The following is a 461373-nucleotide window of genomic DNA, read 5'->3' on the forward strand; positions in this document are numbered from 1 at the left end:
GTATATAATACTTAATTCTGAATGTAAATACATTTTAAATATTCCGTTATCTTTTAATATACAGCTATCCTTCTTTCATACTCTTTTATTTCTTGTTCATATTGCATTGTAATACTAATTTCATCTAAACCATTTAATAATTTCTCTTTCCACATTTTCTCGATTGTAAAATGAAACCTGTGCGTACTTGTTGTAATTACTTCATTCTCTAAATCTACTTCTATTTGTTCTCTTGCATCTGTTTTGGCAAGCTTTTCTCGCATTTCTTTATCCATTACAATTGGTAACATACCGTTCTTCATACAATTCATATAAAAAATATCTGCAAACCCTCCCGCGATAATTACGCGGAAACCATAATCAGCAAGTGCCCACGGTGCGTGTTCTCTTGAAGAACCACATCCAAAATTATCACCTGTAATTAATATACTTGCTCCTTTTCTATCTGGTGCATTTAGTGGGAAATTAGGGTTTTCGTGTCGTTCATTATCATATCGCCACTCATCAAATAAAAACTTTCCAAACCCAGTTCTTTCAATTCTCTTTAAATATTGCTTCGGAATAATTTGATCCGTATCAATGTTATTATTCATAAGTACTGCGGCAGTACCTTTATGAATACGAAATGGCTCCATCATAACTCTCCTTTCTTGTATCAACAAAATGACCATATAACGCAGCTGCTGCCGCCATTGCTGGGCTAACTAAATGCGTTCGTGCTCCTTTTCCTTGTCTTCCTTCAAAATTACGATTTGAAGTTGAAGCGCAATGCTCTCCTTCAGGTACTTGATCTGGATTCATTCCAAGACACATGGAACATCCAGGTTCTCTCCATTCAAATCCTGCTTCTTCAAATATGTGATGTAGTCCTTTTTGCATCGCCGCGTCCCTTACTCTTTTCGATCCAGGTACAACGAGTGCTCGCACACCTTCTTTTACCTTTCTTCCTTTCACAACAGATGCAGCAATTTCTAAATCAGAGAGCCTGGAATTTGTACAAGATCCAATGAAAACATGCTGAACTGGAATGTCATACGTACTTTGTCCAGGGCTTAATCCCATATAAGAGAATGCTCTTTCGTCATTTACATCATGCTTTTCTGGCAATTTCTCATCAATACGAACTCCCATACTCGGGTTCGTTCCCCACGTAACGTATGGCGCTAAATCTGTAACATCTATCGAAATATGTAAATCATAAATTGCATCTGCATCTGTATACAGTTCAAACCATTTCTTCTCGAAAGTTTCATAGTCTCTCGGTGCATATTTACGTCCTTTTACATAAGCAACTGTTTTTTCATCCGGCGCGATAATACCCGCTTTTGCTCCTCCTTCAATCGCCATATTACAAAGCGTCATTCTCTCTTCCATCTCCATAGCCTGAATCGTCTCTCCGTAAAATTCCATTACGTATCCAGTTCCAACTGCTACACCGTACTTTGAAAGGAGATGCAAAATAATATCTTTTGCATAAACGCCTTTCTGTAATTTTCCTTTTAACTCAATTCCCATCGCTTTCGGTTTTCTTTGCCATAACGTTTGCGTTGCCAATACATGTTCCACTTCACTCGTACCAATACCAAATGCTAGCGCGCCAAACGCACCGTGCGTTGCTGTATGACTATCACCACAAACAATTGTTTTTCCTGGCTGCGTGAGCCCAAGTTCTGGTCCGATAACATGAACGATCCCTTGCTCTTCATCTCCGATATCTGCTAACGGCACCTGAAATTGTTTACAATTTTCCCGAAGTGTATCTAATTGCTGCTTCGCAATGCGATCGGTAATATTCCAAACATCTTTCGTTGGAATATTATGATCCATCGTTGCGAATGTTAAATCTGGTCTGCGTACCGTTCGATTTGTAAGCCGCAAGCCTTCAAAGGCTTGCGGTGACGTTACTTCATGAACAAGGTGCAGATCGATATATAATAAATCTAATCCATTTTCATTTGTCGCAACTACGTGTCTTTCCCAAAGTTTATCTAGCAACCTTTTCCCCATTATCTTCCTCTCCCTACTAGCGCTTGCTCTTCCATTTCTTGCATTACTGCCTTCGTAAATGAAGTTGTCGTTTCAGTCCCCCCGATATCTGCTGTACATTTTCCTAATTTAAGGACTGCTGAAATCGCTTCTTCAATTGCACACCCTTCTCTCGTTAATCCGAACGATTGTCCAAGCATCATGGCAACAGAGCGCATCATCGCAATTGGATTCGCCTTATTTTTCCCGGCAATATCCGGTGCCGATCCGTGAATAGGCTCGTATAATGAAGGACCCTTTTCCGCGTGACTTGCTGACGGAAGCATTCCTAATGATCCAGCTAATACGGAAGCTTCGTCACTTAAAATATCCCCAAATAAATTTTCTGTTACAATTACATCAAACCGTCCTGGATTCCGAATTAACTCCATAGCAGCTGCATCTACTAAAATATGTTCTAGTTCAACATCTGGATAACGAAGTGCTACTTCTTCTGTTACAGTTCTCCATAGTTTACTAGATTCTAAAACATTCGCCTTATCAATAGATGTTACTTTTTTCTTCCGTTTACTCGCTAATTGAAAAGCATAAGAAACGATACGTTCAATTTCATGGCGATGATACGTAAGTGTATCCGTTGCTACTTCGTCGGTTCGTTCTTTCGGATAAGAAAAATAAATCCCACCTGTTAATTCACGAACGACAACGAAATCAATTTCATCAGCCTTTTTTAATGGCGATAAATGTGCCGTTGCACTTTCTACCGTTACAGGGCGAACGTTCGCAAATACACCGAGCCCTTTTCTTAAAGCTAATAATCCTTTCTCTGGTCTTTCTTTCGCACTATCCCACCTTGGTCCACCAACTGCTCCTAGTAAAACCGCATCACTTGCTAAACAAGCGGCAAGCGTTCGTTGTGGTAATGGTTGCCCATTTAAATCGATAGCACTCCCGCCGAAGTACTCATCTTGCAAATGAAAATGATGACCATATAACCTTTCTACCATATGCAATACTTCCTTCGCACTTTCCATAACTTCCGGTCCAACCCCATCACCAGCTAAACAAACGATACGTTTTTCCAATTTCAACACTCCTTTTAACTGAATTTTCAGAACTTTAATTCGATAGGTGAGAATAGCCCCTCTCACCTATCAAACACTTATTTCACCAGCTGGATAAAAGATTTCAATTTCCCCGCTGCGTGGACATATGCTCTCGCCGACGCTTCCAATACGTCTTGCGCAACACCAAAACCTGATACTTGATGTGTTCCTTCTTTTAATTCAACATGAACATGAGCCAGTGCATCTTGACCTTGTGTAATAGATTGTATGCGATAATCCGCCAATTCACATTCTAATCCTAAAATTCTTTGGATTGCATTATAAATTGCTTCAATACTACCAGAGCCAGTAGCTGCATCTTCGAATACATTTCCTTCCTCATCTTTTAGTACAACTGTCGCACATTGTGTACTATTTGATACGAAATGTACTTGCAGTTGCGTAATATTAAATTGCTGAGCCGCAAATGCTGCTTCACCAAGCATAAGTGCTCGTAAATCTTCCTCCGTAATTTCCTTCTTACGATCAGCTAATTTTTTAAACGCTTCAAACACTGCATCTCGTTCTTCCGTTGTAAATTCATAGCCAAGCTCTTTCATTTTTTCTGTAAACGCGTGACGTCCAGAATGTTTTCCAAGTACAAATAGGTTTTGAGATTCGCCTACTAACTCTGGTTCAATAATTTCATACGTTGTCACTTCTTTTAGAACGCCGTCTTGATGAATTCCGGATTCATGAGCGAATGCATTCGCTCCCACGATTGCTTTATTCTTCGGTACAACCATACCTGTTAATCTGCTTACTAATGTACTTGTCGCTTTAATTTCTTTTAGCGTCATAGAAGGCTCTGCTTGATAGAAATCTTTTCTAATATGAAGAGCAACTGCGACTTCTTCTAATGCCGCATTCCCTGCTCTCTCTCCAATTCCATTAATTGTTCCTTCTACTTGCAATGCTCCCCCTTCAACTGCAGCTAACGAATTTGCTACAGCCATTCCAAGGTCATCGTGACAATGACAAGAGAAAATTGCTTTTTCATATGAAGGAACGGATTCTTGTAAGTACTTAAAAAGAGAATAATATTCTTCTGGATTCGTATATCCAACTGTATCTGGAATGTTAATTACATTGGCTCCTGCACGAATCGCAACTTCTACTGCCTCAGCTAAAAAATCTCTTGCTGTTCTTGTCGCATCTTCTGCAGAAAATTGTACTGTTGGAAATAATGATTTTCCAAGTGTAACAGAACGATGAATACTATCTAACACATCCTCTTTTGACATACAAAGTTTATATTTCATATGAATATCACTCGTAGCTAAAAATACGTGTAAACGAGGAGATACCGCACCTTTCACAGCTTCATATGCTCTTCGAATGTCGCTTTCTTTCGCTCTAGCTAAACTCATAACTGTAGCATTTTGAATTGTATTCGCGATGCGTTTTACCGATTGAAAATCCCCTTCGGAAGCTGCTGCAAAGCCAGCTTCCATAACATGAATCCCTAGTCTTTCTAATTGCCTTGCAATTTGCAATTTCTCTTGTTCATTTAAATTCACTCCTGGTGATTGTTCGCCATCACGTAGCGTCGTATCCATGAACAAAATCTGCTTCATATTATTTCATCCCTACCTTTACTCGTGGCTGTACGAAAGGCATCATTTCACGTAATTTACGTCCAACTACTTCGATTTCGTGTTCATTCTCTTTCACATTTGTCGCATGGAAATTCGGTCTTCCTGCTTTATGCTCTGCAATCCAACCTCTTGCAAATGTACCATCTTGAATTTCTGCTAGTACTGTACCCATCGCTTTCTTCGTATCTTCCGTTACAACACGTGGTCCTGATACGAAGTCGCCCCACTGCGCTGTATCTGAAACTGAATATCTCATATTTTCGAGTCCACCTTCATACATAAGGTCAACAATAAGTTTCAGTTCATGTAAACATTCAAAATATGCAAGTTCCGGCTGATATCCGGCAGCAACTAACGTTTCAAATCCAGCTTTCACCAGCGCAGTTACTCCGCCGCAAAGTACAGCTTGCTCTCCAAATAAATCTGTTTCCGTTTCTTCTTTAAATGTCGTTTCTAATACACCAGCTCTCGTCGCTCCAATTCCATCAGCATAAGAAAGTGCCTTTTCAGTCGCAACTCCTGTTGCATCTTGGTATACTGCAAATAATGCAGGAACAGCTCCGCCTTCAACAAATGTACGGCGTACAAGATGTCCTGGACCTTTTGGCGCTACTAGAAATACATCTACATTCGCTGGTGGTTTCACTTGATCAAAGTGAACATTAAATCCGTGTGCAAAAACGAGAGAATTTCCTGCCTGTAAATTTGGCGCAATTTCCGCTTCATATACTTCTGGTTGCAGTTCATCTGGCAGCAAAATCATTACTACATCAGCCTGCTTTGCTGCTTCTGCTACTGTATATACAGAAAATCCATCTTCTTTCGCTTTATCCCAAGACTTACCTTTTCTTAAACCTACTACTACATCAAATCCGTTATCACGTAAATTTTGCGCATGTGCATGACCTTGCGAGCCATATCCAATGATTGCTACTTTTTTTTCCTTTAATACATTTACCGTTACATCTTTTTCATAATAAACTTTTGCCATTTTCATTTCCCCCTATATTTAAATGATTATTGAATTAACATTACTTGCTTATCTTGCTTTTTCATACTACGCGTAAAGGCTGTTACACCTGTTCTTGCAATTTCTTTCAAACCGTATGGACGAAGTAATTCAATTAATGCTTCTACTTTTTCCTGCGTACCTGTTACTTGCACAACTATGGAATCCTTCCCAACATCTATTACAGCGGCTCGAAACGGTTCAATTAAACTGTATAATTCTGCTCTTGCTACTGATGTTGCTACTTTAATAAGTGCGAGTTCTCTTGCAATCATCGCTTCTTCTGTAATATCTGATACTTTCAAAACATCAATTTGCTTATGAAGTTGTTTAATTAACTGCTCTACTTGCTGTTCATTTTCAACGTGTACAACAATCGTCATCCGCGATATGTCCGATGATTCCGTATGACCTACTGAAATACTTTCAATATTAAAATGTCTTCGTGTCATAACACCTGTAATTCGGTTTAACACACCACTTTGATTTCGAACTGTTGCTGTAACAATTCTCTTCACCTTTTTTCCACTCCCTCCATTTGGTGAACACCTTTCCCTGGCGCAACCATCGGCATTACCTTTTCTGATTGAAGTACACGGCAATCAATTACAACTGGCTCTTGTAATTGAATTGCATGCTGCAATTGTTTCTTCGCAAGAAGTGGATCATCTATGCGAACCCCTTTTATGCCATACGCATTCGCAAGAGCAACGAAATCTGGTTGACACGATAGTAAAGAGTGCGAATATCTTTTGTTATAAAATTCATCTTGCCATTGTCTTACCATTCCTAAAGCTTCATTATTTAAAATAAATACTTTAACAGGTAAAGAGTGTTCTTTTAACACACCTAATTCTTGCAGAGTCATTTGAAATCCAGCGTCACCAACAATTGCAATAACTAATTCATCAGGCTTTGCAATTTGGGCACCAATTGCTGCTGGAAATCCGAAGCCCATCGTTCCTAGTCCTCCTGAAGTTACCCATTTATCTGGAGTTTTCAGCGGATAATATTGGGCTGCCCACATTTGATGTTGCCCCACATCTGTTGTTACAATCGCTTCTCCCTTCGTAATTTCATATAACATATCAATTGCATATTGAGGCTTAATACTTTCAGAATTTCGTTTATAAGAGAATGGATACTTTTCTTTTCTATTCTTTAATAAAGAGATCCACTCATGATGATTTTCTTTCCTTCCTTCTGATTGAAGTAATACTTGGAGCGCTTGCTTAGCACTTGCAACAATAGGAATTTCAGTCGGTACATTTTTTCCGATTTCTGCTGGATCAATATCGATATGCGCGACAGTCGCCTCTTTCGCAAAATAAGCTAAATTTCCAGTAAGACGATCATCGAATCTAGCGCCTATATTAATGAGTAAGTCGCATTCATATAACGCCATATTAGCTGTGTAAGAACCATGCATTCCTCCCATCCCTAGAAATAGTTCATCATCTGGTGGAAACCCACCGAGACCAAGTAATGTATGCACAACAGGAATTTCATATTTACGAGCAAAACTTGTTAATTCTTTCGAAGCTTTCGCATGCAATACACCTGCTCCAGCTAAAATTAATGGCTTGTTTGCAACCTGAATTGCTTGTAATAATTTGTTTATTTGCAGTAGATTCGGTTCATAATTAGGGTTGTATCCTGGTAAATCCATTTGCACATCACTACATCGTTCGCCTTGCTCTACTACCATATCTTTCGGAAGATCAATAACGACTGGGCCTGGTCTTCCTGTTCTAGCAATATGAAATGCCTCTTTAATAATTCGAGGTAAATCGGAAGCCTTTCGCACTTGATAGTTATGTTTTGTCACTGGCATCGTAAGCCCCATAATATCCGCTTCTTGGAAAGCATCACTTCCAATTAACGTTGTTGCTACTTGCCCTGTAAATACAACAAGTGGCAATGAATCAATCATCGCATCTGCTAGACCAGTAATCACATTTGTAGCACCTGGTCCACTCGTTGCAATGACAACCCCTGGATTGCCAGTAATTCTGGCATACCCTTCAGCAGCGTGAATAGCACCTTGTTCATGCCTTGTTAAAATATGCGGAATTTCACAGTCATAGAGTGCATCATAAAGAGGTAAAACAGCACCACCAGGATAACCGAAAATCACTTCTACTCCTTCCTTTTCTAGCGCTTCTAACAATAGCTGTGCACCAGTTGCCAGTTTCTCTTCCGTTTTTGAAGACATTGTTCTTATAAGCCCCCTTTTAAAAACTTTTATCAATAAAAAAAATCCTACGTCCACACTCCAGCTATGTGCTGAAGGGACGAAAGATTTCGCGGTACCACCCTTCTTTGCAAGAATACTCTTGCCTCAGTGACCCATAAAATGAGTCTAGCTAATAACGGAGCTACCGTCTAAGCCTAGACAAATGCTTCAGCTTAGCACTCAAGGGCGATGTTCGTCGACGTGAACCATCGGTTTCCAGCAACCACCGACTCTCTGTGAGGCTTCACAATCAACTACTCCTCCCTATCAACGCTTTCTTATGTTATAAAAAGTTGTTATCCAACTTTATTTTCTTCGTAAATTTTCTCTCCATCTTCTATAACTAACTTTCGGAATTCTTCTAATAAACGATTCGTATGTGGACCCGTTTGCCCTAAACCAATCGTTCTACCATCTACTGTCGTAACAGCAATTACTTCCGCTGCTGTTCCTGTTAAAAATACTTCATCAGCTACATATACGTCATGTCTTGTAAATAACTCTTCTCTAACGTCATATCCAAGTTTTTCACCAATTTCTAAAATAGCATTTCGTGTAATGCCTTCTAACGCTCCAGCAGAACTTGGTGGTGTAATTAATTTATTTCCTTTTACAATAAATACGTTATCCCCTGAGCCTTCAGCTACGTATCCTTGATCATTTAACATAAGCGCTTCTTGTACTCCAGCCAATTTCGCTTCGATGCGAACTAAAATATTGTTTAAGTAATTTAAAGATTTTACTTGAGGCGACAATACATCTGGACGGTTTCGGCGCGTTGCAACTGTTACAACTGGAATCCCTTTTTCATAATATTCTTGTGGGAATAAAGATAGTTGCTCTGCAATTACTACTACATTCGGTTTTTTACAAGAATCAGGATCTAACCCAAGATTTCCTGCTCCTCTCGATACAACTAGGCGAATGTATCCATTAGATAATTTATTTTGTCGAATCGTCTCAACAACAATATTCGTTACTTCATCTAAAGAATATGGAATTTCTAACATGATGGATTTTGCTGATTCATATAACCGGACAAGATGCTCTCTCAAACGGAAAACATTACCGCTATAAACTCTAATTCCTTCAAATACTCCATCTCCATATAAATAACCATGATCATATACTGATACTTTTGCCTCGTCTTTTGGAACAAATTCTCCATTTAAGAAAATCCATTGCTCGTTCACTGGAAAGCGCCTCCTATGTTCTATGAATTTTTTATTGTTTCCTAGTTTACTCTCCTTTCTAAATAAATCAAGTGAATTTTTAGAAAATTTATAATTTTTATTCGTACGTACATCTTTAATTATATTGATTTAACAACATTGTTAACGTTTACAAAAAGTCAAAAAATTTTTTTCGTCAATTTCCATTAAAAAAATATTTGTTTAAAAGAAGGATTTTCGTCAATTGATACGAATCTATTGTATTCAATAAACGGACGTCCGTTTTTATAAATTCGGGAATATACAACGACTTTTGCTGAAAAAGGGGGAAAATAACAAAAATAACGCTGTCTAAAAATAACATTCATATTTTTCATTTCGGAATCATAATCCTATTTTTAAAAAACAATTTGTCAAAATGAAGGAGGAAATCAATATGGCGTGTGTACAAATTAAAGGAACGAGACAAGAGGTAGTAGAGATGCTTCAACTATTTGATCTAATGGATACGAAAGGTTTTTGTAAATTTGATAATTATGTAGAGGTAGAACCAAATAATAAAGAATATAACAATTTCATTGCTTCAATCGACATTCATTCAAATACTTCTTCCGCCCAAGATACTTTAAACGATCAATTCGTAAGTCAAATGCTTACTGGTGTATATAACGACTAAATAAAGTCGTACTTTAATCAGACTACCCGTAAATAACAGATAAATATATGCTTCCTACCGTCTTTATATAAATATATACGATGAACTTGAGCATACTAACAACTAGATGGTAGGAGGTGAGAATTATGGCTAAAATTGGTGTTGAAAATTCGTTAACAGATGTCCAACAAGCTCTTCAGCAACAGGGGCATGAAGTCATTACAATTAACTCGGAACATGACGCACAAGGATGCGACTGTTGCGTTGTAACTGGGCAAGATTCTAATATGATGGGTATTGCAGATACATCAATAAAAGGATCGGTAATTAACGCCCACGGTTTAACAACAGATGAAATTTGCCAGCAAGTTGAGAGCCGCATTTAAATTCAATACAAAAAAGAAAGAGGACCCCTTTTGAAAAGGAGTCCTCTTTTTTATATTCACCTAACGGGAAAGTAACATATACTGGATGAAAGCCCTACCTCTCTCTCATCATTACGGTTCCACTGACCGCTCCTTGATTCACTAGTATACCTATAAAGCCTATAATTATAATTTATAGGGTTTGTTCACAAAAGTTGTTGGTAAAACTACCCGATCTTTCGCAAACTTTTCGTATTATATTTATAAGATTTATTTACTTTACACTAGCTGTAACCGAGACACGAATTAAAATTTTAACATCAATATAGCAACTTGTCAACATTTTTCACAAATTTAAAACAGACAATAACGGTTTGTCTGTTTTAGAATGGAGCTTTTTCTTTTATTACATATACAACAAAACCGCTTACTAACATACATAAGCCAACTACTAAGTTTTTGATATTAATCATAAATTCCTCTCCCTTATTCCACACATCATATATATTTACAGTTCAATTATTCCGATCATCCTAAAGCGCACTTTTTCTAATATATCATAATTCCTAAAAAATGCAAGTTCACCTTTAGCGACCATTTACAAATTTATCTACAGTGCTTGGTACGGTATTTAAAGCTTTTTCAATTAAATGTGTACTACTATTGAGATGCAATACTTGCACACCGTTAGAACCAACTACTAAAAAAGCAACTGGGCTAATAGAAACCCCAGCCCCACTTCCGCCTCCAAATGGATGACTTTGCTTATTCTCTTTATGCTGCCCTTGTCCATTATTATGTTTTTCAGAAATAAATTCACCTTTAAAGTCACTTCCTCCAGCTCCAAAACCAAAGGCCACTTGAGATACTGTTAATACTACATTTCCGTCAGCTGTTGAAACTGGACTTCCAACAATCGTATTTACATCTACCATCTCTTTTAAATTTGTCATTGCTGTTTTCATTAAATTTTCAATTGGATGTTCCATTATGTATTGCACCCTTTCCTCATTATTCTTTTTTATACTTTCCAAAATAGAGGAAGTCATACTAACTTTTCCTATTTCAAAAAAACAATCTTCACCTTTTAAATGGATATTACTCCCTGTACATACTCGGATAAAAAGGAAAAAGAGATACATACTACTATTGAACCTTGTTATGAAAGGAGTCATGACTTTGACTGAGAAATTTGATGAGTATAAAAAAAGAGATAGAATAGATAGTGATTATAGTGACTATAAAGAAGAATATGCAGCTGAGGTTGCACCACAGCGCATTGATTATGATTACGATGAGAAGGAACATAAAGATGATGTAAGATCGTCCGCTGCTGGATCAACGGCTGGCTTTATCGCTCTTGCCTTATCTATCTTATCACTTTTCACCTTCCCAACATTATTCGGTCTTGTTTCTGTACTACTAGGTATTTACGCTTATAACCGCGGAGCTACTGTAACTGGTGGTATCGCTGCGATTGTCGGTGGAATTGCAGCACTCATTGCAATTTTATTCCGAGTAGCGCTTATCGGCTTATTGTTCTCCCTCTTTTAAAAAGAAAAAGGTATCTCGCTTATGCGGGATACCTTATCCTGTAAATACATCTTCTGACGGATATTTAATTTTTTGTTTTGCTGGTCGCGCTAAAGAAAATACAAGTGTTAACGGTCCGATTAATCCACAAAACATAACAAACATAATCATACATTTTCCAAACGCTGATAACTTTGCAGTAATTCCCATCGTTAATCCTACTGTTCCAAACGCTGAAATTGTTTCAAATAGTAACTGAATAAAACTGAAGTCTTCTGTAAGCATTAACATAAATACTGCTGCAAAAATAAGGATTTGACTAGCAACGGCAATTGCTAATGCTCTCGTTACTGTCGACATTTTAATTGTGCGCTGAAATAATACGATTTCCTCTTTCTTTCTAAAGAAAGAAAGAACAGATGTAACTAAAATAACAAACGTTGTTAATTTAATCCCTCCACCTGTTGATACACTTCCTGCACCAATAAACATTAAAACCATCGTAAATAATATAGATGATTCTTCCATTCCCCCGTAGTCAACTGTATTAAATCCAGCCGTACGAGGAGTAATCCCTTGGAAAAAAGAAGCCCATAACTTTTCATTTAACGGTAAATTCCCTAACGTCTTCACATTATTATATTCCAATACAAAAATCACAATCATCGCTATCACATTTAGCGCTACCGTTCCAATAATCATGATTTTGGAATGAAGCGATAGTTTTCGAAAACTCCGGCTATACCATATATCAATTAGTACGGTAAATCCGAGACCGCCTATTACGATTAAAGAGCAAATCCCAATATTAATAATCGGATCGCCTACATACCTTGTTAAATTATCCGGCCATAGAGCAAATCCAGCATTATTATAAGATGCGATTACGTGAAAAATACTATAGTATACACCTTTTCCAAAGCCAAACTCTGGAATAAAACGAAATGATAAAAAGATGACTCCAATAAACTCAATACAAATTGAAAATATAAAGACACGTTTTACTAATTTTACAAGACCACCTATATTTGTCTGATTAAATGCCTCTCCAATTAATAAGCGATGACGTAATCCGATTTTTTTACCTAATACCCAAACAATTAAAATGGCAATTGTCATAAGACCTAGACCGCCTGTTTGAATTAAAAACATAATTACAATTTCGCCGAACATTGTAAACGTACTTGCAGTATCTACTACTCCCAATCCCGTTACAGTCGCTGCTGACGTTGCGGTAAAGAAAGCATCTACCCAACTAATATGTACTTTCGTTGCGAATGGTAACTTTAATAACAAACCGCCAACCACAATTAAGCAGAAAAAACCTAATGCTAATATTTGTGGTGGATTTAATCGTATAAAACGATTATACAGTCTTTGTCTTTTTGTTACTTCCATATTCACTAACTCCCTTTTTGCCCCTCATAACTAAAGGCTTATAAAAAACCTTAAATAGCAGGATAAACCTTATATTCTTATAATATAGTTGAGCATAATCCTTTTTTTCATAGTTTTCAACTTTTATTTATACTCGAACTTCACTTCATTTTATGACAAGACTCTTTCTATTATATTTATCCTTACTCTACAACTCTCGCAACAATCATTTTATATGTATCATTTCTTAAATCCTCATACCTTTCACTCTATGTTCACATAGGGGTCACATCTATCTTTTATAGTATATGTATCGGAGCTGTTCCTCCCTAATTTATAAGACATTCCCCAGTGTCTTTGAACAGCTTTCCATCCCTAATTAAATTGACATAAATTGTCCCCTTCCTTTGGCCATCATATGTGATGGTCTTATTTTTTGTCTTTCTATCTTCTATTTAAAACTCCCTCTCTCTTTCACTCTATGTTCACACCCCGGTCACATCTATCTTTTATAGTATATGTATCGAAGTTGTTCCTCCCTAATTTATAAGACATTCCCCAGTGTCTTGAACAACTTCCATCCCTAATTAAATTGACATAAATTTGTCCCCTTCCTTTGGCCATCCTGCGTGATGGTCTTATTTTTTGTCTTTCTATCTTCTATTTAAAACTCCCTCTCTCTTTCACTCTATGTTCACACCCCGGTCACATCTATCTTTTATAGTATATGTATCGAAGTTGTTCCTCCCTAATTTATAAGACATTCCCCAGTGTCTTGAACAACTTCCATCCCTAATTAAATTGACATAAATTGTCCCCTTCCCTAGACCATCCTATGTGATGGTCTATTTTGTTTTCTAAATAGTTTATTTAGCTTTTTCTGCTTACTTTAGTAAAAGCAATCTATATTTAAATAGATACTTTTTGTACGAAATATTCAGAAAATATTGTCAAAATAGGTAGTTTTTCGGTACAATTAATGTAGAAAGCTATTTTACAAAAAATAAGGGGGGATTTTATTGAAACAAACAAAAGCAATCTTAATTGCATTATTTCTCGGTTTAGTTGTCGGACTCACTTTAAATTTAGCTGCACCATCCATTTTTGAACCATTAAATCAATATGTGTTCAATCCACTTGGTCAATTGTTTATTCGCCTCATTAAAATGCTAGTTGTCCCTGTTGTATTCATTTCTATCGTACTTGGAGCTGCTGGTCTTGGAGATCCGAAGCAACTTGGAAGAATTGGTTTAAAATCAATTTCATTCTTTCTTGTAACTACAGCCGTTGCCATCTCTATTGCAGTTACATTTGCACTGATTATACAACCAGGATCTGGTGGTAATTTTAAAACCGAAGGGCTTAAATATGAAGGTGCAAAAACCGAAACATCTTTCGTCGATACATTGCTAAATATCGTACCAGATAATCCAGCAAAAGCGATGGCTGATGGAAACATGTTACAAATTATTGCCTTTGCCGTATTAATTGGACTTGGTATAGCTATTTTAGGAAAACGTGTCCAAGGTATTCATTCATTACTTGAACAGGGCAACGAATTAATGATGTATCTCGTTAATCTCGTTATGAAATTAGCTCCAATCGGAACATTTGGGTTGCTTGCTTCATCCGTCGGTAAAATGGGTCTTGCAGGCGTCGCTGCGATGTTCAAGTATATGATTGTCGTTATGCTAGTACTTATTATTCACGGTGTCTTCGTATATGGTGGCTTATTAAAAGTATTGGCAAAAGAAAGCATTGTCCGTTTCTTTAAACATTTCGGACCAGTAATGGCGATTGGATTTAGTACATCTAGCTCTAATGCATCTCTTCCATTTGCAATGAAAACCGCACAAGAGAAGCTTGGTGTTCCAAAAGCAATTAGCTCTTTTGTACAACCACTAGGTGCAACAATTAATATGGATGGTACTGCCATTATGCAAGGTGTAGCAACTGTATTTATCGCTCAAGTATACGGCGTTGAACTTACTATTTCCCAACTAGCTGTAGTCGTATTAACTGCTGTACTAGCTAGTATCGGCACTGCTGGTGTACCAGGTGTTGGGCTTGTAATGCTGACGATGGTTTTAAATCAAGTAAATCTACCGGTAGAAGGTATTGCCTTAATTATCGGTATTGACCGCATTCTAGATATGTCAAGAACAGCTGTAAATATTTCTGGTGATGCAATTTGCGCAATGATTGTCGCAAAATCAGAAGAAAAATATAATACAGATCAATCTGCCGCATCTTAAATCAAAAAAGGAGTGAAATGATTCACTCCTTTTTTGATTTACTTCCCTTTTTCGAACGATATTCTTTTCCTTTATTATCGTTACCAGTTTCAAATTCTGCACTAAACTCTTGTTGAAATTGCCCTGATTTCGGTGAGCCTTGATTTCCGCTCCCTTTACTACCATTTCGATTTGTCATATTTCTGCCCCCTTCCTTTATTAGTAGTATGTTACATATTTTCTTTTTTATAATCTTTTACATACGAAAAAAGCCCTTCCTCATATAAGGAAAGTCTTCTTTTTTTGAAGTGTAAGCGTTTTCTTGCTTATAATGACTTAAATAAGTTTTTTCGAAATAGATATCATTATATTCATTTCTTCTTCTGAGAGCGTAGAAAATCTTTCTTGCAAATATTGTTTTTTTGCACCTTCCATTTTTGCAACTAAATCTTTTCCTTGTTCAGTAATCTCCAAATATACAACTCGGCGATCTGACGTAGAACGTGAACGAGTTACAAAACCTTTATTAATTAATTTTTCTGTAACAGCTGTAATATGACTATTCGACACATTTAACTCATTCGCCACACGTGATACCATTTCTTTATTCGTACGATTCAATATTCTAAGGACGATGAACTCATTCCACGGTATGTAACCACCAAATATTTTTCCAATATCATTACGCAACGTGCGGAACATAGCAAAAACATTTGTCGATAGTTCTTCCATTAATTGCTCTCGATTTTGAGACAACTTTGACAGCCCCTTTTATTTCATTTGATTAAATAAAAACCTTATTAATAATTTTACATGAAATCTTACTTTTTGTCACCTTATTTTCCCATAATTCGTAGTTTTTTAATAGATATTTCATGATAAAATGAAGTTAAATTTCCAAAAAAAGGAGTTGGGATAGTGGGTGAAGAAGACAAATTTTCGAATTTCAATCTAAAAGATAAAACTTTGATCATTGGTTTTGTTATTCTGTTCCTCATTGTAATTTTTGCATTTATATTTTTTATATATGTAGGAATCTTTCATATTACTGGTGTAGAGTATCGATCGCGCACTGCCTTACTTCTATTTTTTTTATTAATTACTTTCTTAGATGGTATTATATTTTTCATCTTCGTTTTCTTCAAGGCACTGCTATATCCAATGACACAAAACATGCCAAATTGGCTTTCTATTACTCTTTTCGCAATCATTGAAATTACGCTAGATTGGTTCGTCATTCATACCGCTGACGATTGGATAGAGAGCGTGCAACTATCCAACATAGCTGAATTATGTGTCGTACTATTCTTTTTCCTATTAAGTAAATTATTAAGTGACAAGAAAGAGTAAGAATACAAGCTTTTCTATATAAAAATTGGTACAATGAAAACAAATCATACTAAAGAGGTGTTACTTATGAACTTACAAAAATGGGCTGATAAAGGTATGTCCTTTGATACATATGTGAATGAAATGAAAGTAAATCAATACGAGCTACTGCACATTTACAATAATTTTTTAATTCCAAATGAATTACTTCCTGTATTAGAAGAACGTCAAAATGATGGCTGGCGTGTTATCGTATTAACAGCTGATTGGTGTGGCGATGCTCTTTTATGCGTACCTGTTATGAAACGAATTTCTGAAGTTGCAAATATTGATATGTCATTATTAATTCGCGATGAAAACTTAGAATTAATGGATCAATATTTAACAAACGGAACAGCACGTGCGATTCCAATCTTTATTTTCATTGATAAAGATGGAAACGAACAAGCCGTTTGGGGACCACGTGCTCCAAAAGTACAAGAGTTAGTAACTTCAATGCGCGCTACATTGCCTGAAAAAGAAGATCCAACATTCGAAGAGAAACAAAAAGAAATGTACGCTACTTTCCGTGCCACATTAGCTGATGACACTTCTCTTTGGGAACATGTAATGGAAAGCATGATGGAAAAAGTAGTAAAATAAAAAAAAAACTGCCGAACTCGGCAGTTTTTTTATTACATAATGAAGAAATAGAATACCGCAGCTAAAATGAAACGGTAGTAAGCAAACGGTGTTAGTTTTACACGAGATAATAATTTTAAGAATGAAACAATTGCAAGCATTGCAACAACGAACGCCGTAATAAATCCTGTTGCAAATAGCGGTATATCAGCCGCACTTAATATATCCCAGCTTTTAATTAAATCTAAGCCACTTGCAGCTACCATCATTGGTACTGCTAAAATGAATGTATATTCAGCTGCCGCTGTATGTGACACGCGAGCTAATAAACCACCACTTATTGTAGAACCAGAACGAGAAAATCCTGGCCAAAGTGCTAAACATTGGAACATTCCGATTGTAAATGCTTGCTTATATGTGATTTCATCTAATGTTCTTGCTGTACTTGGTTTTGAAAACTTCTCAGCAACAATCATTAAAATACCACCAGCCACTAAGCTAATGACAACTGGGCCTGGCCCAAATAAAACTTCTTTAATCGCACTATGGAACAATACGCCAAGTACGCCGGCAGGAATCATTCCGATAATAATATGTAATAAATTTAACGATGGTCCGTCTGTTACTTTCCCTATACCTACTAAAGACCATAGACGCTTCCAAAATATAACTACAACTGCTAAAATCGATCCCAATTGAATAACAACTTCGAAAACTTTCGCTCTCTCATCGTCAAATCCAAGTAAATGACCTGTTAAAATCATATGCCCTGTTGATGAAACTGGTAAAAACTCTGTTAAACCTTCAACAGCACCCATGATTATTCCAATTAACCAATCAGCCACGAGTAGTGCCTCCTTAATAACTAATAATATGTAATTTTTTCATACCTTACCATAATACCTTATCCCCTTTCAAAGTGCATCCTTTTTTATAGTCAAACCGTAGTTTTAATAAGCTTATTCCTTTTCTATTTTTTGATTAAATTGTATGATAGTAAGAGTTTTCTTTTTTACGTAGAAAGGGGATTTTATGAAAGAAACTAGTACATTCTCACAAAAATTAAAGCAATTTGTATTACTATTTTTCCCGATTTTTGTTACGCAAATGTCATTATTTGCAATGAGCTTTTTTGATACAACAATGTCAGGACATGCAAGCCCTATTGATTTAGCAGGGGTTGCTATCGGAACGAGTATATGGATTCCAGTTAGTACGGGATTAACAGGTATTTTGATGGCTACAACTCCAATTGTTGCGCAACTCGTTGGATCCAAGAAAAAAGAAGATGTTCCCCAAGTCATCATACAAGCAGTCTATTTAGCAATTTGCGCTAGCTTCGTCGTTATGCTTATTGGATTTTTCGCTGTTACACCCATTTTAAATGGCATGCGATTAGAAGAACCGGTAGAACGTATTGCAGCACAATTTTTAAGTATTATTGCAATGGGAATTATTCCTTTATTTACTTACACTGTTTTACGTGGATTTATTGATGCATTAGGAAAAACTCGCACAACGATGATTATTACGTTACTATCATTACCTATTAACGTAATATTAAATTATGTATTAATTTTTGGGCATTTCGGTTTTCCAAAACTCGGTGGTGTCGGAGCAGCAATTGCTTCTACAGCAACCTATTGGTGCATTTTAATTATTACCGTTATGATTATTCGTACGAGAGAGCCTTTTGCATCTTTCCATATTTTTAAACAGTTATATCGCCCTTCTCTTTCTAGTTGGAAAGAGTTCTTAAAACTTGGCGTCCCTATCGGATTTGCTATCTTTTTTGAAACGAGTATTTTCGCTGCAGTAACACTTATGATGAGTAATTTTAGTACGACAACAATCGCAGCTCATCAAGCCGCTATGAACTTCGCTTCCTTGCTATATATGACTCCTTTAAGTTTAGCAATGGCCATGACCATCTCTGTTGGATTTGAAGTTGGAGCGAAACGATATAATAATGCAAAACAATATGGATTTATCGGGATTGGCTTAGCACTTGCATTCGCCCTATTATATTCCATTCTTCTTTACTTCTTTGATGATGAAATTGCTTCTATTTATACGACAGATATACAAGTTCATCATTTAGCAAAAGAATTTCTTATATTTGCGATTTTATTTCAAATCTCAGATGCAATTGCAACTCCTGTACAAGGGGCACTACGTGGTTATAAAGATGTAAATGTCGCCTTAATTATGACATTAATCGCCTATTGGGTAATTGGTCTCCCTCTCGGTTACATATTAGCAACCTATACTGATTGGGCAGCAAAAGGATATTGGATCGGTCTTATTATCGGTCTAGCATTTGGAGCAACCTTCCTCCTTATCCGTCTCTTTCAAGTTCAGAGAAAATATACAACGCAAAACAGCCGCTCATAATATAGCGGTTGTTTTCTTTATGCATATTTTTTCTTGTAACGTATAACATAATGAAAAAGAAAGGTGGATACATATGGACGAAAAAGAAAAAAAGCAATCATTCGACGAAGAATTCGCCCCTGAAATTTCACCTGGATATCGGCAAGATGTACATAAACAACCTAAATATAAAAACACTTCGTTTTTAATGGGGATTACCATTTTTGCCGCTGTATTGCTTGTGCTTATCATTTTCGTTTATTTTTGATGGAAGGTGATTTATTATATGAAGAAACAAAATTCCAATCGTTCAAAAAGAACTGTAAAAACACAAAAAGGGTATGCAGGTGATTCTGTTCTTACTCAGAAACAAGTCGAGCAAGGAAATTTATATATTGCTCAAAAAGAACTTGGTCAACAAAATGAAAATCTTTAAAATCCCTCAAAGAACTGGGGGATTTTTTATTCCGCTATTTATGGTACTGGTTCATATTTCTCTTTATTGTACGTACTGTTTTTGTTCTAACACCTTTAATGCATGATTAACCTTTACAATTTTCATTTCATAATTCAATTTCATTTCGCTTCTCTTACCATTTTCAGTACCCGCCACGTACGCTACAGTTTGATAGAGAAAACTTCCATCCGTCACTTCACGTATCTCCTCGTTTATAAATTTATACTCTAAATCCTGAAAACGATTTGGATAATAATTTTTCATTAATTGTTCATACCCTCTATTTAAAAATAGTTCTTCACCTTTTCGTTTCACATCTTCTTTATTAGTAAACTCAAAAACTGATAGTTGCTCGGTCACAAAATGTTCTCCTACCTTTTTCATTTCATTATGAGTTAAAGTTTCTATACCTTTGTTTTTTAATTCCTTATTTAATCCGTACTGATCAATCGGTTTATAGCCCGCAAAAACCTCTTCTTTATATGACCAAAACAATCCAAAAACGATACAGAGAGAAGTGATTAATAGTCTTTTCTTTATAACACTCCCGCCCCTCTTCATAATGATAATTATATTTTAACATATAGAAAGAAAATTCTGATATCATAAAGTGGAATAACTTAGAAACGAGGAACAATTATGGACTCTTACAAACAATATATAAAAGAAGCTTTGCCTAATCTTTCTATACATTCCTATAAACAAAATGAAGAAGGATGGGATAATGTAGCGATTATAGTAAATGATGAGCTACTGTTTCGTTTCCCGCGAAAACAGGAATATGCAATGCGAATTCCGTTAGAAAAAGAACTGTGCACAATTCTCACTCAATCACTACAAGAAATCGAAGTTCCACAATATCACCTAATTTATACAAATGAATCTGATGAGGTTCCTCTTTGTAGCTACTATACTCTCATTCATGGTGAACCATTAAAAACAGAAATAGTTGCGAACTTAGATGAAAAAGAACGAAAAATAATTATTACACAATTAGCTACTTTCCTTGCGGCTCTACATAGCATTCCTCTAAAAAGTGTTACAGCGTTAGGGTTCCCTACCGAAAAAACACTTACCTACTGGAAAGAGCTACAAACTAAATTAAATGAGTATGTTACTAACAGTCTAACTTCGTTCCAGAAATCAACCTTAAACCGTTTATTCGAGAATTTCTTTGCCTGTCTAGCTACATCCAAATTTCAAAATACAATCATTCACGCTGATTTTACACATCATCACATTTTATTTGATAAACAAAATAAAACCATTTCAGGAATCATTGATTTTGGTGATGCTCAAATTGGAGATCCTGCCTTTGACTTTGCTGGGCTATATGATGATTTCGGACATGAATTTACTACATCAGTATATGAACAATACTGTACACTTACTTCACACCATGATCCATTACTCACTCACCGTATCACAAATTTTTATCAATACAGTCCTTTACTACATAATATAATTTATAACTTTGAAACAAAGAATGAACTTGAATTTTTAGCTGGTATAGAACAACTGAAAGCAATACTACAGGGATGAGATTACATTCTCTCCCTATATTCTCTCTCCTCATATAACATTAACTTTTTATCCATTTCAACAATGACTTTATACAGTTGAAATGCCTGTAAAATTTGCAGTTGAATTCCAAAAGGGGCATTCTGTTCTTTTAACCATTGAAATACTTTCGTTTCATCTTTCATTGATTATTCCTCCCTTTATTAAAATCTGCTACAAATATACGATACATGATGAAAAGCTTTTCATGTCAACAACAAAAAAGGATGCAAATTTGCATCCTTTAATGTACGATATTTTTCTTCTGTTTCGCTTCTTTCTTTACTTCTTCCCCTTGGCATTCACTACGAAATGCACAACTTATACACTCAGAACGAAAATGACGCTCTGTATAATGCTCAGGTTGCTGTAACATTTCTTTCATTCTAGATAAATGAGCCATTCCAGTTATAATATCTTCCTGTTTCGGAGTGTAGTCATACTTAGTTCCTTCTATTAAATTAATAACTTCAATTTTCCCTGGAAGAATGCCGAAAGCTTTATAACTAAATACTGTCATTAGCTTTTGACAAAGAGCAAGCATTTCCTCATCCGCATCGACAACATACTTCTTAATTACAAACGACTCAGTACTCCACTCACCAACTTCTAATGTCAATGACATGTGGACACCTAACTCTTCCATATATGTTTGAAATTTTTCATATAAAAATAACGGTGGTGTCTGACTATCATCTCTTTCAACAAACTGTAATAAGTGATCCGTTAGCTTCGCTAACACAATGTAATACTCCATCTTCGAAGCAAACATATTAACCCTTACTTTTTTCCAATACTTTTCTATTAATATTAAAAGTACAATTTTCGTTTGTTGGCCTGCCGGTAATGTGTAATATTCGTTAATAATTCGATTCACAATCATTTGTGCGATTTGTTGCCATTCAAACGAAGAAGGTTCTCTTCTTTTGATATGACGAAAATAAAATTTATGTGGACAACGCATAAAATCATACAAATGATAATCTGTCATCGTTTTAATTGCGATTTTCTCATGCACTTGCTCTTCATCTCCCTTCTGCCATTAAGAAAGGTGTTTTACAAATTCAGCTCCAAACTGTAAACATTTTTCTACATCTTCATCTTCTGGCGTTAATTCTACTTTTAATCCTTCTAACACAACTTCTGCCCCGCGTTCTTTTAGCTTTTCTATTAAAATGTCAACTGCCACGCCATATTTTGGATAAGCCGAATCACATGATCCGAATACTGCCGCTTTTTTCCCAGTTAAATCAATAGAATCCATTGCGTCATAAAAATCTAAGAAATCATCCGGAAGGTCACCATCTCCCCAAGTGTATGCACCTAAAATAATTCCATCATACTGTTCTAATATAGAAGCTTCTGGTGAATCCATAATATCAATCACTTCAATTTCATTTTCAGTTTCACGAATCACGCCGGCAATATGATCAGCCATTTCCTCTGTATTTCCACTCATACTTGCAAAAATCATTACTAACTTACTCAACTGAACCTCTCCCCTTACTTTGTATCTCTTTTTCTGTTTGAATGCTCTTCTTCTCATCTACATATTCAGAACGAATTACATTTCGTTGCCATTCCATATGCTGATCAACTTCTTTATTTTTATCTTTTAATCCCCTCCGTAGAAGGTGAAATTTTTTTCTCATTAACATGTCGCATCCATCCTATTGATAATAATTATCAATTTCAACTATTTTTAGATTAATTGATATTGATTATCACTGTCAACAACTTTTTTTAAAAAATGATTAAAATGTACAAGCTTGTCCGTTAGCTATTCATATACTATAAATGAGCATAGTTCTTTCTCAGCCCTCTCTGACGGAAAGAAATAAAAGCAACTGCGATAGAGCGCAGTTGCCTTTTTTTATCCCACTTTAATGGGCAGTAAAACCCCCACTGATTAAAGTTGCACTTTATACTTTTCTATGATTTCAATAATCTCATTGTTGTTTCTAAAAATAATTCCACTCCATAAATGAGAGCTGATTCATCTACATCAAATTTTGGATGATGATGCGGGTAGCAAGTATCTATCTTTTTATTACCAGTCCCTAATTTAATAAAACAACCAGGTGCTTTTCTTAAATATGCCGAAAAATCTTCTCCTCCCATAGAAGGTTCAAGCTTCACAACACGCTCATTTCCAAACAAATGTAGTGCACTTTCTTCTACTACTTTCGTAATATATTCATCATTAATAACCGGATCATATCCATATCGATACGAATATGTATATGACCCTCCATGTGCTTCTGTAATTCCTTTCACGATTTTCTCAATTTTCTCTTCTGCTTCCAACCTTAATGCTTGATTAAATGAACGAACAGTGCCCATTAAAGTTGCTGCACTAGGAATAATATTATCAGCCATTCCCCCATGAAACTGCGTAACTGAAACGACTCTTTGCATGAAAGCACTTGTATTTCTTGATACAATATGTTGTAGATTTGTAATAATCTGCGCTCCGATAGCAATAGGATCTATCGTTTCCTCCGGCCTCGCCGCATGTCCCCCTTTCCCTTGAATTTCAACTGTAAATACGTCTGGTGCCGCCATCATCGGCCCATACGCAATGCCTATCTTTCCGCTCTCAAGTCCTGACATAACATGTAAACCTATTACATAATCAACACCGTCCATTACACCTGCCTCAACCATTTCTTGTCCCCCGCCGGGATATACCTCTTCTGCGTGCTGAAAAAATAGACGAATCTCCCCTGCAAAATCTTCCTTTATATTTGACAGTACTTCTGCTGTCCCCAACAAAATAGCTGCGTGAGCATCATGTCCACATGCATGCATCATTCCTTTATTCACAGACGTATAAGATTTACTCGTCTCCTCTTGAATTGGCAGAGCATCTATATCAGCTCGAATCGCAACTACTTTCCCTTGTTCCGTTCCTCTTTTAATTGCTAGTACACTATACTTCGTCGGTCTCGTTACTTCAAAAGAAGAAAATGTGCATAATGTATTATATATAAATTGTGAAGTTTCTTTCTCATGAAACGATAATTCCGGATACTTATGAAAATGTCTTCTCCATTTCACGATATTTTCTTCCGAAATTAGATTCTTCCACACTCTATCCATGATAATTTCCTCCTTTTTAAAAGGGCTAGAAATGTAAAAGTTTACTTTGTCTCGAATGACTCATAAGCACAAATACTATATTTTACGTATTCTTCTAGTCCACTTTTATGTATTCACACAATCCACTTCCTATTTACATATCAAATCCATTACAAATTGATGCTGAATGTAATATAATTGCTAAGTTAGGGATTTTCTTTTTTAGTATTTAGTGCTAATATCAGAAAAGAGCCTTTTGACTTATTTTTACCTAAAATGTGGAATTTTGTTTTTTTCACAATAATGTAGGACATGATACCTACAAAGAGCTATTATTTCATTAAGAGAGGGAAAGACATGGAAAGATTAAAAGAGATATGGTCTCGACCACTCACACAATGGGTTGCAAAGACGGTTTATTACCTTGCAATTTTATTTGCATTACTTTGGTTGTATGGATTCCATGATACAAACACAAGTACATTTATTTACAATGAATTCTAGGGTGGGAACGTTATGAAGTTATTAGAACAAATTGAAAAGTGGGCTATTGAAACGCCTGATCAAACTGCTTTTGTTTGGCGAGATGCGAAAATTACGTACAAACAATTAAAGGAAGATTCTGATGCGTTAGCACATTGGATTTCTTCTGAGTATCCAGATGATCGTTCACCAATTATGGTGTATGGCCATATGCAACCTGAAATGATTATTAACTTTTTAGGATGTGTAAAAGCTGGACATGCTTATATTCCTGTAGATTTATCTATCCCAGCTGATCGTGTACAACGTATCGCTGAAAATTCTGGTGCGAAACTACTTTTATCAGGAACTGAAGTAACTGTAACTGATTTACCAGTTCGCATTCTAAGTGAGGACAACTTAAAAGATATTTTCTTTACTCATAAAGGGAAAACTCCAAATCCTGAACATGCGGTAACAGGTGATGAAAACTTCTACATTATTTACACATCAGGAAGCACAGGTAATCCGAAAGGGGTTCAGATTACTTATAACTGCCTTGTAAGTTTTACAAAATGGGCTGTAGAAGATTTCAACTTACAAACGGGGCAAGTATTCTTAAACCAAGCACCTTTCTCATTTGATTTATCTGTCATGGATATTTACCCATCATTAGTAACAGGTGGTACACTTTGGGCAATTGATAAAGATATGATTGCACGTCCAAAAGACTTGTTTGCTTCTTTAGAGCAATCGGATATACAAGTATGGACTTCCACACCATCTTTCGCAGAGATGTGTTTAATGGAAGTATCTTTCTCTGAGAGTATGCTACCAAACATGAAAACATTCTTATTCTGCGGTGAAGTGTTACCAAATGAAGTAGCTAGAAAATTAATTGAGCGTTTCCCAAAAGCAACAATTATGAATACGTACGGTCCAACTGAAGCTACTGTCGCTGTAACAGGTATTCACGTTACAGAAGAAGTGCTTAATCAATACAAATCACTTCCAGTTGGCTACTGTAAATCAGACTGCCGCCTTCTTATTATGAAAGAAGATGGTACGATTGCGCCTGATGGTGAAAAAGGTGAAATCGTAATTGTTGGTCCAAGCGTAAGCGTTGGATATTTAGGAAGCCCTGAATTAACAGAAAAAGCATTTACTATGATTGACGGTGAGCGCGCCTATAAAACAGGCGATGCTGGCTATGTTGAAAATGGTCTTCTATTCTATAATGGTCGTCTTGATTTCCAAATTAAGCTGCATGGTTATCGAATGGAATTAGAAGAAATTGAGCATCACCTTCGTGCGTGTTCTTACGTAGAAGGAGCAGTTATCGTTCCAATTAAAAAAGGTGAGAAATACGATTATTTATTAGCGGTTGTTGTTCCTGGAGAACATTCATTTGAAAAAGAATTCAAATTAACATCTGCAATCAAAAAAGAACTCAATGAGCGATTACCAAACTACATGATTCCACGTAAATTCATGTATCAATCTTCTATTCCAATGACACCAAATGGAAAGGTAGATCGCAAAAAATTATTGAGTGAGGTTACAGCATGACCGCATATGGATCATTTTATTTTTTCGCTATAGTGGGCATTTTGTTAATACCTACTATCATAGCTGGATTAAAAGGTAAAATGTTGCGTAAATATAATGCCGTTTTAACATTAGTCATGATTGCTATTATCTTCTCGGATAAACCGAAGCAAGCGATTATGTTAGCTGCATTTATTATTTGGCAATATGCCCTTATTAAAGGCTATTTACTTTTAAGAAAACAAAACAATAGTACATTCATGTTTTGTATAGCTGTTATTTTATCGATTTTGCCACTTATTTTGGCAAAAATCGCACCATTTGTACCTGAATTGCATTTTATTGTTTTCGCAGGTATGTCTTACGTAACATTTAGAGCTGTACAAATGGTCTTTGAAGTTCGTGATAATTTAATTAAAGAACTTTCCTTCTTTAATTTCTGGGAGTTTGTTTTATTCTTCCCTGCGATTTCAAGTGGACCTATTGATCGTTACCGTAGATTCCAAAAAGATATTCAAAAGCCGCCTAGCGCTGAAGAATATCAAAAGTTACTATATACAGGACTTAACCGTATTTTCCAAGGTTTTCTGTACAAATTTATAATCGCGCACTTAATAACAACATATCTTGTAAAGGCCGTATTCGCCAATCAAGATACACTTTTATCTAACGTGATTTTTATGTACGCTACTAGCATGCAATTATTCTTTGACTTTGCAGGTTATAGTGCGTTCGTAATTGGTATCAGTTATATGATGGGAATTAAAACTCCTGAAAACTTTAATAAACCGTTCCTTAGTCGTAATATAAAAGACTTCTGGAACCGTTGGCACATGAGTTTATCATTCTGGTTCCGTGATTTTATCTACATGCGTTTCGTCTTTTTTGCAACGAAGAAAAAGTTAATTAAGAACCGTTACACTATTTCGTATATCGGTGCATTTTTAAACTTCTTCATTATGGGAATTTGGCACATCCAAGGAAGCGCTGTTGCGCAGTATGTTATTTATGGTCTATATCATGCCGCACTGTTTATTCTATTCGATATTTTCGAACGAAAAAACAAAAAGCATAAGTTTTGGCCAAACAACAAATTTACACACGTCCTTGCGATCGTAATTACGTTCCACGTTGTATGTTTCGGTTTCCTAATTTTCTCTGGACACCTTAACAGATACTTTTAATGCACCCTTCTTATACCATTAAGAAGTTGCACATATAATATATTTCGGATATAAAGGAGATTTTAAAAATGGCAGAATTTAAAGAGCAAGTATTAGATATTTTAGAAGAAGTATGTGAAAACGATATTGTAAAAGAAAACTTAGATGTTCAATTATTTGAAGAAGGTATTCTTGATTCTTTCGCTGTAGTATCTTTATTAGTTGAATTCCAAGAGCGTTTAGATATTGAAGTTTCTATTTCTGATTTTGATCGTGACGAGTGGGCTACTCCAAACATGGTTATTAAGAAGTTGGAAGAAATCCGATGAACAAAGCAAAATTTGGTCCGATGCTTTTAGCATTGGCCCTTTTTGCTGTATTCCTACTTATTCCGACGCGCTTTCTACTCCCGCTTTTAAGTGACGAAAAAGTAGAACAAGCTGCAACTTCTTTAAAAGAAGAAAAGATTCAAAGTATGATTTTACAGCAAAAGATGTTAGCAGATTCGAAATACCTTCCGATGTATGGTTCATCGGAATTCGCACGTATGGATGCTTACCATCCATCAAATTATTTCAAAGTAAAGCCTGAAGGATTCACACCATTCCTACTTGGACGTGGCGGAACACAAGACCTTGTACATGTATTAAACTTTGCATCTACGATGGATCAATTGAAGGATAAGAAAATGGTATTCGTTCTTTCTCCGCAATGGTTTGTGCCACAAGGTATTGATGAAACACACTTTGCACCTAACTTTTCAAAGCAACAAGGTTACCACTTCATTTTCAACGATGATGTAAAACCTGAAATGAAAAAGCAAATTGCAAAGCGTTTATTAAACTTTGAGATCGTTAAGAAAGAAACTTTATTAAAAATTTCGCTTGAAGGTATCGTTTACGATGATACAAAGCATAAAGTAAAAGCACTTGCTGCTAAACCTTTCGCTTATATTTATCGTAACATTTTAGATCGTAAAGATTTATTTACAGCTATGTTTAATATTAAACCGCATAAAGAAAAACTTGACCCTTCATTAAAACAAATGAACTGGGAAGAGGCTCGTAAACATGCAGATCAAACAGGTGCAGCAGAATCTGGATCTAACAATTACGGTATTGAAGATGGTTACTTCAACAGCAAAATCAAGAAGAAATTAAAGCAACGTGAAGGCTACTTAAAAAATGATGCTTATGATCAATCGCCAGAATATGAAGATTTACAAATTGCACTTGATTTATTAAAACAATCTGGTGCAAAACCACTCTTCATTTCTGTTCCTGTAAAAGGGCCTTGGTACGATTACGCTGGCTTCCCGAAAGAACGCCGAGAATTGTACTATAAGAAAGTTCATGAGCAAATTGAGAAAGCTGGCTATCCAATTGCCGACTTCTCAAATCATGAGTATGATAAATACTTCTTAAAAGATCATATGCACTTAGGTTGGAAAGGCTGGGTTTATATTGATGAAGCCATCCAACAATTTTATAAAGCAAACTAAAGAAAAGACCGCTTGAATTATTCAAGTGGTCTTTTTCTATATACATTTTGCAATTGTTCAATTGTGTTATCTGCTTCTTTCATCACTCTCTCCACTACATGCTGAGCTGATTCTATTCGTGCTAATGATGACGCTTGTCCTGCCCAAAGTGACATATATTCTCCATTATTTTGCTTTGCTGCTTGTTGGCGTATTTTAGAGGTTAATACATTTTGCACCGGATACATCGGAAGGTCTTCTTCTTTCCCTTCATGCTTCTCTATAAATTCATTACGAATACCTCGTGCATATTTCCCGGAAAACGCACGAGTCACAGTTGTACTCGTATCTGTACTACGTAAAACCGCTTTTTTATACACGTCATGCGTAATACTTTCTTCACTCGTTAAAAAGGCTGATCCCATTTGAACAGCTTCTGCTCCCAGTGTAAATGCAGCAACAAGCCCTTGCCCGTTCATTACACCACCTGCTGCAACAATCGGGATATGCGGAACTGCTGCTACTAGCTGCGGAATTAATGCAAACGTACCAATCATAGCGTCCTGTTCTTTCCCGATAAACGTTCCTCTATGCCCTCCTGCCTCGCTACCTTGACCGACAATAATGTCTACTCCTAATTCAGCAAGCACTTTCGCCTCTGCCACATGAGTAGCTGTGCCGATGACTTTTATTCCACTTCTTTTCAAATCATTTATCTCTTCTTTTTCTAACGTTTGAAACGCAAAGCTAACGACTGGTACTTTTTCTTCTACTAACACTTGTAATTGTTCTTTATAACTTTTTGGAAGCTTTACCTGCTCTTCTTCCTCTATACCGAATTCTCTATTCACTCCGCTAAGTAATCTCTTTGCCAAGTTTATCTTCTCTTCTTCTATCTGTATCTCTTTTGTTAAAAGTAAATTAACACCGAAGGGCTTATCTGTTAGCTCCCTTATTGTATAAATTGCTTCACGAATTTGTTCTGGGCTCATATAGCCTGCTCCAAGCGTTCCTAATCCTCCGCTATTACTCACAGCTGCAACGAGTTCTGGCGTCGTAATCGCACCCGCCATACCGGCTTGAATGATGGGATACTTAATTTGTAATGTATCTATGACTCGACTTGTAAACATTGTTTCTCCTCCTATTCTCTTTATATCTTCTTTATTTGACAAACTTTTCCCTTCTTTTACAAGGATTGAACTTCCTATGAAGCGAATATATTGAAAGTGAAGGAGGCTGAAAACAATGATATATCCAAATGCATTACAACAAGGTGATACAGTAATGATTATTGCACCGTCCGGGCCACCAACAATTGAAAATGTATTAAAAGGTGTAAAGGTATTACAAGAAATGGGTTTATCTGTAGTAATCGGGAAGAGTGTTTATGAGAAATATGGATATTTAGCTGGAAGGGATCAAGTCCGGCTTGATGATATACATGAAGCATTTTCAAATCATGAGGTAAAGGCCGTTTTCTGTGCACGGGGTGGTTACGGTAGCGCTCGTCTCCTCCCTCACATTCAATATGAAATCATTCGGCAAAATCCAAAAATCTTTTGGGGATATAGCGATATTACAGCTTTACATACTGCCTTTTCACGTTATGCAAAGCTTATTACTTTTCATGGCCCAATGGTTGAAGAATTAGGGAAAGGGGTAGATTCTCTTTCTTTATCTTCTTTCAACCAACTATTTCATCCGTATTCAACCATCTTATCTGCTTCAGAATGTATCGTACCTAGCTCTTCCCGTACAGTTACAGGTCAGTTAGTTGGAGGCAATTTAGCGGTGTTAACGAGTATCATTGGCTCCTCCTACGAGATAAATACAGCCAATAAACTTTTATTGCTTGAAGACATTGGGGAAGAACCGTATCGCGTTGATCGTATGTTAAATCAGCTACTTTTATCTGGAAAGTTTCATGAATGTAGTGGTGTTATTTTTACAAGTTGTCATGACTGCACTCCTTCTAAACCATCTCAATCATTGCAAACAATACTATATGAATATTTCACTTCATATGCTATACCTGTCCTATTCGGTTTACCGATTGGACATATAAGCCCAAACATCGGAATCCCTCTTGGAGCTACAGCGACAATAAATACAAATAATAAAACACTCTCTATTTCTTCTGGCATAGCCACTCCGTGTTCAAATTAAAAAGGAAAAGCAATTCAGCTTTTCCTTTTATCCCGCTTTAATGGGCAGTAAGACCCCCACATCAAAATTCAGCGAAAGTAAAGAAGTTAGGTGGGGGTCGGGCTGCCCATTAAAGCCCGATTGGTTCAACTAATAATCAGTGGGGGATGAAGAAAACCCCCACTGATTAAAGCTTCACTTTATTTATAATAGTTAAAAATTCGTCCAGATGCGATATCTGCAATTTCTTCTGGAATAAATGTTTTACTTATATCAGTACCGACATTTAATACTGCTGTAGCATCTTTCTCAATGCTACCAAATAATTCTTTCCCACGTATCGTAATAAGGGGTGTTCCTTCTGGCAATACATCTTTCACAAATTCCATTTGTGTAAAGAACGGAACGATCCATCTACCCTCTCCTTGGAAATGACGCAAACGAAGTATCCCTTCTGTTGCACCTTCCTCTGCTTCTAATGAGCCAGCAACATAAAACTCAGTAGATAAGAGCAATTCATAAAATTCCTTTTGCTTTTGTTTGTCATCCCCTGCTACAACAAGTACTTCTTCTATTCTCTTTACCGGAATTTGCTCCATACGATGCCACCCCTATTTTTAAAATGATTGTACTTAGATTATACGAAATATTCTTATTTTTTTCTACATAATTCGCAATTATTTTCTTAAAATAATTTCAATACTTCTTTTGTCGTCATAATTGTAGCAAACTCTTCATGTAAATTTACAAGTGTCATATTATGAATATCTTCTGCACTATACTCTTTACCATCTAGACCATTACGGTTAAAAGTAGCCGTCGCATCACTCACTAAATATGTTTTAAATCCTAAATTCCCTGCCATTCGTGTCGTAGTCTCCACACAATGATTTGTCGTTAATCCTACAATCACTACTGCATTACATTTGTTCTCTCTTAATTGCTCTTCTAAATTTGTCCCAATGAATGCGCTATTAACAGATTTTTGAATAACCACTTCACCTGGTAGTGGTTGCAACTCTTCTTTAAAGTTGACTGTTTCCGCTCCCTCATAAAACATCGACTGATCATTTTCTTTATTTACATGTTGAATATGAAAAACTGGTCGTTTCCTTTTTCTCCATTCTGCTAACAAAATTCTCATATTTTCTTCAGCAAAAAGATTATTTCTCTCACCCCAGTATGGTAATTGAAACGCCTTTTGTACATCAATTATAATAAGTGCTATTTGATTATTCATCATTTTCTCCTTCTTTCGGCTGTAATTGAAATAGAAAACCAAATTGTTGTGACGCAGTAATAAAACAAATATACGCACAAAGCTCTACAATTTCTTTTTCCGTCCAGTATTGTTTCAATACATGAAACATATTATCATCTATCGCCTTTTTGTCATGAATAAATGTATGCGCAAAAGTAACTGCTACACCAATTTCTTCTACCTTTTGCATATCATCAGGCCTTCCCTTCGCCATACAGTACGGGCATTCATTCCCATACGCTAATGTTCTTCTCACTTGCTCCTTTAACTCTGCTGAAAGAGTTCCTTTATTGTATAATGTATTTTCTAATGTACTCCACGAATGTAATATTTCCGGATTATGACCTAATAACCTTTGAAACTTTGTATCTCCTACATTTGATAATGAAATTCTCTCCATTATTTTTCCTCCTATTCCCTTCAGTTTTATTGTAAAATAAATAAAGTTCTCTTTACATTTCATATGAATCTTAATTTATATTTTTCCTTTACAAAAATTATCATTTTACTGGAGGTATATTTACACATGCAACTAGATCGTGTTGATCGAAAAATTTTAAATGAATTATATAATGATAGTCGCCTTTCCATGCGTGAATTGGCGAAACGAGTAAACTTATCTGCTCCGTCTACTGCAGAACGTGTTCGTAAGCTCGAAAGTGAAGGCGTTATCCAAAAATACACAATCGATATCGATTATAAAAAAGCAGGACTTGTTTTAGACTGTATTTTAGAAATCACTTTAAAAAACGGTGATACAACGCGTATGCAACAGTTTATTCAGTCTTATCCGTCCGCAAGTTTTTGTTACCGCGTAACAGGAAGCTTATGCTACATTGTAAAAATTTCTGTTCCTTCACTCGTTGAACTTGAAGAATTTATTAATGATGTTTCTTCATATGCAACGACTGTTTCTCATATCGTATTATCAGAAATATCTCTTACTCCTGATATTGAACATATCTTTCCAGAAGATTAATTAATTTTTATTCATAAAATATATAAAAACCCCTTACAATAAGAATAAAAATAATATATTATGTATTAAAATACATAAAGTTCGAGAAAGGGGCTTTACATTGAAAATCTGGTTTTATGAAAAAACGGCACAATTAGATGACTTGCTTGGCATTTGGGACAATGTTCCGACTATCCCTCGAATTGGTGAAAAAGTTGAGATTTTAAAAGCAGTCCGCACTGTTACAGATATTAAATATGTAAAGAACGGCAATAATTTTCGTGTGGAAATTATTACAAAGTAAAAAGTAGCTCACAAGGAGCTACTTTTTACTTATCTATCATGCGCTTTCTTTATAACGATTTTATCGTCTTCTACAGATACTGTTACATAATCATTTTCTTCTAACCCGAGCTTATTTACAGCCTCATCTGGTAGCTCTACAGCCATCAATCTATCTGTTACAATCACTTGACTATACACTTCATTTTCTTGTGATGCACTCACTACTTTTTCCTCATTTATGAAGCGCACTGGTGGCACACCCACTTCTTTTACCGTACGCCATTGTTTCCAAACGTAAGGAATTAACCAAAGTAATCCAACAACTGTAAGACCGATACCGATCCATAAATTACTTTGCGCTTGTAATTCAGGAATTGAAATTGCGCTACTCTCTTCTCCGCCAACAAATTGCATACTTGTTGCAATTAAATTATTTAGAGCGTGTACAGCGATATTCGTCCATATATTTTGTGTCTTTATGTATAAAAGACACATAACAACACCAAACATGAACGCACCAATAACATCAAAATGTCCTAAGCCAAAAATAATGGAAGATATAATGACAGCTTTTTTAATCCCCCATTTATAAGCCATTCGCTGTAAAAAGAAGCCCCTAAAAATAACCTCTTCCATAATTGGTGCTAATACACATGCTGAAACGAAAGTAAATATCGTCATATATATGTTACTCGTATTAATAACATTTCCGTCTTCTAACATAGTAACTAAGAAATTCGGTAACGTATGTGCTAATATGTAAAATTGAATATGAGATATACCGACTGAAAAAATCATTCCCATTATCGTTGCTAATACAATTAATCCCCACGATAAACGTCCTGGCTTATCAAAAAAACTATTAAATACAACATTATTTTTATTGGTTTTTACGTATAACCAAAATAACGGAAATACAAAAAACAAAGTTATTTGTGAAATAACCTCCGTGGTATTCTCAGAAACATTTGATAGACCTAATGGGATCATCGTAAGGAACAGCCCTATGATCATCCATCCAAAAAAGCTACGTAGCCTTATACGTGAAAATGCATAGTGCATATAGAACACCTCCAAAGTTAGTAAAAGTAAATGGGCGGATAACTACATTATAATATGAATATAGTTGAACTCTTCCTATTTTTCTCAATTACTTTCAAACAACATATCTATTAAAATACTATATTACTGTTCTTCAAGTTGCACTACCTGAGCAAGTTATGTAATAAAAATCCCCGTTTTTACAAGCGGGGATTTCTTTTATTATAATACGTCACGTTTTTGGAATAATGCACTTGATGCTACAAGCAATACAACAAAGTATGCAGCTACAAGTAATAATGAAGTTGTAAACGTAAATTCTGTGAATGTAGGTTCTACTCCGCCACTAATTAATTTATTGCCATCGTAAGCTCTTAAATCCAAATGGAAGAATACTATAAACTTCGCTACGCCTTTTGCAAACATCATTAATAACATATTAATTGCTCCTTGTAAGAAGAACAGGAACATCGTAATAATTAATGGTAATACAGATTTTCTAAATACGTTTGCTAAGAAAAATGCAAGCGTCGCAAAGAAGAGCGGTGAAAGTACTTGATATAAGGTAGATTTCATTACGATTCCTAACGTTAATTCTGTTTTACTACCATCCATTACAATTAATCCAATAATCATAGCAATTAACGTACTAGCAAATATGATAAATACTATAGTAAGTAACACTGTAATATATTTAGAGAATAAAACTGTCATTCGTTTTCTTGGACGGATTAATAACTGCTTAATTGTACCTTTTTGGAACTCATCCGTAATCATACGAGAAGCAATCGTAATGCCAAAAATTGTTGCAAACAAAGTAATTAAACCAATCTCTGAACTTGCAAAATCTAAATAGGATCCTTTAAATTCACTTCCATCTCCCCATTTCAGCATCGCTAAAACTCCCAAAATCTCCAATACTGCAATAACACCAATTAAAATATACATTCCTTTTTTCGCATGCAGCTTTAAAAATTCATTTTGAATTAATTTAAACATTACGCTTTCACTCCCCCTGTAATCGCTAAGAACTCATCCTCTAACGTTTTATTTTGAACAGTAACTCCGTATACAAGCACATCGTCATTCACAAGTTTCTTTACAAGTTGCGGAATTTCTTCTTTCGTTACAGATACTACAATGACATTTCCTTGCGCCTTACCTTGAACGATTTCATTTGCTTTCTGTACTTGATCTACTTCAAACGCTACAACTACTGTCTCATCATGTTTTGCTTGTTCATGTAAGTTGTACTCTTGTACAAACTCACCTTGCTTAATAATAACGACGCGATCACACATGAGTTCAATTTCACTTAATAAGTGACTTGATACGATTACAGCAATATTCTCTTCTTTCGCTAAACGTTGTAAATAATCACGAATTTGACGAATACCAGCTGGATCTAATCCATTTGTCGGTTCATCTAAAATTAAAATTTTCGGCTGATGAAGTAATGCCTGTGCAATTCCTAAACGTTGTTTCATACCAAGTGAATATGTTTTCACCCTTTTATGAATCGCATGCTCTAATTCAACCAGTTTTACAATTTCAGCAATGCGCTCTTTACTAATTGGTGTAATTGCCATGTTCGCAAAATGCTTTAAGTTTTGCATTCCTGTCATATAATCATATAGTTCAGGATTTTCTACAATCGCTCCAATTTGCTCTAGCGCCTTTTCACGCTCCGTGCGAATACTATGACCGCAAATTGTAATATCGCCCTCTGTCATTGAAATAAGACCTGTCATCATACGGATCGTCGTTGTCTTACCGCTACCGTTTGGTCCAAGGAACCCGTATACTTCCCCTTCACGAACTTCAAATGATAAACCACGAATAATTTCCGTTCCACCAATTTTTTTTCGAACCTTCTCTAATTTTACTACTACGTTTCCCAATGCCGATTCCTCCTTTAGACTTCTAGTTTTTTATCGATTATATAAGCAATTACATATACGATTAGAGCACTAACAATCACCATAAAACTTATATTAAAAATGTTTAATCCATTTTCTTGAAACATATCAATAAATAGACCTTTACTTTCACTACGATATTCTTCTCTTCGCAATCCTTGGAAAGCTGGGGCTAATTTCCCTAGCAATGTTGTCACTAAAGTAATCGCTATACTTACAATTAGAGAAATAATAACAATTAATATTTTTTGTATCTTTTTCTTCTTAGTAAGCAATTTAACCAGAGTAACTACTAAGAAAATTTGTAACACAGCAAATAAAAATTCAAACAAATCACTCATTGTATATATTAAATTCTTTACTATACCTACTTGCATAATTTCTTGTGCATCTATATATACATACGTCGTAGGAAATGCTAATACATAACCTACATAGAAAAGAATTCCACATATGCCATAACATATAGCCATTACAATAAAAAAGAAGGTGAGGATAGAAAAAACATATTGTTTCCCAGATATCGCCGCAACCCGTAACAATGGATTTGTTAGTAAACGTGAACATGACTTCATCGTTTGTAAAAACATATACAACACATAAAACATGAAGATCATAATAATAAATCCGAATATCGCTTCTTGTTTCACAACAGCTGTCTCACTCTTTTTTACAATCATTTGTGAAAATAAAATCGCTTCAATTAACACAAAAATTAAAAAAGTAACAATATATTTTTTCTTATTCACATTCCATAAATAAGAAAGTAACGACTTCACTTACTAAACACCTCCTTAAACAATTCATGAACTGCTTTTCCTCTCTGAAAACGAAGGTCTTCTACATTCTCATATAGTACAATTTCTCCATCTTTTAAAAAGATCACTTCATCAAAGATATTTTCAATTTCATTTATTAGATGAGTGGAAATTAACATTGTACAATCTTCTCTATAAAATTGTAATATTAAATCTAATACATGTTCTCTAGAAACGAGGTCAATCCCTCCAAGCGGCTCATCTAGTACATATAATTTCGCCCTCCGAGAAAACGTTAAAATGATTTGAAGTTTTTCAACCATCCCTTTTGATAATGCTGTAATTCTCTCTTCCAGTGGTATTTTAAATTCTACTATCGTATCTACCGCTTTTTGAATATCAAAGTCTTTATAAAAGTCTCGGTAGAAAAACAAAGAATCTTTTACAGTCATCCACTCATCAAATACTGACTTATCAGACATAAAAGAAACAATTTCTTTCGTTTCTAATCCTACCTTTTTACCAGCTACTGTAATACTACCTTGCGATGGATGCTGCAGACCAGCAATCATTTTCAATAACGTCGTTTTCCCGCTCCCGTTATCTCCAACAAGTCCAACAATTTTTCCTTCGGTAATCTCTATGTTTAATTCACGAATCACTGCTTTTAATCCGTATCTCTTCCATAAGTTTTCTATTTTTAATAGCTCTGTCATTCGCTCTCCTCCCTTTTCTCATGTAATGAAGAACGAAGGATTGTAAGAATTTCTTCTTCTGAAAAACCTAAATTGTCCATTCCATCTATAAAAGAATGAAGTAATTCTTTCGCCATCTCTTTTCGCAGCTCCATAATTTTCTCCCCTTCATTCGTTACATATCGTCCCATTCCCCTACGTGTTACAACAACCCCATCTCGTTCTAGCTCTTGAAATGTACGCTGGATCGTATTTGGATTTACTTGTAATTCACTCGCTAATTCACGTACAGAGGGAATTTTATCACCAGGCAATAAATGTCCTGTTACGATTTCTTTTTTTATGTATTCCATTACCTGAATGTAAATTGGTGTATTTGGAGAAAACTCTATTTTCATTTCTTCCCTCCTTTTGTATCGGTGTACTAGTTAAATAATACACCGATACAAAAGGATTGTAAATACCCATTTACTTACAAAAAAATTCTATCCGTTAGCTGGATAGAATTTTTCAACAGAAATCGTTATATGAAAATAATAGTGTTATGTAAACAAAATCATAAAGAAAAGCTGTCTTATCAATGAATAAGACAGCTTTTCTTTATGATCATATATTAAAAATTAAACACGAAGTCATCATCAGATAACTTTTCAACGTTCGTCGCTTTTACGTAACCATTTCCTTTTACAGAGAAGAAATCATGGTTTTTCGTATCTGTACGCAAACCATTTAAAACGATTGGGTTAATTTCTTCTTCTTCAAACTTTGGCTCAAGTCCTAAGTTCATAAGTCCTTTATTCGCATTGTAACGAACGAAACGATTTACATCCTCTACAAGGCCAATAGAAGTGTAAATTTCTTCTGTGTATGCCATTTCAATTTCATATAGTTCCATTAATAACTCTTGCGTTTCTTTTTGCACTTCTTGTTGATCTTCTGCAGAAAGTTCCGCGAAGATTTGTTGTGCTAAAATACCGACGAATACGCCGTGAATTGACTCATCCTTTACCTTCACATAGATTCGCTACTCCTATGCCGTTTATACAGCTTACAGTTTCCTGTAAGAAGAGACTATATCATCTACCTTCTCAGGTAGCCCTCCATTTCGATTTAAGGGATTCTCACCCACCGCTTGGCCCTACTCCTATTGCGGAATTTCACCGCCATTGGGATAGTCGTTGAACGTTCCTTTATCTACGTATCGCACCCACCACTGTTTATACAGCTTTCGGTGTCTGATACGGCTTCCTGTGCCGCTCGATAACCCATGTTTTCTTTCAATGGATGCATTTGATTCACCGGCTTGTAACATCTGAACAATGTCCAAAAACATTTCAAGAGTAACACGTCCCCTTGTTTTCAGTTGGTGCTCAGATTTTACCGGAATATAATTTCGCACTTTTTCCCAAAGATGTTTAAAACGTTTCTTATGTCGAATTAAAGACACATAATTAGGATGAAGATTATATATTTCAGCAATTTCTGGGTTTGTCTTGCCGTCCTTTAATAATTCTACAATCTCAAAAAATTGCGCATCTGTAATTTTGGATTGTGGATTTTTTTCACCTATAACACGTTGTCTTTTCTTTTCTAATTGTTCTTCAGTGAATTTAATTCCACCCAATCCTTCTCCACCTAAAGTTAAATTATAGCCATTATTATAAGAATCATACTGCCAAATATACTGTTGTTCAATCTCACTCAATTCTTCCAATGAACATTCTATCTCCTCTAGAACTCCATATTCTAAGGTGAATTCATATTTACAGTATGCTGCTTGTAAATACCTATTATAATGTGTGCCACTCTTTAACATCCACATATGTTCCTTAATTCGTTTTAAATTCGAAACTTGCACATCTTTACCAATATAATACTTCCCATTGATTTTCAAATAGTAAATTCCGTACATGTTATCGCTAGATAAAGGCTTCGCTGCTGATTGCCCTATCAGCTATTCTCCTTTCCATCCATTGATAGTTAGAGAATAACCTGAATGTATGTATTCATCAATAATATAACAGATAAATTTACAATAGGGGTTCCCAGCAATTAAAAGGGTTTTTCAATTGGTATCTCTACCAAAAGCCGCTATTAGTTAACGGATAATAAGGTTAATAATCTCACCACTTGCTGTTAGTTTTCCTTGACCAGCTAAGTAAAGTGGATAGAAGAATCCACTATAGAATAGGTAACTTTCTAAGAACACACTTGCTACCATTGCCATGTATAACTCTTTTTTCGTTACTTCAGGCTTTAATAAACGACGATAGTAACTTGTAATAATACCAGCCTTTTTCTCAAGTAACGGATGGTTGTCTACCCATTCGAAAATATCATCGATTTCTTCTTCAGTAGCTAACGTTGTGAAAATATGACTGTAACTCTTCGCATGTACTTCTTCCATAGCACCCATGAAAGCTAATACACTTTTTGCTTGTAAATTTTCAAGATGAACAAGTACAAGAGGCATTCCTTCGCCACCTTGTTTCGTATCTAAAAGTGTTAAACCACCTAATACACGCTTATAAGCAATTTGCTCTTCTTTCGATAATTGCACCCAAGTATTTTTGTCAGACGAAACCGCAATTTCTTCTTCTGTCCAAAACTGAGCGATGTTTTGCTTCCAAAACATTAAACTGAAATCGTCTTCTTTTTTATTCCAGTTAACAGCGCGCATTGAATCACCCCTATATCTATTATTGTTCTACTGAACGGTTAAATTTCCATCTAATAATGAAAAGCTAACCGTTTAGTAGAACAAACCAAGTATGAGCAGGGTTCATAACCCTGCTCATACTTTTGGGTTATTCATTTAGTATGGCAATATGCCATTAAACGGTACAAGCCACACACTCTTCCACGCTTAATTTACGTGTTCTCGTATAATACAGACTCTTTAAGCCTTTTTTATGTGCATAGATGTAGTAACGTGCTAATTCACGTGTTGAAATATCACTATTAACGTAAAGAATTGTACTAATACCTTGGTCAATATGTTCTTGAATTTCTGCGATTAAATCAATTAATTTAAACTGATTCATATCGTAAGAAGATTTATAGTACCAGAACGTATCTTTTGATAAATACGGCATTGGATAATATGTTGTCGCATTCGCATACGTTCTTGATTCGATTTGACTTACGATCGGCATTACGCTTGAAGTTGCATTTTGAACGTAACTGATCGATTGCGTAGGAGCGATGGCAAGACGATATGAGTTATATAAACCATTCTTCTGCACTTGCTCTTTTAAACTTGTCCAATCTTCTTTTGTTGGAATATGAACTCCTTCAAATAATTGCTGAACTTTTTCAGTTACTGGGCTGTAATCTGTCGTTTCATACTTTTCAAAGTATGTCCCATTCGCATAATCAGATTTATCGAAGTCTTTAAATGTTTCGCCTTTTTCTTTAGCGATTTCCATACTTTTCTCAATAGAGTAGTAATTTAACATCATAAAGAATGTACGAGCGAACTCTTTCGCTTCTGCACTTTCATAAGCGATTTTATTTTTTGCTAAATATCCGTGTAAGTTCATTGCGCCAAGCCCAACTGAATGAAGCTCATCATTTGCTTTTTTCACAGTTGGTGCATTCGGAATAATCGTCATATCAGAAACAGCTGTTAAAGCTTCCATTCCCGCATGAACTGCTTCACGAATTTCTTTATTTTCCATTACATTTACGATATTTAACGATCCTAAGTTACAGTTAATATCACGACGGATAATGTCATCTGTACCATAATCATTTATTTCAGAAGTTTCTTGAAGCTGGAAGATTTCTGTCTCGAATGTTCAACCGAGTTCGCTATTCCTCAGTCCGTTGCTCATGCAACTGCTGTATGTCACCATACAGGACAGACTATATCATCACCTACAGCATTACCTGATTAGGTGCTCCGCTTTTCGAACGCCAATCGCTTGCGCTCTACTCCCATAAGGGATAGTCGTTAGGCTTTTACTTATCTTAATCTTTCAGAAAGTCTCTTATTACTTTATGTTGTCCCATAACTCTGCTATACAAAATAATAAGATACATTCTGAACTTTTATATTTTCATTCTAAGATAAGATTTAGCACGGTAGGTTACCTCAAATTTGAGGCTTTCCCCGTTTAACGGAGTTTTCGACTAGCATTTCTACTAGAAGGTGCTACATATTTAACACAAGTTCGACATCTTCACAGTTCCAATATCCTTCAATGGATGTTGGTTATTTGCATTTGATTTAAACATTAAGTACGGATAACCAGACTCAAGCTGGATCATAGCAATTTTAATAAGCATATCACGCGCACTAATATCTAGCGGCTTCTTCTTCACTTTCGGATTGCTCATTAATTCATCGTACATTTCATCGATATCAATATCATCTAAATGCTTTCCGTATTCTTTATACACCGTATAAGGCGCGAAAACATGGAAAGGTTCGTTTTTCTCAGCAAGCTCAAAGAACTTACTTGGAACGATAATTCCGATTGATAGAGACTGAATACGGCTCTTCTCATCGGCATTTATTTTTTTCGTATCAAGGAATTCAATAATATCCCAATGGAAAATGTTTAAGTATACTGCGCCAGCACCTTTTCGTTGGCCAAGCTGATTCGCATATGAAAACGAATCTTCAAGTAACTTCATAACAGGTACTACACCACTTGCAGCGTTGTCGATACCTTTAATTTGCTCACCGCGTGCACGTAGCTTAGATAAGTTTAAAGCTACTCCTCCGCCGATTTTTGATAATTGCATTGCAGTATTAATGTTAAAGCCGATTGAATTTAAGCTATCATCCATCTCTAACAAGAAACAAGACACCATTTCTCCTCTTCTGCTTCTTCCCGCATTTAAAAAGGTTGGTGTCGCTGGTTGGTAGTTTTGTTTGACAATCATGCTTGCGAATTGTTTTGCCTTCGCAACATCACCGCGTCCTAAGTATAATGACACAATTGCTACACGATCTTCATAGCTTTCTAAGTATTGTTTTTGATCATTTGTTTTTAACGCATAATCTTTGTAGAACTTAGATGCTGCCATATAAGATTGGAACTCGAAGTTTTCACCATAAGCGATGTTATATACCTCTTCTACTTCCTCCAAGTTATACTCGTCCAGAACGTTGTAATAGTAATCATGTTCTTTCATATACTCCATTCGCTCTGCCACGCTATTAAAATGAACGGTATTCTCTCTAGCTTCTTCCATAAAGACTTCTAATGCCTCTTTATCTTTATGAAGCTGATAAAAACCGTCCTGCATTTGCGTGATTTCATTATTCAGTTCAATGTGTCGCAATCTCCCGCACCCTTTCCTTAAAATATTCTACATCGTTATTTGTTCCTGATAACTCAAATTTTGATACAATAGGCACTTCATATTTAGCAGAAATTTTGTCAGCACTTGCACCGAACATGTCTCCCCAGTTACGATTGCCGCTTGCAGATACGCCTTTTAATTTTTCATTATTGCGCTCTAAAAATTCTAAAACACGTTCTGGTACATTGCCAAAACCTGTTGTATACGTAATTAAAATAAAGTCTTCATCTATTACTAGATCTTCACCAATTTGAACGGCCGGCATATTTAATTTGTGGATGAAACGCTTCACGTTTCCTGTCATAGAATCATATGCAACTAACATTTCCGACCCTCCCTTTTCAATCTATACTCTCTGTATGTTATTTCTTGATTTCTCTATATATTGTATTACGTTTCAAAATAAGACACAAGATATATGTATAAATTCTTTCTTTTTTTAACTTTTACTTTTCGACAAGACCGTCGATTTTTTTCAATACAATGACTATGAAACAACATTCTAAAACTCATGTCAATAAAGTGCTTTTCAAAAAAGTTGTCAACGAATTTAACCTTATTTTTAAAAAAGTTAACAATATATTTTGTCATAAAACGGCAAATGCTGGAGGAATATATTTCTCCAGCATCACGCAAAAAAGAACAGACATGAAACGATAATCTGTTCTAAAAAACGATTACATTTATCAACTTTACTTTATTAAATATTATACATATACTTTCGATTCGCGTTACATACTAAAAGATAACTATTATAGAAAAAGATTATTATTATGGAAATTCAACTTATTTATGAAAAGATTATGCAGAGTGCTCAATACGCAAAATATCTTTTACAAATATATGATGTGGATTTTCATCTTTATCAATCATTGTACATACAGGAGCTTCTTCATCAAAGTACACAATCATTCCTTCAACGTACTGACATGTATGTTGAACTTGTACAGTTACTTTAATTTCTACAGCCTCTTCATATGCTCTTTTTATTTTCTGAAGCATTTTTGTCGAACACTTTCTTTTCTCTGGATACATGACCATTCCCATAAATCGGTTGCCGGCTCTATCTTTCCACATATAATCCCAATGCGGTAATATGCCTTGTTTAAAATCGCCCATAAGTCTCCTCCCTATATTCTTCTAGTTACGAACGTGGCGTTTCTGAGTATGTATAAATGACTTGTCCGCCGCGCTGTGCGTTACCAATGAAATGTTTAAAGTCTTCTCGATTTACTAAAACTTCTCTGAACGTATAAAATACATCTTTCGTAACAACATACTCCTTTATTTCACCATTTTTCAGCTGATCCAAAATTGTATTTGCTAATTCTTTATCCATGTATTTCACCTCTATGCAATATTTTATTTTAACTTATATTCTATAGGTCAACAACTGTAAAATTATCCAGATGCTATACCTTCATTTCATTTTCATTATTTTTCAAAAGATATCTCTTAATTATATGTCCACTAAATATCATATACTAACATAGCTACTTCTCTATATCAAACATTTCGACATTCACTTATGCAAAGTTTCACACCGCTATGCTACAATATATGAATAGAACTAGGAGGGATACTATGATTCGGAAAGCAAAAAAGACAGATGCGAAACTGGTAGCACCTTTATTGTATAACGCTCTGCACGAAATTGCTGAAAAAATCACAGGTAGCACAGTTGAGACAGAAGTATTACTAGGACTTGAAACATGGTTCTCAAAAGAGAAAAATCGACTGAGCTATGAAAACTGTTTTGTATATGAACAAGACGGGGATGCAGTTGGAGTTATTGTCGCTTATCACGGTAGTGAAGCAACAATGCTTGATGCACCAATCGTACATCACTTAAGAGAATTACATAAAGATGAATCGATTACGTTAGAAAAAGAAGCCGAGCTTGATGAATATTACATTGATACTTTATCCGTTTCAAGTGTATATGGCGGAAAAGGAATTGGTTCTAAATTAATTGAAGCTGCTGAAATACATGCAACTGAAAAGGAGTATGAAAAAATCGCATTACTTGTTAATTTAGAAAACAAACGTGCCTATTCACTATACGAAAAACTAGGTTATAAAAAAGATCAAATCGTTATGCTTGTAGGCGAACCTTATGCACATCTCGTAAAACCATTAAACATCAAAATTTCTGTATCTTAAAAAAAGCACACGATTTATATAAATCGTGTGCTTTTATATTAAATTCGTATTTAATACATTTCCATTCATCGCCTCATGAAACGTATATGTTGTACATCCCCATGGCTCTCTGTGCAAGATAGGAGAACCAGACCACCCCATCGCTCTCAGTTCGGCACCAATCATTCCATTCATATAATTATGACCTACAAGAGCAATACTTCCATGTACGAGAGCGTAACGGTGTAATACGTAAGCCGCCTGCTTTGCCCTTTCTCTTGCTTCCTTATAAGACTCAACATCTTTATGGTAACCAAGTATCCATAATGTTCGTCCGATAAACATCCATACGTTAGGCTTGCATTTTATCCATTTCGGAGCATAAAAGCTCGTGGGAACTGCAGCTTCTCTAAAGAGAGGATTTTGTATAAACGATAAAGAATCCATTAATTCAGCTGCTGACTGTACAGCACACCGTTGATCACTTGATACAATCAATTTTGCTGCCTCAACCACTTCTCTTGTTTCCATTGGTATAGGTGCTTTTTCTGTTATAGTATGTAAGTCATATCCTTTCATCCATTCATGAAAGGATGTAACCGTCATTGGTTCTATAGTACGATTTAAGCGACCATGACGAATAAAAGAAATCTTCATTCTTTCCACTCTCCATTCATCACTTACGAACTCTATTATGTACTATTTTTACATATCATACCACGCAAAAAAAGAAAGTTATACACCTTTACATATCCCCGCCACTCTCATGTGTGACCCCAGCATGTATACCATCCATCCCATCAAAATATGTAGTCGTTTCATGATGACGAATCTTTTTTAAATGTATATAAGAAAATACAAATAAAATTAATGCTATAACACTCCCCACAAATTCAAACATCATTTTACCGCCTCTAATTTCTCCCACTTTAATAGGTTATTGTATTTCTTTATTATAACTCTATATAAAGATTTTTTCATTTCTCCTATTTTTTCTCAAAAAACATGGCTTTTCTACATATTTTCTTACAAAAAGTGAATATTTTTCGAATTTTTACTTTGAAAACATTTACAAAACAGGAAACATAGTTCAAAATAAAGGAAAATAAAAAATCCCAAATTATTCTTTTTTGGAAAAACTGTAACAAGGAGAGTTGCTTATGCAGATCGCAGAAACTGGAGATATCATTGAATTTAAAGGTGGAATGCAAGGCCGTGTTCAAAAAGTAAATCAAAACTCTGTTATTGTAGATATAACAATTATGGAGAATTTTAGAGAACTAGATATGGAACCTCTTACAGTTGTTAGTCATAAAAACTATACTGTCATTAATCAAAATGCATAATATAATAGAAAGAAAGGATCTGTATAACATACAGATCCTTTCTTTCTATTATATATTAACGATTATCAATTGTTTCTGGATATAAATCATGGTTCATCATGCGGTAGTCAGCCATTTTTTCATACTTCGTTCCTGGGCGACCGTAGTTACAGTAAGGATCAATTGAAATCCCTCCACGTGGTGTGAATTTACCCCATACCTCGATGTAACGTGGATCCATTAATTTAATTAAGTCATTCATAATAACGTTTATACAATCTTCGTGGAAGTCACCATGATTGCGGAAACTAAATAAATATAGTTTTAAAGATTTACTCTCTACCATTCTTTGTTCTGGAATGTAGCTAATATAAATTGTCGCAAAATCTGGTTGGCCTGTTTTCGGACATAAGCTTGTAAATTCAGGACAATTGAATTTTACAAAATAATCACGGTTTGGATGATTATTATCAAAAACCTCTAAAATTTCTGGGCTATATTCAAATAAATATTTTGTATTTTGATTTCCTAATAATGTTACATCTTTTAAATCTTCATCTAATCTTCCTGCCATTTTAAACATCCCTTCTCATTATACTCCGCGTTTATTTCCCCATACTAACGCATGAAGCTGCGGCAATACTTTTGCATTATTCATTTCTTTGCAGTTAACCGCTTTTTCAATAAGCCACTCATACTTATCTAATAGCTTTTTAATCAACATCGCATCATCCACAGTTTTTGTATCATCATTTCCTACTTGTAAGAAAAATGGTACATCTGGATAACGTTCGTGCATCTTAACTGCATACTCAAAATCATAATCGTCAAATACTACTACCTTTAAGCTAATATCTTTTCCTGCTAGCTTCTGAATTACATCATCTAACTTCTGAAAATCAGTATTCATCGTCGAGCTTGGCGGTTTCGGAGAAATCGTTATTTCATCAATTTCAAGTAACCAATCTTGCCATTTGCTCCCTTGCGTTTCGATTGCCGTTCGCATTCCATTCTCTTTTAATATAGAAAGAAGAAACTCAATATTTTTCAACAATACCGGATTTCCACCTGAAATCGTAACATGAGAAAAATTTTCGCCGCCAATTTCTACAAGCTCATTCCAAACGTCTTCTGCTGTCATCTGTCTAATTTGATCTTTAGCAGATCCATCCCACGTAAAAGCAGAATCACACCAAGCGCAGCTATAATCACAGCCAGCTGTACGGATAAACATCGTCTTTTGTCCTACAACCATTCCTTCACCTTGAATAGTCGGACCAAATATTTCTAAGACAGGGATTTTACTCATCGAGCATCCACTCCCGTCTTACTTCTGCATAACTAGTCGGAGTCTCAAATAGACGAACAAATTCAACACGAGCTCCTTTATATTCATTCACACGATTATCTTTTGTTAACGCTTCTGCCATCTTTTCATAAATCCAAACGACCATATTTTCAGCAGTTGTATTCATCGCTGGTAACGTTTCGTTTAAATAACGATGATCTAAATAAATTTCTATTTCATTCTTCCAAATTTCTTTTATATCTCCAAAGTCAATTGCAAGACCGATTTCATTTACATATCCACTAATCCCAAATACAACTTTATATGTGTGACCATGTAAGTTTTTACATTTCCCTTCATAACAGTGTAAATGGTGTGCTGCATCAAATGTAAATTCCTTGCTGACCATTACTCGTTTATTATGATATTTGAGCTGTTTACGCTGAATATCCTTGTCCATTTTTTGCAAATTTTCTACGATACGAAATCCAAAGAAATTATCCATTAGTTACTCGCTCCTTCGCGTTCTTGTAGGTACGTATCTAATCCTGCTTTACGAAGTTGACATGCTGGACATTCACCGCAACCATCACCAATGATTCCGTTATAACATGTTAATGTTTTTTCTCGAACAAACTCGAATGCTCCAAGTTCATCTGATAATTTCCATGTTTCCGCTTTATCAATCCACATAAGTGGTGTATGAATCACAAACGGATAATCCATGGATAAATTTAAAGTAACGTTTAACGATTTCACAAACACGTCACGGCAATCTGGATAACCACTAAAATCAGTTTCACATACACCCGTTACAATATGACGTGCTCCAACTTGTTTTGCTAATACAGCAGCAAATGATAAGAATAGTAAATTTCGTCCATCTACAAACGTCGATGGTAATTCCCCTTCTTCATGTGTAATCTCCATATCCGTTCTCGTTAACGCATTTGGAGCAAGTTGATTTAATAGACTCATATCTAGTACTGTATGTTTAATTCCTAGCTCTTTTGCAATTTCCGCTGCACAATCAATTTCTAACTTATGACGTTGATTGTAATTAAACGTTACAGCCTCTACTTCTGCAAACTGCTCCATTGCCCAAAATAAACATGTCGTACTATCTTGTCCTCCACTAAAAACAACAACTGCCTTTTCTTTTTTCATTTCACTCATTCTCCTTCTCTACTACGAATAAGAAGAAAGAACGTTCTTGAACTGTCACAATAAAAAAACAAAACAATACCTAAAGATATTGTTGTTTCCATAGTTTTTTATAGAGGGAGTTCGCGAACCTCTCCCGTGCATTGCACGGAATTCCTTCTTTCATTGACAAAGCTTATTGTAACATATTGTATACTACCAGAAAAAATTTCTGATTTTTCCGCTATTTCTCATTTCATTTCTTTCATTTTATAGTATGATTAATTTACTATAAGAAGAGAGGAGGCATCCCACTGAAATCCTTTATTATTTATCTCTTTCTAAATATATTATTCATCCTTGTTACAATGCTCGTATACCATTTATTTTGGAATCAAAAAGGGAAACGCTCTCCTAAATTAAATTCAGCTATATTTATTGTATTATGCTGCCTCGTTACTATACTATGTATCACTTTCGCAGCAAAAACAAATTATGGATTTCAATTTGATATGCGTCATATCGTATTAGTTGTCGGTACATTAACCGGAGGTCCTATTGCTGGTGGATCAATATTAGTTGTATTAAATATATATCGCTTCTTATTAGGAGGAATAGGTGTTTTCCCATCGCTTATCGGTTCTATCCTTCTATTTATTGTTCTACTATTTACATATAAATTTTTCAATCGAACTTCTAATCGTATAAAAATAATACTCGCTATTATATACAGTCTCACATACGGATTGAGTTGGATACCTTTCTTCCTTTCAAAGGTTACAAATAAGACTGATTATATACCACATATTATTGTGTATGAGTTATGTACGATACTTGGTACGATTCTTATTTTATATTTACTACACATATTACAAACTCAAGTTCGTCTCCAAAACGAACTTATGAATGCTGAAAAATTTCATTTAATTGGCGAAATGGCAGCGTCCATCTCTCATGAGATTCGCAATCCGTTAACTTTAACAAAAGGATTTTTACAACTTTTGCAGTCAGGTACATGCACTGAGCAAGAGCGAAAATTATATATTGACATAGCCATCAACGGAATCGAACAAGCAAATCACGTTCTTACAGATTATTTAACCTTTGCAAAACCAAGTATTGAAAAAGAACAAACATTACAGTTAGAAGAAGAACTACTGCATGCATTATCGTTAATTACACCGCTTGCTAATTTAACAAATGTGCGTACACATTATATAAAGCAAAGTACTTCTTTTTTTATCGCGGGAGAAAAACAAAAACTAAATCAATGTTTGTTAAATATTTTAAAAAACTGCATTGAGGCCATGCCAAAAGGCGGTGATCTTTATTTCACATTAGTTCCTGATCATAAGCATATTCAATTATATATAAAAGATACAGGAGTTGGTATGGATCAAGAACAAGTAAAACGTCTTGGATCCCCTTTCTATTCAACAAAAGAAAAAGGTACTGGTCTTGGAATGATGGTCGTATTCAGTGTTGTGCAAGCTATGAACGGAAAAATTGATATTATAAGTGAAAAAGGTACAGGTACAACTTTCTTATTAACTTTTCCACTCATACAAAAAACGTGATGAAATACTCATCACGTTTTTTCTGTTCCTTCAACTAATTCAGCAAAAGCTTTCACTTTTCCATGTGGTTTTTGATTTTCTTTACGTGCTTTCCAAGCGCGCTCTTCTTCTTTCTTTTTATTGGACATACTTTTCAACTCCTTCTTTTCTTTCTCTCTGTAGTATTCCAAAATAAGAAGAAAAACTATGCACATATGAAAAAGAAGTGGTCTCCCACTTCTTCCTAATTATCGCTGTAAAATTGCGTGTTTCGCTTCTTTTAACTGCGTAAGATGTCTTTGTTCATGCAAATCAAGAAATTGAACCCACTGATATAAATTCAGATCATTAAAAACAGGATGCTTTAACCCATTTTCAAATAGGTCTTTTTCATCTATAACGCTATGAAGCGCATGTAATAGTTCTTGTCGTGAATGTTCTAGTAATTGGATTCCTTGCTGTTTTTTCATTAGCGTTTCTGTTGGTTTCATTTGCTGAGGAGCTTCTCGTTTATGTGTGCGATCCAGCGTAAGTTGGAGGTCTTTAAATGGAGTCGTGTTTCTTTCATTTTTTTGTAAGGCATATACAAGGGCAGACGTGACAGATTGTTCAACTAAATGCAAGTGATGCAAAATTTGAATAATACTCCATTTATCACGACGTGGCTTTACATTCACTTCTGTATCATTTAACATTTCAATTTCTGACAATAGCGTGCTTCGGGTAGACTGTAATGAGTTCACTAAACTTTCTAAACTCACATCCATATTAGATTGAAGCATACTTCTTTCCCCCCTTTTGTTGGTGAAAAGAGGCGCTCCTTATTAGAAACACCTCTTTAGTATTCTGAATTTTCTTTTATTATCTCATCATTTTCTCATTATGTCGATGTTAAACATGTGAAAAAAAGCGCATGTTTTTTACAATTTTGTGTCGTCAATTGCTTGTAGCCATGCTTCAATTTCTGTAATAACACTTTTCACACAGCCTTCAGTAAATGGTGATGTTAAATTGGCAACTTCTACTAATTCCAAGAATGATTTACTTCCACCTTGTTGGCACAGATTCACATAATCTTCCCACGCCTCTTGTCTATTATCTCTTGCACGTTTCCAAAATTGCAGTGCACAAATTTGTGCTAACGTGTAGTCAATATAGTAGAACGGCGAGCTATAAATATGTCCTTGACGTTGCCAGAATCCACCGCGCTCTAAATAATCATTATCTTCATAATCACGATGCGGTAAATACTTTTTCTCTATATTACGCCATGCTGTCTTACGATCTTCTGGTGATGCTTCAGGGTTTTCATATACATAATGTTGATATTCATCAACAGATACACCATACGGTAAAAACAGAAGTGCTGAACTTAAGTGAGAGAAGTAATATTTATCTGCATCTTCTTCAAAGAATAACTTCATCCATGGCCATGTGAAGAATTCCATACTCATAGAGTGAATTTCACACGCTTCATATGTTGGCCAATTATATTCTGGAATTTCAAATTTACGACTTTCGTATACTTGGAAAGCATGGCCTGCTTCATGTGTTAATACGTCAATATCACCAGACGTTCCGTTAAAATTCGAGAAGATAAACGGCGCTTTATAATTCTCAATATATGTACAATATCCACCGCCAGCTTTTCCTTTTTTCGCAACTAAATCTAATAAATCATTATCTAACATGAAATTGAAAAATTCATCTGTTTCAGCCGATAACTCTTTATACATCGTTTTTCCATGATTAACAATCCAATCCGCATCTCCTTTTGGAGTTGGGTTACCTGTAGGGAATTCAAAGTTTTCGTCGTAATATGCTAACTTCTCTACACCGATACGTGCTTGTTGACGTTTTCTTAATTCCGTTGTAACGGGAACGATATAATCTAGCACTTGCTGACGATAATTTGCTACCATTTCCGCATTATAATCTGTACGGTACATTCTTGCATATCCAAGTTCAACAAAGTTTTTGAAACCTAAAGATTTGGCGATTTTCGTTCTCACTTTAACAAGCTCGTCATAAATACGATCTAACTCTTCTTCATTCTCAGCTAAAAATCCGTAATACGCCTCACTTGCTGCTTTACGTTCACTTCTCTCTTTCCCTTGCATAAATGGAATAAGCTGTGATAAAGTTCTTTCTTCTCCTGCAAAATCAATTTTTGCAGATGCTAATAATTGTGTATATTGTGAAGACAATTTATTCTCTAATTGTAAATCCTTCACGACTTCATCAGAATATGTTTTTAAATCACACTCCGCAAGAGCAAATAATTGCTTCCCATAATACGCTTCTAATTCTTCACGGAATGGAGAATGAATTAACGCATTATAATATTTTGTACCATATCCTTGTACAACTGGAGAGAATTCATCAAAGAAATCTTGCTCTTTCTTATAAAAAGCATCTGTTGTATCAACAGAATGACGAATGTAACAAAGATTCCCCATTGTACCAAAATCGTTACGAATTTCGTTAATTGAATGAATGACTTGTTTTTGTTCCTCTACAGTTTTTGCGTTATCAAACCTCTCTAAAGCAGCTGTAAACTTCTCTTTTAATTCTTCAATATTTGGCCTTTTATATTCATAGTCTTTAAATGACATGAACGAGCCTCCTCTCCATTAAATGCATCCTTTACTATAATTCAATACTTACTTCCAAATCTCCTCTTATTCTTCAACAAAATACGGCATATACTGCCATCATTACATGTAAACAAAAAAGCTTTGGATTTCTTTATCCAAAGCTCCTTTGGAACATATTATTACTTTTCATACTTTCCAATCTTTTTTAATAGATCCAGTAATTCTTCCTTTTCCTCTTTCGTTAACATTTCAAAAGACTGATGAATAACTTGCTCATGCCCTGGAAAAATAGAAGAAATAAAGTTCTCTCCAGATTCAGTTAATTGTGCATAAATAACACGTCGGTCATTCGGGCATGGAATTCTCTTTACTAATCCCTTTTTCTCTAACTTATCTACAACATATGTAATGCTGCCACTAGCTATTAAAATACGCTCACCAATTTGCTGAAGTGGTTGACCGCCTTTATGATATAGCAGTTCTAATACAGCAAACTCAGTTGGATTTAAACCGTTACTTTGTATAGACTTATTTGTCGTATCCATAACAGAACGATGTACACGAGATAATGCAATAAATACTTTTAAAGATTGAGAAATATCTTCTCGTTCATTATTTGATGTCATACAACTTTCAACCCTTCATTTAAATTCTCAGTAATAAAAAGAACAAAATAGTACTTCATATAAATTCCGAATGAGTATTCACTCATTCATTATCTCTCCCCAAATATATTATGAATGATTCTTGAATAAAAACATGACAATTTTAACATAGTTTATATATAATGATAATAAAAAAGAAGGAGTACCAAATTTGAAATTCAAATTCCACAGCATAGTTTTATATATATTGCTTGTTATCCTACCAACAACAGGGATTGGTGCTACATTTTATTCATATCATTCGTATAAAATGAAACAAGAAAATAAACAAGTTGCCCATACGGTTCTCTTTTTATATAGAGACTATTTAGATCACCACCTTGGCGAAGCAATTTCTGCCCTAGAAATGCTCGCAAAGGTCGTAGGAACCGAGACTGGAAATATTAATGGGATGAAAGAAATTGTACATGATACAGATGGAAACGATGCACGTTTTTCTGGTCTATATTACGCTACACCAGAAGGTATCATTACAATCGCATCGGAAGGTGACCAACCACCTGTTGATGTCTCAGATCGTAAATATATTCAAAACGCATTACAAACTAAGAAAACAACTGTATCATCCGTCATTACAGATCGTGTTCTTGGCCATCAAGCTATTATGATTGCTTCCCCCATTTTTAATAAACAGAAGGAGCTCTCAGGCTTATTGTTAGCAAGTTTACGCTTTGACTACATTTCATCATCTTTAAATGCCATTAAGCCACAATACCATTTTGAAGTAACTGATAAGTATGATGTAGTTTTTCTAACCGATGATAATAACGAAACAAGTGATGCACATACTAATATGCTTACTACTCCACTCCAAAGATTAGATTGGAAGGTCTCTGTTTCTCCGTTACCTATTCATCAAAAAACTTTAAACCAGTGGGTTGCCGTAGAATGTATAGCTACTTTATTTTTAATGTCAATTTTATTTTTACTCGCTCAATATATGTTGTTAAAACGACAAACAAAACTAGAAAGACAACAAAATGAACTACAAAAAATTGAATTAGTTGGAACTTTTGCAGCTAGTACCGCCCACGAAATCCGTAATCCACTTACCGGAATTAAAGGGCTCGTCGCTCTATTAAAAGAGAAATATAAAGATGAACAAGATCAGTTCTATTTTTCCATCATCGAACAAGAAATAGAACGAATTAATGAAATTGTAAGTGAATTTCTTATTCTGGGAAAGCCAACTGCAATCATTGAACAAACATATGATGTGAGAACCATTCTAAATGAGGTAGCATTAATTATTCAATCTGAGGCGAATCTACATAATATTGTATTCCATTTACATTTGCCAGACCGTCCTGTTCATATCCGATGCTCGAAAGACCATATGAAACAAGTGGTTTTAAACATTACAAAAAATGCAATTGAAGCTATGACTTTTGGCGATACACTAACTATTTTCGTAACAAACAATGAAACACACGCACAATTGCAAATTATAGATACTGGAAAAGGGATTCCAAAACATATTCAAAAACACCTCTTTCATCCGTTCTTTACTAATAAAGATACTGGAACAGGTCTTGGACTTGTCATATGTAAACGAATTATAGAGATGTACAACGGGCATATTTTTATTAACAGTATAGAAAACGAAGGAACGACAGTTCATATCGAAATTCCGTTACACATAGTATAATTATCCTTATCCCTAAAGGGTAATTATACTTATTTCATAAAACCAGCCACAAGCATTCGCCAAAAATTACTTGATTTCCCTTCATACCCAATTTGAAAAATAGGTACCTTTATAATTGATAACCATTTTGGTGTTTGTTTTTCTTTATAACACTGGTACTGTAAAATAAGCTTGTCCAATTCTTGACTAACTTGAATCGTCTCCGTACTATTTAACCCACTCGTTAAACCTAATTGAATCATCTCTTCACGTTTCATATGAATATCACGTGAAAGCTTTTCTAATGTGTACTTCCTTTTTACAGTAAACATTCATATCCCCCTTATTATACTTCCATGCTCTCTACTTCACTTCTCCATTGAACTTTTAACTGCTTATCATATTTGAATTTGAAGAATCAGAAAATTAAACATTTTCTCCCTGTAATTTACAAATCTTTACCCTCACTTTGAGAATTATTACAAATTATTCTATCTTTGTAAATACATTCGCAATAATAGACAATTTTTTTATCTCCTTTTTTTACAAACACCAATTAAATAGCGGATTCCCTATTTTCCATATACTTTTCTTCGAAATTTTTTGTTTAATTTATATAAAAACGCAAACCATAATGGTGATTGATAATATAGAAAGGAAATAGTTATATGCGCAAATATACGATTGCATTGCTTATTTTGACTATGTTTTTACCAGCCTTCTTGTTTCCTATTGAGGCTAAGGCTCATACAAATAAAGTAGCTATTGTCATTGATGACTTCGGCAATAATATGAAAGGAACTGATAAAATGTTATCACTTCCTATTCCACTAACTGTTGCTGTTATGCCTTTTCTTCCTTCCACAAAGGAAGATGCGATAGCGGCTCATAAGAAAGGACACGAAGTTATTATACATATGCCAATGGAACCGATTAAAGGTAAAAAAGAATGGCTTGGACCAAAAGCAATTACAACTGATTTAAGCGACGAAGAAATAAATAATCGACTCGAACAAGCGATTCAAGAAGTACCACATGCAATTGGGATGAATAATCATATGGGATCAAAGGTGACTGCAGACGAAAGAATTGTACGACTTATACTCGCAGCTTGTAAAAAACACGGTTTATTTTATTTAGATAGCAAAACAAATCCTAAGAGTGTCGTCCCAAAAATCGGGAAAGAATTAGGAGTACCAATTATTGAAAATCAATTATTTTTTGATGACGTGTACACAGCGGCACATATTTCAAAACAAGCCCAATTACTCATTAAAAAACTTCAAGAAAAACCGATTATGGTAGCTATCGGACATGTTGGGCCTCCAGGTGAAATTACATCACGTGTTATAGAAACCTCTATTCCTAAAATTCGTGAACATGCAGATTTTATTTTTTTATCCGATTTAGCATTATCTCCGCCTCCTGTTTCAAAATAAGATTCATGACTCAAACTAAAAAAGAGAGCAATCTGCATATAGCAAATTGCTCCCTTTCCTTTTCATCTTAAATATAATCTACATGACTCACCCTGAATCCTTTTTTCTCTATTTTTTCGATTAATTGCTTTAATCTTTTTTCATTTAACTCATCTGTTATATTGACAATAACGCGGCGAATATATTGATCGCCGTTATCTAGCGTAAATAGTCCACCGATATGAAATGCTTTCAACAATGTCCCAAGTTCTTTAATCGTTCCCTTACAATCTTGTGTTGCAATTGTTAATATATAACCACCCGTCCGCATACCAAATGAATCCTCAATAACATCAAATATATTGGAATGAGTTAAGATGCCAACAAATTCATTATAATCATTTAATACAGCTAAAAACGGCAAACGACGAATAACATAAAATGCTCTGAAGAAAGAGTCCTTTTCAAAAATAAATGCAGTGGAATCTTCCAGCATATGTTCCGTACTTAATTCCTCTAATCCACCATTACACTTCTTTTCTAAAAGATCCACTTTATAAATAATCCCCATGAATTTCTTTTCATCTTCTGCTAATACAGGGATTGCTCGAAATCCCGTTTCATTCATAATTTGCAGAGCCTTCTTACCTGAATCGTTCATTTTGCAAAATGTTACTTGCTGTTTTGGCAGAAAATGATATTTAACTCGCAAAATATGTTCCTCCTTACATGTCAACATGTAATCTATATATAATAAGGAGACCTATATTTTATGAGTAAAATTATTTTTAAAACGCTTTCATTTACTCATTGACTTGTAACGACATCACAAACATTTCATATAACAGAGCTCTTTGCACCTTTTATCATTAACAATTTTACATGGTAGTTCATTAAATATTCTATACCCTCCAACCATTTTTTCGCGTATTCTGGAGTTTTTCCCCACACAATCATGCCATAATTATGAACGAGAACTACTCCTCCACCTTCAATAAAATTCGGCACATTATTCTCTAATAAATCTGCGAATTTTTTCTCATCTTCTACAATGGGAATTGTCATTTCTGTTATACCTTCTTTTCCAAAAACACGTTCCACGCTACGTTTATCGAATGTTACTTCCCCTTTTTCTCCATACAACTCTGATATTAAATGACTATCTACAGTCTGTACTTGTAAAATACATTCTGCACTACTTTTTTTATAAATATCTGCATGCATAAATGATTCCGCAGCTGGTTTTTCTTCATTTTCAAATACTGGTTCACACATACAGTTTACAACAATAAAATCTTCTTCTGAAAATAACCCTTTATCTCTTCCTTCAACGTTTACTAAAAAAGTTAACGGCTCTTTTGACGTACAAAGTGATAAACTAATTTTTGTACCATAAAACCAATCACGAAGTGCTAGTTCAGATTTCACATCTTTTAATTCATTCCATTTCTTTAGAAAAAATAACATTTCGTCACCCCCGGCGTAATATTCATATAATGTTCGAATCCTTTCTATGTAAAAGGAGTATTTTTTGATTATTCTAAAAATTTAATTGAATTATCACATGAGAACGCCTTTTTGTCAATATAGTTTCACGTCTCTTCTTTAAAAAGGGCTATTCATATGTCTATACTCATGTATATTGACTATTTCATTTTATACATAAAAAATACGTTATTCTTTTTCAATCAAAGAATAACGTATTTTCTCATCTTTTATTTCGTCATTGCGTTATATAAGAACTGTGCATATTGTTCACGTGTTACAAAATCATCACCTAAAAAGTTTCCTTTTCCATCACCTTTTGATATGTTATTGTCCGCTAACGCTTTCACATATTCTTCTGCCCAATGACCAGTTGGTACATCATTAAAGTTCACTTTATTATTTTCATCTTCTTTTAGCTGAAATACTTTATATAATACTACAGACATTTCGTATCGAGTTAATACTCCACCTGGACGAAACTCCCCAGTACCATCTCCTTGCATAATTCCAGCTTGCGCAACTGTAGCAATATCTTGCTCAAACATATGTCCCTTCGTATCTGTAAATCTCTCTTTCTGCTCTACTTTATGTTCTAATTTCAAATACCTTTGTACTAAAGACGCAACTTGTCCACGAGTAATACGATCCCCAAATCCAAATTGTCCATTTCCATATCCCTTAAAAATATTTTCTTTCGCTAAATAATGAATTGCTTCCTCTGACCAATGTCCTTTTGGTACATCTTTAAATTCTACTACTCCTACTTTTTCATCTTCTTTAGAATTATTGTCTTCTTTAGAAGTGTTATCTTCTTTACTTTCTACCACATTTTGAATCACAGATCCTGTGAAGAAGATTCCTGTATCCGCAAATGGATCTTTTACACCAAATTCATATACTTTCTCACCCGGTGTACTCCACTTAACTGCATCATTACTATACGTACCACCTTCGCTCTTTAAACGAATTTTTGTAGAGATTTTACCATCTTTCTCGTATATAGGTACTTTTACTTCTTTATTTACTTCTGTTTCCTCTAAAAATACTTTTTGATTTTGAACATTGATATAGGCTGTTTTACTTAGTTCTATAACTGGTCGAACATCACTAATTTCATTTGCAACAAAACTTAAGAATACTAACTTTTTCAAATTGCTAGCTGGTGTTAAGTCTGAAATATAATTCGCTTCTAAATCAAGCTTTTGTAAGTTTACTAGACTTGATAATGGAGTAATATCCTTTAACTCATTGTTAGGTAAGTGTAATTGTTTTAACTGTGTCATCTTACTTAGAGGAGTAACATCTTTTATTTCATTTTTCCCGATCCACAATTCTTCTAATTGCTTCATTTGCTCAATACCGGATAAATCTTTTACTTTATTACGTGTTAATACTAAGTCTTTTAAAGGTAATGAATATAACGGTTTAATATCTTCAATTTGATTACCTGCTAAAGTTAAATATGTTACATTTTTCAACGCGCTTAATGGCGCAACATTCGTAATTTTATTATTTGCTAAATTCAAGTAATCTAGTTGTTCCATTTTCGCTAATGCTGTTACATCTTCTATTTGGTTACCTGATAAATATAAACTTTTTACATTTTTCATTTCAATTAGTGGTGCAACGTTCGTAATTTTATTATTACTTAAATCAAGAGAATCTAAATTATCCATCTTAACAAGTGGTGTTACATCTGAAAATTCATTACCACGTAAAGCTAAATGTTTCAATTGTTTTAAGCTCGTAAAGAATGATGGATCTTTTATCTTCGCATTCGCAACTGTTAAAGATTTTAAATTTGGCATATATTTTAATGCACTATAATCCAGTATCTCATTCGTATTTAAAAACAAGTCCTTTACTTGTAATAACTCTTCTTTCGTGATTGGTGTATTTAAATCTTTTCTATTAAATACCTTTTTATTAACAAGCTCTCTTAATTTATTATCTGTTATCATATTTTGATTATCAACTGGATGATCCGTCTCCATATTGCCTGAATTAGAGTTATCATCTCGTTTCTCTGTTTCTTTGTCACCTACAGTTGGATCTTTAATTTCAAATTGAACTTGATATTTGTGATCATATCCAATAGCCGGAATAAGTATATGCATTTGCATATTGTGCTTCTTCTCAAACTCGCCAATTTCAAATTGAACTACTTTCGTTCCATTCTTCCTCTTATCTTCTGACAAAACTTTCACATCATGAAATACGCCAGGTTGGTTTTTATCCTCTATTCTAAGATATTGAAAATAATCGCTATCTTGCATTGTTACAGTTACAATTTTTTTCCCATCCGCAATCGTTACTTTAGGATCTTTTATATATTGAGAAACCATAGATGGCTCGTCTTTTTGATCCTTATATATTTTAATCTCAGTATCGTATGTACGTTCACTAGCTGCCGCTACCGATTGGTTTGCCTCAATTTTTATTGCTGCTAACGCTGGAGTAGAGTATGCAGCAAATGGAATTGCTAATGTTGTCGCTACTACTAGCGCCTTCATATAATTTTTTTTCAAAATAATATCCCCTATCATATATAATCTTCATAATTGATAAACATTATCAATTACTCATAAATAAATGATAATGAATATCATTATCGATGTCAACGAGAATATTACATTAAATTTATATTTTTAAAGGCAAAAAATATAAAAGCCCTTTATTCAAAGAGCTTTTTTACCTATCGTATGAAGAATTTCATTTTTCTCCTTCTCATTGATGACACCAATTTTTTGCAAAATATTTGCATACAATACAAGTTTATTATATATCCGTTCTGACATACTTCCCCTTCTTTCCTTCGACCAACTTTTTTTGTATTGGTAAATTATATGAAAGAGATGGGAAAATGTGTCCACTTTTTTTTGCATAAATACAAATCTTTTATCCCGCTATTTGCAGGCAGTAAAACTCCCACCTCACAATCAGGTGGGAGTTCTACGTATTTAACAAATTGTCCATTGAATATTATGCCTTTTAACTTCCTCTTCAAAACTATAGGGCATTTTCTTATCACAAATTACATGTTGAATGCGCGAAAACGCTGCTATTCGGTAATTTCCTTTTACGCCTACCTTTGTATGATCACATAAAATATATGTTTTCTCTGCTAATTTCATCATCGCTTCTGACAGTTTCGCCTTTTCTAATTCAAAACTAGAAACTCCAAAACCAGGTAATAATCCATCAATCGAAACAAATGCTTTATGAAAATGAAATTGCTGGATAACTTGCTGCGAAATAGATCCTGATACGCGTGAATGTTTTGGAGATACTTTTCCACCAATAAATAAAACTTCACCGTGAAACATCTTTTTATTAATAGAAGAAATTAATTGTGTCGCTACTGGAAATGAACTTGTTACAATCGTTAAATTTTTGCGATGTACAAGATATGGTACCATTTGAAGTGGTGTACTTCCGTCATCAATCGCAATCACATCTCCATCTTCTACAAATGTTGCTGCTTTATACCCAATTCGCTTCTTCTCTTCTATATGTAGCATCTCTCGTTCTAACATTGGTGCCTCTATTCCAGCTCCCGGAAGTTGGACGGCTCCACCATACACTTTCTTCAACTTCTTTTCACGATCCAATTCTTCTAAATAACGACGAATCGTCTCTGTTGATACAGCAAACTCTCTCGCTAATTCTGAAACTTTTACCTTCCCTTTAAACTCTACCTTCTCAAGAATGGTTCGCTTTCTTTCTTCACCTACTACAGACATAACCTCACCCCATTGATTTCTACCTCATACACTGCCTTACTTATACAAAGTTATAACTTTCCTTTTCAACGAAAACTTCCTCGTGAATATGAATACCACGCTTTTTTAGTTCATCAAAAATAATTTGTGGTTTGGCAAAAGCTTCCTCGGGTGTCACAACACCAACTTTATTTACATTCCCATTTGCGATTAGCTCTGTAGCAATCCCAAATGGAATACCGACGTTTCTCGTATAAGCTCTTAATTTTTCCCATCCTACAACAGATCCATCAGATAACGGGTGTGTATGATATAATACACGTCTTTGTTTCTCATTATTTTTCATACCTATTACTTCTACATGAAGTGCATAACCGTAAATCTCTGTTTCTTGTCCTTCTTTCGATTGCAATAAATACTTCGCAATACAATCCATTATGCCGATTTCTTTTCCATTTATTTCAACTGGATCATTACGCAATATACCGTAATCATACAATGCACGTACGAGCTGCATATTTTGCTTTGGCCAAGTTCCTCTCGTCTCTATTAGTTTAACGCCTTTATTTTCTAATGCTTTTGCTAACGTAATCGTTTCAGAATGCGGTATGATATATTGCGTTGTCTTACCATAAGGCGCCGGTAATTCAATTTCTCTTGGACGCGCAAACGGAGGCACTTGCTTAAACTCACCATCTTCATACACTGTACGCGATGGCAAATGTGGATCATATTCATATGTCGTTGTTTCTGTAATGGATGCAGAAAAAGCAATAGGACGATACGAACCATGACTTACACGAACTGACTCTACAGTATGTAACTGATTTGCTGCATGCATCGCCATCATTTGCGTTACACCTGGCGTCATACCAAACCCAGGTAAACATGTTTTTCCGTTTTGAACAAATATAGAATGCGAATCATTTTCTTCACCAAATCCATTTAAATTCACACCGTGACAACCTGCTTCTGCAATACATCGAGTAGATAATCCATTTAACTTAATTGTTGTACCATCCATTACAATGTCATAGCCCTTCATTTTTGCAACCGTATCCACATGATTCGTTACATCTACTTTCACAAAATCAACGCGAGGATCGTTGAGCCATTCTACTACTTTAAGCCCCTCTTCTTCGTTAAAATCTGCTACTGTAATCGTCTCAAAAGATGAAAATTGCACTAAATCTAAAATTGCTTCACGACAAATTTTACCTGCTCCACCTAAGCAAAATACTTTCAACCTATAACAACTCCTTTAGCGATACTATCAACTAAGCGATGAATATCTGCCTCATGTACATCACCGATATTTCCAATGCGGAATGTATCTACTTTTGAAATTTTACCTGGATATATAACAAATCCATCACGCTTTAATTCATTGTATAATTGATCAAAATCAAACCATTCTTCTGGATAAATGAAAGATGTAATAATAGGCGATTGATATTTTTCATCTACTAGTGGCTTAAATCCGATTTCTCTCATTCGATTCACTAATAGTTTTTGATTGTTATCATATCGATTGTAACGTGCTTTTACTCCGCCCTCTTTTTCTAATTCAAGTAGTGCTTGATAAAAAGCGTGTACAACATGTGTAGGTGATGTAAAACGCCATTTCCCATTTTGTTTTTCCATTGTTTCCCATTGATCGTATAAATCTAAAGATAATGAACGTGCCTGCCCTTTACATTTCAACAATTCATCGCGCTTTGCAATAACAAATCCGAACCCTGGAACCCCTTGAATACATTTATTCGCACTACTAATTAGAAAGTCAATTTGCAACTCAGCGATATCTATTTCAATACCACCAAAACTACTCATTGCATCAACTAGTGTTACTTTTCCGTATTGCTTCCCTAATTTACATACATCTACAATTGGATTGATAATACCTGTTGTTGTTTCACAATGAACAACTGCAATATGTGTAATCTCTTTATCTTGTTGTAATATTTTTTCTACTTCTACAATATTAGTAGGCTCCCACTCTTCTGTTTGACTGACCACCACATCTATATGTAACATCTCTGCCATTTGTACAATTCGCTTACCATACGCACCATTTGTACAAACAAGCAGCTTTCCGTTTTTTGGAATGACAGAACCGATTACTGCTTCAACTGAAAACGTACCGCTTCCTTGCATTAATACTGTTGTATATCTTTCTTCTTCCTTCGTTGCTAACGATACAAGTTTAGCTCTTACTTGTTGCACCATCATGTTATATTCAACATCCCACGTACACCAATCGTATAGCATAACTTCTTTTACTGTTTTTGTTGTCGTTAATGGTCCTGGCGTTAATAATAAGTAGTGATTTTCAGTCATGATCCTATTCCCCTTTTATGAAATAATAAATTCTTGTTTCTCGATCTGTTCAATTACGTTTTCGAGTCCCTGCATCGTTTCAATTGTAAAATGAGCCCCGTTTTCAACGAAACGCTTTCGAACTACTTCCATTTTTTCACGAAGTTCTACCGGATCCATAGTTTCAGCTGCCCACTCGCTTAAGCCGAGCTCACTACTACCGAGAATTACACCCACAGTCCACATACCAGCATTTCTACCCTCTTTCATATCTGACACTGTGTCCCCGACTTTTATCATATGATTCATCGGATACACACCAAGTTCCATCGCATTTTTATAACACATCCAAGGGTACGGACGGCCTGCTGAAACATCATCTGGCGTCACAAGAACATCAGGTTTATATCCTTGTATTTCTGCTTCTTTTGCAACGATGTCCATCATTTCTCTCGTATAACCAGTTGTTGAGCCAATTTTAAGGCCTCTTTTACGTAATGAAGCAACCACTTCTTTCACCCCATCAATTGGCGTGGCATAGTGTGGCAAAATAGTAAAGAGTATTTCTTCAAACTCTTCATACATCTCGTGAATGTCTGCTTCTGTTGGTAAATGTCCGAAAACACGCTCCCACTCATTCGCAATACGAGGCATTTCTGTTAGTGCCCTTACATGATCGATCTTTAATAATCCCATCGGTTTACGGGCTTCTTCATCTGTAATTTTAACACCACGTTTACGAAAAATTTTTATGAATACTTCCAGTGGTGCAAAACATCCGTAATCTACTGTCGTACCTGCCCAATCAAAAATAACCGCTTCTACTTTCATTCAATCCATCACCCTTCTTATTTATCTTTTTTGCCATTGTGACGTTCGGTTACGAAGTGCTTTCGTTCCCCATTCATATACAACTCTTACTACAATATTTGTAACTACAATCAGTACACTCATTGCAGCTGCTGGCGCTACATTTCCTGCATCATCCATATTTACGATTGATACGGCAGCTAGTTTAAAATCAGCTGCGTATAGAAATACAACCGCTGACACAGTTACCATCGAATTTACGAAATAGTACATCACCATTTCTAAAATTGCTGGTAAACACATTGGTACTGTTACTCTAAAGAATGTTTTATAAAACGGAATACCCATCGACTGCGAAACAAGCTCAAACTCTCGGTCCAATTTCTTTAAAGCAGTCGTTGCGGTAACGAATGTTACCGAATAAAAATGAATGATGTTTACTAGTACTAACACAGCGATTGTTCCATATAAAGAATGAAACGGATTCGTTACTGAAAGTCCAAGTATTTGAATCGTTGGTTGACTAAAGAAAAAGACGTATCCCAATCCAAGTACTAGACCTGGGATTGCTAAAGGTACGATTGAGAAAAAGTAGCCTGTTTTTCGGAAAAACTTTAGCTGATCTATTTTTTCAATCGCATATGCGAACATAAATGTTAAAATTGCCCCAATAACTGCTGTAACTGCTGAGACAATTACACTATTTTTAAATGCTTCAAGTCCATCACCTGTTAAACTCGAAAAATTAAAATGCTCAAATGTAAAACTCATATTATATGGCCATACTTTCACACTTGCCGCAATACCAACTGCCACAAATAAAAGAATAATCATAAGTGTAATCACATTACAATATATGAATGAGACTACATCTCTTTTCTTATTAGCAGTTATTCTATATGGCACCGCTTTTGAAGATAAGAAATTTGCCTGCTTTCTTTGCGTAATACGATCAACTGCAAACGCAAATATAGCCGGGATTAATAAAATCATTCCGACAGTTGCACCCATCGGCATATTTTGTTGCCCAATTACTTGTTTGTATACATCAGTAGCAAGTACATTATATTGCCCACCAACAATTTTTGGTGCGCCAAAATCAGTAAAACTAAGTGTAAACACAACGAACATCGCACTAATTAATCCGTACTTTACACTAGGTAAAGTAACAGTTAGAAATTGCTTTGTTTTACTCGCTCCTAACATATTAGAAGCTTCATATAAACGATAATCAGAGCCTTGGAAAGCAATTAGCAATATAAGAAAGGCTTGCGGAAATGTATACATGACTTCAGCCATTACAATTCCTACTGGTCCATATAAAGGGATTTGTATACCTTCAAACAAGCCAAACATCCCTTTCGTTACTAATCCTTGATTACCAAATAAATATGTCAGTGCAATACCGTGCATCATCGTTGGTGCGAATAGCGGTAACAACGCGACATATTGAAATACACGCTTCCCAAACACATTCGTGCGAGCAATCGCATAGGCGTAAGCAAAAGCAAGTGTTACTGCAATAATTGTTGTCGCGCCCGAAACCCATACCGTATTTTGTAATGATTGAACTAATGTCGGTGTTGTGAAATATTTACTGAAATTCGCAACACCAATGAAAGCTCCATCTTTATCATAAAAAGCTTGTGTAAACAATTGTAATAGCGGCAATACTAGCATAATCAAAAAAGCAAGAATCATACCAATAATTAATAGTCTTTGTATCCACTCTTCTTTACCGATACGTCTCTTAATCTTTTTTTTCGTACTTTCTACCTTTAAGTCTTCTAACATCTCCATCTATACAACAACCTTCTTTCCATATGACAACATATGATTTTCTGAGAAAGAGATTTGAATCGGATTTCCTTTCCTAATAGCTGTTTTTTCTACTTCTGATGCCAATATATCTACAACGATTTTCTCATTATATAGATGTGTTTTTTCATCTATAACTCGCACTTCTGTCCGGTATACAGATCCACGAAATTCCATACTTTCCACAACCGTTTTAATACCATCATTTTGTACAATCGTTACATGTTCAGGACGAATTGCATGTTCTTCATTATTTTTCGAAAAGAAATTAATAGAACCAATAAAATCTGCCACAAACGGATTGGCTGGTCTTTGATAAATCTCCTCTGGTGTTCCAATCTGCATAATTTCCGCATGATTCATTACAACAATTTTATCAGCCATCGTTAATGCCTCTTCTTGATCATGCGTGACCATAATAGTTGTTACTCCTACTTTTTCTTGCAAATCACGCATTTCTCTACGTAACTTTTCACGTACTTTTGCATCTAAAGCAGATAACGGCTCATCGAGTAACAAAATATCCGGAGACAGAGCGAGCGCACGTGCAAGTGCTACTCGCTGCTGTTGTCCACCAGACATTTGAGCAGGATATTTATCTTTTACATTCAGTAAATCAACTAGTTCTAACGCCGATAGCGCCTTCTCTTTTACTTCTGCTTTTCCATACTTTTTCGTCTTTAAGCCGTATTCAATGTTTTCAAGTGCTGTTAAATTCGGAAATAATGCATATGATTGAAACACCATTCCGAAATTTCTCTTTCCAGGAGGTAATGCTGTAATATCTTTTCCATTCACAGCTATACTGCCTGTTGTCGCCTCTTCTAGCCCTGCTAAAATTCGAAGCAATGTTGTTTTCCCACAGCCACTTGGGCCTAATAAACATACAAACTCATTTTTTTTCACAGTAAAAGAAATATCTTTTAACGCTGTAAATGCATCAAACTGTTTTTGAATGTGTTGAATTGATAAATATTCGCTCATTTTTTCTCTCTCCCACTCACTTACTTTTTCGGTTCTGCTTTTTGGCCAAACTCTTTTTCCCATTTTTCTAAAATTTTGTCGCGATTTTCTGCTGCCCACTTAAAGTCATTCTTTTTGTATAATTTTTCCGTCACATCTTTAGGGAATCCATCTGGAAGTTTATAATCATTTTTAATTGTCGCAAATCCATTTTTCTCGAAGTATAACTTCATTACATCATCAGTAATTGCCCAATCTAAAAATGCTTGCGCTAATTTTTCATTTTTTGCATTATCTTTTTTAATAAGTGCGTTCGCTTCTACTTCCCAACCTAATCCTTCTTTTGGCAATACAACTTCAACTGGTGCACCTTTTTGTTTCTCTTTCAAAGCACTATAAACCATCGATACACCAACTGGATATTCACCCGCCCCCGCTAATTTCGCTGGTTTTGAACCTGAATGAGTATAAGTTGCCATATTATCATGAAGTTTCTTCATGTAATCCCAGCCTTTATCTTCACCCATAATTTGTAACCATGCAGAAACTGTTAAAAATCCTGTTCCAGAAGATGCTGGATGCGGCATAACAAGCGTTCCTTTATACTCTGGTTTCGTTAAGTCTTCGTATGATTCTGGCATCGGTAAATTTTTCTTCTTTAATTCTTCTTTATTTATAGCAATCCCCGTCATAAATGCAGTATTTCCTACCCATTTTTCTGGTTGTTTATCATCTTTAAATTGCGGTAAAACGCGATCCGCTCCTTTTGGAGAGTATCCTTTTAACATATCTTTTTTATCTAAAGCTAATAGACTTGAAGCTGCAGTTCCCCATACAACATCTGCTTGTGTATTTTTTCCTTCAGCTAGCAATTTTGCTGTAATAACTCCAGTTGAATCACGAACAATATTCAGCTTCACATCTGGATATTTCTTTTTAAAAGAATCAAGATAAATTGGTACAAGTTCTTCTTCAATTGCTGTGTAAACAGTTAATGATCCAGATAATTTATCATCTTTTACTTTTGCCCCAGCACTTTCTTCTTTCTTTGCACCACACCCCATTAATAACGAAAATACCATTCCAGTTGCTACAGCTTTAAAGATTGTTTTTTTCACTGTCTCTCTCTCCTTTTACAAATCTTATGTACAACTCAAATATAAACAACTAGTGTAAAAGCAGTATTAAACCAACATTAATCTTTTGTTTGTTGTTTGTTTTTGTGTAATACGTTGCTACTTCTATGTTTTTTCGCATTTTTCTGCTAATAATGAACACTAAATTTACAAATAATTAAAAAAACCTTTATAATCCCACAAAAAAATGAGGCGTTTGTAAAAAACGCCTCACTTTTGTTTACCTTTTTTTGAATTACGATTTGCATACTTCGCGCTATTTTCTCCTTCATACTCTAATGCAAATTCTGCATCTGGTAAGCTTTCTTTCGGAGTTTTATTATTGTTGATTGCCGCATTTTGTTTCACTTTTCTTTTTACCAATACATTCACCTGCTCTCAAAAATTCACTTTCTACTCTAGTTTGAAGCGAGCTAAAATAATTATTACTGGCAAGTGTTAACAAGTACATAAGAACTGTTAGATGGAAATACTACATATGAAGAAATCATAATAAAAAGGAGCTCTTATTTTGAAGAAGAAAGATAAAATCCAGTCACCCATTTTAGATGAAACGCTCCCGCATCAAATGAATTTCCCATCTTTTAAAGGAACAGGAAAGAAGATGCAACAACCTTTCATAAATCAATATGACGTCGTAATCGGAGACAGTAAATATGATTCCGAGAACAGTCCACTTCACAATTGGAGTGATGATGTAGATCCTGCCATTATGGCTGGAGAAGAATGGATCCATCCTACAAATGATATTGGTTGGATTTCAGAAGAAAATCAAGAGTTACTAAAAAAAGAAGGAGATAATAAGAAGGATACTTTTATGCATCCGCAATTTGGCATTAATGACTAAAAAACCATTCTACCTATGTTAGGTAGAATGGTTTCATACTATCCAATAATAATTCTCTCTTTCGGATATTTATAGCGAGGTGGCTGTTCTCTTCCGCCACTAGCTAGTATAAATGTTAAAATACCGACACGCCCGATAAACATAAGTACAATGAGTACAAGTTTACCAACAGTTGTTAAATCTGGCGTAATACCTGTCGATAGTCCTGTCGTCCCGAAAGCAGAACAGACTTCAACAATTAAACTCATAAGCGGTACATTTTCCGTAATAGATAAAATAAATAGTGCTGTGGCACATAATAAAATCCCCATTGTCATAACGACAGATGCTTTCAGCACGTCCTCTTCATGTAGCTGACGTTTGAAGACTCTAACCGTTCTCCCGCCTCTTGCAAAAGTGTATAGTGACAATATACTAACAGCAAATGTCGTTGTACGTATCCCGCCCCCAACCGAACTTGGAGATGCTCCTATAAACATTAATATACTCATAAATAAAAGCGTCGGTTGTGACAATTCAAGTATATCCATTGTAGCAAGTCCCCCGCTTCGCGTCGTCACAGATTGGAATAGTGTATAGAAAACTGTTTCATGCCATGACTTTCCTGCTAAAAAATGATTTCGTTCTAGTAAAAAAATCATAATCGTTCCAACGACCACGAGCGCAAAAAATGTTGTTGTCGTCAATTTTGTAAATAGCGAAAAACGAAATAGTTGCTGTCTCCTTTTACTAAGGAATTGTTTCACTTCCATTAATACAGGGAAGCCGATTGCTCCTAAAATAATAAGTAACATATGAATCATTTGAACAATGTAATCTTTTTTATACGGAATTAGCGATTGTCCTGTTAAATCAAATCCGCCGTTCGTAGTTGCACTAACAGCTGCAAAAAAACCGTGAAAATAAGCTTCTTGCCAAGTTGGAAAGTAAAGTAAGAATCTTGTACCTAATAATATCGCTCCAATAAGCTCTATTGAAATAATTACAATTAAAATAGAACGCATCAATTCTACAAGACCTGATAAATTCCCTTGATTATGGTCTGCCATAATGAGTCTTCTTCTCTGCAAACCAATCTTTTTTCCTGTTATAATCCAAACGAATGTACCTAACGCCATAATTCCTAAGCCGCCCAATTGTAAAATAAGGGCTAAAATAATAATTCCTGCCGTAGTAAATGTATCTGAAATCGTAACAACAGACAGGCCCGTAACACTTACCGCACTAACCGATGTAAAAAGTGCATCTATAAATGTCCATTTGACACCAGGCTTCGTAACAAACGGTAAACTAAGCAATATCACCGATACAACTACCGCTAATAAATAAAACAGAACAATGAGTTGTACAGGGCGTAATTTTTGTAAAAACTTTTTTATATCTCTCATTCCATCACTTCGCTACCTTTTTTCTATCGATTAAATAAAGAAAAATCTTTACTTTCTTTATTTGTAAATAACTGCTCAAATATTTTAGCAAATACCATTCCATACACAGTTCCATTACCTCCATATGGCAATGCATAAAATAAATTATGTATCTTATTATCTTCTTTTAAAATAGGGAGACCATCATGACTACCGCCAAATGCTGCCGCCCAATAGTAGTCTGCCTGTATATCTTTATACTGCGGGAACATCTCTTTTATAATGTTAATAAGGACATCACGCTTATGCAATAATTTCGTATCACCGATTGTTTGAATTTGCATTGCTTCATCTAATCCGCCTACAATAATACGGTTTTTATACGTTCGAAAATATAAATACGGCCGTGCTGTTTCCCAAATTAATGATCGCTCATACCAACCTTCAAACTGATCTATTTCATTTGTTACAATTGCATAAGAAGTTTCTACTATTGTATTTTTTTCTTTCTTTCCAAAAAGTGCTTCATAACCCGTCGCCATAATAATATTCTTTGCTACAATTTGATTTCCTGTTTTCGTATAACAAATTAAATCATTTTGACGTTTTTTTATATATATGGCCTCTGTATGTTCATATATAGTAGCACCCATTTGATTTGCTTTATGCAAAAGGCTATGCGCTAATAAATACGGATTTACCTCAGCATCACCGTGTGTATATAATGCCGCTTGTTTTGTAAAAGGATACCGTTCCTTAATATCAGATGCTGTAAAATACTCAACTGGAAACTCATAATTCTGTAACGTTTTGTATTCCTCTTGTAAAAATGAGACATCTTCACTTTTACTTGCATAATATAAACTGTTTCGCGGAATAAACTGGGGATCGATATCGAGAGTCGGTACAACTTTCTCCATTGTTCGTAACGCTTCGTAACAAAGCTTATATGCTCGCACCCCTTTTTCTTCGCCAAATGTATGGATAAGTGAGGTTAACGATTTATCATGAAGAAATTGTAATAACCCTGTATTAGCAGCTGTGCTGCCACATGAAATCATATTTTTTTCAATAAGTGTAACGCACATTCCCATTTTCGCTAACGAATACGCTATTTGAGCACCCGCTTCGCCACTTCCAACTACAAGCACATCACATATCATATCATTTTCTAACGATGGATAACAAGGCATAGAAGCTCCTGTATCCCAAAACAACTTACCAATCATAAGCTTCATAATTATACTCCTAAAATATAAATTTCTCCTTTCTATGTTTTGTTATTTTACATAAAAAAATCCAACTAACATATGCTAGTTGGATTTTTTATTTTTACTTAGAGCGCTCGTCAAGCCAGTCTCCAATCGTCGGATACGTTTGTTTTACCGCTGTTCCACCGTAAACAATCGACATATGTCCCGTTGGTAAACATACATATTGTTTATCTGTGCTAGAAATATGATCTAGCAACGCTTCTACTTGGCACGGCAGGGCGATATGATCACGTTTCCCTGAAATATTTAAGACATTCGCCTTAATATTTGCAAGGTCTACCTTTTGTCCGCGAATCACAAGTTCACCCTTAACCAATTTATTATTTTGATAAAAATCACGAATCCACTGTCTGTATGATTCACCTGGGAACGGAATACCATCGCCAACCCACTTTTGAACTAACCTCCAGCTTTCAACGAAGCGCTCATTCTCTGAACGATCTACTAAAGCAACATATGGACCAACAAAGTTCGTAATTGGTTTTAACATTTTGTTTCCGAAATCAATCATTTCTGGCGGAATATTTCCAAATGTATCAACCGCTTTATCTAGATTGAAGTATTTCTCATCTAATAAAGGACCATATAATCCTGTTTCAGAGAAATCAAAAGGACTTGTCATAAAGATTAGGTTACGAATTGGCATGTGCGGATGAAGTGCCGCATAAATAGAAGTTAGCGTTCCCCCCATGCAATAACCAAGTAAAGAAATCTCGTCCGATTTTGCAGTTCGCATTACTTTTTTCACTGCTTTTGCAATATAATCAAACACAAAATCATCAAATTTCAAATGACTATCTTCTAAACCAAATGTGCCCCAATCAAGCATATACACATCAAAACCACGGTCCACTAAATATTCCACTAAACTATTTCCAGGAGTTAAATCCATAATATATGGTTTATTAATAAGAGCATATATTAATAGAATTGGGACTCTTTGTGTTTTTTCTTGTTTTGGAATGTAGCGATAAAGCTTCGTCTTATTCTTCGTCCAAATAACCTCTTTCGGCGTTAATCCTACTTGTGGCTCTGGTTCACGTAATAAAATTTCACTCGCCCTTTTCACTCGGCGATATGCTTTTCGGTACTCTTCTGGGTATAGCTCTAATTGCTTTTCCCATTCTGTTGCGAATGTAGTCATTTTTCTATCTCCTTTTTGGTCAATTTCCTTCTAAAAAAAGAAGTGCATTCCTGCTATGGATATGCACTTTTTTCTTACTTCATTACATATATAATCCGCCGTTAATGTTTAATTGCTGACCTGTGATATAAGCACCGTCACGGCATAGGTATACTACACCTTTTGCAATTTCATCAGCTTGACCAAAACGTTTTTTCGGGATTTTCGCAACGATTTTTTGGCGTACTTCTTCTGGTACTTCTGCTACCATTTCAGTATCAATAAACCCTGGGCAAATAGCGTTTACAGTTACATTTGTTTTTGCAAGCTCTAATGCTAATGATTTTGTAAATCCTAGCATACCTGCTTTCGCTGCTGAGTAGTTTGTTTGTCCAAATCCACCCGCTTGACCAATAATAGAAGAAATGCTAATAATTCTACCTTCTTCCGCTTCCGTTATGTATGGAAGTACCGCGCTTGTCGTATTAAACACACTGCTTAAGTTCACGTCAATTACGCGTTCCCAATCTTCACGATTTAACTTTTTGAATGTACGATCTCTTGTAATACCAGCATTATTAACAAGAATATCAACTTTACCAAAATGATTCACTGCTTCTTCTACAAGTCGGTTTGCGTCTTCTACTTTAGAAACATCTGCTTGAACTGCATAAACGTCATGTCCTTCTTTTCCTAGTTCATTTACTAAGTTTTCAGCTGCTTCTTTACTGCTGTTATAGTTAATAACAACTTTTGCGCCCTCTTGTGCTAACGCTACTGTGATTGCTTTTCCAATCCCTTTTGCCCCACCTGTTACGATTGCTACTTTGCCATTTAATTGAACCATTTCTTTTCCCCCTTAAATGAATTTGTGAACGACTATTATGAATCATTTTGGTACTCATACTATGGAGTCCCTATATAATTATGTTTCGCTGTTTATACATAGAAAAGAGATTCTCCCTTTCTCTTTCATATGTTATAAACAAGCGCTATTATCACTTTTTATTTTCTGGCTTATTCGTAGGTTTTACTTCTTCTTTTACAGGTTCTTGTAGTTTTGCTAGTACTGCATTTTGCTTTTCTAGCAATTCTAAAATTTGATCAACTTTCGTTTCTAATGTGCGAATATCTTGTTTTACTTTCGTAACATCGCGCTTTAATGTAGGAGCTTGTCCTACTGACTCTACCTTATCTTCTAGAAACTCCTCAATGTTATCCACTTTATTTTCTAAGTTAATAACAAGCGTAGCCACTCTAGCGATATCCTCTTTCGTAGGCACATTTACCTGCTCTAAATAATTTTTTGTCGTATCATTTAATGCTTTTTGATAAAACAAATTCAAATCTAGAACGCTGCCCATCCAAGCAGAATATTCTTCTGTTTTAATTGTTTCATTGAGCGCTTTTCCCCAAAATGTTTCGGTTTGTTCATAAGCATTTTTCCATGCTTGTAGTGGATCGAATTTTTGATCAATCACTTTACCTACACTCCCTTTTTCGTTTTTGAAACAATTCAACCTATTCATTATTTTCCAATATTCTGAATAAAACTTCAAGTCTATATTTTATTTTTTTCTATTTTCTAACAAATGTATTGACTTTAAAAACAGATAGGTGTAAATTGCACTTATAAGCAAAAAATTCCATCTAACTGATTCATGAGGTGATGCACAATCATGCTACATAATGAACCAGAACAACGCGAAAGTTTGGAGAACAACCAAGCAAAACAACCAAACTCCATGCCAAAAAACTTCTTAGTTCCCTTCTTACTTCTCTGTCTTAAAGACTGGAGTCTTCATGGTTACAAACTTATTCAAATGCTAATGGATATCGGCTTTTCTTCTGTTGACCAAGGTAATGTGTACAGAACACTACGCAAATTAGAAAAAGAAAACCTTATTTCTTCTACTTGGGATACAAGCGACGGAGGGCCAGCAAAAAGAATTTATTCTTTAACTGAATATGGAGAGCAATATTTAACAACATGTGCGACTTCTTTTGAGCATTATCAAAATATGTTGCGGACGTTTTTCACGTTATACACCAATGCATTCTTTCCATTTTCTACTTCTCCAGAAAAGGATGAAAAAGATTCTTCATCTTCACCTGGTGATACAGCAGAGTAATCTGCGTTCACAATATGTAAAAAAACATTTGGGGGTCAAACAATGGAAACTAAACCATACGAATTAGTCGATGCATTTTGGAAAAACTGGTCTCAATCACTTTCCCTTTTCTCTTCAGCTGGGAAACAATTAGAGCAACTTACTTTAGAAACATTAAAACAACAACAAGATGCTTTGCATAAATTAACATCAGGAGTAGATGAACTAGAAAAAGAACTGCAACAATTTACTACTCAATTCAATAATCAGTATACAGATTACGTGAAGCAATTAACTGGAAACTCCTTAAATGATCAAATTAATGAGTGGCAAGACAAATGGAAAGAGCTTTCTGCTCATATGCAACAGCTAACTGTTTCTCCTACAAAAACATCTTTGTCTATCCTTACTCAAACAAGCGGTCAATTTGAAGAAACAACGAAGCAATTTATTGAACAACAACAATTACAACGTGAAGAGGCTCAAAAACAGTTAGAAGGTTTTTTGGAAGATTTCAAGACAAAACAGTTGGAACTCGCAAAAAAGTTCGAGGAAAACTCAAAAAATCTATTTACTTCCATCAAGTAAGAAAAATGTGGGAGCTAACTGCAGCACAAACAAAACTCTTTCTTCCTCCTACTACATCAAGATGGCTAGCATTTTTCGATATGGAAAAGAAGGAGGACAAAATGAATCCATTTCAAGAAGCACAAACCGTCCCGGAGCTTCGTTATGATGAGATTCAAGTCGGTGATCAAGCATCACTTACAAAAACGATTACGGATGAGGACGTTATCAATTTTGCAAAATTGACTGGAGATGTGAATCCTATTCATATTTTAGATTCTTTTGCAAAAACGACAATGTTTAAAGAACGTATTGCTCATGGTATGCTCGTTTCAAGTTTTATTTCTACCATCCTTGGAACGAAACTCCCGGGTAAAAATACGATTTATTTATCTCAAAACGTTTCATTCCGCGCTCCTGTCAAAATCGGCGATACACTTCGCGTTGTGGCAGAGGTCATCAAAAAACGTGACGATAAAAAAATCATTACGTTGCAAACAAATATATATAATCAATCGGATGATATTGTCGTGGAAGGTACAGCGACAATACTAAAAAAAGAGTAGCAAAAATTGCTACTCTTTTTTCTATCCAATAACTTCTAATCACACCGATTACTTCCGCGTATGAGCACGCCGGTTCCACATAAAATAACGGTACCAGTTCAGATACATACTTAGCTGAACTGGATTACTCATAAGGATGTGTATCATCATGGCAAAAACAAACAAATTACTAGTTCCAGGTGCTGAACAAGCACTTGATCAATTTAAATATGAAATTGCACAAGAATTCGGCGTAAGCTTAGGGTCTAATACTGCATCACGTTCTAACGGATCAGTTGGCGGTGAAGTAACAAAACGTCTTGTTTCTTTAGCTCAACAACAATTACGTGGATAACAATATAACATATGGCTTAGAGGCAGATATTCTCTGCCTCTTTCTATTTTTAACATACATAATGGTGCTTTTTCACATACTAGTAAAAGCAAACTGAAAGGAACGATATGTAACATGAAACGGATTAACATTCACATGAGTCCTCCCCGTGTTCTTACTTTGTCTTTTATTATGTTATCAATTATCGGTACATGCTTATTAAAATTGCCAATTGCTACAACGACGTCTATTTCATGGCTCGATGCTTTATTTACAACCGTTTCTGCTTGTACGGTTACAGGGCTTGGTGTTGTGGACACTGGGAAAATATTTACCTTATTTGGCCAATGTGTCATTTTAATACTTATACAAGTGGGCGGACTTGGCATTATGAGCTTTGCCGTTTTAATTGCGATTATGCTTGGCAGAAAAATTGGCCTTCAAAACCGAATTTTATTGCAACAAGCATTAAATCAAACGAATATAGGCGGTGTCATTCGTCTTGCCAAAGCATTATTTTTATTCTCTTTTACAGTCGAATGTATCGCTGCTTTCATTCTTTCTTTTGAATGGGTACCGAAATATGGGATTGCTAAAGGGATCTATTATAGCTTTTTTCATTCCATCTCTGCTTTTAACAATGCAGGTTTTTCTGTTTGGAGCGATAATTTAATGTCCCACTCTCACAGCATTCTTGTCAATCTCGTCATTTCCTCCCTCATTATTTTAGGTGGGATTGGTTTTACAGTAATCGTAGATATAAAAAGAAAGAAAAATTTTAAAAACCTTACATTACACTCAAAACTTATGCTCTCTTCTACTCTAATCATCAATATTATTGCGACTGTTTTTATTTTTATATTCGAGTTTCACAATTCTCTTTCTATGAGAGGCTTTACCCCATTTGAAGAAGGCATGGCTGCTTATTTCCAAGCTATTTCAACGCGTACTGCCGGGTTTAATACAGTTGATATTTCCGCATTATCAAAGCCTTCCCTTTTATTAATGATGCTTCTAATGTTTATTGGAGCCGGTAGTGCTTCAACTGGCGGTGGGATTAAATTAACAACCTTTTTAATCATGTTTTTTGGGGTATTTAAATTTTTACAAGAACAAGATGATATTGTCGTGTTTAAAAAATCCATTAAAGATACTCTCATTGTCAAATCATTAACCATCGCTATTATTTCTATTTCATTTATTTTTTTTGCTATTTTAATTTTAAGCATTACTGAGCGAGTTCCTCTATTGATGAGTGCTTTCGAAGTATTTTCAGCATTTGGGACTGTCGGTCTCAGTATGAATTTCACACCACACTTAACGATGATTGGAAAAGCTATTATTATCTTTATGATGTTTTTTGGGAAGATGGGGCCTTTAACATTAGCTTTTTCATTTGCACGTAAAAAGAACCGGAAAATAAAATATCCGAATGAAGACATTTTAACAGGTTGACAACCGTATAAATTATCCATATAATGAGAGTACAATAGCATATCTCCAAAGGGGAGTAGCGTCCAAGAATATTTCTTGGAAACAAAGTCGTCATTACGTAGAACTTAGTTCTTCCGGCTTTGTTGGCATTTTCATTACATATGTCTAGCAAGACCTTTGCCTATTAACGGCAGAGGTCTTTTTTGCATTCATTACCAAATTCTTCCAAAGTTAATAGGCAGGAGTATGGGGAAACTAAATAGTGGGGAAATTCTTCACTTATTTAGTACTTATAGAAATGAGAGGAGAATGTACATGGATGTATCATTATTATTGGAGTATGGTTGGGTACTACTCATCCTAATTGCACTAGAGGGGATTTTAGCGGCTGACAACGCTCTTGTTCTTGCAATTATGGTAAAACATTTACCAGAAGAAAAAAGAAAGAAAGCACTATTTTATGGATTAGCAGGGGCATTTGTTTTCCGTTTCGGATCGTTATTTATGATTTCGTTCCTAGTCGACGTATGGCAAGTGCAAGCAATCGGTGCCATTTACCTTATGTTTATCGCTGGTAATCACTTATTTAAAACGTATGTTAAAAAGAATACAGATGAAGAAACAGAAGAAAAAGAAGCAAAGAAAAAACAAGAGAACTTTTGGTGGACTGTATTTAAAGTTGAAGTTGCAGATATCGCCTTCGCAGTTGATTCTATTTTAGCTGCTGTTGCATTAGCAATGACTTTACCAAAAACAGGATTAGGTACAATTGGTAGTCTTGATACTGGACAATTCGTTGTTATCTTTGTAGGTGGACTTATCGGATTAATCATTATGCGATTTGCGGCAACTGCTTTCGTACAAATTTTAAAACGTAAACCAGGACTTGAAACTGCGGCATTCTTAATTGTAGGTTGGGTTGGTGTGAAACTAGCAGTTTATACGTTAGCACACCCTGCATTAAATGTAATTCCGCACTCATTCCCAGAATCTACACCATGGAAGCTTACATTCTGGATTGTATTAGTTGGAATCGCAGCTGGTGGTTGGTTCTTCTCAAAAGAAGTAGAAACAAAAGTAGAAAAGAATTTAGACGAAAAAGCGCTGTAATTACAGTGCTTTTTCTTTTTGCCCTTCCCCCTCTCAATGTCCAGAAAAAATTCTATTATACTATATTTTGTAAACGCTTTCTTAATATATGTATGTCCTTTTTGTGAAACATTGCACAAACTTATTGAAACTATAAAAGAATCCATGTACTTTATTCATATAAGGAGTATTTATAGATGATGTACTAAAGGAGCGTATTACTCATGCTAGAACAAGGATTAGATTATGTTGTCAAACTGGCTAAGGGCAAAAAACAAATGTTAGATACAAACCCGATGCAATATTTCATTCGTGCAGCACTTGCGGGTATTTATATCGGTTTTATTATTGTTCTATGCTTTAAATTAGGTAACTTTTTTCACATTGCAGATTCACCAGCAACTTATTTAGCTGCTTCTATGTTTTTCGGAATTGCTCTCGTACTTATTATATATGGTGGTGCTGAATTGTTTACTGGAAACACAATGTACTTCACTGTAGCAACATTAAGAAAAGAAACAACACTATCTGATACACTTCGTAACTGGTTTGCTTGTTATGCAGGCAATTTAGCTGGTGCTTTATTCTTTGCCTTACTATTTTACGCAACTGGCATTTTTGAAGCAATTGATCACGGTCATTTCATGAATAAAGTAGTAGAAGGAAAAATGAATACACCTACAATGCAACTATTCTTTAAAGCAATTTTATGTAACTGGCTTGTATGTCTTGCTTGTTTCTTACCTTCTCAAGTTAAAGGTGATACAGCAAAAATTATGATGATGATGATGCTCGTTTTCACATTCTTCTTATCTGGTTACGAGCATAGCATCGCAAACTTATCACTGTTTGCTTTATCCTTAGTTTCACCGCATCCTGAGACAATTTCTTTTGCAGGTGCTATTCATAACTTAATTCCAGTTACAATCGGTAACATTATTGGTGGGTCTGTATTTGTCGGTATGGTATACCATTACTTAACAAAGAAAGTACCTGACGTGAAACAAGAAGAAACTGAATTAGGAGCAGCTCAACAAGAAGAAATCATTCCGTTGCAAGCGCATATGAAACATTAAAAACTCCAAAGTTTTACTTTGGAGTTTTTAGCTCCCCACATATTTAACAACAAGATTAGGATTAATCTCTCCTTCTTCCTTTCCCTTATTCATTCTCTGTTTCATCTTATGCATACCGATGACATCATTCGTATGAAAGTGTATTTCATTTACATATAAACCCTCTTTACAAAAAGCTTCGACAAAATCTAATCCACTTTTTTCTCCCCATCCCATATTGAAATCAAGGGAAAGAACATTCACCTCATAATCTCGTACCATTTGCAAAGCACATTCTACTGTAGTTGCGAGCACGTAACCGTACGGACAACTTCTTTGATCATCCATATATACATTCATTTTCTATCCCCTCTCTATTTTGCATACGTGACCAACATGTAACATATTGCCCCAAGACTAATAAAAGGACCAAACGGTATTTGAGTCCTCATTTTCATACGTTTTAATACGAGACCAGCTCCAAAGAAACAAAGACTAAAACAAGATGCTAAAAATAAAACGATAAAAATCCCTTTCAGTCCCACTATAAATCCAAGTAACGAAAGTAATTTTATATCCCCTCCCCCAAGCCCTTCTGGATATATCTTTTGCATGCAGTATAACAAAATGAATATAACGCAACTACCAACTATACTATCTATCCAGGTGACTAACGGTATAAAAGCACATTCTAAAATGAGTAAACAAGCAAACCAAGCTAAAATACGATTTGGAATTAACATATATATGTAATCTGTAACTGAAATAATAAGAAGTAACGAAAAAAGTGATAAAACGATAATAAGCTCTCGTTCCACCCCAATCATATATACAGTAAGAAGGCATATCATTCCAGTTACAAGTTCAAATACTACGTACAAAATTGAAATTTTCCTCTTACAATTCGTACAACGCCCTCTTTGCATACAAAAAGAAATGATTGGAATCAATTCTTTTGGCTTTAGCACATACTTACAATAATGACAATATGAACGCGGGGTTATGATAGACTCCCCTAGCGGAACTCTCATCGCAATTACCATAAAAAAAGAACCAAACACCATCCCCGCTAACAATGCATATACATAAGTGAACATCCCTTCCTCTCCTTTCCAGAAGAACATAGCAAAAAAAGGAGAGAACTTCTACTTCATATTATCTCTATTCTATTAAAAAAGCAGGCCATTTTCTGGCCTGCTTTCCCCTATTTTATACGATGAAATATACTGCTTTTAATGGTCCATGTACTCCGACAACAAGATTCATTTCTATATCTGCCGAGTTACTAGGTCCTGTAATAAAGTTAATACAAGATGCCACTGTCTCGCCATTTTCTACACGCTTGTTCATATCCTCAACTGCTTGTGTAATACGAGGTACAAGTGTTTCACGTGGAATAATAGCAAGGTATACAGTCGGTAAAAAGTGTAAAGAACGGCCTTGACCTTTATGACTTTGCACAACGATCGTACCAGATTCGGCTAAAGTATAATCACTAAATGCAATTCCAATATTCGCTCTTTCCGCGATACGCATATTCTCTTCTTTTTTCTCAGGATCCCATACGTTCACTTCAACATTTTGCTTTGGAAGTTCTTCTTTAAATAAAGAAGTCAATCCATAAGAATCAAAACGTTCATCTGCCGATAACATAATAGGTCCCCCGCCGTTTTCAACGATTACTTTTTGAATATCTTCACGTAAACGGTCATTTGTCGTTTCCACAACAGTTGTATGAATGTTTGTACATTGATTTTTAAATACTTCTAACAATTCTTCTTGTGAATAATTTTTTAACGTTTCTTTATTCACATTGTTTTTCCATACTGGACGTTTTACACCATCCGTTTTACGCGCGCGTCCAAGTTCTTTTACAATATTTTCCAGAAAGGACTCACGGTTTTGAATTAATCCTGTCATTATTTGTCCCCGCCTTTCTTATGATCTTTATACCAATCACGGAATCGTTCTTTACTTGGAGCCGGGAATTCACGAATATCTGTCCAATTTTTAAGTGGCCCAACACCTTTTGATACACGGTTACCAGATGTAAATGGACTCATTGCTGCTGGCGCCATCTTTGATCCCATTTTATATAAAGCTGCTGAAGATGCACCCATACTAAACATTTTCATTGCTAATTTTTCTGCAAGTGGAGCACGCCCTTCTTGCTCAACGATAACTTGACGATGTTTTAATAATAAATCATGCAATGGAATTTTTACTGGACAAGCTTCTGTACACGCTCCGCATAAACTAGAAGCATAAGGAAGCTCTTTGTAATCATCATATCCACCTAAAAGTGGTGTTAATACCGCCCCAATTGGTCCTGAGTATATAGAACCATATGAATGTCCACCAACATGTCGATATACAGGGCATACGTTCACACAAGCAGCACAACGAATACATTGCAACACTTGACGGAATTCAGATCCGAGAATTTGAGAACGACCATTATCAACCACAACTAAGTGGAATTCTTCTGGGCCATCTACTTCCTCTTCTTGAATTGGTCCCGCTACCGTTACATAACTTGTTAACTTTTGACCTACTGCACTACGACATAGTAAACCAACTAAAACATCTAATTCTTCCATTGTCGGAACCATACGTTCCATACCCATAACCGCAATTTGTGTTTTTGGAATCGACATAACAAGGTCGGCATTACCTTCATTTGTTACTAAACAAAGAGAGCCAGTATTTGCAACAGCGAAGTTACAACCTGTCACACCAATTTCAGCATCCATAAATTTTTCACGAAGTTGTTTACGAACAAACTTTGTCATTTCGTATGGATCATCAGAATTTTCATAGCCAAGCTTTTCTTTAAATACGTCACGAATTTGCGTTCTATTTTTATGAAGAGCAGGCGCAATAATATGTGAAGGTGGATCGTTATCTACTTGCAGAATATACTCTCCTAGATCACTTTCTAACACTTCACAACCGATTTCTTCAAGCGCATGGTTCATACTAATTTCTTCTGTTACCATTGACTTTGATTTTACTACCTTTTTTGCCTGCTTCTTTTTTGCAACGTCTTGAATATACTTTGCTGCTTCTTCTTTCGTTTTCGCAAAGTACACATGTCCGCCTCTTTTGGATACATTTTCACTTAACTGCATTAAGTAATAATCAAGATTTTCTAACGTATGTTGACGAATTTCTTCACCGAGTTCACGCCATTCTTCCCAGTTCCCTAATTCATCTGCTGCTTTTAAACGATTCGTATATAAGCGTGTTTGTGCAGAAGATACTGCTCCGCGCATAAACGAATCTTGAATTCCATCGCCAACGCGATCATTAAATTTTTTCTCACTGATTTTCATAGACATAGCTTATGTTCCCCCTTCATGAGCGACTATTCAGTACCTCAGCAATATGCATTACTTTTATTTCTTTTCCTAAACGCTCAATACGTCCGCCAATGTTTAACAAACACCCACAATCTGCACCGATTAAATAATCAGCGCCTGTTTCCATTGCACTATCTACCTTTTCATCTACCATTTGCTCAGAAATTGGAGTCATCTTCACTGAAAACGTTCCCCCAAACCCGCAACAATTTTGCACATTTGGTAACTCTCTCACAGTTAACCCTTTTACATTTGATAATAAAATTCCTGGTGCCTCTGTTACTCCAAGCATACGTGTCATATGACATGATTTATGAATAGTAGCAATCCCTGGTAAACTTGCACCAACATCAGTAACCTTTAAAACGTCTACAATAAATTGTGTAAATTCATATGTTTTATCAGCAACTTTTTGTGCACGTTTAGCCCACTTCGGATCATCTTTAAAAACATGCGGATACTCATGAAACATTGTCGCACAAGAACCAGATGGCGTAACGATATATTCTGCATCTTCAAAAGTTTCAATCATATGTTTCATCGCTTCTTTTGCAGCTTCTACATGGCCGCTATTATAAGCAGGCTGACCGCAACAAACTTGTGCTTCTGGAAATTCAATTTCACAACCTAAACGCTCCAACACCTCAACTGTTGCTTTGCCGACATTTGTTTCAAACATATCGACTAAACAAGTAACAAATAAAGTAACTTTCATAATTATTACTCCCCCTTTTTACAACTCCACCAACAAACATATGGTCATCAGATGACTAATGAGAGAAGAAATAGGCTCAACCATGGCCTATCCTCTCCCTCTTCTAAAGAAAACGCTTACTTAATCTCTCTCTATTTTATCAGAAAATTAGATTTTTAAAAGATTAAATTAAGAATTTATATCGTTGCTACCTGTGACAATATGTTCTACATTTGTTAAATGATCTAGCATTGCTTGCTGCGCTAATTCTACATCTTGTTTTAACACTGCATCATATATAACTTGATGCTCTTCTATAAGTCGTTCTGATGTTGTTTGTTCACCATATAAAATAATGCGTCTTGATTCACCAATCGTTTCAGCAATCATCTCTGAAACATGATTCATGAGTTCAAGCAAAATGTTGTTATGCGAAGACTCCGCAATTCCCATATGGAACTGAAAATCTGCTTTTTCGCCAGCCTTTTCATCTCCAATGCTCTTTGCCATTTCATCTAACCAATGCTTCATATTTTGCAAATTATCTTCCGTACGTTTTGCCGCAGCTGCTCGAACTGCCCCCACTTCAAGCACCTTTCGTACTTCTAATAAATTCAAAATATCTTCTTTCTTCATCAATAATCTATTGTTTAATGATTTTGTTAATGAAGAAGAATCAAAATTCTTCACATATGTACCTTCTCCTTGTTTCATCTCAATTAAGCCCATCGCTCTTAGCGCACTTAGCGCTTCACGAACAGCAGATCTGCCAACTTGAAACTGCTCAGCTAATTGATGTACAGGAAGTAGTTTGTCACCAGGTTTTAACGTACCATTTTTAATCATTGTTAAAATAGCTTCAGATACTTCTTCGTAAATTTTTTTCGGTTTAATAGATTTGTACTCCAGTTAAATCACCTCAGTATCTTCCAAACAACAATTGAAACGATTTATAAGAACTTTGCATCATAACCATTTTAGAACGAATTGGTAAGAAGTACAAATGTTTTGTTCATAAAATCGTCAAAATTTCGATATTTATTACATATTAATTAATACTTTTACGTATAACTGTTTTCTAAAGAAGAGCATGCCCTAAAAATTAGAACATGCTCTCCTCATCCTGTACTTTCAATTTAATACTAACCGTCGTGCCGTTCCCTTTTTCACTTTCAATTCGCCACTGTCCTTCATGTATATGAACAATTTGTCTTACAATTGCCAGGCCTAAACCTGTTCCACCATGTTGACGACTTCTCGCTTTATCAACTCTGTAAAAACGTTCACCAAGGTTTTCTAAATGCTCCGTATCAATACCGATTCCTGTATCTTTTATGTTCAATTCACAGTAATCATCTATCTGCCTAAGCGTTATCATAATATCCCCGTTTTGATTTGTATACCGTATCGCATTATCTAACACGTTATGAAGCACTTGTTGCATACGATCCTCATCAATCATTACAATGATTTCTGGATTTAAATTTGTTGAAATACGAATTTTCTTTTCTATAAACTTAATCTCATACGTATCTAACACATCTTCAATTAGTTGTGAAAAAACGATAGGTTGTTTCTTTAAAGGGAAATGTTCCCCTTCTAGTTGTGCTAAATCTAATAAATCATGAACGAGACGCTGCATACGATCTGCTTCTTTATGAATGAGCTGTGTTACTTTTTCCTGCTGCGGTCCCTTCGCTACACCATCTAAAATAGCCTCGCTATATCCTTTTATATAACTAAGCGGTGTTCTTAGTTCATGCGAAACGTTAGCTAAAAACTCCTTACGCTTTACGTCTTCTGTCTCTAAAGAATTTGCCATCTTATTAAATGCTTTTCCTAATCGTCCAATTTCATCTTCAGAAGAAATTGTAATTCGTTCTGAGAAATCCCCCGTAGCCAAATGATTGGCAACTCGTTCCATTTGCGAAAGTGGTTTCGTAATAGCAATAATAATTTTTCTACCAACCCATATTGTCAGTAAAGTTATAGCAAGTGCTAACGGTGCTAAAATAAGACCCATATCATATATTAAGTCTTTTATACTTTTTAAAGGAATATAAGAATATACAATACCAACTAATTTTTTATTTTCTAAAACAGGGATGACAACCCCCATAATATTACGGTCAAAATGTTCCTCGTATCCTATCTTTGTCACAGTTTTTCCATCTAATAATGCTTGCCTGTCCCCTTCACTTATAAGAGAATGATGGTGCACATCAAATGGTAAACATGCACTTAAATCACGTGGGTTCGATACGAAAAGAACGTCTGAACTAGATATTTGATCAAATGCTCTTACTTTCTCTTCAAAAATTGATATTCCTTCACGCTTATCATATTGCGCAGCAAGACGCTTCCCTTCCATTACTAATGAATCTTTTAAATTATCAACGTATAGTTTTTCATACGAATATAAAGATACAAAGTAAAGAAAGGAAACTGTTACAAATACTGCACATACTACTGTCAGCCAAAGCTTCTGTACCATCGTAAACATACGTTACACCTCAAATTTATAGCCTACACCCCAAACAGTTTGAATGTAGTTTCCACTTTCTCCAAGCTTCAAACGCATCGTTTTCACGTGCGTATCTACGGTTCTTGTACTTCCGGCATAATCATATCCCCATACCTTTTCCAGCAATTGTTCTCGGCTAAATACTTGTCCTGTATGTTGGCAAAGAAAATAGAGTAAATCAAACTCTTTTACTGTAAGAGAAATCGGCTCACCATCCACCTCAATTTTCCTACTTTTTTCATTAATACGGATCGGTCCAAACTGAAATTCCTCTTGTTGCTCTTGCTTTGTATAACGCCTTAATACAGCTTCCATACGAGCAATTAATTCGCCAGGACTAAATGGCTTTACAATATAATCATCTGCTCCCATACGTAAGCCGTTCACCCTATTCCACTCTTCACCTTTTGCTGTTAAAAATATTATTGGTACATCTGACGTTTTTCTAATTTCTTTACAAACTGAAAGTCCATCCATCTCTGGCATCATAATATCTAGTACAACGAAATCATAATGATTTGTCTCTAATTTTTTTAGAGCTTCTTTTCCATTTTCAGCTTCTTCCCACTCGTATCCGAAATTATCTAAGTACATTCCAACAAGTTGCCTCATATCACTTTCATCATCTACAACTAGCACCCTATATTTACTCATTGTCCTTCCCTTCTCTCTCTATGAGTTGAAACGGTCCTTTTCCGACTTTAATTGTTTGTTTTATTTTCAAATTCTTCATATCCATGACGCAAACTTCATCACTATCATAGCTTGCTACGTATCCTTCTGCTCCGCTCTTCAAAAATGCAAATGGGTTTGATCCTACTTCTACAGAAGCCACCTCTTTATACGTGCTAACATCAAACTTTCTAAGCGTATTCGAACCGTGACTTAATGCATATATGTACTTATGATCCTTCGTAATATTCACAGGCATAAAAGGAGCGTGTAAAGAACGTACCATTTCTCCGCTCTGCAAAGAATACACTAATACTTTCTCATTCACCTGATTTCCATCACCATGTCCGCCAATCCATATTTCTTTCCCATCTGGACTAATTGTCGCCCCCGTTGACGCTGGTGGAATCATAAAGGTTTGTATCACTTCTTTTTTCTTTGTATCAATTGTCGTTAGCTTCGTATCATAAAAGTTTAATACAGATAACTGGTTATGGTACTCTACCATCGTTATTGGCCCTTTTCCGGTTGACACACTTCCTGTCTCTTTGCCTTTTATCGTAAAGAACCTTACCTTTTGGGCATTTTGATCGGCAGCAAATAATTGTTTTTTATCTTCGGATACGATTACATTTACAATACCTTTTCCAGTTTTATATTTCTCCACTTGTCTTCCTTCAACTAGTGAATATACATACATGTACTCTAACTGCTTTCCATATACAAGTATGTCTTCACCATTTGGAAGTAGTAGGATTCCTGCCATCGGCTCGTTAAGTTCCCATGTCGTAATTAACTTTTTAGTTTGCTTATCGACAAAACTAATACTGCCTTCTTTTATATTCGTTGTTATAATAACACTTTTATCTTTAGCAATCGGTGTATACGAGCTTCCTTGACACCCTACTAATAGAAATACAAAACAGAGAAGAAAAACAGACTTTCTCAAAAGATTCCCTCCATCTTCGGATGATTTCGTTATAATTGTAAAATAACAAATAAATGTGTGGAAAGTGTGAAATTTCCCTTTCCTACTTCATTTACATATATAATGTACAACAAATAGAATTTGAGGTGTGCCAATTATGCTTTTTCCTGATTTAGCAAATAAAATTGTACGAGAAGTACGCAGACTAATTAAAGAAAATATTATTATCATTAATATACAAGGCGTTATTATCGCAAGTACAGATATAGAAAGAATCGGTCAATTTCATGAAGGCGCACTCCGCTGTGCGAAACAAAAGAAAACTGTCATTATTACAAAAGAAGATGAACGACGTTTGCATGGCGTAAAAGCGGGTATGAATCTCCCTTTACTATTCCATGACGAAGTAATTGGTGTCATTGGAATTACAGGCGAACCTGAAAACATTTCCCAATACGGAGAAATATTACGTAAAATGACCGAACTACTCATTCACGAAAACTACTTTTTAGAACAGCTAGAACTTGAACACCGTTCTTATGAAGCATTTGTCTTTGATTGGCTCCAAAATACAGACTGGTCTCCAAGCTTTCTCGATCGTGCCAAAACACTTGGTATTGATTTATATAAGAAGAAACAACTTATTTTGTTCTCTATCGATCAAAATGACACGATGCTTCAGCGTAAGATTTGGCAACACGTACGCAATCTATTAACAAAGGAGCATCTATTTGTTCGCTGGGGAAATGATCGATTCATTTTATTTACAGCCACGAACTCCAAAGAGCAAACATATCAATTTTTAAAACGATTAAAACAAGACTGTGAAACTTTGTTTTCTGTTCCTTTATATATCGGGATTGGACAATCCGTTACGCCAAACAATATGAATTTATCGTACGAACAAGCATTACAAGCTCTTTCCGTATCACTTGAAACGAAAAACATTGTATTTAATGAAGATTTACGTTTAGAAATGTGCTTACAAGATATTTCTGCGGAAACGCGGGAACAGTTTCTAAAGCGCACCATCGAAAACTTACTATCATCGCCTGAGCTTATGCACACTTTACGTTTATTTATCGATTATAACCAATCCTATAAACAAACAGCGGAGCAATTACATATACACATTAACACATTGCATTACAGACTTAAAAAAATTGAGGAGTATACAGGACTCGATCCGAAACAGTTCAAAGACTTAAACATTTTATACTTCTCGCTCCTCTTATTAGATAATCATACAAAAAAGAATGATAAAATAGATTAATCTTTAGATGATTATACATAGAAAGAATCCCCCGACTTTTTTATCATTATAATGAAAGCACTGTGACAACGTTTTTTATTATGACTCATTACGTTAACAGTTTGAGGGGGATTTCCAATGTTAGAAAAACAAATTATTGATTCATTCGTATCCATTGTTGGCGAAGATAATGTAGATACATCCAATATGGGGCGTTTAACGTATAGTTATGATGCCACTCCAAACTTCCAAGCAATGCCTGATGCAGTCATTGCTCCTCGTAATACAAATGAAGTAGCTGAAGTATTAAAAGTATGTAACACTCACAAAATCCCTGTATATGTTCGTGGGTCTGGAACAAATCTTTGCGCAGGGACATGTCCACTTGAAGGCGGTATCGTCCTTATCTTCCGCCATATGAATAACATTTTAGAAATTGATGAAGAAAATTTAACAATTACTGTACAAGCTGGTGTTATTACGCTTGATATTATTAAAGCAGTAGAAGAAAAAGGTTTATTTTATCCACCAGATCCAAGCTCAATGAAAATTTCTACAATTGGCGGTAACATTAATGAAAACTCGGGTGGATTACGTGGATTAAAATATGGCGTAACACGTGATTATGTGATGGGGCTTGAACTTGTCTTACCAAATGGTGATATGATTCGCACTGGTGGTAAATTAGCAAAAGATGTAGCTGGTTACGATTTAACTCGTTTATTTATCGGTTCTGAAGGAACACTTGGCGTCGTAACAGAAGCAATATTAAAACTTGTTCCTATGCCTGAAACGAAGAAAACGATGCTTGCACTATATGAAGATATTAATGAAGCTGCACGTGCTGTTTCTTCTATTATTGCAAATAAAATCATTCCAGCGACACTTGAGTTTTTAGACCAGCCGACAATTGAAGTAGTAGAAGAGTTTGCTCAAATCGGTTTACCAACTGACGTAAAAGCAATTTTATTAATTGAACAAGACGGTCCACCTGAAGTTGTTAATCGAGATATTGAAAAAATGGCTAACGTTTGTCGTTCCATGAATGCAGTTGATGTTCGCGTCGCAAAAGATGAAGCGGAAGCAGATGCGCTTCGAACAGCTCGCCGTAGTGCACTGTCAGCACTGGCAAGATTAAAACCTACTACAATATTAGAAGATGCAACGGTACCACGCTCACAGATTGCTCCGATGGTTGAAGCTATTAATGCCATTGCCAAAAAATATAATATTCCTATTTGTACGTTTGGCCATGCTGGCGATGGCAACCTACACCCAACTTGTATGACAGATGCTCGCAACGAAGAAGAAATGCACCGAGCTGAACAAGCTTTTGCTGAAATATTTGCGAAAGCAATTGAACTTGGTGGCACGATTACTGGTGAACATGGTGTTGGTGCGATGAAGGCTCCGTATTTAGAAATGAAGTTAGGTAAAGAAGGTATTGCTGCTATGCAAGGAATTAAACAAGCCTTCGATCCAAATAACATTATGAATCCAGGAAAGATGTTCGCGAAGGACACTCGTAAAAGAGTGGTGGTTGAGCGATGACAACATTAAATAAAGAAAACATTCAAAAGGAATTTAAAGAACGATTAAGTGAAGATGAACTACTAAACTGTATGCGATGCGGTTTCTGCTTACCAACTTGCCCTACTTACATTCAATCTGGATATAAAGAATCACATTCCCCGCGTGGACGTATCGCATTAATGAAAGCGGTCGTTGACGGCTTAATTGAGCCAGATGAAGATGTTGAAAACACATTAAATGTTTGCCTCGGCTGCCGTGCTTGTGAACCTGTTTGTCCATCTGGTGTGAATTATGGACATTTATTAGAAGAAGCTCGTGATATTATAAATCAAAACAAAAAGTTTTCAATGCCAGTGAGAGCTGTTCGTAAAGTCGTTTTTGAAGGACTTTTCCCGCATCAAAATCGAATGAGAACATTAACAGGATTAATCGGATTTTACCAACGTTCCGGTTTACAAACGCTAACACATAAAACAGGGATTATGAAGTTATTCCCTGAAACACTTGCAACAATGGATCTCGTTTTGCCTAAGGTCCCTAAAATGAAAGCAATGAAAGATCGCCCTGAATTTTTACCTGCTGAAAGTACGAAGAAGAAACAAGTTGCATTCTTCACAGGTTGTTTAATGGATACAATGTTTTTAGAAACAAATAACGCAACGATGAAACTGCTTCAGTTAGCTGGTTGTGATATCGTTATTCCGAAAACACAAAGTTGCTGCGGGGCATTACATGGACATGCTGGTGAGAAAAATGGGGCAAAGGAATTAGCAAAACGCAATATAAAAGCATTCGAAGATTTAAACATCGACTATATTATTACGAATGCTGGTGGTTGCGGAGCTTACCTCGTAGACTACGATTACTTGTTAAAAGATGATCCACAGTGGGCTGAACGTGCAAAGCAGTTCGTTTCTAAAATTAAAGATATTACTGCTATTCTAGTAGAACTAGATTTCCATAAACGTAATGACTTACGAGTCACGCCGCAAGTTATTACGTATCAAGACTCTTGTCACTTACGCAATGTTATGCGAACATCTTCAGAACCTCGTATGTTACTAGAAGCAATTCAAGGCGCAACATACCGCGAAATGAAAGATGCAGATCGCTGCTGTGGTTCTGCTGGTATTTATAACATTGTTCATTCAGAACTATCTATGGAATTTCTAGATTACAAAATGGACCGTGTGCATGAAACAGAAGCAGCAACCATTGTTACTGCAAATCCAGGTTGTTTATTACAAATGAAATTAGGCATTGAACGAGAAGGTCTTTCTCATAAAATGAGAGGAATTCACATCGTTGATTTATTATTAGAAGCAATTGAAACCAACTCGTAATAACTCGTAACATACGTAATAATAGGAAAACGGCTATCTCCTTCGTCTATGTAAAGAGATAGCCGCTTTTTTGTCCGCTACAACATTAAAAATATGTTACTTTATTATAAAAAAGAACAACAGAAACATTACAGTTTTGTAAAAATCAATCCAGTATATTCCTCAAAAAAACGCTCAAACCATTGATACAATAGGATTCTTCATTTTCAATATAGGTACATTTATCCAAAAAACGCGTCTTATAACCAAGTATAAAAATGCTGAAAATTCCTTTTATACTCTATGTTTCTCTTATTTTTCCCCTTTTCCCCTCTTAGGATAAATTAGGTAAATTTTAAGTCTATGAATTTTTTTCCATCTTTTTTCTCACAAAATCTATGCTACGATGAATTTGTCAGTCAGACAGGCTGTCAAAAACAAATCGTGTGAAAACAAATTAAAACTTTATATAGGGGGACACACATCATGAAAAAGCGTGTTTTATTATCTGTAGCTGCTGCAACGGCTCTTACTTTAGGAGTATCTTCTCTAGATGCACAAGCTGCAACAGTACAACCATCTAACATCAAGGTTCAAAATATTCAGCATTCAAAAGTGATGATGAAGCAAATGAGCCAACAAGAATTACAAGCATTCTTACAATCTATGGGCGTTGAGTCATTAGCACAATGGCAACAAGGAAACTTCCAACCAAATTGCATTATTCCTGGTCAACAACCTACTGAAAATGTTGTAACTGAGCAACCGACAGCTAAGCCAGAAACTCAAAAGCCTGCTGAGCAAAAACCTGCCGAGCAAAAGCCTGCTGAAGAAGTTCAAAAACCAGAAGCTCAAAAGCCTGCTGAAAACAATAATACGCAAAAACCGGCTGAACAAAAACCAGCTGAGCAAAAGCCTGCTGAAGAAGCAAAATCTTTAAGCGAGTTCGAACAACGTGTTGTTGAATTAACAAACGCTGAGCGTGCAAAACAAGGTTTACCAGCTTTAAAAATCGACACTGAATTAAGCAAAGTAGCACGCATTAAATCTGAAGATATGCAAAAAAATAACTACTTTGATCATAACAGCCCTACATACGGGTCTCCGTTTGACATGATGAAGAAATTTGGTATTTCTTATACATCTGCAGGTGAAAACATCGCCCAAGGCCAACGTACACCTGAAGAAGTAGTACAAGCTTGGATGAACAGTGCTGGACACCGTGCAAACATCTTAAATAATGGATTCACTCACATCGGTGTTGGCTATGTAGAAAGCGGCAACTACTGGACACAACAATTTATTACGAAGTAAATAGATTAAAAGAGTCTTCTCATAATGAGAAGACTCTTTTTTACGTTTCATAACTTTCTATTATGTATGAGTATAAAGCGTAGAACATAAACAAAATAGAACCACCACTTATTACGCTAAGTAACACATAAAATCCCCATTTCAAGTTCAAAAACAATGAAAACAATATACTACATGCCATCACTTGAAAAATCCGTCTACTCACTAAACGGATCTTTTTTAATTTGATTGGGTCTTTTTCCGTACTCTGAACTTTTTTAAACGCCTTACTAAGCATAAAAAGAAACATACTAATCCCTATTGTTAGTCCTGTTTGAAAGGATATCATGCTTCCAAAATTAATAAAGAGAATGAGCATATGGATAAACAACATAAATAAAGTAATCGTCTTTAGAAATCCACTTATAATGACATGCTCGTCTTCATTAAACTTATATATATTATGTGAAATAATATACATCAATCCATGTAAGAAAATAATAAGACAAGGAATAAGTGCTATAACAACTTGTTTACTCATAAACTCGTTTGGCCGACCATTTACATCCCAATGTACCGCCATATGCTCTTGTAAATATGGATAGAGACATAGAGTAACTAAAAGACAAGCGAAAAATATTCCTAGTATATATTTATATTTGATCAAGTGATTCTCACCCCTCTTTTCTCTTAACGGCTTCGCTTCTTTTAGAGAAATTCCTGCAAAAATCTACTTTTCTCAACTTTAAACTTACACTTTACGCATTTACTCTTTGAAATTCTTTCATTGTGTCATTTAATTTTGTAGGAAATGGTACATCCACTTCAATCTCTTCTTTCGTAATTGGATGTAAAAAGTTTATCTTCATCGCATGTAACGCTTGCCTAGACATATATTTCGTTCCTCCACCATATAAAACATCCCCAACTAACGGATTACCATTATAGCTCATATGAACACGAATTTGATGGGTTCTACCAGTTTCCAATTGTAACGTTACGAACGTAACATTTTGTTTTTTAAAATACTCCTCTACTTTATAATATGTAATTGCTTGATCTCCCTTTGGAGAAACACGTCGTCTCGTCGCATGATGGCGATCTCTTCCGATAGCCGCGTCAATTGTTCCTTGCTTTTTTTTCACCTTGCCTTCTACAAGAGCCGCATATGTTCTTTTAATTTTTCGTTCCATTAATAAACGATCCATAATTGCACCAGCAATTCTATGCTTCGCAAACACGACACCACCTGTCGTATCTTTATCTAACCGATGAATATGACGAACCTTCGTCTCTAAACCTTGCATTTGAAAATGAAAGGCAACAAGGTTTGCAAGTGTTCCCATCCCGCCTTTTTCAGAAGGATGCGTATCCATCTTCTCAGGCTTATTGACAATGAGTACATGATCGTCTTCATATACTACATGTAATTCACCATATTCAGGCTCTACATCGTATTCTTCCTCCATAAACATATGAACTTGCAACTTATCGCCTTCTTTTAAAAGCTCATTCCATCTTCTCTGTTCTCCATTAACGGTAACACCTTTTTCCATACGAAGCTGATGTAACAACTTTTTCGGTATTTCCCATTCTATTTTTAATAACGACTCAATGCTTATACCATTCCATTTCGCTGGCACAGTCATTTCGCACCATTCGCCCTTCTTCTTCGTTTCCATACTGTATCACCTTATTTCTATTGATTCTCTCATTGTAACGGAAAATACACTTTGATGCACCGTCAAAAATAGAGGACAGTCTTATAATAGACTGCCCCTCATGCTCTACGCCTTCTCATTTCCTGCAACACTTCTTCCGCTTTTTGTTCATATGATAAATCTTTAAAGAAATCCGCCAACCTCTTATAATCGTTATACGTATCTAATAAGTCATCCATCTTTTCTACTTTCATCACTTGTTGTTTTTGCTTCATTTTTACCGGATAACGATAGCCCGATACTTCTTGTATTTTGTAATACTCATCCTCTACTTGAATGACCTTTACAAGTTCCTCTTCTTCCGCATCCATCGTATACCCATCAAAATCTCTAAGCAATTCATAAATAATATGAGTCCATTCATCTTTTGGATAAAATCCTTTTTCTAACCGATAACCGACAATGCGATACATATGCCCATCGTTTTCTGCAAACTGTACTGTATCATTTAGCTTAAATTTAAAATAACGAAACATTGCCTTCACCTACTTATATGTAATGTTCTTATCACATACTATTTGCAAAATGTAGGTCTTGCTATTCATAAAAAAATACTCATCTATAAGATGAGTATTTTTTACGATGATTTTTCTTTTTTCTTTCGAAATGGTAACCACCAGTTCCAGTCTCCAAACAATTTCATTAAACTTGGTACGAGCATAAGACGAATAATTGTTGCATCAAGAAATATCGCTAATGCAACGCCAAGCCCCATTTGTCGTACTGGTAAAATATCAGTAAAAGCAAACGCACCAGTTACAACAATCATAATTAATGCAGCTGATGTAATAATTCTACTTGTTGAAACAAGTCCTTCTAACGTCGCCTGATCGTTATCCCCTGTTTCTTCATACAGTTCATGGATACGCGAAATAAGAAAGACTTCATAATCCATGCTAAGCCCAAAGACGAGGCCGAAAATGAAGATTGGTAAAACAAATAGAACTGGACTTGCTTCTAAACCAAAATGACCACCTTCGAATAACCAAACAACAATTCCAATTGTTGCGCTTAAACTAAGTATATTCATAATAATCGCCTTAATTGGAATGAGTATAGATCGAAATGCAAATAATAATATAACAAAAGTCGATCCAAATATAACAGACATACCAATTGCAACTTTATCTTTAATTTCATCTTCTAACTCTTGTTGGAACGTCGTCATTCCGCCTAGATAATATGTAACGTTCGTTTCTTTATAATTTTGTTTAAAATCACGCACCCACTGTTTCGCAATTTCTGTACGTGGTTTTGTATGTAAAAAGACTTCGATTGTTGTCTTATTTCCTTTCGTATACGATTCAAATACCGGAGCTATTTTAGCAGCTTCTGGCGACTGTAACATCCCCGCAACTTGCTCTGATTTCATTCCATTTAAACTGTCGTATAAACTTCTTACTTCATATACTTTCTTATCATCTTTTAACTTTTGAACGACTTCTTCTACCTTTTGTAAACTTTCTTTTTCTTTCATATCTTTTTTCGTCTCTACCACTAACGTAACATCAGCATGTGTTTTTGCAGTTTTATTAAATGCCTCTTCGTACTTCTCATATGCAATTCTTGTATCACTTTGTTTAGGTAAAGCTTCTACGTCAGGGAACTGTAAATTAGCTGTACGTAATGGTAATAAACAAATCACAATAAATGTTGTAACAACAATAATCATCGCAATTGGATGTTTCATTACAAATTGTGCAAATGTACGCCATGCCTTTGCCGGCGTATGTGCTACTTGATTCTTTTTTAATATTCGTTTACCAATTAATGATAATAACGCTGGAAGAAGTGTGAGCGAGAATACAATACTCATAATCACAACAATCATTCCACTAATTGCGACAGACTGAATATAATCGATTTTAAAGAAAAACAAACCGGATAGGCCAACGAATACACATAATCCTGAAAATACGATTGCCCGCCCTGCTGTCTGATATGTAATTGCTATTGCTTCTTTTACCGTTCGCTTTGCAACTTCCTCTCGAAAACGATTTACAAATAATAGCGCAAAATCAATAGATAACGCAAGTCCGATCATCGGTGCAACATTTAGCACAAAGATAGATAGTTCCTTATCACTACCTATAAAATATAATATGCCCATCGTACTAATAACACTAAGTGCCCCATTTACAATTGGTAAAATAGATGCCAAAAGGCTACCGAATGAAAATAGTAATACGAGAAATGCAATTGGTAACCCAATCATCTCTGCCACTTTTAAATCATTTTGCGTTCTTTCATTAATCTCTTTATTAATTTTCGGAAACCCTGTAGGTGTTACTTTTAATGCTGTATTACTTTCCTTTTCAATTTTATCAGCAAATTGTAATGTCTTTTCCATTCGTTCTTTATTGGTTTTCCCGGAAAATAAAATTGTCGCATAGCCGATATCATCTTGTAACATTTCTTTATTTTGCACTGGATGATGGAAAGATTCATATGTCTCTTTCTCTTGAACATTCTTTACAATTTCCTCTAACTGCTTTTTAAATTCCTCATGTGAAACACCTTTATTTTTTTCAAAAACGAGTAGGAGCGTATCTTGAGACCTCTTAAAATCTTTATCTAAAATTTCTTTCGTTTTTTGATAGTCCCCTTCTGTTTGGAAACCGTCACCACCTAATACTCCCGGTAGCTTTGGAGCGAAAATACCGAGCGCTATCGCAACCAATAGTAATGCTACTATTACTGTATAACGAAACTGATACAAAAAAGCTCCTAATTTTCCCCACTTATCTACTTTATGTACATTTGTTTTCACACATTTTCACCTACTTTACATCATTCAATTGTTACTTATAATGTATCACATCTTCATGCAAACAAAAAACGTCTGGAAACACTATAATGATAGTTTTTCCAGACGTCTTTTTATCTCTCTTTATTAAGTCCCAATCTCTCGGTAAGTAAACGATGGCAATAAATCGCCATAATTAACAAAATACCACCTACGCAATAACCTGCTAAAATATCAGTTGGATAATGTACATTTAAAATAACTCTACTTAATCCAATCGATACGATTACTATTCCCATGAAAAGCGTTATCACATATTTTCCGGTCACACTCTTCAAATTTGCCACAATGATATAAGTAAGAAATCCAAATGTCATAATAGATAACATTGCATGCCCACTAGGGAAACTATATCCAAGCGCATCCAACGTTTCATTTAACGACGGACGATCCCTTTTCATAATTTCTTTTATCCCTTTATTCACAAGATGTGTTGTTAAAATGCCCATTGGATATACAATCATCGCAGCATAATAACGTTTTCTCCAAAAAACAAGTAAACTTATAATAAGCACAGTTACAATCCCAATGGCAGAACCTAATTTTGTATAGTGTGAGAAAAATGTAAGCGAACTTTCTGTTTGTAACCCTTTTACTACCCCTCGGACATATGTATCCATCACTGTAACGCCGCCAGCATGTACTCGCCAAGCAACAATGCCAAATACAGCAAATAATAAACCGATACACATTACCTCATATTGATGCAACTTCTTCAAACGATTTCCTCCTACTATGAAAAAATGCGATTTCTACTGTAGAAACCGCATTTTCTTACTTATTTACCTTTTGTTTTTAACTCTGTCCAGTAACGGTCGTAGTCTTTTAGCTTATCGTCTACATCAACAAGCCATTCTGTACGATCTAATTCTTCTTTCGTTAAGAAGATCATGTGGTTATCACGATATTCTTTACTATGAAGAGGGTGAGCTTTTTCATTTGGATTACTGTATCCAATTGACTCGTAGTTTTTCACACTTACTTTTTCATCTAATAAGTAGTTCATAAACTTCTCTGCAAGCTCTTTGTTTTTTGCACCTTTTGGAATTGCTAACGTATCAGCCCAAATTGTGCCGCCTTCTTTTGGTACAACGTACTCTACATCTTTATTATCTTTTGCGATAAATGCTGCATCCCCAGACCAAACTGTTCCGATCCAAGCATCTTCTGTAATGAATTTTTGTTTAATATTATCTGTATCAAATGCTAATAAGTTTGGAAGTAGCTTCTGTAAATCAGTTGCTGCTGTCTTTAACTGTGCATCGTCTTTCGTGCTGTTTGAGAATCCATGCTTCTTAAGACCCATTCCTAACACTTCACGAGAATCATTTAATAAAGTTACATGCCCTTTATATTTCTCATTCCATAAGTCAGCCCAGCTTGTAGGTGCTTCCTTCACATACTTTTTATTGTATGCAATACCTGTTACGCCCCAAGTATATACTAAAGAATATTTATTCTCTGGATCAAACGCAGGTGTTTTGAAATTAGAAACCATGTTTTCGATATTTGGGATATTCTTTTTATCTAACGGCGCTAATAAATCCATTTTCGCCATCGTTTTAACCATATAATCCGACGGCTGAATTAAATCATACTTAGCGCCACCTGCTTGTAATTTCGCAAGCATTTCTTCATTACTTGCATACTTATCATAGTTAATTTTCACGTTATATTTCTTTTCAAAATCTCTTAGCACTTGCTCATCAAAATTGTCAGCCCAGCTATAAATGTTTAACTCTTCTTTTTTTTCACCACAACCAGCAAGTACACCAGCAACAAGGCTAAAGCTAATTGCTGCGCCGGCTAATCTTTTCATTAATTTCATCGGTTTTATTACCTCCTCGTACTTTCTATATCGTTCGTATTATAAAGGAAGGTGTCCTCCAGAGTTTTCTTCACCATCTGCACCTTTGTTACGGAAGATTTCAGATAGAACCATTAATCCTACGATAGCCACAATTAAAATTGTAGAAAGTGCATTAATTTCTGGTGATACTCCGCGCTTAACCATACTGTAAATGTATAATGGCAATGTTGTTGATCCTGGTCCTGATACGAAGAAACTAATTACAAAATCATCAATTGATAATGTGAATGTTAATAATGCAGCCGAAATAACTCCAGGTGCAATCGCTGGGAACGTTACAAAACGAAACGTTTGCCACGGCGTTGCTCCTAAATCATTCGCAGCCTCTTCTAAATCACGTCCCATACCAGAAAGACGTGCTGCTAAAATAACGACAACAAATGAAATACTAAATGTAATGTGTGCAATAATAATTGTTGTTTTACCAAGTTCCATACCTAATTGACTAAATAAAATAAGTAAAGATAATCCCATTAAAATATCAGGAATTAAAATTGGTAAATACACAAGACCATTAATAGCACCTTCATAACGATATTTATAACGATGTAATGCAATTGCGAAAATCACACCAAGAACAGTCGTTACAATCGTTGTTACGACCGCAATCGTCATACTATTTACAAACGCATCAATAACATCTTGTTTTTGAAATAAATCTGTATACCAATGGAATGTGAATCCTTCCCATTCCGCATTAATGCGAGAATCATTGAAGGAATACACCATTAAAACCATCATTGGAAAATACAAGAACAATAAAATTAACCAAGAATAAGAAACTAAAAACTTCTTCATCTTTGCCTATTCCCCTCCGTTCCCATCATATTTATATACTTTCGTTGCACGATAATATAAGTAAATTAACAGAACAGAGAATAGAACAACAATCATAGATAACGCAGATCCAAACGGCCAATCACGCGCTCCTAAGAATTGATTTTGAATTACGTTTCCGATTAATGCTACTTTCGATCCACCCATAACGTCTGATACAACAAACATTCCGATAGAAGAAACAAACACTAAAATAGAACCGGTAGCAATCCCTGACATCGTCATTGGTACTGTAACATTCCAAAATGCCTTTACTGGTGTTGCCCCTAAATCATAAGCTGCTTCTAGCTTACGCTTATCAAGCTGCTCAATCGCTGCATACACCGGTAAAATCATAAATGGTAATAAAGAATATACCATCCCAAGTATTACAGAAGGTGTATTGTATAGTAAATTTAAGGGTTCACTAATAATGCCTAGCTTCAATAACAATGTGTTTACAAGACCTTGTGAACGTAAAATAACAATCCATGCGTAAGAACGAACAAGGAAGTTAATCCAAAACGGGATCGTTGCCAATAATAAAAGAATGGAACGATATTTACGATCAACAATTGTAATTGTATATGCAAATGGATAACCGATCAGTAAACATATTACTGTCGTAATAACCGCAATTTTCACTGTTTCCCATAACGTCCCCATATATAATGGGTCAAATACACGTGCTATGTTCTCTAATGTAAATTGCATTTCCACTGTCCCATATGCTCCGCGCTGCATGAAGGCAAATGCCAATACAAACAGAAGGGGAATTAGGAAGAAGATTAACAGCCATGCGACTGTAGGTAGTGCGAGTAATTTCCCTTTTTTCAATTTAAGGTCACCTCGTCCTCTTGCTCCCAGCCTACGTATACATTATCTCCAATGCTCCACTGCGCTGCTTCTTCAGCAGTTTGATATGCCATTAGTAATTCTGATGTTTTCTCATCACGTACATAAAGCTTTTCCATATTTCCAACAAACTCAATGTCTTCAATATGTCCAAGGTGGTATTCTTTTAAAATCTGCTCTTCAACCGAACGCACTTTTACATTTTCAGGGCGAATTGCTACATAGCCTTCCCCGTTTTTCACAATATTATTTTCACCGATAAATGTCGCAACGAACAACGTTTTCGGCTTATTATAAATTTCTTTCGGCGTTCCGATTTGTTCAATATGACCTTTATTCATAACAACGATACGATCACTCATGCTCATCGCTTCTTCTTGGTCGTGCGTTACGTATATGAACGTAATTCCTAAATTACGTTGTAAGTTTTTCAATTCACGTTGCAAGTCTTTTCTTAACTTAAAGTCTAATGCTCCAAGTGGCTCGTCTAGTAATAATACACGCGGGTTATTTACAATCGCTCTCGCAATTGCTACACGCTGCTGCTGTCCACCAGAAAGCTTTGCAGGTTTACGATTACGGAACTCAAGTAACTGCGTTAAACGCATTGCCTCTTCAGCACGCTCTTTTTGCTCTGCTGCCGGTACTTTCTGCATTTTCATACCGAAACAAATATTTTTCTCCACATTCATATGTGGGAATAACGCATAGTGTTGAAACACTAAGTTCATATGACGCTTATATGGTGGCAAATCGTTAATCTTTTCATCATCTAACAAAAGATTCCCTTTAGTTGGTGTTTCAAACCCTGCGATCATACGAAGTAACGTCGTTTTCCCGCAACCACTCGGCCCTAAAATCGTTAAAAATTCCCCTTCTTTAATATCTAAAGAAAGCGGTGGGATAATCACTTGATTTCCAAAATGTTTTTCTACTGCTTCAACTTTAATAATCTTTTTCATTTTCCCGTCCTATCTACCTCAAATTTAAATTTTTATATTCATGAATACATATTTATGTTCTATAGACTATTTTTTGTTTCGATCCAAACAAAAATGGTTATTTAGCAAGCGTTCACTTCTATTCTTTATGTAGTATGTTTGATTCATTTTCGCCTGATACATAATGTCGAACAGAAAAACCCCTTCCATTGCGAAGGGGCTTTTATCATACGGCTACGCCTACTGATAAACACCATCATCATTTTAACAACTTTCGTATGAATTTTAAAGCACTTTTTGTAGAAGAGTAGCGAATTTTCATATCGAATGCCGTAGATTGGGCTAAAATGCTTTTATAATGTGAAAAAGTCCGAAAACTTTCTTCCCCATGATAACTCCCTAATCCACTACTTCCAACGCCACCAAAAGGTAAATATGGCGTTGCAAGATGATAGACGACATCATTAATACAGCCTCCGCCATATGAAATATTACTCGTCACTTTCTTTTGTACCTCTTTATCTTCAGAAAATACATATAACGCTAACGGCTTCGGATGTTGCTGGATTGTGCCAATTACATCTTCTATATTGTCATACTCTATGATTGGTAAAATCGGACCAAAAATTTCATCTTCCATAACGGAACTTTTCCATGTAACATTAGTTAACACTGTTGGTTCTATATGTAAAGTCTCTTTTTTATAGTTCCCACCAATTACAGTTTTCCCATCTTTCAAAAACGTACATAAACGTTCAAAATGACGCTCACTCACAATTCTTACATAATTATCATTGTGCAGTGGCTCTTTTCCATACTGCTCCTCAATTTCATGTCGCAACGCTTCAATTAACTGTTCTTTCACGGAAGCATGCACATACATATAATCAGGTGCTACACATGTTTGTCCTGCATTTAAAAACTTCCCCCACACAATCCTTCTTGCCGTTACATCTACTTTCGCATCTTTATGTACAATACATGGACTTTTCCCGCCAAGTTCTAACGTAAGCGGCGTCAACTGTTTTGCTGCTGCTTCCATGACAACTTTCCCAACGCCCACACTACCTGTGAAGAAAATATAATCAAATGGTTCTTTCAGCAAAGCTGTACTCTCTTCAACGCCGCCTTCTACTACCGCTACAAGCTCTTCTTGGAATAAATCCTCTAACATCCTTGTAATCACTTTGGAAACGTTTGGCGTTAACTCCGACGGTTTTAAAACGATTGTATTTCCAGCTGCTAGAGCTCCTACAAGCGGTGCAATTGCTAATTGAAACGGATAGTTCCACGGTGCAATAATAAGTGTCACACCGTACGGTTCGGGCACTACTTTCCCCTTTGATCCAAAATGAGTAAGTGCTGTTCGAACACGCTTCGGTTTACTCCACGATGAAATATGCTTCAATTGAAAAGAGATTTCTTTTAATACATATCCCACTTCCGTTGTAAATGACTCATGAACTGACTTATTTAAATCTAATTTTAACGCCTGAAATATTTCTTCTTCAAAACGCTGAATGCCTTCATAAAGCTTCTTCAAATTATTCTTTCTCACTTCTACACTTCTCGTATGGCCATTATAAAAATATTCCTTTTGTTTATTTACAATAGAAGAAACACTCATTCATTCACCTTCTCCCACTATTTTCATCCAATTCTTTCATTATTTATATAGACTTCATATATAATAAATTTCTATTCGTAAAGTTACATTATATATAATTTCTTTTTGTATATAAAATTCATTGCTCACAAAAAAACTACCGAAAGAAAATCTCTCGGTAGTTTTGCTGTATTAACGATATAAACGAACAGCACCTGCAGAATTATCATCAGCTTGTCCTACTACTTCAAACTTCAGGCCAAGATTCGGTAAAATACGTCCTGCATCTGGAATCTGTTGATTAATATATGTTTTTGAATCATCAAACTTCGGTACACCCGCTAAGCCATCATACGTAAATGTTCCACGCGTTGGAGATACAACTTTCCAAGCTGGTGTTTTGTCGAATGAGAACGCCGCATCAGCAATTTGGAATCGTGTACTACTCTTAACTGTCGGTTTACCATTTAAAGTTCCTACAATTGCTTCTGGGTGAGAATCAACTACGCCAAGGAAACCGTGTCCTGGATGTACGCCAACCCAGTTATCTGTGTAAGCTGAATCCGCATACCATACAACCATACCAGTGTTAAATACTGGACCGCGTGCAAATTTCAATGCGTTATCTGCACCAGCATAGTTTCTCCACTCTACATAATAGTTATGTTTTTTCTTCTCAGTTCCGTTAGATACAACGAAGCCGTCTAATTTTAATTGTGGTGTCCCTTCTGCATCATCAGAGAATACTACTTTACCATCTACTGTTAATGAAGCATTATCAAGCGCAAATCCATTTAATGCTAAACCACCATCAGTAATGTAATCAAATGTTAATTTTACTTTCTTACCTTTGAATTGGCTTAAGTCATATGATTTGTCAATCCATTTTCCATTTGTCGAATCTGCATTTCCACTATTAGCTTTCTCACCAAGTCTTTCAATTAACGTTTGTTTACCATCTTCTGTTACAGCATGTACTTCAAGGAAGTCATACTCTGCTTCGATTTCATATAATGATTTGAAATCAAATTTTGCAGTAGTTGCATTCGTTAAATCGAACAGTGGTGTTTCCATCTTCGTATGAAGATCGTCACCTTTTGTGCTGTAGTAATACTGTTTTCCAAATGCAGGATCAATTGTTTTTACATCTTTATCAGGTAAGTTAACACGAATCATACCTGGGCGGTTAGATTTCGTAACACTTTGGTCTAAATATGTCGCTAAACCGATACCTTTATTTAATTTCTCGTAATCTACTTCTATGATATTTGCCCAGTTACCACCGATTGTTTTTTGGAAAAACTCTTTATTTTGCGGTGAGAAACTCGTTGGCGTTGTTCCTGCAATTTTACCAGCCCAGCTTCCGCCACTCATAACAGACCAAGCTTCAATTGGCTCACCTTGACCGCTATATTGTGTATCGTACTCATCCGGAAGGCCTAAATCATGACCATATTCATGTGCGAATACACCAACCGCTCCATCTTCTGGTTCAATTGTGTAGTCAAATGCTGCAATCTTTCCGCCCCAATATGGAACTTTTGCTTGCGTGCCTTCAATTGGGAATGGCTTTGGTCCAACAGTCCAGCGATGTGACCAGATTGCATCATCACCTAATTTACCACCACCTGCTTCTTGTCCAACACCCGCATGAATAATCATTAAGTGATCGATTAAACCGTCCGGTTGATTTTGATTTCCATCACCATTTACATCGTATTGATCGAACTGGTCAAACTCTGATAAATCAATGCCGCTATCTACAGCTGCTTTTAATGCATCTTTTACTAAATCACGAGGTCCTTTTGGCCCTTTATTATCATGACCACCGCTCGCAGCATCTGCACCGTAATCAGCAGCTTTACCAGGAACTGTTAACCATTTTGTAACTGTTCCGTCTACTGTATAACTACCGCCAGATTGCTCTTCATAATATTGTTTAAACGTTTCGATTTTACTTCCGTCATCTAATGTGAATGGCTCATTACCGAATAACATTTTTTCATAATGTTCTTTGTTAAAGTCTTCCGAATACATATAACCAGGTTCTTTATCGATATTGTTATGTTTAAAGTCAGCGTACTCTACAAGTAAAACGAGTACTTTATCTTTACGAACATCACCGTTATACGCTTTTTGCTTTGCCGGAGATGTTGGTACTTTACCATTTAGACCACCTTTAACTGGTCCTGTCGCTGCTGGTGTTCCTGTTGCAGGTTTGTCTAACTTTTCTTTCGTATCTGCTTTCGCATCTTTCACTTTCTTTATAAAGTCAGATGCTTCTTTCGTAAGTGGATCCCCATTTGATACTTCTTTCCCAGGATTTTCACCCTTTTTGTTCTCTACGTATTTTTCGACAGCTTTCTTTGTTTCTGTCTCTGAAGCCTTCGAATCAATTACCCCGCGTTTTTTTAGCGCATCTGCTAAACGTTCTTCCGGAATTAAATGATCATCAACTGGGCTCGTAGCTGTCTTATTAACAGGCGTTTCAGCATATGCAGACTGACCACCTGCTCCGAATGAAAGACCTAATACAGCTGTCAAAGCGATCGATGATAAAACTTTGAACGGTTTCTTGTTCATCCCTTATTTCCTCCCCTAATAAATAATATGTATTACAAATTGAATTTTATTAAAAATTCAATATTTTTTCAATATTTAGTCATATTATGTAATGTTTTTAATATATTTGTAAAAATTCCATAGTTAGCATACGAATATATCACAATTCAACAATGTTTTCTGAAAATATTGAAAATATTTGTCAGAAACTTTATAATCGCCATAGAGGGAATTTAATGGGGATTTTATCTTTGTTTTATCTACAAAATATTTGATAATTCACTACATAAATACAAAATCTGATTGTATTATCACGTATTCTGTAGCAGCAGTTATGACCGATAATTAGGGAGGAATTACATTTGTACAAAGATAAGACTGACGCATTGGATCAAGAATGGATTGATTTAATACTTGAAGCTCTAGACGCTGGTATCGCCTTGCAAGATATCGAACATTTTTTCCAACGTATGAAGCCGGCCACTCAGGCTCAATAGGTTTGTTCTTTTTAGCGAAGTTTATGTTATAATAATGACATCATAAGACGACGACATATTGATAGAAAGGTGCGCAAATATGATTGGAGAACGTATAAAACGCCTGCGTTTACAAAAAGGTATTTCATTAACTGAACTTGCCGAAAAAGCTGGCGTTGCTAAATCTTACATTAGTTCTATAGAACGAAATTTACAAAAAAACCCTTCCATTCAGTTTCTTGAAAAAATTGCAGCAGTTCTACAAATTCCAGTTGATACTCTACTTCATGATGAAACAACAAAGGAAAATCACTTAGACTCCGAATGGACACAACTCGTTAAAGATGCAATGAACTCCGGCGTCTCCAAAGAACAGTTTCGTGAATTTCTTGAATTTACAAAATGGAAGCAAGATCAAAAATAATAAATAGAAAGAAGTGCTTACAATCGGCACTTCTTTTTTCTTTATAAAAAAAAGCGGGGGATACCCGCTTTTTTATTATTTTTCTTCTCCAGCTTCTTGGTTAGCATTGAACGTCCATTCTAAATTCAATGAATCACCTTGGAAGATATTTTGGTCTTTTCCATCATCTACAAATTCAAATTGTACCCATAAATAATCCTCTGTACCAGCTTCTAATCCACCCTTTTCTCCCCACTCAGGAGCAAAGATGTCTTTAGCTAAAAGATCTGGATCAGTTTTTTGTAAGTCTGCTAAAGTTGTTTCATATACAGGCTCACTTTGTTTATCCCAGTTCCAAAGGAATTTCACTTTAACGTGCTTACCAAAGTCTTCACCAGCATTATCGCCCTTTGCATCTTTCACAGTATACTTTGTCGCTAGTTTAACGTCTTTAATTGTTAATGAACCGCTATTCTTTAATAAGAACTCTTTCTTAACAGAATCCCCTGGTTTTAAATTTTCAATATTCACAAGCGTTGTAGGGTCTAATGTAAGATCTAACGTCCCAGCTGCAAATGTATTGTTCGATACTTCTTTATCGCTAAAGTATGCGAATGTTCCTCCACCAATTAAAGATAACCCCAATGCTGCTGATGCAACTCCCATACCTAATTTCTTTTTCAGACTCACAATCAATTCCCCCTAGCTGTTTTTTTATATTTTTATTGCTATCTCTTATTTAAAATAAGAGATGTAACTAAAACTATATTAGCATTAGCTAATATTTGTTCTTTTTTAAAAACCTTATGTTCATTATAACGAACAAACCTATATAAATACAACAAATATTTATTAATATTTTCAGTTATTTTTATTTCTCAATATTATTTTGATTTTTCTGAATTTGTATACATATATTTTAAGAAACGGAATAAGTGCGAGGGAAAATACTCCCTCACACTCATTTACATCATTTTTCCCATAACTGGAGTCCGTTTATTCTAATGATTACTTATGCTTTTCATGAGTTCCTTGCTCAAGATTTTTAGCTGTCTCTACTTGTTTCTGTTCTTCTACTTTCTTCTGTTCTTCTGCTTTCTTCTGTTCTTCTGCTTTCTTCTGTTCTTCTGCTTTCTTCTGTTCTTCTGCTTTCTTCGATTCTTCTACTTTCTTCGGTTCTTCTGCTTTCTTCTCCTCTTCTGCTTTCTTCGATTCTTCTGCCTTCATTTGAACTTCTGCCTCTATCGCATCATTTAATTGTTGGTGAAGAATCTGAATTTGTTCATCAATCGCTTGCAAACTAGCTTCTTTCATAATATAATCGCGCTTCTCTTTTATACTGTGAAAACCTTCATTCACATATACGGCCACTTGTTGAATCGATTCACTTTTATTCACTTTTAATTCTTCTTGTATTTGATTATAAGGAGTTTCTATTTCAATATATACATTTTGTAGCGCTTCCTCCTCAGAAGCAATTTTCTCACGTCCTTGTTGCCACACTACAATTGCCTGTTCAATTTCTTCTATAGAAGTTACTGCCAACTTCCCCTTCATTTCTCCATACTCATGCTCAATAAACTGTTTGTGTTTCTCAGCTTCCTCTTTTAACGTATCAACTGTTTTTGGAAATATAATCGCTGTAGAAAGAGCGGCTTCCACTTTCGTTTCATGAATAAATGCAGCTTCTGTATACGTCATAATTTGAGATCCTAAATAAAACGTAATAGAGCACATACAAGGCAATATAAGCATCTTTTTTAATTTCCGAGGTGTTTTCAGCATCTTAATCTCTCCTATCGAACAAGATGTTCTCTATATAGAACGTTACTTTTATTATAATAAAGAACGATACAAAATGATAGCTATATACTAGAAAAATAGAAAAAGGACTATCCATTCGATAGCCCTTTTTCATATTATTTTGCTTCCCCTTCTGTTTGTTGTGCATCAAACGTCCAAGTTAATTGTACCTTATCGCCTTGGAATTCGTTTTGATCTTTTTTATTATCAACGAATTCAAATTTCACTTTGAATTTATCAGATTTACCTGCAGAAATACCTTTTTCATCCCAGAACCAAGCTGATAAATCGTTATCAACCGCTGTAAGTGTATCCTTCTTCAATTTATCTAATGTGGTTTTCTTCACAATAGTCTCATGTTTATCTACATTTTTTAAGAATGTTACTTCAATATGTTTACCGAAATCATCTTTATTATCTTTCTTTGTATCTTCTACTTTATATTCTGTTTGTAATAAAACCTTTTTAATATCTAAAGAGCCTTTATTTTCTAGTTTAAATTCCTTTTCAATTGTATCGCCAGGTTTTAAATTCGATACATTAACAACTGTTGATGGATTTAATGATAAATCAAGCGTACCAGCCGCAAATGTATTGTTTGACACTTCTTTATCACTGAAAAATGCAAATGTTCCTCCACCAACTAATGCTGCCCCTAACACTGCTGATGCGATACCCATACCTAATTTTTTCTTTAAAGTCATGTCCATATCCCCTTAATCTATATATTTGTTAACTTCCTAAACGGAAAGTATAACCAAATGAATTAGACGGATTGTTCTACTTTTTTCCCTTTCTTTTCGCCGTCAATGCTACGAATCGCACTAAAAATAGTAATAGCGGAATATCCTAGTAAAAAGACTCCTGGAATAATAAGAAGCAAAGCCGCTCCAGCTTTTGAACTAGCATAATTTAATGCATACCCTACATAAGGAACTGTAATATCCGCATATTTCCCAATTACATTCTCTGCACGTACTGGTTCTAAATCTGGGCCGTTGTTGTTATCCCCTTTTGTTTCATACGTTACTTTTCCATTTGTATCTTTCACACCGATAATACGGTGAGTGATAATTTTTTCATCTTTCTCTTTAAAGGTAATCACATCACCTTTTTGATATTTAGAGCCATCTTTCGTCGGCTCTATCGCAATGATTGATCCCGTTAAAAATGTTGGTTCCATCGATCCTGATAAAACTGATTTAAATTGATATCCCATCACCGTTGGATCCCCACCGCTCGCTTTTGAAGAAATAACTACAAATGCTAAGCAAATCATCAATGCAAATAAAACAAATGAGATAACGTTGCTAATCACCTTCCAAATTAATTTCATCGTTTCTCTTCCTCTCCGTTGTTTTATATTATTTGAAGTATGCAATATTCACCTTCGTTCTTTAACAAGAACACAAGTAAATAATATAACGAACAAACTAGAAATGCAATAAGAAGATTTACAATTATTAGTTATTTTTAATATAAAAAAAAAAGACTGTGACAAATTCCCTTCACAGCCCTTTAAACTAGTATTTATTTCTCTTCTGACTTTATTCCTTTTGTATTTCTACGTAGTACTACAAATAAAATAGCGCCAAATAATAGGGCAGCACCTATCCCAATACTTATTATTTTCACATTTGATTCGTTTACTTCAGGCTCGACCGTATCTTTTTTAGGCATCGCAAAAGTAACATCTTCTTTAGAAAGAACATTTACCGTCGCAATTGTTTGATTATTCTTCGTAATATCAACTGCCCCAACTACCTCACCACGATGAATTCCTTTATGATACAAAGAATCTTTATCTAATGTAGCCGCCCGGAACGTCGTCTTCACATTTTTCCCTTCATCTTTCTTAAGCATTAGTTCTGCACTTTTTTCAAGCTCACTATCAATATCTTTATTTAAATACGTTGTCTTTTGATGCCAACTATGTTTATCCAGTACAGTTTGCTTCACAAATTGACCGAAAGAATAGTCCGCCATCTGCTTTAAATCTTCATAAATTTCAGGTCTTTGAGAAGCCATTACTACATTTATAATACGATTTCCATCCTTCTCATTTAATAGAACGAGTGTATTGCGCGCTTCATTTGTAAAACCTGTCTTACCACCAATACTATATGGATTTTCAAAATAAGTAGATTTATTAAAAATAGACACCGTCTGCCTAGATGTCGTAACTGTCGTTCTTTTCGTATTCATCGCTTGCAAAATCTCAGGGTACTTTTGCACACCTCTCGTAATCATAGCCATATCATATGGCGTAGTATAATGGTTCGGATCATGCAATCCATTTGGTGTTACAAAATGACTGTCGGTAGCGCCTAATTGCTTCGCTCTCTCATTCATCATATTAGCGAAATTCTCAACACTTCCGCCAATACGCTCCGCAATCGCATACGACACATCATTTGCACTCAGCACCATTAAAATCATAAGTGCAGTATTTCTATTAATCGTCTCACCAGGTTGAAACTCAATTTGATAATTACTCTTCTCTTGATCTAATGCTAATTGTGAAAACGTAAATTGATCCTCTGGTTTCGTATGCTCCATAAGTAAAATCGCCGTTAGTACTTTCGTCATACTAGCCGGAAATGCACGATGATGTGCGTTTTTATCATACAAAACATCTCCAGTTTTCGCATCAATCGTAGTTGCAAACTGACTAAAAACATTTGGTCCTTCCTTAGGTGGTGGCGCCACTTGTTCTGGATTCACTCCAATATTCGTCTCAGCACGTAACGTCATAGGTGTCAAAAAAAATAAACAAATAACGGTAACAAAAGCCAAAATTTTCTTTAAATTTACCATATGACTCTCCCTTTTCACTATACTCTCACAGTTTAAAAATTGAATCTACCAATCTATATGTAATTTGTATTAAATTGGAAGAATATTCACTGCTTTTTACTATATCATACTTTTACGATGAAGAACATAAATATACAATAAAAAATAAGAAAGAATTATTCTTTCTTATCCTTCTCATCAATTAATGAATCTATTAAATTTTGACTAGCTTCCTCAGGTGTAATCTCATCTGTCATCCCCATAAACGACCAACCTTTAGAATCGACCCACTCAACAAACTCTTGCAAAAACTCATCATGTGTAACATCCACATCAAGAATTGAGCCATTAATTGAAATCGTTCTATTTTTAGATACGCGCATCTTGAACGTCTTCCTTACCATTACGATAATTCTCCCTTTGCTTTTGAATATTTATAAAATAATCTTGTATCTCTGTTATACATGATTTTAAGTAAATTGTAAAAAGGATATATTGGCCAATTTAGATATTAAAAATGGAAATCGCTTATCCTACATACCTCTCGTTCCATATACAAATGGTCATATTATTCAATAATTAAACCATTTAGATGAATAAGCAATCATGGTCTTTTGGAAGATATCATGCAAAATAGTATAATTTGAACAAGAGAACTAAGGTAGCTCTATTTAGCTGGACTCTTTCGTTGTAGACTTAGAGACCGATGCGAAAATTACTATTTGGTTCCTATTTCTATACATAATATCTTTGGAAAGAAGGTAGTACGGTGAAAACAACAGAAAATTTTACTGACAAGGCCGATATATATGCGAAATATCGCCCTAGTTATCCTAATGAATATATTGATTATTTGCTTTCAGCTAACGAACTAAATGAGAATCAAATTGTGGCCGATATTGGTTCAGGTACGGGGATATTTAGCCGCCAGCTGCTTGAAAGTGGTTTACATGTTATTGGAGTGGAGCCAAATGATGACATGAGAAAAATGGCAGAACAATCGTTAAAACGATATCCTCGTTTTCAATCTATAAAAGCAACTGCTGAAAATACCACTTTAAAAGAAAATAGTGTAGATTTAGTGACCGTTGCCCAAGCATTTCATTGGTTTGATAAAGAGGCTTTCAAAATCGAATGCCAACGAATTTTAAAACAAAAAGCAAACGTTGCTCTTGTTTGGAATAGTAGAGATGTAACTAGTCCACTTATTCAAGAGAACGCAGAAATTTGCCAGAAAACCTGTCCAACCTTTAAAGGCTTTAGCGGTGGAATAGATGAAACGCCAGAAATGTTTAACAGCTTTTTTAAAGATGGAAAATACGAGTTTAAAGAATATCAAAATGATTTACTTCTTGATTATGATGGATTTTTAGGAAGGAATTTATCGGCGTCCTATGCTCCGAAAAAAAATGACAAAGAGTATAAAAACTTTGTTCTTCTCCTATCAGAGTTATTCGATAAATACAGTAAGAATGGAAAAATTATTCTTCCAAACTTAACGCGAAGTTATTTGGGCAATGTGTAAACAACCAGACATAAAGTAGAACTTTAATTAGCCCTCACCGATCGGGCAAGATCATTGCATAAACCTTAAATTTATAATGCAGTACACTATATTCAAAATTAAGCAAGCACACCCCCGTCCTAAATTCAGAACGGGGTTACACTTGTTTTAGGTGATGCAATGTAATAGTTTTATTATCTTTTTACAAACAAATCACATTTTACCACACCAAATATACTAGACTTTATTACAATGGAATATATTAGGTAGCAACTATAACGAGGAGGAATTTCATGGCACATTGTACATATTTTAAAACGAAATGGAAAGTAAAAGATGTATGGTCGATACTCGTGACATTTGAAAAAGATTGTCCGTATTGTTTCGGAAGGCAATATTTATCAAAGAAGACCGTAAATGCTATGCCAGAACTTTTAAGCTTACCTTTACACTTCTTATTCCCTTTTCTTGTTCATTTGAGTGATGAAGGTCCTTTGGATTGGTATCGAAAAAAATAATATAACCGCTCTATTTTAACCCACTTTTCATTACATTCCCTACCTATATATTCCTTAATACACTACTAAATTGACTCCAAATTCTTCCTGTTCAAAAGATTACTATAAAAATATTGTAAAATTTCAGTTAATTATATATAATTGTTTTAACATAATGAGTAAAGATGCTGTTACATAAGCATTTTTGAAGATCCCGTAGCTCAGCAGGGAGAGCGCCACCTTGACAGGGTGGAGGTCGTGAGTTCGAGCCTCTCCGGGGTCATAAAAAAAGAGAAACCATATCAACTTTCTACGTGATATGGCTTCTCTTTTTTATCTAAATCAATCACTTCCCACCAAACCTCTTCTCCAAAGACTTCGCATTGGCAAACAATACTTCTTTCAAGTTATCATCTGCAACGATTTTCTAGTCACCACCTCTATCTTTGCTAAAAGCACTAGCAAAGACCATTGGCATAAAACTTCTCCCATCTATCAATCCGTATCAGTAGCACAAACTAACCACATTTTCTGCTCCCTACTATCCAACACCATCCAAGTAACATCCCACGCAACATCATAAAACCAATCTGTCCAAGGGTGATAGCTTTCAAAAACTTTAATATCTTCGTATCGATCTTGGAACATATATTGGCATACATTGACTGCTAATTGCTTTGCGATAACTGGTCGTTCCTTAAATGTTTCATATGCTCCGCCCCACAAAATTTGCGCGGCAATGCTACCATCAAGCATGACTGCCAGATGTTCTTCAAAATGAAACTTATATTTTTCTGACGTATGTATTTTTAACTCTTCTAAGTTATGCATTATATCTAAAGAGTTGAAGATTCTTCTAAAGAAGTGATCGTATCCATCTTTCAAATGTGGTATTTCTTTGAAAAAATTTTCATTATGTACTTTAAAACAGCTTATAACCGCTCCGCCATTTACGTTTTGTTCCTTGAATGTATGTATGAGTTTCTCAATAGATGAGTCATTCGTTTCAATTTCCTCAAACGTTCCCTCTTTCCATCTCATAACGCTCACTACTCTCTATTAAAAATTTGTTTCTTCATTATAAATAGCAAAATAAAACCCAGCAACTTTAAAATTGCCAGGTTATCTCTTATTTATATTCGAAAAAACAATCACAATTGTCCCAAGCACATAATGCCCTACTACCATCCACATACTCCGATCAAAAATCATAAGCGACAACCAAAGTGATATATTAATAGCAGCAAATAATACATATAAAATGAAGTCTCTTTTTTGTAGCGCCCCTCTATTCATTACAATGTAAATCGCACCGATAGGAGGAAGGATAAAACAAAGGAAAAAGACAAACGTTTTTCTTAACGACCATGGATATGAAGTTACTGTCTGCATAGGAATCTCCTTTTCACTTTATAATACTTTTAACATTGGCCTCACAATTCTATATTCTTCACCATCAGGCTCCTTTATGATTAAAGGTGAGTGGGGACCTTTTTCTTCTTCTATCATTGTGAATACTTCTGTTTTTTCCTGTACTATGTTGGATTCACTATTTTTAATAGGTTTTTCACTTGTTTCAATTTTCTTTGTTACTTCTCCTAGCCTTTGCCCGACTTCTTCTGCTTTGGCATGTTCATTCGTAACATAATATTCTTGCCCCTCCCATACTAACATAGGTGGCACTTGTTCTCGTTTGTTACATATTATATAAGTAGTACTAGCTACAAGTAATAGACATGTTAATAAAAAGAAGATAGTTTTTTTATTCATATACTATTCTCCCTATCCATCATTTTATTAAATTATATAATATCCGTTATATGTGGTAAATGGATTTATTGGGAATTTTCGGATTTTCAACTTAAAAGAAAAACCTTACTCAAGTAAGGTTACATTTTTACATTCTATAGTGACCGATTTATTAAAACGATCATTACGATAATCGCTATAAACATAACAACTAAACAGCCGATCATTTTATAAAAGCCTCTTTTCGTTAACGTCCCGCCTTGCACGTCTTTACGAATAAATAAGAATACGGCTAAAAATAATACAAGCCCAATGCCAAAAGCATACATCATTTGCATATGTTAATCTTCCTTTCTTTTTTCCATCTTAATATCTTTTTGCCAAAACAACAAACGAGATAAAAACTGTACTCATTGTAAGTGCCATTAGTATGTTCAATAGTTCAGTAGCAGATAGTGTAAGTATTTTTAAGTTTAAGCCGATAGAGAAAAGAAGATAATACGCTGTTAATGCAAAAAAGCTGAAGAACATTCCTTTATAACGAATAAGTTTCATTCGCTCATCTTTTTCTTTAAATTGTGGGTGTAAATAACTTAAGCAAAAACACATAATCATCATACCAAGTAATGGATAAGTTGCTTCTGGCGGTGCGGAATGCGTCATTATACCTGTTAATATCATAAATCCACTCATGAATAGAAAAATAATTCCCATGATAACGAAGTACTTTTGTGAATAGTTCATCTTTATTCCTCCCCTTCTTTTCCTTCATAAATAAATACATGTTCTATCGTTGTCTGAAATGTTTTCGCGATTTCAAATGCTAATAGAAGAAACTTTTTAATTTCAGCACGTCTATTTTGAAACAAAATACGGAACACTGTAACTAACAGTTACTATATCTCCTCCTCTCTTTTTTTAAAATTTAATATCTCCATATTTGTTTTATCCTTTTAAAATATTTCATTTATCCCTTTATTCGGCGAAATGTGTTATTGGTTTTACGGTGTTTTTCGTCATATTTATAGAAACTAACTGTTTATGAAGCATTTTTTATGTTTAGCAACTTTTTTTGTAGAAATCCTTCACTTTCCTTTCAATATTTAACACTATCTAAATAAAGTTTACGCTAAATTCATAATTTTTTATTTTTTATACTATATTCCGTTATATTGTTGTATAATATCAATGAAAGCGCTTATTATTTCAATATACATAATTCGAACTTATTTTTATCGAAACATTCTAACTATTATACTTATATTTACATGCAACAATTTTAGTTATTCGTATAGGTATACCAAATATATCCACCCTATTTTTCTGTAAAATTACTTTATAACATGAAAGATTAACTTGGGTGATAAGTTATTGTGAATGTTTTTTTACAAAACAGATAAGTAATAGTGTTTGGTATTATGTAAATTATTGTAATAACATAAGAGTAAAGAAAAACATTTACATTGATTATTGGTTCATCAATTATTGAAAAGAGCAAAATGCACCTTTTTGTATGGAAAAAGGATTATATGCATTGGGAGGTTTAAACAAATGACGAGGAAGAATACAACGACAAACCCTTGGGCCAAGTTCCACGGTCCGAACCTTGGTTATGTTATTGAACAGTATGATCTTTACGTAACTGGAGCAGGTTCTGTTGATCCGGAATTACAAGAGCTTTTTGAAATTTTTGGAGCTCCTTCGTTTCAAGATGATGTCGTAACAGGGGACAACACAGCAACACATTTTTCTCCTCAAAACACAGGGAACATTGAAAAAATTCTTAAAGTCGTTCAGCTTGTTGAACAGATTCGTTCTTTCGGGCATACGTTGGCTCACATCAATCCGATGGAAGATGCTACAAATGGACAATCTCTTCTTGAGAAAGCAATGAACGAACTGAGCGACGCTGATTTGAAAGCGATTCCAGCAAAAACAGTATGGCAAGATGCACCAGAAGGTATTCACACTGCACTTGATGTAATTCATAGATTAAAAGAAGTGTATACACAAACTTTAGCTTATGAATTTTCTCATATACAAGATAGTGAAGAACGCGCGTGGTTGCATCAAATGGTGGAATCAAATTCATTGCGTCAACCACTATCAAATCAAAAACGAACTGCTCTTTTAAAACGTTTAACAGCTGTTGAAGGTTTCGAGCAATTCTTGCATAAAACATTCGTTGGGCAAAAGCGTTTCTCTATCGAGGGCGTTGATATGCTTGTACCCGTTCTAGATGAAATTGTGCTAGAAGGTGCTAAAAACGGCGTAGAAGATGTCATGATTGGTATGGCTCACCGCGGTCGCCTAAGCGTACTTGCACACGTATTAGAAAAACCATATAGTCACATGTTTGCTGAGTTCAAACATGCAAAAATAGAAGGCGCAGTAGCAAACTCTGGTTGGACTGGCGACGTAAAATATCATTTAGGTAGAGAACAAGTCGTTAGTAACGAAGAAGTTAGTACTCGCGTTACATTAGCAAATAACCCAAGTCACCTTGAGTTCGTGAATCCTGTTGTAGAAGGTTTCGCACGTGCGGCTCAAGAAAACCGTAAAAAATCTGGTCTTCCAGAACAAGATACTTCAAAATCATTCGTAATTTTAGTTCACGGTGATGCTGCATTCCCTGGTCAAGGTATTGTATCTGAGACACTCAACTTAAGCAGATTGAATGCATATCAAACAGGCGGAACAATTCATGTTATCGCAAACAATGCAGTTGGTTTTACGACTGATAGCTATGATTCTCGTTCTACGAAATATTCAAGTGACCTTGCAAAAGGTTTCGATATTCCGATTGTTCACGTCAATGCTGATGATCCAGAAGCTTGTCTTGCTGCTGCTAATCTTGCGATTCAATATCGCATGTTGTTCAAAAAAGATTTCTTAATCGATTTAATTGGTTACCGCCGCTACGGTCATAACGAAATGGATGATCCAGCAGTTACACAACCACAAGTGTACAAAAAGATTAAAAATCACCCAACTGTAAGAGCAATTTATGCAGATCAATTACAAGCTGCTGGTGTTCTAAATGCAGATGAAATTGAAACAATTACACAGTTTACGCAAGAGCAATTAAAATCTGACTATGCACAAGTACCGCCAGCTGATACGAGCGATGCAACAATTCACGTTAAAGTGCCAGATGTCGTTGCAAAGGGCATTCAGTCAATTGATACTGGTGTTGAGCTTGATTCACTTCGTGCAATTAATGAAGGTCTGCTATCTTGGCCAGAAGGCTTTAACGTATATCCGAAAGTGAAGAAAATTCTTGAGCGCCGTAAAGACGCTCTTGAAGAGAACGGTAAAATTGAATGGGCACTTGCTGAATCATTAGCATTCGCTTCTATTTTACAAGAAGGTACACCAATTCGTTTAACTGGTCAAGATTCACAGCGTGGTACATTCGCGCATCGTCACATCGTATTACACGATACGGATACAAATGAAACATATTCACCATTACATCGCTTACCAAACATCAACGCTTCATTCTCTGTTCATAACAGTCCATTATCAGAAGCTGCTGTTGTTGGTTACGAGTATGGTTATAACGTATTCGCTCCAGAAACGCTTGTTATGTGGGAAGCGCAATATGGTGACTTCTCAAATACTGCGCAAGCATTATTTGATCAATATGTTTCAGCTGGAAGAGCAAAATGGGGTCAAAAATCTGGTTTAGTTCTTCTATTACCACACGGTTATGAAGGTCAAGGGCCAGAGCACTCTAGTGCGCGTCCTGAACGTTTCTTACAGTTAGCTGCTGAGAACAACTGGACAGTTGCAAACTTAACGAGCGCGGCACAATATTTCCATATCCTGCGTCGTCAAGCATCTATCTTAGGAACAGAAGCTGTTCGACCATTAGTATTGATGACGCCGAAAAGTTTATTACGTCACCCACTTACGCTTTCAACTGCTAGTCAGTTAAGCGAAGGACGTTTCCAACCTGCTTTAGAACAAGAAAACCTTGGCATGAAACCAAACAAAGTAAAACGTCTTGTTTTAAGTACAGGTAAAATGGCGATTGACTTAGCAGCAGAAATCGAGTCTGGTAAGCATGAGTACAACTTAGATGAAATTCATATCGTTCGTATTGAACAGTTGTACCCATTCCCTGCTGAGAAAGTTCAATCTATTATTAAACGCTTTAAAAACTTAGAAGAAATTATTTGGGTTCAAGAAGAGCCTCGTAATATGGGCGCATGGCATTACATGGCTCCAATTCTGTTCGAACTAGCTGGAGATAAAGTGAAAACAGGTTATATTGGACGCCCAGATCGCTCTAGCCCATCTGGCGGCGATCCATTCGCTCACAAAGCTGAGCAAGAACTAATTGTTTCACACGCTTTAGACGTGAAGTATAACTTCCGTCAAGATAAACTAGAAATTGAAGTTTTCAGCAACTAAAAAGTAACAATGAAGATTTCTAGCTTGTTCCTTGGGCAGATATTCTGCCCAAGGTCAGGCTAACAAATGGAGATTACCGAAGACAAAAGAAGAAAAAACACACCGTTAGGCAAATAAGGGGAGGACATTTAAAATGATCGAAATTAAAGTACCTGAGCTTGCAGAATCTATTACTGAAGGAACTATCTCACAATGGCTTATCAACGTAGGCGACAAAGTTGAGAAAGGTGGCAGCGTTGTTGAGCTTGAAACTGATAAAGTCAATGTAGAAATCATTGCAGAAGATTCAGGTATTGTATCGAAGTTACTAGGCGAACCTGGGGATACAGTTGAAGTTGGCGCAACTATCGCAATTTTAGATGCAAACGGAGCACCAGTTGCAGTAAGTACGCCTGCACCGTTGGCTGAGCAACCAAAACAAGAAACAGCTGAAGCACCAAAAGCTGCGGCACCAAGTGCTGAACAAACTGCAACTTTACAAGGTTTACCAAATACAAACCGTCCTATCGCATCACCAGCTGCTAGAAAAATGGCTCGTGAATTAGGAATCGACTTAAACGACGTACGTAGCACAGATCCACTTGGCCGTGTGAGACCACACGATGTACAAGCTCATGCTGCAGCACCAAAAGAAGCACCAGCTGCTCCAAAAAGTCCAGCTCCTGCTCCAGTTGCAAAAACTGAATTCGAAAAACCAGTTGAGCGCGTGAAAATGTCCCGCCGCCGTCAAACAATTGCAAAACGTCTTGTAGAAGTTCAACAAACATCTGCAATGTTAACAACATTTAACGAAGTTGATATGACTGCAATCATGGAATTACGTAAAGAGCGTAAAGATGCTTTCGAGAAAAAACATGATGTACGTCTTGGTTTCATGTCATTCTTCACAAAAGCAGTTGTTGCAGCATTAAAACAATTCCCATTATTAAATGCTGAAATTCAAGGCGACGAGCTTATCATTAAAAAATTCTATGATATCGGTATTGCAGTAGCAGCTCCAGATGGATTAGTTGTTCCAGTTGTACGCGATGCGAACCAATTAAACTTCGCTGAAATCGAAAGCGAAATTCGTGAATTAGGTAAAAAAGCACGTGATAACAAACTTTCACTAAAAGAACTACAAGGTGGTACATTTACAATTACAAACGGTGGTGTGTTCGGTTCTCTAATGTCAACACCGATCCTAAACAGCCCACAAGTTGGTATTTTAGGAATGCACAAAATCCAAGTACGTCCAGTTGCAATCGATAACGAACGTATGGAAAACCGCCCAATGATGTACATCGCTTTATCTTACGATCACCGTATTGTTGATGGTAAAGAAGCAGTTAGCTTCCTTGTTGCTGTTAAAGATATGCTTGAAGATCCAAAATCATTATTATTAGAAGGTTGATAGATTTATAATCTATTACAAGCTGTAGAATATATCATTCTACAGCTTTTTTTATTGCATTCATACGGGACAAATCGCATGACATAAGTTAATAATGTATGCCTAAAAAGTAAGGAGGATTAAAATGAGTAACCTTCCAGCACATGCAAAACTAAAAGCAAATAAAGATACTTTCTTCCTCCCCGACTCAAACGGGGGTGTCTATTTTCGAAATAACGCCAGTTCATTTCGTATGGACGGTGACGGAATTTATAACTGGATTGAAAAATTAATGCCAATGTTTAACGGTAATTATTCTTTAGCAGAAATAACGGATGGTCTCCCTCTCCCCTATCAAAATCGTGTATTTGAAATTGGAGAGATTTTATATACAAATGGGTTTGTCCGTGATGTAAGTCAAGATGCACCTCATGAATTAAACAGTGCATTACTTGATAGATATGCTTCGCAAATTGAATTTCTAGAAGCAGATTCTCATTCAGGCGCTTTAAAATTCGAAACGTACCGCAATGCAAATGTACTTATAATCGGCTCTGGAGATATGCTTACTTCCTTAGTTTCTTCTTTATTAGAATCCGGATTACCTACCTTTCATTACCTTGTGACAGATTATGAAGAAACGAATTACGACCGTATTCACGAGCTAGTAGAACTTGCGCATGAAGTAGATGATGCTGTACTTGTTCAAGAAATAGATACAACAATTGATCGTCCCCTGCATGAAGTGTTCGAGCCTTTCGACTGGATTTTATACGTTTCGCAAAATGGAGATATCGAAGGACTAAGAGCAGCTCACACGATTTGCAAGGAAGTAGGAAAGAACTTCATACCAGCCGTTTGTTTATCAACACTTGGTATAGCTGGTCCTGTCGTAATGGCTAATCGTGAAGAATGCTGGGAATCCGCATGGCATCGGCTACATGAAACAACTTTACAAAATGAATATTCATCAGCTTCATTTTCACCAATTACATCTGCAATGCTAGCAAATATAATCGTTTTTGAATTATTTAAGCACGTTGCTAATGATTCTTACCGAGAAAAAGAACCTCAATTCTTTTTATTAAATTATGAAACACTCGAAGGAGCATGGCATCCTTTTATAAAACATCCTCTCGCCACTGATGAAAGTTTTACAATTGATACGATAGAAAACCTTTCTGAACAACTTGAGCATCGGTCTAACCAACATACCTCAACTGATTTATTCCGCTTTTTCGATTCATTAACTTCTAAAGAAACTGGTATATTCCATGTATGGGATGAACAAGATTTATATCAATTACCATTATCACAATGCAATATTCAAGTAGCTACACCGCTATCAGATGGTCCAACTTCCCTCCTTCCTCTTATGACTTGCGCTGGTTTGACTCATAACGAAGCGCGCCGAGAAGCTGGTTTAACAGGAATTGAAACCTATGTAACAGAAATTATGCACCGCCTTATCCCTGAACATAACGATATCGGTATTGGCGCTGGAGAAACGATGACAGAGGGTGTATACCGGGCACTACAACAACATTTAAATCACAAATTGTATGAACGACAATCACATATGCTAGAAGAAATTACGACGGTCGACTTAACGGACATTCATGATAAACATTGTAGATATTATTACGATGCCCTCGCTACCATTCATGAAACACCTAAAATCGCAATGGGTGAAGAGATTCTCAGCTTTCCAGTCGTTTGGGTTGGTATACATGATCGATGGTACGGTGCATCTAATATTAATATGACGTTAGCGTTACGAAACGCACTACAACTATCGCTTCTTCATATTCAAAATGAAGAAACTCCTTACAGAGCTAATATCTTGCCGGAATCCTCTATTATTTTATATGACACGGATTCTTTTAGGTTAGAAATACAAGCAGAAGAAGAAATTCCAAGTACGCAATCTGTACAGCTTGCCCTGCAACATTTAGAAGAACATCATTTTTATCCATTCGTGTTTGATTTAGCGATTGAATCATTTTTGAAAGAAAACTTAGATGGTGTGTACGGGGTATTAATTGCAAAGGAGGACGGTCTATGACTCAAAATATATTACTTATAGGGGATGGCATTCTTGCAGACTATGTACATGATCGATTATGCAAACAATATTCCATCATTCGCCAACATACAATTGCAGACGAACTCCCTGAAAATATCGATCTCGCTCTCGTATTACACGACGGCTCTCCTTCTACTATTCATCATGACGCTGAGCTAATTTTCCGTTCAAATCATATTCCGTGGCTACGTGGTTTTACTTCATTTGGTGAAGGTATTATCGGTCCTTATATTCATCCTCTTGCAGCAGGATGTACTCATTGTGCCGATGGACGACGCTTTATCGCTGGATTTGATCAAAAAGAGATGTGGGAGCTACAACGAAAATATGCGGTAAAAGAAGAAAACGTAACAAGGCGTGATGTACGTGCCACCCAAAATGGCATTCTGCAAATGTGCCATCTTATTTGCGCAGAAACAGAGAAAATATTAACTCATACTCATTCTTCTTTAGAAAATGAACTCATTTTACTAAACTTACAAACACTGCAATGTACGCGGCATTCTTTTCTTCCAGATCCGCTCTGTCCTGTATGTAGTAATTTGCCTGATGACACGGCAGATGCAGCAGCGATTTCATTACAACCGAGCTTAAAAACAAGTGATGCAACATATCGCTGTCGTTCCATTCATGAACTAAACACATTTTTAACGAAGGACTATTTAGATTACCGAGTCGGTATGTTGAACGGAAAAATGCAGCATTCTTTATTACCATTTGCTGACGTTATTATAAACATGCCATTAATGTTTGGAAATGAAGGGGTTGCAGGCCGAACTCTTTCATTTGCAATAAGTGAAGCAACTGCTATTTTAGAAGGTTTAGAGCGATATTGTGGTATGTCACCTCGAGGGAAAAAGACAAATGTGCATGCTAGTTTTCATGATGTAGAGGATCATGCACTAAATCCCCTTACGCTCGGTGTACATACAAATGAACACTATAATCGTGATGGTTTTCCATTTAAACCGTTTGACCCTGACTATGAACAAAACTGGGTATGGGGATATTCATTGTCACAAAACCGTCCAATTTTAGTTCCTGAATCAATCGCTTATTATAGCCTCGGTCATCGAGATGCTTACGTATATGAAACATCAAATGGATGTGCTATTGGTGGTAGTTTAGAAGAAGCAATTTTTCACGGTATTTTAGAAGTTGTAGAGCGTGACGCCTTTTTGCTCACTTGGTATGCCGAATTACCTCTTCCCCGCCTTGATCTTAGTTCAGCAAATGATACGGAATTACAATTAATGATTCAGCGGCTGTACACGATTACCGGTTATGAATTACATGCTTTTAACGCAACGATGGAACACGGCATCCCAAGCTTATGGGTAATCGCGAAAAATACGCGTGAAAATGGAATGAACGTTGTTTGTGCTGGAGGCTCTCATTTGGACCCAGTCCGTGCTTTAAAGAGTGCCATCCATGAAATAGCAGGCATGTTACTTATAACAGACGATGAACTCGAACAAAAAAGAGAGCACTACGAAAATTGCTTACAAGACCCTTATCTCGTAAATAAAATGGAAGACCATAGTATGCTGTACGGATTGAAAGAAGCAGAAGAACGTCTTCACTTCCTTTTACGTGACGATGCTCCGGTGCAATCGTTCCAAGAAATGAACGGATTACAATCAGTTGATCTGGATTTAACATCCGATCTTAATCAACTTGTAAACCGCCTGCAGCAAACCGGACTTGACGTAATCGTTGTAAATCAAACAGTACCTCTTATAGAAAAAAACGGATTGCATTGTGTAAAAGTCATTATTCCAGGCATGCTACCGATGACGTTCGGTCACCATCTCACTCGACTTACAGGGCTAGATCGAGTGTATACCGTACCGATGACACTTGGATATACAGACGAACCTTTAACGACTGAACAATTAAATCCACATCCGCACCCGTTTCCATAGTAAAGGAGGGGATTTCATGCAACTAGATACTTTTTTACATCATCTCCATTTCTCTATCGATGAAATTATGCCAAATCATGAAATAGACTGGGAAGATGCACCGCTTCCTTATAAATTATATCGAAACTTACCTATTATCCCTCTCTCTTTAGAAATCCCATTATCTTTACCTAACTCTTCTACTACACCTACTTTGAAAGAGATTGGTCATTACCTTTGGTGTTCATTTGGTTTAACCCAGTTATGTCAGCTAAATAGCGAGAAAATTTTATTTCGAAGATCTATCCCTTCCGGCGGCGCTTTGTATCCAAATGAATTGTATATATATTTAAAAATTGACGATTATCCAGACGGCATTTACCATTACGACGCCGCGCATCACCGACTTATTTTACTTCGCGAAGGAAATTTCGATTCTTACCTTACAGAAGCACTCGGCAATCGTTGTAACATACAATCTTGTTTTGGTGCTGCATTCGTATCCACTATGTTTTGGAAAAACTACTTTAAATACAATAACTTTTCGTATCGGCTTCAAGGGTTAGATAGCGGTGTTCTCATCGGCCAATTACTGGAATGTGCCAAACAATTTGGTTACACAAATGGTGTATATTTTCAGTTTCTAGACCGTGCAATCAATCATTTACTCGGACTGTCAGAAGGCGAAGAAAGTGTGTATGCTGTCGTTCCTTTCAGTACAGAACCGCAATCTAATTGGTTTCACAATGATTACCGTGAACATAAAACAATTACTTCTCATGAGCTATTACAACAAATTCCGCCTTTAGCACATGAACATTTCGTTCGCTCAAAGCATGTAAATGAGTATCCGATGATAACAAAAATAAATGAAGCTTCTATGATCGAATCGACAGCACAGTTCCAAACACTAGCTCATGAAGAGCACTATCAACATCATGCGCATGCTGTACAACTGCCGAAAGTAGAGCGTTTATCTTATGATTTCTTACAACTTTGCCGAAAACGGTATTCCCCTGATGCTGACTTTATTTTTACAAAATGGGATGCAGCCGAGCTCGCTACTTTACTACAAGAAGCGAGCCTCTCCTTCCCTTATTACAACGACATTGATGGTACGTATGTAAATGAAAATGTGCGCGTCTCATTATATGGATGTTTCTATAACGTAAAAGATATAGAAAACGGCGCTTACACTTATAACAGTAAAACACATTCCATACAATCACTTCGATATGGGGACCTTCGTTATCCCCTTCAATCTAGTATGACGATGGATAACGTAAACCTTTTTCAAGTACCACTTTGCTTACATGTAGTCGGAAAGAAAGATTACTATACAAATGCATTAGGCTATAGAGGGTACCGTATTCATCAAATGGAGGCAGGTATACTCGTTCACAAACTCGTTTTTGCAGCGACCGCAATGGGGATGGGCGGGCATCCTTTACTTAGTTTTGATACAAATTCATGTGATCAGTTGTACGGAATAGATGCTGGGAATGAAACGTCACTTATTCAAATTCCTGTTGGAGCTTATCGGGCGCGGAATTGGTTAAAAGGGGATTTGCGTATTTAGAAGCACGCCGCTCATCGGCGTGCTTTTTTTAAAGGACTTACTTAATAAAAAGAGAAGTGAGTATATATTCTTACATAAAAGGAGAGTTTAACTTGAGCATTTTACAACGATTAATCCAGCAAGCAAAAAATCCTCGGGGGACAATTGGTTCTTCCATGCTTTGTATTATGAACAGTGCACATACGAGACTAACCAATTGGGCATTACAAAAAGTATATATAAAGAAAGAGGCAATTATATTAGATATCGGTTGTGGCGGCGGTAAAACGATACACACTCTTTCAAAACGAACTCCACTTGGAAAAATATACGGGATTGATTACTCCTATCAAGCTGTAAAAAATTCGATACAGACGAATATAAAAGATGTTCAAAAACAAAAAGTCATTGTTCAACAAGCAAGCGTTTCTTCTATTCCCTATCATACAAACTTCTTCGATCTCATTACCGCTTTTCAAACACACTACTTCTGGCCTGATGTGGAACAAGATATAAAAGAAGTATTCCGCGTCTTGCAACCGAAAGGATCCTTTTTATTAGTGGCTGAAACTTTCAAAATTCAATATCATATGGAGAAATGCAAAACGAATGAAGAATTAGTAAACCTATTTTATAAAACAGGATTTACAAGCGTGAAATGTTATGAAGAAAGAGGATGCCTTTGTGTAATAGGGACCAAGTAAAAAAACAGACCCTTTGAGGTCTGCTTTTTTTACTAGATTAATTTAAAAATACTCTTTATTTGTCTCGCAAATAACCAGTTTTTCGTACCGTAGTTATCATTTAAACTATCTAAATGGATAGTTTGTCCGTTAGCAAACTTTAATTCTAGCGTTGTATTTTTATCGTTTGTTTTTAAGTTACTATGTGTAATGGCATCATACTTTAATTTTTCAATCTCAACATATTCGTCTTTTTCTTGCCCGATCACGACATGGTCTTGGAAGAAGAACAATACTTCTACTTTCTTACCGAAACAAAATACGTTTTTCGTATAAATTAATGTCGCATTATCAAGTCCAATGCATACTTCTTTCATCTCTTCAACAACGTTTCCAAAGTCTTCTTCCTGTCTTGCGTTTGATTCAGCAATCCATTCTTCGATTGTTTTCATGTTAATTGCCATACTGTGCCCCCTGGTTCGTTCATTGCTTTGTTTAAAAACTAAATACTATATGACAATATAAGCGATACGTACTATGTTTTCAAGGGTGAACGATATATTCAAAATAAAGTTAAATTTCAAAGTAATATACTAGGAGCACCCATCTCATTGTATTTTAAACGTTTGCACGAGGCATTCTTCATCGTCGATTAACTGTATTTTCTCATCAAATTCGATGTTTAGCTCCCCATATACTTTCTTCCAAAAAGAAACAGCTGGTACATTTTTCACAAGTTCGATAACGAAATATTGCCCTCGTTTCTCTTTTAGTACATTCTTAATAACTTGTTTACCGATTCCTTTCCCCTTGTATTGATTCAATATGAAAATGTCATGAATACTAAAGTCATTTTTCTTCTTTAAGAATGGACGTTCCAGTAGCAATAAAAATCCTACAATATCATTATCACCTTTAATAAAATACGGAGTAATTCCATCATTTCCCCAAAACATATGCAAATCTTCGAATTCAAAAAATCCATTTACCCCAATCGTTATATTCGGAGTGAATGTAGAGAGGTCATGAAGATATAGTGCGTACAAATTACGTAATCTCTCTTTTTCTGATTCTTGAACTGCTTGAAGTGTTATAAACATTTTTAATGATCCCCCTTCCCTATATGTAACTATTTCCCAAACCTCTTCATTCGACAAAAATGATGATTACCCTTTAACGAAAAAAATAGCACTTAAAAAGTGCTATTCCGCTCGTCTTGCCGCTTGTTGAATTGGATCCCAAACGCTGTTATATGGTGGTGCGTAACTTAAGTCCACATCTTCTAAATCGTGAATGCTCATTTTATTGAAGAGTGCCATTGCAATTACATCAATCCGTTTATCTACACCTTCTTCTCCAATTACTTGTCCACCTAATAATTGTTTCGTGTCAGAACGGTATAGTAATTTCAAGTAAAGTGGTTTCGCATTTGGATAATAGCCCGCCATATTTGTGGAGTCTACTTTGACTGTTTTAAACGGGATATGTAATCCTTTTGCTTCTTTTTCATTTAAGCCTGTTCTTGCGAGCGTCAAATTCATAAATTTAATAATGCCTGTACCTAACGTTCCTTTAAAAGCTCTTCGTTTATCTAGCATATTCAGTCCAGCAAGTCGCCCTTGTTTATTTGCAGTTGTTCCAATTGGAATATGATCATGAATTTCTTTTATAACGTGATAATGTGTCGCACAATCACCAGCTGCATATACGTCTTGCACATTCGTTTGCATATATGCATTTACCTCGATTGCCCCTTTATGATTTGTACGTATATTCGTTCCTTCAAGAAAATCAGTATTCGGCTTCACTCCGACAGATACTAGAACAAGATCCGCTTTATACGTACCTTTATCCGTTTCAACTGCTTCTACTCGTTCATTCCCTTTAAACGCTTTTACATTTTCATTCGTTAAAATTTCAATATGATGTTTATCTGCTTCTTTATGTATATACTCCGCCATATCCGCATCATAAATCGTACCAATATGATCATTTCGCTCAATCATTCTTACTTTTTTACCAAGTTCAACGAATGTTTCTGCCATCTCAAGCCCAATTGCACCGCCGCCAATAATAGTTACATCTTTAACTTTATTCGTTTCTAGCGTTTTTAATATGCGCTCAGCATCTGGGATTGTTTTTAAAAGATGAACGCCTTGTAAATCTCGCCCTTCCCATTCTGGCATAACAGGACGTACTCCGGTCGCAATTAATAAACGGTCATACGAAAATTCAAAGATATCTTTCGTCTTCGTATGCTCTGCGTATACTATTTTCTTTTCCGTATCTACTTTCGTTACTTCATGTCGTACTTTCGCATCAATTCCGTATTTATCACGAAACGTCTTTACATTACGCGCGATTAACTTTTCCGTTGAAGCGATAGCACCACTAATGACATACGGTAACCCACACTGCGCGTACGAATAAATTTCACCTTTTTCTAACGTTACAACATTTGCATTTTCATCGTTTCTAACAATTTGCATCGCTGCACTCATACCAGCTGCATCTCCGCCAATAATGACATAGTTCACTTTACCACTCCTTCTTTTTTACATACTCTTTACGTTTTCCATATTTTATAGAAATAACACCTACTTCTATTGTAAAGAAAGAGAATTTCATCTTCAAATTTGGTGCACAAACCTATGCCTGAATAGGTAACCGTCGTGTCTTATAAACAACATGTTTAATATGCTATAACAGTAACAATTGAAAGTAGGTGAAACATACATGTGCGCCGGCCTTCTCGCCCAGCTTCCAGATGAACCGCAAGAACCAAAAGAACCGAAACCCGCCGTCTCACTTGACCAAGAATTTTCCATTAATGCAACAATATATAGCGCTCGTGCTTGGTTATCTAACGATGATACGTTTGCGCAAGATATTTGGAAAGCTACCCAATTTGCTTCAGCATCACATGCTGGCAAGTCCATCTTTCCAGTCGGTTCTGTTAAAATTATAAACTTCTCTGATGATACAATTACTGTTATTGCTTCACCAGAATCAGATCATGCGCTCAAAATAGTCGTCCCACCCCATTCCGAGGCAGCCCTAACGTCTGGTCCTTTATCACATATACAAGCTAGTACATCAGGAGGATCCAGTAAAGTCACATTTCTCTTTCACATCTTTTTCTCAAGGGATCCTGGTTCAGATAAATAACGATAAAAAGGTACAGTTATGCACTGTACCTTTTTATCGTGTTTATTCTCTTGATTTAATGAGTTCAACATTATAAGATTCAATATCCGTTAGCTCTCCTGTATAATACTTGTTTTCTCTATACCAAGACTGCTTTGAAAAATATGTCCATGCCTTGCGTATATTTCGTTTCTCTCTATTTTCAATTGTTCTTTCGATAAGTATGTTAAGTCCCCACTCGTTAATTTTCGGATATCAATATCAGGAAAGATGAAGCCATTATATATATACTGAGGTTTTGACAAAATTGAACACCGTCTTCAAAATGAGTGCCACACTTTGTACATACATTCATCCACCTTTTCGTTAGAAGCCAGTGAATCCCTGTGTAAAGGTTTGAATTATCGTGCTAATGTAAGACCACAGTACAATGAATGTTGCAATTCCAATTAAAACATTTGCGATAAGAAGTGTATAAATAAGGTCTAATCCGCCGTTATCTAGCTTTACTATAGCGACAATTATACTAATTGACATATACGTTGTAGCCAGCCCTAATAAGATTGGTAAGAAAAATATTAATAAAAAGCTAAACAGAAAAGAAAGAACTAATATAGCAATAGCTGGCGTCGCTATCGTTCCCCACACACCGAATACTTCAAGAAATGAAAATGAAGATTTCATCATCTTTCCACTTACAAAAATAATAAATCCGACAAATAAAGTTAAAATTAGTAAAAATAAAAAGACAGTTATAGAGTCCCAAAAGAAATTAGGAGTCGTTATATCTGGTGCAAATGTTCTCGTAACAGCAGCTGCTGTGCTCATCATTCTATAAAAAATACATGCTCCTAAAAAACAAATAAGAACAAGACTTACAATTCCATTTCGTACTTCAATCTTGCCGCTTTTCATAATCGCTGTCGGTGCTTTGAAAGCATGTTTAAAAAACTGAAAATATCCACTCGCAAATCGCTTCGCTTGCTCTACCGTTTCATTTGTTCGAGTTTTCTTTGCTAAAGCTACGCGTTCCTGTTGCTCACCTTCACTCGCTACGGCTTCCTCCGTTAACGAATGTCCACAATTCCCGCAAAACTTTGCCTCTGCTCTATTTTCTGTATGACACGCCAGACATTTCATTCTCGCATTCCCCCCTTAAGCAGATACCGTATAGGGTGTTACAAATTCAATATATGACTTTGTACATAAAACATGACTACAAGAAAAAGATTCTGAAATCCTCCTTCCGAAAGAAAATATATGTGCTAGCAATCTTGAAAAAAAATGCTATTATGAAACAGAATAAAGTGAAACTTTAATCAGTGGGGGTTTTCTTCATCCCCCACTGATTATTAGTTGAACCAATTGGACTTTTATGGGCAGTTGATCCCCTATCTAACTTCTTTGCTTTCGCTGAATTTTGAGGTGGGGGTCTTACTGCCCATTAAAGTCGGATAAATAATGTTTCTAACAGATTGGATGACTGGCAATGGAATTGGTAAACTCAATTTTTCAAATACTCCTTACAAGCGTAATCCAATTATTTTCTTTAATTGGCGTTATCATTGTAATTGGATTTCTATTAGGCTATTTAGAATCTCTCACGCGCATGTATTGGTCGAGAGCTTTCGGAAGAAAAGGCTTCCTTTTAACAGCTTGGATCGGTGTTCCGATTCACGAACTTGGACATGCTATTATGTGTGTACTATTTCGTCATAAAATTGTAGCAACGCAGTTTTTCCCAACAGATACAAGCCAGGGCGCTTTAGGCTACGTACAACATCAATACAATCATAAAAGTGTATATCAACGAATTGGAAACTTCTTTATCGGCATCGGGCCTATTATTTCTGGTATTACCGCACTAATCCTTTTAATGCGCTATTTCGTACCAAATTCATATTTTTTATTTCATACAACTCTCGAAAAAACAATCACTTCTACTTCTATTAATGTAGAAATGGTTCAAAACATGCTCTTGTCGACGTTCGTATTATTGAAAAGTTTATTTACAATAAATAATGTATTGAATCCTTCCTTTTGGCTATTTTTATTTATCGCCATTTGTATTTCTGCACATATCGCTTTAAGCAAACCAGATATTCAAGGATCAATAGACGGTGTTATCGTCATGTTTATCGTGTTATTTTTATTCAACATCATAGCGGGATTGTTTCAGTATGATAGCAACCAACTAATTGGAAAAGTGATGAAGTATAATATGTACCTCATTACGTTTTCTAGTGTAGCACTGCTGTTCTCTTGTATTTCTACACTTGTTAGTTTTGGGTTTTATAAAATAAGAGGAGGGCGTTCTTTTTGAACGCCCTCTTCTTCTCAATTATTCCTCTTATAATCACAATGCTCAACCGGCACACGAGCATGTCCCTCTTCATCGGTACACCATGACTGTGACTGGAAGGCAAGGAATATACCGATCCATTTTTCTTCCTTTTCAAAGTGAATGAGTATTCCTCCGTCTTGCCATATACCATTATCACCTTTCCATTTTTCTACATTCCCTTGATTCATGTGAATATCATGTATCCCGTTTCCTGGTTCGAAATGAAAGTAAGAATCGGGTGTATTTTCTTCTGGTCCCCATCTTTCACCGAACGCGTAAATAATTGCTTTTTCTTCTATTGCTTGTTTTATATAACGTTCTATTTTTTCATTTAAATCATTATCCACTCCTGCTTTTTCAGCAGGTAAAGGAATCATTTGCTTGGAATCAAATAAATTACCTCTTACGTAGTCTAAAGCTACTTTCGGTTCATTGTTTTTTATTTCTGTAAAACCAAATGGTAATGTTGGTAAAATATGAATCGCTTCTGACCGAATATTGTCGCTTGCAAAATATAAAACTTCTGACGGATAACTTTGCGACTTTACGTTAATTGCAATACGATAATCTACTTCTGCTTCGCCTTGTAAATGAACTTGATAATGAGGTGTTTTCCCTTTTCCGATTTTAGATTGTATAACTGTACCTTTTAACACGCCATAGTTTTTTAGGGGCATACATTTCATCTCCTATTCATTTAATAGAAGCTATTCATGTTTAAAACATTATCCACTCATAACAAAAATCCTCCTATGTCAGGAGGATTTTTAATTTCTCAACATATACCAAACAACAACCTCTACCACTATAAGCAACACCGCACCAAAAATCATTAACGTCGTCTTCTTTAATAGTTCATTTTCACGATACGGAATGTTACATAAATACGCACCTAGTGTAATCCGTGACGGGCAAGCGATCGTCGCTACTGATGATGCGGTGTTTTGCAATGTTGTGACGTATTGCCACGGGAGTGCTACATTTTGTGCCGTTTGCATTTGTAGTTTTATGAACATCGCATTTGAGCCTGCATTACTACCTGTTAAAAAGCCACCGATACCACCGATAAACGGAGCAACGAAAACGAAAAATGTTCCAAATGTTTCACCAGCCGTTTTTGCAAGTAATGAATGCATGCCAGATGCACCCATTAATTCTGAAATGGCGATAAACATTGTCGTCGTAATCGCAAAAGGAATCCATTGTTTGATCGTTTGTGAGAGTGATTGTTTAATAATATTAGACGGGATGCGGAAGAAAATAATAGTAAATAAGCAAGTCATACCGAGCCAAAATCCTGGTGAATATAGTAACTCTAGTTTGTAAGAGTATGATTTCAAATCAAGAACCGCATATGATCTGAACAAATCATGTAATGCTGGAACCAGGCGAGAAAGTAAAATACAAACTGTTAGAAATATATAAGGGCTAATAATTTTTATAATAGATACTTCTCTCTCCGTTGCAGCCGCATGCTCTGTTATAAGATTTTGCCCACTTTTTCCTTTTAATTTAATGATAAGAAAGCCAAATGTAATCGTAATGATAGAACTTAGTATACCTGCTAGTTCAACACTTACGTATGCGTTAGAAAGATAGATTCCGAGAGAAAATAATAGAAAGAAACCGAATCCTTCCTTCCACTTTTCAATAACCGCCTGCCAGCCGCCAACAACGTGTAAAGAAAGAATGACGAAATGAGCAAACATCGGGATACTTAATAGCGCTGTATTTGTACCGAGTGTTGTAAGCGGCATATTGATAAGTTGCGAACCGATAATCGTACCAGTTGCCATTGCCCCCCATGAACTAGCTAGTAAGCCGATAAACGAGAGCAGTACAGCTTGGAACGGTTTATAACCTAATGAAAGAAAAATAGGTGCTGCAACCATAAAACCAATTCCGAATCCACTTACCGATTCAATTAGTGGGCAAATACCAAAGCACATAAGAAGCATTTGTAATAAACGATCTTGCGTCACTTCTTCTAAAAAACGCGCTACTTGGTCGATGTACCCCATTTTGTTCATGAGGTGAAATAAAAAAATACCGAAAAATAAAACGTACCCGACAATAAAACAAATTAACCATCCTTTAATCGTTGCGTGCACAGTTTCACTTATCCCTAATTGAAACGTTGGCGAGAGTAAAACGATTCCAACACATACCGCATAAGAAATTAACGAGGATCTTAATGACGTTTGTTTCAATAAAAATAAGCAAATGAAAATCATCATAATTGGGATAAGTGCCAAAAATATGGCCATGTTATCATCTCATTTCGTTTAAAATACAATTTTTAACTATTATATAACAGATGTCATAATTTTCAATTGTTTTTACAACAGTTTCAAAAAAGAGCCGTTTGGCTCTTTTTTGGATCACTCCCATTTTCTATTATCCTGAAAAACTGTCTGCTGGCCGACTATTTTGTCTAACAGAACAAACACAATATAAGCACATATGACTTGCAATACAACATTCCCAAATTTCATGAATTCAAATGAGTGGATCCATCGGAATAATTCATTTAACAATACAATCGAAACGATACTAAATAATTCTATACTAATCGAAAATATACATATTTCTAAAATAGATTGCTCTTGAATGCGATTTAAGTTGGAAAAGATGAATACATATCCTAAAAATAGAGCCATCAATTCTATTTTCGTCATGCTAATGAGCCAAGCGTATAGTGGTACAGTTAAGAGAAGATATAGTAGTTTACGTCTTAGCATGCTTTCTCACCCTCTAAATTATATGTATTTTCTGTATATTTTAACATTTATTACAGAAAACAAAAAGAAGAGACTTATGCCTCTTCTTTTTGTTTTGTTGCCTGTATGAATTCACATATTTCTTCTCGTTTTTCATTTTCTAACAGTTCAATAATTTTACTTCCAACGACAACCCCGTCACATATTGTAATCATTTCTTCTACATGTTCCTTCGTTGAAATACCGAACCCTGCCACTACCGGTAAATGCGTATGTGATTTTACTTTTTCTAAGTAACTATGAATCTCCTCTTTAAAGTTTTGACGTACGCCTGTTACGCCTGCTACTGTAACAGCGTAGACGAACCCTTCTGATTCACTCGTAATTTTCTCGATTCGCTCAATTGGGCTCGTAACGGTAACGAGTGGGATTAAAGCGATATTTGCAGTTCGGAGAAGCGGTGCAATAATGTCTTGTTCTTCATACGGTAAATCCGGAACGATAATACCGTCTACCCCTGCTTCTATACAGTTCTCGATAAATCGTTCTTTCCCGAATGCAAGTACTGGATTTAAATATGTCATGAGTACAAACGGAATTTGCACTTCTTTCCTTACCTCTATTAATGCTTGAAAAATGCCTTTTACTGTTACACCGCTATCTAGCGCTCGTTTCCCTGCTCTTTGAATCGTCGGGCCGTCTGCGACTGGATCTGAAAACGGGATGCCGATTTCAACGATGCTTGCTCCCGCTTCGTCTAGAAAACGAATTCTTTCTTTTAATTTTTCAAGGCCACCATCTCCGCCCATTACGTACGGAATAAATGCTTTCTTGCCATTTTCAAATGCTGCTTTCATTTTTTCTACTCCCATTGTTTACACCTCTTCCATATAACGTTTTATACTCTCTACATCTTTATCACCGCGGCCAGATAAACAAATGACAAGCCCTTCGTCTTTCTTCATTTGCGGCGCTAATTTTAAAGCGTACGCGACAGCATGCGAGCTTTCTAACGCCGGGATAATTCCTTCTTTTTTCGTTAATAATTGAAATGCTTCTAACGCTTCATCATCAGTAATGGAATGATAAGAAACGCGGCCAATATCTTTTAGCAAGCTATGTTCTGGCCCAACACCAGGGTAATCAAGTCCCGCCGAAATAGAGTGAGCTTCTTGAATTTGTCCTTCTTCATTTTGCAGAAGGTACATCATCGATCCGTGGAGAACCCCAACGCTTCCTTTCGTTAAAGTAGCTGCATGCTTTTCTGTATGAACTCCTTTTCCAGCTGCTTCTACGCCGTAAAGAGCAACTTCTTCATCGTGTACGAACGGATAAAACATTCCCATCGCATTACTACCACCGCCAATACAAGCAACGACTGCTTCTGGTAACTTTCCTTCTAATGCTTCATATTGTTTTTTTGTTTCTTTCCCAATTACACTTTGGAAATCACGAACAATTTGCGGGAATGGATGTGGTCCGAGAACAGATCCCATAATGTAGTGCGTATCATGCACATGTGAAACCCAGTAGCGAAGCGCCTCGTTTACCGCATCTTTTAATGTACCGCTACCTGCTGCTACACTTTCTACTTTCGCTCCGAGTAATTCCATTCGGAACACGTTTAATTTTTGACGTCTTACATCTTCTTCTCCCATAAAAATGACGCATTCTAAACCGAGAAGGGCACATACCGTAGCTGTTGCAACTCCGTGTTGTCCAGCTCCTGTTTCAGCGACAACTTTTTTCTTGCCCATTCGCACCGCAAGAAGTGCCTGACCGATTGTATTATTAATTTTATGAGCTCCTGTATGGTTCAAATCTTCACGTTTTAAATAAATCTTTGCACCACCGCAATACTTCGTCATATTCTCAGCGAAATAAAGCGGTGTTTCTCTTCCGACATACGTTTTTAAATAATGATTTAATTCCTTTTGAAACTCTTCATCTTCCATTGCCTCTTTATATGCTTCTTCTAGTTCTAATACAGATTGCATTAACGTTTCTGGAACGTATCGTCCTCCGTATATACCGTAGTGACCTTTTTCATCTGGATATGCGTAGTTCATTTAGAACACTCCTTCGCTTTTATAATAAATTGTTTTATTTTCTCTACATCTTTCTTTCCTTCTGTCTCTACTCCGCTGCTCACATCGACCATATATGGCCGAAAAGTTCGAATTGCTTCTTCTATATTAAGAGTGTTTAATCCACCAGCTAATATCGTTTTCCCTCGCAACCCTTTTGGCATATGTGCGAGTAGTTCCCATGAAAATGTCTTTCCATTTCCTCCGTAAAACTTTTCTTTTGGGCTATCAAATAATATATAATCCGTTTCATACGCTTGAGCATTTTTCATATCAGCCTTTGAAGTTACTCCGAGCGCTTTTATAGACGGAATATTCAATCTTCCGATTTGATGATTATCTTCATCCCCATGTAGTTGCACATGTGTTAACCCGCAATTCTCTGCAATTTTCTGGATCACTTCTACTGATTCATTTACGAAAACACCAATTTTTAACACGTTGGCTGGAAGTTCCTGAATGATTTCTTTCGCTAGCCCTGGAGTAATTTTTCTCTTACTTTCTGCAAAAACAAATCCGAGTGCATCAGCTCCGTATTCGCAAGCACGTTTTGCTGTTTCCATATCAGTGATCCCGCAAATTTTCACTTTCATATGTTCACCTTACAATCTTCAAAAAAGGTATGAATAGAAGACGATGTCATAAGCGCTTCTCCAACTAGTACACCTTTTGCCCCAGCTCGTTTAACGCGGATCATGTCTTCTTTTGAATGAACCCCGCTCTCACTAATCCAAAGTAATTTCTCCTCATTTAATCGTTTTCCAAGTTTTTCTGTTTGACTTAAATCGACTTTGAATGTTTTTAAATTACGGTTGTTAATACCGATAACGTGCGGATTTAATTGAATTGCAATTTCTAATTCCTGTTCATCATGAACTTCAACAATCGCTTCTAACCCTTTTTCTAGTACGTAGCTATACAACTCTTTTAATTTCTCTTTCGTTAACGCCGCTACGATTAGTAAAATAATATCTGCACCAGCTTCATACGCTCTATCAATTTGAATCTTATCGATTATGAAATCTTTACATAAAAGCGGAATGCTACTTTCTTCTCTTGCCGTTTGTAAATCATAAAATGATCCTTTAAAAAATTGACCGTCTGTTAAAACAGAAACTGCACCAGCGCCGCATTCTTCATATGCCTTCACTTGTTTTCGTACATCAACATGTAAATTAATATCTCCTTTTGATGGTGATGCTCGCTTTACTTCTGCAATGACAGTAAATTGCTCTAGAGCCTTTACAAGTGAGCGCGTTTTTCTTTTTTCTTTTACTGGTGTATATGTTTCATATAATGCCGCAACTTCCTTTTTCTTTTGATCTACAATTTTGTCTAAAATCGTCCCCACTTTAATTCACCCTTTCTAATTTTTCGTTACTTGCTGCAATTAATAAGTTTAGTTTCGCTAATGCTTTTCCAGAGTCAATGCTATGTGCTGCGAGTGTTATTCCTTCTTCAATCGTCTTTGCTTTTCCATTTGCGAAAAGAGCAAGCCCTGCATTGAATAAAACAGTATCACGGTAAACACTCTTCTCTCCGCTTAATACTCCGAGCGTAATCTTTGCATTTTCTTTCGAATTCCCTCCTCTAATCTCTTCGTTTTTCACTATTGAGAATCCATATTTCTCAGGTTCAATACTCGTTTCTACTATTTCATTATCTTTTAAAATGACAACATGATTTTCTCCTTGCAATGATGCTTCATCTAAAAACCCACTTCCGTTTACGACAAGTGCTTGTTTTCTTCCTAGTTTCTGTAGTACTTGCGCAACTGGTAGTAACATATCTCGTTTATAAATGCCGACAAATTGTGTTTCTAAATTCACCGGATTCGTTAACGGTCCAATTAAGTTAAAGATCGTCGGAACGTTTAATTCTTTTCTTATTTTCATAATGCGCTTTAATGCTGGATGCATCGCTGGTGCGAATAAAAATGCGATTCCGACATGCTCTAATAAATAATCAATTTCGTTTGGCGTACTACTAATATTTACACCGAGTTCTTCTAATAAATCTGCACTTCCTGTTTTACTAGAAACAGCACGATTACCATGTTTTGCAACCTTTACGTCAGCTCCTGCCAGTACAAATGCTGATGTTGTGCTAATATTAAACGTTTGGGCACCGTCACCACCTGTCCCGCAATTGTCCATCGCGCCTTGTATATGATTCGAAAACGGTAATGCCTTTTCGCGAAGAGCTCGAACGAGACCGTATATTTCTTCTGCCGTTTCACCTTTCGCTTTCAGTAAGACTAAGAAAGCTGCAATTTCACTTTCCAATATGTTTTCATTTAATAAAAGAAGCCCCGCTTTATACATTTCCTCTTCTGTTAAATGTTGTCCCTCCACCAATTTACGAAGATAGTTATTCATACTCTTTCCTCCTCTTTCACTTCGCCTAAAAAGGCACGTATTAACTTTCCGCCTTCTTCTGTCGCGATTGATTCCGGATGAAACTGTAATCCGAAGAGCGGATAATAATTGTGACGAACTGCCATTATTTCTCCATCGTCCATCGCTGTCGCTAATATGTCAAAACACTGTGGCAAGCTCGTTTGTGCTGCAACAAGAGAATGGTAGCGCATCGCTGTTAGCGGCTGCGTGACATATGAAAAGATTGACGTTCCGTTATGTTTCACACGCGATGTTTTTCCGTGTTTAATGCGCTCTGCTCTTACAATCTCTCCTCCAAACGCTGATATAATTGCTTGATGACCAAGGCAAATACCTAATATGGGAACGTTCTTATAAAAATGATGAATCACTTCAATACAAATGCCAGCATCCTCTGGTTTTCCTGGTCCTGGCGAAAGCACAATTCCTTTTGGGTTCATTTCTTCTAATTGTTCTATCGTTATTTGATCATTTCTTACGACAAAAATTTCTACTTCGTATTCGCCTAATAGTTGGTACAAGTTATATGTGAATGAATCATAATTATCGATCAGTACAATCATTTCATTACCTCCAATAGCGCTCTCGCTTTATTTAATGTTTCTTCATATTCAGCTACTGGATCTGAATCGTAAACGATGCCCGCTCCTGCCTGAACGTATGCTTTTTCATCCTTTACGACCATTGTTCGAATGGCGAGCGCCATATCAAGATTCCCTGAAAAACTAACGTATCCAACTGCACCAGCGTATACATTTCTTTTTTCATTCTCTAGCTCATTTATAATTTCCATCGCTCTAATTTTCGGAGCACCTGATACCGTCCCCGCTGGTAAGCAATACGCTAATGCATCAAATCCGCTCATTCGTTTTCGCAATGTTCCGTAAACTTCAGATACAATGTGCATAACATGAGAATATTTTTCTACTTTCATATATTTATCTATCGTAACTGAGCCGATTTCACTCACCCTACCAATATCATTTCGCCCAAGATCTACAAGCATCATATGCTCCGCTCGCTCTTTCTCATTTTCTAACAGTTCTTTTTCAACCTCCGTATCTTCCTCCTTCGTTTTCCCTCTCGGTCTCGTACCGGCAATTGGATTCGTCATCACTTTATCCTCTCTTACTGATAACAAACTTTCTGGCGAAGAACCGAGTACAACATAATCTTGAAAATCGATATAAAACATATATGGTGATGGATTGGCAATTCGAAGTTTTCGATATAACGCGAATGGATCACCAATACATTCGCTTTGCAAACGCTGAGATAATACAACTTGAAATATGTCCCCGGCCCCGATGTGTTCTTTCGCCGTTTCTACCATCACGCAAAATTCTCTTTCCGTTACAGAAGAAGTGAATGATAATGTTGATCTTACTTCAGTTACTCCCGCTTCTTCTCCCTGTAGTACTTCCTGTTTGTATACTCGTAGCCTTTCGTATACTTCTTCATAATCTGCTGAATCATCTTCCCTGCATACATATACAAACGACAACTTTTGGCGTAAGTGGTCATACACGATAAACTCACGGTATAGTAAAAGGTGTACTTCTGGAATATTCAATGGATCATGTAAATCTGCTCCAATGTTTTCATATTGCCGAATGACATCATAGCCAATATATCCAACTGCTCCCCCGCAAAATGGAAAAGGACTATCTACCTGAGCTGACGCGATTATTTCTTCTAACACTTGTAGTACGTTACTTTGCAACTTTTCTGACCTGCCGTAAATCGTTCGTTCCACTTCCGTACCAACACTTTTCACTTCCCCATACGGATTACACCCTAAGTAAGAATAGCGTCCTTTATCTTGATGAAGCTGTGAGCTTTCTAATAAAAATTTCTTTTTACCTTTCATACGTCTATATAAAGAAATTGGCGTAATGCTATCTCCTTCTTCTTCAGTGATTACTAAAAATGTCTTTCTCTCTCTTTTTTGTTTTATAAATTCTTCTTTCGTCATCATGTCCTTCACCTCGCCCTGAAAAATAAAAAAGTCCTCTACATATCGAAAATATGTAGAGGACGATAAATATACCGCGGTACCACCTCGTGTTGGATGCAAAAGCATCCCGCTTTGTTCAGGTACAAAATTTATACCTTATCCTTGTAACGGCGGAACCCGGGTTGCCTACTGAAAATAATTGTTCAGCATACCTCTCGTAAGCCCATTCCGTATATGGCACCGCACCGGGCTCCCACCTATCCCCGGCTCTCTGTAACGTCTCCAATATACGTACTCTTCTTACTTAAACGATTTCTTCTATTTAATTTTTTATACACAAAAAGGGAGTACTCATCCTATAGAAAGGACGGGTACTCCCGTGGTGCCACCTTAATTCGTTACGAACGTAACGCACTTTACCGTATCAAAAACAATACGTGTCTCTTGTATCGATGAGATCATGTCGCCAAAGCCTACTTCTTTCGTTTCGGTTTGGAAGCTCCGAAGCCCATTCCACATCAATTCCATACTGATTCGCACCAACCATCAGCTCTCTGACATGTTCATCATGTGTACTCTTCTTCATCAACGCTTGCATTTTTTTAAGTTGCACTCATTATAGACCTAACTTTTTTCACAAGTCAATACTTTTTAAAAAATTTTATTTTTCTCTCCTTTCAATATTATATTGACAAAACAACCTCTTTTTATGTAAATATAATAAATACTCTATTAAAAATAAGGTTTTTTGTATGAATATTATATATTAAAAAAGTAAAATGACATCGAAAAACGCTTACATTTCTGAAAATTCATATTTCTATATGGATTTTTCAGAATAATCATGATAGATTATAAATATGCATAACGCATCAAAAGACATGACAAAAGGAAGGGGAACTACATGAGTACGCAGATGTTAACTTTAACTTCTATCTCTATTTACATGCTCGGGATGTTAGTGATTGGCTATTTCGCCTATAAACGAACGTCCAACTTAACAGATTATATGCTTGGCGGGCGTACACTAGGCCCCGCAGTAACAGCATTAAGTGCTGGAGCATCCGATATGAGTGGTTGGCTTTTAATGGGCTTACCCGGTGCAATGTTTAGCGTTGGATTAAGTAGTAGTTGGATTGCGATCGGCCTAACACTAGGCGCATACGCAAACTGGCTATATGTCGCTCCTCGCTTACGTACCTACTCAGAAATTGCAAACAACTCTATTACTATCCCAGAATTTTTGGAACACCGATTCCAAGACAAATCCCATATGCTACGCTTAGTATCTGGGCTTGTTATTATGATTTTCTTTACTTTTTATGTAGCTTCAGGATTAGTTTCAGGCGCTGTATTATTTGAAAATTCATTTGGTATGAACTACCATGTTGGATTATTCATTGTTGCAGGCGTTGTTGTTGCTTACACGTTATTTGGTGGTTTCTTAGCAGTAAGTTGGACAGACTTCGTGCAAGGAATCATTATGGTAATTGCTCTTATTCTTGTTCCTACTGTTACAATTATGAATGTAAATGGGCTTGGTCCAGCATTTAGCACAATTAAATCAATTGATCCAACATTATTAGACATTTTTAAAGGCACTTCTGTATTAGGTATTATTTCATTATTCGCATGGGGCCTTGGTTATGTTGGACAACCACATATTATCGTACGATTTATGGCAATTTCTTCTGTAAAAGAAATTAAAAGTGCAAGACGAATTGGTATGAGCTGGATGATTTTCTCTGTTGTTGGAGCTATGTTTACTGGTCTTATCGGTATTGCATACTACTCAGACAAAGGATTAAAGCTATCCAATCCAGAGACAATTTTCCTTGAACTGGGAAAAATTTTATTCCACCCGCTTATTACTGGATTTTTATTAGCCGCTATTTTAGCAGCAATTATGAGTACAATCTCATCTCAGTTACTCGTTACTTCTAGTGCCATAACTGAAGACTTATATCGTACTTTCTTTAAACGTTCTGCTTCTGATAAAGAGCTTGTATTTGTCGGCCGTATGGCTGTACTTGTTATTGCATTAGTTGGATGTGCATTAGCGTTTAAACAAAATGATACGATTTTAGCTCTTGTTGGATACGCTTGGGCTGGATTTGGCTCTTCATTCGGACCTGCTATTTTATTAAGCTTATACTGGAAACGTATGACGAAGTGGGGCGCACTTGCTGGTATGATTTCTGGTGCCGCTACAGTCATTATTTGGACTCAATTCAAATTCTTAAAAGAATTCTTATATGAAATGATTCCTGGTTTCACTATTAGTTTACTAGTAATCGTAATTGTTAGTTTACTAACACAGCCTTCAAAAGAAACTACAGAGCAATTTGAGAATTTCGAAAAACAACATAGTGATAATCTATAAAGGAAAAGCTCTGCTGTTATGATAGCAGAGCTTTCTTTTTATCCCGCTATTTGTTGGCAATAAGACTCACACCTCAAAATTCGGCGAATACGAAGGAGCTAGGTGGGAAATAACTGCCCGATTGGTAAAGAACTAATTAAATTTGCAATTTATCAATGTTCGACAATCTTCTGCTCGAATTTAACAATTTCTTTATGTTTCATTAAATTAAACGTAACACTACTCCTTTATAGTAGTACTATCAGCACTTATACAGAAAGGGGACTCCAACATGTTAGCAGCTTTCCAGCAACAACAAACACGAAAATTTTCACCTATCACCAATACTTCTGCGTCTTGTTTGAACATACAACCTAATCCACCTAAAATTTCAATCGCTCCTTCTGTTATTTCAGTCATCGGTGTTCATATGGAAAAAAATAAGTTGAAAATAAGAACTGGCCAAAGCACTGAGTTGTCCGCCACTGTTTTGCCAGTACAAGCAACCAATAACGAACTTATTTGGACGAATATGAATGCTGATGTTATCACACTGTATCCAAAAGGTGATACAGTAACGATTACTGGAAAAAGTGCAGGTAGAGCAGTCGTAATTGTTACAACTGCTGAAGGTAAGTTCAGGGACCTATGTATCATTCATGTACAACCTTATATGACAAACCCAAAGTAAAAGAGTGGCTATGAAGCCACTCTTTTACTTTATTTCAATGTGTGGATTTTTACTTGTAACGAGATTGATAAATTTCTCTTTATCTTTAGGAGAAATAATTTCTGTTTGATGTGATCCATAAATAATTTCAAGTCGATCAAGTGACAATGCATAGGCTGCTACTGGATTTTTCGTATTTGAAATTTGTTTTATATCTCGTATCAATATGCACTTTTTCACGAAACCGGATCTAATAGTAATTGTTTCTTCTCCAACAATGTATTTTGTTGAAAACCAACTCCACATCAATAAGATAGATAATGGGATTGTGAAAAACAAAAGAAAATATTCCCTTCCTGCAAATATGGGAGCAAAACACGCTCCCATGACAACGAAAAAAATCGGATATAACCATGCATCTTTTTTTGATAGAAACTCCATTTCCCTCCCCCTTCTACGCCCGTATTTCTATAAAACAAAAAGAGAAGTATCACAACTTCTCTTTTCTCTCTTAACATTATAATTCCTGTGTATAAACAGGCTCGTTTACGACATTTTTTGCTGTTCTTTTTTGTTGCTGCAATAAGAAAACAGATACACCAAACAATACGAGTATGCTACCGATCATTTGCATAGCATTTAATCTTTCCCCAAGTAAGAAGAACGCTAGTATTGATGCTCCAACTGGTTCCCCTAAAATACTCATCGAAATTGTTGTTGCATTTACGTAGTTTAATAACCAATTATTAATGACGTGTGACACTGTCGGCACGACCGCAAGTAAAAGAAAAACGGTCCAATCCCACTTTGTATAACCTGTAAAAGGCACTTGCAATACTATATTATAAATTCCCATAAAAATACCTGCGAATGCAAAGACTGTAAAGCTGTAAATCCAGTGTGATACTTTCTTTACTGTCGTTTGCCCGATAAATAAATAACCGACAACTGCTATTACACTTAAAAAGGATAATATATCTCCATAAATTGCTTGTTTACTTAGTCCTAAATCTCCCCAACCAATACACACTACACCTAATATCGCAATTCCCATTGTCGCAATGGCTGAGTATGTTGTTCTTTCTTTAAATAAGAAAAAACCTCCAACTAAAGATACGATTGGTTGAAGCGCTAAAATAATCGTCGAACTCGCAACTGTTGTATGCTTTAAAGATTCAAACCATAAAAGAAAATGAAGTGCTAAAAAGAAACCAGATCCAATTAAAAATCCCCAATCTTTTATTTGAATCTTACTAAACTCTTCCCGTTTTTTCCAAACGATAGGCAGCATAAGAAGTACGATAATCCATAATCGATACATACTTAATATGGAAGATGGTGCTAAGGACATCTTTACAAAAACTGCTGCGAATGAAATGGCTATAATGGAAATGGCTAATGGTAGTGCGATTGATCTTTCTTGTTTCAAATTCCGTCTCCCCTCTCACCTGTCAAAAATCCCACTTCATTATATCCGTTTTCTTTCCTAACTTAAATACTAATTTTTTAGATTCTTCGTACCATTATGGTAAAATAGAAACGAAAGCACCTATTAGTGAATATTTCTTTCTTTTTCACTACAAGCGTCGCTCTTACAATTATTACAGTAAATTTTTATTTAGGGGGATCTACATGAATCAAACAATTGGGAGAATTGAAGAGATTTCATTTTATAGTGCATCACTTCAAGAAGATGTTACACTTCTCGTTTACTTACCGGTAAATTACACACCGCTGCACAAACATACAGTTGTCATTGCACAAGATGGCAGAGATTATTTTCAGCTTGGGAAAGCACACCGTGTAATTGAGCGCCTTCGTGAAACTGAAGAAATTGACCGTACAATTATTGTCGGTATTCCATATAAAAATGTACACGATCGTAAAGAAAAATATTTCCCAAACGAAGTAAAAAACGCTGCTTATATTCGTTTCCTTGCTCATGAACTTGCGCCATATATCGATGAAAATTATCCAACGTACCAAATGGGAAAAGGTCGCGTGCTAATTGGAGATTCTCTTGGCGGAACAGTTTCCTTTATGACTGCACTTATGTATCCGCATACATTCGGTAAAGTCGTTATGCAATCACCATTTGTGGATGAAACAGTAATGAACTTAGCAAAAGACTTCAAAAATCCGGAGGCGCTAGAGCTTTATCACGTTATTGGGACAGAAGAAACAGCTGTAAAGCGCACGGATGGACAAGTATCTGATTTCGTAGGGCCGAACCGTGAGCTTAATACGCTTCTGACAGATAGAAATTTCATCACGCATTACGAGGAGTTTGAAGGTAATCATACGTGGAAATATTGGCAAACTGATTTACCGAAAGCTTTCTCTCATATGCTATCAATGAAATAATAGAGAGCAGTATTCAGAATAATTTGATATAATAGATTAAGAGAGTTATTTTCTCAAAATCTAACTAGACTTACAAAGGGAGGAATTGGAACATGAAATTAGGCATTGTAATTTTTCCATCTAAAATGATTCAAGATAAAGCGAACGGATTGCGTAAACGTTATGATCCGCACTACGCATTAGTTCCGCCACATATTACATTGAAAACACCCTTTGAGACGCAAGATGAACAATTAGAATCGATTGTAAACGAGTTACATACAATCGCAAGTAAAACGAACCCTTTCACCCTTCATGTTGGAAAAGTTGGTTCATTCGCACCTGTTAATAATGTTATTTATTTTAAAGTAGAAAAAACACCTGAACTTACTTTCTTAAATGAGGAAATGCATAGCGGATTCTTTACACAAGAACGCGAATACGCTTTTGTACCTCATTTAACAATTGGACAAGGCTTATCAGATGCAGAGCATGCTGATGTACTAGGTCGATTACGTATGAAAGATTTCTATTACGAACAACCAATTGACCGCTTCCACCTTCTGTATCAATTAGAAAACGGAACATGGACTGTACACGAAACATTCCGCCTTGGAAAGGGGAACAACTAATTTGCATGCACAGATCGTACAAACGGACGAACAACTAAGAGATGCATTCTCTGTACGTAAGCAAGTATTTGTGAAGGAACAGCAAGTTTCTGCCGAAGAAGAGTATGATGAGTTTGAAGAAACTTCCATACACGTCGTTATATATGATAATGATGTTCCCGTTGGTGCTGGGCGTTTTCGCACCATTGATGGAATAGGAAAAATGGAACGCATTTGCGTACTAGCTTCCCATCGAAAAAAAGGCATCGGAAAAATTGTTATGAATGCACTTGAAGCATATGCGAAGGAAAACTCGCTACCAAAATTGAAGCTGCATGCTCAAACACATGCAGAAGATTTCTATAAGAAACTTGGATATGTAACGAATTCTGATGTATTTATGGAAGCAAATATTCCTCACATCGTTATGATAAAAGAATTGTAATTTGAAAACAGGAGGTATCCCCTCCTGTTTTTTACATTGCTATTTTCTTTTTCTTCCGCTAAAGTTAAATGTTGATGCTATAGTTTTGAAGGTGAATATATGACACAAGAAAAATTTTCACAAAAATCATTAACGCACGCTGATATTCCACGTGCAACATATCATATTCCAAAAACATCTACCCATTTAATTATGGAAGAAGATGCAGATGCAGCGTATTTTCGCGCTCTCGAACAGCAAAATGTATTTTTAAACGAAAAACAATTAGAAGCCGTACGAACGACAGAAGGCCCTGTTCTTACACTGGCTGGTGCCGGAAGCGGGAAAACATCTGTTTTAACAACTCGCGTCGGTTATTTAGTAAATGTAAAACAAGTTCATCCGCGAAATATTTTATTACTTACATTTACACAAAAAGCGGCTGAAGAAATCCGAAATCGTGTAGCGAATTTACCGGGTATGAATCATGCGGCAAGTAGCTACGTTGTTGCCGGTACATTCCACTCTGTCTTTTTAAAATTGCTTCGTAGTCAAGGATATAATCAGCAAATTTTAGCAAACGAAAAACATAAACAAATTATGATAAAGAAAATTTTAAAAGAATTGCGTTTAAAAGACGATTATGATGCTGAAACGATGCTCGCGATGATTTCACTTGAGAAAAACAAATTAAATCGTCCGAAAGATGTAAAAGCAAAAACACCCGTTGAACAAGAATTTAAAGAAGTATACGAGCGTTTTGAAGAAGTGAAACAACGATATAATTATATTGATTTCGATGACATCTTATTAGAAACATATTATATGTTAGAAAATAACGCTCCTTTGCTTACCCAATTACAACAACGTTTCCACTATATTGAAGTAGATGAGTTCCAAGATACATCGTATGCTCAATATGAAATTGTAAAATTGTTAGCTTCGCCAAGAAATAATTTATTTATCGCAGGTGATGACGATCAAGCGATATACGGTTGGCGAGGAGCAAGTCACCAAATTATTTTATCTTTTCCAAAAGAATTTGATAACACTACGATTATCGCCCTTAATACGAATTATCGATCCAATCCTTTTATTGTCGGACTTGGAAATGAAGTTATCAAACTAAATCAAGAACGGTTTGATAAAGAGCTATATTCTGTTCGTGAAGAAGGTGTACAACCTTTTTACGCAAGACCGGCTACGACTCTTGATGAAGCAAATCAAATTTTGCAGCTCATTCAAGAAAAAGTAGATAGTGGTGAACGAAATTATAAAGATTTTTGTTTGCTGTATCGCACACATTCTGTAAGCCGTTCGTTACTTGATCAGCTTACCATTCATAAAATCCCGTTTATTAAACACGGTGCGAGTCAGTCATTTTATGAACATTCTTTAATTAAGCCTGTATTGGATCATTTACGACTCGTAATTGAACCATTTCGATTAGAATCACTTTCAAACATATTGCCAACGATGTATATCGGGCGTGATGATTGTATTTCATTTATTGAACGTGAACAATGGAAATATGGTGAAGGCCGTTTCCCTTCTCTTCTTCATTTCTTATTATTAAATCCGAACTTAAAACCTTTTCAAGTGAAAAAGGTAAATGAGCGTATCGATTTTATTAAATTTATAAAAGAATTAGAACCGAAAAAAGCATTAAAAGAAATTATTCATGGTAAAGGAAAGTATTTAGAGTACTTACAAAGTAACGATCGTTCTTCCTTTACGATGCATAAAGATATACAAGAAGAAATGTTAGAAGAATTAATGGAGTCTGCAACTCGTTTCACTGACATTCCAGCTTATTTACAATTTATTGATGAAGCCATTCAAGGGCAAAAAGAAATGGAAGCATTAAAAACAATGCCGCAAAAAGATGCTGTTTCGCTTATGTCTATTCATAACGCAAAAGGCCTTGAATTTCCATGTGTCTTTTTACTCGGGGCGAGCGATGGTATTCTGCCTCATACTTCTTCTTTAAAAGATGCAAATGATCGTGTTACAGAGACTTCTGAAGCTTTAGAAGAAGAACGCCGACTACTTTATGTCGCAATTACACGTGCGAAAGAAGAATTGTACATTTCCTCTCCGCAATTTTTCAGAGGAAAAAAATTAGATATATCTCGCTTTTTGTATACTGTGCGAAAAGATTTACCTGAAAAGACATCCACGAAATAAGGATGTCTTTTTTTATATTGTATTATGTACATCCCTACTATATAAATTCCCTGCTTTTATCGTAAGAATTAACGTAATATCAACCATATCTCATTCATATTGTAATAGTGTATGTCAGAACTCACGATAAGGAGTGAACATAATGAGCTGCAATTGTAACGAAGACCATCATCATCATCATCACGATTGTGATTTCAACTGTGTATCAAATGTCGTTCGTTTTATACATGAACTACAAGAATGTGCAACGACAACATGTGGATCGGGTTGCGAAGTTCCATTTTTAGGCGCACACAATAGTGCATCCGTAGCAAATACACGTCCTTTTATTTTATACACAAAAGCTGGAGTACCTTTTGAAGCATTCGCGCCATCTGCAAGCCTTACTAGCTGCCGCTCTCCAATTTTCCGTGTCGAGAGTATAGATGATGATGATTGTGCTGTATTGCGTGTATTAAGTGTCGTATTAGGTGATACCTCTCCTGTACCACCTACTGACGATCCAATCTGTACGTTTTTGGCTGTACCAAATGCAAGATTAATATCGACTAACACTTGTATTACTGTTGATTTAAGTTGCTTCTGCGCTATTCAATGCTTACGTGATGTTACGATTTAAAACTAAATAATGAGTTAAGCATGGATTGGGTGGCAGAATTATCTGCCACCCAATCCATGCTTAAAGAGTATTATTATGTAAATTTCTTAAAATTGGGAACTTGTCTAGAACATAGAACCTGTCCTTTTCATTAACTGAAAGTAGAAACAGATAAAGGAGTGAAAAACATGTTCTCTTCTGATTGCGAATTTACGAAAATTGATTGCGAGGCAAAACCAGCTAGTACACTACCTGCCTTCGGTTTTGCTTTCAACGCGTCTGCACCTCAGTTCGCTTCACTATTTACACCACTACTATTACCTAGCGTAAGCCCCAATCCAAATATTCCTGTTCCTGTAATAAATGATACAGTAAGTGTCGGAGATGGCATTCGAATTCTACGAGCTGGTATTTATCAAATCAGTTATACATTAACAATTAGTCTTGATAACTCACCTGTTGCACCAGAAGCTGGTCGTTTCTTCTTATCATTAGGTACACCAGCTAACATTATTCCTGGATCAGGTACAGCGGTTCGTTCTAACGTTATTGGTACTGGTGAAGTAGACGTATCCAGCGGGGTTATTCTGATTAACTTAAACCCTGGTGACTTAATTCAAATTGTACCAGTCCAGTTAATTGGAACTGTAGACATCCGTGCTGCAGCATTAACAGTTGCACAAATTAGCTAGTAAAAAGCGGTATTTCTAATACAGAAATACCGCTTTTTTATATGTATAATAAAAAACACTCACAGTAACATGAGTGTTTCATTCTTCATAGTGTTTTATTGTGTTCTTTTTTTTTCCACAATTACATCCCTTTTTCTTCACAAATCCTTGTTGCTGTAATTGTTCTTGATATGCCTGTTGTTGTGCTTGGTGTTGTTGCTGCATGTGATACCATTGCTGCAGGTCATATGAATTTTGCCTTGGATTATTGCTCACAGCAAACATCTCCTCTACTGTCAATTCTGTCTATTTACTATATGAACAACTCTTTATTTCCGTTCCCTCATTCTTTTAAACTCCGCTTTTTCTCGTATTATGGAAATATATTATTCTCCCATAAAATATCCTGTAATCGTTTCAATGATTGCTGCTGCTCCTGCAATAGCTAATAATGCAAGTAACGGCTCTGCAACGATTGGAATCCAATTATATAACACTAATAAAAAAGCACTAACCCATACACCTGTACACCAATAACAGCTTAATAATTCGCCAACCCACTTTCTTAATCCTTTACCTTTTACTTTTGTAAAAGTTGATACACTTCCATCCGGTTCTGTAATCTCTAATTCGTCAATAAACGGTCTTCGCAAAAAAGCTGTAATTTTATCATAAACAATTAAACGGGTGAGCCTAAAAGCAGCTAACGCGAAAATAAAAAATAAAAGCCAACTTGTAAACAGCATAATTCCACCTTCCCTTATCTTCTTTCGCCTATTTAAAAAAAAAGGTCTTGAGATTGTGACCAAATCTCCTCGACTCCAATATCTTATTAATGTAAATACAAACAAGAAGATAAGGAGTGACATTAATGAGTTGTAACGAAAATAAACACCATGGCTCTTCTCATTGTGTAGTTGACGTTGTAAAATTCATCAATGAATTACAAGATTGTTCTACAACAACGTGTGGATCTGGTTGTGAAATTCCATTTTTAGGTGCACACAATACTGCATCAGTAGCAAATACACGTCCTTTTATTTTATACACAAAAGCTGGAGTACCTTTTGAAGCATTTGCACCATCATCAAGCCTTACTAGCTGCCGATCTCCAATTTTCCGTGTGGAAAGCGTAGATGATGATAGCTGTGCTGTGCTACGTGTATTAAGTGTAGTATTAGGTGACGGTACTCCGGTACCACCTACTGACGATCCAATTTGTACGTTTTTAGCTGTACCAAATGCAAGACTAGTATCGACATCTACTTGTATTACTGTTGATTTAAGCTGTTTCTGTGCGATTCAATGCTTACGCGACGTTACTATCTAATAAGTGAAGTAAACTAAAAAACTATTGGGGTGGTAGAAGATTTCTACCACCTTTACATATTTAAAAGCCGGCCATATCAATCGATTTTATCTCCTCTATAGATAACCTAATATCTCTCATACTATTTGGCGGCATAATGGCTACAATTCCATTACGATACGAGATGATTGATCCAACATATGAGACTGTAGCTGTTTTTATTCTGCACCTTACTTTCGGAATATAATGAGGGCGATTTAATAAAAAATGAATTTTCTCTTCATTATTCATATCCTTAAATGATTTATTATACGGGACAGTTCTCACTGGTTCTTTCTGTTTCTGTTCCAGTTCCTCTTCTTCTTCTATTTTCTCTTCTACTTGTTGCTCTTTTTGCTCTTGTTGCTCTTCTATTACCTCTTCCACCGCACTACTTACAACATTTTCGTTTCTATTACTTTCCTCTTTTTGATCCTCATTTTCAAAGTTTGTTAAAATAATTCTTTTGATTTTCGGTGCAGCAAGTTCCAAACTTACTTGCGCAATATATAACAACGGTTTTCCAACTGTTGAACTTTTATTTTTATTCTTCACACTCGTCCCTCCCACTTCCATACGTAGCTGAATAAATCGTGTACTATTATACTTATATTCATAACGTGGTAAGAACTTTCGTTAAAAATCGTTCTTTCTAAGAACAAATAAAAAGGACAATCTCAACATGTAGAGATTGTCCTTTAAAATTAATATTATATTTATCCTAAGATATGATACCCTGAATCAACGTGAATGTTTTCTCCTGTTACGCCGCGTGCTAAATCACTGAATAAGAATACTGCTGTATCCCCAACTTCTTCTTGCGTTGTTGTACGACGAAGTGGTGCGCGCTCCTCAATTTCTCTTAAGATTGAGTTAAAGTCGCCTACACCTTTTGCAGATAACGTACGAATTGGACCTGCAGAAATAGCGTTAACGCGAATGCCATGTTGACCTAAATCGTTAGCTAAATATTTCACGCTCGCTTCTAATGAAGCTTTTGCTACACCCATAACGTTATAGTTTTTCACAACGCGCTCGCCGCCAAGATATGTTAACGTTAAAATATTTCCGCCTTCTGTCATTACTTTCTTCGCTTCTCTTGCTACAGCTGTTAAAGAGAATGCACTAATATTTTGTGCAAGTAAAAATCCATCGCGAGAAGTATCTACAAATTCACCTTTTAAGTCGTCACGATTTGCAAAAGCAATACAATGTGCTACACCGTGAATTGTACCAACTTCTTGTTTGATTGTTTCAAAGCAAGCTGTAAGTTCTTCATCATTTGTTACATCACAAGGTAATACAAGTGACTCTTGTCCTTCTAATGTATCCGCTAATTCACGAACGTTTCTCTCTAAACGTTCTCCTGCATATGTGAAGATTAATTTTGCACCTGCATTATGCAAAGAGCGAGCAATTCCCCATGCAATACTTCTTTGGTTCGCAACGCCCATAACAACAAATGTTTTCCCTTGTAATAGTTCCATGATATATCCTCCCAGAAATACTTATACTTGTTATTAGTACCTGATACTATAATTATAGTAACATAAAACCTCTTAAAGGCAAACAAAAAAGTCATTAACTGAAAATTGTTAATGACTTTTTGTTTCTATAAAAAAACGCTCTAATCCTTCTTCCCAAGAAGGCATTTGTAAAAAACCATTTAATCGCAGCATGTTATGTTGGAAAATAGAATATTTTGGTCTCGCTGCCGCCGATCCAAATTCTTCAGTTGAAACCGGTAATACATCCACTTTCATATTCGCATACGAAAATATTTTCTTTGCAAATTCAAACCAAGAACATGATCCTCTATTGGATACGTGATACGTACCGTATAAAGAAGTATGGATGAGCTTATTAATCATTACATTTAAATCCGCCACATACGTAGGAGAACCGATTTGATCCGCTACAACAGATACTTCTTCTCTTTCTTTCCCTAATCGCATCATCGTTTTCACAAAATTATTTCCATACTTACCATACAACCATGATGTACGAACGATAAAGTATTTATTATGTAACTCTTTGACGAACTGCTCTCCCGCATATTTAGAAGCCCCGTATATATTTATCGGCGCCGGATTATGAAATTCATCGTACCCTTCCGGTCTATCACCTTGAAATACATAATCCGTACTAATATAAACTAACTTTGCCTCCACTAATTGTGAGGCAACTGCTACATTTCGAGCCCCTATTGCATTTATTCTATAAGCAAGATCTCGTTCTTTCTCAGCTTGATCAACCTTTGTATACGCTGCACAATGAATAATGATATGTGGCCTTATTTTTTGTACCACTTGCTGCACTTTGGATATATTTGTTATATCTAGTGAATTTTTATCAAATGGATATATGTCATATTCTTCAGGATTTAACTCTTCTTGTAGTTGCTTTCCCAATTGACCATTTGCTCCTGTTATGATAATCCGTTCTCTCATTTATATGCCCCTTACTTTTTTAATGGTTTCCACCATTCCTCATTCTTCTCATACCATTGCACCGTTTCTTGCAACCCTTGCTCAAACGTATACTTCGGTTCCCAATCAAATTCATTCTTCATTTTCTCTGCATCAATCGCATAACGGCGGTCGTGTCCTAAACGATCTGTCACATATTCAATATCCTTTTCCGTTTTTCCTAAGAGAGTAATAATTTGTTCCACAACATCTATATTTGTTTTTTCATTATTTCCACCTATATTATATACTTCTCCTATACGTCCCTTATGCAAAACAACGTCAATCGCACGACAATGATCCGTTACATGTAACCAATCTCTTACATTTAATCCATCGCCATATAACGGTAATTTTTTTCCTTCGAGCGCATTCGTAACCATTAACGGAATTAGTTTTTCAGGATATTGATACGGCCCGTAGTTATTGGAACAACGCGTTACTATAACTGGTAATTGATATGTTTTATAATAAGATAAAGCTATCATATCGGCGCTCGCTTTGCTTGAAGAATATGGACTATTTGGAGCTAACGGGGTTTCCTCGGTAAATCGTCCTGTTTTTCCTAAAGAGCCATACACCTCATCCGTTGATACTTGCACGAGTTTAATATGCGGATATTTTTTTACTAATTCTAATAAGGTGACTGTCCCAATTACATTTGTATCATAAAAAGGAAGCGGATTTTCAATACTACGGTCCACATGTGATTCAGCTGCGAAATTGACAATGACTTGCACATCACGTTCCTTAATAACATGCTCCAGCAGCTCTCCATTTTGAATTTCACCTTTTACAAAATAGTAATTCGGATGATCTTGAATAGACTTTACATTATTTAAGTTTCCACTATATGTTAATACATCGAAATTAATAATTTTATATGTTTCATAGCTTTGTAACATATAATGCACAAAATTACTTCCAATAAATCCGGCCCCACCTGTTACTAATATATTCATACACAACTCTCCTACTCAAAAACTATCTTCACATTCCTGAAGCGATGGTAATATTCGATCTTTATCAGACAAAATAGGGCTTGTTACCGGCCATGGAATCGCTAAGTCTTTATCATTCCAAAGTACCCCTGAGTCATGATTAGCACTATAATACTCATCTACTTTATACATAACAATCGTATGCGGGACAAGTGTACAAAAACCATGTGCAAATCCTTTTGGCACTAATAATTGCCGATGATTATCCGCGCTTAAAATATATCCTCTCCATTGTTTAAAAGTTGGTGAATCTTTTCGCAAATCAACGATAACGTCATAAATTGCTCCTTGCATAACTTGAATAAGTTTCGTTTGTGCTTTCGGATTTTTTTGAAAGTGTAACCCCCGAATCGTTCCCGCTTCTGTCGAATACGAAACATTATCCTGTACAAATGAATACGTAACTCCTAATGTTTCTAGCACCTTCTTATTATAACTTTCAGTAAAAAAGCCACGCTCATCTCCAAATAACCTCGGTTCTAACAATTTTGCGTCGGTAAAGTTTGTTTCTATAACTTCCATATTCTCACCTATTCTCCGTTAAACTGTTTACCAAAGTTTATATCCCGCGCTAACATATTCGCCCTTTGAAGAGAAACATGAGTTCCTGCATCAGTCCACCAACCGCTCATTTCATTATAAGTAAGTACCTCACGTTTTAAGTACCAATTATTGATATCTGTAATTTCAAGCTCTCCCCTTGCGGAAGGTTTTAATTCTTTTATATAAGAAAAGACTTTCGAATCATACAAATAAATTCCTGTGACTGCATAGGAACTTTTCGGCTCTTTCGGCTTTTCTTCAATTTCAATTATTTTGCCGTTTTGAATATTTGCTACGCCAAATCTCTCCGGATCATCTACAGATTGCAGCAGTACTTTCGCACCTTCTTTTTGATTTGCAAACTCTTCAACATACGGACGAATATCATCCGAAAAAATATTATCACCTAATATAACTACCATGCGATCATTCCCAACGAAATCTTCACAAAGCCCTAATGCTTGCGCAATTCCACCAGCCTTATCTTGCACACGATACGTAAAGGACACGCCAAACTCTTGACCGCTTCCTAAAAAACTAACAACATCTCCCATATGCTCTTTACCTGTAATAATCATAATATCTGTAATCTCGCATTGTTTCAGCTTATATACCGCATGATAAATCATTGGATAACGTCCAACAGGAAGCAAATGTTTATTCGTTACTTTCGTTATTGGGTATAACCTCGATCCAGTACCGCCTGCTAAAATAATCCCTTTCACTCTGCATCTCTCCCTTATGATGGAGATAATATATCTTTATACTGTTCTACAAACACTTTTCGATCTTTCTCATATGTATCCGCATCAAATTCATCTCCATTATAATGAATACACCATAAATTTGATTGATTTGGGATACCAATTAAATAACCAGCCCTTTGAAACTCTAAAGACTGTGATACATCATAAAAGTGGAACCCTTGAAACAAATCTTCTCGCCACGGAATATCATACTGCGTTGCCATGAATAAGCCATCAATTGCCTGCACCGACATAAAAGATTGGGTTCCATAAAACCCCTGATCTAAATTTAATAGTTGATAATTCCGTCTTCTATACTCAATCACTTTCCCTACTAAATTTTTCCCTTCCCACCATATCCCGTTACTCGGTAAAAATTGGGCTCCAGCTACTCCAATTAAGCCGAGCTTTTCATTATCTTTAAACAGAGAAATAAGTGTATAAAACATCTCTCGATTAATAAGATAAGTGTCCTGATGTATATAAACCTTATACTTCGCGGGATATGAAAGCGCTCGGTTATATGCGCTTGCCATACTTTTCGCATCTCGTATCGGAAAAATTTGCACGACATAATCAGGGGGAACAAAAAGGTTTCTTATTTGTCTCTCGCATTGTTCAAATAGCTCTTCATTTTTTACACAGACAACAACTAATATTGTACGATCCTTCATTTTGTAGCCCCTCTATTCGTCTTGATTTACATCTGACATATAGTTCTCCACAAATATCTTTCTATACTTGTCATAGTTGGTCATATTTACATCAATATGATAGTGAATGCACCACGCATCACGCTGTACAGGAACCCCAACTGTATAGCCAGCTTTTCTAAATTCAAATGACTGAGATACATCATAATAGTCAAACCCATCAAACAAGTCTTCTCGCCACGGAATATCGTATTGCGTTGCCATCAATAAACCGTCTATACATTCCACAGGCATAAATGTTTTTGACTCATGGTACGGTTGTTCTTGCGTTGCCATATAAAATAAATCGTTCATATAACCAATTACTTTCCCAACAACTCCCTTGCCTTCATTCCATATCCCGTTTGGAGGAACATACTGGGCTCCAATCATTCCAATCATTCCAAGATGTTCATGTTCGTTAAATAATTGAAGTAATCCGTATAAAAATGCCACATTCATAATGAAAACATCTTGGTGTATATATACTTTATATTTCGCTGGATGCGAAATCGCTTGATTATATCCGCTCGTCATACTTTTCGCATTCCGAATTGGCATAAATTGTACAATATATCCTGGAGGCACTGCCAATCTCAATATATGCCGTACACACTGTGCATACATTTTCCGATCATTTATACACGTAACAAATAATATTGTTTTTTCACCAGCACTCATAACTGTGATTTTTCTGCTTCAATAATATACTGAAATACGACCGTCTCAGCCATGAAGCCACTTCCAAGACGATATTTCTTACAAATTCCATATAACTCCTCAATTAACGGTTCATACACTTTATGATCAATATATACACGATCTACTTTACTAATCGAATATCCTGCTTTTAAAAACATTCGGAGCATTTCATTAAATGTAAAGAAACGAATATGCGTTTTATCTAATAAACCATATTCTGTATACGTCCAATTTCCAGCAAGTAACGGTGCTAATACTGAAATGTGAGCAACGTTTGGTATACTTGCTAAAATCACACCATTTTCTTTTATATATGGCTTTACTTTTTCTATTACAGCCCAAGGATCAAATAAATGCTCTAATACGTCACCAAATATAACGCAATCAAATTGCTCCTCCTCGTACGGCATATCCATTGTTTCTATATCGCCTAAAACGACATGATCTAGTTTTTCTTTTGCTTGTTCTGCCGCCTCTGGGAATGCCTCAATTCCAGATACACGTGTGCCATTTTCTTTTATGGCAGCTCCCAATGCACCACTCGAGCAACCGATATCAAGAACTTCTTTCCATTCCTTTTTTATATGCTTTAATAAATTCGGATTCACTGCATTATAATAATGCCCAGACTTTTCTTCGTATAAAGAATTTTTTGGGGAATTCATTTTACACACTCCTTATGCAAATTGAATTTGAAATATAAATCTCATTTAAAGTCTATAAATGTAACCTGTACTAGTTACATTGCCGATACTTTACTATATAGCCAATCTATTAGAGTTAGAATCGCGATGAGCCATTTCTAAAAAAAGCTGCCTATAACGATTTATATTGTTTATCAAAAACACTCCGAAAATATTTGCGGTTATATTCGATTGCAGCATTATTTGGAACATAAGCAGCCGCTAATTCGTTGTAATAATAAGCTTTGTCTTGATCTCCTAACTTGCTATAACAAATACACATTTGTAAATAGGGAAGCCATGTGTAGCTCGCTGGACTATGAAATGGACTCTCCGTCGCCATTGGTACTTCCGTTGCAAGTTTAAACCAAAATATCGCTTCGTTATATTTTTGTTGTTCCATATATATATATCCTATTCTTGTACAATTCTCCCCTCTAGGAACATCATATCGAAACGACTTCACGCAAGATTCAATTGCCTTTTCCCATGATCCAAGCTTTGCATAGCAATCTCCTAACTTACCACATGCATAAATTTTCTCTTCATACCATCCTTCATCTTGATTAAGAAATGTTTCATATAGCATAACTGCATCATCATATTTTTGGTTATCCATAGATTCATTAGCGTAATAAAATAAATCTCTCGGACTCAATTCTTCTCCTGCAGCTACAGCATTTTGAAAAATTTTCAAATTACGATTTGTTACCTTTTTTTCTTTTTTATGTGTAATAGCAACATTACTACTAAAAGTTTCACCAGAAATAGCTAAATACTCATGAACCTTTCCAAACCATTGAAATTGTTTTTCACGCTTTACAAGTCGATTTCTTTTTGTACAATATAAAGGTTTCCCGCTAGAATCCAATGCAAGATGATACGGCATCGAAACAGCATCAATTTTAGGATCTAATTCTCTTTTTAAAAGTTTCAATGCTTCTTGAGCATCTTCTAATAATACGTCATCTGCATCTAGCCACAATATATACTCTTGCGTTGCTTTTGAAAAAGAAAAATTTCTTGCTGCTGCAAAATCATTAATCCATGGAAAGTCATATATGTTAGAGGTATATTGAGCTACAATTTCTTTCGTTCGATCAATGGAACCTGTATCAACTATAATAATTTCATCAACAATTTTTTCGACTGCATCTAAACATCGACCTATTGTATCTTCCTCATCTCGAACAATCATACATAAACTAATTGTAATTCCTTGCTTGTTCAACATAATCACCCTCTTCCAAATCAATCATATGTTATACATACAATAAACTTTCCACTTTTTTAACTTGCACAAGCAGTTTAAGATTTCTTTTCAATAATTCAAATGTCCGTGTCATTTTCTTTCGGTTTTGCATCTACTATATAATGAACGCTTTATGGAGGTGAATTTATGTCAAATAATAATTATTCAGATGGATTGAATCCCGATGAATCTTTATCAGCTAGTGCATTTGACCCTAATCTTGTAGGACCAACATTACCACCAATACCACCGTTTACCCTTCCGACTGGACCAACTGGGCCGACTGGGCCAACTGTACCAACTGGGCCAACTGGACCGACTGGACCGACTGGACCGACTGGGCCAACTGGTACAACTGGACCAACTGGTGCTACTGGACCGACTGGGCCAACTGGTACAACTGGTACGACTGGACCAACTGGGCCAACTGGTACAACTGGTACGACTGGATCAACTGGGCCAACTGGGCCAACTGGTGACACTGGTGCTACTGGACCGACTGGGCCAACTGGTGACACTGGTGCTACTGGACCGACTGGGGCTACCGGACCGACTGGGCCAACTGGACCGACTGGACCATCAGGGCTAGGACTTCCAGCAGGATTATATGCATTTAACTCCGGTGGGATTTCTTTAGATCTAGGAATTAATGATCCACTACCATTTAATACTGTTGGATCTCAGTTTGGTACAGCAATTTCTCAATTAGATGCTGATACTTTCGTAATTAGTGAAACTGGATTCTATAAAATTACTGTTATCGCTAATACTGCAACAGTCAGTGCATTAGGAGGTCTTACAATCCAAGTGAATGGAGTACCTGTACCAGGTACTGGATCAAGTTTAATCTCACTTGGAGCACCTATCGTTATTCAAGCAATTACGCAAATTACGACAACTCCATCATTAGTTGAAGTAATTGTTACAGGGCTTGGATTATCATTAGCTCTTGGTACGAGTGCATCCATTATTATTGAAAAAATCGCTTAAATTTTTACTTAGCAGTAAAACTGATATCAGTTTTACTGCTTTTTCATTGGTAAATTCAATCATTAAATCCTTCTTTTCTACATAGTCATAATGTTGTATGACATTCTTCAGGAGGCACTTATATGGAAAATAAATCGGCTGTCCAGCTTTATCTCGAGTTATTAAAGAAAACAATTTTATTTGAAATATGGTTGGAATACGAACCATACTTACCTGCTTCGTTACATATTTCTAAAGAACTATCATATGAACCAGTTACGGTTCCCCTTCCTTTATTTCTTAAGCAGTATATAGAAAATCACAATTTAAAAATCGTTAATCCTAACGTTTCAAACAATGAGCGTCAAGGTGGCAAGGATTGGCCAAGAGCTGCACATAGTATGGTTGGGCGAAAACGTATGAATCAATTACAAGAGGCGATGGAAACTGTAGTCAGGGAAAATATAGAAGGTGATTTTATTGAAACTGGTGTATGGCGCGGAGGATCATGCATTTTTATGAATGGGTTTTTACAAGCAAACAACATTAAGGATCGTACTGTATGGGTTGCCGATTCGTTTGAAGGTCTGCCCGCACCTAACTTAGAACAATATCCGAAAGATTACGGTGATTATTTGCACACATTCGATTACTTACGAGTTTCTTTAGAAACAGTGCAAGAAAACTTTAGAAAATATGATTTATTAAATGATCAGGTGAAATTTTTAAAGGGTTGGTTTAAAGATACATTGCCTTCAGCACCGATAGAAAAAATTGCAATTGCACGCCTTGATGGTGATATGTATGAATCAACGATGGATAGTCTTGTAAATTTATACGATAAAGTTTCAATAGGTGGCTTTATTATTATTGATGATTATGGACTGATAACATGCGCAGAGGCTGTAACAGATTTCAGAAGTGAAAGAAACATAAAAACTCCTATGACTCAAATCGATGATTTCGGTATTTTTTGGAGAAAAGAATAGAACAAAAAAATATTTAGTTGAGGGGTACTATTATACTACTAATTCATGAAAACCAATCTTGTAATGAATAAAAGCAAAGCTCCCCTCAATATAAAGTAGAAATTTCCTACTTTACTATAAGAAAGGTGTGAATTTTTTGAACGAAAATGAGAAAAAAATCACATTAATCCCACCTCCAGAACTTGTTCAATATGTAGGTGGTCATTTTGAAGAAGTTGGAAAAGAGTTTATGCAGTATTTTATTGAAATTGGCAATTTAAAATCAAATGAAACAGTGTTAGATGTAGGCTGTGGTATCGGCCGGATGGCGGTTCCATTAATGAACTATTTAAGCGATGATGGTAATTATTATGGATTTGACTTATTTAATAAGGGAATTACATGGTGCAAAAATAACATTTCAACACGCCGTAACAATTTCCATTTTGAACATGTCGATATATATAACCAATTCTACAATCCCGATGGAAAAGAAGATGCTTCCCAATACAAGTTTCCATATGAAGATGAATCATTCGATTTTATTTTTTTAACGTCTGTATTTACCCATCTTCTTCCGAAAGAATTAGAACATTACGTACGCGAGATTGCACGAGTTCTGAAAAAAGATGGGAGATGTTTTATTACTTTCTTTTTAATTAATCCTGAATCTTCCTATTACTTAAATGCAGGACTAAGTCCGTTAGGTTTTTACCATCAAATTGACAATTGTTATGTTCTAAATAAAGATATCCCGAATTTCGCAGTTGCCTATCTTGAGGAAGATATTCGTACTCTATTAAATAAATATGGGCTAGAAATGCAGACTCCTCCCCATTATGGTTCATGGTGTGGCAGAACTGAACACACAAGTTATCAAGATATTATTCTTACACAGAAAATTTCTGAAAGGTAGTTGTATATGGAAAACATAAAAAATGTACCTCTCGTTTCCATCCTTATTCCTACCTATAATCGGCCACATTATTTTAAAATTGCTCTAGAAAGTGCATTAGCACAAACGTATTCAAATATTGAAATTATTGTAGGAGACGATAGCACAAATAATGAAACAGAAAAATTAATATACAGAGATTATTTACATAAGCATAAACATATAACGTACATTCGAAACCCCTCTACTTTAGGACAATTTCATAACGCCCTTATGCTTTTAGAACAATCAAATGGAGAGTACATAAATTTCTTAATGGACGATGATATATTTTATAATAATAAAATTGAAAAAATGATGTTTTATTTCCAAAAAGACTTAGATCAAAATCTCGCACTTATTACATCTTATCGTACTTGGATTAATGATGATGGAGAGATAATTGAACAACACCCCTCCATGAACAGATTATATGATGAAGATACTCTATTAAATGGGAAAGATTTTGGAAACCATATGCTTATACTAGGGCAAAATATTATTGGTGAACCTACGACTGTACTCTTTCGAAAACGCCTATTAACAGAACCTTTCGGTACTTTAAATGGGAGAAATTATAATTGTAGTGTGGATATGGCTTCTTGGATCAGTTTACTTTCCAAAGGTGATGCAATCTATATTACGGAACCTTTAAGTTCTTTCCGCCTTCATACGGGACAGCAAGTACATCTCAAATACCTTGAAGGCTGCGAAGATTTTTCACATCTCGTTTTACATTCAAAAAAATATGGTTTCCTACAAGAGATTGACTATTACAAAACGAGTCTGTTAAAAGCTTGCGAATGGCATAAAAATGCTACAACATTTTATCAACTATATCCAGAGCTCATTCCAACGACTGATACACATATACGCCTTTCTCATTGTTTGAATATAGTTACAAAAGAACTCCGTGCCATATAGTCCATCACACGGTAGGTACTATTCCTTCCGTGTGATGTATGACTTCCCACAAATAGTGGAATAAATGTATGCATAGTCTGCTTGTATATTATTTTTATCATGACATGATCCGTATACTTACTAGGTGATAGAAAGGAATACACACATTGAAAGATCCAAATTCTCAATATCAAATAGACTACGTATTACTATTCATTTTATTTGCCATTGGGATTGTTAGTTGCTTTGCAATTGCAAGTGCACAAGCCTCTTTACCACCATTTTTGCAAAATGTAAATTTTGTATTAAAACAAATCCAGTGGTACTTCATTGGATTCATAGCCATTGGCATGATTATGATTATTGATTTTGACCGTTATCAAAAAATTGCTTGGTATTTATATAGCTTTGCATTGGTACTACTTATTGGGCTAGAATTTCAAGTACCAGGTGCCATTACAATTAAAGGTGCGACCGCTTGGTACAGGCTCCCAGGCATCGGAAATTTCCAGCCTTCCGAAATTATGAAGTTGTTTTTAATTATCGTCACCGGACGAATTATAGCTAATCACAATGAGAAATATTTTTACCGAACAATACACGACGATTTTCTATTACTCGGAAAAATATGCGCAACAAGTTTGCCGCCACTACTACTTATTGCAAAAGAACCTGATTTAGGAAACACAATGGTAATTTCAGCTATGCTCGCAGCAATGATATTAGTTTCTGGTATACGTTGGCGTTTTATTTTCGGGTTAGTTTCTGGTATTTTTGCAGTTGGCGTTACATTAACCTATATTTTTTTTACTCATACAAAATTCTTTAAAGCACACATTTTACAAGAATATCAACTAAATCGCTTCTATGGCTGGTTAGCGCCATACAAATATGATGCGCAAGGCTATCAATTAAGACAAGCTTTCTTAGCTACTGGATCAGGAGAAATGCAAGGAAAAGGTTGGGAAAATGGACAAGTATACTTTCCAGAACCACATACAGATTTTATTTTCACGAATGTCGCTGAGCAATTCGGATTTTTAGGCGCAAGCGTCATTATTGCACTTTTTTTCCTACTTATTTTCCGCATGATTCATATCGCTATAGAAAGTAATGACCCTTTCGGCAGTTACATCTGCGCTGGTACAATCGGAATGTTTACTTTTCAAGTATTTCAAAATATCGGGATGACAATCGGATTACTACCTATTACAGGCATCACACTACCCCTTATGAGCTACGGAGGAAGCTCCTTACTCACATACATGATAGCGATTGGATTTGTTTTAAACGTCCGCTCAAGAACGAAAATCTTTATGTTCAACTGAAGCACAAAAACGGTATATTTTTATCTCTATCCTTTTTTAGATATACTAATGAAAAATATGATGGAGGTTTAAATATGAAATATGACATTATAGGGGATATTCATGGATGCTTCCAAGAGTTTCAAGATTTAACGAAAAAACTCGGATATAACTGGAATAGTGACTTACCGATTCACCCTGATCAACGCAAGCTTGCTTTTGTTGGCGATATCACAGATCGCGGTCCTCATTCATTACGTATGATTGAAATTGTATGGGAACTTGTCATAAATAAAAAAGTAGCGTATTACGCTCCGGGAAATCACTGCAATAAACTATATCGATTTTTCCTTGGACGTAATGTGACAATCGCTCATGGACTCGAAACAACTGTTGCCGAATATGAAGCACTACCTTCTCATCAACAAAACATGATAAAAGAAAAATTCATCACACTTTACGAGCAATCCCCTTTATATCATGTACTCGATGAAAAAAGGTTAATTGTGTGTCACGCCGGCATTCGGCAAGATTACATAGGAAGAAAAGATAAAAAAGTACAAACCTTTGTATTATACGGCGATATTACAGGAGAAAAACATGCTGACGGTTCACCTGTCCGTCGCGACTGGGCGAAGGAGTATAAAGGAACATCTTGGGTTGTATATGGACATACACCCGTAAAAGAACCTCGCTTTGTAAATCATACAGTCAATATTGACACTGGTGCTGTATTTGGTGGCAAACTAACTGGACTACGTTATCCTGAAAGGGAGATTGTTTCCGTTCCTTCCTCCCTGCCTTTTGTCCCTGAGAAATTCCGCCCAATTTCATAACTCATATGTAAGGATTACCGTATCTTTTAGGCGTCTCTCATATAAAGTGAAACTTTAATCAGCCCTCACCAATCCCACTTTAATGGGCAGCCCGCCCATTAAAGTGGGATAAAAATTGGGTAAAGTCATTAAAAAAAGATGCAATAAAGTGCATCTTTTTTTAATGACACGGCATATACTGTCGCAGGAGGTGACAGAATGAAGAAAAAATCTTCTAAACAAAAAAGAAAATGCCCGCCTTTTTATCTGCCCATGTACGGAATTAACAACTGGTGCAGCATTCGAGCTGCAGCTGTAGAAGAACTGGAAGAACAAGAGGCTTCCACAAAAAACAAAGATAGACCAAAATATGTCTCATTACAGAATGCTGTAATGAGCCGCATAATTGATAATAGAAAAGCAAAGATGCAGCAAAAAAATAAACCTCTCTCTACTCATATTGAACAGATTGTGCCTTCTGAGCAAGTAGAGAAGAATACAGAAGAAAACAGCCCTGTAGCAATAAATAAAAAAGCGGAATCAGAAATTCCAGCTGCTATTATAAATCAAGTAAAAAAAATTAAAGAAGCATTAGCACCATCAGGTGATATACAAACAGAAAAAACGATTATCATTCAGACCCCTACATCTGAAAATACAAAAGTAAAAAAAGATGGGCGGTATGCATATGCAGAGGGTCTTCACTCTCATGCAGAGGGTACAGCTTCACATGCAGAAGGACTTCTGACACATGCAAAAGGTTCTTTCTCTCATGCAGAAGGATCAAAAACGACAGCAACTGGACATAGTTCCCATAGTGAAGGAAGTGAAACGACAGCAGGTGGCTCCTATTCTCATGCGGAAGGTAAACATACAATCGCTTTAGGCGAAGCAGCACATGCAGAAGGAACCGCGACTATCGCTAACGGATTCTCTTCTCATGCGGAAGGTAATCATACATCAACAGCTCATTTTGCAGGTAGCCATATTATGGGGCGCTTCGGCACAGCAGATGAATCTTATTCTTGGTTTATTGCAAACGGCACAAATGAAACCGATCATAATATCGGTGCAAAGTGGCTTGCTCATAATGGAGAAATGTACATTGAGGGCGCTTCTTACAATGCAAGCGGAACTGATTTTGCGCAAATGTTTGAAACAGTAGACAATACTTTTATTGATGTAGGTTATTTCGTTACATTTAGTAGCGAAGAAAAAATTCGAATCGCTACTTCAAACGATTCATTCATCTTAGGAATATCTAGTGCCACCCCTGCTCTTATAGGAAATAGCGGTGCTTTAAGTTGGCAAAAACGCTATAAAACAGATAGCTTCGGAAAACGTCAATATGTACGTACGGAATCGCAAGACATACAACCGCTTTTAAATACAGAATGGGATCCAGCTTGCAAATATATAGCAAGAAAAGACCGTAACGAGTGGCTTCCTGTCGGATTAATTGGACAAATGTTAGTACGTGATGACGGTACTTGCGAAACGCATGGATATTGTCGTCCAAATAACGATGGCATTGCTACAAAATCTGAAAGTGGCTTTTTCGTTATAAAGCGCACGGGCGACAATCAAATTTTAATATTATTCCGCTAAGAAAAAGGGAACAAAATTCTTCATTACATAAGAATTTTGTCCCCTTTTTAAATATGTCTTAATATCGCTTGCATATCGCTTGGAATCGGTGTAGTGAAAGACATTTCTTTCTCTAAAATAGGATGATAAAACGTCAAGGATGTACTGTGAAGCGCTTGTCGTTTCATTTCATCTCTTTTTCCACCATATAAATTATCGCCAAGTAGCGGATGTCCTATGTACGCCATATGCACACGAATTTGATGCGTTCTCCCTGTATCGAGCTCAAGTGATACGTGCGTCTTATGATTGACGCTATCGATCACTCTAAAATGAGTAACGGCTCTTTGCCCCTCCTCACAAACGGTTCGCTCAATAATGCTATCCGATTTTCGTCCAATCGGTGCGTCAATCGTTCCTTCTTTTTCTACCATCTCACCGTGAACAATCGCTTCATACGTTCTTTTCACAGCTTTTTGTTGATGCTGTTTCGATAAAAGATGATGTACGAAACGATTTTTTGCAATCAGCATAAGCCCTGAAGTATCACGATCTAACCTCGTTACGATGTGCACCGTACTTGTAAGATGTCGCTTATCATAATGAGATAAGAGCGCATTTGCAACACTTCCTGCCGGATGTTCTCTAGACGGGATCGTTGACATGTTTGCCTCTTTGTTTATGACAAGAACTGTATCATCTTCATATACGATACATAAAGGAATATCTTCAGCAATCATCCCTTCACTTCTTTCCTCTACTGGAAAAAAGACACGTAATTCTTCACCAGCTTGCAACTGATGACGAACGCTCGCATGTTGACCATTTACTTCTATAGATCCGCCATGAAATTTTATATCCGTTAATGCGGCTTTGGAGATCCCTTTTGTTTTTAAAAATTCTCTAACTAAAGTTCCTTCCTCAGCCGAGTCTATATCCCATTTCAATGTAAATCTGTTCAAATATATAAACCCTTTCTATTTATCTGCAACAAACGAGTCACGAACTCGTTTCCAGAACGGAAATGGACGGAAACGAACGAATCGTACTTTCTCATTTGCCACGCGATACTGAATTGATTTCACATCTTGATGAACCATCGTTAAATGGTCCACCGTAATTTGTAAGTTCATTCCTGCAGTCGGCTTCAGCACGCATGTATGATGTTTCGGCAATACGAGCGGCGAACCTACCGTACGAAACACCCGGTTATTAATAGATGCCATTTCCGCAATTTGAATCGCTTCAATAGAAGGGTGAATAATTGCTCCGCCAAGCGCCTTATTATACGCAGTACTTCCCGAAGGAGTAGAAATACAAAGGCCATCCCCGCGGAACGTTTCAAAGTACTCTCCGCGTATTTCCACTTCTGTTACTAATGTACCTTCTGCACTTTTTACAGTCGCTTCATTCATCGCTAAATACTGCGACTCTTTACTCCCATTCACATAGCGAATAATCACTTCTAAAAGCGGATATTCCACCACTTGGAATGGTGTTTTAGCAATTGCAATTACTAATTTCTCTACTTCTGTCGGTAACCAATCTGCATAGAAACCTAAATGCCCTGTATGTACACCAACAAATGCTGTTTCATCCAATCGATTATAATAACGATGAAACGCATATAAAAGCGTTCCATCTCCCCCAACAGAAATTACAATATCGGGTTCCTTTTCATCCATTATAAATCCAAAATCTAGCAAGTATTCTTTCATCGTGCTTGCCAGTGCATCTGATGATTGATCTCCCTTTGACATAATTGTAAATTTCATCGCCCAACACCCTTTAGTTTATGATTCGGAATCTTTCGTTTCTTGCTTTCTTGAAAAAGCTTTCTGCGCTTCTTGAATTTCAAGACGGATAGAAGACATTTCTTCATCTAATAAAAATGCTGCTTCCGCTGCACGTTGCAAGCGTATTTTAATATCTTCAGGAAAACGTCCACTATATTTATAATTTAAAGAATGCTCAATTGTTGCCCAAAAGTTCATTGCTAGCGTACGTATTTGGATTTCTACCAATACTTTTTGTTCACCTTGAATCGTTTGAACTGGGTAACTAATGACAACGTGATAAGAACGATAACCGCTATCTTTCTTCTGCGTGACGTAATCACGTTCTTCCACGATTTCAAAGTCATTTCGTTTTCGAAGATATTCTACAACAGGCTTAATCTCATCAACAAATTGACACATCATTCGAAGGCCCGCGATATCTTGCATATCTTCTCTTAGCCTGTCTAACGGTACATTTCTCTTCTCCGCTTTATCAATAATACTTGCAACCGACTTTACCCTTCCTGTTACAAACTCAATTGGAGAATGCTCTGTTAACATTGCAAATTGAGTACGCATTCCTTTTAGTTTCACTTTCAGCTCTGCCACCGCTTGGTGGTAAGGTGCTAAAAATTCTTCCCAATTTCGATTCATTTCAACCACCACCAAAATCAATCCATTTGCTTATAGAAATACTTTTTCTACAGCAGTTACTAGTTCTTCTCCGTAATTTGCATTACCTTCAATATTTTCAACTAAATATTCTACTTCTTCTTTTAAACCTTCTAATTCCATTTCAATGTCATTCACGCGAACGAACATAACCACGTCGTTATTCATCGCTTCATGCATTGCTTCCCAGCATGTATGCGGAATGCTTACATAAATGAAAGATGATTCGTTTTCTAAGATATATAAAAATGATAAATTATCTGAGTCTACAAGTACGTGATTACGCGCACTTAACTCCTTTACCTCTATTTCACTATTTTCTGCACAAAAAATAAGAGCATTCTCTCTCTTTTCTACGCTCTTAACTTGGATTTTATTTTGCATGCTCTAACTCCTCCATCTCAACTTCCTGTCTTACTTAACAGTATTATTGTATCATAACATGGACGCAAACAAATAAAACATTGAACCAAATTTGTGAAAAAGCGATAATGTGTAAAGAATTATTTTTCAAAAGGAGCGCGCATACAATGACACAAGAAATTGAAATTGAATTTAAAAATATTGTTACAGAAGAAGAATTCAATACATTATGTAAATCATTCTCTATTGAAGGATTTACGAAACAGGTGAATCACTACTTTGAAACACCGAGCTTCTCATTAAAAGAAGCTGGCTCTGCACTTCGTATTCGTCATAAAGGAGAAACTTATACATTAACATTAAAACAACCTGCAGAAGTCGGCTTGTTAGAAACGCATCAAGTTATAACAGCAGATGAAGCAAGATTGATGATGGAAACAAATACAATTATTCAAGGCGCTGTAGTAGATCAACTACACACATTACAAATTCCTGTTTCTGCTTTAACTTATATGGGTAGTTTAACAACTGAAAGAGCCGAAACACTATTTGAAGGCGGAACGCTTGTCTTTGATCATAGTTTCTATTACAATCACGATGATTATGAAATTGAATTTGAAGTGCAAGATGAAGAAGCAGGCAAAGCTGCCTTTATTCATTTGTTAAAGCAACACGACATACCAATCCGTCATACAAATAATAAAGTAAAACGCTTTTTCCTTGCCAAACAAAACAAAGCACGCTAAAGTGAAAATTCCACTAGTGAATACGTTCTACTAGTGGATACATCTCACTTTTTGAAAAAGAAAAGATTCTTTTACATCTGTAGAATAAGCAAAGAACGTTATGAAGGCGGTTTATTTGCCCTCCCTAACATTCCATTGCTACAATAGATATACATTTCATGGAAAAAGGAGTTTAAAAGGATGAGCAAGCAACCGATGACACCATTTGAAGCAATTGGCGGTGAACAATGCATTGCAATATTAGTAGACACATTTTATTCCTATGTCAGTAAACACCCTGACCTATCTCCCATCTTCCCGGATGATTTAACAGAAACAGCTAGGAAGCAGAAGCAATTTTTAACACAATATTTAGGTGGTCCTAATTTGTACACGGAAGAACATGGTCATCCTATGTTAAGAGCACGCCATCTCCCGTTTGAGATTACTCCAAAACGAGCAGAGGCTTGGCTATCGTGCATGGAGCAAGCAATGGATGACACAGGAGTGCACGGTCATATAAGAGAGTTCGTTTTTGAACGTTTAGCATTAACTGCTCAGCATATGGTTAATACTCCAGACGAAACAGGTGAAATATAATGGATAAACAGGAAGCAAAGCATATCAATATGCCATCTCCTTCCGCATGTGAGCATAAGTCTGTAGAAGCATATTTATTTATTGATCCACTTTGTAAAGATTGCTGGGAAATTGAGCCCTTTATTATTAAACTATGGCTTGAATACGGGAAATACTTCTCTATTCGTCATATCGTAACAGGAAAAGTGGACGGAACGAACGCTTCCTCACACAAATGGAATAAACCTGCTAATATTCGATTTGTGTGGGAAAAGACAACAAGTTTACAAGGTTTTTCATGTGATGGAAAGGTACATATGCAAGAAGCATCGTCAACACCATATTTAGTTTCGATGGCAATTAAAGCAGCGGAGTTGCAGGGCCGAAAAGCAGGTTCGAAGTTTTTGCGAAAACTCCAAGAATACATTTTCCTTGAAAATGTATCAAATCCTGACTGCGAATTATTACTTGCATGCGCAAAAGATAGCAATATTGATGTAGAAGAATTTAAAAAAGACCTATATTCCGCTAGCGCAAAAAAGGCTTTCCAATGTGACTTAAAATTCACAAATGAGATGCATATTACAGAAATACCTTCTCTCGTATTCTTTCATGCAAATTCAGATGAAGAAGGTATTAAAATCGCTGGAACGTATTCCTACGACGTCTACGTACAATTATTGAAAGAACTTGTAAAATGTGAAATCGAGCCAGAGCCATTACCACCTTTAGAAGTATTACTGGAAGCGACACAATTTATCTCTTCAAAAGAAGTAGCATTTATATATGACTGCTCGAAGCAAGAAATTGAACGTGAACTAAAAAAATTACAACTGAAACGAAAAGTACAAATGATTGACGTAAAATGTGAGCGTTATTGGAAATGGATAGCAAAAGAAAAAGACCTGGTGTAAACACCAGGTCTTTTTCTTTACGGCTTATAAAAATATTAAAGGGGATGGGAGAAATTTTCACGTTCAAACAAAGGGGTATATGTTTGTATGTGAATTCGTTCACGCTTATTATATTACAAGATTCGACGTCAGATGACAACCCCTTTTGTCGAATTTCACACTTTTGTCACATTCTAAACGTTTTCATTTTTGAATAAGCTATAAAAAAGCTATTTTGGAGGTGTTTTGTATGAAAAAAACGTATATTTTACTTATCATTCTAGCTATCATTGTTTCTTTTTTCTTGTACATCCTCTCCCTACTACAAGCTTTTCCTAAAATGATTGCCTTTCCTCTTTTATTTGGAGTCATTGTCATCGCTCTCTCTTATTTCAACCATAAAAAACGATTTAAAGGGTTTTAATGAACTGTAAAACTGCCTTCTAGTTTAGAAAAAAGAAGACAATTCGATTTATTTTCTCGACAAATATCGACAAAATGACATTAAGAAAAAGACGAGGCAAATTCCTCGTCTTTTCTATTACTTCTCTTCAAATAATAATGCTTCTAATTCATTTAATTTCTCTTCAAATACTTGCAATGCTTCTTTTACCGGTTCTGGAGATGCCATATCTACTCCAGCTTTTTTCAGCACTTCAATTGGGTAATCTGAGCTTCCTGCTTTTAAGAACTCATTAATGTAACGTTCTACTGCTGGTTGCCCTTCTTCTAAAATTTGTTTAGATAGAGCCGTTGCTGCACTAAATCCTGTTGCGTATTGGTATACGTAATAGTTGTAGTAGAAGTGCGGAATACGAGACCACTCTAAACCAATTTCTTCATCAATTACTAAAGCATCACCGAAATATTTCTTATTTAAATCATAGTAGATCTCCGTTAGCATGTCTGGTGTTACCGCATGCCCCTCTTGTACTTTCTTATGAATAATATGCTCAAACTCTGCGAACATCGTTTGACGGAATACAGTACCACGGAATCCTTCTAAATAATGATTTAATAAGTATAGACGCTCTTTCTTATCTTCTGTCGTTTTTAATAAATAATCGTTTAGAAGCGCCTCATTACAAGTTGATGCTACTTCCGCAACAAAGATTGAATAATCCCCGTATACGTGCGGCTGCGTTTTTCTTGTGTAGTAACTATGGACAGAATGGCCAAATTCATGAGCAAGTGTAAATAAATTATTTACATTATCATGCCAGTTCATTAAAATATAAGGATTTGTTCCATAGGCACCAGATGAATATGCTCCGCTTCGTTTTCCTTTATTCTCATACACATCTACCCAGCGATTTTCATATGCTTCTTTCAAAATATCAACATACTCATCACCAAGTACATGTAAAGACTTTAATAACATGTCTTGCGCTTCTTCATACTTCACATTCATTTTCACTTCTGGTACAAGTGGTGTATATAAATCATACATATGAAGCTCATCAAGCCCTAGTGCACGCTTACGAATATCAATGTAACGATGTAGCAAGTGTAAATTGTCATTTACAGATTGAACAAGTTGATCATACACCGCTTCAGGAATATTATTATTACTTAATGCTGCTTGACGTGCAGAGTCATATTTACGAACGCGTGCATTAAAGTTATTACGCTTCACAGCTCCGCTTAACGTACTTGCAAATGTGTTCTTATATTTCCCGTACGTTTCATATACAGCTTTGAATGCATCTTCACGCACACGACGATCATCACTTTCTAAAAACTGAATGTAACGGCCATGTGTAATTTCTACTTCTTCTCCATCCTCACCTTTAATAGATGGGAATTTCAAATCCGCATTATTCAACATACCAAATGTATTACTTGACGCACTCATTACTTCAGATGCTTCTGCTAGTAAAGCCTCTTCCGCTTCAGATAATACGTGAGGGCGTTGACGCGTAATTTCTTCTAACGCATGTTCATATACACTTAAGTCTCTATTTTCTTTCAAGAATGTTTGCAATGTATCTTCTGAAATCGATAAAATTTCAGGCACAATATATGCTGTGCTACTAGATACTTGTGAATATAAATTTGTCGCGCGATCATTTAACGCTTGATACACAGAGTTTGTTGTATCTTGATCGTAACGCATATGTGCATATGTATATAACTTACCTAATCGCATTGAAATTTCATCTTCATATTGCAATGCTTCAAGTAAATTGTTCGCAGAGTCACCAAGTTTCCCTTTAAATTCAGTTAACTTCGGTAATAGCTCTTTAATAGCTTGGAATTCTTGTTCCCATTCTGCATCTGTTTGGAAAATATCTTCTAATCGCCACGTACTTGATTCTTCAATTTCGTTACGATCCGGTAATGTTTTTGCTGTGTTTTGTTCAGACATGCTTTAAGCCCTCCTTTAAATATCTCTACTTACATACAATTCGATTTTTCTTATGTAATTCCTTCACGATTAGTCTTTATTATATCCGCTTTTCCTTCTCTCATGTTGTACTTTGCCTCAAATAAAGATAAGGCATACGCTAAACTCCTTTCATCATATTTCATAACTTCCTCCTCTGTTTTTAACATGGATATCCCCCGTATTTTCCGGTACTTATAAGTCCCTACTCTCTGCAAGACACCTGCATAACATAAAAATGTCATATATTCAGTAACTGCCACTTTCCATATATGCTGTGAAAAGTACGGGAGCATACGCCTTTTCGTATACTTTTTTATATAACTACACACGTACTTGAGGGAAATACAATCCCCTACCGCAAGCTCACCTATACACTTCATATATAGAAAAGCTTGCCATATAAATGAATTTGTTTGAAAAGCAAATGAGGACGGGAGTGGCACACCAATTTCAGAAGGAAAATTTGCTGGGGTACATTTACATTGATATAAGAGGCGTAATAGTGACTTATCATTATACTTCAAGATGGGCAAAGCGTTTTGACGAAAATAATCCTTTCGCTTCTTCCATTCTCGGTTTAATACTTCCCTTTGGAAAGGAACAGGAGAAAAGAGCATTTCAAAAGTAGTCGTTTCAATTGGTAAATATATAATATGTGAAAAAGCAACGCTTGTAGAAAATGATGTAATAAACGTGCATTTCATAAATGATTTTTGTTTCGAACAGAAGAAAATAAGAAGTGGCTGAGGATAAGATTGTAAGGAGAAAGCCATAATTGAGGAGAATTTCATCCAGTATGCAGAGTGCTTTTTCAATTGATTTCCACCAATAATCCAAATGACTTGTATACCAGCTTTCCAATACGAATAGGTTCGTTTGCAGAGCTGCTCTATAGAAAGATTGGCGCATTGATATTCAATCGCAATTTTTCTCCCTGCTCTCTCTATAAAAATATCCGGTCGTTGCTGAATCTCTGGTAGATAATGCTCTATCTCTACATGAACATTTTGACGTTTGAACCACCGATATAACAATTCTTTACCGTACATATGATATGTAGATTCTGCTTCATAAAAGGCTAAACATGAATCTACTTTCTTATGAGCAAAATGCCACCTTTTTTGTTTTCCTAATCTCATTAGTACTTCCTTCCCGCAAGCTATGCAAAAGAAACTTTCCCTTTTACGCATATGGTGTAAAAGCTCTTCATCATGATGATCGAGTAGATGAATTTTTTCTCCGTTTTCTCTTTTTGCGATAAATATTGGAATCACACCCTTTCAGCTCCTTATATTCTACAATTTATTACAAATTCCTTTTAAAAAAGAGATGTCCCAATTTTGGACATCTCTTTTTATAATAAAGGCGATAATAACCGGTACGTTGATTCAACGATTCGTCTATGAAGACGCCTTTTATGAAAACGATCGACATGAATTTCACTTGATTCTTCTAAATCGTCTTTAAAATCTTGAACAAGTTTTCGAATGCTATCTGTATCATATAAAAAGGCATTTACTTCAAAGTTCAAATGAAAACTTCTCATATCCATATTCGCTGTCCCAATTGAAGCTAAATCAGAATCGACAATGACAACTTTACTATGGAGAAAACCTTTTTCGTATTCATATATCTTTACCCCTGCATCTAAAAGCTCTGGGAAGTACGATCTCGATGCGTAAAAGACAGTTCGCTTATCAGGCTTACTCGGCATTAACAACCGAACATCAATACCAGCAAGTGCCGCTACTTTTAATGCGGATAAAATATCATCATCCGGAATGAAATACGGCGTTGCAATCCAAATGGATTTCCGCGCAGAAGCAATCATGGCAAAATATAAATGTTTAATTGTTTCCCATTTATTATCCGGCCCACCTGCAACGAGCTGCACGCCGCCCCAATGCTCCCCCTCAACTGCTTTCGCTTGTAAATATTCAGGGGCTAGCACAGCCTCGCCAGTCATATAAAACCAATCTTGAAGGAAAATAAGCTGCAAACTTTGCACAGCTTCCCCACGCAAATATAAATGCGTGTCTCGCCAAAAGCCGAAGTACTTATCCTTTCCTAAATATTCATCACCAATATTTAATCCACCTACAAATCCTTCATTCCCATCAATAATAACGATTTTTCGGTGATTTCGATAATTAATCTTATCGTTTAAAATCGGAAAACGTACAGGGAAGAACGGAATCATTTCGACACCTGCGTCGTTTAATTCTTCAATATATGATTTTGATAATTTAAAACTTCCAACCGCATCATATAAAAAACGAACGACTACGCCTTCTTTTGATTTTTGTATTAAAATATCTTTAATTTCTGTTCCAAGTTTATCATCACGCACAATGTAATATTCCATATGAATGTGATGTTTCGCTCGTTTTAATCCATCTAAAATAGCCTGAAACGTTTCATCTCCATTTGTTAATGTTCTCGTTTCAGTTTGAAATGAAATATTTAAAGCGCCTAAGCGATCCGCTAAACGAAATAACAGCTCTTGATGCTTATGATTGCGCAAAATCCGTTCTTCGTAATCTTCATGCCCCTTATATTGTAAAAACGCTTGTTCATCGAGCAACGCCTTCTTTTGGAACATTCTCTTCCTCCGAAAGTTCTGTCCGAATAATAAATAAGCGAAGAATCCAAATACCGGAAAAATCCCTAACACAATGAGCCATGTAAGTGTTTTTGACGGATGACGGTTCTCTAAGAAAATAACGCAACCAATTAAAAATGCAGATACCGTAAATAAAATACTAATAATACCTAAAATCGAAACATCTTTTATCCCAATTACATCCGAATAAAACGCTACATCAATAAACATACGTAATGATACAAATAATGCGAACAATAGTAAAACAAAGAAAATCAACTTTAACGTATTTTTCATCTCTTACCTCCTTACTAAGAAAGCTTTCCTATTCTTCATATAAAAAGCCGATTTCATACTACAGAAATCGGCCTACGTTTTAGCAGGAAAATTATTGCGAATTGTTTCAAGCGCATGCTCTTTCACAATTTGTTTCCCATACTCACTTACACGATGAATTGTTAAAGTTGATTCTTCCCCGTATTCTAAAACAATGCTTAAAATGCGATCAATTTCTTCTTCATCATGTAGCACTTCATCGAATTCCACATATACATAATAGCGGTCCTCAAATGAATATAGCTCATCTTTTATATCTTCAAAGATAAGACGATGACTTAATGAAATGACATCTTCAAAATCATTAAACTTAATTAAAAAGCCAAACGTACCATCTTCGTTAAAGTTTGTACCTGCTTGTTCCTCTACCTCTTCCACTAATTCTTGCTGGAATAATGATTCAATACCTTCATCTAGAGGAATGTCTATAATTTTATCTACACCTATTGGTAGTTCTAGCTTTTGTCCATCCTTTGAAAGTTCTGCTTTCGTTACAAGTACTTCAATCCCTTTATCGACTGCTTGCACTTGAATCCATAACGGCCCATCAATAAAGAAATCGTCATGATCACGAGCTTCGTCCATCATTTCCCAAAAGAGCTCTTCGCTTCTTTCGCGGTCATACCAAATTTCCTCACGATTAAAGCCTCTGTCCTCTATATCAATGTACGTAATAAAAAATTTCATCGTATGATCATTAATTCTTTCAATATCCAAAATACAACTCTCCCTTCCTGCTTAGAATTGTTATGAAGGGATTCCCCACTCATATGACAAATCAATAGATTCTTGTACTCTCATTTTATGATAAGATTCTCCAGAATGGAAATAAAATCGATTTATTTTACAAAAATAGTTATATACCTATCTTCATTCAATGGTATACACAAATATATCATTGTCGCGATGCCTCACTTATAAAAAATTTGGACATACATTTCCATCTTCCCCCGTACACTGTAATAAAGTGAAACTTTTATTAGAGAAGATGCTTTAGTCCTTTTCACCACATACATATAGTTCGCTTATTAAAACATCATAAATGGAGGCAGACGAATGGACTTAGAGTTTTTAACATCTGTACTAATGATTGTCGGTATCGATGTTGTATTAGGTGGTGACAACGCAATTGTCATCGCACTAGCTAGCCGAAATTTACCTGAATCAAAACGAAATAAAGCTATTTTGATCGGTACTCTTTTAGCAATCGTACTAAGAATTATCCTTACTATACTAGCTGTCTATTTGCTCGACATTCCATTTCTGCAACTTATCGGGGGCATTTTACTTACATTCATTGCAGTAAATTTACTAACTGATAATAGCAACGATCTTTCTTCTATTCAAGGAAAAACAACTTTATTTCAAGCTGTGCGTACAATTGTATTCGCGGACCTTGTTATGGGATTTGACAACGTTATCGCCATTGCAGGGGCAGCTCACGGAAGATTTTTACTCGTAATAATCGGTTTACTCATTTCTATCCCGATTATTATTTGGGGCAGCAAACTCATTTTAATACTTATGGAACGCTTTCCACTCCTCATTTATTGCGGGGCAGCAATTCTCGCTTATACAGCAGGAAAAATGGTCACACATGAAGACAGACTTGCAACCTTTTTTCATAACAACCCAAGTTTCACTGCAGGCATTCCTTACTTATTTATTTTCACCATCTTATGCATCGGCTTTATCGTTCAACGAGTTCGATTACGAAATTTGAAACATTAAAAAAAACCTTCTACTATATAATAGGTAGAAGGTTTTCATATTATTATAATTAATTTACAAGACGCTGTGCTTCACGTAATTGGAACGTTCTTACTGTACGTGGTAAGAAACGGCGGATTTCGTCTTCATTGTAACCTACTTGAAGGCGTTTCTCGTCAATCATAATTGGACGACGTAAAATCCCTGGATAGTCACGAATCATCTTATATAAATCTTGAAGTGGTAAAGACTCTAAGTTTACATTTAATTCTTGGAAAACTTTCGAACGAGTAGAAATAATCTCATCCGTTCCGCTTTCTGTCATACGTAAAATCTCTTTAATTTCCTCAATCGTTAATGGATCTGAGAAAATATTACGTTCTGTATAAGGAATATGATTTTCCTCTAGCCATAATTTCGCCTTTCTACAAGACGTACAGCTTGGAGAACTATATAATGTTACCATACAAAGCTCACTCTCCTTAAAGAGTACAAATTCTGTACTAATTACAGTTTAAATTTCTAAATTCAGCAATTTTTCGCGATACCTTGTCTTAAAACAAAGTGCAAAAATTGCTTTTCATGTAAGCAACAACTTTTAGTAAACAACAATTACTTTTAATAAGTAACTTCTATAATCATTATACAATAGATTTTGCAAGAAATATACAGTAAATTTCCTTCTAATTGAGAAAACTCTTCCGTGCATTTCACTGCTATGTAACATAATCACACTTACTTCAGCTGTTCTTTAACAATAATCTTCAACCCTCTTAACGCTTGCTTTTCATAGATTTTTCATATGATTTATAGTTATTCTCTCATAATCTTTCCTATGAAAAAGAGAACGTTTTCTTACCTTTTTTTGATAAATCAATTAAGAAATGTAAGACTATACAAGTGAGAATCAAAAGAACGTTTGTTCTCATTTTAACAAACATTCTCATTCATGTCCATACGATTTCTAAAATAAATCAAATTTTTTCTGACATTTCTTTCTTTTTCATCTTTTATCTCATACAATAAAAATACAGACAGGCAAAGGGGGAATTTGCAAATGATTGCTTTTTTTATTGATTTTGTCACTGTTGCTGCCCTCATCATCGGAATAACAGCATTGATTGGCGTCATTACAAATAGTATTGGTGAAAAACTCTTTGGCGGAAAAGAAAAGATGAAGTTTGTTAATAAAAGTTTGGATGTACAATCCGGCTGGAACCAAGTTGGTGGGAAAGGTATTTATAAGAAACGTACGTATTAAAAAAAGCAGGCAATTACCTGCTTTTTTCTTATTTCTCTACTGACGCCCATTTAAAGCTTAAATCGCCACCATATTTATGGTTGTACATATTTTTAATGGAATCTCTTTGTAAGTATGCTCTACCACGTTGATATACCGGTACAATCGCAGCGTCATCAAGTAACATTTTCTCTGCTTCTAGTAAGCTTTTCCAACGAGCATTTACATCGCTTCCATCTTTTTTTGCTTTCATGATGATCTCATCATATTTCGGATTAGAATATTTCATTTTATTTTGTGATCCGTCAGTTACAAACATATCAAGATATGTAATTGGATCTGGGAAGTCTGCACTCCATCCAGAGAATGACATGACGAAATCGCCCGCATCTTCTAATTTTAGTTTTTGCGCGAATGGTTGTTGTTTAATTTTCACTGTTAAACCTGGTAAATTCTTTTCTAACTCACCTTTTAAATATTCCCCTGTTTTCTTCGATAATTCAACATCTTCGTTTAATAACTCTAATTCGATTTCATTTTTACCAAGCTCTTTTTTACCAGCTTCCCAATATTTCTTCGCTTCTTTCACGTTTGGTTTTACAATATCTCCATTTACAGCACGGAAGTCCTTTTTATCCGGTCCTTTAATGAAGTTATCAGGAATTAATCCTGTTGCTGGCTTAGAACCGTTATTTAATAATGTATCAACGAACGGTTTACGTTCAAAAGCAAGTGAAATTGCTTTACGAATATTTTTATTTGCTAACGCTGGATCTTTTTGATTTAAACGAAGGAAGAATACAGATGTATCTTCTACTGTTTGGAAATCTGGTTTTCCTTTATATTTATCGATGAACTCCGCTAATAACGTTGCTCGATCGACTGCGTTTGTTTCATATAAATTAATTGGTGTAGACGTGTCCTTAACAATATTAAAGTTTACTTCCTCAATCTTCACTTCTTTATTATCCCAATATGACGAGCTCTTTGTCATTTTAAAGCTACGTTCATGTTGCCAATCACTTAATGTAAATGGTCCGTTATAAAGTGTTGTATTCGCTTCCAAACCAAACTTCGTACCTTGCTCTTTCACGAACTTTTCGTTCACAGGATAGAAGATTGGATATACCATTAAATCTACAAGGTATGGAATGGAATTGTCTAATTCCACTTCTAATGTATAATCATCAATCGCCTTTACCCCTAATTGGTCCGGACTCATCTCTTTTTTGTTAATTTTCTCTGCATTTTTTATATCATACATAATGTACGCTGATTTCGCAGCTGTATCTGGGTTAATCGCTCTTTGCCATGCGTATACGAAATCTTTTGCCGTCACAGGCTCACCATTTGACCATTTTGCGTCTTCACGTAATGTAAATGTATATTTTTTACCGTCTTCTGATTTTTTGAATTCCTTCGCTACACCAGGAACAAGCTTATCGTCTTTTCCTAAACTGTATAAGCCTTCCATCGTATTAGTCATTACTCTTGAAGAAACTGCATCAGCTGATAACGCTGGATCCATCGTTGGAATTTCTTGCGTTTCAATTAAGTTAATAACTTGCTTCGCACCGCTTTTCCCGCTATCCCCTTTTGCGTTCGCTTGCGGCTCATCTTTTTGGTAGCTACATGCCCCTAACATCATGCTCATTGCTACTGTTGATACTACAAAAACTGGCATCTTTTTTTTCATATTTCCACCCTCCACAAAAATGTTAGCCCTTTCATTTTCAAACAAAAAGAAATATATATGTTCTAACAATTCATATTATACACACAAATATATTTTTTGTATATTTATATTTCTATTTTATTAAAATTTTCTGTTAAAACTTAATCCTTTGTAAACGTTTCATATTGCCGATTTTCCTTACTGAAGTGTCAGGAATAATTATTTTTATATTTTTCTAAATTATCAGAGAAAAACAAAATTTATATCTTATAATACTTTACGCATAATTATCCTTCTGTTTTTATCATAAAATAGCTCTCCCTTCATAATAAAGATATGTAGGTTAAAATGAGTGCAAAGGTTAAGAAAGTATGTTACGATACACTTTGCTAAAAATAGATATCGGTAAAGAGGGGACGGACATGACAGCAATTCAGGCAAAAAACGGGCCTACTGAGAAATTAAGTTTATTCTTATTAACATGGCCTATTTTTCTAGAAGTTTTTCTATTTATGTTAATGGGGATCGCTGATACTTTCATGTTAAGTGCATTATCAGACGATGCTGTATCTGGGGTTGGTGCAGCGAATCAATATCTCCATATCGCTATTTTGGTACTAGAAGTCATCGGGAACGGCGCAGCTATCGTCGTATCTCAATACCTCGGTTCCAAACGTTTTATGGAAGCATCTAAAATATCAGCTTTAGCCGTCACATTAAATTTAGTGGTCGGACTCGTTATAAGTGCTGGTTTTCTTTTATTTTCAAAACATATGATGATGGCGATGAACTTACAAGGCGATGTACTTATGTATGCACAGAGCTATTTATCTATCGTCGGAGGAGCTATTTTCCTTCAAGCTATTATTAATTCATTAGCCGCAATTATCCGCGTACATGGCTTCACAAAGCAAGCGATGTTTATTTCACTTGGAATGAATATTATTCATATCGCTGGAAACTACGTACTCATTTTCGGGAAATTTGGTTTCCCAGAACTCGGTGTACAAGGGGCTGCCATTTCTTCTGCTGTCAGCAGGCTAATCGCGCTTATCGTTTTCTTCTTGTTACTGTACCGCGTTATGGAGTACCGTGTAAAATTACAATACTACTTCACCTTATCAAAAGAATATATCGGAAAAATTTTAAAAATCGGGATTCCATCTGCATTTGAGCAGGTTATGTATCAAGCTTGTCAAATTGTCTTCTTATACTATGCAACATATTTAGGAACGGAATCGTTAGCTGCTAGACAATACGCTACGAACATCTCTATGTTCACTTATTTATTCGCTATTGCAATCGGTATGGGAACTGCAATTATTATCGGACGCCTCGTTGGCGGTGGTGAAAAAGATGAAGCATATGAACGTGTATGGAAAAGTGCAAAGTGGGCGATTGGTGTCACGTTATGCATGGTTGCTCTCGTTATTACATTCCGTACACAATTAATGGGACTATTTACAGATAATCCGCACATTATTGCGTTAGGTGCGTCAGTTCTTTTACTAAGTGTACTACTTGAAACAGGGCGTACGATGAACATCGTCATCATCAATTCACTTCGCGCAGCTGGTGATGCAAAGTACCCAGTTTTAATCGGCGCATTCTCTATGGTGTTAATGAGTTTACCACTCGGTTATTTTTTCGCCTTCCATTTAGATATGGGGCTCATTGGTATTTGGCTAGCAATTGCTATTGATGAATGGACACGTGCCATTATTATGTTCTTCCGCTGGAAAAGTAGAGCGTGGGAGCGTTATGCACTTGTTAAACCTGAAGAACAAGAGGAGATTGTTTCTGTTCAGGCGCAATAATACTCGTTTAATTAAGGTGTAGTCATTAGTATAGGCAACTTATATTTGCGTTTCTTTAAATATATCGACTTACCGAGAAATATTGACAACTCTTTTATATAATAAAAAATCCATTCTTCCGTGATAGAAGAATGGATTTTTTATTATTGATAAATCTCTTTATATTTCTTATACTCCGCTTCAGAACATAATACGAAATGTCCTGGGCGAATTTCACGCATTGTCGGTTCTTCACTACCATAATTGTGCTGAGATGGATCGTATACGATACGTTTACGATTGCGCTCATAATCTGGATCTGGAAGTGGAATCGCTGATAATAGTGATTTTGTATATGGATGAATTGGATTTGCATATAACTCATCACTTGTTGTTAATTCAACGATTTGACCACGGTACATTACACCAATGCGGTCACTAATGTATTTTACCATTGATAAATCATGGGCAATGAATAAGTATGTTAAACCTTTTTCTTTTTGTAACTTTTTCAGTAAGTTTACAACTTGCGCCTGAATTGATACGTCAAGTGCTGAGATTGGCTCATCGGCAATGATAAATTCAGGTTCTACAGCAAGTGCACGAGCGATACCGATACGCTGACGTTGTCCACCTGAGAATTCATGCGAGAAACGGTTTGCGTGCTCTTTATTTAAGCCAACTGTGTTTAATAATTCATGAACACGGTCCATACGCTCTTTTTTGTTTTTCGCTAATCCGTGAATATCAATACCTTCTGCAATAATATCCCCTACTGTCATACGAGGGTTTAATGATGCATATGGATCTTGGAAAATCATTTGCATTTTACGGTTGAATTTCTTCAATTCTGCGCGTGATTTTTTGCCATGTACATTTTCACCGTCGAACAATACTTCACCAGCAGTTGCATCATATAAACGAATGATCGTTCTTCCAGTTGTTGATTTACCACAACCCGATTCTCCTACAAGACCAAATGTTTCTCCGCGGTAAATATCAAATGAAATATCATTAACCGCTTTGACAACACCACCACTCACGTCGAAGTGCTGCTTTACATTTTTTACTTCAATTAATTTCTCACGTTGTTTAGTCATGTTGTTCACCTGCTTTCATTTGAAGAATGCGTTTTTCAACGACTGCCGGCGGTTTTACTTCTGGAGCTTGCTCATGAAGTAACCAAGTTGCCGCATAGTGTGTATCACTTACTTTAAATAAAGGTGGGTCCATTTCAAAATCAATTTTCAGTGCCTGTGGGTTACGTGGTGCAAAAGCATCTCCCTTTGGCGGCTTCAATAAATCTGGAGGCGTTCCAGGAATTGCATATAACTCTTCTTCTGAACCATCTAAACTTGGCATAGATGCGATTAAGCCCCAAGTATATGGATGTTTTGGATTGTAGAAAATTTCATCTACAGTTCCGATTTCAACAACTTTACCAGCGTACATAACTGCTACGCGGTCCGCAACGTTCGCCACTACACCTAAGTCATGCGTAATGAAAATGATTGCTGCTTCTGTTTTTTGTTGAATGTCCTTCATAAGCTCTAAAATTTGCGCCTGAATTGTAACGTCTAGCGCTGTTGTCGGCTCATCGGCAATCAATAGTTTTGGGTTACAAGCTAATGCCATCGCAATAACTACACGCTGCCTCATACCACCAGAGAATTGGTGCGGATATTGTTTTAAACGAGCTTCTGGATTTGGAATACCTACAAGGTCGATTAATTCCAACGCAACTTTACGTGCGTCTGCTTTACTCATTCCTTGGTGTTTAATAAGGCCTTCCATAATTTGATTTCCAATTGTCATCGTTGGGTTTAATGATGTCATTGGATCTTGGAAAATCATCGCGATATCTTTACCACGTACTTGCTGCATTTCTTTTTCTGTTAATTTCGTTAAGTCACGACCTTCAAATACGATTTCACCATTTTTAATGCGTCCAGGAGGATTCGGAATTAATCCCATTAACGCTTTAGAAGTAACTGATTTCCCAGAACCAGATTCTCCTACAATCGCTAATGTTTCCCCTTTTTTCAAATCAAAAGTAACGCCGCGTACAGCTTGTACTTCACCTGCATGTGTATCAAAGGAGACTTGTAAATCTTTTACCTCTAACAATGTTTTCATCTTTGCCTCTCCCCTCTTTTACTTACGCATTTTTGGATCTAACGCATCGCGTAATCCGTCTGCCATTAAGTTAAACGCTAAAATTAATATACTGATGACAACCGCAGGAATGAACATCATATGCGGATACGTTTGAATTGATTTATAACCGTCATTTACAAGAGAACCAAGTGATGCGAATGGTGGCTGAATACCTAAACCGATGAAGCTTAAGAACGCCTCACCAAACACCGCTGTTGGAATTGTAAACATTGTCATTACGATAATTGGTCCCATTACGTTCGGGATTAAGTGTTTTACAATTAATTGTGTATTTGTTGCACCTAATGTACGAGATGCTAATACGTATTCTTGATTTTTTAATTTAAGGATTTGTCCACGAACGATACGCGACATCCCTATCCAACCTGTAATTGCCATTGCGAGTGTAATTGACCATATACCAGATCCCATAATGATTACCATTAAAATAACGATGATTAAGTATGGAATACCGTTAATAATCTCCATAATACGTTGCATAATGTTATCTACTCTACCGCCATAGAACGCTGAAATACCTCCATATGCAACCCCAATTACTAAGTCAATTGCTGCTGCTAAAAGAGCGATATATAATGATACGCGTGTACCTTCCCATGTTCTTGTCCATAAATCGCGTCCAAGATCATCTGTACCAAACCAAAAATACTCTTTAATATCACGTTTTTCATATTGGTCAACACCATATTGATCTGTACCGTCAAATGGTAACCAATGAACATTTTCAATAACTGGAATTTTCGGTGGCAATTTTGCACGTCCTAAATCTTGCTCTTTATACGAGTGCTTACTTACCATCGGTCCGAAGATTGCTAGTAAGATAATAAGCGTTAATAAAACTAAACCAAACATTGCTCCTTTATGTTGGAACAAACGTCTTCTTACATCTTGCCAAAACGTTAAGCTTGGACGGGCAATGACTTCATTATCCACATTATTTTGATTAGCTTGTTGAAATAAGTCTGGAGATAATTTTTGTACATCTTTCATCATTTTTTCCCTCCCGCTAAACGAATACGAGGATCAATAATTCCGTATAAAATATCAACAATGAAAATAACTAAGATGAAGATCGCACTATAGAAAATTGTAGTTCCCATAATAACTGTATAGTCATTCACTGTAATAGATTTAACGAACTGTTCCCCTAGTCCTGGTACAGCATAAATTTGCTCAATAACTAATGTACCTGTAATTAACCCTGCAACCATTGGTCCTAAAATTGTTACAACTGGAATTAACGCGTTACGAAGGGCGTGTTTGATAATGATAACGCCTTGGCTAATTCCTTTCGCTTTCGCTGTTAAAATGTAGTCAGCTTGCATAACTTCAATTAACTCTGCACGAGCGAAACGTGCGATTGTTGCGATAACTGCCATCGATAAAGCGATTGTAGGCATTACTGTAAACTCTGGCCCTTTCCAGAATGCTACTGGGAACCATCCAAGTTTTACCCCTACGAAATATTGTAGTAATGCGGCAAATACGAACGATGGTACCGACATCCCGAGTACGGAAATAATTGTCGCTCCATAGTCGACCCACGTATTGTTACGAAGTGCCGCAACGATTCCTAAAATTAAACCGATAAATGTTCCTAATATAATCGCTTGTAAACCAAGTTGTGCTGATGGTCCAATGCGATCCACAATCATGTCTGTTACTGGACGGTTATCATATTGGAATGATACCCCTAAATCCCCTTTTGCTAAGTTACCTAAGTAACGTGCATATTGAACTGGTACTGGATCATTTAAACCATATTTTTCAAGAATGATTTCTTTTTGTGCCGGTGATAACTTCTCCTGATTTTTAAGCGGAGAACCTGGAAGTAATTTCATCAAAAAGAAAGTCAACGTAGTAATTAAAAATAATGTCAAAGCCATGTACACGAAACGTTTTAATACATAACGTCCCATAGTCAAGCACCTCCCCGTTTTTCTCAAAAGCAATAAGATAGTTTAAAATATTCTTACTTTTATTTTTTTAAAATAAGAGTACATGCCCATCATAGGCATATACCCTAGTAAACGATGGAAAAAAGATTATTTTTGTTCAACAGATGCCCATTTGTAAGTTAATTTACCACCATAGTTAATTGGGATAATATCTTTTACAGCACCTTTTACTACATACGCTGAACCTTTTTGGAAGATTGGAGTGATAACTGCATCCTCTTTAATTAACATCTTCTCTACTTCTAATAGGTTGTCCCAGCGTGCTTGTAAATCTTTTGTATCTGTTTTAGCTTTTAGAATTAACTCATCATATTTCTGATTAGAATAGCCTGTTTTATTTTGAGAACCATTCGTAACAAACATATCTAAATATGAAATTGGATCTGGGAAATCTGGTCCCCAAATACCAAACGCAATATCATATTGCTGAGAATCTTCTAATTTATTTTTTTGTGCGAATGGCTGCTGTTTAATTTTAATAGATAAACCTGGTAAGTTCTTTTCCATCTCACCTTTTAAGAATTCACCAACTTTTTTCGCATCCTCATTATCGAAGTTTAAGAATTCTAGTTCGATTTTATCAGTGCCAAGCTCTTTCTTCGCTGTTTCCCACAATTTTTTCGCTTCTTTTGGATTTGTTTCAACTAAATTCCCATTTTCAGCTCGGAAATCTTTTTTATTCGGACCTTCAGCGAAATCTTTTCCAACAAATCCATAAGCTCCAATTGCACCATTATTTAAAATAACCTTCGCAATGTTATCACGGTCAAAGGACATTGAAATTGCTTTTCTTAAGTTTTTATTGCTTAAGTATTGATTACTTTGATTAAATCTTAGGTAAGCAACCCCTGCTTCTTTTCTTGTGTGGAATTCTGGGCTTTGTCTAAACTTATCAACAAATTCTGAAGATAGAGCCGCACGATCAATTGAGTTTGTCTCATATAAATTTACATCAGTTGACGTATTTTTAACAATATTAAAGTTAATTTCTTCGATTTTAACCGTTTTATTATCCCAATATGATGGGTTCTTCTTAAACTGGAAGCTTTGCTCATGTTTCCAATCACTCATAACAAATGGCCCATTATATAATGTTGTATTTGCCTCTAACCCAAACTTATCACCTTGTGCTTTTACAAAGTTCTCATTGAGCGGGTAAAATACTGGATAAACCGTTAAATCAACAAAGTAAGGAACGGGATTGTCTAATTCCACTTCTAATGTATAGTCATCAATCGCTTTTACACCTAATTGGTCAGCAGGTAATTCTTTTTTATGAATTTTCTCTGCATTTTTAATATCGAACATAATGTACGAATACGTCGCTTTTGTATCTGGATTTACTGCTCTTTTCCAAGAATACACAAAGTCTTTTGCTGTTACAGGTTCCCCATTCGACCACTTCGCATCTTTTCTTAATTTAAATATGTATTTCTTTCCATCGTCTAGCTTCTGAACATCTTCAGCAATTCCAGGCACTCTCTTTTGATCTTTGCCGATACGATATAAACCTTCCATCGTATTATTTAATGCTGTAGAAGATGCAGAGTCAGATGCTAATGATGCATCCATTGACGGAATTTCAGATAACTCTGTTAAATTAAGAATCTGCTTTCCGTTACTACTACTCGTAGCGTTTTCTTTCCCTTTTGCTTTTGCGTCATCCTTCTGATAGCTACACGCACCAAGCAACATACTTGCAGTTAAAGTCGATGCAAGTAATAACGGTATCTTTTTCTTCATGTTGTGTTGCCTCCCCTAATTGCACTTCCTGTACCCTCACTTGTAAAAAAGTAGAATTGAAAGAATAATCTCCAAGTTTCTACAATTTTCATTATACATATAATATAACAATTGTGAATATAGTTTTTTGTTTTTTTGTTAAAATTTTTAATAAAATGTTTATTTTTTTATTTTTTTGTAAAGGGATACGTTAACATTGCTACCATCATCTTGCAATCAGACCTTTAATTGCGTATAATTTTCAAAAAATTAGTTCTAGTACATATTATAGCTTTTATAGTATAATAATTCTAGTAATATTTTGACGGAGGGGAACATTTTGAATAAAGTTTTTTTTCATACTTGTATACTAATTTTCATAGCGATAATTGCTTCTAGTATTGGCGCATTCCTCGTTTCATCGCATTTTTTGTTGAATTTTGTCAACATCTCTTTTTATATTGCACTATTTTTTATTCTTACAGGCGGTTTTTTATTCATATTTCAAAATGGATTTTTTAACGTAACAATTTACGCATTCCAAAGAGTATTTGGTACGAACAAAAAAATCGACTCTTTAATTGAAGAAGTAGAGGAACCTGTCGATAAGAAAGAACGTATTTATAAAACATATTCATTCAAATGGACGTATCCAATTTGCATTACCGGTATCGTTCTTGGGTTGTTCTCGACCTTCATTAGCTTTACTATTTTGATGTAGTTTGCAAACACTATCCCATATGATATAATAATCTGCAAAACATTTTGTTATAAAACTTTAGTTCTTTCATATTTAAAAGAGCTCAGGTAACAATAAATAAATTTATATGTATGCGATGATAAAGAAGAGTACATATTGAGGCAATTTCAGAGAGCTTGTGGCTGGTGTGAACAAGTAATTGTACAGTATGGAATGGGCTTTTGAGCTCCAAACCGAACCGAAAGTAGTAGGCTTTGGCGTTATATCCAAACGTTATTATGGATTAGAGAGATTTCACAGTAGTGAAATAATTAGGGTGGTACCGCGGTCCATTCGTCCCTATAGTTTTTTGGGATGAATGGGCTTTTTTGTTTGCCTTCTCTTCCCTATCACGCATTCAAATTTAGGAGGAATTACTTATGTCAGTTATCTTTTCTGGTATTCAGCCGAGTGGAACGATTACACTTGGAAACTATTTAGGGGCTATGAAGCAATTTACAGAGCTTCAAAACGAACACGACTGTTATTTCTGTATTGTAAATCAACATGCGATTACAGTGCCTCAAGATCCCGTCGGGCTTCGTAAAAACATCCGCAGTCTTGCTGCACTTTATGTAGCATGCGGTATCGATCCTGAAAAAGCTACGTTATTTGTACAATCAGAAGTACCGGCACACGCTCAACTAGGATGGATTATGCAATCAGTTGCTTACGTTGGAGAATTAGAGCGTATGACGCAATATAAAGATAAAGCGTCAGGTAGAGATTCAGTACCAGCTGGATTACTAACGTATCCACCATTAATGGCTGCTGATATTTTACTTTACAACACCGAAATCGTGCCTGTTGGTGATGACCAAAAGCAACATATGGAATTAACACGTGACCTAGCAGAGCGTTTCAACAAACGCTTCCGTGAAGTATTCACAATTCCTGAAATCCGTATTCCAAAAGTAGGAGCTCGCGTTATGTCACTAACAGAGCCTACGAAAAAAATGAGTAAATCTGATCCGAATCCAAAATCAATGATCAGCATGCTTGACGAACCAAAAACAATTGAAAAGAAAATTAAGAGTGCTGTAACTGATTCTGAAGGTATCGTGAAATTTGATAAAGAAAACAAACCTGGCATCTCTAACTTATTAACAATCTACTCTTCATTCTCTGGAAAAACAGTTGAAGAAATTGAAGCAATGTACGAAGGAAAAGGATATGGCGACTTCAAAGGCGACTTAGCGCAAGTAGTCGTAGAGGCAATTCGTCCAATCCAAGACAAATATAACGAACTAATCAACTCACCAGAACTAGACGAAATTCTAGACAAAGGTGCCGAAAAAGCAAACCGCGTCGCATTCAAACAACTACGCAAAGTAGAAAACGCAATGGGACTAAGCAGAAAACGTAGGTAACATATAAAGCGGAGGCGACTGCTTAGCCCTGACGGCTAAGGTTCTTTCCCACAGAAGGTGCTTTTTACCTTCTTGTGGGGAAGGTTCTTAGACGCGAAGGGTTAGGAGCCGGAGCTAGATTACATATAAAGCGGAGGCGGCTCGTTCAGCTCTGACTGGCTAAGGTTCTTTCGCATAAAAGGCGCTTTTTGCCTTCTTATGCGGAAGGTTCTTAGACACGAAGAGCTTGCCGCTGGAGCTGGATTTTATATAAAGCAGAAGCGGCTCGCTTAGAATGTGAGGGGGATGGAGCTCCTGACGTAGAGGCGTTTTTTGCCTCGCAGGAAGGCGCGAAGCCACCGAACATTCTTGCCGCTGGAGCTAGACTACAACAAATAAAAAAAACCGCCGATTGGCGGTTTTTTAATTTACCTTTTGCTCGTTTTCCATTTCCCATAACTTTTCAAAAAATGGCTGTCCTTTTACGAGACGCTCGCATAATTGTTCGTGCTTCTCAGACCAACCTGTTTTCGCTTCATCATACAGCTTAGCCCAAATATCTTCAAATTCCATATGTTGAACCATTCCGTATGCTGATGGATCCCACTCTGTGAACCAATAGCGAATTTCCGCTGTGTTTTTCGTTGTATGTAATTGATCTAACGCCATAAATAGTAATTGTTTAAGCTGTCTTTCTTTACGAGTTAAGCCATTCATAATGAAAGGTGATGGTGATAAAATATGATGTTCTTTTTCCATTTCTTCTACTTGGAACTCATACTTTTCTGCTTGTACGTTTTCTACCATCTCATATACCATCTGCTCTTGGCGCGGTATAAGTCTGCTCTTTCGAATCGGTACGTTGTAACCAATTGTGTCGATTGCAATAATTCCTTTTCCATCTGTAACTACAAAGCAATACTCTTGCTGCAAACGTTCATGATTTTTACGAATATAAGCCTTATGATGTACGTCTTCCAACATTTTTTGCGGAAGCTCTAACAATTCGTTCTCGATGTAATGATATAATGTGGAATCTACTTTTAATAATGGCACTTGATCTAATAGCTCAATCGTATCATCTTTCCGCCATTCGTAAAAATGACAAACGTTATACCCATTTTCTTCACCTTCAAACCAATTTACCCATACATCATGTAGATATAACATTCACTACCCCTCACTTCACTACTGTTTGTATCCATCATTATGTTCAATTTTTCTTAACTTTATTCCACCTAAGGAAATATATTCTAATTATTATTTTTTCTTCTATTAATACTAAAAAAACAGGAAAGAGAGCTCCTGTTTTTTTATATATGAAATGTTTTTGCTTTATTCAATATTTCTTTTGCATCTATAGGTAATAAAGAAAGTGTATCTTCTCCTTCCAAAGTTACACAATCTTTGACAATATGAAATCCAAGCGCATAGCCAAGCATCTTCGGATAAGAGTGAAATCCATTTAATAAGATGTCGTGCTCCCTTGTTCCTCGCTTTATACTTATTCTTTCATATACAACGTTTTTCCAATAATATATAGCCTCTTCTTTTGAAAGATACGTCGTCCACGGTGCATTGTTTTTTTCTGAATATCTTTCCGTTACCGCTTGCTCAGCTAACCCTTCCATAATCATCGTATCAAGTAATGTATATTCCGTTTCTTTCGTCTCAATTTGATGCAACCTGCATATATGATGATATTCATGCGCCAATAGCACTTTTAATTCTTCCACCGAATTCCGTCCACATACGAATAAGAAAATAACGTGACGCATAGATAATCCAGCCCTGCCGTTATACTCTTCTTGTACAGTTCGATTATAGGAATCTGATAATAGAATAAAGACAGGGACATCTGGACCTTTTAACCAATTTTTCAGTTTCTCATACTCTGCACGTAACTCTTTCCAAACTTCCTTTTTCTCTAACTCTTTAATTTCTCGTTCTCCTCGCATAACAGGGCGATACATACCTTTAGAAATTAAAAAGCGATACAACCTTTCTTTTGGCAGCGGGATATACTTCGTAAACTTCTCACACAGCTTTTCTGGCCGTCCATAATATAGATGTAACCACTCAGCAGTTTCAACAACCCCCATCTTTATCCCTCCTTTTTCTTATGTATATGCAAAAAGAGAAAAAGACGTAAAAATAAATAAGGAGTTTTTTCGCAATATATCGCGAAAAAACTCCTTATCTCATCTATTATTTATACGCTTTAAATACTAATACTGCGTTATGACCACCGAATCCTAATGAATTACTTAACACCGCGTTTACTTCTTGATGTCTCGCATTATTCGGTACGTAATCTAAGTCACATTCTGGATCTGGTGTCTCATAGTTAATTGTTGGAGGAATTACTCCATCTGTAATTGATTTAATAGAGAAAATCGCTTCAACAGCACCAGCTGCCCCTAATAAGTGACCTGTCATTGATTTCGTTGAGCTGATTGCTACTTTATACGCATGCTCACCGAACGTTTCTTTAATTGCCATCGTTTCATACTTTTCATTCGCATCCGTACTTGTACCATGCGCATTAATGTAATCAATATCTTCTGGCTGTAGACCTGCATCCGCTAAAGCTTGACGCATTGCGCGCACGCCGCCTTCACCGCCAGGAGCTGGCATTGTAATATGGAATGCATCACCAGTTGCACCGTAACCAGCGATTTCCGCATAAATGTGAGCACCACGAGCTAATGCGTGCTCTAATTCTTCAAGAATTAAAATACCTGAACCTTCACCCATTACGAAACCACTACGGTTTTTATCGAATGGACGGCAAGCTGTTGCTGGATCTTCATTGAATGTTAATGCTTTCGCTGAGCTAAATCCTGCGAATGCCATACTTGTTAACGGCGCCTCTGCCCCGCCCGTAATCATTGCATCAGCATCACCACGCTGAATTGCTTTAAACGCATCACCAATTGAGTTTGCACCAGATGCACAAGCCGTTACAGAACAAGTGTTAATTCCTTTTGCTCCTGTTGCGATTGATACTTGGCCTGCTGCCATATCTGGAATCATCATCGGTACGAAGAATGGGCTCACGCGGCGCGGGCCTTTCTCAGTAAAAATCTTAAATTGTTCTTCGTATGTTTCCATACCACCAATACCAGAACCAATCCATACACCAATTCGAGGTCCATTTTCTTCTGTAATCTCAAGCTTTGCATCTGCAACTGCCATTTTCGCTGCTGCTACTGCATATTGTGTAAAGCGATCCATACGACGCGCTTCTTTTTTATCAATATATTTCTCGACTTCAAAGTCGTTAATTTCTGCTGCTACTTTTGCTGGAAATAGTTCCGGATCAATTCTTGTAAGTCGTCCGATTCCAGATACACCCTTTTTAATGTTTTCCCACGCTGTTTCAACATCTGTACCGACCGGTGTAACAGCTCCTAGTCCTGTAATTACGACCCTCTTTTTTTCCATACAAAATACACTCCTTTTTTTCTCTCAGTCCTTATTTACCCCAACGAAGAGCGACTGCTCCCCATGTTAATCCGCCGCCAAAACCAACAAGTATAATTAAATCACCATCTTGAATACGTCCGTTTTGCAATTCCTCTACCATTGCAATCGGAATGGAAGAAGCTGATGTATTACCGAACTTCTCAATTGTCATACTCATCTTTTCTTGTGGTAAATTTAATCTCTCTCTTGCAGATTCCATAATACGAATATTCGCTTGATGCGGTACTAAGAAATCCACATCTTCTTTCGTAAGACCAGCTTTATCTAGAACGCGAAGACAAGAATCCCCAAGTTGACGAACAGCAAATTTAAAGACTTCTCTGCCATTCATCATAACATACTCATCTTGATAAAGATGCTTACCGCCACTTCCGTCCGCTCCTAATTCGAAAGATAGAACGCCTTTACCTTCTGAAACAGCTCCCATTACGATCGCACCGGCTCCGTCTCCAAATAGTACTGCTGTATTTCGATCGTTCCAATCTACAATTTTAGATAGTTTATCACTACCAACTACTAGTATATTTTTATAAGTTCCCGTTTGAATAAATTGCTGCGCTGTAATCATTCCGTACATAAAACCAGCACACGCTGCACTTAAATCCATTGCAGCTGCATGTTTTGCGCCAATTGCTTCTTGAATGACACAAGCCACTGCTGGAAAAGCACGATCCGGCGTTACTGTTGCTACTAAAATAAGATCGATATCCTCTCCGCTAACTCCTGCATCTTCAAGCGCTTTTTTAGAAGCCTCTACGGCCATATATGAAGTATCTATTGTATCATCGGCAATGCGTCTTTCCGCAATCCCTGTTCTCGTACGAATCCATTCATCGGATGTATCCATTATTTTCTCTAAATCGTGATTTGTGACTACTTTTTCCGGCACATATCTTCCGATCCCTAAAATGCCCACGTTCACATCGCAGCCCTCCGTTTTATATCAATTATTATGACTTGGTACTAATTTTAAAACATAAATGTATTTTTGTCTAGAATATATTTCTGCTAAAACATAAAGCGAACGCATTATTCACCTTATTGTTTATGAAAAGGAACGGAAACATACCTTTCCCTGTTCTTTCGAAATATAAAAAAGCCCGAACCGTTTCTACTTACAGTTCAGACCTCTCTTCCATCTAAATTTTTATTCTTGATCTGGTTTTCTCCCCCCAGGCGAGAATAAAAAAAGGCCCTGACCGCTTCTATCCACGGTTCGGGCCTCTCTTCCATCTCAAAAGATGCTTTTTATTCTTTTTATGCTTTTTATTCTTGATCTGCTTTCCCAAGCTCATATGCTTCGTTCATAACTTTCATCAATAACTCTAATACTGGTTGAGCTTTCTCCATATCAAGCGCAATTCCATTATCATCTAAAATGGCCTTTGCTTCTGGTAAATGCTTCATTGCGATTTGTAAAAATTGCATGCTTTTCTCATTCATATTATGTTCTTCCTCTCCATTAAAACTTTCACATACATAGTGTAACACGCTCTCTATCCTTCGTATAACTCTTTATATTTTTTCATATGTGCCAATTGTTTATTTAAACCGTATTCTAACGGAGTATTTCTTTTTATCGAAATAACCTCTACTGTTCCATCTCTTTCTTCCAGATTCTCTTTTTTCACTTTATCCTCTGCACGTAAAAGGTTCATACCTTTTTTCCATAATGATTTTTTACCACTAAGTAAATTATATATACCGAGATATTCCTCGTTCATGCCATTTTCCCATAAGTATTCACATACATCTTCAACGTACAGTAGATCACTGGCGTTTTCCTCACTTGTATAATGGCACTCTTTCTCACCCAGTTCTGATAACATGAGCTGATGATACATCATAAAAGATGGTTGCCATGGCCCATATAATGTAGGAACTCGAAATACACTATATTGTACCTCTCCTTTTTTCAATCCTTCTTCCACTTTCGCAAATAGACGTTTATTTTCGGACTCATCTACGTTTCCTACTTCAATAGAAGAAATTAGATTTAACTTCACTTTATGTTCTTCACACAGTCTTATCATTCGCTTTAAATACTGTAATATAACTCTTTCATTTCGAAAGCCACTTTGTTGGTTAGGCTCATACAGACAAAAGTAAACGGCATCAAATTTCTCTTCCTCTACGGATCTCCATCCGTCTTCATCTCTTATCGAATAATACGTAAATAACGCATTTCGCCCAATTAACAATAACTTCTCTTCATTAATTTTTGTCATACTATCGAATTCATCAAAATCAAGACCATATACTTCTACTTCTTCTGCAATCATTTTATTCACAAGGTGATAACCTACAAACGTAAGTGCACCTATAATTAGCACGCGTTCCATACCACCCACCCTTTCTCCTTGAAACAAATAGCTCCTCATTTATGTATATGGGAGCTTCACAATTCTTCTTCATATTTTTTAAAGAAATCAGTCGTTTGCCTAACCATTTTATATTTCACATCTTGCAGATGGAATAAGACAGAAGTATCGCATTGGTTCAATTGCCTCATTTTCTCGTATTTACGTAGCAACTGTTTTCTTCCTCTTTTTTCTTGTGTTGATACAAAAATTTTAACAGGTACACAAGACGGAAGAAGCGTAAATGATTTCTTATTTATTTTCGATTCTAATTCTTCTTCTTTAGCATCATACGCTAAACTTAATTCCTTCAAGAGTCTCTTGTAAAAAAATTTATGCTCTTTCTCAAACTCCACATATTCTGGTAAATCTAAACACGGATTTAACATAATGACAGAACGTATACATTCAGGGTATTTGTTCATCATTTCAAGTGCTACAAGTGCCCCCATACCATCTGCCATAATGTGCATTTTCGCATTCAATGTCTCTTTTCTCAGAACAACGTCATATAGGCGTTTTGCTAGACGAACAGATTGATCGTTTCCCCAATGTCTTCCGTATAAATTAGAAGAAAAGACCGTATAGCCTTCCTCAATAAGGCCATGTAAAAAATAAGATCTACCCGCATGCTGTGTCCATAAACTTGTACCATTCTCAATAAAGTAGTTGTAATCACCTAGAAGCATGACAGAAAATCCATTTGGCTTCTCCGGTAAATAAATGACACATGGTTCTTTTTCTAAGTAAAAAAAACGTTCCGTAATACTCATTTTTCCCCCGCCTTATTTTCTAAACGTATAAAAGTACTCTTTTATAATGTATGAACGGAATGCAAATTTGCGTTGAAAAATCTACAAATATTTTTCTATATTCTTTTTTCAATTGTGTTACAATAAGGACAGATTGAACGAATAGAGGTGTAAAATATGCGTTTCATTTGGGCATTAATTTGGTCGTTCTTGCTTGTACATATGATGAGCTACGTAATCGGCTCTATGACTGGCGGTACATACGATTTTAACCAAGCGTCTATTTTCTCAGTTGTTCTTGCGGTATTCGTACTAGCAATTGCAGCTGCAATTCCAAACGAGCCAGTAGAACAACACTAAAAAAAGAGTCCGGATTTTATCCGAACTCTTTTTTGTTTTACTTCACATGAACGACTAATTCGTTATTTTCTACATCAACAACTACATGACTATTGTCAGTAATCGTTCCTGCAATTAATTCTCTCGCTAATTTCGTCTCAACTTGACGCTGTACATATCGTTTTAATGGACGAGCTCCGTACATCGGATCGAAGCCAGCTTCGACAACAAACTCTTTCGCTGCGTCTGTTAATTGTACCGTAATATGACGGTCAGCTAAACGGCCTTGTAATTCTTTTACAATTTTATCAACAATACCTTTAATTTCATTCGTTGTAAGAGGTTTGAATAAAATAATTTCGTCGACACGATTTAAAAACTCTGGTCGGAAATGTCCTCTTAATTGCCCCATGACAAGTTCTCTTGATTCCTCTTTAATTGAGCCATCTTCTTCTAATCCATCTAATAAATGAGCAGATCCAATATTTGACGTCATAATAATAACTGTGTTTTTAAAGTCTACTGTACGTCCTTGCGAATCTGTAATGCGTCCGTCATCTAACATTTGTAATAAAATGTTGAATACTTCTGGATGTGCTTTTTCGATTTCATCTAACAAAATAACAGAATACGGTTTACGTCTTACTGCTTCTGTTAATTGACCGCCCTCTTCATATCCAACATATCCAGGAGGTGCACCAATTAAGCGTGACACAGCGTGTTTCTCCATGTACTCAGACATATCAATACGAATCATTTGCTCTTCACTATCAAATAAAGACTGCGCTAACGTTTTTGCAAGTTCTGTTTTACCAACACCAGTCGGTCCTAAGAAGATGAAGGAACCAATTGGACGGTTCGGGTCTTTAATACCAGCACGAGCACGAAGAACTGCGTCTGATACTAGGCTTACCGCTTCTTCTTGTCCGATAACACGCTCTGATAAAATTTGCTCTAATCGTAATAATTTCTCACGTTCACCTTCAACGAGTTTTGCGACAGGAATACCAGTCCAGCGTGAAACAATATCAGCAATCTCTTCTTCACTTACTTCCTCACGTAATAAACGATTTTCTTGTTTATTATTCGCGCCCATTTCTTCTGCTTCTTTTAACTCTTTTTCAATTGCAGGAATTTTTCCGTGGCGAAGTTCCGCTGCTCTATTTAAGTCGTAATTACCTTCTGCTTCTTCTAATTCACGGCGCAGACGCTCTAAATGTTCACGTAAGTCACGAACTTTGTGAATATCTTCTTTTTCTTTCTCCCATTTGACTCTCATGCCACTTGCCACTTCTTTTAAATCCGATAATTCACGTTGCAATGTTTTTAGACGTTCTTGGCTACCAAAGTCTTTCTCTTTTCCAAGAGCTGCTTCTTCAATTTCCAGCTGCATAATGCGACGCGTTACTTCATCTAATTCTGTTGGCATAGAATCAATTTCTGTACGAATTGTTGCGCACGCTTCGTCAACAAGATCAATTGCTTTATCCGGTAAGAAACGATCCGAAATATATCGATCTGATAAAACTGATGCTGCTACAATTGCGCGGTCATGAATATTTACACCATGATAAATTTCAAAGCGCTCTTTTAAACCACGTAAAATGGAAATTGTATCTTCAACAGTTGGTTCTTCTGCTAATACTTGTTGGAAACGTCTTTCTAGCGCTGGATCTTTCTCAATATATTTACGATATTCATCTAACGTCGTCGCCCCGATACAATGCAGTTCACCACGCGCAAGCATCGGTTTTAACATATTTCCTGCATCCATTGCGCCTTCTGTTTTACCAGCGCCGACGATTGTGTGAAGTTCATCAATGAATAATAAAATGCGTCCTTCACTCTTTTTAATTTCATTTAATACAGCTTGGAGACGCTCTTCAAATTCACCACGGAATTTCGCTCCAGCTACAAGCGCACTCATATCTAATGCAAAGATTGTTCTATCTTTTAATCCTTCAGGTACATCCTTTTTCACAATACGCTGTGCTAACCCTTCAACAATTGCTGTTTTACCAACACCTGGTTCACCAATTAAAACTGGGTTGTTTTTCGTTTTACGTGAAAGAATGCGGATTACGCGGCGAATTTCACTATCGCGGCCGATAACAGGGTCAATTTTCCCCGCTCTTACTTCCGCTACTAAATCACGACCATATTTTTCTAACGCTTCATAAGTTGCTTCTGGATTTTGACTAGTCACTCTTTGATTCCCCCGAACTGTCATTAAAGACTGTAATAAGTTATCTTTCGTAATATGAAATCTTGTAAATAATTGGTTTATATCGCCTTTTTCTTCAGTAAAAGCAAGTAATACATGTTCCACTGAAATGTAATCATCTTGCAATTTCTCTGCTTCTTTTCCTGCTCTTACAAGTAGTTGTTGCAGAGCACCTGTTATATATAATTTACCTGCTTCTGCACCGCTCCCCGTTACGGAAGGCTTTTTCTTAATTAAATTTTCGGCGCCTTGTTTTAATGCTTCTATATCGACGTTCATTTTTTGAAAAATACGTACTGCTAACCCATCTTGCTCTTCTAATAATGTAAACAAGAGATGAACAGTATCTACTTCTTGATGGTGATGAGATACCGCTAAAGATTGGGCACTCATAATCGCCTCTTGTGTTTTTGTTGTCATTTGATTTAAGTCCATCTTTACAGTCCTCCAAATGTTTGACTTTCTTTGACCTTTGATTTGATTATACGCCAACTGACTTTTTTATACAATAATTTTGCTTATGTATTTTCAAACTTATTATTTGAAAAAGAAAAAAGGAGCATTCATGATACAACTGAAAAATATACGGTAAATGAAATTAAAATGTGTAACGACAAAAAAGCCGCAATAACGATTGCGGCTCCTGTTACGGTTTTCTTTTATACGTCCACTGACGGTTATGATTCGTGTTATCTGGAAACTTGTCACCAGCAGTTAGTTTCACCATTTGCGGGTCTTTTACCATACTTCCCGTTTCACCAATTTCTACGTAAATGCCATCATTCGGCGCTTTTTGTCCAGAACGAAACCTGCGATTTTGTCCCATTTCCATTCTCCTTCCATGACGTCTTTGCCTCATTAGTATATCCATTTTAAAAGAAAGCTTTTCTGTCATGTTTAGGAAACAGGTACTACATTTCGTTCTTGTACATATACATGAATGACACAAGCTTAAAGCAGGGATTTCTTTCCTATTTGTAGAAAAAAAAGAAACCAACCTACTATAGGCCAGTTTCAAAGGAGAGTCAAACATATACGAGAAGATTACATGTTCATTATAAGCCTCATCATACGAGAAATGTAACCCTTTTCACAATTTGTCCATAATGAAAGAAACATTGTTTGAACTTTCTAAAAAGATGTTGACTTTTCTTAATTTCCAACGAGAAATAGTAGACACCGCAGCACATTGCGACGTAAGATGGATATATAGTGAACTTTCCATCTTTGGTGGTCTCACCCAGTATAACCTCTTATTTCTGCAGATTAAAAACGGAAATACAGATAAAAACAAAAAAATATTATAAGAGGTGAAATTATGAACAAACAACATTTAATCGCACTAGACTTAGACGGCACTTTATTAACAGACAACAAAATAATTTCCACTCGAACGAAACATACAATTGCAAAAGCAAAGGAACAAGGACATATTGTTGTTATCTCAACAGGACGTCCATTCCGCGCTAGTTATGATTACTATAAAGAACTTGGTCTAAATACACCAATCGTAAACTTTAATGGCGCTTACGTACATCACCCTCTTGATTCAAAGTGGGGCACACATCACTCTCCTCTTGAGCTAGCAACAGCGCAAGAAATTGTCCGGGCTTGCTTTGATTTTGGCGTAAAAAACATATACGCTGAAGTAATGGACGATGTGTATGTACGTGAAATTGATGAAGATAAAAAACATATTTTCGAATTCGGTTCTCCAAACATTTTTACAGGAGACTTATTAAATATTTTAAATGATCATCCAACTTGCTTATTAATTGACGCACATGACGAGCATTCCAGTGCAATTCGTCAACATTTAACTGATATGCACGCTGAAGTAATCGACCATAGAAAGTGGGGCGCACCTTGGCCGATTATTGAAATTGTAAAAAGCGGATTAAATAAAGCTGTTGGACTACAAAAAATTTCTAGTCATTATAACATTCCACAAGAGCGAATCATCGCTTTCGGTGATGAAGATAACGACTTTGAAATGATTGAATTTGCTGGTCACGGCATCGCAATGGGAAATGCCATCCCTGAATTAAAATCACTCGCAAACCATACGACGCTAACGAACGAAGAAGATGGTATTGCACTATATTTAGAAGAGGTTCTTGGGTTGTAATCTAAAAATTCCCTGCTTATAGTTTCTCGCCAAACGCTCATACTATCATTAGACGCACAAGTTAGCGCGTCGATTGTTTTCAGCTAAATAAAGGGGGTTTTTCGAATGGGTAAAAAGAACAAATCAAAACGTTTTATCCAACAAGGAGCCGATGCTGTTATGAAGCATGATGCAAGATTCCCGTACCGAGGTACATTAGCTGAGGCAGAAAAAGCGAGAAGTAACTCTTCTTTTGGAGGGGTCTAAATGGGGAACTTACTATTTCAACAAGCTAGAGATGCTGTTGCAAATGCTGTATCTTGTTCAAGCGGCGTCGAGCAACAAGATCTCGTATATAGAGCAAAAAATGCTTTGCAATCCGCTTACGCAAATTCTTCAACTGCTGAAAAAGTTCAGCTACGTGAAATGCAAGAGCAGTTGCAAAACATTACGAATGCACATTAAAAAAGAGGACCAGCTTTGGTCCTCTTTAATCTTTTCGAAACAATCCGAACACCCCAACTGTTTGCAGTACGTTTGTAAATGCACCTGGGTCCACTTGTTTAATAACCCTCTCCAATTCGTACAGTTCGTAACGGGTAATAACAATCATTAACATTTCCTTATTTTCATTCGTATAAGCACCAGTTGCTGGTATAGTTGTAATCCCCCTCACTAAGCGTGAGTGAATCGCCTTTCGTACATCCGCCCCATTCTTCGTAACGATTAATGCCGTAATCTTCACATGACGCGTATGAATTGCATCGATGATTCGCGTTGACACATACAAAGTCACTAAAGTATATAATGCTTTTTCCCATCCATACACATAGCCGGCAGCGATAATGATCAGTGCATTAAAGAAGAAAAAATACGTACCGACAGGCTTGTCTTTAATCTTTGATAAAATCATGGCGATTATATCTAAACCACCTGTAGAAGCCCCCCACTTCAACGCAATCCCTACCCCGATTGCTGAAATAAGCCCACCAAAAATCGCATTTAATATGATGTCGTTTGAAACTGCTCTAACTGGAATAATTTCTAAAAACATAGTCATAAAGATAACGCAAAGAAAACTAAAGAAAGTAAAGGCCTTTCCAACCTTTTTCCATGCTAAAATAACGACTGGAATGTTAAACAAGCTAAATAATACCCCGGTTGATATGTGAATAGATAAAAAATCACCTAATATTTGTGATAGCAATTGAGACAATCCAGCAAAGCCACTTGCATACACTTTCGCTGGCGTTAAAAATAAATTCATTCCAATCGCATTTAACAAACCTGCGACGATTACAACGATTAACTTCTTTATAAGTTCGGTATAATTCAACTTCAAATCCATTTCCAATCCACCTTCATTATTCATGAATACACTGCTATACATAGTCTTTACGAAAAAGGAAATGATAAACGTACAACGTTTAGAAATGGAGTTGATACATATGCCACATACGAGTGATAACGACAAAAAAGCACGCGATAACAATGCAAAACGCGCGCAAAAAAATGAGCAAGAACAAAAGAATATAGAGCAAGGTAAGCGTGCTTATTCCAAAAAGACCGATCACCTTTGATCCCATCGTACATCAACAATATTGTTGATGTACTTTTTTTACATTTCACAGGAAAAAACATTAAAAATTCACTTCATGTTCACTTCTATATTCTACAATAGCGATAACATATTCGGATGAGGTGTTAGCATGAGAGGAAAACACATTTTCATTATTACTGCACTACTAAGTATATTAATGCTATCTGCTTGTGGACAAAAAAACGACTCAGATACAGTCGCTACAGCAACCGACTCAACCATTACGAAGAGCGACTTCGAAAAACAGTTGAAAGATCGTTACGGAAAAGACATGCTGTACGAAATGATGGCGCAAGACGTTATCACGAAAAAATATAAAGTATCTGACGATGATGTAGATAAAGAATTACAAAAAGCAAAAAATCAATACGGAGACCAATTTAAAAACGTATTGAAAAACAATGGTTTAAAAGATGAAGCTGATTTCAAAAATCAAATTAAGTTCAAACTTGCTATGAATGAAGCGATTAAGAAAAGTATTACAGAAAAAGACGTGAAAGACCACTATAAACCAGAAATTAAAGCAAGCCATATTTTAGTAAGTGACGAAAATGAAGCGAAAGAAATAAAGAAAAAATTAGATGCTGGTGCTTCATTTGAAGAACTAGCAAAACAAGAATCGCAAGACCTACTATCAAAAGAAAAAGGCGGAGACCTCGGATATTTCAATTCAGGTAGAATGGCACCTGAATTTGAAACTGCTGCCTATAAACTAAAGGTCGGACAAATTAGCAATCCCGTTACATCACCAAACGGTTATCATATTATTAAATTAACTGATAAAAAAGAATTAAAACCCTATGATGAAGTGAAAGACTCTATTCGCAAAAACTTAGAAGAAGAACGTATCTCTGACCCTATATTCGGCAAAAAACTATTGCAAAATGAATTAAAAAAAGCAAATATTAAAATAAACGATAGTGAGTTGAAAGATACGTTTACTCTTGTACATGAGCAAGGGAATTAAAAAAGCACCACCTTATAGGTAAAATATAAGGTGGTGCTTTTTATTTCCTTTATTTCTTAAAGTACGTCCAACCTTCTTCTTGGTAAACCTTTTCTTCTTTCATCAACTTACCAAGTGCACGCTTAAATGCAGCTTTACTCATATTGAAACGTTCTTTAATGTCTTCTGGATAGCTCTTATCCCAAAACGGCATTGCTCCGCCTCGTTCTTCCATATATGCATAAATCACTGCAGCATCATCTTCCATTCCTTCTTCTTTACGAGGAAGAAGTGAAATGTTAATTGTACCGTCATCTTTTACATCAATAATTCGTCCCGTTACACGTTGACCGATGCGAACTTGTTCTTTTCTTTCTGTATGATGTAAAAATGCACGGAAATGCTCATCTGTTAATACGAACGAACCAACTTGAAGTGAACGATACACACGTCCGTTTACGTTTTTATTACGCATAGATGGTGTCGCATCTACAACGATTTCTTGCATATCACTATCTCTTGCCGGAAGAGCAATTAAACGATCACGATTCGTTAATTTTAACGTACAATATAATTCATCTCCAACTTCAGGCCATACTGGCATATAAATTGGGAATTCATCAGCTGGAATTAGTATATCTTTTGATACACCAATATCAACAAACACACCTAAACTAGGAATAACTTCTACAACCTTTACCCAGTTCCAATCATATGTTGTAATAATTGGCTCCTTCATCGTTGCCGAAATACGATTTTGGTGGTCAAGGTATAAGAATACATCAATCGTATCGCCTTCTTCAATTTCTCCAGCTACTTCATTTTTATGTAGGAAAATTTCTTCTTCTTCATTTCCAACCATATATCCAATTTCCGTTTCGCGTAAAACAGTTACCTGTTCAATCGATCCTATTTGTAAATACATATTTTTTTAATTCCCTTCTATATATATAAAATGAACTTTTTAACTTTTTATATTTTTATCATTCCAAACAAAAGTTAATTATAACACGATTTTCTCTTTATTTGTCCAACTGCCCAAAATTCACTATAATAAAATGAGGTTACATCATTATAAGTATGAAAACACTTAAGTCTAAGCTCGTTTTCAGCTATACTTTAGTATGTACAGTACATAAAAAGAGTAGAAATTTATTTGGAGGTGCTAACTATGGCAAAAGATAGTTCTTTTGACATCGTTTCGAAAGTAGAATTACCTGAAGTAACAAACGCAATTAACACTGCATTAAAAGAAATCCAAAACCGATATGACTTTAAAGGAAGTAAAAGTGATATTAAACTTGAAAAAGAAGTACTTGTTTTAACTTCTGACGACGAGTTCAAATTAGAGCAAGTAAAAGACGTTCTTATTTCTAAACTCGTAAAACGTAACGTTCCAATTAAGAACTTAGATTACGGAAAAGTTGAAGCGGCAGCTGGTAACACTGTTCGCCAACGTGCAACACTTCAACAAGGTATCGATAAAGATAACGCGAAAAAAATTAACAACATCATTAAAGAAATGAAATTAAAAGTAAAAACACAAGTACAAGATGATCAAGTACGTGTTACAGCGAAAAGCCGTGATGACTTACAAGCAGTTATCGCAGCAGTTCGTAGCGCTGATTTACCAATTGACGTACAATTTATTAACTACCGCTAAAAAGAAAAACATCCTCTATGTAGAGGATGTTTTTCTTTTTAGCGGGTAGAAACAATATGACGAAGCCAAGAAGGTATTTGCAGTGAAAATTGCTGAGCGAACAGTGTTTATTCATGCGAATATCTTACAGGTGACCGCGTCGTTAGACTAGGTACTAGGTCTCATTGTAGAATTTTTTTATACATGGAATTGAGCATGTCCTTTTAAAAATAAGGAAAAGACACCTTAGAACATTTCCCTTCAACTTAAAGCACTTTCTTTATCAATTGAATCCCAAACCAAAATCCCTCTCCTACTCAAGCGTAACAATTTATGAGTATAAGAATATTTTCCACCCTTCAATGTAATGTAAAATTAATAAGGAATCTTATTCCATGAAAAAAGTTAATTATAAAAGAGTTAGAAGTGGTTATTTGAAGAAGTTAATATTATGTTTTTTATTGGCTATACTCTCTCTAAATATTACAGGATGTTCTAATAATATAACTACACTAAAGGATAAATCTAATTGCATTCACAAAGCTTGGTACAAAAAAACTACGTTATGTACTAATTTAAAGAAACACTAAATAGTTGATGATAAAGCTCATAAAAAAACACTTTAAGTTGCATTCCTCTTACTTGAACCATCTTAATTTTAATATGGAAGGAAGAGAAGTATAAAGTGTTAATAAGAATGCAAATTTCAAAATAGAAAGTACGTTAAGTAAACTTTCATTAAAAAATTCATATTAAGTAATAATATTTTAGAATCAAGTTTATAAAAAATATTAAGAGGTTTATAAGTGTAAAACCTACAGGAACTTTTCCTGTGGGTTTTATTGTACTATAAGTAGTTATTTAGCAATTATGTTTTTCGAAATATTCTTCTTTAATTATTTGTAATTTTTTTTCGTTTTTTGTTAATTCAAATATAAATAACGCTGTTTTCATGTTATCAGCAACTTCTTCTTTATTAGATTGTTCAAGCTTTAGTAAATTCGAACCTTTTTCATAGTATAGTTCACCCAATAAGTATAAAGTATTTAGATTAATAGCTAATTTGATACCCTTATCAATGTATTTTTTTGCTTCTTCGTATTGATATGTGTAATTTAAACATTTTGCTAAATTATAAATGATTTTTAATTTAATTTCTTTATCTCTAGGAAAATCTAACTTATCAAAATTACTTAAACATCTTTTTAATATATTAATGCTCTCTTTATATTCTTTATTTTCTGCATGAAATATAGCCATTGTCTGCATAATATCTATTTCTCTCTCTGTTAAAAAATCAATATTCGTTACAGTTATTTTTAATGCATTATTCAAAAGAGTTAAAGCTGTTTTTATTGAGTTATTCACACGATATATAGCAATTGCTTCATGCCATATTAGAAATTGTTTATCTTCTTTCATTCGAAAATTATTTAAGTTTTTTTCTTTTGTTACTATTTCATAAAGCTCTTTATATTGATGTTGTCTTATGCAGTCTTTCATTACGCATTTTACATTTTCTATATATTTTAATTTTTTGTTTTGAGTTAGTGCAAATATATTATTTGGATCAATACCAAGCCTTTCTGATAATTGATATAACAATATGCTAGATGGATAAATCACACCTTTTTCAATCTTGCTAATTTGACTTTGTGAACATATTCCATGACATAATTCGGATTGTGATATATTTTTTTTCATTCTAAGTTCTTTAATGGTAATACCCAAATCGTAAAATTCCATTTTTCCTCCTCAAATATAGCCCTCAATGAGTAACAAAATACTTTTCACCCTTTAATGTAATGTAAAATTAGTATATTTTCAATTATTGTTTCTTCTATCGATTTTTTTACTTCTTTGCTCAGTTGCATTTCGAGGTGAGAGTCTTACTTCAAAGAAAAACAGACTAGGGAGAAAGTTTTCTCCTTAGCCTGTCCCACCGAACAAATTCCCCATCGTCACTGTTATCCCCAAAATACAGAATTACGAATACGATAAGAAGACTTGAACATCTCACCTCATCACGCACTTTTAATTGAACACAAAAGAGAATATCCCCTTATTTCCGCTTCTTTTTAACCACAATTAAAAAAGCAATAAACAATACGTTCACACCGACGATTAAAGAAATAAATAGCCAATTCACACCTGTTTCCCCGTTAACTTTATACACATTTGATTCTTCACGCTTTAAAACGAGATAAAATTTTCCGTTTTCTTCTCTTATAATTTCATCTTCTAACAATCCCCTTAGCTCTTGTTTTTCACCAATCGCACTTGCAGGTAAAGCAACTTTTTGTGTTTCTTTCGTATTATTAATCGCTACTACTGTCACTTCATCTTTATACTTTCTCTTTAGTACACTCATTCCATCTTTATCGTATAGAAGCTCAAACGTACCGCGGCGTAAAGATGGTCTCGCTTGTCTAAGCTCACCGAGTTTCGTTATATGTTGCATAAACTTTTCATCTGATTTGAAGTCCATTAATCGTCTATTATCTGGCGTACCTCCTCCATCCAATGCAATTTCAGTTCCGTAATAAAAATTCGGAATACCTGGTGTTGTTAATAAATATGTAAGAGCTAGTTTCAAACGAGATGGTGGATAATTCATATTCTCTTTTGCAATACGAGCAAATCTTTTTGTATCTTGATTATCTAAAAATGTAGCGGCTGCTCCGTCTTTTTTACTTACATCATATAAAGGTTTCACCGATACGTCCGCTTTGGAAAACGCATCTACTATTTTTTCGTTGTATTCACTATCTTCTTTTGTCATAACTCGAAAATCTTTCTTTATCACTTGCATATCTTTTTGCACATCATCCCAAAAAGCAGGCGATTTTTTTTCACTATGTATTACATAACTTGCATCTAAATCAACTTCTTTGATCCACCATTTCATCGAGTCGATTACTTGTTGTTCGTTTTCTCCAAGCGGAAATTGAAATACAACTTTCATTCCTTTTGCATGAGCTTCTTGCACAAGTTCTTTCACATCATTTTCTGTTCCGAAATGTTCATTTACCTTCTGAAAATTGCGCACGTCTAACCCATCGTATTTTACACTTTCAAAAAGCGGCGAAAGCATAACAGTAGTAAATCCCATTTTTTTTATGTAATCCATTCTTTTTATAATACCTCTTATATCTCCGCCCTGATATCCTTCTAAATTGCCAACTTCTAACTGTTTGTCATTTTTCGGTTCCCCATTATTAAAACGATCAATCATAATAGAATATATAACTTCGTCTCGCCACTCTCTTTTTTCGTCTGCAAATGTATGTATTGGTACAAACAAAACGACAGCTAAACAAAAACAAATGAATAGTTTCCTAGTATGTATTTTCCCCACACGCATCCCCCATGTATTTTAATTGTAAGAATATTATACCAATTATCCAAACGAATCGCATACGTTGATTTCATTCTTATCAAATTAATACATGTTAGGTTTCCTAACATTACATATAAATTTTTCTGAATTTTTAGTTGATTTTTCTTTTTATTTCGAATATGATATGAAACATAACAAATCGATGTTATTTTTTCTAACATTATAGGAGGAGAGAGAATGAATACAGGAGATACAGTTTTTATGTTTGTAGCGACAGTAATGGTCATGTTAATGACACCAGGATTAGCACTTTTTTATGGAGGTATGGTTCGCAGTAAAAACGTACTCAGTACGACAATGCATAGTTATAGCGCAATGGCTATCGTTTCGATTCAATGGATTGTAATTGGTTATTCTTTATCATTCGGACCAGATTGGCACGGACTTATCGGCACATTCGATTGGTTCGGTTTAAACGGAGTTAGCTACGCACCAAATCCAGACTACTCATCTACTATTCCTCACAATTTATTTATGATGTTTCAACTCATGTTTGCTATTCTAACCCCCGCTCTAATTTCAGGAGCATTTGCCGAAAGAATGCGATTTTCAGCTTTCCTTATTTTCATCCTTCTATGGACAACAATCGTTTACAATCCTGTCGCTCATTGGGTATGGGGCGTTGGTGGATGGCTAAGAGAACTTGGCGCATTAGACTTCGCTGGCGGTAATGTCGTTCATATTACATCTGGCGTGGCTGGCCTCGTATTAGCTATTTTCCTTGGAAAACGCAAAAACATAAACGGTTCGTCTCCTCATCATTTACCATTTACGATGTTAGGCGCTGGGCTGCTATGGTTCGGCTGGTTCGGTTTTAACGTCGGAAGCGCATTATCTTTAAACGACGTAGCTTTAACTGCATTTATTAATACAAATATAGCCGCCGCTGCCTCTGCATTAACTTGGATGCTTTCAGAATGGTTCTTCCAATCAAAACCGACTGCGATGGGAGCTGCTTGCGGCGTTGTTTCCGGTCTAGTCGCTATTACACCAGCTTGCGGGTTCGTTACACCTTTCTCAGCTCTTCTTATCGGAGCAATTGGCGGCGTATTATGCTTCGGAGCGGTCTTTTTCTTAAAAACAAAATTCGGATACGACGATACACTCGATGCATTTGGATGTCACGGCATCGGCGGAACTTGGGGCGGCATTGCGACAGGACTATTTGCAACTACTGCAGTAAACGGCGATGGCGCTAACGGATTATTTTACGGAAACGCCGCGTTACTATTGAAACAACTTGTAGCAATCGGCGCAACATATGCATTCACAATTATAATGACGTACGCCATTATTAAAGCAATTAACTTCTTCCTCCCTGTCCGGGTAGATGAGCACGAGGAACATATGGGACTTGATATTTCAATGCATGGAGAGAAAGCTTATGAATATACTGAGCGAGTGAACTAAAAAAGAGATGCAATCTATTGATAGTAGATTGCATCTCTTTTTTGCATTTATCGGCACTGCATACCCCAGCTAGTATTCCTGTAAATATATCAGCGATTATTTCAATATATCGACGTTTCGACACGATATATCGATTTACCAACAAATTCCGACATAACGAAACTGAAGAATACCCGCGTGTAACTTTACATAAACAAAAAAGACGACCGTTTCATAACAGTCGTCTTTTCCAATTTATTTCGGAGCATTTCCTACATATTGCGTAATATCAACGTTTAATGCTTGCGCTAAACGCATACCGTACTCTTGATCTGCACGGAAGAAGTTACATACAGCTAGTAATTTCGTACGTTCATTTACGTCTTTTAAGTCATTTGTTAAGTTTGCAATTAAGTTGTCTTGCTCTTCTTTAGAGAATGAACGGTAACGCTCACCCGCTTGTTTGAAATCATTTGGTTTGTCAATTTTTTCACGAGATACGTAGCCTTCTACTTTCATAGTTGAATCGCGGTAAGCTGGGTCTTCAACTGGATTTTCAGCATGACGGCTCGGTTCATAGTTAATTGTAGATGGGTTTTGATTGATTTGCATCGCACCATCACGTTGTTGATTATGAACAGCTGCGTATGGACAGTTTACAGGAATTTGTAAGTAGTTTGCACCAAGGCGGTAACGCTGTGTATCTGGATAAGAGAATAAACGACCTTGTAATAATTTATCTTCAGATGGTTCAATACCATTTACAGTTGCACTTGGAGAGAACGCTACTTGTTCTACTTCCGCGAAGAAGTTTTTCGGGTTACGATTTAACGTCATTGTCCCTACTTCCATTAATGGGAAACGATCTTCTGGCCATACTTTCGTTGGGTCCAGTGGATCAAAGTCTAAAGAATCCATTTCATCTAGTTGCATCACTTGTACGTGTAAATCCCATTTCGGGTAATTTCCTTTTTCGATTGCATCGAATAAGTCACGAGTTGCATGGTTGAAGTCTTTTCCTTGTACTTCTTGCACTTCTTTTGCACTTAAGTTACGTACACCTTGCTGTGGTTTCCAATGATATTTAATGTAGACGATTTTACCTTCCGCATTAATCCATTTAAATGAATGTACACCGAAACCTTCCATTTCACGATAACTTGCTGGTGTACCGTAATCAGAAAATACCCATGTCATCATATGTGTAGATTCTGGACTTAACGTCATGAAATCCCAGTAACGATCTGGTGTTTGAATATTTGTATCAGGTGCTGGTTTTAAAGAATGCACCATATCAGGGAATTTAATTGCATCACGAATGAAGAAGACTGGTAAATGGTTACCTACAATATCGTAATTTCCTTCTTCTGTATAAAATTTAACAGCGAAACCGCGCGGATCACGTGCTGTTTCAGGAGAACCTTGACCATGAATAACCGTTGAAAAACGAACAAACACAGGTGTTTCAGTTCCTTCATTTTGTAAAAATGCTGCTTTCGTATATTTCTTCATGCTGTTTTTCGTTACGAATACACCGTGAGCACCTGCACCACGTGCATGCACAACACGCTCTGGAATACGTTCACGATCAAAGTGAGCCAATTTTTCTACTAAATGATAGTCTTCTAATAATACCGGTCCACGGCGACCAGCTGTACGAGAATTTTGGTTATCTCCGACCGGAGCACCTTGGTTTGTTGTTAAGCGATTATTTGGATTCATCTAGGGGGATCCTCCTCTTTCTTTCATAGTAATTATTATTTATTTAAAATTATTATAAATTAATTATTATTCAAAATTAGTTCTTTGTCAACTATTTCTTTCATTTTTCTGGAAACAATTGTAGCTAAACAATCAATAAATGTAGATTGTGAATTCGGCATATTTGGTCTAAAATACGCAGCATTTAATTCATCCGTCACAACTTTACACTCGTAATCGTTGTCATATAAAACTTCTAAATGCTCTGCCACAAAACCAACTGGGCAATATATGAAAGATTTATATCTATGCTCTTCAAATAAATCTCTCGTTAAATCTTGCACATCCGGTCCAATCCATGGATCAGGTGTATTTCCGGCACTTTGCCAACCTATTGTATAATTTTGAATGTTTGCAGCTGCTGCGATTAAATCCGCCGTATGCTGCAATTGCTTCACATAAGGATCACCCGCTGCAATAATTTTCTCTGGTAAACTATGCGCAGAAAAAATTACAACTGCTTTCTCTTTATCTTCAATCTTTGTAAATGTTTCTTTTATTTGATCTGCCCAATACGAAATAAATTTCGGTTCATCATACCATTGTTCAATTGGTTCAATAACAGGACCACCTATTTCCTCCGAGAGACGAATTGCACGCTCGTTATATGCCTTAATGCTAAAGGTAGAATAATGCGGCGCTAATACGATACTAATTGCTTGCTCAATTCCATCGCGCTTCATCTCTTCTACTGCATCTTCTATAAACGGAGCAGTATGTTTTAAGCCTAAGTAACAATTAAATTCATACTCTGTAAACATATTATTCATTGAGTCTGTTAATTTATGCGCTTGCTCTTTCGTAATTTTTGCAAGCGGTGAAATTCCACCAATCGCTTTATAGCGTCCAATTAAATCTTGGAGTGCTTCTTCTGATGGCTTACGCCCATGACGAATATGTGTATAATATGCCTCTACTTCATCTAATGAATCCGGCGTTCCATACGCCATTACGAGTAAACCTATTTTTTTCTTTTTCATCTATATAACACCTCAATTTTATAAATGAGAATCTTTTTCAAGAACATTTGTTTCCAATTATAACAACTAATAATAAGTACGTAAAGATAATTATTCTAAATAAGTATTTTTTCTAATATAATTTTGAATTTTATATGACAATTTATTTAATAAAAAGCGACTTACTTATAAAGTAAGTCGCTTTTCTCCTATTCTTTAATATTTACTCCATATTCTTTAAACCAAACGTGAATTTGTGCTAAATGAGCTAAAAGTTGTGGCCCAGTCATTAATTGACCATACCATGGCGTTTGGAATGCACTGCCGCCTGACTCAATTAATCCGCTCAGCTGTTCTTTATCAAATAGTTCGTGTAAAATCGATCCTTTATCTGTTAATAAATCTTGTAGCCATACTGTTACTGCTTTCGTATAGTGCGGATTATGTGTTTTCGGATACGGGCTCTTCTTTCTATATAAGATGTCATTTGGAAGTAATCCTTCTAACGCTTTACGTAATAGACCTTTTTCGCGATTTTTATACATTTTCATTTCCCAAGGAATATTCCAAGCATATTCGACAAGTCGGTGATCCGCAAATGGAACGCGTACTTCTAAGCTTGCACCCATACTCATACGGTCTTTTCTGTCTAATAATGTTGTCATAAACCATACCATATTTAAATAAAATAATTGTCGTCTCTTTGCTTCAATTGGGCTTTCTCCCTCTAAAATAGGAACTTCTTGAATGGACTCTTCATAGCGCTGCTGTACATATTGTTGTAAGTTTAATTTATTTCTCCATTCTTTCTTTAGCAGTTGTTCACGCGCTTCTGTAGAGCGCATCCACGGAAATGCACTCGATTGTAAATCATCCTCTCTATAAAACCACGGATAACCACCAAATATTTCATCTGCACATTCCCCAGATAGACCGACGACAAAATCTTGTTTAATCTCACGACAAAACCATAATAATGACGAATCAATATCTGCCATACCAGGTAAATCGCGAACGAGTACTGCTTCTGTTAAATACTGCGCTAATTGTTCATTTGAAATGACGCAGCGATGATGGATTGTTTGAAACGTTTCCGTCATCAAATGAATAAATGGTGCATCTGAATTTGGCTGAAACGCATTTGCTTTAAAGTATTTGTCATTATCTTCGTAATCAATCGAATATGTGTGTAATTGCCCTTTTCCTGATCTTTCGTATTCTTTTGCAGCAATTGCTGTTATAGCGCTTGAATCTACACCGCCTGATAAAAAAGTACATAATGGTACATCAGAAACGAGCTGCCTTGTAATCGCATCTTGTAATAAAAAGCGTGTTTTTTCTACTGTTTCTTCAAAGGAATCTTCATGCTTTTTACTTTCTACATTCCAATATCTCCATATGCATAAACCGTTCTTTGAAAATGTCATCGCATGACCTGGACGTAATTCTTTTATACCAGCATAAATGCCGTGGCCAGGCGTTCTAGATGGTCCAAGGCCAAATATTTCAGATAATCCTTCTAACGTCACTTCCGCCTTCACATCTGGATGCGCCAATATCGCTTTTAACTCTGAGCCAAATAGTAATCGCCCACTGTCATATTTATAAAATAGTGGTTTTACCCCTAATCGATCGCGCGCAATAAACACTTGTTCTTTCTGTTCATCCCATACAGCAAACGCATATATACCGTTTAAATGATCGACACATTCTTCTTTCCATTCGATATAAGAAGCTAACAATACTTCCGTATCAGAGTGACCTTTGAACGTATATCCTCTTCTTAATAGTTCCTTTCGAATGTCTTCCGTGTTATACAGTTCGCCGTTATAGCAAATTGCATAATTTGCTTCATCTTTTAAACAAGTCATCGGCTGTTTACCACCTTCAGGATCAACAACGATTAACCGTTTATGCCCAAATGCGACATTGCCTTTAATCCAAACTTTATTATCATCTGGGCCACGCTTCGCTAACGTCTCAGCCATCTTCGTAACGACGTCCCGTTCTCCTTCTAATGAGCGTTTATAATCCACCCATCCTGTAATCCCGCACATATAAATCATCCTTCCATCTTATTTCTTTTCTTGAACGTGCAGTAATCCCACTCTAAAAGTGCGGATCAAAAAAATGACAAACTTGACGATAACCTACTATTCATATACGGAATAGCATTTTCACTCAGTAAAACGTGTTTTATTGTATGCCCACCTATGTGTAGATGTGTCTAGTTATAAAGAATGCACGAACTGTCTATAACAGGAATAACTACTTTTCAAAAGGAGAAATCGTGTATGATACAACGTAAACATATTTTATATAACCAGCCTCGCGCTCATACGGTCGGTAATGTAGAATATATAAACAATGAATGGGTATTCTTTGATGATGAAAATGAGGAAGCATTTTTATTAGAAGATATTGCCGAAGATGGATTTGAAATTTTATATAACAACAACTGGCTACCGGCTCGTTTCTATGAACAAGATATATTACAAATCGCCAACGAACAGCACCATTTGCAAAATGGGGAAATGATACGCATTCGTAAAAAATTACTCCTTAGCTATACAGAATGGCTTGAGGAATTACCTGACTCTGTCTTTGCCTTATTAACAGAGGCATTGCAATCACTTCATTACTCTTTATATGATTGCATGTATTGTCATAATTATTTATCCTTTTTACCGAAAGAGGAAGCATGCGAAGGAGTAAATATTCTTTTATTTGATAACGAAGAGATGATTTGTACACTGCAGCACCATTTCGTTCGTCACGCTACGTCAAATAAAAATATGTTTCGTTTTACGAAAGTAAACGGAGAAGAGTTGCATATCGATGCAACATAAAATAAAAAACCACCTTATTTCCCAAATATTTGAGATTATAAGGTGGTTTTATTTTCTTTATTAGAATACTTGCCAACCAATCGGTAATTTCAGTCCTAGATAAAATACCGCTACAAGCGCGATAATAAATAATCCCCAGAATGCCCCCGTTGCCTTGTTCTTGCTCATTTTCACAAGAACCATTTCCATTCCAGCGATAACTAAAATACCAGCTAGCATTTTTAAACCATACCACATGTGCATGTTACTTGTTGCAGTCTTCATAATACCCATGTACAACATGAAACCTGTCACAATAATGATAATGTACATAAGACGAAGCCCCATATGTACACCTTTCCCTTTTCTTCCTGCTGAATAAAGTGAATACGCAACGAAGAATAAAATTAAACCTAACGCCCATGCTGTAATATGCATATGTACCATCGTATCCCTTACCTCCTCTTTTCACACTTTTTCATTCTATATGATAACATGTTCATTTATTTTCAGGAAATGTTTCGCTTTTTTACATTTAAATGATATAATATTTAGAGTATTTACAAACTTCTTGTAATAACAAAAGGGGGAACAATCATGATTCAAACTAAGGATATTATCGAACTTACAGACACATACGGGGCAAATAACTATCACCCACTTCCAATCGTTATTTCTAAAGCAGAAGGCGTTTGGGTAGAAGATCCTGAAGGAAACCGCTATATGGACTTATTAAGTGCATATTCGGCAGTAAACCAAGGTCATCGTCACCCAAAAATTATTAACGCTTTAATTGACCAAGCTAATCGTGTTACGTTAACTTCTCGTGCTTTCCATAGCGATCAATTAGGTCCTTGGTACGAAAAAGTTGCGAAACTAACTAATAAAGAAATGGTACTTCCAATGAATACAGGTGCAGAAGCTGTTGAAACTGCAATTAAAACAGCTCGCCGCTGGGCTTATGATGTGAAGAAAGTAGAAGCAAACCGTGCTGAAATTATCGTTTGTGAAGATAACTTCCACGGACGTACGATGGGTGCTGTTTCTATGTCTTCAAACGAAGAGTACAAGCGCGGATTCGGTCCAATGCTTCCTGGCATCGTTGTAATTCCTTACGGTGATTTAGAAGCGTTAAAAGCTGCTATTACACCAAACACAGCTGCATTCATTTTAGAGCCAATCCAAGGTGAAGCAGGGATTAACATCCCCCCAGCTGGTTTCTTAAAAGAAGCTCTTGAAGTATGTAAAAAAGAAAACGTTTTATTCGTAGCAGATGAAATCCAAACTGGCTTAGGCCGTACTGGTAAAGTATTTGCTTGTGACTGGGACGGTGTAACTCCTGACATGTACATACTTGGTAAAGCGCTTGGCGGCGGCGTATTCCCAATCTCTTGCGTTGCAGCAAACCGCGACATTTTAGGGGTATTTGAGCCAGGTTCTCACGGTTCTACATTCGGTGGTAATCCACTTGCATGTGCTGTTTCTATCGCAGCTCTTGAAGTGTTAGAAGAAGAAAAATTAACAGAGCGTTCTCTTCAATTAGGTGAAAAATTAGTTGGACAATTAAAAGAAATCGATAACCCAATGATTACTGAAGTTCGCGGTAAAGGTTTATTTATCGGTATCGAATTAAACGAGCCAGCTCGCCCTTACTGTGAACAACTAAAAGCAGCTGGACTGTTATGTAAAGAAACACACGAAAACGTAATTCGTATCGCACCACCTCTAGTAATCTCTGAAGAAGATTTAGAGTGGGCATTCCAAAAAATTAAAGCTGTATTATCGTAATAATAGAGAGGTTGTCCTACATGTTGGGACAACCTCTTTCATTTTATATTGATTTATACTAAAATAAAATTGTAATTTTCTGTATTTTAAATTCATAAAGGAGGTGCGATATGTTATTAAGATACGGCAAACATATTAACTATTTAGCTACAACTTTTCTTTTAGTTACATTCTTTGGCTTCCTACTTTCCGTAACATCGCTTAGTCACTACTCAACTCCCACTACATTCACACTACTGAAAGCATCATTTTGGACTACTGTTATTCTTACTATCATTGGTTTTGGACGCGAAAAAAGCGCACTTACGGTTATACTATTTGGCATTTGTACACTTGCAGTCATTGGTCTTTACACTTTTTCCGTTATCGATTACCTCTATCACCCAAGACCATAGAAAAGAGCTATCTTATTAATAAGATAGCTCTTTTCTTCACTTCACTACATTTCGCAAAGTACCAATTCCTTCTACTGTAACAACTACTTCATCACCGGCATGCAAAAACTTCGGTGGTGTGAAACCTTTTCCAACACCAGCCGGGGTTCCTGTTGCGATAATATCTCCTGGTTCTAATGTCATTCCTTTACTTATCGTTGAAATGATTTCTTCTATTGAAAAAATCATTTTATTTGTATTTGAAGTTTGTCTTACTTCTCCATTTACTACCGTTTCAATGTGTAACGCATTTGGCGCACTAACCATCGATTTATGAATTAAATACGGTCCCATCGGACAAAATGTATCGAAACTTTTTCCAAGGAAAAATTGCTTATGCTTCCTTTGAATATCGCGAGCAGTTATATCATTTATAATGGTATAACCAAAAACATGCTCAAGCGCTTTTTCTTTTTTTATTTGTTTCCCTCGCTTACCAATGACGATAGCTAGTTCCCCTTCATAGTCTAATTCATTTGTTGCGTGGGGATGACTATTAATTTTTTCATCCATTCCAATCACTGTCGTTGGTGCTTTCGTAAAGATCATTATATTTTCTGGAATTGACTCTACGCCGCCCATTTCCATCGCATGCTCACGATAATTTTTTCCAACGCACAAAATATTCTTCCTTGGCCTTGGAATTGGTGCTAATATTTTCACCTCAGTTAACGGGTAATACGCCGTTCCTTCATTTTCCTTCGCCCAATTGACAATTTCACACATTTTTTCAACACATTCGGTTCCTCTTTCAATACATTCTAACATTGTAATAGGGATTGTAACCTTTTCTCCCTTTTGCCTTTGCGCTTCTCTTAAGTGCAATACCTTTTCTTCTTCTTCATCCACAATACCTACAAATACCTTTTCTTCTTTTTTCGCCGTTACCAAACGCAACATTTCCACTCTCCATCCTAAAACTCATACCTTTTAATTGTATTCGCATCCGTAAGAAAAAAACCTTCTCATACACGCTAATTTTTACAATATTCTTCTCATACCCTATTCGTTACTCCTTTATTATTTGGCATAAAATGTAGAAATTTTACTTTTTTTAGCGAACATATTTCTTTTTTATGGAATTTTCGTATAATATGTACTACATATATACTAAAAATTTCATTTAGAGATGGAGCCGATTTCAATGTTTGAGCAAGCGATTGAAAAAAAACGTGAAAAAATGATTTATTTTGCTGAACGCTATGGAATGACTTCTCAAAAAACAGTGGACTGCAGCCAAGAACTGGACAAACTCTTAAATGTAATTTGGCATGTACATACGGATGTTCACCCTAACCAAACACTCGACACGCACACACAATAACGTGTGTGTTTCTTTTATTTCAAAAAAACACACATTTTATTGAAAACGCCCATACAATAATAGAAAAGAAAATTTTAAAAACGAAAGGTGTTTTGTATGCCAGCTATGGTCGGACATATTCGTATCGTCAATATTGGATCAAGTGGTATTTTTCATATTGGAGATGTATTTGCGATTAGGCCTATTAGTTATTCACGCGCTTTCGCTGGGGCCGGCTCTTTTAACGTTGGAGATAACGTTTCTGTCTACAATTATCAAAGCGCAACGACTGTTAATGATTCAGATGTCGTTGATCAAGCGATAATTGGTTCAACTTAAAGGGGGCGATTGTATTGAATTTTTATGTAAACCAAAGCATCATCATTAACAGTATTAAAATTGATAGCATTACAACCTCTTCTGTATTCCAAATTGGTACTGCCGGAAGTATTAAAGCCCTATCTAAATTCTCAAATACTGGCGGATTTACAGAACCCCTTCGCCCATTACAGGCAAAAGGACAAATTATTTCTATCAAACCATCAACTAGTTCTTCTTAAGACATCCTTGTCATAAATATATAGTAGGAATATATTTACCCTCCCTATTGAAAAGGAGGTTTCACAAATGAATCAAGATATATATACTTACTTACACCAACTTCAACAAGCTCTTCAAGCACAACAAGCGACCATTCTTAACTTAGAAGATCAAGTTCGTCAATTACAAGAAGAGCTTAATGAATTAAAAAGTCGCCCCTCCTCTTCTATAGGAAAAGTGGAATATAAATTCGATCAATTAAAAGTAGAAAATTTAAATGGCACTTTAAATATTGGATTAAATCCATTTTCAACAAAAGGACAACAAATTGAGGATTTTCAAGTTGACACGGAAACTTTGAAGGTCAATCCTGAAACAGATACAAACCCAGACTTTTACCAAGGTATCCTTCAGGAAATGCATCGTTACTTAGATGAAGAAGCATATAATCGAATTCTCCATTTTGAACAAGAAGAGAGAACGCCGCTCGATGAAATGTATCGACAAATGATGGTTGACGACATAAAGAAACAGATGGAGCATAGACTTCCTTATTATTTATCACAAGCACAATCACATGAAGGGATTTCAACAGATCCAGATTATTTACGAGATATCATTATCCAAGCTATGAAACATGATATCGACAAAGCCTTCCTCTCTTTTATTCAACACATACCGGGCAATTTCCGAAAGGAGTAAGTATGTATGAACCTTAACGTTGTAAACCGCGAGTTCAAAGTCGGACAGATTAAAATAAACGGTGTATCGTCGTCCGCACTCTTTTTAATTGGGGATGCAAATTTCCTCATTCTATCTTCTATTCTTGATACGCCGTTTGAAACTGTTACAGAGGGTCCATTTGTGCCATTAGTAACAGATGTCCCTCCTACTCCAGGTTAAGGAGACTGAGAAATTATGTTACATCACGTGTCTATTGTCCAAAATGTTTCTATTGTTTCGTTAGGGATTGCTGCCGTATTTCAAGTTGGAGATGCCAATCAAATGGAATTAAAAAGTAGAGCTCTTGCCGTTCACCGGGAATTCCCTTGTTATATAAAAGACGAAGGTCGCTTAGATGCATTTGAAATCTTTACAGATGAACACATCACAATCCCAAAACGAACGACAGATGTAAATTTAAACATTGTAAATGAATGTCCTTTTATTGAAGTAAATAATGTTGAATTGCGCACACTTTTAAACTCTGGTGGATTTCAAATTGGAAATGTTGATTATGTTTTTAATAACTCTCGTATTATGCAAATTCGCCAATATATTACAGATGAACCTTCCGCACAATAATTCATATAGTAATTACAAAGTTTAGTAAAGTAGGTGGATGGTATGCCTTCTGTTGTTGGAAATCTCGTCGTGCAAAACAGTAATGGTTCTTTCAATTTAGGGGATTTTTATAACGTTTCTCCGAAAGAAAATACGAAAGCTTATAATGGATCTGGAGCTTCCAATGTTGGATTTGTCGTGAATACTTTTAACGGTGTTAGTGCAACAAATACGTTTGATTCTGATGTGGCGGATCAAGACCAGATTGGAACAGCTTAATCAAACAGTTACCCTGTAATTACTCTTTATAGGTAGATAGTAAAAGAGTCCATCTAACGTGATGGACTCTTTTCTATTTCTTCTAGAAGAGCATAGCACTCTTTTTATTTAAATGATAATCCTTGTTCCTCCAAAGCCTTTCTAAGCTTCGGCATCGACGCAGGTCCCATACCATGTAGTTTTAAAATTTCTTTCTCGCTATACTTTGAGAGTTCTTCTACAGTATGAATTCCATGATGCTCTAGCGCCCTTCTTGCTGGCGCTGAAAGAAGGGAAAGAAACCCTTCTTTTGGCGTTCTCTCTTTCTCACAGGTTGGGCAAGTTGGACAATCGCTACTTTTATAGTACTCATGTCCTTTTTCACACGTTCTTAACGTTTTTTCCGTTACCATTTGCAAGCCCCTCTATTCCTCAACTTTTATAACATGATTACCATCAAAGAAGTATAAATATTTCTCTTTCACAGGATGTTGTAAGCTTTTCTCAAGTGCCTTTGCATATAACGAAAGCTGGACTTTATATCGCTCTTCTAAAATTGGTTTCGCTTGATCAAATCCACCTGGGAACTTCCCTTCAATCGTATCCGTTTTAAAGTCGATTAAAGTAATACCATCTTCCTCTTCAATCATGCAGTCAATAACCCCTTGGACAAGAATGGATTCCCCGCTCTGCCCTTGCCAATCTTGATACGCTTCTTCTGCTGCAAGCATCATCGTAAATGGTACTTCACGCTCAACACTTTTCGCCGCTAATACCCTTTTACCTAGGTCACTATCAAAGAATGAAATTACTTTTTCAATCGCAATTTCTTCCGCCTGCTCGAATGTTAATAATTCTTTATTTACCATTCCAGCAATTTGCTCCCGAATCACTTCTTCTGTAATCGGCTTCTTCAAATCAACATGCTGCATAACGGCATGTACTGCTGTTCCGCGCTCTGCATATGTTAATCCCTTTTTCTCCATAAAACGAGGACGTGTCCTAATTGGTGCACGTATTTTTTTAATAAAGGCATTATCGCTACCTTCTTCAGATTGATAATTTCTCTTTATTTCTGTAACAGATTGCTTCGCACGATGAGATGTCGCTTCCTCATATCCGTACTTCCACATTAATCTATCGTACACCTCTTCTTTCCGTTCACTTTGCAGGGGAACGGCCTTTTTCTCACGAAGTGCTTCTAACAATTCTTGTTTCTCTTCTTGAACCGGTTCTGGCGCGAGTAACGTGTTACCGTCAACAACTTCTACTTTCCAGCTAGTGTCATACCCATAAATTTCATCTGGAACACTTCCTTGTCCTAATTCAAGAAGTATTTCACTATCACGGTGCCTATATAATGAAGGTGCAATCCAGTCTAAGTAGCAAGACGCTCCGGCACGTATATGATCTGGTAATAACCATTCACTATGCTCTCTCGCATCCAGCCATTTTTCCATTTCCTTAGTTGCATCCTTAACCGTTCCAATTAAAATTAACTTCTCTTTTGCACGTGTTAACGCTACGTATAAGACGCGCATTTCTTCCGCGATTAATTCCATTTTCATTTTACGCTTAATTGCAAGTTGTGATAATGTCGTATATTTAATTCGTTTACGAGGATCGATAAATTGCGAACCAAAACCGAAGTCTTTATGCAGTAAGAAACGCTTCATTAAGTCTTGTGTATTAAAGCGACGACCAAGTCCAGCGACAAATACGACTGGAAACTCAAGTCCTTTACTTTTATGAATTGTCATAATGCGAACGACATCTTCTTGTTCACCTAAAGCTCTCGCCGTACCCATATCATCACCGCGTTCTAAAATACGCTCAATAAAGCGTAAGAAGCGGAATAGTCCTCTAAACGATGTTGCTTCATATTGTCTTGCACGGTCATATAGTACACGCAAGTTTGCTTGCCTTTGCTTTCCAGCTGGTAAACCACCGACAAAGTCATAATAACCTGTCTCACCGTACACTTTCCAAATTAAATCAGAAAGAGACTGTTGGCGCGCAAATTCACGCCATCCTTGTAATAAGTTATAGAACCACTCTAATTTATCATGTAGTTCTTTTTCTTCTTCAAGCGGTGCCCCTTTTAAGAATGAGCTCATTACTTCATAAAACGATCCTTTCTTCCCATGAGCACGAAGCGTTGCAAGTTCTTCATCATTTAATCCAACGATTGGGGAACGAAGTACTGCTGCAAGCGGAATATCTTGCATCGGATTATCAATAACGCGGAATACGTTCATCATAATATTTACTTCTGTCGCTTCAAAGTAACCAGTCGCAAGATCAGCGTATACTGGAATTCCTTGCAATTTTAACTCTTCCATAATTTGCGGTGCCCACGGCATGGAGCGAAGTAAAATAACGAAGTCGCGGTATTGTACAGGGCGCATACTATCCGTTTTACGATCATACACTTCATAACCTGAATCAACCATCGCTTTAATGCGCTGCGCCATAAGACGTGCTTCAAGCTGTGCTTTTTCTACTTCCGCACCTTCTTCACCGTCTATTACTTCTTCTTCTGTTTGCTGAATGCACAATAGTTCAGCTGCTACATCTTCACCTTCTGGATAGCTAGCACCTAGCTTTAATTCAGCGTCAGCATCGTAATCGATTTCCCCAACTTCTTCGCCCATAATTTGTTTGAAAATAAAGTTGGTACCCGCTAACACTTCATGACGACTACGGAAGTTTTTCGCTAAGTCAATTTTCATTCCGCCGCCTAATCCTTCTTGCGTGAAGCGTTTATACTTTCCTAAGAATAATCCTGGTTCTGCTAGTCGGAAACGATAAATCGACTGTTTCACGTCACCAACCATGAATAAGTTTCCTTCACTCTCAGAATCTTTCGTTACGAATTTAATAATTGATTCTTGTACGAAGTTCGTATCTTGATATTCATCGACTAATACTTCAGCAAATTTATTACGATATTGAAGCGCTACTGCTGATGGCTTCATTTCACCATTTTCACTTTGTTCACTTAAAATTTGTAAACAGAAATGCTCTAAATCTGTGAAATCGACCATTCCTTTATCTCGCTTCATCGTTTGGAAACGTTCTGTAAATACTTTTACGAGCTGAACAAGCTTTTCTAATACAGGATGCATATCTTGAAAATCTCGTAAGAAACTTTCAGGCTTACGGCTAAATAGCTCTTCTTGTAATTTTTTCACTTCATCTTTCGCTTTATTACGAAGGGAGTCTACTTGTTTTACAACATCCTCGTTGTAATCACTTTTCTTAATACGCTTTAACGTTTGCCACGATACGTTTTGCATCGCTTCATATACGCTTGTCCATGACTCACGAGCAGCTGATGATAACGTTCCAAGTAAAACTAAATCTGCTTGCAGGGTTTCAACACGGGGCGCTGGACCGTCAGGAAGCATTGCGAGTTCCGTTGCTTTACGAATATGCTGTTCCGCTGTTTCAAGCTGGAATTTCACATCTTCTAATAAGTAAGAGGCGTACACTAAATCTTCAATTGTCTTTCCTTCGACGTCATATGCTTCTACTAATTTATCGAGCCATTTTTCCGGATTTGGATGCGCTCTTGATTCTGTATGAAGCGCTAAAATCATACGTTGTAAATCATCGTCACTGCGGTCACTCGTATAACGATCAACGAGTTCAAAGAATATCGTATTATCTTCTATCCCATACTCTTCTTCTAATATGTCATCTAACACTTCTTCTTTTAACAATTCATTTTCTGTTTGATTCGCAATGCGGAAACGAGGATCAACATCAAGCATGTAATAGTATCCTCTAATAACTTGTAAACAAAATGAATGGATCGTTGAAATGGAAGCTTTATTTAATAAGCTCAGCTGCTTTCGGATGTGCTGAGAGCCAGGCTCATCAATTAATACTTTTTCTAATGCTTCCCCAATTCTGTTTTTCATCTCTTGCGCCGCTGCATTCGTAAATGTTACAACGAGCAGGCGGTCGACATCGACTGGATTCTCTTCATTAATAATCTTTTTAATAATACGTTCAACTAATACTGCTGTTTTCCCTGATCCTGCTGCTGCCGCGACTAAAATATCACGTCCGTTCGCTACAACCGCTTTCCACTGGTCATCTGTCCACTGACTACCTTCTGGTTTTTTAGGCCAATTTTCTATCATTCTCCGCCAACCTCCTCTCTAATTCTCTCCATCGCTTCGCTATCTTTCATATCTTTTAGCGTACGGAATTGGTTATCTTCAAGTGATTCATCAAACTGACAAACAGATTTGAAGTTACAGAACGTACATGCCGCTTTATTCCCCTTTTTGTAAGGAGCAATATCAATAACGCCTTCTGTAATGTCTTTCCCGATATTTTCAAACGTATGGTGTACGTATTTTTGCAGGACGTTAAACTCTTGTTCACTAGCAATACTTGAACGCGCACTAAAACTACCGTCTTTTTTCAGACCAGCAGAAATAATATCAGAGCTTCCTGTTGAAAGTTTGTTATCCATTAAACGAACAACGTCAGCATCTCCTAGTACGAGACCTTTCATTTTGAATTTCTTTAAAATTTCCTTTTCAATTTCTGCTTCAGATGCGTCACCTTTTACCTCCACAATTGGGTTATGAATGTGGAAATACAATACACCAGCTGGTGATGCCGTGCCGCCTTTTTTCATCCACGTATGCGCATTTGAAGTAACAACATCTAAATACGTTAACATTTGAAGTGCTAATCCGTAATACACTTCCGTTAAGTCTAACGCTTTTGAGCTTGATTTATAGTCAATAATACGTAGGAATGTTCCATTTTCATCTTCTGCCTTATCAACACGGTCAATACGGCCAACTACTTCCATCTTTACACCATTAGGTAACGAGAATTCCATTGGCGGAAGTGATCCTGTACCGCCCATACCAAATGGCACTTCTAGATCAACTGGTACGAAACCGCTAGACTTCGCATGTTCACGAAGAATGATTGACGTACGGAAAATGATTTGTTGTAGTTTTTGTTTTAAATAGAAATGACGGTTTGAACTTAATAAAATTTGTCTTTGTAATAACGGTGCGATTTCTTCTATTACTACAGTAGAAAGATGCTCACACTCTTTTATTGATAAATCCGCCCAAGTACGATTTTCACGTAATAGCCTATCTGCAATTCTCTTCAGCGCTGCATGGAAGAGCTCTCCGATATCTGGCGCATCCAGTTTGAAAATATCACGCTCTCTTAACGATAAACCGTGCTGCGCAAAATGAGCGTACGCACAACGGTTAAATAATTCCATACGAGAAACGCTTCCTTTTATTTTATCTCCGTATAAATCTCTATTTACAGCTGTACTTAGCTTTTGCGCACGATTTCGGTAGAATAAGCTTGATAATACGCGGCTACTTTTTTGCTTCCATTCATCTGAAGTAACGTAGAAATTATATACATCCCACCAAAAGTCTAAGTTGCCTTCAAATCCATATCGCTTCCACGTTTGAAGTTGCTGCATAACATATGACAACGTTACTTCTGGTGTTGCTACATATGAAATTTGTTCCGAACGTGATAAATCATTTACGTCGTTCGTAATAAATGTATCTTTCACATCAGGGAACATTCTTTTTATTTTCTTAATAAAGCTAGAAGCAAGTAACGTCTTTCCTTCCTCATCTGCAAGCGGGCATGAAATGTATAATTTCTCAGTTGCTCTCGTTACCATTTGGTACATAACAAACTGTTCTTCTAATAAAGTTTGTCTCGTCGTTGGTGCGAGTTCAATACCTGCAGCGCTAAGAACATCTCTTTCTTCATCAGAAAGCATACCTTCATCCATCGGTGCTGCTGGAATCACACCTTCATTCACTCCAATGACGAATGTTGCTTTCACATTTGATAATCTAGAACGATCAATATTCGCAATTAACACTTGGTCTAATGACGGCGGAATGTTTGCGAATTGAAGCGCCTCAAGACCTGTCGACATAACGTCTGTGAACATAGAAAGTGACATTTTTTCTTCTCCAAGCATCTCAACGAACGTATCAAGAAGACTCATTACTTCTTCCCATACTTGTTCATGATCTGTCGCAAATAAGAAATCTCCACTCTCTTCTGCACGAATACGTAATGCTTCTAATTTTTTCGGAACGTCAAGCTCTTCTAAAAATAAGTAAACAGCTTCGCACATTTGCATAACCGTTCCCGCACGCTTCAGTCTTTTTTGCATACGAATAACAGGCGTTCTTACAACGTCACGCAATCGATTTATTTTCTCTTCCATTTCACGTTCACTGTCTGTAATCATCCCGTCCGTATCGTCAAGAGAACGATAGCGGCGATACATCCACGGATCTTCAGAAGTCCATCTTTTCCCTTGTACACCGTACGCTAAACAATAGTTTTCAAACTCATCCATCTCTTCGCGCATCGTTTCTTTTCTTACGTCTAATGGATATAAAAGCTCTGTTTTCACGCAGCGAAATACTGCATCATAACGCCAATTCCCGCTAATAATCTCGAGTGCAGAACGAATGCATTCTACTAACGGATGATGTGACATCGGGCGTTTTTCATCGATAAAGTGCGGGATATTATAATCTGTAAATAGAGTCCGCATTACATCGTAATAACTTTCTCCGTTACGAAGAAGAACTGCAATATCTCGGTAACGATAGTCTTCATCCGCCACAAGTCTACGAATTTCACGAGCAACGCCTTCTACTTCAGCTCGTAAATTCGCGGCTGTATGAATCGTTACACTTGCTTCCCCGTTAAATTTCTCATTCGGACGCGCTTCATAATGAGCTTCTAAATGCGCTAATGCTGGAGAATGAAAACGCGGTTGTTCCATAAGCGGAATCGTTTTTTCAATTTCTATTTTCTCTTCACGCGCTACTTGTTTTATTTTTTCATACGTTAACGTCGTTTCATAAAATAAATCTAGTTCATTTACTGGCTGCGCTAACGTTTTTTCATCTATCGTTAATGTAATTGTCACTCTCGCACCGCAAATCATAAGCTGTCTTACAATTTCTAGTTCTTGCGGTGAAAACGAATGGAAGCCATCTATATAAATTTCAGCTCCCTTTACATATTCAGACTGCGGAAGCTTTTCCACTAGCAATTGCAGATAGTCTTCTGAATCTAAGTACTTTCCGATTAAAGCACGTTCAAAATCATCATATAATAACTGTAAGTCATACACTTTATTCGCTAATAGCTTTTGTTCAGCACTGCTACTATGTGCATCTAATTGTTGCCACATTTCATATACGTTTGATGGCGTCACGTTATATCGTTTAAACTCCGCAATCATACTGCCAAGATGTTCAAAGAAACCATTTTGCTCCGCTGCTTTTTGGAATACCGATAATCCATCTTTACGAGACTCTACAATTTTACGAAGTAACATATGTACGCCCGCTTCATCAATGTGAAGACGACTCGCTCCGCCAACTTCTTGCAATACTTTCCACGCTAATCGTGAAAAACTAAAAACTTGTGCCCGAATAGAACCTCTAACATCCTCACTACCAATTAACGCCTGCTGCGTTTGGAATGTCATCTGTTCTGGCACAAGATATAATATTGTTTCCCCTCTTGGACGCTGCTTTAACTCTTCTTGCACTTCGTGTAAACAAAGTGTACTTTTTCCACTTCCCGCTCTACCAATCACAAATCGAAGTGACATGTAACCCCACCTTTCACTTACATAACGAACGTTAGTTTGCTACTATAATTGTATTATAGGACACGAAAAAAGACAAACGGAGTAGTTTGTCTTTTTCTATACTTCTACCTATTATATCAACCTTTTGAAAAATTCGTTTGCACCTCTTGAATTGGCCAATATCGTAAATCAACTTTACCGACAACTGTATCAGCTTTTACAAAACCAAAATGTCTACTATCCCAGCTCCCGAGGCGGTTATCACCTACTACAAAAATATATCCAGGTGGCACCGTTTTTTCCTTCGTTAACTCTTCTAGCGTAAAGTCACCTGTTAGTTGTCGTCCATTTATCTCTTTCTTATATTTCTCTAGATAAGGTTCATCCACGAATTGTCCGTTTATATATAGTTTATCATGCTTATATTCAATATGATCCCCAGGTAAACCGATAATTCGTTTTACGTAGTCCTCTTTTTTGTTCGCATGAAATACAACAACATCAAACCTATTCAAGTCCCCCACTTGATAACTCACCTTATTTACAACGAGCATATTGCCATCTTGCAATGTCGGCATCATTGATTTCCCCTCTACAACGTACGTTGAAAAGAAAAACGTTCGAAAAAATACAGCTAATAATACACCAATTAAAATTGTTCGTATCCACTCTATGCCTTCTTTTTTCAAAGTTTTCTTCATCCGCTTCTCCCCTTATCCTTTAATAATGAAGCTTTCCTTTACAAAGAAGACTATTCTTAATGTAGTTCTAACTTTACTTCGATTTTCTTACCGACATACCATAAAATAAAAATACCAATTGCTACAATGACTGATTTCACCGGATTATGAATAAATGACATTAAATCATGACCGATATACGTTAAAATAAAAATCATCACAAGCTTTCCGAACGCGAGCGCAAGGCCAAACTGTTTTACACTAATGCGAGATAGACCAGCAACAACATTTATAAGCGCAGATGGTGTAAACGGAAAACAAAATATGACGAAAATCGGTGCGAACCCTTTCCTTTCAATCCACCCCATTGCCTTTCGTACTTTCTCATGCTTATTTACAAAAGAAAAGAAACGACTTCGGCCAAAATGGCGGATTATGAAAAAGACAAGTAAGGCACCCATTACTGATCCAAGCCAAGAATAAAGAAAACCGAGCCAAAATCCAAATGCAACAGCATTCGCCAGTACAAATACGATAAGTGGCAATGCTGGAATTAGCGCTTCTATCATCGGTAGCCCAATACCAAGAAGTGGTCCGAACGCTTTATAGCTTTCAACAATATGATCCATATTTTCTGGTGAAAAATACTCTTTGATTGTCTGAAAATCCATTCTACACTTTACCCCTTTACTCTAAGTACTACCTCTACTGTATCATTGCCTATATGAAGAGGAAATGGTAGATACGACATATGGAGATGTAATTATTAATTTTCCATACCTTTCATGAGAATTCCTTCATTATTATGCTATGATAATCTATCAATATTCGACAGGACGTGAAGTTATTTTAAATAACACGCGCCGATTATAGCTTAATGGTTACATTTTATGAGAAAGAAGAAAATGCAAAAAGTAATAATTAGTCTTTTTCATATAGGTAGCGACGGATGATTATTTTACCCTCAAACAATCCTCTAATGGCTAGTTCTTACAAGCAATTTTTTTAGCAAGCGTACACTGTCAATCACGATAAGTATTAACATATGTAAGAAAGATAGTATTAATAATGTACTCCGAATAGGTACCATTCGAAATTTGTATAAAAATTTATCAATCATATATATATCTTCTTCATTCGTTATAGTTGCAGGAGTGAAGATAAGATAATCTTTCCAGTTATCTATCCACGTTAAATTAACTGCGGAAAATTCCATCGTTCCTAACCACAAATAAAGAAAAATTGGTATAAGAATCATATATTGCAGGCTATGTAATATCTTTCTTTTCTTCTTACATTCAATAATTTGAAAGACAATAAGTGTCAGTACATACACGATTGACAGAAAACATACTATAGTGACAAACGGTTGAATTGAAAAAGCAAATAGCAATTTATCAATTTCACTAATTTGACTATAATCTGTCGTATTTTGAGGTGTGAAAACAAAATATTGTTTATCAGCGCCTATCATCAACTGACTACCAGTGAAACTAGTAAACACAAATGTAAGAAAAAATATAGGCAAAGCAAGAATATATTGCGCCCAAAATAACAGGTTCCTTTTCAACATACCATCTCCTCGTATGATTAAGTTAGGTTTTTAGGGACGGGATGTACCTATAAACCCAAGGGTATCTATTTTTATGAGATACTAATATTTGTAGATAGAGTGTTGCCGACCATCTCCCTGAATCTTTGTATTCGTAAAAAAGAGCGGTACCTCTGTCTAATAAGTAGTTTACGAATGAGTTGGATGTTGATGACCATTGGTCATTCTTCGTATCTCTTACGAGGTAGTAGCGCTTATTAGTTCAGGGGAGGAAAGCACTATCTAACACTAATTAATATAGGGGTGTAAGCTATGTTCTATTTAGGTATTGATATCGCTAAACATAAACATTATGCGTCCATTATCGATCAAGCGGGAAAACCTATTACTAAGCCATTTCCTTTTCAGAATCACAAAGAAGGTGGACAAACCCTTTTAAATCAGATCTACCAATACATTGAGTCTCCTACAGAAATACTGATTGGAATGGAAGCCACCGGACATTATTGGTTAGCTGTTTATTCTTTTCTACTGGATCATGGATTTTCAGTCATTGTATTAAACCCCATTCAAACCAATGCCTGGCGAAAAGGAACAGAAATTAGAAAGCGAAAAACAGACGCCATTGATGCCACTATGATTGCCGATATCATTCGATTCGGCCGTTTTGTTGAAACCCCACTTGTGGACGAAAAAATGTTCGCTCTAAAACAAATGAGCCGCTTTCGTAATGCGCTTGTAAGTAATATGAGTGATTTAAAACGAAAAGCTCTTGTCGTATTAGATCAGACTTTCCCAGAGTACCAAAGCATCTTTTCGGATGTTTTTGGTAAAACTTCTTCGCAAATCTTACTTGAATATGCCTCTCCTAGTGACTATGAACAGATATCTATTGATGATTTAACACAAATAATTGAGCAAACCAGTCGTAACCGACTAGGAAAGAAAACAGCTAACAAGCTAATGGAATTAGCCTCTAATTCGTTTGGTGTTACCTTCTGTAAAAACGCTTTTTCCTTCCAACTAAAAATGTTGATGGAGCAAATTCGTTTTATCGAAGATCAAATCAAAGAATGTGAAGACGAAATGTCACAACTTTTAATTGATTTAGATACTCCTATCATGACAGTACCTGGCGTTGGACCAATTTTAGGTGCCACTATACTAAGTGAAATTGGGGATATACACCGCTTTGATAAACCATCTAAACTTGTCGCTTACGCAGGCATTGATGCCTCTGTGTCCCAATCTGGACAATTTGAATCATCAGGTATGTCTATATCTAAGCGTGGCTCTTCTCATTTACGTAGAGCCTTATTCCAAGCCGCTATTACAGCCCATAAACATGACCCTGTCTTGAAAGCTTTTTATGAGAAGAAACGAAAACAAGGAAAGCACTACTATGTTTGTATAGGAGCTGTAGCTAGAAAGTTGTGCTACATTATCTATGCCATCCTAAAAAACAATAAACCGTATGAAATCCCTCAATATTCAAAAGAAGTTTGATACTTTTATTTTTTTTAACATCTCTTAGGGTTATTTGGTGCACCCTTTTTTAAGTTTCCTATTTATAAAATTCCTCTTGACTTCTCATAGTTGGTCTTTTTATACAGGATGAAAAAAACATACTGTATGTTCACACTATAGTGAATATGTATAATTTTCCCATTATATTGTAATTATATATTATCTTGAACCCTTCGAGAACAAAAGTTTGTACACTCTCTCATTTTGTTTATAAATCTTACAGCGTAAACTGTATATATAATGAAATCAAAAAGGATGAGTCACCTCATCCTTTTCCTCTCATACATCCTCTTCTCTAACAACATACACTCTCTCATAAGCTGGTCTTAATGTTGATTCATCCCTTTGATCAACCTCTTTAAAGCAAGGATTCCCTTGTTTTTTCCTACGATCTTCATACTCCGTTCGCAATTTCGCAGTACGATTTTGTTGATTTTCAAAACTAGTTTTCGATATCTCTAACTTCACAGCAAAACCATTTATAAATCGGATAATAAGGTTTCCATCTTTTAATTCTTTATTGCTTTCAATATAAAAATGAGATAACCACGCGCACTCTTTTCTAGAATACGAATAGGTAGGGAAAAAATAAAGTTGATCGGTCGGACTAATTGCAATTGGTGCTTTATGTGTAATGTGAGTTAACTCTTTCGTTCCTTCTTTTCTGCCTAAGAAACTAGAACCATGCTTGCGACAACTTCTTTCTATAATATCTAGAGGTTTTTGAAATACGAAAAAAGAGTCTTGCACTTCAACAACTCGCGTAACAATTTTCTTTTCACTGAGAATTACAGGAAGTAAGGCCATTGTATTTTTATTTACAACATAGTTTTCGACGTAGCGTTCTACTTTACTTTCCATATTCCACTATCTCCTTTTTTCTATTTATATTAGCAGCTGCATGTATAATTTTAGCATCTATGAAAAGGAAATGGCTTACAGATTCCGCTTTTTTACAATACTTTATTATTTGTCAAATACCTTTTAAATTATAAAATAAAAATATATTATTTTTATAATAATAAACCTATACAAAATCTATTTATACTACCTATAAATATTTACAACTACTTCCTCATTTCGCATCATTAAGACAATTAACTTTGCTATAATTAAAATAAAAATCCAATATATGGAGGTCCACTATGAAAGAAAAAGAAATGCAACCAACGATTCACATGAAAAATAGCAGCATTGTGATCGTGAACAACCCAGCTAGCATTATATTCGCTTTATTTTTCATTCTATTATTTTTTGCAAAGCCTTTTCGTAAATCGAAATGCTCTGAATGTAAGAAAAGCGCGAGGAAAAAAGTTAAAAAAGAAGAGTAAAAGGCTTTCTATTTGGGAAAGCCTTTTACTCTTCTTCATATTCATATTTTCTTCCGAGTGTCCCTGTATCCCCTTTATTTTCTAATATTATTACATATAAAAAATTATCCACTACGTTAAAAAGTACTTGTACATGTTACCCATTTTTATTAAGAACTTCACCTTTATAAATCACTAGCAACTTTTTAACTCGTTAAATCTGCAATATAAGTTTTGTATATAATTCCACTTCAAAACACAAAATATGTAAGTGATTATTTATGATTACATTCCTTTTTTATCTAATTCCAAAAAGGAGCTGTATAATATGGAGAAAAAAAGTCTATTAAGCCAACAGATTAATAGCGTCCCATCAGATGCTCTGAATACCCCTAGTAAGGAGCAAGAACAAATGTTAGAAACATTATCTCAAGACGAACAAAATTCTAACAACAATGCTAACAAAAAAGATGATACTCAAGGTCTATCTGGAAAAGATTTCCCTATTTCAACAGAGAATACAAATTTATAGTTATTTACTATCATACGCAGCAAATGCTCTTGCTGAACTAATTCTTCTACAGAAACTAATACGCATTCCAGATAATTTTTCACCCGTTGTAACATAGAAAAAGAGATTTAGATATAAAAACAGGCTCTGGGAAAACTTTCTCCACAACCTAAAAAAAAGGATGGCATTAGCCATCCTTTTTTCCATCATCAACTATAAAATTATAGTTTGATTACGTTTTTAGCTTGAGGTCCACGGTTACCTTCTTCGATTTCGAAGCTAACTTTTTGACCTTCTTCTAGAGATTTGAAACCTTCAGTTTCGATTGCAGAGAAGTGTACGAATACGTCGTTTTCGCCTGGAACTTCGATGAAACCGAAGCCTTTTTCGTTGTTAAACCATTTTACTTGTCCTGTTACTGCCATAATTATTTCCTCCTAAGAAAATACATTTTTTTAAATTTTTAGTTTTCCTATCTAAAAAAAGAATCCACACATTATCAAATACGAAACATAAACTAGTTCTCACATACTTTTTCTCGTTCGTTTTCAGCACTTGATAATATATGGATTGCTTAATTTAACTATTCAACTGATATTATCATAGCACATTAAAATAAAATGTACAATCTTTTTTGAAAATAACTGACAAATTAAATCACGTATGCAATTATCAATATCTTATTTGAATAAAAATAAACAAATCTTTCGAATGCCACTTTATTCCTTTTTCTAAGTGTTAAAATGTAATCTGACAGTACTTACTGGAGGGGATGCAATGTCAAACTACACAAACGAAGAAAAGCTTACAGGGGGAAACGTCTCAAACGTATATCGTTCTAAAAATACTGTTCGGCGAGAATTGAAGCCAGACAGTGTAAAAATTCATAAGTTATTACAGCATTTAGAAAACAAAGGTTTTCATTACGCACCAAAATTTTTAGGTATAGATGAGAAAAATAGAGAGATTTTATCTTTTATTGAAGGAGAGGCTGGGAATTATCCTTTAAAAGAATATATGCGATCTAATGATGTGTTAAAAGAAATAGCAAAGATGCTTCGCCTTTATCATGATGCTGTAAGTGACTTTCCGTTATTAGATGATTGGAAACCTATGGACCATACCCCAAATAATATTGAGGTTTTATGCCACAATGATTTTGCTATATATAACATTATATTTAATAACGAGAAGCCAGTAGGAATTATTGATTTCGATGTTGCTGCCCCTGGACCAAGAAGTTGGGATATCGCTTATACACTGTATACTTGCGTGCCTTTAAGTAGAGTGTATTATACGGAATCAGACGAGACAATTCATTATGAATCGGCACAACATGCTGGCCGTATGAAAGAAAGAATAAAATTATTCGTCCAGTCCTACGGTAAAAGTATGGATGAAGATTACTTAGGTATGGTACTACTACGTCTAGAAGCATTATGTACATATATGAAAAGAAAAGCAAACGAAGGCGACGTAAATTTCCAAAGAATGATTGACGAAGGACATTTAGAACATTATGAAAAAGATATGAAGTTTATTCGTGATCATGGAGCTGAGTGGATTTGATCATATTGTCTTTTTTTGTCGGTAAGTCGATATCCTTTGTCGAATCGTCGATATATTGGAAAAATCGTTGATATATTTTAAGTTATGATAGATATATCGAGAAAATCGTCGATATATTTTTATTTACTCTCGAATCGTGCGAAAAATAATAAGGGGCACCCTTCAAAAAGGGGCCCCTTCCTTTTATTTCGTAAACTGCGCCTCTTCCGTAGATCCTTTTAATGCTGTCGTTGATGAAGTACCACCTGTAATCACTTGTGCTACTTCATCAAAGTAACCTGTTCCTACTTCTCGTTGGTGACGAGTTGCAGAGTAGCCATGTTTTTCTGCTGCGAATTCTGCTTGTTGTAGTTCAGAGTACGCTGCCATGCCGCGCTCTTTATAGCCGCGTGCTAATTCGAACATGCCGTAGTTTAATGAGTGGAATCCAGCAAGTGTTACGAACTGGAACTTATAACCGTAAGATGCGATTTCTTTTTGGAAGCTCGCAATTGTTTTCTCATCTAGTTTTTGTTTCCAGTTAAATGAAGGTGAACAATTGTATGCAAGCAATTTCCCTGGATGCTCTTTATGAATTGCGTCCGCAAATCGTTTTGCATCTTCTAAATTTGGTTCAGATGTTTCACACCAAACGAGGTCTGCATAAGGAGCGTATGCTAAACCACGTGCAATCGCTTGGTCAAGACCTGCTTTCGTACGGTAAAATCCTTCTGGTGTTCTTTCTCCTGTAATAAACGCCTTATCAACCGGATCAATATCGCTCGTAATTAAATCAGCTGCATCCGCATCAGTTCTTGCAACGATAATTGTCGGTACTCCCATTACATCTGCAGCAAGGCGTGCCGAAATTAAATTACGTACCGCTGTTTGCGTTGGTAGTAATACTTTTCCCCCTAAATGACCGCATTTTTTCTCTGAAGATAATTGATCTTCAAAGTGCACACCTGATGCACCCGCTTCAATCATACCTTTCATCAGTTCAAATACGTTTAATTGTCCGCCAAATCCAGCTTCTGCATCTGCTACAATTGGTACGAAATAATCTGTATCACCGCTTCCTTCCATATGCTGAATTTGATCCGCACGTTGAAGCGTTTGATTAATTCGTTTTACGACAGCAGGTACGCTGTTTGCTGGATATAAACTTTGGTCTGGATACATATGTCCAGACAGGTTTGCATCTGCTGCTACTTGCCATCCACTTAAATAAATTGCTTTTAACCCAGCTTTTACTTGTTGCATCGCTTGGTTTCCTGTTAATGCGCCAAGTGCGTTAATGTAATCTTCTGTATGAAGCGACGCCCAAAGCTTTTCAGCACCGCGGCGCGCTAATGTATGCTCGATATCAATTGACCCGCGCAGGCGAATTACATCTTCTGCCGAATATGGACGTGTGATCCCTTTCCAGCGCGTATCTAGTTCCCAGTTTTCTTGTAATTTCTCGATTCTTTCATTTTTCATTTGTTCCATCCCCTTTTCACTTTTTATAAAATTTCATAACCCGGTAATGTTAAAAATGGTACGAATTCATCACTCCGAACAAGATTTGTAAATAACGTTGTCGCCTCTTGGAATCTCCCTTTCTTAAAGGCTTCTTTACCAATCTCTCTTTCTATTTTTGCTAACTCTTCTTCTTTTAGCTCTTCCATTAATTCAAATGTAATATTACGGCCATCATTTAATTTTCCACCTTCATGGCGAATCCATTGCCATACTTGTGCCCTAGAAATTTCCGCTGTTGCCGCATCTTCCATTAAGTTATAAATTGGTGCTGCTCCCCGTCCGCTTAACCAAGATGCGATATATTGAATGCCTACGCTAATATTCATACGAAGACCCTCTTCTGTAATCGTTCCCACTGGTACTTCTAATAAATCCTTTTCTGTAACATGTATTTCTTCACGTTTTCTAAAAATTTGATTCGGCGTTTTCATAATGTGATTAAATACTTCCATCGCGACTGGCACAAGTCCCGGGTGGGCAACCCAAGTCCCGTCATGACCGTCTAAAGCTTCGCGCTCCTTATCAGCACGCACTTTTTCAAAAGCAGCTTCATTTGCTTTTGGATTGTTTTTAATCGGAATTTGTGCTGCCATTCCTCCAATAGCTGGTGCATTACGACGGTGACACGTTTGAATGACTTTCAAAGAATACGCGCGCATAAACGGCGCCGTCATCGTGACTTGCGCTCTATCTGGAAGTAAAAATTCATTATGATTACGGAAACCCTTTAGAAAACTAAAAATATAATCCCATCTTCCGCAATTTAATCCAGCAGAATGATCTTTAAGCTCATACAAAATTTCATCCATTTCAAACGAAGCGTGAATCGTTTCCAGTAACACCGTGGCTTTAATCGTTCCGTTTGGAATACCGATATATTTTTGAGCAAATACGAAAACATCATTCCATAACCTTGCTTCTAAATGGCTTTCCATTTTCGGTAAGTAAAAGTATGGACCGCTTCCTTTTGCTAAAAGAGCTTTCGCATTATGGAAAAAATAAAGTCCAAAATCTACTAAGCTACCAGACATATTCTTTCCGTCAACTTGCATATGTTTTTCTTCTAAATGCCATCCTCTTGGACGCACAATTAATACTGCTGTTTTACTATTTAAACGATATTCTTTTCCGTTTTCATTTTTATGTGAAATCGTTCCCTTTACTGCATCTCGTAAGTTTATTTGACCTTCAATCGCATTTTCCCAAGTTGGTGAATTCGAATCTTCAAAATCCGCCATAAAAAGATGTGCTCCTGAATTTAAAGCGTTAATAACCATCTTTCTATCTACTGGGCCAGTAATCTCTACGCGGCGATCCTCTAAATCTTTTGGCAATTTAGCAATTGTCCAATCAGCTTCACGTATGTGCTTCGTTTCTTCTAAAAACTTCGGAAACTCCCCTGCATCAATTCTCTTTTGTTTCTCCGCACGCTTTTGTAAAAGTTCTATGCGGCGCTCATTGAAATTTCCATGTAGTTCCTTCAAAAAACTAAGCGCCTCAGGTGTCAATATTTCGTTGTACGCTGGCAACATTTCTCCGGGCAATGTAACCCGTGAAGTTTGCGTCGACATATTAGCATCCCCTTTTTAAACTGTTTTATAACAGATTTGATTTTATGTTTTATATTATATAACAAATCTTCAGAAAAGGAAGTTTTTTTTGAAAATTCATTTCGTTTTTTTTCAAAATGCCTTTCTTTCGCGCTTTATTCCATACAAAAAAGGCCACTGTTATACAACAATGACCTTTTTATACATTCTATTTTACTTATTTAATTATTGCTGTTCTTCTTTAGCACCATGCAACATTGCTTTGTATAAAAACTGTGCGTATTGTTCTCTTGTTACTTTCATAGATGGGCCAAATTTATTATCGCCAATTCCCGCTGTAATACCATTTGTTTGTATTGCACTAATTGCATTCTTTGCCCATGAATTTGCTGGAACATCATTAAACGTATGCGATCCCTTCGCCTGTAAATCAAAAGCATTCGTAAGAACTTGCGCCATTTCTGCACGAGTTAACGTTGCTTTCGGTCTAAAGTTTCCATGCTCGTCTCCCATGAAAATTTCTAGTTCCGTTAAAGCTAATATCTCTTCAATAAAGTTTGTTGAATTTTCATCAATATCTCCATATGGGTTTTCATATTCATCTTGTTCTTCTATATCAAACACACGATAAATTAGAGCTGCAACTTGTTCACGTGTTACGTCATCTCCAAAACCGAAAATTCCATCCCCATATCCAAATATAATTTCGTTTGCCGCTAAATTATGAATTGCTTCTTCTGACCAATGTCCTTTTGGTACATCTTTAAATACAATTGGATTTGTATTTTGTAGCGGTGCACTTTCCGCTTTTACATAATTACTCTCTGCTGAGAATAACACTCCACCCATAATTGTTAATGCCGTAGCTGTTTTTAATAATTTTTTACTCATCAAATTATCTCCCCAATATGTATATGTTTTTTTAAAATATACATAACAAATGATATAGTGACAATAGATCTTTCGACAAATTTCGTGACATTTCTGTGAATCATATTACACATCATGTCTTTTTTACGAAGTTGATTATAAAGCTTATGCACAAAAATAAAAATACATAAAAACGAATAATAATTCTGATACGAACAAACAAAAAAGCACAAATAGTTCTATTTGTGCTTTCCTATTTCACTCTATTTCCAATCCTCTTTCAAATGATAATTAATAATCGCATTGTTTATAAACTGAGCATATTGTTCTCTCGGTACAGGGCGATTTAAGTCATACATATCTTTTCCAGTTCCTGTCACAACTCGATTGGATTGCAGTGCACTAATTGCTTCTTCTGCCCAATGTCCTTTTGGTACATCTTTAAATGTATGCTTTTGTTTTGCTTTGAAAGTATATGCCTTTTGAAGTACTACTGCCATTTCAGCTCGAGTAATTGGCGCTTTCGGTCTAAAGTTTCCATTTGTATCACCTTTAAAAACACCACGTTTTGTTAACGCTAAAATTTCCTTTTGAAAATCAGTTGAACTGCCAGAAATATCTTTGTATGGATTCGTTGTTGCCCCTTCGCCTTTCATTTCAAGTGTTTTGTAAATAACCCCAGCTACTTGTTCACGTGTTGTAAGGTCTCCAACACCATACTTTCCATTTCCGTATCCAACTATAATTTTATTATAAGCTAAATCTAAAATAGCATCATATGCCCAAAATCCGTATGGAACATCATCAAATACAATCATTTCCGGATATTCTTCCGCTTTTACAGGGGCCACATTCGTCCCTGCAAATATACCACCTGCCATTGTCGCAATCATCATTACACCCAATATTTTTTTCTTCATTGTCCTCTCTCCCTATTTCTATTTTATGTTAAATAGAAAAATAATAGATAATACGAAGTTATCCATACTACATATGTAGTATTTTCAAATAAAATGAACTTCATTATTTCAGGAGTATTAATTTGCTGGTGAATGTAAGATAAAATGAAACTTTAATCAGTGGGGGTCTTACTGCCCATTAAAGTCGGATAAAATGCACATCTTCTAGAAGGAACATTTCGATTACCTTTCTGCTTTATACCTCCTTCTTTCTTATTTCAAAAAGGAAGCTGTCACATCTAAGGTGTTATATATTAAAAATTCTACAATCTCTTTGTGAACTCCTTTACATTTTTAAATTTCACTTTATTGACACAAAAAGACGCAAATCGTATATAGTTGCGTCTTTTCAAAATTATAAAGTAGCACTTTCCTTCATCGATAATTCCTTCTCTGTTCCCTTGCGAAAAGTAAATGCCATTCCTACAAATATAAGAACAATTCCTACTATTTGCATACTAGTCGGTCTAAACCCGGTAAAGACTGTATCTAATAGTATTGCAACCGCAGGATCTAAGAACACTAATACAGAAATTAATCTCGTCGATAAATCTCTTAAACTGTCAAAAAATAAGTAATATACAAATCCCGTATGTATAAGACCTGTCGCTGTAATCATCATCCAATTCATCTCTGTTAACCCTTGAAACTTGCCAAAGTCTACGAATGGTAGCAATAAAAATATACCTAAAAATGTTTGTAAAAATGTCATCGCATAGGCGCTCGTATGCTGAATTCCTTTTCCTAATAAAGTGGTAAAAGCATAAAATAGTGCCGCAAGTAGTGCCCATACCATGCCAGATGACATCAGTTTTTCAAGTGATAGACTTCCATCTACTCCAGCCACTAACACTGTACCGATAAAACAAATAACAATGGACAAAACAGCAAACATTGTAAGTCTCTCTTTAAATACAATACTACCAATCATTAATACGATAATGGGTGCTAGATGATAAACTGAAATCGCAATTGTAATCGACATAACTTCAAATGCTTTAAATAGAAATACCCAGTTAAAAACGAGAAATACACCGCATGCTAATATTTGCATGACTTCTTTTTTATTCCATTGCTCACTTTTATATTGTCCTGTTACGAGCCAACATAATGCTAAAAATATAGTCGCACAAATACAACGAACGAATACTAATTCAAAAGACGGTAAACCTGTTTGAACAGAGAAAAATCCAATTGATCCGAAAATAGACATCGAAAGGATCATTTTTATAGCCGGCATTGATTTTGAATGAAACAAAATATTAACCTCCTAAACATTTCACTGAATATTCCATATATTATACACTATAATTTTCCAAAACTCGAATAACGCATAAAAAAAGAAGCAGTACACTACCGCTTCTTTTCCTTTTCATATTGTTCAAACGTATGAATTCTTTCAAAAATTGGTGGGTGTGTATATAAGAAAAACTTTACTAACGCAGGCGGATTTACTTGGCTTAAGCTCGTTTTTGATAAATATTGAAACGTTTTTACACCAGATTTCCCGTCCTTCGTCATATCTAGAGCGTATTGATCTGCCGCTCGTTCTTCTATACGAGAAACATAGTTTGTTGCTGGCTGTGATGCAAAAGAGAGGACAGAAGAAATTAAGAAAAATAAAGGTAAAATTGAGAAACATGCTGCTTTTGACATTTGCAGCGTATCCCCCCATTTTCGAATACACATATTGATAATACGACTAATGAGGTACATCCCTATAAACGATAGCAACACATAACTCGCAACGCCCCAATATATATGTTTCATAACATAATGCCCCATTTCATGAGCCATTATAAATAAAATTTCTTTATCTTTTAATTGCTTAAGCGTCGTATCCCACATTACAATACGTGAATTAGGTCCTATTCCTGTTACATATGCATTTAACGCATTCGTTTTTTCCGACATATTGACTTCATATACATGTTTTGCTGGAATATCGGCTTTGTCTGCCATCGCTAAAATTTTCGTTTCTAACTCTTTATTTTTTAGCGTCGAAAAGTCGTCATACAGTGGATCAATCACGACAGGCTGTATGAATGTTAAAAAGATTGTAAACGGAACAGAGAGTGCCCATCCTGCTAACCACCATCTCTTCGGGAATTTGCGAATAAGCCAAAGAAGAACCGTAACTACAATTAACATAGTTGCATAACTTTCCCAAAAACCGATAACGTGATCTTTTATCCAGCTTTGTGTACTTTGCGTTGAAATGCCGTAATCAACGGACACTTTTCGGCTAATCCATTGCATCGGCAGGGCAAGAACTGTTGTAAGTAGTGATAAATAAAAGAAATAAATCGCAACTTGCAGGACACTTATTTTCGTCGTTTCCTTCGACCATTTCTCAAACTTTTTTGAAATACCGAGCACAAGTACAAATAATAATATAATCCATTCAAGAGGCGCCGCTAAAAAATACAGTAAATTTTTCACGCGCGAATAATCTTGGCTTAGCGTAAGCTCTCTTGCATTCATAAACGTTTCTGGATCTGCACTCGTTCCTTTGTACATGTCAGGAATTAGTTCATGATTCCATCCAAATAAATACCAATATATAAATAACGCAAACCCAACGTACAAAAAAAGCGACCACCCGATAACCTTCCTCACGCTATTCCCTCCTCTATGCTGCCTGTCTATTATTATTGTAAGTTCGTACATGCTAAATTAGAACAAGCTTATTACGCGAATTGCTCGAGATCCTTTTATTTATATAAAAAAACTCTTCTACAAATAGAAGAGTTTTACCTACCTTTAGACGCTTTCTTCGGTTCATACTCTGGGATAAGAAACGTACTTACAACCCAGCATATTAAACCAGCGCCTTTTATATAACGTATATATTCATAGTCCTGAAAAAATAACGTCGTTACAATAAGCGTAAAAAATCCAATTAAAACTAGTACATATCCTATTTGCTTCTTAGATAACATAACGTACCTCCTTAAGGAAGTACATCCATTAATAAGCTAAAATCTTGCAGAGAAAAAGAACTATATTTCATAATCCCTTGTACAGCTAAAAGTAAAATAAGGCCGGTCACACACATATAATTAATGCTTTCTTCACTCTTTTTTTCAGCAACTACACCGCCACTGATACAGAGAATTCCTAACAAATGAAGCGCTAAATACATAAAGAAATAAGCTTCCTCCCAGCGAAGAATAACGTTGACTGTCGTTATTAGCACTATACTAAGCACAATCAAATAAAAAAACTTATTTGATGATATTGTTTCATTCATATAATTTTATACATCCCTTTCAAATTTAGAATGAATGATGTTTCAAAGCTATAAAGTAAATGATTGTTTTCATACTATAAAACAAAAGGAAAGCCACTATTACTTTCTCGAATACGTTATGAACCCACATATACTTCTCTTCATTTTTTCTGAAGATGCGCTTCATCATTTCTTCTACAATTAGACCAAATAGTAGTAAAACTCCTAACACAATGAGAAGAGAAATAATATTTTCTTTTACATGCGTACTAGAAAATAAGTAATACTCCGGAAACACAATCGTATCTACTACAGGTTGCAGCCAATGACAAACGCTTTTATCACATATATCTGTAATAGACGTAGCATCTATAATGTCTTTCAATATTTTTTCAATCGTCTTCTTCATCTCATTTACTCCCCACTACGTCTGAAAAGCTTTTTTCCTGCTCTACATATATAGCGGGCATTTCTTTACTCCAATATTTGCGGTTAACAAATAAAAAGATGAGTACTAAGTTTAATCCTGTTATAAAAATAATAAGTCCTGGAAAGAACGTCGTATAATTTGAGAAATCTGTAAAACTCATTATCTCTTCTTTATTTATTAAAAAAGAAGCACCGATTACAAATGCATTGTTTAACATGTGAATAGCGATTGGCATGAGTAAACTATTCGTACGAATATATACGATTGATAGTACAACGCTAAATACAATTGCACCTAGGAAATCAACATGTAACAATGCAAACAATATTGCTACAACAATGATCGCTATACTCGTTCCCCATTTTGCTGCGAAGCGTTGCAGTAAAAATCCGCGAAAAACAAATTCCCCAATAATTGGTGCGATGAATACGACCATAATAACTTGATAAACGTATCCTCCAGTGCTATCCATAATCGGTTCGCGTAATGCATTCATAATAAATGTCGGTGTAATCCATGCAAAGCTATACATGTACAAAATAAGATATCCATAACTAAACACGCATAACATGATCGTAATGTATAAAACTTGCACCAGGTTAAATGTTTCATTTCTATTAATAAATAATGAAAATGCAACACGGTGTTTTTTATACTCAAAATAAATCCACGTAATCGGCAGGATATAGAATATAAGAATATTTATAAAAGTAGAATTTTGCATATGAAATGTATTTTCTATCAATTCATTACTGGCTCTTGCAACTACAGTTAATAGTGCAAATACAATTAAAAAATATCTAGCTCGCATCGTTTGAAACGGATTCACACTCATCTCCTCCCCTATGTTACTTTTATCATATCATTTGATTCTTAATTTTTTGAGAAAGAAAACCTTAAAATTCCCTTAAAAATTCCATAAGTTACCGAAAGATGATATGATATTCGAGGAAATTAGGAGGGATTTTTTATGTATGAAGCAAATATTTTGCTCGTTGATGATGAAACAGCAATTTTACAATTACTAACTACCATTCTTGAAAAAGAAGGTTTTTCTCATATTACAACTGCAACATCCGCTGAAATAGCTTTATCTCTCACTCAGCAAAACGATTACGATTTAATTATTTTAGATGTCATGCTTCCTGGACAATCTGGTTTTGATATTTGTCCAATCATTCGTCAAAAAACAGATTGTCCTATCTTCTTCCTCACAGCTAAAACATCTGATTTAGATAAAATATCTGGATTTTCACACGGTGCAGATGATTATATTACGAAGCCATTTAATCCACTTGAAGTGGTAGCTCGTATGAAAGCACAACTCCGAAGACATATGAAGCAAGTTATGCCACACGAACAAAAAGCACAATCCAGTTCATTTGGTAGATTTGAAATTGATCGATATTCCGCAGAGCTTACAGTAAATGGGCGTGTTGTCGAATGTTCCGCCCAGCTATTTCAGCTATTACTCTTCTTTTGCGAGAATCCGAACTACGTATTTTCAAAAGAAGAAATATACGAGAAAGTTTGGGGAGCACCTGCCTATAATGGCGATGACAATACCGTTATGGTCCACATTCGAAAACTACGTGAAAAAATCGAACAAGACCCAAGTAAACCAGAATATATAAAAACCGTTCGCGGGCTTGGCTATAAGTTCATTACAAAGTAGGGTGACGATATGAACTTTAATAAACGACTTATTATCCAGTTTATCATGCAACACGTATTTGTTTTAGTTACATTACTGATTGCTGTAGTAGCTGCATTCACGTATTTAATTTTTCTTGTTACGAGTACTTCATACGAACCGAACATTCCAGATGCTGAAAATTTTATGATTGCAAGATACATTTCTTCAGAAGATGGCGATATTTCGTTAAAAGCTGAAGTAAAAGACTTAATTAAAGAGAAAAATGATTGGATTCAAGTTGTAGAGGAAAACGGAAAAGTTCTCTATCACTTTAATACACCTAGTGACGTACCGACATCTTATACGAAAACATCTTTATTCTCGTATATACAGAATCACATAGAAAGTCCTTATACATTTACATATTGGGAAATTGAATTAGAAGAAAAAAACGTACTTGTTATTTACGGCGGTATGTTAAAAAGCAATGTATTACTGAAAACGATACAGAAAGAGCACCCTTCTGTATCTACAGATTCATTCGCATTAACAGAAGAAGAAAAACAGTTACTTTCTAAAGAAAAGGCTACTCTTCAAATCTTTAATAGCGTTGGCGAAGAAGTATTCTCCTATCCAGATGGAAAGAAAAAAACGTTTTCTGTCATACAAGCTGCTCTTAGCGAAAAGGAACCGTGGAACCATAAAGAAAACACGTCTAGCTTTTACGACACAAATAGCAATCATCTTCTCGTTGTAACTGCCAAAAATGAGTACTACTACCCAGATGATGAAATAGACGATGTATTTGCTAAAAAGTTTCTAATCGGATGCGGATTAATCCTTCTTATCGTATTTGTTTATTTAGTCATTCTTTCTATTTGGTACGGTAATAAATTTGGAAAACCGTTATTACATGCGATGCGCTGGCTTAAAAACATAGCTGGTGGAAAGTACGAAGAGCCTGTTAGTAAAAAAGGAAAACCTATCAGGTTCAGGAAATCTGGTAAAGAAAAATGGTCATTCCGCTTATTTAGTGATGTTACAAATTCACTAGAGCACCTTTCTATTACACTCAAAAAAAATGATGCGATGAGGCAAGTACTGCAGCAAACACGTGAAGAATGGATTACTGGTCTAACGCACGATTTAAAAACGCCACTAAGTTCTATATACGGCTACGCATTATTACTAGAATCAAAACAGTATAACTGGACCGATCGTGACATTCAGCAATTTGGCAGCGTTATGAAAGAGAAATCTCAATATATGACCACACTAATTGATGACTTAAGCTTAACGTATCAATTAAAAAATAATAGTCTTCCTGCGCAGCATGTAAACATTGAAATGAATCAATTCGTCCAAAAAGTATTATTACAATTCATTAATAATCCGACACTTCAAAATCAAAATATTGAATTCGTACCAAGCTCAAATAAAATTCAATATTTCATTGAAGAAAAATGGTTCCAGCGTATTATTGAAAACTTACTCGCAAACGCTGTAAAACATAATAATGAAACGACTAATGTCATCGTAAAACTTTCGCAAAACGCTACTTCATTTACACTCTCTATTTCAGATAACGGAAAAGGAATGGATGATAAAACGAAAGAGCTTCTATTTGAGCGATATTACAGAGGAACAAATACAGAAGAAAGCAACATTGGAACTGGACTTGGCCTCGCTATTACAAAGCAACTCGTTCATGCTCATAACGGAACGATTTCTATCGATAGCGAACTTGGAAAAGGAACGACGATTATACTTGTGTTTCCGTTTCGTTCATAGAAAAGGCGCTATGTGGCGTCTTTTCTTTTTTGGGAGGGTTTAGCGGTATATGAAATGATATAGACCATCTTTCTGAGTTTTTTTAGCGGTATATGAAATTATATCGGCGATTTTGCGAATATATCGTCGCAACTCACAATATATCAGCGATTTTTCAAATATATCAGCGCAACTCACAATATATCAGCGATTTTCTAAATATATCGACTTACCGACAAAAATCGACAACGCTAACCTACTTCCTCTACTATACAAAGTAAAAATAAAACTATTAACAAATACATTTCTAAACTGTTATACTATAAATAGAAGTATAAACTAACTAAGTTTTGCATAAAATGAAGTAGACGAGGTGCTTCCAACACCCCGTCACTGCAACTAATTACCGCAAGGTGGAAGGTTGCAACTAAAGCTTATTTGCGCTTAGAAGACTTCCCACGCTTCGCAGGCAGACGGGTGGTCTTCTTTTTGCGCTTTTTTGTCGTTAATTTCTTAAATCCCATAACTATACCTTCTCTAGCTATAGTTTTTGTGATTTCCAACAAAATTTGCAAAAGAAATTCCATACGATTACACCTCCTTTCTTCACCAAATGAAGAAAGGGCGTAACCTTCCACCCGCAATATTTAATTGCTATTTTATTTTACCATTTTCAAATGTATTACATATAAAGCAATACAAATTTAACAATCCACTCATAAAAAATAACCTTTCATAACTCACTATGAAAGGGCACTCCATATTTCAGCTATTTTCCTACCAATACAAACACATTCTCATCAGGTGCTTCCATTACCGCAACGTGTCCTGATTCTGTTGGAAATGGTTCACGAATCCATTTAACATCTTTAGTATCTTTTAAACTTTCATACGTTTGTTGCACATCTTCTACTAATACTTCGACTTCCATAAAATGAATATCCGGATGATTGCTTATTACTAACTCCGAACTTTTCTCATCTGGAAACTTCAATCCGATTAACGTCCAAATAACCCCTTCTTCTAGTTCTCTTTCTATAACCCAGTTTTGCTCCATTCCCATTTCTTTATAAAAAGAAACGGATTTTTCTATATCCTTCGTATGTATAGATACACATTCTAGTTTTTTGAACATATTCCCACTCTCCCTTTATAAAAAAGCGAACCATTTCTCAATGACTCGCTCTTGCTCTATTACTTCTTCTTCACCGGTATCCAAAGCTCTACTTGAGCGAACTCACTTTTATCTTCGTGACAACGCTCATCGTATAATTCAAACTCTGTAACGCCGCAATGTTCGTATCCTGAATGCGGGAACCACTCTGAGAATACTACATTCCACGTTTGGTGAATAGACGATACCATTTCTTCATGAGGAACTTTCGGCGTTGTAAATACCGCATATGTTGCTGCCGGGAACGTGCGCTTTGCAATTTCATTTGGTACATTTTCAAAGTCTGTGACTTCCATTCCGATAATATAAGTGAAGTCCCCTGTTTCTAAATTAAAATCAGTACATAATCCAAGCTCTACCCATTGGCTCGTATCTTTACGATTCGGAATTGTCGTTCCAAGATCTTTTTGTAAATATTCTTGCCAAAATGCTGGAATGTCTTGATGGTTCTTCCCTTCTTTACTTGTCGTCTTCAGTTCATAACCCGCCACTAAAAATTCCGGTTTATTTACAATACGATATTCCATTTGTATGCCTCCTAAATACGGATTTAATTTTCTTTGCTTTACATTCACGCTGTAATACATCGGTGTTTCTATTCCCTGCTTTCGATATTCACTCGGTGTCATTTGAAATAATTTTTTAAAGGCTCTCGTGAACGTTTCGTGAGATTGAAAGCCATGTTCAAATGCGATATCAATAATTTTTTCATCCGTATGAGAAAGTTGATAAGCTGCCCGGGCTAACCTCCTCTTCCGAACATACTCCATTACCGTATCACCTACTAACGCCTGGAATACACGATGAAAATGCGACTCAGAAAAACCTGCAATGCGAGCTAACTTACGTAGCGTCTGTTTTTCCATTACATCTTCCTCAATATAATCAATGGACCTTTGAATTTGTGTTTCATAGCTTTCCATCTCTGTTCACCCGCCTTATATGTATTATGATAAAAGAGAATCTTATCCAATTCTTGACGTTTTTTACTATAATTCCATGAAAAATTGTAACTTTTTTATATGTTTTTCGTTGTTATGTGTGAAGGGAGGGAAATGTAGTGAAACGTAAACAATCATTAGAAGAAATTTATTCAGAACATATGCAAGATTTATTTCGCTATCTTCTCTCCCTAACCGGAGATTCCCATTTTGCTGAAGATCTCATGCAAGAAACCTTTTACCGCATGCTCGTCCATATTGACTATTACAAAGGCGAAGAAATTAGACCGTGGTTATTTACAATTGCCTACAACGCCTTTATCGATTGGTATCGAAAAGAGAAAAAATATAAAACAACTACAGTGGAAGAATTCCATTTACCAAACGTGCCAAGTACAGAGCACTCTTATTTCATAAAACATGAGATTGCTAGTTGGTTAGAAGGTTTATCTTCTCTTCCGCTTGAAAGACGAAATATTCTGTTACTACGAGATTACTACGGATTCTCATATAAAGAAATAGCAGAGATGACCGGTCTCTCACTAGCGAAAGTGAAAATTGAATTACACCGTGGTCGAAAAGAAATGAAAAGCATAAAGGAGTGATACGGATGGGTTGTACAGAATTTAAAAAACTATGGGAGAAGTACGAAAACGGAACGCTCATGCATGATGAACAGAAACTGTTAGAAAGTCATATTGAGACATGTGAAGAATGCGAGGCTTACTTAGATCAATTGCTTTCAAAAAGTGAAACAATAAAGAAAAAACTACCACCACAAAACCTGAAAGTTCCGTTTTGGAAAATAAAATGGAAACAACGTTGGCAAACCGTTAGTTTTGTCCTTGCCGTTTGTATTGCAATCTATTTTGTCGACCATTTTTCGTCTTCTCTTTACTTCTATAATATGAAAAAGTTAGTCGAAGTAGATGAAATCCCAGCACTCGCACTAGAAGCAACAATTCCAAATAGTCGTTCCACTGGAGGCAGTACAAAGATTAAACCCTTTTTCCGTACAGAAATTGAAATGAATTTAGTTAAAACGGTCGGTAAAAAAGAAATGCCAATTGGTACAGTAACAACGCGTAGCTTCTTATCATCTGTAACTGACACAAATCAATCATGGGCAAATAAACCCTATTCCAACAAACTTTCCTTTGTTCATCCAAAAATAAAGCAAGATGATCATTTGAAAGAAATCTCTAAAAAAGTTTGGAGTACACTCGGAAAGATACATGAGGGCACCGTTGCAGAAGTAGCGATATCTTTTGACAAACCTTACACTTTACAAGAATTAGCATCCATTCTATATAGCACATTTGAAGCACAAGAAATGCCGCCCACTCCTATATGGTACGCTTTAGACACAGGGCAAGAAAGAATAGATGAAGAAGATTTCATTCTACATGGCGGAGAGGTTATCGGATTTTCAGAACATATAAATCTCCCTGATAATGAAGCAAAACGACCGAAGACAAAAGAAGATGAAGTAATCGAAATGATGCGTATTCTTTCTGAGCATAAAAAAACTGTAAGCAAAACTACTTGGACTCCTGAAAAAGAGCTGAACTTAGATAAGCGTTATGAGTATGTAAAAGATAACGGCGTAAAAGTATATGGCATTGTCATTACTGGGCCGTCGAAAGAACTGTTAAAATTACAAAACTCACCTCACGTTCGTTATGCGACTCTTGGAGATATTGAGGTTTGGAATTGGTTTGATCAGTGATGTGGGAAAAGGAGAGCATCTAGGAGTGATGCTCTCCTTTTTAATCCGAAATCACTTTCACATACATCCCTCTCACCGCTTTTTCATAAGCGCTATCACTCATCTGTCTTATGTTTTCTGACACAACAGACGACGGAACGACTTCCCCCTCACAAAGTAACGGTGGATCAATAAGACGTACTTTATTTTTCTGATACAAATCATAATCGTTTTTATCTTCTTTTACTTTTACATTCGGATGAACTTTGCTTACTAAAGCATGTACTTCTGAATCACTACATTGCTGCAATTTCGAAATTAGCTCATCATCTTCAAGAAGAAAATCATCTGCATGAATAACCTTTTTGTGTAGAGCTAACTTTAGCGTTTTTGCTAACATATCATTTCCATAAATATTCATTGGTTGCATAAAGAAATCGATGACTTCTTTGTAATACGTTTCTGTAAACCACTCTGCTATTTCGATATTTTGAAGGACCATTCTCCCCTCTACTGCGATAATATCCTCTAAAAATCTATGAACCTCTTCTAAAGAAATATACCCATATGTATACATATCTCGTAACGTATAATCCACTCGATCTGCACATAATTCTGGCGCTGACCTTTCCAGTAACGTCCACTTCGAATCATCTAACAAAATCTCTTCATAGTTATAGCCATACTTCGCAAGAATTGCTGGAATTTCTGAATTTTTCACAACAGCACTAAATATCTCTTCATGATAACTTTCATTTCTATTATCAAAAACGTAATCAATCACATGAGAAAAAGCAGTATGCGATACGTCGTGCAGTAAACCAGCAATTTGTTCCTCTACTGAGCCACCGAGTTTCTTAATTAACAACATAACGCCAACTGAATGATCAAAGCGCGTTACATTCCATTCCTCATTTATTAAGTAGCTTGCGCCAGTTTGATGAATACCTTTTAACCTTTGCACAGACTTACTTACAATTAATTCTTCTACTACTGGATCCACTTCAAATTCTCCGTATAGCACATCTGATATGATCACTTATAATCCCCCTTTATCTTATAATCGTAACTCTTTTATGAAATCGACACCAATAAAATATTAAATTCAAATATATTGATTTTAAATTATAAGTATTGTATATTATACATGTCTGTTATTTGTTTTAATTCATTTATTTTTATTGAGTGCTCCTTATATGGAGCCTTTTTTATTTGTAAAAATAGAGAGCCATTAGCTCTCTATTACATACACTTATTCAAACGTAACCTCCACCTGTACAATCTCCGACCTACTTCCAAGTCTTAATGGTGGCCCCCAAAATCCGAAACCAGAAGAAACAATTGCGTGGAATGCACCTTTTTGTGCGTATCCCCAGTCTAGTTCATACATTCTTCTAGTTACAATATGATTCGGTGCCATTTGTCCGCGGTGCGTGTGACCAGATAATAGTAAATCTACGCCAGCATCCGCTGCTTGTTTCAACTCAAATGGTTGGTGATCCATTGCGATAACTGGCATGGATTTATCTACTGTACTCATAAGTTTTTCAAAGCTTTGGCGATCTCGCTCTGTTTTATCTCTTCTTCCAACGAGATAAAACTGATCTTCAATTGTAATTACTTCATCTAATAAAATGCGAATATCGATCTTATCCATCTCTTGCAGGAATTCTGGAACTGCTCGCCCGTAATATTCGTGATTTCCTAACACACCATATACGCCTAGTGGAGCTTTCATTTGTTTCATAATATGTCCCATATTTTTTTGAATGAACACACCTGGATGATCATCGATAATATCACCTGGCAGTAAAATAATATCCGGCTCCATTTCATTTACATGACGAACAAGCCTTTTCAAATGCGAAACGCCAGATAATTTACCGAAATGCATATCAGAAGCCATCGCAATGCGTAAGCTTTTACGTCCCTCTACTTTTTTCGGAATGTGCACCTCATACTTTCTTACTACCGGGCTATATGCATTAAATACTCCGTACGCAAAGATAAAAATAAATGCAGCTAACACAGCTGCCCCTGTCCAAATAATTGCCGCTTCTTTCTCTACTACAAACTGTAAAAGAAAGACTGTAATATTAGCTAACGGCAATAACATAAGCGCGTATTGTATAACCGCAAACCAAATCGAACCTATCGTTCGTAGAAATGGCAAAAACTTAAACACTTGCACGAGAATGTACGCATAGGAAATGAAGCCAACAACGAAAGCGTAATATCCCCAAGACTCCCAGCCAAATACGGCATGAAGCCAAACCCAGCCGTTCCAGCCTATGTAAAGCATAAGTAGTGTGTATATAATTAATATCGTAAATATATTGAGATAACGAAGATTCTTCACAACTAGCCTCCTTATTCATTTCTTCTATTATATCTTGTTATGCACTTATAGCGTAAATATTAAGCACAATGACCTTCACAATAAAAACCTCTAACTGTTTAGTGTTATTGCGTTTGTTACGACGCAAATTGGAGAGTTGATGAGGAGGAGTATATAAACAATACAGCGGCGATTCCCTTGATAAAGACTCATAAAATTTCATTATCCAAAACTCACCTATGTAATTATGCATAACCATCCCTTCTGTTTTATTTTCATGTTACGATATAAATGGAATACGACATATATCGACAAAAATAAAAGGAAGTGATTGTATGAAACGTTCTAAAACATATTTAAAATGTTTAGCATTATCCGCTGTTTTTGCTAGTAGCGCTTTAGTGCTTTCAACACCTGCTGCTTACGCCCAAACGACGTCACAAGTTGTAACAGATATCGGACAAAATGCAAAAACACATACGAGCTATAATACATTTAATAATGATCAAACTGATAATATGACAATGTCTTTAAAGGTAACTTTCATCGATGATCCAAGCGCTGATAAACAGATTGCCGTTATTAATACAACTGGTAGTTTTCTAAAAGCAAATCCTACTATAAGTAGTGCGCCTATTGATAACTACCCAATCCCTGGCGCTAGTGCAACATTACGCTATCCCTCACAATATGATATTGCCTTTAATCTTCAAGATAACAGCGCTCGTTTCTTTAACGTAGCACCTACAAATGCTGTAGAAGAAACGACTGTAACCTCTAGTGTATCTTATCAACTCGGCGGTTCTGTTAAAGCTTCTGCAACGCCAAATGGACCTAGCGCTGAAGCGGGTGCAACTGGCCAAGTAACTTGGTCTGATTCTGTAAGCTATAAACAAACTAGTTATAAAACAAACTTAATTGACCAAACAAATAAAAACGTAAAATGGAACGTATTCTTTAACGGATATAACAATCAAAACTGGGGTATTTACACACGTGATTCCTACCATTCTTTATATGGAAACCAACTGTTCATGTACTCTCGCACATACTTATATGAATCTGATGCAAAAGGTAATTTAATACCGATGGATCAACTTCCAGCGCTAACAAATAGTGGTTTCTCTCCTGGTATGATCGCTGTTGTTATCTCTGAAAAAAATACAGACCAATCTAACCTACAAGTCGCTTATACAAAACATGCCGACGACTACCAACTTCGTCCAGGCTACACATTCGGAACTGCAAACTGGGTTGGAAACAACGTAAAAGACGTTGATCAAAAAACATTTAATAAATCGTTTACACTAGATTGGAAGAATAAAAAATTAGTAGAGAAAAAATAAAGAAAACCGAACCGTCACTTAGGTGGTGGTTCGGTTTTTTATTGAAATAAAAAACTCCTTTAGTTCTTTCGGCAACATAAACAGACTTTTTTTCACTTTATGGAAAGATTCATGTGCCTTTCTACTTAAAGCTAATATTGGTACTTTATTTCAACTTATCCGCCTTCGCAATAAATTGTGCTGCTTCCGCACGACTTACCGCTTTATTTGGAGCCCAGCCATTATCTGTTCCAATTGAAATCTTTTCTTGGATTAAAATATTGGCATACTTCGCACCCCAATGATTGTTTAAGTCAGCAAATTCTTTCGGTAGTTTTATATTTTCATTTCTTTCTAATTTATAAGCATTTACTAACATTGAAGCCATTGATGCACGGTTAATTAACCCGCTCGGATTAAAGTTTCCCTTCTCATCACCTTTTACAATACCTGCTTTTTCAACAGCAGCAATATACGGCGTTGCCCAGTGATTTTGTGCATCAGGGAATGATGGCTTTGCATCTTTCTTAATTTCTAATCCTAAAACAGTTGCTACTATTTTTGCAGCGGAACTACGATCAATATTTTCAGCTGGTGCAAATGTACCATCTGGCTTACCGTGTACTGCTTCTTTATCTACTAAATATTGAACTGATTCTTGTGCCCATGCTGGTACGTCAGAGAATTTAGGCTTCTGTTCAATTGCACTCGCATCGATTTCAAACTGTACTTGATATGTATGATCATATTTAATTGCTGGAATTAATATATGCATTTGCATATTATATTTTTTCGAAAACTCATCAATTTCAAATTGAACAACTTTCGTACCGTTATTTGCTTTATCTTCGGAAATTACTTTTACATCATGGAATGTCCCTACTTTATTCGTATCTTCTACTCTAAGATACTGGAAATAGCTACTATCTTGAACTGTTAACGTAACGATTTTTTTATCACCTTGAATGGTTACTTTTGCATTTTTTAAATATGTAGACGCAACAGATGTATCATTCGTTTGATCTTTATAAGTCTTTAAAATAACGTCATACGTGCCATCTGCTAATTTGCTAGCTGCTTTCATTTCTACCGCCGCTTCTGCTTTCGCAATCGGTGCCATCATACCGCTAAATGGAACTGCTAACGTTGCTGCTATAACAAATGCATTCATATATTTTTTCTTAATCATTATCAATGTCAAATAAAAATAATACTATTATTTTCTACATAAGTACGCCTTCCGCTCGTTATTAAAAAGTAAATAATGCGCCGTATGAACTTTTCGTTCTAAATAATCAATAGAATAAGAGCTTGATGGATCAACTAAATCACCTATCGCTCCTGAAAGATGATCAATGACTTGCTGCAAAACCTCTAGGTTTTTCTTCTCACTTTCCGTATTCATTTCATCCATAATGTCACAAATAAGATATTGTACTCGCCGCAAACGTAATTCCTTCTGCTCCACTTATATCTCCTCCTTATTAGTCATATTACGGTTTAAATATATGGCACCATAGCTTAACCAATGCTAAAAAATAGAAAGGCAACCATCTTCATAAAGATGGTTGCCCCTATATTTAAACTTGCATCGCTTTTTCTCTCAAAGCTCTTCTCAGCAACTTGCCTGTCGTATTCTTCGGCAGTTCTGTTAAAAATTCAATACTCTTTGGTACTTTATATTTTGCTAAATGTAACGCACAGTAATGCATAAGTTCTTCTTCTGTTACGTTCGTTTGTTTCAGAACGACGTACGCTCGCACTGCTTCTCCTAAGTTTTCATCAGGAACACCGATTACGACAACTTCCGCCACTGATTCGTGCATGTACAATACTTCCTCTACTTCACGAGGATATACGTTATAGCCGCCAACTAAGACGATATCCTTTTTGCGATCAACGATATAGAAGTAACCTTCTTCATCCATTTTCGCTAAGTCTCCTGTATACAGCCAGCCGTCCTTTAATGTCGCAGCTGTATCTTCTGGTGCGTTATAATATCCTTTCATAACGTTAGGTCCGCGAACAATTAATTCCCCAACTGCCCCGACTGGTACTTCTTCCCCAAGTTCATTTACAATTTTATTTTCTACATGCCAAATATTTGTACCGATTGACCCTGGCTTACGCGGACGATCTAGTGGATTAAAACAAGTAACTGGTGATGCTTCTGATAAACCGTATCCTTCTGAAACGATAACGTCAAAACGTTGTTCAAAGTTTTGCAGAAGAGCAACAGGCATTGAAGCACCACCTGAAATACAAAGGCGAAGCGTCTTCACATCTTCTGCGCTTGCTTCTTCGAATAAATATAAATAATTATACATTGTCGGTACACCGGCAAAAATTGTCGGTTCGTACGTGCGGCAAATACGGAATACTTCTTTCGGGCTAAATTTCGGTAACATTAAAATCGTTGCCCCGTTCACAATCGGTGCATTGACCGCCACTGTTAAACAGAATACGTGGAACATTGGCAGTGCCGCAACGACGCGATCATCAGCCGTATATTGTAAATACGACGCCACATCGCTCGCATTACTATATAAATTTTTATGCGTTAACATAGCGCCTTTCGGTTTTCCAGTTGTGCCCGAAGTGTATAGAATAACCGCTACATCTTCTTCATCTAGTTCTGGGCCTTCGTAAGTTACATCTCCAGCCCCTATCATTGTAGTAAACGTTTTCATTTTTTCGGTTTCTGTATGGTTAAAATCTGATGAGGTTTCGCATATGATGATGTTTTCAAGTGAAGGAAGTCTTGTTGTAAGAGATTGTATAACAGGTAGAAGGACGTCGAGTACGATAATTGTTTTTACATCTCCATTTTGTAAAATGTAATGCATTTCGTCTGCTGTATAAATTGGATTAACTGGAATAACAGTTGCTCCCGCTTTCATTGTTCCGTATAAACCGACCAAAAAATGTGGTGAATTTCCAACAACTAATGCAACATTGTCCCCTTTTCCAATGCCCATTTCTGCTAAATTGCTAGAAAACCTTGTGACCATTTTGTTTAATTGGTCATATGAGACCGACTGATCCATAAATATATAAGCCGGTTTATCCCCCTTCTTTTTCGCCGTTTCAGCCAAAGATTGAACGAGATTCACACAAACCCCACCTTTATAAAATTTAGAATATTTAAAAATTCTAAATTAATTATATTAAAAGAAAATTAAAGTGGCAAGTGTTATTCCATTAACTGCATATAAACAGATCACCTCCTCTTCATTTACTTTGGAAGGATAAGGGAATTTTATTTGCAAGTAATTTATGAAACTAGACCAAAAATCATTTTAGGATAATATGCACTCATCTTTTCTCTAAGTTTAGTAAGTTCCTCTTTATTTAACGTCGTATGCTCTCCAAACAAGTTAATCGCGTCCGCTCCATCTTCATGAAAATACACCGTAACATATAGTGCCGGTAACCCTGCATTGTCTTCATCTATTGAAAAGACGACATCTGGTGTCTTATTAACAGTGCTGAATGTTTCATTTCTTTTCCACTTCTTATTTTGAAACATGTCTTGTATTTCCTGTATCTTTCGTCTGTTATCTGTATGCGTAAAATATATAACATTATCTTTCGCTGGTTTTCCAATCGATAAAAGTATGCGACTTGAGGACGTTTCATCGTTACAAGCTGCTATTCCAATAACGAAGCTGAGCAATAATACAACGTACATTACTCTTTTCATTTCGATCCGCCTCCTTTTGAATATGTATATTCTTTTATAAGAGGCAAATGTCCTGTGATTTTATCGTATATAAAATTATATCGGCGATTTTTCAGATATATTAGCGCAACTCGAAATATATCAGCGATTTTCCAAATATATCGACCGCAACTCGAAATATATCAGCGATTTTTAAAATATATCGACTTACCGACAAAACGCGACAATCTACGCAAAAAGAAAGAGGCTGCCTTTACGGCAGCCCCCCTTATTTTTAGAAGAACAAATGTAAGAAATCTTCTGTTGTAATATTACCGAAGTAACGTGCGATATCTACGCCTTCTAAAGCTGCAGTGAATGCATCTTTATCAAATTGTACGCCTGTTAGACGTTCTTCAATATCATGCACATCTAGTGAACCGAAGAAGTCACCGTAAATTTTACATTCTGTTACTGTTCCTTTTTTCACTTCAAGACGAACGTCAACTTGTCCAACTGGGAAGCGGTGTGAATGTTGTAAGTTGAACTTCGGAGATTTTCCGTAGTTCCAGTCCCAATTGCGGTAGCGCTCTTCAGAAAGTTTATGGATTTCTTTCCAATCCTCTTCTGTTAATTCATACGTTGGAATTTCTGTTTCTCCTTCGAAAATTGTTTCTAGAAGAAGTTGTCTAAACTCTTCTGTCGTCATTTCTTCGTTTAGGAACTCTGTAATGTTCGCAACGCGGCTACGGATTGATTTAATTCCTTTGGATTGGATCTTATCCATTTTTACTTTCAGTGCTGATACGACGTGATCAATTTCAGAGTCAAATAGTAACGTACCGTGACTGAACATACGACCTTTCGTTGAGAACTGCGCGTTACCTGAAATTTTTCTGCCTTCAGCTAAAATGTCGTTACGACCACTTAGTTCTGCATTTACGCCTAATTTACCAAGCGCTTTCGTTACAGGCTCTGTGAATTTTTTGAAGTTGCTGAAACTGTCTCCATCATCTTTCGTAATAAAACTGAAGTTTAAGTTTCCTAAATCATGATATACTGCGCCTCCGCCTGATAGACGACGAACGACATGAATACCTTTTTCTTTTACGTAATCTGCATTAATTTCTTCTACTGTGTTTTGGTTTTTACCAATGATAATCGAAGGTTCATTAATGTAGAAAAGTAAATATGTTTCGTTAATATCTAAATTCTTCACACAATATTCTTCAATCGCTAAGTTTATTCTAGGATCTGTAATCCCTTTATTATCAATAAATAACATCGTATCACCTCATGAGTTCCATACGTAGCCACTATGCGCTAGCGTAATATGGCCACTGAAAATTTGTTTTGCTTCTGTTACTAAATCAGCTGGATTGCCTGTATGCGGTAAGTGCGTTAATAAAAGTTCTTTTACATTCGCATCTTTCGCAATACTTGCTACTTCTGTACTATTCATATGCCCTGCTTTTGCAGCCTCTTGATGTGCATACATATTACACTCACAAATGAAAAGATCAGCATCTTTTGTGAATGGAATAAATTCAGGAATATAACTGGAATCTGCGCTATATACTACAGCGTCATTACCTGCTGTAATACGCATCGCAAAGCATGTAACAGGATGAACAGTTTTTAAGAATGAAATCGAGAACGGTCCAACTTGAAGTGTTTCTTCTGGATTGTACGCGATTCCTTTCGTATGCGGTTCATGCGTTAAAGACTGGAATCCACTCTCATCAAACGTATGACCGTATATTGGTAGTTCCGGTAGTTGTCCCTTTGTCGCACTCGTAATTAGTCTCGCATATTGCAATACCCCAATGTCTGCAACATGATCGTGATGATAGTGCGAAAGTACAACTGCATCTATACCAGATGGTGTTATATATTTTTGAAGCTGTGCTAGTACACCACTACCACAGTCTACAAGTAAACGAAAACCATCGTGTTCAAACAAATACCCCGACGTTGCTTCTCCCGCTTCTGGAAAGCCGCCCCAAAAGCCGACAACAGTCATTTTCATATGTATCCATCCTTTCTAAAACCGAGTAGAAATGCATGTTTCACTTACATTCTACATTGTTAACTATAATCCATTTCCTAAACTTTTTCATTAATTTTCAATTTTGTTATAAAACAGTTGTTGACTTTTGTTTTTTGTACTAATACAATGATAGTAAGAAATGGAAATGGAGGGATTGACATGATCGATCAACCAATGGAGTTTTTCAGAAATTTACCGACGAAAACTTGTGCGCACTGTGGGAAAGAAATTGATGAGCAACACGAAGCATACCATAACAAATGTGATGACTGCGTTCACGAAGAATAGTAGTTTGTGAACAGAAAAAAACCTAGCAGACATAGTCTACTAGGCTAATAACATCGTATCCTTCATCGTTGAACCTTTCACCAAGAGCTCCAGTTCAAACTCATACAATTCTTTTTTTCGATAATTTTTCGTATGGATTTTATCCATCATCAGGTCGACAACTTTTCGGGCCATCTCATCGATTGGCTGTTCAATTGTCGTAATACCTGGCTCTGTAATCTGTGATAAAATTTGATTATCAAAACCGATAACAGCGAGATCATCTGGAATGGTCCAGTCATGGCGTTTCGCCTCTGAAATAATTCCAGCTGCTACCTCATCGCCTCCTGCCAAAATCGCGGTAGGATTTTTTTTGTCCTTTAATACTTCATGGAATATTCGTTTTCCATCTTCCCAAGAGAAAGCGTTTTCAAGAAAATCAATCGCTTCTACTTGGCGGCTCTTCTCCGTTATTGCACGTAAAAAGCCCATTTTTCGCTGTTGGCTAACGACTTTGGTTTCGTTACCACGGCAAAAAATAAGATTACGATATCCTTGTTCTAACACATGCTTAGCAGCTATGTATGCTCCTTGCGCATGATCAAACTTCACTGTTGGAATATTTGCTTCCTCAATATATTCATTACATAACACGATTGGACCGTGTTGTAAGTATGGCTCTACATCTTCCCACGGATTTTCTAGTGAACATAGAATAATCCCATCTACTTGTTTCGTAGATAATAATTGTAAATACTCCATCTCTTTTTCCGGTAAATATCTTGTTTGACAAATAATCAGTTTATATTTATGTTCAGAAGCAGCAATCTCGATTGCTTCAATAAATCTACTGAAGAAAGGATTTGTAATCCTTGGAACTAGCACCGCAATTGTTTCCGTTTTTTGTTTACGAAGCCTTCTCGCCGCAGAATTAGGAACGAAGCCTAAATGCTTCATTGCTAATTGAACCCTTTTTTTCTTCTCATCTGAAACATATGGATGATTATTAATCACCCTAGAAACCGTTGTCCTTGATAACCCCGCTAATTTCGCCACGTCCTCTATAGTCGACACGAAATTCTCCCCCTTTACATGAAAACGTTTTCTTAAATTGATTATATAGTATATTATTGGAAACTGCAATACGGCTTCTTATGATTTTACTATATTAATATTATACATAGGGAAAAGTATGTTAATGGGAGGGGATTTTATATTACTTTTAGAAGTTTACAGGAGGCATATTTATTAAAGATAAAAGGAGATATTTCATGAATCGGACCGATCGTTTATTAGCTATATTAATTGAATTACAAAGAAGACAAACTGTTACAGCACAAAGCTTAGCGGAAAAATTTGAGACAAGTATAAGAACGATTTATCGAGATATGGATGCACTTAACGAATCGGGTGTTCCTATTTATTCAATGCCTGGTCACGGTTATTCATTAATGGATGGTTATTTCTTGCCCCCCATTCAGCTTACGCCTGAAGAGGCTGTTACTCTTTTACTAGGCGGTGATTATATCGAGAAAACTTTCACTTCTTCTTTTTCTGTACATGCACGATCAGCAAAAGAGAAACTTGAAATTGTTCTCCCTGCTGATCAACAAAAGAAAGCCCAGGAATTACGAGAAACTTTTCGTTTCCTTTCTCCTATATTTTCACATCAGCAATCTGAACAAGAAAAACTAGAAAATCAACTTCTTCTATTGCAAGAATCTATTCAAAAAGAACAAGCTATCTCTTTTTCTTATCGTAAACCGAGAGAAACTACAAAAATAAAGCGGACCGTTCATCCTTATGGCTTAGTCAATATTTCAGGAATTTGGTACATCGTTGCCCACTGTTTACTTCGAAAACAAATACGCAATTTTCGTTTAGATCGAATGGATACATTACAGCAAGAACAAGAATTCTTTACAAAGCCGAAAGATTTTTCTTTACAAAACTATAAACCTGAAAGCAATCGGACTGTTACGGTTCATTTATTGTTTCCATCTCATATTGCACATAAGATTATTGAGTCCCGCTACTTTTTTATAGATTCATACGAGCATAGAGATAACAGTTTTCACGTTTTTTTGAAATCAAGAAACATAGACGAAGTATTTCAATGGGTATTTAGCTGGGGGAGCCAAGTGCAAGTACTTGAGCCAAAAATTCTTTCTGAGAAAATCCGTGATGAAGCAAAAAAAATGTTAAAACTTTAATTTCACTACTGACATAATGTTGTCAGTAGCCATCCTTTATATTAGGTATTAGCAAATACATTTTTATAAAAAGGGGTTAACAATATGAAGAAATTTGAGGAATTAGCAACGTATTACATAGAGGAATTAGAAAGGTACTCTATAGAACAATTTAGGACGAAGCCGTCTAGCGAAGAATGGTCCCTCGGTCAAATGTATAGTCATTTAATTGCCTCTACATATATGCAGTTAGATGCAATTGCGAAATGTAAAACTGAAACACCATCAGCAACTAACAAGAAAACGGACATGGGTGAAAAAGTATATAAACTTGGTGCTTTCCCGGATATACAAATCAAAGTACCAAATCATCCTGGATATACACCTGAAAATCCCTCTAATAAAGAAGACATACAGAAACAGCTTCTAGAATTAATTACAATTGTTAAAGACATTGAGCCAACACTTTCTTCTATCCCAAGTGATTGTAAAGTCGAACATCCTGGGCTTGGTTACTTACATGCAGCAGAATGGTTTCAACTTATTTCTATGCATTTTGCACATCATCTTCGTCAGAAAGAGCGATTAGAGAACGCAATTTCATAATTTCTCATAAAGGGAAAATGGAATCCTCCCACCAATATAGTGGGAGGAAGAATAAAATGTTTTAAAGATGGCTCAGATATTTACCTGGCCATCTTTTTAATCATGACTATTAAAATGGAACTATACAAAGTAAACTACTACTTTGTAAGAACCCTCGTTGAAAAACTGAATTGAGACAATTATATACATTACTGAAAGTGAAAGTTCAAATAAAGTACTATTTTTATTTCTCAACAAAAAAACGTAGGGAATATAACAAATTACGAATATCACGTATTATAACAAATGGTACGACTAAAGAATAATTTTTATAAAGCCCGCCATAATCATTCCCTCCTTTTATTCCTTAGACAAATATTCACACAAACTGTATTATACATTTCCATATAATTTATCTACACTTAAAAACATAATAATCTTATTTTTCAAACCTATTACAAGCCAAACTTTCTCAACAATTAATTACTAAAATACGATTTACAGCTATAAAACTATCACTTATCATTAAGGAGAATTTTACCATTTAAATAAAATACAGGTAAAATTCCCAGAAAAAATAAATTGCACAAAGGGGATGGATTATGAAAAAGCTACATGCATTAACATTAACAATGGGGTTACTAGCTTCTACTGTGATTGTACCTACTGCTTCTCTGGCAAAAAGTGATGATTTACCTTACTTAAATGAAATCAAAAAAATGCAGCCCGATGTAAGTACACAAGAGCTAATATCTAGTATTAATGAATTAGCAAACAACACTGGGAATACAAAAGAAGCTGTTTCTGAACAGATTTATAAAGAGCTAAAAGCAGATGAAGAACAAGGCAAAAAAGAAGCAAGTAAAAAAATGAATACTTTAGGAGCTAGTGGTGGTACAGTTTAAGTTGGGAACAGCAATATGGGGGATTTCTTCTATACTGGTTCATACACTGCATACTTAAATCATGGACATGTTGGTATGTATTATAGTTCAAATACAATTGTAGAATCTGTACCAGGTGATGGCGTTCGTACAATTAGTACTACATCCCGTAAAGTAGATAAAGGAGATGCGGTAGTAAAATCCGTAAATACATCTTGGCAAAACAAAAATGATGCGGCATGGTGGGCAAAAGATCGTGTAGGTAAAGATTCATATTCTTATAATTTTGCTACAAATAGAAGTACAACACATTATGGGGCTAAAAACTGTTCTAAACTAATTTGGTCTGCTTATCAACTTCATGGCGGACTAGATTTAGATAAAGATGGCGGTGCTGGTGTATATCCACGGGATGTTCGTGACGCAAAACAAACCTCAACAATTCGTAATATTTAATACTGAAGAAAAAGTGCAACAACTATATTTGTTGCACTTCTTCTTATAAAAGGAGCTCATAACAGTGAAAAAAATAATCGTTCTTATTCTAAGCATAATTTTAATTGTAGCACTCATCTACTTTTTCTTCTTTAAAAACAATAATGTAAATTCAATATCTGAAGAAGATATTGAGAAAAAAGATTTTTTGAAAGATAAACAAGCTGTTATATATCTCTCTTCGACTGCCGATCAAGATATGGATGGCAACGGGATTAGTTATGCGATATTCATCGATAAAAATGCAAAAGCACATGGATATAAAATGAATGGTTTAGAACTCGGAGGAATAGGTGTATCTGATAACAAAAAAGAAATCGTACTAGAAAGTAAAGATAATATTAAATTTATTGGAGATGATTTTAAAAATTTTAAAATGAAATACCAACATACAGGAGATCAAAGGATATATTTAAAAAAACAAGGCTTATTTGTTAACATTTACAATTCAGGTAGTAACTCATCTACTGGAAATTATGATTCGAATGTAATTTTTGGTAATCAAAAACAGATTCATAAAGGAAATATTCCTCATTATCTTATTAGCTCTGGCGTCAATACAGATGAAGTCTTAGTCTTAACTCAAGATATAGATAAAAATGAGCATAGTTTAAAAAAATTACTATTTAATGATTCAACTATGCACCTTGAAGATGTTACAACCATTAATCTTAATAAAAACATGTCGTATTCTAGTTACTCATCTATTTTAAGTGACTCAAATTTTTATTATACGATTTTAATTGAGAACGATAACTCCATTAAAGGCAAAGTATATTTATTACGCATTGATAAAAAATCATTAAAACAAGATTTAATTTTACTTTCTTCCGAGGAGAATTCCACAGCTTCCATACCATTTACAAAAAATAATTCCGCTTATCTACATAACAATGAACTATTTTTTATAAATGGACTAGGTGAGGTCATAACTTTTAATACCGAAACAAATGCAGTCAATCCTAAATTCAAAATTGATTACCATGTAACGGATGGCGTTAGATATAATGAACAAACATATTTTGAAAACGATCAATTATATGTATTACGTTATAATGAAAAGCAAGAACATAAATATTCTATAGAAACATACTCTCTAACAACCGGTAAAAAAATTAAAACTACTAAAATTAAAGATATGGATCAAATTATTACATCTGTTAAAGGTGGTAAATCCATTTACGCCTACGATTTTAAAATTTTACATCCGAATAAATAATAAAAAGCTCTGTTTTCCATAACAGAGCTTTTTATTTTAACTCCTCCCACTTCGTCCACATTTCTCTCCCATTTATACGGTACATATTATCCTCTCTGTCCATAAACCCCTGCACAATAAACTCGCGTCTAATCGTACAAAAATCGTCATGATATTGTTTGATGAATGCATTGATTTCTTTTTCCGTATACTGATTCTCCGCATTTAACTTGCTAATTAAATACTCTAACAATACTAGTTTTTTCTTCTTTTGACCTGGAATCGATTTTAGGCGGTCCTCTTTATCGAAAAAATTACGAATGGTTGTATCTCTGAATTTGATTTCATTTTCGGTCATGTTGTTATCCTCCATCGGTTTTTATGTAATAAAACTCTTTATTTTTCTTTACCGTTTTTCTTCATTCTTTTACTTACAACATCCATAAAGTAATACCCGCTAATAAGCACATAGTAAACTACAAGTATTCCTAGTGCATCTTTCATATTTATATATTTTTCTTTATGAAACAAGATAGGTGAAAGGGCGTAAACAAGAAAGATGATTAGCGGATTTAAGATAAAATAATAAGTAAGCTTTCCTTTCATCATATCAGCTCCTCTATTCTAGTTTTCTCTTTAAATTGTTGTAACTCCTTTTCTTTCGTTTCTATAGTTTTTAGACAGATTCATATCCGAACTACAAAAAAGATGCCCTGCATTACAATAAAAAAGCACCAAAAAGGTGCTTTTTTCTACGCTTCAACCGATTGATTTTCAGCAATATTTTTAAACTGTCGTTTGTGCATCCAAGTTAATGAAGCAATTGTTCCAAGTGATAACACAACGATAAAGATCATGAGTATTCCTATGTTTTGCCACATGAAGTTAAAGTCTCCGCTTGATACGACTGCTTTCAGCCCTGATACAGAGTATGTCATCGGTAGCCAAGCATTGAATGGTTGTAAAAACTTCGGAATCAATTCTAGTGGGAATGTTCCAGCACTTGTTGTAAGCTGAATAATTAATGTGATGATGGCGATGAAACGCCCTGCATCACCGAATGCTGTTACTAAACATTGAATTAATGCGATAAACGCTAAACTTGTAACGATGCTAAAGAGTATGAAATACGGAATACTTTGTACTTCTACACCTAATCCAAACAATAATATGACATCAGCTACTACTGCTTGAATAATACCGACTGATAGTAAAACGCCGAACTTACTAATAAACCAGCTAAATCCTGATTTTGGAACGCCCACTGTATCACGTAATGGATATACGATTGATAATAGTAATGCCCCAACAAATAAACCGAGTGATAAGAAATACGGTGTAAATCCAGTTCCGTAGTTTGGAACTTCCGCCATTTTCTCCGTCTTCACTTTTACAGGACTTGCAAACATATCATACGTTTTATCCGTTCCTTTTACTTCACCAGTTTTCTCTGCCCCTTCGCCAAGTTTCTCAGCAAGTTCACCTGAACCGTCGTTTACTTTTACAAGGCCATCCGTTACTTTCCCGGAACCGTCTGCTAGTTTATTAACGCCGTCGATTAGCTGGGTTGAGCCGGTTGACATTTTATTTAGACCACCATTTAGCGTACCTATGCCAGTTGTTACTTGACCAGAGCCATCTGCTAGTTGATTTACACCACCTGCCATTTGGTTCGCTCCTACAGATAATGTACCTAAACCGCCTGTTACTTGGCTTGAGCCATCTGCTAGTTGATTTACACCACCTGCCATTTGGTTTGCTCCTGTAGATAATTCGCCTAAACCGCCTGTCACTTGACCAGAGCCATCTGCTAGTTGATTTACACCACCTGTCATTTGGTTTGCTCCTACAGATAATTTCCCTAATCCTATTGTCACTTTTCCAGATCCACTTTGTAATTGAGTTGCGCCATCAATTAATTGAACTGATCCCTCTTTTAATTTATCAGCACCTCTTTTTGTATCTCCTAACCCTTCACCAAAATCCTGAAACGTACTAACAAATTTCGCTTGTTCATTCGTTAGTTTCTCAATACCCTCCGTTAAAGCTTTCACCCGTTTTGGATTTGGTAATTCGCTTTGTACTCCACTTGTCGTTTGTTGTATTTCACCTTTTAATTGTTTTACTTCTGCATTTAATTTATTTGTTCCACCTGCAACTCCAACAGCTTTTTGTTGCACTGTCGCTGTACTTTTTGCCGCACTTGTTATAAAGGGTTGCAACTGATCTTGATATTCTTTTGGTAAACTCTCGATTTGCTTTTGCAAATTTGCTACATCTTGCGCTGCAGTTTGTGCATCCTCTGCTGTTGATTGCGTGAATTCATTTAACTGATTTACTTTTTCTCCAGCCTCATTTATTTTCTCATTTACCTTATTTAATGTAGAAGGAGCTTTTGACTGCATTTCCTCTAAACCTGCAATAGAGTTTTGTACGTTACTATTTAACTCCTGCAATCCCTTTTGAATCCCTTGAGACCATTTCTCTAATTGGCTTTGTCCCTCAACAACTTTTCCCATACCATTTGATAGATCGGTTGTTCCTGCTTTTAATTCGCCAGATTTACTTACCAATTTGTTCAAACCACCAGTCACTTGCTCAGATCCATCACGTAATTCGTCAATTCCTTTTTTCATTTCATCCGTTTTTCCATTTAACGTATTCAAACCTGCTGTTACTTTCTGAGATCCATCTTGTAATTTCTCTATACCTACCTGCATTTCACCCGTTTTGCTATTTAACGTCTTCAAACCTACTGTTACTTTCTGAGATCCATCTTGTAATTTCCCTATACCTACCTGCATCTCACCCGTTTTGCTATTTAACGTATTTAAACCTGCTGTCACTTTTCCGGATCCATCTTGTAACTTATTAGATCCATCTGCTAATTTCTGAACTCCATCCTTCATCTCCCCAGACTTCCCTTGAAGTGTATGAAGTCCATCCGTCACTTTACTTGAACCATCATGCAGCTCCTTTGATCCGTCATGTAGTTTACTTGCACCTTCCGCCCCATCTGCTAGTCCTTTTGAGACGTCTTGAATGGAATCAAACATTTTCTCTGCATATGTTTTCGTTAACGTACTTGCTACTTCACCTTTAATTTTTTCAATGGCTGTTCCGCCAATTTGGGAAGATAAGAAGTTTAAGCTTTCGTTTGGAATGTATTCTAAGTTTAATGGCTTCGGATCGTCTTTTAATAACGTTGTAGCGTTACTTGAGAAGTCATCTGGAATGCGTACTAACATGTAATACTTTCTGCCTTCCATTCCTTTTTTCGCTTCTTTTTCACTTACAAATTCCCATTTAAAACTGGTATTATCTTTTAAATTATCAACAAGCCCTTTTCCGACCTCAATTGGTTTTCCGTCAAATACTGCACCTTTATCTAAATTGACTACCGCAACTGGTAAATCATCTAACTGTTTATATGGATCCCAAAAGGCCCATAAAAACATACCTGCATATAAAATTGGTACGAATAGAACCGCGATAATTGGAATTAATATTTTTTTACTTTTTATAATTTGTGTGAACTCTTTACGAAGTAACTGATTTCCTTTCATCATTTCTCCCCCTTTTTAAATGACCAAATTGTTCAATTGGTCATTTTTACCCAAACAAAAAGGCTATACTGATTCATACATATGCCTTATCCCCGAATTTATACTATGCAACTGTTTCTTAATATGAAGTGAATATTTCTATTATCCCTCCTAAATTAAATATATGACCGTTTTGTTCAATTGGTCACTTTTTTATAATAATAAAAGGATTATCTTAGTTTGACAATCCTTTTAATAAATAAAGTTCAAATAATTCTGCAATTTTTTCTTTTTCTAGCGGTTCATGATTTTTTTCCCAATCAAAAATAAGCGATACATATAAGCGAAGCATAATAAATGCTGTAATTTCTGGATCACATTTGCTAATTTCACCTTTATCAATCGCAATCTTTAAATAGGATTGAATGACAGAAACGATTTCCACATCTACTTGTTGCATCACTTCTTGTACTTCTTTCGTTCCCATATCGCGCTCTTCTTGAATTAACTTAATCATGAGCTGATGTTCTTTTCTGAATTCTAATATGCTATATAATGCTCTATGTACATTTTCAAAAAATGAAACATCTGAACGAATTGCATTTTCTGCAACTTGCTTCATTTCTGTAATTAAATTAGAAATAATCTCGCCAAATAGCTCTTCTTTATTTTTGAAAAAAGTATAAATCGTCCCTTTTCCTACATTCGCTAACTTCGCTACTTGATCCATCGTTGTTGCTTTATAACCGAATGCTGAAAAAGACTTTGTTGCAGCCTCAATAATAGAACGTTTTCGATCTATCGCCACATCGTCACCTCCAAAAATGACCAATTGGATAATATAGTCAATTAGTACATCTTTGATATTACCACACGCTTACATTCTATACAAGTTCTCTTTTTTATTATTTCCAGTATAAAAAATTCCAGTCAAATTGTATCATACTGTCCATAGTTTATCAGAAGAAAAGAGAAAAGGAAAAGGTGTTCTTGAGATATACAGCTAAACCTTACTTCCCAACAACAAATTTCTCTTTTTTTAAATAATCAAATAAAAAAACAAGAAAATCTTTACATTTAATAGTAATATAGAAAATAGACAAGTTTATCAAAACAGTGGAGGCTTTTTCAGTCATGATGCGTGCACTTCGTTTAAATATAAAGCAAGCTTTTTGTAATCGTGTTTCTTTAATTATTATGTTTAGTGGATTCGTTCTTATTTGTATTTATCATTATTATTATGTCATTCGTTATTTAGGGGACGCTGCAAGCGGACCTATATCAACAGATATAAAATGGATTGGATTTCGTGACAATGAAATGGATGTTTATTTATTATTAATGCCAATTATTGCGAGCCTTCCCTTTAGTACAAGTTACAACTCGGATAAATCTGATGGCTTTAAACAGTTTGTAAGTAAAGGAATTAATTTATTTTCTTATTCAATAACGAAATATATTGTTACATTCTTTTGCGGCGGACTTCTTTATACGCTTCCATTTATCTTATCTTTATTATTTTGCAAATTAACCATTCCAGACGGAGAAACGCCGGCTGGTTCAGGCATCATAAATGTTAATGGGATGTTTGCAAACTTATATGAGGCTTCTCCCATTATTTACATTACTGTATATATTGGAATTAACTTTTTATTTGCAGGTTTAATGGCTCTTTTAGGACTTGCTGCATCTGCATGGTCACAAAAAGATTATATGTCGCTTCTATTTCCATTTGCAGCTACCTCCATCCCTTACGTCCTGCTAAATACCGTCTTCCCTACAATAGGCGGAGCACCAATTCATTTATATGATCCAAAACAACCATTGGATGGAATGTCACCGTACATTTTAACGGTGCAATGTGCTTTCTTTCTTTTCGTTAGCTTACTTATGTATATACGAGGGGTAAAGCGGGATAGAAAAAAATATAGAAGAAGATTGCAAAGAAGAGATCGGTGTAGAAAATCATTTCAAGTATAATAAACCTCTAATTTCCTTACTATCTTGAAAATTAGAGGTTTATTTACTATCCTTTTATGGCGTGCCAGCCAATCCCCATAAAATAACGACCCCTACAAAATAAATCGCTTTAATACCTACAACTAAACATAATGAAATAATTGCATATTTACTTAATTCTCTCCTTGCGCCAATTAAAGTAAAAATAACTGCTAAACTAAACGTTATATAAGATGCTGCTGTATGTATTAAGTTATATGTAATATCTAAATTTTGCGTAAGTCCTATTACCTCCGCTACAAATTGAAGCATGACGATTGTACTAAAAAAAATTGCAAGCTGATTTATTAATTTTCCATTTAGTTGTGCTTGCATCATTGACCTCCCAGAAAACTAAATATTCAATTAATTTTACCATAAAACTGCAGAAGACCAATCTATATCATTCTAAAAAATCGCTTATACACTATCCTTATCTATTTTTATCAAATAAAAGAACGCTTAGTTACCTAAGCGCCCCCTACTTTAAGATGCCTTCTTCAAATCAATTTGAGCAAGTACTGGGTCGTGATCACTTACACGTCCGTGCTCTTTCATAATGTTTGAGTTTAAGTGTACTGGATCTACGATTGTGTGCGGTGCGATGTTGTTTGTTACTAAAATATGATCTAGCACTTGTGCATTTCCTTCATGAATATACGTGTAGCGGTTTTCTTTCGGCACTGTGTTTAACATATTTTTCAAGATTGTTCCTTCTAGTGCTTTTAGTGGTTTAGCAAACTCAAAATCGTTCATATCCCCTAACACAACAACTAGTGCATTCGTGTTCTTTTTCTGAATTCCTTGTACGAAATGATTGACTTCTTGTGCTAATTGAACTCGTTTTTCTTCACTTTTTAATACGAGCGGCTGTACTTTTCCAAATGGTGTTGCATCTCCTATTTTTGAGTTTAAGTGATTTGCAACAACAACTAAATTTTGTCCTTGGAACGTAAATTCTGCCGCAAGCGGTTTACGTGTACTTTCAAACAATGGATTTTCGTCTCCGATACGGACAACGTTTTTATCAAGCAACTTCGGTACTGTTGCTAATTTCACGCGTGATGGGTTATAGAAGAAACCGACGCGAATATTCGCTCCTGGTGCTCCCCCGTCTAAATTATTATTCGGAGCAATTTCTACATACTCATACTTTGGCCCGCGAATTTCTAGCACTGCATCAATGATACGTTTTGCGCTTAACGAAGCATCTGTTGTACCGTCATTAACCGTTCCGTTATTATCTTGCATTTCCTCTACACCGATAATATCCGGCATTTTTAAATTGTATTTAATAGAATACGCTAACGCTTTTACTTTTTCATCTGTTGTTTCTTTTTTATTCGCCGAGAAGTTTTCAATATTATATGTAGCAACCGTTAACTTATCAAGACGCGGCTGAATATTTGCTCCTATTTGCTTAAATCCACCGTCTACTACAGATGGTAATTCCGTTATTGGCGCAATGCGGAACGCACCGTAATCATATCCGACTACTCCTGTTATATCTCCAGTGAAAGTATCTCCTACTTTTGCTACATAATCACGAGGTACTTTTACAGAAAGACGCTCTGGGTTTAATTGATTTTCATCTAATACAGGTGTGCCATATTTCGTTACGACTTTATTTCCGCCATTTTTCACTGTTACATATAAATTCCCGTTTTTCTGAGGTGCAATAATTTTTGGCGTTGGCATCGTAACGCGCATACCTTCTATACTTTCATAAAAATCGATTGCATCTTCATTTGGATCAAATAAACCAAATGCATCATTATCGATAATTTGATCAGGAATTTTCACACCGTTTTCTCCAAGTACAATCGGTGCTGGTAAAACTTGATCTTTTGCGATTACAGCAACGCGGCTCGCTTTAATTTCCGTCGTCGTTAAGTCTGTGTCAAACCTTTCTGCATATCCAGGTCCAACATATTCTTCTACTACTCCATCAACTTGAATAAGATCTCCTACTGCTACATTCGCATCCTTTTTGTACACATACATACCTTCTGAAGTAGCTGGATCATTATCTGGCTGATTATCTTCTATATAAAAACCATTTTTATCAAGCGCTGTTACAACGCCTTCCACATTGTATACTTTCTTCCCGTTGTAAGGAGAAATATGTGATTTTCCTTGAATATCATGAATACGAACTGGTTCATTGTTTACGATAACAAATGAAAATGTTGAAATTGCTGAAGAAGTAAGCCCTTCTTTCTCTGCAATTGCTTTAATCACACTATTTTCATTCACTACAATTTGTCCGTTATAACGAACACTTTTATTTGTAGGGTTAGAGCCATCTAACGTATAGTAGATTGTTGCTCCTTCTGTATTCGTTGTTAACGTTACTGCTGTTCCTTTCGCAATTTCTCCGCCACTAGGCGACGCTACTACATCGCTAACACGGTTTTGTCCTTCTCCTTGAAACTTATGAGCTGTTACTGATTTTAAACCTGGGCTACTAAAATATAATTCAAGCGTCCCTGTTAAACTAACTTTCTTCCCAATATTTTCAGGATGATCTTTCACGTTTACTGCCGCTCTCACATCGCCTTTTGGCAACTGAACAGGCATGATTTTGTCTGGATTCGTTTCATTTGGCGAATCAGCAATTGCTACGTTTGTATCATCAAACTTAGCCGGATCTTTCGTGTATTTCGAAGGACTTTGCGTATATCCGACAATATATCCTTCCACTATCCCCTTCGTTTTCCCTTGCTGCTTAAATACTTGAATTGCTTTTTCTACTGACATAGAAGTCGTTTCTTCTGCTTGTACTAAAGTTCCAGTAAATGAAAGCAATAGTATGAATGATAAAAAGACACTTAACAATTTCTTCACAGCCATTTCCCTCTCCCTATTTCATATTTTCTCAGCATGTCTATCATATCAAATGATTCGTTATATAGAATGATATTTCGACAAGTTTTACAAAAAATTTATTTAATTTACAAGCTTTCAAACTATAATACAAAATAATAATTTTACACCTTATACGAATGCGTTTTATAATATGAAAGAGAAAAAACAGAAATATCGAAATTTAATTGGCATGTAAAATGGATTCATTTGAATAGGAGTGATTGGATGGAAGTACAGACAGAAACATACCGCGCAGCTATGAATGGAACATTAGAACGTCATTTTTCAGATATGATTGCTGTTATACCGACTAGAATTACAATTGAGAAGTTAAAACAACGGCTAGAAACTATCGCTACTAAAGTTGATGAGTTAAAAATTGTTTATAGTGATGAGACAAGCCTTATTGTTGAGTTACACATCGATGAAAAAGTCATACCGTATGAACTGCATATTGATGAGGCGAATGACCCAGAAGAATATAAACTGTACAATAGACAAGATTCTACAATCGTAGATCGTAATTTTGAAGATGCGGCTTTCGGTACTGAAATTTTCACCCGTACGCTATTTGTAGGCGATGTGCTGGACTGCTTTTTCCAGCAGTTACAGTTTTTATGGAACCTTGCGCCAGATTTGTTATTTTTAATTGATTCAAGTGCAGCAATGAAGGTAATATCTAGAAGCTATATTGAATATCACGTTGAAAATGAATTATTACCTGACATTCCTGACTTGTACGTTATTCATTCCGTTTATGAAGACGATAAAGAAGGCGAGCCTACGCAATATTGGTTTCATACACACGGCCTTTTAAGAGCGGGCGTAACAGAAATAGAATTAATTATTCCAAATCGCATTCCTTCCTACTATGGCATTGGTGACCTCTTTCAAACATTTGCGAATAATGCCGTTGAAAATGGACAAGTCCCTATGAATGAGCCTATCGTTATCGCACATAGTCAGCAAGGTTCTATACATACAGTAGCTGTGCCGTGGGAAAAAGGTTTATCTTATATTGGGCATAAAACGAGTATAGATCAATTATCTTCAATTGAGGATGAAGAAGTGAAGCTACAACCAATAGATGCACAAAACACATTCTTAGGCGGGATGGATGACCGAGATGAATACCATCAATCGCCATCTGTTCTCTTGTTCAAATTTGATACTTCAGAAGAATGTATCGAAAGCTTTTTCAAAGAACACGAGGAAGCTACAGGGCTCATGTTCTATAAAACAAATAGTGAAACGGCTCGTATGGCTTACAATGCAAAAAATACTTTCGGGTATTTCAGCAACATTTTTCAAATTGAACAATCAAATGAGGAGTTTCGTTTTCTCGCTAAGTTTGGCGTTTCCTATGAAGAGGGTAAAAGCGAGCATATGTGGTTTGAAATGCAACATATTACAGAAGACTTTATTCAAGGAATACTCATTAATGAACCATATTTTATAGAAGATATGAGTGAAGGAAATAGTTATCATTTAGATTTTGATGACTTAACAGAATGGGTTATTTATGCAGGAGATGCCGTTATAAAGCCAAATAACTTATATATGTTTATTGGTGAATAAGTAACAAAACGCCTTCAATATGATTGAAGGCGTTTTGTTACTTATTGTGCGATTAATTCCGTATTCATTACTTTCTCCAAATGAGAGAGTACACGTTTTGCAGCCCTCTCACCTTGATCAATACAGTCCGGCAGACCAGAACCAGCGTAAGAACTACCTGCCAAGTATATACCCGGCAACTCTTTCTCCATAAATGTTGTGAGTTTCTTCATTCGCTCATTATGACCTACTGTATATTGGGGCATCGCTTCTTTCCAGCGGCTTACGACTGTAAACTCTGGGTCCTCTGTAATATCCATCGTCTTTCGTAAGTCTTCTAGTACAAGCTGAACGAGTTCCTCTTCTGTTTGTTCTACAACCGCTTCATCACCAGGTCGTCCAACGTAACATCGAAGAAGCGTTTTTCCTTCTGGCGTTGTATGTGGCCACTTTTTATGTGTCCACGTACATGCTGTAATTGTGTAATCGCTATTTCTAGATACGACAAATCCTGTACCATCAATATCGCGCTGAATAGCTGATTTCGGAAAAGCCATTGCCACATTCGCAACTGATGTGGATGGAATGTTGCGGAAGAAACGAAATTGCTTGTACTGCGCAAACATAGATGGCAATACTTTATGTGAGCTTGCCACTACGACCGCGTCTGCTTCTATTTCTTTTCCGTTACTAAGAGTAATCGCATAGCCATCACCCTGTTTTGCAACTTTTTCAATGCGAGTTCCCTTTATTATCGTACCTTCATGCATCTTTGATTCGAGAGATTCTACGATAGATTCTAAACCGGTTTTCACTGTTTGGAAGATTCCCTTTTTCGGTTCAGCTTTCTCTTCTTTCGGAGCGAGCGTACGCATACCGAGTGAAATACTACGATGTTTCTGCTCAATTTGATACATTTGCGGGAATGTTGACATTAAGCTCATTTCATCAATATCCCCTGCATAAATACCAGATAGTAATGGTTCTATTAAATTTTCAACCACTTCATTTCCGAGGCGATGTCTGAAAAAGTGCCCGAGTGATTGGTCAGATACTGGCTTTGATCTTGGCATTAATAGATCAAAACCAGCTCTTAGTTTACCAATTGGGGAGAACAGCCCGGAAAATAGAAACGGCGTAATTTGCGTTGGAATTCCCATCATTGATCCGCTCGGCATTTTATGTAACCGATTGTTTACGAGGATAAATGATTGACCGGCCTGGTTATTTACAAGCTCATCGCCAAGACCTAATTCTTTCACTAATCTAGCTGCACTTTCTTTTCGTGCTAAGAAAGAATCCGGTCCGCGCTCAATTGTAAATCCATCTTTTCGAACGGTTTGAATTTTTCCGCCAAGTTTACCCGATGCTTCTATCAGTAATGTATCAATCGGCAAGTTTTTTTCATGAATATTTTTTTGTAAGTTATACATTGCTGTTAATCCAGTGATGCCTCCGCCGATGATCACAACTTTTTTCCTCAAGCAGGCTCCCCCTTTCTTCTTACAGTACAGATTCTTTTTTCTTTACTACAACATCTGTTAAGCAGTCAATAAATGCATCCGATGCGTTTGGCATTTCTGGACGATAATATTTCGCGCCAATTTCATCTGTTACAACTTTACACTCAAAGTCGTTGTCATATAAAACTTCTAAATGTTCCGCAACAAATCCAACTGGTGCATATACGAATGAAGTATAACCGTGCTTTTCATTTAGTTCTCTCGTTAAATCTTGTACATCTGGACCAATCCAAGGATCTGGTGTGTTTCCTGCACTTTGCCAACCTACTGCATAGTTTGCTACTTCAGCGCCTCTTGCAATATAGTCCGCTGTTTCATTTAATTGATCTGGATAGGGATCGCCCATTGCGATAATTTTTTCTGGTAAGCTATGAGCTGATACGATTAATACTGCTTTTTCACGTTCTGCGTCTGACATACCGTTATATATACCTTTCACTGCATCAACCCAATACTGGATAAATTTCGGTTCTTTATACCAGCTATCGATGCCATGAATTGTTAAGTTTCCAAGTTTCTCAGCTTCTTCTTGTGCTCGTCCAACGTATGATTTTACGCTAAACGTAGAATAGTGCGGCGCAAGAACAAGTGCGATTGCATCTTGTATACCGTCGTTATGCATATCTTTCACCGCATCTTCAATGAACGGTTCAATATGTTTTAAGCCAAGATACATATGGTACTCGACTTCATCTTGTACTTCATTTAAACGCTTCTCTAACTTCTTAGCTTGCTCTAATGTAATAGTAGCTAAAGGAGAAATACCACCAATTGCACGGTAACGCTCTGTTAAATCTTCTAGCATTTCAGGACTTGGCTTTCTTCCTCTGCGAATATGTGTATAGTAACGTTCAATATCTTCTTCTTTATATGGCGTTCCGTATGCCATTACAAGCAAACCAATTTTCTTTTTCATACAGCAATTCTCCTTTACTTCGCTAACTGCCCTTTAGAGTATTCATGAATAAATGTAGTTAAACGTTTTAATGTATCTGGATTTACTTCTGGGAATACACCGTGACCTAAGTTAAAGATATAACCCGGCTGTTTCATCCCTTGATCTAAAATACCTTTTACATGTTCTTCAATAACAGACCATGGCGCAAGTAAGAACGAAGGATCCATATTACCTTGTACCGCCTTGTGAACGCCGCGTGCACGTGCTTCTTCAATTGGTAAACGCCAGTCTAAACCGACTACATCAAGCGGTAAGTCGTGCCATTCATTTACTAAGTGTGCAGCTCCTACGCCGTGCATAATCATCGGTACACCCATCGTGCGAACTTCTGCAAAAATACGCTCCATTGCCGGTTTAATAAATACGCGGTAATCTGCTACGTTTACTGTTCCAACCCAAGAATCGAAAATTTGAACTGCTTTTGCCCCTGCGTTAATTTGCGCTTTTAAATATGTAATAACCATATCTGCTAGCTTATCCATTAAAGCGAACCAAGCTTTCGGCTCTGCATACATGAACGCTTTCGTATTATGGTAGTTACGAGATGGACCGCCTTCAATCATATAGCTCGCTAACGTAAATGGAGCTCCTGAAAAACCGATTAACGGTACGTCTAGCATTTCAGTCGTTAATAAACGAATTGTATCTAATATGTACGGTACGTCATCTTCTGGATTGATTTCCCCTAGTTTTTCTACGTCTTGTAAAGAACGGATTGGATTATCAATAACTGGGCCAATACCTGATTTAATTTCTACATCCACACCAATTGCAGGTAGTGGTGACATAATATCTTTATAAAGAATTGCTGCGTCTACGTTATACTGATCAACTGGCAGTTTTGTAACGTAAGCACATAACTCTGGATTATGTGTAATTTCAAATAAAGAATACTTTTCTTTTATCTTTCTATATTCCGGCTGCGAACGACCTGCTTGACGCATATACCATGCTGGTACATAATCAGTACGTTCCCCCCTACATGCTTTTAAAAATGTCTCATTTATAGTTCTTACCAAGACCCTAGCTCCCTTCCTTACCACAATGCTTCGAATACGTTCGATATTTATCTTTTTTTACTATACAGCTTGTAAAAACAAAATGCATAATATTATGTACGTTGTTCATTAAATTGACACAAACATTCTTAAAAACGCTTACTATTTTCACAACATTCTTATTATAACACAGAGAAAAACTATGGTTTAGCTACTTTTGACTTTTCTCCTTCGCGATTCGTTTGTGTGTTATATGGCACAACGTAAAAACTCGGTTTTGAAAAGATGTTAACGAACTTTTCCTCATATTCCCCGGCACCATTTACAGTACCTACATGCGTATGAATTCCATTTTCCACTCTATAAATACGATACATAATTCTTTCATCTGGAAGTGGTGTCCAGCTTAATTTCGCTTTAAATAAACCGAAAGGGCTAAATGCTAATTTCATTTTCACATCTTCAATCTTGCGCAGCCGAATTGGAGCACCGATTGTTTCCACACCTTCTGGTTTCCTAAACTGCTCTTTCTGTTCTACATTTGCTTTCGTTAAAATTTTCTTAAATAATTTTGTTGCTGACGCACTTTCTCCTTGCAACTGATGCTCTTTATCTATGCGGTCATAACCAATCCAAACAGCGCCTACTAAATTTGGCGTATAGCCAACGAACCACATATCCCTCGCCCCATTATCGTCATTTGGTAAGGAAGTTGTACCTGTTTTCCCAGCTAACGCTCCGTTATATACACCGGCTTTCGCTGTCCCTTCCTTTACAACTCCTTCTAACATTTTTGTCATATACCATGCCGTTTGTTTCGAGAAAATTTTCGTTTCTACTTTTGGTGATTCTCCAATGACTGCGCCGTGTCTATTTAACACTTTATCAATAACGTGCGGCTCAATAATATCACCATTTGCTAAAAACGCACGATACATTTTCACAAGATCAAATGTTGAAACACCATTTTTCAATCCGCCAAGCGCTGTGCTTAAACCAGCATCGGCAATGTGAACATTCCCTTTCTCTAAATATTGCTTTCCTTCTTCTACCCCCAACTCGTTTAATAAAGAAACTGCTGGTACATTTGCTGACTCTAAAATCGCATCGTACATCGTTATTTCTTTCGAATATTCACGGTTATAGTTCCGAGGCTCATAACCTTCAAAAGAATGTCTTTCATTCGTCAATAAAGAATACGGATTATACTTTTTCGTTTCGAGTGCTGGCGCATAGACGATAAGTGGTTTTAGCACAGAACCGGGCTGTCTTTTTGCAAAAACGCGATTAAATCCTCTCGGGACGTACTTTCTTCCGCCAATCGCAGCTTTAATGCCGCCCGTACGATTATCCATTAATAAAAAAGCACCTTGCGCCCCCTCTTCTTTCCCAGGGAAATTCCTTGCATCTTGAAACTGGTTATACGCTACCTTTTGAATTTTTTCATCCATCGGTACGACAAACGTATATCCTCCGCGAAGCACTTCTTGATGAGACAATCCGTATAAACGAGCTGCTTCATCTATAACCATATCAATATACGGCATATATGCGAGTTCATTCTCATCTAAGTTTTTATATAGTGCAATTGTCTTTCCTTGATAACGTACGCTTTCTTCGGCAGTCAAATAGCCTTGTTTATGCATAAGTGACAATACTAAATCACGGCGTTCCTTACTCTTCTCTGGAGAAAAATAAGGTGAATATCCGTTTGGCGACTTCGGAAGACCTGCAAGCATTGCTCCTTCTTCTACTGTTAAATCTTCTACATTTTTATTAAAATATAACTTTGCTGCTGCTTGAATACCGTAAGCTCCATGTCCAAAATAAATATGATTCATATACATTTCAAGAATTTGTTGCTTCGTATATTTTTGCTCTAATTGAAGGGAAATTGCGACTTCCTTCAACTTACGCGTAAATGTTTTTTCACGAGTTAAAAAAACGTTTTTAGCAAGTTGCTGCGTAATCGTGCTACCGCCTTCGACCTTCCCTCCAGCTAACGTGTCTTTATAAAGAGCACGAAATATAGACGGGTAATCAATTCCTTGATGCTCATAAAAACGAGAATCTTCCACCGCAACGAACGCCTGCTGCACATATTTCGGAATTTGCTCGATTGGTACGAGGTCTCTATTTTCTACGTATAATTTCGTAATTTCTTTCCCTTTCTGGTCAACGATACGTGATGAAGAGTGGAAAACGAGCTGCTTTTCATCCATCATATAGCCACCAGCTAACACAATTAGTTTATAAAGGACAATCGCTAATAGTAGCGTTGCTAACCCACCTAATAAAGTCCACTTTACTTTCTTCATACATCGGCCTTCTTTCCAAATGATGGTACATTTATTATTTGAAAAAGAAGTATCTTTATGTATATAATCTTCGAAGTTTTTTAAGAGAGTTGATATAATAGAAACAAATAAGTAAGGGGGCATTAAAATGAAGGCTATTATTTCATACGAAACACCTCTAGAACAAGCACATTTCACTGCAAAAAATGATGAAAAAAATATGTTTTATAAAGAAAATACAGAAGAATCTGTAGAAGGATCTCTTAAGTATGATGTACTAGACGCTGTTGGAGAATTTAAAGGACAACCTGGCTATATCGTTTGTAACAACATTTCTGTAACAGACGAAGGTCGCCCAGTATTTGAAAACCGTTTTAAAAACCGCGCAGGCCTTATTGAAAACGAACCAGGATTCCAAGCAATCCGCGTTCTACGCCCATTAAGTAACGATACATATGTCATCTTAACGATGTGGGAAACAGAGCAAAACTTTAAAGACTGGACAGAATCACGTTCATTCGAAAATGCTCATAAAAAACGCCCCGCACAAGCAGAAGGACAAGCACCGGCGCATCCACATGCAGAACAGCAAAAGAGTATTTTCTCTCGTCCGTCTTTCGTGACTACTTTTGATGTGTTAGTTTAGGGTTTTTGTATCGTGGTTTCTCCAAGGATACGGTACATGAAATTATATCGGCGATTTTTCGAATATATCGGCGCAACTCGAAATATATCAGCGATTTTTAAAATATATCGGCGCAACTCAAATTATATCAGCGATTTTTGAGATATATCGACTTATCGACAAATCACGACACAAAAAGGAAACACCGTTACACACCGGTGTTTCCTTTTTCTTTGTACCAATTATATATACGAAGCGCATCTTCTTTTTGTATATGTTTCACTTTATAACGATGCCCCGCTACTGACACGTTAGCTGTACATAGCTCGTCTTTCTTTTGGAAATACGACTGACTGTATCCGACTGCTTGCACATGCCTTCTTCGCATGATTCCTGTATATTTCGCGAGTCCTCGGTATACCATGACTAACTGATTGTCCCGTATCATATAACCACTACTTGTATACCGCGCGTATGCAAGTAACGTAAATATAATACATAATGGTATGAGAGTGAATAACGCGATATTTTGTTTTAAATATATACTCGCACCTATGATTGGCACAGCGAGTACGGCACTTGTAATCCAGCCCATGATGACATAACGACGTAATGCTGCTTTCGGTAAATGAACGATTTCCGCTTCCATTTCATACGGCAACTGTAAATATGCGAGTAACTGCTGCACATCTTTTTTCTTCATAAAAGGATGTAACATCACTTCATTTCCTGCCGCTTCTATACTTTGAATGACTTCTACTTCGACAGAGCAATATCCGAAAGGCTGGCGGAGAATGCCTTCTTTCACCGTAATCGCTTGAATACGGTGTAATTTTAAAACAAACTCTTTCTTATCAAATAAACCTTGCACGATGCGAACTTCATTTCCGTTTCGCTCAATTTTAAAGTTCGCATATTTTAATGCATAACCTGCTGTTGAAATGACCCACGACACTGCCATTAAAATCGCCGCCATAACGATTAATTCATATACACCGTTATCCATCACATACGTTTCTACTTTATTGATAAGCCATTCTGGTAGAAATTGATTAAACTCTGTGTAAAGGATGACTAACATAGAAAACACTAATCCGAATCTACCAGATGTAATAGATGCTGCTAAAATCTCTTTCGTTGTTAACTGATATACCGTCTTACTTCCTTCTTCCGCAGGCCCTTCTTCACTCACAACACTTCTTTCTTTATGTAATAAAGCAATGAGTTCCTTCGCTTCTGCTTCTCTAATACCCGCCAACATCACTTCTGGCTCAGTACCGCCGCCTGCCGCTTCAATATTTAATTTCGTCAGTCCAAGTATTTGATAGATGATGTTAGAAGACGTACTAATATTTTGCACACGTTCTTTATTTAAGTAACTTTCTTTTTTTACAAAGACGCCATGTTTAATATGTAAAATATTATTTTCAACCCAGTACACTTTGAAATACCATTTTATAGCTGAGAAAATAGCCATAATGAATAATAGAGCCAAAAGAACAAGATGTAAGAAATACCACGGTTCTACTTGATCATCTGATCGAAATAAAACAAGAAAAATAAAAGGCAACAAAGTCGCAACTCGAATACCTAATAAAATCGTGATCGGATGTTGCCTCTTATACATCCTCATCACTCACTTTCGCAAGTTCTCCAATTTGTCTTTTCAACTGCTCTGCTTCTTCTTTCGTTAAACCTGGAATACTATGAGAAGTTGCTGCTGTTGAAATATGTAATTCTGCTAAATTGTACTTTCTCATAATCGGGCCCTGTTCAATCGTTACGTGCTGCACACGAATCATCGGAATAAGCACGCGTTTTACAACGAACATTCCCTTTTGAATCTCAATCTCTTCTTCATTTAATCTGTAACTATAATAGCGCTGACGTAAATTTGGAAATACAAAATAATCGAGCGGAATAAATAGAATAGCTCCTGTGACTAACAAGCCAAACAACCAACCCCACCAATTAAAATTGATCATAAAAAAGAAATATGCAATTACGACTGCTAGTATAACTGCCGCCCCAATTAAAGCATGAATTCGCCACACTTTCAGCATATTAGAATGAATCTCCCTTTCTAACGGCTGCATCTCATCACTCCAATTATATGAATGTATTACTTATATATTAGTTGGTATATACATTTTTGTAAAATTATAGTTTTTTACATCGTATCGAGAACTTCTTTAAAATTCCCTTCATTAATGGAATACACTTGAAACTGAATGTAATCTATCTCATTCGTATCTGGCTTAGCAAATGGCAAAATGTTAAATCTAGAAGCCGATCTTCCTAACATATCTACAATCATAAGAGAAACGTCAATATATTCGAAGTCTACACAGAATACGACTGCTTCTCCCGTACATTCATACTCTTTAATCGCATCGTAAGACTTATTGGCACTAATTAACATTACTTTTAATAGTTGGTTCAAATTTTCTGATTTAAAATTAATCATATACGCGGCTCCTTTTTCAACAAAACACTACAAAAATAGTGTAATCTTATACTTTCATAGCTTCACACATCAATTATATTAAAAATAAAGCTAGTTTTTTATAAATTTTTTGATATAATTACTTACGGGAAAAGGGAAGAATTTTGTCTTCCCTTGTGTTTTTATTTGCATCTAGTACTTTTGCTAGATGCTTTTTTTACGCTAAAAAGGTATCCTCAAACACTTTGAGGATACCTTTCCATTAATTTAGTGCACTTCAACAATCGTACCATCTTCAAATACTTTAAATACGCCAGTAAATCCTGATCCAGCTGCGCCTTCTATTTTATATGTCGTACGCACTCTAATTTGATAATATTTCTTTCCATTCTCTACTTGCGTATTTTCTAGCGTATAATCATAGTCTTCTTTATATTCATTTTTAATATATTCTTTCGCTTTCTCAAAAGTAAATGCATCTTGAGTCTTTCCTGTTTCTACCTTTTGGTTCTTCTCTGTCGTTACCTTCTGGTTCTTTTCTGTTTCTACTTTTTGAGGCTTCTCTGCTGTTACCTTTTGGTTCTTTTCTGCTTCTACCTTTTGAGGCTTCTCTGTCGTTACCTTTTGGTTCTTTTCTGTTTCTACTTTTTGAGGCTTCTCTGTTGTTACCTTTTGATTCGTTGCTACATTAGTTTTTTCTGCCTTCGCTACCGTTGCATTCTTTTCTGCTTCACCAATTTTAGTAATTAATCCTGAAGCCTTTTTATTATATTCTTCAAGATTTTTGTTATCTTTTGTTTCTGAAACTAGCTTATTTAATATATCTTTCGCTTCTGCGTAATTTTTCTTATTTATTAACTCTTCACTTTTCACTAGTTGCTCGCTATACTTCTTTTTTTGTTCGACGATAGCTAATAATGCTGTTCGTTCTTCCTTCGCTTGTTTTACTAACGTACTATTTCCATCCTTCATGTTCTCTACTTTTTCAAATGACTTGATTGATTCTTCTACCTTTGTTTCTTCTTTTAACTTCACAGCTTCAATCATTGCTTTTGTTTGTTCTACAAGCACCTTTGCATCTGAATCATCTTTCTTCTCATCTAGTGCTTTTTCAAATGATGATAAGGCATTTTTATACTCTTTATTCGTTAACGCGGTCTTTCCTTCATCCATTACTTTGTCAAAATTCCCATTACTACATCCAGCTAACATTAAAAATGTAAGTCCAATTACCATTAATAACTTTTTCATTTTTTCTCCTCCTATATATCCCCTAAAACAATAGCTTTATATGTATAAAAGTCTGTGTAGTAATTAGACTGAGCGTAAATATGTACTTTATGTGCGGGAAAGGAAGTACATTTCATTTACTATCATTACTTAAAACTCCTAAATAGTTGGTTTTCTTCTTTTAAAGACAGAAAGGAATTTTAATAATGTGCGCAAAGTTCTCACCAAGCTCTTTACTACACACACTCTTATACACATAGAAAAACTTTTTGAACTTCATATATCTTCTGACGATTTGATACACACTCCGATTTGTAACATACTAAAAAACAAAAAGAAAACAAACTGCAATATAAGTTACGGTTTGTAACTATTTTGTAACAAAAATGTAACACACTGTTTTTAAACATACAATAGTTTTTTTACATTATTTTCCCCACCTTCTATATTTTAAAGCGTTAATCCGGTTCTAATCCTTAATGTAATACGTATTTTCATAACAATCGCGCTAAAAAAAGAATTTACATTTTTGATTAAATTGAAGGATATACCCCCTTAAAAAGAAAAAATACGCTATTCTTTCCTATGAGCCTATAGGAAGAAAGAATAACGTATTTTTCAAAAATGAGTTCTTTTATACAAACGCTTTAGTTCTATATCACAATTAAAAGGGCAATCAACGCTAATATAGCTGGAAGTCCTTGTTTTACAATAATTGATTTATTAGATGTGAAACCGCCGAACAGAGCTGCTACTACCACACACATTACAAAGAATAATTGAACCATATAACCAATTGAATTGAGACCAAGTATAAGTCCCCAAATGAGACCAACGGCTAAAAATCCATTATATAAACCTTGGTTTGCAAACATAATGGCTACGTTTCGATCTCCTTCTAAATGCTCGGGTAATTGAAAAGCACGTTTTGCCACTTTTGAATTCATAAAAAACATTTCGAGGATCATGATAAATAAATGTTCTAATGCTACGATCCCGACTAAAATAGCTGCGATTATTTCCATAGTATTGTGCCCCCTCTATCTTTGCTTTAATCTTATAGCTTATATAAAAATCCGACATCGTCTGAATAACACGTTTTCGAAAATTCTTCCTTCTTACTTATTAAAATATTAATTGATACATCAATATTTGATGCATCAATTAATATACAACTCCTCTTTTAGTTTTGCAAGTTTTTTTGCTCTATTCGTTTTATTTTGTTCCGTCAACTTTAAATCAATTCAAAACCCCTGTTCACTCTCTAGAAACTATGGTGTTTTTCAATAACTACAAAAAAAATCAGCTAAATCATCAAATTAATAATTAGTTGTCTCCAAAGACGAAAATTTTATTTCTTTTTTATTTGATAAGGCGGCGTTCATTCTTTCATCATGGCATAAAAAAATGTTATTACTCTTGTTAAATTGAGTAATAACATTTTTATTTAAAGCTATTTAACAAATTTGCTTCCAACTAGCATCCTTCACATCTTCACTAGTCGGCTTTCTAACCAATTCAATACATCGCTTTTCACAGGCACCAAACACAATGAAATTTTCCTGCGCTTGTCTTAACAAAACTTCATTTGCCCCGCCTTCATAGTCAGGCTCTTTAAATTGAACAGAATCATCTTCCCAAAAACATATGTTACAAATTTCATATGTACCTGGTGGTTCTTCTTCTAATGTTTTATATCCGCAGCATGGACAAGTGTATTTCATATAATCACCTTATTTTCCTTCATATGTAGTCCTACTTACTAAAAATGTAATAGAGCAAATTATAGTTAATCCCATAAAGTACATCATTTTAATAATACGAGTATTTTCATATGTTGTAGGAACCCCGTCAGATATAACTTCATAGCAAAAAACAATACTTATGGCTAAAAGAATATATAAAATTAAGGATGGGATAAAATGTAGCTTTATAGGTAAAATAACGCACCTAAACAATATCTCTCCAAGAAGACATCCAACTAAAACAACAGGGACTCCAACTATTAAAGTAGCGACCAACATTTGGGCCATAGTAATAAAAAGATTCGTAAAAATAGAAAATAGCTCTCCTTCAAAAATCCCCTTCTCATCGTATATTTGAATTATCGTCATTGAAATAAATAAGCTTAATAAAGAATGGGAATACGGAATTAAAAATTTCCCCAATCCTGCTCACCTCACTTTTTTGGCGTCACATATATTATTCATTATTTCCTATCATTTTTACATAGAAAAATAACTCGCCTTCCGCAAAAGACGAGCTATTCCATTTAATTCTCACTTATTCTCTTCTTATACCAATCCTGCATTCTCTCCGCATCTTCTACTCTCGTATGCTCTAATTTATAACTCGATGATGCGCTCGAAAACTTATACGTACATAAATCCGCGCGGCGCTGGAAATAGGATTGCGTCTTTTCCATTGATTGGACGTGTCTTCTTCTAACAAGTCCTGTATATTTTCCAACACTACGATATACAAGCGTAATTTGCTCTCCATTTACACTGTAACCATTTGTTTTAAATGTTGCGTATCCAAGTATAAAGATGAGGATCGCAAGCGGAATGAGTGCCCACATAATGAAGTGCTTTTCAGAGTATATACTTATTCCAATAAGCGGGATAGCTATCATTGCGAAAAAGACAAAGCTATCAATGAGATAGCGGCGTAATGCTGCTTTTGGTAATGAAATCATATTTGTATTCAGTTCGTATGGTAATTGTAAATGTGCGAGTAACTGTTGTACTCGGTCTTTTCGAATGATTGGATGGAGTGTAACTTTTTCTTTTTCGTCACCCGTTCCCTTACTTTGAATCACTTCTACTTGCACAGCACAATAGCCGAATGGCTGACGTAAAATACTTTCTTTTATCGTAATACCTTGAATACGATGTAACTTTAGGACAAGTTCTTTTTTCTCAAGTAATCCTTGTGAAATGCGGACTTCGTCATTTCTTCGATTTACTGTGAAATCTCCATGTTTTAGCGCATAACCGATTGTCGATATAATCCATGAAAGGACGATCAAAATGGCTATCATGAAAATCAAGCCATATATATCGTGGTCCATTACATACGACTTTACGCCATTCTCTATCCATTTCGGAATGTATTCCTCTACTTGGTGATACACGAAAAAGATTAACGAGAATAATAGTCCAAACTGCCCCGATGTAACAGAGGCTAGTAAAATTTCTTTCCAAGTCAATTTATATTCTGTCGTTTGTTTTTCTTCTGTAACGATTTCTTTTTCTATTGCATGTTCCGCTTTTTCGTCTAGCGTTCCTTCTGCTTTCATTTCTGGAGTTGGCTCATTTAGCAAAGCAATAAGCTCAGTTGCCTCTTCTACTGTAATACCGGCTAAACTAACCTCCGCATCATCGCCCCCACCAGCTGTTTCGATTTGGATTTTCTTTAAGCCAAGCATTTGATATAACACGTTAGAACTTGTATTAATCGTTTGAACACGTTCTTTATTTAAGTAGCTCTCCTTCTTCACAAAGAGGCCTTGTTTTACATGTAATACGTTATTTTCAACCCAGTATGTTGTGTAATACCATTTTTCAAACGCTGAAAAAACGGTGAGTAAACCGAATGCAGCGGGAATTAAATACCAAAACGGGAATTTTCCATTTAAGCTAAACATGAAAATAAAGAGTGGTATAAAATCTGTTATTTTTAATTCCAGTAACATCGTGATTGGATGCTGCCTCTTATACATCCTCATCACTCACTTTCGCTAATTCTGCGATTTTCGTTTTCAACATTTCCGCTTCATACATCGTTAAGCCTGGAATGCTGTGAGAAGTTGCTGCTGTTGAAATGTGTAATTCTGCTAAACCGTATTTTCTCATAATCGGTCCTTGTTCAATCGTCACATGCTGTACACGAATCATCGGTACTAATACGCGCTTTACGACGAAAAGACCGTGTTGAATTTCAAGTTCTTCTTCATTTAGTTGGTAGCTGTAATAACGCTGACGTAGTTTTGGGAATAAAAAGTACGAAAATGGTGCGAACACAACTGTTAGCCCAATCATCACATACAAAATCCACGCCCACCAATCAAACTTTATCATGAGGAAAAGGTAAGCTAAAATGACAAGAATACCGATTCCTTCTTCAATTACAGCCCGAACTTTCCACACCTTGACCATGTCAGGGTGAATTTCATTTTTCAATGGATCCATGTAACCACTCCAAATCTAGTAATCTAATATATGAATAGTCTCAATCTATATTTTACATAACCTTACAGAAAATTGAAATTCAATCTTCTTTCTTCTCAGGAATAAAATATCCGAACCAAAGTAGCCAAATGAAACCGATTAACTTCATCCAATTTCCATCCGCTTGAAAAGCTTCTATCATGCCTGGAATTTTATACACCCCAATAAATCCAAGAAAACCGAGCCACCAGTTTTTTTGCATTTTCATCTTTACTCCTCCTTCATGACGTTTTTCACATTTCGAATCCAAATTTCCTTATACTTTAACTGAAATCCCATGAGTATGTAATTGCTCATATTATCAATTACAAGCGCTAGCGTATGAGCGTTTTCTTCCGTTGCATCTTGTGACACAATGCCCAGTCTCGCGCCTTTCTTCAATAATTCGTGGAAACCATTTAAAAACTCTTCTTGTATTTCAAATAAGCGTTTCTGATACTTTTCATTTCGCGCCGCAGTTACGATAAATTCATTTATGACGCGCAGTATTCCTTCTTGTCCTTCATACTCAGAGAGCATATGTAAACCATCTGCGATTAACTTTTCTGCAAAGTTTTCTTTCGTATATTGCTCTTTATCGAAATAACTCACGAAATGATACCCAGAGAAAATTTCTTCAAATAAAAAATCGACTAACGCTTCTTTAGAAGAAAAATGATAATAAATGGCCGGTTTTGAAATACCTACCTCTTTCGCAATCATGGAAAGGCTCATCTTCTCAATGCCGTGCTCTGCCATAAGTTTAAATGAAGCCTCTACAATGTTTTGCGATGTTTGTAAATTCTTTGTCATACTGTACCTCACTTATTTTTACTTACCGGTCGGTAAGTAAATTATAAAATGAAACGAAATGATTTTCAAGTTAGTTAGCGCTCCAGGAGGAATTTATTGGTAAATGGAGAAGAATATAAAACAAAAGCAATATATAACAATAAGGAGGATATCATATGGGACTTGGTGGTAAAGGCGGTAGTGGTGGTAATGGCGGCGGTGAAGCTGGACAAGCTGGCAAAAGTGGATTTTCATTACTCATTGTACTTTTTGTCGTATTGATTATAGTTGGAGTTAGCTATATTGGGCTTGGCTTCTAAGAAAAGGCGTCCTACATTACACATGTAGGACGCCTTGTTTTTAATCCTTATTCAACAATCGCATACGATAACAATTCATCGTTACTTCTCCAAGTCTTTGCAGTAATTGATAGTTTGCATATGCGCCGACCGGGGCACCGATTATTGGTACGAGCTGAAGCATTTTCGCTAAATCGATATAGTCTCGGTACTCTGTTTGGAACTTTTCCCAGTCCATATGATTTTCTTCTTCTGTATCCCACGTTTCGATTGCTTTCCATATTTCTTTTCGGTGTTCATCACTTGAAAAGGCAAGTTGGAAAACGTGAAGGATAAAAAGGCGCTCTTCTTTATCGCTCGTATCAAATCCGTACAATGTTGCTGCATCGAATAAAAATTTAATTTTAATGCCGAGCAACAGCGGAAAGTCAGCAAGGCCAAGGAGAATACCTCCTGCTCCCGTCCCCGCTCCTTCTGCCGCTGCTATTTTTTTATACTCATCCATTTTTTTACGTACTTCATCATCTCGTCTTTGCAACGACCAGTTCGTCTCTTTTAATTTCGGCTTTATAAAGTTTGATCCGGCACTAATTGTTTGCACCATCATCCGAATCGTTTCTGTTAATACTTTTTGCACTTTCGCCGGAATAAGCTGCTGTACTTTCGTCTGCACTTTCTTTGAGAACCGTGTCATCATAGAAGAATCTTTCATGAATGTAGCTTTCCACTGCTCCAGTTCTTTTATAACCTTTTCTTCATATGTAATCATAAGTTCATTCCCTTCAATTTAAACGCTCAATACGTTTTGCCCCATATTGATAAACGAAACCGATACTAAATACTATGCTTACGACTAGTAAAATTCCTGTCATCATGAAATCTTTCGTAGCAAGTGCAAATATGATTGTAAATACAACGCTGCCAATAATGAGAATTGCATTTAATAAAGTAAGAAAATCTTTCTTCTTCTCTTCTCCGCCTACTGGGTACAAATCAAGCCAAATTTTCATGCGGTGATGTTTCCATAAAGTTAATAGCTGATAACCGATTAAGTATAGGAAGATAAGGCTTACGATAAATCGTCCATATAAAAACGGAATGAAGTAAAGAATAACTCCGCCAAGAGCGAGCAGGCGCACATATAAGCCAAAATAATTACCAGATCTTAAGAACGTTCTCGTATATAAGTATAAATAGGTACGCTTTTCACCGATCATCGAAAGAATGAAATCAAGCCATTTTCTACGTGCTACTCTCTCTTTTAATGCTGGTACATCAACGAACATGTTCGCGATGCGGTACAGCAGCATCATCTTCTTACCTTCTTCAGAAATTAAATACTCCCAGTTTAACGGCTTTCCCTTCACCATTTGATGCAGAATAGCGAGGTATAACACCATCAGAAGGATGATTCCGGCAATAAACATAACGGAAGTACGTTCCACAAGGAAATAAACAAATAAGGCGTTTAAAATAAATCGAATGAACCAATCGGCTCTTTGTATATTTTGATCTGTTAAAAATGACTTTTCCCATGCTACGAATAAATTCCACGCTTTTACAATGATAAACGCGATTACAATCCATATGTAACCAGCTCCTGTTTGTTTCATTTGCTGGAAGTATAACGGAGCAAGCGCTGCTGCTACGATTGCAATTATGTATAACTGAATCATAAACGTAAAAAGAAATGCCTTTGTGAAGTATGGTTTTAACTTTTCTTCAACTGGCAGTAAGTAAACGAGATCCGCTTCTTTTAACAACGTTTGAATGGATCCGGCCGTTAATATGAGTCCAAGCAACACTGCCATAACGAGCGCAGTCGGAAACGAAGGTGTTAACGTTTGTAACCATTGCTGGTAATAATACGCTCCTGCGCCGATGATGAATACGAAAATAAATTTTAAATGATCATTAAATACGTATTTACTATATGTACGAACTTCTTGTAAAAAGTAACGAAATCGTTCTTTCCATAACGCTGTGCTATTCATAATCTTCTTCCTTCGTTAATGCAATATAAATATCATCTAACGTTGCACCTGGCATATGAAACTGTGATTGCAGCTCAGATAATGTTCCCTTCGCTCTCACTTCGCCTTGATGCAAAATAATGAACGAATCACAATAACGCTCTGCCGTCGCTAAAATATGTGTACTCATTAAAATACCTGCACCACTCTTTTTCATTTGGTCCATCATTTGAAGGAGTGATTGGATTGCTAACGGATCAAGCCCAACGAACGGTTCGTCCACAATGTAAAGAGATGGCTCTACTAAAAACGCACTCATAATCATTACTTTTTGTTTCATCCCTTTTGAGAAATGAGACGGAAACCATTTCAAACGATTTTTCATACGGAATTCTTGTAATAATTGTCCTACACGTTCTTCATATTGTTTTTCATCAACACCGTAAGCCATCGCTGTTAACTTCAAATGTTCTTCTAGCGTTAGCTCATCATATAATACTGGTGTTTCTGGGATGAACGAAAAACTAGAACGGTACGCTGTCATATCATCACGAATTGTTTTCCCATTAATCGTGACAGTTCCTTTTTTCGGTTCCATTAAACCGATAATATGTTTAATCGTCGTACTTTTACCTGCTCCATTTAAACCGATTAAGCCGACAAGTTCACCTTTATTCACAGAGAACGAAACATCTTTTAATACAGGTCGTTTCGTATATCCTCCTGTAACATTTTCTACACGCAATAACTCGCTCATACGACACCACTTTCTTCATTTATATTCGTTCTATATTCATCTTACCAAAAATTACGCTGTACTACATAGTATCGATGCGTTCAAAAAAAATTTAAATTTGTTCGCATATATTATTACGAAAGCGGACATCATAATTATTGAAGAAGGAACACATTGAAAAAGCGACCACCTATTGATGAGTACAACAACATAGTGAAGTCATCATGAAATGGGGTGTCCATGTTGGACAAAGGAATTTACACATAACCAGATTATTTGTTTTATTTTCGAAACGGGGTGTCTCCGAAAGAGCATATACTGTTTTAAAAAGTAAACAATTTCATTTAAAAAGATTGCAATTCATTTCACTTGAAAATGGGGTGTCTACGGCAGAAACTTTAGCCGATTTACCGTGCATTTCTTAAAATAAATGAGGTGTCTGCGAAACGTAAATTACGATAATGCTTTTTCAATCCCTCTTCAGAAAACAGGAAGCTGAGTCAGCTTCCTGTTTTTCGTGTTTGTTCTCTTATGTAATTATGGTAAAATACGGCTAAGGATATTTGAAAGGATGAGATCAATGAATCATACAGCGGATAATTGTATTTTTTGCAAAATCATTGACGGGCAAATCCCTTGCTCAAAAGTATACGAAGATGAACATGTGCTTGCATTTTTAGATATTAGTCAAGTGACAAAAGGACATACTCTTGTTATTCCGAAAGTTCACAAACAAGACATTTTTGCGTTAACGCCAGAAATCGCATCACATATTTTTTCTGTCGTTCCAAAAATCGCAAATGCGATTAAAGCAGAGTTTAATCCAGTTGGCTTTAACCTACTTAACAACAACGGTGAAAAAGCTGGACAAACTGTGTTCCACTTCCACCTTCATTTAATTCCACGCTACGGTGAAAACGATGGTTTCGGTGCTGTTTGGAAATCACATCAAAATGAATACACAATGGAAAATTTACAAAACATCGCAAGTACAATTGCAAATAGCGTGAAATAGTGACACTATAATAAGTAGTCATACATAACAAGCCACTTTCCTAAAGTGATTAAATATGGCACGGCTTGTTTCTCCACTTAAGATGCCAGGGACTGCACACTTTCCTTTCCCTCGTCTTAAAGATATGCATATTTTTTCACATCATGAATACGAACAAAAAATAAGGAGGTCTCCTTTTATGTCAAAAGCTAAATCCTTTATTACCGGTGTCATTTGCGGCGGAGCAGTTGCTGGACTAGCTGTTCTTTTCTCAACTCCTTCTTCTGGCAAAGACATGCGCGGCAAGTTAAAAGAAAAAGGAAATGATATTAAAAAGACTTTAGCTGATATTACAGCTGATACAAAATTATTAAAACGTCAAATCGTTGAAACTGCTTCAGAAGGTAAAGAAGTGTTCCAAGAATTAAAAGACGATATGCACGATACACTTTCTAACTGGAAGCAAGATATTTCTCAAAACAAACGACATATTGAGAAAGAGATTTTGGACATTCAAAAATCAATTGAGAAACTACAAGAAGCTGTTCCGGAAAAAGCGTAAACAAATTCCTGCTTAGTTTTTTGCATATAACAAATATTTTTTATATAAATGGACCTTAACACGGCATATCACATAGATATGCCGTGTTTTTATGCATTTACAATATATGTTATCACTTAACATGTATGGACAACACATGTATTCATGACTCATAAACCGCTTCCATAGTTATGCATGATTTGTATAGAATGTCATTTTTTTAAAAAATTTTCACAATTCTCACAAAAAGACTTTATTAATTTTTATTTTACTGGCATAATAGATAGTAATGAAAAAGAATGTTAAAGTGGGTGAGTATATGAAAAGTGGAGAAAAAGATTACTCGGTAAAAGAAGCGATGATTTTCAGCCAACGCATTGCTCAATTATCGAAAGCGTTATGGAAATGTGTAGAGAAAGATTGGCAGATGTGGATTAAACCTTATGATTTAAACATTAATGAGCATCATATTTTAACAATCGCTTATCATTTAAAAGGGGCTTCTATTTCTGAGATTGCTAAGTTTGGAGTTATGCACGTATCAACGGCGTTTAACTTCTCGAAAAAGTTGGAAGAACGCGGCTATCTTGTATTCTCGAAAAAAGAAGATGATAAACGAAATACGTACATCGAAATTACAGACAAAGGGGAAGAATTACTACTTCGCTTAATGGAGGAGTATGACCCTGAAAATAATTCAGTGTTTAATGGGGCTCTTGCACTTCGTAATTTTTATGGGAAGTTCCCAGAAAATATCGAACTGATTGCTATCTTGCGTAACATTTACGGACAAGACTTCATCGATATTTTTGAGAAATCATTAGAAGATATTGAAGAGAACTTTACAGAATCCGATCAGAAGTTAGTTAAGAAATAATCTATTTATTTTTTCGCAATCATGCTTAAGAATTCATTCATAAGCGGTTTGAATAAACCTTGTTTTGCTAGCGCTTCCGCAGTTTCGTGTACTTCGAGCTGATGTGGAAGCGCTTTTTCAAATTGATCTAACAGCGCATCGAACAAAAGAAGGCCTTCTGCTTTCTCCGCTACATATTGTTCGTTCAGTTTTTCACAAAGATGTAGTATACGTTCAACATCTTTTTTACGAGCTTTTTTCTTTATGATCAAAGAATAAAATGGACACTTTTCTTCATCAATCATTTTAAATAGTAGGTCTACGTAGTATTCAGCTTGTTCTAATCTTCTAACAACGTCCATTTTCTCCCTCACTTTCTAACACAAAGTCTTCTATTTCTGAATTTTATAACACGAACAAAATATCGTATGATACAATATATAAAGTATATGTATTTTAGCCAAAAGGAGGTCTCGCCTCATGACACTTATAACAGTTGTTTTTGTCGCATTCGCACTTCTTGTTATATTTTACACGAATTTCATGACACATACACTGTGTGAACGAAAACAAATATCTGCGAGCCGCCAACCCGGTGTCTTTCGGGTTATTAATGTATGTATAACAATTTTATTAATTTCTAGTTATATAGAAATTATATTTCATGGAAAGTGAGGAAGGAAAGCCCCTTCCTCACTTTTTTCCTCTATAAGCAAATTATACCTACAATAACCAATAAAATAAACAGTACAAGTAATAAAATAAGTTGAGAATTCATCCCCCATCCCCTCCTCTTTTCTGTATATGCGACATACGCCCAATATGGCACACCTTCAAAATCTGACACGTACTGGTTAATTTTTCTTTATCAATATGAAAACACGTCGAAATATGATATATTAAATTTTGTACATATTGCTTATACTATGAAATAAATGACACGCATCTTAACTTTATCCTAAAGCCTCGGTAAGCCCTGTTAAGCGCGCTTTACCAATATACAAAGCAAAAGTATCAGTGAGACTTAATCGGGCTCTTATGAACTAAAATTCATTGGTGTAGGATAAATTAAAAATACATAATAGTAGGAGTGTTTATCGAATGAAGAAAGCTATGCTTGCCTTAGCCGCAACAAGTGTAATCGCATTATCAGCATGTGGAACATCATCATCAGACAAAATCGTTACATCTAAAGCTGGTGACATTACAAAAGAAGAATTCTACGAGCAAATGAAGACACAAGCTGGTAAACAAGTACTAAATAACATGGTTATGGAAAAAGTACTTATTAAAAACTACAAAGTTGAAGACAAAGAAGTAGACAAAAAGTTCGATGAAATGAAAAAACAATACGGTGATCAATTCGATACACTATTAAAACAACAAGGTATTAAAGAAGAAACGTTAAAAACTGGTGTGCGTGCTCAATTAGCGCAAGAAAAAGCTATCGAGAAAACAATCACTGATAAAGAATTGAAAGATAATTACAAGCCTGAAATTAAAGCAAGCCACATTCTTGTAAAAGATGAAGCAACTGCTAAAAAGGTTAAAGAAGAACTTGGACAAGGTAAATCTTTCGAAGAGTTAGCGAAACAATACTCTGAAGATACTGGTTCAAAAGAAAAAGGTGGCGACTTAGGATTCTTCGGACCTGGCAAAATGGTTAAAGAATTCGAAGAGGCTGCTTATAAGCTGAAAAAAGATGAAGTAAGCGAACCTGTGAAATCACAATTCGGTTACCACATCATTAAAGTAACTGACATTAAAGAGCCAGAAAAATCATTCGAACAATCTAAAGCTGACATCAAAAAAGAAATCGTTCAGAAGAAATCACAAGACGGCGAATTCATGAACGATCTTATGATGAAAGAAATCAAAAAAGCTGACGTAAAAGTTGATGATAAAGATTTAAAAGATCTTTTCGAAGAGAAAAAAGCTGACGCTAAGAAAGACGAAAAGAAATAATGAAATAAAAAGCTTGGGCTTCGGCCCAAGCTTTTTTATATGCCCTCTTCTCCCGGTAACTATGTCCGATTTCGGTAAATGAAATTATATAGTTGGTCCTCTGAATAAATTATATCGGCGATTTTTTAAATATATCGACCACAACTCCAATTATATCGGCGATTTTCGAGATATATCAGCGATTTTCAAAATATATCGACTTACCGACAAAAAACGACAACAAGCGTGACTCCCTCTATAAACACAAAAAAACCTTGATCCACGTATCATGGAACCAAGGTTTATCTTATTATCATTGATTAAATGAAAAAACTATGTTAAATTAGTACAGAAACACGTTTTCTAAAACAAATAGAACGTATTTATCCGTATCTTAATTTTACACCAAAACACATCTTCAGTCAACCTCTATTTTTCACTTTTAAAGGAGTGCTATCGTATGAACAAAAAACTTGATTTAGAGCAAAAACGATTGGATACCGTAATCGAAACGATTACACAGCAAATTGATAAGCTGGAAAACGAAACTGGCAGACGCCGAGCAGAAGTAATCAATATTCGTAAACATTTCTGGGATGACGTGAAAGTGAATACTGATACTTTTGATGATTATCTTGAAACAGTTATCAACTTAAGACAACAAGCTCAGTCACTAGCTGTCACACAAATTACTCATAAGCACACCTTTAATCGACTTGCCGCACTAAAACGCATGCATAAATCACCTTATTTTGGACGAATTGATTTTAAAGAAGAAGGAGAATCTGCTGCGGAGCAAATTTATATCGGTGTAGCCACGCTTACTGATGCAAGCGGAGAAAATTTTCTTATATATGACTGGCGCGCACCCATTTCAAGTGTGTACTACGATTATCCACCAGGACCGGCTGAATACAGTACACCAGGAGGCGTAATTCACGGTAATGTGGAGAAAAAATTACAATACATTATTCAAAATGGCGAGATTGATTCTATGTTCGATACGAGCCTTACAATTGGCGATGAAATCTTGCAACAAGCGCTCGGAAAAGGTACGAACAAACATATGCAAAGTATCGTCGCTACGATTCAGCGCGAGCAAAATGAAATTATTCGTCACGATGAAGGCCGACTCCTTATCGTGCAAGGAGCTGCTGGTAGCGGTAAAACATCAGCTGCGCTGCAACGAATCGCCTACTTACTATATAAATATCGCGAATGGCTAAAAGCGGATCAAATTATTCTCTTCTCCCCTAACTCTATGTTCAATAGCTACGTTTCTAACGTACTACCTGAACTCGGCGAAGAAAATATGCAGCAAGTGACATTCCAAGAATATTTAAATCATAGACTAAGTAAGTCATTTGATGTGGAAGATCCTTATGAACAATTAGAATATATGTTAACTGAAACGAATAACCCTATCTATAAAACGAGAAATGCGAGCATTCGATTTAAAGCATCTACTCAATTTTTCGAGATGATTCGAGCGTACAGACAATCTCTTGAATCTTCAGGCATGCTATTTAGAGGAATGAAATTTAGAGGAAAGCTAATTGTCTCTGCGAAAGAAATTACAGAGCAATTTTACAATACCGACTCCTCCCTCCGCTTCCATAGCCGTATTGAGAAGTTAACGGATTGGCTAAATAAGCAAATAGATGTACTTGAAAAAGCAGAACTGAAAAAGCCTTGGGTAGAAGAAGAAATTGAACTACTGAGTAAAGATGAATATCAAAAGGCTTATAAATACTTGCAGAAAAAAGGTGAGTTTGATGACAACTCCTTTAACGATTTTGAGAAAGAAACGCAAGTACTTGGACGTATGATTGTCCGTAAAAAATTGAAACCACTTCGCAAAGGTGTTCAAACATTGCGCTTTATCAATTTCACAGGAATATATAAACAGCTATTCACAGATGCATCATGGGTTACTGGAGAAAAACCGAAAGACTGGGATGACATTTGCTCATTAACGGTGAACATGCTAGATGAAGGAAAGCTATATTACGAGGATGCGACTCCATTTTTACTTTTAAAAGAATTAATTGAAGGCTTCCAAACGAATAGATCGATTAAACACGTACTCGTAGACGAAGCGCAAGATTATTCGCCGTTTCAGTTCGAGTTTTTAAAACGTCTCTTCCCTGCTGCAAGAATGACGGTACTCGGTGACTTTAATCAAGCGATATTTGCCCATGCAAGTGAAACAGTGAATTTCAATACACTTACTAGCTTATACGGACCGGATGAAACAAACGGCATTAACTTAACTCGTAGCTATCGCTCAACAAAACCAATTATTGAATTCACACGTGCTCTCGTACCAGAAGGAAAGAACATTCACGCCTTTGAACGTGACGGCGAGAAACCTACAGTGACGAAAGTATCAAATGACAGCGAACTGCACGAACGTATTACTGCCAAAGTTGCTGAACTACAAAAACAAAATCACAACACGATCGCAATTATATGTAAATCTGCAGCTGAAAGCGCCGCGGCCTATGAGGCACTTATTCATATCGAGAATATTAAACTCGTGAAGAGTAACTCAGCTGAGTATGAGCAAGGCATCGTCGTGATCCCAGCTTACTTAGCGAAAGGTATCGAATTTGATGCTGTTATTATTTACAATGCTTCTAAAGATGTATACAGCGATGAGAGCGTTCGTAGATTATTCTACACTGCTTGTACGCGCGCGATGCACGAATTGCAACTTTATAGCGTTGGCGAGGTTAGTCCTTTTATTGTTGAGGCTGATTCGGAGAGTTTTGAGCTTATTACAACACCTTGATAACAATCAAGGTGTTTTCTTTTTTATGCAGGACTTACACCTTTAAAGTAGAATATATCAGTTTAGAAAAAAGTTAAGGAGCGAAAAGATGAACCATTATTTTATTGCTATTTATGACGGTGAGTTTCCTACCGAGAAATTACATACCATTTTACAATCTAATCCCACTTTTACTGATCTAAACGTCCGCACCCTTTCAATCTCATAACCAAGACCTTTCACATTATTAGTTGACGAAGAACACGATGCACTTACAACTGGACTTACAGACAAATACCACTTATTAACGAAAGAGTTGCAAACACTTGAGCAGCAAGAAAAGTACTACTATGTATACGATTATAAAATTAGAAAGACCATCGAGAATCCTACCCAAAAATGCTTTCCATTCGCACAAATCAATATAAGTGTTACGAAATTCCATCAAATGATTCAAAAAGTAAAAGACTTAAAACGACCTGTATTTGCAGGTTATAACATCATTTCTCATGATGCAGACATACTTACGATTGATATACTTCTTTCTTCACCTTTATTGGATCCTAACACTTCTGAAAAAAATACGACAGAACATGCTTATTTACAACAATTAGCTGAATCCATTTCTCGTTCTGAATTATGTACTTCTATTAAAGCGAGTTCACTTATTTAAACATAAAATGAAGCTTTATCGCTAAGTAGAGCTGCTCCATTATAAATTTAAAAAGGTGGGCTATCCGACAAATACTATTTTAATAAGAAGGAACCAAAATCAAATTAATATGTAGGAACAAAATAATAAAGAGGGTTGCCCTCGGCATACCCTCTTTACTTCGACCCTTAACTTTCTGAGGTCTGCGAACGTTTTATAAATAAAGCTACAACGACTGCAAGTAGTGCCAAACCAAAGCCAATCGTAAATGCGTTATGCACGCCTGAAACCATTGCTTCTGTCAATTGAGCTGGGTCAGTTGGATTTGAAGATGCATCCAAATATTTCTTTTGTCCGGAAGTCATAACACTAATAAAGAACGCAACTCCTACCGCACCCGCTACTTGCGATAGAGTATTCAAAATAGCTGTTCCGTGAGGATAAAATCGCTTCGGAAGTTGGTTCAAACCGTTCGTTTGCGCCGGCATCATAATCATTGAAATAGATATCATCATAGTGACGTGTAATAGGATGAAAGTTATTTTAGACGTATCTGCCGTTACTTGTGTAAAGAACCACATCACACCTGCTAATAATAACGTACCAGGAATAATAAGCGCTCTTGGACCAAATTTATCAAAAAGCTTCCCTGAAACTGGAGAAAGCAGACCATTCAACAGGCTACCTGGAAGCATGATAAGACCGGTTGCATAGACAGTTAAACCTAAAGCACCTTGGAATAGAAATGGTAATAACGTCATTGTCGAGAACATCGTCATCATCATGATCGTCAATAAAATTGTCGTGAGCATAAACATCGGATACTTAAATGCACTAAGGTCTAGTAATGGCTCTTTCAATTTCAATTGACGCAATACGAAGAATAGAATTGCTACAAGACCAATTAGGATTATGCCATATACTTGGAAACTACCCCAACCTTCACCTGAGCTACTAAATCCATAAACAATTCCGCCAAATCCAATTGTAGATAAAAGAATAGATAATACATCCACCTTTGGTTTAGTAGGCTCAGAGACATTTTTCAAATAAATAAATGCAAAAACAATAGAAAAAATCGCGAATGGAAGAACGAAATAAAATAGCCATCTCCAATTCAATGTTTCCAAAATGAGCCCTGAAAGTGTCGGCCCAATGGCAGGGGCAAACATGATTACAAGCCCAATACTCCCCATTGCTGCTCCTCTCTTTTCAGGAGGATATAGAAGGAGAATCGTATTCATTAATACGGGCATTATTAATCCCGTACCTGCTGCTTGTAACAAGCGACCCATTAATAGTATAGAAAATCCAGGCGCAATCGCACTTACAAGTGTACCGAAAGTAAAGATTACCATAGCACCTATGAATACTTGTCTTGTTGTAAACCATTGTACTAATAAAGCAGAAGCTGGAATGAGTACAGCAACTACAAGCATGTACCCTGTTGAAAGCCATTGAAGAGTCGACGCTGTTACATTCAACTCAACCATTAATTGTGGAAAAGCAACGTTCAATAATGTTTCATTCAAAATGGTGAAAAACGCTCCAATGATCATTGATATTAAAATTGGGAGTCTTTTCACATTGTCAAACTCCTTTGACTGCGAAGAAACAGGTGCAGTTTGAGTATTCATACATAAACCCTCCTTGTATTTTCTTTTATAAGTTTTTACTACCTTTGCTAGTCATATTTAACGTAGAAACGCCCATACCAAATTGAAAACGGTAGAGCACAACTACAAGTAAGATCAACAATGACATCACGCCGAAGATATTACTATACATATTTGCAGCTTCATTTGCAACAAAAGGATTTAGCTTTAGTGACGTCGATCCTTTATCAAGCAATTTCCCTACTACACTCATAGCCATCGCGCCAGATATGAAATTAATCATCGACAGTAATCCCATTCCCACACCTGTCTCTTCCTTTGACAGTGTTTGTGAAATTGTATTAGACATTGAAATCTGCATAAAGGTCTGTCCTACATTTCCGAAAATTAAAATCAATGCTATGACAAAAGCCGAGACCCCAATGAAAGTAGATAATAATGAGAAAGCAAGGAATATGAATACTGATGCAATAAAAACGAGTACAAAATTGCCCCGAGTATCAGCTACCCTTCCTCCCTTTCTTCCCATAATTGCCGAGGCAATTGCAGCTGGAACTAAAACAAAACCAATATTCGAAGGAGTCAATCCATTTACTGCCGATAGAAATTGCGGCGTCATGAATGTCATGCTAAAGCTCATCGCTGTCGTCATAAAGGCAAGGAGTAACCCAATCGAAAAATTCTTATTTTTAAACAGAGTCGGTTTAATAAAAGGCTCTGTAGCTTTTCTAATTCGCAAAATGAAGAAAGCTAACATAACAAATCCTCCAAGGAATAACAGCACTTGCATCTGCGTAATGGCAAGCAAGAAGAACGCGACCGATACAGCTAATAGACCTCCGCCAAGAATATCAATACTACCTGCCTTCCCTTTTGCATTGTCTAAATACTTTCTAAAGAAAGGTAGCGTTAGAAGCGGTAGTAATGAAAGAACAAACATGAGTCTCCAGCTTCCAAAACTCGTAATTAATCCAGCGGCAACGGGCCCTAAAGCATTCCCAAGCGCTAAACCAACTGCTGAAATTCCAAGCGCACTCCCGCTGCCTGAATGACACGGCCTAAAATGATAACCCAATACTCAGTAGCAAGTAGACCAAGCAAGGAACCTAGAGCGAAAATAAGTAGTCCATACGTTAACAAATCCTTTAACCGATATTTATCCGCCAGTTTTCCCATTACGATGGAACCAACAGCATAAACGACCATATAACTCGTCATAATCCAACTAACCTCTGAAGGGACAAGGTTGAATTCTTTACCGATTTCAGGAAGAGCTACATTAAACATCGTACCGTTCATAACCGAAAATATTAGCGTAACTACTAAAACTGCTAGCAATTTATCTGCATTTTGTGATGAATGATCTACCATCTTGTAGACCCCCTTTCTCTTTCCCATAATCTATACAAATTTAAATGAGTATCAACATAATGAATATCCTCACTATTTTATTATAATGAGGATATCATTTTTATCGTACGTGCTCAGTTTCTACCTCTATTCAATCAAATCTACAATTCGCTTTACAGAAGTTCTGTTACTGCTGAAAAATGAATGACCGCAAGAACTAGTGCTAAAATCATAAGCACGGCTGCTGGCATGATTTTTCCAATTGGATCTTTAACACGCATATGTGACAATACAGCTCCTAACATAATACAAGCAATCCATAATGCTGCTAAAACTAATACGATCTCATTCCAGAAACCAAAAATTAGTCCAACCACGCCTGCTAAAGCAATCCAACCTGTCGCAATTCTAAACCATTGCGGTAAACCTAAATGAGCGAAAGCCTCTACTTGCATTTTTGCTCCTGCAATTTTACTCACACTTGAAAAGAAAAATGCAAAAATTAATAAACATTGAAGTACTAATGCTACAATAGTCATGTACAATCCTCCATTATATATTTTTTAAGGGTATTGCTATTAAATGCTGAAACGATTTGAAATTCCTTACATAAATCCACCTCTCTCTATTATCGTTTTCTATAGATCCCCGCATCAGTTATAATAGTAATTATCCCGCTATTACACATTATGAGTACGCGATATAATGAGGTTACTCACTAATTGTTTATAATATAGAGAGGATACTCACTAATAATATACAATATATTTATGAAACGTGCAAAAATGAACTACAAAATAATGAGGAGGTCATCCCATTCATGAAATCAAATAATCCAGCTGCAATAGATATCATCCATATTTTAATGCAATCGTCCAACTATGTTCAAAGAGAATTTCAATCTCAATTGTCAGCCCTTGACACACCTTATCATCTAACAGGTCCTAGGTTACGCGTTCTATCCACCGTTTCTGAAAATGGTCCCATTCGAATGAATGAATTAGCTGCTAAATTAGGCGTCAAAGCACGTACAGTTACCGATTTTGTCGATGCACTCGAACAAGACAAGCTCCTAGTTCGTATACCAGATCCAACTGATCGCCGAGCTACATTAATTCAACTTACTGAACGCGCGCATTCCAATATGGAGCAGGCGCTCGCTTTCCAAGACAAAGTCGCAAACGATATTCTAAAAAACCTCACATTAGAACAACGCGAACAGTTTTTTGAACTTTTATTACTATTAATAAAAGATAAGCAAATTCCAGATTCATGCGGAGAAGTTGAGAACGGAAAAACTTGTTAAGTGTGTAAATAAAACCACCTACACCCTAAAAAATATAGGGACTAGGTGGTTTGTTTTTTAAGCTGATTTTCTCGCTGGAATGTCTTTACGCCTATACACACTCAGTACAATCCCCATTATAAGCGCATGAAATACAGTCGGCGTTAATCCGTAGCTAATAAAAGGTAAGGATATAGCAGCAAGCGGCAATAATCCTAGTATCATTCCAACATTATAAATGAACTGGAATACAAAAAGAGTCAATCCACCAACGAGCAGCAATTTACCGTACCGATCATTTATTTTATAAGAGATGACTATTAATCTTGCTACAAAAAGAGAAAGAACGAAGACAAGAATTAACGCAAGCCAATACCCATAATAGTAAGTCAAACTTGCAAATACAAAATCAGTATCCGGAGCAGGGATGAATTTCATATCTCCATATGTACCAAACCAACCTGCTGACGACATTACCTCCTTTAAACGTATATACATAAATCCTGCGCCACCTGCATCACTCTCAGGATTTAAATACCCTAAAAGTCTATCTAAGTGGTATCCTGAAGACCATGATACGGATACCTTAATAATAAATAAACAAATAGGTACAACCGTAATAATCAACGACGTTTTCTTTCCTAGCTTACTCCACCAAAGCATAACGAATACCATCGTAATATAGATAAAAATTGACGAAAGGGTGGATACAATCAAAAATAAGTACAAAGAAAATAAATATAAAACCACAAGATGTATAATCTTTAACCTACTATTATTAAAAAAAGAAGCCCAAGCTAGAAAAAAGAAAGGCACTGCCATTAGACAGTCAATTGCAATTGGACCGATTTGTATTAACGGTTCTCCAATCATTGAAGCGTTTGGAAAACAGTATAGTATTAACAGGACAACTACTCCGATTACATAAAACAACCATCCCATTCTCTCTAATTTCCGATAATCAAGTAACATCATCCCAATCGCTGTTACAACACCGAGAATAACAAATATCACCTTATTTATCATTACATCATTCGTATATTCAAAAACCAAAACCGGCAAAAACCCTAACCCCATCGCAGCCACTAATAAACCAATTAAGAACCAATCCACCTTTGGCTTATGAAGTTTATTAAGTTCCCGCCCTAGTTTACTCGGACTCCCCATTTGCTCAACAGCCTTATCTTCAGCAACTTCCTCACTTAACCCTTTATCCATCCACATATTCTTTGCCTGTTTTAAGTGAAAATTCAGTTCAGTTGCTACTAAGTCCTTCGCTTCTTTTGATTTAATATGGTTCGTAACTTCTGTTAAAAAACGCTCCCCTTTTTTGTTCAATTTTTCTCACTCCTGTACGAATCCTTTTAATATAAATCGTGCCTTCGTAGCATTCTTCTCTGCCTTTCGCAGCATCTTGTTTCCTTTATCATTTAATTGATAATATTTAGCTCCTTCGTGGTCCCAGCTAGATTGGATAAAGCGATTCTGCTCTAGACGATGTAACAAAGTGTATAGAGACCCTTCATTACCTTCAAATGTTTGAATCCCTCTTCCCCGTAGTAACTGCATCAATTCATAGCCTGTTTTTTCATTCATAAGAAGTTGCAACACTGCTAAAAGGATATCTTCTTCTTTTTCGGACGATTGATTGATTTTTTCACGCACCCGCTTCTGGTGCTGATCAGAAAAACTCAAATGTTTAAAAGTTGTGTTCTCCATTGATTTTCGCAAGCCTTTTAATCGATCTTCCATTTGATTATTCCTCCAATCCTTTCTTCAAAAGCTCCTTCGCTTTTTTCAGCCTCGTTTTTATCGTGTTTTCCTTCACATCTATTACAATCGCAATCTCTTTAATTGATAATTCTTCATAATAAAATAGATAAATGACTTCTCGATATTTGATCGGTAAATTCATTACTGCAGAAGCCAGTTCACGATCCTCCGCATTTTGAATGACAGTTTGTTCCACACTTTCTTTTTGACTCTCCATATACGTAAAGTCATCTTCTGTAACAATAACTTTTTTGTTATACCAACTTTTTAAATAATCCTTACAATGATTAATTGCAATTCTCCATAGCCATGTTTTTAAGTTCGAATTCCCTTTATATGTATGAAGAGATTTATAACATTTCACAAATATATCTTGCGTTAAATCCTCCGCAACCTCTTTATTATTCACATATGAATACACAAGCTGTAAGACTTCTTGTCCATACTTGTTCATTATTTCGTCGATAAGGTCCTCCTTATCTTCTATTTCAAACGCTTCTACCGTTAATTCATCCACAGCCTTCCCTCCTTCCCATATATTAGACGACGCACTGTATGGAAAAGTTTTATAAATTTATAAAAAAATACAGAGGGTAATAACGTTTTTTATAAAACACTTCCTCAGCAACTTACATATAATAAACCGAATAGTCGTTACAATACATTCACCTAAAGAGCGTCTTTCTCCCACGGCGCTCTTTAAGTTTGCAATAAGAGGGGCGTCTTCGTTTCCTATCGCTAAATGAAAAAGAGAACCGATTTAATCGAGTCCTCCTTCTTTCTAACGCTCACTTAAAGAATCTAATATTTCATGGCCATACAAAGATGGATCGATACTATCAAAACCAGTACACTCTTCATACAAGTGTAGTATTTGAAATTCTATACATAACGCAGCTGTTTGTTCTTGTTGATTTATTGCTTTTTCTAGTTCTGCCGTGTATTTCATTTGGATATTGTTATCAGTATCTTTATTTTTTTAGTTATGTTTATTTAACAAGGAGTCAACTACCCCTACTGAGATAAAGCCTTTCAGTGGGGGTTTGAGTTTGAACGCTAGGGCTTTTTATCTATATGTCTTGTTCCCTATTTTAAAACATAATACAATAAATACGTAACTTAATAAGCTATAACTAGTAGGTGTGGTAATCATCTCTTCCATTTTGAAAAAAGGGGGAGGTGATAATATGATCGCGATGTTTGTCATTAAATTAGTGTATGGTATCCTAACCGGAGCTGGCGTTGTCATCGGTAGAAGATACGTCGGTCCGTGGCTAATTTCTGTATACAAAAAAGCGAGAACCACCCTGCTTCGTGGAAAAGGTAAGGGCGGTTCTCGGCTAAAACGTTAATGTAATTGTCTTATAACCGCACCTACTACCACCACAATAGCAAGTTAGGTTACAAAGGCAGAAGTTTCTCAGGCTTCTGTCTTCTTTATTTTATGCAAAATTCATACTATATACTCTACCATCATTGTAACACATTTTATTTATTTTTAGTCAAGATAAAAAAACACCTAAAGAGTTTCTCTTCAGGTGTTTCTCTATTTTACGCTAATGCAGCTGCATGCTCTTGTTGATCTACAGGAATGACAGCGTCTGTTAATGCTTTTTCTAGTTCTGCTGTGTATTTCATTTGCTCTTCTTTGCTCCAGCCTAGTTTTGCAGCCATGTAGTTGATTACTGCTTCTTTCCACTCGTATACCCAGTGGATGTTGAAGAATACAGCGCCTCTGCGGCGTACGAAGAAGTCGACTGGTTTTGCTGTCATTTCGTAATCCATTGCGTATACAAGTGGGATTAGAACGTCTAGCGGCATGTTGTATTCTTTCGCTTCGTCTTTATGTTTTTTAGCTAATTCGAACAGTACGTCTACGTTAGAGCCGTAGAATTTCGCGAATTCTTCTGCTTGTGCTGTTGTTAAACCGTATTTCGTACCTTCACCTGCTTTTTTCGCGATAAATGCTGGTAATCCTTTAGAGCCATCTACATGTCCACCAGAGATTGGCATATGTTTCGTTGAGCTCTTCGGATATGCACTATGACCTTCTTTTTGTAGTAAGTTCGTTACGTAATCTACTACCATTTCAGCCATTTTGCGGTATCCTGTTAATTTACCACCTGCGATTGTAATTAAACCAGATTCAGAAGTCCAAATTTCGTCTTTACGAGAAATTTCAGATGCACTCTTACCTTCTTCATAAATTAACGGACGTACGCCAGCCCAGCTTGACTCGATGTCTTTTTCCGTAATTTTTACGCTTGGGAACATGTAGTTAATCGCATTAATGATGTACGTGCGATCTTCTGTTGTCATTTGTGGTACAGCTGCATCTTTATCATAGAACGTATCTGTTGTACCTACGTATGTTTTTCCTCCGCGCGGAATCGCGAATACCATACGTTTATCTGGTGTATCGAAGTAAATTGCTTGCCCTAATGGGAAACGTTTTTGGTCAATTACTAAGTGAACACCTTTTGATAACTGAAGTACTTTTCCTTTTTTCGAGTTATCTTTTTCACGAAGTGTATCTACCCAAGGACCAGCTGCGTTTACAATTTTCTTACCGTAAACTTCGTATACTTCACCATCTAGTAAATCGATTACACGTACACCACATACTTTTCCATCTTTATATAAGAAACTATCTACTTTTGCGTAGTTAACAGCTTTTGCACCGTGCTCAATTGCTTCTTTCATTACTTCAATTGTAAGACGCGCATCATCAGTGCGATATTCTACGTAGTAACCGCCGCCTTTTAATCCTTCTTGTTTTACAAGAGGCTCTTTCTTCAGCGTTTCTTCACGGTTAAACATTTTTCTGCGCTCGCTTCGTTTCACACCTGCTAAGAAGTCGTATACACGAAGACCAATTGATGTACTAAATGATCCGAACGTACCGCCTGTATGGAACGGAAGTAACATCCACTCTGGTGTTGTTACATGGGGACCGTTCTCATATACGATCGCACGCTCTTTCCCCACCTCTGCTACCATTTTCACTTCAAGTTGTTTTAAATAACGTAGACCACCGTGTACAAGCTTCGTTGAACGACTTGATGTACCTGCTGCAAAGTCCTGCATTTCAAACACAATTGTTGATAACCCGCGTGTTGCTCCATCTAATGCAATACCAGAACCAGTAATACCTCCACCAATTACGATCACATCTAATTCTTGTTTATTTACTCCGTTTAATACGTCTTTACGTTGTTTACTTGAAAATTTCATGGTAATTCCTCCCTTTGATAACGAAAAAAGAGACCACAAACTCCGCTATAGATTTCGCCTCTATAGCGTGTTGTGGTCTCTCCAAATCTCCTACCGAATTATTAACTTGTCACCATTATAACACTGTTTATGATTATTTGAAAGCTTTTGTTGCTTCAATTGCTTTTTTCCATCCAGCATATAGCTCTTCGCTTGTTTCCGTTTCCATTGTTGGTTCAAAGCGTTTGTCCATATGCCACTGTTCTTTAATTTCATCTTGGTTTTTCCAATATCCAACCGCAAGACCAGCTAAGTACGCTGCACCTAAAGCTGTTGTTTCATTGATCACCGGACGCTCTACAGGAACATCTAAAATATCACTTTGGAACTTCATTAAGAAGTTATTTTTAACTGCTCCGCCATCAACGCGTAATGTTTTCAGTTCAATACCTGAATCTGCTTCCATTGCGCATAATACGTCTTTCGTTTGGTAAGCTAAAGATTCTAGTGTTGCACGAATGAAATGCTCTTTCGTCGTACCGCGTGTTACACCAAACATAGCGCCGCGTACTTCACTATCCCAGTAAGGTGTACCTAATCCTACGAATGCTGGTACAACGTATACACCGTCAGTTGATTCAACGCGATTCGCATACACTTCACTCTCACTTGCATCTTTAAACATGCGCATTCCGTCACGTAACCACTGAATTGCAGAACCTGCTACGAAAATACTTCCTTCTAATGCATAGTTTACTTTACCATCTATTCCCCATGCAATTGTTGTTAATAGACCATGCTCAGAAGCTACCGCTTTTTCACCAGTGTTCATTAGCATGAAGCAACCAGTTCCGTAAGTATTTTTCGCCATACCTTCACCGAAACAAGCTTGTCCAAATAATGCCGCTTGTTGATCACCAGCTACACCGGCAATCGGTACATTTTGACCGAAGAAGTGATAGTCAATTGTTTCTCCATACACTTCAGATGATGGACGTACTTCTGGAAGCATGCTCTTTGGTACTGTTAACATGTCTAGAAGTTCATCATCCCACTGTAAGTCGTGAATGTTAAACATTAATGTACGTGATGCATTTGAGTAATCCGTTACGTGCGCTTTACCACCAGATAGTTTCCATACAAGCCACGTATCAATTGTTCCGAATAATAGATCGCCGTTTTCTGCTTTCTCTCTTGCACCTTCAACGTTATCTAAAATCCATTTTACTTTCGTACCAGAGAAGTATGCGTCAATTAAAAGACCTGTTTTTTCGCGAACCATTTCGCTATAACCTTTTTCTTTTAACTCATCACAAATTTCAGCTGTTTGGCGAGATTGCCATACAATTGCGTTATAAATTGGTTTACCAGTCGTTTTATCCCATACAACCGCTGTTTCACGTTGGTTCGTAATACCGATACCAGCGATTTGTTCTGGTTTTACATCTGCTTCGCTTAAGCAAGTTGCGATAACCGCTAAAATAGATCCCCAAATTTCTTGCGCGTTATGCTCTACCCAGCCTGGCTTTGGAAAATGTTGTGTAAATTCTTTTTGAGCTGAATGAACAATTTCACCTTTTTTATTGAAAAGAATTGCGCGTGAGCTAGTTGTTCCTTGGTCTAATGAAAGAATATATTTTTTCATAATGGTTTCCCCCTTATGCTACTTTTCTACTATTTGTATTGCTTCCACTTTTTTTGCTTGTCATATAAGAGATTGCTAGTACAATCACAGTTGCAATAATCACATAAATAAGTGCTGCATTTTGTTTTCCTTCAAATACAACTTGATGGAATAATCCTGCCAGTGATCCACCTAAAATTGGACCTACTACTGGAATCCATGCATATTTCCAGTTTGAACCGCCTTTTCCTGCAATCGGAAGGAAGAAGTGCGCGATACGCGGACCTAAATCACGTGCTGGGTTGATTGCGTATCCTGTCGTTCCACCTAATGATAAACCAATACTTACAATTAAGAAACCTACGATAAATGGATTTAATCCATCTGCAAATTTATTTGCACCAATTGCTAATATACCAAATACTAAAACGAATGTCCCAATCATTTCACTTAAAAGGTTTGCAAATGTGTTCGGAATTGCTGGACCTGTTGCAAATACACCTAACTTTGTTCCTGGATCTTCTGTTTCTTTCCAGTGTGGTAAGTAATGTAAATATACGATAACTGCCCCGATAATTGCCCCAATCATTTGTGCTGCGATATAACCAGGTACGTCACTCCATGGGAACGCTCCCTTAAATGCTAATCCTATCGTCAAAGCTGGATTCAAATGTGCCCCACTAATTGATCCAACCGCGTACGCTGCAACCGCTACCGCTAAGCCCCAGCCCATTGTAATAACAATCCAACCAGAATCTTTCGCAAACGACTTCTTTAAACTTACACCAGCACAAACGCCGCCACCAAGTACGATTAACAACGCAGTCCCTATTAACTCTCCTAAAAATGCTGACATAGTATCCCTCCACAATCAATTTAAACGCTTTCAAATGTGATAGAGGTAAAATGAATGGCCATTCGTTTTTGTCAAAAGAAAAAGACCCACAGCTTTGCACGCTTCTATATAAATTTATATAGAAACAATGAAATGTGGATCTCTACTTTTCTCCGTCACGTTTATTAACTTGTCTATAATGTTAACCGTTAATGAAAGCGGTGTCAACAGAATTATTTCACATTTTCGTCACTTTTTTTGGTAATGTTTCCATAGTTCACGTTTTGATGTCGTAATTGCTGTCGCACCAGCATTTAAAGCTCTCTCTACATCATCAACAGTACGAATGAAACCACCCGCTAAAATCGGTACACCAGTACGCTCTTTCACTTCAGCGATCACATCCGTTAACGCTCCTGGGAGCACCTCTATATAATCCGGCTTCGTCTTTTCTAAAAGATTGCAACTTTTCTCCATTGCACTCGAATCGATTAAAAAGATACGCTGAATTGCCACAACACCTTTTTGCTTCGCCTTCATAATGACGCTCGCCTTTGTTGAAAGTAACCCGTACGGTCTAAACTCCTGACATAAATACTCCGTCGCATGCCCATCACTCTGCAAGCCATGAATTAAATCCACATGTAAAAATACCTTCTTACAATATTGCTTCGCAAGCGATATAACACTCTTCAATTGACCGACATGAATATCTAAAATAACGATATACTCATACGAACTATGTAATAGCTTTTCCAAATCTTTAATTTGCCTCACTGCCGGCAAAATCTTTTGTTCATGAAATTCCATTCTAAATGTCCCCTTCTTTATGTCGTCCTATCCTTTATAGTACACAATTTAAGTAAAAAGAACAGCTAGTGTAGGGGATTTCTTTCAAATCTTTTTTTACCTATACATATTCTTCAACTTATTAGAAGCAGTGCCACCTATAACCATTAATATGAAAGGTAAAAAACTCATTACATATGGTGCGTCCGCTAAAATTGTAATGCTCGTTCCTGCAAACTTATTTAATGTCCATACAACGATTTTTGTAAGAAACAAAAATACCCCGACCATAAATAAACTATCAAAAAACACCTTCCATTTTGGATACGCTAATTGCTTACTATCTTCAATTACTTTTTGCGTCAACTCTTCATCGCTCCTTAGCAGTTCATCAATCGTAATACCGAACAAATCGCTTAAATGAATAATAATTTCAATGCTCGGATAGTTCTTTCCCGTCTCCCATTTCGAAACAGACTGCCTACTTACATGAATTTTTTCAGCCAAATCACTTTGCGACCAATTTCGTTTTTCTCGTTCTTCTTCTAAGCGTTCACTAAAAATCATACTGTGTTTATCACCTCTCTACATCTAGTATGGACAAATACATGATGTAGAGTAAAGCGAGTTGTCGTTTCGTGTCGGTAAGTCGATATCTTATGTCGAATCGTCGATAAATCGAAAAAATCGTTGATATATTTCAAGTTGTGTTCGATATATTTGAAAAATCGTTGATATATTTCAAAAAATAAAAAAGTGGATAACGACATGTTATCCACGCTCCCATAATTATAATAAAAACGAATCCTTATCACTATCCTGATTCCCCTTCTTATCATTCTCCAGAAAGAAAATCATTTTATTCATTTCCCAACTTATACTAGTATCGATACCATCAAGAAAGATAATGAAATTAGAACGAGCAAAAAACCCTGTAAAATTCATTACAGAGTTTTTTGCCGATTATTTATTGTTTTGCATACCGAATACGAACGTTATCGTCCATATGATAAATTTGTAATGTGTTTCCATCATAGTTTTGTAATTTATACATCATACTATCATTTGTTAGCTTTACTTCTTGACCGTCTTTAACTGCTTTTGTTACCTTTAACGATAATTGGAATGATGGAACATCTACCGCATATGTTCCTGTTAAGTAGTTATCTTTATTCGGATAAGAACCATCCGCATAGGACTCAAATGTCTTATCACCTTTTAGTACTAACGTAGTTTTTATGCCACTACCGTAATCAATACCCCAATTACCAATAATCTCAGTACCATCTTTAATGTTCTTCTGCATGTTCTCATAATTAATTCCTAACTCTTCACTTGTACCAACTGTACCTACAAATACCCCAGTTTTTGCTTGGCTTTTATCTGTTTGAGCCTGACTACCAGTAGTTGAGTTTGCCTGTGTAGAATTACTTGTTGTACTAGTAGATTTTTCTGTGACTGTATCACCTTTTGTTTCGGATCTTAACTTATCGAACGTAGGCTTCCAAATACGTTTTGCTTCCTCTAGTTTTGTATTTGCTCTATTTAAGATTTCTTTATCAGTCTCTATGCTGAATCCTTTATCTTTGAATAACTTCTCTATCTCACCGAATGTTTCTCTTAGTTTATCCGTCGCTCTTTCAATCTCTTTTTGATCTTCTTTATGTTTTGGCGGTGCGGAAATCTTCTCTATTTTATCAAATACTTTATAGATGTCTTTAATACTATCTAATACCTCAGCTTTTGATTTACTTCCGTTTCTCAAATCCCTTACAGAAGCATCATAGTAATCAAATCGTCTTAACATATCCTGTTCAATGTCTAATAAATATTGTGCATAATCTTCATCCAAAACGCGAACCTTTTGAACATCTTTACTTTCTTCTTTCGCATTCGTTGATTTTTCTTTCGTTTCAGAAGCCTTAGATTTACTTGTTTCTTCTGTCTTTTCTTCTTTACTTGCCGAATCTTTTACTGTAACACAACCACTTAATAATAAAGCAACTGGAACTGCAGCAGCTATTAGTTTCTTCACTTTCATACCTCATACCCCTTTAAATCATTTATTCTTAGTTGGTTTTACTACCGATGCTCTTCGCTGCTTCTTCAAACAGTTTTGAACCTTCTTGTGCTTTACTTACTGCTTGATGCATTTTACTCTCGTCTTCTTGATCTAATGCATCAAAGAGAAGTTGAAAACAATCCGCATACAGTTCCATCGATTGCTTTATCTTCGCCTGTTCTCCCTGTAACTCAGGAGGCGCTTGTAAATTCTTCAGTTTCTTCGTTGTTGCCTTTGCTCCACCTAAACTTAGTTGTACTTCACTTTTCTTTTGTTTGTATGATTTTACGTCTGAATCTGCTATTCCTTCAATTAATTTCATTGTATCTTCAATTTGAGTAGCACTGTTTATGATATCTGCCTTATACCTTTCAACATCAGAACCAGTTGAAGAATTAGAAGAGGAACTTTGTTGACTACTTGATGAACTACTGTTTGTACCTTCACCTTTCGCTACAGATAAGCTATCTTCTTTCTTGCTATCAGTTGACTTACTCTCTTTTTCAGAAGCCTTATTCTCTTTCTCTACCTTTTGTGTTTCTTCTTTCTTTGGTTCATCAGCTTTCTTACCATCCGTTTCAATTGTAATACAACCGCTCAATAACATAACTGGTAATGCTAAACTCACTAATTTTTTTGCCTTCATGATTACTACTACCCCTTTAGTTGTAAAATTTAGTGTGAAAAAGTTAATATACTTAATTAATAAATTTTCCCCGAATAATTTATTAGAATCTACTACGAATAGATTTCCTGTATATTCACAATCTTTCCATATATATCATTTTACAAAGAATTACATATTTGGTCAAAGGGATTTATGTAGTTTTTAAAGAAACATTTCTACGCGAAAAAAGAAGCTAACAATAAATTGTTAACTTCTCAACTTAAGGGAAAATAATATCTTTCCTTACCTTCTAATATCTAGGTTGTGATTGAATATTTGTAAGATGAACATCATACATATCAATGATTTCAAGAAATCTATCAGCTTCACGGAAGACATGGTCTGCCAATAATGGGTGGATGATACTCTTTATTTTACATTGCTCAATTAAATCACGTGCTGTTTTCTTAAAGTCCCGAAGAGATGCAACCGACACACGATTTTGATCTAAAAATTGATCTAGAAGAGGGACAGTTTGGGATTGTGGTTTCATTGATTCTAAGTCAATTGCTTGATACATTAATGCATCAAAATCATTGCTAAAATTTCGCGCTGTATCTACAAGCTTTCTTTCCGATGGATCAAGAAGATGGCCAATAAATTTAGCATGGTCTGCCATAATCCTCAAAAAGAAAACATTTTCTTTAATAATAGCATCAGGAAGAGCATCTAATTTTCCTTCATTTAATTCCATTAAACGTTTTCTAAAATAATCAGCTTCCCTACTCGTATGGTCAACTAACAGTGGAAAGTTATTTTGTCCTGGCAATTTACATGTGAGAATCAATCCTAAAATTTTCCGTTTAAACCCCCAAATATTAGTTGCGGCTTGTTGTACTTCTGCATTAAATCTTTTGATTTGCTCAGGATCTGTTTCATTTGTGTAGGAATGCGCTATTTGTTCAATATGTTCAAACAATCGATAAAATTGATTCGCCTCTTCAATTAATTGCGTATCCTCGCATCTAAACCCTAAGCGAAGAAAAAGAGAATGCTCCTTCATGATTCTAGACCAAAAACGAATTTCATTTAATGAACGCTCAACAAACATTACAGATGTAACACCTGTATCCGGATGTAATGGAGTTTCATCCCTATGCATTGTTAATCCCCCCCAGTAAAATACCCCGCTAGTTCCATTCTTATGAAGAAACATATATATAAATGCCCTCAATAAAAGTTCATAATGAATTTCGTATACATGCTTCCCAACAAAGAAAAAGGCTACCACCTAGATGTAAACTTCTACTAGATAATAGCCTTTCAACATTTCTATTAAAGCAATACAGAATCTTTATCACTATCCTGATTACGTTTCTCGCGCTCTTCTGCTAAGCGCTTCATGTACACTTCGCCTTCTTTTTCAATAAACTCATTATCCATCTCTTGCTCTTTTTTTGAAGTATATAAAACCATGTAGCCACTTAATACGATCCCAACGATTACAAGATACACCCACCATGGTAAAGTTTCCACTCTACTTCATTCCTTTCCTTAGACAAGCCTTATTAGTTTCACTGTATGAGGAAAGAAGTACATTTATGCTTAAAATTTTATCATTGTGGATTCTTCGCGAAGAACGCTTGTACATATTCCATAAACTCGATTGGTTCCTGACGAAACGGTGCGTGGTATCCTTTTTCAATAATATGAAACGTACTATTCGCAAATAGCCCATGATACAGTTCACCATTTTTCCAAGAAACGCTCTTATCGTGTCGTCCCCATAAAATTAAAGTTGGCACCTTAATTTTATCGGCTTCCATCGCAATGCGGCGCTCTCTCATTTTCGTCAGCTGATCATAATGCTCTTTATCATCACGACTATTTTTCACTTCATTTTTATTGTAATCCGTAATCTCTGTTACAGTTTGTAAGTCTGTCGATAGCGGCGGCACTTCATAACTTTCTTTTTGCTGGAAAGATTCAATTCCTGTAGAGTCTGCTAAAATGAGATGCGTCACTGCGTCCGGATATAAATACGCTAAATTGAGGGACATCTCTCCGCCCATTGAATGACCGAGCACCGCAAACTGATCGTATCCGAGCTTCTTCATTAACTTATAATATAAATTCACTTGCGCAGGAAACGAATACTCAAAATCAATTGGCTTAGAAGAACGTCCAAACCCTAAAATATCCACTGCAATAATCGTGTGGTCCCGCGCTAGTTCCGGATAAATATCACTAAATCCATCTGAAGAACCACCAAACCCGTGCAGCATAAGTAAAGGAGGCTTCCCCTCACCAATTTTCTTAAAATAAATCGTCTGCCCGTCAATTTGCGCCATACTCTCTTTCGTATGCAGCTTCATCATAACAGTATCTTTCACTTCTCCAACCTTCGCAATCGGCTTATCAACGAAGTTACATACGATAAGCAAAACGAGCACAATACCGCTAATCAAATAAAACTTAAACCGTTTCAACATTCCCGTCTCCTTTCTCTTGTTGCTATTTAAAGTTTTTACATTATTTGGTTGTTTTATAATTATTTTTAATTGTAACTAAAACAGTTACAATTTCACTAAAAAAATATAACTCATTTCTATTACTAATGGTTATTTTGTAACTATTATAGTTACACATTTAAAGTAAGTCAATTCTTTTCTCTACATGGTCTAAAAATAGAAAAAGGGACTTCATGTTGAAGTCCCTTTCTTTGTTATTATAGTTGGCTTACTCCGCCGCCATCGCCTCTATTATCTACTGGTGCTCCGCCATCTCCTTTATTGAAGTTGGCTGGCGCTCCTCCATCGCCTCTATTATCTGCTGGTGCTCCGCCTGTTTCACCTATGTTAACGTAGTCTGGTCTTGCTGGCGCTCCACCCGTGTCTCCTCTATTAAAACTAGCATAGTCTGGTTTTACTGGTGCCCCACCAGTATCTCCTTTATTAAAACTAACATAGTCTGGTCTTGCTGGTGCTGGAACATCACCGTGCTCCGCTTGTTGTACAAAAGAACTATTTAAACCGACAGATACAATACCAACTAACACTATACCAGTTACAGCCATACCAATTTTTTTAAACATTATTTTAATGCTCCTCTCTCTATCTTCTTCTCTTTTGCCTGTAATGCTTTGTAAAAATAATCACTTGCTTTCATGTAATTAGCATCCTCACGAAACTTTATTGCAAGTTTTTCAACATATTCCTGAGTGTAACTATATAAAGATTCTTTATCAAAATAAGTAATTCCTTTAAGAATAATTTGCTCTAATTCTTTAATAGGAACATTACCATTTACTGCTTTTAAAATACTAAAATGATGTATATACTCTTCATTTTCTAACTCCATACAAATATTTAATCCTCTATCAATTAATTCTTCAGCAATGTTTGTTTCTCCCAGTTTAAAATGTTCCCTAGCTTGTAGGAAAATCGCTTTGAAATGTGCTGGGAATTTCTCTGTTACTTCTGAAAGATGTCGAATAGCTAGTGCAGAAAGGTTTTGACTTGCGTATAGCCAGCCTAAATTATGACGTACCCTTAAAAGCAATATAGCGTTATCCTGTTTTTGTAGAATATCTATCGCTGAATTTAAACACTCTTCTGCTTGTTCATATTGCTTTATTTGTATGGCAGTTAGTCCTAAAAGATTCTGAGATAAAGCAATATTCATATCTTGTCCTGCTTGTTTTGAAAAAATTTCTTTAGCTTTATTTACATATTTTATTGTATTCATTGGTTGCCTTGTATTGTAGAAAAATGCAGAAAGACGATAACAGAATTCCCCATATTCTAATTCATCAGGGATATATTTTATTAGTGTTTTGGCCTTCTCATAACATCTACTTGCATCATTGTAATTTGATATTAGAGTTGCATGCATTGCCTTAAAAAAATAATAGTAATATGACAAACGATTTTCAGACGTTTTATAAATTTCATCAATTTTATCAAAACTATTTTTAGTAATTTGTAAACCATCCGCCAGCACTTTATATCTAAAATCTAATAAAGAGTAATATAGCCACAAATCCCCATCCTCTTTTACATTAGAAAATTCACTCTCAATCTCTTCCTTCATCTCCGTTGCTTTCTCTATATTTTGCTGCAACATTACACGATACCAATCATCTAAAGAATGTTTCATTTGCTCCCTTGTTACTACATCTGCTCCCATACACTCGCATCCCCTTTTCTCCAAAATTACAAAATTAGGATATTTATAGAATTATCAAAATTGTATAGTATCACCTCTTTTCTATGTATTGAAAAATAATTATCAGAAAATTAAATATTTTAATTAACTATACCAAAGTTTTCCTTTTCGATAACTTGAGAAAGAGTTGTCAGAAAACTTAATAGAACAAATAAAAAAGCAAGCAATTCCAGCTATCAGCTAAAACTACTTGCTCTCCTACTTATTATCTCTACTTTTACTCTTTAATAAATTCCTTCGTGCTTCTTACTGTATCAATTGGACGAACTAATTTTTCGATTTCTTCACGTTTTGGCTCTAGGAATGGAGGTAAAGATAATTTTTCGCCAAGTGTTTCGTATGGCTCATCTCCCATAAATCCTGGGCCGTCTGTTGCAAATTCAAATAAGATTTGTGGTGCAACTCTTGCGTATAATGACTCGAAGAAGTGACGGTCTACATAACCAGATGAAGGAAGCCCTACGCTACTGATTCTCTCAATCCATTCTTCTAATACAGCGCGATCTTCTACGCGGAATGCAGCATGGTGCACTGTACCAAAACCTTGTCGTGCTTCTGGAAGAACTGTATTATGTTCTACAATGACAGAAGCACCGTTTCCGCCTTCGTTTACTTCAAATAAATAGAATTCTCCTTCTTGCGCAACCTCTTTAAATAATAGAACTTTTTCTAACACTTCTTTGAAGAAACTAAAGTTCGCAATGCGGATAAATACAGGTCCTAAGCCAGTAATTGCATATTCTAATGGAACTGGACCTTTTTGCCATGGTGTACCTGATTCGATTCCTTTATCAAGTTCATCTGAGATTAATTGATAATGTTGGTCATCAAAATCAACGAAAGAAAGAGTTTTCTTACCGAATTGTTCTTTAATTCCTGTATGTTCCACTTCCAGACGGTCAAAACGTTTTACCCAATATTCTAATGCTGCATCAGTTGGCACGCGGAATGAAGTTTTTGAAATTTCATTTGTACCGTGTACTCCTTTTGGAATACCTGGGAAGTCAAAGAATGTCATATCTGTTCCTGCACTACCTTTATCATCTGCAAAGAATAAATGATATGTTTGAATGTCATCTTGGTTTACTGTTTTTTTAACTAAACGCATTCCTAAAACGTGAGTGAAAAACTCATAGTTTTTTTCTGCACTACTTGTAATTGCTGTAACGTGGTGAATTCCTTTTAATTGGTTCATTTTATATTCCTCCAATGGTTTTAAAATTTATGTTTTCTCTTCTATTACTTCTCTTCAATAGGTGCTAAATTCGCTTCAATCTCTGCACGCTGATCTTCTAGGAACGGTGGTAAATCAAGTTTTTCTCCTAAATGTTCCACATCTCCATCAACTGTAAATCCTGGTCCATCTGTCGCAATTTCAAATAGGATTCCGTTTGATTCGCGGAAATATAAGCTTTTAAAATAGAAACGGTCGATGATTCCTGAAGACTGGAAGCCTCTTTGTATCACCTGTTCTTCCCAATAAGCAAGCTCTGCATCATTTTTCACACGAATTGCTAAATGGTGAATGCTACCGCGGCCCGGTTTTTCAGTAGGACCATCTAAATATTTCACAACGATTTCTCCAAAAGCCTCGCCTTTAATGGACTGAAAAATCGCTTCCTCTTCGCTGCGGCTAACCTCTGTATAACTAAACATCTCTGTAAGTGTACTCGCCATTTTATCAAGTCTACGAACTGTCATTTCCACAGAACCCATTCCTTGAATTTGATGCTCTGCAGGAACTTCTGATTTCTCCCAAGTTTCCCAGTGCTCTACTTTTTCTCCGTTTGAAACGAGTAATACTAAGCGAAGACCTTCAGCATCCTCAAATTGCAAAGCAGGACGATTTGCATATGTTGTTATTTCACTATGTTTCACATCAAATGTCTCAAATCGTTCTTTCCAGTAATGCAAGCTATCCTCTGAAGGAACGAGTAACCCAATTCGAGTAATGGCATTCGTACCGCGATATGTTTTTCCTACTAAAGGAATTTCAAAAAACGTTAATTCCGTACCTGGACTTCCTGTTTTATCTCCATAAAATAAGTGATACATTGATGGATCATCTTGGTTCACTGTCATTTTCACGCGACGTAAACCAAGTACATTTTTATAAAAATGATTATTTTTATTTGCATTTTTCGTAACCATCGAAATGTGATGATGCCCTTTAATCTCATACATTGTTTATTCCTCCGTTTCGTTTTACTAGTCAAGTGATAACTAAAAAAATAACATTTCCCACAACTAATATGGTTTTTAACGTTTCAATTTATTCTTCATTATGTTTTTGTAAATTCATCTTAGTTTTTACTGCATAACTTACTTTGTTTTTTATCGAAAGCAACTGAGTGTATGTTTTTCATATGACTCAATCGCTTTCGTTACTATCACTTTACACCTCAAGTGATTAAAAAGCAAGAGAAAAATCTCGAATTTGAGATATTTTTTTGTTAAATAACATTTTAGGATAAAGAATCGTTAATTGCTATATTTTTTTAAAGCGGTTATTTACATATTTACGATAATAAAATCACTTCATTTCAATTTCAAAAACACAATAGCCTATAATCAGTGCCGGATGTCCCACACTGATTATAGTTTCGTTTTATATATTCCAAAAATCACTATTTATATCACTATTATATTTATAATCAACCTTTTCTTTACCACACTTTTCGCACTTATAAAAATTAGCTGTGCCCATCTGACCTGTTTTAAAGTTTTCACTATCCAGAGTTTTAATAAATTTATATTTGTGTATACATTTAGGTTCTTTTACTTTATTCAGCCATTTGTCTAACATAAAGTGATCACTCCCCCTTTAAAGAATCTTCCTAATACACCTATACATTTAGAGTAACCTACAAAAGATTTCCAATCAATGGGCACTCGCTCTTACCTTCTTTGCATCACATCGTATGCAATTTTTTGTTAAAGATTTTTACTTTATTGTAAACAGATTCTCAACCATTAGCTTTACACCGGCTAATTCAACATTAATTTCCTATAGTTTCTTCTCTTATCGGGCAATAAAAAATGGTGTGAAAACTTAATTTCACACCATTTTTTATAACCATATTGGCATTCCATATTTAAAAAAGCGATTTTAATTATGAAACGTCGGCTTATAGAACGAACGATTATCAAGAGCAAAGACACGCTCTGTGTATTCGCCTGGTTTTGTGCGTCCTAATGCGCGGTCCATCATGTTCATTTTTGCATCTAAGTTGTCGATGTAATGCAGAATTTCTGCTTCTTTTACTAATGGTGGTTTTGGGCTACCCCATTCTGCTTTTCCGTGGTGAGAAAGCACGATGTGTTGAAGAATTAATACTTCTTCTGCATCGATTTGCAGCTCGTCTGCTGCTTTACCAATTTCGTTCACCATAATCGAAATGTGTCCTAATAAATTTCCTTCTAACGTATACGTTGTAGAAATTGGGCCAGACAACTCGATTACTTTACCAAGGTCATGTAAAATAACGCCTGCATATAGTAAGTCTTTATCTAATGATGGATATAGATTTGAGATAGCTTTCGCTAAATCAAGCATCGATACGACGTGATAAGCTAGTCCAGATACGAACTCGTGATGGTTCTTCGTCGCTGCTGGATAGTCTAAAAATTCGTTTTGATGCTTATTTAATAAATGTCTTGTTAGACGTTGAATGTTCGGGTTTCTCATTTCAAATATGTATTGCGTAATTTTCTCAACCATATCTTCTTTTTTCACTGGTGCTTTTTCTACGAAATCTGAGATATCCGTAACTTCATTTTCATTCGCAACACGAATTTGTTTCACACGTAATTGAATACGGCCTTTGTAGTTTAGAATGTCACCAGCCACTTTCACGATTGTTTCCGCTACATATTGTTTCTCAACTTCTGGTGATACATCCCACAATTTCGCTTCAATATCTCCACTTGGATCTTGTAAGATTACTGTTAAAAATGGCTTTCCATTGCTTGCGATACCTTTTGTCGCTGTTTTAATTAACAAGAAAACATCGACTTGTTCACCAACTTCATATTCTGCAATTTTCTTTTTCATTCGAATTCCTCCACCAAATCAGTTACTTTTAGTATAGCACACTACAACTCATTTTCTTTACGCATATGCGTTAATTTTATAATCTGTTTTTCTGTAAAATACGCGAGTAAATGCGCATGACATGTAAAGAAGATCACTTGTCTATCCTTTGCAATTTCCTTTATAAGTTTAATCGTCCGATTCGTCCTTACCGCATCAAAGTGCACGAAACTGTCATCAATAATAAATGGATAATCATGCTCAAATGTTTTTGCTAATGCAAATCTCAGCGATAAATACAACTGCTCAGCTGTCGCTTGGCTTAGTTCATGACTATAAAAACGCATACCGTCGTTACGCTCAACGATGAACGGCTCCGCCTCTGACGGTGAAAAGATTTTACTATATCGTCCGCCGGTTAAATAGACGAAATACTCTTCTGATTTTTGTAAAATACGAGGAAGATGTACTTCATGATAATATTGCTTCGTTTTCGTCAACACTGTCTTTGCAGCCGCATACGCAGCCCACTTCTTCACTTGTTCACGCACTTGCGCTTTTTTCATTTCCCATTCATGCATTAAATCACCGTACGTACTACCTTCTTCTAAATTCGCAATTTCCATACGATGCTGTGCAATACGCTCTGTCAGTTCTTTTTCTTGTGCCAGACAGTTTTGCGCGGCTGTCAGTTCTTGCTTTAATTTTTCATCATAACCGTCAGCTTCATAATGTTCAGCTAATGATAAACTCGTTAAACGTTGTTCTAACAGATCAATTTGCGGCAATAAACGTCCTACTTGCTTCTCCGCATCTTCACGTTTTTCCGCTAGTTTACCTGCTTCTAAAAACATCTCTTCATTTGTAGCCTCTGCAATATGCCATAAACTGTCTCGTTCTACTAGTAATTGCTTTAATTGTTCTTGCATAAACTCATATTCTTCTTGCCATTCCGTCAGTTTTTCTTTTAACTGCTTACAAGTTTGGCGTTTTTCTTTCTCATTTTGCATACGACTTTGTGCCTCGTGCAGCTTACTATACTCCGCGCTACCGATAACAGTTTCTAGTTTATGTTCAAATTGTGAAATCATTTCATATAATGAAGATTTTCGCTTGCCTTGCTTCTCTAATTCATGATATAATTGCTGCATTTTTTCCATACGCTCAAACGCCGGCAATATGTGCGCATACGTATAAAATTCAGGGAACGTATAACGCTTTTTATACACATTGACTTGTTCGCTCATGCGGAACGTTTCTCTCTCCCATTCCTCATACGATGAAACGACTTTATCATACGCTCGCTCCATTTGCTGCAATTTATACGACTCACGCTCAAATAACTTCCGAATCTCTTCATCTTTTTCTAACTCATAGCGTACAGACATCGCTTCTTCACTTTGTCTCCCGCCAGCACTTTGCTGAAGAGTAAGGAGCTCTTCTTGTAATCCACTTGACGGATCTTTATATAAAACAAGAGCAAGAACAATCCCTACAAAAACAATGACACTAATAAATAAGAGCGGGCGGTTATCTATAAATAAGCTCGTGAATAACACGCATGTGTTAATAAGAAGTAACAGAAGACAAACTCTTTGCCACTGCTTTTTCTTTTGCATAGCCGCTCCTGCTTTTTCCTCATACTTGCGCTTCATTCTCTCAGCGCCCATACCGATAAACGCCGCATCTTGGAACGACTTTTCTTTCTCGGCTAACGCACTTCGCTCTTCATCCGCTAACATTTGCTTCTGAATCTGTCTTATATTTTCTTCTTGTTCTTCTAATTGCTCTTGCGCTACTTTAAAACGATCATCAAGCTGCGCTTTTTGCGTTTCTAATTCGCGTGCCTTTTGCACAGTTTGCGTAATTAACTCTTTCGTTGCCAAACTCATATCAAAGGAAAGAACTGTTTCTTCTTCAAAAGTAGTGCCGATTTGTTGCTCGAGTTCTGCAAGCTCTTCTTTTATATTCGTAATCGCTCCTGTTATATCACGCATTTCTTGACGTGCATTTTCATACGACATATGCTGCATACGAAGTTCTTCTACATAACTTTCTTTTTGTAAAAACTCTTCGTCTATTTGAATCGATTCCATTTCCAATTGCACTGTCTCTATTTTTTTATGGAGCGAATCAACTTGCAACTGGAGCGGCTCCATCTTTGCCTTAATTGCTTCATAACGCGCCATCCCGTTTACAGGAAACTGCCCATTCTCGTTTTCTAACACTTTCTCATACGCACGCTTTTCAATAACGAGAGGTTCAAGTGCTGCTAATATTTCATAATCTTGCTTTCGTTTTTCTGCATTCTCTTTTTCCACTCGAACAGAAGCAAGTTTCTCTTCACTTTCTTTTAACTGTTCGACCTGTTTTTCATACGTGCCAATTTTTCCTTGCCACTCTTTCATCTTCTCTTCCAGTTTCTTCATCTCTTGCAGTGACACGTTAATTTCCGGTTTACGCCCGCTCGGTTTAAAGCGCTGATCCATTTCTTTTTCTAGCTTTTTATCTAGCTGTAATAACGCATCACTTCCGACTGCGCTTGCTGAAAATAAATAATTACCGATATCCGCTTCACCAAGCTGATGAATATTTTGAAGACCGTGCATATCAAATGAAAAGACAGATTCAAATAAGCTCTCATTCATCCCGCTTAATATATCGCGTAAAATTTCCTCGCCGCCCGTTTTCCCGTCTTCAAAATAAACGGTTACTTCACCCGCTGCCGTCTTTGGCAATCGTTCAATTTTCAAACGGCCGTATTTCTCTGTTTGTACAGTAATTGCTCCGCCATACTTCCCGCCTTCTTTCGGTTCATAACGGCGCTGTCCTCTCGTCGGAAAACCGAATAAAATACTTTTCATAAACGAGCGAATTGTTGATTTCCCTGCTTCATTTTCACCGTATAACACCGTCAGCATTGAAAGGTCCATTTCCACATTTTCTAATTTTCCGTACCCATAAATATGGAGTTTTTCCATTCTCATTTTTTATCCCTCTCTTGCTGGAATAATTGTTCTAAAATAATATTTTCCGCTTCCTTTTGAATCTCTTTCTTCTCTTCTTCTGTAAAAGATTCAATGCTATTACGCGCTACAGGAGATGTCCAAATGGTGCGCAACACGCCGTCCATATTTGTGAAAGCTTCTAACTCCTTTAGCACACTACCGACGAAATGATTTTCTTCTTTCAAACGTTCGATTTCCGCAAAAGAGACCGTCTCATTTTTCCACTTCATCGCATACACGAAATCTTTTCGCTCTTCGCCAGCTGCTAAAATATGAAAAATTTCTTCAACACGTTTTTCATCACGCAAATAAGGAGAAAGTGGTCCCTGCCCTGTAAATACGGCAGTTAAAAGCGTCCCTTCCTCTTCTCTTCGACATTCATTCATCGCTGTTGACACTGCTGTCATAAGATCATCAACAGTTTCAAGTCCATCAATATTCACTTCTATCTCATCCCACACAACATCAGCCGTATGGAAAAATGAACATTGCGTTCCTTGTTTCGTAAGTTCAATCAGGTACGCACCCTTTTCCCCTGTTTCCTTACGATGACGCCCTTGTATATTACCTGGATAAATCATATACGGCTCTTCTGATAAAATTTCACGTTTATGTATATGGCCAAGAGCCCAATAATCAAACTGCTTTTCTTTCAGCTCACGAATTTGAAACGGCGCATAGCGATTATGCTCTGCATCCCCTTCCACACTTCCGTGAAGCATGCCAATATGAAAAGGCGCATCACTCATTTTCGTATACTGCGCTGTCATATTATCCGTTACCGCTTGCTGCAAATAACTAAATCCGTAAATAGAAGCTAACAACTCACCATTTTTATAAAATGATTTCTCTTCTACGTAAGGCTCCGTAAACACGTGAACATTTTCCGGAAATTCAATTGCTGCCCAGCTTCCCCCTAAATGATCGTGGTTACCGTGAATAATAAAAACAGGGATATCGTACTGCGAAAGTCTCTTCATTTGCTCGCGCACAAACACTTGCGCCCTCAAACTTCTCGTCTCCGCATCATACAAATCCCCGGCTAGTAATACGAAATCAACGCGCTCTTGAATCGCTTTATCAACAATACGCTCGAACGATTCAAACGTACTTTGCTTCATTCTCTCCCAAACAGACTGCGGTACATTCATCTCCATTCCTTTAAACGGACTATCTAAATGCAAATCAGCCGCATGTATAAACTTTACTTGTTTCACAAATAACGATCCTTTCTTTTTCCGTACTTTACTACGAATAGTAAATCTAGTGCTCATAAAACTTTCTCTCTATTTTACCACGCAATGTCATATATTTCTTTGCATATTCTAGTGATTTATGCCAAAATAGTTATAAGATTCTGATTTTTATTATTGGAGGGAATTTTCATGGGAGTATACGTTCTAACAGTCTTTGAAAAAGATGGTTCTAAAGCATTAGACGAATCATTCGAGGCGGCAACTGAAAAAGAAGCGAAAGCAAAAGGTGAATCTATTTTACGAGAAAAAGGATTGTATGAAAAAACACATCGCTGCACATCTACTGCAGGTAAGCTCGTTTTATTCCAGCGCTAAAAAAAAGAAGCGTCATCCGCTTCTTTTTCACTCTACTATATCTTCGTCACACCACGTAAACACCACATCTAGAATGCGATTACCGATACGTACGCGTTTATTCCATTTTCCTGTTTGGATCTGATGTTGCAATTCTGCTTTCATCTTTTCCGTCCAGTCGTGAATCGTTTCACTACCGTCGTACGGATATACGCCCTGAAACTCTTTCTGCAGTAGATGCAAGCTCTCTGCATCAAAATGAAAATGGAAGAAGTAGTTTGCTGTAAGCGATGGTTCTTGCAATCGTAAAAACTGATCATCAATTTGCTTTCTATTTCTATAGAAAGTAAAGATATTCACTTTACCGCTCGTAATTTGGTCAATTTGAATTTCGTGCTTCTCTATAATCACGTCTTGTCCACCTCGTTATATACTATCTTTAGTATATATGTCTTTTGCAACAAAGTTAACCATTTTCGCGCGAAATTCATTTCCTTCATTATATTACCTGTACCTCCATATGCAATCAGAACAAATAAAAACAAAGTTGAAGGGGAGCGATCACATGTATTTCGGAAGCAAAGGTTGGTATGTAAAAGAACTTAAAAAATTAGGTATCCGTACTTATGAAGGTAAAAAACTAGAATCGTATCGTACGCATGTGTTATCTAGTTTACTTGAGAGAATGAAGAGAGCTTCGGCTTAATAGATGTAGGAAGCAACTACGGTTGCTTCCTTTTTCATGCAAAGACTATAACTTTTGTTTGCAAATTCTTATCTTTTTTCAAAAAATTTTGTATAAAATCCTGATCTAAAGTTATAAAGTAATCACATTTATTTCTAGCTATTGCTAAATGCATTGCATCGTAGGCCTCTAATTGATAAAGCTTCATATACTGAGCTGCAGCATCTATAGCCTTCTTATCAGAAGAAATATATTCAACCTTAATTTTGAAGTGATTTTCCATACTATACAGAAATTCCTCGAAGGTTTGAACAACGTTTGTATAATACGCTGTTAATCCACTTCTTCTTTTAGCATGCCTTTTTCCTACCTTTAGTAATTCTTTAGTATAAACCTCTTTACTTTCATCTTCAGATTCTGCCCTTACTTTAATAATATATTGATAGATTTCATATAAATTACATGCCGCTTCTATAGAAACAATATCTCTTCTATCATCTTCACTCAAACACCCTATTCCTTTAGATTTTATATTTTCCATATTCTCTATATAGATTTTCAATGCTCGCTCAATTTTATTTTTCATAAGAATACCTACTACTTCTGTAAAAGTATGTGAGCTAATCCCCATTTCTATTTCTTTCTCCGTCCATGCGTTAATTAAATTAGCTACCTTATCAGAACGAGTATCATCTTCATCTAAAAATGCCAAAATAAAACAAGCATCTACATAAATCGATGCTTGTTGAATACTTAAAACAGCACCCTCACCTTGAACGAAATTAGTTACCATTTATATTTCTCCCTTATCTTTCTTCTTTATAAATATCTACTAAATTTTTACTACCTGCTGTACGAGTTCCGATCATTTTGCGTAAATCTTGAGCATCTTTTGGGCGACGAGTTACTAATTTCTCTGTTTCTTTTGTTTCTAACGGTTGCATATCAGTCACTACTTGACTCATATCTATTACCCCCAATTCATCTTCTTTTTCATTTAAATTTAAAGACTGCCCTAACTTTCGACATCTGTCCATGCTTTTCCTCCTTGTCCAAATTAAAATTGTTACATACATTTTTGACAGAAAAAAGCTCTACTTAAACATATGATTTTCTAAGTTAAATCATGAATCTGGAACATAAATTTTGCTGTACAAAAAATCTCCTCAAAGTATAGACTTCAAGGAGATTTTTCTTTTAACCACATATATATATTAATATCAATTTATTCACCTTCAATAAAATTCCCTCATACCAAAAATGCTATAATAAACCCAATCAAACTAAGGGGGATCATTTATCTTGCACGGAAAACACATTCAATTTCACAAGTTCGGCAATCCAAAAGATGTACTACAAGTTGAATATAAAAATATAGAACCATTAAAAGAGAATGAAGTTTTAGTTCGTATGCTAGTTAGACCGATTAATCCATCTGACTTAATTCCAATAACGGGAGCGTACGCTCATAGAATTCCTTTACCTAACATACCTGGTTATGAGGGTGTTGGTATTGTAGAAGATGTTGGCGCGGGCGTTACGAGAGAGCTTATCGGTAAACGTGTTTTACCGTTACGTGGAGAAGGTACTTGGCAAGAGTATGTGAAGACGTCAGCTGATTTTGTAGTTCCTATTCCGGATTCTATCGATGATTTTACAGCGGCACAAATGTATATTAATCCTCTTACAGCGTGGGTTACTTGTACAGAAACGTTAAACTTACAACGTAATGACGTTTTATTAGTGAATGCTTGCGGATCCGCCATTGGTCATCTTTTTGCGCAGTTATCAAACATTTTAAACTTCCGACTCATTGCCGTGACAAGAAATAATAAGCATACAGAGGAGTTACTACGCCTTGGTGCTGCATATGTAATCGATACTTCCACTACCCCGCTTTATGAAACCGTTATGGAATTAACGAACGGGCTCGGCGCGGATGCTGCAATTGATTCTATCGGGGGATCAGATGGAAATGAATTGGCTTTCTCCTTACGTCCAAACGGGCACTTTTTAACGATCGGTCTTCTATCAGGTGTACAAGTTAACTGGGCAGAGATTGTCACGAAAGCAAAAGTGCACGCGAACATATTTCATTTACGACATTGGAATAAAGAAGTAACGCCATATAAATGGCAAGAGACGTTTCGTCATTTAATTCACTTAGTAGAAAATAAGCAATTACGTTTTATGAAAGTACATTCTACATATGACTTAGCGGATGTGAAAACGGCGGTTGATGTTGTGCAGTCTGCTGAGAAAACGAAAGGGAAAGTCTTTTTGACTAGTTATTAACTACAATTGAAGTGGGCTTTTTGATTGGCCTTTTAAATAGACTAGATAATACCTTTAAGAGCGAACATTTGTAAGTATCTGGTATAATTCTATTAAAAGGTGAAAGGAGATTTTCACATGTGGTTAATTTCGGCAATTTGGCCTGTTATACTAGTCGGGGGAATTGTAGTATTTGTAATAAAAAGATTGGAACATAAATATAAGAACGGAAAATTAGGTAAGAAAAAATCAAAAGAAGCTCAAAACTTATTAGATAGTCTCATACCTATAGGAATGCTTGTTGGCTGTATAATCGGTCTGATTTCCGGCATGTTTTTCCCGGATTATTCACTTCTTGCGGTGAGTTTAGGAGCTAGAATCGGCTATTTATTGGGGTTTTTCGCCTATGAAATTTATAGCAGGGCAGAAAACAACTTTTCCTAATCCCCTAAAAATAAACGGGACAGTACATAGTAGTCATCAAAATATGTACTGTCCTTTATTTTTGCATCAACGTTATCACCGTACCTTCCACATCCTATACACCTTTTTGATTGATTTTCCTCTCCTCCCTCTTTTGTATATTCGCTTTTTTGTTTTCATTAGATCTATACCCATAGTAAAGTAGAGCGCATGTAATAACTGATCCTACAATGTATCCTAAAAAACATCCTAACCAAAACATATTGTAACCGCCTCCATTCATAATAAATTTTATGTAATATAACTCTTTACATGCTTCATCGTTTATTTCTATCAACTATACATTCTCTAAAATTATTCATACCACTAATTCTCTCATTATCTCAAATAACAATTTTATTATTTGTCATAAAGTTAACACCTTCGTTAAATATATTTTTCCATATTATTACTTTTATCTTCAGAAATAATATACTTCATTTGAAATAAGCGAGCTAGTACGTCGGCCCTTCTCTATTTTAACTTTAGTCATGAGCAAAAGAAAAATAAAAAAACCCCCTCAAAGCATAATCTTCAAGGGGTGAGCCTGTTTTTTTATTTACTTATATACGTACAGCTGTACCACTTACAGCAACCATTAACATTCCATCACGAACTACTTCGTAATCTACGTCAACACCAACGATAGCGTTCGCACCTTTTTGTTTTGCAAGTTCTTTCATTTCATCCATTGCGATATCACGAGCTTCTTTTAGCTTACTTTCATAAGAACCAGCACGACCACCGACAACATCACGAACAGAAGCGAATAAATCGCGGACAATATTTGCACCCATAATAGCTTCACCATTTACAATATCGATATACTCAATAATTTCTTTACCTTGAATTCCAGACGTTGTTGTTACAATCATGACTGACACTCTCCTAATAAGTTGTAGTTTTAATTAGCTTTCTTATGTCTTTATTATGACATGGAACAAGCAACGAATCTATTGAATTACCTTACAGGAATGTGACAGTTTTGTAAGAATACAGCGACTATTTTGTTTAATAAAGTGCTTTAACATTAGGATACATAAACGATTCCCTATTTTCTTTCCAGTCGCGTTCTACTTCTTTAAAAGTTGGTCGTCCTAATTCTTCATTGTTTTCATGTTTACGAAACCATTTCTTCACATACTGATCTCCATTTTTATTTTGCACTGTACAAAGGAAGCTATTGCTACTATCCTTTAATATTTTTACAATCACGACAAGACACCCCTTCTCTCTTAAATTTGATCTTTTACTATAAGCCCTTCTTCTCTTATAGTCATACGACTCCTCGGTCGTGCCAAAGTTGTAAGATCAAAAACGATATTTACTTTGTTTACATTTTATTTAAAGAAATCAGAGTTATAAGCATTATGCTTATCAAATATTTTGTAGATTTCTAACTTATCATCTAATTTTGCATCTACTAAAATTAATATATTCCCATCGTAAATATATTCTTCATACTTTTTAGCATGGTCTTCAGGGATTCCTAAGCCGATAAATGCTCCTATTAAACTTCCAGCTCCTCCGCCAATACCGGCTCCCCCAATTGCTGCTGCAATCGGTCCCGCTGCTACAATTGGGCCCAGTCCAGATACAGCAAGTACACCAAGGCCTGTTAATAAACCTCCGAGTCCGCCTGCTACTCCTCCTGCTACAAGTCCTGTCGCTGAAAAGATATCTCCTTTATGTGCAGTTTCATGATTCACTTTCTCACCTGATTTTTCTTCCAGATGTTCAATTTCCTTTTGATCTTTCGCAATAGCTGAAATGTTATCTGCCGAGTATCCTTTTTCCTTTAATTCATTAATAACGAGTGCTGCATCATCAATTGTTGGAAAAACACCTACTATTTTTCTATCCATATTCATAACTATTAACCTCCTAAAATTTTATATAACGTATCTTTATTACTCTTCGTTTTTATATACACTAATTTTTTTATTCACATAACCATTTACGAAAAATGCTAATAATAAAAGGACTACAAGAGAACTACTTAACAAGTAAATGAAATCAAATGTAATATCCGTTATCATTTTATCCATATGTAACAGTCTCCTTTTTATTTAAAGTAAAAGTATATTTTTATAGACTAAAACTTTACAATCCATCTTCGGTCAATCTCTTTATGGTATATGTATACCCTTCTTCCCCCTTTCTAAACGTAAAAAACTATAATTATATTTTTTCTTATTTATATGTTTAACATTTTTTAAAACGGGTATGTTTATATTGTTATGCTTATTATATGGAAAGGAAAATTACGATGAACGCCATTCACTCTACTACTATTCTTTATAATGAAACACCTACAATAACGCAGATTCATCATTTTTATGCTTTAATGACAACATTTCAAACGAATGTATTTATAAGTAAACGAGGAACACTTACTTCTATTAAAAACTTAAGCACATTAGTATCATTTTTCCTTACTATAAAAAAGAGAGAGCTTGTATTATTTATATTTGAAGGAATAGATGCAAAAAGAGCTTTAAGAACACTCTTTCCTTCTTAAAGGTTTTATTATCCCCTATTCCCTCGATTGTTATTTTTCATACATAGTTTTATACTTCAAAATGATTTCCTCTATTCAAAACGAGACCCCCTAATACAATAGGGGGATTTCTAGTTTAGCCCTATGAAAACTGATATAATATATATTACGTTTTTCATTCTTTAAAATAGAAAACTTTTAATAACCTTGAAGGTAGGAATTTTTAATGAAATCGAAAGCAAAATTTAGTATTCGCTACAAAATTATGGCTGGTTATTTAGTTATCATTTTGTTTTTACTTATTTCTTTTATTATGTTAAACAATCAGATTTCCAATTTACAAAAATCTCGTAATTTTATTATTGATCACGATTTTAAAGTTCTCAATTTAACGAATCAAGTGGAGAAAGACTTGCTAACAATAGAAAATAAAGCGAAAGGCTTTATTACTTCTAATAACGCGAACTATTTGCAATCTCTTAACTCTGCCGAAAGAGATTATGAAAAACATTACCATAATCTTTTTTCTTTATTAGAAGATAATCCATCTCAGCAAGAAAAATTAAAAGAGATTAATGGAAACATTACTAATTGGATGAATAAAGAGATTCACCCGTTAATTGCAAATCATAATAGTAATAAAATACAAGAAATCGACACTACCGAAATCCAATCATTACAATCACAACTAACTGACTTCCGTAGCACTGAGGAGCAATTAACGAAAAAAAGAGCTGCACAATTAGATACTAAAAATAATAAATTAGAGCTTTGGTTATACAGTTTATTGTTCTTACTATCTTGTGTTTCTATTATCGTTTCACTTTATATTTCGAATTCCATTACAAAAACGATTAAAAATGTAATTCAAGCTATTAAATCCATTTCTTCTAAAGAAAAAATTACGGAAAGAATTCATGTAAATACACATGATGAAATAAAAGATCTTGCTCATACAACGAACCATCTGCTAGACGAAATATCGAAAAGAGAGTGGTTACAAACGGAGATTGCAGAATTAATTTTAATGTATCAAGGTGTATCTTCTATTGAGATGTTAGGTAACAAAATTTTGAGTGGCATTATACAAAAAACGCAAACTTCTTGCGGTGCATTTTATGTACGTGAAGAAGTTGAAGAAACTGTCTACTTTGTGAAAAAAGCTTCTTTCGCCGATCAAGGTGTTGATATTGGAAAACAATCTATTAAAATGGGTGAAGGCTTCATTGGACAGTCTGCTTTAGAAAAGAAAAGTTTTATTCTTAGGGACATACCTGAAGAGTTTCGTTACGTTACTACTGGATTATTAGAAATACGCCCTAAAAATTTACTAGTCATCCCTGTCTTATTTGAGGATGAAGTGATTGCAGTAATGGAGTTAGTAAGTGTAACTGACATTTCAGATTTACATCAAGATTTAATTCACCAAACTGTTGATAATCTAGGTTTAACAATCCATAGTATTATGGGACGCATGCGAATTCAAACTCTTTTACATGAATCACAAGCAATGACAGAAGAGTTGCAAGTTCAATCAGAAGAATTGCAAACGCAAGCGGAAGAACTACAAATGCAAGCCGAGGAATTAAGAACAACGAACGAACAGTTAGAGTCTAGAACGGAAGAGGCCGAGCAAAAGACAGCTGACTTACAAGTGACTAAATTAGAATTAGAAGAAAAAGCAAGCGAGTTGTTACGTAGCTCAAAATACAAATCAGAATTCCTAGCAAATATGTCACATGAATTACGCACACCGTTAAATAGTATTTTACTATTATCTGAAATGTTAAAAGAAAATCATGATAATCATTTATCCGATGATGAAATTGAATTGGCAACCGTCATTCATTCATCAGGGAAGGATTTACTTACTTTAATTAATGACATACTAGATTTATCTAAAGTAGAAGCCGGAAAACTAGATGTCATTTTTGAAGCAACGAACATAAGTGATATGGCTGCAAGTATGCAGCAAAACTTCTTACATATCGCTGCACAAAAAAATGTAGAATTTACTGTTGAAGACAGTGACACCATTCCTAATCTGTTTTATACAGATGCAAAACGGATTGAACAAATTATTAAAAACTTATTATCCAATGCATTTAAATTTACGGAAAAAGGATCTGTCTCTTTACATTTTGATTCAATAGAAGCAACTAATTTGAGCCATGAAATGCAGTCTATTAGTAATGATTGGATAACCATTTCGGTAAAAGATACTGGTATTGGTATTGCTAAAGAACAGCATCAACTTATTTTCGAAGCCTTTCAACAGGCAGATGGTGCAACAATTCGAAAGTATGGTGGTACAGGATTAGGTTTATCTATTTGTAAAGAGTTTGCTAGACTATTAGGTGGTTGGATTACGTTAGAAAGTCATGTAGGAGAAGGCAGTACTTTCACTGTATATATTCCTAACCTTCCAAACGGATTAACTGATATACAAGTATCCAATTTAGAAGTCGCAGCAACGGTAGATGAAGTTATTCCTGCTGAAGTTGTTGAGGAAACCATCGTTCTTCCAGAAACAAATAATGTCTTCCAAGAGAAAACCATTTTAATTGTCGATGATGATCATCGAAATATATTTGCATTACAAAATGCATTAAAAAAACACCATGCCAATATCATTACTGCACAAAACGGCCTAGAGTGTTTAGAAATACTAAAAAACAATACAAATATCGACCTTATTTTAATGGATATTATGATGCCAAATATGGACGGTTATGAAACGATGGAACATATCCGAATGAACTTAGGGTTACATGAAATACCTATTATCGCATTAACTGCTAAAGCAATGCCAAATGATAAGGAAAAATGTTTATCTGCTGGCGCTTCAGATTATATAAGTAAACCATTAAATTTACATCAACTCTATTCGGTAATGAGTGTATGGTTAATAAAATAAGTGAGGTTTCGTTTCAGTGGAAAATAAGTATTATAATTTTGATCCATCAGTAGATATGGATAAGCGTACGAACTTAGAAATTGACTTACTATTGGAAGCGGTATTTAAACTATCAGGATTTGATTTTCGCCAATACGCTCGCACATCTATTTATAGGCGGATTTGTAATCGAATGCAGATTTCTAATATCCCTACCATTTCAAAATTAATAGAAAAAGTAATTCACGAGGAAGGGGTTTTAGAACAGTTATTAAATGATTTCTCGATTAATGTAACTGAGATGTTCCGTAACCCTATCTTTTTTAAGGCGCTGAGAGAGCATGTCATTCCTGAATTAAGAAAGCATCCTGAAATTAGAATTTGGCATGCTGGATGTGCCACTGGTGAAGAAGTATTATCCATGTCCATCTTACTTCACGAAGAAGGATTAAGTGAAAAAGCTGTTATTTACGCAACAGATATGAATACAGACGTGTTAGAAAAAGCAAAACAAGGTATTCTTCCATTAAATAAAATGCAAACTTATACGAAAAATTATTTACAAGCTGGCGGTACACAAGCATTTTCTAACTATTATTCAACGGATAGTCGTTTTGCTTATTTTAATCCTTCACTGTTACAAAACATTATTTTTGCACAACATAATTTAGTAACCGATCAATCTTTTAACGAATTTCATATTATCCTTTGCCGTAACGTTTTAATTTACTTTACAAGTAAACTTCAAAACCAAGTACAGCAACTATTTTATGAAAGTTTAAGTCACAATGGATTCCTATGTTTAGGAAATAAAGAAACTCTTCGTTTCTCGGATATCATGCCGCATTATACGCAATTTAATCCACACGAACAAATCTATCAAAAAATACAATAAAAGCGTATGAAATCCTCTATTTGGATTTCATACGCTTTTTATTTCGCATTCGCTTGTATCATGATAAGACACATATCATCTGATTGTGCTTCCTTCTGTTCTTCCTTGTAAAATCCTTCTATCTCTTCTTCTAACTCTCCCCATTTTCTTTCTGTAAAAGTACGTAATTTCCCTTCAGCCTCAAATTCATCATTTGCTATTGCTTCAAGTACACCATCTGTAAACAATACGATTTGAGTGTTCTTCTCAAAAGGTATAACTGTCTTTTCAACTTTTATTTCATCAAAAAATCCTACCGCACAACTCCCGCGATTTAGTTCCACTACATTTGTTTCATCAACTAAAACGTATCCAGAAGGATGTCCTGCATTTACATATTCAATCGTTCTCTTTTCTGTATCCACTACTAAGTATATCGCTGTAAAATAATATGGAATATTGTCATTCTCATTATGTAAAAGAGTCATATATTTATTTAAGTCTTTCATAACGAGTTCTGGGTCGATTAAACTTTTAATCGTTTCACGTAATACAGACGAAATAAACATACAAACTAAGGAAGCGGATACACCATGTCCCATCACATCTAATAATATAATACCGTAGCGGTTTTCATCGATTTTATACCAGTAATACATATCTCCAGCTAGTTTAAATGAAGGTAAGTAACTTGCTTCGATTTTTATGTGTTCTTCTCTTAATGGGCTACTTAATAAGTTTCTTTGTACTTGCGTAGCTAAATCTAGTTCATTCCGAAGATTTTCTTCCTGTTCTTTATGCCAATTTAATTCCGATTTCAAGCGTAATGCTACACGCATACGCGCTAACAATTCAACTTTATTTATAGGTTTCGTAATATAATCCATTGCCCCCATATCAAGAGCTTCAGCTAATTTATTCGCATCTTCTAAAGCTGTTACAAAAATAATAGGAATATCTTTAAACTTCTCCTCTTTTTGTAATCGCCTACAAACTTCAAGTCCATCAATTTCAGGCATCATAATATCTAATAGTATTAAATCTATTTCATTATGCCTGGAAGAATCTTTTCCAAAATGGATGTATTCGAAAAGCTCTTGTGCAGAATTCAGCGATACAAGATCCTGATATCCGGCTTGTTTTAAAATCTTCTTAATTACAAAGATGTTAACCGGATTATCATCGACAATTAAAATGGACACAAGTGATTTCCCCTTTTCTTATATAAAATGTAAATCGATTATCATTTTCTATTTTTCTAGTATTACATACTCAGTTATAAAATGAAAATTTCCTACTCAAACATATTTTTTATATAGCAAAAGAACAAACCCCCAGAAATGAGAGTTTGTTCTTTCACTCTATAAGTTTCCACTTTTAATTTAACACCATTGCTTTATCATTTAAAAGACGATCCAATTCTTCCATATGATTTGTTTCATCTGCGATCATATCTTCTAACTTTACAACTAACTCTGTCATATTTAATTTCGCTGCTTGTTCTTTTCTCTTTTCATAACGCTTAATTGTTTCATATTCTGACTTTCTAGCTTCTTCTAACATTTCTCTAACGTCTTCTACTTGTTTCACTGGTAAAGGGATCGTAGTAGGTGTACCACCTAACCTCTTAATTTTCTCCGCTAAATATAGGGCATGTCCTTGTTCATCACTAATTTCAGATTCAAAGAAAGGTTTTAACACTTGTCTATATATACCAGAAACTGTTGCTGCATTATGGTTATACATAATAATTGCTGAGTATTCTCCTGCTAAATCTTCATTCAATCCTTCGATTAGTTCTTTCACATCGTGTGACATTTTTATATCTCCTCCTATACTTAATACGTACCCCTTTTCTCATGTTTTAAACATCATTATTTTAAATTTTTTATGTATCTAAAAATGCGGCTTGCTTCAATTTACTTATCGCTTGTCTTTTAATACGAGAAACGTGCATTTGTGAAATACCTAACCGTTCCCCTGTATCCTTTTGATTTAAATTTTCTTCAAATATATAATGAATAACACTCTTTTCCGTTTCATTTAATACGTTAAAAATATCCTTTAAAACGAGACGCCTTTCTGTCTCTTCATATCCTTGCTCTACTTCACCTACAGATTCAATTCTCGCTACCGAACTTCCATCAGATGCATTTTCAACTACATCATCTAAGGAAGATACTCGATAATTATTTTTCGCATCCATAATCTCTAGCACTTCCTCTTCGGATAGTCCTAAATGATCCGCAATCTCTATAATCTTCGGTGAACGCTGCAAATGATCTGTTAGCTCCTCTATCGCAAGTTTAATTTTTCCGCCTAAATCTTTAATTCGCCTTGGAACGTGAATGCCCCAAGTTTTATCACGTAAATACTTCTTTATTTCGCCTACTATTGTAGGTATTGCAAAAGGCTCAAAAGCATTCCCTATCGAATAATCATACCTTCTTATTGCGCCTAAGAGCCCTAACATGCCTACTTGTATAATATCCTCATGCATCGGCCCGCCTTTTGAATAGCGATATGCAATAGAATAGACAAGATTTTTATAATGATCAACTAACCTTTCCTGTGCTTCATCACATTGGTTTTGTTGAAATTCTGCAATTAGTTTCATAACGTCTTCTTTAGTAAGAGTTGTAGGTTGAGATTGGATTTCCATCATTCTCCACCTGCTCTCTTTGTATATATTTTGTCATTAAAACTGTCATGCCCTCATCATGCATGATTTGTATATCATCCATTAACGTATTAATTAAATATAAACCTAAACCATTTTCCGGCAAATGTTCTACTGGTTTACTAATATCATACGGACCAACTTTACTTCTTAAGTTGTTAAAATCAAAGCTAACCCCATTATCCGCAACCATAATTTCTAATCGATCTTCATATAGCCCAAAGACAATTGCAATTTCTCCAACGTCTTCTTTATATGCATGTTGTACAATATTTGTACATGCTTCACTAATAGCAATTTTCATATCTTCTATATCGTCATAAGCAAAGCCCATTCGATTTGCAACACCAGCCATTGTTAAACGAATAATAGCCACATATTCTGCCTTTGCAGGAATTTTCATTTCTATCTTTTCAAATCTCTCCATCATCCCTAGTCACCTTCTTTCTACTTTTTCAAAATCGGAATTCAAATTTAATATTTCTGTTAACCCTGTAATATCAAATAATCTTTTTAACCTTTTAGATACACCAATAAACTCTAGTTTTCCATCATTTTTCTTAACTGCTTTTAATAGCGCTATAAACACGCCTAATCCTGTACTATCCATATACTCTACCTCAGTAAAATCTACGACAATATGAACCTCTTTTTCGCCTGCAATAGGCATCATCTTATTTTTCAAATCTGATGCCGTATATGCATCAATTTCACCATTAAGCTGTACCGTATAACCTACATCATTTTGCAAAATATTTATTCCCAAATTCATCATTTCCGCCCCCTTATCTCAAACTACTACTACTATGTTAATTACCCATAAAAATTAGTTTTAAACATATTTTTTTATTTTTATTATAAATAAATTTTCCACACCTTTCTCGGCTTAACACGTAAAAAATACTACCAAATGTTTAAACCTTATAAATTTGTGTATATATAATCTATAAACATTATTTTTAGGGGGATCTATCTATGGAAGAGCACAACTTTAAAAAGGGAGATTTTGTTCAATTTTCTTATCGACACGATCATGCTACAAAATTAGTTGGTTCCATTATTAATATACTAACGAATACAATTGTAGTTGATATAGGTAATAACGAGGACTTATCTCATATAGAACCAAGGCAGGTCGTAAGAATAAACGCTTGTAAAAAAGTAACGATGGCTTAATACATAAATAGAAAGTGTAATTTCAATGAGCGGGGGCCTTCATCCCCCGCTCATTCCTATGCAGATTACATAAAAAAGCATCCAAATTATTTGAATTGGATGCTTTTTTATGTATATTTATCATTCTATTTACTTTATAACTATATATAATAAACTTAAGATTACTATTCATTATCATACTTACGCTTTCCGTAGCATTCTAGAGAAGAATGTAACGATTAAAATAAAGACAATTGCACCTAATAACGCTGGAAGAATAAAGATGCCTCCCCATTCAGGACCCCAATGACCAAATAACGCACTACCTACCCAAGATCCGATTAATCCGGCAATCACATTACCAACTATACCTAAAGGAAAGTCCTTTCCCGTAATCATTCCAGCTAACGCACCAATAAGTCCACCTACAATACACGTAATAATAAGTCCCACAATTAACCCTCCTATATTCGTTTTATATTGTATTTATCAAGCTTTGGTATGTAACCAAAGCTTGATAAACATGTATTATTCTTTATTATCCAACCCATCACTTATCTTCTGTTTAACTTTTCCGACTTTTCCTTTTATCGTTCCCTTCGTCTTGTCCCACTTCCCTTCATTTTTCAACTTTCTATCTTCTGTAACTTCACCAATTCCTTCTTTTACTTGTCCCTTTGTCTTTTCCACTTTACCAGTAATTTGTTCTTTTAGTCCGCTCTCACTCATATTTCCCATCTCCTTTTCGTAATAGATTTATAGATTTACAGGATACAAATTTAAATAGAATACATGCATCTTCTTTCTTGTAACCATTCACCGACTCTCTCTAAATCTTTAACGAATAACAAGATTTTCCCTTCATCCAGCTTTTCTTCGTAGAAGTTCGCTTCTTCCTCATTAAGCCCTAACTCCTGCATCTTATTTCTTAACTGATCTCCCGTTTTTTGAAAGACGTTAATAATACTTGTCCCAAGTCCCTCCTCTTGTATACCAATTGTATTCACGTCTGCATTGTCTGCGATTCTATCTGTCCTTTCTTTCTCGTGTGTTAATACGTAAATATCTTTTTGGTCTATTCCTTTCTTTACTAGATCATTCGCCGCATTCATGACCTCTTTCTCCGTAATAAATTCATATACAAAAGGTTTCCTATACTTCGTTTCCATCTTTAACTTCCTCCTTTAAAATGAATTATTTGTTATATTATATGTAGTACACCTATTTTCGAAATGTTAAACATAAAATTTGAAAAAAATGAAAAGGAGAGTACATATGCACTTTCGTCTAGAGTTATTTGTTGAAGATTTGCAAAGATCTATTCGTTTTTATGAGGAAATCCTTACCCTTGTATTTTCAAAAAAGAATGCAACTAGTGCAATGATTAAACTAGGGGATTTTTCTTTATTATTAACCCCTGATTATATTCTCAATGAAAATCATTATTTAAAAACAGGTGGACTTAAGCCAAAAGGTAAAGGTGTTGAAGTTATCATGGTTTTTGATAATATTGAACAAATATACCAACATGTATTAGAAAAAAATTATCCAGTGGAATCTAACCTTAAAATGCAATCTTGGGGAATGAAGGATTTTCGTATTGTAGACCCTGATGGTTATTATTTACGGTTAACCTCCTCTTGAACTTTCTCTATCCTAAAACTAGTAAAATAAATCCTCTTACAATAACTACCTAAATTAACAGAAAATTGTTATAATTAAACCAAGGAGGGGATATAATGAAAAAAACCACTTATATATGCGCTCTAACCGCTCTATCTTTCACTTTAATAGGCTGCACAAGCACCTCAGCTACAGATAAAGCTTCACAAGCTAAGCAAGAACAGAAACAAAATGCCTTTCAATTAAACTCCGCAAACATTACAGATATCGAAATACTTCAGACAACCAATAATACTACTTCTAAATCTCAAACAGACAACGAAGAAATGATACAATCTATCGTTTCCGCAGTTCAAAAAGGCACGCCTAAAACAATCACTTTAGATCAAAAAAAGCGAGAATCGGCACATTCTACTATTACCGTTACATATAAAGATGACACAAAAGAAGAATTTCTTGTTTGGGTTGATAATAATGAGAAAATTACGATTGCTAAAGATGAGAAGAAGGATAAGGTTGAAGGTGTAACAGTGAATATTAAAGATGTGAAAATGATGAAGGATTTCTTTTAAAATTTTAATATAATTGATGTTAAAAAAGAGTAGGATGTAATCCTACTCTTTTTTAATCTTGTCCAATAAATAAACTTTTATAAAAGCTATTTAAGATCTAATTTTGCTAAATCATGTTGTAAAACATTATTTCCTTCTTGTGGGTTAAATACGATTGCACTAAGACCAAAAACATTCGTAACAACATCTCTATCTTTCGAACGAATGATTCTTACTTCATAAGCAAAAACACCTGAAGAAAGAGCTGCTGAACGAAAAGTAACACGTCGATTAGGTGCCAATGTTTGTGTTGAAGGGTCTACTAATGGTAACAATACCGGAGAACCCGATGACCAATCAAACATTTCAACAGTTACTGTATGAGTATCATCTGGATCAACATTCATAGCTTCCACAGTAAGAAACAACGTAGCGGAATGTCTACGTAATACACCCGTTGACAAAGTTTCATTGTGGTGTTTATGATGTTTTTCAGGAGGATGATCATAGCCATAACTCATACTAATCCCCCCTTTCATTTACAATTAAGGATAAGTATTCCTTACAATATATAATGCTAGTATTATTTTAATGAAAGGTATAAAAGCGGATTTCTATCTGTGTTTTTGGAAATTTTATTCCCCACTTATTCCCTATTAATAAATAATATAAATTCTCCTATTTTGTCCTTGAACTCCTTCAAAGAATAAATCTATTTTGAAAAGAACCTGCTCCATTCATAAATACATAAAGTAAATGGAATCCGTTAAAACACATAATTGATCCTTTGTTTTCCCCCTCCTATTTAAAGGAGGAACTGTTCTCGGCTTTGGTGATAGTTATGGCTTCGCGGGAGGATTTGCTTTATTAGTTGTATTGTTTATTTTATTAATCATCATTGGAGCTGCTTGCTTCTGCTAAAAAACTATTGGAAAAGACATGCGATATGCAGAGTTTCAAGTGCAACTATTACTTTAATGATGTAATATTACATTCGCCCCCAAAATGAACTTCGATGCTATAAAAAAGATAAAGTGTTCATTTATACAACCTTAGCTTGATAGCAATATCATGAGTTCCCATCCCAGACAAACTAGTTAACATCTCAATAATTGCTATTGCAGAAAAGTACAACAAGCTGGACAACATAGATTTCAAACTGTAAGATTAGATGTTGGTGAAATCGGACAGCAAAGTATATATAGAAAATAGGTGTTAATTTTGAAAATCAATAAAAAATTTGAACCGATAATTTTTAATCTCTTTATGATTTTAGGTATATCTAGTATTATCTCTTTCGTCATGGTTTCAATGAATGTTGGGTATACAGCTTTATTTCTCAAATCATGGATAAAAACATGGGCAATTGCTTTCGTGCTTGCATTTTTAGCTTCTAAATTACTACCCTTTGTAGTGAAAAGGATAATGAAAATATTCATATTTGTTGAGAAGGATGCTTAAAAATAAAGTGATGTACTACTCTAGTTCATTTAAATGAAAAGAAATAATCATCACAAAACTTAACTTAGTAAAATGTTTCAACTCAAAGGAAGTCACCTTAAAAGTTGCTTTTCTTTATATGTTAAAAAAGCTCGCCTATTTCCGTAGGCGGGCTTTATCTTTATTACACAATAAGAAAGTATACTCTCTTTTTCTCGGAAATTTTATGTAATTTTACATATTCATGAACATACATGTTTTGATGGACTTTATCTATATACTCATGGCAGTAATCCATTAAAAATGTATCTTCTTGAAAGCAAAACTCTCTTTTAGAAAAAAGAAAAGACACCCTAAAGTGCCTTCCTCCGACTTGAACCATCTTAATTTTAATAATATGTATTGGACTCTTATCTAAAAAATAATCTAATGTATTACAATAAGAGAAAGATAATGATAAAATAAAAGTGCAACAAGATGTTGCTTAGTTTTTAAATTTTATGGGAATAACACAAAAGCTAGGTTTGGTCGCCAAGTTTTTTCATTCCTATCGGTCATGAAATACCCCGGTTGGTCGCTGGGGTATTTCTTTTTTATTAACGTATATATAGGTCTATTATGGACAAAATAAAATATAATCTTAATAGAAGATAGAACACTGACACCTTTGCCGCTTCTAAATCACTTTGGTCTTGTGCGAAGAAAGTATGGTCAGTACTTTCAGCTCAGTGTTCCATCTACTTTAGTTTTGAGTTGAGTGTTGCTAATCATAGCAGCACTTTTTTACATTCCAATTTGTTCTTTGATGAATTGAATTATATGTTTTACAAACTGGCTTTGCGTGAAGAAGTAATGAATATTTCTCAGTACTGTCGTCCACGATGCTAGATTACTTACAAAAGACTGGGATTTTGCCTTTTTGGTCGCCTTTTTTTTACGTTTTTTCATGCCTGTCCCTCCCTTCATAAGGGAAGGGCAAAGATGGCACATTTTATATTTTAAAGAGTTATATAGAAGAGGACAATCTATTCATTAGCAAAATAAAGAAAAGACACCCTAAGGTGCCTTCCTCCGACTTGAACCATCTTAATTTTAATAATATGTATTGGACTCCCATCCAACTATTATTTTACCATGTTAAGTTGTTTTTGTTTATTGAGAAATACAATAATTTATTTATGCTGACCGTCTGTATGAGATTCTTTGTAGTCCATGCAGCGATTAACAAGAGAACAATAGTAGTAATAACACCTAAAAGTCCTTGCTTGAGACAATGGCTAAGAACATAAGCATTACTGTGTATGTATTAAATTCCATTATAAGCAATCTCCTAATGGAACTACATATTGGTAGAAAAAATATATACTTCTCTGCCTATCTTAATGTTACTTGATAAGTGCTTGTTTTCATCTTCTCTCTTCATACAACCGATGTGCTTTATATGAGCAAACTAAATACATAACAATTGCTACAGGGATAAACAACCATGCAAAGCCTCTCATCAATGCAAGTGGTGTTTCAAATAAGAATGCCCATAGAAATGATACACCCTGCTTATCCCATAGTCCTGGCGTAAAATATAATTCTTTCGGATTTGCAAGTGCTCCTAAATGAATCGTGTCATTAAACATAAATAGGATTAATATCGGAATAGAACATATAGCTAATTCTAAAAATGTTTTAGATAGACGTTTATATTTCCCTGCTCGTGACATTTGATCTGAAAAAATGTCATCTTCACTTTCCTCATTTACCTTTTTAAAATAGTGCGTACCTGACCACCAATTACCAGCTATATGCTCCCAACCACTATCTTCAAATAATGTACAGTAATTAATAAAGTCACTTTTTCTACTAAATACTCTATGGTCTATTTTAATTGTTGCATCTTCTGGTTCTGTATATCTAAATGTATAACCAAATGTATCGCTCTCTAGTTGATATCCTCTCCAAGCCATCTCTTCTAACCATTTTTCCTCTTTCTCAAAGTCTAAAAAGAATTTCAATTTCCACATCATCGTTTCCCCCTAACTATACGTGTAATAAACTTTTTGTAACCGCAATAATGTGCTGCATTCTCATAAAGTCTAAATGCAATACTTCTTTCCCACGTTCCGTAATGGCATACACTTTTCTTCGTTTATCTTCACTTTTTACTGATTCTATTAACCCTTGTTTTAATAAATTTTCAACCGCCCCATACAATGTACCCGCTGCGATTTTCACTTGATGATTACTCAGCTCCTCCACCTTTTGCATAATTAAATAACCATGTGCTGGCTCTAATAAAGCTAAAAGAACGTAATACGTCGTTTCCGTTAATGGTAAATTTTTATCTCTATTCATAAAGACCTCCAATGTAACGATAAATATATAGCTAAACTATATAGTTCAACTGTATAGTTTGATTTTATACAGTTAGACTGTATATGTCAAATTAAGTTAAAAAAATAACCTAGATCCCATAGGATCTAGGTTATTTTTACATAAACGTAATCGTCACTAAAGAATATCCTTCTTTCGCATTATACGGCTCCGCTTTATAAGAAACACGGTTCGCCCCTTGCGGATAACCGATTTCTCCAATTGCTTTTTTCACATCTTGCAATGCGCCATCCATTGATTGTTTATAAAGGATTTCGATCTTTGGTGACTTTTCGTTATAACGTTGCTGCATTTTATTTTTTAATTCGTTATAGTTATTTGCGATGTATTCATTTCCTAAATAGTTTAACTTTGTATCTTTTAATATTTGCTGATAGGCAGGGATTTTCGTACCACCTGCAGCAATTTTATTTGTTAATGTACTATAATAATTTGTTGTAGCTTGCGGATAGTCCCCTCGGTTCCACTCATGATTTCTTGCGATTTGCTCATCTGATAAGTTGAAATAGGAATATGTTACGCGGCCTTGTTCATCTGGCAGAGGATCATCAAATGTTGTATCAAGGTGATACCATTTGTTTTCGATTTTCACTAAGTTCCAAGCATGAGGCTGACCGTCTCCAGTTCCTACTACAAAATGATTCTCAATTCCTGCTTCTTTTAATAATTGATAAGTTAATAGTGCGTAACCTTGGCAAACCGCAGAACGATTTACGAGTGCTTCATATGCTGTGTAAGCTTTATAAGACGTATCATAAGCAACATGTTTTACGACATAATCATGAATCGCTTTCACTTTTTCGTGATCATCCATCCCAACTTGTGTAATAGAAGAAACAATTGCCTTCGCTTGCTTCATTACATATTCTGTTTGTTCTTTCGTTTCACGATATGTAATTTTTAGCGTAAACGTATAATTTCCAGGTGATCCAGAAAGTCCATATGAAACATTCGATCTATTATTATTTGTATACTCATTTTTACTTGCCACTTCTTTATAGGCGTTAAAAAGTGTATTCATCACTTCTTTTGTATTACTATTTGTCGTTTTATATGGAAGTGTAATATTCGTTTCGTACGCATTAATACGCTTCTGCACTTCATCTTTGAATGCTGCTAATAGTGCTGCATCTCCTGTATTTTGCACCGCAACTTCTGGTTTTTTATATTTCAAAGTGTTATATAAAAATTGCGCATACTGTTCACGTGTTACCGTTTTAGATGGCTCAAATTTCCCTTCACCTGTACCAGAAGCAATCCCAGTTGATTGCACTGCACTAATTGCGTTTTCACCCCAAAAACCGCTTGGAACATCGTTAAATGTATGCTTTTGTTTCGCAGAAAGATGGAAGGCATTTGTTAAAATTTGCGCCATTTCCGCACGACTCACAGGAGCTTTCGGTCTAAAATTCCCTTTCTCATCCCCTGTAAATACCCCTGCATTCGTTAACATTAAAATTTCCTCAGGGAACATCGTAGAGTTTTGATTAATATCACCATAAGGGTTATTAAACTTAGATCCATCTTTTAATACATAAAGAGCATTATTGCTACTAAATGTTCCGCCTTGTCTATTCGGAAGCATTACACGATACACTAAAGCTGCAACTTGCTCCCTCGTCGCAACATCTCCAAAACCAAATATCCCATTTCCATAACCGGAAAGAATATTTTTGCTCGCTAAATCTTTAATCGCTGGATACGACCAGTGCGATGTAGGCACATCAGAAAAAATACCCGCCTCAGCAGCTTTCACATCACTGCCGTTTGTATACAGTAAAGCACCACCAATAAGTGATAATGATGTAATTGATTTTAGTAGTTTTGTGTACATAATTCCTTCTCCCAATATCGTTTCTATTTATGTTATTTTTTGTCGAAAAATCTAAAAGAATATGACAAAACATATTATACTATTAAAATTTTTTGAGGGATATATTAGGTTTTGAAATATGCAAAAATTCATATTGTTATAGGGATTCATGGTGATATTATGTTGTTTTATTTGTGGATATATAAATAGTAACTCGTTATAACTCCCTCATGATAATCTCTAATTTAGTATTGAAATTCTCTAAATCTCAATGTATTATATTTTTGTATTTTCTCAGTTTCCCAAGCCGAGAAAACATCATCACTTCTAAAAGGACCCGAACTCCAGGGGGTCCTTTCTTTTATTCCTCATTTTTATAAACGTATTTATCGTTTTATCTAGTACAATACTAAGAGACTCTCGCGTTTGCTTTCGTGCCATATCATCACTTATTTCATTATACAAGCTACAGCCATTTCTAATTTCTGTGGAGCGATGTATTGCCTTACTAACCCTAAACCAATCGTAGCATTTATTAAATTATCTATTATTATAATCTAATTTACAAAACATGAATTCCTTCGAATAAAACTCAATATTATGTCCATAATGTTGATAGGCTGTATGCCAAAACCCATTTAGTTTTCTCTGTATCTCCTTGTATTGAGCAGTTAGCCTTTGCTAGCTGCTCTTTTATTTGTAACCTTGTTAGACAAGTTTTCATATAATGTAGTCATTCCTTTCTTATAAATTAAGCTCGTCACTTGAATTATAAAAATGGGATTATATCCTATAACATTTCCAGGAATTATCCATATTTTATTTCTGAAAAAGTGCTTTATTTTGCTGAAAGGTGGTTGCGGAAACAACCGCCTTTTTATTTATGGCAAAATGAGATTTCTATTACGATCTATTACAAAGTATGTTATTACTGGTACAATCCGGTATAATAAATACAGATCAAATATTGAAAGGAAATATGACAATGAAAAGATATTTGAACTTCATTTCACTTTTCTTAACTGTACTTGTAATAATTAATCTTACAAATATACATACGAAGTACCAATTCTTTATAGGTGCATCTATAGCAATATGTTTAACTATTATTTCTACAAATGAAATTATAAAATTCCTTGCTACTAGTAGCTTATTAGTTTATGGATTTGCCGCTTTTACTTATTTAAGTATTGCTTGCTAACTTTCAATTTCGTTTTGTATTAAAATAACATTTTTATTTAACTTCATCACGTTAAGTTATATAGAAAACTATATATAATTGAATATTAAAAAGGTTATTTCGATTCTAATATAGAGGCACATACGACTTTTTTCTTTGTTTATGGAGTTCTTACATAATAGTAAGGACCTTTTTTATTTCAAACACAATTTGTTCATTTTTTTGATACATTTATGAAACATTCATGTGTTATCTTCAGTACGTTCTATTCTTTTTATAATGTCGTGTGAGATATACCAAAACGTGAAACCCTAGCCCCCTTAAACCTAGGGCAATTTTATTTAATTACTAGTTTTCATCAACCCGAGAGCTTAGTAATTACCTCTTCAGGCTCAACTCTCTCCCTTTTGAGAATTGAGCCCTTTATTTATAATATTATCTCCATACTTCCTACTTATTTGTACAAAATTCTACTTCAACCTCTCCCAAAAACTTTAATATCACATAAAGCTTACGTAAAGATTGCCATAATTCAATTATTCCCTCAATAAACGTTATATAATAAAATTGAAAATATCCAGTTTGTATACAATTGTCTTTCTGTATGACATATAACTCTTTTGCTAAGAGAAATCCTAGCTTTTTTATAGAGAATCAGTTTAAAAATCAAAAATAAAAGAACCTCAATACATGAGGTTCAAAAACTCTACTATTTTAAATTACCTTCGTAAAAAGCAACTCCATTTTGAACATGCTTTAAATACCATGTAATCGTCCCGCCACAAACATTTTCATTAAAACTATTAGCATATACTCCATTTGAGTAATAAAGAGTTCTTTTAAATTTACCATTAGAATACTCATAAGGAATTGAGCATGCTGCTTGCTTCGGAGAACTCACAGCTTTTTGCGTATCAGCTGAAGCCGCTCCAATTCCTCCTGTTAATGCAATACCAGTTGCCAATAGCCCTACTACTAATTTCTTAAACATAATAAATCCCCCTTTAATAGTTTTTATAGCTTACAACTTAAATGTATCACTTTTGTAATTTATGTAAATATCTTGAATATGTAGAAATATTTATTTAACTTTTGGTAATATTAGGATTCCATTTTATCAAATGAAAAATAGAGGAATTTAGAGAAGTATGTAACAATGCATAATAAAGTGAAACTTTAATCAGTGGGGGGTTCTTTATCCTCCACTGATTATTAGTTGAACCAATCGGACTTTTATGGGCAGTTGATCCCCCACCTAACTTCTTTGCTTTCGCTGGAGGATTTGCTTTATTAGTTGTATTATTAATTCTGTTAATCATTATCGGATGCAGTTGTTTCTGCTAAAAAACTATTAGAAAAGATACCTATATGGGTACCTTTTCTTTATATGCCTTATTCATTATCTAGTTCCAAATTTTTATCACGATTGAATTTGTTTTTTCATTTTTCGTATTCATCATACCTGAAATAAGAATCGATTTCAGACATGTGTTTTTAACGAAAAGAATTGGGGACCATTTTTTCCCACAAAGGAAATACCTTTTTGAAAATCTCGACCATGGAAGGATCAAATTGTGTACCAGATCCTTCTATAATACGTCTATACGCTTCTTCAGGAGATAGAGCCGAACGATACGCTCTTGAAGAAGTCATCGCATCAAAAGCATCTGCTATTGCAACAATTCTTGCGCATAATGGTATTTGATTTCCTTTTAGTTTTTGAGGATAGCCCTTTCCATCCCATCTTTCATGATGAGAAAGAATTATGTCTTCATTACCTTTTATTAAAGATATATTTTTAAAAACTTCTAATCCTAATTGTGGGTGTGTCTTAATAAGATTATACTCTTCTTCTGTAAGAGAAGATGCTTTCTTTAAAACCTCATCCGGAATACCTATTTTCCCTATATCATGTAATAAACAAATAAAATGAAATTGTTTTAAAAAATTATCATCATATTCATTTGTTTCTTTAGCAAGAATCGTAGCATAATTGGCTACACGTTCACTATGTCCTTTCGTATATTGATCCTTTAATTCCATTATCCTCATTATCGATAAAGCTGTTTCTTTCATTTGTTTTTCATAGGATGCTTTAATTTTTTGTACTAAAAATTTTAATGAAAGAAATACAAAAAATGACGTAACAAAAATGATTAGAAACAATAATATTAATGATATTGGATAATTAATTTCAAAATAATAAATAGCAATTAAAAATCTACATACCATACAAATAGATACCGTTAGAAGATAATGAATACTTAAAAATAAAGGTGCAGAAATTACTAGGAAGCACTCTAAATATGGGATATGTAAAGACGAACCTGGATCACGTATAAACATAAGATCATATGCCAAAAGATAAATAATACTAACACCAAGAAAAATATATTTTGTAAACATTTGTTTATTCATTTTTTGTAAACACTTATTACATAAAAAAAATGAAATGAAAATAAATAAAAATACGAGTTCAAATAAAAGCTTCTCTAGTGTAAAATCCTTTCCAAGAATAAAATGTTGATAAATATTATCAAACAAAAGAGTACTACAGGGAATATATAGAAACATGTTTATCGGTTCTTTCGTTTCAATATTTTTAATCCCTTTCATCATTTTACACACCGCCAAACTTTTTTAATAAAAACATAAGTTCATATAGATATTATTAATAATATCCAAGAATAGATAATAGTGCAAAAAATACCCTTTCTCATAACCTATAAATGGGGTACCGCCATGATAGGAATGTATAAAGAGATGGATAGGGTTATAGAAAAAGAAAAAGGCGAATTCCTTTTGAAGTTTGGAATTCGCCTTTTTCTTGCTACCGATAATGAGACGTTATATTAACCTCATATGTATAGAATATACAGTAAACTAAAAAGGAAAATTTTACATTTTTTATTGTTTCTTATAAGTGAACTATTTGTATTCCTGTCTATATAATTTAAACGAATAAATAGCTCCAATAAAGAATACAAAAGCTTCAAATAATATAAAGATTTGACGGAAATTCTCGATATCTTTACCAACTAAAGAAATAAATATTGCATTCATTAGAATTTGAGTAATAAACATACGAGAAGTAATTTTTAAATAAATAGCATTTGTTCCTTCATCTGGTTTACCAATTTTTTTGTAAATAATAATAAGTGCAATTACTGAACCTAAAAATAGAAGTGCTGTAAGTCCTACAACAATATTGAAATTCCCTGTACTTTCTAACATCCATTTATTTAATAGATCAATCATTATTATCTTCCTTTCCTACATAAGAGAATATTTCGTTCTTCTTTTTCACTATAATAAAAAAAGAAAAAGGAAAACATCGAACTTTCTTACAAACATTCGTGTATTCTTACAATATTGTCATTTTGCAAATGTATTCATCGCCTTGCCTTTCATTATTTTCTTTGGAAAGCATAGTGAATTACGAAATAGAGCGCTACATGATCAACTTCCAAGAAGTAGTGCACGAAACCTCTTAATTCATGCAATTAGTATGTAGAATACTAATGAGTTATTGATTAAGAAGATAAAGGAATAAGAAATACGATAAAGAATTAGAATAGATAATGTAAAAAATGGAAAGAGGGGAAAAGATGAATCTAAAATTAATAGATGTAACAGAAGAAAATTTCTTTGAAATTATTAATTTAAAATCAGATAAACTTCAAGAAAAACACATTCAAATATATGAAAGATGGGTTGGTTCAAATGCTTTCTTTCTTGCAGCTTGCCAAACGTTTGGGTTTACTCCGAAAGCTATATATGATAATGATGTTTTAATAGGTTTTGCTTCGTATGGGTTTAGAAATGAAACGAAGCAATATGAGTTAATTAGTATGATGCTTGGCCATCAATATCAAGGGATAGGGTATGGGGTTCCTGTTTTAAAAGCAGTAATAGATAGTATGGTTCAGACGTACAAATGCGAAGAAATATTCTTATCGGTTATTCACGATAATGAACGCGCAAAGCGGATTTATGAAAAAGTGGGTTTTAGGCCAACAGGAGAGATTGAAGAAGGACACCATCCAGAATTAGTTTACTGTTTAAAATTAAAAAACTATGTAAATGTATAAAACTATATATACCTCTAGTTCTGTATAAATCTTTTCATTTTCTGGTTTTTGTTCCATATTCTTTAACATATGAAGCAAAAAAATTAATTTTGTGTAGTTTATTTTTGTTAGCATGATAGCGATGTGGTACTCCCCCTGTTAGTAGTAATTTTAATATCACTATGGATAAATTACTTTTAGAACTTTACTTCCAAGAATGAATTTTATGTGAACAATTAGTTGAAAATTCCCTTTATTAATTAACTAAGTAATATTTTGAAAGAACATATAGATATAATAGAAAGAATACTCGGTGCATCATCTCAACGCGCTGAATAGGTACATTATTGCATGTTAAAAATTTAACTTAAGGTGGAATTGTATATGACTGAAGATAAAAGACTGAAAAAGCCGGTGGTAAGTTTTATATTACTAACCAACATTATTTTTTGGCCACTTTTTCTGCTTGTAGGAATTACAAAGTTATTACATTTTCCAACTTGGATTTTTGATGTAATGCTCTGCATATCAGCTTGGTCTTCCACTTTTGCTTTTATGTTTCTATTTAAAAGAATTTATCCTGGACAAAGTTTTATTCAATTCGTAAAAGATAGATTTAAAAATAAACTTAACTACTCTATCGTTCTTACTGTCAGTATGATTCAAATAATTATATTTTTGACAATGCTGTTTCTCATTTCGACTAATAGTGAAGCAGACTCTATTTTTAATAGAACTACATGGGGCGTGTTAATTTATTATGTTGTTAAAACTATTGTATCTGGACCACTAGGAGAAGAATTAGGGTGGAGGGGTTTTGCATTAATGGAGCTCCAGAAAAAATACTCGCCATTAAAATCTTCAATCATTATTGGTTTTTGGTGGGGAATGTGGCATCTGCCTATATGGTTTACTACAGGTTTTACAGGCAGTAATTTAATCAAATATATTTTATTTTTTATGATTGCAATTATATCTACTACAATTATCATGGCAACATTTTATAATTTAAATCAAAATTTAATTGTTCCAATGATCATCCACTTTTTCTTTAATTTATTTATTGGCATAATAAATGGACCATTAATTGAATTAATTATGTATACTGCAATTTTTTATTCAATAGTTGCCATTTTACTTATAGTTATAAATCCAAAGAAAGTTTTATATCGAAGATACTATAATTTTTTATAATTCTTGATTTCTCAATCTTCTTGCATGATAAATTTCTCCATACTAATTAACAACTAATATTAAAACTATTAATCCAATAAATCCTTAGAAAAAATGGTTATCTATACACTAACTTAGTTAAATATGGATATTTTTCAAGGAGATAAAAAAAACTAATCCCTATAAGGGATTAGTTCAATATCTCAAAAGCTATTATATTACATAGTTTTATGAGCAAACGTTATATAATGTTGTGTGGGATACATAACCTGTCATCCCTTTATAAGTAACTTTTAACCACTGTTTAGAATTACTATAATGCCCTTGAACATACTCACCTGTTACCCATGTGCCAGTAATTTTCTGACCACTAGTAAATGTATGTAAGACAGGTGATCCCACAGTGTAACCACTGCGCATCTTTGCACCATATGTACCTACCGTACCTCCCTTGGCACAAGCTGCTACTACTGTTTTATTTTCAGTAGTATTCGTAGCCGCGAAAGCAGAGCTGTTAAATGTAAATAAAGTAAACATAAAAGCTGTTAATAAAGTACAAATAGATAAGCGACGTAACAAAATAAATTCCCCCTTTTTTATAATTTCTTTCTTCACAAACGATTATCTTAAATATTCTAATTATTTTCAATATATTAATGTTGAGAAATATTAGTTGTATTTTTGAAATAAAATTTTATCAAAAATAGTAACAAATTCATATTTTACAGAGAGCCCGAAAATAGTCTTCTACCAACTATATAAAAGCCCCTTCACCTTAAGGCAAAGGGACTTTCTCATTCCTATTTCAAACTACCTGCAATCTCCGTAAAGATAACTCCAAGTGCATGCGCACCTGCATCAGGATATCCTAAACTTCTTTCACCAACTGTACCGGCGCGGCCCATGCGAGCTACGATTTCTTTCGTGTACTCTGCTCCTTTAACCGCTGCTTCTGCCCCTTTTTCAAAGGCAGTTTTCATGTCTACTTCATTTGAAGCGTTATCTAACCAAGAATCTACACATGGAGCAAGTGCGTCAACAAGCGTTTTATCACCAACTACCGCTCCTCTGCCGAATGATCTTTCACTGATCGATTGTATGCCTTGCAGTGCTGCTTGCAACATTTCAGCAAATTCTTTCACTGTTAACTCACGCTTCTCGCCTTCTGCTTTACTAGCTGCGCGGAATGCACCGCCCCAAATTGGACCAGATGCGCCGCCGCAATGTTCCATAATAATCATGGAACAACCGTCAAGGAATGATCCGATCGTTACGTTTTCTTGTTCTACAATCGAATGCCACTCACGTTTTAATTGCTTAAATCCTTTTGCTACACTCATTCCGAAGTCTCCATCACCAGCATGCGTGTCTAGCTCACAGAACGGTACTTCATTTTTAATAATAATATCGCTCATTTTATCAACGAGATAAATCATGTTGTTTAATGTGATGACATTCTCTTTAATCACAGCGTGCTCTTCCGCTGTTTCTAGTTCAAATGAAACTTCCTTCTCTTCTGTCTCTTCAAGTACATTTACATACTCAACACTTTCAACTGGCCCATCTACTTTAAACGCTGGTGTATTACACTCTTTTGATAGTAATGTTTTTAGCTCGTCATCTAGCTTCATCACTGTTAAAGACATACCAGCCATGTCGATACTCGTCATATAGTTGCCGACGAATACTCTATTGATTTTAATGTTTCTAGCAGCTAATTCTCTCGTAACTGCATTGTTAAATAGGTAAAGTTCTTGCAGTGGTGTTCCGCCAAAACCGTTAACTAGCAGTGCAATTTCCTCGCCATCTTTTACTCCTAAATCTTTCATTAAATCATTTGTCATACGGTTCGCTAGTTCATCTGCTGACAACATTTTTTCACGTTTAATTCCTGGTTCACCGTGAATACCTACGCCGTATTCCATTTCATCTTCCGCAAGTGTGAAGGTAGGTGATCCGCTCGCTGGAACTGTACAAGACGTTAACGCTAAACCGATTGTGCGCACGTTAGCCGCTGCTTTTTCGGCTACAGCTTTCACCGCTCCTAAATCCATACCTGCTTCCGCTGCTGCACCGGCAATTTTATGGACTAAAATAACGCCCGCAACGCCGCGGCGCCCTACTGTGTACAGGCTATCTTCTACCGCAATATCATCGTCCACTTTTACGTAATCTACTTCAATTCCATCTTCCGTCGCTAAATGCGCTCCGTTTTTGAAATTCATAATATCGCCGCTGTAATTTTTAATAATTAATAACGTACCTTTTTTACTAGCTGTCTCTTTAATCGCTTGGTATACCTGAATTTGTGAAGGTGACGCAAACACATCTCCGCACACTGCCGCATCTAACATTCCTTTTCCGACTAATCCCGCATGTGCCGGCTCATGACCACTACCGCCGCCACTAATTAACGTTACTTTGTTTTCGTTCATTTCTTTCTTCTTAATGACTTTATATTTTTTCAAAAGCTCAAGCTCTGGATGAGCCATAACCATTCCGTTGCACATTTCCATTACTAATGTTTCTGGTTTGTTTATAATCTTTTTCATTGTGATTCTCCCTCAATTCCTTTAATATATTGTGATATATTTGAAATCTTCTTCTTACTATCCATGTTAAAATGAAAGCGTTTTATAGTAAACGGACAAAATGGACAATCTGTCTAAAGACACCGCTCTCATTTATGGGTAGGATTTTCATATTACTAACATTCTAGGGATGATTGAGATGACCTCTTCTATAATTTCTAAAAAGATAATCGCGAACTCATTGAAGTATTTAATGGAAACAGAGTCATTTCATAAAATATCAGTGAGCGATATTATGTTACACTGTCAAATGCGTAGGCAAACTTTTTATTATCATTTTAAAGATAAATTTGAACTATTAAGCTGGATTTATAGAGAAGAAACGAAAGAGAACATTATCGACTTTCTCGACTATGAAACGTGGGAAAACATTTTCGATTTATTATTGGATTACTTTTATGAAAATCAAAAATTTTACCGAAACGCTTTTAAAGTCATTGAACAAAACTCGTTTAATCACTATTTATTTGAGCATACGAAAAACTTATATATGAAGATTATTGATGAACTATCCGTGAGCTGCGGATTCAGCCTTTCTGATGAGACAAAAAATACGATTGCCTCCTTTTATAGTCACGGCTTCGTTGGAACGATAAAAGATTGGATTGAAAGCAAGTGCGAAGTAAATCCTTCCATTATGTCTTCTCTCATGAAAAATATGATAAACAATCAATTACTACTATTACTGGAGCAATCAGCAAAGTAATTAAAGGGTGGCAAAAGCAATGAAAAAGATTATGAATGATGTACAAAATATCGTTCAAGATATGATGCATGGCTTTTATTTTGAACATAACGACAAAGTAAATTACGACGAAACAAATAACATCATTTATGTAAAAGATATCGAAAAAATGACGCAAGACGTCGCTATTATAAGCGGAGGTGGTAGCGGACATGAACCAGCTGATATTGGTTATGTAGGAAAAGGCATGCTTACGGCGGCCGTAAACGGCAGCATCTTCACTCCGCCTACAGTGGAACAAATTGTGGCGGCAACTCGCCTCATACCGAAGGAGAAAAGCATTTTATTCATCATTAAAAACTTTAAAGATGATGTTCAGAATTTTTTAGCGGCAAAGCAAATCGCTAAAGAAGAAGGAAGAAAAATTGAACACATCATCGTAAATGACGATGTTTCAATTGAAGATGATGCTTCTTTTAATAAAAGAAGACGCGGCGTTTCTGGTACTGTTTTCGTTCAAAAGATACTTGGTGCGGCTGCCCTTGAAGGACATTCTTTAGAAGAACTAACAACACTCGGCCGTTCTGTTACCGAGAACTTACACACATTAGGAGTCGCCCTTTCACCTGCCAACGATCCAGTGAAAGGACAAGCTTCATTCACATTAAACGAAGATGAAGTCTTTTACGGCGTCGGCATTCACGGAGAAAAAGGTTACCGCAAAGAAGCATTATCCTCTTCTGAAATATTAGCGATTGAACTAATGAACAAACTAAAAAGCATTTATCGCTGGCGAAAAGGTGACAACTTCGCCATCCTTATTAATGGACTCGGCGCAACACCTTTAATGGAACAATACATTTTCGCAAACGACATTCGTCGTTTGTGTGAGCTGGAAGGATTACAAGTTACATTCGTAAAGGTCGGTACACTGTTAACTTCTTTAGATATGAAAGGTGTTTCACTCAGTTTGCTTAAGATAGAAGATTTGGATTGGGTGAAGTGGTTGAAGGCGGATGCTCGAGTGGGTAATTGGTAACTAAAAATTATGATGATAAAAGCCTTTAACTATAACGAGTTAAAGGCTTTTTGCAAATTGAAATATCGTACGGGCATTAACAAGAAATTCTTAATCGCCTCACTGAAGGATGACAGGTCTTCCAAATAAAGCTGGATGATAAATTAACATCGCACCTACAAAGGAACACACTAAACAAAAAACAGCCTCGTATTTTATAACTAGAGAAGAGTTCGTATCAAGCTTTTTTCCCTCTCTTTTCAATATCAATTTAAATAACGCTGTATATAATACTTTATATAATACATACCCAATAATCGCCCCGAGGGTATTCGTAAATAAATCATCAACATCTGTAATTCTATTATTTAACAATTGATTTAACTCAATTGCTAATGAAAAAAAGAATCCTGTGCATACGGTGTTTTTCATTTTTCTAAACTGCGGCCAAATGGTCGGTAATAAAAAACCTAAAGGCATAAACAGTAAAATATTCAAAAGATACGTAGTACTACCTGCCGTATCAAATAGAGTCAAGTTGATTTGATTTACACGAATCCACGTTTCATATCTACTTATATCCCATACAGTCGCAATCTGCGTCACCTTATACACTAGCGAAAGGTAGAATAGAAAAACATATACCCATAAAAAATGTCGAATAGATATATCGTTTTTCGCTTTAAAATAAAATCCAATTTGAAATAAAATACAAAACATAATTGTAAAAAAATAAGTATACAAATAACTCATTAAAACTCCTGTATGCATGTGGAATCCCCTAACTTTACATTTTCATCTATTATTTAGAACATAGTTTAAGAATCGGTACTTTGTTCATATATTTAATCTTCTACTTTGTCTTCGAATATAGGGAATATATGAAAAATAAAAAATCCCCACTTCTTCATTTTCAGTCTCCTCCTTGATGTAACTTGTTTATAGGATAGGAAAAACTTTTAAAATAAAAAGTGGGGTAAATATAAAATTTTTCTTAAATTTTATGTTGGGTTTTATTATTACTCTCGTTAGGAATCCGCTATTCGTTGTTAGATAGCAACATGCTTACACCTATAAAAACATTGAACTACTGAAAAATTCTGCCCTCAATATGACAGCAGATTCACATCAAAAATGTAAATCCTCCTTTTCCTCGTATTTTCCTTTATTCAGTCTTTGTCTTATAAATAATTCTGCGATAATTAAATTAGGTACCCACGCTAACCAAGCAATAACCGCGTAACTAAGTTCAAACTGCTCTATTCCAAATAGAACGATAAACAACGGTAGCCAAATTCTTAATGTAACTGCCGCAAAGGTTAAAGAGTAATTTCTGATCATCCAATTTCGATGGTCTTTCATTTTTTTATTCTTAACCCTATGTAATGCTTGATATGCTGATGTTAGCCAAAATACGGATAACAAACCGAAACTAGCTTCGCTACCAATCCCCCTGTAGCATAAAAGGATAGGTATAGTCCAGAAATGCCTCCTAATAATATACCAACCATATAGATTCTCCCAGCTATTCGATGACGGTTGATATTCCTTTCTCTAAATTTAGTAGATAATGTAAACGGACCAATTATTAATGCTACTATACTCGTTGTAATATGTATAAATAGCATCATATACCAGAACTCACTTAATTTAGATCCATACATAAGTTTCGCTTTTACAAGCCCTGTTTGAAATCCATCCATAATAGAATATTGGACAACAATATAACCAGATACTAAAAGAGCAAAACAAGTAAATACATACCAAATTTTCCTGTTCAAATTTCACTGCCTCCCTATTACATTCATGGAAATTAGATTATACGTTACTGTTCATTCTTGTAATAAATAGAAAATCCTTCTAGACAAATGAAATACCTCCGAAAAAGGGACATGTAATAGATTAAGATCTCAAAAATAATGAATATATATGTTATATTGTTAAAGGTACTGAAATGGGAATTTTTCTAATGGATATGTTGCAACAAGTAATAGATACATTTAAAATGAGCAAACTTTTTATATAATAAAAAAACCTCAAGTATATCATTCTATACTTGAGAGTTTACTCATCTATTCCTCCGCATCTCTCATACTGTAATACCCCAAATTAATAATAACCAAAAAATACCCAACCATAATTCCCCCAGCAAATGTCCACATGTACTCACGGTGTTCAATTTCATACATAATAATCGCGCCGAGAATTGCAGCTGCGAACCGGTTCATCATTCCGAGCATCGGTGCTTTTTCTTTTTTTACGATGCTGTCTCCGAACTTTTCAATACGTCTTCCTAAAATCCAGGCGCAGTACATACTTACTAAAAGGCCAATGCTTATCCCTACGAACTGGGCTCGAAAAGGTGTCATCGCCCATCCAAATAACATCACGCCTAGCAAACAATATATTTGTACGTTGAATGATCTTAATGCCATACGAATCATGTTATACTCCTTACCTTTCTCTTTAATTCCATCTTTCGGACTTCAAGCTTTCCGATATATCTTTTTTAAAATGAGGGAATTTGATTTTACTCACCATTAAATACGCGAGTACGCATGTGCCAAACGCTACGGAAACTGGATTATTCAGGAGGCATAAAATAAGAAGGCACATTGCCGCAAATGGAATGGGCATGCCGATAAAGGTTGGGAGTTTGCTTTGTTGTGTATTAAATCTTGCAAGCCGCAGCATTCCACAAATACTGTAAGCGAGCGCACATATCATCCCAATAGACTGCAAATCTTTTAAAGCGACACTATAAGCAAGAATAGACGGCGCCACACCAAAGGTAACTAAATCCGCAAATGAGTCTAACTCTCCGCCAATTTCCGAAAAAGCATCTAGTTTCCGAGCAACCATGCCATCAAACAAATCAAATACCATACCTGTAATAATGAACATAACTGCACCATACATATCGTGAACGAAAACAGCGTGAATAGCGAGAAGTCCACATACAAAGTTTGCTATCGTAATCATATTTGGTATGTAACTCATCACATGCTTCCCCTCCTTTTTACTCATTACCTCATCTAAGTTCTTACTCATTACAATCAAGATCCTTCTGTTTTTCTTCCAATATAACTTTATTTATTTTCTTTAACGTATCCGTCATTTGTTCTAAAGCACCGATATCGATTTTAGAAAAATACTTCTCAATTAATACATCATCTAACTCAGACAACTCCTCCATATACTTACTACCGTTTGGACCAAGTGTAAGGAAATACTCCCTTTTATTATTAGGATTTACTTGCTTTGAAATCATCTTCTGCTTTTCCAATTTCGATAAAACTTGGCTCACAGCACTTTTCGATATATTAAAAGTAGTCGCAATGTGATTTGCTGTCGTGTTTTCATTTAAATGAATATGAAATAGCATACTCTCTTGCTGTCCTGTAAGACCGTACTCATCTTTCAACTCCTGAAATAGTAAAATGTAGAATTCATTATAGGCTCGGTTCATTTCATTAATTATTTCTTTATATGTTCTCGTCATAGCACTCTTCCTCCATGCTGTTATTTTGTTTCGTTTAATAGTTAAGTTCACTTAACTTAACTATATTATACCGTTATGTTTGTGTAAAGGGAAATCAATTTCCATACTTTAAAAAAGAAGACATCCATTAAGATGTCTCCTTCTCATACGTAAAGCTCTAAACTTTCACTATTCTTCTCAATTACATCTTTATACAAGCAAAAGTGTTTCTCTCACCTCAACTTATATATTAGACAATATATAAGTTTTATGTTGTAAACTACTAACCGTTAATTAACTGTTGCTTAAATTCATCTAAAACTCTCTTTCTCTCTTCATAATCTTCCGTATCGGCTTCTTCCCAAAGCTCAAGGTCAGCCCCACGTTCAATTAATGCAATTGCCTTGTTACGAACTTCTTCTTGAAGACAGCCTTTCTCCAATTGTATTGCCGCAAGACCAATATATACTAAAGATATTTCTTCTAACTCTTCCTCTATATCAAACTCATCTACATACTCTTCTAAAATGAACTTAGTTGCTTCTTCCGCACTATTACCCTCTTCTATATACTCAATAAATTGATCTTTCACATCACAAGTCGTGTCATCATCAAATAATCCAGTTCCCCAAGCGCCCATATGCTACAGCTCCTTCTTTGTGCTTTTTTCATTTCTATTTCAATCTTAAATATAATAAAAATTCATTACAAGACTAGTTATATACATCGTTATATTTTACAATTACTATAGGCAATAAATATCTTTCACTACATGTACCATTCTGAATAATCAAACATAACCATCGATAAAATTCCATATAGACCCAGTAATGGTTAAAATGTTATAATAAAATCACCCTACATAGTTACTCATATTTAACTTGAGGAACTAGCGTCTTATTAAGCAATGCGCATAAATCAAATAAAAAAGACACTTTTTACAGTGTCTTTTTTATTTATATTCTCATAGAAAATATCTCTTTTATACACAAAATCTAGCAAATGAAAAAGGAGACTATCATATGGAGCATCCTCTAGCAAGAGAATTACGTAACATACGTATATGCCTTATCATCTTAATTATCGTCATCGCATTTTGGGACCGTGAGAAACCTGTAGAAATCACTGACCATAGTAGCGATCCTATGTTAAACACTAGTAATATGACCCAAATTGGCGATCATACATTTGCCTATAAAGATGAATCTAATCAAATTAAAATATTTAAGTTTAACCCAGATACAAATGAAATAAAGCTAATAAAAGAATTTTACGCTAACGAATATTAATGAAATAAATGGGACGGAAGGCACCTCAAGGTGTCTTTTTTTATTTTCAAAAGGACCTGCTCACATTCAGGCGTCAAACATAAAGTAAATGGAATCCGTTAAAAAACACGAGTGACCCTTTGTTTTCCCCTCTTATTAAAGGAGGAACTATTATGGGATTTGGTGGTAGTTGCGGCGGAGGCTGCGGTTTTGCTGGAGGATTTGCATTATTAGTTGTATTGTTTATTTTATTAATCATCGTTGGAGCTGCTTGCTTCTGCTAAACAAACTATTGGAAAAGACACTCTTATATGGGTGTCTTTTCTTTGTAAACTAAAAAGTATATGAAATGAAGACATAGCAAAAACGGGATACTTACTCAAATTGTTTTTCACCTTATTAATTATATCCAAAAAGTTGGATAGCTTCTTTTACTACTCATGTTATTAATGAATAAAGCAATAACTACAATAACAAGGGAACCAACTAAAACTGGTGTTACTAAATAACTCCAACTGTATGTTCCTAAAATAACGACAATTGGATCAGCCCCTGCCGGAGGATGCGTTGTTCTCGTTAACATCATAACGGCTATTGCCATCCCCACTGCTAAAGCTATCGTCCAATATTCATTCCCAAACAAATGATATATTGATAGGCCAATGAAAGTTGAAATCAAATGTCCTCCAATAATATTACGTGGCTGTGATAACGGTGCATTCCAAACTCCAAACGCTAATACACAACTCGCCCCAAATGGAGCCATTAACAATTCTGTAGAAGTTATACTCGTTAAATATGTTAAGGTGAGAATTGTTAAAAATCCCCCTAATAGTCCCGTCAAAGAGTCCTTTATGTTTACTTGTAACGGACTTCTTCCTTTCCCTTTCATTTTTGCAAAATATCGTACACTTATTGGTGGAGCCTCTTTCTGCTTAGCTGCTGTTATATGATTCATCATTCTCCTCCTTTATTTACCAATAATTATATTTCAAACAAACTAACTGGTCAATATTAATTTTAGGGGTTAGTTTGAAAATACATAAAAAAAGATCAACTGCTATAAGTTGATCCCTAAACTTCTTCACATTTTCGATCCTGGAATTTTGCTACCTTTTTTCGGTTCCCACATATTTTCATAGAACACCATTTTCGTTTCCCACTTTTATCTATAAATAATAAAACACAGTCGGGATTTGAACACCTTTTAAGGAAAATAAGTTTATTTTCTGCTACTAAGGTTAAAGCATCAAATGCAATTATCGATACAAGTACATCCTCAACTTCTCCAACTGGGACAGGTACTAGACGCTGTTCAATGACTTTATATGTAAAGGGTGCCTTCTCAATTTGTTTTTCTAAATACGTAATAAAATCATTAGAAATTTCGTGCTGATCAGCAATTGCCTCAAACTGTTTTCTCAGTACTTCTCTTGCCTCTAATATGCTAGATGTAACTTGATCCATTCGTTCTTGAATTCCTATAAGTGTTTTTTCATTCCAAAAAGGAAGATTAACCTTTATTACATATAGCCATTCTAATACATCTTCATCCGTTATTAATAAATCATAACGTTGTCCACGCCTAACTAACTCTGTATTCACTAAATCTAATGAGAGATTTCCACATATAAGCGGGAATTGTTTTGTTTCCTGCATGTACTCATCACCTACTCTTTAAATAATCATATTCCAAATTCATACAGAAGTACAACTTTTTTATTAACTGTAAAGTATGAAGATCAAAGCCTTTAGCCATAATTACGACTAAAGGCTTTTTTCTATATAACTAAAAAGGAGCTAACTGTATGGAACATAATAAAAATGGAATGCTTGCTTTAATCGTTTTATTTGTAGGACTCGCATTTTTTGTTTTCGGTATGGTTTATCATTTGTGGGGAACGGTTTAAAAATAAATAATAATCCATTTAAGAAAAAGTACTCGTATGAGTACTTTTTTTAAAATGTCATGTAAAAACATTCTAAACTTACTTACATGCATACAATCACCAATGATAGTTATATAATTGAGAAGGTTGTAAATTATCAATCTATTACAACATGATTTGGAAAGGAGCTAAAATCTGAAAATGTTAGAAATCATTTTTGTTGCTGTATTACTTTTATCTAGCATCACTCTCATTTTTATCGAACGTGGTTTAACGAAAAAAAATGTAGCCATTTTACTGATCAATTATGCATTCTTATTTGCCACCATCATTGTAATTGGTGCAAACTGGCGTATGATCCCCGCCTATTTCTTATTGTTCGTTTTAACATTACAAGTTTTTTTGAAACCAAAAACTACAGCTGTTTCTAAAAAGTTAGTGATGAAAGTTTTAAAAGGTTTAGGAATTATCGTAACTGCTATCGCAATGTTTACATTACCTTTACTTTTTCCGATCATAACACTCCCTGAGCCTACTGGAAAATATACAGTAGGAACGAAAGCTTTTCATTTAATTGATAAAAATCGAAAAGAAACCACTGTACCAAATAATCATAGAGATCGTGAGTTAATGATACAAGTATATTATCCTGCCGAAAAAGGATCAGGGAACCCTTCTACCTATTTTGAGAACATAAACGAGCTGGCTGAACAATTGGCAGTAACAAACGGTGCTCCGTATATCGTAACGACACATTTAGGGCTGACAAAAACACATTCTTATCAAGATGCTAAGCCACTTCAAGCTAAAGAAAAATTCCCCCTCCTTTTATTCGGCCATGGGATGGGATTATATGGTCAACAAAATACATTCCAGTTAGAGGAATTAGCTAGTCAAGGCTATGTAGTAATCGCTCTTAATTTCACAGGATACGCAGCAACAACGATTTTCCCTAACGGAAACCGTGTAGACTCTATACCAATTGAAAATACACCTACGGCCTTAAATACGATAGTTCAAAAATGGGAACAGGATACTACTTTTGTTTTAAACGAAGTAATAGAAGGTAATTTCGATAAAAGTTTTAAAACGATCGCAGACTTAATTAACTATGACAAAATTGGAATGTTCGGTCACTCTTTTGGCGGAGCAACTTCCGCACAAATGTTAGTAAAGGATACGCGTATTAAAGCTGCAATTGATATGGATGAACGATCGCAGACTTAATTAACTATGACAAAATTGGAATGTTCGGTCACTCTTTTGGCGGAGCAACTTCCGCACAAATGTTAGTAAAGGATACGCGTATTAAAGCTGCAATTGATATGGATGGCGGATTGTTTGGCGATCCAATGCCTAAAGACGGTCCTCAGAAACCATTCATGTTGATGAATGCTGAGGCTACGATTCATTTTATGAAAGAGGCTAAGAATCAAAAGATAACCGGAATCCAAAATGAATTATTGGAAATAGTTTATTTAAGAAATAAAACGATTGAAAAACCGGGCGTGTACACAGTGGTAATTCCAAAAACAAACCATACTAGTTTTACAGATTTAGCAGCATTTTCACCTATTATTAACGAACCAGACGAAGATGTAGCTGCAAATTATACACTCATTAATAAACTAGTAACTAGCTTCTTTGATCAAAATTTAAAAGGAATAAACGAAAATCATTTAGAAGACATTCAGAAGCAATATCCTGAACTTCAGCTCATTAAACACTAATAATTATTCATTTACCTAGTCATGTAGCCCCTCACTATACTTGAGGGGTTTCCGCTTTAAAACAATTATAAAAAAAGGCCCCATTACTGGGGCGCTCAAAAAATAATATAAGTAAATGAATTAAAACAAATAACAGACAACTAAAATATATAACATAAAAATTTTATAATCTATATATATGCAATATTACATATAAAATTTCATTATTACATGCTATACTAAAAAAGGAGTCGACAATCGTTATTTTCTTCTTATTTTTAAAGCAATATGGATATACCTTCTTAACATCATTTGGATTGTACAAGCAAAAGAAGACATCTTAATTGATGTCTTCTTTTCTTATATTTTTATGAATTCCTTTGAGCAGATGCTCTCCAAGCACGAAAAGATGTTGGGTGTCCAGAATGAGCTCTTTGCTTTGCAGCAGCAACAGCTGGTTTTTCTTCAATAGTCTTTGGTTTTTCTTCCACAATCAATGATTTTTCTTCAAGAGTATTCACAGCTGTTTGCATTTTTTCCAGCTGTTCTTTTAAAGCTTGCTGTTCAATCTTTAAATCTGTAAGTAAACGTAAAATCATTTCAGAATTAGCCATAAAGATCCTCCTTCCCCCAATACACAGAATAAAATAGAATATGTCATCAGCGGAATAACGGTGACAAAAATAAGGTCGTCAACTCTCTTAAAATCTAAGCACCTTTATTTTTCAAAAGGACCTGCTCAAGATTATCCGTAAAAACATAAAGTGAATTAAATCCATTAATTAATGGTCTTTATGGAAGGAGGAGTTAATATGGGCTATGGCGGTAGTTGTGGTGGAGGCTGCGGTTTCGGCGGCGGTTTCGCTTTACTTGTTGTACTGTTTATTTTATTAATCATCGTTGGCGCTAGCTGTTGGGGCGGCGGATTCGGCTGCTAAGGGGAGGCACTCTTGAGAGTGTCTTTTTTTGTTTCATTTTTTCCCCTCCGATCTGTATTAGTTCTTTTTAAAATGTAAGATTTCTCATCTCATAGTAGCAAATGATTTATTTTCATATCGTCATATTTGATCGAAAGGTAATAAAGAAAAGACACCCTAAGGTGCCTTCCCCCAACTAGATCGGAGTACCACCCGCATTTTGGAACCCACCCACGCTAGGCAAAAAATACAATGAGCTTACCATATGGACAGCTCATTCACATAATTTTCGAACTCGGAATTCAATGAATCTACTAGTTTAATCAGCTTATATGTTCTTGCCATAAAAAATCTTTAAAATGGTTTTATAATCTGGAATTTTTAACTTTAAGTATTGATTTATAAAGTTTTCGTTATCATATGGTACTTTTTTCAATTCAACAGAGAATCGCCCAGCATCAAAATTAACAATACCGTATCGCATAACATATTATTAATTTTTTGAGTACAATGATTGTTAATTAACAAAAAACAGCACCTTTAATTAAGAGGTGCTGCAATATAAAGCCAAAGTAAAAGCAGACATTAGACACTTAGTGCACAGTAAATTGTCCTCAAAACAGTAATTACTGCAATACCTAGACTTGCTCTTTAGGAAAAAGAAACAATCTCGTCTAAAATTGACTTTGCATAATCTTAGCTTGATAGCGATACCTTATAATCCCTTAACTAGCATAACTGAAATTAATAGGGGAATTAAATTTGTTTGATACCCTTCTTCCTTACAAAGTGGTTGTATTAATTTATAATTCAAACTTATATCATTTTTTTCATAATCACATAACAGGTCGCGTTTATTTTTTATTTCACGTGAAAAATAGTACATTTTTTGCTTCCCAATTTCTTCAAAATATGATGATTCTATCAATCCATCCTCAACATAAAATTGTAATACTTCCGCGCTTTCTATTAAATCATGAATATTTGCCGATTTTACGGCCATGCCTAAAGATTTATACAAAATAGTATTACTATAAAATAATAGATTTACTCCTATTTCTCCAGCTGTACTTAATCCCATATCCACCTTTTCATTTTGTATAATCATTTTATTTCTCCTTCGCTCTACCTTATTCAATTCAACTTATATTTCTGTTGATTTTGTAAATATTCATTTTTCATGACATAGATTAATACCACAAACCGAATGACAGCTATCATACTTATCAATAGAAATAGTGATTGATAACCAAAGTTTTCAACAATCAATGTAGAAATCAGCATAATAAATAAAGTACCTATTTGACTTAGAGATAGTAAACCTCCTAAAGTTTTTGCTTGATCTCCATCCGGAATCCTAATAAACGCTTCTTTTTCAGAAAGAGTTGATAATAGAGGACTAGTTAAAGTAACAAAGGAAAAACTACATAAATATACTACAGAATTAGATGTGAATGTCATAATTAAAATACCTAAACTCATTAACGTCCCTGAGATAAATAAACCTTTAAATATATTCTTCGTAAACAATTTAGATCCTACTAAAAAATAGTTCGAAAGTATTGAACCTATACCTCCTATAAGCCAGAATAGTGTTATATCTCTTGAATCAAAATGAAACTCCTTAGTTAATGCATATATAGAGGTACTCATAATGATAGGCATAATCATTCCTTCCAGGAAAAAAATTATTGAAAAAGGTCTTACATTTGAATTAAAAGCCAAAGCCTTTAATCCTTCAAATGGACGTTTCTTTCTATTCTTCTCATCTTTTTTAGGTAAAGCATCTTTTATAGGAATATTTATAAGAAAAACGAAACATATAAAAAATGATAACGCATCTATTAAAATTGCATTTGTGTTCAATGTTGTAAATATTAATGGTCCCAGAGTAAAACCTAATGTCTTCGCTGTTACAATCCAGCCAGATCTTTGTCCCATTAACTTTAATAAGTTATCTTTCTTATATAGAGAGTTATACCAAGTTTTTTGACTTAAGCTTGTAAGTGCTCCAAGATATTGAGATATGATAGTTACTGGTATTAAAAAAACAAAGTATTCTTTTGTTAAACCTAAATACAATGATAGAACAACTATTATATTTAACATAAGAGCAGTCAATGTTACTTTTTTAGGGGAATATCTATCAATCAGTTGACTTCCAAATGCACCTACAAGAATACCAGCTATTGTTCCAGTAAAATAAAGTGCACCCGTAAAAAAATAAGAACCAGTAGATAAAAATGCAAACATCGGTAATCCAGACCATGTAATAGCTGTCCCTAAAGTATTTAATGTATCTGCACATATTAACCTATTCTTATATTGAACCATGTTTTTTCTCCTTTAATTAAAATGATACGAGGAGAGCCTCGTATCATTTGCATTTAGACAATAAAAATGTTAATTTAATGCTGTAGAATCTTATTGATTTATTTTAAGAGGCTCTTTATAGCAAGTTTCCATACTTTTCGCTCTTAACGGCTCTTTATAACATGTTTCCATACTCTTCGCTCTTAACGGCTCTTTATAACATGTTTCCATACTCTTCGCTTTTAACGGCTCTTTATAGCATGTTTCCATACTCTTCGCTTTTAACGGCTCTTTATAACATGTCTCCATACTTTTCGCTTTTAACGGCTCTTTATAACATGTTTCCATACTTTTCGCTCTTAACGGCTCTTTATAACATGTCTCCACACTTTTCGCTTTTAACGGCTCTTTATAACATGTTTCCATACTTTTCGCTCTTAACGGCTCTTTATAACATGTTTCCATACTTTTCGCTTTTAACGGCTCTTTATAACATGTCTCCACACTTTTCGCTTTTAACGGCTCTTTATAGCATGTTTCCATACTCTTCGCTTTTAACGGCTCTTTATAGCATGTTTCCATACTCTTCGCTTTTAACGGCTCTTTATAGCATGTTTCCATACTCTTCGCTCTTAACGGCTCTTTATAACATGTTTCCATACTCTTCGCTCTTAACGGCTCTTTATAACATGTTTCCATACCTATATTTTGAAAAGTATCTTTCTTAATTCCAATATCATAACTTTGATTAAATTCCATATTCCAGATTTCTTCTGAATTATCATAGATACCCTCTAATACTTCATATTCCTCTTGCATTTTTCCAAAACCAGCATTGTGGTCCATGATTTCTCCAAAATACCCCATACAATCATGGTAATACTTTTTAGGATGTAACATATGTAAATGCCACATTTGATCTATATCATGTGTTGGACAAATCATTTCCTCAGGATATTTTTTACAAATAAACCAAAATTGTTTATACCTTACATATACATCTATTAACATTTCTAAAGGCATTTCTCCTAAGATACCCTCTGCTCTTTGAGCGGCTTCTACCAAGTCCATACTAAATTCAGGCATAGTTACAAATTCATTTCTCATCACACATTACCTCTTCTCTCAAAATTTATTATTCGAACAAAACCTAAAATTAGCTTTGTTATATTCAACTATAATTTAATACATGGGTTAAAAATTAAAATACAGGCCATACTGGATCAATTAAAGCCACAATGTTTAATAGATATAACAAAATAATCACCCCATTAAGAATTTTCTGATTACAACAACATAATATTTCTATTTAAATGTTTTGTCAACATTTTTTAACACTTTTATATTAATGTTAAAAAAGTTAAAAAATGTTCAAAAAATCCTAAAAACATTTATAATAGATATATGATTGAATTAATAATGGAAGGTGGAGTGAAATGACCGGAGAGAGGATAAAAGAATTACGAAAAAAGGCAGGTTTAACTCAGAAAGAGCTAGCCTCAGGGATTATTACAAGAAGTTATTTAAGTCAGATAGAACAAGGAACCGTAGAACCAACATACAATGTCTTAGAGCAACTTTCTAAGAGATTAGGTTATAGTGTGGAAGAAATCCTTTCAAATAATATTGATAAGGATATTAGTATTCTAGAAATAAAACGAAATTTAAAACTTTGCGAAACGTATATAGTTACCAATAAAGCAGCAAAGACAGAAGAAATTATAAATAAGATAGAAAATACACTAGGAAAATTAGAGGGTAGTCCTAATACTCAAATTTCTTTCTATGAGTATGGATTATTGAACTGGGTAAAGGGGAAATATCACGAGACACTGGGGGATTTTTCAATAGCTGAATTACTCTATAAAGTAAGTGTGGAAAAATTTCAAAAGACTGCTTCTTCAAAAGAACTAATGAGAAGTTTAGACTCATTAGGAAGTTGCTATACAAAATTAGAAAAATATGAACTAGCGACCCAAACGCTCAAGGAAGCTTATAGGATTTCTGTTTATGAACAGATTCAAGATATAACAAAGGTCTCTTTACTTTTAAACTTAGGAATTGTACATGGAAGAATTAAAGAGATTTATTCTGCCATTCATTTTTTGACCGAAGCTGTAGAATTAAATCAAATGTTAGGCACATATTTTAAACAAGGTGATATATACATGGCTCTTGGAATTTGTTATATGGAGATTAACAATCTAACAGAAGCCGAATTTTGTTATTTTAAATCTCTTCACTTCTTACAAATAACGGATAATAAAAAAAATGAAGCCGGTTTATATACTAATTTAGGAATTTTATATGTAAAAGAAAATGATTTGGATAAAAGCATTGAATATTTCATAAAATCATTGGCACTATACCATCAAATACAAGCTTCAACTTCAGTAATTAATAATACAAAGATTGAGCTTGCTAAAACTTACCTAGCAAAAAAGGATTTTATAAAGGTTGAAGAATATTGCCTAGAGATTATTAAAACAGAGAAAAATCACTACTTCCTTGCCAAATCCCATGAATTGTTTGGTGATTTGTGGTTGTTACGGCTAGATACTCAGAAAGCAATTAACGAATATAATAAAGCCTTAGCCACTTATCAAAAAACGAATAACAAACTTTCAAATCAAATATTAAAAAAACTCGGAAATACCTATAGTTCCATAAATGATTATATCAAAGCTATTTCCTTTTACGAAAAAATTAATATTTAATACAGCAATCAATTTAATAACTATAAAAACAAAAGGGAAACGTTTAAGCGTTCCCCCTTTTTTCTTTGTATAAAATATTTAATACCTATAGTTTTTTTTCATTACACCCCATCATTTTCAAATTATGAGATTAATATTACAAACGTTTTAATTATAACAATTTCAAGTGAAGGTAGCGAGGTTTGAATTTTTTAATACCTGGGTATTGCCCCGTCCATCAATCGCTTTTACCTTTTGATGAGTCATGCTATGCATAGCTGAAATAACTTCTTCTTCAGTAGAACTTTTAGTGATGTGGAGTTGTGCATTTGAACCTTTAATCTCTGCTTCATGCGATGCCAAACGATTGAATAATGGAATTTTGTTTAGAAGTAATCAACGCATTAAGCGCGTGATGATTTAAAAATGAAAGAAAAGTTAGCAAGAATGGAAAAACAACTCTGTTTGAAATCTTAGACTTAATAGAGATATCAACGGAGCAACTTCCAGTGGCTTCGTAAAATATGAACCAAGGGAAGTTTTATTTAAATATACAAAAATACAGACTTTTACTCGAATATTTGAAAAAGCGTTATTGTGAGTTTCTCTCTTGAAAATTACAATTTTTAAAATTGACATAACACTTCACACACCATATACTGTTAACAACAGTATACTGTCATTAACAGTATTAATCGTAATTCATTCTAGGAGGAAGATCCATGAAACATACAGGAAGACATACAGGTGCATTTCTTTTGTTATTTTTAGCTGAGGGTGATAACTATGGCGGGCAATTACTGCAAAAGTGCGAGGAAGAACTTCCCGTCAATCCAATCGATAGCGCCATTTTATATCGTACGCTAAAAAAATTAGAAAACGAAGGTGCGATTGAATCTTATGTAAGTACAGATTATCAAGACAAACCGAGAAAGATGTACAAAATTACGTCTGCTGGAAAAGAACAACTGGCAGATTTTCAAATGGATATTGAAGAAAAAATGAAGAACTTATCCTTTTTCCTGGGCAAATATAAAGACTTACAGGAATCCGATCATGATTAACGGCGTCATCCTTTACACTTTTGCCATTATCCTTACTGGGATTTCTTTTATGAAGGACCGCAAGAAAACGAAAGATGCTTTAATGAAGTCATGGAACACATTTCGCAATCTTCTCCCTGCGATGCTCTCCATCATGCTTTTTGTTGGCTTATCGCTTTCTATATTAACGCCGTCCTTTATCTCTTCTATTATCGGGGAGCAATCAGGGTTTATCGGCATTGTGTATTCAGCAATACTCGGCTCCGTTGCACTTATTCCAAGCTTTGTCGTGTTTCCTCTTGGAAATACATTAGTCCAACACGGCGCAGGCCTACCTCAAGTTGCGGCACTTATGTCTACACTCATGTCAGTAGGACTTACAACTTTACCGATAGAACAAAAGATATTTGGGCGAAGCTTTGCTTACGCACGTAATGCAGCCGCTTTGCTCATGTCTCTTCTATTCTCCTATATCATTTGGATGGTGATGGTATGAAAGAACTAAAAAGATATCGCTTCTTTTTCGTCTTACTACTCGGGCTTTTTGTATTAACTTTTATAAATCAATCTTTAGGGTGGAGTGCATTACAACTAACAGGGAATAGCATTTTAGATATGCTGTTTCTCCTCCCCCCTGTCTTACTATTTGTAGGGCTACTTGATCAGTGGGTGAAAAAAGAAACACTCATGAAATATATGGGCAAAAAATCAGGTATATACGGAATCTTATTTTCTCTATTATTAGGAGGCATTGCAGCTGGTCCCCTCTACGTCGCCTTTCCAATCGCAGCACTACTATTAAAAAAAGGCGCAAGCATTCGGTACATCGTATTTTTCTTAGGCGTTTGGACAACTGCGAAATTGCCAATTCTCGTGTATGAATTTTCTTCATTTGGAGCTACTTTTACACTCATTCATATTGGTTTCGGTCTAGTATTCTTCTATATTATGGGGCTTATTTTTGAGAGGTTTTATGATCAGGAAGAGTTGCTTCGGTATGATGTTACGGAGGAAATGTAAAAGACATCTTTAATCATAAAGATGTCTTTTTATATAAACCTTAATTTTCGTTCTGTAAAACCCCTGCTACCTTTACTCCCTTTTTCTCTTCTTTTAAGAACAACGATACGATAAAAGCAACAACGATAAAGATTAATCCAAGTGCAAATGCACCTTGGAATCCAGATGTTAAACCGTTTAACTTCTCTACTGGGTCCATTGGATTTGCAGAGCTTTCCATATAGCTAGCTGTTCCTGAAGACATTTTTGAAATAAAGATAGCCGTACCAATTGCCCCAGCTACTTGCTGCAGAGTATTAAACAACGCTGTTCCGTGCGGATATAGGTCTGGTGTTAATTGATTTAAACCGTATGTTTGTGCTGTCATGACAAACATGAGTCCAACCATTAATACGCTGTGCATAATAATAATTTGTAACATTGATGTGTCAGGCGTAATGCCTTTAAATAAGAACATTGCAATCCCTACTAACACAATGCCGGGAATGATAATAACTTTCGGACTAAATTTATCGAATAGTTTACCTGCAATTGGTCCCATTATAGCGCTAATAATACTTCCCGGAAGCATGATAATTCCTGATTTAAAAGCTGTAACGAGTAAAACTGTTTGCAAGAACATCGGTAATAAGGTCATCGTTGAAAATAAGGACATCATCACAATGACAATTAATCCAACTGATAATGTAAACATCGGAACTTTAAATGCGCGTAATTCTAAAATTGGATTCTCAATTTTTAATTGTCAAACGACAAAAATACATAATGAGATAAGCCCAACAATTAAAGTGCCATATACTTTCGCATCGGACCATCCTAAGTCACCTGATGCACTAAAGCTATACACAAACCCGCCAAATCCTAATGTCGATAAAAGGATAGATGGATAATCTACTTTTGGTCTTGTTAACTCTGAAACATTTTGAATGTACTTCATTCCAATCATAATTGAAATGATCACGATAGGAATAACAATATAGAATAACCAGCGCCAATTTAATGAATCCACAATTACTCCAGATAATGTAGGGCCAATTGCTGGAGCTGCCATCATCACAAGTGCGATTAATCCCATTGTGGCACCACGTTTTTCAGGCGGACAAATAATTAAAATCGTATTCATTAATAACGGTGAAATTAACCCCGTCGCTACAGCTTGGACGATACGGCCAATTAATAAAACAGAAAATGTCGGTGCAAATCCCGCAATTAATGTACCAGCTAAAAACGTTACCATAGCGATCAAAAACATCTGTCTCGTTGTAAGCCATTGCTGAAGTAACGCTGTAATTGGGACTAAAACCCCAACCACCAACATGTATGCTGTAGAAAGCCATTGAATCGTTGAAGCTGTTACACCGAATTCTTTCATTAATACTGTTAACGCATTACCAAGTAACGTTTCGTTTAATAATGCAACCATTGCCCCTAAAAGTAATGCAATTAAAATGGGGGTATGTTTCATATTAGAAGTATCAACTTTGCCACTTGCAGGGCTCTTAGTTGTCATATTCATTTGCAGATTCTCCTCCTGTTTCTTACTTAAAAAACTTTAAATATACCTAAACACATGTAATATAATATACATATGTAGATTAAAAAGGGAGAATCAATTTTCAGCCACTGTATATTTAATCTACAAAAAAGGAGAATTGTAGATGAACGATAATGAAAAACAAATTGATTTACGTATTAGACGTACACATAAATTACTATGGGATTCCTTATTTGAATTAATGACGCAATCAAAACAGAAATATAGTACCATCACGATTAACCAAATATGTGATCGCGCGATGGTACACCGAACAACCTTTTATAAACACTTTGAAGATAAAGATGCTTTATTAGCCTTTGGATTTAAACGATACAGCAAGATGATTGCTGAAATACCCGTTTCAGATCGATTAAGTAAACCATTTCAAGTAATGGAACAATTTCTACACCATGAAGAACTCGGTAAAATATTAGAGACGCAAATGTCTGATGAACAATTTATTAACCGGACACAGTATTTAAGTCACGAAACGAGAAAACAAGAAATAGAAGCGTTATATCAACTGCGCAAAAATCATACGATGCCAAATGATTTAATCATTGAATTTTATTCAGGGGCAATCACCTCATTAAGCGCATGGTGGTTTAAAAATGAAAGAAAAGTTTCCGCTGCTGAAATGGATAGGTATCTCCACCAACTTATTAACCAAGATATTTTTCAGTTTGAAGAGGAATAAGACTACACCTTTTCAATCATGCAATCAAATTGACCCAAAAATAGGAATATGATATATTTTCCGTAGAATACTATATAAGTGTAACAGCGAATAAATTGGCATATAATAAAAAGAAGAGATGCGCTAACATCTCTTCCTTAACTGCTACCGTATAGGGTGGTGGTTATTATACGTTATTATTTTTTGCGAAACCCACCCTTTTGCTTCCTACGGCGCGGAGTGGGTTTTTTGTTGTCCTTACCCAGAAGTTGCTTCCGCAAAAAATACGCTGAAACTTCGCACATAGTCGCTTTGACAAACTCTTTTACAAGGTCAAACAAAAAGTCCATATTATCCCCCCCTTTCCTTCCAAATAGAAAGAAGGGATAACCACCCACCCTCACAATACGCAGTTGACTTTATTTTATCAAATGATTGTAAAGATATTATGTAAATAAAACAAATGAAATTTTATATAGAAAAATATGAGTTTATATTATTTTCATTCTCTTCACTTAGATTACTTACTGCACATAGTCATACAGATTTTTCGCTAACAACAAACAAGTTACGGTAATGAAAAGGGCGCGAACATACCCGCTTCCTTTTTTTATAGCAAATCTGGAGCCGGCGATTCCTCCAGCAATTTGAGCAATTCCCATTATGAATCCATACACATAGTTTACTTGACCTACATACATAAACATGAACAATGCACCAACGTTACTTCCTAAATTAAGAAACTTCGCCGTACCTGCTGCTTTTAAAAAATCATACCCAATAAATAAAAGAGCAAACATTAAAAATGAACCTGTACCAGGGCCTAGAAATCCATCATAAAAACCAATAACAAAAATAAAAAAAGTAAAAATAATGACGTGTCGACCAGACAATTTTTTATGAGTGGAAATACTTCCCCAATCCTTTTTGAATATCGTATAAATAGCGACCACACCAAGCATGATCAGCATTAATGGCTTCAGTACTTCTGGATTCATTAAATGAACGGTCCATGCCCCTATTATGGAACCTATGAAAGTGATTGGAAATAATTTAAACGCCGATTTCAAATCAAGATTACCAGAACGATAAAACACAATATTACTAGTGGCACTTCCCATTGTCGATGCTAATTTATTTGTGGCTACTGCACTTGCTGGATTCAATCCTGTAAATAATAAAGCTGGTAAGGCGATGAGTCCGCCACCACCTACAACTGAATCAATAAATGCAGCTACAAATCCAAAAACAATCAAAATCATTAATACAGATGGGTCTAAATAAAAATCCATACTAGTAGCCTCCCCTTTAGTCACTATTGTAATAGTAACTATCAATTTGCTAAATGTAAAGAGTTATTGTAACGTTGAAATATAACAGCAAACATCGGAGGACAAAAAAGTGGACTACATAGTGCAACAGCTTAAAAAAATGGGTTTTAATGAATATGAAGCTAAATCTTATGTATCTCTTGTTAAACAGGGGCCTGTCACAGCCTACCAAGTGAGTAAAGATTCGGGTGTCCCTAGAGCGCGAATTTATGAGATTTTAGGTAACCTTGTAGAAAAAGGAATTGTCATGAAGGAAGAAATAAATGACACCACTCGCTATTCACCCCTACCCGTTGAAATCTTTTTACAGAAGGCTCAATCAGAATGGCAGTCTACTTATGAAGGAATTAGCGATTCATTAAAAAAACTAGAAACTTCCGAGGAAAAAACGGATAATCGAGTCATTACTTTAAAAGACAATCAAACAATCATTAGCTACTGTCAAACATTAATAAAAAAAGCAGAACGACGTATTGTCATTTCGATGTGGGATGAAATGTATGAAGCGTTAAAAGAGGACCTAGCTGAGGTAGCTGATAAAGTCACAGTACAAGGCATTACCTTGCATGTTGAAAATCCTATTAAAAATCTAGAAGCCCATCGTATAACAACTTATACAGAAACCCTCTCTACAGGGCATTGGTTTATTTTATCAATAGATTCTAAAGAAATGATTTATGGCCCATCACTTGAAGAGCGTAATATTGCTTTTTATACAGATGACCCCGTTCATATATACTTATTAGAGGATTATGTATGGCATGATGTTTTAGTAAATCGACTTGTCCGACGTAGCCAAGATGACTTGGAGCAATGGATTACTGCGGAGAGACGATCTTTCTTTATGGGGAAATAAGGAACATACTATTCCATAAATCCCATGAAGTTCAGGGCGCCAAACTACGAGATACTTTCAGCAAGATCCTTCAAGAATTACGAGTAGATACAAATGCAGATCCACTTGCGAAATTCATTGTATATGAACTGGCACTAGATAAAACTAACTTTGAATTAGTAAAAGTTTTGACGGAAGAATTAGCATTGCTTCAAACGGCGCTTCAAAGAGTCCCACCAGCTAATAAACATGTACAAGAGCAAATCAATAAATTTGCGTATTTAACCTAATAAAAATAGCCGACTCTAGTCGGCTATTTTTAATTACATTTATTTATGCAGACATTGTCACTTTCTCTTTGCGGAAAATCCCCATTAATCCACCAATTAATAAAAGCACAGCAGGTAAAATATAAATGAAAGAAATACAAATAAATCCTCCAATTGCAGCGATTGTCATCATCGCACCACCAACTTTTGCTTTACTTTTTACCATAACGGATCCAACAATACCTAGAATTGATAATGCGACCGCTGCCCAGCCTAAACCAATTACATTACTCGCTCCTTCTGCCTCCATAGCAGAAGCAACTCCCCCAATAAATAAAGCAATACATGCACATAAAATACCGAAAATACCACCAATAAGTCCTAATACAAATTCTGTTGTACGTTTCATTTTAAATCTCCTACCCTTTCTTTATTTCATTCCCATTTGCGCTTTGCTCGTAGCAAGTTTTTGTCCATCTTTTTCCGTAAAGGTAACATTGAAATTCGCTCCAAGGTCACCATTAACATTTTTTGTCCAACTAGCAATAATCATTTTAATATCCCCAGCTTGGGACTCCGCTTTATTATCCGGTTCTCCAAACTTCGCGACCACATCTTCGTATTTCTCCCCACCTGCTCCAGTTAAAGAATCGCCTACCTTAATCGCTTCTACATCAGCTGCTGTAACTTTCTTTTTACTTTCTTTATTCTCTTTCTTCGCTTCCTGCTTCGGCTCTTCTTTTTTCTCATTAGAAGCTTCCTTAGTAGCATCATCACATGCAACTAAACTTAACGCTACAGCACTACCTAAAACCAACACCCCTAGCTTCTTTAACATTTTAATAGCCTCCTATTAAGCATAATGTAAGATTACCAAGCCTATCTTAGCAAAGAAAACATCCAGAATTTGTCACATCATGTCGTAGTACATAAAAAAAGAGCAATGATGAACATTACTCCTCTGTTAACGAGATAAACGCTTCTCCCACTCTCTCACCTTTTCAATTGTTACATCTAATTTCTTAGCCACTTCCTCTATACTCATTCCTTTAAAGAGCATTCCAGCTGCCGAAAGTGCTTTATCAATTTCTTCTTGCTTCTCCTGTTCATATAAGCGACCTACTTTTGTCATCCGTAACCACTCCTTTACTTTTTTATATGCCCTCTTCTATTTCATCATTCTCCTCCCACAAACCGACCAAACTCCTTCATAAACCGCAGCTTAAAACTCCCCACAGGTCCATTCCGATGCTTCGCCACATGAATCTCCGTCATCTCTTTCTGCTTCGTTTCCTTATCGTAATAATCTTCGCGATACATAAGCATAATGACATCCGCATCTTGCTCAATTTGCCCTGTCTCTCTTAAATCAGATAAAAGAGGACGCTTATCTTGACGCGACTCTACAGAACGAGACAATTGCGACAATGCTACTACACAAACATTTAACTCACGTGCTAATAACTTAAGTTTACGAGAAATCTCACTAATCTCTTGAAAACGATTGCCCTTATGCTTCGGATCGCCCGTAATAAGCTGCAAATAATCTACAATAATTAAAACCTTTTTATCACCGTGCTTCCTCTTTAACTTACGAGTTTGCATCCAAATATCTTGCACCGTAACCCCTGCATTGTCGTAAATCTCAAGAGGTAACTCACCAATCTCCGCAAACGCCTTACTCATCCTTTCCCAGTCTTCCATCGCAAAACGATGCTTCGGATTTTTCAGCCTACCTCCTGACACTTCACCTACGCAAGAAGCTACCCTTTTCAATAATTGCTTACTACTCATCTCTAACGAAAACAACCCAACCGCCGCGCCAGACTTCGCCGCATGCAGTCCAACATTTAGCGCAAACGCTGTCTTCCCCATCGAAGGACGCGCACCAAGGACAACAAAATCACCTTCCTGCAATCCGCACGTCATTTTATTTAGCGATGTATAACCCGTCTCAATACCAGTAATCTCTTTCGCATCTTGATGAAGCTCTTCATATAAATCAACTAGCGCATCCTTCAAATCAAACTCACATACACAGTCCTTCTCCTCTAACTCACAAAGTGCCGTAATCGTCTCACCAATAATTTTCTCACTCTTCTCTGCAATAAGACGCTCTCCCATCTTGTGCCCAAGAACACCCGCCTGATACATTTTCCAGGCACCTCGAACAAGCCCCTCATAATAAGAGAAGTTGGCAGTTGTAGGCACACCATCCATTAACCCTATAAAATACTCCATTCCCCCGATCCCCTTCAAAAACTTCGGATCCACTCTAGAAGTGAACGTCACAAGATCAATCGGTTGTCCCTCATCTTCCATCTTTCGCATTAACTGAAATATAGACTTATGCACCGGCATAGAAAAATACTGCTCCGTCAAACGGCACTCCTTAATAAGCTCTCCATCAAGTAATAGAGAGCCTAACACCGTCTTTTCCGCCTCCACATTTTGAATACTCATGGACGCCACCCGCGCTCCGCTAAAAAGCGCTGCAACTCTTCCTCAGACGGCGTATTCTTCTCCCACTCCTCACACCTCGCCAAAAACTCCTCCGTCTCCCCCGTACTAACAGACGACCCCTTCTTCCGGAAATTCGCAGCATCCGCCTCAACCTCACACACTTTCGTAAACCCTTTCCCGTACCAACCACGCAAAATCCCCTTCACATAAGCCATCTTCCGATTTTTATTCTCATACGAAATTTGAAGAGCCTTCAGCACCAACTCCTCTGACAAATCATTCATCCATGCATTCAATTCCTCCACCGTAAAAGGAGACAAACTACCAAAATGTTGCTCATAAAACGTGAACACCTTACTTCCCGTCTCTTCCTGAACAACCTCTTCTTCCTCTGCCTCCTCACAAGCCGGCTCTACATCATCCATAGCCAAATCACCAGGCATACCGAAATGCGCTAACAGCATCGGAACATTCATCTCCTCCTCCGCACACTTCTGAAGAAACATATGTACAAACTCCTTATTCTTCACACCCTTAAGCTCACGAAGCACACACTTCTCCACATTCGTATTTGTTACCGGATTATAACGAAGCCAATTCAAAACGAATAACTCCCGCGTATCCGCATCATAAAGAATCTTTCCATAATCAACAAAGCGTTGCACAAGCTTATCAACAGTCTCCCGATTATAACCCGTCTCCATCTCAGCTAACCGCTTCGGAAAAGGAAAAATCCCACACTGCGTCGTCTTCGAACAAGTTAATAAATAAACATAAAAATACCGCTCCTCCGGCGTCAAATCCAAAACAAAATCATCCTGCCAAAAATTCACCTGTACAGTACGATACACCGCCATCCCAATTCCTCCCGTCCTAATTCAAAAATGAAAATTTCCTCTTTGTACTATATATAGGAAGGAGGGCTGGGTTTTTGGCGTGTTATTTCAAAATTTTTTTCGACTCCTACTACGGTGTTTGTTGGTGTTTTTATTTTGTTATGTTTTTTCTTAGTGATTTATTACTTGGTAGGGGCTTGTAAGGGGCTTAGGAGGGGCTAGTTATCGGTTACTTCGATTAGGAAGATTCGATCTGAGAAGCCGCCTCTTTCTTCTGCTTTCTTTTTACGGATGTTGTTGATTTCTTTTAGTGTTGTGCCTTCGTGTTCGGCTAGGGCGTTTATTAGTTCTAGTAGGTCGGAGAGTTCTTCGAGTTTATGTTCCTTTGTTGTTGCTTCTAGATATTCGGTTAGTTCTTCTTCTGTTTTTTTGCAGATTTCTTTTATGTATTCTTCTTCGGGTAGAATTCTTGTTGTGGGTGTTTTTCCGTTGGATTTTATTATTTGTGGGATTTTGTTTCGGATTAGTTTGTTGTAGGTTGGCATGGGATTTCCCTCCGTTTGGTTTTTCTTCTATTATAATGGAAAAGCAGTTTAACTAGGTGTTAAACTGCTGCATTGCTTCTTTTATATAGTTTTCTTCTTCGGTTGTGAAGAGAGCTGGGAATTCGGATAGTGGGAGGTTTGATTTTTGGATTATATCCTCTATATCGCTTTGGGGTGTATCAAGATAATTCGTTACTTCTTCTATTACATTGAAAAATTCCTTCAAGGTAACTTGAACGTCTTGATGACCCGGATCTTTCTCTTCTACCTTATACTTTTTCAACTTCCCTATCACATCCATAAATCGCTGTTCAAACTTTTCTTTTAGTTCCTTATTATTATAAAACGCTCGAACACTATCCGTTGAAAAGTGTTCCTCTAGCCATTCCTTATTTTCTTTCTCCCATATAAAAGTTTGCAAAAACGAAGAAAACAAAGCGACATCCACTCGTTTCTCCTTTTGAAACTTCTTCGTCATCTCATCCATATGCGAAAGCACCTTCGCAATCCTTTCTTGCTCCGCCAAAAGCAATTCCCTTTGAAAATGCATCTGTCTTAAAAAATCTTCAGTCTCTACATTCCGCTGTAATATAATATTTTGAATTTCCCCAAGCGAAAAACCGAGATGCTTAAACGATTGAATTTGCTGTAGCACATACAAATCATCTTTCGTATATAACCGATGCCCACCCTCAGTATAATCGCTCGGCTTTAATAAATTAATCTTGTCATAATAACGAAGCGTCCGCACCGTAACATCCCCAACACTTGCAAACTCACTAATCACCCACGCCATATCATCACCTACTCCGCTAACTTCTCTTTCACATACTGAAGCATATGAGAAAAACTCATCTCATTCTGCTGACAATAGTGAAACAAACCTACAACAAGTAATAAAAAAGGAACATTCCCTCTATACCGATTTTCATACTCGCTAATACCATCATAAAAGTACTCATACTTTCTTTTTCGTAAAACAATATAAATAGCAATAAACAACACTGCAATCATGATAAAAATTCGCTTTCCCCTTATCTCCACTTCTTTTTTCATCACCTATTCTCCTTCACCGCATACTTATCTTCTTTAAATAACGGAATTCGAATGAAATAACAATATGGCTCGTCGCGTATTACTTTCCACACAACAATGATCACTTGAACTACCTCAAAGGCAAATACAATCCAAAACAAAACATCACTAATACGCGAACTAATATTAAATAAAAGAAAGATTAACAAATGAAAGTTGAATGCCTTTCGGCAATGATATTTGTACACCTCATTTTTCCGTGCCAGCGTGATGTACATGAGTAGTGGCGAAAAGATTCCTATTGCGGCTGAGAGTAGTAGCATGATGATGGTGTTTCTTTTTTCTTTTGTGGTGGTTTTCATGAGTGGTTTGGTCCCCCCTTTTTGATTTGTCTTCTTTAGGTTAGGGGGTGACGTTGGGGGAGGTGCAAGGGGAATGTATATAAGAGATTGATTGATACCGATATAGGTAAAATTAGACTTTTACCTTGACAGGGTGGAGGTCATCATTTAAGATTCACATCCATGTTATTTATAAATAAAAAGAAGAGCATATATCTCATATACTCTTCTTCCCATAGCTAATAATACAATTTATCCGACTAATATTTATCTAATCTATTTCATAATTACATCTCTCATTTTTAAAAATCTCTCCACTTCACCTAAAACTCCCATCGTTCCTGGAATATCAATTCTCCCTTGTCCATCCTCCACTCTATAATCCCTCACCACAGCAACCGTCATATATCGCCCATTACCAAATTTAGGTTTCTCTACATTAAAAGAATAATTATGACTCCGTTCGATTAGCGCTTTACTCCACTTATCTCTAAGTTCTTTTCTTCTATGCTTATCAGCAACATATATTTTAAAGCATAAACGCCCTTCTTCTAACTGCAAATACTGCTTACAATTATTATCTTCGTGTTCATTCCACCATAAGGCATAGAACCCACCATTCGGATTAGCTACATACCCATATTGACCTTTGATCCCGCGTTGCTTTAGCTCCTCATAAAATCCTTCCCAAGCTTCACCTTTCCACTCACTTAGCGGAAGTGTCTTATATGAATTATATTTTTGATCTATTTCTCTTAAATAAAAATAGTAATCTAAAAATATTTGATCTTGAACTCCTCTATCTATATTTTCTTGTAAAAATTCAAGCATTTGTTTTCTTGTAAACAACATATACTTTGCATCAATAACTGCTGAATAATCACTTTGATTACCTATTTTATAATAGATAGGCAACAGGTCATGTTTTTCATATTTTTTAAATTTCATTACATCTTCATAATAACGTTTCAGTTGATTAGAATGTTCTTTTGTATACGTTTTATCTTCAATTAAAATAGCCTGATTACCGTTAATTTCAATAAGTATATCTAAACCTTTAAATTGTTTCGTAATCTTAATTTCTTTAATAGCAGCTGGAAAGGTCTTTTTATGTAAATCATATATTCTTCTAATAAAACCTATACTGGCTTCATATAAGCATTCATCAGTTTCTTTATAGACTGGATTCGCCCACTCTGCTAGCCAACAAATAAAAGCATCTTGCGACAACTCACTTGTTCCATGTGAAAATAAATTTGGTCTCTTATTCATTATTTAATCCCCTTTTACTACTCCCTAACATTTAGTACCTCTAAAACTTCCTTAAACAACACCGAACCCCTACCAACAGCCAACTCCAAAGGAACTTCCTTAACTCGCCCATCTCTCCTCACCATAACAACCCCATTCTCATAATCAACCCAAATCTGAACATCCTGCACATAATAACTCTTAATAGAAGAGGCCTCATCTAAGTTGTTATGATCCAACTCAACCTTAACCTGCTTCGTAAAGCGACGTAGCGTTTTCCAAAGAGTTCTTTCTTCTTTTGATTTCATGAAGAGTTCTGGGAGTTCTTGTACTTCTTTTAATAACGACATAGTTGTTATTGTGTATGTTTGAATGCCATATCCTACTGGGCGGATGAGATGGTCTAGTTTTTTCCATGGTTCTAGTTCGAAATGTACATAATTATCGTTTTGTTGCATTTGAATGTTCTTGATTTTAGCTACGTATTGAATTCCACCTTTTTCTCCGTACCATTTTTTCGGTGCATATAATGCTATGTACTTCGCTTCTTGCCATCCTGGTTTTAGCTGTTTGATTAGTAATTGATATACGCCATTCTTTCTATACGTTTCATAATCACTTTCAGTTTTCACGCTGCCCACTAATACTTTTTCTTCTAGTGATGAATGCCATTCTTCTTTTGTCCCTCTTGGGAGAATACCTTCTTTTATAATTTCTTCTGGGCTTTTTTCAATGAGATGATCTAGAAATTGTTCGACTAGTCTTGTTGCATTTGGTAAGAATGGAAAGCCACCGATATTTACTTTTTCAATACTTTTATAAAATGGATGGTTCTCGTACGCTCCCTCTTGGTTCCATGGGAATAATACGTACGCTCCGTAAGCTGTCCGCTCAAAAGGTCCATCTTGTTCCACAACTAATGCATCTCTGTAGCGGTGCATTGTATTAATGTCTTCTTCCATTGGGCCAGGAGTACCATACTTCTTTTTATAATGAGACCTTTCAGCAAAATCAATTCGGTATTTCGCATCAAAAATGTATTGATATTGATAGCTCTTTCCCTTTTTCTCTATAGCGAGCATCGTATCTGGCTTTTGTGTAACTGTTGGCAGTCTACCGTTCCTTTTCTGGAAATACAGTTCTATTACTTCACCAGTGACTGGATGCTTGAACGTTCTTTTTGCAGTTTTACTTTCATCAAGCGTTACGTATAAACCATCTTGTTTAACTTGAATAACATCTTGATGAAGCGGTATATATTTTTTAGATAGAATTTGTCCGAGTTTTAAATACGTCCAGTATTCGTATAACCTTGCGACATCTTTTACCGACATTTTGAAAATTTGTCCTCGTAATGTTAAACCTCGCGATAGCATTAAGAAGATTTGATACGCATCTCGATAGCCTGCAGCCATTTGAATAACGAGTGAAAAGACTGAGCGATCTAATTTTCCGATTCCGCTCCAAAATGGATCGTTCAATTCATTTTTCATTCGATACTTCATATTTTTTACACGCTCTAGCAAATCTTCATCAGTTACACCACGTGTATATTTAGACTTTGGCTCTAGCGCCTTAAGTAAATCATCTATTTGATGTACGACTCTTTGAATCATCCATTTAACAAATCGATTTTCCAGCGTATCATAAGAAACTTCCTTATAAGCTGTAATCCCTTTAGTCGGTATACTTTTTTCTCCTTGCAGCAAGTGTGGTCGCTTTCGCAAATAGTTCATTCCGACAGAATCCAGTTTATGAATTTTTTCTCCTCTTACAAGTTGATGTCTAGTCATAAGCATATGATGGGGTTGTCTTTTTATATGAGAAATCGACTTCATAAATCGCTCAAAGGAATCATTTAAAATACGATAGAACTCACTCTTCGATGGATTTGTAGCATAAATTGCAGATGCTCCTAAATAAGTTCTTTTTAGTAAATGAAATGCTAAATTATAGATTTCATCATTTACTTCATTTAATAAAGCTCTGTAATCATCCTTATAATCCAGTTTTGCCGGGAAAACTTCAAATGTTATGGTTAATAAAGTATCTTGATCATCTTTAATTTCAAATGTTGTATTTCCTACTTCATTTGGAAACGAAAGATTCCCCATTAACACATGAAGTGACCCCATTTGAATAGAACTAACTTGTTTTCGAAAACCCGGATGTTCATGATAAAAAGAGAGCTGCTTATTATTTTTCGGAACAACAACAAGCTGATAACTTCTATTCTCAAAAAAGATTGGCGGGTGTTCGTTCCATTCGTCTAACCCCTGCAATCTCGCATCAAATACAGAAACGGATTCCGTCTTCCCATCTACATGAAAATACATCATTTCATCCGCGTTCATAGCGTGATATTCTTTTAAGCTCTCATATTTTTCATGATAAGGATTTCCTTTAATCGTCAATGATAGTTCATCTGTTTCAATCTTAACTAGCTCCATTTCATTATTAGATCCAGAAAGAGGTGAAACCATCATACTCGAACCTCCTTAACATATGAGACAGCTTGTTCGCTGAACGAGGATATTTAGCATATGAAGCGTCATTATTACCGCTATCATATTCTTCATTTGCACATAATACATACAACTGTTTTAATACCTCTTCTGTTCTTCCATCGCTTCCTGCAAGACGCGGTAAAATCTTTTGATATATTTGATAATCAAGCGCTTCATCAAACGATAATAGCTTTCCTTGTTCGTTGTATGCCATATAGAAACAAATTTCATCTCGTATACGATACCCAACTTGAGCTCCAACTGATTCAAGTGTTTTATTTATTTCTATTAAAATAGTTGAGATATTTCTCACAAGATCTTCGTTTTCTTTAAAGCATTCTTTTAAATGAAGATACTTGGTTGCTAAAGAGCTATTTGAAGCAATTTCAGCTTCTTTCTCTTCCATATCCATTAAAAAATTAAAATAATCTAAGTTAACGGTATTAAATTCAATTGTATTCGCACGGTCTAATACTTTTTTACTTAACGGATGTGTCGTTTCATCCATATTTACCGTTCCTATAATATATATATTTGATGGAATCGTAATGTGCTTATTCGTAATTGATTCTGGAAGTACTGGTGATGTAACAATTTTTCCATCTTTCCATTTACGACTTTCAATTACACTTAAAAAATCACTAAAGTAGTATTCCACTCGAGCTAAATTCATCTCGTCCAACACTACAAAATACGGTCTATTTGGATTTGCATCTGCAGCTTTAAGCACCTTAATTAACGGTCTGTCTTGAAACTCCCCTTGAAGGTTCACATACCCAAGCAAATCAGAACTATCACTCCAATCAGGTCGAACCGGAATAAGTGTAAATTGTCCATTCTCTTCCGTAGCTCCTAAACTCTCCGCAAACCACTGAACAATTTTCGTTTTCCCTGTACCTGAAATACCTGATAAAATTACAAATGGCTTTGTTTTTAATGAAAGGAAGAAATTAATAAGATCCTTTTTCTCATAAAAGAAACCTTTACTTTGAATATAAGAGGACACATGATCGATAATTGATTGTTGATCTAAATGAACTTCTTTCCTCTCAGAACTTGCTTCATACTTAATACCTTTCTCTTTATAGTTAATGAATCCCTCATAGTAGTGAAGCATTTCTTTTAAATCTTCTACTAACTCAACCTCAACTGGCATTTTGTTCACATCGTATACAATGTAGGCAGCTGTTGAATTTGCATAATCCATCGCTCTTGAACTTGTACCAAGGAAAATATTATCGTCTTTCTTCACCTTTTTAGACATATATATATGTTGACGAACTTCTTGCTTAATCTTCTCCATTTCTTCGTTAGGCGTATCTTTTACCCCTTGTCCTATAGTTAGATACAATCTTTTCATATCTTCACTAAATAAATAAACGATATAGTATCCCCTCTGAGTCGATTTGGTAATATCCTTATTCATAATAGCAATCCACGGAATAGATGCCCAATTCCCTTGTCCAACCGAGCCAGTAACGATGTGCTTACTGTCATTCATAAAAGGTAAACACTTAATTTCTGTCGTTATGTCCTTTCGAACCAATTCAGCCAATTTATGCCCTTTTGCACTCCCCTTTTTTGCATCTAGATAACCGTCCATTATCCTTAAAAATCCTTCACGTAAATTACTGTTCATACTACCGCCCTTTTCCCCATCATCTTTTACATATTGTTCAACAGAAATCCATTCATCATTAACTAGTCCCGCTTGTTCAAGCCAATCTAGTAAATTATTCGTACGCCGCCTCGCTACCGATTCAACCATCAAATTATCCCCTAATGAATTCCGGACAATTGTCATTCCCAAATCAACTAGAGCTAATTTCTTTTCATTCTTTGAATACTTCTCTAACAATCCAAGAACAAATAAAGCATGACGGAAATATTCTTGTTTTAAAACTAACTGTGCCATGTAGCTTTTCTTATCTTCCGATTGAACACATTCGCTTAATAGCAACTGATTCATTTCATGAGATTCATTCAAAAAGCCCAACAATCTTAAATCTTGGCGCGCATTAGATTTCACTCTATATAAACTTTCATCCGTTTGTTCACGTAACGTACTTGGATTATATGTACCATTCATGATCTCTTCTAAAAAGAGCATGACTTTATCGTATTTTTCGCTTGGTAGATTATCGGTTTTGAATTCTTTAAATGTAATAGCTCCCGATTCTTTTACATCCACAAATGGAAGCTGTGAAAAGAAAGCTACCAAGAAAGTATTACATTCACACGCTTGTCCAAAATCTTCACTATTTACTGTACGCATAGCGATAAATTTTCTCCAAGCATCCTTAAGAATTTCAAAACTCACTTTAAAATAAGGTGATGCTTCCTCTTCATATTGCTCACGTAAAAATTTAGCTTCAACGTATAATCTTTCATCATCTTTATTTATAACCAAATAAGTTTTATCACCATTTATATCTTCAACCTGCTCCGTTAATTTAGCCAATTCAATTATGAGTTGCTCTAACATTTTCATCCCCACCGTTACAATAAATTACAATTACTACTATTTTACCAAACTATGTATAAAAGAAAAATCATACGCCATACTGTATGATCTACTAATTCCTATTATTCCCCACTAGCTCCCCATACTCCTGACTACTCTGCTCAAGAAATATCATACTCTCCCCACTCCCCTTATAAAAACTCTCCCAACCCCGCTCCCTCAAAATCTCCTTCCAACTATCACTCTCAACCATCCTCTTAATAACACCATCCCAATAAGCAACCTCTTCCTCCGTCATATCTTTTGGGCCCATAATGCCTTTCCAGTGCTGGAATATGACGTCGATTCCTTGTTCTTTCCATGTTGGGATTTCTGGTAGTCGGTCTAGTCGTTTTGGTGCGGATACGGCTAGTATTTTTATTTTGCCGGCTTTGTATTGTTTTTCGGCTTCGGATAGGGTCATGGTTGCGGCGCTGATTTGTTTGTTCGTTAGGGCGTTTATGATTTTTTCTTTGTTTTCATAGACGAAGAATTGTAGTTCGGCTGGGTTTATGCCGAAGGCTTTGCTTACTTGTACGAATGATAGGTGATCGTCGTTTCCTAAGCCTGGGGCAACTCCGATGTTGAAGTTTTTCTTGTTTTGTTTTAGTTGTTCCATTAGTTCGTTTGCGTTTTCTATGTTTGAGTCTTTTGATACGACAACGACTTCCCAGTCTGATGCTAGTAGCGCGAGCGGCGTGAAGTCTTTATATGTTAGTTTACTGTGGCCTAGTAGGTTGTTCGTTATGAGTAAGCTTGAGTTAATCGCCAGTACGTGACCGCCTTTTTGTTTCGTATATTTCCATCCGACATCACCGCTGCCACCTATTTTGTTTGTGACAGTAATTGGTTTTGTGAAGATTTTTTCTTCTGCGAGCGTTTTTTGCATCGCTCGTGCTGTTAAGTCCCATCCGGCTCCTTGAACGTTCGGCGCAACGATTTCTACTTCTTCTATGTTTACTGTATTTGTTTCGGATTTTTCCGAGGAACAACCAGCTATTACTCCTGTCATGATCCATATACATAGTAATAATCGTTTTTTCATAGTCCTCGTCCTATGCGATATTTTCGTTCTGGTCGTCCGATAATGCCGTATGTATACTCTACTGTGCATTCGTTTGTCGCCACTAAGTATTCTAAATATCTTCTTGCGGTTGTTCTGGAGGCCCCCATTTGCTCCCCCATTTCTTCTATTGTAATGCCCTCGTCGAACCCTTTTATAATTCCTTTCACTTTTTGCAGTGTTAACGGATCGACACCTGTCGGTAAGTTTTTTATGTCTTGTGTTTGTGAAGTGCCAAAAAAGTTATCAATGATTGCTTGATTTACTTCATTGCTACTATGTAATAGTTGCTTCTTTCTTTTATAGTCTTCAATTGTGCGAACGAACTTTTCTAATGTGACCGGTTTTATAAGGTAGTTGCTTACGCCGTTTCGAATTGCTTTTTCTAGCATATGGTTTTCATTCGCCGCAGTAACCATAATGACATCAACGTTTGGAAAGTCAGCATGGATTTTCGGCAATAAGTCTGTTCCAATTCCATCTGGTAAGTAATTATCTAATAGAAGCAAATCGATTTCTTCCCTTTGTAGTAGTTCCATCGTTTCTTTTGCGTTTAATGCTTTTCCGATCACTTTTACGTCCTTTATTTTTGATAAAAACTCTTCCTGAATTTGCGCGACGCGGAAATCATCTTCTGCAATTGCAACCTTCAACATATGTCCATCCCCCTGTTTGTTATGTACTTTCTTTCAATGTTTTCGGAAGGTAAATTGTAAAAATAGCTCCCCCATTTTTCTCATTCTGAATCTCAATTGTTCCTTCTAGTACATCTACCATTTCTTTCACGTTTGCTAGTCCGTAACCACGATTGTTTCCTTTCGTTGAAAATCCTTTTTGAAAAATGGTCGTGATTTTTTCAGCTGGTATTCCTACTCCGCTATCTATCACTTCAAACACAATATCGTGCCCAATATCCGTAACGAAGAAGGAAACACTCTTTTCCTCTCGCTCACTCACCGCATCAAATGCATTGTCGATTATGTTTCCAAGTATCGTAATAAGGTGCGAAACTTTTATATGGTCTGGTAATGGATGAAGCGCACTATCTCCTTCAATATGAAAATCAATTTTCTTCTCAGACGCTGTTCCGATTTTTCCTAATAAAATAGCTTGTACTTTCGCATCGTGAATTTGATGGAATAAAATATGGTTTTGGCTTTGATGAATATTAGATTCTTGTTGAATAAATTCAATTGCTTCTCTGTAGTGCCCTAACTGAAGTAATCCTGATAAGACGAAAAGCTTATTTGTAAACTCATGCGTTTGAGCACGCAAGTCCTCTGAATACTTTCTTACCTCAGATATCGTATTCACTAAGTTTTGCAGTTCTGTTTTATCTCTAAAACTACATACAACGCCTACCGTATTATTATTTTCGAGTATTGGTGTCATGTTTAAAATAAACACTTTATCTTGAAATGCGATTTCTTGATCGTTTTCTAGTACTCTCTCCATATGAAATTCCGGTAAAACTTTTGAAATGTGCTGCTGCATATAATCACCATTTACATGAAGCATTTCCTCTGCTGATGTGTTCATCATTGTAATAAAACCATTTTGATCAATGGCGATAATTCCTTCTTTTATAGATAGTAATATTGCACTTCGTTCCCGGTATAGCGCTGCGATTTCATTCGGCTCTAAACCGAGTGTGTCTTTACGAATGCTACGTGCTAAAAGAATGCCACCCACAATTCCAGCTAGTAATACAGCTAAGGAGAAGAGTATAATTTCTTTCGTTCTACTCAATATGTTAGATTCAATACCTTTTATTAAAAACTCTACTGTCACAACGCCTACTACTTGATCGTATTCTCCGTTATGAACAATAATGGGCGCCTTCGCCATTAAAGCCGGACCACTTACACTATTTCCTTCGAGTGTATAATAACCACCAAAGGTGAGTGCTTCATAGTTATATGGATTGTTACTCTTTGTACCAATCAACTCCGAATTAGAATTCGAATACATAATCCCATAGCGATCTTCTATAATGACAGTATCGGCACCAGCTTGCTCACGAACTTGTTCCGCAATGGATTGAATGGTACTTTTATGCTCGTTATTTTGAAAAGCATCTTTTATAGCAGGCATAAAAGATAGAGATTTAGCTGTTTGCAGTGCTAATTGTTCCACTTGACGCTTCGTATCAACGGACTGAATGTAAACAAATATTCCAGCTAATAGGAGAACGACAAATAAAATTAACGCGATAATTAAGCTTACTATTTTCGTTTGTAATGACACTTTGCGTGATTTTTTCATACCCCATACCCTTTGATAAAATATTCAAAACTATCAATCTCCTTTTTCTATTATTATGACAAAACGAATAATGAAGCAACTATTAAAACTCTCCATGTACATAAAGTACAAAAAGAATAAAATTGTCATAATATTGAGATTTCATTCCACAAACAGTACAATTCAACTATAATGAACACGCTTTCATAATTATCATTTTATTTATAAGCACGAGGAGGAATTAGTATGGCTCAAGCAAAATCCAATCGAGTCGCCGGCAATATTTTCAAAGGTTCTGTCGGTAATTTAATTGAATGGTACGACTGGTACGTTTACTCTGCTTTCGCTGTTTATTTTTCAGCGGAGTTCTTTCCTAAAGGAGATCCAACGAGTCAGTTACTGAACACAGCGGCTATTTTCGCAGTTGGATTTTTAATGCGCCCTATCGGAAGTTTATTAATGGGACGTTATGCAGATCGGCACGGACGCCGGGCAGCATTAACGCTTTCGATTACGGTTATGGCCGGTGGTTCTTTAATTATCGCCTGTACACCTAGTTACGAAAGCATCGGTATTATGGCACCTATTATTTTAGTTCTTGCTCGTTTACTACAAGGATTATCACTTGGCGGAGAGTACGGAACTTCCGCAACATATTTATCTGAAATGGCTAGTAGTGGTCGCCGCGGTTTTTATTCAAGCTTCCAATATGTAACGCTCGTTGCTGGGCAAATGGTTGCGTTAGGCGTTCAAATTGTTCTTCAGCAATTGCTAAGCGAACCAGATATGAAAGCTTGGGGCTGGCGCATTCCATTCATTATTGGAGCAATGGGTGCAGTAGCTGTATTATGGCTTCGCCGCACGATGGATGAATCAGAACAGTTCGCAAACATAAAGTCGCAAAAACGCGAAAGTGCAGGAACCGTTCGCGCGCTTATGAAACACCCGAAAGCAGTATTAACAGTAGTCGGCCTAACATTAGGAGGCACTGTCGCATTCTACACGTACACAACATATTTACAAAAGTTCATGGTAAACACAGTCGGTCTTCCGAAAGAAGTTGTAAGCTGGATTAACTTTATCGCACTACTTATTTTCGTCGTACTTCAACCGATTGCGGGGCTATTATCCGATAAAATTGGACGCCGCCCACTATTAATGGCATTCGGTATTCTCGGAACATTACTAACAGCACCAATCTTCTTCTTTATGGAAAAAACAACAGAACCAATCGTAGCGTTCTTACTTATGATGGTCGGCCTCATTATCGTTACTGGTTACACATCGATTAACGCAATTGTAAAAGCAGAACTCTTCCCAACTGAAATTCGCGCACTTGGCGTAGGTTTACCATATGCACTAACCGTTGCAATATTCGGCGGAACAGCTGAGTTCATCGCATTATGGCTAAAGAGTATCGGAATGGAGTCACTATTCTACTTCTACGTAGCCGGATGTATCGCGATCAGCTTTATTACGTATTGGCGTATGGATGAGTCATCGAAGACTTCGCAGATTGAGGCGGAGCTTGGTGGTGGGAATAAACTAGCTAATAATAAATCTAGTTAAAAGTATGTATTCTATGATCTTCGTTTATCTGAAAAAGTATAATTCATTAATGTGCAACTTAAAAACCTCTACTTATATGTAGAGGTTTTTAAACTTTATAACAGAAAAGATATTCAAATTTACTTTTCTTCTTTTTTGATTATGACATGTATTATTTATAATAAATCATTATGAAACGAAAAAAAGAAGATTATAGAGGTAACATCTCATGTGTATCAACTTAAGAAAAATAAATACCTACTTTATAAGATTCACCAAGCTCAAGTATTCTCTCATTTAAAGCCTTGAAATGCCGTAGAATACTTGAGCTATTGTTTTGCACTAAAACTTGAAGCCTGTCTAACATTTACATATATCTATACATATAGATATCATTCGAAAACACTGGCGGTTCTTTTCACTTCGTGGTAAATTAAACCAATTGAAGTATAAAAATCATTTCCAAAATGAAGATAATAATTTATAAATATAGTTAACATTCTATTCTTAGTAAGAGGTTAAACAAGGTGATACTTTAAATCATTTAGAAGTTTTCTATCTAATTATCCTAAAGTTGAGTGGTGAAACTAATATGGGCCAATGGCTATGTAATGATAAAATGGTAGACCACGATTTTGGCGGTTGCATATTAAAATTTTTATTAGGTATGAGTATGATTTTTATACTTATTCTATATCCTATTTATTGGCTGTTTTTTCAAGAAAACGAAAAACCAATTGTAAAAAATACGTCATCCAACCAAGCAAGTCACATAGAAATTACGGGGATTTCATATGGACATCTCTTCGATGATAAATACATAAAAATTTACTTTAAAGAAAAAAACAAACTTGTAGAGAAAACAAAAATAAGGGTGGCTAATTTTAATATTGTTAATAGTTCAGACCTTTATGAAATTTCATGGAAAGATAATACTAAAGTTTCAATAGTAATGAAATTTGAATATGAAACTAAAACATTGGAATATGATTTCGAAACGGGAAAAATGGGTGGATATATGAACAGCACAAATAATAACTTATTATAGCCTAATATTCCAAATATATAGGATACACTTCCAAATCATAAAAACTTTTTCCTACTATTTATATTAAAACAACGAAAGGGAGGTGACACTTTGAACAAGTGGGCTATATTATCTTTAGCTTGTGTACCTTACGCTCTTTTAACTATAGTAAATGAAGATACATTAGAAATAGGTGGCTCAGCAAATATATTTTGGAAGATTGGATTATTTGCACCACTTATAGGCGTTTTATTTTCAGCTGGAGCCAGTAAAACTTACCAACGCGTTATGCTTGCCATATTTAATTTAAGTTACTATTTTGTACTCTACATCTATATGATATACACTTTGTAAAATACTCTTATACTCGTTTTAGGAACATATATTTTGGAGAGAAAATCATGAAAAACAAAACATACTATTTATCAATAATTTTCACAAGTCTTGTTTGTTTATTTTTATTTACAAAAGCTTTAGGAATTATCTTCTGGATAAATGGTACCCCAATAGACAAATGGGTAGCTTGGGTTGGTTTATTTGCTATTCCGATTTTCATCTACTACTCTTTTCCAGAACGAAGTTTTAAAAAAACACAACAAATTGTCACCATAGTTATAATAATAGTTCAAATCATATGGCTAAAATGGGCCATTAATCAGTCTAAATATTATGCATATGTTAACAGTAATAACATTCTCCCATCTCCATATATAATTCAAGAGACTCCAAGTTCAGAGACTCCTATTTCTCTTAGTCAAAGGCTTTTAACTAACTATACATTGTATAAATCAATTCATTCATATCTATATGTAAGAGAAAATGTCACAGAAAGTGATCGAGGCATTGTTGATTGGATAAAACATTTTGATAGCGAAATAAAAAAAGAGGGCGACGGGCGCATCTATATAGAAACTTATAAGGGGAAGTTATTTTTCAAGTAAATTGTAAAAGGGAGAACTCAATTTGAAATCTCCCTTTTACTATCTACTCTCCAAATATAACAATATCAATAGAGTAGATAACACAATTTTTGGAGCTTGCAACATAAGATACACTTCTATTAGGAATCTATACACTTTATTACCTTTTATTCTATTTTTGTACTAGAACCTTCTTTTTTGCTTTGTTCTTTGAGATATGCTGTTTCTTCTTTTGGAGTAGCTAATCTTTTTGCTTTTCCCGCACTTTCTCCACCTGCTTGCTCCCACATATAATCATGTTCCTCAACCGCTTGAGAAAAATCACCTTTTTCCCAACGATTTAAAATCTCAACATATTTTTCTTTTTCCATTATTTTATCGCTTTGATCTAACAAGTGACGAAGCTTTTTAATATTCTCAGGAGACATTACGATAAAACCACTCTTTTTATCAGCTATTACTTTTTGATGCAACATTTTGTGCATAGAGTCGATTATGACACCCTCAGAGTTGGCCAAATTGTCAATTTCCTCTCCTTTGGCATCAACTATTCTCTCTTGTATTTGCTTATCGTCACTTCCGGGATTGAAAAACATTCCTACCATATATCCTATAAATATACCAAATACCACGATACTGACTACAATCATCGAAAACTTTTTCCATCTCTCCATTTGCAATATCCCCCTATAAAGCACTTTAATATTTGCACTTTGTAGTAATTAGAGCATAAACTTAACCACTATTCTATATTTTGTATCTTGTTCAAGAACATTACAATAATTTTCTATCTTTTTCCTCTTCCTTCGATAAACAAATTATGTTTTCAATCAATCTGATAACATTAATTTATATTGAAATCATTCAATACGGAAAAATTAGGAAATAATATAAAAATAGCTATTTCAAATCAAAAGATACTACAACGAAATGTTTAAAGAACAATGTATTTAAATAGGTAATCTTTAATCCTTAAATCCCCAACCGGAGACTAAATAGTTTTGCGTTTTGTTTATCGTAACGCGGATTACCTTTTTCTTATCATTTTTAGAATAACCTTCTACATCAATAAAACCATCACGTACTCCATGTAAAATATCAACTTTAGTAACTACAAGATCTATATTTTCTTTATCCTTCATATAATTTATTGCTACTTTTGAAGCTTTATCTTGAGTAATATTTTTGCTGTACGTTGTATAAGATATGTAGTCTACTATTAATAATAAAATTGTAGAAATAGCAATGTTCACTCTTTTTTTCTTATTCAATATATCCTCTCCTTAGGAAGATTTACACTCTAACTATAAATCTTTTTTGGGGAGATGGAAATATAGGAAGTTTAATTTCAGATAAAGCCTTTCCAAATTTACTACTATTAGTTATGATGATTTCTCCACTTAATTTCGGAGCACTGTTAATCAAAATTTTTTATTTTTGAACAAGAAGCATTTCGTATCTAATAATTTACTTTATTAGCTGGATGCCACGTAAAACAACAAAAAGCACCAGGTTCCCCCGATGCTTTTCCCCTACTCTAAAATAAATGACAAGCCACCTCATGCCCTTTCGCAATCTCGACCATCTTCGGTACTTCCTGTGCGCATTTTTCAGTGGCGAATTTGCAGCGCGTTCTGAATTTATAGCCGGATGGTGAGTTGAGTGGACTTGGTACTTCTCCCTCTAGAATGATCCGATTTTCCCCTGTTTTTGTTGGATCTGGTTCTGGCATGGATGAGAGTAGTGCTTGTGTATATGGATGTGCCGGTTTTGTGTATAGGTCTTCGCTATCGGCAATTTCTACTATGTTTCCTAAGTACATGACTCCGATTCGGTCTGATATGTGTCTTACCATAGATAGATCATGTGCGATGAATAAGTATGTGACACCTGTTTCTTCTTGTATGTCTTGCAGCATGTTTACGACTTTTGCTTGGACTGAGACATCTAATGCTGAGATTGGTTCGTCACATAGGATGCAGTATTAATAAGGCTTCGAAGCATCTAAGCCCTCGCTCCTAAATTTCCACTAATACCATCCTATGAATAAATTTTCGGAGTATCCGACACTATCCTATATACAACCTTAATTAATTCTTCCACAGCATCTTTTTTTAGTATACATTTCATCTTCTCCTAAAGAATGTGCAATAAAAGCTAATTGACTAGCTAGTTCTGTGTTCCAAGCAATCAATAGTAATCTTTCGTCTCTCGATAACATATAAACATATCCTTTCTATAATAAAGAAAATATATTTGCCTATATAATTATCACCAAAATTCCACAAATAAATCATGAATGGTTCTCTAATTTCCACACAAAAAAACCACCAAAAGGCAGTCCCTCAAAACTCAATCATAGCACTCTATAAATTACACTGAAATATATTGGTATCAACAAGGAAGAAAAAGGCAATATACTAGATACACTTTGTATTTAATTCAATACACATTTCTAATAATATCCCCAGTAAGTACTCATGAACCTAAAATATATTAAAATTAATAAAAAACTGAAATAACATCAAGAACTTGCAGATTTACAATTTACGGGTACTACCCCATGCCCATCAACTTAAGAGTTTTATAACACCCAAAAACAAAAAAATATACATTTTCTCGTTTTGGAGGTATTTGTATTTCTTAACTTGATAGCACTCTAAATCAGCATCCCGAAAACAAAGGGACATGCAGAATTAAAAAGAACAGACTTTTATTTTTTGAAAAGTCTGTTCAAAAAATAAATACATTCAATTAATTACCATCCAAGCCAAACAGTTCCTTGGTGCCATGAACCATCTGTATTTACTAGAGTTACAACATAGTTTCCTGCTTTCATAGGACCAAAGTAATTATAAACGTAATTACCACCACTCATTGGCCCTCCTGTTACATTATGGGTTACAGTGTTTCCTGATGATAAACTTTTTATTACAACTTTAAAATTAAAATTTTTATTATTTTAAATAGCTACTCCAATAGTCCCGTTATCTGCTACAGATGCAGTTTTTTTCACTTGAATTGATGTAGAAAAATTATAACTACCGGAATATCCCCAATCAAATGCTGCAACTGCTTTTTCACCAATAAGATTATTTTTATCTGAAAGATTTGGTACAAATGGTCTTTCGACTTCATTTGTATTTTCAACTATACTTTCAACTCTATCTGAAATAGGTTTTACTGTATCAGCTGATGCTGCACCAATCCCCCCAGTTAATGCAATACCTGTTGCTAATGCTCCGACTACTAATTTCTTAAACATAAAAAATCCCCCTTTAATAGTTTTGTAACTCATACATCAAACGTATCATTTTTCACAAAAAAGAAAATATTTAGAATTTATAGAAATATTCAGTCTTAAATTTATCAAAGTTTACACTCATAAATTACTGTAAAATAATGAAGTTTCCGTTTTTAGGATACTTGAAATTACTAGCTTAATAACAATGTGGTACCGCCAGCATGTTGGAAAAAATCACGCTAAGCAAAAAAATAAGCCCTCCATTTGGACAGCTCCTTTACACAATTCTCGTTCTCGGAAGTAAAGTTCTAAAAGTAATTTATCCATAGCGATATTAAAATTACTACTAACAAGGGGAGCACCACATCACTATTAAGCTAAGAAAAGCAAATGCTCCAAAACGAGGTGACAATTTGAGAAACAAATCAGTTTCGTCATGTTCACAACTATAAATAGTAATGCCAATATTGCTTATTTGACACATACTACTGGCGTATTGCCGCTATCATTGCAAGCGGCAATGGCAAGTACGAGAAAAAGCGCTAAAGCGAGTACGATTAGTTTTTTCATTTTCATTGCGGTAGTCCTCCTATGTATGGCGTAAAATAGACATTTACGTTTGGCATGCTCCTATTATGGCAAAGCAATTTGTATTTTCCCTGTAGTTTGTCTGTAGCGGAGAACATTAAAAAAGACCGGCAGGAATAATCCTGTCGGTCAAAGTGATAAAGCTTGGTTGCTAACATCAGGGGTGCAGACGCCTCATAACAAAATGGCTGAGATAAAACAGATAGGCGAAATATAATACTACGCAAACAGTTACTACCAGGGCAAGTATATTTACAACCTTAACAGTCCTGTTTTGGAAAATCTTGAACAATAATGCATAAATACCAATGCCGATTACCCCTCCAAGCGTATTGTCAAGTACATCAGTAATATCGCTTCTTCCCATTGCAAAAATGAATTGTATAGTTTCAAACGCCAATGTCAAAGCAACAATTGGAAGAACTTTCTTCATAAAAGGCCATTTACTTTTTAGCATACAAATATATATACCTAAAGGGATAAAAATAAATATATTAGCTCTTATTTCTCTAAAATCAATAGTTCCGCTGTCATCGAAAGACCCCTGAAATGGAATCAGATTGATTACTCGTATCCCATCTGATATTTCAGAAGAATAAAACGGTAATTTGAAGAGAATGACGCCTGTCAACAGCAGCATATATACTACAAACAATGTAATTGTAAGTTTATTTCGGTTTTCTAATTTCATTATTTTTTCTCCTTGTGTTATTTATGCCTTTGGCAAATCCATCCAAAATAGAACGCCATCCGGAACGTTTTCCAAAGCATATTCAATGTTCATTGCTTCCAACGTTTTCCGCACAATGGTCAAGCCTAAACCGCTACGCCCACTTTTCCGACCCCGCACTTTATCCATACGGTAGAATGGGTCAAATAACTTAGGCAGAACTGTATCGTCTATCCTTGCACCTGTGTTTAGTATGCAAAGGCGATATTGTTTATCCGCAGGCTCGCTCCATATCCTAATTTCACCGCCTGTAGGTGTATTCTGTACTGCGTTCAAAATGATATTAGAAAGTGCTTTTTGAAGCATTTTAGAATCGACAAGGCAGTTTTGTCCGTCAGGAATGTCCATAACAATACACTGACCGTTTGCTTCAGCTAATATCTGAAAGTCAGGCAGTATGTCAGCCACTATTTGCCGAAGTTTCAGTTTTTCAAGATCCTGAGAGATTTTCCCATCGCTCAGGTTGACAATCTCCAGTATCTCGGAAATCACATCGTCCTGCGCGTCCATCATCTTCACGCATTCGCGCAGATATTTGGGATGATCTTTGTAATCACCTACATTTTCGAGCATACCCTCCAGCAAGATACTTGTTGCCGCGATAGGCGTTTTTAGCTCATGTGAAGCCGCCGAAAAGAAATATCGCTGTGCTTCCTCCATTTCCCTTACCCGCAAGATTTCATTTTCTAACCGGGAAATGGTATCTTTCAACTTATCGTACATAGAGTGAATGTCACGCGACAAATCGCCTAATTCATCCCGGCGTATAGGTAGGCTTTGCGGTACATCTTCAAGCCTTGCCATTTTCCCGGCGTCATCCGCCAATCGCTTGATGGGGTTGGTTATCTGACGTGCAAAAACATACGCGCACACAAGGCAGAGGGCGAGTACAATGGCAAACGCGACCAATGCCCGCACAATTATTTCATTGTAAAAGGCAGTTAAGCCCGGTCTGGTCTGGGCGACGACAGAATAGCCACGGGCTTTATCATTATGCACCACATAGTAAAAGTCACCATTGAAATTATCCGAGGTATCAGCACCCGGCGTAGCGTAAATCACGCCGCCATTATCATCTATAATGCAAAACTCAAATGATTGGTTGTTGTCACGAAACCTTTGCGCTGCTACGGGAATATCATTATAATTACTATTTTTTACTCTATTGACCAAAGGCTGATAGGACACTAATATTTGTTCCCTTTCAACTGCTCTGTACAGTGTTAAGAATTGACCTGAAAACAATGTGGCAGTTACGAAAACAATCAACAGCATAGCAACTATCGTATAGGCAAAAATCTTAATAAATATCCCATTCTTTTTCATGAAGTTTCCTCCAATCGGTAGCCCACCCCGCGTACTGTTTTGATGATATTATCCGGTAGCTTCGCCCGTAGGTTTTTAATGTGAGTATGCACGGTGCTACCATCACCGTCAAAATCGTAGCCCCATATGCGGGACAAAATAACTTCATGAGATAGTGTTCTGCCATTGTTTTGCACCAGTAGCATTAAGATTTCAAACTCTTTAAGGGTCAAAAGTAATTCTTCGTCGTCATAAAAAACCTTGAAATCTTCCGGCAAAAGTGTCAGCTTGCCATAGTGAAGTTCCTTTGCCACCGCACCGCTGCGACGGAGCAGCGCCTCCACACGTTTCAGCAATAGCTGAATCTTGAACGGCTTAGTCACATAATCATCCGCTTCCGCATCAAATGCTCTGATTTGATTCTCATCATCGGAAAGAGCGGTCATCATCAGAACCGGCGTATTATTCAGCTTACGGAACTCCCTTAAAAGCTCATGACCGTTCATTCCCGGCAACAAGATATCAAGAATGACAAGCTGATAGGTATTATCATAAAACTTGCTATGCGCTTCATCCCCGTTAAAACAGGCATCCACCTTATATCCCGCTCCAGATAAAAAGACTTTTACTGTATTGCAAATATGCTCATCGTCCTCGACAAGCAGTATTCGTATATCCATAAATGTATACCTCCGTAAAAAAGATAACACAGCAATCTGTATTTTCCCTGTAGTTTTAAGATTTATTTCGTTCGGATTTCGTTCGTCCATCAACAGGTTTTACAGCATCCTCTGGAATAGCCCATGTCCAGCTGAGCCGATATGCGCCTATCATCCTGCTCTGCTTACATAACAGCTGTATCCGACGATCTGAAATGCCCCATTTCTCACTGGCTCCTGTCACTGTCACTAAAACGCATTACCAAAAACAAAGTGCCGATGATTAGTGATTAATATCTTTTTGTTAATAGCTTAAGCGAACACATTACAATCAAATTTTATAGTTTTGACTGCTTACCGTACAAAATTCCCGAAATGTTGGTGGTACGCCTTCAAATAAGTCTTCAATTTCTTTTTTGTTTATTAGAACTTCCCTCCTATTTATTCAAAACTACGAATTCATTTTACATCACTTTTAACTTTATTTTTCGCAAGGTAAAAATTAACAAAATAACAATAAGAGATTTACTTTTGTTTTTAAATGACTTTATTATCAATATACACTCCCACACAAAAGAAAAAAGCACTAGGTCCCCCCTAGTGCTTTCTCCTCTAAAACAAATGACAAGCCACCTCATGCCCTTTCGCAATCTCGACCATCTTCGGTACTTCCTGTGCGCATTTTTCAGTGGCGAATTTGCAGCGCGTTCTAAATTTGCAGCCGGATGGTGAGTTTAGCGGGCTTGGTACTTCTCCCTCTAGAATGATCCGATCTTTCCCTGTTTTTGTTGGATCTGGTTCTGGCATGGATGAGAGTAGTGCTTGTGTATATGGATGTGCCGGTTTTGTGTATAGGTCTTCGCTATCGGCAATTTCTACTATGTTCCCTAAGTACATGACTCCGATTCGGTCCGATATGTGTCTTACCATAGATAGGTCATGTGCGATGAATAAGTATGTGACGCCTGTTTCTTCTTGTATGTCTTGCAGCATGTTTACGACTTGCGCTTGGACTGAGACATCTAGTGCTGAGATCGGTTCGTCACATAGGATGAAATCTGGTTTTACAGATAGTGCGCGCGCGATGCTGATGCGCTGGCGCTGGCCTCCGCTAAATTCGTGCGGATAGCGATATAGATGTTCTTCTTTTAGGCCTACCTTTTTGAGCAGGTCTAATATGATTTCTTTTTGTTCTTCTTTTTCATAAGATCCATGAATGTTCATTGGCTCACTAATAATTTGGAATACGTTCATCGACGGATTTAATGATGCGTATGGATCTTGGAAAATGATTTGCATTCGTTTTCGATATTCTTTTAGTTCACTTTCCTTTAAGCTTGCGATATCTTTTCCGTCAAATAAAACGTTACCTGAAGTAACATCATGTAAGCGAATGATGCTTCTTCCTGTCGTTGATTTTCCGCAGCCAGATTCTCCTACTAATCCAAATGTTTCACCCTTTTTAATTGTGAAGCTTAGGTCATCGACTGCTTTTAATTGCTCTGTTTTTCTGCCGAATAGTCCTTTTTTAATAGGAAAATACTTTTTTAAGTTCCGAACTTCAATTAAATTTTCTTCATGCATGGGAATCACCTACTGTCTTATCGTTTAACCAGCACATGGAACGCCTTCCGTCTCCGATTTCAAAATACGGTGGACGTTCTTTTTCACAAATGTCCATCGCATGCGGGCAACGCTCTGCGAATGGGCAACCTTGTGGCGGGTGTAATAAGTTTGGCGTTACACCTTGAATTGGTGCGAGCCTTTCTTTTACACCGTTCGATATTTTCGGTAAAGAGTTTAATAGCCCCTTCGTATATGGATGATTCGGCGATTGGAAAATATCAAGTACAGGCCCCTCTTCCATAATAAGACCGCCATACATAACGATAACGCGTGTACAGTTTTGCGCGACTATTCCTAAGTCATGTGTAATAAGAAGTAACGCCATATTCGTTTCATTTTTTAAGTTTTTCATTAAATCTAGTATTTGTGCTTGTATCGTTACATCAAGCGCTGTCGTCGGTTCATCCGCAATGAGAAGATCTGGATTACAAGACATTGCCATCGCAATCATAACCCGCTGCTTCATACCCCCGCTTAGTTCATGCGGATATTGTTTTACCCTTTCTTCTGGCGACGAAAGACCGACTTGTTTTAGCAAGTTAACCGCAATCTGCTCTGCTTCTTTCTTTTTTACTTTTTGATGCCGTATAATTACTTCCGTCATTTGCTTCCCAATTTTCACAACTGGATTTAGCGCAGACATTGGATCTTGCGAGATAAGTGAAATTTGATTTCCTCTAATAGAACGCAATTCTTTTTCAGATTTAGAAAGGATGTTTTCATTATGAAAAAGAATCTCCCCTTCTTTCACTTTCCCTGGTGACGCAACGAGAGACATCACGGACTTCGCCATTACACTCTTTCCGCTTCCAGATTCCCCAACGATACCAACTACTTCTCCTTTATTTAAACGAAATGTAACACCTCGAACTGCTTCTACTTCGCCGCTTTCTATGAAAAAAGAAGTCTTTAAATTTTTCACTTCTAGTAGTTTTTCAGACACGCTTCTCACTCCTTTCACGTAACACTTTAGTTTTCATTTCCAGCTCCTTTTGGTGCGAAAGCTTTCTTCAACGCTTCACCAATTACGTTAAAACTTAGTACTGTTAAAAGAATAAGGAATCCTGGGAAGAGTGTTAAATACCAAGCTTCACCGATATATCCTTGCGCATTGTTTAGCATACTGCCCCAAGAAGAATCTGGTTCTCTAATACCTAAACCTAAGAAGCTAAGTGATGATTCCATTAAAATTGATGTCGCAATCGTTAATGTCGCGGCGATAATAATGGTTGATAAAATGTTAGGAATGATATGTCTTACAATAATCATGAGTGATTTTTGTCCTGACACTTTTGCATATAAAACGTACTCACGCTCTTTTACAGATAAAGTCTCTGCCCTTACGATACGAGCGGTGTCCATCCATGTTAGTAATCCGATAATAAGAACTAACGTTGTAATTCCTGGTTTTAAATAAGCATTTAATAGTAACATTAAGAAGAATGATGGAATTGACATGAGCACTTCCACAACTCGCATTAAGAAGTTGTCTAACTTTCCGCCAAAATATCCGCTAATCGTCCCAACTGCGGTACCGATTGTAACAGATACAACCATTGCAAGGAAACCAACCGCAAGTGAAACGCGTCCACCATATAATGCCCTAGTTAAGTAATCTCTTCCGTAATCATCCGTTCCGAAAGGATGACTCACACTTGGTTCTTGTAAGCGATCTGGAATTGACATTTTACTAGGATCGTAAGGTGATACGAATGCGAAAATCGATGCGACCGTTAAAACCGCCAGTATAATAACTCCCATTAGTACAAACTTATTTTTCGTAAAACTACTTTTTATCGTTTGAAATCTCCTATTATTCATTCCAAATCACCCCCTCATTCGAATGCGCGGATCTACTACGCCATATAAAATATCAGCAATTAAGTTACCGAGAATTAACATGAAGGATGATAGTAATGTAATTGCCATAATAATTGGATAATCAAATCTAAAAATAGCATTTACCCCAAGTGAACCAAGACCTGGCCATGAAAATACTGTTTCCGTAATAAACGCTCCGCCAACTAAACTTGGAATAGATAATCCGAAAATTGTAATGATCGGTATTAATACATTTCGAAGTACGTGGTTAAATAAAACTGTTTTCTTCGAAGCACCGTACGCATATTGAATTTGTACGTAGTCTTCTTCTAATTGTTGAATTGTACTGGAACGAATATATCTCATATAAACAGAAACGTTTTGGAACGCAAGCACCATACAAGGTAAAATACCGTGCTGCACAATATCCAAGAAGGAATCTTGACCGACTGTACGCATACCCATACTTGGAAGAAAATTCAACTTTAAAGAGAACAAGTAGATTAATAGTAACGCGAACCAAAAGACTGGCATTGAGATTCCCACATAAGAAATAAAGTTTACAATGCGATCAAAGATAGAATTCTTTTTCACACCTGTAAGTAGTCCAAGCGGGATTGCAATTACAAATGAGACGAGTAAAGACGATCCCATTAAGCCGATTGTCGCAGGTAACCTTTCTACAATAAGATCTAAAACAGGACGGTGATTTTGCAGTGAGTAACCAAAGTTCCCTGTTAAAATATTTTTCAGCCATAAAATATACTGCATATAAATTGGTTGATCGAGCCCTAAACTTTTGCGAATACGCTCAACATCAATTGGGCTCATATTCGGCGTGACAAAGTTTCGAACAGGATCACCTGGCGCTAGTTTTATTAATAGAAAAGAAATAATAGAAATAACAAATAAAAGCGGAATTGCATTTAAAAGCCTCTTCGCAATTACTTTATACACAAACTTCCCCCCTCAAGCTAAAGAAGCTGATTTCCACCAGCTTCTTTACTGTTTGTTTCTTATTTCACTTCATAAATCTTAGATAAATCTTCAAACATTGTGACAGGAATTGCTTTTGCTTCTTTTAATCCATCAAACTTTTTATCTACTGCAATAACTGCTTTCGGATATGCGATTGGTAGATAAGGTAAGTCTTCTCTAGCTGTCTCTTGAATTTTATGATATAGTTCTGCGCGTTTTGTTTTATCTGTTTCAACCGCAGCTTCTTCCCATAACTTATCGAAATCAGCGTTTTTATAACGTGCATAGTTGTATTCAGCATTACTTAAGAATAAGCTCTTATATGAATCTGGCTCAGGTCCCATTATGTAACCACCGAATGTAATATCGAATTCTTTATTCTCTTTATCTAAGCTTTTGTCACTTGCTGCACTAGCATCTAATGCATTCAGTTCAACTTCTAAGCCAACTTCTTTTAACTTTTGTTGTGTATAAAGCGCTAAGCTTTCCATAATTTTATTATTCGTTACATACATAACGCGTACTTTTTCTTTATCTTTCACACCAGCTTTCGCTAATAAATCTTTCGCTTCTTTTTTATCATACTTATAATCTTTAATGTCTTTTGCATAATACATAGCATCCGGAGTTAAAATTGAATTTGCCGGTTCTGCAAATTGACTAGAAACGAATGCTGAGTTAATCATTTCTTTCTTATCTAACGCATGCGCAATTGCTTGGCGCACTTCTTTTTTCTTCATCAGATCTGTATTCATGTTATAAGATAAGTAGAATAATCTACCTTCTGGGAATGTCACCATTGAGAAGTTCCCAGTGCTATCTAATTTCTTAAAGTCTTGTGGCTCAATCATCTTCATGTTGATTTGACCATTTTGTAGTGAAACATTTGCTGTATTACGATCTTTTACAACGCGGTATACGATAGAATCTAATTTAGCTTTACCACCTACATAATCATCAAATCGATCTAATGCAACGTACTCATCAGACTTATACTCTTTAAACTTAAACGGACCTGATCCGACAGGTTGTAAGTTTTTCTTACTCTTCGCTAAATCTGCTTCCCCTTCAAATACATGTTTCGGAATTGGGAAGAAATCATTCATCACACCTTCAAAAGATGCACTTACTTGTGGTAAAACGAATTGAGTTGTTAACTCATCTACCTTTTTCACCTCAAGCGGTTTTCCTTTAAAAACAAAGTTTTCACGACTTGAGCTATTTTGCTTCTCATCTAAAATAGATTGGAATGTAAATGCTATGTCGTCTGATGTAATTTTCTTACCATCATGCCATTTCAAATTATCTTTTAATTTTAACGTCCACGTTAATTGATCTTCTGAAGGCGTAAAGCTTTCAGCAAGAACAAACTTCTTCTTACCGTCTTCCATATGATACAGCGGTGCATATAAAGCTTGCTGCACGGTTAACGACACACGATCGTTCGCATAAAGCGGATTCATCGTCTCTGGGTTATCGCTAACACCAATCGTTAACGTCCCCCCGTCTTTCGGAGTCCCTGATTTACTAGTACCCGCTTGCTTCGAAGAATCTTTTCCTCCAGAACAAGCCGCTAATGCAATAAGTAGTATTAGGACAAATGGTAATGCAAATAATTTCCGTTTCATCTTTCGGCCTCCTCAAACTAGTTATACCCATAAGAAAACTCGGAATTAATCCCGAGTTTTCTTATAAGTTTTAAATTACCACTACCTCTATATAAAGTCAAACTTTTTTGTAAAACTAGAAGGTTTGAAATCTATTCATGCATTCTTGCGATAAACGATATTGATGCGAAGAGCAAAATAAGTTAAAAAACTAGTAGCCTAAAAAATTCCTCTTAAATGATTGTTATATATGATTGAAAATGTAGAATGAGATTAAAGATAAAAAACACATTTAGGAGGTTATCATGACATTTGATGAATTGAAAAAGAACAAACCAACAACCTCATGGGTTGAGTATGATGAAGATGGGGAATTTTTCACTGAAGAAAATATAAGTGCAACAAATAAGATTCTTGACACTTACATTAACAATTTACAGCAATTAGGTGAGAATCCAACCGAAGTCGAAGTAATGCAAGTTGTTAAAGAGGTAGTTATGAAATTAAATGAACTAAATATCGAACATGACCATTTTATCGAAACAATGGAAAGAGAAGATCTCTATGATTTTATCGATACAGCAGCACGAATAGCTGGCTTAGAATCTGAGGAAGATATAACAGAAGAATGGCGTGAATGGTAATAAAGGCTGCATTTACTCCTTCATAAAAATTCATCCCTTATTCTCCAATTGGAAAATAAGGGACAAACAAAGACAATCTACTCAGCTCCCTTAAGGTTTTAATAGTTTAATATTTGATTTTCAAGTTTGCCTTCACAAATTCCTGTTAACACTGATAATAAGAAAAACAGGCCGTAAAACGGGCGATCAATTTGATCATATAGGTCATACGCTTCGCCAAGTGGAACATCCGAATCATGTGGTTGTTCATCCTGTAACAATTACTAACAGCGCGTAGAAAACATTTGGATAAATAAGAGGCAAATAAATGATTAAAAAGTTGTAACCCCTACTATAAGAAATACTATTATTACCAAAGGAAGAATGATAATCATAAAGGATATTATTATTGTTAATAATGCTTTCCATGCTGAAAATTGGTGTGCTTCTCCTAAACATTTTACGGAAATAATGATTGTCCAAATTCCAATAACTATATCAATTATGGAAAAAATAAGAAACAAAATCGTTAAAGTTATGCTACTATCCATTTTCGGTGTCTCACTCGTAAAGTTTTCTATCCCAAACAAGAAAAATGAAGGCACCCAAACTAATATAAGAGAATAAACGTAAGGGATATAAGAATAGGCAACTGCGTAACGTGTTTTTTCAAAGGTACCTTGTCCACCAAGTTTTTTTGCCACCCAATTAAATAACGCTGGTAGCAAAAAATAATAAATTAAGAAAGCAACGAAGGTACCGAATATAACCATTGAGATTAATGAAACTGGACTACTTATTGAATCCGCCACATTTTTAGAAGATGCTCGATCTAAAGTCTGTACGAATGAGCCTAATAAAATGAGTAAAAACACATTCTTAGGTTTGGATATAAAAATTTCTTTCATTGTATCACGTGGTTTTGTCCAAATGGAGAGCCAAGGATTAAGTACACGTTTAAATTGATTTTCTGGAGTTTCCATAAAAAAACATTCCCCTTTCTTACAACATATTAAATATAAATTCCTAATTATCCCGGTTACGTACATATAAATATTCAATCATTTAATTTCATCTGAAACTTAGGGGAGTGCTTCTTAGCAATTACCTCTATATTGTCTTGCATTTTTAACTATGGGCTGAGTAGTTACTTTCATTTTTGAGTACCTCACATTCTTTAATACATTGGATAAACCTTTATAATCTTATCATTAATAAGAACAAACCTAATTTCCATTCCTTCAGATGTTTTACTAGAATATAATCTTCCACTTATACATCTTTTATTGCTATAAGTCTCGTAAATGGCTTCCATAAGAAGAATGCAATTATACACTTGAAATTCAACAAATCCTCTTTAAAATCCTATACGTATTTTCCCTCCATCTTCTATATGCTTCCGTAAATAATAGTACTTATGGAGTTCTATAATCATATAAAACAAACCAAACGAAAACACTGTGCATGCACACATAAATACAATTGCCCCCATCTGTTGTGTTGCAATGCTAAGAATTATATTAGCAATTAACTGCCCCGATCCAGCTGCAATAGCTGCTACTTTTACACCACCAGTTCCTTTCGACGACTTTGATTTTTTTCTTGGTTCCTGAAGTTTTTCAATATGATTTTTATAAAAATAATACAAAGCAACACCATACAAACCAACTGAAAAAATAAAATAGATAGGAGTTTGTAATTGTAACACTTCATAGGCATATTTTTGAGTTATAACCAATAATCCGACTGAACATATGGTGCCATATACTCCCCGAAATAGAGTGTATTGTAATTGTCGTTTCCGAGGATTGATAGCAATCCATATCGCCCACAAATTTAAAAAAATAACTGGAGGAGTTACTATATATACATAGAGTAATTGAAAAGGATTCGCGAATGCAGGCAAAAGAACAAACACGTCTGCCCCCAAAAGGACAAGAACAATTACGTGGACTCTTATTTCATTTACAGGATAAAGAGCCATATAATTTGCAAAAGCTTTCTTATTAAAATCTATACTTTTTTTCATATTAATTAAACCACCCCGCTACGGTTGACCAAGATTTTTTCGCACCCGTTTTCACCATATCCTTAATACTATCATCTTCACCATCACCATCTAAATCAGCATCCCATTTTACACCTTCTGTGAAATATTATTCCCCTCTCGAAAAGAAGATCAACCCATTAATAAGATCTAGGCTTATCAAAAAATTCAAAAAGCCGGAGATTTTGCCGGTATCGAATCTATCGGGATTCACACCATGCATAAAACCTCCAGCTATTGGTTCTATAAACAAACTAAGGATGCGGCTATGTTGCAAGAAATTTCAAATCACAGCACACCACAAATTACACTGAAATATATTTGGCGTTAAAATGTTAACGTAATTCCTCATTTATCGTTCTCGCCATCATAGTCGCAAATTGTTCTCGTATTAACGGATCCCCTGGTCCGAACATTCCATTGCCATATCCAACCGCAATACCATTTTTGGCTAATGATTGAATGTACGAATGTGCCCAATAATTCTTTGGAACATCTGAGAATTCTTCGCTGTGTGTCCCATTTAAATTATAGTTACGAGTTAAAATAGTTGCCATTTCAGCACGGGTTAACACGCCATTTGGATCGAAATATTTTTGGCCGCTGTCGTTTACTTTGCCTGTAACAATACCTAATTCAACTGCTTTTGCAATTTCTTTGTACCCATAAGTACTAGGATTTACGTCGATAAAATTAGGATTGGATACATTAGATAAATCTTTAATACCTTTTTCGTTCAAAATCATAAAAATAGCTTGTAAACGAGTGAGTCTGTCTTCTGGTTTGAATGTCCCGTCTGGGAAACCTGAAATAATTTTCTTTTCAGCTAGAAAATTAATATAAGTCAAAGCCCAGTGGTTAGTAGATACATCTTTAAATTGCGGTTTTGGTTCAGGTTTTGGTTCAGGCGTAGAAGCCGGAACTAGGTCACTTTCGTTATGAAGGCGGTCTACTGCTGAAACTGCGTATGTGTAGTCACTACTATTCGTTACTGCCTTGTCTACATATGATAGTACCTCTGAACCGTTGTTACGAATTGTTGTGACAATCACAGATGAGTTGTTTCCGTCGATTAGTTGTCCTCTGTTAAAACGATAGATAACGAAATAGGCCGCGTCATTACCAGCATTGTTATTCCATGAGATTGTTGCACCGTTAGGACCGTCTGTCACAGAATGTATAGAAGGCTTACTTGGCGCAGAGTTATCTAACCAAGGCATAGTTGGAATTAATGCTGGGTATTTGTACGCATTTGCTCGTAATTGATCTTTGATACCTAATATATTTGTCTTTAAATTGCGGTAACTAAAGAACATACTTCCTTTTATATTTTGAAGTGTTGAGTTAAGAGCCAATTGATTGTTTATCTCAGTCGGGTTCTCCCAGGCCTTGTCCGAATCGTTATTAATCTTGTAAGCAGCTTGTCCAATGTATAGGTGTATGTTCTTTCCTTGTGCTTCGTTGTTCCACCATTTTGTTATTACGTCATAGTTTGCGGCATTATGGCCAATGCTCCAATAAACTTGAGGTGTTAAATAGTCCACCCATTCTTTATGCACCCATAATCTTGAGTCAGCATAGATGTTGTCGTAAGCGGATAAGCCATTTGTCTCGGAACCTTGTGTGTCATTATGTTTGTTTCTCCAAATACCGAATGGGCTAATTCCGAATTTCACGTGAGATTTTGTTTGTTTAATACTTGTTGATAAATCGCGAACAAGTGTGTTGACATTCTCACGTCTCCAATCGTCTTTATTTTCACCTTTCCCGTATGTTTCGTAAGTTGTTTCATCCTGGAAATTTTCCGCATCTGCGTATGGATAGAAATAATCATCCATATGAATCGCGTCTACATCATAGTTTTGGACAATTTCGAGAGTGCTATTTTTAATATAGTCTCGAACAGCTGGGATGCCAGGGTTATAGAGCAGTTGCTTGCCATGTTTAACAACCCAATCAGGATGTTGTTTAGCTGGGTGATTTACAGCTAGTTTATTTACATCTTGGTGACTTGTTGTAATGCGATATGGGTTCAACCATGCGTGGAATTCTAGGTTGCGCTTATGCGCTTCTTCTACCATAAATGCTAGTGGATCATAGCCTGGGTCTTTTCCTTGTGTACCTGTTAAATACTCTGACCATGGGCTATGTTTTGATGGGTAAAATGCATCACCAGTTGGCCTTACTTGTACAACAACAGCATTCATCCCCATTGATTTAACATCATCTAAGATGTTAATAAACTGTTTCTTTTGTTCGTCAGCGCTTGCACCTTTCACTGGCCAATCGATATTGAACACAGTTGAAATCCAAACGGCACGTAGTTCACGTTTTTTATTTATGGCTTGTTGTTCTGATGCTTCTACGCTAGAAGCAGATATGATAAGTGCCAGAAACAAAATGGGAATGAGTAGACTCTGAACGAGCCCCCTACTTATTACTTTTTTTATAAACATATTTATTTCCTTTCTCTCTTTGCGATATAATAACTAGTAGATTTTTTGTTTCCTAGAATCAAAAGGTTATATATTCCAAATGATATTATAACATTTTATATGTTTTCCGTCACAATTCCCTCATTTGGTACCTCTACTAAGCCAGGAGAAAACCTTTCTAAATTTCCATCCCCCTATTAATTCATCATCTTCAAATACAAAATATTTCACACTTACCACTCCTTGATAGATAAAATATAATTTGATTTACACAAACAAATAAACCTATTGCAGATACAATCATCAAAAATCCAGCCTCTTTACATGCCCATCAAGCTAAGAAAAGCAAATACACCAAAAGGCAGTCCCTCATAACGAAATTCTGTGTTAACTTGTAACAAAAAAAGAGGAGCCCTCTCCTCTTCATAAATAAACACTATTTAATTTGTTCCTTATACTCATTGTTAACAACTACATACCATTTTCCTGTATCAAATTTTTCTTTATTAATCACATAAACTTTATTTTGTCTCTTTACTTCCCCTGGTTTTAATTCCTTAGTAATAGTAGAGGTCTCACCTTTTTCAACATCATAACTACTAGCTGCCCACACATCACTTTGGTAAGCATTATCATTTTCATCCACTAAATCCACTGATGGTAAAAAGGCTAATTTCATCGGTTCGCTTGTGATATTTTTCCCTTCTGCTTCTACAACAATAAAGACATGTCCATCTTCAGGTTTTTGGAATCCTATACTTTCTTTACCAACCTTATCTCTTTCTACAACTCTTTTTACAGTTACATCAAATTTAGGTGTATGAAAATCCTTGTTTACAGCATACTCTTTTTCTTTTATTTTTGATTTCTCTTTTGTTTGCTCTGTATTTTTCTGCTTTGTATACTCTTTCGTTTTCGCCTCATCAGTTGTTTGCACTTTCTTTTCTTCTTGTTTAGAATTGGTTTCTTTAGATTCTGAAGAAGTTTTGTCGGATGTATTGCCGCAACCAGATAAATTGAATACTAAAGCGCAACCTAAAATACATGTAGTAAATTTTTTCAACATCTCTTTTTATCCCCCAATAACACGATATGTAAATTCCTTACTTATCATAGCAAAAGATATGATCTTAAATTGTTGTATCTTGTCGAATGATTAAGAATAATCAATTGTTTTATTGCATATAAAAAAACATGATTTTGATGTAGTACCAAGATCATGTTTTACGTTGATGTTATTTATAAAACACTTTATTCACATTATACTTCGATTGAAATTCGTTAATCATATATGTTGCGTAAATTTCTCTTTCCATCGGATTTTCTGACAATACATACATCAATACGATACACTTCATCACGATGATTTTTAATTGGTGATACATTATCTTCAAAATGCTTTTTAATACGTTGTCTTACTTTACGTGCTTTCCCAACAAAAAGGAAATTCCATACCAAAAGGAATATTATTCAGTTGATTATCATGTGCGCCTTGGTATCCTTGTAAAGGTACATAGAAATCATGCAGTTCAATTCCTGGTATAACAGGATTTAATTCAAAATCATAACCTAAATAATTACCTCCTAAGTCTAAAAACCAATAAGAGTTATAATATTCTTTAATTGAATTATGTAATTGTATCCCCAAATCTTTTTCTATATCAGAAAAATCATAAATTATATTTTTCTCTAAAGGTTTCCAGAATACGTACCCCTCTGTATCTGGTTCTCCTTCATAGATAAAAGCCTCTGCTTCTTCATTTTGGCAATGAATTATTACAATCTTGCCACTCTCTAATTATTTTATCAAAACAATTTTTCATTTCATTTTTCATTTTTTTATTTACCGCCTAATGTATGATGTTCAATACATTTCTGAAGCATTTCTACATATCCTGCATCTTTTCCCCCATGCTCCAATCGCTTTTTTTTGCGTTATGAACCCCTCAAAAACCAGGATGTAGTGGCATCGGAACACCAACAGCTTGATCACCACCAATATGGTGATGAACTAATTTAGTTCCACGTAATCCGGTAAAATCATATTGTGGAAATTCCCCTCTAAATCCTTAATGATTTATTCATATTTTGAATTCCCCTATCACATAAGTAATATCATTTCTTATCAAATTTACTGTGTATCAGTTCAAAGAATTTATTTGCACCAAGTGAAATTGCGCTAATAATAAGAACACCAATAATAAAATAAATCTTTTTAAATAAGTTGTAAGGAGATAAAATAGCAACTACAAGTAGTATTATAATAGAAAATAGCTTTTTGTTTAGAACGGATACTTCTGTCTGCCACAACATATTCTTTCAAAAATGAAACATAATTTTTAATACCTTCTATTAAAGAAGAGTTATTTTTAACGCTTCCTCAAGCATTGTATTAAAATCATTATATGTGTTCATTACCGTACCTGATGGTTTATCAAGTTCTAAATAAGTACCGTCTAATAAGCTCTTACAAAACCATGCAATATTTGAATCGCCAAAGAAAAGATACTCTTTTTGAAATTCATTTTCATACCAAATCTCATTCGTGTCTATAAAGCCGCAAATATGTTCATCTTTTTTTGTTTCTAGTAAAGAAGAATCAACTCCGTAAAGTACCAGTCCATCAAAGTCTAAACCATTTACAGTTTTAAGAAACTCTTCGTATTCCCTCGGTAAATCAACATTAAATTTCTCTTTTACACGTTCTCTTAAACTTTGAACTTCAGTATCCGTTGCGGGTGTATTCAGCTTATAATTAACACTTTTCAATATATCTCCAATTTCTAAAATCAGATTTTTCCACATATAAAAATCCCTTTCTAAGTTTATTTATTCTCCCTTAGGATAGATGTTATATTTTGGTATAGGCCAGCTTACGTCTACACTATCTCCATCTTGTAAGTGTCTAGTTAATGTAAACCATTGCTTTAAACTTCTATCAGTTATTTTAGGACTTTCTTTTACATGTTTGCTTCTGAATCCCATAACTCGATAAATTCAAAACCTTTTAAATCACTTTCTAACACTGTATTTCTAAATTCATCTGATACAAAAACGGAAGGAATATGTAATATTTCATTTAAGTAAACTTTAAATATTGTTTAGTTCTTAACCATATTAGGTAAGAATGCGTATTTTTTGAAATCTATTACTAAGCCAGAACGTAGTTTCTTTAGTATAGCTTTCTCATAGTTAATAGCATCTAGTGCATTTAAAACATTAATTATATAATACACTTCTCCCGTCACATCATGAATTAGGGGAAGAAATTCTACATTATCACCAAGTATAGACTCTAAGAATTTTTTAGCTTTCCCACTAACCATTGGTGTACCAACTTCTCCCCATGAATCAGATGCTTTTACTGCTGAGTCAATTTTTCCTTCAAAATACTTTTTAGAATCTTCTTCTAAGTTCAATAGTTGAAAGGATTCATAGTCATCAAATGAACTCTTTAATTCCCAAATTTTCATTTTTACTCTCCTTTGTTATTTTTCTATTATAAGATTACTCTTTCTTCGGTTTATTTAATTTTAATTCACCATTCAATAACCGTTCTCTTATATCATGTAAGGCGTCAACAGCATCTTCTTGAGTACCGTCCCGTTTCTTAACAAGACTTAATACTCTCTCTACTTCAAGTATGTACTCTAAACTATGCTTTCCTATGTGTAAGACTTCAGTAGTCACGTATTCATTAACTTTATAAGGTAAAAATACTCCATTAGTCGCCGAATCATGGTCTATCTCAAATTCCTTTAATAATTTTTGTGCCTTTTCTGCCCTACTATCGTTCCAAGGTGTTAGATGATGTGCTGCATTAGAATATGGGGGTAGTTCAATCCCTGCATCTTTTAGTTCTTCACGTAATATTTTAGATGCTGTATACGAATCAGAGTACATATTAATTACTATAAAAACAATAAAAACTTCTTCTTAACTTTGAGATAATATTAAAAAGACTTATGCGTAATACACATAAGTCTTACCTTTGTTACTCATAATTAATTATTCGTCCTCGTCTTCATAATCACGTAAGCTATTAAGCAATTCAGTAAAAGATGAACAAACAGGATAAATTGCTTTTTCTATCTCTTCTTCCTCATGTTCCCAAAATACAATAGTTGGTGATTGAGAATTATTCCGATAATCAAAGCATAAATGATTTCCAAACGAATCTTTGCCAAAAGGATATACCTTATCTACTAATCTACCTTTTATATATTCATATACTTTAATAATGGAATTTCTACTTTCTAAATCAAAAGTTAAAAGTTTACTAAACACATTTTCATCTTGATTAGGTATATCAAATATTTTAGGGCGTGGATAACCACCATCATATTTTTTCACACATTCAATAAAATCAATAGGAAATTTAATACCCAAATATTGTTCTACTTGTTGAATATGTTCATCTGTAATTTCTTTTTTATTTACCCCAATCCAAGTAACATTATTCATATATAGTCCCCCTTATTTATCACTATCTTTGCCCCCAATTTTATATCCACCAGTATGACCAGTTTTTCTATGCAACTCATAATCTACGAGTTGCATTCGTCCGGTGTCTTGGTGGTGATGCCATGTAAATGCATCAGGTACCTCCCCATATTTCCCCACGTTTCCCAATCTCCTAAAGCTTTTATTCCGTCTCTTGTATCGCTAACTGCTTGCCCCGTACCATCTACAATGCCATCCCAAATTTTTTCACCAGTAGATTTTTCAGGTAGCTTACCACACATTTCACCTTCTTCAATTGAATTGGCAGCTTGTCGAGCCCTCTCTTCTGTAATCGCTTGAATAGAAGTTGTCCATTCCATATTCAACCCTTGTGTACTAAACGTACTACTTACGGGATTAAAACCTTTTCCACTTTGAACTTCCGCAAGACCTGCAGCAATACTAGATGCTAGTTGAAGTGCTGTATCATAATTACTACTAGAAGTATAATTAAATTCATATAGATGCTCTAGTTTTTCTTCATGTTTTTTTCGAACCTGTTTTCACCATATCTTTAATACTATTCTAAATCAACATCCCCTTTTACACCTTCTGTGAAATATTATTCCCTTCTCGAAAAGAAGATCAACCCATTAATACGATCTAGAGGCTTATCAAAAATTTCAAAAAGCCAAAGATTTTGCCGGTATCGAATCTATTAGGACTCACACCATGCGCAAAAGCTTCGGCTATTGGTTCTATAAACAAACAAAAGACGTGGCTATGTTGCAGGAAATATTAAACCACAGCACACCACAAATTACACTCAAATATATTGGAATCAATAAAGAAGCAAAAGATAATATTCTTGATACATTTCAAATTTAATTTATTTAGAATTACTATTTTTTTAATTATATTTTCGAAAAAACGTTAGATTATACATTTTTTCTTTGTTATATTTAAAGAATAATTGGAGTATTAAAATCAACTGATAGAGGTGTTCGTGTGGAATTATTTGAGTATTATAAAAAAAGGGGGAAGTTTAAGTGTTTAATTGGAACTGGGCTTTTTCTTTATGGATTAATTGGTATGTATAATACTTGGGGTAATATTAATTGGGGACCAGTAATCTTAATTATTATAGCTTCTCTTGTATTTTTTAGTATTGGATTTTGGCAATTAAGAAAAGGAAATTTACTAGAAAAAAATATAGTTAAAAATGATTTAACATTTTGGGATATTGATACTTATGTTTTGTTGGAATTACCCGGCAATAATAAACATTTAGGTTTATATACTCCTGATGGAAGATATGTAGCAGGAACAAAGATGATTTCTTCAACATTACCTATTTTAAAAAATAAAGAAGTTTTTGGATTAGAAGCAAGTGATGGAGAAATTCTTGCATACTTTCATAGTGAAATTGAAAATTATGATTGGGCTATTTATGATTCAAATTATAATTGTGTAGGCATGTTTAAAGAAAATATTATACAGGGATTTGGAATGGTACGTGGTTCTTTAATAAATGAAAAAGAGATAAAACTTTCTGAGATAGAAGTTGAATTTGATTTTTTTGAAACATCGTTTCGTACAATAGATAATCGTATATTAATAAACTGTAAAAAAGGATATATGCCTTTAGAATGGAGTGAAAAATTCGGATTAAATGTACCTATTATTAAATTAGGTAATAATATTTCTAATGCTGAAAAGATATTTGGTTTAGGTATTCTTATTTATATTTTAGAAACTATTAAAGTAAGAAAAAGTAGGATTTTTAATGATTAGAATTAAATTATTATAAAATTTATTAAATGTTTTATTAAGAATCGAATCACCAAAAGTGAAAGTAGCTCCAAAATCAATTTTTATTGTATATTTTGGAGCTACTTTACGTTTACTTCTTAAAATTAATAAGCATGTATTAGCAAAACCAACTAGAAATAGAATTGGCAAACGGGTAAAGCTCAATTGCCATTTTTTATAGCTTTGTATGTATTTGAATTCCTTTTGCTTTCTCTTCTTCACCCTTCACACGTACAATTAAATCATATGATCCGGGTTTTGGCGCTTCAAAAGAAAGCAAACCTTCTTTTTGAGAAGTGACTTCTTCTTCATAAATGACCTTATCGTCTTTTGTGACTTGCAATAAAATCGTACCTTCTTCAACTGCTGCCTCATAAGGAATTTCCACATTTCCTTTTTCAGCTTTAAGAGTTTGTACATCGTAATACCCCTGCAAAGAACCAATTGTTAAAGTCGTTTCGCCATTTTTTTGAACCTTTGTGACTTTTGTTGCTGTATTACATGCGCTTAACAATACAACAAGAATGAAAATGAGAAATGAACGAAGCAATTTCATAGAGAGTCCCCTTCCTTTAAATATATGTATTAACATTCATCCATTGACTATTTCAAAAACACTAACAGCTTAAAAGAATCACCGTTTTTCTTCAACTTCTTTTTTAAATAATTTTTGAAACTCTAATTCTGCTTCATTAATAAAACCAAGATGTAAAACACTAGAAATATCTTCATGATTCAAAAAGAAATTATACTCCGAAGAAATATTACCATGGGGAAAATAACAACATACATAATCCCATGTTCTTTTTGTTTCAGAATCCATCTGTTTTCTTCCATAAACCATTAATGGATGTTCCCAATCTTTAAACATTATAACAGAACCTATTGGAAGTAATTCTAACTCTAAATTTTGTCCCATCTTAGTTTCCCCTTCTTAAAATAGCCTTTTTTATAATGAAATAAGTAATAGAAAACAACAAACAAGTACCAATTGTACCAAAAACTGCAACTGAAATATTACCTGCTAATGTTTCATTTGGATCCAATGCATTAGGTAAAATTGTACCAAAAATTGCAATACAAGCTAATATAATCATAAGATATTTAAAATTTTTCACTTTTTTATTCATACTAATTATCTCCTTTATTCCTTAACACTAACTTCTAAACCAAATCCCCATAAACCTACACCAGGACCAAATGGTGCATGAAATTTGAATCCACTTTTTCCAGCTTCAAAAGATCCCCCGAGTGTTCCAAGCGATGCTGATCCCCCAATTTGTAACTTTTTATCCATAAATGGAATAGGAATTTTTATAGCACTCTCATATTTTACTAGAGTAGCTTCAGCTCCTATATGTAAATTTCCATTTTCCACATGAGCACCTAACTCTGCAGTAGCAAGAGCTACTTTAGCCTCAGCTCCTATTCCAAATCCTTTAATATTTTCTTGTTCTATTCCGGCTTGGGCTACTGTAAAACCAACCATAGGTCCATAGGTTTGTTCTCTCTTTTCTTTATCTTTTACATCAAATCTATCATAAGTACGAGAACTTACAAATGGCTCTGCTTCAAGTGTAAGACCTTTAATAAATATACCACCATATCCCTTTTCCTCAGTAAATGATTTTTCATACTTTTTACCATTTATTATACTACCAATTCCTTTTACAACTACTCCAGTAACTGTTGCTACTCCATTAGCTGTTTCCTCAGCTTTTTCCTTTACCTCTTTTGAATCCATCAAAAACCAATCATTTTTAACAGCTTCTTTTTCAATTTGAACAGCATGAACTTTATCTTCTGATTTTTTTTGAATAGCTACTGTCCATTCCATATTTAATTCTTTCACACTAAATAACCCTGTTAAAGCATTAAAACCTTTTCCACTTTGGACTTCCGCAAGACCTGCAGCAATACTAGATGCTAGTTGAAGTGCTGTATCATAATTACTACTAGAAGTATAATTAAATTCATATAGATGCTCTAGTTTTTCTTCAAGTTTTTTTCTCATCTCAACTAAAACAGCCACAAGTGCATCTATTCCAGGCATTGGTGTAACGGCATTCATCATTTCTATACTTGCAATCGATTGATTAATTTCTTGAATTTGTTCTCGTATTTCTTGCTCAATGACATCTGTTGAAGCTACCTGTGATTGAAATTGACTTGGAAAGGCATTATTCTGACGAATTAGTTCTTCACATAAGTAAATAATACCTTGCGCTAAAGGACGAAAGGTTTGTACAAAAAATGATTTTGCACTACTATATGTTTGTCCTTGTAAAACAGTATCAACTGCAAAAGCATCAATCGACTGAATCGCTTGTTGCATGCCTTGAATAGTAGCGGCACATACAGCATTCATACTTTGAGTTTGGTTTTGTACTTCTCCCAAATACATATTTAAACTCATGAATTGGTCTCCTTTACTAATTTTTGTTTCTCATAAGAAAAATCATTTTCTAAATCCCTAAGATCTCGTTTCTCTTTAAACAATGTTTCTTTTTGGTTTTCCAATTCGAATGTAAGTTTTCGCTCAATGTGTTGTGCTTCTTGACGCATATTCATAAAAAAATAAGATAATTCTTTATCACGATGCCAAGTTTCTAAAATTCGATTAAATAAACGATTACTTCTATTTTTCCATTCATAAAAATTTCGTTCCACATGTTCCTGAGTTTGAATTGCAAATTGATTTCGGTCCTGTTCTTCAAATACACTTCGTAACTTTTGATTTATTTGATTAATTTGTTTTTCAATATCTTGACTCATCATATTCCTCCTACTATTTTACTTTACGTAGGTTGTCACATTAGCGAAAAGTATTGTGAAGTTCGTTATCCATTCTCTCAAATTCATTAGCTACCAAATGAATATTATCAACCGCTTGTTGAAAGGCGGCGGAAAATTGTTTCGTCAAGTCTAAAACTTGCTGATTCGCTTCTTGTGATTTGAAGTTAACAGACAACGTTGTACGCGTCGCCTTTGTTATAGAACGACTGGTTGCACTTTGAATCCTATCAGAGGCTGATCCCATTTTCGTAGCAATTTGTGTTGCTTTTTGTAAATTACTTTGAAATTGTCCCATTCTTTCAAATCCTTTCTATAAATTTTCCAAATGCATTAAAGAAATCTCATTATATATCCCTATCAATATCACTCGCTGGGCATGCAATCAAATGAGCCATACAATATAAGCTGTATGGCTCATTTGAAATGCTTGTTATATAGAGTATGAAAATTTTTATTTCAAACCGAAATTACGTGATAATTCTTCATCATGAGAAGCAACAGCCTCTGCAGTTTTATTAAGCTGCATATTAATTTCTTGTAATAGCTGTGCAAAGTTTTGTACCTTTGGCTTTAATTGATTAAACTGTTGGTCAAAACCTTCAAAAGCACGTCCTTCCCATTCTCCTCTTAATTCATTTTGTAAGTTTTGTAGTTGACTTAAAATGTCCTCAATTTGATTTGCACCTTGTCCATATCGAGTCGCTTTTGATTTAAGCTCCTCTGGTGACATACGAATTTGTCCAGCCATTTTCATTTCCCCTTTAATACATAATAAGTAAAATATATTTTGGTTAATTTTGGTTAATTTTACTAAATATATTATAATGTATTATTTTGAAATTTTAAACATTTTATCTTTCTATTGAATATTAGAATATTAATATTCATTTTTTCTTGCTTCACAAAATTCCATGCAAAAAAAGACCACCAAAAGGCAGTCCCTCAAAACTCAATCTTATTCCCCACCCCACTCTCCACCGCTTTCACATACAAATACTTCGCAACGATGATATCCACTACTGCCAAACCAACCGATTTAAAAATAGTAATCTCTTCATCGTTCTCTCTACCAGTTTTTTCTCCGCTTATGATTTGTCCGAGTTCGGCGTAGATGTCGCTTACTTTGAATACCCTTCCTGTATCGGAACTTGAAGATCACCCGTTTCTTCTAATGATGCTTCTTTTGATTCGACTACTACTTTGTTTGCGCCCGCGATAGCGTGGGATGGTAGTTCATGCATGTTCGGTTTGAATGAGCCGACGGCGTTTACGTGGACGCCTTTTTGTAGTTTTTCTGAGAAGACTGGTGTGGATGCGTTCGTAGTTGTGACAATGATTTCTGCTTCGCTTATTGCTTCATTTGCATTTGTGTAAACATAAGCAGGTTTGTTGAATTTCTCTTGTATATATTGCGAGAATGCATACGCCTTTTCTTCTGTTCGATTGTATAAAATGACTTTTTCAATATCTCTAACCGCGAATATAGCTTCAGCAATTCCTTTTGCCTGTTCGCCTGTCCCGATGATGCATAAAGTTTTTGCGTTATGACGAGCTAAATGTTTTGTCGCTACTCCTAATAGGGCGCCTGTTCGAATCATCGTTAAGTAGGATCCTTCTAACAGTGCGAGCGGTTCTCCCGTTTGAAAGTCTGATAGCATCACAATCCCGTTTATCGTTTTCTTTCCTATCTTTTTGTTCTCGGGGACTACTGTTACTACTTTTAAACCAAGTGCCTCAAGCCCTTCTGCGACTGAAGGCATAATTAATGCCGTATTTTGCTCGTTCGCAAATGGTAATGAACCGCGAATTGGCGTGATTGTTCTTTCTGCGGAAAATTCTTTTAAGGCAAGCGCCGCATATTCAATGACTTCATTCATATTTACTAAGTTTCGTTGTTCGTTCGCGCTTATGACTAGCATATATTTCCACCTCCTCCTTCTATCCTAACAAAAATCCCCGATTCAAATCATCTCTCGGGTCTACAACGAACTGATGAAATCCTGTAATAAATGCATGCCCCGTTACTTTCGGAACGACAGCTTCATATGTATGTACCGCTGTTACCGACAATACTTCTCCCTCGAATTTCCCGTCAGTAATACATTGGTGGACGAAAATTTCTCCCTTTTGTAAAGCATCTTTTGCAAAAAGAGTTGCGATTCTTGCGGAAGTTCCTGTACCGCAAGGAGAACGGTCTACTTGCCCATCAGCGAAGATTGTTACATTTCGTAACGTTGCGTCTTCCCCTTTCGGTTCATCTGAGAAAATAACGCCGTATATTCCTTTTAACCCTTCTTCAAGTGGATGTTTTACTTCCATTTTACTCTCGATGTAGTGCTTAATTTTACCGCCCCACGTTTGAATAGCAGCTAAGTCTTTAAAATCAACTTTCAAACCAAATTCTTTACTATCCACAACAGCGTAGAATGCTCCGCCAAATACGATATCTACTTGAAATTCATAGTCATCTATTTTAATAGGAACGTCTTTTTTGTATACAAATGAAGGAACATTTTCAAATGATACGGACTCTACTTCACTCCCCCTATATGTTGCGTACGCAATGACTTCCCCAGCGGGGCTATCAATAATGAACTTTTGTTTCTCACCTGTCACTTCAAACATACCTGTCTCAATTCCAACTGTAATAACAGCGATAATGCCGTGTCCACACATCGTACTCCATCCTTCATTGTGCATAAATAATACGCCAAAGTCAGCGTGAGCACTGGCAGGCGGAGTAATGATACAACCGTACATACCGTGATGTCCTCTCGGTTCATACATAAGAACTTCGCGAAGATGATCCAAATGTTCCATGCAATATGCACGTCTTTCTAGCTGCGTTTCTCCTTTTATTTTTGGCACACCACCCGTAATAATTCGAAGCGGTTCCCCAGCTACGTGCGCATCAATTGTCGTGTACACTTTACTAACCTTCATTTCTATCTCTCCCCTATATGTTGATACTCTTTTCATTGCAAATATCATGCCAACGCATAGGGTATAAAGTGAAACTTTAATCAGTGGGGGTTTTGTTCATCTCCCACTGATTATTAGTTGAACCAATCGGGCTTTTACGGGCAGTTGATCCCCCACCTAACTTCTTTGCTTCCGCTGACTTTTGAGGTGGGGGGTCTTACTGCCCGTTAATGCGGGATAAATTTGTATACATTGTTTGAAAAAGCATACAGTACTGTCTATTTTTTTATACACAATCCGGAATCCATTTTATGGAACCACTTGATACAGCCAGGCTTATTATTTTCAATGGAAAGTTACTTCCATCCCCAACATATACTGTTCAAAAGCAAAAAGGAAGTGATCCAATGTATTACGGAACAAAAGGCTGGTACGTAGCTGAACTAAAAAAATTAGGCGTGCGTTATCATGAAGGACGCAAACTAGAAAGTTACCGCGGACACATCTTGCGCAATTTACTACTTGCACAACAAGAGAAATTAAAAGAACAGTAATATACTAATGTAACGATATCGACGATTCTCGGAATATATCAGCGATTTCACACAATATATCGGCGATTTTTTAAATTTATCGACGATTCGACATGGAATATCGACTTACCGACAAATTTCGCCAAATCCCTCCTCCATTCCACCAACCAATCACACATTCATACAAAGCAAAAAAAGGTCACCCAAACGGGTGACCTTTCTTCCTTATTCACAAACAAGAATTTGTCTAGAAAATGTTCCTTTTTTTGTAGTGCAACGATCTATAATTTCAAATCCTGCTTCATGAATCATATCGTCCATTGTTTCCATTGTGACAACGACTACCTTTTTAGCAATGCGGCGTGCGCTTGAAAGAATGGAGAGCTGATTTTCTGGTGTTGCGTGCGTAAATAAGTCATATGGCATGTCGATAATTGCGACGTCATAGTTCTCCGTAATCTCCTCGATCGGACCTTTCGTTATCGTCCCATCGAATCCGAAGTGCGCAATATTTTCTCTCGCTCCAATCGCAACGAGCGGGCTTATATCTCTACCAACAATGTTAATTCCCATCGAAAGAGCTTCTACTACAACCGTTCCAATGCCGCAGCACGGATCAATCGCTCTTACTCCCTCTGGATTTGGCACCGCAATATTTGCAACGGATCTTGCAACGCGTGTGCTAAGAGATGTCGAATAGCTACGTGGTTTTTTTATATGATGGTACCAAACTGGTTTACTCTCTACATAATGTCCAAAATACCAACGTCCGCCTAATGGAACAATACCAAAAGTACGCTCTGGATTGCGCACATCTGCTTCCGCATCAATACAATCCCCAATACGTCGTTCAATGATACGTCTTTCCGCATACTCTATTTTATTTTCTCCCTCAAGATCATTGATTTTCACGAAGATAACTTTAAACGTCATTTCTCCTAATTCAATTTCCTTTACTTGTTCCAAAATACTTTCTAAGTCGTCTCCTTCATACATAACCTCAACGCGTTCTTTCATAAAAGGACTTCTACTCGGGTCAATTTTGACATCACTTTTCAAAATATTAACGTGGGACTCCATTCCAAAGAACGAGCGCATTTCCAAGTAACATAAAGCACGCTCCTCCTCACGAAATGCATACGTATATATACATGCAGGTGTTTTCCTATGATTATTCAATCTATGATCATCCTCTATATCGTTATAATTACAATACTTTTTTGTATAAAATTAAATGATATCACATGCCTGAAATAAAGAGAAACGTTAATAAATAAAAGAGACTGCCTATTGGCAATCTCTTTTAATGTATTAACGGAAAGAAGATACGTTATTACCCTTTGCTTCGTAATAATCTAAAATACCTTGATAAATCGCTTCTGCTGCACTTTGCTTCTGTGCTGGTGTAGCGAGTTTATTTGCATCATCCTTATTATCTACAAATGCTAATTCTGCTAATACAGCTGGCATTGTATTATATTTTACTACGTACCAATTATCCTTTTTCACACCACGATCTTTTGTTCCAAGAGCTGCTACAAGGCGCTTTTGAATTTTTTCTGCTAATAAGCGACTGTCTTCCGTATGTGGATTCGTTGATTTTGTCGGTGCTGCTGCATAATAGAATGTTTCTGTGCCGTGTCCATCTTTACCTGTAGAACCGTTACCGTGAATACTTACGAAAATATCACCATTATTTTCATTAGCAAATTCTACTCTTTTTCTTAAAGAATCACTAGCATCTACTCCTGGGCGTGTATCGTTCGTACGTGTTAACTTAACAGTAAATGGTGTCTTTTTCTCAAATAGTTTTTGTAATCGTAAAGATGTATCTAATACGATTTGACTTTCTTTCTCGTAATAACCAACATTACCCGAGTCAATTCCACCGTGACCTGGATCAATAATAATTGCTTTACCTTCTAAGAAGTTCTCTTGTTTTACTGGGTTTAATTGATTTTTATCAACCCATTGGAAACCACTATTTGTACGGATACGAATCCAGCTATCTTTTTCTTCAATAACCGTTACTGTTTGTGCTCCATATTTCCCTAGTACTTTAGAAGAATGTGACGCTTCTGCATATGTTGTAAATCCTTCATTAATAACTTCTGTTTTTTCTTTTAAAGGTGTCCACTTCTCACCTTTGCTCGTTACAATTTTAATCCATCCATCTCGCTCTTCTTTTACTACAACTTTTTGTGGATCATGCTGCAAGTCAGTAATTCCTGATGATAATGATGGTTGATGATATGTAATGAACTTACGATCTATATACATTTCTTTCTTTGTTTCCTCTGGTTTGCTCGTATTATCATTATGTTTCTTTAGCTTGTCCGCTTTATACGTCATTTGCGCTGCTTGTTCACGCGGTATATAAAGATCTGGGCTCCAAATCGTCTTACCAGTACCAGCAGAAATCTCTAACGCTACTAAAATATTTGCTGCTTCTTTACCGAAATGACCTTCCAAATCAGTAAATTTATTCGTAATTGGGGATTGTACTAACCCTTGTAGTTTATAAGCCTTCACAAGCATAGAAGCCATTTCAGCACGCGTTACTTTTCCATCAGGATCAAATACGCCTGCTCCTCGGCCTGCAATAATATTTTCTTTTTCAATTGCTGCAATATACTGAGTTGCCCAATGATTTTTTGAATCATTAAAAGATGGTTTCCCAACTGGATCCACTTTTAATCCAATTGCTTTCGCTATAATTGTCGCTGCCTCAGCACGTGTTAAAAGGCCCTTTGGCGCAAACGTATCACTTGTTCTACCACTAATTACATCTCTCTCTACTAAATAGTAAATTGCGTCTTTTGCAAATGAGTCGTCTCGAACATCTGAAAACTTCTTTGTTTCTGCTAAACTACTAACTGGATAAGCTAGTAAACTTGCTGCTAACATACCAGCAGCGATTGCCTTGTACTTCATAAAAATTAAATCTCCTCTCAAAATCTCACGTTATACAATTCTCTTAATCAAACTAATATAAAAAATACCAATTGGAAAATAACTCCTATAATAGTTTATAACATTCTACCACTGTAGTAAATACGTTTTCTGCCTATATTATTAAAGATGAACATATAAGGAAGAATAAATATAAAAATTCAAAAAGCGATCCATTACCCACCAAATGAAAAGCTGATTAAAAATAACATTTTCAATCAGCCCTCTTTATTTTCTACGAAATTATTCTTCAATTAAATGAGACATTACATACGCATATACTAACGCTTCTGTATGAGCAATCGAACTTTCATGTGTACGCTCAAATGCATGAGAAGAATCAATACCTGCTCCAATTAATGCATGCTTCACATCAAATCCAGCTCGAATCGCAGCTGATGCATCCGATCCATAGTACGGATAAATATCTACTTTATATTCAATATTGTTCGTTTTCGCAAGCTCTACTAAATGTTTACGTAGTGCATAATGATACGGACCACTAGAGTCTTTTGCACAAATAGATACTGTATACTCGTCAGATGCTTGTCCATCACCTAGCGCTCCCATATCAACCGCTAAATATTCAACCGTTTCTTCTGGAATGTTAGAGTTACCACCGTATCCAATCTCTTCATTGTTAGAAATTAAGAAATGAGTTGTATATGGTAATGTTACGTTTTCATCTTGTAATCTTTTAATTAATTTTAATAGAATTGCAACACTTACTTTGTCATCTAAATGACGTGATTTTATGTATCCACTCTCTGTAATTTGAACGCGTGGATCAAATGAAACGAAGTCTCCTACTTCAATTCCTAATTCACGTACTTCATCAGCTGAAAATACGCGCTCATCGATACGAACCTCAATATTTTTCTCATCACGTTTCGCTTCACCTGCATCTTTATATACATGTACAGATGTTTGATGCATTAAAATCGTTCCTGTATACGTCTTGCCACTTGATGTTTCAATTTCGCAATATTCCCCTTCTACAGAGTTCCAGCGAAATCCGCCAATCATAGAAAGACTGAGACGACCATCTGGCTTAATTTCTTTCACCATCGCACCTAACGTATCAACGTGTGCTGTTAATAAGCGATGCTGTGCATCATTTTTCCCTTTTACCGTTAAAATAAGAGCACCTTTATTGTTACGCTTCGTTTCTACATTCCACTCACTTACATAGTTTTCAATAAAACGAATAATTTTATCTGTATTTCCAGATGGACTTGGAATAGAGACAAGCTCCTTAATCAATTCCATCGTTTCTTTCGCATAATGTGCCATTGTCGTTTCCTCCTCATTTTTCCTATTATTTAGTATACCGAATTTACTATAAATCCTCTACTCATATAGCTTAATTTTCTAAATTATAGTAAAATTCAATTTAGTATATAAAAGGAGTTATACAATATGAATATATCAAAAAAATATGTACACATTGCACTCATTTGGTTTCTAGCATCATTACTTTGTTTACAAGTTTCTTATGCAGTTCATACTACTACTTCTATTACAATTGGCTGGGTATTAACAGCTATCTTCTTCATTATTAGCTTAATCGCAACAAAAAAGCATAGCGTTCGTTAATGAGTAACGCTATGCTTTCCCTACAAATCTATTCTTCTGAAACATCCAACAAGTAAATACCTCTTTCAAACCCACCGCGCTCTATCTCTTTCTGCTTACGAAGACGTTCTACATCTTCAATTGTTGCACCTTCTGCACGCGCTAATGATATGATTACTTCCAGTGCATCCGCAAGAGAATCAAGCGCATGTTCACGCTCTTTCATAGAAGCAAATTCACGAATTTCTTCTGTTCCAATTTTCGCCAAAGCTTGTATGTATGCTTGTCCTGTTAATTTTTGTGCTGTATATGTTTTTCCAGACATTAAAATCTTCTCTGGAACACGATCTCTTACTAACTTGTTATATGCTGACATCATTCATCCTCCTATGTTTAATAGCAGCCGAGCTCTGCCTTATAAAATAACCACTCTTTTTTCACACAAGCACTTAACATATCAATTCCTGATCCGTGCGCCCTTACTGCCGGAAAGAAATAATGCTCTGGTTCTTCTTTCTTCTCTCCATATAAGGTTTTGTACTCATCAGGAATCGCTTCTTTTTTCACATCCCGTTCTTTCTCCACTTCACCTGAGAAAGCAGCAATTGGATGCCCTTCAAAAAATAGTGCAGTCCGTACCGCAAGAGATGGTGTACTATGCAAAGCATAATATGTAAGTAAAATAATAACGATAACGCCAATCAATTTCTTCATTCATTACTCCTTAAAAAAAGTGCTAACACAATTATACTAAAATGTGTTAGCACTTTCTCCCCTTTATCCTAAATTAACCGGCAGTAAAACTGCCACTACACTTTATTCTCCTTTAAATACCGGTAAACGTTTTTCTAAAAATGCAGCGATGCCCTCTTTATGATCCGCAGTTTGTCTCATCGCATATTGACCGCGTTTTTCAAGCTGCAGCGTTTGTTCTAAATTGGAGCGATTTACTTCACATAAAATTTGCTTCGTTTGAATCATCGCTTTGATTGGCTTTTGTGACCATTCACTAATTTTTTGCTTCACAGCCGTTTGGAAATCTTCGCCGATTACTTCATCAATTAAACCGATATCAAGCGCTTCTGTTGCTGATAATTTCTTTCCTTCCCAAATAATTTGCTTCGTCATATTTTCACCAACGCGCTTTTGAAGGAAGAAATGGCCGCCACCATCTGGAATTAAAGCGATTCCAATAAAGTTCATCGCAATAATTGATGATATATCTGCCATCACATAGTCAGCTGTTAGTGCAATACTTAATCCAAGACCAGCAGTTGGTCCATGAATAGCACTAATAACAAGCTTCGGCATCGTATATAAAGTCACAACGACTTCAGAAATAGTATTCATAATACCATCAAACTTGCTTTCATCATTACTTGAAAGCATCGATTTAATATCTCCACCCGCAGAAAAACCACGGCCGTTCCCGCATAACACAACAATGTGTGCAGAACTCTCCGCTACTTCTTTCAGTTTTTGTAATAACTCTTTTAACGTTGGTTCATCTAATGCATTTAACACCTCTGGGCGATTGACCATAACCGTTGCAACGTGCCCTTCATATTTCACAATGACAGATTCTGTTTTACTTGTTACTTCCATTATATATACCCCTCTTTTCTACACAAAGATTATACTTATATAATTATAGAAAGGATGTGAAAAACCCTTCTTTTTTCTTAATTTTCTGTCTAATAATCTCGTAATTTGTATATCGCCTTGCATAAAACATACAATTTCGTTGAAAAATATAGAAATTAAAGTCGGTTTATCCCGGCTCTTCATCTATTTACCATTACAATGAAATGGTGTATTCTTAAGTCTGATATAAAAATTAAATATAGAAATTCATTCCCCTTCCTATTATATAGAGGGGTGCTGAAATAAAGGAATGAAGAAATGGAGGAACATATGGTTACTAAGTTAAAACAGACGGATAACTACTTCCCGCATTTCCTACTGCTATTCATCGTGTTTCAACCAATTTTAGATTTATTAACGTCTTTTTCAATCTATGTATTACACATGAGCGCAACAGTCGGAATCGTAGTCCGTTTCGCCTTTATGCTTCTTGCATTAGGTTATCTACTTCTTCATCATAAACAACAAGGCGCGAAAAAGTACATTCTCTATTTATGTTTACTCGGCATTGCACTGGCAATCGGTCTTGTAAATAATATGATGGTTAAATCTCCAGTTTCATTTGGAGAAGAAGTTAAATTTATTTTAAAGAGCATATATCCAATTGTGCTACTGTTTGGATATATTATCGTCTTTAAAGAGCTAAAAAATAAAGAATATGTGTTTCATAAAATCATTACATATTTCTTATATGCAACTTTAATTTTAAGCATCACAATGATTATCGCAATGCAAACTGGCACTGATTTCCCAAGCTATCCTCACTCAAAAATTGGCTCGAGAGGTTGGTTCTTTGCTGGAAATGATTTAAGTGCTCTCTTCGCGATTATGTTCCCAATCGTTGTCTTATATTCGATTTATAAAACAACTTCTTTCTCGAAAATATATTACTGGATTCCAACAATACTTGCGATGTATGCAAGTATTATGGTCGGAACAAAAGTTGGATATGGTGCAATTGTGCTAACATTAGGCGTAGCACTTTTCTTCTCGTTCATTGAATATATGATAAACCGTAAAAAAGAAAAAAAAGGATTCACATATCTTGTAAACACCATCGTTGCAGCAGTTGTACTAGGAGGTTTAATTGTTCTTACACCGCATACTCCTATTGCAAAAAATATGGGAATCCACATGCAAATATACGAATACAAAAAATCAGTACAAGAAGAACAGGATAAAAAAGAAGGAAAAGTAATTAAAGAAAATCCAGAGGATGCAAAAAAACACGCAAAAGGTGAACTAACAGACTCTGAAGTGAAGAGTTTAATTTATAGTGATCGGGACAAATTCTTAAAAGTATACAAACAATACTATAAAGAAGCACCATTATCCCAAAAACTATTCGGAATGGGCTACGCTGGTAACTATACAACGAAAGTGAAGCTAGTCGAAATGGATTTCCACGACCTATTCTTTGCATTCGGAATTGTCGGCTTCCTTATGTATTTACTGCCGCTTCTTTATTTCGGTATAAAAATATTCATTCGCTTGATCACAAACTTCAAGAAACTATTTAGCGTAAAACACATGCTACTAGCTAGCACACTCGTCCTATCGCTCGGTATTGGCTTTATGTCTGGACACGTATTAACAGCACCTGCTGTAAGTATATTCTTTACTGTCATACTCGCTTATATGGTTGTTGATTTGGAAATTGAATAACATTGAAATGCCATGCCCTTAAAATCGGGCATGGCATTTTTTATAGTTAATAACAATCAAATAGCATAAGTCCCCTACTCACAAATAACTGAATCATATAGAAAAATCCCTTGCAGGAAATTTCCTACAAGGGATTTTCATCAATAACAGATATGCTATCTATTATTTTTTTTCTCCAACTACAGCAGTTGATGCAGTTACTTCACCAAGCGCTAACTTGTTGCCAGCAACGTCTTTAATGTTGATTTCTGCATTATTTGCACCTTGTGGTACTACACTAATAGTTGCAGCTTGAGCAACGTTTAGAGCTTTTTCAGTTGTTAAGTAAACAACTTTTGCATTTTCAGCAGATTTTTGGATATTTGTAACTTTTGCTCCGTTACCATTTACAACAACTTTTAAGTCATCGATAAACTTAGCTTCGTCTGTAATATCTCCAAGATTTTCATCAAATGTAACTTTGATTGTATTTGAAACTTCAGCTTCATTCGTAGCTTTCAGATAAACAGCGCTTGCTAATTTTGGTGCTGTGTTATCAGCGAATTTGATTAAGCTTTCAACTGGAGCTTTTGTTTGAGCGTTAGCTACTACTTTGCTTCCAGAAGCAGTTAATACGTTTGTGCTAATTGTAAATTTAGCATCTTGAGCTTTTGCGAAATAATTTTTAGGTAAAGAAATCTTAACGATTTGTTTGCTACCAACGAACTCTGCAGTTGTACCTGCTGGTAATGCTTTACCGTCAATTTTGTAGTTCTCTACATCTTTCGCGTTACCGCTCATGTCTTGACCGTAATTTACAGTGATTACATCACCTTCGATTGAAATAATGTCAGCATTCTTTTCTACTACAGGTGTTACGATACCTGTTGTAGAAACAGTTGTATTAAATGCAACGTTGCTATTTGTGTTTACAGAGTAAGAAGCTAACTCCTCATTTTTAGCAAACTTAATAGCACCAGCTTTTACTTCTACTGTGTAAGAATCGTCTTTTAATTCGCCGCTATTAGGAGTAACTTTTAATACGTCACCTTCAGCTACGAAAGCAGATGGTACAACTACCCCGCCTTTGTCACGTACTACGATTTGAGTAGCGTCATTCACAACAATTTTACCGTTGAATTTAACTAGTAAGTTATTACCGTCAATTTTGTTTAAGCTATCAGTAGCTACTTTTGGTGTAGCAGTATCTTCAGTTAAAGAAACATTCATATCAACTGGTTTACCAAGTAAGTTTACAGTATCTTTGAAGTTTTTAAGGTTAACACTTAATTCAACGTTCTTTTCACCGCTTGCATATAATGGGTTACGAGCATCCTTTGTATCTTCTTTAATAGAAACGATGTATGAAGTTGCATCTTGTGGATCGATTGTATATTGTACTACACCGTTACCACCTGCAACATTATATGCTGCTGTTGGGAATGTGTAGTTACCTTTTTTCACAGTTACTTCAGGGTGTTGGCTTAATGGCTCAGAGAATGTAACTTTGAAAGAACGGTTGTTAATAGCTTTAACTGATTTCACTTCTGGTGCTGTTGTATCAGAAGATACAGTGTATTTTGTTGTTAAGATTGAAGCTTTATTAGCATTTACGCGTAATGTATCTTCAGCATCGTATACAACTACTTCATGATCGCCTTTTGCGAAGATTCCCTTATCAGCAATTGCAGAAGTTGTTAAAGTGTATACACCTGGTGTTTTACTTGCAACTTTTGCACCTTCGATTTTAACGCCGTCAATTTTAACGTCAGCAGTTTCTTTTACTGGTTTGTTGAATGTTAATTCAACTGCGTTACCAACAACGCGTGCACCTAATAATTCTGGAGCTTTTGAGTCAGAGAATGTTTTTTCTGTATCAAGATATTTTTCTACAGGTTTTAAGTCAGCACCTAATACGCCTGTAGTTGAGTGTACTGCATATTTGTCAGAGTTAGCAAATGCTTTCTCAGTTTTTAATTTGAACGTTACGCTCTTACCATCTTTTGAAAGAACACCTTTTTTACCAGCTTCACCTTCAAAATCAGCAGCTGTTAAATCAGCACCATTTTGTTTGAAAATGTAGTTAGCTTCGTTAACCGCAGATTTTTCATTTACTGGGTTTGTGAATGTAACTTTAATTTCTTGAGCGTTGATTGCACTTACAGATTCAACTTTAGCTTCTGTTTTTACTTCTGGGTGATAATTCATAGCATTGTAGATGAACTGTGCAGCTTGCTCACGAGTTACAACACCGTTTGGATTAAATTTGCCTTCACCTTCACCAGCTACGATACCTAAGCTTGCAAGAGTTTCAATTGAAGATTTTGCAGTTGCCCAAGGTAAACCTTCGATGTCATTGAAAGATTTTTTGTTGTTTTCATCAGCTTTGAAACCGTATGCGTTAACAAGAAGCTGTGCCATTTGTGCACGAGTTAATTTCTCGTCTGGACCGAATTTATTGTCACCTAAACCAGCCATGATTTTGTTAGCTTCAGCAGCTGCGATGAATTTAGCATAAATGCTGCTTTCTGGTACATCTGTGAATGGAGTTTTCGTTGAACCAGGTTCAATACCTTTTGCTTTTACCATGAAAGTAGCTACTTGAGCACGAGTTACATCGTCGCCAAATCCGAATAGGCCATCACCAATACCTACGATAATACCTTTTGCAGCCATAGAGTTGATCGCATCTGCAGACCAATGTCCTTTAGGAACATCTTTAAATGCACTCTCTTCTGCTGCTGTAGCAACTGGTGCTACTACTCCTGCTACCATTGCAGCTGTCATTGTACCAGCCATTAATTTGTTAAAAGACTTATTTTTTGCCATTGATTTATTTCCTCCTTGAGAAATATAATACTAGCTTTAGAAATATGTATTTGAAAAACTAGTGATTTACTAAATTCATATATTAATTTACAAACACTTTTTGAAGAATAGTAATTTATCAGCCATAATAAATACTATCTTTTTCCAAAAAGTTAAACCATGTATATAATACGTCATAATTCTTTTTTTTAAAAGAATTATTTATCGCATAATTCGACAAATTTATAATGTTTGTCGAATTATATATTTATCAACTTTTCTAATGTGTAAACGTATATACATCGTTTTTATTTAATATACAAATAGCATTATAGCACATAATATAAATGAAATGACAATTTATACTTTTTAAAATTATCGACAACCTTCGACAATAATGCGCTTTATTTTTATTATTTTGTCGAATTATTTGTTATTAATTTCTATAAAGTGGTATTATATTCATATAAATATTATTATATGGCATTTTTTATTCGACAAACAAAAAGACTGATCATCTAGGTGATCAGTCTTTTTATTTGTTCTTTATTAGTGTTTTACGTACTCTACATTTTCTTTTACAACATACGCTTCATTTACAGCAGGATCATCAGAAATGATTTTAACCCATGCTTGTCCATTTATCATTTCTTCGCCTGTAATCGTAACAACTTTATTTGCCGCTAAGTTATACAGTCTTTCATTCGACGTACGAGGATCTTTTTTCGCTTCCACCTTATTCGTTACACGAGCAAGTTTATATTTGTTGTACTCTTTTTTACCTAAGTACGAATCAAAACGGAACATATGCCCTGCTACTTTTTTACCCCAGTTTGCATCAGATGCATATTTCATATTTAAACCGCTAGCTTTATCACCTGTATATGTTGCAGTATAACGCCAATGACCTGGATTTAAATATCCTTCATTCATATATACTTTTGCCGCATGTTCAATACAATCTTCTTTTGAATTAAATGTTAGACCGTTACCAAACGGACTATTATCTGTTGCATTTAAGCCAAATAAATTATTTTTTTCTCGTGCAAGCCTACTTGTCCCAAAATCACTCTCATGAGCTGCTAATGAATATAGGAATAATGCATTTACATTATACTTGCTTTCTACTTCTTTAAATTTCGCACCTAAACCGATTAATGGAGAATCTGCTTTAACTGATTTTATATAACTATCTAACTGTTCTGCCGTGTACTCTGTTTTCGTACGTAATGATACGTAATTAAAATATTGGTAAAACGTTTCATTTCCGAATGTTTTTCCATCTACACTATACATTGATTGTCCCTGCTTCATGAACGAAGGGGCTGCACCAAATCTATATTCTGTATATCCAGGTGAACTTGTATTATACGTGAAATATCTGTGATATAAATATCCATCTGATTTTACGTAATAAGATGACTTTTTCATTTCATTTTCAGGAATTAACGTGACTTCATTTTTCTTTACATAACCTGTTAAATCAGAGAGTTGTACTTTCACACGATCTTCTCCAACTTCTAACACTTTAAATTCCGTTCCATACTGAATGTACGTATATACTGTTTGTAAATTATCACCGTACACATTAATTGTATCTCCAGAAATTTGCTTCGCACTTGCAAAGCCATCTTTAATCCATACGTATTCATTTTCATACTTCACTGCATTGATGCCTTTATTTTGCGCAGCTGTAACAGCTTCTTTGTATGTAGTGTAACGCTCTACTATTTTCCCTGCGTCATTTAACAATACATAATTCTTTGTTTCTACAGGCGTTTCTCCTCCGCTGTTACCAATTTTATCAAGCATTAAGTTCAGCATCGCTGAAGCCATACCTCTTGTCGCTGATAAATGCGGTCTAAACGTATTATCTTCTGGATAACCTTTAATAATCCCCGTAGCTACCATAACTTGTACATGTTCTTTATAGTTAATACGATTCGTATCAGCAAATGTAAGCGGACTTACAGTTACGTTAACCTTTTTATAATCTAGCGCCTGTTTTACCATTACGGCCATTTCTTCACGTGTAATCACATCATTTGGTGCAAAAGTCTCAGGACTACGCCCTTTAATAATTCCCGCTCCGAATGCTCTACTTACGCCGTCATATAAGCCATATGATTTTGGCACATCATTAAAATTTGAATCTGCTTGCGGAAGTTGCAGGGCTTTTGCTACTAATGTAGCAAACTCTGCTCTCGTTATCTCTTTGTCAGGTAAATATACATTATTTCCATACCCTGACATGATTCCTTTATTAATAAGAGTACGCATATGCTGCTCAAATAGATGATCTGTAATATCATCACTCGCTGCATAACTTGAAATAGGCGTTAAAAGGAATGCCCCCGTTAATGCAACTGCTGTAATACCTTTTGAAAATTTTTTCACGGTTATGTAATCCTCCTCGTAATCTACGAATTTATCATTCCAACACCGATTATATACTAATTATATAAACATGATAAACAAAAATTAGCATACAACCTTTTTAAAATAAGCATTTTATTATATTGAAATATTATATATCCTACTAATCTTCCTATAAACTCCATTCCTTTTACAACCGCGAAATCCTTTATGATATAATGACGTAGTTATTTCTGTTTATTATAGAAATAACTACAAAGATATTACATACTACGGAGGATCATTATGCCTAGATTATATGCATTTGCATTTAAAGCACTGCAAATATTAACATTGTTATTTTTTGTAATGACTCTTATATACTCATTGCAATTTTTAATAACTGAACCGAAGTACGATCATCCCTATTTCCTTATAGTGGCACTTATAGTCATTCTAATCGGGATCATATTCATGTCTATCATCGTGAATCGGTTTTTCACTCAAACACAATTTATCATATTTATTTGTCTACTAGCATTCACACTTCGTCTTGCATGGGTGTTAACAGTTCAAACAAATGTCGTACAAGATTTCGCACAAATGTATAACGGCGCCGTTGATGCTGCAAATAACAATTTCTCATTCGCGGACAAAGCATATTTTACTACTTGGGTATATCAATTAGGCTTTACAATGTACCAAGCTGGTGTGATCAAATTGTTTGGCGAAGGTGTACTAGCAATTAAATTATTAAACATACTATACTGCACTGGTATTACGTACTTTATATATCGCATAGCTACACATCTATTTAACGAATTTAGCGGTAGAGTTGCCGCGCTTATTTTCGCAACGTACATTCCTAACATTATGATGACTTCTGTACTAACAAATCAGCATCTCGCAACATTTCTATTCTACGGTGGTTTTTATCTTCTCGTAAAAAAAGGAATCTCGCATTCATATACGTGGATATTTGTTAGTATTCTTATTGCATTTGGCGATATTATGAGACCAATTGGTATTGTTATTTTACTAGCTCTCATTCTTTTCTTACTTATCACTCATATAATTGGTGATAAGAAACTGAATAAAAAAATGGTTGTATCAAAGCTCATTGGTATGATTGGCATTTATTATATCGTGCATTTCATCTTTAGCTATTCATTAATTGCTACAGGGGTTACACAATATCCATTATCCAGTCGAGACCCTTATTGGAAATTTGTAGTTGGATTCAACCCTGAAACAACAGGTGGATTTTCTTTCCCTGACCATAAACTTGTTTTTCAATATCCGATTGGCGAGGAACGTTTCGAAATTGAAAAACAGCTCATTAAAGAAAGAACTTCTGATAAAGGACAACTATTATTGTTATTCAAAGATAAATTTAAAATTATGTGGGGAGATTATGACGCAGCCATTTATTGGGGATTAGAAGGACATCCAAAACCCGAATTATCAAAATTACTGTGGACGTTAGAAAAATTATGTTACGTAAGCATTTGCATATTCGCTTGCATAGCTTCTATCAAAACGATAAAAGAACAACGAAATAAAACGTTACTGTTCTTCTCATTATTAATTTTAGGTTACGCAGGCGTGCACTTCTTCATTGAAATTCAATCGCGCTATCGCTACTTTATCATCCCGACGTTTATGATCATACAAGGTTACGGTGTCTATCTCGTTACACAATATATAAAAGAAAGATTCAGGGCGTAAATAAATACACTAACAAAAAACACTCTACTTTTTCTGTAGAGTGTTTTTTTCTATATGATAAATAATTTTCTTAGCCGCTTGTTCTCCTTGCAGTTGCAGCTCATCTACTCTTCTTTGCAGAGATTGCTGTATCTCTTCATGTTGCATCACTTGCCTCTTCGCAATTTTATATAGATCTTCTGCACTCCAGTCTCCATCCACACTTCCTATAACCGGTTGATTCACTTGTCTTAAAAATGAATCGATTTTTGGATCGTATGAAATTCCAACCATCGGTGTTTTCGCGACAGCCGAAAAAATAAGGGCGTGAAGACGCATACCAATTAAAAGAGAACACTCTGATAAAATAGATATTTTTTCATCAATATCCATTTTATATGGAAGCATATACGTCTCTTCTCCCATTAAATCCACTACATCACGCGAAGCATTTTGATCAAACGGACCATGCATCGGGACGAATAAAATTTGGTATCCTTCTTGCTTTAATTTTTTTAAAGCTATCGCTAACTTTTTTATATAATCTTCTTTTGCATTCCAGTGACGCACACTCACTGCAATTATTTTCCCATGCAAAGAATGTTTTTGTAGCCAATCTGATTGTTTTTTTCGTTTCCATGTTAAAACTGGATCTGGAACAAGTTCAATATCCCTTTTCATGCCAAGTTCCTTTAAGTATAAAAATGAATCCTCATCTCGAACTGATATATATGTCGCTTTCGACAAATGCCATTTCACTAATAGTCGATTATGCCTTTTTGTAATCGGACCTATTCCTTGTGAATAAATGTAATACGGTTTTTTTAACATACGAGCAAACCCCATAATACCCGTATAATATAAAATACTTTTTACACTCGTTTTATCTTGGAGGAGGCTCCCTCCGCCACTAATAAGTCCGTCACTTTTTTTTATTGCATCATAAACCGATTTGATACTCCAACGATCCACCGCTTCTACTCCGTACATTTTCCTTGTATAGTCAGGGTCATTTGACAGCACAACGAGTTCAATATTCGGATTCTCTTTATGTAACGATTCAATAATCGATTGTAGAATAGCTTCGTCTCCAACGTTATAAAAACCATAATATCCTGATAAAACTAACCGCACTCTTAATCTCCTCCAACATTTGGTAACCAACCATTTCATCCATTATTGGCACCAACTCCTTACCTAAAAAAGCATCATCACAATAAGCCCGTCCGAATTCCAATCCTTACATTTCGTAGTTCTATATTTATTTTTTCAAAAATGGTATTTGTTTTTTTGATATCCAGTTTAATTTCAAAGCACATACCGCATACAAAATGATTGCAATAGCAAGTGCTACAACACTATATAATAACGCAATAATTCTTGAAGATGTAACATCTATTATAGTAGATAGTTCATATAGTCCGAATCCTAAAATACAAGATACACCTATTACAATAAAAAATCTTCCTATGTGAACAGAATAGGAAAGATATTTTCGAATGTACAGATGATTTACGATACAGATTAACACATATATAATCAATGTACTATACGCCGCTCCATCTATGCCAAACTTTTTTGTTAATACTATGTTTAATAAACATTTCACAAAACTTGCACCGATAACAATCCACGCAGCTTGGGCAGAGCGGTTAATTCCTTGTAAAACTCCTATTGATAATACCATAACCGATGTGAAATACGAACTACCAATCATAACAGCTAACATACTGCTTCCTTTCGCATCTGTAAACAATCCCACATTTAACGGAACCGCTAATGCAATTAACCATATTGTTAACGGGGCTGTTAGCACATGCATAAGTGAGTTCGTATTTTGAACTGTCATTTTTGCTAAATTCATATCTTTTTTTGCTAGTGCAGACGTTAATAATGGTATTAATGGAAATACAATTGCGCTTGCGAAAACAACGATTAATTGTGTAAATGCAGAACCGCGGCTATATATACCAAATTGCGCTTGAATTTCGGCTGACGATCCTTGCAGCACGTGAGGTACTGTTAGCGAATCTACCAAATTTAAAAGCGGCATGGATAAAGCCCCAATAGCAATCGGAATAGATACTTGCAATATTTTCTTTCCATCTTTTTTCAAATCTTGTAGTGAATACGAGTTGCTCTTATATCGGTATGAACTTTTATTGTACGTCATACGTAAATATATAAGTGAACTTATTACCCCAAGAAAAGATCCAACCATGGCCCCACTAGTAATGATAGTACTACTTTCATTCCAATATACTAATATATAAGCGATGATTAACATAAAAAATACTCGTACAAATTGCTCAATGACTTGTGATATCCCTGTCGGCTTCATATCACCGAATCCTTGAAAATACCCTCGATAAACTGCCATATATGGTGCAACGAGTAAAGCCAATGACGTAACCAGTAAGGGCACCCTCGTTTCTTGTCCACCAAGCATACTTGCAATTTCAGTAGAAAATAACACGATCACTAGACATCCAAATGTTCCAAATACCATCCCTATAATTGATGCCGATTTAAATAATTTCGCAATTTCTTTCTGCTTATTTTTTTCATTCAACTCTGCAATCAATTTTGAAATTGCCAATGGGACACCAGCTACTGATAAGGTAAGGGCAATCATATATACAGGAAATACAAGGCGAAAAATACCAAGCACTTCATCTCCTGCAATATTTTGTAACGGAATTTGAAAAAAACTACCAAGCAATTTCGACAAAAAAGTTGTAATTGTTAAAATTGCTGCACCTTTTACAAACTTCTTATTCATGTACCTTCTCTTTTCTTTTATACATATATTCTTAAGCGTATTGTTTTGAATTATAGAGACCATATTCTATCTCATTAAATCATCATACCAAATTTCTTATATATTGAATACTTTCTTTTTTACAACAAAACAAAAGTATCCTTACTCACATAACTCTTTTACACACATCCCCTACCACTTTCCATTTCTACTTTTTTCTAGTATAACTATGCTATAATGTATCTATTGTCAGTAAGAGGAGTGTTACAAGAATGCTGAATTCGGTCAAGAAACTATTGGGAGATTCACAAAAAAGAAAGATTAAAAATTATGAACAAATTGTGAATGATATTAATCAATTAGAATCTGTAATGGAAACATTATCAGATGATGAATTACGTCAAAAAACTGTCACTTTCCAGCATATGTTACAAAATGGAAAAACAGTTGAAGATATAAAGGTAGAAGCATTTGCTGTCGTTCGAGAGGCTGCAAAACGAGTACTTGGCCTTCGTCACTACGATGTACAGTTAATCGGTGGTCTTGTATTACTAGAAGGAAATATTGCTGAAATGCCTACAGGAGAAGGAAAAACTCTCGTTTCTTCTTTACCTACTTACGTACGTGCTCTCGAAAAAAAAGGCGTTCACGTTATTACAGTAAATGATTATTTAGCAAAGCGTGATAAGGAATTAATTGGACGAGTTCATGAGTTTCTTGGATTAACAGTTGGATTAAATATGTCACAAATGAAATCTATCGATAAAAAACGCGCTTATGAAGCTGATATTACATACGGAATCGGTACTGAGTTTGGTTTCGATTATCTTCGTGATAATATGGCATCATCTAAAGCCGAACAAGTACAGCGCCCATTTCACTTTGCAATTATTGATGAGATTGATAGCGTTTTAATTGACGAGGCTAAAACCCCGCTTATTATCGCTGGGAAAAAATCAAGCAGCTCCGATTTCCATCATTTATGTGCAAAGGTAATGAAAACGTTCCAAGACACTTTGCATTACACTTACGATGCGGAAACAAAAGCATGTAACTTTACAGAAGATGGAATTACAAAAATTGAAGATTTATTTGATATTGATAACTTATATGATCTAGAGCATCAAACTTTATATCATTATATGATTCAAGCATTACGCGCACATGTAGCTTTCCAACTAGACGTCGATTATATTGTCGAAGACGAAAAAATTATGCTTGTTGATATTTTCACAGGACGTATTATGGATGGCCGCTCTTTAAGCGATGGGTTGCATCAAGCACTGGAGGCAAAAGAAGGTTTACCGATTACAGACGAGAATCAAACACAAGCATCTATTACTATTCAAAACTTCTTCCGTATGTATCCAGCTTTATCCGGTATGACAGGTACTGCAAAAACAGAGGAGAAAGAATTTAACCGCGTATACAATATGGAAGTTATTTCAATTCCAACGAATCGTCCTATACTTCGTGAAGATAAAAAAGACGTCGTATATGTAACAGCCGACGCAAAATATAAAGCTGTCTGTGCAGAAGTAATGAATATACATAAGAAAGAACGCCCTATTTTAATTGGTACGATGTCCATCCTTCAATCAGAAGCAGTTGCACGTTACTTGGATGAAGCAAATTTGCCTTATCAACTATTAAATGCAAAAAGTGCTGAGCAAGAAGCTGATTTAATTGCCCTAGCCGGAAAAAAAGGGAAAATTACAATTGCTACAAATATGGCAGGACGTGGAACAGACATTTTATTAGAAAAAGGTGTGCATGAACTTGGCGGTTTACATGTAATCGGAACAGAAAGACACGAATCTCGCCGCGTTGATAATCAGTTAAAAGGGCGAGCTGGCCGACAAGGCGATCCCGGAAGTTCCCAATTCTTCCTTTCATTAGAAGATGAAATGATACAACGCTACGCAGGTGAAGATGTCGAGAAGTTAAAAAAGTCACTTAAAATTGATGAGAACGGTTTAATTCTAAACAATAAAATTTATGATTTAATAAACCGTACACAATTAATTTGTGAAGGCAGTCATTTTTCAATGCGTGAATACAACTTGAAATTAGATGATGTCATAAACGACCAACGAAATGTAGTTTACAAACTTCGTAATAACCTTTTAAACGAAGAAGTAAATATGATAGAGATTGTCATTCCAATGATCAAAAATACACTAACTGTAATTGCTAAAGATCATTTATTAGAAGGAATGCTTCCTGAAGAGTGGGATTTCACTAGACTAGTAGAAGATTTAAAAGCAGTTTTATCTACCGAAGAAATTCCAGCATTATCTGCTAATAACGTTCATTCTGCTGAGGACTTACAAGAGCTATTAAAAGATACTCTTACAAGTTATATAGAGCGTGTTAACGCTTTAGAAAGTGATGCAGATGCACAACAAGTATTACGTCAAATTAGCCTTCACTTCCTTGATTCTGGTTGGACAAGCCATTTAAGTGCAATGCAGCACTTAAAAGAAGGTATTGGCTTAAGACAATACCAACAAGAAGATCCGGCGCGCCTTTATCAAAAAGAAGGTTTTGAAATCTTTTTACACACATTTAGCCATTTTGAAAAAGAGGTTGCTTTATATTTAGCAAGATATATAACTGTCCCACAAAATATATAATGAGGTGAATTACATGCTATCATTTTTAAAAAAGGCAAGAAAAAAAGGTAGAGACTCTGTAATTTCGAGTTCTCAATTATTAGGAACCGAAGAAAATAGCAATAATACAAAAAACGTAAAACCGAACTTATACTTCCATCCTTCTTGGAATGAAGTTTCACAAGAACAAAAGTATATTTATCAATTTTTACATAAATCTTTGCCTACCTTACAAGAAAACCAAATTTCGCTAGCCGGAATTGAAAGTAAAAAACATGAAAATGCTTATTATATTACTACATTCATTCGTAGTAGTGTAAAGCATCCAATTCAATTTGAAACTCTTACTCTATCTTTATTAAATAAAAATGGAGAAACATGCGCACGCCAAACATTTGATTTATCACACTTAGAAGGAATCCCATCAAATGTAAATATGCCTTGGACTTTCGTCTTTGAAGAAAATTCAATTACAGAAGCAACGCTATCAAATGAAGACTGGCAACTAGTATTTGAATTACAAGGAAAACATTCATTAGATTTAGATCCTATATGGCAAGAAAAGCTACCTGAAAGTGCAATAATGAAATTACAAGAAATTATTGCTAACCTAGATCCACCTGAAGAAGATGAAATCAACCTCCGAGGGCTAAACGCTGTTGTAGAAGAAAACGGAGATTTGAATGCAACTATTTTAATTCGTAATGGCTATAACAAAAATATAACCCTTGAGCAACTTCCATTGCATATTTCAGATCGCTCTGAATCTACCGTTGCGGAAAGAATATTTGTATTAAAAGATTTTCAAATTAAGGCCAATTCTACAAAACCTTGGACCTTTACATTCCCTGCTGACTCAGTATCAAAAGAGCCAATCGATTTATCTAAATGGAAAGCGTTTATCCCGCAATAACCTTCATTACTCGCTAATCGAGTAATCAAAAACACGTCGTATCCGTTTATGAATACGACGTGTTTTCTTATGTAAAAATTCAACTACAAACGTTCAATATGATACGCTGCTTCCAACTTACAAAAATCATCTATATTGTTTACTTCGTGATCTTTTAAAATTTTTAATTGCTCTTCAGTTGGCTCTTCATTAACAAGCTCGTTAATTTTTTCGTTCACTTTTACTGCTAACGCTTGATGGAAATCTGGATGTTCTTTCAACTTGTCATCTACTTTATTAATCCAAGTTGATTTTGTATATAAATATTGTTTCCACTGTTCAACAAATTGTTGTATGTCAAACTTTTCTTCGTTCCATTCAATTTCCTTCATATACTTCTCAAAAGAAGCAACGATTGAACGTGTAATCCCGACTTTTACTCCATGTGGTAACTGTTTGTACATCAAATATTCCCTCCAGCTTAAAGCGATTTCTTTTTATCGAAAAGAAATCTTAAAATTCTTACACTTATTACAATAGCATACTGCTAATCTAAAATGTTACTATACTGCTAAGATTAATAAATGTCAATAATCGCGAAATATTGCGATATAAGGATATTACCCCCCCCCTCATATGAGGGCATTTCCTTACATAACATCAGCTTCTACAAACAGTAATTTATCTTTCTGTTCTTTACTCGCCATCGTTACTAACGTCTTTTCAATATGAGCAGGCACTTGCTCTAGCGTCACACTCAATCCTGATTTATCCGACTGCTCAATGAAATTCAATAACGCCATAGCTCCTGACACATCCATATAGTGTGCCTCTTTCATACGTAAAACAACCGGAGATCTTACGTCTTGTAAAGCATAAAAAACACGATCCACTGTTAAAAACGAAAGTGGGCCTTTAATTTTATATGTCGCTTCTTTTTCTTTTACAATAGAAGATTTACGTTCTTTACATTTCACCATGTATATAATGAAGGAAAGAAGAATTCCGAAGCCAACAGCGATCATTAAATCAAACTTCACTGTGACAATCATCGTTACGAGCATAACAACGACATCACCCTTTGGCGCTACATGCATTTTCTTCATGCTTTCCCAATCAAACATGCCAATACCAGTTAAAATTAAAATACCTGACAATACAGCAAGCGGAATGTATTGCACGACTGATCCAAGTCCCATAATGAAAATAAATAATATAACACTATGCATACTTGCTGAAAGCGCCGTTTTACCGCCACTTCTTATATTAACGATAGATCGTACAGTCGCACCTGCCCCTGCTAATCCGCCAAACAATCCGCTCATCATATTACCGATACCTTGTCCGACAAGTTCTTTATTACTTTTATGACGTGTCCCCGTCACGTTATCCATTACGACCGATGTTAACAATGAGTCAATCGATCCTAATAAAGCAATACTAAGCGCTGGTAAAACAAGTTCTGCTACGCCTGTTCCACTTAAAGATGGAATATGAAGCGTTGGCATCGCTTCTGGAATCGTCCCAATCTTTTCAATCACCATATTTAATGACAAATTTCCAATAACCGGTAACCTCACTGTAAGCCCTTCTAACGCAGAAGAAAATAAAGGAAGCATAGCTGTCACACCTACTAATGCGACTAAACTAGATGGGATTGCCTTAATCCACTTTCCGGAAACAATCATTACAATAATCGTTAATACGACGAGTAGAAAACTATTTTGCACATGTTTCATTTCACCTAAAATAATAATTAATGCGATACCGTTCATAAATCCTGAAACGACAGGATACGGAATGTAACGAACGTACGAGCCAAGCTTACATACACCGAATAAAATTTGAAATAGTCCCGCCATCATAAATGCTATAAAACTCGCCTCTAATCCGTGCGTCGCAATAACCCCCGTTGCGATAACCGTAATTGGTCCAGTTGGCCCTGTAACCTGCCCAGGTGTACCACCAAATAACGCCGCAAATAAACCTGCAAAAATTGCACCATACAATCCGACTAGTGCTCCCTCAGACGTTCCCGTTGCAGCAATACCAAATGCAATGGCAAGTGGCAACGCAACAATTGCAACAGTAAAACCCGCTAAACATTCCTTTGCTATTTTTTGAAACATATAATAACCACCTTCATATAAAGTCCATTTTCCATTGTACACCTAAATAGATACATTCGTTAGTCCACTTTTTACAGTATCGTGACGGAAACGCATTCAATTACAAGTACCTATCGCATCTTTGGAAACCATTATAACTATGCTATAATGGATAAATTAAATCTTTTATTATATATTTGGAGGCACTATGCTAACTTTTGAAGAAAAATTATCAATTATTGAATCTTTCCCAGAATTAGAAAGAAAAAACGTATCATTAAAACGCGTGAACTTTCACTTTGAAGAAAGTCGTTTAGATAAAAAGAACGTTGTTTACCACTTACATCCAAATGGAAACGGCTTTGTATATGCAAGTGGCATTAAAGGTTACAAAACGGATGATAAAGGTATGGTTAACATCCGCGAATTTTCA

Annotated in this window: 482 protein-coding genes, 1 tRNA gene, 26 pseudogenes, 2 riboswitches and 4 other annotated features (1 of these 515 cut by a window edge); of the genes and pseudogenes, 165 read left to right on the forward strand and 344 right to left on the reverse strand. The window is 35.6% G+C overall.

Annotated features, from left to right (window positions below; genetic code table 11):
• Positions 1 to 53: 53 nt before the first annotated feature.
• The 8 genes from leuD to ilvE all read right to left on the reverse strand — a co-directional run bounded on the left by leuD (position 54) and on the right by ilvE (position 9128).
• Positions 54 to 635, reverse strand: coding sequence for a 3-isopropylmalate dehydratase small subunit (gene leuD, locus QCI47_RS21025; RefSeq protein WP_000433210.1), 582 nt, complete (start codon positions 633 to 635; stop codon positions 54 to 56).
• The gene (leuC, locus tag QCI47_RS21030; protein WP_073541083.1) at positions 613 to 2007 is read right to left on the reverse strand and encodes a 3-isopropylmalate dehydratase large subunit; all 1395 of its coding nucleotides are present in this window, start codon (positions 2005 to 2007) and stop codon (positions 613 to 615) included. Before leuC ends, leuD begins: the two co-directional genes overlap by 23 nt.
• Positions 2007 to 3071 (reverse strand): 3-isopropylmalate dehydrogenase, encoded by a 1065-nt coding sequence (gene leuB, locus QCI47_RS21035; RefSeq protein WP_000415369.1) that lies wholly within the window; start codon positions 3069 to 3071, stop codon positions 2007 to 2009. The genes leuC and leuB overlap by 1 nt, the downstream gene beginning before the upstream one ends.
• Positions 3072 to 3148: 77 nt before the next feature.
• Positions 3149 to 4669, reverse strand: a complete 1521-nt coding sequence (leuA, locus tag QCI47_RS21040) for a 2-isopropylmalate synthase (RefSeq protein ID WP_076867496.1) — start codon at positions 4667 to 4669, stop codon at positions 3149 to 3151.
• 1 nt (position 4670) lies between these two features.
• The gene (gene ilvC, locus QCI47_RS21045) at positions 4671 to 5681 is read right to left on the reverse strand and encodes a ketol-acid reductoisomerase (protein ID WP_074543506.1); all 1011 of its coding nucleotides are present in this window, start codon (positions 5679 to 5681) and stop codon (positions 4671 to 4673) included.
• Positions 5682 to 5707: 26 nt separating this feature from the next.
• Positions 5708 to 6217 carry an acetolactate synthase small subunit gene (gene ilvN, locus QCI47_RS21050; protein WP_000822948.1) on the reverse strand — a complete coding sequence of 170 codons (510 nt, stop codon included), beginning with the start codon at positions 6215 to 6217 and terminating at the stop codon, positions 5708 to 5710.
• On the reverse strand, positions 6214 to 7914 hold the full coding sequence (ilvB, locus tag QCI47_RS21055) for an acetolactate synthase large subunit (protein WP_309422147.1): 1701 nt from the start codon (positions 7912 to 7914) through the stop codon (positions 6214 to 6216). Before ilvB ends, ilvN begins: the two co-directional genes overlap by 4 nt.
• A 72-nt stretch (positions 7915 to 7986) precedes the next feature.
• Positions 7987 to 8215, reverse strand: a binding site (T-box leader).
• Positions 8216 to 8231: 16 nt separating this feature from the next.
• Positions 8232 to 9128: a branched-chain-amino-acid transaminase gene (ilvE, locus tag QCI47_RS21060; RefSeq protein WP_001005497.1), complete on the reverse strand. Its 897-nt coding sequence runs from the start codon at positions 9126 to 9128 to the stop codon at positions 8232 to 8234.
• 415 nt (positions 9129 to 9543) lie between these two features.
• Here ilvE and QCI47_RS21065 point away from each other — a divergent pair, with 415 nt between their 5' ends.
• Positions 9544 to 9783 carry a DUF3911 family protein gene (locus QCI47_RS21065; RefSeq protein ID WP_000752508.1) on the forward strand — a complete coding sequence of 80 codons (240 nt, stop codon included), beginning with the start codon at positions 9544 to 9546 and terminating at the stop codon, positions 9781 to 9783.
• 125 nt (positions 9784 to 9908) lie between these two features.
• Positions 9909 to 10148: a YkuS family protein gene (locus QCI47_RS21070; RefSeq protein WP_001062580.1), complete on the forward strand. Its 240-nt coding sequence runs from the start codon at positions 9909 to 9911 to the stop codon at positions 10146 to 10148.
• Between the two features lie 362 nt (positions 10149 to 10510).
• On the opposite strand, the gene QCI47_RS21075 is transcribed toward QCI47_RS21070, so the two are convergent.
• Both QCI47_RS21075 and ytfJ read right to left on the reverse strand, forming a co-directional pair.
• Positions 10511 to 10600, reverse strand: coding sequence for a hypothetical protein (locus tag QCI47_RS21075; protein ID WP_000608225.1), 90 nt, complete (start codon positions 10598 to 10600; stop codon positions 10511 to 10513).
• A 114-nt stretch (positions 10601 to 10714) separates the two neighbouring features.
• Complete coding sequence (gene ytfJ / locus QCI47_RS21080; protein WP_001997038.1) at positions 10715 to 11176, reverse strand: GerW family sporulation protein; 462 nt, start codon at positions 11174 to 11176, stop codon at positions 10715 to 10717.
• A 112-nt stretch (positions 11177 to 11288) separates the two neighbouring features.
• Here ytfJ and QCI47_RS21085 point away from each other — a divergent pair, with 112 nt between their 5' ends.
• The gene (locus QCI47_RS21085) at positions 11289 to 11681 is read left to right on the forward strand and encodes an imidazole glycerol phosphate synthase (protein WP_001997037.1); all 393 of its coding nucleotides are present in this window, start codon (positions 11289 to 11291) and stop codon (positions 11679 to 11681) included.
• 33 nt (positions 11682 to 11714) lie between these two features.
• Here the strand turns inward: QCI47_RS21085 and QCI47_RS21090 are convergent, their stop codons facing one another.
• On the reverse strand, positions 11715 to 13058 hold the full coding sequence (locus QCI47_RS21090) for a TrkH family potassium uptake protein (protein WP_000454130.1): 1344 nt from the start codon (positions 13056 to 13058) through the stop codon (positions 11715 to 11717).
• Between the two features lie 998 nt (positions 13059 to 14056).
• Between QCI47_RS21090 and QCI47_RS21095 the strand changes: the two genes are divergently transcribed.
• Entirely contained in the window at positions 14057 to 15292 is a 1236-nt protein-coding gene (locus QCI47_RS21095) for a dicarboxylate/amino acid:cation symporter (protein WP_000814817.1), read from the forward strand.
• Between the two features lie 22 nt (positions 15293 to 15314).
• On the opposite strand, the gene QCI47_RS21100 is transcribed toward QCI47_RS21095, so the two are convergent.
• Both QCI47_RS21100 and QCI47_RS21105 read right to left on the reverse strand, forming a co-directional pair.
• Positions 15315 to 15470 (reverse strand): hypothetical protein, encoded by a 156-nt coding sequence (locus QCI47_RS21100; RefSeq protein ID WP_000184931.1) that lies wholly within the window; start codon positions 15468 to 15470, stop codon positions 15315 to 15317.
• A 137-nt stretch (positions 15471 to 15607) separates the two neighbouring features.
• Positions 15608 to 16027: a MarR family winged helix-turn-helix transcriptional regulator gene (locus tag QCI47_RS21105; protein WP_000081439.1), complete on the reverse strand. Its 420-nt coding sequence runs from the start codon at positions 16025 to 16027 to the stop codon at positions 15608 to 15610.
• A gap of 162 nt (positions 16028 to 16189) precedes the next feature.
• On the opposite strand from QCI47_RS21105, the gene QCI47_RS21110 reads away from it, so the two are divergent.
• Positions 16190 to 16621, forward strand: a complete 432-nt coding sequence (locus tag QCI47_RS21110; protein WP_000503434.1) for a YrvL family regulatory protein — start codon at positions 16190 to 16192, stop codon at positions 16619 to 16621.
• A 33-nt stretch (positions 16622 to 16654) separates the two neighbouring features.
• Positions 16655 to 17242, forward strand: coding sequence for a thioredoxin family protein (locus QCI47_RS21115; protein ID WP_353811944.1), 588 nt, complete (start codon positions 16655 to 16657; stop codon positions 17240 to 17242).
• A 32-nt stretch (positions 17243 to 17274) separates the two neighbouring features.
• Here QCI47_RS21115 and uppP read toward each other — a convergent pair whose 3' ends face one another.
• Positions 17275 to 18066: a bacitracin resistance undecaprenyl-diphosphatase gene (uppP, locus tag QCI47_RS21120; protein WP_000796248.1), complete on the reverse strand. Its 792-nt coding sequence runs from the start codon at positions 18064 to 18066 to the stop codon at positions 17275 to 17277.
• Positions 18067 to 18253: 187 nt separating this feature from the next.
• On the opposite strand from uppP, the gene QCI47_RS21125 reads away from it, so the two are divergent.
• The 3 genes from QCI47_RS21125 (at position 18254) to QCI47_RS21135 (ending at position 20030) form a co-directional block, all read left to right on the forward strand.
• Positions 18254 to 19615 (forward strand): MATE family efflux transporter, encoded by a 1362-nt coding sequence (locus QCI47_RS21125; RefSeq protein ID WP_061131215.1) that lies wholly within the window; start codon positions 18254 to 18256, stop codon positions 19613 to 19615.
• 73 nt (positions 19616 to 19688) lie between these two features.
• Positions 19689 to 19862 (forward strand): hypothetical protein, encoded by a 174-nt coding sequence (locus QCI47_RS21130; protein ID WP_000343560.1) that lies wholly within the window; start codon positions 19689 to 19691, stop codon positions 19860 to 19862.
• An 18-nt stretch (positions 19863 to 19880) separates the two neighbouring features.
• A complete protein-coding gene (locus QCI47_RS21135; RefSeq protein ID WP_071741624.1) occupies positions 19881 to 20030 on the forward strand; it encodes a hypothetical protein in 150 nt (49 codons plus the stop codon).
• A gap of 63 nt (positions 20031 to 20093) precedes the next feature.
• Here QCI47_RS21135 and QCI47_RS21140 read toward each other — a convergent pair whose 3' ends face one another.
• Positions 20094 to 20612, reverse strand: a complete 519-nt coding sequence (locus QCI47_RS21140) for a hypothetical protein (RefSeq protein ID WP_061131214.1) — start codon at positions 20610 to 20612, stop codon at positions 20094 to 20096.
• Positions 20613 to 20690: 78 nt separating this feature from the next.
• On the opposite strand from QCI47_RS21140, the gene QCI47_RS21145 reads away from it, so the two are divergent.
• The gene (locus tag QCI47_RS21145; RefSeq protein WP_000378999.1) at positions 20691 to 21593 is read left to right on the forward strand and encodes an aminoglycoside phosphotransferase family protein; all 903 of its coding nucleotides are present in this window, start codon (positions 20691 to 20693) and stop codon (positions 21591 to 21593) included.
• A gap of 2 nt (positions 21594 to 21595) precedes the next feature.
• Here the strand turns inward: QCI47_RS21145 and QCI47_RS21150 are convergent, their stop codons facing one another.
• From QCI47_RS21150 to amaA, 5 genes are all read right to left on the reverse strand, one after another.
• Entirely contained in the window at positions 21596 to 21757 is a 162-nt protein-coding gene (locus tag QCI47_RS21150; RefSeq protein WP_000651089.1) for a hypothetical protein, read from the reverse strand.
• Between the two features lie 98 nt (positions 21758 to 21855).
• The gene (locus QCI47_RS21155; protein WP_000544556.1) at positions 21856 to 22629 is read right to left on the reverse strand and encodes a hypothetical protein; all 774 of its coding nucleotides are present in this window, start codon (positions 22627 to 22629) and stop codon (positions 21856 to 21858) included.
• 24 nt (positions 22630 to 22653) lie between these two features.
• Positions 22654 to 23100: a flavodoxin gene (locus tag QCI47_RS21160; protein WP_000041150.1), complete on the reverse strand. Its 447-nt coding sequence runs from the start codon at positions 23098 to 23100 to the stop codon at positions 22654 to 22656.
• Positions 23093 to 23269, reverse strand: a complete 177-nt coding sequence (locus QCI47_RS21165; RefSeq protein WP_000929012.1) for a hypothetical protein — start codon at positions 23267 to 23269, stop codon at positions 23093 to 23095. Before QCI47_RS21165 ends, QCI47_RS21160 begins: the two co-directional genes overlap by 8 nt.
• Before the next feature lie 274 nt (positions 23270 to 23543).
• Entirely contained in the window at positions 23544 to 24713 is a 1170-nt protein-coding gene (gene amaA / locus QCI47_RS21170) for an N-acyl-aliphatic-L-amino acid amidohydrolase (protein ID WP_061131210.1), read from the reverse strand.
• Positions 24714 to 25049: 336 nt separating this feature from the next.
• Here amaA and QCI47_RS21175 point away from each other — a divergent pair, with 336 nt between their 5' ends.
• The 5 genes from QCI47_RS21175 to dltD all read left to right on the forward strand — a co-directional run bounded on the left by QCI47_RS21175 (position 25050) and on the right by dltD (position 29366).
• On the forward strand, positions 25050 to 25196 hold the full coding sequence (locus tag QCI47_RS21175; protein ID WP_000440293.1) for a teichoic acid D-Ala incorporation-associated protein DltX: 147 nt from the start codon (positions 25050 to 25052) through the stop codon (positions 25194 to 25196).
• Positions 25197 to 25208: 12 nt separating this feature from the next.
• Entirely contained in the window at positions 25209 to 26723 is a 1515-nt protein-coding gene (dltA, locus tag QCI47_RS21180; RefSeq protein ID WP_076875843.1) for a D-alanine--poly(phosphoribitol) ligase subunit DltA, read from the forward strand.
• A complete protein-coding gene (gene dltB, locus QCI47_RS21185) occupies positions 26720 to 27886 on the forward strand; it encodes a D-alanyl-lipoteichoic acid biosynthesis protein DltB (protein WP_000127926.1) in 1167 nt (388 codons plus the stop codon). Before dltA ends, dltB begins: the two co-directional genes overlap by 4 nt.
• A gap of 68 nt (positions 27887 to 27954) precedes the next feature.
• Positions 27955 to 28194, forward strand: a complete 240-nt coding sequence (gene dltC / locus QCI47_RS21190; RefSeq protein WP_000807310.1) for a D-alanine--poly(phosphoribitol) ligase subunit DltC — start codon at positions 27955 to 27957, stop codon at positions 28192 to 28194.
• On the forward strand, positions 28191 to 29366 hold the full coding sequence (dltD, locus tag QCI47_RS21195; RefSeq protein WP_073536432.1) for a D-alanyl-lipoteichoic acid biosynthesis protein DltD: 1176 nt from the start codon (positions 28191 to 28193) through the stop codon (positions 29364 to 29366). The genes dltC and dltD overlap by 4 nt, the downstream gene beginning before the upstream one ends.
• A gap of 17 nt (positions 29367 to 29383) precedes the next feature.
• Here dltD and QCI47_RS21200 read toward each other — a convergent pair whose 3' ends face one another.
• Positions 29384 to 30478 (reverse strand): NAD(P)H-dependent flavin oxidoreductase, encoded by a 1095-nt coding sequence (locus tag QCI47_RS21200; RefSeq protein ID WP_000495260.1) that lies wholly within the window; start codon positions 30476 to 30478, stop codon positions 29384 to 29386.
• 115 nt (positions 30479 to 30593) lie between these two features.
• Between QCI47_RS21200 and QCI47_RS21205 the strand changes: the two genes are divergently transcribed.
• Positions 30594 to 31514 (forward strand): S66 peptidase family protein, encoded by a 921-nt coding sequence (locus tag QCI47_RS21205; protein ID WP_000640088.1) that lies wholly within the window; start codon positions 30594 to 30596, stop codon positions 31512 to 31514.
• 179 nt (positions 31515 to 31693) lie between these two features.
• Here the strand turns inward: QCI47_RS21205 and QCI47_RS21210 are convergent, their stop codons facing one another.
• The 3 genes from QCI47_RS21210 to QCI47_RS21220 form a co-directional block, all read right to left on the reverse strand.
• Positions 31694 to 32092: an SseB family protein gene (locus QCI47_RS21210; protein WP_000435208.1), complete on the reverse strand. Its 399-nt coding sequence runs from the start codon at positions 32090 to 32092 to the stop codon at positions 31694 to 31696.
• Between the two features lie 86 nt (positions 32093 to 32178).
• A complete protein-coding gene (locus QCI47_RS21215) occupies positions 32179 to 32733 on the reverse strand; it encodes a cysteine hydrolase family protein (RefSeq protein ID WP_001064616.1) in 555 nt (184 codons plus the stop codon).
• Positions 32726 to 33217 carry a carboxymuconolactone decarboxylase family protein gene (locus QCI47_RS21220; RefSeq protein ID WP_001997023.1) on the reverse strand — a complete coding sequence of 164 codons (492 nt, stop codon included), beginning with the start codon at positions 33215 to 33217 and terminating at the stop codon, positions 32726 to 32728. The genes QCI47_RS21215 and QCI47_RS21220 overlap by 8 nt, the downstream gene beginning before the upstream one ends.
• A 63-nt stretch (positions 33218 to 33280) precedes the next feature.
• On the opposite strand from QCI47_RS21220, the gene QCI47_RS21225 reads away from it, so the two are divergent.
• Positions 33281 to 33733, forward strand: a complete 453-nt coding sequence (locus QCI47_RS21225) for an Lrp/AsnC family transcriptional regulator (protein ID WP_001175495.1) — start codon at positions 33281 to 33283, stop codon at positions 33731 to 33733.
• Positions 33734 to 33833: 100 nt separating this feature from the next.
• Positions 33834 to 34016: a DUF3913 family protein gene (locus QCI47_RS21230; RefSeq protein WP_000707103.1), complete on the forward strand. Its 183-nt coding sequence runs from the start codon at positions 33834 to 33836 to the stop codon at positions 34014 to 34016.
• 29 nt (positions 34017 to 34045) lie between these two features.
• Here QCI47_RS21230 and QCI47_RS21235 read toward each other — a convergent pair whose 3' ends face one another.
• From QCI47_RS21235 to QCI47_RS21300, 14 genes and pseudogenes are all read right to left on the reverse strand, one after another.
• Positions 34046 to 35059, reverse strand: a complete 1014-nt coding sequence (locus QCI47_RS21235) for a CPBP family intramembrane glutamic endopeptidase (protein WP_309422144.1) — start codon at positions 35057 to 35059, stop codon at positions 34046 to 34048.
• 201 nt (positions 35060 to 35260) lie between these two features.
• Positions 35261 to 36037, reverse strand: coding sequence for an ABC transporter permease (locus QCI47_RS21240; RefSeq protein ID WP_309422143.1), 777 nt, complete (start codon positions 36035 to 36037; stop codon positions 35261 to 35263).
• Complete coding sequence (locus QCI47_RS21245; protein WP_076867487.1) at positions 36037 to 36939, reverse strand: ABC transporter ATP-binding protein; 903 nt, start codon at positions 36937 to 36939, stop codon at positions 36037 to 36039. The genes QCI47_RS21240 and QCI47_RS21245 overlap by 1 nt, the downstream gene beginning before the upstream one ends.
• Before the next feature lie 14 nt (positions 36940 to 36953).
• Entirely contained in the window at positions 36954 to 37736 is a 783-nt protein-coding gene (locus QCI47_RS21250) for a hypothetical protein (RefSeq protein WP_000838770.1), read from the reverse strand.
• Positions 37733 to 38431 carry an ABC transporter ATP-binding protein gene (locus QCI47_RS21255; RefSeq protein WP_046197214.1) on the reverse strand — a complete coding sequence of 233 codons (699 nt, stop codon included), beginning with the start codon at positions 38429 to 38431 and terminating at the stop codon, positions 37733 to 37735. The genes QCI47_RS21250 and QCI47_RS21255 overlap by 4 nt, the downstream gene beginning before the upstream one ends.
• The gene (locus tag QCI47_RS21260; protein WP_000687513.1) at positions 38428 to 38808 is read right to left on the reverse strand and encodes a GntR family transcriptional regulator; all 381 of its coding nucleotides are present in this window, start codon (positions 38806 to 38808) and stop codon (positions 38428 to 38430) included. The genes QCI47_RS21255 and QCI47_RS21260 overlap by 4 nt, the downstream gene beginning before the upstream one ends.
• A gap of 215 nt (positions 38809 to 39023) precedes the next feature.
• Positions 39024 to 39419, reverse strand: a pseudogene (locus QCI47_RS21265) (ribonucleotide-diphosphate reductase subunit beta); the annotation flags it as partial.
• Between the two features lie 135 nt (positions 39420 to 39554).
• Entirely contained in the window at positions 39555 to 40322 is a 768-nt protein-coding gene (locus QCI47_RS21270) for a nuclease (RefSeq protein WP_001997017.1), read from the reverse strand.
• A gap of 189 nt (positions 40323 to 40511) precedes the next feature.
• Positions 40512 to 41090, reverse strand: a pseudogene (locus QCI47_RS21275) (ribonucleotide-diphosphate reductase subunit beta); the annotation flags it as partial.
• A gap of 154 nt (positions 41091 to 41244) precedes the next feature.
• On the reverse strand, positions 41245 to 42195 hold the full coding sequence (locus tag QCI47_RS21280) for a ribonucleotide reductase large subunit (RefSeq protein ID WP_076867485.1): 951 nt from the start codon (positions 42193 to 42195) through the stop codon (positions 41245 to 41247).
• A gap of 382 nt (positions 42196 to 42577) precedes the next feature.
• A pseudogene (locus tag QCI47_RS21285) lies at positions 42578 to 43705 on the reverse strand (ribonucleotide reductase N-terminal alpha domain-containing protein); the annotation flags it as partial.
• On the reverse strand, positions 43692 to 44051 hold the full coding sequence (nrdI, locus tag QCI47_RS21290) for a class Ib ribonucleoside-diphosphate reductase assembly flavoprotein NrdI (protein WP_000959450.1): 360 nt from the start codon (positions 44049 to 44051) through the stop codon (positions 43692 to 43694). The pseudogene QCI47_RS21285 and the gene nrdI, both read right to left, overlap by 14 nt.
• Positions 44052 to 44527: 476 nt before the next feature.
• The gene (locus QCI47_RS21295; protein ID WP_000502211.1) at positions 44528 to 44845 is read right to left on the reverse strand and encodes a hypothetical protein; all 318 of its coding nucleotides are present in this window, start codon (positions 44843 to 44845) and stop codon (positions 44528 to 44530) included.
• Between the two features lie 25 nt (positions 44846 to 44870).
• Positions 44871 to 45065 carry a hypothetical protein gene (locus tag QCI47_RS21300; protein ID WP_000356683.1) on the reverse strand — a complete coding sequence of 65 codons (195 nt, stop codon included), beginning with the start codon at positions 45063 to 45065 and terminating at the stop codon, positions 44871 to 44873.
• Positions 45066 to 45310: 245 nt separating this feature from the next.
• On the opposite strand from QCI47_RS21300, the gene QCI47_RS21305 reads away from it, so the two are divergent.
• The gene (locus QCI47_RS21305) at positions 45311 to 45889 is read left to right on the forward strand and encodes a GNAT family N-acetyltransferase (protein ID WP_071741613.1); all 579 of its coding nucleotides are present in this window, start codon (positions 45311 to 45313) and stop codon (positions 45887 to 45889) included.
• 33 nt (positions 45890 to 45922) lie between these two features.
• On the opposite strand, the gene QCI47_RS21310 is transcribed toward QCI47_RS21305, so the two are convergent.
• Complete coding sequence (locus tag QCI47_RS21310) at positions 45923 to 46525, reverse strand: histidine phosphatase family protein (protein WP_071741612.1); 603 nt, start codon at positions 46523 to 46525, stop codon at positions 45923 to 45925.
• An 88-nt stretch (positions 46526 to 46613) separates the two neighbouring features.
• Positions 46614 to 46796 (reverse strand): hypothetical protein, encoded by a 183-nt coding sequence (locus tag QCI47_RS21315; protein ID WP_001997014.1) that lies wholly within the window; start codon positions 46794 to 46796, stop codon positions 46614 to 46616.
• Positions 46797 to 47028: 232 nt separating this feature from the next.
• Here QCI47_RS21315 and QCI47_RS21320 point away from each other — a divergent pair, with 232 nt between their 5' ends.
• On the forward strand, positions 47029 to 47214 hold the full coding sequence (locus QCI47_RS21320; protein WP_001165081.1) for a YkvS family protein: 186 nt from the start codon (positions 47029 to 47031) through the stop codon (positions 47212 to 47214).
• Between the two features lie 55 nt (positions 47215 to 47269).
• Here QCI47_RS21320 and queF read toward each other — a convergent pair whose 3' ends face one another.
• Genes queF through queC form a run of 4 tightly spaced genes read right to left on the reverse strand, consistent with a single transcriptional unit; the run spans position 47270 to position 49648 of the window.
• Positions 47270 to 47767, reverse strand: a complete 498-nt coding sequence (gene queF, locus QCI47_RS21325) for a preQ(1) synthase (protein ID WP_309422142.1) — start codon at positions 47765 to 47767, stop codon at positions 47270 to 47272.
• Between the two features lie 18 nt (positions 47768 to 47785).
• Positions 47786 to 48502, reverse strand: coding sequence for a 7-carboxy-7-deazaguanine synthase QueE (gene queE, locus QCI47_RS21330; protein ID WP_000036283.1), 717 nt, complete (start codon positions 48500 to 48502; stop codon positions 47786 to 47788).
• Complete coding sequence (queD, locus tag QCI47_RS21335) at positions 48495 to 48986, reverse strand: 6-carboxytetrahydropterin synthase QueD (protein WP_000368413.1); 492 nt, start codon at positions 48984 to 48986, stop codon at positions 48495 to 48497. Before queD ends, queE begins: the two co-directional genes overlap by 8 nt.
• On the reverse strand, positions 48986 to 49648 hold the full coding sequence (queC, locus tag QCI47_RS21340) for a 7-cyano-7-deazaguanine synthase QueC (protein WP_000711607.1): 663 nt from the start codon (positions 49646 to 49648) through the stop codon (positions 48986 to 48988). Before queC ends, queD begins: the two co-directional genes overlap by 1 nt.
• A 93-nt stretch (positions 49649 to 49741) precedes the next feature.
• Positions 49742 to 49785: riboswitch (PreQ1 riboswitch) on the reverse strand.
• Between the two features lie 207 nt (positions 49786 to 49992).
• Here queC and kinB point away from each other — a divergent pair.
• Positions 49993 to 51201, forward strand: a complete 1209-nt coding sequence (gene kinB / locus QCI47_RS21345) for a sporulation sensor histidine kinase KinB (RefSeq protein WP_076856612.1) — start codon at positions 49993 to 49995, stop codon at positions 51199 to 51201.
• 11 nt (positions 51202 to 51212) lie between these two features.
• Here the strand turns inward: kinB and QCI47_RS21350 are convergent, their stop codons facing one another.
• The 4 genes from QCI47_RS21350 to QCI47_RS21365 form a co-directional block, all read right to left on the reverse strand.
• Complete coding sequence (locus QCI47_RS21350; RefSeq protein WP_000066280.1) at positions 51213 to 51329, reverse strand: DUF6254 family protein; 117 nt, start codon at positions 51327 to 51329, stop codon at positions 51213 to 51215.
• A gap of 99 nt (positions 51330 to 51428) precedes the next feature.
• The gene (locus QCI47_RS21355) at positions 51429 to 51962 is read right to left on the reverse strand and encodes a DinB family protein (protein WP_000941973.1); all 534 of its coding nucleotides are present in this window, start codon (positions 51960 to 51962) and stop codon (positions 51429 to 51431) included.
• A gap of 138 nt (positions 51963 to 52100) precedes the next feature.
• Positions 52101 to 53795, reverse strand: a complete 1695-nt coding sequence (locus QCI47_RS21360) for a M3 family oligoendopeptidase (RefSeq protein ID WP_000008563.1) — start codon at positions 53793 to 53795, stop codon at positions 52101 to 52103.
• A gap of 161 nt (positions 53796 to 53956) precedes the next feature.
• On the reverse strand, positions 53957 to 54403 hold the full coding sequence (locus QCI47_RS21365) for a MarR family winged helix-turn-helix transcriptional regulator (protein WP_000203342.1): 447 nt from the start codon (positions 54401 to 54403) through the stop codon (positions 53957 to 53959).
• Between the two features lie 190 nt (positions 54404 to 54593).
• Here QCI47_RS21365 and QCI47_RS21370 point away from each other — a divergent pair, with 190 nt between their 5' ends.
• Entirely contained in the window at positions 54594 to 56090 is a 1497-nt protein-coding gene (locus tag QCI47_RS21370) for a DUF3149 domain-containing protein (RefSeq protein WP_000669144.1), read from the forward strand.
• Positions 56091 to 56119: 29 nt separating this feature from the next.
• Here QCI47_RS21370 and QCI47_RS21375 read toward each other — a convergent pair whose 3' ends face one another.
• Positions 56120 to 56401, reverse strand: coding sequence for an aspartyl-phosphate phosphatase Spo0E family protein (locus QCI47_RS21375; protein WP_000495540.1), 282 nt, complete (start codon positions 56399 to 56401; stop codon positions 56120 to 56122).
• Between the two features lie 336 nt (positions 56402 to 56737).
• On the opposite strand from QCI47_RS21375, the gene QCI47_RS21380 reads away from it, so the two are divergent.
• Complete coding sequence (locus QCI47_RS21380) at positions 56738 to 57508, forward strand: divergent polysaccharide deacetylase family protein (protein ID WP_001234121.1); 771 nt, start codon at positions 56738 to 56740, stop codon at positions 57506 to 57508.
• A gap of 67 nt (positions 57509 to 57575) precedes the next feature.
• Here the strand turns inward: QCI47_RS21380 and cbpA are convergent, their stop codons facing one another.
• The 11 genes from cbpA to QCI47_RS21435 form a co-directional block, all read right to left on the reverse strand.
• Positions 57576 to 58199, reverse strand: a complete 624-nt coding sequence (gene cbpA / locus QCI47_RS21385; protein ID WP_001264219.1) for a cyclic di-AMP binding protein CbpA — start codon at positions 58197 to 58199, stop codon at positions 57576 to 57578.
• Positions 58200 to 58324: 125 nt separating this feature from the next.
• Positions 58325 to 58954 carry a class II aldolase/adducin family protein gene (locus QCI47_RS21390; RefSeq protein WP_000895995.1) on the reverse strand — a complete coding sequence of 210 codons (630 nt, stop codon included), beginning with the start codon at positions 58952 to 58954 and terminating at the stop codon, positions 58325 to 58327.
• Between the two features lie 248 nt (positions 58955 to 59202).
• Positions 59203 to 61521 (reverse strand): NEAT domain-containing leucine-rich repeat protein, encoded by a 2319-nt coding sequence (locus tag QCI47_RS21395; RefSeq protein ID WP_309422139.1) that lies wholly within the window; start codon positions 61519 to 61521, stop codon positions 59203 to 59205.
• Positions 61522 to 61935: 414 nt separating this feature from the next.
• The gene (locus QCI47_RS21400; protein WP_000117662.1) at positions 61936 to 62718 is read right to left on the reverse strand and encodes a DeoR/GlpR family DNA-binding transcription regulator; all 783 of its coding nucleotides are present in this window, start codon (positions 62716 to 62718) and stop codon (positions 61936 to 61938) included.
• A 40-nt stretch (positions 62719 to 62758) separates the two neighbouring features.
• Entirely contained in the window at positions 62759 to 63943 is a 1185-nt protein-coding gene (locus QCI47_RS21405; RefSeq protein ID WP_240814292.1) for a saccharopine dehydrogenase family protein, read from the reverse strand.
• Positions 63940 to 65037, reverse strand: coding sequence for a 2-aminoethylphosphonate--pyruvate transaminase (phnW, locus tag QCI47_RS21410; protein ID WP_098671392.1), 1098 nt, complete (start codon positions 65035 to 65037; stop codon positions 63940 to 63942). The genes QCI47_RS21405 and phnW overlap by 4 nt, the downstream gene beginning before the upstream one ends.
• Positions 65038 to 65052: 15 nt before the next feature.
• On the reverse strand, positions 65053 to 65847 hold the full coding sequence (gene phnX / locus QCI47_RS21415; RefSeq protein ID WP_262717949.1) for a phosphonoacetaldehyde hydrolase: 795 nt from the start codon (positions 65845 to 65847) through the stop codon (positions 65053 to 65055).
• 21 nt (positions 65848 to 65868) lie between these two features.
• Entirely contained in the window at positions 65869 to 67626 is a 1758-nt protein-coding gene (locus QCI47_RS21420) for a putative 2-aminoethylphosphonate ABC transporter permease subunit (RefSeq protein WP_309422138.1), read from the reverse strand.
• Entirely contained in the window at positions 67627 to 68628 is a 1002-nt protein-coding gene (locus QCI47_RS21425) for a putative 2-aminoethylphosphonate ABC transporter ATP-binding protein (protein WP_000006183.1), read from the reverse strand.
• Between the two features lie 20 nt (positions 68629 to 68648).
• Positions 68649 to 69725 carry a putative 2-aminoethylphosphonate ABC transporter substrate-binding protein gene (locus tag QCI47_RS21430; RefSeq protein WP_000750887.1) on the reverse strand — a complete coding sequence of 359 codons (1077 nt, stop codon included), beginning with the start codon at positions 69723 to 69725 and terminating at the stop codon, positions 68649 to 68651.
• A 228-nt stretch (positions 69726 to 69953) separates the two neighbouring features.
• Positions 69954 to 70106, reverse strand: a complete 153-nt coding sequence (locus QCI47_RS21435) for a hypothetical protein (protein WP_000240799.1) — start codon at positions 70104 to 70106, stop codon at positions 69954 to 69956.
• 148 nt (positions 70107 to 70254) lie between these two features.
• Between QCI47_RS21435 and QCI47_RS21440 the strand changes: the two genes are divergently transcribed.
• The gene (locus QCI47_RS21440; RefSeq protein ID WP_000725962.1) at positions 70255 to 70590 is read left to right on the forward strand and encodes a DUF3905 domain-containing protein; all 336 of its coding nucleotides are present in this window, start codon (positions 70255 to 70257) and stop codon (positions 70588 to 70590) included.
• A 38-nt stretch (positions 70591 to 70628) separates the two neighbouring features.
• On the opposite strand, the gene QCI47_RS21445 is transcribed toward QCI47_RS21440, so the two are convergent.
• The 5 genes from QCI47_RS21445 to phaR form a co-directional block, all read right to left on the reverse strand.
• The gene (locus QCI47_RS21445; protein WP_001204709.1) at positions 70629 to 71978 is read right to left on the reverse strand and encodes a TrkH family potassium uptake protein; all 1350 of its coding nucleotides are present in this window, start codon (positions 71976 to 71978) and stop codon (positions 70629 to 70631) included.
• Between the two features lie 23 nt (positions 71979 to 72001).
• Positions 72002 to 73195: an NAD(P)/FAD-dependent oxidoreductase gene (locus QCI47_RS21450; protein WP_000772473.1), complete on the reverse strand. Its 1194-nt coding sequence runs from the start codon at positions 73193 to 73195 to the stop codon at positions 72002 to 72004.
• 94 nt (positions 73196 to 73289) lie between these two features.
• Positions 73290 to 74375 carry a class III poly(R)-hydroxyalkanoic acid synthase subunit PhaC gene (gene phaC, locus QCI47_RS21455; RefSeq protein WP_000206335.1) on the reverse strand — a complete coding sequence of 362 codons (1086 nt, stop codon included), beginning with the start codon at positions 74373 to 74375 and terminating at the stop codon, positions 73290 to 73292.
• Between the two features lie 82 nt (positions 74376 to 74457).
• Positions 74458 to 75201, reverse strand: coding sequence for an acetoacetyl-CoA reductase (locus QCI47_RS21460; protein WP_000250412.1), 744 nt, complete (start codon positions 75199 to 75201; stop codon positions 74458 to 74460).
• Between the two features lie 151 nt (positions 75202 to 75352).
• The gene (gene phaR, locus QCI47_RS21465) at positions 75353 to 75835 is read right to left on the reverse strand and encodes a polyhydroxyalkanoic acid synthase subunit PhaR (RefSeq protein WP_000566940.1); all 483 of its coding nucleotides are present in this window, start codon (positions 75833 to 75835) and stop codon (positions 75353 to 75355) included.
• A 198-nt stretch (positions 75836 to 76033) separates the two neighbouring features.
• On the opposite strand from phaR, the gene phaQ reads away from it, so the two are divergent.
• The 7 genes from phaQ (at position 76034) to QCI47_RS21500 (ending at position 81510) form a co-directional block, all read left to right on the forward strand.
• The gene (phaQ, locus tag QCI47_RS21470; protein ID WP_000903020.1) at positions 76034 to 76486 is read left to right on the forward strand and encodes a poly-beta-hydroxybutyrate-responsive repressor; all 453 of its coding nucleotides are present in this window, start codon (positions 76034 to 76036) and stop codon (positions 76484 to 76486) included.
• Positions 76487 to 76528: 42 nt separating this feature from the next.
• Positions 76529 to 77053: a polyhydroxyalkanoic acid inclusion protein PhaP gene (phaP, locus tag QCI47_RS21475; RefSeq protein WP_000448589.1), complete on the forward strand. Its 525-nt coding sequence runs from the start codon at positions 76529 to 76531 to the stop codon at positions 77051 to 77053.
• 101 nt (positions 77054 to 77154) lie between these two features.
• Complete coding sequence (locus QCI47_RS21480; RefSeq protein ID WP_001067916.1) at positions 77155 to 77598, forward strand: MaoC family dehydratase; 444 nt, start codon at positions 77155 to 77157, stop codon at positions 77596 to 77598.
• A 148-nt stretch (positions 77599 to 77746) separates the two neighbouring features.
• Entirely contained in the window at positions 77747 to 77932 is a 186-nt protein-coding gene (locus QCI47_RS21485) for an alpha/beta-type small acid-soluble spore protein (RefSeq protein ID WP_001140707.1), read from the forward strand.
• Positions 77933 to 78046: 114 nt separating this feature from the next.
• Complete coding sequence (locus QCI47_RS21490; RefSeq protein ID WP_071741605.1) at positions 78047 to 79366, forward strand: TrkH family potassium uptake protein; 1320 nt, start codon at positions 78047 to 78049, stop codon at positions 79364 to 79366.
• A gap of 38 nt (positions 79367 to 79404) precedes the next feature.
• Positions 79405 to 79570, forward strand: a riboswitch (yybP-ykoY riboswitch).
• Between the two features lie 90 nt (positions 79571 to 79660).
• A complete protein-coding gene (locus QCI47_RS21495) occupies positions 79661 to 80455 on the forward strand; it encodes a TerC family protein (protein ID WP_000383322.1) in 795 nt (264 codons plus the stop codon).
• A 203-nt stretch (positions 80456 to 80658) separates the two neighbouring features.
• Positions 80659 to 81510 (forward strand): formate/nitrite transporter family protein, encoded by an 852-nt coding sequence (locus tag QCI47_RS21500; protein ID WP_061131191.1) that lies wholly within the window; start codon positions 80659 to 80661, stop codon positions 81508 to 81510.
• 27 nt (positions 81511 to 81537) lie between these two features.
• Here QCI47_RS21500 and QCI47_RS21505 read toward each other — a convergent pair whose 3' ends face one another.
• The 9 genes from QCI47_RS21505 to QCI47_RS21545 form a co-directional block, all read right to left on the reverse strand.
• Positions 81538 to 81849, reverse strand: a complete 312-nt coding sequence (locus QCI47_RS21505) for a cyclic-phosphate processing receiver domain-containing protein (protein ID WP_001103780.1) — start codon at positions 81847 to 81849, stop codon at positions 81538 to 81540.
• A gap of 14 nt (positions 81850 to 81863) precedes the next feature.
• Positions 81864 to 82586: a prepilin peptidase gene (locus QCI47_RS21510; protein WP_000495748.1), complete on the reverse strand. Its 723-nt coding sequence runs from the start codon at positions 82584 to 82586 to the stop codon at positions 81864 to 81866.
• Positions 82587 to 82698: 112 nt separating this feature from the next.
• On the reverse strand, positions 82699 to 83409 hold the full coding sequence (locus tag QCI47_RS21515) for a LutC/YkgG family protein (RefSeq protein ID WP_353811945.1): 711 nt from the start codon (positions 83407 to 83409) through the stop codon (positions 82699 to 82701).
• Positions 83409 to 84830 carry a LutB/LldF family L-lactate oxidation iron-sulfur protein gene (locus QCI47_RS21520; RefSeq protein WP_000061914.1) on the reverse strand — a complete coding sequence of 474 codons (1422 nt, stop codon included), beginning with the start codon at positions 84828 to 84830 and terminating at the stop codon, positions 83409 to 83411. Before QCI47_RS21520 ends, QCI47_RS21515 begins: the two co-directional genes overlap by 1 nt.
• 16 nt (positions 84831 to 84846) lie before the next feature.
• A complete protein-coding gene (locus tag QCI47_RS21525; protein WP_000869149.1) occupies positions 84847 to 85566 on the reverse strand; it encodes a (Fe-S)-binding protein in 720 nt (239 codons plus the stop codon).
• A 168-nt stretch (positions 85567 to 85734) separates the two neighbouring features.
• Positions 85735 to 86424: a FadR/GntR family transcriptional regulator gene (locus tag QCI47_RS21530; RefSeq protein WP_255256540.1), complete on the reverse strand. Its 690-nt coding sequence runs from the start codon at positions 86422 to 86424 to the stop codon at positions 85735 to 85737.
• 223 nt (positions 86425 to 86647) lie between these two features.
• Positions 86648 to 88048 (reverse strand): sensor histidine kinase, encoded by a 1401-nt coding sequence (locus QCI47_RS21535; protein WP_048557209.1) that lies wholly within the window; start codon positions 88046 to 88048, stop codon positions 86648 to 86650.
• A gap of 3 nt (positions 88049 to 88051) precedes the next feature.
• Positions 88052 to 88723: a response regulator transcription factor gene (locus tag QCI47_RS21540; RefSeq protein WP_000049873.1), complete on the reverse strand. Its 672-nt coding sequence runs from the start codon at positions 88721 to 88723 to the stop codon at positions 88052 to 88054.
• Positions 88716 to 89690: a YncE family protein gene (locus tag QCI47_RS21545; RefSeq protein ID WP_076867787.1), complete on the reverse strand. Its 975-nt coding sequence runs from the start codon at positions 89688 to 89690 to the stop codon at positions 88716 to 88718. The genes QCI47_RS21540 and QCI47_RS21545 overlap by 8 nt, the downstream gene beginning before the upstream one ends.
• A 136-nt stretch (positions 89691 to 89826) precedes the next feature.
• On the opposite strand from QCI47_RS21545, the gene QCI47_RS21550 reads away from it, so the two are divergent.
• The 4 genes from QCI47_RS21550 (at position 89827) to QCI47_RS21565 (ending at position 95090) form a co-directional block, all read left to right on the forward strand.
• Positions 89827 to 90942, forward strand: coding sequence for a CdaR family transcriptional regulator (locus QCI47_RS21550; RefSeq protein WP_076867786.1), 1116 nt, complete (start codon positions 89827 to 89829; stop codon positions 90940 to 90942).
• Positions 90943 to 91059: 117 nt separating this feature from the next.
• Positions 91060 to 92472 (forward strand): glycolate oxidase subunit GlcD, encoded by a 1413-nt coding sequence (glcD, locus tag QCI47_RS21555; RefSeq protein ID WP_000890742.1) that lies wholly within the window; start codon positions 91060 to 91062, stop codon positions 92470 to 92472.
• Positions 92469 to 93797 carry a (Fe-S)-binding protein gene (locus QCI47_RS21560; RefSeq protein ID WP_000209638.1) on the forward strand — a complete coding sequence of 443 codons (1329 nt, stop codon included), beginning with the start codon at positions 92469 to 92471 and terminating at the stop codon, positions 93795 to 93797. The genes glcD and QCI47_RS21560 overlap by 4 nt, the downstream gene beginning before the upstream one ends.
• A gap of 465 nt (positions 93798 to 94262) precedes the next feature.
• A complete protein-coding gene (locus QCI47_RS21565) occupies positions 94263 to 95090 on the forward strand; it encodes a CAP domain-containing protein (protein ID WP_000747582.1) in 828 nt (275 codons plus the stop codon).
• A gap of 40 nt (positions 95091 to 95130) precedes the next feature.
• Here the strand turns inward: QCI47_RS21565 and QCI47_RS21570 are convergent, their stop codons facing one another.
• The 11 genes from QCI47_RS21570 to inhA1 all read right to left on the reverse strand — a co-directional run bounded on the left by QCI47_RS21570 (position 95131) and on the right by inhA1 (position 108267).
• On the reverse strand, positions 95131 to 95736 hold the full coding sequence (locus tag QCI47_RS21570) for a DUF1648 domain-containing protein (RefSeq protein ID WP_048557212.1): 606 nt from the start codon (positions 95734 to 95736) through the stop codon (positions 95131 to 95133).
• A gap of 91 nt (positions 95737 to 95827) precedes the next feature.
• The gene (locus QCI47_RS21575) at positions 95828 to 96751 is read right to left on the reverse strand and encodes an RluA family pseudouridine synthase (RefSeq protein ID WP_076867785.1); all 924 of its coding nucleotides are present in this window, start codon (positions 96749 to 96751) and stop codon (positions 95828 to 95830) included.
• 98 nt (positions 96752 to 96849) lie between these two features.
• A complete protein-coding gene (locus QCI47_RS21580) occupies positions 96850 to 97266 on the reverse strand; it encodes a hypothetical protein (protein ID WP_000490297.1) in 417 nt (138 codons plus the stop codon).
• 101 nt (positions 97267 to 97367) lie between these two features.
• Positions 97368 to 99560 (reverse strand): MMPL family transporter, encoded by a 2193-nt coding sequence (locus tag QCI47_RS21585; protein ID WP_061185641.1) that lies wholly within the window; start codon positions 99558 to 99560, stop codon positions 97368 to 97370.
• Between the two features lie 110 nt (positions 99561 to 99670).
• Positions 99671 to 100288, reverse strand: a complete 618-nt coding sequence (locus QCI47_RS21590) for a phosphatase PAP2 family protein (protein WP_002027288.1) — start codon at positions 100286 to 100288, stop codon at positions 99671 to 99673.
• Positions 100289 to 100374: 86 nt separating this feature from the next.
• Positions 100375 to 101424: a spermidine/putrescine ABC transporter substrate-binding protein PotD gene (potD, locus tag QCI47_RS21595; RefSeq protein WP_000772498.1), complete on the reverse strand. Its 1050-nt coding sequence runs from the start codon at positions 101422 to 101424 to the stop codon at positions 100375 to 100377.
• Positions 101425 to 101463: 39 nt separating this feature from the next.
• A complete protein-coding gene (gene potC / locus QCI47_RS21600; protein ID WP_000714204.1) occupies positions 101464 to 102264 on the reverse strand; it encodes a spermidine/putrescine ABC transporter permease PotC in 801 nt (266 codons plus the stop codon).
• Between the two features lie 6 nt (positions 102265 to 102270).
• Complete coding sequence (gene potB / locus QCI47_RS21605) at positions 102271 to 103119, reverse strand: spermidine/putrescine ABC transporter permease PotB (RefSeq protein WP_000715494.1); 849 nt, start codon at positions 103117 to 103119, stop codon at positions 102271 to 102273.
• Complete coding sequence (gene potA / locus QCI47_RS21610; RefSeq protein WP_000720320.1) at positions 103116 to 104099, reverse strand: spermidine/putrescine ABC transporter ATP-binding protein PotA; 984 nt, start codon at positions 104097 to 104099, stop codon at positions 103116 to 103118. The genes potB and potA overlap by 4 nt, the downstream gene beginning before the upstream one ends.
• 238 nt (positions 104100 to 104337) lie before the next feature.
• Positions 104338 to 105705, reverse strand: coding sequence for an aldehyde dehydrogenase (locus QCI47_RS21615; RefSeq protein ID WP_071741602.1), 1368 nt, complete (start codon positions 105703 to 105705; stop codon positions 104338 to 104340).
• Between the two features lie 171 nt (positions 105706 to 105876).
• Positions 105877 to 108267 (reverse strand): M6 family metalloprotease immune inhibitor InhA1, encoded by a 2391-nt coding sequence (gene inhA1, locus QCI47_RS21620; RefSeq protein WP_074543482.1) that lies wholly within the window; start codon positions 108265 to 108267, stop codon positions 105877 to 105879.
• A 341-nt stretch (positions 108268 to 108608) separates the two neighbouring features.
• Between inhA1 and QCI47_RS21625 the strand changes: the two genes are divergently transcribed.
• Positions 108609 to 108743, forward strand: a complete 135-nt coding sequence (locus QCI47_RS21625; protein ID WP_000276215.1) for an anti-repressor SinI family protein — start codon at positions 108609 to 108611, stop codon at positions 108741 to 108743.
• Between the two features lie 79 nt (positions 108744 to 108822).
• Positions 108823 to 109146 (forward strand): helix-turn-helix domain-containing protein, encoded by a 324-nt coding sequence (locus QCI47_RS21630; protein WP_000578880.1) that lies wholly within the window; start codon positions 108823 to 108825, stop codon positions 109144 to 109146.
• A gap of 75 nt (positions 109147 to 109221) precedes the next feature.
• On the opposite strand, the gene calY is transcribed toward QCI47_RS21630, so the two are convergent.
• The 6 genes from calY to QCI47_RS21660 form a co-directional block, all read right to left on the reverse strand.
• Positions 109222 to 109815 (reverse strand): biofilm matrix protein CalY, encoded by a 594-nt coding sequence (gene calY / locus QCI47_RS21635; protein WP_061131183.1) that lies wholly within the window; start codon positions 109813 to 109815, stop codon positions 109222 to 109224.
• A 318-nt stretch (positions 109816 to 110133) separates the two neighbouring features.
• On the reverse strand, positions 110134 to 110910 hold the full coding sequence (locus QCI47_RS21640) for a DUF4047 domain-containing protein (RefSeq protein WP_309422134.1): 777 nt from the start codon (positions 110908 to 110910) through the stop codon (positions 110134 to 110136).
• 134 nt (positions 110911 to 111044) lie between these two features.
• A complete protein-coding gene (locus QCI47_RS21645) occupies positions 111045 to 111632 on the reverse strand; it encodes a TasA family protein (RefSeq protein ID WP_061131181.1) in 588 nt (195 codons plus the stop codon).
• Between the two features lie 62 nt (positions 111633 to 111694).
• Positions 111695 to 112264, reverse strand: a complete 570-nt coding sequence (sipW, locus tag QCI47_RS21650; protein ID WP_061131180.1) for a signal peptidase I SipW — start codon at positions 112262 to 112264, stop codon at positions 111695 to 111697.
• Positions 112265 to 112458: 194 nt separating this feature from the next.
• Positions 112459 to 113745 carry a D-alanyl-D-alanine carboxypeptidase family protein gene (locus QCI47_RS21655; protein ID WP_242301744.1) on the reverse strand — a complete coding sequence of 429 codons (1287 nt, stop codon included), beginning with the start codon at positions 113743 to 113745 and terminating at the stop codon, positions 112459 to 112461.
• A 155-nt stretch (positions 113746 to 113900) separates the two neighbouring features.
• Complete coding sequence (locus tag QCI47_RS21660; protein ID WP_000251858.1) at positions 113901 to 114128, reverse strand: hypothetical protein; 228 nt, start codon at positions 114126 to 114128, stop codon at positions 113901 to 113903.
• Positions 114129 to 114493: 365 nt separating this feature from the next.
• Between QCI47_RS21660 and QCI47_RS21665 the strand changes: the two genes are divergently transcribed.
• The 3 genes from QCI47_RS21665 to QCI47_RS21675 all read left to right on the forward strand — a co-directional run bounded on the left by QCI47_RS21665 (position 114494) and on the right by QCI47_RS21675 (position 116008).
• On the forward strand, positions 114494 to 115249 hold the full coding sequence (locus QCI47_RS21665) for a class I SAM-dependent methyltransferase (protein ID WP_285000898.1): 756 nt from the start codon (positions 114494 to 114496) through the stop codon (positions 115247 to 115249).
• 272 nt (positions 115250 to 115521) lie between these two features.
• Positions 115522 to 115746 carry a hypothetical protein gene (locus QCI47_RS21670; RefSeq protein ID WP_353811946.1) on the forward strand — a complete coding sequence of 75 codons (225 nt, stop codon included), beginning with the start codon at positions 115522 to 115524 and terminating at the stop codon, positions 115744 to 115746.
• A 189-nt stretch (positions 115747 to 115935) separates the two neighbouring features.
• Positions 115936 to 116008, forward strand: a tRNA-Val gene (locus tag QCI47_RS21675).
• A 212-nt stretch (positions 116009 to 116220) separates the two neighbouring features.
• Here QCI47_RS21675 and QCI47_RS21680 read toward each other — a convergent pair.
• The 6 genes and pseudogenes from QCI47_RS21680 to QCI47_RS21705 form a co-directional block, all read right to left on the reverse strand.
• Entirely contained in the window at positions 116221 to 116766 is a 546-nt protein-coding gene (locus QCI47_RS21680; RefSeq protein WP_113732393.1) for a hypothetical protein, read from the reverse strand.
• Positions 116767 to 116847: 81 nt separating this feature from the next.
• A complete protein-coding gene (locus QCI47_RS21685) occupies positions 116848 to 117117 on the reverse strand; it encodes a hypothetical protein (RefSeq protein ID WP_309422119.1) in 270 nt (89 codons plus the stop codon).
• 18 nt (positions 117118 to 117135) lie between these two features.
• A complete protein-coding gene (locus QCI47_RS21690) occupies positions 117136 to 117495 on the reverse strand; it encodes a hypothetical protein (protein ID WP_309422117.1) in 360 nt (119 codons plus the stop codon).
• 134 nt (positions 117496 to 117629) lie between these two features.
• Entirely contained in the window at positions 117630 to 117812 is a 183-nt protein-coding gene (locus tag QCI47_RS21695; protein ID WP_001178301.1) for a DUF3976 domain-containing protein, read from the reverse strand.
• Positions 117813 to 117840: 28 nt separating this feature from the next.
• Complete coding sequence (locus tag QCI47_RS21700) at positions 117841 to 118218, reverse strand: hypothetical protein (RefSeq protein ID WP_001109908.1); 378 nt, start codon at positions 118216 to 118218, stop codon at positions 117841 to 117843.
• 2 nt (positions 118219 to 118220) lie between these two features.
• Positions 118221 to 118307: pseudogene (locus QCI47_RS21705) on the reverse strand (transcriptional regulator); the annotation flags it as partial.
• Between the two features lie 718 nt (positions 118308 to 119025).
• Here QCI47_RS21705 and odhA point away from each other — a divergent pair.
• The 6 genes from odhA to QCI47_RS21735 all read left to right on the forward strand — a co-directional run bounded on the left by odhA (position 119026) and on the right by QCI47_RS21735 (position 129517).
• Positions 119026 to 121893, forward strand: a complete 2868-nt coding sequence (odhA, locus tag QCI47_RS21710) for a 2-oxoglutarate dehydrogenase E1 component (RefSeq protein WP_242301443.1) — start codon at positions 119026 to 119028, stop codon at positions 121891 to 121893.
• Between the two features lie 133 nt (positions 121894 to 122026).
• On the forward strand, positions 122027 to 123286 hold the full coding sequence (gene odhB / locus QCI47_RS21715; RefSeq protein ID WP_000569915.1) for a 2-oxoglutarate dehydrogenase complex dihydrolipoyllysine-residue succinyltransferase: 1260 nt from the start codon (positions 122027 to 122029) through the stop codon (positions 123284 to 123286).
• A 124-nt stretch (positions 123287 to 123410) separates the two neighbouring features.
• Positions 123411 to 125330: a putative thiazole-containing bacteriocin maturation protein gene (locus tag QCI47_RS21720; protein ID WP_061131565.1), complete on the forward strand. Its 1920-nt coding sequence runs from the start codon at positions 123411 to 123413 to the stop codon at positions 125328 to 125330.
• Positions 125327 to 127276, forward strand: coding sequence for a TOMM precursor leader peptide-binding protein (locus tag QCI47_RS21725; protein WP_061131564.1), 1950 nt, complete (start codon positions 125327 to 125329; stop codon positions 127274 to 127276). Before QCI47_RS21720 ends, QCI47_RS21725 begins: the two co-directional genes overlap by 4 nt.
• Positions 127277 to 127292: 16 nt before the next feature.
• The gene (locus QCI47_RS21730; protein ID WP_076875702.1) at positions 127293 to 128834 is read left to right on the forward strand and encodes a SagB family peptide dehydrogenase; all 1542 of its coding nucleotides are present in this window, start codon (positions 127293 to 127295) and stop codon (positions 128832 to 128834) included.
• Between the two features lie 92 nt (positions 128835 to 128926).
• The gene (locus QCI47_RS21735; RefSeq protein WP_000025740.1) at positions 128927 to 129517 is read left to right on the forward strand and encodes a class I SAM-dependent methyltransferase; all 591 of its coding nucleotides are present in this window, start codon (positions 128927 to 128929) and stop codon (positions 129515 to 129517) included.
• 32 nt (positions 129518 to 129549) lie between these two features.
• On the opposite strand, the gene QCI47_RS21740 is transcribed toward QCI47_RS21735, so the two are convergent.
• From QCI47_RS21740 to QCI47_RS21750, 3 genes are all read right to left on the reverse strand, one after another.
• Positions 129550 to 129960, reverse strand: a complete 411-nt coding sequence (locus QCI47_RS21740; protein WP_309422114.1) for a DUF3908 family protein — start codon at positions 129958 to 129960, stop codon at positions 129550 to 129552.
• 144 nt (positions 129961 to 130104) lie between these two features.
• The gene (locus tag QCI47_RS21745; RefSeq protein ID WP_309422113.1) at positions 130105 to 130596 is read right to left on the reverse strand and encodes a GNAT family N-acetyltransferase; all 492 of its coding nucleotides are present in this window, start codon (positions 130594 to 130596) and stop codon (positions 130105 to 130107) included.
• Between the two features lie 102 nt (positions 130597 to 130698).
• Entirely contained in the window at positions 130699 to 132033 is a 1335-nt protein-coding gene (locus QCI47_RS21750) for an FAD-dependent oxidoreductase (RefSeq protein ID WP_309422112.1), read from the reverse strand.
• A gap of 199 nt (positions 132034 to 132232) precedes the next feature.
• Between QCI47_RS21750 and QCI47_RS21755 the strand changes: the two genes are divergently transcribed.
• Positions 132233 to 132664: a hypothetical protein gene (locus QCI47_RS21755; protein WP_000332405.1), complete on the forward strand. Its 432-nt coding sequence runs from the start codon at positions 132233 to 132235 to the stop codon at positions 132662 to 132664.
• Between the two features lie 42 nt (positions 132665 to 132706).
• On the opposite strand, the pseudogene QCI47_RS21760 reads toward QCI47_RS21755, so the two are convergent.
• Both QCI47_RS21760 and QCI47_RS21765 read right to left on the reverse strand, forming a co-directional pair.
• Positions 132707 to 132933 (reverse strand): annotated as a pseudogene (locus QCI47_RS21760) (YARHG domain-containing protein); the annotation flags it as partial.
• A gap of 76 nt (positions 132934 to 133009) precedes the next feature.
• Positions 133010 to 133783: a zinc ribbon domain-containing protein gene (locus QCI47_RS21765; protein WP_000649876.1), complete on the reverse strand. Its 774-nt coding sequence runs from the start codon at positions 133781 to 133783 to the stop codon at positions 133010 to 133012.
• Between the two features lie 349 nt (positions 133784 to 134132).
• Here QCI47_RS21765 and QCI47_RS21770 point away from each other — a divergent pair, with 349 nt between their 5' ends.
• Entirely contained in the window at positions 134133 to 134966 is an 834-nt protein-coding gene (locus QCI47_RS21770; protein ID WP_353811947.1) for a hypothetical protein, read from the forward strand.
• A gap of 14 nt (positions 134967 to 134980) precedes the next feature.
• Here QCI47_RS21770 and QCI47_RS21775 read toward each other — a convergent pair whose 3' ends face one another.
• The 10 genes from QCI47_RS21775 to trpE form a co-directional block, all read right to left on the reverse strand.
• The gene (locus QCI47_RS21775) at positions 134981 to 135664 is read right to left on the reverse strand and encodes a DUF2278 family protein (protein WP_001128586.1); all 684 of its coding nucleotides are present in this window, start codon (positions 135662 to 135664) and stop codon (positions 134981 to 134983) included.
• Positions 135665 to 135754: 90 nt separating this feature from the next.
• Complete coding sequence (locus tag QCI47_RS21780; protein ID WP_309422111.1) at positions 135755 to 137254, reverse strand: L-lactate permease; 1500 nt, start codon at positions 137252 to 137254, stop codon at positions 135755 to 135757.
• Between the two features lie 114 nt (positions 137255 to 137368).
• Positions 137369 to 137728 carry a DUF4029 domain-containing protein gene (locus QCI47_RS21785; RefSeq protein WP_000946145.1) on the reverse strand — a complete coding sequence of 120 codons (360 nt, stop codon included), beginning with the start codon at positions 137726 to 137728 and terminating at the stop codon, positions 137369 to 137371.
• A 74-nt stretch (positions 137729 to 137802) separates the two neighbouring features.
• On the reverse strand, positions 137803 to 138579 hold the full coding sequence (gene trpA / locus QCI47_RS21790; RefSeq protein WP_309422110.1) for a tryptophan synthase subunit alpha: 777 nt from the start codon (positions 138577 to 138579) through the stop codon (positions 137803 to 137805).
• Positions 138580 to 138582: 3 nt separating this feature from the next.
• On the reverse strand, positions 138583 to 139776 hold the full coding sequence (trpB, locus tag QCI47_RS21795; protein ID WP_309422109.1) for a tryptophan synthase subunit beta: 1194 nt from the start codon (positions 139774 to 139776) through the stop codon (positions 138583 to 138585).
• A complete protein-coding gene (locus QCI47_RS21800) occupies positions 139773 to 140387 on the reverse strand; it encodes a phosphoribosylanthranilate isomerase (protein ID WP_309422108.1) in 615 nt (204 codons plus the stop codon). The genes trpB and QCI47_RS21800 overlap by 4 nt, the downstream gene beginning before the upstream one ends.
• Entirely contained in the window at positions 140384 to 141145 is a 762-nt protein-coding gene (gene trpC / locus QCI47_RS21805) for an indole-3-glycerol phosphate synthase TrpC (RefSeq protein ID WP_048557228.1), read from the reverse strand. The genes QCI47_RS21800 and trpC overlap by 4 nt, the downstream gene beginning before the upstream one ends.
• A gap of 1 nt (position 141146) precedes the next feature.
• On the reverse strand, positions 141147 to 142172 hold the full coding sequence (gene trpD / locus QCI47_RS21810) for an anthranilate phosphoribosyltransferase (protein WP_001067336.1): 1026 nt from the start codon (positions 142170 to 142172) through the stop codon (positions 141147 to 141149).
• Positions 142169 to 142756, reverse strand: a complete 588-nt coding sequence (locus QCI47_RS21815) for an anthranilate synthase component II (protein WP_309422107.1) — start codon at positions 142754 to 142756, stop codon at positions 142169 to 142171. The genes trpD and QCI47_RS21815 overlap by 4 nt, the downstream gene beginning before the upstream one ends.
• The gene (trpE, locus tag QCI47_RS21820) at positions 142753 to 144171 is read right to left on the reverse strand and encodes an anthranilate synthase component I (protein ID WP_309422106.1); all 1419 of its coding nucleotides are present in this window, start codon (positions 144169 to 144171) and stop codon (positions 142753 to 142755) included. Before trpE ends, QCI47_RS21815 begins: the two co-directional genes overlap by 4 nt.
• 52 nt (positions 144172 to 144223) lie before the next feature.
• Positions 144224 to 144468, reverse strand: a binding site (T-box leader).
• Between the two features lie 42 nt (positions 144469 to 144510).
• Positions 144511 to 144748, reverse strand: a binding site (T-box leader).
• Between the two features lie 306 nt (positions 144749 to 145054).
• Between trpE and putP the strand changes: the two genes are divergently transcribed.
• A complete protein-coding gene (putP, locus tag QCI47_RS21825) occupies positions 145055 to 146533 on the forward strand; it encodes a sodium/proline symporter PutP (protein WP_086707417.1) in 1479 nt (492 codons plus the stop codon).
• 271 nt (positions 146534 to 146804) lie between these two features.
• Positions 146805 to 147203 carry an Ig-like domain-containing protein gene (locus tag QCI47_RS21830; RefSeq protein ID WP_000878719.1) on the forward strand — a complete coding sequence of 133 codons (399 nt, stop codon included), beginning with the start codon at positions 146805 to 146807 and terminating at the stop codon, positions 147201 to 147203.
• A gap of 24 nt (positions 147204 to 147227) precedes the next feature.
• Here the strand turns inward: QCI47_RS21830 and QCI47_RS21835 are convergent, their stop codons facing one another.
• Both QCI47_RS21835 and QCI47_RS21840 read right to left on the reverse strand, forming a co-directional pair.
• Complete coding sequence (locus QCI47_RS21835) at positions 147228 to 147623, reverse strand: PH domain-containing protein (RefSeq protein WP_309422104.1); 396 nt, start codon at positions 147621 to 147623, stop codon at positions 147228 to 147230.
• 76 nt (positions 147624 to 147699) lie between these two features.
• Positions 147700 to 148611 carry a DMT family transporter gene (locus tag QCI47_RS21840; protein WP_309422103.1) on the reverse strand — a complete coding sequence of 304 codons (912 nt, stop codon included), beginning with the start codon at positions 148609 to 148611 and terminating at the stop codon, positions 147700 to 147702.
• Between the two features lie 203 nt (positions 148612 to 148814).
• Here QCI47_RS21840 and QCI47_RS21845 point away from each other — a divergent pair, with 203 nt between their 5' ends.
• The 6 genes from QCI47_RS21845 (at position 148815) to exsF (ending at position 154037) form a co-directional block, all read left to right on the forward strand.
• Positions 148815 to 149546: an alpha/beta hydrolase gene (locus tag QCI47_RS21845; protein WP_001076848.1), complete on the forward strand. Its 732-nt coding sequence runs from the start codon at positions 148815 to 148817 to the stop codon at positions 149544 to 149546.
• A gap of 92 nt (positions 149547 to 149638) precedes the next feature.
• Positions 149639 to 150157: a YjcG family protein gene (locus tag QCI47_RS21850; RefSeq protein WP_000765876.1), complete on the forward strand. Its 519-nt coding sequence runs from the start codon at positions 149639 to 149641 to the stop codon at positions 150155 to 150157.
• A gap of 1 nt (position 150158) precedes the next feature.
• Positions 150159 to 150581, forward strand: coding sequence for a GNAT family N-acetyltransferase (locus tag QCI47_RS21855; protein ID WP_000543279.1), 423 nt, complete (start codon positions 150159 to 150161; stop codon positions 150579 to 150581).
• Positions 150582 to 150680: 99 nt separating this feature from the next.
• Entirely contained in the window at positions 150681 to 152747 is a 2067-nt protein-coding gene (locus QCI47_RS21860; RefSeq protein WP_000191174.1) for an ATP-dependent helicase, read from the forward strand.
• 142 nt (positions 152748 to 152889) lie between these two features.
• Positions 152890 to 153366, forward strand: a complete 477-nt coding sequence (cotY, locus tag QCI47_RS21865; protein WP_309422102.1) for a spore coat protein CotY — start codon at positions 152890 to 152892, stop codon at positions 153364 to 153366.
• Between the two features lie 167 nt (positions 153367 to 153533).
• A complete protein-coding gene (gene exsF, locus QCI47_RS21870) occupies positions 153534 to 154037 on the forward strand; it encodes an exosporium protein ExsF (protein ID WP_000492930.1) in 504 nt (167 codons plus the stop codon).
• Between the two features lie 78 nt (positions 154038 to 154115).
• Here exsF and QCI47_RS21875 read toward each other — a convergent pair whose 3' ends face one another.
• Both QCI47_RS21875 and QCI47_RS21880 read right to left on the reverse strand, forming a co-directional pair.
• Complete coding sequence (locus tag QCI47_RS21875) at positions 154116 to 154301, reverse strand: hypothetical protein (protein ID WP_011181560.1); 186 nt, start codon at positions 154299 to 154301, stop codon at positions 154116 to 154118.
• Between the two features lie 101 nt (positions 154302 to 154402).
• On the reverse strand, positions 154403 to 154762 hold the full coding sequence (locus QCI47_RS21880; protein WP_000899663.1) for a DUF1360 domain-containing protein: 360 nt from the start codon (positions 154760 to 154762) through the stop codon (positions 154403 to 154405).
• Positions 154763 to 154887: 125 nt separating this feature from the next.
• Between QCI47_RS21880 and exsY the strand changes: the two genes are divergently transcribed.
• The gene (exsY, locus tag QCI47_RS21885) at positions 154888 to 155346 is read left to right on the forward strand and encodes an exosporium assembly protein ExsY (RefSeq protein ID WP_001277736.1); all 459 of its coding nucleotides are present in this window, start codon (positions 154888 to 154890) and stop codon (positions 155344 to 155346) included.
• Between the two features lie 60 nt (positions 155347 to 155406).
• Here exsY and QCI47_RS21890 read toward each other — a convergent pair whose 3' ends face one another.
• From QCI47_RS21890 to QCI47_RS21935, 10 genes are all read right to left on the reverse strand, one after another.
• Complete coding sequence (locus tag QCI47_RS21890) at positions 155407 to 155940, reverse strand: spore coat CotO family protein (protein WP_074532198.1); 534 nt, start codon at positions 155938 to 155940, stop codon at positions 155407 to 155409.
• A gap of 140 nt (positions 155941 to 156080) precedes the next feature.
• Complete coding sequence (gene fabI / locus QCI47_RS21895) at positions 156081 to 156851, reverse strand: enoyl-ACP reductase FabI (protein WP_000421886.1); 771 nt, start codon at positions 156849 to 156851, stop codon at positions 156081 to 156083.
• Positions 156852 to 156959: 108 nt separating this feature from the next.
• Positions 156960 to 157814, reverse strand: a complete 855-nt coding sequence (gene rfbD, locus QCI47_RS21900; RefSeq protein WP_309422100.1) for a dTDP-4-dehydrorhamnose reductase — start codon at positions 157812 to 157814, stop codon at positions 156960 to 156962.
• Positions 157815 to 157825: 11 nt separating this feature from the next.
• Entirely contained in the window at positions 157826 to 158794 is a 969-nt protein-coding gene (gene rfbB, locus QCI47_RS21905) for a dTDP-glucose 4,6-dehydratase (RefSeq protein ID WP_309422099.1), read from the reverse strand.
• A 15-nt stretch (positions 158795 to 158809) separates the two neighbouring features.
• Entirely contained in the window at positions 158810 to 159355 is a 546-nt protein-coding gene (gene rfbC / locus QCI47_RS21910) for a dTDP-4-dehydrorhamnose 3,5-epimerase (protein ID WP_000451992.1), read from the reverse strand.
• An 8-nt stretch (positions 159356 to 159363) separates the two neighbouring features.
• The gene (locus QCI47_RS21915) at positions 159364 to 160101 is read right to left on the reverse strand and encodes a sugar phosphate nucleotidyltransferase (RefSeq protein WP_000676174.1); all 738 of its coding nucleotides are present in this window, start codon (positions 160099 to 160101) and stop codon (positions 159364 to 159366) included.
• Positions 160102 to 160115: 14 nt separating this feature from the next.
• Positions 160116 to 160796, reverse strand: coding sequence for a glycosyltransferase family protein (locus tag QCI47_RS21920; RefSeq protein ID WP_353811948.1), 681 nt, complete (start codon positions 160794 to 160796; stop codon positions 160116 to 160118).
• A 12-nt stretch (positions 160797 to 160808) separates the two neighbouring features.
• Entirely contained in the window at positions 160809 to 161495 is a 687-nt protein-coding gene (locus QCI47_RS21925; RefSeq protein WP_001272381.1) for a glycosyltransferase family protein, read from the reverse strand.
• A complete protein-coding gene (locus tag QCI47_RS21930; protein WP_001087862.1) occupies positions 161492 to 162181 on the reverse strand; it encodes a class I SAM-dependent methyltransferase in 690 nt (229 codons plus the stop codon). Before QCI47_RS21930 ends, QCI47_RS21925 begins: the two co-directional genes overlap by 4 nt.
• A gap of 151 nt (positions 162182 to 162332) precedes the next feature.
• The gene (locus QCI47_RS21935) at positions 162333 to 163433 is read right to left on the reverse strand and encodes a glycosyltransferase (protein WP_000932900.1); all 1101 of its coding nucleotides are present in this window, start codon (positions 163431 to 163433) and stop codon (positions 162333 to 162335) included.
• A gap of 165 nt (positions 163434 to 163598) precedes the next feature.
• Between QCI47_RS21935 and QCI47_RS21940 the strand changes: the two genes are divergently transcribed.
• The 7 genes from QCI47_RS21940 to QCI47_RS21970 all read left to right on the forward strand — a co-directional run bounded on the left by QCI47_RS21940 (position 163599) and on the right by QCI47_RS21970 (position 170955).
• Positions 163599 to 164441, forward strand: a complete 843-nt coding sequence (locus tag QCI47_RS21940) for a BclA C-terminal domain-containing protein (RefSeq protein ID WP_353811949.1) — start codon at positions 163599 to 163601, stop codon at positions 164439 to 164441.
• 122 nt (positions 164442 to 164563) lie between these two features.
• Positions 164564 to 165409: a TylF/MycF family methyltransferase gene (locus QCI47_RS21945; RefSeq protein WP_000428847.1), complete on the forward strand. Its 846-nt coding sequence runs from the start codon at positions 164564 to 164566 to the stop codon at positions 165407 to 165409.
• A 136-nt stretch (positions 165410 to 165545) separates the two neighbouring features.
• The gene (locus QCI47_RS21950; RefSeq protein ID WP_001004741.1) at positions 165546 to 166304 is read left to right on the forward strand and encodes a class I SAM-dependent methyltransferase; all 759 of its coding nucleotides are present in this window, start codon (positions 165546 to 165548) and stop codon (positions 166302 to 166304) included.
• Between the two features lie 6 nt (positions 166305 to 166310).
• Positions 166311 to 167246 carry a glycosyltransferase family 2 protein gene (locus QCI47_RS21955; protein ID WP_309422093.1) on the forward strand — a complete coding sequence of 312 codons (936 nt, stop codon included), beginning with the start codon at positions 166311 to 166313 and terminating at the stop codon, positions 167244 to 167246.
• 146 nt (positions 167247 to 167392) lie between these two features.
• A complete protein-coding gene (locus tag QCI47_RS21960; RefSeq protein WP_048553930.1) occupies positions 167393 to 168553 on the forward strand; it encodes an FtsW/RodA/SpoVE family cell cycle protein in 1161 nt (386 codons plus the stop codon).
• 74 nt (positions 168554 to 168627) lie between these two features.
• Positions 168628 to 169368 (forward strand): bis(5'-nucleosyl)-tetraphosphatase PrpE, encoded by a 741-nt coding sequence (gene prpE / locus QCI47_RS21965; protein WP_076875414.1) that lies wholly within the window; start codon positions 168628 to 168630, stop codon positions 169366 to 169368.
• 198 nt (positions 169369 to 169566) lie between these two features.
• Positions 169567 to 170955 carry a peptidase G2 autoproteolytic cleavage domain-containing protein gene (locus QCI47_RS21970; protein ID WP_163072443.1) on the forward strand — a complete coding sequence of 463 codons (1389 nt, stop codon included), beginning with the start codon at positions 169567 to 169569 and terminating at the stop codon, positions 170953 to 170955.
• Between the two features lie 47 nt (positions 170956 to 171002).
• Here QCI47_RS21970 and QCI47_RS21975 read toward each other — a convergent pair whose 3' ends face one another.
• From QCI47_RS21975 to QCI47_RS21990, 4 genes are read right to left on the reverse strand one after another with little or no spacing between them, the layout of a single operon-like run.
• Positions 171003 to 171896: an RluA family pseudouridine synthase gene (locus QCI47_RS21975; protein WP_163072442.1), complete on the reverse strand. Its 894-nt coding sequence runs from the start codon at positions 171894 to 171896 to the stop codon at positions 171003 to 171005.
• Between the two features lie 15 nt (positions 171897 to 171911).
• Positions 171912 to 172709, reverse strand: coding sequence for an NAD kinase (locus QCI47_RS21980; RefSeq protein ID WP_000673184.1), 798 nt, complete (start codon positions 172707 to 172709; stop codon positions 171912 to 171914).
• Between the two features lie 18 nt (positions 172710 to 172727).
• A complete protein-coding gene (gene yjbM / locus QCI47_RS21985; protein WP_001081482.1) occupies positions 172728 to 173366 on the reverse strand; it encodes a GTP diphosphokinase in 639 nt (212 codons plus the stop codon).
• Between the two features lie 30 nt (positions 173367 to 173396).
• Complete coding sequence (locus QCI47_RS21990; protein WP_001180003.1) at positions 173397 to 173768, reverse strand: UPF0738 family protein; 372 nt, start codon at positions 173766 to 173768, stop codon at positions 173397 to 173399.
• Between the two features lie 146 nt (positions 173769 to 173914).
• Between QCI47_RS21990 and QCI47_RS21995 the strand changes: the two genes are divergently transcribed.
• The 4 genes from QCI47_RS21995 to QCI47_RS22010 all read left to right on the forward strand — a co-directional run bounded on the left by QCI47_RS21995 (position 173915) and on the right by QCI47_RS22010 (position 176368).
• A complete protein-coding gene (locus tag QCI47_RS21995) occupies positions 173915 to 174493 on the forward strand; it encodes a CYTH domain-containing protein (protein WP_000191110.1) in 579 nt (192 codons plus the stop codon).
• A 180-nt stretch (positions 174494 to 174673) separates the two neighbouring features.
• Positions 174674 to 175072, forward strand: a complete 399-nt coding sequence (locus QCI47_RS22000) for a globin domain-containing protein (protein ID WP_000043380.1) — start codon at positions 174674 to 174676, stop codon at positions 175070 to 175072.
• Entirely contained in the window at positions 175072 to 175965 is an 894-nt protein-coding gene (locus QCI47_RS22005) for a ClpXP adapter SpxH family protein (RefSeq protein ID WP_000360652.1), read from the forward strand. The genes QCI47_RS22000 and QCI47_RS22005 overlap by 1 nt, the downstream gene beginning before the upstream one ends.
• Before the next feature lie 229 nt (positions 175966 to 176194).
• Positions 176195 to 176368, forward strand: a complete 174-nt coding sequence (locus QCI47_RS22010; RefSeq protein ID WP_000754592.1) for a hypothetical protein — start codon at positions 176195 to 176197, stop codon at positions 176366 to 176368.
• 117 nt (positions 176369 to 176485) lie between these two features.
• On the opposite strand, the gene pepF is transcribed toward QCI47_RS22010, so the two are convergent.
• The 4 genes from pepF to mecA all read right to left on the reverse strand — a co-directional run bounded on the left by pepF (position 176486) and on the right by mecA (position 181988).
• Positions 176486 to 178312: an oligoendopeptidase F gene (gene pepF, locus QCI47_RS22015; protein ID WP_000003390.1), complete on the reverse strand. Its 1827-nt coding sequence runs from the start codon at positions 178310 to 178312 to the stop codon at positions 176486 to 176488.
• 50 nt (positions 178313 to 178362) lie between these two features.
• Positions 178363 to 179607 (reverse strand): competence protein CoiA, encoded by a 1245-nt coding sequence (locus QCI47_RS22020; RefSeq protein WP_163072441.1) that lies wholly within the window; start codon positions 179605 to 179607, stop codon positions 178363 to 178365.
• Between the two features lie 80 nt (positions 179608 to 179687).
• The gene (locus tag QCI47_RS22025; protein ID WP_000799204.1) at positions 179688 to 181232 is read right to left on the reverse strand and encodes a cardiolipin synthase; all 1545 of its coding nucleotides are present in this window, start codon (positions 181230 to 181232) and stop codon (positions 179688 to 179690) included.
• Between the two features lie 72 nt (positions 181233 to 181304).
• Positions 181305 to 181988, reverse strand: coding sequence for an adaptor protein MecA (mecA, locus tag QCI47_RS22030; RefSeq protein ID WP_000350710.1), 684 nt, complete (start codon positions 181986 to 181988; stop codon positions 181305 to 181307).
• A gap of 339 nt (positions 181989 to 182327) precedes the next feature.
• Between mecA and QCI47_RS22035 the strand changes: the two genes are divergently transcribed.
• Complete coding sequence (locus QCI47_RS22035; protein WP_000362603.1) at positions 182328 to 183002, forward strand: TerC family protein; 675 nt, start codon at positions 182328 to 182330, stop codon at positions 183000 to 183002.
• A gap of 49 nt (positions 183003 to 183051) precedes the next feature.
• On the opposite strand, the gene spx is transcribed toward QCI47_RS22035, so the two are convergent.
• Positions 183052 to 183447: a transcriptional regulator Spx gene (gene spx, locus QCI47_RS22040; protein ID WP_000258267.1), complete on the reverse strand. Its 396-nt coding sequence runs from the start codon at positions 183445 to 183447 to the stop codon at positions 183052 to 183054.
• Positions 183448 to 184038: 591 nt separating this feature from the next.
• Here spx and QCI47_RS22050 point away from each other — a divergent pair.
• Positions 184039 to 184242 (forward strand): hypothetical protein, encoded by a 204-nt coding sequence (locus QCI47_RS22050; RefSeq protein WP_000559978.1) that lies wholly within the window; start codon positions 184039 to 184041, stop codon positions 184240 to 184242.
• Between the two features lie 28 nt (positions 184243 to 184270).
• On the opposite strand, the gene QCI47_RS22055 is transcribed toward QCI47_RS22050, so the two are convergent.
• On the reverse strand, positions 184271 to 185917 hold the full coding sequence (locus tag QCI47_RS22055; RefSeq protein ID WP_000728616.1) for a peptide ABC transporter substrate-binding protein: 1647 nt from the start codon (positions 185915 to 185917) through the stop codon (positions 184271 to 184273).
• A gap of 350 nt (positions 185918 to 186267) precedes the next feature.
• Between QCI47_RS22055 and QCI47_RS22060 the strand changes: the two genes are divergently transcribed.
• Positions 186268 to 187713 (forward strand): MATE family efflux transporter, encoded by a 1446-nt coding sequence (locus tag QCI47_RS22060; protein ID WP_309422092.1) that lies wholly within the window; start codon positions 186268 to 186270, stop codon positions 187711 to 187713.
• A 143-nt stretch (positions 187714 to 187856) separates the two neighbouring features.
• Here the strand turns inward: QCI47_RS22060 and QCI47_RS22065 are convergent, their stop codons facing one another.
• The 5 genes from QCI47_RS22065 to QCI47_RS22085 form a co-directional block, all read right to left on the reverse strand.
• The gene (locus tag QCI47_RS22065; protein WP_353811950.1) at positions 187857 to 188792 is read right to left on the reverse strand and encodes an ABC transporter ATP-binding protein; all 936 of its coding nucleotides are present in this window, start codon (positions 188790 to 188792) and stop codon (positions 187857 to 187859) included.
• On the reverse strand, positions 188785 to 189828 hold the full coding sequence (locus QCI47_RS22070; protein ID WP_000854346.1) for an ABC transporter ATP-binding protein: 1044 nt from the start codon (positions 189826 to 189828) through the stop codon (positions 188785 to 188787). Before QCI47_RS22070 ends, QCI47_RS22065 begins: the two co-directional genes overlap by 8 nt.
• Before the next feature lie 18 nt (positions 189829 to 189846).
• On the reverse strand, positions 189847 to 190863 hold the full coding sequence (gene opp3C / locus QCI47_RS22075) for an oligopeptide ABC transporter permease (RefSeq protein ID WP_000974101.1): 1017 nt from the start codon (positions 190861 to 190863) through the stop codon (positions 189847 to 189849).
• On the reverse strand, positions 190860 to 191789 hold the full coding sequence (gene opp3b, locus QCI47_RS22080) for an oligopeptide ABC transporter permease (RefSeq protein ID WP_000534165.1): 930 nt from the start codon (positions 191787 to 191789) through the stop codon (positions 190860 to 190862). Before opp3b ends, opp3C begins: the two co-directional genes overlap by 4 nt.
• Before the next feature lie 126 nt (positions 191790 to 191915).
• Positions 191916 to 193571: a peptide ABC transporter substrate-binding protein gene (locus QCI47_RS22085; protein ID WP_000727207.1), complete on the reverse strand. Its 1656-nt coding sequence runs from the start codon at positions 193569 to 193571 to the stop codon at positions 191916 to 191918.
• Between the two features lie 319 nt (positions 193572 to 193890).
• Here QCI47_RS22085 and QCI47_RS22090 point away from each other — a divergent pair, with 319 nt between their 5' ends.
• Together QCI47_RS22090 and trpS are read left to right on the forward strand one after the other, a co-directional pair.
• Positions 193891 to 194271, forward strand: a complete 381-nt coding sequence (locus tag QCI47_RS22090) for a DUF3899 domain-containing protein (protein WP_001044989.1) — start codon at positions 193891 to 193893, stop codon at positions 194269 to 194271.
• 106 nt (positions 194272 to 194377) lie between these two features.
• Positions 194378 to 194594, forward strand: a binding site (T-box leader).
• Positions 194595 to 194669: 75 nt separating this feature from the next.
• Positions 194670 to 195659, forward strand: a complete 990-nt coding sequence (gene trpS, locus QCI47_RS22095) for a tryptophan--tRNA ligase (RefSeq protein WP_000110985.1) — start codon at positions 194670 to 194672, stop codon at positions 195657 to 195659.
• Positions 195660 to 196061: 402 nt separating this feature from the next.
• On the opposite strand, the gene QCI47_RS22100 is transcribed toward trpS, so the two are convergent.
• The 7 genes from QCI47_RS22100 to QCI47_RS22130 all read right to left on the reverse strand — a co-directional run bounded on the left by QCI47_RS22100 (position 196062) and on the right by QCI47_RS22130 (position 202260).
• Positions 196062 to 196808 carry a YjbA family protein gene (locus QCI47_RS22100; RefSeq protein WP_000966137.1) on the reverse strand — a complete coding sequence of 249 codons (747 nt, stop codon included), beginning with the start codon at positions 196806 to 196808 and terminating at the stop codon, positions 196062 to 196064.
• A 143-nt stretch (positions 196809 to 196951) separates the two neighbouring features.
• Positions 196952 to 197740, reverse strand: coding sequence for a DUF2268 domain-containing putative Zn-dependent protease (locus QCI47_RS22105; RefSeq protein ID WP_000539323.1), 789 nt, complete (start codon positions 197738 to 197740; stop codon positions 196952 to 196954).
• Positions 197741 to 197846: 106 nt separating this feature from the next.
• Positions 197847 to 199085, reverse strand: coding sequence for a beta-ketoacyl-ACP synthase II (fabF, locus tag QCI47_RS22110; protein ID WP_000412651.1), 1239 nt, complete (start codon positions 199083 to 199085; stop codon positions 197847 to 197849).
• Between the two features lie 31 nt (positions 199086 to 199116).
• A complete protein-coding gene (gene fabH, locus QCI47_RS22115; protein ID WP_001100541.1) occupies positions 199117 to 200049 on the reverse strand; it encodes a beta-ketoacyl-ACP synthase III in 933 nt (310 codons plus the stop codon).
• A 344-nt stretch (positions 200050 to 200393) separates the two neighbouring features.
• Positions 200394 to 200570, reverse strand: a complete 177-nt coding sequence (locus tag QCI47_RS22120; RefSeq protein ID WP_009879752.1) for a ComZ family protein — start codon at positions 200568 to 200570, stop codon at positions 200394 to 200396.
• A gap of 53 nt (positions 200571 to 200623) precedes the next feature.
• Positions 200624 to 201496 (reverse strand): NAD-dependent epimerase/dehydratase family protein, encoded by an 873-nt coding sequence (locus tag QCI47_RS22125; RefSeq protein WP_061131540.1) that lies wholly within the window; start codon positions 201494 to 201496, stop codon positions 200624 to 200626.
• Between the two features lie 29 nt (positions 201497 to 201525).
• Positions 201526 to 202260, reverse strand: coding sequence for a lipase family protein (locus QCI47_RS22130; protein ID WP_000028699.1), 735 nt, complete (start codon positions 202258 to 202260; stop codon positions 201526 to 201528).
• Between the two features lie 156 nt (positions 202261 to 202416).
• Here QCI47_RS22130 and QCI47_RS22135 point away from each other — a divergent pair, with 156 nt between their 5' ends.
• Positions 202417 to 202599: a YjzD family protein gene (locus QCI47_RS22135; protein ID WP_001211114.1), complete on the forward strand. Its 183-nt coding sequence runs from the start codon at positions 202417 to 202419 to the stop codon at positions 202597 to 202599.
• A 37-nt stretch (positions 202600 to 202636) separates the two neighbouring features.
• On the opposite strand, the gene clpB is transcribed toward QCI47_RS22135, so the two are convergent.
• Entirely contained in the window at positions 202637 to 205237 is a 2601-nt protein-coding gene (clpB, locus tag QCI47_RS22140; RefSeq protein ID WP_353811951.1) for an ATP-dependent chaperone ClpB, read from the reverse strand.
• 211 nt (positions 205238 to 205448) lie between these two features.
• Positions 205449 to 205628, reverse strand: a complete 180-nt coding sequence (locus QCI47_RS22145) for a YjzC family protein (RefSeq protein ID WP_000531418.1) — start codon at positions 205626 to 205628, stop codon at positions 205449 to 205451.
• A 280-nt stretch (positions 205629 to 205908) separates the two neighbouring features.
• Here QCI47_RS22145 and QCI47_RS22150 point away from each other — a divergent pair, with 280 nt between their 5' ends.
• The 4 genes from QCI47_RS22150 to QCI47_RS22165 all read left to right on the forward strand — a co-directional run bounded on the left by QCI47_RS22150 (position 205909) and on the right by QCI47_RS22165 (position 207374).
• Positions 205909 to 206109, forward strand: coding sequence for a hypothetical protein (locus QCI47_RS22150; RefSeq protein ID WP_353811952.1), 201 nt, complete (start codon positions 205909 to 205911; stop codon positions 206107 to 206109).
• A gap of 11 nt (positions 206110 to 206120) precedes the next feature.
• Positions 206121 to 206930 (forward strand): Cof-type HAD-IIB family hydrolase, encoded by an 810-nt coding sequence (locus QCI47_RS22155; RefSeq protein ID WP_001041235.1) that lies wholly within the window; start codon positions 206121 to 206123, stop codon positions 206928 to 206930.
• Between the two features lie 105 nt (positions 206931 to 207035).
• Positions 207036 to 207176 carry a hypothetical protein gene (locus QCI47_RS22160; RefSeq protein WP_000516816.1) on the forward strand — a complete coding sequence of 47 codons (141 nt, stop codon included), beginning with the start codon at positions 207036 to 207038 and terminating at the stop codon, positions 207174 to 207176.
• Positions 207177 to 207374, forward strand: a complete 198-nt coding sequence (locus tag QCI47_RS22165) for a DUF3813 domain-containing protein (protein WP_000527400.1) — start codon at positions 207177 to 207179, stop codon at positions 207372 to 207374.
• A gap of 25 nt (positions 207375 to 207399) precedes the next feature.
• On the opposite strand, the gene QCI47_RS22170 is transcribed toward QCI47_RS22165, so the two are convergent.
• Positions 207400 to 208257, reverse strand: a complete 858-nt coding sequence (locus QCI47_RS22170; protein ID WP_000364453.1) for a YitT family protein — start codon at positions 208255 to 208257, stop codon at positions 207400 to 207402.
• A gap of 100 nt (positions 208258 to 208357) precedes the next feature.
• Here QCI47_RS22170 and QCI47_RS22175 point away from each other — a divergent pair, with 100 nt between their 5' ends.
• Complete coding sequence (locus tag QCI47_RS22175; RefSeq protein ID WP_001120845.1) at positions 208358 to 208489, forward strand: DUF3941 domain-containing protein; 132 nt, start codon at positions 208358 to 208360, stop codon at positions 208487 to 208489.
• A 129-nt stretch (positions 208490 to 208618) separates the two neighbouring features.
• Positions 208619 to 209476, forward strand: a complete 858-nt coding sequence (gene prsA, locus QCI47_RS22180) for a peptidylprolyl isomerase PrsA (RefSeq protein WP_001214230.1) — start codon at positions 208619 to 208621, stop codon at positions 209474 to 209476.
• Positions 209477 to 209525: 49 nt separating this feature from the next.
• On the opposite strand, the gene QCI47_RS22185 is transcribed toward prsA (QCI47_RS22180), so the two are convergent.
• The gene (locus tag QCI47_RS22185) at positions 209526 to 210380 is read right to left on the reverse strand and encodes a CvfB family protein (protein WP_000281266.1); all 855 of its coding nucleotides are present in this window, start codon (positions 210378 to 210380) and stop codon (positions 209526 to 209528) included.
• 246 nt (positions 210381 to 210626) lie between these two features.
• Between QCI47_RS22185 and QCI47_RS22190 the strand changes: the two genes are divergently transcribed.
• Positions 210627 to 211118, forward strand: a complete 492-nt coding sequence (locus QCI47_RS22190) for a YajQ family cyclic di-GMP-binding protein (protein ID WP_001040153.1) — start codon at positions 210627 to 210629, stop codon at positions 211116 to 211118.
• 840 nt (positions 211119 to 211958) lie between these two features.
• Here QCI47_RS22190 and QCI47_RS22195 read toward each other — a convergent pair.
• A complete protein-coding gene (locus tag QCI47_RS22195) occupies positions 211959 to 212843 on the reverse strand; it encodes a helix-turn-helix domain-containing protein (RefSeq protein ID WP_074540100.1) in 885 nt (294 codons plus the stop codon).
• Between the two features lie 316 nt (positions 212844 to 213159).
• Positions 213160 to 214461, reverse strand: coding sequence for an alpha-amylase family glycosyl hydrolase (locus QCI47_RS22200; RefSeq protein ID WP_050552161.1), 1302 nt, complete (start codon positions 214459 to 214461; stop codon positions 213160 to 213162).
• Positions 214462 to 214674: 213 nt separating this feature from the next.
• Between QCI47_RS22200 and QCI47_RS22205 the strand changes: the two genes are divergently transcribed.
• Positions 214675 to 215907 (forward strand): ammonium transporter, encoded by a 1233-nt coding sequence (locus QCI47_RS22205; RefSeq protein WP_163072768.1) that lies wholly within the window; start codon positions 214675 to 214677, stop codon positions 215905 to 215907.
• Between the two features lie 234 nt (positions 215908 to 216141).
• On the opposite strand, the gene katB is transcribed toward QCI47_RS22205, so the two are convergent.
• The 3 genes from katB to asnB form a co-directional block, all read right to left on the reverse strand.
• Positions 216142 to 217608, reverse strand: a complete 1467-nt coding sequence (gene katB, locus QCI47_RS22210) for a catalase KatB (RefSeq protein ID WP_220778908.1) — start codon at positions 217606 to 217608, stop codon at positions 216142 to 216144.
• A gap of 59 nt (positions 217609 to 217667) precedes the next feature.
• A complete protein-coding gene (hemH, locus tag QCI47_RS22215; protein WP_061131534.1) occupies positions 217668 to 218627 on the reverse strand; it encodes a ferrochelatase in 960 nt (319 codons plus the stop codon).
• Between the two features lie 188 nt (positions 218628 to 218815).
• A complete protein-coding gene (gene asnB / locus QCI47_RS22220; protein WP_061131533.1) occupies positions 218816 to 220663 on the reverse strand; it encodes an asparagine synthase (glutamine-hydrolyzing) in 1848 nt (615 codons plus the stop codon).
• A gap of 237 nt (positions 220664 to 220900) precedes the next feature.
• Here asnB and QCI47_RS22225 point away from each other — a divergent pair, with 237 nt between their 5' ends.
• On the forward strand, positions 220901 to 221455 hold the full coding sequence (locus QCI47_RS22225; protein WP_000616053.1) for a DUF2777 domain-containing protein: 555 nt from the start codon (positions 220901 to 220903) through the stop codon (positions 221453 to 221455).
• A gap of 60 nt (positions 221456 to 221515) precedes the next feature.
• On the opposite strand, the gene QCI47_RS22230 is transcribed toward QCI47_RS22225, so the two are convergent.
• Positions 221516 to 221881, reverse strand: coding sequence for a YisL family protein (locus QCI47_RS22230; protein WP_000233491.1), 366 nt, complete (start codon positions 221879 to 221881; stop codon positions 221516 to 221518).
• Between the two features lie 150 nt (positions 221882 to 222031).
• Between QCI47_RS22230 and rocD the strand changes: the two genes are divergently transcribed.
• Entirely contained in the window at positions 222032 to 223222 is a 1191-nt protein-coding gene (rocD, locus tag QCI47_RS22235; protein WP_000616655.1) for an ornithine aminotransferase, read from the forward strand.
• Positions 223223 to 223332: 110 nt separating this feature from the next.
• Positions 223333 to 223617 (forward strand): hypothetical protein, encoded by a 285-nt coding sequence (locus QCI47_RS22240; protein WP_000926868.1) that lies wholly within the window; start codon positions 223333 to 223335, stop codon positions 223615 to 223617.
• 36 nt (positions 223618 to 223653) lie between these two features.
• On the opposite strand, the gene QCI47_RS22245 is transcribed toward QCI47_RS22240, so the two are convergent.
• Positions 223654 to 224556, reverse strand: coding sequence for a fumarylacetoacetate hydrolase family protein (locus tag QCI47_RS22245; protein ID WP_000945298.1), 903 nt, complete (start codon positions 224554 to 224556; stop codon positions 223654 to 223656).
• A gap of 244 nt (positions 224557 to 224800) precedes the next feature.
• Between QCI47_RS22245 and QCI47_RS22250 the strand changes: the two genes are divergently transcribed.
• The 7 genes from QCI47_RS22250 to gerPF all read left to right on the forward strand — a co-directional run bounded on the left by QCI47_RS22250 (position 224801) and on the right by gerPF (position 227062).
• A complete protein-coding gene (locus QCI47_RS22250; RefSeq protein ID WP_071729538.1) occupies positions 224801 to 224980 on the forward strand; it encodes an aspartyl-phosphate phosphatase Spo0E family protein in 180 nt (59 codons plus the stop codon).
• Positions 224981 to 225076: 96 nt separating this feature from the next.
• Positions 225077 to 225298: a spore germination protein GerPA gene (gene gerPA, locus QCI47_RS22255; protein ID WP_001111188.1), complete on the forward strand. Its 222-nt coding sequence runs from the start codon at positions 225077 to 225079 to the stop codon at positions 225296 to 225298.
• Positions 225299 to 225312: 14 nt separating this feature from the next.
• Positions 225313 to 225519 (forward strand): spore germination protein GerPB, encoded by a 207-nt coding sequence (gerPB, locus tag QCI47_RS22260; RefSeq protein ID WP_001012508.1) that lies wholly within the window; start codon positions 225313 to 225315, stop codon positions 225517 to 225519.
• A 67-nt stretch (positions 225520 to 225586) separates the two neighbouring features.
• The gene (gerPC, locus tag QCI47_RS22265) at positions 225587 to 226201 is read left to right on the forward strand and encodes a spore germination protein GerPC (protein ID WP_001070747.1); all 615 of its coding nucleotides are present in this window, start codon (positions 225587 to 225589) and stop codon (positions 226199 to 226201) included.
• A 6-nt stretch (positions 226202 to 226207) separates the two neighbouring features.
• A complete protein-coding gene (gerPD, locus tag QCI47_RS22270; RefSeq protein WP_353811953.1) occupies positions 226208 to 226402 on the forward strand; it encodes a spore germination protein GerPD in 195 nt (64 codons plus the stop codon).
• A 15-nt stretch (positions 226403 to 226417) separates the two neighbouring features.
• Entirely contained in the window at positions 226418 to 226804 is a 387-nt protein-coding gene (locus QCI47_RS22275; protein WP_061131530.1) for a spore germination protein GerPE, read from the forward strand.
• 42 nt (positions 226805 to 226846) lie between these two features.
• Positions 226847 to 227062, forward strand: coding sequence for a spore germination protein GerPF (gene gerPF / locus QCI47_RS22280; protein WP_001141566.1), 216 nt, complete (start codon positions 226847 to 226849; stop codon positions 227060 to 227062).
• 104 nt (positions 227063 to 227166) lie between these two features.
• On the opposite strand, the gene QCI47_RS22285 is transcribed toward gerPF, so the two are convergent.
• The 6 genes from QCI47_RS22285 to QCI47_RS22310 all read right to left on the reverse strand — a co-directional run bounded on the left by QCI47_RS22285 (position 227167) and on the right by QCI47_RS22310 (position 236936).
• Positions 227167 to 227454: an RNA polymerase alpha subunit C-terminal domain-containing protein gene (locus QCI47_RS22285; protein WP_061131529.1), complete on the reverse strand. Its 288-nt coding sequence runs from the start codon at positions 227452 to 227454 to the stop codon at positions 227167 to 227169.
• A 12-nt stretch (positions 227455 to 227466) separates the two neighbouring features.
• Entirely contained in the window at positions 227467 to 231192 is a 3726-nt protein-coding gene (gene addA / locus QCI47_RS22290; RefSeq protein ID WP_309422087.1) for a helicase-exonuclease AddAB subunit AddA, read from the reverse strand.
• Positions 231189 to 234704 carry a helicase-exonuclease AddAB subunit AddB gene (gene addB, locus QCI47_RS22295; RefSeq protein ID WP_309422086.1) on the reverse strand — a complete coding sequence of 1172 codons (3516 nt, stop codon included), beginning with the start codon at positions 234702 to 234704 and terminating at the stop codon, positions 231189 to 231191. The genes addA and addB overlap by 4 nt, the downstream gene beginning before the upstream one ends.
• A 116-nt stretch (positions 234705 to 234820) precedes the next feature.
• A complete protein-coding gene (gene lepB / locus QCI47_RS22300; protein ID WP_000751900.1) occupies positions 234821 to 235384 on the reverse strand; it encodes a signal peptidase I in 564 nt (187 codons plus the stop codon).
• Between the two features lie 56 nt (positions 235385 to 235440).
• A complete protein-coding gene (locus tag QCI47_RS22305; protein ID WP_000347516.1) occupies positions 235441 to 236034 on the reverse strand; it encodes a TVP38/TMEM64 family protein in 594 nt (197 codons plus the stop codon).
• 305 nt (positions 236035 to 236339) lie between these two features.
• Positions 236340 to 236936, reverse strand: coding sequence for a DUF4306 domain-containing protein (locus tag QCI47_RS22310; protein WP_071741562.1), 597 nt, complete (start codon positions 236934 to 236936; stop codon positions 236340 to 236342).
• A 291-nt stretch (positions 236937 to 237227) separates the two neighbouring features.
• Here QCI47_RS22310 and QCI47_RS22315 point away from each other — a divergent pair, with 291 nt between their 5' ends.
• Entirely contained in the window at positions 237228 to 238421 is a 1194-nt protein-coding gene (locus QCI47_RS22315; protein WP_049106919.1) for an IS110 family RNA-guided transposase, read from the forward strand.
• Between the two features lie 300 nt (positions 238422 to 238721).
• Here QCI47_RS22315 and QCI47_RS22320 read toward each other — a convergent pair whose 3' ends face one another.
• Entirely contained in the window at positions 238722 to 239303 is a 582-nt protein-coding gene (locus tag QCI47_RS22320; RefSeq protein WP_000444431.1) for a competence protein ComK, read from the reverse strand.
• 284 nt (positions 239304 to 239587) lie between these two features.
• Between QCI47_RS22320 and QCI47_RS22325 the strand changes: the two genes are divergently transcribed.
• Together QCI47_RS22325 and QCI47_RS22330 are read left to right on the forward strand one after the other, a co-directional pair.
• Positions 239588 to 239773: a hypothetical protein gene (locus tag QCI47_RS22325; RefSeq protein ID WP_309422085.1), complete on the forward strand. Its 186-nt coding sequence runs from the start codon at positions 239588 to 239590 to the stop codon at positions 239771 to 239773.
• Positions 239774 to 240080: 307 nt separating this feature from the next.
• Positions 240081 to 240284 (forward strand): hypothetical protein, encoded by a 204-nt coding sequence (locus tag QCI47_RS22330; RefSeq protein ID WP_000412673.1) that lies wholly within the window; start codon positions 240081 to 240083, stop codon positions 240282 to 240284.
• Between the two features lie 200 nt (positions 240285 to 240484).
• On the opposite strand, the gene cspA is transcribed toward QCI47_RS22330, so the two are convergent.
• A complete protein-coding gene (gene cspA, locus QCI47_RS22335) occupies positions 240485 to 240688 on the reverse strand; it encodes an RNA chaperone/antiterminator CspA (protein WP_000301522.1) in 204 nt (67 codons plus the stop codon).
• A 352-nt stretch (positions 240689 to 241040) separates the two neighbouring features.
• Here cspA and QCI47_RS22340 point away from each other — a divergent pair, with 352 nt between their 5' ends.
• Positions 241041 to 241832, forward strand: a complete 792-nt coding sequence (locus QCI47_RS22340) for a phosphotransferase (RefSeq protein WP_061131524.1) — start codon at positions 241041 to 241043, stop codon at positions 241830 to 241832.
• Between the two features lie 183 nt (positions 241833 to 242015).
• Here QCI47_RS22340 and aceA read toward each other — a convergent pair whose 3' ends face one another.
• From aceA to QCI47_RS22390, 10 genes and pseudogenes are all read right to left on the reverse strand, one after another.
• A complete protein-coding gene (gene aceA / locus QCI47_RS22345) occupies positions 242016 to 243293 on the reverse strand; it encodes an isocitrate lyase (protein ID WP_309422083.1) in 1278 nt (425 codons plus the stop codon).
• A 23-nt stretch (positions 243294 to 243316) separates the two neighbouring features.
• Positions 243317 to 244906 (reverse strand): malate synthase A, encoded by a 1590-nt coding sequence (gene aceB, locus QCI47_RS22350; RefSeq protein WP_048557247.1) that lies wholly within the window; start codon positions 244904 to 244906, stop codon positions 243317 to 243319.
• Positions 244907 to 245110: 204 nt separating this feature from the next.
• Positions 245111 to 245889, reverse strand: a pseudogene (locus tag QCI47_RS22355) (S-layer homology domain-containing protein).
• A 129-nt stretch (positions 245890 to 246018) separates the two neighbouring features.
• A complete protein-coding gene (locus QCI47_RS22360; protein ID WP_061131522.1) occupies positions 246019 to 246675 on the reverse strand; it encodes an S-layer homology domain-containing protein in 657 nt (218 codons plus the stop codon).
• 394 nt (positions 246676 to 247069) lie between these two features.
• Entirely contained in the window at positions 247070 to 247972 is a 903-nt protein-coding gene (locus QCI47_RS22365) for a DMT family transporter (protein ID WP_074543161.1), read from the reverse strand.
• A 95-nt stretch (positions 247973 to 248067) separates the two neighbouring features.
• Complete coding sequence (locus QCI47_RS22370) at positions 248068 to 249333, reverse strand: M48 family metallopeptidase (protein ID WP_193635095.1); 1266 nt, start codon at positions 249331 to 249333, stop codon at positions 248068 to 248070.
• Between the two features lie 134 nt (positions 249334 to 249467).
• Positions 249468 to 249656 (reverse strand): hypothetical protein, encoded by a 189-nt coding sequence (locus QCI47_RS22375; protein WP_000949420.1) that lies wholly within the window; start codon positions 249654 to 249656, stop codon positions 249468 to 249470.
• A gap of 11 nt (positions 249657 to 249667) precedes the next feature.
• Positions 249668 to 249967, reverse strand: a complete 300-nt coding sequence (locus tag QCI47_RS22380) for a hypothetical protein (RefSeq protein WP_001006052.1) — start codon at positions 249965 to 249967, stop codon at positions 249668 to 249670.
• 25 nt (positions 249968 to 249992) lie between these two features.
• Complete coding sequence (locus QCI47_RS22385; protein ID WP_048557251.1) at positions 249993 to 250355, reverse strand: hypothetical protein; 363 nt, start codon at positions 250353 to 250355, stop codon at positions 249993 to 249995.
• A gap of 1 nt (position 250356) precedes the next feature.
• Entirely contained in the window at positions 250357 to 251205 is an 849-nt protein-coding gene (locus QCI47_RS22390) for a CPBP family intramembrane glutamic endopeptidase (RefSeq protein WP_046198624.1), read from the reverse strand.
• Positions 251206 to 251346: 141 nt separating this feature from the next.
• On the opposite strand from QCI47_RS22390, the gene QCI47_RS22395 reads away from it, so the two are divergent.
• Positions 251347 to 252051 (forward strand): response regulator transcription factor, encoded by a 705-nt coding sequence (locus QCI47_RS22395; RefSeq protein ID WP_000272687.1) that lies wholly within the window; start codon positions 251347 to 251349, stop codon positions 252049 to 252051.
• A gap of 9 nt (positions 252052 to 252060) precedes the next feature.
• On the forward strand, positions 252061 to 253803 hold the full coding sequence (locus tag QCI47_RS22400) for a sensor histidine kinase (protein WP_071741556.1): 1743 nt from the start codon (positions 252061 to 252063) through the stop codon (positions 253801 to 253803).
• A 413-nt stretch (positions 253804 to 254216) separates the two neighbouring features.
• On the opposite strand, the gene QCI47_RS22405 is transcribed toward QCI47_RS22400, so the two are convergent.
• The 3 genes from QCI47_RS22405 to QCI47_RS22415 all read right to left on the reverse strand — a co-directional run bounded on the left by QCI47_RS22405 (position 254217) and on the right by QCI47_RS22415 (position 255879).
• Positions 254217 to 254369 carry a hypothetical protein gene (locus QCI47_RS22405; protein WP_000394952.1) on the reverse strand — a complete coding sequence of 51 codons (153 nt, stop codon included), beginning with the start codon at positions 254367 to 254369 and terminating at the stop codon, positions 254217 to 254219.
• Between the two features lie 182 nt (positions 254370 to 254551).
• Complete coding sequence (locus tag QCI47_RS22410) at positions 254552 to 254917, reverse strand: VOC family protein (protein WP_012644261.1); 366 nt, start codon at positions 254915 to 254917, stop codon at positions 254552 to 254554.
• Positions 254918 to 254976: 59 nt separating this feature from the next.
• Positions 254977 to 255879 (reverse strand): AraC family transcriptional regulator, encoded by a 903-nt coding sequence (locus QCI47_RS22415; RefSeq protein ID WP_309422081.1) that lies wholly within the window; start codon positions 255877 to 255879, stop codon positions 254977 to 254979.
• A gap of 137 nt (positions 255880 to 256016) precedes the next feature.
• Here QCI47_RS22415 and QCI47_RS22420 point away from each other — a divergent pair, with 137 nt between their 5' ends.
• Complete coding sequence (locus tag QCI47_RS22420) at positions 256017 to 256502, forward strand: RNA polymerase sigma factor (RefSeq protein WP_061131517.1); 486 nt, start codon at positions 256017 to 256019, stop codon at positions 256500 to 256502.
• Between the two features lie 5 nt (positions 256503 to 256507).
• On the forward strand, positions 256508 to 257626 hold the full coding sequence (locus QCI47_RS22425) for an anti-sigma factor (protein ID WP_061131516.1): 1119 nt from the start codon (positions 256508 to 256510) through the stop codon (positions 257624 to 257626).
• Positions 257627 to 257666: 40 nt separating this feature from the next.
• Here QCI47_RS22425 and QCI47_RS22430 read toward each other — a convergent pair whose 3' ends face one another.
• Both QCI47_RS22430 and QCI47_RS22435 read right to left on the reverse strand, forming a co-directional pair.
• On the reverse strand, positions 257667 to 258644 hold the full coding sequence (locus QCI47_RS22430; protein ID WP_309422080.1) for an HD domain-containing protein: 978 nt from the start codon (positions 258642 to 258644) through the stop codon (positions 257667 to 257669).
• Between the two features lie 213 nt (positions 258645 to 258857).
• Positions 258858 to 259964, reverse strand: coding sequence for a metallophosphoesterase (locus tag QCI47_RS22435; RefSeq protein WP_061131512.1), 1107 nt, complete (start codon positions 259962 to 259964; stop codon positions 258858 to 258860).
• Between the two features lie 314 nt (positions 259965 to 260278).
• On the opposite strand from QCI47_RS22435, the gene cytK2 reads away from it, so the two are divergent.
• Positions 260279 to 261289, forward strand: coding sequence for a beta-channel forming cytolysin CytK2 (gene cytK2, locus QCI47_RS22440; protein WP_000830621.1), 1011 nt, complete (start codon positions 260279 to 260281; stop codon positions 261287 to 261289).
• A 145-nt stretch (positions 261290 to 261434) separates the two neighbouring features.
• Here cytK2 and QCI47_RS22445 read toward each other — a convergent pair whose 3' ends face one another.
• From QCI47_RS22445 to QCI47_RS22470, 6 genes are all read right to left on the reverse strand, one after another.
• Positions 261435 to 262457, reverse strand: a complete 1023-nt coding sequence (locus QCI47_RS22445; protein ID WP_309422079.1) for an S-layer homology domain-containing protein — start codon at positions 262455 to 262457, stop codon at positions 261435 to 261437.
• A 27-nt stretch (positions 262458 to 262484) separates the two neighbouring features.
• Positions 262485 to 262736 (reverse strand): hypothetical protein, encoded by a 252-nt coding sequence (locus QCI47_RS22450; RefSeq protein WP_061131511.1) that lies wholly within the window; start codon positions 262734 to 262736, stop codon positions 262485 to 262487.
• Between the two features lie 112 nt (positions 262737 to 262848).
• Positions 262849 to 264381, reverse strand: coding sequence for a fatty acid--CoA ligase family protein (locus QCI47_RS22455; RefSeq protein ID WP_076874088.1), 1533 nt, complete (start codon positions 264379 to 264381; stop codon positions 262849 to 262851).
• 161 nt (positions 264382 to 264542) lie between these two features.
• Entirely contained in the window at positions 264543 to 264971 is a 429-nt protein-coding gene (locus QCI47_RS22460; RefSeq protein WP_000832616.1) for a hypothetical protein, read from the reverse strand.
• 253 nt (positions 264972 to 265224) lie between these two features.
• Complete coding sequence (gene lplA / locus QCI47_RS22465; protein WP_000897258.1) at positions 265225 to 266214, reverse strand: lipoate--protein ligase; 990 nt, start codon at positions 266212 to 266214, stop codon at positions 265225 to 265227.
• A gap of 9 nt (positions 266215 to 266223) precedes the next feature.
• A complete protein-coding gene (locus QCI47_RS22470) occupies positions 266224 to 266958 on the reverse strand; it encodes an MBL fold metallo-hydrolase (protein WP_309422078.1) in 735 nt (244 codons plus the stop codon).
• A 180-nt stretch (positions 266959 to 267138) separates the two neighbouring features.
• On the opposite strand from QCI47_RS22470, the gene yhfH reads away from it, so the two are divergent.
• On the forward strand, positions 267139 to 267267 hold the full coding sequence (gene yhfH, locus QCI47_RS22475; protein WP_000567010.1) for a protein YhfH: 129 nt from the start codon (positions 267139 to 267141) through the stop codon (positions 267265 to 267267).
• A 39-nt stretch (positions 267268 to 267306) separates the two neighbouring features.
• Here the strand turns inward: yhfH and QCI47_RS22480 are convergent, their stop codons facing one another.
• Positions 267307 to 268320 (reverse strand): LacI family DNA-binding transcriptional regulator, encoded by a 1014-nt coding sequence (locus QCI47_RS22480; protein WP_048557260.1) that lies wholly within the window; start codon positions 268318 to 268320, stop codon positions 267307 to 267309.
• A gap of 197 nt (positions 268321 to 268517) precedes the next feature.
• Between QCI47_RS22480 and QCI47_RS22485 the strand changes: the two genes are divergently transcribed.
• The 4 genes and pseudogenes from QCI47_RS22485 to QCI47_RS22500 all read left to right on the forward strand — a co-directional run bounded on the left by QCI47_RS22485 (position 268518) and on the right by QCI47_RS22500 (position 272621).
• Positions 268518 to 269459 (forward strand): helix-turn-helix transcriptional regulator, encoded by a 942-nt coding sequence (locus QCI47_RS22485; protein WP_001082268.1) that lies wholly within the window; start codon positions 268518 to 268520, stop codon positions 269457 to 269459.
• An 84-nt stretch (positions 269460 to 269543) separates the two neighbouring features.
• Positions 269544 to 270044 (forward strand): DinB family protein, encoded by a 501-nt coding sequence (locus QCI47_RS22490; RefSeq protein WP_000713022.1) that lies wholly within the window; start codon positions 269544 to 269546, stop codon positions 270042 to 270044.
• Between the two features lie 581 nt (positions 270045 to 270625).
• Positions 270626 to 271363: pseudogene (locus QCI47_RS22495) on the forward strand (hypothetical protein).
• Positions 271364 to 271427: 64 nt separating this feature from the next.
• The gene (locus tag QCI47_RS22500; RefSeq protein ID WP_000721064.1) at positions 271428 to 272621 is read left to right on the forward strand and encodes a hypothetical protein; all 1194 of its coding nucleotides are present in this window, start codon (positions 271428 to 271430) and stop codon (positions 272619 to 272621) included.
• Positions 272622 to 272652: 31 nt separating this feature from the next.
• On the opposite strand, the gene QCI47_RS22505 is transcribed toward QCI47_RS22500, so the two are convergent.
• From QCI47_RS22505 to QCI47_RS22520, 4 genes are all read right to left on the reverse strand, one after another.
• Positions 272653 to 272958 (reverse strand): DUF2087 domain-containing protein, encoded by a 306-nt coding sequence (locus QCI47_RS22505; RefSeq protein ID WP_000138195.1) that lies wholly within the window; start codon positions 272956 to 272958, stop codon positions 272653 to 272655.
• A 38-nt stretch (positions 272959 to 272996) separates the two neighbouring features.
• Positions 272997 to 273209 carry a hypothetical protein gene (locus QCI47_RS22510; protein ID WP_002163726.1) on the reverse strand — a complete coding sequence of 71 codons (213 nt, stop codon included), beginning with the start codon at positions 273207 to 273209 and terminating at the stop codon, positions 272997 to 272999.
• Positions 273210 to 273352: 143 nt separating this feature from the next.
• Positions 273353 to 276166, reverse strand: coding sequence for a YhgE/Pip family protein (locus QCI47_RS22515; RefSeq protein ID WP_353811954.1), 2814 nt, complete (start codon positions 276164 to 276166; stop codon positions 273353 to 273355).
• 214 nt (positions 276167 to 276380) lie between these two features.
• Positions 276381 to 276953 carry a TetR/AcrR family transcriptional regulator gene (locus QCI47_RS22520; RefSeq protein WP_000963375.1) on the reverse strand — a complete coding sequence of 191 codons (573 nt, stop codon included), beginning with the start codon at positions 276951 to 276953 and terminating at the stop codon, positions 276381 to 276383.
• Between the two features lie 326 nt (positions 276954 to 277279).
• Here QCI47_RS22520 and QCI47_RS22525 point away from each other — a divergent pair, with 326 nt between their 5' ends.
• Positions 277280 to 278125, forward strand: coding sequence for a membrane protein (locus QCI47_RS22525; RefSeq protein ID WP_000984154.1), 846 nt, complete (start codon positions 277280 to 277282; stop codon positions 278123 to 278125).
• A 54-nt stretch (positions 278126 to 278179) separates the two neighbouring features.
• On the opposite strand, the gene QCI47_RS22530 is transcribed toward QCI47_RS22525, so the two are convergent.
• Together QCI47_RS22530 and QCI47_RS22535 are read right to left on the reverse strand one after the other, a co-directional pair.
• Positions 278180 to 278479, reverse strand: coding sequence for a hypothetical protein (locus QCI47_RS22530; RefSeq protein ID WP_001148847.1), 300 nt, complete (start codon positions 278477 to 278479; stop codon positions 278180 to 278182).
• A 150-nt stretch (positions 278480 to 278629) separates the two neighbouring features.
• Positions 278630 to 280996, reverse strand: coding sequence for a DUF6359 domain-containing protein (locus QCI47_RS22535; RefSeq protein ID WP_353811955.1), 2367 nt, complete (start codon positions 280994 to 280996; stop codon positions 278630 to 278632).
• Between the two features lie 240 nt (positions 280997 to 281236).
• Here QCI47_RS22535 and QCI47_RS22540 point away from each other — a divergent pair, with 240 nt between their 5' ends.
• Positions 281237 to 282589: a DUF4026 domain-containing protein gene (locus tag QCI47_RS22540; RefSeq protein WP_061131501.1), complete on the forward strand. Its 1353-nt coding sequence runs from the start codon at positions 281237 to 281239 to the stop codon at positions 282587 to 282589.
• Between the two features lie 41 nt (positions 282590 to 282630).
• On the opposite strand, the gene hemY is transcribed toward QCI47_RS22540, so the two are convergent.
• The 4 genes from hemY to QCI47_RS22560 form a co-directional block, all read right to left on the reverse strand.
• The gene (gene hemY, locus QCI47_RS22545) at positions 282631 to 284052 is read right to left on the reverse strand and encodes a protoporphyrinogen oxidase (RefSeq protein ID WP_071741543.1); all 1422 of its coding nucleotides are present in this window, start codon (positions 284050 to 284052) and stop codon (positions 282631 to 282633) included.
• A 19-nt stretch (positions 284053 to 284071) separates the two neighbouring features.
• Positions 284072 to 285007 carry a ferrochelatase gene (gene hemH / locus QCI47_RS22550; RefSeq protein ID WP_000726777.1) on the reverse strand — a complete coding sequence of 312 codons (936 nt, stop codon included), beginning with the start codon at positions 285005 to 285007 and terminating at the stop codon, positions 284072 to 284074.
• A gap of 14 nt (positions 285008 to 285021) precedes the next feature.
• Positions 285022 to 286068, reverse strand: a complete 1047-nt coding sequence (gene hemE, locus QCI47_RS22555; RefSeq protein WP_000252614.1) for a uroporphyrinogen decarboxylase — start codon at positions 286066 to 286068, stop codon at positions 285022 to 285024.
• Positions 286069 to 286247: 179 nt separating this feature from the next.
• Entirely contained in the window at positions 286248 to 288365 is a 2118-nt protein-coding gene (locus QCI47_RS22560) for a transglycosylase domain-containing protein (RefSeq protein WP_071741542.1), read from the reverse strand.
• 127 nt (positions 288366 to 288492) lie between these two features.
• On the opposite strand from QCI47_RS22560, the gene hmoB reads away from it, so the two are divergent.
• The gene (gene hmoB / locus QCI47_RS22565; RefSeq protein ID WP_000644055.1) at positions 288493 to 288990 is read left to right on the forward strand and encodes a heme-degrading monooxygenase HmoB; all 498 of its coding nucleotides are present in this window, start codon (positions 288493 to 288495) and stop codon (positions 288988 to 288990) included.
• A gap of 187 nt (positions 288991 to 289177) precedes the next feature.
• Here hmoB and QCI47_RS22570 read toward each other — a convergent pair whose 3' ends face one another.
• The 11 genes from QCI47_RS22570 to QCI47_RS22620 form a co-directional block, all read right to left on the reverse strand.
• Positions 289178 to 290596, reverse strand: coding sequence for a PH domain-containing protein (locus tag QCI47_RS22570; protein WP_074543178.1), 1419 nt, complete (start codon positions 290594 to 290596; stop codon positions 289178 to 289180).
• Positions 290589 to 291065: a PH domain-containing protein gene (locus QCI47_RS22575; RefSeq protein ID WP_001182705.1), complete on the reverse strand. Its 477-nt coding sequence runs from the start codon at positions 291063 to 291065 to the stop codon at positions 290589 to 290591. Before QCI47_RS22575 ends, QCI47_RS22570 begins: the two co-directional genes overlap by 8 nt.
• A gap of 74 nt (positions 291066 to 291139) precedes the next feature.
• Positions 291140 to 291436: a hypothetical protein gene (locus tag QCI47_RS22580; RefSeq protein WP_000606841.1), complete on the reverse strand. Its 297-nt coding sequence runs from the start codon at positions 291434 to 291436 to the stop codon at positions 291140 to 291142.
• A 246-nt stretch (positions 291437 to 291682) separates the two neighbouring features.
• A complete protein-coding gene (locus QCI47_RS22585) occupies positions 291683 to 292666 on the reverse strand; it encodes a hypothetical protein (RefSeq protein ID WP_071741540.1) in 984 nt (327 codons plus the stop codon).
• A 632-nt stretch (positions 292667 to 293298) separates the two neighbouring features.
• Complete coding sequence (locus QCI47_RS22590; RefSeq protein ID WP_000402491.1) at positions 293299 to 293670, reverse strand: DUF1304 domain-containing protein; 372 nt, start codon at positions 293668 to 293670, stop codon at positions 293299 to 293301.
• Between the two features lie 432 nt (positions 293671 to 294102).
• Complete coding sequence (locus QCI47_RS22595) at positions 294103 to 294369, reverse strand: CPCC family cysteine-rich protein (RefSeq protein WP_309422070.1); 267 nt, start codon at positions 294367 to 294369, stop codon at positions 294103 to 294105.
• 9 nt (positions 294370 to 294378) lie between these two features.
• On the reverse strand, positions 294379 to 294813 hold the full coding sequence (locus QCI47_RS22600) for a hypothetical protein (protein ID WP_074540055.1): 435 nt from the start codon (positions 294811 to 294813) through the stop codon (positions 294379 to 294381).
• A 104-nt stretch (positions 294814 to 294917) separates the two neighbouring features.
• On the reverse strand, positions 294918 to 296369 hold the full coding sequence (locus QCI47_RS22605; protein ID WP_076867627.1) for a PH domain-containing protein: 1452 nt from the start codon (positions 296367 to 296369) through the stop codon (positions 294918 to 294920).
• Positions 296362 to 296838 carry a PH domain-containing protein gene (locus QCI47_RS22610; RefSeq protein ID WP_000371358.1) on the reverse strand — a complete coding sequence of 159 codons (477 nt, stop codon included), beginning with the start codon at positions 296836 to 296838 and terminating at the stop codon, positions 296362 to 296364. Before QCI47_RS22610 ends, QCI47_RS22605 begins: the two co-directional genes overlap by 8 nt.
• Before the next feature lie 79 nt (positions 296839 to 296917).
• Complete coding sequence (locus QCI47_RS22615) at positions 296918 to 297085, reverse strand: hypothetical protein (protein ID WP_000783813.1); 168 nt, start codon at positions 297083 to 297085, stop codon at positions 296918 to 296920.
• A 2-nt stretch (positions 297086 to 297087) separates the two neighbouring features.
• On the reverse strand, positions 297088 to 297669 hold the full coding sequence (locus QCI47_RS22620; RefSeq protein WP_309422067.1) for a TetR/AcrR family transcriptional regulator: 582 nt from the start codon (positions 297667 to 297669) through the stop codon (positions 297088 to 297090).
• 155 nt (positions 297670 to 297824) lie between these two features.
• On the opposite strand from QCI47_RS22620, the gene QCI47_RS22625 reads away from it, so the two are divergent.
• Positions 297825 to 297968, forward strand: a complete 144-nt coding sequence (locus QCI47_RS22625; RefSeq protein WP_000522746.1) for a YjcZ family sporulation protein — start codon at positions 297825 to 297827, stop codon at positions 297966 to 297968.
• 40 nt (positions 297969 to 298008) lie between these two features.
• Here the strand turns inward: QCI47_RS22625 and ecsC are convergent, their stop codons facing one another.
• The 3 genes from ecsC to ecsA are packed head-to-tail and all read right to left on the reverse strand — an operon-like array spanning position 298009 to position 300677.
• Positions 298009 to 298716 carry an ecs operon protein EcsC gene (ecsC, locus tag QCI47_RS22630; RefSeq protein WP_000634130.1) on the reverse strand — a complete coding sequence of 236 codons (708 nt, stop codon included), beginning with the start codon at positions 298714 to 298716 and terminating at the stop codon, positions 298009 to 298011.
• Positions 298717 to 298729: 13 nt separating this feature from the next.
• Complete coding sequence (gene ecsB, locus QCI47_RS22635) at positions 298730 to 299941, reverse strand: ABC transporter permease EcsB (RefSeq protein WP_086707461.1); 1212 nt, start codon at positions 299939 to 299941, stop codon at positions 298730 to 298732.
• Positions 299934 to 300677 (reverse strand): ABC transporter ATP-binding protein EcsA, encoded by a 744-nt coding sequence (gene ecsA / locus QCI47_RS22640; protein ID WP_001292602.1) that lies wholly within the window; start codon positions 300675 to 300677, stop codon positions 299934 to 299936. Before ecsA ends, ecsB begins: the two co-directional genes overlap by 8 nt.
• A 559-nt stretch (positions 300678 to 301236) precedes the next feature.
• Between ecsA and QCI47_RS22645 the strand changes: the two genes are divergently transcribed.
• From QCI47_RS22645 to QCI47_RS22655, 3 genes are all read left to right on the forward strand, one after another.
• On the forward strand, positions 301237 to 301671 hold the full coding sequence (locus QCI47_RS22645; protein WP_001016840.1) for an HIT family protein: 435 nt from the start codon (positions 301237 to 301239) through the stop codon (positions 301669 to 301671).
• Positions 301672 to 301849: 178 nt separating this feature from the next.
• On the forward strand, positions 301850 to 302212 hold the full coding sequence (locus QCI47_RS22650; protein WP_000030300.1) for a YtxH domain-containing protein: 363 nt from the start codon (positions 301850 to 301852) through the stop codon (positions 302210 to 302212).
• A gap of 298 nt (positions 302213 to 302510) precedes the next feature.
• Positions 302511 to 303068: an HTH-type transcriptional regulator Hpr gene (locus tag QCI47_RS22655; protein WP_000834918.1), complete on the forward strand. Its 558-nt coding sequence runs from the start codon at positions 302511 to 302513 to the stop codon at positions 303066 to 303068.
• A gap of 5 nt (positions 303069 to 303073) precedes the next feature.
• Here the strand turns inward: QCI47_RS22655 and QCI47_RS22660 are convergent, their stop codons facing one another.
• Positions 303074 to 303409, reverse strand: coding sequence for a DUF1878 family protein (locus QCI47_RS22660; RefSeq protein ID WP_000383660.1), 336 nt, complete (start codon positions 303407 to 303409; stop codon positions 303074 to 303076).
• Positions 303410 to 303527: 118 nt separating this feature from the next.
• On the opposite strand from QCI47_RS22660, the gene QCI47_RS22665 reads away from it, so the two are divergent.
• From QCI47_RS22665 to QCI47_RS22680, 4 genes and pseudogenes are all read left to right on the forward strand, one after another.
• The gene (locus tag QCI47_RS22665) at positions 303528 to 303722 is read left to right on the forward strand and encodes a hypothetical protein (RefSeq protein WP_000172692.1); all 195 of its coding nucleotides are present in this window, start codon (positions 303528 to 303530) and stop codon (positions 303720 to 303722) included.
• 426 nt (positions 303723 to 304148) lie between these two features.
• Entirely contained in the window at positions 304149 to 305012 is an 864-nt protein-coding gene (prsA, locus tag QCI47_RS22670) for a peptidylprolyl isomerase PrsA (protein ID WP_000710072.1), read from the forward strand.
• Between the two features lie 439 nt (positions 305013 to 305451).
• Positions 305452 to 307785 (forward strand): RNA polymerase recycling motor HelD, encoded by a 2334-nt coding sequence (helD, locus tag QCI47_RS22675; RefSeq protein ID WP_163072780.1) that lies wholly within the window; start codon positions 305452 to 305454, stop codon positions 307783 to 307785.
• Positions 307786 to 307873: 88 nt separating this feature from the next.
• Positions 307874 to 308437 (forward strand): annotated as a pseudogene (locus tag QCI47_RS22680) (hypothetical protein).
• A gap of 167 nt (positions 308438 to 308604) precedes the next feature.
• Here the strand turns inward: QCI47_RS22680 and QCI47_RS22685 are convergent.
• From QCI47_RS22685 to QCI47_RS22695, 3 genes and pseudogenes are all read right to left on the reverse strand, one after another.
• Entirely contained in the window at positions 308605 to 310053 is a 1449-nt protein-coding gene (locus QCI47_RS22685; RefSeq protein WP_309422063.1) for an MDR family MFS transporter, read from the reverse strand.
• 25 nt (positions 310054 to 310078) lie between these two features.
• Positions 310079 to 311403: pseudogene (locus tag QCI47_RS22690) on the reverse strand (MFS transporter).
• Between the two features lie 152 nt (positions 311404 to 311555).
• Positions 311556 to 311921: a DoxX family protein gene (locus QCI47_RS22695; protein WP_000156910.1), complete on the reverse strand. Its 366-nt coding sequence runs from the start codon at positions 311919 to 311921 to the stop codon at positions 311556 to 311558.
• 281 nt (positions 311922 to 312202) lie between these two features.
• Between QCI47_RS22695 and QCI47_RS22700 the strand changes: the two genes are divergently transcribed.
• On the forward strand, positions 312203 to 312688 hold the full coding sequence (locus QCI47_RS22700) for a MarR family winged helix-turn-helix transcriptional regulator (protein WP_000841456.1): 486 nt from the start codon (positions 312203 to 312205) through the stop codon (positions 312686 to 312688).
• 57 nt (positions 312689 to 312745) lie between these two features.
• On the opposite strand, the gene QCI47_RS22705 is transcribed toward QCI47_RS22700, so the two are convergent.
• The 4 genes from QCI47_RS22705 to QCI47_RS22720 form a co-directional block, all read right to left on the reverse strand.
• Positions 312746 to 314005: an FtsW/RodA/SpoVE family cell cycle protein gene (locus tag QCI47_RS22705; RefSeq protein ID WP_071741422.1), complete on the reverse strand. Its 1260-nt coding sequence runs from the start codon at positions 314003 to 314005 to the stop codon at positions 312746 to 312748.
• Between the two features lie 6 nt (positions 314006 to 314011).
• Positions 314012 to 314419: a PadR family transcriptional regulator gene (locus QCI47_RS22710; RefSeq protein ID WP_000390164.1), complete on the reverse strand. Its 408-nt coding sequence runs from the start codon at positions 314417 to 314419 to the stop codon at positions 314012 to 314014.
• Positions 314420 to 314423: 4 nt separating this feature from the next.
• On the reverse strand, positions 314424 to 314957 hold the full coding sequence (locus QCI47_RS22715) for a sigma-70 family RNA polymerase sigma factor (RefSeq protein WP_071741423.1): 534 nt from the start codon (positions 314955 to 314957) through the stop codon (positions 314424 to 314426).
• Positions 314958 to 315221: 264 nt separating this feature from the next.
• Positions 315222 to 315389 carry a hypothetical protein gene (locus QCI47_RS22720; protein ID WP_000877814.1) on the reverse strand — a complete coding sequence of 56 codons (168 nt, stop codon included), beginning with the start codon at positions 315387 to 315389 and terminating at the stop codon, positions 315222 to 315224.
• A 238-nt stretch (positions 315390 to 315627) separates the two neighbouring features.
• Here QCI47_RS22720 and QCI47_RS22725 point away from each other — a divergent pair, with 238 nt between their 5' ends.
• A complete protein-coding gene (locus tag QCI47_RS22725; protein WP_000561154.1) occupies positions 315628 to 315792 on the forward strand; it encodes a hypothetical protein in 165 nt (54 codons plus the stop codon).
• Between the two features lie 199 nt (positions 315793 to 315991).
• On the opposite strand, the gene glpD is transcribed toward QCI47_RS22725, so the two are convergent.
• The 18 genes from glpD to QCI47_RS22815 all read right to left on the reverse strand — a co-directional run bounded on the left by glpD (position 315992) and on the right by QCI47_RS22815 (position 336055).
• Positions 315992 to 317674: an aerobic glycerol-3-phosphate dehydrogenase gene (gene glpD / locus QCI47_RS22730; protein WP_044792646.1), complete on the reverse strand. Its 1683-nt coding sequence runs from the start codon at positions 317672 to 317674 to the stop codon at positions 315992 to 315994.
• 133 nt (positions 317675 to 317807) lie between these two features.
• A complete protein-coding gene (gene glpK / locus QCI47_RS22735) occupies positions 317808 to 319298 on the reverse strand; it encodes a glycerol kinase GlpK (protein WP_353811956.1) in 1491 nt (496 codons plus the stop codon).
• Positions 319299 to 319311: 13 nt separating this feature from the next.
• Positions 319312 to 320133 carry a glycerol uptake facilitator protein GlpF gene (gene glpF / locus QCI47_RS22740; RefSeq protein ID WP_001272193.1) on the reverse strand — a complete coding sequence of 274 codons (822 nt, stop codon included), beginning with the start codon at positions 320131 to 320133 and terminating at the stop codon, positions 319312 to 319314.
• Between the two features lie 228 nt (positions 320134 to 320361).
• Entirely contained in the window at positions 320362 to 320922 is a 561-nt protein-coding gene (gene glpP, locus QCI47_RS22745; protein ID WP_000394287.1) for a glycerol uptake operon antiterminator GlpP, read from the reverse strand.
• Positions 320923 to 321018: 96 nt separating this feature from the next.
• Complete coding sequence (locus QCI47_RS22750; RefSeq protein WP_071741424.1) at positions 321019 to 321468, reverse strand: helix-turn-helix domain-containing protein; 450 nt, start codon at positions 321466 to 321468, stop codon at positions 321019 to 321021.
• A 400-nt stretch (positions 321469 to 321868) separates the two neighbouring features.
• Positions 321869 to 322942 (reverse strand): DUF3994 domain-containing protein, encoded by a 1074-nt coding sequence (locus QCI47_RS22755; protein WP_309422059.1) that lies wholly within the window; start codon positions 322940 to 322942, stop codon positions 321869 to 321871.
• Between the two features lie 28 nt (positions 322943 to 322970).
• Complete coding sequence (locus tag QCI47_RS22760) at positions 322971 to 323609, reverse strand: DUF7018 domain-containing (lipo)protein (RefSeq protein WP_000644826.1); 639 nt, start codon at positions 323607 to 323609, stop codon at positions 322971 to 322973.
• Positions 323610 to 323880: 271 nt separating this feature from the next.
• Positions 323881 to 324732 (reverse strand): DUF2935 domain-containing protein, encoded by an 852-nt coding sequence (locus tag QCI47_RS22765; RefSeq protein WP_000554476.1) that lies wholly within the window; start codon positions 324730 to 324732, stop codon positions 323881 to 323883.
• 173 nt (positions 324733 to 324905) lie between these two features.
• Positions 324906 to 325106: a sporulation YhaL family protein gene (locus QCI47_RS22770; protein ID WP_000449227.1), complete on the reverse strand. Its 201-nt coding sequence runs from the start codon at positions 325104 to 325106 to the stop codon at positions 324906 to 324908.
• An 80-nt stretch (positions 325107 to 325186) separates the two neighbouring features.
• Positions 325187 to 326059 carry an alpha/beta fold hydrolase gene (locus tag QCI47_RS22775; protein ID WP_116777215.1) on the reverse strand — a complete coding sequence of 291 codons (873 nt, stop codon included), beginning with the start codon at positions 326057 to 326059 and terminating at the stop codon, positions 325187 to 325189.
• A 239-nt stretch (positions 326060 to 326298) separates the two neighbouring features.
• Positions 326299 to 326664, reverse strand: coding sequence for a Phr family secreted Rap phosphatase inhibitor (locus QCI47_RS22780; protein ID WP_061185158.1), 366 nt, complete (start codon positions 326662 to 326664; stop codon positions 326299 to 326301).
• Entirely contained in the window at positions 326664 to 327758 is a 1095-nt protein-coding gene (locus QCI47_RS22785; protein WP_071741428.1) for a response regulator aspartate phosphatase, read from the reverse strand. The genes QCI47_RS22780 and QCI47_RS22785 overlap by 1 nt, the downstream gene beginning before the upstream one ends.
• Positions 327759 to 328014: 256 nt before the next feature.
• On the reverse strand, positions 328015 to 328992 hold the full coding sequence (locus QCI47_RS22790; protein ID WP_001072547.1) for a ring-cleaving dioxygenase: 978 nt from the start codon (positions 328990 to 328992) through the stop codon (positions 328015 to 328017).
• Positions 328993 to 329036: 44 nt separating this feature from the next.
• Entirely contained in the window at positions 329037 to 329981 is a 945-nt protein-coding gene (locus QCI47_RS22795; RefSeq protein WP_000272997.1) for a ring-cleaving dioxygenase, read from the reverse strand.
• Positions 329982 to 330405: 424 nt separating this feature from the next.
• The gene (locus QCI47_RS22800) at positions 330406 to 330603 is read right to left on the reverse strand and encodes a hypothetical protein (protein WP_000884893.1); all 198 of its coding nucleotides are present in this window, start codon (positions 330601 to 330603) and stop codon (positions 330406 to 330408) included.
• Positions 330604 to 330906: 303 nt separating this feature from the next.
• Positions 330907 to 331851 (reverse strand): 3'-5' exoribonuclease YhaM, encoded by a 945-nt coding sequence (yhaM, locus tag QCI47_RS22805; RefSeq protein WP_001970601.1) that lies wholly within the window; start codon positions 331849 to 331851, stop codon positions 330907 to 330909.
• Between the two features lie 41 nt (positions 331852 to 331892).
• Positions 331893 to 334817 (reverse strand): ATP-binding protein, encoded by a 2925-nt coding sequence (locus tag QCI47_RS22810; RefSeq protein WP_353811957.1) that lies wholly within the window; start codon positions 334815 to 334817, stop codon positions 331893 to 331895.
• Positions 334814 to 336055 (reverse strand): metallophosphoesterase family protein, encoded by a 1242-nt coding sequence (locus QCI47_RS22815; protein WP_309422153.1) that lies wholly within the window; start codon positions 336053 to 336055, stop codon positions 334814 to 334816. The genes QCI47_RS22810 and QCI47_RS22815 overlap by 4 nt, the downstream gene beginning before the upstream one ends.
• Positions 336056 to 336223: 168 nt before the next feature.
• Between QCI47_RS22815 and QCI47_RS22820 the strand changes: the two genes are divergently transcribed.
• Positions 336224 to 336409: a YhzD family protein gene (locus QCI47_RS22820; protein WP_000539554.1), complete on the forward strand. Its 186-nt coding sequence runs from the start codon at positions 336224 to 336226 to the stop codon at positions 336407 to 336409.
• A gap of 27 nt (positions 336410 to 336436) precedes the next feature.
• Here the strand turns inward: QCI47_RS22820 and QCI47_RS22825 are convergent, their stop codons facing one another.
• Positions 336437 to 336799 (reverse strand): hypothetical protein, encoded by a 363-nt coding sequence (locus QCI47_RS22825; RefSeq protein ID WP_000582794.1) that lies wholly within the window; start codon positions 336797 to 336799, stop codon positions 336437 to 336439.
• Between the two features lie 154 nt (positions 336800 to 336953).
• On the opposite strand from QCI47_RS22825, the gene QCI47_RS22830 reads away from it, so the two are divergent.
• Positions 336954 to 337094 carry a YflJ family protein gene (locus QCI47_RS22830; protein WP_000273537.1) on the forward strand — a complete coding sequence of 47 codons (141 nt, stop codon included), beginning with the start codon at positions 336954 to 336956 and terminating at the stop codon, positions 337092 to 337094.
• A gap of 34 nt (positions 337095 to 337128) precedes the next feature.
• On the opposite strand, the gene QCI47_RS22835 is transcribed toward QCI47_RS22830, so the two are convergent.
• Both QCI47_RS22835 and QCI47_RS22840 read right to left on the reverse strand, forming a co-directional pair.
• The gene (locus QCI47_RS22835; RefSeq protein WP_163072787.1) at positions 337129 to 337866 is read right to left on the reverse strand and encodes a type II toxin-antitoxin system VapC family toxin; all 738 of its coding nucleotides are present in this window, start codon (positions 337864 to 337866) and stop codon (positions 337129 to 337131) included.
• A 13-nt stretch (positions 337867 to 337879) separates the two neighbouring features.
• Entirely contained in the window at positions 337880 to 338110 is a 231-nt protein-coding gene (locus tag QCI47_RS22840) for a hypothetical protein (protein WP_000373322.1), read from the reverse strand.
• Between the two features lie 265 nt (positions 338111 to 338375).
• On the opposite strand from QCI47_RS22840, the gene QCI47_RS22845 reads away from it, so the two are divergent.
• Entirely contained in the window at positions 338376 to 339368 is a 993-nt protein-coding gene (locus QCI47_RS22845) for a zinc-dependent alcohol dehydrogenase family protein (protein ID WP_000546061.1), read from the forward strand.
• Between the two features lie 117 nt (positions 339369 to 339485).
• Positions 339486 to 339791 (forward strand): hypothetical protein, encoded by a 306-nt coding sequence (locus QCI47_RS22850; protein ID WP_353811958.1) that lies wholly within the window; start codon positions 339486 to 339488, stop codon positions 339789 to 339791.
• A gap of 581 nt (positions 339792 to 340372) precedes the next feature.
• Here QCI47_RS22850 and QCI47_RS22855 read toward each other — a convergent pair.
• From QCI47_RS22855 to QCI47_RS22870, 4 genes are all read right to left on the reverse strand, one after another.
• Entirely contained in the window at positions 340373 to 340684 is a 312-nt protein-coding gene (locus tag QCI47_RS22855; protein WP_000637511.1) for a YbjQ family protein, read from the reverse strand.
• Positions 340685 to 340820: 136 nt separating this feature from the next.
• Complete coding sequence (locus QCI47_RS22860; RefSeq protein ID WP_000635850.1) at positions 340821 to 341024, reverse strand: DUF4028 family protein; 204 nt, start codon at positions 341022 to 341024, stop codon at positions 340821 to 340823.
• Between the two features lie 125 nt (positions 341025 to 341149).
• Positions 341150 to 341680: a general stress protein gene (locus QCI47_RS22865; RefSeq protein ID WP_076868744.1), complete on the reverse strand. Its 531-nt coding sequence runs from the start codon at positions 341678 to 341680 to the stop codon at positions 341150 to 341152.
• Between the two features lie 39 nt (positions 341681 to 341719).
• The gene (locus QCI47_RS22870; protein WP_000359816.1) at positions 341720 to 341857 is read right to left on the reverse strand and encodes a hypothetical protein; all 138 of its coding nucleotides are present in this window, start codon (positions 341855 to 341857) and stop codon (positions 341720 to 341722) included.
• 221 nt (positions 341858 to 342078) lie between these two features.
• Between QCI47_RS22870 and QCI47_RS22875 the strand changes: the two genes are divergently transcribed.
• The 3 genes from QCI47_RS22875 to QCI47_RS22885 all read left to right on the forward strand — a co-directional run bounded on the left by QCI47_RS22875 (position 342079) and on the right by QCI47_RS22885 (position 346100).
• Complete coding sequence (locus QCI47_RS22875; RefSeq protein WP_000991341.1) at positions 342079 to 342330, forward strand: hypothetical protein; 252 nt, start codon at positions 342079 to 342081, stop codon at positions 342328 to 342330.
• A gap of 205 nt (positions 342331 to 342535) precedes the next feature.
• Positions 342536 to 345226 (forward strand): ATP-binding protein, encoded by a 2691-nt coding sequence (locus tag QCI47_RS22880; protein ID WP_240814318.1) that lies wholly within the window; start codon positions 342536 to 342538, stop codon positions 345224 to 345226.
• Between the two features lie 16 nt (positions 345227 to 345242).
• A complete protein-coding gene (locus QCI47_RS22885; RefSeq protein WP_000429027.1) occupies positions 345243 to 346100 on the forward strand; it encodes a CheR family methyltransferase in 858 nt (285 codons plus the stop codon).
• A 38-nt stretch (positions 346101 to 346138) separates the two neighbouring features.
• Here QCI47_RS22885 and QCI47_RS22890 read toward each other — a convergent pair whose 3' ends face one another.
• The 5 genes from QCI47_RS22890 to rsbV all read right to left on the reverse strand — a co-directional run bounded on the left by QCI47_RS22890 (position 346139) and on the right by rsbV (position 349534).
• Positions 346139 to 347281, reverse strand: coding sequence for a fused response regulator/phosphatase (locus tag QCI47_RS22890; RefSeq protein ID WP_163072791.1), 1143 nt, complete (start codon positions 347279 to 347281; stop codon positions 346139 to 346141).
• A 175-nt stretch (positions 347282 to 347456) separates the two neighbouring features.
• A complete protein-coding gene (locus QCI47_RS22895) occupies positions 347457 to 347897 on the reverse strand; it encodes a ferritin-like domain-containing protein (RefSeq protein ID WP_353811959.1) in 441 nt (146 codons plus the stop codon).
• Positions 347898 to 347967: 70 nt separating this feature from the next.
• Entirely contained in the window at positions 347968 to 348744 is a 777-nt protein-coding gene (sigB, locus tag QCI47_RS22900) for an RNA polymerase sigma factor SigB (RefSeq protein WP_033670914.1), read from the reverse strand.
• Positions 348707 to 349189: an anti-sigma B factor RsbW gene (rsbW, locus tag QCI47_RS22905; RefSeq protein ID WP_000970575.1), complete on the reverse strand. Its 483-nt coding sequence runs from the start codon at positions 349187 to 349189 to the stop codon at positions 348707 to 348709. The genes sigB and rsbW overlap by 38 nt, the downstream gene beginning before the upstream one ends.
• 6 nt (positions 349190 to 349195) lie before the next feature.
• On the reverse strand, positions 349196 to 349534 hold the full coding sequence (gene rsbV / locus QCI47_RS22910) for an anti sigma b factor antagonist RsbV (protein WP_061131460.1): 339 nt from the start codon (positions 349532 to 349534) through the stop codon (positions 349196 to 349198).
• A gap of 200 nt (positions 349535 to 349734) precedes the next feature.
• On the opposite strand from rsbV, the gene QCI47_RS22915 reads away from it, so the two are divergent.
• Complete coding sequence (locus QCI47_RS22915; RefSeq protein WP_000390993.1) at positions 349735 to 349935, forward strand: hypothetical protein; 201 nt, start codon at positions 349735 to 349737, stop codon at positions 349933 to 349935.
• 180 nt (positions 349936 to 350115) lie between these two features.
• Here the strand turns inward: QCI47_RS22915 and QCI47_RS22920 are convergent, their stop codons facing one another.
• The 3 genes from QCI47_RS22920 to QCI47_RS22930 form a co-directional block, all read right to left on the reverse strand.
• Positions 350116 to 350367, reverse strand: a complete 252-nt coding sequence (locus QCI47_RS22920; RefSeq protein WP_000522902.1) for a GlsB/YeaQ/YmgE family stress response membrane protein — start codon at positions 350365 to 350367, stop codon at positions 350116 to 350118.
• A 75-nt stretch (positions 350368 to 350442) separates the two neighbouring features.
• A complete protein-coding gene (locus QCI47_RS22925) occupies positions 350443 to 350643 on the reverse strand; it encodes a CsbD family protein (protein WP_309422051.1) in 201 nt (66 codons plus the stop codon).
• Between the two features lie 50 nt (positions 350644 to 350693).
• Positions 350694 to 351083 carry a YflT domain-containing protein gene (locus tag QCI47_RS22930; protein WP_000448798.1) on the reverse strand — a complete coding sequence of 130 codons (390 nt, stop codon included), beginning with the start codon at positions 351081 to 351083 and terminating at the stop codon, positions 350694 to 350696.
• A gap of 106 nt (positions 351084 to 351189) precedes the next feature.
• Here QCI47_RS22930 and QCI47_RS22935 point away from each other — a divergent pair, with 106 nt between their 5' ends.
• Positions 351190 to 351558 carry a VOC family protein gene (locus QCI47_RS22935; protein ID WP_000545705.1) on the forward strand — a complete coding sequence of 123 codons (369 nt, stop codon included), beginning with the start codon at positions 351190 to 351192 and terminating at the stop codon, positions 351556 to 351558.
• 95 nt (positions 351559 to 351653) lie between these two features.
• Positions 351654 to 352109 (forward strand): hypothetical protein, encoded by a 456-nt coding sequence (locus QCI47_RS22940; RefSeq protein ID WP_000754259.1) that lies wholly within the window; start codon positions 351654 to 351656, stop codon positions 352107 to 352109.
• A gap of 86 nt (positions 352110 to 352195) precedes the next feature.
• On the opposite strand, the gene QCI47_RS22945 is transcribed toward QCI47_RS22940, so the two are convergent.
• Complete coding sequence (locus QCI47_RS22945; protein ID WP_000120200.1) at positions 352196 to 352609, reverse strand: hypothetical protein; 414 nt, start codon at positions 352607 to 352609, stop codon at positions 352196 to 352198.
• Positions 352610 to 352934: 325 nt separating this feature from the next.
• Here QCI47_RS22945 and QCI47_RS22950 point away from each other — a divergent pair.
• Both QCI47_RS22950 and QCI47_RS22955 read left to right on the forward strand, forming a co-directional pair.
• Positions 352935 to 353009, forward strand: a pseudogene (locus tag QCI47_RS22950) (YjcZ family sporulation protein); the annotation flags it as partial.
• A gap of 300 nt (positions 353010 to 353309) precedes the next feature.
• Positions 353310 to 353549, forward strand: a complete 240-nt coding sequence (locus QCI47_RS22955) for a DUF2798 domain-containing protein (protein ID WP_000700215.1) — start codon at positions 353310 to 353312, stop codon at positions 353547 to 353549.
• 762 nt (positions 353550 to 354311) lie between these two features.
• On the opposite strand, the gene QCI47_RS22960 is transcribed toward QCI47_RS22955, so the two are convergent.
• The 4 genes from QCI47_RS22960 to QCI47_RS22975 all read right to left on the reverse strand — a co-directional run bounded on the left by QCI47_RS22960 (position 354312) and on the right by QCI47_RS22975 (position 357747).
• Complete coding sequence (locus QCI47_RS22960) at positions 354312 to 354476, reverse strand: hypothetical protein (RefSeq protein WP_000746318.1); 165 nt, start codon at positions 354474 to 354476, stop codon at positions 354312 to 354314.
• A gap of 458 nt (positions 354477 to 354934) precedes the next feature.
• Positions 354935 to 355546, reverse strand: coding sequence for a DUF2812 domain-containing protein (locus QCI47_RS22965; protein WP_002170313.1), 612 nt, complete (start codon positions 355544 to 355546; stop codon positions 354935 to 354937).
• A gap of 13 nt (positions 355547 to 355559) precedes the next feature.
• On the reverse strand, positions 355560 to 355874 hold the full coding sequence (locus tag QCI47_RS22970; protein WP_061131459.1) for a PadR family transcriptional regulator: 315 nt from the start codon (positions 355872 to 355874) through the stop codon (positions 355560 to 355562).
• 136 nt (positions 355875 to 356010) lie between these two features.
• Complete coding sequence (locus QCI47_RS22975; protein WP_163072793.1) at positions 356011 to 357747, reverse strand: S-layer homology domain-containing protein; 1737 nt, start codon at positions 357745 to 357747, stop codon at positions 356011 to 356013.
• A 964-nt stretch (positions 357748 to 358711) separates the two neighbouring features.
• On the opposite strand from QCI47_RS22975, the gene QCI47_RS22980 reads away from it, so the two are divergent.
• On the forward strand, positions 358712 to 358927 hold the full coding sequence (locus QCI47_RS22980; protein ID WP_000833256.1) for a hypothetical protein: 216 nt from the start codon (positions 358712 to 358714) through the stop codon (positions 358925 to 358927).
• A gap of 688 nt (positions 358928 to 359615) precedes the next feature.
• Here the strand turns inward: QCI47_RS22980 and QCI47_RS22985 are convergent.
• Positions 359616 to 359897, reverse strand: coding sequence for an LCI fold-containing protein (locus tag QCI47_RS22985; protein ID WP_000473834.1), 282 nt, complete (start codon positions 359895 to 359897; stop codon positions 359616 to 359618).
• A gap of 278 nt (positions 359898 to 360175) precedes the next feature.
• Here QCI47_RS22985 and QCI47_RS22990 point away from each other — a divergent pair.
• Positions 360176 to 360250, forward strand: a pseudogene (locus QCI47_RS22990) (YjcZ family sporulation protein); the annotation flags it as partial.
• A gap of 150 nt (positions 360251 to 360400) precedes the next feature.
• Here the strand turns inward: QCI47_RS22990 and QCI47_RS22995 are convergent.
• Together QCI47_RS22995 and QCI47_RS23000 are read right to left on the reverse strand one after the other, a co-directional pair.
• Positions 360401 to 361525, reverse strand: coding sequence for an HD-GYP domain-containing protein (locus QCI47_RS22995; RefSeq protein WP_309422049.1), 1125 nt, complete (start codon positions 361523 to 361525; stop codon positions 360401 to 360403).
• 309 nt (positions 361526 to 361834) lie between these two features.
• Positions 361835 to 362164 (reverse strand): hypothetical protein, encoded by a 330-nt coding sequence (locus QCI47_RS23000; RefSeq protein WP_000566279.1) that lies wholly within the window; start codon positions 362162 to 362164, stop codon positions 361835 to 361837.
• A gap of 350 nt (positions 362165 to 362514) precedes the next feature.
• On the opposite strand from QCI47_RS23000, the gene QCI47_RS23005 reads away from it, so the two are divergent.
• Both QCI47_RS23005 and QCI47_RS23010 read left to right on the forward strand, forming a co-directional pair.
• On the forward strand, positions 362515 to 362997 hold the full coding sequence (locus tag QCI47_RS23005; protein ID WP_001049722.1) for a GNAT family N-acetyltransferase: 483 nt from the start codon (positions 362515 to 362517) through the stop codon (positions 362995 to 362997).
• A 363-nt stretch (positions 362998 to 363360) separates the two neighbouring features.
• Entirely contained in the window at positions 363361 to 364170 is an 810-nt protein-coding gene (locus QCI47_RS23010) for a CPBP family intramembrane glutamic endopeptidase (RefSeq protein WP_071741442.1), read from the forward strand.
• 207 nt (positions 364171 to 364377) lie between these two features.
• Here the strand turns inward: QCI47_RS23010 and QCI47_RS23015 are convergent, their stop codons facing one another.
• Together QCI47_RS23015 and dhaK are read right to left on the reverse strand one after the other, a co-directional pair.
• Entirely contained in the window at positions 364378 to 364728 is a 351-nt protein-coding gene (locus tag QCI47_RS23015; RefSeq protein ID WP_000946189.1) for an SH3 domain-containing protein, read from the reverse strand.
• A 221-nt stretch (positions 364729 to 364949) separates the two neighbouring features.
• Positions 364950 to 366701 (reverse strand): dihydroxyacetone kinase subunit DhaK, encoded by a 1752-nt coding sequence (gene dhaK / locus QCI47_RS23020; RefSeq protein WP_353811960.1) that lies wholly within the window; start codon positions 366699 to 366701, stop codon positions 364950 to 364952.
• A 178-nt stretch (positions 366702 to 366879) separates the two neighbouring features.
• On the opposite strand from dhaK, the gene dhaS reads away from it, so the two are divergent.
• Entirely contained in the window at positions 366880 to 367446 is a 567-nt protein-coding gene (gene dhaS / locus QCI47_RS23025; protein ID WP_250669685.1) for a dihydroxyacetone kinase transcriptional activator DhaS, read from the forward strand.
• 19 nt (positions 367447 to 367465) lie between these two features.
• Complete coding sequence (dhaQ, locus tag QCI47_RS23030; protein ID WP_309422044.1) at positions 367466 to 368464, forward strand: DhaKLM operon coactivator DhaQ; 999 nt, start codon at positions 367466 to 367468, stop codon at positions 368462 to 368464.
• A 99-nt stretch (positions 368465 to 368563) separates the two neighbouring features.
• On the opposite strand, the gene QCI47_RS23035 is transcribed toward dhaQ, so the two are convergent.
• The 6 genes and pseudogenes from QCI47_RS23035 to QCI47_RS23060 form a co-directional block, all read right to left on the reverse strand.
• Positions 368564 to 369214 (reverse strand): VanZ family protein, encoded by a 651-nt coding sequence (locus tag QCI47_RS23035; RefSeq protein ID WP_309422042.1) that lies wholly within the window; start codon positions 369212 to 369214, stop codon positions 368564 to 368566.
• 357 nt (positions 369215 to 369571) lie between these two features.
• A pseudogene (locus QCI47_RS23040) lies at positions 369572 to 370224 on the reverse strand (DUF2306 domain-containing protein).
• 291 nt (positions 370225 to 370515) lie between these two features.
• Positions 370516 to 370887 carry an ATP synthase subunit I gene (locus QCI47_RS23045; protein WP_086708024.1) on the reverse strand — a complete coding sequence of 124 codons (372 nt, stop codon included), beginning with the start codon at positions 370885 to 370887 and terminating at the stop codon, positions 370516 to 370518.
• 22 nt (positions 370888 to 370909) lie between these two features.
• The gene (gene pssA, locus QCI47_RS23050) at positions 370910 to 371494 is read right to left on the reverse strand and encodes a CDP-diacylglycerol--serine O-phosphatidyltransferase (protein WP_140394909.1); all 585 of its coding nucleotides are present in this window, start codon (positions 371492 to 371494) and stop codon (positions 370910 to 370912) included.
• A complete protein-coding gene (locus QCI47_RS23055) occupies positions 371487 to 371945 on the reverse strand; it encodes a MarR family winged helix-turn-helix transcriptional regulator (RefSeq protein ID WP_000198926.1) in 459 nt (152 codons plus the stop codon). The genes pssA and QCI47_RS23055 overlap by 8 nt, the downstream gene beginning before the upstream one ends.
• 262 nt (positions 371946 to 372207) lie before the next feature.
• The gene (locus QCI47_RS23060; protein ID WP_000501489.1) at positions 372208 to 372564 is read right to left on the reverse strand and encodes a hypothetical protein; all 357 of its coding nucleotides are present in this window, start codon (positions 372562 to 372564) and stop codon (positions 372208 to 372210) included.
• Between the two features lie 382 nt (positions 372565 to 372946).
• Between QCI47_RS23060 and QCI47_RS23065 the strand changes: the two genes are divergently transcribed.
• Both QCI47_RS23065 and QCI47_RS23070 read left to right on the forward strand, forming a co-directional pair.
• On the forward strand, positions 372947 to 373213 hold the full coding sequence (locus QCI47_RS23065; protein ID WP_061131448.1) for a YmzC family protein: 267 nt from the start codon (positions 372947 to 372949) through the stop codon (positions 373211 to 373213).
• A gap of 152 nt (positions 373214 to 373365) precedes the next feature.
• Complete coding sequence (locus QCI47_RS23070; RefSeq protein ID WP_000505679.1) at positions 373366 to 373476, forward strand: YjcZ family sporulation protein; 111 nt, start codon at positions 373366 to 373368, stop codon at positions 373474 to 373476.
• A 119-nt stretch (positions 373477 to 373595) separates the two neighbouring features.
• Here the strand turns inward: QCI47_RS23070 and QCI47_RS23075 are convergent, their stop codons facing one another.
• A complete protein-coding gene (locus QCI47_RS23075) occupies positions 373596 to 374150 on the reverse strand; it encodes an HPP family protein (RefSeq protein ID WP_353811961.1) in 555 nt (184 codons plus the stop codon).
• A gap of 116 nt (positions 374151 to 374266) precedes the next feature.
• A complete protein-coding gene (locus QCI47_RS23080; RefSeq protein ID WP_220778979.1) occupies positions 374267 to 374851 on the reverse strand; it encodes a CGNR zinc finger domain-containing protein in 585 nt (194 codons plus the stop codon).
• Positions 374852 to 375282: 431 nt separating this feature from the next.
• Here QCI47_RS23080 and QCI47_RS23085 point away from each other — a divergent pair.
• Both QCI47_RS23085 and QCI47_RS23090 read left to right on the forward strand, forming a co-directional pair.
• Positions 375283 to 376290 (forward strand): annotated as a pseudogene (locus QCI47_RS23085) (alpha/beta hydrolase family protein); the annotation flags it as partial.
• Positions 376291 to 376295: 5 nt separating this feature from the next.
• Positions 376296 to 376811: pseudogene (locus QCI47_RS23090) on the forward strand (alpha/beta hydrolase); the annotation flags it as partial.
• 347 nt (positions 376812 to 377158) lie between these two features.
• Here QCI47_RS23090 and QCI47_RS23095 read toward each other — a convergent pair.
• Entirely contained in the window at positions 377159 to 377404 is a 246-nt protein-coding gene (locus tag QCI47_RS23095; protein ID WP_000013680.1) for a hypothetical protein, read from the reverse strand.
• A gap of 198 nt (positions 377405 to 377602) precedes the next feature.
• Between QCI47_RS23095 and QCI47_RS23100 the strand changes: the two genes are divergently transcribed.
• Entirely contained in the window at positions 377603 to 377728 is a 126-nt protein-coding gene (locus tag QCI47_RS23100) for a YjcZ family sporulation protein (RefSeq protein ID WP_000540377.1), read from the forward strand.
• 694 nt (positions 377729 to 378422) lie between these two features.
• Here the strand turns inward: QCI47_RS23100 and QCI47_RS23105 are convergent.
• From QCI47_RS23105 to QCI47_RS23115, 3 genes are all read right to left on the reverse strand, one after another.
• Positions 378423 to 378815 carry a hypothetical protein gene (locus QCI47_RS23105; protein WP_002150736.1) on the reverse strand — a complete coding sequence of 131 codons (393 nt, stop codon included), beginning with the start codon at positions 378813 to 378815 and terminating at the stop codon, positions 378423 to 378425.
• Positions 378816 to 378841: 26 nt separating this feature from the next.
• Positions 378842 to 380041, reverse strand: coding sequence for an MFS transporter (locus tag QCI47_RS23110; protein WP_086708029.1), 1200 nt, complete (start codon positions 380039 to 380041; stop codon positions 378842 to 378844).
• Positions 380042 to 380131: 90 nt separating this feature from the next.
• On the reverse strand, positions 380132 to 381127 hold the full coding sequence (locus tag QCI47_RS23115; RefSeq protein ID WP_353811962.1) for a glycine-rich domain-containing protein: 996 nt from the start codon (positions 381125 to 381127) through the stop codon (positions 380132 to 380134).
• A 329-nt stretch (positions 381128 to 381456) separates the two neighbouring features.
• Here QCI47_RS23115 and QCI47_RS23120 point away from each other — a divergent pair, with 329 nt between their 5' ends.
• Positions 381457 to 382737: a helix-turn-helix domain-containing protein gene (locus QCI47_RS23120; RefSeq protein WP_353811963.1), complete on the forward strand. Its 1281-nt coding sequence runs from the start codon at positions 381457 to 381459 to the stop codon at positions 382735 to 382737.
• A 162-nt stretch (positions 382738 to 382899) separates the two neighbouring features.
• Here QCI47_RS23120 and QCI47_RS23125 read toward each other — a convergent pair whose 3' ends face one another.
• Positions 382900 to 383079 (reverse strand): hypothetical protein, encoded by a 180-nt coding sequence (locus tag QCI47_RS23125; RefSeq protein WP_074541986.1) that lies wholly within the window; start codon positions 383077 to 383079, stop codon positions 382900 to 382902.
• Positions 383080 to 383438: 359 nt separating this feature from the next.
• Here QCI47_RS23125 and QCI47_RS23130 point away from each other — a divergent pair, with 359 nt between their 5' ends.
• From QCI47_RS23130 to QCI47_RS23140, 3 genes are read left to right on the forward strand one after another with little or no spacing between them, the layout of a single operon-like run.
• On the forward strand, positions 383439 to 383780 hold the full coding sequence (locus tag QCI47_RS23130) for a PadR family transcriptional regulator (protein WP_000683196.1): 342 nt from the start codon (positions 383439 to 383441) through the stop codon (positions 383778 to 383780).
• Positions 383773 to 384255, forward strand: a complete 483-nt coding sequence (locus tag QCI47_RS23135; protein WP_353811964.1) for a hypothetical protein — start codon at positions 383773 to 383775, stop codon at positions 384253 to 384255. Before QCI47_RS23130 ends, QCI47_RS23135 begins: the two co-directional genes overlap by 8 nt.
• Positions 384252 to 384779 carry a permease gene (locus QCI47_RS23140; protein ID WP_309422363.1) on the forward strand — a complete coding sequence of 176 codons (528 nt, stop codon included), beginning with the start codon at positions 384252 to 384254 and terminating at the stop codon, positions 384777 to 384779. Before QCI47_RS23135 ends, QCI47_RS23140 begins: the two co-directional genes overlap by 4 nt.
• A 40-nt stretch (positions 384780 to 384819) precedes the next feature.
• Here the strand turns inward: QCI47_RS23140 and QCI47_RS23145 are convergent.
• Positions 384820 to 386295 (reverse strand): annotated as a pseudogene (locus QCI47_RS23145) (MDR family MFS transporter).
• A gap of 142 nt (positions 386296 to 386437) precedes the next feature.
• Here QCI47_RS23145 and QCI47_RS23150 point away from each other — a divergent pair.
• Entirely contained in the window at positions 386438 to 387013 is a 576-nt protein-coding gene (locus QCI47_RS23150; protein WP_270691660.1) for a TetR/AcrR family transcriptional regulator, read from the forward strand.
• Between the two features lie 176 nt (positions 387014 to 387189).
• On the opposite strand, the gene QCI47_RS23155 is transcribed toward QCI47_RS23150, so the two are convergent.
• The gene (locus QCI47_RS23155; RefSeq protein WP_098947137.1) at positions 387190 to 387342 is read right to left on the reverse strand and encodes a hypothetical protein; all 153 of its coding nucleotides are present in this window, start codon (positions 387340 to 387342) and stop codon (positions 387190 to 387192) included.
• 174 nt (positions 387343 to 387516) lie between these two features.
• Entirely contained in the window at positions 387517 to 388284 is a 768-nt protein-coding gene (locus QCI47_RS23160) for a TSUP family transporter (RefSeq protein WP_000348442.1), read from the reverse strand.
• 109 nt (positions 388285 to 388393) lie between these two features.
• Here QCI47_RS23160 and QCI47_RS23165 point away from each other — a divergent pair, with 109 nt between their 5' ends.
• The gene (locus tag QCI47_RS23165) at positions 388394 to 389179 is read left to right on the forward strand and encodes a TrmB family transcriptional regulator (protein ID WP_000384631.1); all 786 of its coding nucleotides are present in this window, start codon (positions 388394 to 388396) and stop codon (positions 389177 to 389179) included.
• A complete protein-coding gene (locus QCI47_RS23170) occupies positions 389137 to 389448 on the forward strand; it encodes a hypothetical protein (RefSeq protein WP_076868644.1) in 312 nt (103 codons plus the stop codon). Before QCI47_RS23165 ends, QCI47_RS23170 begins: the two co-directional genes overlap by 43 nt.
• A 43-nt stretch (positions 389449 to 389491) precedes the next feature.
• Here the strand turns inward: QCI47_RS23170 and QCI47_RS23175 are convergent, their stop codons facing one another.
• The 15 genes from QCI47_RS23175 to QCI47_RS23245 all read right to left on the reverse strand — a co-directional run bounded on the left by QCI47_RS23175 (position 389492) and on the right by QCI47_RS23245 (position 404236).
• Entirely contained in the window at positions 389492 to 389836 is a 345-nt protein-coding gene (locus QCI47_RS23175) for a DUF4064 domain-containing protein (protein WP_061131442.1), read from the reverse strand.
• 21 nt (positions 389837 to 389857) lie between these two features.
• Positions 389858 to 390265, reverse strand: coding sequence for a DUF3862 domain-containing protein (locus QCI47_RS23180; protein ID WP_061185626.1), 408 nt, complete (start codon positions 390263 to 390265; stop codon positions 389858 to 389860).
• Between the two features lie 126 nt (positions 390266 to 390391).
• The gene (locus QCI47_RS23185; RefSeq protein ID WP_061131440.1) at positions 390392 to 390559 is read right to left on the reverse strand and encodes a MerR family transcriptional regulator; all 168 of its coding nucleotides are present in this window, start codon (positions 390557 to 390559) and stop codon (positions 390392 to 390394) included.
• 44 nt (positions 390560 to 390603) lie between these two features.
• Positions 390604 to 391890 (reverse strand): replicative DNA helicase, encoded by a 1287-nt coding sequence (gene dnaB, locus QCI47_RS23190; RefSeq protein WP_242290709.1) that lies wholly within the window; start codon positions 391888 to 391890, stop codon positions 390604 to 390606.
• Positions 391887 to 392747: a DnaD domain-containing protein gene (locus QCI47_RS23195; protein ID WP_000312197.1), complete on the reverse strand. Its 861-nt coding sequence runs from the start codon at positions 392745 to 392747 to the stop codon at positions 391887 to 391889. The genes dnaB and QCI47_RS23195 overlap by 4 nt, the downstream gene beginning before the upstream one ends.
• 197 nt (positions 392748 to 392944) lie before the next feature.
• Positions 392945 to 393271 (reverse strand): nucleoside triphosphate pyrophosphohydrolase, encoded by a 327-nt coding sequence (locus QCI47_RS23200; RefSeq protein WP_076875424.1) that lies wholly within the window; start codon positions 393269 to 393271, stop codon positions 392945 to 392947.
• A gap of 52 nt (positions 393272 to 393323) precedes the next feature.
• Entirely contained in the window at positions 393324 to 394067 is a 744-nt protein-coding gene (locus QCI47_RS23205; RefSeq protein WP_353811965.1) for a MerR family transcriptional regulator, read from the reverse strand.
• 8 nt (positions 394068 to 394075) lie between these two features.
• Positions 394076 to 394327 (reverse strand): hypothetical protein, encoded by a 252-nt coding sequence (locus tag QCI47_RS23210; protein ID WP_309422366.1) that lies wholly within the window; start codon positions 394325 to 394327, stop codon positions 394076 to 394078.
• Positions 394327 to 394668 carry a magnetosome magnetite crystal formation protein family gene (locus QCI47_RS23215; protein WP_309422367.1) on the reverse strand — a complete coding sequence of 114 codons (342 nt, stop codon included), beginning with the start codon at positions 394666 to 394668 and terminating at the stop codon, positions 394327 to 394329. Before QCI47_RS23215 ends, QCI47_RS23210 begins: the two co-directional genes overlap by 1 nt.
• Before the next feature lie 255 nt (positions 394669 to 394923).
• Positions 394924 to 395919, reverse strand: coding sequence for a PD-(D/E)XK nuclease family protein (locus tag QCI47_RS23220; protein ID WP_001042634.1), 996 nt, complete (start codon positions 395917 to 395919; stop codon positions 394924 to 394926).
• Between the two features lie 17 nt (positions 395920 to 395936).
• On the reverse strand, positions 395937 to 398381 hold the full coding sequence (locus tag QCI47_RS23225) for a DUF2357 domain-containing protein (protein WP_309422412.1): 2445 nt from the start codon (positions 398379 to 398381) through the stop codon (positions 395937 to 395939).
• Positions 398356 to 400890, reverse strand: coding sequence for an McrB family protein (locus QCI47_RS23230; RefSeq protein WP_309422368.1), 2535 nt, complete (start codon positions 400888 to 400890; stop codon positions 398356 to 398358). Before QCI47_RS23230 ends, QCI47_RS23225 begins: the two co-directional genes overlap by 26 nt.
• A gap of 91 nt (positions 400891 to 400981) precedes the next feature.
• A complete protein-coding gene (locus QCI47_RS23235) occupies positions 400982 to 401953 on the reverse strand; it encodes a tripartite tricarboxylate transporter substrate binding protein (protein WP_309422369.1) in 972 nt (323 codons plus the stop codon).
• Positions 401950 to 402627, reverse strand: a complete 678-nt coding sequence (locus tag QCI47_RS23240) for a response regulator (protein WP_309422370.1) — start codon at positions 402625 to 402627, stop codon at positions 401950 to 401952. The genes QCI47_RS23235 and QCI47_RS23240 overlap by 4 nt, the downstream gene beginning before the upstream one ends.
• 19 nt (positions 402628 to 402646) lie before the next feature.
• Complete coding sequence (locus tag QCI47_RS23245; RefSeq protein ID WP_242230783.1) at positions 402647 to 404236, reverse strand: ATP-binding protein; 1590 nt, start codon at positions 404234 to 404236, stop codon at positions 402647 to 402649.
• Between the two features lie 225 nt (positions 404237 to 404461).
• Here QCI47_RS23245 and QCI47_RS23250 point away from each other — a divergent pair, with 225 nt between their 5' ends.
• The 4 genes from QCI47_RS23250 (at position 404462) to QCI47_RS23265 (ending at position 407731) form a co-directional block, all read left to right on the forward strand.
• A complete protein-coding gene (locus QCI47_RS23250) occupies positions 404462 to 405784 on the forward strand; it encodes an MFS transporter (protein WP_309422371.1) in 1323 nt (440 codons plus the stop codon).
• Positions 405785 to 406355: 571 nt separating this feature from the next.
• Entirely contained in the window at positions 406356 to 406811 is a 456-nt protein-coding gene (locus QCI47_RS23255; protein ID WP_309422372.1) for a hypothetical protein, read from the forward strand.
• Positions 406812 to 406901: 90 nt separating this feature from the next.
• On the forward strand, positions 406902 to 407144 hold the full coding sequence (locus tag QCI47_RS23260) for a hypothetical protein (protein WP_001045660.1): 243 nt from the start codon (positions 406902 to 406904) through the stop codon (positions 407142 to 407144).
• Between the two features lie 47 nt (positions 407145 to 407191).
• Positions 407192 to 407731 carry a hypothetical protein gene (locus QCI47_RS23265; protein ID WP_309422373.1) on the forward strand — a complete coding sequence of 180 codons (540 nt, stop codon included), beginning with the start codon at positions 407192 to 407194 and terminating at the stop codon, positions 407729 to 407731.
• 146 nt (positions 407732 to 407877) lie between these two features.
• Here QCI47_RS23265 and QCI47_RS23270 read toward each other — a convergent pair whose 3' ends face one another.
• From QCI47_RS23270 to QCI47_RS23285, 4 genes and pseudogenes are all read right to left on the reverse strand, one after another.
• On the reverse strand, positions 407878 to 408384 hold the full coding sequence (locus QCI47_RS23270) for a PRK06770 family protein (RefSeq protein ID WP_193635050.1): 507 nt from the start codon (positions 408382 to 408384) through the stop codon (positions 407878 to 407880).
• A 291-nt stretch (positions 408385 to 408675) separates the two neighbouring features.
• Positions 408676 to 408981: a hypothetical protein gene (locus QCI47_RS23275; RefSeq protein WP_309422374.1), complete on the reverse strand. Its 306-nt coding sequence runs from the start codon at positions 408979 to 408981 to the stop codon at positions 408676 to 408678.
• 266 nt (positions 408982 to 409247) lie between these two features.
• Positions 409248 to 409688 (reverse strand): annotated as a pseudogene (locus QCI47_RS23280) (oligopeptide/dipeptide ABC transporter ATP-binding protein); the annotation flags it as partial.
• 108 nt (positions 409689 to 409796) lie between these two features.
• Entirely contained in the window at positions 409797 to 409931 is a 135-nt protein-coding gene (locus tag QCI47_RS23285; RefSeq protein WP_262727251.1) for a hypothetical protein, read from the reverse strand.
• Between the two features lie 130 nt (positions 409932 to 410061).
• Here QCI47_RS23285 and QCI47_RS23290 point away from each other — a divergent pair.
• Positions 410062 to 410151: pseudogene (locus QCI47_RS23290) on the forward strand (tyrosine-type recombinase/integrase); the annotation flags it as partial.
• 521 nt (positions 410152 to 410672) lie between these two features.
• Here the strand turns inward: QCI47_RS23290 and QCI47_RS23295 are convergent.
• From QCI47_RS23295 to QCI47_RS23335, 9 genes are all read right to left on the reverse strand, one after another.
• Positions 410673 to 410975: a hypothetical protein gene (locus tag QCI47_RS23295; RefSeq protein ID WP_232514392.1), complete on the reverse strand. Its 303-nt coding sequence runs from the start codon at positions 410973 to 410975 to the stop codon at positions 410673 to 410675.
• Between the two features lie 724 nt (positions 410976 to 411699).
• The gene (locus QCI47_RS23300) at positions 411700 to 412233 is read right to left on the reverse strand and encodes a VanZ family protein (RefSeq protein WP_076855687.1); all 534 of its coding nucleotides are present in this window, start codon (positions 412231 to 412233) and stop codon (positions 411700 to 411702) included.
• A 21-nt stretch (positions 412234 to 412254) separates the two neighbouring features.
• A complete protein-coding gene (locus QCI47_RS23305; protein ID WP_309422378.1) occupies positions 412255 to 413598 on the reverse strand; it encodes a sensor histidine kinase in 1344 nt (447 codons plus the stop codon).
• Entirely contained in the window at positions 413595 to 414257 is a 663-nt protein-coding gene (locus tag QCI47_RS23310; protein WP_076855685.1) for a response regulator transcription factor, read from the reverse strand. The genes QCI47_RS23305 and QCI47_RS23310 overlap by 4 nt, the downstream gene beginning before the upstream one ends.
• 591 nt (positions 414258 to 414848) lie before the next feature.
• A complete protein-coding gene (locus QCI47_RS23315; RefSeq protein ID WP_000544145.1) occupies positions 414849 to 415820 on the reverse strand; it encodes an ABC transporter ATP-binding protein in 972 nt (323 codons plus the stop codon).
• Complete coding sequence (locus tag QCI47_RS23320; RefSeq protein WP_048557124.1) at positions 415813 to 416805, reverse strand: ABC transporter ATP-binding protein; 993 nt, start codon at positions 416803 to 416805, stop codon at positions 415813 to 415815. Before QCI47_RS23320 ends, QCI47_RS23315 begins: the two co-directional genes overlap by 8 nt.
• Positions 416806 to 416831: 26 nt before the next feature.
• Positions 416832 to 417683 (reverse strand): ABC transporter permease, encoded by an 852-nt coding sequence (locus QCI47_RS23325; protein ID WP_309422380.1) that lies wholly within the window; start codon positions 417681 to 417683, stop codon positions 416832 to 416834.
• Between the two features lie 6 nt (positions 417684 to 417689).
• Positions 417690 to 418640, reverse strand: coding sequence for an ABC transporter permease (locus QCI47_RS23330; protein ID WP_000278764.1), 951 nt, complete (start codon positions 418638 to 418640; stop codon positions 417690 to 417692).
• Between the two features lie 59 nt (positions 418641 to 418699).
• Positions 418700 to 420289 (reverse strand): ABC transporter substrate-binding protein, encoded by a 1590-nt coding sequence (locus tag QCI47_RS23335; protein WP_309422382.1) that lies wholly within the window; start codon positions 420287 to 420289, stop codon positions 418700 to 418702.
• 284 nt (positions 420290 to 420573) lie between these two features.
• Between QCI47_RS23335 and QCI47_RS23340 the strand changes: the two genes are divergently transcribed.
• On the forward strand, positions 420574 to 420912 hold the full coding sequence (locus QCI47_RS23340; RefSeq protein WP_309422384.1) for a hypothetical protein: 339 nt from the start codon (positions 420574 to 420576) through the stop codon (positions 420910 to 420912).
• Positions 420913 to 421010: 98 nt separating this feature from the next.
• Here QCI47_RS23340 and QCI47_RS23345 read toward each other — a convergent pair whose 3' ends face one another.
• From QCI47_RS23345 to QCI47_RS23355, 3 genes are all read right to left on the reverse strand, one after another.
• Entirely contained in the window at positions 421011 to 421172 is a 162-nt protein-coding gene (locus QCI47_RS23345; RefSeq protein WP_001984298.1) for a hypothetical protein, read from the reverse strand.
• 51 nt (positions 421173 to 421223) lie between these two features.
• Positions 421224 to 421874, reverse strand: coding sequence for a Yip1 family protein (locus QCI47_RS23350; protein ID WP_309422385.1), 651 nt, complete (start codon positions 421872 to 421874; stop codon positions 421224 to 421226).
• Positions 421875 to 422248: 374 nt separating this feature from the next.
• Positions 422249 to 422920, reverse strand: a complete 672-nt coding sequence (locus QCI47_RS23355; protein WP_061131416.1) for a hypothetical protein — start codon at positions 422918 to 422920, stop codon at positions 422249 to 422251.
• A gap of 127 nt (positions 422921 to 423047) precedes the next feature.
• Between QCI47_RS23355 and QCI47_RS23360 the strand changes: the two are divergent.
• Positions 423048 to 423269 (forward strand): annotated as a pseudogene (locus QCI47_RS23360) (tyrosine-type recombinase/integrase); the annotation flags it as partial.
• A 4-nt stretch (positions 423270 to 423273) separates the two neighbouring features.
• Here the strand turns inward: QCI47_RS23360 and QCI47_RS23365 are convergent.
• The 12 genes and pseudogenes from QCI47_RS23365 to QCI47_RS23420 all read right to left on the reverse strand — a co-directional run.
• Entirely contained in the window at positions 423274 to 425394 is a 2121-nt protein-coding gene (locus QCI47_RS23365; RefSeq protein WP_042515097.1) for a family 10 glycosylhydrolase, read from the reverse strand.
• Between the two features lie 415 nt (positions 425395 to 425809).
• The gene (locus QCI47_RS23370; RefSeq protein ID WP_076867923.1) at positions 425810 to 426439 is read right to left on the reverse strand and encodes a hypothetical protein; all 630 of its coding nucleotides are present in this window, start codon (positions 426437 to 426439) and stop codon (positions 425810 to 425812) included.
• A 169-nt stretch (positions 426440 to 426608) separates the two neighbouring features.
• A pseudogene (locus QCI47_RS23375) lies at positions 426609 to 426816 on the reverse strand (GIY-YIG nuclease family protein); the annotation flags it as partial.
• A 1-nt stretch (position 426817) separates the two neighbouring features.
• Positions 426818 to 427208, reverse strand: a pseudogene (locus QCI47_RS23380) (SecY-interacting protein Syd); the annotation flags it as partial.
• A 111-nt stretch (positions 427209 to 427319) separates the two neighbouring features.
• Positions 427320 to 427388 (reverse strand): annotated as a pseudogene (locus QCI47_RS23385) (hypothetical protein); the annotation flags it as partial.
• Positions 427389 to 427488: 100 nt separating this feature from the next.
• Positions 427489 to 427686: a hypothetical protein gene (locus QCI47_RS23390; protein WP_000964633.1), complete on the reverse strand. Its 198-nt coding sequence runs from the start codon at positions 427684 to 427686 to the stop codon at positions 427489 to 427491.
• A 39-nt stretch (positions 427687 to 427725) separates the two neighbouring features.
• A complete protein-coding gene (locus QCI47_RS23395) occupies positions 427726 to 428178 on the reverse strand; it encodes a YrhA family protein (RefSeq protein WP_000265797.1) in 453 nt (150 codons plus the stop codon).
• Between the two features lie 155 nt (positions 428179 to 428333).
• A pseudogene (locus QCI47_RS23400) lies at positions 428334 to 428846 on the reverse strand (imm11 family protein).
• A gap of 34 nt (positions 428847 to 428880) precedes the next feature.
• Positions 428881 to 429276, reverse strand: a complete 396-nt coding sequence (locus QCI47_RS23405) for an AHH domain-containing protein (RefSeq protein WP_000286703.1) — start codon at positions 429274 to 429276, stop codon at positions 428881 to 428883.
• A 105-nt stretch (positions 429277 to 429381) separates the two neighbouring features.
• On the reverse strand, positions 429382 to 429837 hold the full coding sequence (locus QCI47_RS23410; protein WP_001067126.1) for an SMI1/KNR4 family protein: 456 nt from the start codon (positions 429835 to 429837) through the stop codon (positions 429382 to 429384).
• Between the two features lie 12 nt (positions 429838 to 429849).
• A pseudogene (locus QCI47_RS23415) lies at positions 429850 to 429990 on the reverse strand (HNH endonuclease); the annotation flags it as partial.
• Positions 429966 to 430373: pseudogene (locus QCI47_RS23420) on the reverse strand (cytoplasmic protein); the annotation flags it as partial. The pseudogenes QCI47_RS23420 and QCI47_RS23415, both read right to left, overlap by 25 nt.
• Positions 430374 to 430438: 65 nt before the next feature.
• Here QCI47_RS23420 and QCI47_RS23425 point away from each other — a divergent pair.
• Positions 430439 to 430704 (forward strand): annotated as a pseudogene (locus tag QCI47_RS23425) (tyrosine-type recombinase/integrase); the annotation flags it as partial.
• Positions 430705 to 430824: 120 nt separating this feature from the next.
• The gene (locus QCI47_RS23430) at positions 430825 to 431610 is read left to right on the forward strand and encodes a hypothetical protein (RefSeq protein ID WP_000418495.1); all 786 of its coding nucleotides are present in this window, start codon (positions 430825 to 430827) and stop codon (positions 431608 to 431610) included.
• Between the two features lie 193 nt (positions 431611 to 431803).
• Here QCI47_RS23430 and QCI47_RS23435 read toward each other — a convergent pair whose 3' ends face one another.
• From QCI47_RS23435 to QCI47_RS23475, 9 genes and pseudogenes are all read right to left on the reverse strand, one after another.
• On the reverse strand, positions 431804 to 432184 hold the full coding sequence (locus QCI47_RS23435) for a BA_1872 family lipoprotein (protein ID WP_061131410.1): 381 nt from the start codon (positions 432182 to 432184) through the stop codon (positions 431804 to 431806).
• A 78-nt stretch (positions 432185 to 432262) separates the two neighbouring features.
• Entirely contained in the window at positions 432263 to 432547 is a 285-nt protein-coding gene (locus tag QCI47_RS23440) for a DUF4176 domain-containing protein (protein WP_000531355.1), read from the reverse strand.
• 1 nt (position 432548) lies between these two features.
• A complete protein-coding gene (locus QCI47_RS23445) occupies positions 432549 to 432758 on the reverse strand; it encodes a hypothetical protein (RefSeq protein WP_001036917.1) in 210 nt (69 codons plus the stop codon).
• 14 nt (positions 432759 to 432772) lie between these two features.
• A complete protein-coding gene (locus QCI47_RS23450) occupies positions 432773 to 434044 on the reverse strand; it encodes a T7SS effector LXG polymorphic toxin (protein WP_061131409.1) in 1272 nt (423 codons plus the stop codon).
• The gene (locus QCI47_RS23455; RefSeq protein ID WP_000076110.1) at positions 434041 to 434403 is read right to left on the reverse strand and encodes a DUF3958 family protein; all 363 of its coding nucleotides are present in this window, start codon (positions 434401 to 434403) and stop codon (positions 434041 to 434043) included. Before QCI47_RS23455 ends, QCI47_RS23450 begins: the two co-directional genes overlap by 4 nt.
• Positions 434404 to 434443: 40 nt before the next feature.
• Positions 434444 to 434719 (reverse strand): TIGR04197 family type VII secretion effector, encoded by a 276-nt coding sequence (locus QCI47_RS23460; RefSeq protein WP_000529659.1) that lies wholly within the window; start codon positions 434717 to 434719, stop codon positions 434444 to 434446.
• Between the two features lie 156 nt (positions 434720 to 434875).
• Complete coding sequence (locus QCI47_RS23465; RefSeq protein ID WP_000918603.1) at positions 434876 to 435172, reverse strand: WXG100 family type VII secretion target; 297 nt, start codon at positions 435170 to 435172, stop codon at positions 434876 to 434878.
• Positions 435173 to 435366: 194 nt separating this feature from the next.
• A pseudogene (locus QCI47_RS23470) lies at positions 435367 to 436343 on the reverse strand (ornithine cyclodeaminase family protein).
• A 19-nt stretch (positions 436344 to 436362) separates the two neighbouring features.
• On the reverse strand, positions 436363 to 437415 hold the full coding sequence (locus QCI47_RS23475) for a proline racemase family protein (RefSeq protein ID WP_175879538.1): 1053 nt from the start codon (positions 437413 to 437415) through the stop codon (positions 436363 to 436365).
• A gap of 242 nt (positions 437416 to 437657) precedes the next feature.
• Between QCI47_RS23475 and QCI47_RS23480 the strand changes: the two genes are divergently transcribed.
• Positions 437658 to 437900 carry a YflJ family protein gene (locus QCI47_RS23480; RefSeq protein ID WP_000433493.1) on the forward strand — a complete coding sequence of 81 codons (243 nt, stop codon included), beginning with the start codon at positions 437658 to 437660 and terminating at the stop codon, positions 437898 to 437900.
• Positions 437901 to 438104: 204 nt separating this feature from the next.
• Here the strand turns inward: QCI47_RS23480 and QCI47_RS23485 are convergent, their stop codons facing one another.
• From QCI47_RS23485 to QCI47_RS23495, 3 genes are all read right to left on the reverse strand, one after another.
• A complete protein-coding gene (locus QCI47_RS23485) occupies positions 438105 to 439058 on the reverse strand; it encodes a TRM11 family SAM-dependent methyltransferase (RefSeq protein WP_001059298.1) in 954 nt (317 codons plus the stop codon).
• Between the two features lie 132 nt (positions 439059 to 439190).
• Positions 439191 to 440813, reverse strand: coding sequence for an N-acetylmuramoyl-L-alanine amidase (locus tag QCI47_RS23490; RefSeq protein WP_061131406.1), 1623 nt, complete (start codon positions 440811 to 440813; stop codon positions 439191 to 439193).
• 261 nt (positions 440814 to 441074) lie between these two features.
• On the reverse strand, positions 441075 to 442124 hold the full coding sequence (locus QCI47_RS23495) for a M42 family metallopeptidase (RefSeq protein ID WP_016716601.1): 1050 nt from the start codon (positions 442122 to 442124) through the stop codon (positions 441075 to 441077).
• A 126-nt stretch (positions 442125 to 442250) separates the two neighbouring features.
• Between QCI47_RS23495 and QCI47_RS23500 the strand changes: the two genes are divergently transcribed.
• A complete protein-coding gene (locus tag QCI47_RS23500; RefSeq protein ID WP_001027096.1) occupies positions 442251 to 442427 on the forward strand; it encodes a hypothetical protein in 177 nt (58 codons plus the stop codon).
• Between the two features lie 28 nt (positions 442428 to 442455).
• Here the strand turns inward: QCI47_RS23500 and QCI47_RS23505 are convergent, their stop codons facing one another.
• The 3 genes from QCI47_RS23505 to QCI47_RS23515 all read right to left on the reverse strand — a co-directional run bounded on the left by QCI47_RS23505 (position 442456) and on the right by QCI47_RS23515 (position 444011).
• The gene (locus QCI47_RS23505; RefSeq protein ID WP_001277353.1) at positions 442456 to 442782 is read right to left on the reverse strand and encodes a nucleoside triphosphate pyrophosphohydrolase; all 327 of its coding nucleotides are present in this window, start codon (positions 442780 to 442782) and stop codon (positions 442456 to 442458) included.
• Between the two features lie 17 nt (positions 442783 to 442799).
• On the reverse strand, positions 442800 to 443120 hold the full coding sequence (locus QCI47_RS23510) for a hypothetical protein (RefSeq protein ID WP_016716600.1): 321 nt from the start codon (positions 443118 to 443120) through the stop codon (positions 442800 to 442802).
• A gap of 102 nt (positions 443121 to 443222) precedes the next feature.
• Positions 443223 to 444011, reverse strand: coding sequence for an enoyl-CoA hydratase (locus tag QCI47_RS23515; protein ID WP_016716599.1), 789 nt, complete (start codon positions 444009 to 444011; stop codon positions 443223 to 443225).
• Between the two features lie 309 nt (positions 444012 to 444320).
• On the opposite strand from QCI47_RS23515, the gene QCI47_RS23520 reads away from it, so the two are divergent.
• Complete coding sequence (locus QCI47_RS23520; RefSeq protein ID WP_061131405.1) at positions 444321 to 445715, forward strand: O-antigen ligase family protein; 1395 nt, start codon at positions 444321 to 444323, stop codon at positions 445713 to 445715.
• Between the two features lie 162 nt (positions 445716 to 445877).
• Here QCI47_RS23520 and QCI47_RS23525 read toward each other — a convergent pair whose 3' ends face one another.
• Entirely contained in the window at positions 445878 to 448523 is a 2646-nt protein-coding gene (locus QCI47_RS23525; protein ID WP_309422388.1) for an S-layer homology domain-containing protein, read from the reverse strand.
• A gap of 528 nt (positions 448524 to 449051) precedes the next feature.
• The gene (locus QCI47_RS23530; protein WP_071741498.1) at positions 449052 to 450899 is read right to left on the reverse strand and encodes an S-layer homology domain-containing protein; all 1848 of its coding nucleotides are present in this window, start codon (positions 450897 to 450899) and stop codon (positions 449052 to 449054) included.
• A gap of 264 nt (positions 450900 to 451163) precedes the next feature.
• Here QCI47_RS23530 and QCI47_RS23535 point away from each other — a divergent pair, with 264 nt between their 5' ends.
• Positions 451164 to 452585, forward strand: a complete 1422-nt coding sequence (locus QCI47_RS23535; RefSeq protein WP_309422389.1) for a glycosyltransferase family 39 protein — start codon at positions 451164 to 451166, stop codon at positions 452583 to 452585.
• Between the two features lie 24 nt (positions 452586 to 452609).
• On the opposite strand, the gene csaB is transcribed toward QCI47_RS23535, so the two are convergent.
• On the reverse strand, positions 452610 to 453698 hold the full coding sequence (csaB, locus tag QCI47_RS23540; protein WP_062822271.1) for a polysaccharide pyruvyl transferase CsaB: 1089 nt from the start codon (positions 453696 to 453698) through the stop codon (positions 452610 to 452612).
• A gap of 127 nt (positions 453699 to 453825) precedes the next feature.
• Entirely contained in the window at positions 453826 to 455346 is a 1521-nt protein-coding gene (locus QCI47_RS23545; RefSeq protein WP_309422390.1) for a putative polysaccharide biosynthesis protein, read from the reverse strand.
• A gap of 251 nt (positions 455347 to 455597) precedes the next feature.
• On the opposite strand from QCI47_RS23545, the gene secA2 reads away from it, so the two are divergent.
• Both secA2 and QCI47_RS23555 read left to right on the forward strand, forming a co-directional pair.
• Positions 455598 to 457961 (forward strand): accessory Sec system translocase SecA2, encoded by a 2364-nt coding sequence (gene secA2 / locus QCI47_RS23550; RefSeq protein ID WP_016716592.1) that lies wholly within the window; start codon positions 455598 to 455600, stop codon positions 457959 to 457961.
• Between the two features lie 13 nt (positions 457962 to 457974).
• Positions 457975 to 458853, forward strand: coding sequence for an accessory Sec system S-layer assembly protein (locus QCI47_RS23555; protein ID WP_016716591.1), 879 nt, complete (start codon positions 457975 to 457977; stop codon positions 458851 to 458853).
• An 83-nt stretch (positions 458854 to 458936) separates the two neighbouring features.
• Here QCI47_RS23555 and QCI47_RS23560 read toward each other — a convergent pair whose 3' ends face one another.
• Together QCI47_RS23560 and QCI47_RS23565 are read right to left on the reverse strand one after the other, a co-directional pair.
• Positions 458937 to 459296, reverse strand: coding sequence for a hypothetical protein (locus tag QCI47_RS23560; protein ID WP_016716590.1), 360 nt, complete (start codon positions 459294 to 459296; stop codon positions 458937 to 458939).
• Between the two features lie 186 nt (positions 459297 to 459482).
• Positions 459483 to 460961 carry a SulP family inorganic anion transporter gene (locus QCI47_RS23565; protein WP_309422392.1) on the reverse strand — a complete coding sequence of 493 codons (1479 nt, stop codon included), beginning with the start codon at positions 460959 to 460961 and terminating at the stop codon, positions 459483 to 459485.
• 187 nt (positions 460962 to 461148) lie between these two features.
• On the opposite strand from QCI47_RS23565, the gene QCI47_RS23570 reads away from it, so the two are divergent.
• Positions 461149 to 461373 carry the beginning of a hypothetical protein gene (locus QCI47_RS23570; RefSeq protein WP_061131399.1) on the forward strand. The gene runs 240 nt beyond the window's last position, so the window shows 225 of its 465 coding nt (coding positions 1-225); the start codon lies at positions 461149 to 461151; its stop codon lies beyond the right edge, outside the window.

This window comes from Bacillus cereus group sp. RP29, from assembly GCF_040459765.1.
Taxonomy (GTDB): Bacteria; Bacillota; Bacilli; order Bacillales; family Bacillaceae_G; genus Bacillus_A; species Bacillus_A paranthracis.

What these genes read in the sequence shown, in the direction of transcription:
- QCI47_RS22275 (WP_061131530.1), top strand. Translation starts at nt 226,418, where the DNA reads ATGTTACATCACGTGTCTATTGTCCAAAATGTTTCTATTGTTTCGTTA.
- potD (WP_000772498.1), bottom strand. Translation starts at nt 101,424, where the DNA reads ATGAAATTAATGAAAAGATTAGCCGGCGCAGCAATTAGCTTTAGCCTT.
- QCI47_RS22285 (WP_061131529.1), bottom strand. Translation starts at nt 227,454, where the DNA reads ATGGTAACGGAAAAAACGTTAAGAACGTGTGAAAAAGGACATGAGTAC.
- QCI47_RS23520 (WP_061131405.1), top strand. Translation starts at nt 444,321, where the DNA reads ATGGTTACTAAGTTAAAACAGACGGATAACTACTTCCCGCATTTCCTA.
- QCI47_RS22980 (WP_000833256.1), top strand. Translation starts at nt 358,712, where the DNA reads ATGAAAAGATATTTGAACTTCATTTCACTTTTCTTAACTGTACTTGTA.
- queD (WP_000368413.1), bottom strand. Translation starts at nt 48,986, where the DNA reads ATGGATAATTTCTTTGGATTTCGTATCGTAGAAAATTTGCAAAAAATG.
- QCI47_RS21300 (WP_000356683.1), bottom strand. Translation starts at nt 45,065, where the DNA reads ATGGATAAAGAATTAGCAAATACAATTTTGGATCAGCTGAAAAATGGT.
- yjbM (WP_001081482.1), bottom strand. Translation starts at nt 173,366, where the DNA reads ATGAATCGAAATTGGGAAGAATTTTTAGCACCTTACCACCAAGCGGTG.
- ecsB (WP_086707461.1), bottom strand. Translation starts at nt 299,941, where the DNA reads ATGAATAGCACAGCGTTATGGAAAGAACGATTTCGTTACTTTTTACAA.
- odhA (WP_242301443.1), top strand. Translation starts at nt 119,026, where the DNA reads ATGACGAGGAAGAATACAACGACAAACCCTTGGGCCAAGTTCCACGGT.
- sipW (WP_061131180.1), bottom strand. Translation starts at nt 112,264, where the DNA reads ATGAAATTAATTTGGAAGGTGATTAGCAACGTTATCTCATTTGTTTTA.
- QCI47_RS22965 (WP_002170313.1), bottom strand. Translation starts at nt 355,546, where the DNA reads ATGATGTGGAAATTGAAATTCTTTTTAGACTTTGAGAAAGAGGAAAAA.
- sigB (WP_033670914.1), bottom strand. Translation starts at nt 348,744, where the DNA reads ATGATGGAAATCCAATCTCAACCTACAACTCTTACTAAAGAAGACGTT.
- QCI47_RS23185 (WP_061131440.1), bottom strand. Translation starts at nt 390,559, where the DNA reads ATGACAAAAGTAGGTCGCTTATATGAACAGGAGAAGCAAGAAGAAATT.
- QCI47_RS21540 (WP_000049873.1), bottom strand. Translation starts at nt 88,723, where the DNA reads ATGAGTAAATATAGGGTGCTAGTTGTAGATGATGAAAGTGATATGAGG.
- QCI47_RS21575 (WP_076867785.1), bottom strand. Translation starts at nt 96,751, where the DNA reads ATGGAAACGAAGAAGAAGGGCGAATGGTGCGAAATGACTGTGCCAGCG.
- QCI47_RS21875 (WP_011181560.1), bottom strand. Translation starts at nt 154,301, where the DNA reads ATGTTTGCTGTGAGCAATAATCCAAGGCAAAATTCATATGACCTGCAG.
- glpP (WP_000394287.1), bottom strand. Translation starts at nt 320,922, where the DNA reads ATGGAATTTCATGAACAAAAGATTTTGCCGGCAGTGAGGCAAATTAAA.
- QCI47_RS23405 (WP_000286703.1), bottom strand. Translation starts at nt 429,276, where the DNA reads ATGTACTCTGATTCGTATACAGCATCTAAAATATTACGTGAAGAACTA.
- glcD (WP_000890742.1), top strand. Translation starts at nt 91,060, where the DNA reads ATGTTAGAAAAACAAATTATTGATTCATTCGTATCCATTGTTGGCGAA.
- QCI47_RS22360 (WP_061131522.1), bottom strand. Translation starts at nt 246,675, where the DNA reads ATGAAGAAAAAAATATTGGGTGTAATGATGATTGCGACAATGGCAGGT.
- QCI47_RS23130 (WP_000683196.1), top strand. Translation starts at nt 383,439, where the DNA reads ATGAAACATACAGGAAGACATACAGGTGCATTTCTTTTGTTATTTTTA.
- QCI47_RS21125 (WP_061131215.1), top strand. Translation starts at nt 18,254, where the DNA reads ATGAAAGAAACTAGTACATTCTCACAAAAATTAAAGCAATTTGTATTA.
- QCI47_RS23310 (WP_076855685.1), bottom strand. Translation starts at nt 414,257, where the DNA reads ATGGATATACGAATACTGCTTGTCGAGGACGATGAGCATATTTGCAAT.
- QCI47_RS22515 (WP_353811954.1), bottom strand. Translation starts at nt 276,166, where the DNA reads ATGAAAGGAAATCAGTTACTTCGTAAAGAGTTCACACAAATTATAAAA.
- QCI47_RS22445 (WP_309422079.1), bottom strand. Translation starts at nt 262,457, where the DNA reads ATGATTAAGAAAAAATATATGAATGCATTTGTTATAGCAGCAACGTTA.
- QCI47_RS23200 (WP_076875424.1), bottom strand. Translation starts at nt 393,271, where the DNA reads ATGCCAACCTACAACAAACTAATCCGAAACAAAATCCCACAAATAATA.
- trpD (WP_001067336.1), bottom strand. Translation starts at nt 142,172, where the DNA reads ATGAATAACTATCTTCGTAAATTGGTGGAGGGACAACATTTAACAGAA.
- QCI47_RS21645 (WP_061131181.1), bottom strand. Translation starts at nt 111,632, where the DNA reads ATGACTTTAAAGAAAAAATTAGGTATGGGTATCGCATCAGCAGTGTTA.
- QCI47_RS22170 (WP_000364453.1), bottom strand. Translation starts at nt 208,257, where the DNA reads ATGGATTTGAAGTTGAATTATACCGAACTTATAAAGAAGTTAATCGTT.
- QCI47_RS22720 (WP_000877814.1), bottom strand. Translation starts at nt 315,389, where the DNA reads ATGAAATACACGGCAGAACTAGAAAAAGCAATAAATCAACAAGAACAA.
- QCI47_RS23475 (WP_175879538.1), bottom strand. Translation starts at nt 437,415, where the DNA reads ATGATATTTGCAATGAAAAGAGTATCAACATATAGGGGAGAGATAGAA.
- QCI47_RS22575 (WP_001182705.1), bottom strand. Translation starts at nt 291,065, where the DNA reads ATGCAGCCGTTAGAAAGGGAGATTCATTCTAATATGCTGAAAGTGTGG.
- QCI47_RS23170 (WP_076868644.1), top strand. Translation starts at nt 389,137, where the DNA reads ATGGATTACTGCGGAGAGACGATCTTTCTTTATGGGGAAATAAGGAAC.
- QCI47_RS21940 (WP_353811949.1), top strand. Translation starts at nt 163,599, where the DNA reads ATGTCAAATAATAATTATTCAGATGGATTGAATCCCGATGAATCTTTA.
- QCI47_RS23300 (WP_076855687.1), bottom strand. Translation starts at nt 412,233, where the DNA reads ATGAAATTAGAAAACCGAAATAAACTTACAATTACATTGTTTGTAGTA.
- QCI47_RS21505 (WP_001103780.1), bottom strand. Translation starts at nt 81,849, where the DNA reads ATGAATGTATATATGGATGATCAAAGAAGTTGTCCGTACGGTTACGTG.
- QCI47_RS23490 (WP_061131406.1), bottom strand. Translation starts at nt 440,813, where the DNA reads ATGAAGTACAAGGCAATCGCTGCTGGTATGTTAGCAGCAAGTTTACTA.
- QCI47_RS21835 (WP_309422104.1), bottom strand. Translation starts at nt 147,623, where the DNA reads ATGGAGTTTCTATCAAAAAAAGATGCATGGTTATATCCGATTTTTTTC.
- QCI47_RS23100 (WP_000540377.1), top strand. Translation starts at nt 377,603, where the DNA reads ATGGGCTATGGCGGTAGTTGTGGTGGAGGCTGCGGTTTCGGCGGCGGT.
- QCI47_RS22945 (WP_000120200.1), bottom strand. Translation starts at nt 352,609, where the DNA reads ATGAGTTATGGCTATGATCATCCTCCTGAAAAACATCATAAACACCAC.
- rocD (WP_000616655.1), top strand. Translation starts at nt 222,032, where the DNA reads ATGATTCAAACTAAGGATATTATCGAACTTACAGACACATACGGGGCA.
- aceA (WP_309422083.1), bottom strand. Translation starts at nt 243,293, where the DNA reads ATGAAAAATGAAAGAATCGAGAAATTACAAGAAAACTGGGAACTAGAT.
- QCI47_RS23515 (WP_016716599.1), bottom strand. Translation starts at nt 444,011, where the DNA reads ATGGAAGTAACAAGTAAAACAGAATCTGTCATTGTGAAATATGAAGGG.
- QCI47_RS21630 (WP_000578880.1), top strand. Translation starts at nt 108,823, where the DNA reads ATGATTGGAGAACGTATAAAACGCCTGCGTTTACAAAAAGGTATTTCA.
- QCI47_RS22790 (WP_001072547.1), bottom strand. Translation starts at nt 328,992, where the DNA reads ATGAACCAATTAAAAGGAATTCACCACGTTACAGCAATTACAAGTAGT.
- QCI47_RS21220 (WP_001997023.1), bottom strand. Translation starts at nt 33,217, where the DNA reads ATGAAATGTAAAGAGAACTTTATTTATTTTACAATAAAACTGAAGGGA.
- QCI47_RS22200 (WP_050552161.1), bottom strand. Translation starts at nt 214,461, where the DNA reads ATGCGTGTGGGGAAAATACATACTAGGAAACTATTCATTTGTTTTTGT.
- QCI47_RS23035 (WP_309422042.1), bottom strand. Translation starts at nt 369,214, where the DNA reads ATGCATACAGGAGTTTTAATGAGTTATTTGTATACTTATTTTTTTACA.
- gerPF (WP_001141566.1), top strand. Translation starts at nt 226,847, where the DNA reads ATGCCTTCTGTTGTTGGAAATCTCGTCGTGCAAAACAGTAATGGTTCT.
- rfbC (WP_000451992.1), bottom strand. Translation starts at nt 159,355, where the DNA reads ATGGAAGTTATAGAAACAAACTTTACCGACGCAAAATTGTTAGAACCG.
- QCI47_RS22795 (WP_000272997.1), bottom strand. Translation starts at nt 329,981, where the DNA reads ATGTATGAGATTAAAGGGCATCATCACATTTCGATGGTTACGAAAAAT.
- QCI47_RS23565 (WP_309422392.1), bottom strand. Translation starts at nt 460,961, where the DNA reads ATGTTTCAAAAAATAGCAAAGGAATGTTTAGCGGGTTTTACTGTTGCA.
- inhA1 (WP_074543482.1), bottom strand. Translation starts at nt 108,267, where the DNA reads ATGAACAAGAAACCGTTCAAAGTTTTATCATCGATCGCTTTGACAGCT.
- QCI47_RS21295 (WP_000502211.1), bottom strand. Translation starts at nt 44,845, where the DNA reads ATGGGCGATTTTAAACAAGGCATATTACCGCATTGGGATTATATGTGG.
- QCI47_RS22660 (WP_000383660.1), bottom strand. Translation starts at nt 303,409, where the DNA reads ATGGACGTTGTTAGAAGATTAGAACAAGCTGAATACTACGTAGACCTA.
- rsbW (WP_000970575.1), bottom strand. Translation starts at nt 349,189, where the DNA reads ATGATGGAGAGATTTGAAAAGATAGAAATGAAAATTCCTGCAAAGGCA.
- QCI47_RS22785 (WP_071741428.1), bottom strand. Translation starts at nt 327,758, where the DNA reads ATGGGAGCAGATGTAGTAACAAGGGAGCAAATGAAACATTCTTTAGAT.
- QCI47_RS22155 (WP_001041235.1), top strand. Translation starts at nt 206,121, where the DNA reads ATGAACAAACAACATTTAATCGCACTAGACTTAGACGGCACTTTATTA.
- QCI47_RS21520 (WP_000061914.1), bottom strand. Translation starts at nt 84,830, where the DNA reads ATGTCTATGAAAATCAGTGAGAAAAAATTTAATGATCGCGTTGGCGAT.
- QCI47_RS21450 (WP_000772473.1), bottom strand. Translation starts at nt 73,195, where the DNA reads ATGAAGCTTATGATTGGTAAGTTGTTTTGGGATACAGGAGCTTCTATG.
- phaQ (WP_000903020.1), top strand. Translation starts at nt 76,034, where the DNA reads ATGCTACATAATGAACCAGAACAACGCGAAAGTTTGGAGAACAACCAA.
- QCI47_RS21355 (WP_000941973.1), bottom strand. Translation starts at nt 51,962, where the DNA reads ATGCTTCAATCTAATATGGATGTGAGTTTAGAAAGTTTAGTGAACTCA.
- QCI47_RS23045 (WP_086708024.1), bottom strand. Translation starts at nt 370,887, where the DNA reads ATGATTCGTATGGCATTAAGATCATTCAACGTACAAATATATTGTTTG.
- ecsC (WP_000634130.1), bottom strand. Translation starts at nt 298,716, where the DNA reads ATGATTACATATGAAGAAAAGGTTATAAAAGAACTGGAGCAGTGGAAA.
- QCI47_RS21770 (WP_353811947.1), top strand. Translation starts at nt 134,133, where the DNA reads ATGGAATTGGTAAACTCAATTTTTCAAATACTCCTTACAAGCGTAATC.
- QCI47_RS22995 (WP_309422049.1), bottom strand. Translation starts at nt 361,525, where the DNA reads ATGATGAAAGGGATTAAAAATATTGAAACGAAAGAACCGATAAACATG.
- QCI47_RS22930 (WP_000448798.1), bottom strand. Translation starts at nt 351,083, where the DNA reads ATGGAAACGAAGTATAGGAAACCTTTTGTATATGAATTTATTACGGAG.
- QCI47_RS22100 (WP_000966137.1), bottom strand. Translation starts at nt 196,808, where the DNA reads ATGTTATATCTACATGATGTATGGGTAAATTGGTTTGAAGGTGAAGAA.
- QCI47_RS22000 (WP_000043380.1), top strand. Translation starts at nt 174,674, where the DNA reads ATGAGCAAGCAACCGATGACACCATTTGAAGCAATTGGCGGTGAACAA.
- QCI47_RS22510 (WP_002163726.1), bottom strand. Translation starts at nt 273,209, where the DNA reads ATGATGAAAGGAAAGCTTACTTATTATTTTATCTTAAATCCGCTAATC.
- QCI47_RS23305 (WP_309422378.1), bottom strand. Translation starts at nt 413,598, where the DNA reads ATGAAAAAGAATGGGATATTTATTAAGATTTTTGCCTATACGATAGTT.
- QCI47_RS23285 (WP_262727251.1), bottom strand. Translation starts at nt 409,931, where the DNA reads ATGTTATCGAGAGACGAAAGATTACTATTGATTGCTTGGAACACAGAA.
- QCI47_RS22025 (WP_000799204.1), bottom strand. Translation starts at nt 181,232, where the DNA reads ATGAAAAATACGTTAAAGTTGATTTTCTTTGTTTTACTATTGTTCGCA.
- QCI47_RS22410 (WP_012644261.1), bottom strand. Translation starts at nt 254,917, where the DNA reads ATGTTCAAAAAACTAGAATGTGTATCTATACATACGAAGGATATAGAA.
- QCI47_RS22205 (WP_163072768.1), top strand. Translation starts at nt 214,675, where the DNA reads ATGAATACAGGAGATACAGTTTTTATGTTTGTAGCGACAGTAATGGTC.
- QCI47_RS22395 (WP_000272687.1), top strand. Translation starts at nt 251,347, where the DNA reads ATGTATGAAGCAAATATTTTGCTCGTTGATGATGAAACAGCAATTTTA.
- hemH (WP_061131534.1), bottom strand. Translation starts at nt 218,627, where the DNA reads ATGAAAAAGAAAAAAATAGGTTTACTCGTAATGGCGTATGGAACGCCG.
- QCI47_RS21090 (WP_000454130.1), bottom strand. Translation starts at nt 13,058, where the DNA reads ATGGAAGTAACAAAAAGACAAAGACTGTATAATCGTTTTATACGATTA.
- QCI47_RS21845 (WP_001076848.1), top strand. Translation starts at nt 148,815, where the DNA reads ATGAATCAAACAATTGGGAGAATTGAAGAGATTTCATTTTATAGTGCA.
- QCI47_RS22610 (WP_000371358.1), bottom strand. Translation starts at nt 296,838, where the DNA reads ATGGATCCATTGAAAAATGAAATTCACCCTGACATGGTCAAGGTGTGG.
- QCI47_RS21490 (WP_071741605.1), top strand. Translation starts at nt 78,047, where the DNA reads ATGAAACGGATTAACATTCACATGAGTCCTCCCCGTGTTCTTACTTTG.
- QCI47_RS21150 (WP_000651089.1), bottom strand. Translation starts at nt 21,757, where the DNA reads ATGAAAGATGAAACGAAAGTATTTCAATGGTTAAAAGAACAGAATGCC.
- QCI47_RS21400 (WP_000117662.1), bottom strand. Translation starts at nt 62,718, where the DNA reads ATGTCTGTAGTAGGTGAAGAAAGAAAGCGAACCATTCTTGAGAAGGTA.
- QCI47_RS23495 (WP_016716601.1), bottom strand. Translation starts at nt 442,124, where the DNA reads ATGGCACATTATGCGAAAGAAACGATGGAATTGATTAAGGAGCTTGTC.
- QCI47_RS21775 (WP_001128586.1), bottom strand. Translation starts at nt 135,664, where the DNA reads ATGCCCCTAAAAAACTATGGCGTGTTAAAAGGTACAGTTATACAATCT.
- QCI47_RS22605 (WP_076867627.1), bottom strand. Translation starts at nt 296,369, where the DNA reads ATGTATAAGAGGCAGCATCCAATCACGATGTTACTGGAATTAAAAATA.
- QCI47_RS22105 (WP_000539323.1), bottom strand. Translation starts at nt 197,740, where the DNA reads ATGGGGGTTGTTGAAACTGCTGAGTGGTTACATCTATATTATGGACGG.
- QCI47_RS22820 (WP_000539554.1), top strand. Translation starts at nt 336,224, where the DNA reads ATGGGAGTATACGTTCTAACAGTCTTTGAAAAAGATGGTTCTAAAGCA.
- QCI47_RS23155 (WP_098947137.1), bottom strand. Translation starts at nt 387,342, where the DNA reads ATGGACTTTTTGTTTGACCTTGTAAAAGAGTTTGTCAAAGCGACTATG.
- QCI47_RS22620 (WP_309422067.1), bottom strand. Translation starts at nt 297,669, where the DNA reads ATGACAAAGAATTTACAAACATCGCAAAACATTGTAGAGGCTTCATTT.
- QCI47_RS22650 (WP_000030300.1), top strand. Translation starts at nt 301,850, where the DNA reads ATGTCAAAAGCTAAATCCTTTATTACCGGTGTCATTTGCGGCGGAGCA.
- QCI47_RS21365 (WP_000203342.1), bottom strand. Translation starts at nt 54,403, where the DNA reads ATGACATCAAATAATGAACGAGAAGATATTTCTCAATCTTTAAAAGTA.
- QCI47_RS22385 (WP_048557251.1), bottom strand. Translation starts at nt 250,355, where the DNA reads ATGAAGAAGACGATTGAAAAAATATTGAAAGACATTATAGATGCTACG.
- QCI47_RS23150 (WP_270691660.1), top strand. Translation starts at nt 386,438, where the DNA reads ATGAACGATAATGAAAAACAAATTGATTTACGTATTAGACGTACACAT.
- QCI47_RS23370 (WP_076867923.1), bottom strand. Translation starts at nt 426,439, where the DNA reads ATGTTGAAAAAATTTACTACATGTATTTTAGGTTGCGCTTTAGTATTC.
- exsF (WP_000492930.1), top strand. Translation starts at nt 153,534, where the DNA reads ATGTTCTCTTCTGATTGCGAATTTACGAAAATTGATTGCGAGGCAAAA.
- QCI47_RS22305 (WP_000347516.1), bottom strand. Translation starts at nt 236,034, where the DNA reads ATGGATTTTCAGACAATCAAAGAGTATTTTTCACCAGAAAATATGGAT.
- QCI47_RS21670 (WP_353811946.1), top strand. Translation starts at nt 115,522, where the DNA reads ATGGCACATTGTACATATTTTAAAACGAAATGGAAAGTAAAAGATGTA.
- QCI47_RS23055 (WP_000198926.1), bottom strand. Translation starts at nt 371,945, where the DNA reads ATGACGAGAACATATAAAGAAATAATTAATGAAATGAACCGAGCCTAT.
- QCI47_RS21175 (WP_000440293.1), top strand. Translation starts at nt 25,050, where the DNA reads ATGGAAAGATTAAAAGAGATATGGTCTCGACCACTCACACAATGGGTT.
- QCI47_RS22195 (WP_074540100.1), bottom strand. Translation starts at nt 212,843, where the DNA reads ATGGAATTTTACGATTTGGGTATTACCATTAAAGAACTTAGAATGAAA.
- QCI47_RS21115 (WP_353811944.1), top strand. Translation starts at nt 16,655, where the DNA reads ATGAAAACAAATCATACTAAAGAGGTGTTACTTATGAACTTACAAAAA.
- ytfJ (WP_001997038.1), bottom strand. Translation starts at nt 11,176, where the DNA reads ATGACTTCCTCTATTTTGGAAAGTATAAAAAAGAATAATGAGGAAAGG.
- gerPD (WP_353811953.1), top strand. Translation starts at nt 226,208, where the DNA reads ATGAACCTTAACGTTGTAAACCGCGAGTTCAAAGTCGGACAGATTAAA.
- QCI47_RS21235 (WP_309422144.1), bottom strand. Translation starts at nt 35,059, where the DNA reads ATGCACTATGCATTTTCACGTATAAGGCTACGTAGCTTTTTTGGATGG.
- QCI47_RS22485 (WP_001082268.1), top strand. Translation starts at nt 268,518, where the DNA reads ATGAATCGGACCGATCGTTTATTAGCTATATTAATTGAATTACAAAGA.
- QCI47_RS21935 (WP_000932900.1), bottom strand. Translation starts at nt 163,433, where the DNA reads ATGTTGAACAAGCAAGGAATTACAATTAGTTTATGTATGATTGTTCGA.
- QCI47_RS21765 (WP_000649876.1), bottom strand. Translation starts at nt 133,783, where the DNA reads ATGAAATGTCTGGCGTGTCATACAGAAAATAGAGCAGAGGCAAAGTTT.
- QCI47_RS21260 (WP_000687513.1), bottom strand. Translation starts at nt 38,808, where the DNA reads ATGAAAATAGAGTTTTCTCCAAATACACCAATTTACATTCAGGTAATG.
- QCI47_RS22625 (WP_000522746.1), top strand. Translation starts at nt 297,825, where the DNA reads ATGGGACTTGGTGGTAAAGGCGGTAGTGGTGGTAATGGCGGCGGTGAA.
- QCI47_RS23180 (WP_061185626.1), bottom strand. Translation starts at nt 390,265, where the DNA reads ATGTTAAAGAAGCTAGGGGTGTTGGTTTTAGGTAGTGCTGTAGCGTTA.
- QCI47_RS21205 (WP_000640088.1), top strand. Translation starts at nt 30,594, where the DNA reads ATGATATATCCAAATGCATTACAACAAGGTGATACAGTAATGATTATT.
- QCI47_RS22830 (WP_000273537.1), top strand. Translation starts at nt 336,954, where the DNA reads ATGTATTTCGGAAGCAAAGGTTGGTATGTAAAAGAACTTAAAAAATTA.
- QCI47_RS21920 (WP_353811948.1), bottom strand. Translation starts at nt 160,796, where the DNA reads ATGAAGGATCGTACAATATTAGTTGTTGTCTGTGTAAAAAATGAAGAG.
- asnB (WP_061131533.1), bottom strand. Translation starts at nt 220,663, where the DNA reads ATGTGCGGGATTACAGGATGGGTGGATTATAAACGCTCATTAGAAGGA.
- QCI47_RS21100 (WP_000184931.1), bottom strand. Translation starts at nt 15,470, where the DNA reads ATGACAAATCGAAATGGTAGTAAAGGGAGCGGAAATCAAGGCTCACCG.
- QCI47_RS21495 (WP_000383322.1), top strand. Translation starts at nt 79,661, where the DNA reads ATGGATGTATCATTATTATTGGAGTATGGTTGGGTACTACTCATCCTA.
- QCI47_RS23175 (WP_061131442.1), bottom strand. Translation starts at nt 389,836, where the DNA reads ATGAAACGTACAACAGAATTTGTATTAGGACTTATTGGTGGTATTTTC.
- QCI47_RS22535 (WP_353811955.1), bottom strand. Translation starts at nt 280,996, where the DNA reads ATGGCTGTGAAGAAATTGTTAAGTGTCTTTTTATCATTCATACTATTG.
- QCI47_RS21500 (WP_061131191.1), top strand. Translation starts at nt 80,659, where the DNA reads ATGCTAGAACAAGGATTAGATTATGTTGTCAAACTGGCTAAGGGCAAA.
- QCI47_RS22870 (WP_000359816.1), bottom strand. Translation starts at nt 341,857, where the DNA reads ATGGATAAAATGATAACGGATATTACATTTGATTTCATTTACTTGTTA.
- yhaM (WP_001970601.1), bottom strand. Translation starts at nt 331,851, where the DNA reads ATGAAAAAGAAAATTGCAGAATATGAAGTTGGTGAACAAGTCGATGTT.
- QCI47_RS22880 (WP_240814318.1), top strand. Translation starts at nt 342,536, where the DNA reads ATGAAATCGAAAGCAAAATTTAGTATTCGCTACAAAATTATGGCTGGT.
- QCI47_RS23265 (WP_309422373.1), top strand. Translation starts at nt 407,192, where the DNA reads ATGAAAAACAAAACATACTATTTATCAATAATTTTCACAAGTCTTGTT.
- QCI47_RS23325 (WP_309422380.1), bottom strand. Translation starts at nt 417,683, where the DNA reads ATGAATAATAGGAGATTTCAAACGATAAAAAGTAGTTTTACGAAAAAT.
- QCI47_RS23000 (WP_000566279.1), bottom strand. Translation starts at nt 362,164, where the DNA reads ATGATTGATCTATTAAATAAATGGATGTTAGAAAGTACAGGGAATTTC.
- QCI47_RS23535 (WP_309422389.1), top strand. Translation starts at nt 451,164, where the DNA reads ATGCCTAGATTATATGCATTTGCATTTAAAGCACTGCAAATATTAACA.
- trpB (WP_309422109.1), bottom strand. Translation starts at nt 139,776, where the DNA reads ATGAACTACGCATATCCAGATGAAAAAGGTCACTACGGTATATACGGA.
- QCI47_RS22315 (WP_049106919.1), top strand. Translation starts at nt 237,228, where the DNA reads ATGTTCTATTTAGGTATTGATATCGCTAAACATAAACATTATGCGTCC.
- QCI47_RS21980 (WP_000673184.1), bottom strand. Translation starts at nt 172,709, where the DNA reads ATGAAATTTACAATTATGTCAAAGGGAGATCAATCATCAGATGCACTG.
- QCI47_RS21860 (WP_000191174.1), top strand. Translation starts at nt 150,681, where the DNA reads ATGACACAAGAAAAATTTTCACAAAAATCATTAACGCACGCTGATATT.
- QCI47_RS23450 (WP_061131409.1), bottom strand. Translation starts at nt 434,044, where the DNA reads ATGAGTTTAAATATGTATTTGGGAGAAGTACAAAACCAAACTCAAAGT.
- QCI47_RS23480 (WP_000433493.1), top strand. Translation starts at nt 437,658, where the DNA reads ATGGAACCACTTGATACAGCCAGGCTTATTATTTTCAATGGAAAGTTA.
- QCI47_RS23355 (WP_061131416.1), bottom strand. Translation starts at nt 422,920, where the DNA reads ATGAAAAAAAGTATAGATTTTAATAAGAAAGCTTTTGCAAATTATATG.
- QCI47_RS23120 (WP_353811963.1), top strand. Translation starts at nt 381,457, where the DNA reads ATGACCGGAGAGAGGATAAAAGAATTACGAAAAAAGGCAGGTTTAACT.
- QCI47_RS21755 (WP_000332405.1), top strand. Translation starts at nt 132,233, where the DNA reads ATGTGCGCCGGCCTTCTCGCCCAGCTTCCAGATGAACCGCAAGAACCA.
- QCI47_RS22470 (WP_309422078.1), bottom strand. Translation starts at nt 266,958, where the DNA reads ATGAAAATGACTGTTGTCGGCTTTTGGGGCGGCTTTCCAGAAGCGGGA.
- QCI47_RS22895 (WP_353811959.1), bottom strand. Translation starts at nt 347,897, where the DNA reads ATGTCACACGATGTGAAAGAACTAATCGAAGGATTGAATGAAGATTTA.
- QCI47_RS23365 (WP_042515097.1), bottom strand. Translation starts at nt 425,394, where the DNA reads ATGTTTATAAAAAAAGTAATAAGTAGGGGGCTCGTTCAGAGTCTACTC.
- QCI47_RS22525 (WP_000984154.1), top strand. Translation starts at nt 277,280, where the DNA reads ATGATGCGTGCACTTCGTTTAAATATAAAGCAAGCTTTTTGTAATCGT.
- QCI47_RS21390 (WP_000895995.1), bottom strand. Translation starts at nt 58,954, where the DNA reads ATGTTATTTTTTCTAAAGAAATGGAATGAATTAAAAGATGTGAAATCT.
- gerPA (WP_001111188.1), top strand. Translation starts at nt 225,077, where the DNA reads ATGCCAGCTATGGTCGGACATATTCGTATCGTCAATATTGGATCAAGT.
- QCI47_RS21255 (WP_046197214.1), bottom strand. Translation starts at nt 38,431, where the DNA reads ATGACAGAGCTATTAAAAATAGAAAACTTATGGAAGAGATACGGATTA.
- QCI47_RS22185 (WP_000281266.1), bottom strand. Translation starts at nt 210,380, where the DNA reads ATGTATTTACAAATAGGATCGATTGAACAGGTAACTGTTTTACGCGAA.
- phnX (WP_262717949.1), bottom strand. Translation starts at nt 65,847, where the DNA reads ATGAAAGTAGAAGCGGTTATTTTTGATTGGGCAGGTACGACAGTAGAT.
- QCI47_RS22935 (WP_000545705.1), top strand. Translation starts at nt 351,190, where the DNA reads ATGCACTTTCGTCTAGAGTTATTTGTTGAAGATTTGCAAAGATCTATT.
- QCI47_RS22085 (WP_000727207.1), bottom strand. Translation starts at nt 193,571, where the DNA reads ATGAAGAAAAAGATACCGTTATTACTTGCATCGACTTTAACTGCAAGT.
- ilvB (WP_309422147.1), bottom strand. Translation starts at nt 7,914, where the DNA reads ATGTCTTCAAAAACGGAAGAGAAACTGGCAACTGGTGCACAGCTATTG.
- QCI47_RS21425 (WP_000006183.1), bottom strand. Translation starts at nt 68,628, where the DNA reads ATGAGCGAATATTTATCAATTCAACACATTCAAAAACAGTTTGATGCA.
- QCI47_RS23560 (WP_016716590.1), bottom strand. Translation starts at nt 459,296, where the DNA reads ATGTACAAACAGTTACCACATGGAGTAAAAGTCGGGATTACACGTTCA.
- QCI47_RS23230 (WP_309422368.1), bottom strand. Translation starts at nt 400,890, where the DNA reads ATGTTAGAGCAACTCATAATTGAATTGGCTAAATTAACGGAGCAGGTT.
- QCI47_RS23395 (WP_000265797.1), bottom strand. Translation starts at nt 428,178, where the DNA reads ATGTGGAAAAATCTGATTTTAGAAATTGGAGATATATTGAAAAGTGTT.
- QCI47_RS23465 (WP_000918603.1), bottom strand. Translation starts at nt 435,172, where the DNA reads ATGGCTGGACAAATTCGTATGTCACCAGAGGAGCTTAAATCAAAAGCG.
- QCI47_RS21460 (WP_000250412.1), bottom strand. Translation starts at nt 75,201, where the DNA reads ATGGTTCAATTAAATGGCAAAGTAGCAATCGTAACAGGTGGGGCAAAA.
- QCI47_RS22375 (WP_000949420.1), bottom strand. Translation starts at nt 249,656, where the DNA reads ATGTTATCTAAGAAGCAAATAGGATATGTACTAGTTTTAATTGGATTT.
- QCI47_RS22560 (WP_071741542.1), bottom strand. Translation starts at nt 288,365, where the DNA reads ATGAAGAAAGTAAAGTGGACTTTATTAGGTGGGTTAGCAACGCTACTA.
- helD (WP_163072780.1), top strand. Translation starts at nt 305,452, where the DNA reads ATGAACAAAAAACTTGATTTAGAGCAAAAACGATTGGATACCGTAATC.
- QCI47_RS21515 (WP_353811945.1), bottom strand. Translation starts at nt 83,409, where the DNA reads ATGACAGGATTAATTCAAAACCGTGAGTCCTTTCTGGAAAATATTGTA.
- QCI47_RS21695 (WP_001178301.1), bottom strand. Translation starts at nt 117,812, where the DNA reads ATGCAAATGATGTATGCTTTTGGCATTGGGCTTGTATTATTTTTAGCC.
- QCI47_RS22595 (WP_309422070.1), bottom strand. Translation starts at nt 294,369, where the DNA reads ATGAAATACACTTGTCCATGCTGCGGATATAAAACATTAGAAGAAGAA.
- QCI47_RS23135 (WP_353811964.1), top strand. Translation starts at nt 383,773, where the DNA reads ATGATTAACGGCGTCATCCTTTACACTTTTGCCATTATCCTTACTGGG.
- QCI47_RS21890 (WP_074532198.1), bottom strand. Translation starts at nt 155,940, where the DNA reads ATGGAAGTGGGAGGGACGAGTGTGAAGAATAAAAATAAAAGTTCAACA.
- QCI47_RS22570 (WP_074543178.1), bottom strand. Translation starts at nt 290,596, where the DNA reads ATGTATAAGAGGCAACATCCGATCACGATTTTATTAGGTATTCGAGTT.
- QCI47_RS21850 (WP_000765876.1), top strand. Translation starts at nt 149,639, where the DNA reads ATGAAATTAGGCATTGTAATTTTTCCATCTAAAATGATTCAAGATAAA.
- QCI47_RS22135 (WP_001211114.1), top strand. Translation starts at nt 202,417, where the DNA reads ATGCGTTTCATTTGGGCATTAATTTGGTCGTTCTTGCTTGTACATATG.
- QCI47_RS23215 (WP_309422367.1), bottom strand. Translation starts at nt 394,668, where the DNA reads ATGAAAACCACCACAAAAGAAAAAAGAAACACCATCATCATGCTACTA.
- QCI47_RS21210 (WP_000435208.1), bottom strand. Translation starts at nt 32,092, where the DNA reads ATGGAGCAAATTCCGGTAAAGAGAATAGAAGAAGTACTTGTTGTAGCA.
- leuA (WP_076867496.1), bottom strand. Translation starts at nt 4,669, where the DNA reads ATGAAGCAGATTTTGTTCATGGATACGACGCTACGTGATGGCGAACAA.
- rsbV (WP_061131460.1), bottom strand. Translation starts at nt 349,534, where the DNA reads ATGATGAATTTGGGAATAAATATTTTGCAAAATGATGTAGGTTATACG.
- QCI47_RS23245 (WP_242230783.1), bottom strand. Translation starts at nt 404,236, where the DNA reads ATGAAAAAATCACGCAAAGTGTCATTACAAACGAAAATAGTAAGCTTA.
- QCI47_RS22165 (WP_000527400.1), top strand. Translation starts at nt 207,177, where the DNA reads ATGGGGAACTTACTATTTCAACAAGCTAGAGATGCTGTTGCAAATGCT.
- leuD (WP_000433210.1), bottom strand. Translation starts at nt 635, where the DNA reads ATGGAGCCATTTCGTATTCATAAAGGTACTGCCGCAGTACTTATGAAT.
- rfbB (WP_309422099.1), bottom strand. Translation starts at nt 158,794, where the DNA reads ATGAATATATTAGTAACAGGTGGGGCCGGATTTATTGGAAGTAATTTT.
- prsA (WP_000710072.1), top strand. Translation starts at nt 304,149, where the DNA reads ATGAAGAAAGCTATGCTTGCCTTAGCCGCAACAAGTGTAATCGCATTA.
- QCI47_RS21070 (WP_001062580.1), top strand. Translation starts at nt 9,909, where the DNA reads ATGGCTAAAATTGGTGTTGAAAATTCGTTAACAGATGTCCAACAAGCT.
- lplA (WP_000897258.1), bottom strand. Translation starts at nt 266,214, where the DNA reads ATGTTATTTATTGATAATAAAGGGATTACAGATCCTAGAATAAACTTA.
- cspA (WP_000301522.1), bottom strand. Translation starts at nt 240,688, where the DNA reads ATGGCAGTAACAGGACAAGTAAAATGGTTTAACAACGAAAAAGGCTTC.
- QCI47_RS22145 (WP_000531418.1), bottom strand. Translation starts at nt 205,628, where the DNA reads ATGGGACAAAATCGCAGGTTTCGTTCTGGACAAAAAGCGCCGAATGAT.
- yhfH (WP_000567010.1), top strand. Translation starts at nt 267,139, where the DNA reads ATGATCGATCAACCAATGGAGTTTTTCAGAAATTTACCGACGAAAACT.
- QCI47_RS23205 (WP_353811965.1), bottom strand. Translation starts at nt 394,067, where the DNA reads ATGGCGTGGGTGATTAGTGAGTTTGCAAGTGTTGGGGATGTTACGGTG.
- putP (WP_086707417.1), top strand. Translation starts at nt 145,055, where the DNA reads ATGAGTACGCAGATGTTAACTTTAACTTCTATCTCTATTTACATGCTC.
- QCI47_RS22755 (WP_309422059.1), bottom strand. Translation starts at nt 322,942, where the DNA reads ATGAAAGTGAAGAAACTAATAGCTGCTGCAGTTCCAGTTGCTTTATTA.
- QCI47_RS21375 (WP_000495540.1), bottom strand. Translation starts at nt 56,401, where the DNA reads ATGTTTACTGTAAAAAGGAAGTACACATTAGAAAAGCTTTCACGTGAT.
- QCI47_RS22325 (WP_309422085.1), top strand. Translation starts at nt 239,588, where the DNA reads ATGAAAGAAAAAGAAATGCAACCAACGATTCACATGAAAAATAGCAGC.
- odhB (WP_000569915.1), top strand. Translation starts at nt 122,027, where the DNA reads ATGATCGAAATTAAAGTACCTGAGCTTGCAGAATCTATTACTGAAGGA.
- QCI47_RS23390 (WP_000964633.1), bottom strand. Translation starts at nt 427,686, where the DNA reads ATGTTGTGGCAGACAGAAGTATCCGTTCTAAACAAAAAGCTATTTTCT.
- spx (WP_000258267.1), bottom strand. Translation starts at nt 183,447, where the DNA reads ATGGTAACATTATATAGTTCTCCAAGCTGTACGTCTTGTAGAAAGGCG.
- QCI47_RS21955 (WP_309422093.1), top strand. Translation starts at nt 166,311, where the DNA reads ATGGAAAACATAAAAAATGTACCTCTCGTTTCCATCCTTATTCCTACC.
- QCI47_RS22970 (WP_061131459.1), bottom strand. Translation starts at nt 355,874, where the DNA reads ATGAATAGAGATAAAAATTTACCATTAACGGAAACGACGTATTACGTT.
- QCI47_RS21990 (WP_001180003.1), bottom strand. Translation starts at nt 173,768, where the DNA reads ATGCAAAATAAAATCCAAGTTAAGAGCGTAGAAAAGAGAGAGAATGCT.
- QCI47_RS23525 (WP_309422388.1), bottom strand. Translation starts at nt 448,523, where the DNA reads ATGGCAAAAAATAAGTCTTTTAACAAATTAATGGCTGGTACAATGACA.
- kinB (WP_076856612.1), top strand. Translation starts at nt 49,993, where the DNA reads ATGCTCGTATACCATTTATTTTGGAATCAAAAAGGGAAACGCTCTCCT.
- QCI47_RS23065 (WP_061131448.1), top strand. Translation starts at nt 372,947, where the DNA reads ATGGAGCATCCTCTAGCAAGAGAATTACGTAACATACGTATATGCCTT.
- QCI47_RS23005 (WP_001049722.1), top strand. Translation starts at nt 362,515, where the DNA reads ATGAATCTAAAATTAATAGATGTAACAGAAGAAAATTTCTTTGAAATT.
- exsY (WP_001277736.1), top strand. Translation starts at nt 154,888, where the DNA reads ATGAGTTGTAACGAAAATAAACACCATGGCTCTTCTCATTGTGTAGTT.
- QCI47_RS21880 (WP_000899663.1), bottom strand. Translation starts at nt 154,762, where the DNA reads ATGCTGTTTACAAGTTGGCTTTTATTTTTTATTTTCGCGTTAGCTGCT.
- QCI47_RS22505 (WP_000138195.1), bottom strand. Translation starts at nt 272,958, where the DNA reads ATGACCGAAAATGAAATCAAATTCAGAGATACAACCATTCGTAATTTT.
- QCI47_RS22700 (WP_000841456.1), top strand. Translation starts at nt 312,203, where the DNA reads ATGAAATCAAATAATCCAGCTGCAATAGATATCATCCATATTTTAATG.
- QCI47_RS21945 (WP_000428847.1), top strand. Translation starts at nt 164,564, where the DNA reads ATGGAAAATAAATCGGCTGTCCAGCTTTATCTCGAGTTATTAAAGAAA.
- addA (WP_309422087.1), bottom strand. Translation starts at nt 231,192, where the DNA reads ATGATAGAAAATTGGCCTAAAAAACCAGAAGGTAGTCAGTGGACAGAT.
- QCI47_RS22940 (WP_000754259.1), top strand. Translation starts at nt 351,654, where the DNA reads ATGAAAAAAACCACTTATATATGCGCTCTAACCGCTCTATCTTTCACT.
- QCI47_RS22310 (WP_071741562.1), bottom strand. Translation starts at nt 236,936, where the DNA reads ATGTTGAAAAGGAACCTGTTATTTTGGGCGCAATATATTCTTGCTTTG.
- QCI47_RS23270 (WP_193635050.1), bottom strand. Translation starts at nt 408,384, where the DNA reads ATGGAGAGATGGAAAAAGTTTTCGATGATTGTAGTCAGTATCGTGGTA.
- QCI47_RS21780 (WP_309422111.1), bottom strand. Translation starts at nt 137,254, where the DNA reads ATGGCCATATTTTTGGCACTTATCCCAATTATGATGATTTTCATTTGC.
- QCI47_RS21320 (WP_001165081.1), top strand. Translation starts at nt 47,029, where the DNA reads ATGCAGATCGCAGAAACTGGAGATATCATTGAATTTAAAGGTGGAATG.
- hmoB (WP_000644055.1), top strand. Translation starts at nt 288,493, where the DNA reads ATGAAGGCTATTATTTCATACGAAACACCTCTAGAACAAGCACATTTC.
- QCI47_RS21445 (WP_001204709.1), bottom strand. Translation starts at nt 71,978, where the DNA reads ATGAGAGATATAAAAAAGTTTTTACAAAAATTACGCCCTGTACAACTC.
- pssA (WP_140394909.1), bottom strand. Translation starts at nt 371,494, where the DNA reads ATGAGTAAGAACTTAGATGAGGTAATGAGTAAAAAGGAGGGGAAGCAT.
- QCI47_RS21535 (WP_048557209.1), bottom strand. Translation starts at nt 88,048, where the DNA reads ATGTTTACGATGGTACAGAAGCTTTGGCTGACAGTAGTATGTGCAGTA.
- QCI47_RS21135 (WP_071741624.1), top strand. Translation starts at nt 19,881, where the DNA reads ATGAAGAAACAAAATTCCAATCGTTCAAAAAGAACTGTAAAAACACAA.
- QCI47_RS22230 (WP_000233491.1), bottom strand. Translation starts at nt 221,881, where the DNA reads ATGGTACATATGCATATTACAGCATGGGCGTTAGGTTTAATTTTATTC.
- dhaS (WP_250669685.1), top strand. Translation starts at nt 366,880, where the DNA reads ATGACCTCTTCTATAATTTCTAAAAAGATAATCGCGAACTCATTGAAG.
- prpE (WP_076875414.1), top strand. Translation starts at nt 168,628, where the DNA reads ATGAAATATGACATTATAGGGGATATTCATGGATGCTTCCAAGAGTTT.
- leuC (WP_073541083.1), bottom strand. Translation starts at nt 2,007, where the DNA reads ATGGGGAAAAGGTTGCTAGATAAACTTTGGGAAAGACACGTAGTTGCG.
- QCI47_RS22250 (WP_071729538.1), top strand. Translation starts at nt 224,801, where the DNA reads ATGTTTGAGCAAGCGATTGAAAAAAAACGTGAAAAAATGATTTATTTT.
- queC (WP_000711607.1), bottom strand. Translation starts at nt 49,648, where the DNA reads ATGAAAAAAGAAAAGGCAGTTGTTGTTTTTAGTGGAGGACAAGATAGT.
- QCI47_RS21680 (WP_113732393.1), bottom strand. Translation starts at nt 116,766, where the DNA reads ATGAGATGGAAAGAGGGAACGTTTGAGGAAATTGAAACGAATGACTCA.
- QCI47_RS23235 (WP_309422369.1), bottom strand. Translation starts at nt 401,953, where the DNA reads ATGAAAAAACGATTATTACTATGTATATGGATCATGACAGGAGTAATA.
- QCI47_RS22530 (WP_001148847.1), bottom strand. Translation starts at nt 278,479, where the DNA reads ATGCAAGCACAACTAAATGGAAAATTAATAAATCAGCTTGCAATTTTT.
- QCI47_RS23250 (WP_309422371.1), top strand. Translation starts at nt 404,462, where the DNA reads ATGGCTCAAGCAAAATCCAATCGAGTCGCCGGCAATATTTTCAAAGGT.
- QCI47_RS21580 (WP_000490297.1), bottom strand. Translation starts at nt 97,266, where the DNA reads ATGTTTCGTTATTTTAAATTTAAGCTAAATGATACAGTACAGTTTGCA.
- QCI47_RS21305 (WP_071741613.1), top strand. Translation starts at nt 45,311, where the DNA reads ATGATTCGGAAAGCAAAAAAGACAGATGCGAAACTGGTAGCACCTTTA.
- QCI47_RS21075 (WP_000608225.1), bottom strand. Translation starts at nt 10,600, where the DNA reads ATGATTAATATCAAAAACTTAGTAGTTGGCTTATGTATGTTAGTAAGC.
- QCI47_RS23335 (WP_309422382.1), bottom strand. Translation starts at nt 420,289, where the DNA reads ATGAAACGGAAATTATTTGCATTACCATTTGTCCTAATACTACTTATT.
- QCI47_RS21225 (WP_001175495.1), top strand. Translation starts at nt 33,281, where the DNA reads ATGCAACTAGATCGTGTTGATCGAAAAATTTTAAATGAATTATATAAT.
- aceB (WP_048557247.1), bottom strand. Translation starts at nt 244,906, where the DNA reads ATGTCGACGCAAACTTCACGGGTTACATTGCCCGGAGAAATGTTGCCA.
- QCI47_RS21550 (WP_076867786.1), top strand. Translation starts at nt 89,827, where the DNA reads ATGCTTTTTCCTGATTTAGCAAATAAAATTGTACGAGAAGTACGCAGA.
- dltC (WP_000807310.1), top strand. Translation starts at nt 27,955, where the DNA reads ATGGCAGAATTTAAAGAGCAAGTATTAGATATTTTAGAAGAAGTATGT.
- QCI47_RS23500 (WP_001027096.1), top strand. Translation starts at nt 442,251, where the DNA reads ATGAATATATCAAAAAAATATGTACACATTGCACTCATTTGGTTTCTA.
- QCI47_RS21350 (WP_000066280.1), bottom strand. Translation starts at nt 51,329, where the DNA reads ATGTCCAATAAAAAGAAAGAAGAAGAGCGCGCTTGGAAAGCACGTAAA.
- potC (WP_000714204.1), bottom strand. Translation starts at nt 102,264, where the DNA reads ATGAAGAAGTTTTTAGTTTCTTATTCTTGGTTAATTTTATTGTTCTTG.
- QCI47_RS21800 (WP_309422108.1), bottom strand. Translation starts at nt 140,387, where the DNA reads ATGAAAGTGAAAATTTGCGGGATCACTGATATGGAAACAGCAAAACGT.
- QCI47_RS22925 (WP_309422051.1), bottom strand. Translation starts at nt 350,643, where the DNA reads ATGAGTGAGAGCGGACTAAAAGAACAAATTACTGGTAAAGTGGAAAAG.
- QCI47_RS22340 (WP_061131524.1), top strand. Translation starts at nt 241,041, where the DNA reads ATGTCAAACTACACAAACGAAGAAAAGCTTACAGGGGGAAACGTCTCA.
- QCI47_RS21745 (WP_309422113.1), bottom strand. Translation starts at nt 130,596, where the DNA reads ATGTTTATAACACTTCAAGCAGTTCAAGAATCAGAAAAAGAGAGATTA.
- QCI47_RS21525 (WP_000869149.1), bottom strand. Translation starts at nt 85,566, where the DNA reads ATGAAAGTTACTTTATTTGTTACTTGTTTAGTCGATATGTTTGAAACA.
- QCI47_RS23410 (WP_001067126.1), bottom strand. Translation starts at nt 429,837, where the DNA reads ATGAATAATGTTACTTGGATTGGGGTAAATAAAAAAGAAATTACAGAT.
- QCI47_RS23255 (WP_309422372.1), top strand. Translation starts at nt 406,356, where the DNA reads ATGGGCCAATGGCTATGTAATGATAAAATGGTAGACCACGATTTTGGC.
- QCI47_RS23435 (WP_061131410.1), bottom strand. Translation starts at nt 432,184, where the DNA reads ATGAAATTGCTTCGTTCATTTCTCATTTTCATTCTTGTTGTATTGTTA.
- nrdI (WP_000959450.1), bottom strand. Translation starts at nt 44,051, where the DNA reads ATGTTAGTTGCATATGATTCTATGACAGGAAACGTGAAGCGTTTCATC.
- QCI47_RS21830 (WP_000878719.1), top strand. Translation starts at nt 146,805, where the DNA reads ATGTTAGCAGCTTTCCAGCAACAACAAACACGAAAATTTTCACCTATC.
- glpK (WP_353811956.1), bottom strand. Translation starts at nt 319,298, where the DNA reads ATGAAAAAATATATTCTTTCATTAGACCAAGGAACAACTAGCTCACGC.
- QCI47_RS23440 (WP_000531355.1), bottom strand. Translation starts at nt 432,547, where the DNA reads ATGGGACAAAATTTAGAGTTAGAATTACTTCCAATAGGTTCTGTTATA.
- QCI47_RS22615 (WP_000783813.1), bottom strand. Translation starts at nt 297,085, where the DNA reads ATGAAAATGCAAAAAAACTGGTGGCTCGGTTTTCTTGGATTTATTGGG.
- QCI47_RS22835 (WP_163072787.1), bottom strand. Translation starts at nt 337,866, where the DNA reads ATGGTAACTAATTTCGTTCAAGGTGAGGGTGCTGTTTTAAGTATTCAA.
- QCI47_RS22840 (WP_000373322.1), bottom strand. Translation starts at nt 338,110, where the DNA reads ATGGACAGATGTCGAAAGTTAGGGCAGTCTTTAAATTTAAATGAAAAA.
- QCI47_RS22425 (WP_061131516.1), top strand. Translation starts at nt 256,508, where the DNA reads ATGGGTTGTACAGAATTTAAAAAACTATGGGAGAAGTACGAAAACGGA.
- QCI47_RS22055 (WP_000728616.1), bottom strand. Translation starts at nt 185,917, where the DNA reads ATGAAAAAAAAGATGCCAGTTTTTGTAGTATCAACAGTAGCAATGAGC.
- QCI47_RS22380 (WP_001006052.1), bottom strand. Translation starts at nt 249,967, where the DNA reads ATGAATGAAACAATATCATCAAATAAGTTTTTTTATTTGATTGTGCTT.
- QCI47_RS22010 (WP_000754592.1), top strand. Translation starts at nt 176,195, where the DNA reads ATGAAAAAAACGTATATTTTACTTATCATTCTAGCTATCATTGTTTCT.
- rfbD (WP_309422100.1), bottom strand. Translation starts at nt 157,814, where the DNA reads ATGAGAGAACGGATTATCATAACAGGAGCAAATGGTCAATTGGGAAAG.
- potA (WP_000720320.1), bottom strand. Translation starts at nt 104,099, where the DNA reads ATGAAAAAGATTATTAAAGTTGAAGCAGTAGAAAAACATTTTGGAAAT.
- pepF (WP_000003390.1), bottom strand. Translation starts at nt 178,312, where the DNA reads ATGTCTGAACAAAACACAGCAAAAACATTACCGGATCGTAACGAAATT.
- QCI47_RS22960 (WP_000746318.1), bottom strand. Translation starts at nt 354,476, where the DNA reads ATGAAAAAACGTAAAAAAAAGGCGACCAAAAAGGCAAAATCCCAGTCT.
- QCI47_RS23460 (WP_000529659.1), bottom strand. Translation starts at nt 434,719, where the DNA reads ATGGGACAATTTCAAAGTAATTTACAAAAAGCAACACAAATTGCTACG.
- QCI47_RS22190 (WP_001040153.1), top strand. Translation starts at nt 210,627, where the DNA reads ATGGCAAAAGATAGTTCTTTTGACATCGTTTCGAAAGTAGAATTACCT.
- QCI47_RS22225 (WP_000616053.1), top strand. Translation starts at nt 220,901, where the DNA reads ATGATACAACGTAAACATATTTTATATAACCAGCCTCGCGCTCATACG.
- QCI47_RS21720 (WP_061131565.1), top strand. Translation starts at nt 123,411, where the DNA reads ATGAGTAACCTTCCAGCACATGCAAAACTAAAAGCAAATAAAGATACT.
- QCI47_RS22120 (WP_009879752.1), bottom strand. Translation starts at nt 200,570, where the DNA reads ATGAATGAGAAAAGCATGCAATTTTTACAAATCGCAATGAAGCATTTA.
- QCI47_RS22975 (WP_163072793.1), bottom strand. Translation starts at nt 357,747, where the DNA reads ATGTACACAAAACTACTAAAATCAATTACATCATTATCACTTATTGGT.
- QCI47_RS23110 (WP_086708029.1), bottom strand. Translation starts at nt 380,041, where the DNA reads ATGGTTCAATATAAGAATAGGTTAATATGTGCAGATACATTAAATACT.
- QCI47_RS21685 (WP_309422119.1), bottom strand. Translation starts at nt 117,117, where the DNA reads ATGCAGACAGTAACTTCATATCCATGGTCGTTAAGAAAAACGTTTGTC.
- QCI47_RS21145 (WP_000378999.1), top strand. Translation starts at nt 20,691, where the DNA reads ATGGACTCTTACAAACAATATATAAAAGAAGCTTTGCCTAATCTTTCT.
- QCI47_RS22160 (WP_000516816.1), top strand. Translation starts at nt 207,036, where the DNA reads ATGGGTAAAAAGAACAAATCAAAACGTTTTATCCAACAAGGAGCCGAT.
- QCI47_RS23455 (WP_000076110.1), bottom strand. Translation starts at nt 434,403, where the DNA reads ATGAGTCAAGATATTGAAAAACAAATTAATCAAATAAATCAAAAGTTA.
- QCI47_RS22915 (WP_000390993.1), top strand. Translation starts at nt 349,735, where the DNA reads ATGGAAGAGCACAACTTTAAAAAGGGAGATTTTGTTCAATTTTCTTAT.
- opp3C (WP_000974101.1), bottom strand. Translation starts at nt 190,863, where the DNA reads ATGATGAAAGATGTACAAAAATTATCTCCAGACTTATTTCAACAAGCT.
- QCI47_RS21560 (WP_000209638.1), top strand. Translation starts at nt 92,469, where the DNA reads ATGACAACATTAAATAAAGAAAACATTCAAAAGGAATTTAAAGAACGA.
- QCI47_RS23315 (WP_000544145.1), bottom strand. Translation starts at nt 415,820, where the DNA reads ATGCATGAAGAAAATTTAATTGAAGTTCGGAACTTAAAAAAGTATTTT.
- QCI47_RS23220 (WP_001042634.1), bottom strand. Translation starts at nt 395,919, where the DNA reads ATGAATAAGAGACCAAATTTATTTTCACATGGAACAAGTGAGTTGTCG.
- QCI47_RS21215 (WP_001064616.1), bottom strand. Translation starts at nt 32,733, where the DNA reads ATGAATAATCAAATAGCACTTATTATAATTGATGTACAAAAGGCGTTT.
- QCI47_RS22685 (WP_309422063.1), bottom strand. Translation starts at nt 310,053, where the DNA reads ATGAATACTCAAACTGCACCTGTTTCTTCGCAGTCAAAGGAGTTTGAC.
- QCI47_RS22070 (WP_000854346.1), bottom strand. Translation starts at nt 189,828, where the DNA reads ATGAAAACATTGTTAGAGGTAAAAGATTTACAAGTCTCCTTTGATACA.
- QCI47_RS22765 (WP_000554476.1), bottom strand. Translation starts at nt 324,732, where the DNA reads ATGCATAGGGATGAAACTCCATTACATCCGGATACAGGTGTTACATCT.
- QCI47_RS21640 (WP_309422134.1), bottom strand. Translation starts at nt 110,910, where the DNA reads ATGCTGAAAACACCTCGGAAATTAAAAAAGATGCTTATATTGCCTTGT.
- QCI47_RS23510 (WP_016716600.1), bottom strand. Translation starts at nt 443,120, where the DNA reads ATGAAGAAATTGATTGGCGTTATCGTTATTATTTTACTTACATATTAT.
- QCI47_RS21725 (WP_061131564.1), top strand. Translation starts at nt 125,327, where the DNA reads ATGACTCAAAATATATTACTTATAGGGGATGGCATTCTTGCAGACTAT.
- QCI47_RS21690 (WP_309422117.1), bottom strand. Translation starts at nt 117,495, where the DNA reads ATGAATAAAAAAACTATCTTCTTTTTATTAACATGTCTATTACTTGTA.
- dltD (WP_073536432.1), top strand. Translation starts at nt 28,191, where the DNA reads ATGAACAAAGCAAAATTTGGTCCGATGCTTTTAGCATTGGCCCTTTTT.
- QCI47_RS22240 (WP_000926868.1), top strand. Translation starts at nt 223,333, where the DNA reads ATGTTATTAAGATACGGCAAACATATTAACTATTTAGCTACAACTTTT.
- QCI47_RS23225 (WP_309422412.1), bottom strand. Translation starts at nt 398,381, where the DNA reads ATGGTTTCACCTCTTTCTGGATCTAATAATGAAATGGAGCTAGTTAAG.
- QCI47_RS23445 (WP_001036917.1), bottom strand. Translation starts at nt 432,758, where the DNA reads ATGAATAAAAAAGTGAAAAATTTTAAATATCTTATGATTATATTAGCT.
- QCI47_RS21395 (WP_309422139.1), bottom strand. Translation starts at nt 61,521, where the DNA reads ATGATAGGGGATATTATTTTGAAAAAAAATTATATGAAGGCGCTAGTA.
- glpF (WP_001272193.1), bottom strand. Translation starts at nt 320,133, where the DNA reads ATGTCAGCATTTTTAGGAGAGTTAATAGGGACTGCGTTGTTAATCGTA.
- QCI47_RS23095 (WP_000013680.1), bottom strand. Translation starts at nt 377,404, where the DNA reads ATGGCTAATTCTGAAATGATTTTACGTTTACTTACAGATTTAAAGATT.
- QCI47_RS21700 (WP_001109908.1), bottom strand. Translation starts at nt 118,218, where the DNA reads ATGAACTATTCACAAAAGTACTTCGTTATCATGGGAATTATTTTTCTA.
- QCI47_RS21310 (WP_071741612.1), bottom strand. Translation starts at nt 46,525, where the DNA reads ATGAAGATTTCTTTTATTCGTCATGGTCGCTTAAATCGTACTATAGAA.
- QCI47_RS23060 (WP_000501489.1), bottom strand. Translation starts at nt 372,564, where the DNA reads ATGGGCGCTTGGGGAACTGGATTATTTGATGATGACACGACTTGTGAT.
- QCI47_RS22330 (WP_000412673.1), top strand. Translation starts at nt 240,081, where the DNA reads ATGGAGAAAAAAAGTCTATTAAGCCAACAGATTAATAGCGTCCCATCA.
- QCI47_RS23505 (WP_001277353.1), bottom strand. Translation starts at nt 442,782, where the DNA reads ATGTCAGCATATAACAAGTTAGTAAGAGATCGTGTTCCAGAGAAGATT.
- phaP (WP_000448589.1), top strand. Translation starts at nt 76,529, where the DNA reads ATGGAAACTAAACCATACGAATTAGTCGATGCATTTTGGAAAAACTGG.
- QCI47_RS21140 (WP_061131214.1), bottom strand. Translation starts at nt 20,612, where the DNA reads ATGAAGAGGGGCGGGAGTGTTATAAAGAAAAGACTATTAATCACTTCT.
- prsA (WP_001214230.1), top strand. Translation starts at nt 208,619, where the DNA reads ATGAGAGGAAAACACATTTTCATTATTACTGCACTACTAAGTATATTA.
- QCI47_RS23105 (WP_002150736.1), bottom strand. Translation starts at nt 378,815, where the DNA reads ATGATTATACAAAATGAAAAGGTGGATATGGGATTAAGTACAGCTGGA.
- katB (WP_220778908.1), bottom strand. Translation starts at nt 217,608, where the DNA reads ATGAATCCAAATAATCGCTTAACAACAAACCAAGGTGCTCCGGTCGGA.
- ecsA (WP_001292602.1), bottom strand. Translation starts at nt 300,677, where the DNA reads ATGAGCGAGTTATTGCGTGTAGAAAATGTTACAGGAGGATATACGAAA.
- QCI47_RS22665 (WP_000172692.1), top strand. Translation starts at nt 303,528, where the DNA reads ATGACACTTATAACAGTTGTTTTTGTCGCATTCGCACTTCTTGTTATA.
- QCI47_RS22760 (WP_000644826.1), bottom strand. Translation starts at nt 323,609, where the DNA reads ATGAAGGCAAAAAAATTAGTGAGTTTAGCATTACCAGTTATGTTATTG.
- QCI47_RS21785 (WP_000946145.1), bottom strand. Translation starts at nt 137,728, where the DNA reads ATGCTAAGACGTAAACTACTATATCTTCTCTTAACTGTACCACTATAC.
- gerPC (WP_001070747.1), top strand. Translation starts at nt 225,587, where the DNA reads ATGAATCAAGATATATATACTTACTTACACCAACTTCAACAAGCTCTT.
- QCI47_RS21615 (WP_071741602.1), bottom strand. Translation starts at nt 105,705, where the DNA reads ATGAGTGTTTCTTCTATTGTAAATAAACAAAAGGAATATTTTTATAAT.
- QCI47_RS21420 (WP_309422138.1), bottom strand. Translation starts at nt 67,626, where the DNA reads ATGGAGATGTTAGAAGACTTAAAGGTAGAAAGTACGAAAAAAAAGATT.
- cotY (WP_309422102.1), top strand. Translation starts at nt 152,890, where the DNA reads ATGAGCTGCAATTGTAACGAAGACCATCATCATCATCATCACGATTGT.
- queE (WP_000036283.1), bottom strand. Translation starts at nt 48,502, where the DNA reads ATGAGTAAAATCCCTGTCTTAGAAATATTTGGTCCGACTATTCAAGGT.
- cytK2 (WP_000830621.1), top strand. Translation starts at nt 260,279, where the DNA reads ATGAAACGTTCTAAAACATATTTAAAATGTTTAGCATTATCCGCTGTT.
- opp3b (WP_000534165.1), bottom strand. Translation starts at nt 191,789, where the DNA reads ATGGGACGTTATGTATTAAAACGTTTCGTGTACATGGCTTTGACATTA.
- QCI47_RS21995 (WP_000191110.1), top strand. Translation starts at nt 173,915, where the DNA reads ATGACACAAGAAATTGAAATTGAATTTAAAAATATTGTTACAGAAGAA.
- QCI47_RS22590 (WP_000402491.1), bottom strand. Translation starts at nt 293,670, where the DNA reads ATGGAAATAATCGCAGCTATTTTAGTCGGGATCGTAGCATTAGAACAT.
- QCI47_RS22875 (WP_000991341.1), top strand. Translation starts at nt 342,079, where the DNA reads ATGAACGCCATTCACTCTACTACTATTCTTTATAATGAAACACCTACA.
- QCI47_RS22580 (WP_000606841.1), bottom strand. Translation starts at nt 291,436, where the DNA reads ATGATTAATTTTAAATCAGAAAATTTGAACCAACTATTAAAAGTAATG.
- QCI47_RS21270 (WP_001997017.1), bottom strand. Translation starts at nt 40,322, where the DNA reads ATGTACGGAATTTACTATTTGAAAATCAATGGGAAGTATTATATTGGT.
- amaA (WP_061131210.1), bottom strand. Translation starts at nt 24,713, where the DNA reads ATGGATAGAGTGTGGAAGAATCTAATTTCGGAAGAAAATATCGTGAAA.
- secA2 (WP_016716592.1), top strand. Translation starts at nt 455,598, where the DNA reads ATGCTGAATTCGGTCAAGAAACTATTGGGAGATTCACAAAAAAGAAAG.
- QCI47_RS21485 (WP_001140707.1), top strand. Translation starts at nt 77,747, where the DNA reads ATGGCAAAAACAAACAAATTACTAGTTCCAGGTGCTGAACAAGCACTT.
- QCI47_RS22035 (WP_000362603.1), top strand. Translation starts at nt 182,328, where the DNA reads ATGGACTTAGAGTTTTTAACATCTGTACTAATGATTGTCGGTATCGAT.
- QCI47_RS22320 (WP_000444431.1), bottom strand. Translation starts at nt 239,303, where the DNA reads ATGGAAAGTAAAGTAGAACGCTACGTCGAAAACTATGTTGTAAATAAA.
- QCI47_RS23010 (WP_071741442.1), top strand. Translation starts at nt 363,361, where the DNA reads ATGACTGAAGATAAAAGACTGAAAAAGCCGGTGGTAAGTTTTATATTA.
- QCI47_RS21730 (WP_076875702.1), top strand. Translation starts at nt 127,293, where the DNA reads ATGCAACTAGATACTTTTTTACATCATCTCCATTTCTCTATCGATGAA.
- QCI47_RS21970 (WP_163072443.1), top strand. Translation starts at nt 169,567, where the DNA reads ATGAAGAAAAAATCTTCTAAACAAAAAAGAAAATGCCCGCCTTTTTAT.
- QCI47_RS21480 (WP_001067916.1), top strand. Translation starts at nt 77,155, where the DNA reads ATGAATCCATTTCAAGAAGCACAAACCGTCCCGGAGCTTCGTTATGAT.
- trpS (WP_000110985.1), top strand. Translation starts at nt 194,670, where the DNA reads ATGTCAGTTATCTTTTCTGGTATTCAGCCGAGTGGAACGATTACACTT.
- QCI47_RS22005 (WP_000360652.1), top strand. Translation starts at nt 175,072, where the DNA reads ATGGATAAACAGGAAGCAAAGCATATCAATATGCCATCTCCTTCCGCA.
- QCI47_RS23555 (WP_016716591.1), top strand. Translation starts at nt 457,975, where the DNA reads ATGCTATCATTTTTAAAAAAGGCAAGAAAAAAAGGTAGAGACTCTGTA.
- QCI47_RS21815 (WP_309422107.1), bottom strand. Translation starts at nt 142,756, where the DNA reads ATGATTGTACTGATCGATAATTATGATTCATTCACATATAACTTGTAC.
- QCI47_RS22710 (WP_000390164.1), bottom strand. Translation starts at nt 314,419, where the DNA reads ATGGAAGATCGATTAAAAGGCTTGCGAAAATCAATGGAGAACACAACT.
- QCI47_RS21165 (WP_000929012.1), bottom strand. Translation starts at nt 23,269, where the DNA reads ATGTTAATGAGAAAAAAATTTCACCTTCTACGGAGGGGATTAAAAGAT.
- QCI47_RS22540 (WP_061131501.1), top strand. Translation starts at nt 281,237, where the DNA reads ATGGAAGTACAGACAGAAACATACCGCGCAGCTATGAATGGAACATTA.
- hemH (WP_000726777.1), bottom strand. Translation starts at nt 285,007, where the DNA reads ATGAAAAAGAAAATTGGTTTGCTTGTAATGGCATACGGAACGCCATAT.
- QCI47_RS22695 (WP_000156910.1), bottom strand. Translation starts at nt 311,921, where the DNA reads ATGACTATTGTAGCATTAGTACTTCAATGTTTATTAATTTTTGCATTT.
- QCI47_RS21200 (WP_000495260.1), bottom strand. Translation starts at nt 30,478, where the DNA reads ATGTTTACAAGTCGAGTCATAGATACATTACAAATTAAGTATCCCATC.
- QCI47_RS22645 (WP_001016840.1), top strand. Translation starts at nt 301,237, where the DNA reads ATGAATCATACAGCGGATAATTGTATTTTTTGCAAAATCATTGACGGG.
- QCI47_RS23340 (WP_309422384.1), top strand. Translation starts at nt 420,574, where the DNA reads ATGACATTTGATGAATTGAAAAAGAACAAACCAACAACCTCATGGGTT.
- phnW (WP_098671392.1), bottom strand. Translation starts at nt 65,037, where the DNA reads ATGACTGAAAATCACTACTTATTATTAACGCCAGGACCATTAACGACA.
- QCI47_RS22245 (WP_000945298.1), bottom strand. Translation starts at nt 224,556, where the DNA reads ATGTTGCGTTTGGTAACGGCGAAAAAAGAAGAAAAGGTATTTGTAGGT.
- addB (WP_309422086.1), bottom strand. Translation starts at nt 234,704, where the DNA reads ATGTCACTTCGATTTGTGATTGGTAGAGCGGGAAGTGGAAAAAGTACA.
- glpD (WP_044792646.1), bottom strand. Translation starts at nt 317,674, where the DNA reads ATGAAATTTTCAAGTAAACAACGTAAAGACGTATTAAACGGAGTAAAT.
- QCI47_RS23080 (WP_220778979.1), bottom strand. Translation starts at nt 374,851, where the DNA reads ATGCAGGAAACAAAACAATTCCCGCTTATATGTGGAAATCTCTCATTA.
- QCI47_RS23350 (WP_309422385.1), bottom strand. Translation starts at nt 421,874, where the DNA reads ATGGAAACTCCAGAAAATCAATTTAAACGTGTACTTAATCCTTGGCTC.
- clpB (WP_353811951.1), bottom strand. Translation starts at nt 205,237, where the DNA reads ATGGACTTAAATCAAATGACAACAAAAACACAAGAGGCGATTATGAGT.
- QCI47_RS21130 (WP_000343560.1), top strand. Translation starts at nt 19,689, where the DNA reads ATGGACGAAAAAGAAAAAAAGCAATCATTCGACGAAGAATTCGCCCCT.
- dltA (WP_076875843.1), top strand. Translation starts at nt 25,209, where the DNA reads ATGAAGTTATTAGAACAAATTGAAAAGTGGGCTATTGAAACGCCTGAT.
- QCI47_RS21240 (WP_309422143.1), bottom strand. Translation starts at nt 36,037, where the DNA reads ATGTTTAAATTAATTCAAAATGAATTTTTAAAGCTGCATGCGAAAAAA.
- fabF (WP_000412651.1), bottom strand. Translation starts at nt 199,085, where the DNA reads ATGGAAAAAAAGAGGGTCGTAATTACAGGACTAGGAGCTGTTACACCG.
- dhaQ (WP_309422044.1), top strand. Translation starts at nt 367,466, where the DNA reads ATGAAAAAGATTATGAATGATGTACAAAATATCGTTCAAGATATGATG.
- QCI47_RS21740 (WP_309422114.1), bottom strand. Translation starts at nt 129,960, where the DNA reads ATGGCAATTAACATGAAAACAATCGAAGAATGGATTGCTGAATCAAAC.
- QCI47_RS22585 (WP_071741540.1), bottom strand. Translation starts at nt 292,666, where the DNA reads ATGAAAAAGTTATTAATGGTAATTGGACTTACATTTTTAATGTTAGCT.
- QCI47_RS22130 (WP_000028699.1), bottom strand. Translation starts at nt 202,260, where the DNA reads ATGAGTATTACGGAACGTTTTTTTTACTTAGAAAAAGAACCATGTGTC.
- QCI47_RS23195 (WP_000312197.1), bottom strand. Translation starts at nt 392,747, where the DNA reads ATGGCGGTGTATCGTACTGTACAGGTGAATTTTTGGCAGGATGATTTT.
- QCI47_RS22060 (WP_309422092.1), top strand. Translation starts at nt 186,268, where the DNA reads ATGTTACGATACACTTTGCTAAAAATAGATATCGGTAAAGAGGGGACG.
- dltB (WP_000127926.1), top strand. Translation starts at nt 26,720, where the DNA reads ATGACCGCATATGGATCATTTTATTTTTTCGCTATAGTGGGCATTTTG.
- QCI47_RS22800 (WP_000884893.1), bottom strand. Translation starts at nt 330,603, where the DNA reads ATGTTAGACAAATGGCTGAATAAAGTAAAAGAACCTAAATGTATACAC.
- QCI47_RS22810 (WP_353811957.1), bottom strand. Translation starts at nt 334,817, where the DNA reads ATGAGAATGGAAAAACTCCATATTTATGGGTACGGAAAATTAGAAAAT.
- QCI47_RS23545 (WP_309422390.1), bottom strand. Translation starts at nt 455,346, where the DNA reads ATGAATAAGAAGTTTGTAAAAGGTGCAGCAATTTTAACAATTACAACT.
- QCI47_RS23075 (WP_353811961.1), bottom strand. Translation starts at nt 374,150, where the DNA reads ATGAATCATATAACAGCAGCTAAGCAGAAAGAGGCTCCACCAATAAGT.
- QCI47_RS21590 (WP_002027288.1), bottom strand. Translation starts at nt 100,288, where the DNA reads ATGTGTATCGGTTTATTATTTGCTGTATTTGGCATTGTTGCTTGGCGA.
- QCI47_RS22655 (WP_000834918.1), top strand. Translation starts at nt 302,511, where the DNA reads ATGAAAAGTGGAGAAAAAGATTACTCGGTAAAAGAAGCGATGATTTTC.
- QCI47_RS21655 (WP_242301744.1), bottom strand. Translation starts at nt 113,745, where the DNA reads ATGGTAAATTTAAAGAAAATTTTGGCTTTTGTTACCGTTATTTGTTTA.
- QCI47_RS22175 (WP_001120845.1), top strand. Translation starts at nt 208,358, where the DNA reads ATGCCACATACGAGTGATAACGACAAAAAAGCACGCGATAACAATGCA.
- QCI47_RS22150 (WP_353811952.1), top strand. Translation starts at nt 205,909, where the DNA reads ATGAAAGAAACATTGTTTGAACTTTCTAAAAAGATGTTGACTTTTCTT.
- QCI47_RS21565 (WP_000747582.1), top strand. Translation starts at nt 94,263, where the DNA reads ATGAAAAAGCGTGTTTTATTATCTGTAGCTGCTGCAACGGCTCTTACT.
- QCI47_RS23240 (WP_309422370.1), bottom strand. Translation starts at nt 402,627, where the DNA reads ATGTTGAAGGTTGCAATTGCAGAAGATGATTTCCGCGTCGCGCAAATT.
- QCI47_RS23160 (WP_000348442.1), bottom strand. Translation starts at nt 388,284, where the DNA reads ATGGATTTTTATTTAGACCCATCTGTATTAATGATTTTGATTGTTTTT.
- QCI47_RS21510 (WP_000495748.1), bottom strand. Translation starts at nt 82,586, where the DNA reads ATGTTCACTTATGTATATGCATTGTTAGCGGGGATGGTGTTTGGTTCT.
- QCI47_RS21930 (WP_001087862.1), bottom strand. Translation starts at nt 162,181, where the DNA reads ATGAATTCCCCAAAAAATTCTTTATACGAAGAAAAGTCTGGGCATTAT.
- QCI47_RS22780 (WP_061185158.1), bottom strand. Translation starts at nt 326,664, where the DNA reads ATGTTTAAAAAAATTGGTATGGCTGTAACTGGTATAGTGTTAGTTGGT.
- QCI47_RS22405 (WP_000394952.1), bottom strand. Translation starts at nt 254,369, where the DNA reads ATGGAATTTCTTTTGCAAATTTTGTTGGAAATCACAAAAACTATAGCT.
- QCI47_RS22725 (WP_000561154.1), top strand. Translation starts at nt 315,628, where the DNA reads ATGATCGCGATGTTTGTCATTAAATTAGTGTATGGTATCCTAACCGGA.
- lepB (WP_000751900.1), bottom strand. Translation starts at nt 235,384, where the DNA reads ATGAAGAAAACTTTGAAAAAAGAAGGCATAGAGTGGATACGAACAATT.
- QCI47_RS22050 (WP_000559978.1), top strand. Translation starts at nt 184,039, where the DNA reads ATGATTGCTTTTTTTATTGATTTTGTCACTGTTGCTGCCCTCATCATC.
- QCI47_RS23295 (WP_232514392.1), bottom strand. Translation starts at nt 410,975, where the DNA reads ATGTTTAAGAAATTAGTAGTCGGAGCATTAGCAACAGGTATTGCATTA.
- QCI47_RS23140 (WP_309422363.1), top strand. Translation starts at nt 384,252, where the DNA reads ATGAAAGAACTAAAAAGATATCGCTTCTTTTTCGTCTTACTACTCGGG.
- dnaB (WP_242290709.1), bottom strand. Translation starts at nt 391,890, where the DNA reads ATGAGTATTCAAAATGTGGAGGCGGAAAAGACGGTGTTAGGCTCTCTA.
- fabI (WP_000421886.1), bottom strand. Translation starts at nt 156,851, where the DNA reads ATGGAACTATTACAAGGGAAAACATTTGTTGTTATGGGCGTTGCGAAC.
- QCI47_RS22750 (WP_071741424.1), bottom strand. Translation starts at nt 321,468, where the DNA reads ATGATTTTTAGTGAACGCTTAGAAGAAGAACGAGAAAAACGAAATTGG.
- QCI47_RS22400 (WP_071741556.1), top strand. Translation starts at nt 252,061, where the DNA reads ATGAACTTTAATAAACGACTTATTATCCAGTTTATCATGCAACACGTA.
- QCI47_RS23210 (WP_309422366.1), bottom strand. Translation starts at nt 394,327, where the DNA reads ATGAAAAAAGAAGTGGAGATAAGGGGAAAGCGAATTTTTATCATGATT.
- QCI47_RS21925 (WP_001272381.1), bottom strand. Translation starts at nt 161,495, where the DNA reads ATGAGTGCTGGTGAAAAAACAATATTATTTGTTACGTGTATAAATGAT.
- QCI47_RS22865 (WP_076868744.1), bottom strand. Translation starts at nt 341,680, where the DNA reads ATGAATATGGATAGAAAAATAGTAGGTGTTTTTCCAACAATTGATGAT.
- QCI47_RS21660 (WP_000251858.1), bottom strand. Translation starts at nt 114,128, where the DNA reads ATGGTAAGGAAGACGTTCAAGATGCGCGTATCTAAAAATAGAACGATT.
- QCI47_RS21360 (WP_000008563.1), bottom strand. Translation starts at nt 53,795, where the DNA reads ATGTCATTTAAAGACTATGAATATAAAAGGCCAAATATTGAAGAATTA.
- ilvC (WP_074543506.1), bottom strand. Translation starts at nt 5,681, where the DNA reads ATGGCAAAAGTTTATTATGAAAAAGATGTAACGGTAAATGTATTAAAG.
- phaC (WP_000206335.1), bottom strand. Translation starts at nt 74,375, where the DNA reads ATGACTACATTCGCAACAGAATGGGAAAAGCAATTAGAGCTATACCCA.
- trpA (WP_309422110.1), bottom strand. Translation starts at nt 138,579, where the DNA reads ATGGGAGTAGAAAAAATGAAAGCAGCATTTGAAAATGGCAAGAAAGCA.
- QCI47_RS21085 (WP_001997037.1), top strand. Translation starts at nt 11,289, where the DNA reads ATGAAAGGAGTCATGACTTTGACTGAGAAATTTGATGAGTATAAAAAA.
- trpE (WP_309422106.1), bottom strand. Translation starts at nt 144,171, where the DNA reads ATGATGACGAAAGAAGAATTTATAAAACAAAAAAGAGAGAGAAAGACA.
- QCI47_RS22850 (WP_353811958.1), top strand. Translation starts at nt 339,486, where the DNA reads ATGTGGTTAATTTCGGCAATTTGGCCTGTTATACTAGTCGGGGGAATT.
- QCI47_RS22855 (WP_000637511.1), bottom strand. Translation starts at nt 340,684, where the DNA reads ATGATTGTAACAACAACGTCTGGAATTCAAGGTAAAGAAATTATTGAG.
- QCI47_RS21380 (WP_001234121.1), top strand. Translation starts at nt 56,738, where the DNA reads ATGCGCAAATATACGATTGCATTGCTTATTTTGACTATGTTTTTACCA.
- QCI47_RS21065 (WP_000752508.1), top strand. Translation starts at nt 9,544, where the DNA reads ATGGCGTGTGTACAAATTAAAGGAACGAGACAAGAGGTAGTAGAGATG.
- QCI47_RS22415 (WP_309422081.1), bottom strand. Translation starts at nt 255,879, where the DNA reads ATGGAAAGCTATGAAACACAAATTCAAAGGTCCATTGATTATATTGAG.
- QCI47_RS22490 (WP_000713022.1), top strand. Translation starts at nt 269,544, where the DNA reads ATGAAGAAATTTGAGGAATTAGCAACGTATTACATAGAGGAATTAGAA.
- QCI47_RS23115 (WP_353811962.1), bottom strand. Translation starts at nt 381,127, where the DNA reads ATGAGAAATGAATTTGTAACTATGCCTGAATTTAGTATGGACTTGGTA.
- queF (WP_309422142.1), bottom strand. Translation starts at nt 47,767, where the DNA reads ATGGCAGGAAGATTAGATGAAGATTTAAAAGATGTAACATTATTAGGA.
- QCI47_RS22065 (WP_353811950.1), bottom strand. Translation starts at nt 188,792, where the DNA reads ATGACTAAACAACGTGAGAAATTAATTGAAGTAAAAAATGTAAAGCAG.
- QCI47_RS22460 (WP_000832616.1), bottom strand. Translation starts at nt 264,971, where the DNA reads ATGAAAAGAGTAATGTACGTTGTATTATTGCTCAGCTTCGTTATTGGA.
- dhaK (WP_353811960.1), bottom strand. Translation starts at nt 366,701, where the DNA reads ATGAAAAAGATTATAAACAAACCAGAAACATTAGTAATGGAAATGTGC.
- QCI47_RS23070 (WP_000505679.1), top strand. Translation starts at nt 373,366, where the DNA reads ATGGGATTTGGTGGTAGTTGCGGCGGAGGCTGCGGTTTTGCTGGAGGA.
- QCI47_RS22985 (WP_000473834.1), bottom strand. Translation starts at nt 359,897, where the DNA reads ATGTTTAAGAAATTAGTAGTAGGGCTATTGGCAACTGGTATTGCATTA.